356 protein-coding genes, 2 tRNA genes, 2 other RNA genes and 1 riboswitch (1 of these 361 cut by a window edge) are annotated in these 385,978 nt (G+C 68.9%); of the genes, 168 read left to right on the top strand and 192 right to left on the bottom strand.

All coding sequences use genetic code 11. The features are described 5' to 3' along the window. From AC07OZ_RS20840 to AC07OZ_RS20725, 24 genes are all read right to left on the bottom strand, one after another. Positions 1-3,487 (bottom strand): eCIS core domain-containing protein (locus AC07OZ_RS20840; RefSeq protein WP_495468984.1); only part of this gene is annotated, 3,487 nt, incomplete at its 3' end. Then, positions 3,484-5,631 carry an ATP-binding protein gene (locus AC07OZ_RS20835; protein WP_495468983.1) on the bottom strand — a complete coding sequence of 716 codons (2,148 nt, stop codon included), beginning with the start codon at positions 5,629-5,631 and terminating at the stop codon, positions 3,484-3,486. The genes AC07OZ_RS20835 and AC07OZ_RS20840, both read right to left, overlap by 4 nt. Then, the gene (locus AC07OZ_RS20830) at positions 5,628-7,307 is read right to left on the bottom strand and encodes a hypothetical protein (RefSeq protein ID WP_495468982.1); all 1,680 of its coding nucleotides are present in this window, start codon (positions 7,305-7,307) and stop codon (positions 5,628-5,630) included. Before AC07OZ_RS20830 ends, AC07OZ_RS20835 begins: the two co-directional genes overlap by 4 nt. A 4-nt stretch (positions 7,308-7,311) precedes the next feature. Then, on the bottom strand, positions 7,312-12,474 hold the full coding sequence (locus AC07OZ_RS20825) for a hypothetical protein (protein WP_495468981.1): 5,163 nt from the start codon (positions 12,472-12,474) through the stop codon (positions 7,312-7,314). A 24-nt stretch (positions 12,475-12,498) separates the two neighbouring features. Beyond that, a complete protein-coding gene (locus AC07OZ_RS20820; protein ID WP_495468980.1) occupies positions 12,499-14,622 on the bottom strand; it encodes a hypothetical protein in 2,124 nt (707 codons plus the stop codon). Between the two features lie 14 nt (positions 14,623-14,636). Next, a complete protein-coding gene (locus AC07OZ_RS20815) occupies positions 14,637-15,575 on the bottom strand; it encodes a hypothetical protein (RefSeq protein WP_495468979.1) in 939 nt (312 codons plus the stop codon). Further along, on the bottom strand, positions 15,572-16,078 hold the full coding sequence (locus AC07OZ_RS20810) for a hypothetical protein (RefSeq protein ID WP_495468978.1): 507 nt from the start codon (positions 16,076-16,078) through the stop codon (positions 15,572-15,574). The genes AC07OZ_RS20815 and AC07OZ_RS20810 overlap by 4 nt, the downstream gene beginning before the upstream one ends. A gap of 13 nt (positions 16,079-16,091) precedes the next feature. Then, positions 16,092-16,406, bottom strand: a complete 315-nt coding sequence (locus AC07OZ_RS20805; protein ID WP_067275145.1) for a hypothetical protein — start codon at positions 16,404-16,406, stop codon at positions 16,092-16,094. Positions 16,407-16,424: 18 nt separating this feature from the next. After that, on the bottom strand, positions 16,425-19,322 hold the full coding sequence (locus AC07OZ_RS20800) for a phage tail protein (RefSeq protein ID WP_495468977.1): 2,898 nt from the start codon (positions 19,320-19,322) through the stop codon (positions 16,425-16,427). Continuing rightward, a complete protein-coding gene (locus AC07OZ_RS20795; protein WP_495468976.1) occupies positions 19,322-21,676 on the bottom strand; it encodes a baseplate J/gp47 family protein in 2,355 nt (784 codons plus the stop codon). The genes AC07OZ_RS20800 and AC07OZ_RS20795 overlap by 1 nt, the downstream gene beginning before the upstream one ends. 4 nt (positions 21,677-21,680) lie before the next feature. After that, the gene (locus AC07OZ_RS20790) at positions 21,681-22,064 is read right to left on the bottom strand and encodes a GPW/gp25 family protein (protein WP_067275137.1); all 384 of its coding nucleotides are present in this window, start codon (positions 22,062-22,064) and stop codon (positions 21,681-21,683) included. Between the two features lie 4 nt (positions 22,065-22,068). Next, complete coding sequence (locus AC07OZ_RS20785) at positions 22,069-23,673, bottom strand: hypothetical protein (RefSeq protein ID WP_495468975.1); 1,605 nt, start codon at positions 23,671-23,673, stop codon at positions 22,069-22,071. Between the two features lie 11 nt (positions 23,674-23,684). Further along, positions 23,685-24,386 (bottom strand): phage baseplate assembly protein V, encoded by a 702-nt coding sequence (locus AC07OZ_RS20780; RefSeq protein WP_495468974.1) that lies wholly within the window; start codon positions 24,384-24,386, stop codon positions 23,685-23,687. 85 nt (positions 24,387-24,471) lie between these two features. Continuing rightward, on the bottom strand, positions 24,472-25,557 hold the full coding sequence (locus AC07OZ_RS20775; RefSeq protein ID WP_495468973.1) for a phage late control D family protein: 1,086 nt from the start codon (positions 25,555-25,557) through the stop codon (positions 24,472-24,474). A gap of 15 nt (positions 25,558-25,572) precedes the next feature. Next, the gene (locus AC07OZ_RS20770) at positions 25,573-25,740 is read right to left on the bottom strand and encodes a hypothetical protein (RefSeq protein ID WP_495468972.1); all 168 of its coding nucleotides are present in this window, start codon (positions 25,738-25,740) and stop codon (positions 25,573-25,575) included. Between the two features lie 6 nt (positions 25,741-25,746). Then, entirely contained in the window at positions 25,747-26,940 is a 1,194-nt protein-coding gene (locus tag AC07OZ_RS20765) for a CIS tube protein (protein WP_495468971.1), read from the bottom strand. After that, a complete protein-coding gene (locus AC07OZ_RS20760) occupies positions 26,940-27,419 on the bottom strand; it encodes a phage tail protein (protein WP_495468970.1) in 480 nt (159 codons plus the stop codon). Before AC07OZ_RS20760 ends, AC07OZ_RS20765 begins: the two co-directional genes overlap by 1 nt. Next, the gene (locus tag AC07OZ_RS20755; protein WP_495468969.1) at positions 27,416-29,056 is read right to left on the bottom strand and encodes a phage tail protein; all 1,641 of its coding nucleotides are present in this window, start codon (positions 29,054-29,056) and stop codon (positions 27,416-27,418) included. Before AC07OZ_RS20755 ends, AC07OZ_RS20760 begins: the two co-directional genes overlap by 4 nt. A 171-nt stretch (positions 29,057-29,227) precedes the next feature. After that, a complete protein-coding gene (locus AC07OZ_RS20750) occupies positions 29,228-29,671 on the bottom strand; it encodes a phage tail protein (RefSeq protein WP_067275125.1) in 444 nt (147 codons plus the stop codon). 74 nt (positions 29,672-29,745) lie between these two features. Beyond that, positions 29,746-31,542 carry a phage tail sheath family protein gene (locus AC07OZ_RS20745; RefSeq protein ID WP_495468968.1) on the bottom strand — a complete coding sequence of 599 codons (1,797 nt, stop codon included), beginning with the start codon at positions 31,540-31,542 and terminating at the stop codon, positions 29,746-29,748. Between the two features lie 92 nt (positions 31,543-31,634). Then, the gene (locus AC07OZ_RS20740) at positions 31,635-32,462 is read right to left on the bottom strand and encodes a hypothetical protein (RefSeq protein ID WP_495468967.1); all 828 of its coding nucleotides are present in this window, start codon (positions 32,460-32,462) and stop codon (positions 31,635-31,637) included. Then, positions 32,459-33,085, bottom strand: coding sequence for a Pvc16 family protein (locus AC07OZ_RS20735; protein ID WP_495468966.1), 627 nt, complete (start codon positions 33,083-33,085; stop codon positions 32,459-32,461). The genes AC07OZ_RS20740 and AC07OZ_RS20735 overlap by 4 nt, the downstream gene beginning before the upstream one ends. Positions 33,086-33,173: 88 nt before the next feature. Beyond that, a complete protein-coding gene (locus AC07OZ_RS20730; protein WP_495468965.1) occupies positions 33,174-33,425 on the bottom strand; it encodes a hypothetical protein in 252 nt (83 codons plus the stop codon). 238 nt (positions 33,426-33,663) lie between these two features. Beyond that, the gene (locus AC07OZ_RS20725) at positions 33,664-34,668 is read right to left on the bottom strand and encodes a sigma 54-interacting transcriptional regulator (protein WP_067275111.1); all 1,005 of its coding nucleotides are present in this window, start codon (positions 34,666-34,668) and stop codon (positions 33,664-33,666) included. Positions 34,669-35,044: 376 nt separating this feature from the next. Here AC07OZ_RS20725 and AC07OZ_RS20720 point away from each other — a divergent pair, with 376 nt between their 5' ends. The 3 genes from AC07OZ_RS20720 to AC07OZ_RS20710 all read left to right on the top strand — a co-directional run bounded on the left by AC07OZ_RS20720 (position 35,045) and on the right by AC07OZ_RS20710 (position 37,144). Continuing rightward, positions 35,045-35,695: a DUF7146 domain-containing protein gene (locus AC07OZ_RS20720; protein WP_495468964.1), complete on the top strand. Its 651-nt coding sequence runs from the start codon at positions 35,045-35,047 to the stop codon at positions 35,693-35,695. Continuing rightward, on the top strand, positions 35,692-36,261 hold the full coding sequence (locus AC07OZ_RS20715) for a 3'-5' exoribonuclease domain-containing protein (RefSeq protein WP_495468963.1): 570 nt from the start codon (positions 35,692-35,694) through the stop codon (positions 36,259-36,261). Before AC07OZ_RS20720 ends, AC07OZ_RS20715 begins: the two co-directional genes overlap by 4 nt. Positions 36,262-36,334: 73 nt before the next feature. Beyond that, on the top strand, positions 36,335-37,144 hold the full coding sequence (locus tag AC07OZ_RS20710) for a radical SAM protein (protein WP_495468962.1): 810 nt from the start codon (positions 36,335-36,337) through the stop codon (positions 37,142-37,144). 13 nt (positions 37,145-37,157) lie between these two features. Here the strand turns inward: AC07OZ_RS20710 and AC07OZ_RS20705 are convergent, their stop codons facing one another. Next, positions 37,158-38,075 (bottom strand): YicC/YloC family endoribonuclease, encoded by a 918-nt coding sequence (locus tag AC07OZ_RS20705; RefSeq protein ID WP_495468961.1) that lies wholly within the window; start codon positions 38,073-38,075, stop codon positions 37,158-37,160. A gap of 31 nt (positions 38,076-38,106) precedes the next feature. On the opposite strand from AC07OZ_RS20705, the gene AC07OZ_RS20700 reads away from it, so the two are divergent. The 5 genes from AC07OZ_RS20700 to hemW are packed head-to-tail and all read left to right on the top strand — an operon-like array spanning position 38,107 to position 42,576. Then, positions 38,107-39,075: a serine/threonine protein kinase gene (locus tag AC07OZ_RS20700; RefSeq protein ID WP_058936168.1), complete on the top strand. Its 969-nt coding sequence runs from the start codon at positions 38,107-38,109 to the stop codon at positions 39,073-39,075. Continuing rightward, on the top strand, positions 39,072-39,971 hold the full coding sequence (locus AC07OZ_RS20695; protein ID WP_067275106.1) for a PP2C family protein-serine/threonine phosphatase: 900 nt from the start codon (positions 39,072-39,074) through the stop codon (positions 39,969-39,971). The genes AC07OZ_RS20700 and AC07OZ_RS20695 overlap by 4 nt, the downstream gene beginning before the upstream one ends. Positions 39,972-39,991: 20 nt before the next feature. Next, a complete protein-coding gene (rph, locus tag AC07OZ_RS20690) occupies positions 39,992-40,726 on the top strand; it encodes a ribonuclease PH (RefSeq protein WP_495468960.1) in 735 nt (244 codons plus the stop codon). A 49-nt stretch (positions 40,727-40,775) separates the two neighbouring features. Continuing rightward, the gene (rdgB, locus tag AC07OZ_RS20685) at positions 40,776-41,381 is read left to right on the top strand and encodes an RdgB/HAM1 family non-canonical purine NTP pyrophosphatase (protein ID WP_495468959.1); all 606 of its coding nucleotides are present in this window, start codon (positions 40,776-40,778) and stop codon (positions 41,379-41,381) included. A 10-nt stretch (positions 41,382-41,391) separates the two neighbouring features. After that, entirely contained in the window at positions 41,392-42,576 is a 1,185-nt protein-coding gene (hemW, locus tag AC07OZ_RS20680; protein WP_495468991.1) for a radical SAM family heme chaperone HemW, read from the top strand. Positions 42,577-42,602: 26 nt separating this feature from the next. Here hemW and AC07OZ_RS20675 read toward each other — a convergent pair whose 3' ends face one another. Next, positions 42,603-43,571: a LysR substrate-binding domain-containing protein gene (locus AC07OZ_RS20675; protein ID WP_495468958.1), complete on the bottom strand. Its 969-nt coding sequence runs from the start codon at positions 43,569-43,571 to the stop codon at positions 42,603-42,605. 166 nt (positions 43,572-43,737) lie between these two features. Between AC07OZ_RS20675 and AC07OZ_RS20670 the strand changes: the two genes are divergently transcribed. Both AC07OZ_RS20670 and AC07OZ_RS20665 read left to right on the top strand, forming a co-directional pair. Beyond that, positions 43,738-44,103 carry a hypothetical protein gene (locus tag AC07OZ_RS20670; RefSeq protein ID WP_495468957.1) on the top strand — a complete coding sequence of 122 codons (366 nt, stop codon included), beginning with the start codon at positions 43,738-43,740 and terminating at the stop codon, positions 44,101-44,103. After that, positions 44,100-44,516: a nuclear transport factor 2 family protein gene (locus tag AC07OZ_RS20665; protein WP_495468956.1), complete on the top strand. Its 417-nt coding sequence runs from the start codon at positions 44,100-44,102 to the stop codon at positions 44,514-44,516. Before AC07OZ_RS20670 ends, AC07OZ_RS20665 begins: the two co-directional genes overlap by 4 nt. Here AC07OZ_RS20665 and AC07OZ_RS20660 read toward each other — a convergent pair. The 4 genes from AC07OZ_RS20660 to AC07OZ_RS20645 all read right to left on the bottom strand — a co-directional run bounded on the left by AC07OZ_RS20660 (position 44,513) and on the right by AC07OZ_RS20645 (position 48,973). Beyond that, complete coding sequence (locus AC07OZ_RS20660; RefSeq protein WP_495468955.1) at positions 44,513-45,997, bottom strand: ATP-dependent nuclease; 1,485 nt, start codon at positions 45,995-45,997, stop codon at positions 44,513-44,515. The two genes, AC07OZ_RS20665 and AC07OZ_RS20660, sit on opposite strands and share 4 nt — an antisense overlap. A 200-nt stretch (positions 45,998-46,197) precedes the next feature. Further along, positions 46,198-47,313, bottom strand: coding sequence for a protein-glutamate methylesterase/protein-glutamine glutaminase (locus AC07OZ_RS20655; protein WP_495468954.1), 1,116 nt, complete (start codon positions 47,311-47,313; stop codon positions 46,198-46,200). Positions 47,314-47,374: 61 nt separating this feature from the next. Then, a complete protein-coding gene (cheD, locus tag AC07OZ_RS20650; RefSeq protein WP_495468953.1) occupies positions 47,375-48,046 on the bottom strand; it encodes a chemoreceptor glutamine deamidase CheD in 672 nt (223 codons plus the stop codon). A 57-nt stretch (positions 48,047-48,103) separates the two neighbouring features. Beyond that, positions 48,104-48,973, bottom strand: a complete 870-nt coding sequence (locus tag AC07OZ_RS20645) for a CheR family methyltransferase (RefSeq protein WP_495468952.1) — start codon at positions 48,971-48,973, stop codon at positions 48,104-48,106. Between the two features lie 186 nt (positions 48,974-49,159). On the opposite strand from AC07OZ_RS20645, the gene AC07OZ_RS20640 reads away from it, so the two are divergent. The 4 genes from AC07OZ_RS20640 (at position 49,160) to AC07OZ_RS20625 (ending at position 51,696) form a co-directional block, all read left to right on the top strand. Next, entirely contained in the window at positions 49,160-49,879 is a 720-nt protein-coding gene (locus AC07OZ_RS20640) for a GGDEF domain-containing protein (protein ID WP_377152982.1), read from the top strand. After that, positions 49,876-50,688, top strand: coding sequence for a MinD/ParA family protein (locus tag AC07OZ_RS20635; RefSeq protein WP_495468951.1), 813 nt, complete (start codon positions 49,876-49,878; stop codon positions 50,686-50,688). Before AC07OZ_RS20640 ends, AC07OZ_RS20635 begins: the two co-directional genes overlap by 4 nt. Positions 50,689-50,718: 30 nt before the next feature. Continuing rightward, positions 50,719-51,165, top strand: a complete 447-nt coding sequence (locus AC07OZ_RS20630) for a group II truncated hemoglobin (protein WP_495468950.1) — start codon at positions 50,719-50,721, stop codon at positions 51,163-51,165. A 147-nt stretch (positions 51,166-51,312) separates the two neighbouring features. Next, entirely contained in the window at positions 51,313-51,696 is a 384-nt protein-coding gene (locus AC07OZ_RS20625; RefSeq protein ID WP_377152997.1) for a hypothetical protein, read from the top strand. Positions 51,697-51,807: 111 nt separating this feature from the next. Here AC07OZ_RS20625 and AC07OZ_RS20620 read toward each other — a convergent pair whose 3' ends face one another. The 3 genes from AC07OZ_RS20620 to radC form a co-directional block, all read right to left on the bottom strand. Then, positions 51,808-52,554: a hypothetical protein gene (locus tag AC07OZ_RS20620; RefSeq protein WP_495468949.1), complete on the bottom strand. Its 747-nt coding sequence runs from the start codon at positions 52,552-52,554 to the stop codon at positions 51,808-51,810. An 87-nt stretch (positions 52,555-52,641) separates the two neighbouring features. Continuing rightward, a complete protein-coding gene (locus tag AC07OZ_RS20615) occupies positions 52,642-53,280 on the bottom strand; it encodes a Smr/MutS family protein (protein ID WP_495468948.1) in 639 nt (212 codons plus the stop codon). Next, complete coding sequence (gene radC, locus AC07OZ_RS20610) at positions 53,277-53,945, bottom strand: RadC family protein (RefSeq protein ID WP_495468990.1); 669 nt, start codon at positions 53,943-53,945, stop codon at positions 53,277-53,279. The genes AC07OZ_RS20615 and radC overlap by 4 nt, the downstream gene beginning before the upstream one ends. 127 nt (positions 53,946-54,072) lie before the next feature. Between radC and AC07OZ_RS20605 the strand changes: the two genes are divergently transcribed. The 4 genes from AC07OZ_RS20605 (at position 54,073) to AC07OZ_RS20590 (ending at position 57,153) form a co-directional block, all read left to right on the top strand. Continuing rightward, positions 54,073-54,519 carry an FKBP-type peptidyl-prolyl cis-trans isomerase gene (locus tag AC07OZ_RS20605; protein ID WP_495468947.1) on the top strand — a complete coding sequence of 149 codons (447 nt, stop codon included), beginning with the start codon at positions 54,073-54,075 and terminating at the stop codon, positions 54,517-54,519. 8 nt (positions 54,520-54,527) lie between these two features. Then, positions 54,528-55,499 (top strand): 4-hydroxy-3-methylbut-2-enyl diphosphate reductase, encoded by a 972-nt coding sequence (gene ispH / locus AC07OZ_RS20600; RefSeq protein ID WP_495468946.1) that lies wholly within the window; start codon positions 54,528-54,530, stop codon positions 55,497-55,499. Between the two features lie 122 nt (positions 55,500-55,621). Beyond that, entirely contained in the window at positions 55,622-56,917 is a 1,296-nt protein-coding gene (serS, locus tag AC07OZ_RS20595) for a serine--tRNA ligase (protein WP_495468945.1), read from the top strand. 148 nt (positions 56,918-57,065) lie between these two features. Continuing rightward, a tRNA-Ser gene (locus AC07OZ_RS20590) sits at positions 57,066-57,153 on the top strand. Between the two features lie 156 nt (positions 57,154-57,309). On the opposite strand, the gene AC07OZ_RS20585 is transcribed toward AC07OZ_RS20590, so the two are convergent. Continuing rightward, positions 57,310-57,723 (bottom strand): response regulator transcription factor, encoded by a 414-nt coding sequence (locus tag AC07OZ_RS20585; RefSeq protein WP_495468944.1) that lies wholly within the window; start codon positions 57,721-57,723, stop codon positions 57,310-57,312. A gap of 204 nt (positions 57,724-57,927) precedes the next feature. On the opposite strand from AC07OZ_RS20585, the gene AC07OZ_RS20580 reads away from it, so the two are divergent. Continuing rightward, positions 57,928-58,737 carry a substrate-binding periplasmic protein gene (locus AC07OZ_RS20580; protein WP_495468943.1) on the top strand — a complete coding sequence of 270 codons (810 nt, stop codon included), beginning with the start codon at positions 57,928-57,930 and terminating at the stop codon, positions 58,735-58,737. A 30-nt stretch (positions 58,738-58,767) separates the two neighbouring features. Here AC07OZ_RS20580 and AC07OZ_RS20575 read toward each other — a convergent pair whose 3' ends face one another. Beyond that, the gene (locus AC07OZ_RS20575; protein WP_495468942.1) at positions 58,768-59,580 is read right to left on the bottom strand and encodes an AraC family transcriptional regulator; all 813 of its coding nucleotides are present in this window, start codon (positions 59,578-59,580) and stop codon (positions 58,768-58,770) included. An 87-nt stretch (positions 59,581-59,667) separates the two neighbouring features. Here AC07OZ_RS20575 and AC07OZ_RS20570 point away from each other — a divergent pair, with 87 nt between their 5' ends. From AC07OZ_RS20570 to AC07OZ_RS20555, 4 genes are all read left to right on the top strand, one after another. Next, entirely contained in the window at positions 59,668-59,919 is a 252-nt protein-coding gene (locus tag AC07OZ_RS20570; protein WP_495468941.1) for a hypothetical protein, read from the top strand. Positions 59,920-59,987: 68 nt separating this feature from the next. Next, positions 59,988-61,385, top strand: a complete 1,398-nt coding sequence (locus tag AC07OZ_RS20565) for an FAD-containing oxidoreductase (protein ID WP_495468940.1) — start codon at positions 59,988-59,990, stop codon at positions 61,383-61,385. Positions 61,386-61,426: 41 nt separating this feature from the next. Beyond that, complete coding sequence (locus AC07OZ_RS20560) at positions 61,427-62,305, top strand: hypothetical protein (protein ID WP_495468939.1); 879 nt, start codon at positions 61,427-61,429, stop codon at positions 62,303-62,305. A 142-nt stretch (positions 62,306-62,447) separates the two neighbouring features. Further along, positions 62,448-62,864 carry a hypothetical protein gene (locus tag AC07OZ_RS20555; RefSeq protein ID WP_495468938.1) on the top strand — a complete coding sequence of 139 codons (417 nt, stop codon included), beginning with the start codon at positions 62,448-62,450 and terminating at the stop codon, positions 62,862-62,864. Between the two features lie 49 nt (positions 62,865-62,913). Here AC07OZ_RS20555 and AC07OZ_RS20550 read toward each other — a convergent pair whose 3' ends face one another. From AC07OZ_RS20550 to AC07OZ_RS20535, 4 genes are all read right to left on the bottom strand, one after another. Continuing rightward, positions 62,914-63,858, bottom strand: coding sequence for a DMT family transporter (locus AC07OZ_RS20550; RefSeq protein ID WP_495468937.1), 945 nt, complete (start codon positions 63,856-63,858; stop codon positions 62,914-62,916). 41 nt (positions 63,859-63,899) lie between these two features. Then, complete coding sequence (locus tag AC07OZ_RS20545; protein WP_495468936.1) at positions 63,900-65,522, bottom strand: efflux transporter outer membrane subunit; 1,623 nt, start codon at positions 65,520-65,522, stop codon at positions 63,900-63,902. A gap of 70 nt (positions 65,523-65,592) precedes the next feature. Continuing rightward, positions 65,593-67,242 carry a DHA2 family efflux MFS transporter permease subunit gene (locus tag AC07OZ_RS20540; protein WP_495468935.1) on the bottom strand — a complete coding sequence of 550 codons (1,650 nt, stop codon included), beginning with the start codon at positions 67,240-67,242 and terminating at the stop codon, positions 65,593-65,595. After that, positions 67,239-68,444 (bottom strand): HlyD family secretion protein, encoded by a 1,206-nt coding sequence (locus AC07OZ_RS20535; RefSeq protein ID WP_495468934.1) that lies wholly within the window; start codon positions 68,442-68,444, stop codon positions 67,239-67,241. The genes AC07OZ_RS20540 and AC07OZ_RS20535 overlap by 4 nt, the downstream gene beginning before the upstream one ends. Before the next feature lie 179 nt (positions 68,445-68,623). Between AC07OZ_RS20535 and AC07OZ_RS20530 the strand changes: the two genes are divergently transcribed. Further along, entirely contained in the window at positions 68,624-69,127 is a 504-nt protein-coding gene (locus tag AC07OZ_RS20530) for a winged helix-turn-helix transcriptional regulator (RefSeq protein ID WP_495468933.1), read from the top strand. A 19-nt stretch (positions 69,128-69,146) separates the two neighbouring features. Here the strand turns inward: AC07OZ_RS20530 and AC07OZ_RS20525 are convergent, their stop codons facing one another. From AC07OZ_RS20525 to AC07OZ_RS20510, 4 genes are all read right to left on the bottom strand, one after another. Further along, positions 69,147-69,776: a LysE family translocator gene (locus AC07OZ_RS20525; protein WP_495468932.1), complete on the bottom strand. Its 630-nt coding sequence runs from the start codon at positions 69,774-69,776 to the stop codon at positions 69,147-69,149. A 91-nt stretch (positions 69,777-69,867) separates the two neighbouring features. Then, the gene (locus AC07OZ_RS20520; protein WP_495468931.1) at positions 69,868-70,674 is read right to left on the bottom strand and encodes an AraC family transcriptional regulator; all 807 of its coding nucleotides are present in this window, start codon (positions 70,672-70,674) and stop codon (positions 69,868-69,870) included. Between the two features lie 52 nt (positions 70,675-70,726). Beyond that, on the bottom strand, positions 70,727-71,149 hold the full coding sequence (locus AC07OZ_RS20515; RefSeq protein WP_495468930.1) for a DUF1810 domain-containing protein: 423 nt from the start codon (positions 71,147-71,149) through the stop codon (positions 70,727-70,729). Positions 71,150-71,178: 29 nt separating this feature from the next. Beyond that, a complete protein-coding gene (locus tag AC07OZ_RS20510; RefSeq protein ID WP_495468929.1) occupies positions 71,179-71,586 on the bottom strand; it encodes a hypothetical protein in 408 nt (135 codons plus the stop codon). Between the two features lie 56 nt (positions 71,587-71,642). On the opposite strand from AC07OZ_RS20510, the gene AC07OZ_RS20505 reads away from it, so the two are divergent. Continuing rightward, positions 71,643-72,113: an SMI1/KNR4 family protein gene (locus AC07OZ_RS20505; protein WP_495468928.1), complete on the top strand. Its 471-nt coding sequence runs from the start codon at positions 71,643-71,645 to the stop codon at positions 72,111-72,113. Positions 72,114-72,181: 68 nt separating this feature from the next. Here the strand turns inward: AC07OZ_RS20505 and ffs are convergent. Further along, positions 72,182-72,279, bottom strand: an RNA gene (ffs, locus tag AC07OZ_RS20500) — signal recognition particle sRNA small type. A gap of 293 nt (positions 72,280-72,572) precedes the next feature. Between ffs and AC07OZ_RS20495 the strand changes: the two genes are divergently transcribed. Together AC07OZ_RS20495 and AC07OZ_RS20490 are read left to right on the top strand one after the other, a co-directional pair. Then, positions 72,573-72,995, top strand: coding sequence for a hypothetical protein (locus tag AC07OZ_RS20495; protein WP_495468927.1), 423 nt, complete (start codon positions 72,573-72,575; stop codon positions 72,993-72,995). Between the two features lie 4 nt (positions 72,996-72,999). Continuing rightward, entirely contained in the window at positions 73,000-73,911 is a 912-nt protein-coding gene (locus tag AC07OZ_RS20490) for an alpha/beta hydrolase (protein ID WP_495468926.1), read from the top strand. On the opposite strand, the gene AC07OZ_RS20485 is transcribed toward AC07OZ_RS20490, so the two are convergent. Together AC07OZ_RS20485 and AC07OZ_RS20480 are read right to left on the bottom strand one after the other, a co-directional pair. After that, positions 73,901-74,686, bottom strand: coding sequence for a class I SAM-dependent methyltransferase (locus tag AC07OZ_RS20485; protein WP_495468925.1), 786 nt, complete (start codon positions 74,684-74,686; stop codon positions 73,901-73,903). The genes AC07OZ_RS20490 and AC07OZ_RS20485 overlap by 11 nt on opposite strands. A gap of 95 nt (positions 74,687-74,781) precedes the next feature. After that, positions 74,782-75,159 carry a SirB2 family protein gene (locus tag AC07OZ_RS20480; RefSeq protein ID WP_495468924.1) on the bottom strand — a complete coding sequence of 126 codons (378 nt, stop codon included), beginning with the start codon at positions 75,157-75,159 and terminating at the stop codon, positions 74,782-74,784. A gap of 133 nt (positions 75,160-75,292) precedes the next feature. Here AC07OZ_RS20480 and AC07OZ_RS20475 point away from each other — a divergent pair, with 133 nt between their 5' ends. Next, positions 75,293-75,874, top strand: coding sequence for a hypothetical protein (locus tag AC07OZ_RS20475; RefSeq protein WP_495468923.1), 582 nt, complete (start codon positions 75,293-75,295; stop codon positions 75,872-75,874). Between the two features lie 10 nt (positions 75,875-75,884). Beyond that, the gene (locus tag AC07OZ_RS20470) at positions 75,885-76,253 is read left to right on the top strand and encodes a hypothetical protein (RefSeq protein ID WP_495468922.1); all 369 of its coding nucleotides are present in this window, start codon (positions 75,885-75,887) and stop codon (positions 76,251-76,253) included. A gap of 84 nt (positions 76,254-76,337) precedes the next feature. Here AC07OZ_RS20470 and AC07OZ_RS20465 read toward each other — a convergent pair whose 3' ends face one another. After that, positions 76,338-77,462, bottom strand: coding sequence for an AIR synthase-related protein (locus tag AC07OZ_RS20465; RefSeq protein ID WP_331613085.1), 1,125 nt, complete (start codon positions 77,460-77,462; stop codon positions 76,338-76,340). A gap of 119 nt (positions 77,463-77,581) precedes the next feature. Here AC07OZ_RS20465 and dnaX point away from each other — a divergent pair, with 119 nt between their 5' ends. The 4 genes from dnaX (at position 77,582) to AC07OZ_RS20445 (ending at position 81,331) form a co-directional block, all read left to right on the top strand. Next, complete coding sequence (dnaX, locus tag AC07OZ_RS20460; protein ID WP_495468921.1) at positions 77,582-79,798, top strand: DNA polymerase III subunit gamma/tau; 2,217 nt, start codon at positions 77,582-77,584, stop codon at positions 79,796-79,798. Positions 79,799-79,937: 139 nt separating this feature from the next. Continuing rightward, complete coding sequence (locus tag AC07OZ_RS20455; RefSeq protein ID WP_495468920.1) at positions 79,938-80,264, top strand: YbaB/EbfC family nucleoid-associated protein; 327 nt, start codon at positions 79,938-79,940, stop codon at positions 80,262-80,264. A gap of 34 nt (positions 80,265-80,298) precedes the next feature. Next, complete coding sequence (gene recR, locus AC07OZ_RS20450) at positions 80,299-80,886, top strand: recombination mediator RecR (RefSeq protein ID WP_495468919.1); 588 nt, start codon at positions 80,299-80,301, stop codon at positions 80,884-80,886. Positions 80,887-80,941: 55 nt separating this feature from the next. Then, positions 80,942-81,331, top strand: a complete 390-nt coding sequence (locus AC07OZ_RS20445; protein WP_495468918.1) for an MAPEG family protein — start codon at positions 80,942-80,944, stop codon at positions 81,329-81,331. A gap of 68 nt (positions 81,332-81,399) precedes the next feature. Here the strand turns inward: AC07OZ_RS20445 and AC07OZ_RS20440 are convergent, their stop codons facing one another. Together AC07OZ_RS20440 and gloB are read right to left on the bottom strand one after the other, a co-directional pair. Continuing rightward, a complete protein-coding gene (locus AC07OZ_RS20440; RefSeq protein WP_495468917.1) occupies positions 81,400-83,166 on the bottom strand; it encodes a transglycosylase SLT domain-containing protein in 1,767 nt (588 codons plus the stop codon). Positions 83,167-83,173: 7 nt separating this feature from the next. Beyond that, entirely contained in the window at positions 83,174-83,959 is a 786-nt protein-coding gene (gloB, locus tag AC07OZ_RS20435) for a hydroxyacylglutathione hydrolase (protein WP_495468916.1), read from the bottom strand. Between the two features lie 26 nt (positions 83,960-83,985). Between gloB and AC07OZ_RS20430 the strand changes: the two genes are divergently transcribed. Then, positions 83,986-84,936: a class I SAM-dependent methyltransferase gene (locus AC07OZ_RS20430; RefSeq protein WP_495468915.1), complete on the top strand. Its 951-nt coding sequence runs from the start codon at positions 83,986-83,988 to the stop codon at positions 84,934-84,936. 83 nt (positions 84,937-85,019) lie between these two features. Beyond that, positions 85,020-85,508 (top strand): ribonuclease HI, encoded by a 489-nt coding sequence (gene rnhA / locus AC07OZ_RS20425; RefSeq protein WP_495468914.1) that lies wholly within the window; start codon positions 85,020-85,022, stop codon positions 85,506-85,508. A gap of 57 nt (positions 85,509-85,565) precedes the next feature. On the opposite strand, the gene AC07OZ_RS20420 is transcribed toward rnhA, so the two are convergent. Both AC07OZ_RS20420 and AC07OZ_RS20415 read right to left on the bottom strand, forming a co-directional pair. Continuing rightward, a complete protein-coding gene (locus tag AC07OZ_RS20420; protein ID WP_495468913.1) occupies positions 85,566-86,258 on the bottom strand; it encodes a helix-turn-helix domain-containing protein in 693 nt (230 codons plus the stop codon). After that, positions 86,239-87,426 carry an epoxide hydrolase family protein gene (locus AC07OZ_RS20415; RefSeq protein ID WP_495468912.1) on the bottom strand — a complete coding sequence of 396 codons (1,188 nt, stop codon included), beginning with the start codon at positions 87,424-87,426 and terminating at the stop codon, positions 86,239-86,241. Before AC07OZ_RS20415 ends, AC07OZ_RS20420 begins: the two co-directional genes overlap by 20 nt. Positions 87,427-87,582: 156 nt before the next feature. Here AC07OZ_RS20415 and AC07OZ_RS20410 point away from each other — a divergent pair, with 156 nt between their 5' ends. Continuing rightward, positions 87,583-88,104 carry a deoxycytidylate deaminase gene (locus tag AC07OZ_RS20410; protein WP_495468911.1) on the top strand — a complete coding sequence of 174 codons (522 nt, stop codon included), beginning with the start codon at positions 87,583-87,585 and terminating at the stop codon, positions 88,102-88,104. Positions 88,105-88,185: 81 nt separating this feature from the next. Then, a complete protein-coding gene (locus AC07OZ_RS20405; protein ID WP_495468910.1) occupies positions 88,186-88,512 on the top strand; it encodes a hypothetical protein in 327 nt (108 codons plus the stop codon). A gap of 152 nt (positions 88,513-88,664) precedes the next feature. Here AC07OZ_RS20405 and AC07OZ_RS20400 read toward each other — a convergent pair whose 3' ends face one another. Next, positions 88,665-88,961 carry a hypothetical protein gene (locus tag AC07OZ_RS20400; protein ID WP_495468909.1) on the bottom strand — a complete coding sequence of 99 codons (297 nt, stop codon included), beginning with the start codon at positions 88,959-88,961 and terminating at the stop codon, positions 88,665-88,667. Here AC07OZ_RS20400 and AC07OZ_RS20395 point away from each other — a divergent pair. The 6 genes from AC07OZ_RS20395 (at position 88,960) to AC07OZ_RS20370 (ending at position 96,581) form a co-directional block, all read left to right on the top strand. Continuing rightward, positions 88,960-89,607: an SDR family NAD(P)-dependent oxidoreductase gene (locus AC07OZ_RS20395; RefSeq protein ID WP_495468908.1), complete on the top strand. Its 648-nt coding sequence runs from the start codon at positions 88,960-88,962 to the stop codon at positions 89,605-89,607. The genes AC07OZ_RS20400 and AC07OZ_RS20395 overlap by 2 nt on opposite strands. 73 nt (positions 89,608-89,680) lie before the next feature. Continuing rightward, a complete protein-coding gene (locus AC07OZ_RS20390; protein WP_495468907.1) occupies positions 89,681-89,872 on the top strand; it encodes a hypothetical protein in 192 nt (63 codons plus the stop codon). Between the two features lie 124 nt (positions 89,873-89,996). Continuing rightward, positions 89,997-90,740, top strand: coding sequence for a hypothetical protein (locus AC07OZ_RS20385; RefSeq protein WP_495468906.1), 744 nt, complete (start codon positions 89,997-89,999; stop codon positions 90,738-90,740). 721 nt (positions 90,741-91,461) lie between these two features. Further along, a complete protein-coding gene (locus AC07OZ_RS20380) occupies positions 91,462-93,591 on the top strand; it encodes an RHS repeat domain-containing protein (RefSeq protein WP_495468905.1) in 2,130 nt (709 codons plus the stop codon). Positions 93,592-93,594: 3 nt separating this feature from the next. Then, positions 93,595-95,898 (top strand): RHS repeat domain-containing protein, encoded by a 2,304-nt coding sequence (locus tag AC07OZ_RS20375; protein WP_495468904.1) that lies wholly within the window; start codon positions 93,595-93,597, stop codon positions 95,896-95,898. Further along, positions 95,895-96,581: a hypothetical protein gene (locus AC07OZ_RS20370; RefSeq protein ID WP_495468903.1), complete on the top strand. Its 687-nt coding sequence runs from the start codon at positions 95,895-95,897 to the stop codon at positions 96,579-96,581. The genes AC07OZ_RS20375 and AC07OZ_RS20370 overlap by 4 nt, the downstream gene beginning before the upstream one ends. Positions 96,582-96,589: 8 nt before the next feature. Here AC07OZ_RS20370 and AC07OZ_RS20365 read toward each other — a convergent pair whose 3' ends face one another. The 5 genes from AC07OZ_RS20365 to AC07OZ_RS20345 all read right to left on the bottom strand — a co-directional run bounded on the left by AC07OZ_RS20365 (position 96,590) and on the right by AC07OZ_RS20345 (position 103,012). Continuing rightward, the gene (locus AC07OZ_RS20365; protein ID WP_495468902.1) at positions 96,590-97,537 is read right to left on the bottom strand and encodes a 2OG-Fe(II) oxygenase; all 948 of its coding nucleotides are present in this window, start codon (positions 97,535-97,537) and stop codon (positions 96,590-96,592) included. Positions 97,538-97,550: 13 nt separating this feature from the next. Further along, positions 97,551-98,255: a hypothetical protein gene (locus tag AC07OZ_RS20360; RefSeq protein ID WP_495468901.1), complete on the bottom strand. Its 705-nt coding sequence runs from the start codon at positions 98,253-98,255 to the stop codon at positions 97,551-97,553. 20 nt (positions 98,256-98,275) lie between these two features. Continuing rightward, entirely contained in the window at positions 98,276-99,670 is a 1,395-nt protein-coding gene (locus AC07OZ_RS20355) for a cytochrome-c peroxidase (protein WP_495468900.1), read from the bottom strand. Positions 99,671-99,744: 74 nt separating this feature from the next. Further along, positions 99,745-102,039 carry a phosphoesterase gene (locus AC07OZ_RS20350; RefSeq protein ID WP_495468899.1) on the bottom strand — a complete coding sequence of 765 codons (2,295 nt, stop codon included), beginning with the start codon at positions 102,037-102,039 and terminating at the stop codon, positions 99,745-99,747. A gap of 259 nt (positions 102,040-102,298) precedes the next feature. Continuing rightward, entirely contained in the window at positions 102,299-103,012 is a 714-nt protein-coding gene (locus tag AC07OZ_RS20345) for a hypothetical protein (protein WP_495468898.1), read from the bottom strand. 180 nt (positions 103,013-103,192) lie between these two features. Here AC07OZ_RS20345 and AC07OZ_RS20340 point away from each other — a divergent pair, with 180 nt between their 5' ends. After that, on the top strand, positions 103,193-103,555 hold the full coding sequence (locus AC07OZ_RS20340) for a helix-turn-helix transcriptional regulator (protein WP_495468897.1): 363 nt from the start codon (positions 103,193-103,195) through the stop codon (positions 103,553-103,555). Between the two features lie 136 nt (positions 103,556-103,691). Here AC07OZ_RS20340 and AC07OZ_RS20335 read toward each other — a convergent pair whose 3' ends face one another. The 5 genes from AC07OZ_RS20335 to AC07OZ_RS20315 form a co-directional block, all read right to left on the bottom strand. After that, positions 103,692-104,318 carry a DUF7689 domain-containing protein gene (locus tag AC07OZ_RS20335; RefSeq protein ID WP_495468896.1) on the bottom strand — a complete coding sequence of 209 codons (627 nt, stop codon included), beginning with the start codon at positions 104,316-104,318 and terminating at the stop codon, positions 103,692-103,694. A gap of 162 nt (positions 104,319-104,480) precedes the next feature. Next, complete coding sequence (malG, locus tag AC07OZ_RS20330; RefSeq protein WP_495468895.1) at positions 104,481-105,371, bottom strand: maltose ABC transporter permease MalG; 891 nt, start codon at positions 105,369-105,371, stop codon at positions 104,481-104,483. Between the two features lie 10 nt (positions 105,372-105,381). After that, complete coding sequence (malF, locus tag AC07OZ_RS20325; protein ID WP_495468894.1) at positions 105,382-107,043, bottom strand: maltose ABC transporter permease MalF; 1,662 nt, start codon at positions 107,041-107,043, stop codon at positions 105,382-105,384. Further along, on the bottom strand, positions 107,040-108,293 hold the full coding sequence (gene malE, locus AC07OZ_RS20320) for a maltose/maltodextrin ABC transporter substrate-binding protein MalE (RefSeq protein ID WP_495468893.1): 1,254 nt from the start codon (positions 108,291-108,293) through the stop codon (positions 107,040-107,042). Before malE ends, malF begins: the two co-directional genes overlap by 4 nt. Next, positions 108,290-109,390, bottom strand: a complete 1,101-nt coding sequence (locus AC07OZ_RS20315; protein ID WP_495468892.1) for an ABC transporter ATP-binding protein — start codon at positions 109,388-109,390, stop codon at positions 108,290-108,292. Before AC07OZ_RS20315 ends, malE begins: the two co-directional genes overlap by 4 nt. A 175-nt stretch (positions 109,391-109,565) precedes the next feature. Between AC07OZ_RS20315 and AC07OZ_RS20310 the strand changes: the two genes are divergently transcribed. The 6 genes from AC07OZ_RS20310 to AC07OZ_RS20285 all read left to right on the top strand — a co-directional run bounded on the left by AC07OZ_RS20310 (position 109,566) and on the right by AC07OZ_RS20285 (position 119,913). After that, the gene (locus AC07OZ_RS20310; protein ID WP_495468891.1) at positions 109,566-112,139 is read left to right on the top strand and encodes a glycogen/starch/alpha-glucan phosphorylase; all 2,574 of its coding nucleotides are present in this window, start codon (positions 109,566-109,568) and stop codon (positions 112,137-112,139) included. A gap of 50 nt (positions 112,140-112,189) precedes the next feature. Beyond that, a complete protein-coding gene (glgB, locus tag AC07OZ_RS20305) occupies positions 112,190-114,211 on the top strand; it encodes a 1,4-alpha-glucan-branching protein (RefSeq protein ID WP_495468890.1) in 2,022 nt (673 codons plus the stop codon). 86 nt (positions 114,212-114,297) lie between these two features. Further along, positions 114,298-116,475: a glycogen debranching protein GlgX gene (gene glgX, locus AC07OZ_RS20300; protein ID WP_495468889.1), complete on the top strand. Its 2,178-nt coding sequence runs from the start codon at positions 114,298-114,300 to the stop codon at positions 116,473-116,475. A gap of 98 nt (positions 116,476-116,573) precedes the next feature. Then, positions 116,574-118,097 carry a 4-alpha-glucanotransferase gene (gene malQ / locus AC07OZ_RS20295; RefSeq protein WP_495468888.1) on the top strand — a complete coding sequence of 508 codons (1,524 nt, stop codon included), beginning with the start codon at positions 116,574-116,576 and terminating at the stop codon, positions 118,095-118,097. 156 nt (positions 118,098-118,253) lie between these two features. After that, entirely contained in the window at positions 118,254-119,456 is a 1,203-nt protein-coding gene (locus tag AC07OZ_RS20290) for a cation:proton antiporter (protein ID WP_495468887.1), read from the top strand. Positions 119,457-119,502: 46 nt separating this feature from the next. Continuing rightward, a complete protein-coding gene (locus AC07OZ_RS20285) occupies positions 119,503-119,913 on the top strand; it encodes a VOC family protein (RefSeq protein ID WP_495468886.1) in 411 nt (136 codons plus the stop codon). Between the two features lie 24 nt (positions 119,914-119,937). Here the strand turns inward: AC07OZ_RS20285 and AC07OZ_RS20280 are convergent, their stop codons facing one another. The 5 genes from AC07OZ_RS20280 to aat all read right to left on the bottom strand — a co-directional run bounded on the left by AC07OZ_RS20280 (position 119,938) and on the right by aat (position 127,561). Next, positions 119,938-120,447, bottom strand: a complete 510-nt coding sequence (locus AC07OZ_RS20280) for a hypothetical protein (protein ID WP_495468885.1) — start codon at positions 120,445-120,447, stop codon at positions 119,938-119,940. A 263-nt stretch (positions 120,448-120,710) separates the two neighbouring features. After that, on the bottom strand, positions 120,711-122,753 hold the full coding sequence (locus AC07OZ_RS20275) for a glycosyl hydrolase family 18 protein (protein WP_495468884.1): 2,043 nt from the start codon (positions 122,751-122,753) through the stop codon (positions 120,711-120,713). Positions 122,754-122,807: 54 nt separating this feature from the next. Next, a complete protein-coding gene (locus tag AC07OZ_RS20270; protein ID WP_495468883.1) occupies positions 122,808-125,426 on the bottom strand; it encodes a chitinase C-terminal domain-containing protein in 2,619 nt (872 codons plus the stop codon). Positions 125,427-126,045: 619 nt separating this feature from the next. Next, positions 126,046-126,771, bottom strand: coding sequence for an arginyltransferase (locus tag AC07OZ_RS20265; protein WP_495468882.1), 726 nt, complete (start codon positions 126,769-126,771; stop codon positions 126,046-126,048). A 19-nt stretch (positions 126,772-126,790) separates the two neighbouring features. Beyond that, positions 126,791-127,561: a leucyl/phenylalanyl-tRNA--protein transferase gene (gene aat, locus AC07OZ_RS20260; RefSeq protein WP_495468989.1), complete on the bottom strand. Its 771-nt coding sequence runs from the start codon at positions 127,559-127,561 to the stop codon at positions 126,791-126,793. Positions 127,562-127,619: 58 nt separating this feature from the next. On the opposite strand from aat, the gene AC07OZ_RS20255 reads away from it, so the two are divergent. From AC07OZ_RS20255 to AC07OZ_RS20240, 4 genes are all read left to right on the top strand, one after another. Next, positions 127,620-127,985 (top strand): ArsC family reductase, encoded by a 366-nt coding sequence (locus AC07OZ_RS20255; RefSeq protein ID WP_495468881.1) that lies wholly within the window; start codon positions 127,620-127,622, stop codon positions 127,983-127,985. 13 nt (positions 127,986-127,998) lie between these two features. Next, positions 127,999-128,685 carry a riboflavin synthase subunit alpha gene (locus AC07OZ_RS20250; RefSeq protein ID WP_495468880.1) on the top strand — a complete coding sequence of 229 codons (687 nt, stop codon included), beginning with the start codon at positions 127,999-128,001 and terminating at the stop codon, positions 128,683-128,685. A gap of 461 nt (positions 128,686-129,146) precedes the next feature. After that, positions 129,147-129,533 (top strand): hypothetical protein, encoded by a 387-nt coding sequence (locus AC07OZ_RS20245; protein WP_495468879.1) that lies wholly within the window; start codon positions 129,147-129,149, stop codon positions 129,531-129,533. 117 nt (positions 129,534-129,650) lie between these two features. Further along, positions 129,651-130,613 (top strand): CsgG/HfaB family protein, encoded by a 963-nt coding sequence (locus AC07OZ_RS20240; protein ID WP_495468878.1) that lies wholly within the window; start codon positions 129,651-129,653, stop codon positions 130,611-130,613. 188 nt (positions 130,614-130,801) lie between these two features. On the opposite strand, the gene AC07OZ_RS20235 is transcribed toward AC07OZ_RS20240, so the two are convergent. Together AC07OZ_RS20235 and acnA are read right to left on the bottom strand one after the other, a co-directional pair. Then, positions 130,802-131,224, bottom strand: coding sequence for a YciI family protein (locus AC07OZ_RS20235; RefSeq protein WP_495468877.1), 423 nt, complete (start codon positions 131,222-131,224; stop codon positions 130,802-130,804). A 181-nt stretch (positions 131,225-131,405) separates the two neighbouring features. Continuing rightward, positions 131,406-134,132, bottom strand: coding sequence for an aconitate hydratase AcnA (acnA, locus tag AC07OZ_RS20230; protein WP_495468876.1), 2,727 nt, complete (start codon positions 134,130-134,132; stop codon positions 131,406-131,408). Between the two features lie 386 nt (positions 134,133-134,518). On the opposite strand from acnA, the gene AC07OZ_RS20225 reads away from it, so the two are divergent. The 4 genes from AC07OZ_RS20225 (at position 134,519) to AC07OZ_RS20210 (ending at position 138,659) form a co-directional block, all read left to right on the top strand. Next, entirely contained in the window at positions 134,519-135,859 is a 1,341-nt protein-coding gene (locus AC07OZ_RS20225; protein WP_495468875.1) for a class I SAM-dependent methyltransferase, read from the top strand. Between the two features lie 126 nt (positions 135,860-135,985). Continuing rightward, positions 135,986-136,864, top strand: coding sequence for a flagellin N-terminal helical domain-containing protein (locus AC07OZ_RS20220; protein ID WP_495468874.1), 879 nt, complete (start codon positions 135,986-135,988; stop codon positions 136,862-136,864). 129 nt (positions 136,865-136,993) lie between these two features. Beyond that, positions 136,994-137,962: a hypothetical protein gene (locus tag AC07OZ_RS20215; protein ID WP_495468873.1), complete on the top strand. Its 969-nt coding sequence runs from the start codon at positions 136,994-136,996 to the stop codon at positions 137,960-137,962. A 112-nt stretch (positions 137,963-138,074) separates the two neighbouring features. Continuing rightward, positions 138,075-138,659: a PAS domain-containing protein gene (locus tag AC07OZ_RS20210; protein ID WP_495468872.1), complete on the top strand. Its 585-nt coding sequence runs from the start codon at positions 138,075-138,077 to the stop codon at positions 138,657-138,659. Between the two features lie 84 nt (positions 138,660-138,743). Here the strand turns inward: AC07OZ_RS20210 and AC07OZ_RS20205 are convergent, their stop codons facing one another. After that, positions 138,744-139,310, bottom strand: coding sequence for a hypothetical protein (locus AC07OZ_RS20205; protein ID WP_495468871.1), 567 nt, complete (start codon positions 139,308-139,310; stop codon positions 138,744-138,746). Positions 139,311-139,537: 227 nt separating this feature from the next. On the opposite strand from AC07OZ_RS20205, the gene AC07OZ_RS20200 reads away from it, so the two are divergent. Continuing rightward, complete coding sequence (locus AC07OZ_RS20200; RefSeq protein WP_495468870.1) at positions 139,538-140,302, top strand: hypothetical protein; 765 nt, start codon at positions 139,538-139,540, stop codon at positions 140,300-140,302. 25 nt (positions 140,303-140,327) lie between these two features. Here AC07OZ_RS20200 and garD read toward each other — a convergent pair whose 3' ends face one another. The 4 genes from garD to kdgD all read right to left on the bottom strand — a co-directional run bounded on the left by garD (position 140,328) and on the right by kdgD (position 145,868). After that, a complete protein-coding gene (gene garD, locus AC07OZ_RS20195) occupies positions 140,328-141,896 on the bottom strand; it encodes a galactarate dehydratase (protein ID WP_495468869.1) in 1,569 nt (522 codons plus the stop codon). Between the two features lie 90 nt (positions 141,897-141,986). Then, positions 141,987-143,342, bottom strand: coding sequence for an MFS transporter (locus AC07OZ_RS20190; protein WP_495468868.1), 1,356 nt, complete (start codon positions 143,340-143,342; stop codon positions 141,987-141,989). An 86-nt stretch (positions 143,343-143,428) separates the two neighbouring features. Continuing rightward, positions 143,429-144,868, bottom strand: coding sequence for an aldehyde dehydrogenase family protein (locus tag AC07OZ_RS20185; protein WP_495468867.1), 1,440 nt, complete (start codon positions 144,866-144,868; stop codon positions 143,429-143,431). Between the two features lie 85 nt (positions 144,869-144,953). Continuing rightward, positions 144,954-145,868: a 5-dehydro-4-deoxyglucarate dehydratase gene (gene kdgD / locus AC07OZ_RS20180; RefSeq protein ID WP_495468866.1), complete on the bottom strand. Its 915-nt coding sequence runs from the start codon at positions 145,866-145,868 to the stop codon at positions 144,954-144,956. Positions 145,869-146,110: 242 nt separating this feature from the next. On the opposite strand from kdgD, the gene AC07OZ_RS20175 reads away from it, so the two are divergent. From AC07OZ_RS20175 to AC07OZ_RS20160, 4 genes are all read left to right on the top strand, one after another. Beyond that, a complete protein-coding gene (locus AC07OZ_RS20175; protein WP_495468865.1) occupies positions 146,111-146,332 on the top strand; it encodes a hypothetical protein in 222 nt (73 codons plus the stop codon). Next, on the top strand, positions 146,325-146,879 hold the full coding sequence (locus AC07OZ_RS20170; protein ID WP_495468864.1) for a hypothetical protein: 555 nt from the start codon (positions 146,325-146,327) through the stop codon (positions 146,877-146,879). Before AC07OZ_RS20175 ends, AC07OZ_RS20170 begins: the two co-directional genes overlap by 8 nt. 220 nt (positions 146,880-147,099) lie before the next feature. Further along, the gene (locus AC07OZ_RS20165; protein WP_297531300.1) at positions 147,100-147,330 is read left to right on the top strand and encodes a hypothetical protein; all 231 of its coding nucleotides are present in this window, start codon (positions 147,100-147,102) and stop codon (positions 147,328-147,330) included. Between the two features lie 4 nt (positions 147,331-147,334). After that, the gene (locus tag AC07OZ_RS20160) at positions 147,335-148,681 is read left to right on the top strand and encodes a DUF6895 family protein (RefSeq protein WP_495468863.1); all 1,347 of its coding nucleotides are present in this window, start codon (positions 147,335-147,337) and stop codon (positions 148,679-148,681) included. 40 nt (positions 148,682-148,721) lie between these two features. Here AC07OZ_RS20160 and AC07OZ_RS20155 read toward each other — a convergent pair whose 3' ends face one another. Continuing rightward, on the bottom strand, positions 148,722-150,296 hold the full coding sequence (locus AC07OZ_RS20155) for a DUF4832 domain-containing protein (RefSeq protein ID WP_495468862.1): 1,575 nt from the start codon (positions 150,294-150,296) through the stop codon (positions 148,722-148,724). A gap of 277 nt (positions 150,297-150,573) precedes the next feature. Between AC07OZ_RS20155 and AC07OZ_RS20150 the strand changes: the two genes are divergently transcribed. Beyond that, a complete protein-coding gene (locus AC07OZ_RS20150; protein ID WP_495468861.1) occupies positions 150,574-150,777 on the top strand; it encodes a hypothetical protein in 204 nt (67 codons plus the stop codon). Between the two features lie 40 nt (positions 150,778-150,817). On the opposite strand, the gene AC07OZ_RS20145 is transcribed toward AC07OZ_RS20150, so the two are convergent. Genes AC07OZ_RS20145 through AC07OZ_RS20115 form a run of 7 tightly spaced genes read right to left on the bottom strand, consistent with a single transcriptional unit; the run spans position 150,818 to position 157,240 of the window. Then, positions 150,818-152,959, bottom strand: coding sequence for a flagellar biosynthesis protein FlhA (locus tag AC07OZ_RS20145; RefSeq protein WP_495468860.1), 2,142 nt, complete (start codon positions 152,957-152,959; stop codon positions 150,818-150,820). Beyond that, positions 152,956-154,104 (bottom strand): flagellar type III secretion system protein FlhB, encoded by a 1,149-nt coding sequence (gene flhB, locus AC07OZ_RS20140; protein WP_495468859.1) that lies wholly within the window; start codon positions 154,102-154,104, stop codon positions 152,956-152,958. The genes AC07OZ_RS20145 and flhB overlap by 4 nt, the downstream gene beginning before the upstream one ends. Then, positions 154,097-154,897, bottom strand: coding sequence for a flagellar biosynthetic protein FliR (locus AC07OZ_RS20135; protein WP_495468858.1), 801 nt, complete (start codon positions 154,895-154,897; stop codon positions 154,097-154,099). Before AC07OZ_RS20135 ends, flhB begins: the two co-directional genes overlap by 8 nt. A 47-nt stretch (positions 154,898-154,944) precedes the next feature. Next, positions 154,945-155,214 carry a flagellar biosynthesis protein FliQ gene (gene fliQ, locus AC07OZ_RS20130; RefSeq protein ID WP_495468857.1) on the bottom strand — a complete coding sequence of 90 codons (270 nt, stop codon included), beginning with the start codon at positions 155,212-155,214 and terminating at the stop codon, positions 154,945-154,947. After that, a complete protein-coding gene (fliP, locus tag AC07OZ_RS20125; RefSeq protein WP_495468856.1) occupies positions 155,211-156,017 on the bottom strand; it encodes a flagellar type III secretion system pore protein FliP in 807 nt (268 codons plus the stop codon). Before fliP ends, fliQ begins: the two co-directional genes overlap by 4 nt. Beyond that, positions 156,014-156,355 carry a FliM/FliN family flagellar motor switch protein gene (locus AC07OZ_RS20120; protein ID WP_495468855.1) on the bottom strand — a complete coding sequence of 114 codons (342 nt, stop codon included), beginning with the start codon at positions 156,353-156,355 and terminating at the stop codon, positions 156,014-156,016. The genes fliP and AC07OZ_RS20120 overlap by 4 nt, the downstream gene beginning before the upstream one ends. A gap of 6 nt (positions 156,356-156,361) precedes the next feature. Further along, the gene (locus tag AC07OZ_RS20115; RefSeq protein WP_495468854.1) at positions 156,362-157,240 is read right to left on the bottom strand and encodes a FliM/FliN family flagellar motor switch protein; all 879 of its coding nucleotides are present in this window, start codon (positions 157,238-157,240) and stop codon (positions 156,362-156,364) included. A gap of 452 nt (positions 157,241-157,692) precedes the next feature. Next, positions 157,693-157,808: riboswitch (cyclic di-GMP riboswitch) on the top strand. A gap of 554 nt (positions 157,809-158,362) precedes the next feature. Here AC07OZ_RS20115 and fliE point away from each other — a divergent pair. The 17 genes from fliE to AC07OZ_RS20030 all read left to right on the top strand — a co-directional run bounded on the left by fliE (position 158,363) and on the right by AC07OZ_RS20030 (position 172,585). After that, entirely contained in the window at positions 158,363-158,698 is a 336-nt protein-coding gene (gene fliE, locus AC07OZ_RS20110) for a flagellar hook-basal body complex protein FliE (protein ID WP_495468853.1), read from the top strand. A gap of 19 nt (positions 158,699-158,717) precedes the next feature. Beyond that, complete coding sequence (gene fliF, locus AC07OZ_RS20105) at positions 158,718-160,583, top strand: flagellar basal-body MS-ring/collar protein FliF (protein WP_495468852.1); 1,866 nt, start codon at positions 158,718-158,720, stop codon at positions 160,581-160,583. After that, a complete protein-coding gene (locus AC07OZ_RS20100) occupies positions 160,567-161,604 on the top strand; it encodes a FliG C-terminal domain-containing protein (protein ID WP_495468851.1) in 1,038 nt (345 codons plus the stop codon). The genes fliF and AC07OZ_RS20100 overlap by 17 nt, the downstream gene beginning before the upstream one ends. Then, the gene (gene fliH, locus AC07OZ_RS20095; RefSeq protein ID WP_495468850.1) at positions 161,601-162,374 is read left to right on the top strand and encodes a flagellar assembly protein FliH; all 774 of its coding nucleotides are present in this window, start codon (positions 161,601-161,603) and stop codon (positions 162,372-162,374) included. The genes AC07OZ_RS20100 and fliH overlap by 4 nt, the downstream gene beginning before the upstream one ends. Further along, entirely contained in the window at positions 162,374-163,705 is a 1,332-nt protein-coding gene (gene fliI / locus AC07OZ_RS20090) for a flagellar protein export ATPase FliI (protein WP_495468849.1), read from the top strand. The genes fliH and fliI overlap by 1 nt, the downstream gene beginning before the upstream one ends. Further along, a complete protein-coding gene (locus tag AC07OZ_RS20085) occupies positions 163,702-164,229 on the top strand; it encodes a flagellar export protein FliJ (protein ID WP_495468848.1) in 528 nt (175 codons plus the stop codon). Before fliI ends, AC07OZ_RS20085 begins: the two co-directional genes overlap by 4 nt. Before the next feature lie 83 nt (positions 164,230-164,312). Then, a complete protein-coding gene (gene fliD / locus AC07OZ_RS20080) occupies positions 164,313-165,671 on the top strand; it encodes a flagellar filament capping protein FliD (RefSeq protein ID WP_495468847.1) in 1,359 nt (452 codons plus the stop codon). A gap of 26 nt (positions 165,672-165,697) precedes the next feature. After that, positions 165,698-166,084, top strand: coding sequence for a flagellar export chaperone FliS (gene fliS, locus AC07OZ_RS20075; protein WP_495468846.1), 387 nt, complete (start codon positions 165,698-165,700; stop codon positions 166,082-166,084). 13 nt (positions 166,085-166,097) lie between these two features. Then, a complete protein-coding gene (gene fliT, locus AC07OZ_RS20070; protein WP_495468845.1) occupies positions 166,098-166,430 on the top strand; it encodes a flagellar protein FliT in 333 nt (110 codons plus the stop codon). Further along, positions 166,427-167,755, top strand: coding sequence for a flagellar hook-length control protein FliK (locus AC07OZ_RS20065; protein WP_495468844.1), 1,329 nt, complete (start codon positions 166,427-166,429; stop codon positions 167,753-167,755). Before fliT ends, AC07OZ_RS20065 begins: the two co-directional genes overlap by 4 nt. After that, on the top strand, positions 167,752-168,258 hold the full coding sequence (locus AC07OZ_RS20060; protein ID WP_495468843.1) for a flagellar basal body-associated FliL family protein: 507 nt from the start codon (positions 167,752-167,754) through the stop codon (positions 168,256-168,258). The genes AC07OZ_RS20065 and AC07OZ_RS20060 overlap by 4 nt, the downstream gene beginning before the upstream one ends. Before the next feature lie 42 nt (positions 168,259-168,300). Beyond that, entirely contained in the window at positions 168,301-169,014 is a 714-nt protein-coding gene (locus AC07OZ_RS20055) for a FliA/WhiG family RNA polymerase sigma factor (RefSeq protein WP_495468842.1), read from the top strand. A gap of 32 nt (positions 169,015-169,046) precedes the next feature. Beyond that, entirely contained in the window at positions 169,047-169,979 is a 933-nt protein-coding gene (gene motA / locus AC07OZ_RS20050; protein ID WP_495468841.1) for a flagellar motor stator protein MotA, read from the top strand. Further along, positions 169,969-170,982, top strand: coding sequence for a flagellar motor protein MotB (locus AC07OZ_RS20045; protein WP_495468840.1), 1,014 nt, complete (start codon positions 169,969-169,971; stop codon positions 170,980-170,982). The genes motA and AC07OZ_RS20045 overlap by 11 nt, the downstream gene beginning before the upstream one ends. 37 nt (positions 170,983-171,019) lie before the next feature. After that, entirely contained in the window at positions 171,020-171,313 is a 294-nt protein-coding gene (flgM, locus tag AC07OZ_RS20040) for a flagellar biosynthesis anti-sigma factor FlgM (protein ID WP_495468839.1), read from the top strand. Next, entirely contained in the window at positions 171,310-171,774 is a 465-nt protein-coding gene (locus AC07OZ_RS20035; RefSeq protein WP_495468838.1) for a flagellar protein FlgN, read from the top strand. Before flgM ends, AC07OZ_RS20035 begins: the two co-directional genes overlap by 4 nt. Further along, complete coding sequence (locus AC07OZ_RS20030) at positions 171,761-172,585, top strand: glycoside hydrolase family 73 protein (RefSeq protein WP_495468837.1); 825 nt, start codon at positions 171,761-171,763, stop codon at positions 172,583-172,585. The genes AC07OZ_RS20035 and AC07OZ_RS20030 overlap by 14 nt, the downstream gene beginning before the upstream one ends. 23 nt (positions 172,586-172,608) lie before the next feature. Here AC07OZ_RS20030 and flgA read toward each other — a convergent pair whose 3' ends face one another. Then, positions 172,609-173,289, bottom strand: a complete 681-nt coding sequence (gene flgA, locus AC07OZ_RS20025) for a flagellar basal body P-ring formation chaperone FlgA (protein WP_495468836.1) — start codon at positions 173,287-173,289, stop codon at positions 172,609-172,611. A gap of 109 nt (positions 173,290-173,398) precedes the next feature. Here flgA and flgB point away from each other — a divergent pair, with 109 nt between their 5' ends. From flgB to AC07OZ_RS19965, 12 genes are all read left to right on the top strand, one after another. Further along, entirely contained in the window at positions 173,399-173,785 is a 387-nt protein-coding gene (gene flgB / locus AC07OZ_RS20020; protein ID WP_495468835.1) for a flagellar basal body rod protein FlgB, read from the top strand. Between the two features lie 26 nt (positions 173,786-173,811). After that, positions 173,812-174,237 (top strand): flagellar basal body rod protein FlgC, encoded by a 426-nt coding sequence (gene flgC / locus AC07OZ_RS20015; protein ID WP_495468834.1) that lies wholly within the window; start codon positions 173,812-173,814, stop codon positions 174,235-174,237. A 45-nt stretch (positions 174,238-174,282) separates the two neighbouring features. Then, positions 174,283-174,942 (top strand): flagellar hook capping FlgD N-terminal domain-containing protein, encoded by a 660-nt coding sequence (locus tag AC07OZ_RS20010; protein ID WP_495468833.1) that lies wholly within the window; start codon positions 174,283-174,285, stop codon positions 174,940-174,942. A 72-nt stretch (positions 174,943-175,014) separates the two neighbouring features. Further along, complete coding sequence (locus AC07OZ_RS20005; protein WP_495468832.1) at positions 175,015-176,223, top strand: flagellar hook protein FlgE; 1,209 nt, start codon at positions 175,015-175,017, stop codon at positions 176,221-176,223. A 61-nt stretch (positions 176,224-176,284) separates the two neighbouring features. Continuing rightward, positions 176,285-177,019: a flagellar basal body rod protein FlgF gene (locus tag AC07OZ_RS20000; RefSeq protein WP_495468831.1), complete on the top strand. Its 735-nt coding sequence runs from the start codon at positions 176,285-176,287 to the stop codon at positions 177,017-177,019. Between the two features lie 61 nt (positions 177,020-177,080). Next, positions 177,081-177,869 (top strand): flagellar basal-body rod protein FlgG, encoded by a 789-nt coding sequence (gene flgG, locus AC07OZ_RS19995; RefSeq protein WP_495468830.1) that lies wholly within the window; start codon positions 177,081-177,083, stop codon positions 177,867-177,869. Between the two features lie 10 nt (positions 177,870-177,879). Beyond that, a complete protein-coding gene (flgH, locus tag AC07OZ_RS19990) occupies positions 177,880-178,557 on the top strand; it encodes a flagellar basal body L-ring protein FlgH (RefSeq protein ID WP_495468829.1) in 678 nt (225 codons plus the stop codon). A gap of 7 nt (positions 178,558-178,564) precedes the next feature. Then, on the top strand, positions 178,565-179,665 hold the full coding sequence (locus AC07OZ_RS19985; RefSeq protein WP_495468828.1) for a flagellar basal body P-ring protein FlgI: 1,101 nt from the start codon (positions 178,565-178,567) through the stop codon (positions 179,663-179,665). Next, on the top strand, positions 179,665-180,072 hold the full coding sequence (locus tag AC07OZ_RS19980; RefSeq protein WP_495468827.1) for a rod-binding protein: 408 nt from the start codon (positions 179,665-179,667) through the stop codon (positions 180,070-180,072). Before AC07OZ_RS19985 ends, AC07OZ_RS19980 begins: the two co-directional genes overlap by 1 nt. Continuing rightward, positions 180,069-181,436 carry a flagellar hook-associated protein FlgK gene (gene flgK / locus AC07OZ_RS19975; RefSeq protein ID WP_495468826.1) on the top strand — a complete coding sequence of 456 codons (1,368 nt, stop codon included), beginning with the start codon at positions 180,069-180,071 and terminating at the stop codon, positions 181,434-181,436. The genes AC07OZ_RS19980 and flgK overlap by 4 nt, the downstream gene beginning before the upstream one ends. 48 nt (positions 181,437-181,484) lie before the next feature. Next, positions 181,485-182,366: a flagellar hook-associated protein FlgL gene (gene flgL / locus AC07OZ_RS19970; protein ID WP_495468825.1), complete on the top strand. Its 882-nt coding sequence runs from the start codon at positions 181,485-181,487 to the stop codon at positions 182,364-182,366. Beyond that, on the top strand, positions 182,356-183,477 hold the full coding sequence (locus AC07OZ_RS19965) for a hypothetical protein (protein WP_495468824.1): 1,122 nt from the start codon (positions 182,356-182,358) through the stop codon (positions 183,475-183,477). Before flgL ends, AC07OZ_RS19965 begins: the two co-directional genes overlap by 11 nt. Positions 183,478-183,498: 21 nt before the next feature. Here AC07OZ_RS19965 and AC07OZ_RS19960 read toward each other — a convergent pair whose 3' ends face one another. Further along, a complete protein-coding gene (locus AC07OZ_RS19960; protein ID WP_495468823.1) occupies positions 183,499-185,142 on the bottom strand; it encodes a hypothetical protein in 1,644 nt (547 codons plus the stop codon). Positions 185,143-185,352: 210 nt separating this feature from the next. Between AC07OZ_RS19960 and AC07OZ_RS19955 the strand changes: the two genes are divergently transcribed. From AC07OZ_RS19955 to upp, 3 genes are all read left to right on the top strand, one after another. Then, positions 185,353-186,138 carry an acetyltransferase domain-containing protein gene (locus AC07OZ_RS19955; protein WP_495468822.1) on the top strand — a complete coding sequence of 262 codons (786 nt, stop codon included), beginning with the start codon at positions 185,353-185,355 and terminating at the stop codon, positions 186,136-186,138. A 64-nt stretch (positions 186,139-186,202) separates the two neighbouring features. Further along, entirely contained in the window at positions 186,203-186,958 is a 756-nt protein-coding gene (rlmB, locus tag AC07OZ_RS19950; protein WP_331614266.1) for a 23S rRNA (guanosine(2251)-2'-O)-methyltransferase RlmB, read from the top strand. 101 nt (positions 186,959-187,059) lie between these two features. Continuing rightward, on the top strand, positions 187,060-187,692 hold the full coding sequence (gene upp, locus AC07OZ_RS19945) for a uracil phosphoribosyltransferase (protein ID WP_067274770.1): 633 nt from the start codon (positions 187,060-187,062) through the stop codon (positions 187,690-187,692). A gap of 39 nt (positions 187,693-187,731) precedes the next feature. Here the strand turns inward: upp and AC07OZ_RS19940 are convergent, their stop codons facing one another. Further along, positions 187,732-188,052, bottom strand: coding sequence for a hypothetical protein (locus AC07OZ_RS19940; protein WP_495468821.1), 321 nt, complete (start codon positions 188,050-188,052; stop codon positions 187,732-187,734). A gap of 133 nt (positions 188,053-188,185) precedes the next feature. After that, positions 188,186-188,776 carry a hypothetical protein gene (locus tag AC07OZ_RS19935; RefSeq protein WP_495468820.1) on the bottom strand — a complete coding sequence of 197 codons (591 nt, stop codon included), beginning with the start codon at positions 188,774-188,776 and terminating at the stop codon, positions 188,186-188,188. Positions 188,777-188,828: 52 nt separating this feature from the next. Between AC07OZ_RS19935 and AC07OZ_RS19930 the strand changes: the two genes are divergently transcribed. Both AC07OZ_RS19930 and AC07OZ_RS19925 read left to right on the top strand, forming a co-directional pair. Then, on the top strand, positions 188,829-189,011 hold the full coding sequence (locus AC07OZ_RS19930) for a hypothetical protein (RefSeq protein WP_495468819.1): 183 nt from the start codon (positions 188,829-188,831) through the stop codon (positions 189,009-189,011). Between the two features lie 21 nt (positions 189,012-189,032). Beyond that, positions 189,033-189,377 carry a hypothetical protein gene (locus tag AC07OZ_RS19925; RefSeq protein WP_495468818.1) on the top strand — a complete coding sequence of 115 codons (345 nt, stop codon included), beginning with the start codon at positions 189,033-189,035 and terminating at the stop codon, positions 189,375-189,377. A gap of 33 nt (positions 189,378-189,410) precedes the next feature. On the opposite strand, the gene AC07OZ_RS19920 is transcribed toward AC07OZ_RS19925, so the two are convergent. Genes AC07OZ_RS19920 through AC07OZ_RS19900 form a run of 5 tightly spaced genes read right to left on the bottom strand, consistent with a single transcriptional unit; the run spans position 189,411 to position 192,814 of the window. Continuing rightward, positions 189,411-190,064, bottom strand: coding sequence for a glutathione S-transferase (locus tag AC07OZ_RS19920; RefSeq protein ID WP_495468817.1), 654 nt, complete (start codon positions 190,062-190,064; stop codon positions 189,411-189,413). Beyond that, the gene (locus AC07OZ_RS19915; RefSeq protein ID WP_495468816.1) at positions 190,052-190,534 is read right to left on the bottom strand and encodes a GreA/GreB family elongation factor; all 483 of its coding nucleotides are present in this window, start codon (positions 190,532-190,534) and stop codon (positions 190,052-190,054) included. The genes AC07OZ_RS19920 and AC07OZ_RS19915 overlap by 13 nt, the downstream gene beginning before the upstream one ends. Before the next feature lie 23 nt (positions 190,535-190,557). After that, positions 190,558-191,169 (bottom strand): chromate transporter, encoded by a 612-nt coding sequence (locus AC07OZ_RS19910; RefSeq protein WP_495468815.1) that lies wholly within the window; start codon positions 191,167-191,169, stop codon positions 190,558-190,560. Beyond that, positions 191,166-191,810, bottom strand: coding sequence for a chromate transporter (locus tag AC07OZ_RS19905; protein WP_495468814.1), 645 nt, complete (start codon positions 191,808-191,810; stop codon positions 191,166-191,168). Before AC07OZ_RS19905 ends, AC07OZ_RS19910 begins: the two co-directional genes overlap by 4 nt. Then, positions 191,807-192,814 (bottom strand): D-2-hydroxyacid dehydrogenase family protein, encoded by a 1,008-nt coding sequence (locus AC07OZ_RS19900; protein ID WP_495468813.1) that lies wholly within the window; start codon positions 192,812-192,814, stop codon positions 191,807-191,809. The genes AC07OZ_RS19905 and AC07OZ_RS19900 overlap by 4 nt, the downstream gene beginning before the upstream one ends. Positions 192,815-192,949: 135 nt before the next feature. Between AC07OZ_RS19900 and AC07OZ_RS19895 the strand changes: the two genes are divergently transcribed. After that, entirely contained in the window at positions 192,950-193,456 is a 507-nt protein-coding gene (locus AC07OZ_RS19895; RefSeq protein ID WP_495468812.1) for a DUF1993 domain-containing protein, read from the top strand. On the opposite strand, the gene AC07OZ_RS19890 is transcribed toward AC07OZ_RS19895, so the two are convergent. Next, positions 193,457-193,978 (bottom strand): hypothetical protein, encoded by a 522-nt coding sequence (locus tag AC07OZ_RS19890; RefSeq protein ID WP_495468811.1) that lies wholly within the window; start codon positions 193,976-193,978, stop codon positions 193,457-193,459. A gap of 438 nt (positions 193,979-194,416) precedes the next feature. Between AC07OZ_RS19890 and AC07OZ_RS19885 the strand changes: the two genes are divergently transcribed. The 4 genes from AC07OZ_RS19885 (at position 194,417) to AC07OZ_RS19870 (ending at position 201,446) form a co-directional block, all read left to right on the top strand. Further along, the gene (locus AC07OZ_RS19885) at positions 194,417-196,270 is read left to right on the top strand and encodes an O-linked N-acetylglucosamine transferase, SPINDLY family protein (RefSeq protein ID WP_495468810.1); all 1,854 of its coding nucleotides are present in this window, start codon (positions 194,417-194,419) and stop codon (positions 196,268-196,270) included. 19 nt (positions 196,271-196,289) lie between these two features. Continuing rightward, on the top strand, positions 196,290-198,677 hold the full coding sequence (locus AC07OZ_RS19880) for a type I secretion system permease/ATPase (protein ID WP_495468809.1): 2,388 nt from the start codon (positions 196,290-196,292) through the stop codon (positions 198,675-198,677). 36 nt (positions 198,678-198,713) lie between these two features. Further along, entirely contained in the window at positions 198,714-199,922 is a 1,209-nt protein-coding gene (locus tag AC07OZ_RS19875; protein ID WP_495468808.1) for an HlyD family type I secretion periplasmic adaptor subunit, read from the top strand. A gap of 105 nt (positions 199,923-200,027) precedes the next feature. After that, positions 200,028-201,446, top strand: coding sequence for a TolC family protein (locus AC07OZ_RS19870; RefSeq protein ID WP_495468807.1), 1,419 nt, complete (start codon positions 200,028-200,030; stop codon positions 201,444-201,446). 85 nt (positions 201,447-201,531) lie between these two features. Here the strand turns inward: AC07OZ_RS19870 and AC07OZ_RS19865 are convergent, their stop codons facing one another. Next, positions 201,532-202,488: a PEP-CTERM sorting domain-containing protein gene (locus tag AC07OZ_RS19865; RefSeq protein WP_495468806.1), complete on the bottom strand. Its 957-nt coding sequence runs from the start codon at positions 202,486-202,488 to the stop codon at positions 201,532-201,534. A gap of 371 nt (positions 202,489-202,859) precedes the next feature. On the opposite strand from AC07OZ_RS19865, the gene AC07OZ_RS19860 reads away from it, so the two are divergent. From AC07OZ_RS19860 to AC07OZ_RS19775, 18 genes are all read left to right on the top strand, one after another. Continuing rightward, complete coding sequence (locus tag AC07OZ_RS19860; protein WP_495468805.1) at positions 202,860-203,741, top strand: ThiF family adenylyltransferase; 882 nt, start codon at positions 202,860-202,862, stop codon at positions 203,739-203,741. 230 nt (positions 203,742-203,971) lie between these two features. Then, entirely contained in the window at positions 203,972-204,610 is a 639-nt protein-coding gene (locus tag AC07OZ_RS19855; RefSeq protein WP_495468804.1) for an XrtA/PEP-CTERM system exopolysaccharide export protein, read from the top strand. 149 nt (positions 204,611-204,759) lie between these two features. Continuing rightward, entirely contained in the window at positions 204,760-206,352 is a 1,593-nt protein-coding gene (locus AC07OZ_RS19850; protein ID WP_495468803.1) for an XrtA system polysaccharide chain length determinant, read from the top strand. A 13-nt stretch (positions 206,353-206,365) separates the two neighbouring features. Then, a complete protein-coding gene (locus AC07OZ_RS19845; RefSeq protein WP_495468802.1) occupies positions 206,366-207,388 on the top strand; it encodes an XrtA-associated tyrosine autokinase in 1,023 nt (340 codons plus the stop codon). A gap of 4 nt (positions 207,389-207,392) precedes the next feature. Further along, entirely contained in the window at positions 207,393-209,018 is a 1,626-nt protein-coding gene (locus tag AC07OZ_RS19840; protein WP_495468801.1) for a TIGR03016 family PEP-CTERM system-associated outer membrane protein, read from the top strand. Between the two features lie 12 nt (positions 209,019-209,030). Further along, positions 209,031-210,122 (top strand): XrtA/PEP-CTERM system-associated ATPase, encoded by a 1,092-nt coding sequence (locus AC07OZ_RS19835; RefSeq protein WP_495468800.1) that lies wholly within the window; start codon positions 209,031-209,033, stop codon positions 210,120-210,122. Beyond that, entirely contained in the window at positions 210,119-210,976 is an 858-nt protein-coding gene (locus AC07OZ_RS19830) for an XrtA system polysaccharide deacetylase (protein ID WP_495468799.1), read from the top strand. Before AC07OZ_RS19835 ends, AC07OZ_RS19830 begins: the two co-directional genes overlap by 4 nt. Further along, entirely contained in the window at positions 210,973-212,031 is a 1,059-nt protein-coding gene (locus tag AC07OZ_RS19825) for a FemAB family XrtA/PEP-CTERM system-associated protein (protein ID WP_495468798.1), read from the top strand. Before AC07OZ_RS19830 ends, AC07OZ_RS19825 begins: the two co-directional genes overlap by 4 nt. A 10-nt stretch (positions 212,032-212,041) precedes the next feature. Further along, positions 212,042-213,313 carry a TIGR03087 family PEP-CTERM/XrtA system glycosyltransferase gene (locus AC07OZ_RS19820; protein ID WP_495468797.1) on the top strand — a complete coding sequence of 424 codons (1,272 nt, stop codon included), beginning with the start codon at positions 212,042-212,044 and terminating at the stop codon, positions 213,311-213,313. Continuing rightward, positions 213,310-214,950 (top strand): exosortase A, encoded by a 1,641-nt coding sequence (xrtA, locus tag AC07OZ_RS19815; protein ID WP_495468796.1) that lies wholly within the window; start codon positions 213,310-213,312, stop codon positions 214,948-214,950. The genes AC07OZ_RS19820 and xrtA overlap by 4 nt, the downstream gene beginning before the upstream one ends. Next, positions 214,947-216,140, top strand: a complete 1,194-nt coding sequence (locus AC07OZ_RS19810) for a TIGR03088 family PEP-CTERM/XrtA system glycosyltransferase (protein WP_495468795.1) — start codon at positions 214,947-214,949, stop codon at positions 216,138-216,140. Before xrtA ends, AC07OZ_RS19810 begins: the two co-directional genes overlap by 4 nt. A 24-nt stretch (positions 216,141-216,164) precedes the next feature. Then, positions 216,165-218,081 carry an XrtA/PEP-CTERM system amidotransferase gene (locus AC07OZ_RS19805; RefSeq protein ID WP_495468794.1) on the top strand — a complete coding sequence of 639 codons (1,917 nt, stop codon included), beginning with the start codon at positions 216,165-216,167 and terminating at the stop codon, positions 218,079-218,081. 7 nt (positions 218,082-218,088) lie between these two features. Continuing rightward, positions 218,089-219,378, top strand: a complete 1,290-nt coding sequence (locus tag AC07OZ_RS19800) for a glycosyltransferase family 4 protein (RefSeq protein WP_495468793.1) — start codon at positions 218,089-218,091, stop codon at positions 219,376-219,378. 5 nt (positions 219,379-219,383) lie between these two features. Continuing rightward, the gene (locus AC07OZ_RS19795) at positions 219,384-220,598 is read left to right on the top strand and encodes a glycosyltransferase family 4 protein (protein ID WP_495468988.1); all 1,215 of its coding nucleotides are present in this window, start codon (positions 219,384-219,386) and stop codon (positions 220,596-220,598) included. Beyond that, positions 220,591-221,907 (top strand): putative O-glycosylation ligase, exosortase A system-associated, encoded by a 1,317-nt coding sequence (locus AC07OZ_RS19790; RefSeq protein ID WP_495468792.1) that lies wholly within the window; start codon positions 220,591-220,593, stop codon positions 221,905-221,907. The genes AC07OZ_RS19795 and AC07OZ_RS19790 overlap by 8 nt, the downstream gene beginning before the upstream one ends. Next, positions 221,907-222,869, top strand: a complete 963-nt coding sequence (locus AC07OZ_RS19785) for a polysaccharide deacetylase family protein (protein WP_495468791.1) — start codon at positions 221,907-221,909, stop codon at positions 222,867-222,869. Before AC07OZ_RS19790 ends, AC07OZ_RS19785 begins: the two co-directional genes overlap by 1 nt. 247 nt (positions 222,870-223,116) lie before the next feature. Then, positions 223,117-224,349 carry an ATP-binding protein gene (locus AC07OZ_RS19780; RefSeq protein WP_495468790.1) on the top strand — a complete coding sequence of 411 codons (1,233 nt, stop codon included), beginning with the start codon at positions 223,117-223,119 and terminating at the stop codon, positions 224,347-224,349. Between the two features lie 36 nt (positions 224,350-224,385). Beyond that, positions 224,386-225,660, top strand: coding sequence for an AAA family ATPase (locus AC07OZ_RS19775; RefSeq protein WP_495468789.1), 1,275 nt, complete (start codon positions 224,386-224,388; stop codon positions 225,658-225,660). Between the two features lie 27 nt (positions 225,661-225,687). Here the strand turns inward: AC07OZ_RS19775 and AC07OZ_RS19770 are convergent, their stop codons facing one another. Next, the gene (locus AC07OZ_RS19770) at positions 225,688-227,352 is read right to left on the bottom strand and encodes an asparagine synthetase B family protein (RefSeq protein WP_495468788.1); all 1,665 of its coding nucleotides are present in this window, start codon (positions 227,350-227,352) and stop codon (positions 225,688-225,690) included. Positions 227,353-227,574: 222 nt separating this feature from the next. Between AC07OZ_RS19770 and AC07OZ_RS19765 the strand changes: the two genes are divergently transcribed. Together AC07OZ_RS19765 and AC07OZ_RS19760 are read left to right on the top strand one after the other, a co-directional pair. After that, positions 227,575-228,669, top strand: coding sequence for a hypothetical protein (locus AC07OZ_RS19765; protein WP_495468787.1), 1,095 nt, complete (start codon positions 227,575-227,577; stop codon positions 228,667-228,669). A gap of 5 nt (positions 228,670-228,674) precedes the next feature. Further along, positions 228,675-229,841 (top strand): glycosyltransferase WbsX family protein, encoded by a 1,167-nt coding sequence (locus tag AC07OZ_RS19760; RefSeq protein WP_495468786.1) that lies wholly within the window; start codon positions 228,675-228,677, stop codon positions 229,839-229,841. Positions 229,842-230,037: 196 nt separating this feature from the next. Here the strand turns inward: AC07OZ_RS19760 and AC07OZ_RS19755 are convergent, their stop codons facing one another. From AC07OZ_RS19755 to AC07OZ_RS19715, 9 genes are read right to left on the bottom strand one after another with little or no spacing between them, the layout of a single operon-like run. Continuing rightward, positions 230,038-231,381 carry a 3-deoxy-D-manno-octulosonic acid transferase gene (locus AC07OZ_RS19755; RefSeq protein WP_495468785.1) on the bottom strand — a complete coding sequence of 448 codons (1,344 nt, stop codon included), beginning with the start codon at positions 231,379-231,381 and terminating at the stop codon, positions 230,038-230,040. Next, a complete protein-coding gene (locus AC07OZ_RS19750) occupies positions 231,374-232,828 on the bottom strand; it encodes an oligosaccharide flippase family protein (protein ID WP_495468784.1) in 1,455 nt (484 codons plus the stop codon). The genes AC07OZ_RS19755 and AC07OZ_RS19750 overlap by 8 nt, the downstream gene beginning before the upstream one ends. Next, positions 232,825-233,958, bottom strand: a complete 1,134-nt coding sequence (locus tag AC07OZ_RS19745; protein ID WP_495468783.1) for a GNAT family N-acetyltransferase — start codon at positions 233,956-233,958, stop codon at positions 232,825-232,827. Before AC07OZ_RS19745 ends, AC07OZ_RS19750 begins: the two co-directional genes overlap by 4 nt. Beyond that, complete coding sequence (locus AC07OZ_RS19740) at positions 233,955-235,220, bottom strand: glycosyltransferase (RefSeq protein ID WP_495468782.1); 1,266 nt, start codon at positions 235,218-235,220, stop codon at positions 233,955-233,957. Before AC07OZ_RS19740 ends, AC07OZ_RS19745 begins: the two co-directional genes overlap by 4 nt. 10 nt (positions 235,221-235,230) lie before the next feature. Continuing rightward, the gene (locus tag AC07OZ_RS19735) at positions 235,231-236,490 is read right to left on the bottom strand and encodes a DegT/DnrJ/EryC1/StrS family aminotransferase (protein WP_495468781.1); all 1,260 of its coding nucleotides are present in this window, start codon (positions 236,488-236,490) and stop codon (positions 235,231-235,233) included. A 34-nt stretch (positions 236,491-236,524) separates the two neighbouring features. After that, entirely contained in the window at positions 236,525-237,343 is an 819-nt protein-coding gene (locus AC07OZ_RS19730) for a tetratricopeptide repeat protein (protein ID WP_495468780.1), read from the bottom strand. A gap of 39 nt (positions 237,344-237,382) precedes the next feature. Continuing rightward, entirely contained in the window at positions 237,383-238,327 is a 945-nt protein-coding gene (locus AC07OZ_RS19725) for a hydrolase 1, exosortase A system-associated (protein ID WP_495468779.1), read from the bottom strand. Then, a complete protein-coding gene (locus AC07OZ_RS19720; protein ID WP_495468778.1) occupies positions 238,324-239,241 on the bottom strand; it encodes a hydrolase 2, exosortase A system-associated in 918 nt (305 codons plus the stop codon). Before AC07OZ_RS19720 ends, AC07OZ_RS19725 begins: the two co-directional genes overlap by 4 nt. 41 nt (positions 239,242-239,282) lie before the next feature. Further along, a complete protein-coding gene (locus AC07OZ_RS19715) occupies positions 239,283-239,534 on the bottom strand; it encodes an acyl carrier protein (protein WP_495468777.1) in 252 nt (83 codons plus the stop codon). Positions 239,535-239,653: 119 nt separating this feature from the next. On the opposite strand from AC07OZ_RS19715, the gene AC07OZ_RS19710 reads away from it, so the two are divergent. The 5 genes from AC07OZ_RS19710 to AC07OZ_RS19690 all read left to right on the top strand — a co-directional run bounded on the left by AC07OZ_RS19710 (position 239,654) and on the right by AC07OZ_RS19690 (position 246,773). Continuing rightward, positions 239,654-241,294, top strand: coding sequence for an acyl-CoA ligase (AMP-forming), exosortase A system-associated (locus AC07OZ_RS19710; RefSeq protein WP_495468776.1), 1,641 nt, complete (start codon positions 239,654-239,656; stop codon positions 241,292-241,294). A gap of 142 nt (positions 241,295-241,436) precedes the next feature. Continuing rightward, positions 241,437-242,642 carry a pyridoxal-dependent decarboxylase, exosortase A system-associated gene (locus AC07OZ_RS19705; protein ID WP_495468987.1) on the top strand — a complete coding sequence of 402 codons (1,206 nt, stop codon included), beginning with the start codon at positions 241,437-241,439 and terminating at the stop codon, positions 242,640-242,642. Continuing rightward, entirely contained in the window at positions 242,639-243,673 is a 1,035-nt protein-coding gene (locus AC07OZ_RS19700; RefSeq protein WP_495468775.1) for an acyltransferase family protein, read from the top strand. Before AC07OZ_RS19705 ends, AC07OZ_RS19700 begins: the two co-directional genes overlap by 4 nt. 194 nt (positions 243,674-243,867) lie before the next feature. Beyond that, positions 243,868-244,755 carry a sialate O-acetylesterase gene (locus AC07OZ_RS19695; RefSeq protein WP_495468774.1) on the top strand — a complete coding sequence of 296 codons (888 nt, stop codon included), beginning with the start codon at positions 243,868-243,870 and terminating at the stop codon, positions 244,753-244,755. 203 nt (positions 244,756-244,958) lie between these two features. Next, positions 244,959-246,773 (top strand): retroviral-like aspartic protease family protein, encoded by a 1,815-nt coding sequence (locus AC07OZ_RS19690; RefSeq protein WP_495468773.1) that lies wholly within the window; start codon positions 244,959-244,961, stop codon positions 246,771-246,773. A gap of 52 nt (positions 246,774-246,825) precedes the next feature. Here AC07OZ_RS19690 and AC07OZ_RS19685 read toward each other — a convergent pair whose 3' ends face one another. Then, positions 246,826-247,296, bottom strand: coding sequence for a DUF1203 domain-containing protein (locus AC07OZ_RS19685; protein WP_495468772.1), 471 nt, complete (start codon positions 247,294-247,296; stop codon positions 246,826-246,828). Between the two features lie 258 nt (positions 247,297-247,554). On the opposite strand from AC07OZ_RS19685, the gene AC07OZ_RS19680 reads away from it, so the two are divergent. Continuing rightward, positions 247,555-248,211 (top strand): GAF domain-containing protein, encoded by a 657-nt coding sequence (locus AC07OZ_RS19680; RefSeq protein ID WP_495468771.1) that lies wholly within the window; start codon positions 247,555-247,557, stop codon positions 248,209-248,211. Positions 248,212-248,297: 86 nt separating this feature from the next. Here AC07OZ_RS19680 and AC07OZ_RS19675 read toward each other — a convergent pair whose 3' ends face one another. The 3 genes from AC07OZ_RS19675 to AC07OZ_RS19665 all read right to left on the bottom strand — a co-directional run bounded on the left by AC07OZ_RS19675 (position 248,298) and on the right by AC07OZ_RS19665 (position 258,175). After that, on the bottom strand, positions 248,298-248,876 hold the full coding sequence (locus tag AC07OZ_RS19675) for a nucleotidyltransferase family protein (RefSeq protein WP_495468770.1): 579 nt from the start codon (positions 248,874-248,876) through the stop codon (positions 248,298-248,300). Between the two features lie 135 nt (positions 248,877-249,011). Beyond that, positions 249,012-257,933 (bottom strand): GH36-type glycosyl hydrolase domain-containing protein, encoded by an 8,922-nt coding sequence (locus AC07OZ_RS19670; protein ID WP_495468769.1) that lies wholly within the window; start codon positions 257,931-257,933, stop codon positions 249,012-249,014. Continuing rightward, on the bottom strand, positions 257,930-258,175 hold the full coding sequence (locus AC07OZ_RS19665; protein WP_495468768.1) for a hypothetical protein: 246 nt from the start codon (positions 258,173-258,175) through the stop codon (positions 257,930-257,932). Before AC07OZ_RS19665 ends, AC07OZ_RS19670 begins: the two co-directional genes overlap by 4 nt. Before the next feature lie 551 nt (positions 258,176-258,726). On the opposite strand from AC07OZ_RS19665, the gene AC07OZ_RS19660 reads away from it, so the two are divergent. The 4 genes from AC07OZ_RS19660 (at position 258,727) to AC07OZ_RS19645 (ending at position 262,508) form a co-directional block, all read left to right on the top strand. Further along, complete coding sequence (locus tag AC07OZ_RS19660; protein ID WP_495468767.1) at positions 258,727-259,263, top strand: hypothetical protein; 537 nt, start codon at positions 258,727-258,729, stop codon at positions 259,261-259,263. Positions 259,264-259,402: 139 nt separating this feature from the next. Beyond that, positions 259,403-260,146: a hypothetical protein gene (locus tag AC07OZ_RS19655; protein WP_495468766.1), complete on the top strand. Its 744-nt coding sequence runs from the start codon at positions 259,403-259,405 to the stop codon at positions 260,144-260,146. Between the two features lie 23 nt (positions 260,147-260,169). Beyond that, positions 260,170-261,237: a hypothetical protein gene (locus AC07OZ_RS19650; RefSeq protein WP_495468765.1), complete on the top strand. Its 1,068-nt coding sequence runs from the start codon at positions 260,170-260,172 to the stop codon at positions 261,235-261,237. 185 nt (positions 261,238-261,422) lie between these two features. Next, entirely contained in the window at positions 261,423-262,508 is a 1,086-nt protein-coding gene (locus AC07OZ_RS19645) for a MauE/DoxX family redox-associated membrane protein (protein WP_495468764.1), read from the top strand. 45 nt (positions 262,509-262,553) lie between these two features. On the opposite strand, the gene sodC is transcribed toward AC07OZ_RS19645, so the two are convergent. From sodC to AC07OZ_RS19620, 5 genes are all read right to left on the bottom strand, one after another. Next, positions 262,554-263,081, bottom strand: coding sequence for a superoxide dismutase [Cu-Zn] SodC (gene sodC / locus AC07OZ_RS19640; RefSeq protein WP_495468763.1), 528 nt, complete (start codon positions 263,079-263,081; stop codon positions 262,554-262,556). 76 nt (positions 263,082-263,157) lie between these two features. Further along, positions 263,158-263,784, bottom strand: a complete 627-nt coding sequence (locus tag AC07OZ_RS19635; protein ID WP_495468762.1) for a LysE family translocator — start codon at positions 263,782-263,784, stop codon at positions 263,158-263,160. 105 nt (positions 263,785-263,889) lie between these two features. Beyond that, positions 263,890-263,980 (bottom strand) — tRNA-Ser (locus AC07OZ_RS19630). Positions 263,981-264,084: 104 nt separating this feature from the next. Beyond that, entirely contained in the window at positions 264,085-265,011 is a 927-nt protein-coding gene (locus AC07OZ_RS19625) for an SPFH domain-containing protein (protein ID WP_067274606.1), read from the bottom strand. A gap of 46 nt (positions 265,012-265,057) precedes the next feature. Continuing rightward, the gene (locus AC07OZ_RS19620; protein ID WP_495468761.1) at positions 265,058-265,489 is read right to left on the bottom strand and encodes an NfeD family protein; all 432 of its coding nucleotides are present in this window, start codon (positions 265,487-265,489) and stop codon (positions 265,058-265,060) included. Positions 265,490-265,779: 290 nt separating this feature from the next. Between AC07OZ_RS19620 and AC07OZ_RS19615 the strand changes: the two genes are divergently transcribed. Next, entirely contained in the window at positions 265,780-268,059 is a 2,280-nt protein-coding gene (locus AC07OZ_RS19615) for an Orn/Lys/Arg family decarboxylase (RefSeq protein WP_495468760.1), read from the top strand. 167 nt (positions 268,060-268,226) lie between these two features. On the opposite strand, the gene fabI is transcribed toward AC07OZ_RS19615, so the two are convergent. Beyond that, positions 268,227-269,009, bottom strand: a complete 783-nt coding sequence (gene fabI, locus AC07OZ_RS19610) for an enoyl-ACP reductase FabI (RefSeq protein ID WP_377153483.1) — start codon at positions 269,007-269,009, stop codon at positions 268,227-268,229. Between the two features lie 128 nt (positions 269,010-269,137). On the opposite strand from fabI, the gene rimP reads away from it, so the two are divergent. From rimP to typA, 6 genes are all read left to right on the top strand, one after another. Then, positions 269,138-269,899, top strand: coding sequence for a ribosome maturation factor RimP (gene rimP, locus AC07OZ_RS19605; protein ID WP_495468759.1), 762 nt, complete (start codon positions 269,138-269,140; stop codon positions 269,897-269,899). Beyond that, positions 269,896-271,374, top strand: a complete 1,479-nt coding sequence (gene nusA / locus AC07OZ_RS19600) for a transcription termination factor NusA (protein ID WP_377153487.1) — start codon at positions 269,896-269,898, stop codon at positions 271,372-271,374. The genes rimP and nusA overlap by 4 nt, the downstream gene beginning before the upstream one ends. Before the next feature lie 80 nt (positions 271,375-271,454). Further along, on the top strand, positions 271,455-274,418 hold the full coding sequence (infB, locus tag AC07OZ_RS19595) for a translation initiation factor IF-2 (RefSeq protein WP_495468758.1): 2,964 nt from the start codon (positions 271,455-271,457) through the stop codon (positions 274,416-274,418). A 75-nt stretch (positions 274,419-274,493) separates the two neighbouring features. Then, entirely contained in the window at positions 274,494-274,874 is a 381-nt protein-coding gene (rbfA, locus tag AC07OZ_RS19590) for a 30S ribosome-binding factor RbfA (protein WP_377153491.1), read from the top strand. 49 nt (positions 274,875-274,923) lie between these two features. Beyond that, positions 274,924-275,883, top strand: a complete 960-nt coding sequence (gene truB / locus AC07OZ_RS19585; protein WP_495468757.1) for a tRNA pseudouridine(55) synthase TruB — start codon at positions 274,924-274,926, stop codon at positions 275,881-275,883. 85 nt (positions 275,884-275,968) lie between these two features. Further along, positions 275,969-277,792 carry a translational GTPase TypA gene (gene typA, locus AC07OZ_RS19580; RefSeq protein ID WP_495468756.1) on the top strand — a complete coding sequence of 608 codons (1,824 nt, stop codon included), beginning with the start codon at positions 275,969-275,971 and terminating at the stop codon, positions 277,790-277,792. A gap of 267 nt (positions 277,793-278,059) precedes the next feature. Here typA and xdp1 read toward each other — a convergent pair whose 3' ends face one another. The 3 genes from xdp1 to AC07OZ_RS19565 form a co-directional block, all read right to left on the bottom strand. Beyond that, entirely contained in the window at positions 278,060-278,890 is an 831-nt protein-coding gene (gene xdp1 / locus AC07OZ_RS19575; RefSeq protein WP_495468755.1) for an exosortase-dependent surface protein XDP1, read from the bottom strand. Positions 278,891-279,079: 189 nt separating this feature from the next. Further along, entirely contained in the window at positions 279,080-281,911 is a 2,832-nt protein-coding gene (prsT, locus tag AC07OZ_RS19570) for an XrtA/PEP-CTERM system TPR-repeat protein PrsT (protein WP_495468754.1), read from the bottom strand. Positions 281,912-282,031: 120 nt separating this feature from the next. Beyond that, a complete protein-coding gene (locus tag AC07OZ_RS19565) occupies positions 282,032-282,526 on the bottom strand; it encodes a YajQ family cyclic di-GMP-binding protein (protein ID WP_495468753.1) in 495 nt (164 codons plus the stop codon). Positions 282,527-282,618: 92 nt separating this feature from the next. On the opposite strand from AC07OZ_RS19565, the gene murB reads away from it, so the two are divergent. Continuing rightward, the gene (gene murB, locus AC07OZ_RS19560) at positions 282,619-283,689 is read left to right on the top strand and encodes a UDP-N-acetylmuramate dehydrogenase (protein WP_495468752.1); all 1,071 of its coding nucleotides are present in this window, start codon (positions 282,619-282,621) and stop codon (positions 283,687-283,689) included. Here the strand turns inward: murB and AC07OZ_RS19555 are convergent, their stop codons facing one another. The 5 genes from AC07OZ_RS19555 to AC07OZ_RS19535 all read right to left on the bottom strand — a co-directional run bounded on the left by AC07OZ_RS19555 (position 283,690) and on the right by AC07OZ_RS19535 (position 288,968). Beyond that, positions 283,690-284,034 (bottom strand): hypothetical protein, encoded by a 345-nt coding sequence (locus AC07OZ_RS19555; protein WP_495468751.1) that lies wholly within the window; start codon positions 284,032-284,034, stop codon positions 283,690-283,692. Positions 284,035-284,150: 116 nt separating this feature from the next. After that, a complete protein-coding gene (locus tag AC07OZ_RS19550) occupies positions 284,151-284,990 on the bottom strand; it encodes an HNH endonuclease family protein (RefSeq protein WP_495468750.1) in 840 nt (279 codons plus the stop codon). Next, positions 284,987-286,405: an AAA family ATPase gene (locus AC07OZ_RS19545; RefSeq protein WP_495468749.1), complete on the bottom strand. Its 1,419-nt coding sequence runs from the start codon at positions 286,403-286,405 to the stop codon at positions 284,987-284,989. Before AC07OZ_RS19545 ends, AC07OZ_RS19550 begins: the two co-directional genes overlap by 4 nt. 95 nt (positions 286,406-286,500) lie before the next feature. Beyond that, complete coding sequence (locus AC07OZ_RS19540) at positions 286,501-288,420, bottom strand: ATP-binding protein (protein ID WP_495468748.1); 1,920 nt, start codon at positions 288,418-288,420, stop codon at positions 286,501-286,503. Positions 288,421-288,422: 2 nt separating this feature from the next. Continuing rightward, positions 288,423-288,968 (bottom strand): putative pterin-binding protein, encoded by a 546-nt coding sequence (locus tag AC07OZ_RS19535; protein WP_495468747.1) that lies wholly within the window; start codon positions 288,966-288,968, stop codon positions 288,423-288,425. Between the two features lie 241 nt (positions 288,969-289,209). On the opposite strand from AC07OZ_RS19535, the gene AC07OZ_RS19530 reads away from it, so the two are divergent. Further along, positions 289,210-290,922 carry a long-chain fatty acid--CoA ligase gene (locus AC07OZ_RS19530; RefSeq protein ID WP_495468746.1) on the top strand — a complete coding sequence of 571 codons (1,713 nt, stop codon included), beginning with the start codon at positions 289,210-289,212 and terminating at the stop codon, positions 290,920-290,922. Between the two features lie 168 nt (positions 290,923-291,090). Here AC07OZ_RS19530 and AC07OZ_RS19525 read toward each other — a convergent pair whose 3' ends face one another. The 3 genes from AC07OZ_RS19525 to AC07OZ_RS19515 form a co-directional block, all read right to left on the bottom strand. After that, positions 291,091-291,939, bottom strand: coding sequence for a DUF924 family protein (locus tag AC07OZ_RS19525; RefSeq protein ID WP_495468745.1), 849 nt, complete (start codon positions 291,937-291,939; stop codon positions 291,091-291,093). Then, a complete protein-coding gene (locus AC07OZ_RS19520) occupies positions 291,936-294,131 on the bottom strand; it encodes a prolyl oligopeptidase family serine peptidase (protein ID WP_495468744.1) in 2,196 nt (731 codons plus the stop codon). The genes AC07OZ_RS19525 and AC07OZ_RS19520 overlap by 4 nt, the downstream gene beginning before the upstream one ends. 95 nt (positions 294,132-294,226) lie before the next feature. Next, complete coding sequence (locus tag AC07OZ_RS19515) at positions 294,227-294,787, bottom strand: YaeQ family protein (protein WP_377153514.1); 561 nt, start codon at positions 294,785-294,787, stop codon at positions 294,227-294,229. 208 nt (positions 294,788-294,995) lie between these two features. Between AC07OZ_RS19515 and AC07OZ_RS19510 the strand changes: the two genes are divergently transcribed. The 5 genes from AC07OZ_RS19510 to AC07OZ_RS19490 all read left to right on the top strand — a co-directional run bounded on the left by AC07OZ_RS19510 (position 294,996) and on the right by AC07OZ_RS19490 (position 299,593). Next, positions 294,996-295,667: a hypothetical protein gene (locus tag AC07OZ_RS19510; RefSeq protein ID WP_495468743.1), complete on the top strand. Its 672-nt coding sequence runs from the start codon at positions 294,996-294,998 to the stop codon at positions 295,665-295,667. Between the two features lie 19 nt (positions 295,668-295,686). Beyond that, a complete protein-coding gene (locus AC07OZ_RS19505; RefSeq protein WP_495468742.1) occupies positions 295,687-297,738 on the top strand; it encodes a M3 family metallopeptidase in 2,052 nt (683 codons plus the stop codon). Positions 297,739-297,972: 234 nt separating this feature from the next. After that, positions 297,973-298,248, top strand: a complete 276-nt coding sequence (locus tag AC07OZ_RS19500) for a hypothetical protein (protein ID WP_495468741.1) — start codon at positions 297,973-297,975, stop codon at positions 298,246-298,248. A 145-nt stretch (positions 298,249-298,393) separates the two neighbouring features. After that, positions 298,394-299,224 carry an SDR family oxidoreductase gene (locus tag AC07OZ_RS19495; protein ID WP_495468740.1) on the top strand — a complete coding sequence of 277 codons (831 nt, stop codon included), beginning with the start codon at positions 298,394-298,396 and terminating at the stop codon, positions 299,222-299,224. A gap of 60 nt (positions 299,225-299,284) precedes the next feature. Further along, positions 299,285-299,593 carry a hypothetical protein gene (locus AC07OZ_RS19490; protein WP_495468739.1) on the top strand — a complete coding sequence of 103 codons (309 nt, stop codon included), beginning with the start codon at positions 299,285-299,287 and terminating at the stop codon, positions 299,591-299,593. Positions 299,594-299,595: 2 nt separating this feature from the next. Here the strand turns inward: AC07OZ_RS19490 and rsgA are convergent, their stop codons facing one another. After that, positions 299,596-300,501, bottom strand: coding sequence for a ribosome small subunit-dependent GTPase A (rsgA, locus tag AC07OZ_RS19485; RefSeq protein WP_495468738.1), 906 nt, complete (start codon positions 300,499-300,501; stop codon positions 299,596-299,598). Then, positions 300,498-301,862, bottom strand: a complete 1,365-nt coding sequence (locus AC07OZ_RS19480) for a M48 family metallopeptidase (protein WP_495468737.1) — start codon at positions 301,860-301,862, stop codon at positions 300,498-300,500. The genes rsgA and AC07OZ_RS19480 overlap by 4 nt, the downstream gene beginning before the upstream one ends. Positions 301,863-301,926: 64 nt before the next feature. Here AC07OZ_RS19480 and orn point away from each other — a divergent pair, with 64 nt between their 5' ends. The 11 genes from orn (at position 301,927) to AC07OZ_RS19425 (ending at position 316,524) form a co-directional block, all read left to right on the top strand. Further along, positions 301,927-302,529 (top strand): oligoribonuclease, encoded by a 603-nt coding sequence (orn, locus tag AC07OZ_RS19475; protein WP_495468736.1) that lies wholly within the window; start codon positions 301,927-301,929, stop codon positions 302,527-302,529. Positions 302,530-302,539: 10 nt separating this feature from the next. Further along, entirely contained in the window at positions 302,540-304,504 is a 1,965-nt protein-coding gene (locus AC07OZ_RS19470) for a chorismate-binding protein (RefSeq protein WP_495468735.1), read from the top strand. After that, positions 304,446-306,788 (top strand): hypothetical protein, encoded by a 2,343-nt coding sequence (locus AC07OZ_RS19465; RefSeq protein ID WP_495468734.1) that lies wholly within the window; start codon positions 304,446-304,448, stop codon positions 306,786-306,788. The genes AC07OZ_RS19470 and AC07OZ_RS19465 overlap by 59 nt, the downstream gene beginning before the upstream one ends. A gap of 465 nt (positions 306,789-307,253) precedes the next feature. Beyond that, complete coding sequence (locus AC07OZ_RS19460) at positions 307,254-309,209, top strand: DEAD/DEAH box helicase (protein ID WP_495468733.1); 1,956 nt, start codon at positions 307,254-307,256, stop codon at positions 309,207-309,209. Between the two features lie 34 nt (positions 309,210-309,243). Then, complete coding sequence (locus tag AC07OZ_RS19455) at positions 309,244-309,996, top strand: DUF1294 domain-containing protein (protein WP_495468732.1); 753 nt, start codon at positions 309,244-309,246, stop codon at positions 309,994-309,996. Then, complete coding sequence (locus tag AC07OZ_RS19450) at positions 309,996-310,514, top strand: GNAT family N-acetyltransferase (protein WP_495468731.1); 519 nt, start codon at positions 309,996-309,998, stop codon at positions 310,512-310,514. Before AC07OZ_RS19455 ends, AC07OZ_RS19450 begins: the two co-directional genes overlap by 1 nt. A 44-nt stretch (positions 310,515-310,558) precedes the next feature. Continuing rightward, on the top strand, positions 310,559-312,139 hold the full coding sequence (locus AC07OZ_RS19445; protein WP_495468730.1) for a hypothetical protein: 1,581 nt from the start codon (positions 310,559-310,561) through the stop codon (positions 312,137-312,139). Continuing rightward, the gene (locus tag AC07OZ_RS19440; protein WP_495468729.1) at positions 312,136-312,849 is read left to right on the top strand and encodes a hypothetical protein; all 714 of its coding nucleotides are present in this window, start codon (positions 312,136-312,138) and stop codon (positions 312,847-312,849) included. Before AC07OZ_RS19445 ends, AC07OZ_RS19440 begins: the two co-directional genes overlap by 4 nt. After that, complete coding sequence (locus tag AC07OZ_RS19435) at positions 312,849-315,668, top strand: ATP-binding protein (RefSeq protein WP_495468728.1); 2,820 nt, start codon at positions 312,849-312,851, stop codon at positions 315,666-315,668. The genes AC07OZ_RS19440 and AC07OZ_RS19435 overlap by 1 nt, the downstream gene beginning before the upstream one ends. A 75-nt stretch (positions 315,669-315,743) precedes the next feature. Further along, on the top strand, positions 315,744-316,250 hold the full coding sequence (locus AC07OZ_RS19430) for a hypothetical protein (RefSeq protein WP_495468727.1): 507 nt from the start codon (positions 315,744-315,746) through the stop codon (positions 316,248-316,250). A gap of 139 nt (positions 316,251-316,389) precedes the next feature. Then, positions 316,390-316,524 (top strand): hypothetical protein, encoded by a 135-nt coding sequence (locus AC07OZ_RS19425; protein WP_495468726.1) that lies wholly within the window; start codon positions 316,390-316,392, stop codon positions 316,522-316,524. 62 nt (positions 316,525-316,586) lie between these two features. Here the strand turns inward: AC07OZ_RS19425 and AC07OZ_RS19420 are convergent, their stop codons facing one another. The 8 genes from AC07OZ_RS19420 to AC07OZ_RS19385 all read right to left on the bottom strand — a co-directional run bounded on the left by AC07OZ_RS19420 (position 316,587) and on the right by AC07OZ_RS19385 (position 323,975). After that, positions 316,587-317,357, bottom strand: coding sequence for an ABC transporter ATP-binding protein (locus AC07OZ_RS19420; RefSeq protein WP_331614431.1), 771 nt, complete (start codon positions 317,355-317,357; stop codon positions 316,587-316,589). Next, positions 317,357-318,493, bottom strand: a complete 1,137-nt coding sequence (locus tag AC07OZ_RS19415; protein ID WP_495468725.1) for a succinylglutamate desuccinylase/aspartoacylase family protein — start codon at positions 318,491-318,493, stop codon at positions 317,357-317,359. The genes AC07OZ_RS19420 and AC07OZ_RS19415 overlap by 1 nt, the downstream gene beginning before the upstream one ends. Positions 318,494-318,506: 13 nt before the next feature. Further along, positions 318,507-319,193: an ABC transporter permease gene (locus AC07OZ_RS19410; protein ID WP_495468724.1), complete on the bottom strand. Its 687-nt coding sequence runs from the start codon at positions 319,191-319,193 to the stop codon at positions 318,507-318,509. Positions 319,194-319,203: 10 nt separating this feature from the next. Beyond that, entirely contained in the window at positions 319,204-319,896 is a 693-nt protein-coding gene (locus tag AC07OZ_RS19405; protein WP_495468723.1) for an ABC transporter permease, read from the bottom strand. Positions 319,897-319,996: 100 nt separating this feature from the next. Continuing rightward, the gene (locus AC07OZ_RS19400; protein ID WP_495468722.1) at positions 319,997-320,803 is read right to left on the bottom strand and encodes an ABC transporter substrate-binding protein; all 807 of its coding nucleotides are present in this window, start codon (positions 320,801-320,803) and stop codon (positions 319,997-319,999) included. Between the two features lie 150 nt (positions 320,804-320,953). Further along, positions 320,954-321,928 carry an alpha/beta fold hydrolase gene (locus AC07OZ_RS19395; protein ID WP_495468721.1) on the bottom strand — a complete coding sequence of 325 codons (975 nt, stop codon included), beginning with the start codon at positions 321,926-321,928 and terminating at the stop codon, positions 320,954-320,956. Between the two features lie 8 nt (positions 321,929-321,936). After that, positions 321,937-322,734 (bottom strand): sulfurtransferase, encoded by a 798-nt coding sequence (locus tag AC07OZ_RS19390; RefSeq protein ID WP_495468720.1) that lies wholly within the window; start codon positions 322,732-322,734, stop codon positions 321,937-321,939. Between the two features lie 188 nt (positions 322,735-322,922). Then, positions 322,923-323,975 (bottom strand): peptidylprolyl isomerase, encoded by a 1,053-nt coding sequence (locus tag AC07OZ_RS19385; RefSeq protein ID WP_495468719.1) that lies wholly within the window; start codon positions 323,973-323,975, stop codon positions 322,923-322,925. Between the two features lie 59 nt (positions 323,976-324,034). Between AC07OZ_RS19385 and dnaE the strand changes: the two genes are divergently transcribed. Both dnaE and AC07OZ_RS19375 read left to right on the top strand, forming a co-directional pair. Continuing rightward, entirely contained in the window at positions 324,035-327,598 is a 3,564-nt protein-coding gene (dnaE, locus tag AC07OZ_RS19380; RefSeq protein WP_495468718.1) for a DNA polymerase III subunit alpha, read from the top strand. A 157-nt stretch (positions 327,599-327,755) separates the two neighbouring features. Continuing rightward, the gene (locus tag AC07OZ_RS19375) at positions 327,756-329,066 is read left to right on the top strand and encodes a patatin-like phospholipase family protein (protein WP_495468717.1); all 1,311 of its coding nucleotides are present in this window, start codon (positions 327,756-327,758) and stop codon (positions 329,064-329,066) included. A gap of 63 nt (positions 329,067-329,129) precedes the next feature. Here the strand turns inward: AC07OZ_RS19375 and AC07OZ_RS19370 are convergent, their stop codons facing one another. The 6 genes from AC07OZ_RS19370 to glf form a co-directional block, all read right to left on the bottom strand. After that, positions 329,130-330,500, bottom strand: coding sequence for an ATP-binding protein (locus AC07OZ_RS19370; protein ID WP_495468716.1), 1,371 nt, complete (start codon positions 330,498-330,500; stop codon positions 329,130-329,132). After that, positions 330,497-331,393, bottom strand: coding sequence for a response regulator transcription factor (locus AC07OZ_RS19365; RefSeq protein ID WP_495468715.1), 897 nt, complete (start codon positions 331,391-331,393; stop codon positions 330,497-330,499). Before AC07OZ_RS19365 ends, AC07OZ_RS19370 begins: the two co-directional genes overlap by 4 nt. 36 nt (positions 331,394-331,429) lie before the next feature. Then, complete coding sequence (locus AC07OZ_RS19360; RefSeq protein ID WP_495468714.1) at positions 331,430-332,329, bottom strand: dioxygenase family protein; 900 nt, start codon at positions 332,327-332,329, stop codon at positions 331,430-331,432. Positions 332,330-332,418: 89 nt separating this feature from the next. Then, a complete protein-coding gene (msbA, locus tag AC07OZ_RS19355; RefSeq protein WP_495468713.1) occupies positions 332,419-334,224 on the bottom strand; it encodes a lipid A export permease/ATP-binding protein MsbA in 1,806 nt (601 codons plus the stop codon). Between the two features lie 84 nt (positions 334,225-334,308). Continuing rightward, positions 334,309-335,181 carry a hypothetical protein gene (locus AC07OZ_RS19350; RefSeq protein ID WP_495468712.1) on the bottom strand — a complete coding sequence of 291 codons (873 nt, stop codon included), beginning with the start codon at positions 335,179-335,181 and terminating at the stop codon, positions 334,309-334,311. A 7-nt stretch (positions 335,182-335,188) separates the two neighbouring features. Then, complete coding sequence (gene glf, locus AC07OZ_RS19345; RefSeq protein WP_495468711.1) at positions 335,189-336,292, bottom strand: UDP-galactopyranose mutase; 1,104 nt, start codon at positions 336,290-336,292, stop codon at positions 335,189-335,191. A 188-nt stretch (positions 336,293-336,480) separates the two neighbouring features. Between glf and AC07OZ_RS19340 the strand changes: the two genes are divergently transcribed. Beyond that, a complete protein-coding gene (locus AC07OZ_RS19340) occupies positions 336,481-337,614 on the top strand; it encodes a glycosyltransferase (RefSeq protein WP_495468710.1) in 1,134 nt (377 codons plus the stop codon). Positions 337,615-337,675: 61 nt separating this feature from the next. Here AC07OZ_RS19340 and AC07OZ_RS19335 read toward each other — a convergent pair whose 3' ends face one another. The 12 genes from AC07OZ_RS19335 to gyrA all read right to left on the bottom strand — a co-directional run bounded on the left by AC07OZ_RS19335 (position 337,676) and on the right by gyrA (position 352,224). Beyond that, entirely contained in the window at positions 337,676-338,719 is a 1,044-nt protein-coding gene (locus AC07OZ_RS19335) for a glycosyltransferase family 2 protein (protein WP_495468709.1), read from the bottom strand. 10 nt (positions 338,720-338,729) lie between these two features. After that, positions 338,730-339,521, bottom strand: a complete 792-nt coding sequence (locus tag AC07OZ_RS19330; RefSeq protein WP_495468986.1) for a glycosyltransferase — start codon at positions 339,519-339,521, stop codon at positions 338,730-338,732. Between the two features lie 16 nt (positions 339,522-339,537). Then, a complete protein-coding gene (gene lapB, locus AC07OZ_RS19325; RefSeq protein ID WP_495468708.1) occupies positions 339,538-340,695 on the bottom strand; it encodes a lipopolysaccharide assembly protein LapB in 1,158 nt (385 codons plus the stop codon). Continuing rightward, positions 340,685-340,984: a LapA family protein gene (locus AC07OZ_RS19320; protein ID WP_495468707.1), complete on the bottom strand. Its 300-nt coding sequence runs from the start codon at positions 340,982-340,984 to the stop codon at positions 340,685-340,687. Before AC07OZ_RS19320 ends, lapB begins: the two co-directional genes overlap by 11 nt. A gap of 151 nt (positions 340,985-341,135) precedes the next feature. Continuing rightward, the gene (locus tag AC07OZ_RS19315; RefSeq protein ID WP_067282544.1) at positions 341,136-341,450 is read right to left on the bottom strand and encodes an integration host factor subunit beta; all 315 of its coding nucleotides are present in this window, start codon (positions 341,448-341,450) and stop codon (positions 341,136-341,138) included. 174 nt (positions 341,451-341,624) lie between these two features. Further along, positions 341,625-343,310 carry a 30S ribosomal protein S1 gene (gene rpsA, locus AC07OZ_RS19310; protein ID WP_067274432.1) on the bottom strand — a complete coding sequence of 562 codons (1,686 nt, stop codon included), beginning with the start codon at positions 343,308-343,310 and terminating at the stop codon, positions 341,625-341,627. Between the two features lie 197 nt (positions 343,311-343,507). Further along, positions 343,508-345,529 carry a bifunctional 3-phosphoshikimate 1-carboxyvinyltransferase/cytidylate kinase gene (locus AC07OZ_RS19305; RefSeq protein ID WP_495468706.1) on the bottom strand — a complete coding sequence of 674 codons (2,022 nt, stop codon included), beginning with the start codon at positions 345,527-345,529 and terminating at the stop codon, positions 343,508-343,510. A gap of 44 nt (positions 345,530-345,573) precedes the next feature. Next, positions 345,574-346,464 (bottom strand): prephenate dehydrogenase, encoded by an 891-nt coding sequence (locus tag AC07OZ_RS19300; protein WP_495468705.1) that lies wholly within the window; start codon positions 346,462-346,464, stop codon positions 345,574-345,576. Between the two features lie 33 nt (positions 346,465-346,497). Beyond that, a complete protein-coding gene (gene pheA / locus AC07OZ_RS19295) occupies positions 346,498-347,658 on the bottom strand; it encodes a prephenate dehydratase (protein WP_495468704.1) in 1,161 nt (386 codons plus the stop codon). After that, positions 347,651-348,778 (bottom strand): 3-phosphoserine/phosphohydroxythreonine transaminase, encoded by a 1,128-nt coding sequence (gene serC, locus AC07OZ_RS19290; protein ID WP_495468703.1) that lies wholly within the window; start codon positions 348,776-348,778, stop codon positions 347,651-347,653. Before serC ends, pheA begins: the two co-directional genes overlap by 8 nt. 117 nt (positions 348,779-348,895) lie before the next feature. Next, positions 348,896-349,513, bottom strand: a complete 618-nt coding sequence (locus AC07OZ_RS19285) for a DUF2059 domain-containing protein (RefSeq protein WP_495468702.1) — start codon at positions 349,511-349,513, stop codon at positions 348,896-348,898. A gap of 5 nt (positions 349,514-349,518) precedes the next feature. Continuing rightward, positions 349,519-352,224, bottom strand: coding sequence for a DNA gyrase subunit A (gyrA, locus tag AC07OZ_RS19280; RefSeq protein ID WP_495468701.1), 2,706 nt, complete (start codon positions 352,222-352,224; stop codon positions 349,519-349,521). 259 nt (positions 352,225-352,483) lie between these two features. Here gyrA and ompA point away from each other — a divergent pair, with 259 nt between their 5' ends. From ompA to AC07OZ_RS19255, 5 genes are all read left to right on the top strand, one after another. Then, on the top strand, positions 352,484-353,134 hold the full coding sequence (gene ompA, locus AC07OZ_RS19275) for an outer membrane protein OmpA (protein ID WP_377153604.1): 651 nt from the start codon (positions 352,484-352,486) through the stop codon (positions 353,132-353,134). A gap of 173 nt (positions 353,135-353,307) precedes the next feature. Further along, entirely contained in the window at positions 353,308-354,009 is a 702-nt protein-coding gene (gene ubiG / locus AC07OZ_RS19270) for a bifunctional 2-polyprenyl-6-hydroxyphenol methylase/3-demethylubiquinol 3-O-methyltransferase UbiG (protein ID WP_495468700.1), read from the top strand. 8 nt (positions 354,010-354,017) lie between these two features. After that, positions 354,018-354,713, top strand: coding sequence for a phosphoglycolate phosphatase (gene gph / locus AC07OZ_RS19265; protein WP_495468699.1), 696 nt, complete (start codon positions 354,018-354,020; stop codon positions 354,711-354,713). A gap of 116 nt (positions 354,714-354,829) precedes the next feature. Continuing rightward, positions 354,830-355,203: a transfer-messenger RNA gene (gene ssrA, locus AC07OZ_RS19260) on the top strand. Positions 355,204-355,511: 308 nt separating this feature from the next. Beyond that, positions 355,512-355,841 (top strand): hypothetical protein, encoded by a 330-nt coding sequence (locus tag AC07OZ_RS19255; protein ID WP_495468698.1) that lies wholly within the window; start codon positions 355,512-355,514, stop codon positions 355,839-355,841. A gap of 33 nt (positions 355,842-355,874) precedes the next feature. Here the strand turns inward: AC07OZ_RS19255 and AC07OZ_RS19250 are convergent, their stop codons facing one another. From AC07OZ_RS19250 to AC07OZ_RS19190, 13 genes are all read right to left on the bottom strand, one after another. Next, positions 355,875-357,116, bottom strand: a complete 1,242-nt coding sequence (locus tag AC07OZ_RS19250) for an Arm DNA-binding domain-containing protein (protein ID WP_495468697.1) — start codon at positions 357,114-357,116, stop codon at positions 355,875-355,877. After that, complete coding sequence (gene xisR / locus AC07OZ_RS19245; protein WP_495468696.1) at positions 357,092-357,280, bottom strand: excisionase family protein; 189 nt, start codon at positions 357,278-357,280, stop codon at positions 357,092-357,094. Before xisR ends, AC07OZ_RS19250 begins: the two co-directional genes overlap by 25 nt. A 253-nt stretch (positions 357,281-357,533) precedes the next feature. After that, positions 357,534-358,010 carry a hypothetical protein gene (locus tag AC07OZ_RS19240; RefSeq protein ID WP_495468695.1) on the bottom strand — a complete coding sequence of 159 codons (477 nt, stop codon included), beginning with the start codon at positions 358,008-358,010 and terminating at the stop codon, positions 357,534-357,536. Between the two features lie 19 nt (positions 358,011-358,029). Next, complete coding sequence (locus AC07OZ_RS19235) at positions 358,030-358,734, bottom strand: hypothetical protein (RefSeq protein WP_495468694.1); 705 nt, start codon at positions 358,732-358,734, stop codon at positions 358,030-358,032. 2 nt (positions 358,735-358,736) lie between these two features. After that, positions 358,737-359,171, bottom strand: a complete 435-nt coding sequence (locus AC07OZ_RS19230; RefSeq protein ID WP_495468693.1) for a hypothetical protein — start codon at positions 359,169-359,171, stop codon at positions 358,737-358,739. Positions 359,172-359,181: 10 nt separating this feature from the next. Beyond that, positions 359,182-359,463 carry a hypothetical protein gene (locus tag AC07OZ_RS19225; protein ID WP_495468692.1) on the bottom strand — a complete coding sequence of 94 codons (282 nt, stop codon included), beginning with the start codon at positions 359,461-359,463 and terminating at the stop codon, positions 359,182-359,184. A gap of 10 nt (positions 359,464-359,473) precedes the next feature. After that, positions 359,474-359,647, bottom strand: coding sequence for a hypothetical protein (locus AC07OZ_RS19220; RefSeq protein WP_495468691.1), 174 nt, complete (start codon positions 359,645-359,647; stop codon positions 359,474-359,476). A gap of 14 nt (positions 359,648-359,661) precedes the next feature. Then, positions 359,662-362,394 (bottom strand): toprim domain-containing protein, encoded by a 2,733-nt coding sequence (locus AC07OZ_RS19215; RefSeq protein ID WP_495468690.1) that lies wholly within the window; start codon positions 362,392-362,394, stop codon positions 359,662-359,664. Beyond that, positions 362,391-362,759, bottom strand: coding sequence for a hypothetical protein (locus AC07OZ_RS19210; RefSeq protein ID WP_495468689.1), 369 nt, complete (start codon positions 362,757-362,759; stop codon positions 362,391-362,393). Before AC07OZ_RS19210 ends, AC07OZ_RS19215 begins: the two co-directional genes overlap by 4 nt. Before the next feature lie 111 nt (positions 362,760-362,870). After that, entirely contained in the window at positions 362,871-363,194 is a 324-nt protein-coding gene (locus AC07OZ_RS19205; protein ID WP_495468688.1) for an Ogr/Delta-like zinc finger protein, read from the bottom strand. Next, positions 363,191-363,382, bottom strand: a complete 192-nt coding sequence (locus AC07OZ_RS19200; protein ID WP_495468687.1) for a hypothetical protein — start codon at positions 363,380-363,382, stop codon at positions 363,191-363,193. The genes AC07OZ_RS19205 and AC07OZ_RS19200 overlap by 4 nt, the downstream gene beginning before the upstream one ends. Positions 363,383-363,427: 45 nt before the next feature. Further along, positions 363,428-363,619: a hypothetical protein gene (locus AC07OZ_RS19195; protein WP_495468686.1), complete on the bottom strand. Its 192-nt coding sequence runs from the start codon at positions 363,617-363,619 to the stop codon at positions 363,428-363,430. 49 nt (positions 363,620-363,668) lie between these two features. After that, complete coding sequence (locus AC07OZ_RS19190) at positions 363,669-363,881, bottom strand: hypothetical protein (RefSeq protein ID WP_495468685.1); 213 nt, start codon at positions 363,879-363,881, stop codon at positions 363,669-363,671. A gap of 104 nt (positions 363,882-363,985) precedes the next feature. On the opposite strand from AC07OZ_RS19190, the gene AC07OZ_RS19185 reads away from it, so the two are divergent. Continuing rightward, the gene (locus AC07OZ_RS19185; protein WP_495468684.1) at positions 363,986-364,312 is read left to right on the top strand and encodes a helix-turn-helix domain-containing protein; all 327 of its coding nucleotides are present in this window, start codon (positions 363,986-363,988) and stop codon (positions 364,310-364,312) included. Positions 364,313-364,358: 46 nt separating this feature from the next. Here the strand turns inward: AC07OZ_RS19185 and AC07OZ_RS19180 are convergent, their stop codons facing one another. The 27 genes from AC07OZ_RS19180 to AC07OZ_RS19050 all read right to left on the bottom strand — a co-directional run bounded on the left by AC07OZ_RS19180 (position 364,359) and on the right by AC07OZ_RS19050 (position 384,333). Further along, a complete protein-coding gene (locus AC07OZ_RS19180) occupies positions 364,359-365,396 on the bottom strand; it encodes a phage late control D family protein (RefSeq protein ID WP_495468683.1) in 1,038 nt (345 codons plus the stop codon). Further along, positions 365,393-365,845: a phage tail protein gene (locus tag AC07OZ_RS19175; protein ID WP_495468682.1), complete on the bottom strand. Its 453-nt coding sequence runs from the start codon at positions 365,843-365,845 to the stop codon at positions 365,393-365,395. Before AC07OZ_RS19175 ends, AC07OZ_RS19180 begins: the two co-directional genes overlap by 4 nt. A gap of 12 nt (positions 365,846-365,857) precedes the next feature. Beyond that, complete coding sequence (locus AC07OZ_RS19170; protein ID WP_495468681.1) at positions 365,858-368,464, bottom strand: phage tail tape measure protein; 2,607 nt, start codon at positions 368,462-368,464, stop codon at positions 365,858-365,860. A gap of 6 nt (positions 368,465-368,470) precedes the next feature. Further along, the gene (locus AC07OZ_RS19165) at positions 368,471-368,587 is read right to left on the bottom strand and encodes a GpE family phage tail protein (RefSeq protein ID WP_279759292.1); all 117 of its coding nucleotides are present in this window, start codon (positions 368,585-368,587) and stop codon (positions 368,471-368,473) included. 8 nt (positions 368,588-368,595) lie between these two features. After that, positions 368,596-368,889, bottom strand: a complete 294-nt coding sequence (locus AC07OZ_RS19160) for a phage tail assembly protein (protein ID WP_495468680.1) — start codon at positions 368,887-368,889, stop codon at positions 368,596-368,598. 14 nt (positions 368,890-368,903) lie between these two features. Beyond that, entirely contained in the window at positions 368,904-369,413 is a 510-nt protein-coding gene (locus AC07OZ_RS19155) for a phage major tail tube protein (RefSeq protein ID WP_495468679.1), read from the bottom strand. A gap of 62 nt (positions 369,414-369,475) precedes the next feature. Further along, complete coding sequence (locus AC07OZ_RS19150; RefSeq protein WP_495468678.1) at positions 369,476-370,669, bottom strand: phage tail sheath protein; 1,194 nt, start codon at positions 370,667-370,669, stop codon at positions 369,476-369,478. A gap of 254 nt (positions 370,670-370,923) precedes the next feature. After that, on the bottom strand, positions 370,924-371,712 hold the full coding sequence (locus tag AC07OZ_RS19145; protein WP_495468677.1) for a hypothetical protein: 789 nt from the start codon (positions 371,710-371,712) through the stop codon (positions 370,924-370,926). A gap of 114 nt (positions 371,713-371,826) precedes the next feature. Next, positions 371,827-372,630, bottom strand: coding sequence for a DNA adenine methylase (locus AC07OZ_RS19140; protein WP_495468676.1), 804 nt, complete (start codon positions 372,628-372,630; stop codon positions 371,827-371,829). Between the two features lie 55 nt (positions 372,631-372,685). Further along, positions 372,686-372,946 (bottom strand): hypothetical protein, encoded by a 261-nt coding sequence (locus AC07OZ_RS19135; protein WP_495468675.1) that lies wholly within the window; start codon positions 372,944-372,946, stop codon positions 372,686-372,688. Between the two features lie 8 nt (positions 372,947-372,954). Beyond that, positions 372,955-373,110 (bottom strand): hypothetical protein, encoded by a 156-nt coding sequence (locus AC07OZ_RS19130; protein WP_377153659.1) that lies wholly within the window; start codon positions 373,108-373,110, stop codon positions 372,955-372,957. A 2-nt stretch (positions 373,111-373,112) separates the two neighbouring features. After that, positions 373,113-374,315 (bottom strand): hypothetical protein, encoded by a 1,203-nt coding sequence (locus AC07OZ_RS19125; RefSeq protein WP_495468674.1) that lies wholly within the window; start codon positions 374,313-374,315, stop codon positions 373,113-373,115. Then, positions 374,312-374,821 (bottom strand): phage tail-collar fiber domain-containing protein, encoded by a 510-nt coding sequence (locus tag AC07OZ_RS19120; protein ID WP_495468673.1) that lies wholly within the window; start codon positions 374,819-374,821, stop codon positions 374,312-374,314. Before AC07OZ_RS19120 ends, AC07OZ_RS19125 begins: the two co-directional genes overlap by 4 nt. Continuing rightward, positions 374,821-375,468 (bottom strand): phage tail protein I, encoded by a 648-nt coding sequence (locus tag AC07OZ_RS19115; protein ID WP_495468672.1) that lies wholly within the window; start codon positions 375,466-375,468, stop codon positions 374,821-374,823. The genes AC07OZ_RS19120 and AC07OZ_RS19115 overlap by 1 nt, the downstream gene beginning before the upstream one ends. After that, on the bottom strand, positions 375,465-376,460 hold the full coding sequence (locus AC07OZ_RS19110; RefSeq protein WP_495468671.1) for a baseplate assembly protein: 996 nt from the start codon (positions 376,458-376,460) through the stop codon (positions 375,465-375,467). The genes AC07OZ_RS19115 and AC07OZ_RS19110 overlap by 4 nt, the downstream gene beginning before the upstream one ends. Continuing rightward, entirely contained in the window at positions 376,457-376,819 is a 363-nt protein-coding gene (locus AC07OZ_RS19105; RefSeq protein ID WP_495468670.1) for a GPW/gp25 family protein, read from the bottom strand. The genes AC07OZ_RS19110 and AC07OZ_RS19105 overlap by 4 nt, the downstream gene beginning before the upstream one ends. Continuing rightward, positions 376,816-377,496, bottom strand: a complete 681-nt coding sequence (locus AC07OZ_RS19100) for a phage baseplate assembly protein V (RefSeq protein ID WP_495468669.1) — start codon at positions 377,494-377,496, stop codon at positions 376,816-376,818. Before AC07OZ_RS19100 ends, AC07OZ_RS19105 begins: the two co-directional genes overlap by 4 nt. Before the next feature lie 1,187 nt (positions 377,497-378,683). Next, positions 378,684-379,136 (bottom strand): phage virion morphogenesis protein, encoded by a 453-nt coding sequence (locus AC07OZ_RS19095; protein WP_495468668.1) that lies wholly within the window; start codon positions 379,134-379,136, stop codon positions 378,684-378,686. Then, complete coding sequence (locus AC07OZ_RS19090; RefSeq protein ID WP_495468667.1) at positions 379,133-379,618, bottom strand: phage tail protein; 486 nt, start codon at positions 379,616-379,618, stop codon at positions 379,133-379,135. Before AC07OZ_RS19090 ends, AC07OZ_RS19095 begins: the two co-directional genes overlap by 4 nt. Further along, a complete protein-coding gene (locus AC07OZ_RS19085) occupies positions 379,602-380,159 on the bottom strand; it encodes a lysis system i-spanin subunit Rz (protein ID WP_495468666.1) in 558 nt (185 codons plus the stop codon). Before AC07OZ_RS19085 ends, AC07OZ_RS19090 begins: the two co-directional genes overlap by 17 nt. Continuing rightward, complete coding sequence (locus tag AC07OZ_RS19080; RefSeq protein WP_495468665.1) at positions 380,156-380,725, bottom strand: glycoside hydrolase family protein; 570 nt, start codon at positions 380,723-380,725, stop codon at positions 380,156-380,158. The genes AC07OZ_RS19085 and AC07OZ_RS19080 overlap by 4 nt, the downstream gene beginning before the upstream one ends. Then, the gene (locus AC07OZ_RS19075) at positions 380,722-380,964 is read right to left on the bottom strand and encodes a hypothetical protein (RefSeq protein WP_495468664.1); all 243 of its coding nucleotides are present in this window, start codon (positions 380,962-380,964) and stop codon (positions 380,722-380,724) included. The genes AC07OZ_RS19080 and AC07OZ_RS19075 overlap by 4 nt, the downstream gene beginning before the upstream one ends. Positions 380,965-380,966: 2 nt before the next feature. Continuing rightward, positions 380,967-381,167 carry a tail protein X gene (locus AC07OZ_RS19070; protein WP_377153693.1) on the bottom strand — a complete coding sequence of 67 codons (201 nt, stop codon included), beginning with the start codon at positions 381,165-381,167 and terminating at the stop codon, positions 380,967-380,969. Beyond that, a complete protein-coding gene (locus AC07OZ_RS19065) occupies positions 381,167-381,637 on the bottom strand; it encodes a head completion/stabilization protein (RefSeq protein WP_495468663.1) in 471 nt (156 codons plus the stop codon). Before AC07OZ_RS19065 ends, AC07OZ_RS19070 begins: the two co-directional genes overlap by 1 nt. Positions 381,638-381,742: 105 nt before the next feature. Further along, positions 381,743-382,444 carry a phage terminase small subunit gene (gene gpM / locus AC07OZ_RS19060; protein WP_495468662.1) on the bottom strand — a complete coding sequence of 234 codons (702 nt, stop codon included), beginning with the start codon at positions 382,442-382,444 and terminating at the stop codon, positions 381,743-381,745. 8 nt (positions 382,445-382,452) lie between these two features. Then, a complete protein-coding gene (locus AC07OZ_RS19055) occupies positions 382,453-383,460 on the bottom strand; it encodes a phage major capsid protein, P2 family (protein ID WP_495468661.1) in 1,008 nt (335 codons plus the stop codon). Between the two features lie 36 nt (positions 383,461-383,496). Beyond that, positions 383,497-384,333 (bottom strand): GPO family capsid scaffolding protein, encoded by an 837-nt coding sequence (locus AC07OZ_RS19050; protein ID WP_495468660.1) that lies wholly within the window; start codon positions 384,331-384,333, stop codon positions 383,497-383,499. A 156-nt stretch (positions 384,334-384,489) separates the two neighbouring features. Here AC07OZ_RS19050 and AC07OZ_RS19045 point away from each other — a divergent pair, with 156 nt between their 5' ends. Next, positions 384,490-385,978, top strand: the 5' portion of a protein-coding gene (locus tag AC07OZ_RS19045) for a terminase ATPase subunit family protein (protein ID WP_495468659.1). It continues 308 nt past the right edge of the window; only the first 1,489 of its 1,797 coding nucleotides appear in the window; the start codon lies at positions 384,490-384,492; its stop codon lies beyond the right edge, outside the window.

The raw sequence follows: 385,978 nt of genomic DNA, 5'->3' as shown, positions 1-385,978 counted from the left end.
CGCCAACGCCGGCCCGCGCGCCCATCTGCGCGGCGTAGCGCACGCCGCCGCCGGCCGCGCGGATCTCCGACGCCGCCGCGCGCCCGCCGAGCTGCCCCGCCTTGGCCATGCCCATCTGCATCAGCACGTTGCCGGCGTCGCTGACGTTCTCCGTCATCTGGTCGGCCTCGGACTGCAGCTCCGCCGCGGTCTGCGCGCAGGCCGCGTCGATGAGGTTCTTGATGAACACCAGCGCCTGCAGCACCAGCGCCACCTTGCCGACGGCGATGGTCCAGCCGCCGACGGTCGTGAGCACCGTGGTGCAGAACGCGATCACCGGACCGGTCACCGGCGCCGCCGTCCCGAAGGACAGGATGGTGATCGCCGTCATGATCGCGATGATCACGCCGGCCAGCGCGGTGATCGAGCCCAGCACGATCGTCAGGCCGGTGGCGATGTCGGCCGCCGACTTCAGCAGGTTGCCCAGCGGATCGCGCCGCCACTGCTCGGCGCTGAGCAGGTTGGCGCCGCCGGAGAGCATCATCCCCAGCCCGCTGACCACGCCCATCATCGGCCCGCGCGGGTCGATCAGGCCCAGCGCGAGATGGCCGAAGCCCGGCCACTGGATGTTGCCCACCGAGCCGAACAGGTTGCGGCCGGTCTGCCGCAGCGCCCAGCCCATGCGGTCGGTCGCGGTCATGGCGGCGAAGCCGCCCTCGGTCTGGCTCTCGATGTCCGCGATCTGCGCCGCGCGGCGCTCGTCGGCGGCCTGCTGCGCCTGCTGGCGGGCTTCCTCGTTGGGCGGCTCCACGCCGGTCAGCCAGGCGGGCAGGGCGCCGGATACCGCGCCGGCGGCGTCGACGCGCTCGCGCTCCGGCGCCGCGGGCGCGGCCGGTGCCGCGGCAGCAACCGCGCCGCCGTCGGCACCGCCCGAAGCATCGGACGCGCCGCCGGTCCCTTCGGCCGCTGTCGCGCCGCCATCACCACCATCGGCGGCGCCACCCGCATCACCTGCCGTGCCGGCATCGCCTTCTGTCGACAGCGCCTCCGCGCCGGCGCTCGCCTCGGCTTCCGGCGCTGCGCCGGTGTCCGCCGCGGCGCCATCGCCAGCGCCACCGGCGCCACCCGCACCACCGTCCGCGGCGCCGCCGTCGCCTGCTGCCGCCTGCGGCGGCGGCGAGGGGGGCGGAGGCGGTGTCTCCACCTCGCCGCTGTCCGCGGGCGTGCGCTGCACCAACTGGTCACCGCCGTCCACGGGCGCGGCATCCGCTGCTTCGACTTGCGCTCCCGCTCCCGTTTCAACGTCGGCGTCAGCTTCTGTTCCCGCTTCCATCGCTGCCTGCGCCTCGACCTCGGCCGCCTGCGCGGCATCGTCGGCGGCAACGGTCGGGTCCGAGGTCGCGCCGGTGCCTTCGCCCGCGGCCTCTTCGCCGAGGGCCTCTTCGCCGTAGAGCTCGATGACCTTCTCGCGGGTCCAGGGCTCGGGCGCGGGGACCGCCGCCATGCCGGAGGCATAGTCGCCCTGCACCGTCTCCAAGCGCGATTCCAGCTCGTTCGAGGTCTCGGCCAGCGCCGCTCCGCGGTCGTCGATCGCGGCGGCCTGGCCGGTGTGCTCGTCCGGCGCGCTGGCCAGCGCTTCCATCTCGCCGCGCGCCGCGCCTGTCTGCTCGCCCATCGTGCCGAGCTTGTCGCCGGTGGCCGCCAGCGTCTGGTCCATGCCCTCCAGCCGGCCCTGCGTGACCGCGTTCTGCTGCTGCGCCTGCGCGGCGTCCTGGCCCAAGGTCCCCGCCTTCGCGCGCGTCTGGGTGACCGCGTCGTCGGTCGTGCCGATGTCGCTGCCGGCCTGATTCATCGCGCCGCCCTGTTCGCGCGCGTTCGCCGCAGCCTCCGCATCGTCGGGCGTGTTGGCGGCGTTCTCCGCCGCCAGGCCGGAGGCCTCGGTCGCCATCGGTCCCGATTCCGCCTTGCCTTCGTCCGCCTTGGATTCGAAGTTCGGCGCCTCGGCCGCGACGGTCGCGGCCTTCTCCTCGGACACGCCCAGGCCCTGCCGTGCCTGTCCCAGCAACTCCTGCCGGAAGGCCAGATGCTCGCGCGACTTCGAGACGCCCATCTCGGCCTGCATCACGCCGCCGCGCACCAGCGCCAGGTTGCCGCGCAAGGTGGTGGCGTTGCGCCGTTCCTCGGTGGCGAAGGAGCGGATGCGGCCGCTCTGCTCGCGCAGGCTCTGCGCCTGTTCGGCGAGTCCGGCGACCTGCGCATCGGCGGCCGGGTCGGCGGGCAAGGCCCCGCCGCCCGCGTCGGTGGGCGCGCTGACCGCGGCCGGCGCGACCACGGGGGTCTCCGGCGCCGGCATGGCGATCCCCGTCGCCGTCCCGAAGGCGGACTGCGCCTGTCCGGCGCCGCCGTCCGCAAGCCCGCCCGCGGCACCCTTGCCGCCGCCTTTCCCTCCGGCCGCCGGCTGTCCGTCGGCCTGGACCAGCGGATCGGCCGGGGCGTCCGCTTCCTGCTCGGTCTGCGCGGCGGCTTCCTCGACCTTGGGCGCTTCCTGTGCCGGCCGGTCCACCGACGGCTTGGCCTGCGGCTCGAGCTTGCCGCGCTCCTGCGCCAGTTCGCCGCGGTCCACGCCGCCGGCCGCGCTGCGCGCCGAGTGCGCACGCGCCGCCGCGTCGCCCGTGGGCTGCTCGTCCTCGTGCCCCTCGCTGGCGGCGCTGATCTTGCCCTGCATGCGCGACAGCACGCCGCCGCCGTCCTCCGGATGGCGGTAGTCGGCGGGCGCCCGCTGCACGGCTTCCGGCCGGGCGCGGCCGCTGCCTTGCTGCATCACATGCGCCACCTCGTGCGCCATCAGCGGCAGGTCGTCCGCGCGCTGCTGCGGGCCCAGCCAGATGTGCTCGCCGTGGGTGAAGGCCTTGGCGTTCAGCGCCTTCGCCATGCCGTCGGCGGCGGGACCGGCGTGCACGCGCACGTCGCCGAGGTCCGCGCCCAGCGAGGACTCCAGCCGCGTGCGAACGCCCGCGTGCAGCGGGCTGCCCGCGTCGGGTGCCTGCGGGAGCGCCGCGGGCTCGTGCGCATCGGTCGCAGCGCTGCTGTCACCGGAACCGCTGCGCTGCACGAGCGCGTCGTCGAGCGGCGCCTCCGCTTCGGCGGCGCATTCGGCACAGAGCCGCTGCACGGCGGGTGTCTCGCCGGACGCGCCAGGAAGTCCGGGCACGGGAATTCCGGGCACCTTCAGCGGCTCGTTGCGCACCACGGCGTCGGCCAGGGCATCGGCCTCGCGCTCGAACGGGTCGTCCTGCCGCCCGACGGTGAGCTTGGGCTGGACGCCGCAGCCCGCGCCGGATGCGCCAGATGCGCCGTGGCGCGCGAGGAAGCGTGGCAGGCCGGCGACTGGCGACTCGCTGCTCGCGCCCTCCGCGCCCTCCGCGCAATGGCAGCTCGAGGCGCCGCGACGCCCGGCCGGCGTCGGGGCGGCGGTCGGGGTCCGGGCCTGCGGCGCGGCCGTGTTCATGGCCCCTCCGGCGAGGCCCCGTCGGACGCCAGCGCACGCAGCGCGGCGGGCAGCGGCTTGCCGAGCTTGCCGTACTCCGCCACCAGCGCCGGCAGCAGATCCGCCGCGGCGATCGGATCGCCATGCGTGCGCGCGGCGGCGGCCAGGACCACGTTGCGGACATGACCGCCGGCCAGCTCGCAACCGGCCGCCAGCTGGTTGACCGTGCCGCCGTCGAGCCGGTGCCCATCGCCGAGATGCGCCAGCCACAACGCGCGGCGTTCGGTGGGACCCGGCGGCGGGAACTCGACAATCACGTCCAGCCGCCGCGTGAAGGCCGAATCGAAGCGCGCGCGGCTGTTGCTGGTGAGGACCGCGATGCCCGCATAGGACTCGATCCGCGAGAGCAGGTAGTTGGTCTGCGCGTTGGCGAAGCGGTCGTTGGAGTCCTTCACGTCGGTGCGTTTGCCGAAGAGCGAATCGGCCTCGTCGAACATCAGCACCACCTCGGCGTGTTCGGCGCGGGCGAACAGCTGGGCGAGGTTCTTCTCGGTCTCGCCGATGTACTTGCTGGTCACCGAGGCCAGGTCGACGCGGTACAGCGGCAGGCCCAGCCGGGTCGCGAGCCAGCCGACCGCCAGCGACTTGCCGGTGCCCGACGGCCCGACGAACAGTCCCCGCACGCCGGTGCGGAAGCGCGCGCGCATCGCGGGACCGAGGCCGCGGGCGGCGGTGTCGCGCGCCAGGCAGCGGTCGGCGAAGGCGTCGAGCTCGGCGCGCAGCGGCGCGGGCAGGACCAGCGCCTCGTCCGGCACGGGGTCGTCGAGCAGCTCGGCCAGCGCGCCGAGATCGCCGGCGCTGCCGCTGCGCGCGGCTTGAACGACGTGGGCGGGGGTGACAGTCTCGGCGCCGGCGGACTGGGCCTCGAAGCGCGCCGCGCGGCCGAGCTCCGCAATGCGGCCCGCCGCATGGCAATGCCGCGTGCCCAGCGCCTGCGCGAAGCCGGCGTCGCCCAGCGCGTCGAGCCAGAGCGCGGTGCGTTCTTCCGCCGGCGGAATCGGCACGGACCAGCCGGGGGCGGTGTCGCCGTTGAACTCGATGCTGCCGTCCGGGCCGGCGGCGACCAGCAGCGGTCCGTGCCAGCCGGGGATCGCGGCCACGCGGCGGCGCTCGCCCGGGGCGAGCTCGAGGCAGACGACCGGGATCGCCGCGGCGAGCCAGAGCCAGGGCCCCAGGCCTTGAGGGACGTCGCCCTCGATGAACACGGCGCGGGCGCGCAGCTGACGGGCGACTTCGGCGGCGGCGGCCTGGGCTTCCTTCGGATGGCCGCTGCGCACCACGAGCACCGCGGCGGCGCCCCGGCCCAGCGCCTGCGCGCGTGAGCGGGCGGCGTCCTGCAGGCTGGGCGGCAGCGGCGTGTCGTTCACGCGTCCCATGCGAAGCCCCGGCCATTGCAGCGCCGGCGGATCCGGCAGCGCGAAGACGATGGGCTGCGGCACCGTGAGCGTGGCCTCGGGCAGGGCGCGGTGATCGTCGTCGATGTGCAGCAGGCCGCAGCGCCGCGCCGCGCCCGTGGCCAGCGCGGACAGGGCCGAGGCGTCGCCGAGCGCGCCGGCCACCTGCGCCGCCAGGCCCACCGTGGGCCGGGCGCCGCCGACCGGCGCCTGCAGCCAGGCGAGGACGCGCGCGGCTATCGCGTCCGTCTCCGCGGCGCAAGCGATGGCGACGGCCACTTCTTCAGCCAGCGTCAGCTGCAAGGTGGCGGAGAGCGCGACCAGCCGGCGGTCGCCCGGTGGCGGCGAGGCGCGCCAATGCGACAGCCAAATGGCGACATCCAGGCGATCGATGTCGACCCGTGCGGCGCACGCAGCCAGCCAGGCGGCCTCGGCGCTTGCGGCGTTTGATCCGCTTGATCCGCTTGATCCGCCCGATCCGCCCGATCCGCCTGAGCCGGAGGCTCGCATCGCCGGTGTCTCCTCGGGCGTCGGCGCCAGCAGTGCGAAGGCGAGTTCGGCGATCGTGGCGATCGCTGCGGTCGCTGCCGGAGACTTGGCATCGGCATCGGCATCGGCATCGGCATCGGCATCGACATCGACATCGACATCGGCATCGGCATCGACGTCCTCCGCCGGTGGATGCGGATCCGGGCGCATCGCCGCGTTCATGCCGGATCCTCCCCGTAGTGGAAGGCGACGACCCGTCCGAACCACGGCACCCAGCCGGGATCGAGGTCGAGTCCCAGCCGGCGCAGCCGCAGGTCGCATTGATCGAGCGTGAAGTGCAGGTCCACGTGCGTGGCCGTCGCGCACACGTGGCCGCGGCGGCGCACCAGTCGCACCAGCCCGATCCGCCCGGCGCGATGCAGCCAGCGGCGGGCGCCGATCAGCAGTGCGGCCGCCTCGGCGTCCGCAGCGGCCTCTGCGGTCGACCTTGCCTGCGCAGGTACGGACGCAGGCGCAGGCGCAGGCACACGCGTCCGGGCTTCCGCGCCCATCGTCGCGTCGAGTCCGTCGAACCGGTCGAACCGGTCGAGCCCGTCGGGCGTCGCGAGCCGCCACATCGGATCGTCCCGTGGTGCGTGGGAGTGCTTCAGCGCCAAGCGGAGCACTGCCGCCACGAGGCGGCAGGCCGCTGCGTCATCCGTCGCGCGTTGCGGCACGCCGAGTCTCGCCAGCACGGGCAGCAGGAAGAGCAGCCCGCCGCAGCGCGTCGGCTGCAGCCACGGCCAGGCGTCCGATCGCAACGGAGTCCGTGCATCACGTGTGTCGTCCGACTCACCCCCGTTTCGCGAAGGCGAGCGGGGAGACCCACGATGGCGAGCATCGTTCGGAGTCGATCCCGACTTGTCCGGCGCCGTCGATCGCGGCGCGGGATCGGGCCGGTCGACGGAGCCGTCCCGGCACGCCGCGCCGTCATCGCGGAGGTCGAGGGCGGGGAGGCGCTGATTCCAGAGCGCCCCTGCGGCTGTCGGGCCGGGCGGAAGATCGGTGCCCGACGTCCGGGACGTCGCGTCGCGACCGAGGGTCGCGAGCGGTGGCGCTCCGGCGGCCTCCAGCAGAAGGCGCAGCCAGCGCGGCATGAGCGCCTCGTCGTCGACGCCCATTGCCATGGATGGCGCTGAGGACGTCGAGGCGGCGTTCGATGAATTCTCGGGCGATCCCACTGCGCCTGCCGCGTCATCCGACGGTCTTCGCGCAAAGCGGGACGACCCATCGGCAGGCGCATGACCTGACCCTCGCGCCAGACCCACGAGGTCCAGCAGCCGATCGGCCACGTCCTCGTCGAAGCACACGGCGACGCGCGCGGCGCCGACGCCACGAACGAGCGCCGCCGTCCACTGCGGCAGCGCGACGCGGCCCTCGGGCGTGTGCGCGATCGCGAAGGCGATCCGCGCGAGGTTGCGGCGCGCCGGCAGCGCCGCGTCGAACTCGGGCACCGCGAGCGGCCAGTACCACGCGTCGGCGCGCCGCCCCCGCAGCAACTGCGCCGCCAACTGGATGCGTGCCTCCAGCACGCCGGAGAAGACGACGCAGCCCGCGTGGTCCGCGGCGCCATCGTCACCGTCCGTCATGGCTTGTCCTGAGGCATCGCCCGACGCCGCCACCCAGTGCCGCGAGACCGCGGCCGCCTTCTCCTCGATCAATCTCGACAGCGCCTGCGAATTGGCGCCCGCCGTCACACGCCCCAGCGCCAGCTTCCTCACGACGATCAACCGACCGCCGTCGTCCCCCAGGCTCGCGCAGCGCAAGGCATCCTCCAGCGTCGGCAGGATCCGGCGTACCGCCGCCTCTCCCGGCGCGCGCAGCCGCAGACGGCGGACGGTGCGTTCAGGCGCGGCCATGCGATCACCTCGCCTTGAACAGCGTGCGTTTCGCCGCGCCCGCCGACAGGCTGACCATCGCCGTCGTGTCGAAGTGCACCCGCACGTCGTCGCCCAGGTCGACCTTGGCGGACACCGTGTGGATCACGCGCGCGGCGACTTCCTGCTGGCCGAGGTCCTCGACCGTCGCGCGGGCCACCAGCGCGTGCCCGCGGTACATCAGCGCCTGCATGCCGACGCGCAGCTTCGTCGTGTCCAGCACCGTCAGCGGGATGCGCGTGCCCGGGATCACGCCCGGCGTGGGCCGCGCCATCCGGCCCTGCACGATGCGGTCCACCGGCGCGTGGCTGGCCAGCAGCAGGGCCATGCGCACCACGTCGTTGACCAGCGCCATCGCCTGCGGCTGGCCGGGCTCGATCTGCGCGAACAGCCAGTCCACATAGGACTGCATCCGCCGCCGGTCGAGGTAGGCGATCTCGCCCCAGCGCGGCAGGCTGGCGAGGTTGCGCAGGTTGGGCGCGGCGTCGAACTCCGACAGCATCTCCGCCCATTGCAGCCGGATCACCGGCAGCACGCCGCTGAACTCCGCATGCAGGCAGGACGTGACGGAACGGATGCGGTCCAGTTCCGCGGCGGCCTCGCGCGACACATCGGCGCGTCCGTGGCCGCCTTCGGCCAGATCGCCGAAGCTCACCACCTGCTCGGCCTGCTGCCGCACACCTTGCCAGGTCGCGACCTTCAACAGCCCGAGGTCGAGCGTGCGCAGCGTCGCGATGCGCGGCGCCAGCGCTTCGGCCTGCCGCGTGGCAACCTGGAAGATGCCGGCCGCGACCTTGGTGCTGGTCGCGATCGTCTGCACCGCCAGCATCGGCATCGCGAGCCCGGCCACCGCGCGCGCCTGCGCGCTGCCGACCAGGCGGACCAGGTGGTCCACCTTGTCCAGCCGATGCAGCAGCGGCGGCGCGTGCACGAACCAGTTGGCCGGCGCCTCGCGCACCACGCGCAGCATGTCCAGCAGCTCGTCCGGCGCGTCGGGGTGCTCACGCAGGCAGGACGGCACGGCCGGATCGACCAGTCCCGGATCGACCGCGCGCGTCGGCGCGGACAGCAGGTTGTCGGCCTCGCGCGGGCGGATGAAGGCGATGAACTTCACCTCCTCCGCCAGCACCTTCGCGCGGCGCGTGTTGATCGCGGTGATGCGCTCGGTCTCCTCGGCCAGCAGCGCGCGCGCCACGCTGACGTCGTGCCGCGCTTCCGCCAGCGCATCGCCGACCTGCGACAGCCGCGCCGTCATCGTGTCGATCTCGCCGCGCAGCGAGTCCAGCGCGCTGTCGCAGCGGCTGAGCGCGTCGCGGTACACGGTCAGCCGCGCCTCCAGCTGGCGCAGAATCGAGATGGTGATGTCGGACAGGCTCACCGCCTGCGTGAACAGCGTCGCTTCGTCGAGCGCCGCGTCCGATCCCGTCGGCGGCTTGGCCAGCGCGGCCTGCAGCGCGGCGTTGCCGCGGAAGTCCGTCAGCGGGCGCTGCTGCCCGGTCGCGTTGACGAGGAAGGGATCGTTCGCGAGCCCCGGGATCTGGAAGTCCTGGAAGAGCGCGGGAAGTTCGCCGCTGTCCTCGGCGGCGAAGGCCTCCAGCAGCCCGAGCAGCGACATCACCGTGCGCTGCCGGTTGGCCAGCGCGTAGTTGCGCGCTTCGGGCGAGGGCGGATTCTTCAGCCGCTCCGCGATCGCCGTGGTGCGGATCTCCGACAGGCCCACCACCGGATTCGCGTAGATGATCGGCGGCGGCGCCTTGGGTGGCTTGATGAGCACGGCCTCGACCTGCGCGCGCGCATCGATGCGGGCGTTGAGCTGGGCGCCCGCCTGCGCCTTCAATGGGGCGTTGGCCTGGGCATTGAGTTGGGCGTTCAGTTGGGCATTGACCTGCGCGTTGACCTGCGCGTTGAAGTTGGCGTCGGCACGCAGGCCGGCGCTGAGCCCGGCATTCGACTGCGCAATCGTGGCGACCCGCTCGTTGGCCGCCGCATTGATCGCGGCCGCGGTCGCCGCCGCGGTGGCGCTGAATCCCGCCGCCGCCGCGATGCCCGCCGTGCCCTTGGGCACGCTGGCGGGCGCCGGCGCGGTCGCCGTGGCCTTGACCTTGCCGATGTACTCCTGGATCTGCTGCTGCACGACCAGCGCGCTCTCGCTGGTGGCCAGCGCCGCCAGCGTCGGCGAGACGGCGAGCCGGCCCGCGTCGCTGGCGCTCATCGTCAGCTGGCGGATGCGGTGCATGTCCACCTGCATGTGCGCGAAGCCGAAATCGGTGATGTCGTCCGCGCGGTCGATGCGCGTGCGCAGGTAGTCGGCGAATCCCTCCAGCCCGCGCAGCAGCAGTTGCGACTGCTCGTGGCCCGAGAGCCGCTGGATCAGCGGATCGGCGACCAGCTCGGTGTAGATGCGCACCGTGCCGATGCGCGAGGACGGCGTCGGCGTCAGCACGCCCAGGTTGTGCTGCGGCTGCAGCGCCGCGTTGAGCAGCGGGGTGTAGGTCGGAATCGTCGTCGGCCGGGGATCGTCGCTGACCTGCTTGGGCCACATCAGCTCCGGCAGCGCGCCGGCCGCGGCCGGCTTGCGCCTCAGGTCGCTGAAGGCGAGCGTGCCGTCGAAGGCCATGATGACGATGCCGAACACCGACATCCGCGCGCCGCCTTCGCCGACGACGTTGCTGTCGGGGATGGCCAGCGGCAGTTCCACCCAGCTGCCCGAGCGCGGCAACGCGCCGCCACGCACCGTCTGCGCCTGCAGGGTCTCCAGGCCGGGGATCGCCTTGCGCAGTTCGGCGAAGCGGTTCTCGCCCCAGTAGGCGAACTTGATCTGGATGCTGGACGTCGGCGTGTTGTCGGCCCGCAGGCCGCGCCCGTAGACGCCGATCCACAGCGAGCGCGGCGGGTTCAGTTCGTCCAGGTAGAGCCAGGTCGTGACCGTGTCGGCGGCGCCTTTCTCGATGACCGTGATCGGCGTGCCGTCCCGGTTCATCAGCGTGTGGCCGCGCCAGCCCGACATCGGCGGGTAGGCGAGGTTGAAGCCGCTGGTCGGCACCGCGAGCGCGGACGATGCCGCGCCGGGATTGAAGATGTCGCCGCCGTCCTGCGACTGCAACTGCGGCAGGCTGGGCACGACGCCGTCGTGCGGCTCGAAGGGCGTCCACAGGTCGTTGGCGGTGAGCAGGTCCCAGGGCTCCTCGCCCTGGACGCGCGCGCCGGGCGGCAGGAAGTTGCAGAACCACTTGCGCCAGACCTGCGGCGTGCGCGCGCCGGTCAGGCCGTAGGCGGCGCGGCCGTCGAAGAGGGCGAAGGCCATGCCGTCCAGGTTCTTCGCCGCCAGGCCCAGCGCGGACGCGGGCACGGTGAGCATCACCCACTGGCCCGGCGTCGGCAGGTCGCCGGCGCGGAAGTGCGCAGCGGAACCGACGGGCGAGCCCCAGCCGATCAGGTCCTCGCCCCAGTAGGCGCGGTGTTCCCAGTTGCCCTCGGTGTGCCACTGCAGCATCAGCGTGCGCGGCGGATGGTCGGGGTCCAGGCAGACCCAGCAGAACAGCGACTCGCCGGTCTGCACGGCGAAGGGCGGATTGGCGCCGTCGAAGAAGTGCTGGTGCAGGCCGGCGCGCAGGTCGCTGCGATGGCCGCCGCCGGGCGGCGGTTCGCCCCAGGGGCTGAGGGACTCGGTCTCGACGGCATCGGGATCGCTCTTGAACGGGGGCACGACCGGCGACTTGCCGTCGAGCGCGTGCGACAGCATCGCCGCCTTGTTGCGCAGGCCCTGGCGCAAGCCCAGCGTGCGGGCGCGGCGCAGCAGGTTTTCGTCGAGCGTCTGCTGGAACAGCGGATCGACGATCTCCTTGTGCAGCAGCCGAGGCTCCCAGGAGCCCAGCGGCACCGGCACGAGCAGGCGCACGGCCTCCGGCGCGGCGATCGAGAGCGGCGCCAGCGACGCGCTCGCGCGCACGGCGAGGTCGAGCTGCTCCACCGGCACCGGAACGGCGTCGATGTCGAAGCCGACGGGGAAGAAGCCGCTCTTGAGCGTCGCCGGATCGAAGGCGTTGCGCGGCAGCAGGCCGACCGGCGGCAGGAAGCGGCCGTAGGCGTCGTTCAGCGTCTCGGGCAGCGGCGCGGGTTCGCCGGCGGCGGCGACCTGCTCGGCCAGTTGCTCGATGCGCGCCTGCCACAGCGCCGGCTTGCGGGAGCCGGCGATCAACGCGCCGCCCGTGTACGCGAGACGCGAATCGCGGCCGTTGCCGCCGCGTCGAACGACGCTCGCGCGGTCCAGCCACAGCGGCTCGCGCGTCACGGCGTCGAGCGCGACGAGCGCGATCGGCAGGCCGAATTCCTCCCAGGGCAAGACCTGGCCCTCGGGCAAGGCGTCCTCGGCCTGGAACACCGTCCACGCGAGCGCATTGCGCAGCTGCACGGCGGGCACGGCGGGCAGGCCGCGCCACTCGCCGGGCCACACGTACCAGAGCAGCCGCGCGCCGTCGCCCAGCCGCCAGTCTTCGAAGGCGGCGGCATCGCCGTAGGTGCCTTCGTCGCAGGCGCTGCGCTCGCAGGGATCCATCGGATCGGCGCTGGAGCGGTCCGCCGTCACCGGCTGCAGCACCAGCACGCCGATCGCGGGCAAGGTCGCCAGCGAGGCGGCTTCCAAGGCTCCCAGCGCGGCGCCGATCTTGCGCGCCCGCAGCGTGGACGGCGCGCCTTCGGTGCCCGGTTCGACGCCACTGCCGTCGACGAAGAAGCCCGGCGGCGCGACGACGGGAACATCCGCCAGCACGCAGCGCAGCGGCTGGTTCAGCACGAGGTCCTCGCCGCTGCAGGCCAGGCCGAGGCCGCGCGTGATTTCCAACTCCACGGCGTTGAAGCCGGTCGGCGGTGGCGGCGCAGGTTCCGGGGCCGGCGGGGGCGGCGGCGGGATCACCGGACCGGCCTGGACCTCGAGCCCGCTGACGATGCCAGCGGTCCAGTCCTGGCCGCGTGTGGCGAGATGACCGGCCTGCCAGGCCTGCCACTGCGTCAGCGCGCCCGCGGTGAGGGCGCGACCGGGGAAGACATGGGGACGTCGGCGCCAGTCGCCGGTGGCCTCGATCGCGCTGCCGGGCGACAGCCCGACGACGCGCTCACCGGCCAGCGGATCGCGGATGGGAGTGGTGCTCACGATGGGTCTCCTCGGAGCCTGGGATCAGGATTGCGGCGGGCGCTTGGTCGCGGCGGTCTTCTTCGCGGCGGCCCTCTTGGCGGGTGTCGTCTTTGCAGCGGTCGTCTTCGCGGTCGTGGTCTTCACCGCTGTGGTCTTTACCGCCGTTGTCTTGGCTGACGGCGGCTTGGTAGCGGTCGAGGCCGTCGATGCGGTGGAGGCAGGTGCAGACGCTGCCGGCGCGCTGGCCGATGTCGTCCCAGCCGCCCTTGCCGTTGACTTCGCCGGTGCCTTCGCTGCAGGGCTGACCTTCGGGGCTGGATCGGCGACGACCGGCTCTGGCGTTGGGTTGGCCGACGCTCCAGGAACGCGCGTGAGTCGGGCGCTCAACTGATCGAGCTTCGTCCCCTCGGCGCTGCTGGCGGCGGTGTCGAGCTTGCGCCAGTTGTCGTTGCTCGCCAGGCTAACCAGGGCGGTGCGGGTGACGGCGTCGCCGGCATGGCGCTCGAGTTTCTCGAGCCCGTTGCCCACGGCGCCGTCCGCGAGTTCCGCGCCGACCTGCAGCACGCGCGCGTGGTCCAGCCCTGCGTCGCGGACGGCCTCGCGTTCACCGGCGGGCTTGGCGTTGAGCGCGCCGAGCGCCGCGGCCGTGAGCGCGGGCGAGGCCGCGATGCGCGGCGAGGCCAGCAGCGACATCACGCTGGACGCGGCCCGCGCGCTGGACGCGGCCAGCACCTTGTCGAGCGCGGGCGTCAGGCCAAGCTCGGCGATGCGCGCGGTGATGGCGCGTTCGACGATGACGTCGGATCCGCCCGCCACGGCGATCGGCTTGCCGACCAGGTCGTCGCGGTAGGCGAGGTTTCGCCGCCGCACGAACCACAGCGAGTCGAGCTTCGCAAGCCGCGCCCATTCGGCGTCGGATGGGTTGGAGACATCGACCGGACGCAGCGGCAGCGGAATGCGCAGGCGGGTCAGGATCTCCAGCGGCTTGCGTTGCGCGACGAGGTTGGGCGCCGCGGCCTTGAGCGGCCGCGACACCGTGGTGAGCTTCGCGCGCACGGCGGCGAAGTCGGCACGCGGCACCGGCGCGAGCACCAGCACCGCCGTCAGGTCCAGCGCCGCCTGCGGGGCGAGGAAGTCGATCGGCGGCAGCGCGAGCGCTTCCTCGACCAGCGCGGGCAGTTCGTCCTCGGGAATGATCGAGAAGTCGACGTCGACCTCGGACGGGAAGTAGCGCTGCGTGAAGTCGGCCGTGTCGATGATGCCCGCCGGCAACGGGCCGGCCGGCGGCAGCGCGGGGAACTGCGTGGCCGCCGGGAAGCTGCGGCCGTGGAACTGCGCGACGACATCGGCCAGGTGGTTCTGATGCTGCATCAGGTGCGCGAGCCGCAGGCCGCGCGGCGCGAAGCCCAGGCCGGGCAGATCGCCGCGGTCGGCGCCGAGTTCGCGCCGCACCATCGCCTCGTCGATCCAGACCAGCGTGTTGGACTGCAGCGCGAGCATCGCGACCGGCAGCACGTTGGCCGACCAGCCTGGTGCGCTCGGCTGCGTGAAGATCGTCCGCGCGGCTGTGCCGCGGCGCGCGTCGAGCGCATCGGCCGCGCCGTCGTCCTGCCACGGGATCAGCACGACCGCGGTGGCCTCGATGACGTCGCCGTCCTCGACCGTGCGCGCGCCCGTGAGCGTCGTCGGATACGCGCCGATGGGATTGGCGGTGAACTCCACCGGCCGCAGGCCCAGCACGAACAGCCCGGTGCGGCTGCGCAGCGGCGCCACCGGCAGGCGCGACAGGCCGAAGCGCGCGGAGAGTTGCTCCGTCTGCGGGATGTCGGCCAGGTCGATCGTCAGCGAGCGCGGCAGCAGCACCAGCTCGCCGGCGCCGGTCAGGCCTTCACCAGCGGTGATGCTGACCGTCTGCGGCGTCGCGCCTTCGGACACCGACAGCCCGTGCGCGACACCGCTGCCGGCGGCGCGGCCCAGGTCGGCCTCGCGCGTCAGGAAGTACTGCTGGTCGCGGATCAGGTCGCGCGCAGCGAGGAAGCGGCCGTCGAAGTAGCGCGGGCGCTGCCGCCGCGGGTCCTCGACCAGCACGCCGCGGTTGCGCAGCGTCGGTGCCTCGACGGGATCGATGCGCTCGCGGGCGGCGCCGAGGGTGAGGTTGATCGCCATGTCGTACTCCTTTTCTACAACCCGGCCCATTGAGCGAAGAGCGCCGAAGGCGGCAGGAATCGCCGGCCCCAGTTGTCCACCAGCGGGGCGCCGACGACGCGCGCGGGGGGGGCCGCGTTGTCGACCGGAATGAAGACTCGGGCGAGGAAGACCGCGCTTGGGTCCAGATCGCGCGGCTGCTCGGGCGAGGGTTCCAGCCCGCCATCGCCGCCCGCGTGGCCGCTGCCGGCCCAGCCGTGCAGCACGGCGTCCTGCAGCGCATCGCGGCGCGCTTCCGGCGTCGCATTCGGATCGCCCGCGGCCGGATCGGCCGGCGGCAGCGGCAGGCCGCTGTAGGCGTCGTCCAGCCCGGGGCGCGGGATCATCAGCAGCTCGTAGGCGTCGCGCAGGCGCGAGATCGATACCGCATTGAGCGCATCGAACGGGCCTTGCGCGAAGCTCGGCGTCAGTCCGCGCGCGCAGGCCGCGAAGCGCAGGTAGACGTCGGCGACGACCGCCAGCGCCGGCAGCGCGACGCCGGACGCGATCATCCGCGGCGAGGCGAAACGCGCCAGGTCCGTGTACGCCGCCTGCGTCAGCGCGCTGCCCGGGACGTTGCCGGTGGGGGTGCCGTCGCCGGTGACGGCCAGGCGTTGCGCGTCGAACCAGCGCTGCAGGCGCAGGCAGGCATCGCGCGGCAGTTCCACCAGCCGGCCGAGCCGGTCCACGGCGACGCCGGGCAACACGCTGATCTCCTCGACCTGCGTGGGCGACTCCGGCACGTGCCGCACCTCGAGACCCGCCAGCGTGCCCGGCCCAGCCACGAAGGCGAGCGCGCGCGCGAGGCGGCCGCGGTGGTAGGTCTGCTCGTCGCTGAAGTCCTGCGCGTCCAGCAGCATGCCGGTGGCGTAGGCGAGGCGGTCCGCGCGCGGCTGCGCCACCAGCGGATCGGCGTTGGTCGCCTGGATGCTCATGAGGGTCTCCTCGACGTGCGTGGGGACGGGGGACGTTTCGGTTTGGCCGGGTCGGCCGGCTTCTTGCCGTCAGCGGGCTTCGCCGGCTCCGCCGGCTTCTCTGTCGTCGCCGTGGTCGTCGTCGTCGTCGTCGTCTCGGCCGGCTTCTTCGGCGCCGCGGGCGGGGTCGACGCCGTCGGAACGACGGGTGGTGTGGGCCTGACCGGCAGGGCCGGTCGGGCGGGCAGCGAGGGCCGCATCGGCTCGAGCGGCGGCGCCGGCTCGAACGGCAGCCGTGGATCCGAGGGGCGGACCGGCGGGGATGGCGGCGCCGGCGCGATCGGCGGCAGCACGACGCGCGACTGCGTGACCTGCACGACGACCGTGTCGGCCGTGCGGCTGGGCAGTCCGGCCGCGTTGACGACGGACAGGCTGAAGCGGTGCGCGCCCACGGCCAGGCCCGCGTCGACCTCGACCGTCGCGGTCTCCGTCGTCACGGGCTTGCCGATCGAGAACTTCGCCATCGCGCCGCTCCGCTCAGGTCACCGGGCCCAGGTAGGTCCAGACGTACTTGACGACCTTGCCGCCGCCGACGTCGAAGGACGCGGAGCCGTCCAGTTCGAAGCTCTTGGCGAAGGCGGCGATGCGCGGTCCGCGGATCACCGCGGTCGGCGCGTCCTGGTCGGCGACGATGATGGTGACTTCATCGGGCTTGGACGCGTTGCCCGCGTCGTCGATGACGACCAGCCGGAAGGTCTGCCGGCCCAGCGGCAGCGGCTTGTCGGGATTGACGGTGACCTCGATGGTCGGGACGTCGGTGCTGATGTCGGTGCCGGGAATGAATTCGGCCATGGCCACTCTCCTGCAAGGTCAAACATCCGTCGGCGGCAACAGGCGCCAGCGGTACTCGGTGATCTGTCGGCCCGAGGCCGCGCGCGAGCCGCGGGCGTCGAGGAGGAAGCTCTCGCCGGGCGCGGCCACCGCGTCGAGACCGGCATCGGCCTCCGGCGGCGGCGCGCTGACGGGCGGCGCGCCGGACAGGCGCGGATCGAGCACGGCGGCGCCGATCAGGTAGTCGCCCAGCCCGAGGCCGCTGCGCTCGACCTGCACCGGCCGCGGCAGGCGCGGCGGCCCGAGGTAGGTGTCCACGCCGACCAGCGCGGCGATGCCCACCAGCAGCGGCCAGGTCGCGGACACGACGCGCAGTTCCACATGCGCCGGCGCTTCGAGCTGCGCGATGCGCCGGATCAGGGCCAGGTCTTGCGGGTCCACCGCCTGGTGCACCAGCACCGTCGCGCGGAAGGCGAGGCGGGCGTCGAAGTCGATGGCGGCCTGGTTCTCCGCGGCGGCGGTGGCGCTGGTGACGTCGGCGCCGGTGTTGAAGAGCGCGATGAGTTCGACGCGCTCGCGATCGCCGATGACCAGCGTGTCGCCGACGACCGAGTTGCCGCTGACCTGCAGCCCCGGCAGCAGCGGATCGTGCTCGTCGCTCAGATCCACGCCGAGCAGCGTGGCGAGGATGCGCCGCAGCCGGAAGTCCTCGATGACGATCACCTCGCCGCCGCGCACCGCGCCGTCGGTGGCGATGTCGAGCGCTAGTCGAAGGCCCATGCGCGTGCCGTGCCAGCGCGCGAGGTCGGGCGCCGCGCGCAGCCAGTCGCGACGTCGCGCGGCCGGCAGCACGGGATCGAAGGCGATGCCGATCCAGCTGCCCAGCCAGTCGAGCTGCGCATCCGCGACGACGTTGGGATCGGTGAGCAGGTGGGCGGCGGCGACCTGGTCCTCGAGGCGCGTGAGCACGCCTTCGAAGCTGGCCAGCATCCGCGCGTTGAAGTCGGCCGGCGTGGCACGCGGCCGGTAGACCGCGATGGCGTCGGGTTCCAGCCGCAGCCGCCAGGCGCGGCCGGCATCGCTGAGCAACCAGGCGTCGCCGGCGTGTTCGACCTCGATCGCCGCGCGGTCGCCCAGCGTCACCTGCTCCAGCCGCAGCCGGGCGCGCAGCGCATCGTCGGGCGCGCCGCCGGCATCGAGGGCCGCGGCGAAGGTCCTGTCGATCTGGCCGATGCGTTCACCCGGCGCCTGCGCGGCGGCGCCGAACAGCGATTCGCGATAGAGCCGCGGCAGGTAGCGGTCGGCATACGAGAAGCGGCTGCCCCACACGCGCAGCGCCGCGATCTCCGGCGTGGCGCGGGTGTCTCCGTGCAGCACCAGTCGCAGCCACAGGTAGCGGCCGGTCAGCGTGCGCACGCGCCGCCGGGCGTTCTGCACCAACACCGAGAACAGGCCGCGCACGTCGGACTCGCGCTCGCCGCCGAGCAGGCCGGGGTGGTGCGGCAGCTCGCTGGGCGTGGGCTCCCACACCGCGAGGGGAACCTGCGGCGCCAGCACGGCGTCGTCGAGCTGGGCGATGTCCTGACCGAAGCCATGCGGATGCCAGGCCAGCCGGTCGTCGTCGGCCGGCGGCACCGGATCGTCGGTGGCGGCGAGCCACGCGACGAAGCCGGTGTGGGCGGGCAGGGCGGCCTCGGCGAAGAGCCGGTGCCAGACCGTGCCACCGTCGCCGCTGTCGATCATGCGGGCGACGAGGCCGGAGGGGCTGTCGGCGTAGTGGCGAGCCTCGCCGCGCCGCGCGAGCTGCCGCAGCGACAGCGCATGCAGCGGCTCGGCGCTGGCCGCGCCGGCGGGATAGTGCGGCGGCTGCGCCGCGCCGTTGGCGAAGGGGCCTTCGACGGCATCGGCGGCCAACGGATACACATCGCCGAGGGGCATCAACTCGCGAAGGGGCGTCATCGCTCCACCGCCAAACCCCCCTCCAGATCCACCCGATCCGCCCGATCCACCCGATCCACCGGAACCACCGGAACCACCGGAACCACCCGAGCCGCCCGTCGCACCAGCCCAGGAGGCCCCCAGGTCGAAGGCCGGCGCATCGCGGCGGCCGGGCACGCGCACCGCGACGCGGTCCGGCGCGAGCCACGCGACCGCATACGCATAGGTCGCGCCGATCAGCGTCTGCGGCGGCGCGAAGCGGCGCTCGTCGGCCAACCAGCGACGGACGCGTGCGGTGCCGATGCCGCCGGTCCAGCTCAGCAAGGCGAACGCGCCGTCGGGGCCGCCGGCGATGGCGACTGACGTCTCCGCAGCCTCCAGCGGTGCCGACGCGATCAGTGCCAGACGTGGCGCGCACGCGTTCTCGGGGTCAGGCCGGAACACGCGCGGGTCGTAGTCGTCCGGCTGCGGCGTCTCCGTGCGCATCGGCCGGCCGGTGAGCCGCGCGATGCGGCCGGTGGAGCGTTCCAGCGCCCACACGCCGCCGTCTGCCGTCGGCGCGAGCCGCCACGGCACGAAGCCGGCCAGCGACACGTTCACGTCGTTCCAGCGACCGCGCAGGTCATGCATCCGCACCGTCGGCGTCGGGGCATTCGGCAAGGCGAGGTAGAGCACGCCGTCCGGCGCGGCGCAGAGATCGGTGGGCGTCTCGTCCAGCACGAGCAGCGTGGCCTCGTCGGGCAGCACGCTCTTCACGAGCACGCTGGTCGTCGCCGTGTCCCAGCGGGCGACGCATGCCAGCGAATCGATCGCGCGCGGCACCCGCTCCAGCGCCGACTGCGCCGCAGCGAACGCGTCGGCGGGCGACATCGCCGGCGCCAGCGTGCGTTCCGACGCGAGCCGCAGCCGCCGGCAGCCGCCGTCCCACACCGCGTGCTCGACGGCGGGGAAGTGCGCGGCATCGCCGAGCAGCCAGAAGCGCAGGCCGTTGGCGTCCATCAGCACAGCTCCGGCACGACCGGCACCGCGACGGCGTCGGCCTCGGCGAAGGGGTTGGGCAATGCGCGCAGGTCGGTCGGCGCCGCGTTGCCTTCGATGGCGACCACCGACAGCAGCTCGGGCAGCTGCCACGGCTGCAGCGGGAGGATCTGCGCGCCGTCGGCGGCGATGGCGGGCAGGGGTTGCCACTCGGTGCCCGCTTGCCGGAACAGGCGAAGGCCGCGCAGCTCGTCGACGCCCACCACGCGCGAGACCTCGACCTCGAGTTCGCGGCTGCGCACCGCGCGGCCGAGCGGCCAGCCCTGGCCGTCGAGTCCGCCCGGCGCCAGCGGCCACAGCAGGCGGCGCAGCGCCTCGCGCACTTCGAGCAGGACCTGGTCCCGCGCGAACCCGTCGCGGATCGCGACGGCGACGGATGCGCCCACCGCCACGTAATCGCAGCCGATCACGTAGAGCTCGGTGGCCAGCGGCGTGCGCACCGAGAGGTAGGCATGCAGGCGCTCAATGAAGGGTCGGTCGGGCCGCGGGTTCGGCGCGGGCGCCAGCGGCGCGGCCGGCAGCGCGAGCACGCTGACGACGCCCGGCACATGGAAGCGCCGGTCGCGCGGCTTGAAGCGCGGCAGCACCTCGACACGGCCCACGTCGATCGCGGGGGCTTCCAGCGCGAGGCGGCGGTAGTCCTCCTCGGTCACCGCGCGATCGCGATGCCGCAGACGCGCGGGGATGCGGCGTTCGGCGACGGCCAGCGTCTCCGCGTCCTCGCCGCCGGTCAGCGCCAGTGGCTGCAGCACCTTGATCGGCGGCGCGGGCTGGCCGTCGATGCGGCGCGCGCTCAGCTCGGCCAGCGACTCCGGCGGCAGGTTGCCCGCGCGGCCGCCGCCGAAGCGGCCCAGCGCGAGCCGCACGCGCATGCCGGACTCCGGCACCTTGCCGCGCAGTCCGTCGCCCAGGCGCAGCATGCCGGCCTCGGCGTCGAGCTCGTAGGCCGTCGCGTCGCGCGCGACATCGGGATCGGCGCTGAGCGCGCCCAGGTCGTCGACGCGCGTCCACGGCTGGTAGCCGCGGCCGGGCGCCTCGACCTCGATCTGCAAGGTGGTGGCATCGACGGACCCCATCGGCAACGGGAACTGCTGATCGGCCGCGCCCGTCGACACGCCGAGCACGCGGCCGGTCACCGTCGCGCGCTGGTCGATCTCGATGGCGTTCACGCCGATCCATGCGAGCGGCAGATGCTGTGCCGTGGCCGCCGCCAGCGCGGTGGCGCCCGTCGCCGGCGATCCGGACGCCGAGAACGCTGCTGAATTCGAGGCGGCCACCGCATTCGAAGCGGGTCCCGGCTGCGGCCTCAGCCGCAACCAGGCCACGAGCCGATCGGCGCGTTCCGGATCGTCCAGCCGCGGCGGCGCGTCGCCGACGCCGGCCTGCGGATTCAACCCGACGTCGTTCTTGGGCGCCCAGATCTGACGCTCGTCGGGCATCTGCAGTCGCAGCGTGCCGGCGCGCGACAGGCCGTTGCTGGTGTCGGTGCCGGGCTGCACTGGCAGCGTGAGGTAGTCGGTGTCGAAGTCGGTGCGGCCGCGGGTCGTGATCTCCCACAGCACCGGGATCGGCGTCGGCGCGGTGACGTCCTCGAACAGCGCCGGCGGCTTGAGCGCCGGCACCACGCCCATCGACAGCAGCGGCGGCAGCGCCGCATCGCCGCCGCCGAGCGCGGACTTCACCGCCTCGTTGACGGCCTCCTGCTGATCGGCCTGCGGCGCCTTGGGCGCCAGCAGCGCGATCCACAGCGCGCGGTCGGCGCTCTGCGCGAAGACGTCGATGCCGTCCGGCACCGCGCGGCCCTGCGCGAAGACCGGCGTCGTCTCGTAGGCCTTCAAGCTGCCGCTGAGCCGATGGATGCGGGCCAATCCTTGCAGCACGTCGCTGCGGCGCGCGGTCTCGGTGCTGCTCAGCCGGCGCTTGATGTAGGCCTCTCCGGTGATGGGCAGCACCGTCGTTTCCGACAGTGTCTCGAACGGCATGGGCGCCTTCAGCGTGCCGCCCGGCGCCAGCGTGTGGGCGCCGCGTTCGGTCTCCTTCGCGAAGGCCAGGCTCACGATGCCGCGCGCCGGCAAGGCGGGCTTCAGGCCCAGGCCGAGCAGCTTCAGGAAGACCAGCCGCTGCCGCTCCGGGATCAGGTTGGCGCGGTACAGCAGCGCGTCGCCCAGCCAGGCGAACAGCTCGATCAGCGTGCGGCCGGGATCGCCCAGGCGCGGATTCGTCCACTCCGGCGTGTGCGCCGGGATGCGCGCGAGCAGCTCCTCCACCAGGTCGTCGAAGCGGCGGTCGTCGAGCGAGGGGGGCAGGATAGCCATGGCGTCAGCCCTCCAGGTCCACGGTGACGTTCATCGCGCCGGGTTCACCGGTGCGCGCGAGGCGGTACGCGATCTCGACGCGCACCTGGCCGGGCTCGCCCGGCACCTCCCAGACCTCGACCGCGTCGAGCAGGATGCGGCGCTCCCAGCGCGCGAGCGAATCCCGCACCAGGTCGCGCATCTCGCGCCGGGTCGCGATCGTGTTGGGCTGATGCAGCAGGCGGTCGAGACCGCCGCCGAACTCGGGCCGCATCAGCTGTTCGCCGGGGCGGGTGCTGAGGATCAGGCGCAGCCCGTCGCGCACGCTGCGCGCCAGGTCGGGCCAGGCGAGGCCGCCGTCGTCGCCCGGGAGCGGCAGCAGCGGCCAGCCGATGAGTGCGGAGGTCATCGCGTCACTCCTGCGGCGGGATCTTGGGGAACGGCAGGCAGATCTTCATCGCGAAGAGCCAGCCGAAGAACAGGTTGAACAGCGACAGGAAGATGTTCAACACCAGGAAGGCGCAGATCGTGATGATCGGGATGTTGAAGCCGCAGATCCACGTCAGCGCGGGGCTCGCGGGCGGGGGCTTCTTGCCGTCGATCAGGTCCTTGGCCGAGCCCATCAGCAGGCTCTGCAGCGACGGCGGCACCACGAAGGCCACGTTGGGCTTGAGCGCGGCGAGCAGCTGCTTGTCGGCCGGGTCGGGCAGGGCGATCTGCACCGGCGGCGCGCCGGCGCCCTCGTACCAGGCGGCGATCACGAAGGGCTCACTGGGCGCGCTCCAGACGACGCGCGCCGGGCAGGGACCTTCGGCCTTCAGGCGCACGAAGGCGCGCAACTGGTAACGCGCATCGGGTTCGTCGAAGCGGCCGGTCTTGGCCTTCATCGCGGCGAAGCGCGACCGCATCGCGGCGTGCATCGCAGTGAGCAGCTGCTGCGTCTGGGCGGCGCTCATCGCGGGCCAGCTTTCGGGCATCTCCACCGTGCCGGAGACGCTGCCCTGCGCCAGGATCAGCGTATGAGCCTTGGTCAGGAAGTCGTCGGCGCGCACGGTGCGACGCGGCCATTCGCCGTTGCGGCGCACAAGCGTCAGCTCCACGGCATGCAGCGCCTGCAGGATGGGACCGCCGGTGGGGCCGAACGCGTCGAACTCGCCCGCCAGCTGGCGCAGCATCAGCACGAAGCGGACCAGGGTGGTGCTGGCGCCGGGTTGCTCGCTCTCTTCGAGCCAGCCGCGGCTCACCGACTCGCCGACCTTGGGCAGCGCCATCGCCTCGCCGCGCAGCGCCTGCACCAGATGGCCGCGGAAGGCCGATGACGACGGGCCGAAGTCGAAGCCATCGGCTGCACCGAAGGTCGCATCGGTCTCGCTGATCTCGCCGCTGATGGTCGGCACCAGCCCGTAGTACAGCGTCTGGCCGGCTTCGGCGCAGACATCCGGTGGCGCGAGGTACAGCGGAATCGACTGTTCCTCCAGCGCGGTGTCGGGGCGCTCGCGCGAGAAGGCGACGAGCTGCCGATCGATGTCCGCCACGCCGGTGAGATCGCGCTGCGCGCGTTGCGCCGGCGCGGGGTCGGCGTCCACGCCGCCGACGCGTGTCATCGGCACCCAGCCGCGGATGCGGCCGTTGGACTTCATCCAGCCTTCCGGCTGTCCGCCCGCGCCCAGTCGCCGCAGTACCAGACCTGCCGCTTCGATCTTGGCGGGATCGACGCGCGGCTCGCCGGGCATGTCGCACCAGGCCTCGACCAGCGCGAGGTGGAACTGCCGCTGGATCGGCTGGAAGAGCTTGAGCGTGCCGTTCTTGTTGGTGGCGCGCGCGCGCAGGTCGCGCAGCCGCGCGAGTCCGTTCGTGCCGCTCGCTCCGCCCGCGCCGCTCGTTCCGCCGGCGCCGCGCAGATCGTCCAGCGTGGCCGGGATGAAGTCGTCGTCGCTGCGTTGCAGCAGCCACGGCTGCGCGCTGCGGGCGAGGCCGCGCGGCGCGCTGACGACGACAGGGTGGTGCGGGTGGTTCATGGTCCGTTCCCTCACCAGACGTTGCCGGCGCCCGGCGTGTAGCTGCTGCTGATGACGGCGTTGGTCTGCAGCACCGCGCACTTCACGATGCCGGAGAAGTCCGACATCGCCGCGTCCACCTTCACCATGCCGGCCGTGACGTTGACCTGGCTGGCCTGCACCGTGACCTTGGCGGCCGCCTGCACGGTGATGCCGGAGGTCTCCAGCTTGATGCTGTTGCCGTTGCTGTCCTCCAGCGTCACCGTGCCGGGCCCGTCCTTGAGCGTGAGGCTGCAGCCGCCGGGGGTTTCCAGCGTCAGCGTCTCCTGGCCGCTCTGGTCGTCGAGCGTGACGACGATGCCGTTCTTCGACTTGATGCGCTTGTAGCGGTTGAGGCCGCCGCTCTCGATGTCGGCCGGCGCGGCGGCGTTGCCGTTCCACAGGCCGCCGAGCACCAGCGGATGGCGCGGGTCGCCTTGCGCGAAGACGACCAGCACCTCGTCGTCCACGTCGGGCACGAAGAAGGTGCCGCGGTCGTCGCCCGCGAAGGGCGCGACCACGCGCGCCCACATCGCGGCGTCCTGGCCGGTGGTGTCGTCGAAGGCGAGCAGCCGCACCTGCACGCGGTTGAGCCGCTCGGGATCGTCGATCGAGCTGACCTTGGCCAGTTGGGCGCCCGCGGCCCAGGGCAGCGGGACGCCGAAGGGCAGGGGGGAGGGCAGGTCGCGTTGCATGACAGGGTCTCGTGTGGCCGCGTGTGGTGTGAGGCGTCTGGCGTTGGGTGTCTGGTGTCTGGCTTGTGGTGTGCCGCGTGCGGTGTCAGTTCCCGAGGTAGGCGCACTCGGCGCTGAACTCGGTGCGGTAGCCCTGCTTCATGTCGAAGAGGTGGCAGGCGCGCACCACGTAGTAGGTGTTGTCGAACTGCGGCGAGACGCCGGCCAGCCTCACGCAGGCGCCGACGCGCAGTTGCGCGTTGCCCTCGGCCACGCCCTCGGCGCGGACGAAGCGGCGGGCGCGCTGGTCGAGCGCGGCCTCCGCCACGGCGCGGGCTTCATCGCTGCTGTGGACGGCCGGCGCGGCGAGGTGCTCGTTCCGATCGCCGAAGACTTCGCTGGCCCAGGCGACGCCGGTGCGGCCTTGGCCCGGTCCCGCGTTGGCGACGGCGCTGGCCTCGCCCTTCACCGCGGAGCCGTCCTTCGCGTTCCAGCCCGCGACGCTCACGGCGGTCGGCTGGTCGGCGAGGTCGGCGGTGATGCGCACGCGGGCGAGCTGGCTGTAGAGCGTCAGGTCGATCGTGCCGCGCTGCACGTCCTTGCGCGGCGAGACCTGCAGCGCCGTGCCGACGACCTGCAGGTCGGCGTCGAAGCGCGCGAGGAGCCGGCGAAGGAAGCCGAGGTCCGTCTCGTCGAGCTGCGCCCAGGTGCCCTGCGGTGCGGTGAGGCCGGTGACGGACGGCGAGAGGCTGAGATCGCCCGCGATCGCGTTCACCACGTCCGCCGGCGTCATGTCCGTGTAGACCTTGCTGCGGCGCGCGCGGCGCGCGGCGGTCAGGCCGTCCTCGGCCAGCACGACCAGCTCCGGTGGTGCGCCGTAGTTGCAGACCATCTCCAGCGCGCTGACCTTGCCTTTGAAGATCTCGCGCGGCGTCGCCTCGTCGCCGGCATAGACGCCGAGCTCGGCGCCGAGCTTGAGCGAGGAACTGCTGTTGAACGCGAGCTCGGCACGGCCGTCGCCGGTCGCGACCCAGTTGGTGATGTGCAGTTCCAGCGCGCTCATGCCGCCTTCGCGTTCCTCCATCTTCATCGCCGTCATCAGCGTCGACAGCCGCTCGTCCGCCTGCCCGGCAATGCGCAGCGTGGGGCGGGCGCTGAAGATGGCGGAACGGCTGACGCTGGTTTCGGTCATGGCGATGGGAGGTGTTCAGAGGTCGCAGAGACGCGCGGCGCGTTCGGCTTTGAGCCGCAGCGCCTGCTCGATCTGCTCGCCGATGTCGGGCGCGGCTTCGGCGGCGGGGGCAGGTGCGCCGGCGCCGCGCTCCTGAGGCTCGCGCTCGATGTCGGCGGTGACTTCCTCGAAGGTGATGGGCATGACGGATCAACTCCCGAAACGGATGCGGCCGTGCAGGTCCGCGTTCGCGCCGACGTCGGCGCTGAGGCTGCCGCCGGCCTGCGCCACGGCGCGGCCGCCGGGACTGAAGCTCGCGGAACCGGCCACGCGCGGCGCGGGCAGCAGGGCGGCGCGGGCGTCGAGGACGTCGACGTTGATGCTGGGCGGCGAGAGGCGCAGGTCGGCGAAGGCCGGGCCCGCGGTGGCCGTCAGCGCCGCGCCGACGTTGAAGCCGCTGTTCGCGGAAACGCCACCACCGATGGAGACGCCAGCGCCCGCGGAGACACCAGCGCCGATGCCGACGCCGGCCCCCGCGCTGACACCCCCACTGATGCCACCGCTGATGCCACCGCTGATGCCGATTCCGGCGCTGGCACCTCCGCTGATGCCGACGCCGATCCCGCCGCTGATTCCGCCACTGATGCCAGCACCGATGCCGCCGCTGATGCCTGCGCCCCCGCCGATGCCGATGCCGATGCCGGCGCCGGCGCCGGCGCTCGCGCCGACCGAGAAGTCCGCCGCCGCCGACAGCGAGATGCTGCCGCCGACCGACAGGCTGGCCTCCGCACCGAAACGCAGACTCGCCGCGCCGTTGGCACCCGCGATGGCGCGGGCCGCGCGCGGATCGCCGAGCGCGTTGGCGACATCGGCCGCGCCCGCGCCTGGCGCCGCGCTGACGGGCTCCGGCTGCGCATTGCGATCGACCGCGGGCGCGGGACTCTTGCTGCTCTGGAACTCGACCTCCTGGCTGCCCAGCGTCAGGTTGATGCTCGATCGCAGCGGCACGCCCTCGGGCGAGAAGAAGTCCAGGGTCTCCTTGAACTGCTCGACCACGCCCTTGAAGGCGTAGGTGCCCCATCCGAATTCGACCTTGGGCGCGAACTTCTTCGAGCCATCCTTCGCCGGCTCCAGCAGCCCGGCGATGTTGGCGGTGACGTCGCGCACCGACGCGCCGGTCTCGGTCGTGTCGAAGATCAGCGTCATCGTCAGCTTGGCGGTGCTCTTCTTGACGAACTGGCGCGCGCCGTTGTTGCCGTTGCGGTCGTCGAACTCGTTGCTGATCGTGTATTCGAGCGAGGCCGGATTGAATTGCACGTCGAACGCGGGCCCGCCGGCGCCGGTCCCTTCCAGCACCTTGAACGTGGCGGCGGCCACCGTCGGAGCGTCGGGCAGCCAGGGCATCACGCGCCTCCCGGATCGAGCAGGCGCAGGCCTTCGTGCGCGAGGTGCAGTTCCTCGATGCCGATGTCGCTGCCCTTGGCGTTGAGGTCGGCGGCCTTGAACTTCACCGGCAGGCAGCGGTCCAGTCCCCAGGTCAGCACGGTCCGGCCCTGCGTGTCCTGCACGGCGATCTCGGCGGCCAGGCGGTAGGCGTAGCCGCCGCCGCCCACGGTCTGGAACCAGCGGAACAGGTCGCGGCTGCGCGTGAAGCCGCGCTTGAGCACGACGGTCGCGAAGCTCACCGTGCCCGCGCGTTGGGTGGCGCCGTAGTTGGCGCCGCCGGCCTTGATGAGCTTGGGCTCCATCGTCGCTTCCAGGCCGGTGCAGTCGGAGAACGCGCCGCCGCAGACCTCGACGGGGCCGCTGCCGGTGCCGACCCGCTTGAAGGTGACCTCGAAGCGGAAGACGTGCAGGCCGATGAAGAGGTCGTCGGCGCTCATGCGGCCTCCCGCTGGGTGACGCTGGCATTCACCGCACCGGCCGCCTGGCCGAGCTGGAGCACGACGGTGATGCGCTCGATGGACATCGCCGGACGCACGCGCACGTAGGCGACGAGCCGGCCGGCGTCGAGGTCGTTCTGCGTCATCGTCGAGCGGTCGCAGAGGACTTCGAAGGCTTCGGACATGGAGCCGCCGTTGAAGGCGCCTTCGCGCCAGAAACCGGCGAGCAGGTCTTCGAGCGTGCCGCGCAGATGGGCCCAGAGCTTCGGTCCGTTGGGCTCGAACACGGCGCCGTCGCCGGCGCGGCGCGCGGCGCGCAGGATGGTGCCGATGAGGCGGCTCGCGCCGCCGAAGCGCCACGGGTCCATCGCGGACGTGGTCACGTCGGATTGCAGCGCCCAGCCGTCGGCCCCGGGCGCGAAGACGCAGACGCGCTGCGCGAGGCGGCCGGCCGGGCTGTCGTCGCCCAGGCCCCAGGCGGGCATGGGCTCCGCGCCGCCGAGGTCGCGCAGCAGCGGCAGCGAGGTGTCGCCGGCCACGGAGCGGAAGGTGCCGCGCGCCACGGCGCCGTGCGCGATGAGTCCGGCGAGCACGCCGTCCGGCGGCTCGAGCCCCTGCGGCAGATCGGTGCGCGCGGCGCGCGTGCGCAGCCACGGCCACGCGAGCTGCGAGAGCGCTTCGGCGGGGCGGCCTTGCGGCGTGTCTTCGTCGAAGGCGCTGCGCAGGATCTGTGTCTGTTCCAGCCACATGCGCGGATCGGCCTGCGCGTGCAGGCCCCTGGCGGCGAGGCTGCCCGCGAGCGGCAACGGCAGCGCGGCCAGCAGCATGGCGGCGCGTTGCCGGCGGTCGAGGAAGTCGCGCGTGTCGCGGATCGCCTGGCGCCAGCGCGTGTAGCCGGCGTCGTCGAGGCGAGGCGCGGGGATGCGCAGCAGCGAGGTGTCGCGCGGCGCCGGCGCTTCCACGTCGCAGGGCGCGAAGCCTTCCGGCTGCGGCGCCAGCGGCCGCTCCGGATCGGGCGGCGGCGGAACGACGGCGCAGGCGTCCGGCAGGTCGGGCAGGACCAGCAGGCTGTCGTCCGGCAGGCCGTAGAGGTGCTGCACGCCCTGCCAGGTGGCGGGGTCGTGCGGCGCGAACGGTGGTGACGTCGAGACCATGCCGGGCAGCAGCAGCGCCAGGCGCGCGGCGCGTTGCGCGGCACGCTGTGCGGCGTCCTCAAGGTAAGGCCAGGGATCGCCGACGCGGATCACGATGGCGCGCTTGCCGCCGCGGGCGAAGAAGCTGCGCACCGCGGCGCCGAGGTAGGTGGCGCAGCGGCGCGGCGTCGCTTCGGCGAGTGTGATCGGGTCGAGAGGGTCAGGCGTTGCGGGCGTGTCGACGGGGCGCTCGTCCCATGCGTAGAAGCGGTCGAACAGATGCCAGCTGTCCAGCGCGAGCGGGAGGTTGAGCAGCGCTTCGACCTGCGCCGCCGGCCGCGCCCACGGGCCTGTCACCCAGCCGCCCGCATCCAGCTGCGTGCGCAGCGCGTCGGGCAGCGGTCGTCCCGCGCGGCGGCCGACGAAGCCCACGAAGCAGGCAACGTCGGCGCGCTGCGCATCAGGTGGCGCGGCGGGGGCGGCGGGTTCGAAGACGAGGCTCATGGACGGCGTCCGGTCATGCGGTTGGCAGTGGAGGTCGGCACAGGCTGCTGGCCCTCACCCCCGCCCTCTCCCGCAAGCGGGAGAGGGAGTCCGGCACTGCTCCTCTTACCCCCTCTCCCGCTTGCGGGAGAGGGCAGGGGTGAGGGCCAGCGGCGGTGGCAGTACGGCAGATCACACTGTCAGCTCCAGTGCTTCGGCCGACAGCACGACCTCCTCGATCGCCACGTCCCCGCCGCCCTTGCCGGCCAGCGTCGGTCCCGTGTACTTCATCGGGATCACGCCGCGCAGCACCCAGGACTGCACGGGCTTCTGCGCCTCGTCCAGCAGCGTGACGGTGACGCTCTTCTGCGCGGCCGGGCCGTTGACCCGCGCCTCGCCGATCCAGTCGAACAAGGTCTTGGAGTTGAGGATGCCGCGCTTGAGCGTGACGTCCGAGACCTTGTGCACGCCGGCAACCTTGCGGACGTGGTTCTCCTTGTCGTTGCCGAAGCGGTACTCGGCCACGGTGAGCTCGGTGCCCAGCCCGGAGACGTCCGAGAAACCGCCGAAGACCTCGCCGCCGTCGAAGTTGACGAGGAAGTTGAAGGCGCCGTAGGGCGTGGTGCGGTTGGCCATGGTGGGGTGCTCCTAAGCGACAGGGCCTTTGATGCAGGTCGTGCGGATCGCGCCGGTGGGTGCGGACGTCGGCGTCATGCTGCGTCGGCCGTCTTCTGGCCGATGCGGAAGATGACGAACTCGGCCGGCTTGATGAGGGCCACGCCGATGAGGCAGACCAGGCGGCCGTTGTCGAGGTCGTTCTGCGTCATCGTGCTGCGGTCGCAGCGCACGAAGAAGGCCTGCTCCACCGTGCTGCCCAGCAGCGCGCCGTTGCGCCATTCGTTGTAGAGGAAGTCCGAGATGGTCTGGCGCACGTTGGCCCACAGGCGCTCGCCGTTGGGCTCGAACACGGCCCACTGCGTGCCGCGGTCGATGCTGGCCTCGAGGTAGTTGAAGTAGCGCCGGTCGGAGACGTACTTCCACTCCGGATCGCTGGAGACCAGCCGCGCGCCCCAGACGCGGTAACCGCGCCCGCTGAGGTAGCGCAGGCAGTTCACGCCCAGCGGATTGAGCAGCTCCTGCTGCGCGAAGTTGACATCGGACTCGAAGCGCAGCGCGCCGGTGACGACCTCGTTGGCCGGCGCCTTGTAGACGCCGCGCTGGATGTCGTTGCGCGCGTAGATGCCGGTGACGAAGCCGGACGGCGGCAGCGCGATCTCCTTGGGGATGTCGTCGCGGCCCGGACGGGAGAGCGGATTGGCGACGACCACCCACGGGTAGTAGAGCGCCGCGTACTTCGAGTCGACCCGGCCGCGTGCGACGCGCATGTCGCCGGGCGTCTGCGCCGGGGCGCTGTCGAGCACCGCGATGCGGTAGGCGCGGCGGCGTTCGGCATGCGCGATCAGCGCGTTCTGCACGGCCTGCGCTTCGGCGTACGCGCTGCTGCCGGGCGCGGCGACGATGGAGACGTCCTCGAGGCCGGACAGGGTCGCGAGCGCAGCGGCATAGCTGCCGGGCGTGGTCTCCGCGCCGAGGACCGGCGCGACGCCGTCGCTGCCCGCTTCGCTGCCGACACCGCTGCCCAGCGCGAGCACGCGGCGGCTGTCGGCATCGCCCGGCACGAGCGGCAGCGCGCGGATCGCGGCCATCAGCTCGAAGCCGTCCACCGCGTCCCCGATGTCGGCCCACACCGTGTTGATGAGCGCGTCCGCGCGGCTGGCCGGCGTCCTCGCCAGCACCGCGCCCAGCCAGCGCGGATGCGCGCGCGACACGCCGATGTCTTCCCAGGTCTGCGCGCCGCCGTCGGCGTCGATCACGTCCAGCGCCAGCGTCACCAGGTTGGCCGTCGCGCCGGCGCCGCCCGGCACGTCATCCGGACCGAGGCCCGCTAGCGACAGCGCCGCGGCGGCCGAGTCGGTCCAGGTGGCGCCGCTGCCGGTGTAGAGCGCTTCCGGGCCGCCGTTCGGCGTGACGGCCAGCACGCTGCCCGCCGGGGCCGTGCCCATCGTGCGCAGCGTCGCGGGGCGGCGCGACTCGCGGAACAGCACGCGGCCGTTGTACGCCGCGCCGGGGAAACGTGCCCGGATGAAGGCGCCTTCGGCCGGCGTGCCGCCGGGGTCGCGCAGCCGTCCCGCCGCCGTGCCGGCGGTGTTGAAGGTGCGCACGACGTAGAGCCGCGAGCCGCCGTTGTCGAAGTACGCCCGCACCGCGTGCGCCACGAAGTTCAGGCGCCGCCGCGCGTCGGTGACGTCGGTCAGCCCGAGGTTCTCGAGGCTGCCGTAGACGTGCTCGAAATCGGTGAGGCTGGTCACCATCTCCGGCACGCCGTCGACGGGACCGCGTCGCGTCGGCCCGACGAAGGCGGTGGTGCTGGTGCCCACGCCCTCGATGGACTTGGCGCGGAAGCTGGTCTCTTCGACGTAGACGCCGGGTGCCAGGTATTCGGGCATGGCCTATCTCCTTTGCCTGAAGGCGCATCCGCGGACCGGGCCGCGGTGGGAATCGCCGTGACGAACAACTCGCGGGGCCTTCAGGAAGTCCTTCATGGCAGTGCGAGGGGAAGGGAAAACGACTGCGACCGCCCCGCCGCGAGCGCCACGTCCAGCGTGGCGTTGGGCAGCGCGGCGGCGCGGGATTCGAGGTCGTCGGGATCGACGAGCGGCAGGACCGATGGCGCGCGGCCGGCACGCACCTGGGCGGTCGACGTGCGGGTCCCTGCGGCGCCGGGGGCGGGGTCGAAACACCATTCGATGCGGGCCGCGAGCTCGGTGACCACGACCTCGTCCGGATCGTCGGACCAGGTCGTCACCGGCACGCCGGGCACCGGCAGCAGCGCTTCGCCGCGCCAGTCGGTGAGCGCGCGCGCCAGCACGTTGCCACCGGCGCGCACGAGCAGCAGGGCACCGCCGAGCGCGTCGAGGCTGCCGGTCTCATGCACGCTCAGGCGCAGCACCGACCAGTTCAACCCCGTCGGCGCGATGGCGGAGGGATAGAGCGGCAGCTCGACGGGGCGGAACAGGGATTCAGGTGACGCCGCATTGCCGGGCTGCGGATCGCGCGGCAGGGCCAGCGACGCGCGTCGCGGCAGGTAGCGGCCCGCAGGATCGGTGACGGTCACGGAGAGCGTCACGTCGCCGACGGGCGGCGTCGCGGGCGGGGTATCGAAGGCGGCCTCGTGCGCGGCGAGCGCGAGCGGCGCTTCGGCGCGGACGATCACGTACAGCCCGCTGCGATTGCGCCGCACCGTCGCGCCTTCGATGCGTACCTCCAACGGCGTGCCGACCTGCACGCGCGTGGTCGCGTCGATGCAGCGCAGGGCGCCCAGCACGCGCGTGTCGATGCGCTCGAGCTCGCGGATCAGCAACGTCATGGCGCACCTCCAGGCGCGCCGCCCGACGACGCAGTCCCCGCGGGCACGGCGGTCCCGTAGCCGAAGCGCGTGGCCACGACCGGACCGGCATCGAGGATGGTGTCCGGGTCGATGCGCACGCGGCGCGCGATGTAGGAGACCGACAAGCGGTAGGCCGGCTCGAGCGCGTCCCAGATGCGCATCATGTCTTCGGTGGGCAGCTCGGACGGGATGATCTGGATCACCTCGTCGGGGCCCCAGCCAGCCTCTGGCGACAGCGCGGAGGCGTCGAGGATCGGGTGCTCGTAGAGCTGCCGCATCGCCCAGGCGAAGGGCACCAGCTCGTCCTGCGGGTTGTTGGCCCAGGCGCTGAGCAGGAAGTGCAGGTCCAGTCCGAGCGGCGCCTGCTGCTCACCGGACATGCGGTCGGGGCGGTGCTGGCGCAGGTGTTCGTTGACGGTCACGCGGTACAGGTACAGCGAGAGCCGCGTCGTGTCCTCCTGCGGGCCCGCGAGTTCCCCCGACGACAGCAGCACGACGTCGCACTCCGGCATCGCCGACCCGCCGGATTCGGCCGGGTAGGTGTTGCGCAGGTAGGTCACGATCGAGTGGCCGACCGAGTGGATCGCCTGGATGTTGGCCATGCGGCTGAAGTCCTCTGAAAAGCTCGGGATCGATTCGAATCACTGTCTGTCGCTGTCGACGGCATCGCTGCCGGCGGACGTCGCCAGATCACGGGCCGCCGGACCGCGGCGCGCGGTAGATCGCGCGCCCGTCCGGCAGCGTGGCGCGTTCGATGCGGCCGTCGCGTTGCAGCGCCTCCAGCGCCTGCCGCACGTCGTCCAGCGGAACGTCCACGCCCTTCGAGCCCAACCACCATTGCGCGATCCCCTGTTCGGTGTCGGCGGCGAGCGGATGGCGGGCGAGGTGGGCCAGGATGGCCGACTCCGCTCGCCGTCTTCTCGTGCCTGCGTCTTCGCACAACGGCGTCTCCAGCAACGTTGTCCCCGATCAATGCGAGGAACGTGCCAGGTGTTGCCGGGCGACCCGGAATGCCGTTGTCAGAGGAGAGGCGGGCGGTGGATGCTGGTGACTGGGTGACTGCGGACCCGTCTGCGGCGACCCGGCGGGTCATGGGCGACCCGCCGGATTGCGCACGGCAATCGCGCACGGCGAAGCCGCCGCGAGGTAGGCGGCGGCAAAGTCTCAAGAGGAGGGAAGATCAGTTCGGAGAATCGAAGGCGTCGCGCTCCAGGCCGTGCTTCTTCAGCAGCTTGCCGAGTGCGCGGCGTTCCTTGCCGGCGAGACGCGCGGCGTGCGTCACGTTGCCGTGCGCGGAGTGCATCAGCTGTTCGAGGTAGCTGCGCTCGAAGTGCAGCATGGCCTCGTCGCGCGCGTCGTTGAAGGCGCGCAGGTCGCCGGCAGAAACCGCTCCGTCGCTGCGTGGTGCGCCGGTCGCGCTGATCGAATTCGTCGCACACGGGCGCAGGTCAAGCTCATCGCCGTCCGACAGCATCAGCGCGCGCTGCACGCGGTTGTCGAGCTCGCGCACGTTGCCGGGCCACGCGTAACGCGCGATCCAGTCGACGCAGCCGGGTGCGAGCGCGCGCGGCGGCAGCGCGTGCTGCCGCGCGTGTCTCGCGATGAAGTACTCGGCGAGCACGCGCGCGTCGCCGGGCCGGTCGCGCAGCGGCGGCATCTCCAGCAGCAGCACGTTGAGCCGGAAGGCCAGGTCGTCGCGGAAGGCGCCGGTCTCCAGCAACTCGTGCAGACGCGGGCTGGCCGCGGCCACGACGCGCACGTCGCCGCAGCATTCGCGCGTGCCGCCGACCGGCCGGTAGCGGAAGTCCTGCAGGAAGCGCAGCAGCGACACCTGCGCGCGCAGGGGCAGCGAGTCGAGTTCGTCGAGGAACAGCGTGCCGCCCTCGGCCGCCGCGATGAGACCGCTGCGGGCCTGGCGGGCATCGGTGAAGGCGCCGCGCTCGCAGCCGAAGAGCTCGCTCTCGATCAGCGTCTCCGGCACGGCGCCGCAGTTCAGCGGCACGAAGGGCGCGTCGCGCCGCTCCGACTCGTAATGGATTGCGCGCGCGGCCAGTTCCTTGCCGGTGCCGGTCTCGCCGACGATCAGCACGGGCGCGTCGTAGCGCGCCATGCGCTCGATCAGCGTGAGCGCCTGCAGGAAGGCCGGCGCGCGGCCGACGAGCTGGGGAGAGCGCTCACTCAGCATGAGCGCACTCCCATGACTCGTTCGGGCGTGACTCGTTCGGACGTGACTCGTTCGGACGTGGCCCGCTCAGCCCTGGCGAGCGGACACAGGCACGCCGGTCCGTTCCACGGGCCCTCGATCTGTCGCGGGGAGACTGGCATGGCAACGCCTTTCGAACGTGGAAAGGCGCCTTGGTTGGCGGTTCGAACGGATGGTTCGAGATGCATTCGTCCAGCCCGCGGTCCTCGCTTGGCCATCACTCCTCCCATGGTCATGGTGCTGGGCGCTGTTGCCGCAGTTCTAGTCGCCAAGCTAGGTCACCACCCCGGACAGGTCAATTGCGGAACTGGGGGGATCGCCACGTAACAGTCGAGCCTGCGAGGAGGAAGATCGAACCATGGTCCCCTTCACCCGCGACCCCGTCTGCATGCCCCGATCCGGCGAGTCGGCGGCCGAGCGCTTCGCGCGGGCGCTGCCGCTGGCCGGAACGCCGGGCCAGGACTACGTCGAGCGTCGTGGCATTCCGCTGGCCATTGCGGACGCGGCGGGACTGCGCTTCGATGCGGACTGGGCGGGACGTGCCGCGGTCCTGGTGGCGTTACATGACCATGCAGGCGAGTTGGTCTCGGTGCATGGCCGTTACCTCAGCACCGTGCGCGGCCAGGACAAGATGCTGACGATCGGCCCGGGCGGCGGTGTCGTGGACATCGGGGACGGTCGGCGTGGCGAGCCGCTGATCCTCGTCGAAGGCGTCTTCGACGCGTTGTCGCTGGCGGTCTGCGGTTGCAGCGGCGTGGCCACGATCGGTCGCTGGGCGCCGTGGCTGCCGCAGGTTTGCGCCGATCGGATCACGTGGCTGGGTTTCGACGCCAACCGACCCGGCGAGTGCGAGGCGGCCGCGTATGCGCAGCGCCTGTCGCGCGTGCGCCGTCTGCCGCCGCCGCCGCGCTGCAAGGACTGGAACACCGCGCTGTGCAAGCGCGGTCGCGCCGAGGTGTCCCGCTGGCTTCGCGACCGGCTCGCGCTCGCAGATACTGCGTCCTCATGAACGAGAAAACCCGCACCGAGATCTACGTCAGCACCGATGTCGAGGTCGACGGACCGATCCCCGGCCCGCACTCGATGCTGAGCTTCGGATCGGCCGCGTACCTCGCCGACAAGACGCTGGTGGCGACCTTCTCGGCGAATCTGGAAACGCTCCCCGACGCCACTGGTCATCCCGACACGATGGCGTGGTGGGCGCAGCAGCCGGACGCCTGGGCGGCCTCGCGCACCGACCTGCGATCGCCTCAGGCCGCGATGGTCGACTACGTCGCCTGGCTCGAAGGCTTGCCCGGACAGCCCGTGTTCGTCGGGTATCCCGCGTCCTTCGACTTCATGTTCGTCTACTGGTACCTGATCCGCTTCGCGGGGCGCAGCCCGTTCAGCTTCTCCGCGCTCGACGTGAAGACGATGGCCATGGTGATGCTGCGCCGCGACTACCGCCGCAGCACCAAGAGCGCGATGCCCAAGCGCTGGTTCGACGACCTGCCGCATTCCCACGTCGCGCTTGACGACGCGATCGAGCAGGGCGCACTCTTCTGCAACATGCTCGCGGAGAGTCGCCAGCGCTGAGGCAGCCGCGCGCGGAAGCGCGCAGGCCCATCGTTGCGAACACCCGGACAGCGCGGGCCAGGGAGAGACCGTCATGGACGCGAAGTCGACGCCACCACCGCGTCTGCCTGCGACGATGTGTTTTCGCGTGACGCGCTATTGCAATGCGCGATGCGGCTTCTGCCTCGCGCCGCCGGATGGTGTGCATCCGGACGTCGGGCTGTTGAAGCAGCGCGTGGACTGGCTCGTCACGCATGGCATGCGGACGGTCCACTTCTGCGGCGGCGAGCCGACGATCCATCCCGGACTCGCGGAGCTGCTCGTCCACGCGCGGGCCCGCGGCTGCACGACACGGCTCACGACCAACGGCATCGCGCTGCCGGACGGGTTGCTCGCCGCGCTGCGCGCGACCGGCACCGCCGTGAAGCTGAGCCTGCATGGTGATCAGCCGCATCACGATGCGATCGTCGGGCGACCCGCTTTCGATCTGGCGACCGTGCATCTGTGCGCAATGCTGGCCGCGCGCGTGCCGACGACGGTGCAGACAACCCTCGTCGCGGGCGGGGAGTGGGTGCTCGATTGGATGGCGGACTACTGCCTCGCACTTGGTGTGCGACGGCTGAGTCTTCTGCCGTTCATCCCGCGCGGCAGCGGCGTGCAGACGGAGGATCGCTACGGCCTGACCCCCGCGCAACGCAGGCAGCTGCGCGAGCGCGTGCGACGCAAGCGCCAGGTCTTGCTGGGGCGACTGGAGGTGAGGTGGCTCGACTTCGCGTCGCAGCCACTGCCGGTCGTGGAGGCCGACGGCCGCGTGGTGCTGGAGCGGGCGAGCGAGGCGCTGGATACGGTGATCGCCGTGATTCCAGGGCCTGTGGTGCTGAGGAAGAGGGTGGCCGTCGCCTGACGGCCACGCCCGCTCACTCGATGTTCTGCACCTGTTCCTTCATCTGCTCGATCGCGACCTTCATCTCGACCGAGATGTTGGTCAGCTCGATGGCCACGGCCTTCGAGCCCAGCGTGTTGGCTTCGCGGTGCAGTTCCTGCATCAGGAAGTCCAGGCGCTTGCCGACCTCGCCGCCTTTCTTCAGCAGCCGGTCGATCTCGTCCAGGTGCGAGCGCAGTCGCGTCAGCTCCTCGGCCACGTCGATGCGCAGCGCGTAGGCCGCGGCCTCGTTGACGGCGCGCTCCTGCAGCGACTGCTCGGAGATCGTCTGCGTCGCGCCGGTGGCGCTCAGCGCTTCCTGCCAGCGTTCCAGGAAACGCTCGCGCTGGCGTTGCACCGCGGCCGGGATCAGCGGCTCGGCTTGTGTGGCGAGGTCCCGCAAAGTGGCGACGCGCTGCTTGAGCATCGTGACCAATTTGGCCCCTTCGCGCTCTCGCGCTTCCAGGAATCCCTTGATGCAGTGACGCGCGGCGTCGAGCACCGTCTCGTCGTTCGCCGAGGCGCCCGTCGCGCCGGTCTTGCACCAGTTCAAGGCTTCCTGGACGCTCAAACCCTGCGCCTTCGGCAGCCAGGATTGCACCTGCGATTCCAGCCGCGAAAGCCGGTTGAGCTGCTCTGGCTGCGGGTTCGGCCAGGAATTGTCGGTGTCTCGGTGGGTGTTGATCCTCAGTTCGATCTTGCCTCGCTTGACGCTGCCCGAGACGAGCTCGCGCAGCGCTGGCTCGAGCGAGCGCAGCTCGTCGGGCATGCGGAAACTCAGGTCGAGGAAGCGTCCGTTCACCGAGCGCGCCTCCACCGTGACCGCGGGTTGGGTGGCCGGGCTAGGGGTTTCGCCGGAGTTCGCGGGTTGTGCCGTGGCGCTGGCATAACCGGTCATGCTGTAAACTGGCATCAGCTATCGGTAGAACAATCGAACCGCGATTATGTCAAAGCCGAAACCGGCGCCCTTGCCCGCAGGCACGGTGGTGGGGGGCTATCAGATCATCAAGAAACTGGCTGCGGGTGGATTCGGCGTCGTTTATCTCGCCGAAGACCCCGACCATCACTTGGTGGCTCTGAAGGAATACCTCCCCTCGTCCCTTGCAGAACGATCTCCCGGAGAACTCACGCCCCGCGTGAAACCGGAGAAACAGCCCCTATACCGCCTGGGGTTGCGCAGCTTTTTCGAGGAAGGCCGCTCCCTCGCGCAAATTTCGCATCCGAGCGTCGTCTCGGTGCTGAATTTCCTGCGCGAGAACGAGACCGTCTATATGGTCATGAATTACCTGCAGGGCGATACCTTGCAGGATTTCATCGTGACCGCGCGGGATTTGAAGCGTGACAAGGTGTTCCGGGAATCGACCATCCGGTCGCTTTTCGACGAAATCCTGAAGGGCCTGCGCATCGTGCACCAGCACAAGATGCTGCACCTGGACATCAAGCCGGCCAATATCTTCATCACCAACGACAACAAGGCGGTGCTGCTCGATTTCGGCGCGGCCCGCGAAGTGCTGTCCAAGGAAGGCAACTTCATCCGGCCGATGTACACGCCCGGCTTCGCCGCGCCCGAGATGTACAGACGCGACGGCTCGCTGGGCCCGTGGACCGACATCTACGCGATCGGCGCCTGCATCTACGCCTGCATGCAGGGCTATCCGCCCAACGATGCGCCGCAGCGCCTGGAGAAGGACCGGCTCGGCCTGTCGCTCTCGCGCCTGCGCAACGTGTATTCCGACAACCTGCTCGAAGTGACCGAGTGGTGCATGTCGCTCGACCCGCTGACCCGTCCGCAGAGCGTCTTCGCGCTGCAGAAGGAACTGTCCCGCGAGACCGAGCGCCGCTACACCAAGCTGAGCTTCAGTGAGCGCCTCAAGCTGCAGCTGGAGAACCTGAAGACCGGGGCCAAGGCGTGAAGTTCTCCGTCTACCAGGTGAGCCGCCGGGGCGGGCGCGAGAAGAACGAAGACCGCATGGGGTATTGCTATACCCGCGAGGCCGGTCTCTTCGCGCTGGCCGACGGCATGGGCGGCCATCCGGACGGCGAAGTCGCCGCCCATTTGGCGCTCCAGAACGTCGCGGCGCTGTTCCAGCGCGATGCGCAACCGGTGATCAAGGAGCCGTCGCAGTTCCTCGAGACGGCGGTGCTGCTCGCGCACCAGCAGCTGCTGACCTACGCGCAGCAACGCGGCATGAACGACACGCCGCGCACGACCATCGTCGTCGGGCTGATGCAACAGGGTCAGATCTGGTGGGCGCATTGCGGGGACTCCCGCATGTACCTGCTGCGCGAGACCGAGCTGATCGCCCGCACGCGCGACCATTCCTACAGCGAGCTGCAGGAAGCGCTGGGCCGCCACGCGACCGGCGCCGAGCGCTTCAACCGCCACGTGCTGTTCACCTGCCTGGGCAGCCCCGGCAAGCCGATGATCGACGTCAACGGCCCGGTGCTGCTGCAGAACGGCGACCGGATGCTGCTGTGCTCGGACGGGTTGTGGAGCTCGGTCAGCGACGTGGACATCCTGCGCCACATGTCCGACAGCCGCTCGGTCGGCGACGCGGTGCCGGAGCTCGTCGAGCAGGCGCTGCGCCAGGCCGGCGCGCGCAGCGACAATGTGACGGCCCTGGCCGTGGAGTGGGAAGGCGAGGGCGATGCCCCGGATTCCATCTCCACGCAGGACCTCGACCAGGAAGGCTTCGCCTCCACGATCCATGGGGCCACCCAGGACGTGCAGCTCGACGAAGCCGAGATCGATTCCGCCGTGCGCGAGATCCAGGACGCGATCCGCAAGGCCGGCAAGAAGCCCCACTGAAGGCACCAAAGGATTTCCTCATGATCAGCAGCGCCACCCGCCCGCAAGGGCGCGCGGCGGACGCCTTGCGTCCGGTCCGCATCACCCGCCACTACACCCGCCACGCCGAAGGCGCGGTGCTGATCGAGTTCGGCGATACGAAGGTGCTGTGCACCGCGTCGGTCGAAGAGAAGGTGCCGCCGCACAAGCGCGGCAGCGGCGAGGGCTGGGTCACCGCCGAGTACGGCATGCTGCCCCGCGCCACGCACACCCGCAGCGACCGCGAGGCCGCGCGCGGCAAGCAGACCGGCCGCACGCAGGAGATCCAGCGCCTGATCGGCCGTGCGCTGCGCGCGGTGTTCGACCTGTCCAAGCTCGGCGAGCGCACGATCCAGATCGACTGCGACGTGATCCAGGCCGACGGCGGCACGCGCACCGCGGCGATCACCGGCGCCTACGTGGCCGCGCATGACGCGGTGAGCTGGCTGATCGCGCAGGGCAAGATCGCCGCGTCGCCGTTGAAGGACGCGGTCGCCGCGATCTCCGTCGGCATCCTGGACGGCCAGGCGCTGCTGGACCTCGAGTACGTCGAGGACTCCGCCTGCGACACCGACATGAACGTGGTCATGACCGGTGCGGGACACTTCGTCGAACTGCAGGGCACGGCAGAAGGCGTCGCGTTCACGCGCGCCGAGGTCGACGTGCTGCTGAACCTCGCCGAGAAGGGCATCCGCGAGCTGCTCGCCGCGCAGCGCGAGGCGCTTGGCCTGAAGTGATTTTCCGGGGGGCGAGTTCCCCCGTCCTCTCCGTCGATTGGAGCAAGCGATGAAGTTGGTCCTGGCCTCCAACAATGCGAAGAAGCTGAAGGAACTGCAGGCGCTGTTCGAGCCGCTGGGCATCGCCCTCGTGACGCAGGGCAGCCTCGGCATCCCGGAGGCGGAAGAGCCCTTCCACACCTTCGTCGAGAACGGGTTGACCAAGGCGCGCCATGCGGCGAAGGCCAGCGGTCTGCCCGCGCTCGCGGACGATTCGGGCCTGGCGGTCGACGCGCTCGGCGGCATGCCGGGCGTGCTGTCGGCGCGCTACGCGACACTGTTCGGCCGCGAGAAGAGCGATGCAGAGAACAACCGCGTGCTGCTTGAGAAGCTCGAAGGCATCGAGGACAGGCGTGCGCGCTTCGTCTGCGCGCTGGTGGCGGTGCGCTCGGCCGACGACCCGGAGCCGCTGATCGCGATGGGCCGCTGGCACGGCGAGATCCTGCATGCGCTGGAAGGCGAGGGCGGCTTCGGCTACGACCCGCTGCTGTTCATTCCCGAACTCGGGAAGAGCGTCGCGGCGCTCGGCGCCGACGTGAAGAACCGCCTGAGCCATCGGGCGCTCGCGTCGCAAGACCTGCTGCACCAGATGCGCGAGAGCTGGCACCTTGGCTGACATCATCCGCATGATGCGGCCCGGCACGCTGACGCTGTCGGCGCTGCCGCCGCTGTCGCTGTACGTGCACCTGCCGTGGTGCATCCGAAAGTGCCCGTACTGCGACTTCAATTCGCATGAATACCGCGACGGGCGCGAGCTCGACGTGGAGACGGCGCGCAAATACCTCGCCGCGTTGCGGTCCGATCTGGAGGCGGCGCTGCCGCTGATCTGGGGGCGTTCCGTCGTGTCGATCTTCATCGGCGGCGGCACGCCCAGCCTGTTCGCACCGGAGCAGATCGCGGAACTGATCTCCGACCTGCGCGCACGGCTGCCGCTGGAGCCGGGCTGCGAGATCACGATGGAAGCCAATCCGGGCACCTTCGAGAAGGACCGCTTCGCCGGCTTCGCGCAGGCGGGCGTGACGCGGCTGTCCATCGGCGTGCAGAGCTTCGACGACGCGAAGCTGCACGCGCTCGGCCGCATCCACAGCGGCACGCAGGCGCGCGCGGCGATCGAGGAAGCGGCCCGATCCTTCGGCACTTTCAACATCGACCTGATGTACGCGCTGCCGGGGCAGACGCTGGCGGAGCTCGATCAGGACCTGGACATCGCGCTGGCCTTCGATCCACCGCATCTGTCGGTCTACCACCTGACGATCGAGCCCAACACGCGCTTCGCGATTTCGCCGCCGGCGCATCTGCCCGATCCCGATCTTGCCAGCGACATGCTGGACCTGATCACCGCGCGCACCGGCGCGAAGGGCATGTCGCGCTACGAGGTCTCGGCCTATGCGCGCGACGGCCATCGCTGCACGCACAACACCAACTACTGGCAGTTCGGCGATTACCTCGGCATCGGTGCCGGCGCGCACACGAAGCTCAGCTTCGCGCACCGGCTGCTGCGTCAGGTCCGTTGGCGCGATCCCGCCACCTTCATGCAGAAGGCGGCCGAGGGTCAGGCCGTGTCCAACGAGAACGAGGTCGCCCGCAACGAGCTGCCCTTCGAGTTCATGCTGAACGCGCTGCGCCTGCGCGAGGGCGTGACGATGCAAAGCTTCCTCGAGCGCACCGGCCTGCCGCCGTCGGCGATCGCCAAGGCGATGGAGCAAGGACGCGCGAAGGGGTTGCTCGATCCCGATCCGGCCGTGATCCGCGCGACGCCGCGCGGCTTCGACTTCCTCAGCGATCTGCAGGAACTGTTCCTGACCGCCTGATCGGGGCGTGGCGTGAGCGCGTACGCTCAGGTCGTGACCGGCATCTGCGGGGTTTGCGGCGTCACCTTGCCCGTTGCCAGGCAGGTCTTCGCGCCGTCGAGCGCGGCACGCGACTGCGCGGTCTCCTCGTGCAGCCAGTCGATGAACGCGCGCACGGCGGGCTCCTCGCGCGACTTCGGCCGGTAGACGATGTGATAACGCTGCGGCTCCTTGAGCATCGCCTGCCGCGGCGCGACGCGCACGAGGCGGCCGTCGAGCAGCGCATCCGCCGCCAGCAGCTCGCGCGTGAGGCCCACGCCCATGCCTTGCTCCGCCGCCTGCAGCAGGATGCCGAAGTCGTTGAAGATCGCGACGGGCACGACCTGACGCCGCAGGCCGGCCTGCGAGAACCAGTCCTCCCACTGCGCGGCGTCGCCCAGCAGCGGCGCCTGCGCGAGGGCTTCCAGTGGCTCGCCGATCAGTTGGTGCGCCAGCGCCGGCGACGCCACCGGCAGCATCGACAGGTCGAAGAGCGGCTCGCTGTCGAGGCCCGGCCACGGGCCGAGGCCCTGGCGCAGGGCGATGTCGAAGTTCTCGCGCTCCAGGTCGACCAGGCGCGGTGAAGCCTCGATCTCGATGGTCACCTCGGGATGCCGCGCGTGCCAGCGGCCCAGCCGCGGCAGCAGCCAGCGCTGCGCAAACGAGGGCAGCACCGTGACGCGCAGGCTGCGTTGTTCGATGCCGTGCGCGGCCGTCGCGGCGCGCAGGCCCTGGTCGAGTTCCTGGTAGGCGCGCTCCACGCCGCGCAGCAGCGCGCCGCCGGCCGCGTTGAGCACGACGCGTCGCCCCTGCCGGTCGAAGACGGGGAAGCCGAGTTGCAGCTCCAGCGCGCGGATCTGCTGGCTCACGGCGCTGTGCGTCAGGTTGAGCTCCTCGGACGCCGCGCGCAGGTTCTGGTGCAGCGCGGCGGCCCGGAAAGCGGCCAGGTACTGGAGCGGAAGGCGGGGGATGCGCATGGGTCGTTCGTCCTCGTTCGGGTCCTGTTCCAGGTCGGGAAGCGGCTTCCATTGGAAAGCCAGACTGCACAGGGAGGCAAGGATATAGCGTTTGGAGAGCGCTTGTTGGGCATCTAGCATTACCAGCACTGATCCAGAACTCCCCCCGATGAACGAAGGAACGACCATGAACGAGCCCGACATCACCTCCTGCCTCCGTGCCCGGGTGACCCCGCAAGTGCCGTGCTACGCCTACTCGCCATGGGCGCGCTTTCCGGTGATCGGCCCGGCGCTGACGGTGCTGATCGCGATCGTGTCGGCGCTGGCACTGGTCTCGAACGCCAACGCGTTCAACGACGTCAACGCCGAGCTGCAGATCGCCGCCCGCGAGCAGCGCGTCGCCAGGATCGAGGCGCAACGCGTCGCCCGCGAGCAGGCCGCGCGTCAGGCGACGCTGGTCGCCACGGCCAACGATCGCCAGGGCGCCGCGCCGACGGGTGCGCAGGCGACCGTGAACCGCAGCAACGAAGAGAGGAAGGGGCGCGCCCGATGAGCACGACGACGCTTGCGTCGACCTCGGCCGCCTCCGATCTGGTCCAGGCGCAACTCGACGCCTACAACGCGCATGACGTCGAGGCGCTGATCGCGACCTACGCGGCGGATGCCCGCCAGTACGAGTATCCGGACCGGCTCCTTGCAGAGGGGGCTCCGGCCTTGCGCGAGCGGATGGCGGCGCGGTTCGAGAGTTCATGCCCGCACGCGCAGCTGCTGCACCGCATCGCGCTGGGAAACACCGTCATCGACCATGAGCGCATCGTCAACCAGACGCCGGACGGCCCCGTCGTGCGCGAGTTGATCGCCATCTACGAGGTCGATGACACGCCGTCTGCCGGCAGGGAAGGCAGCAACGCCAACGGGCGCATCGTCAGCGCCCGTTTCGTGTTCGGCGAGGAGCGTCCGGCCTAGTCGTCGGCGCCGCTTTCCGCCGACGGGAGATCCAGTTCATACCAGAGCGGATCGCCCAGCGCCACGCGATGCGTCAGATAGGCGTCCAGCTTGCGCTCGAAGGCGGCGCGGGTGGTGGTGGACCCGGCCGGGTCGCGGTTGATGATGGGCACGTAGGCCGCGACGATGTGCCGGAAGTCCTCCGAGTCCGGATCCTCCAGCGCGCGCAGCACGCGATCCACCTTGCCCGACTTCATCGACTCGCCGAAACACTCGCCCTCGAAGTGCGGGAACTGTGTGTGGATGCGACCGATGCCGCCTGCCTCCACCGTTGAACGGATGTGGTCGTTCATCGTCCACATGCCGTTGCGTCCGTAGCCGCGCGCGCGCTTCACGAATCGCGTGTCGGCATCGTGGACGACGGTATAGGGCACCTGGAAATGGTTGAGGATGCGCGCGAACATCGGGAGGTTCGCCTTGCCCAGGCAATTGACGACGTGCACCGTCCGGCCCATGTTGCGTGCCATGTGCAGCATGGCGATCTGCTCGGTCGCGCCGTCGACGAGCACGATGTCGTCGCGGAAGAAGAGCTCGTTCACCAGCGGGTGGCAGGCCCGGATCATCTTCAGGCGCTCGCGTTCCCTGTCGTCGAAGGCGACCCGGTCGGTCGACAGGACATGGTTCCTCGCGCCGGGCGCGTCATCGATGCGGACGAGCGTCGCGTGGTCCTTCGTCAGGTCGATGAAGAACGGCGAACGCGTCGTCGCGATCACCCGCCAGTGCGGGTTCTGCACGGCGAAGTCGTAGAGCGTCTCGCGCGCCTCGCGGATCGTCGTCGGATGCAGGAAGGACTCCGGCTCATCGATCAGCAGGATGCGCGGCGGCCCGCCGGCGGGGGCCCTCTTCTCCGCGCCGATGCACATCAAGGACAGCGTCGACCAGAGCAGCGCGGGCAGCGTCTGGCTTTCGTTGGCCGTCAGCGGCTGCTTGAGGTGGTCCTGGCGCATGGCCACCAGCTTGGCCTGCGTCGTGTCCCTCGAGTCCGTCGGACGGATGCGAACGGGTTGCGGAATGCAGTTCATGACCGGGGAGGCGAAGCCGTCCAACGCGCCGGGTCTGCCGTCCCAGAAGTCGTCGCTGTCCGGATCGAAGGCCTGCCGGCGGGCCTGCTCGTCCGGCGCTCTCCAGACCAGGCGCAAGGCGACGCAGGCGCCGAAATCGGGATGGTCGAACTGCCATCCCTGGCCGATGCGCGCCTCGTCCTCGGTCGACACCTGGTCGAAGTAGCCGGTGATGGCGACGGGGACACCCGGGTCCTGGTTGTGGAAGTGGCTGAGGTCCAGGGCCTGCCCGCCCGAGGCGAGCACCTCGTACGCGTCCAGGATGGCGGACTTCCCGACCTTGTTGCGGCCGATCAGGACGACGATCTCGTCGATCCGGATCAGGCAGCCCGACGGGCCGATGTTCTTGAAGTTTTCGACGTGGAATCCGGCCAGGCGCATGGGCGCTCCTCCTTCGGTTGATGGACGCTTGCGAGCAGCGGACGCTGTTCGAAGCGCCTCTCCGTGGAGGCGTACCGGGCGGTTGGTTCGAAGTCGAGGCGGCAACGGCCCGTCAAGCGGGCGTGCCGGTGCGCGATCAGGCGGGCGCGACGTGGTATCGACGCGGGATCGACGCGAGGTCGAACCGGATCGGTCCGGGATCAGACCCGGTTCATCGACATGCCGGCCGTGCTGCGCAGGCGTTCGATCAGCCGCGTGGCGATCTGGTGCAGCGGCAGCACCTCGTCGGCGGCGCCGGCATTGATCGCCTCGCGCGGCATGCCGAAGACGACGCAGGTGGCCTCGTCCTGCACCAGGTTGTAGGCGCCCGCGTCCTTCATCGTCTTCATCGCCTTGGCGCCGTCGGCACCCATGCCCGTGAGCATGATGCCCAGCGCGTTCTGGCCCACCACGCGCGCGGCGGAATTGAACAGCACCTCCACCGACGGCTTGTGGCGGTTCACCGCCTCGCCGTCCTGCACGCGGGCGATGTAGTTGGCGCCCGAGCGTTCCACGCTGAAGTGCATGCCGCCCGGTGCGATATAGCCGTGGCCGGGCAGGATCCGCTCGCCGTCCTGCGCTTCCTTCACGCGGATCTTGCACAGGCCGTCCAGCCGTGCCGCGTAGCTGCGGGTGAAGCCCGCCGGCATGTGCTGCGTGATGCAGACCGCCGGGCAGTCGGCCGGCAGGTTGATCAGCACGTCCTTGGTCGCCTCGGTGCCGCCGGTCGATGCGCCGATGAAGATGATCTTCTCGGTCGACAGCCGGCCCAGGCTCGCGATCGGCGAGGCCGGCTTGAGCGGCGGCGTGGCGCCGCCGGTCGGCGCGGGCGCGCCCGGAGCGGCAGCCGGTCCCGGCGCGTGCAGGCGCCGGATCTGCGCCTTCGCGGCGATGCGGATCTTGTCCGTGATGTCCTGCGCCAGCGCGCGGATGCCGTCGGCCACGCCGATCTTGGGCTTGGCGACGAAGTCCACCGCGCCCAGTTCCAGCGCCTTCAGGGTGACTTCGGCGCCGCGCTCGGTCAGCGTCGACACCATCACGACCGGCATCGGCCGCAGGCGCATCAGGCGCTGCAGGAAGTCGAGGCCGTCCATCTTCGGCATCTCGACGTCGAGCGTGATCACGTCGGGGTTGAGGTTGCGGATCATCTCCCGCGCGACCAGCGGATCGCTGGCGGCCCCGATGCACTGCATGTCGGGTTGGCGGTTGATGATCTCGGTCAGGATGCTCCGCACCAGCGCGGAATCGTCGACGACGACGACGGTGGTCTTGGCCATTTCTTCTTACTCCTCGGTACTTCAGGGCTCAGTGCTGCCTCAGTGCTGCCTCAGTGTGGATTCAGAACAGGTCGATCGAACCGCCCGTGCTCGCCACCGGTTGCGCCTGCTGCGCCGCAGCCTTGTCCTGCTGCACCAGCGCGTCGGTGTTGGTCGGCGCCAGGCGCTTGACCATCGCCTTGCCGCTCTTGGGCAGGAAGCACACCTTGCGCGGGTACACGTCCATCACGTCCTTGGACACGATGGGGATGCGTTCGATCTTCAGGAAGTCGATGACGAAGTTGGTATTGCGCTCGCCGACGTTGATCGTGTTCATGCCGGCGATCACCGCGCCGCCGCCGAAGATCTTCGCTTCCATGCGGCTCTTGGACGCGCCGCGCTTCATCATCTCGTTGATCAGCAGTTCCATCGCGTACGAGCCGTAGCGGCCCGAGTCGCCGTGGCCCTCGGGCAGCATGAAGTGGTTCATGCCGCCGATCTGCGCGTGGCGGTCCCACAGACAGGCCGCGATGCATGAGCCCAGCGTGGTCATGACCAGCAGGTCGTCGTTGTCGACGAAGTACTCGCCGGGCAGCACCTTGACCGCGGCGTTCTTGAAGTGCGCTTCGTAGAAGAAGAACGACGCCTCGCCGTTCTTGCGCGTCACCGACTTGAGCTGGGCCACACGGGCCGCACCGGCGCTGGCCAGCGCCGCGCTTTGCTGCATCGCGGAGGAGGCTGAGGGCAGGGTCATGGGGTGGCTATGGATGAAGGTTCTTCGGATCGTCGTGCGGCGGATCGTTCGTGGCGATCAGCCGACGCGCTCATAGATCGTCTTGCCGCGCAGGCGGAAGAGATCGCGGGAGTCGGTGAAGTTCTCGGAATGCCCGACGAACAGCAGCCCGCCCGGACGCATCACCTTGTGGATGCGCTCCAGCACCTTGCGCTGCGTCGGGGCGTCGAAATAGATCATGACGTTGCGGCAGAACACGACGTGGAAGGGATCGCCCAGCGACCACGAGGCGTGCATCAGGTTCAGCGGGCGGAAGTCGATCATCTTCGCCAGTTCGGGCCGGACGCGGATGCGGCCCTCGTTGGCGCCGGTGCCACGCAGGAAGAACTGCTTGAGCCGCTGCGGCGACAGGCCGCGCGATTCCGCCGCGTAGACGCCCTTGCGCGCCGTGTTCAGCACGTTGGTGTCGATGTCGCTCGAGACGATCTGCACGCCGCTGTTCGCACCCAGCGACTCCTGGCAGGTCATCGCGATGGAGTAGGGCTCCTCGCCCGTCGAGGCCGCGCAGCACCAGATGCGGATCGGCTTGCCGGTCAGCGTCTTGAGGTCGTCGGTGAGCGACAGGAAGTGGTGATCCTCGCGGAAGAACGAGGTCAGGTTGGTGGTCAGGCAGTTCACGAACTCCTGCCACTCCTGGTCGCCTTGCGGACCGGTGACACCCTCCAGCCACTGGAGGTAGTCGGCGAAGCTCTTGTAGCCGGTGTCGCGCAGGCGGCGCGACAGCCGGCTGTAGACCATCGCATGCTTGCCGTCGTGCAGCGAGATGCCGGCGTGCTGGTAGATCAGCTGGCGGACGCGTTCGAAGTCGGCTTTGCTGAAGCTGAACTCATGATCGATCGCCTCCACTGGCGAGGGGGCCGCTGGCGGGGCCGGTTGACCTTGGCGCATGGGGCTGTTTGGTTTTCTTCGTAGAGGAGATGCCGTGGCACCGGATGATCACCATTGTCGACGGTAGCTAGTTTGATTGTGTTTGGTCCATTTGATGTGTGAAAGAGGTGGGGGGAACCCCTCTTTTCTGCGCGCTCATTTGAGGGGGAAGCCGCTAGACTGCCCCCGAAATTGCCTGATTCGACCTTGGACGCTCCGCAAAGTCTCATTGCAGCCCACAAGCTGCGCCTTGACCTGGCCCTGCAACTGCTGCAACAGGCCGGTGCGATGCTGCCCGACGCGGAGCCGTATTCGGAGCCGTGGCTGCAGGGGATCCTCGACGCCTTGTGCGATCTCTCCAGCAAGGATGCGTTGACCGGACTGGTCAATCGCCGTAGCTTCGAGATGGCGCTGGGCCGCGAGGTCGATCGCGTGGCGCGGTCGGGGGAACCGGCGCTGCTGCTGATGCTGGACATCGACCACTTCAAGGCGGTCAACGACCAGCATGGCCACGCGGCCGGCGACATGGTGATCCGGGCGGTCGCCCAGTCGATCGCGCAGACCGTGCGGCCGATGGACACGGTGGCACGGATCGGCGGCGAGGAATTCGCCATCATCCTGCCCAACTGCCCGACGTCGTTCGGGGTGACAGTCGCAGAACGCATCCGGCAGCGTGTGCAGGCGCTGGCCATCAGCGCGGGCGCAGGCCATGCGCCACTGACTTGCACGATCAGCATCGGCGGGGCGTTCGCCCCGCAGTGGGTGCGGTCGTCGACGCTGATCTGGACGGAACGGGCGGACCGTCAGCTGTACCGTGCCAAGGCCGAAGGCCGTAACCGCGCCTGCCTCGAGAGCCATGTGGACTCGCTGGTGAGCGCCGAGGAAAAGGGCATGTTGTTCGCCGTAACGCAACAGGATAGTGAATGAGCAATACAACAGCTCCTGCTGCATCGAATGCCCGCGGAGGCGCGCGCACCTTGGCCGTCACGAGCGGCAAGGGCGGCGTGGGCAAGACTTTCGTCACCGCCAATCTGGCGGCGGCCCTGGCCGCGCGCGGCGAGCGCGTGCTGGTGCTGGATGCCGACCTCGGCCTGGCCAACCTGGACGTGGTGCTGAACCTGCACCCCAAGCTCACGTTGCACGACGTCTTCACGGAACGCTGCACCCTGGAACAGGCGATCCTGCCCGCGCCGGGCGGCTTCCACGTGCTGCTGGCAGGCTCGGGCATGGTCGAGTACTCGCGGCTGACCCCCGACGTGCGCGACAAGCTGCTGCACATCCTGGAGGTCGTGCGGCCGCGTTTCGACTTCGTGCTGCTGGATACCGGCGCGGGCATCTCGGACGTTGTGCTGTTCTCGGTGTCGATGGCGCATGACGTGCTCGTCGTCGCGACTCCGGAGCCGACGTCGTTGACGGACGCGTACGCCACGATCAAGGTACTGGCGACGCAACAGGAGCGCCGTCTGGTGCGCCTGATCGTCAATCAAGCCAACCGGCCGGGCGAGGGCAAGCTGATCTGCGGCCAACTCCAACAGGTGCTGCAGCGTTTCGTCGGACTGACGCCGGGTCAGACCTTCAAGCTGGAGCTGCTCGGGGAGGTCAAGAACGATCCGATGGTCCGGCAGGCCGTGCTCAAGCGGCAACTGCTGCTGGAGCATTACCCCGGCTGCGACGCGGCGCAAGGAATCCGCGGGCTCGCGTCGAAGGTGCTGGAATACTCAGCGGGTCACGCCTGACCCTTCTTCCGCTCCTGGTTTCCATTCCTGATGACCGACTCCACCGATACCGGTGCTGCCGACGACACGGCGAGCTCCGAAGGCACCCCGACGGGGGCCGCTCCTGCCACTCCTTTCGAATGGGTCGGCGGCGAGGACGCCGTCCGGCGGCTGGTCGACCGCTTCTACGACCTGATGGACCTGGAACCGCGTTTCGCGCAGCTTCGGGCGATCCACCCGACGACGCTGGACGGCTCACGGGACAAGCTGTTCTGGTTCCTGTGCGGCTGGCTGGGCGGTCCGGATCATTTCGTCGAACGCTTCGGCCATCCGCGCCTGCGTGCCCGTCACATGCCCTATCGCATCGGCATTGCCGAGCGCGACCAGTGGATGCTCGCGATGACGCAGGCGATGGCCGAATGCGAACTGGACATCGAGCTGCAGCGGCGCTTGGCGGCGTCTTTCGCCAACACGGCGGACTGGATGCGCAACGTCTGAAGGCCTGGGGGCCTGGCCGGTCTTCGCCTGCAGTGCCCCGAAATGATGTAAACGACGCTTTCAGCGTGCATATCTGACACTGGCGCGTCTCGCGACGGGGGAGCGGTGGACACGGGGCGGCTGCCTTCGTCTACCGTCGCGACCATCATGTACACGCTGCTCCACGACGATGAGGTCGGCATCGAAGCCAATCCCGACCTGATGCATGTCCGGATCGACGACGGCCGTCTCTGGCTGTCCGACGACGCCCGGGAAGACATCGAGGTCTGCGCCGGCTACTGCCCGGACACCGACAGCCCCATCCAGATGCTGAACTTCCTGCGCGCTGCCTGCGTGCGGCTGCAGCATGTGGACATGGACGGCGAGGAGGCTGAACACGCCTTCATGTCGTTCTGCGTGCTCAAGGGTTTGGAGCACGCGATCGAGACCCACTGGCAAGGTGCCGAGTCGGTCGGCGAGTTCCGCCCCGAGCGGCTGCTGATGGCATTCACGACGCCCGTGTCTCCCTACGGCAGCCTCATGCTGCACTGAAGCCGTCGCCCGAGAGGGCGAAGCGCCCAAGGCGCGAAGAAAAAACGCCGGCCACGCGATGCGCGTGCCGGCGTTTTTGTCATTTCGGCCTCTGGGCGAGCCGACCTAGCGTCAGTCCATCCGGAAGGCGAAGTCCTGCTGGAAGCGATGTTCGCCCGGGCAGACGTAGCGCGACTTCAGCGTGCCCTCGATGGCGTTGGAGAACGCGCGGCGAGTGCGGACATCCATCGAACCACCAAGGGTCTGGATCTGCACCGCGACGACGTGGCCCCCCTGAACGTCGGCCACGGCGCGGAACAGCGCCTCGCCGCTCCAGTTCACGGCGGGCATCTCCGGCGCGGCCATCTGCGTGCAGATCGCACCAGGCTGCTGGATGGTGGTCGTCGGCGGGGTCGTCTTGGGGGCCAGGTCTTGCTTCGCCCCGCCTTCCGTCACCAGAAAGGGTTCGTTCTTTCTGCCATCGGAGATCCCCACCGTGGCGATGACCGGCTCCTTCGTCTGGGTGATTTCCACGGGAGGAATCGGGACCTCGACCATCCGCGGCATCGGAATCGCCGGCTCGGGGATGCGTAGCGGCTCGACAGGCTTGGGCTTGTTGTCGGGCTCGTCGATCGTCTTGACCGTGATGAGCGGGGGCGCCTCGACGGCGTGGCGTTGGAAGCCCTTGACCAGGGCGCCCACCATCAGCAAGTGGACGAGGCCGACCATGACGAGCCCGGTGGTGCGGGCGTTCGGAGCGTGCATCGACATGCGTGTTCCCTCCCCATCGAAACGATGGCTGCGTGGTTGCGAAGAATCAATTTGTTGAGAACGGTTCTCGACTACGCCGGCATGTCCGCAGACTAGCCATGCGGCCACGGCGATGCAATCACGTGTTCCGGAAAACAACGCGCTTCGGGGGAGGGGAAAGCCCGTGTGGGCGAGGAGAGGGGAGGGCAGCGACGCTCAGCAGTTGAGCAGGACCATCAATGCGCCGCTGCCCCCGTCGCTGGCGCGAGCCTGGACGAAGGCCAGGACTTCCTGCTTCTGCACCAGCCAGCGACGCACGCGGGCCTTCAGCACCGGCTCGCGACCGGGCGAGCCGTTGCCTTTGCCGTGGACCACGCGCACGCAGCGCAGGCCGCGCCGGGCGCTGTCGTGGATGAAGTGGCCCAAGGCCTCGCGCGCCTGGTCGCGGCGCAGGCCGTGCAGGTCGATCTGCGCCTGCAGCGACCAGTGGCCGCGTCTGAGCTTGCGCACCGATTCGGCCGAGATCTCCGGTCGGCGGAAGGACAGCGTCTCGTCTGTCTCCAACAACGAATCGACGTCGAAATCGTCAGACAGCGCCTGCTTCCAGGCCATCTGCTCGTCGAGCTCGCGCTGGCGTGGCTCCGGCTCAGGTCTGCCAAGGTTCAGGATCACGCGGTTGGTTTCGGGCAGCGGCACGACCACGCCGACCGTGCGCTCGAAGATGCGGGCCTCTTCCTCGCGGAGTCTGGCAAGCGCGGCCTCGCGCTCACGGCGCTCTTCCTCCGCACGTTGGCGGAGCTTCAGTTCTCTATGCAGCGTCTGCAGGTCTTGCAGGCTGCGCAGTCGGTCGGTCACAGCAGGCCCAGTTCGCTCATGGATGCAGGCTGGCCCGCGCCGACGATGAAGTGGTCCAGGACCTTCACGTCGACCAGTGCCAGAGACTCGATCATCGCTCGGGTCAGTTGGACGTCCTGCGGCGACGGATCGGTGCGGCCCGAGGGGTGGTTGTGCACCAGGATCACCGCGGCAGCATTCACGGCCAGCGCGTGCTTCACCACATCTCGGGGGTACACCATGGTATGGGAAAGGGTGCCGTAGAACAGCGTCTCCAGGGCGATCAGCCGATGCTGGGTGTCCAGGAACATCACCGCGAAGCATTCGGCGCGCTTGTCGTCGAACTCGAGCCGGAGGTAATCGCAGACGGCCTCGGAGGACTCGAAGACCGGCCCGTCGGAGAGTGCGTCGCGGAAGGTGCGCCGGGCGACCTCCAGCACGGCCAGCAGGGCGGTGCGCTTGGCAGGCCCCAAGCCCTTGACCCCCGCGAGCGAAGAGGCCGGGTCGCGCAGCAGACCCCGAAAGCCGCCGCAGCGGTCCAGCACCTCGCGTGCGAGGCTCAAGACCGGACGGCCGGGGAGCCCGGTGCGAAGCAGGATGGCCAGCAGCTCAGCGTCGGACAGGGCCGACGCGCCCCGCGCCAGCAGCTTTTCACGGGGACGGGCCTCCGCTGGCAGCGCGGCCATGACCGACGGAACGGACGGCCTGGACGGGACGATCGGGGCGGCAACAACGGTCATGAGAGTGCTCGGAGGGAGGAACGTGGCGCTCCAGCCTAAAATCACGCTTCGATTCCCAAAATCCCCCTGACTAGTGACCCTCGTTCAACCAGGATCCTTCCTGACCCTGCATTACCGGCTGAGCGGGCCGGATGGCCAGGACCTGATCAACACCTTCGCCGACAAGCTGCCGGCCACGCTGACGCTGGGTGCCGGCGAGCTGGCGCCTGCGATCGAGGCGCGCCTGGTCGGCTTGGCCGAAGGCACGCACATCCGCGTCGAACTGGCGCCGGGCGAAGCCTTCGGCGAGCGCAACCCCGAGCTGCTGCAGCGCGTGAAGCGCGCGCTGATGCGCCAGCTGGGCGACCCGGACGAGGAATACCACGTCGGCGACGTCGTGCAGTTCCCGACGCCGGACGGCCAGGGCCAGTACGCGGGCGTGGTGCGTGAACTGGGCGAGGACTGGTTGCTGTTCGACTTCAATCACCCGTTGGCGGGACAGCCCGTCAGCTTCGAGGTGCAGCTGATCGGGGTGCTGTGATGACGGCCATGGACGTGAACATGAAGGACATCGTGCTGGCCGAGCCGCGCGGCTTCTGCGCCGGCGTGGACCGCGCGATCGAGATCGTCGAGCGCGCGCTGAAGAAGTTCGGCGCGCCGATCTACGTGCGGCACGAGATCGTGCACAACACCTACGTCGTCAACGACCTGAAGGCCAAGGGTGCGATCTTCATCGAGGATCTGGCCGAGGTGCCGCCCGGCGCGACGCTGGTGTTCTCGGCCCACGGCGTGAGCCAGGCGGTGCGCAGGGAAGCCCAGGCGCGCGGCTTCCAGGTCTTCGACGCGACCTGCCCGCTGGTGACGAAGGTCCACGTCGAGGTCGCCAAGCTGCACCGCGAGGGCTACGAGTTCATCATGATCGGCCACAAGGGGCACCCCGAGGTCGAGGGCACGATGGGCCAGCTCAGCGACGGGATCTACCTCGTCGAAGAGGTCTCGGACGTGCCGCACGTGCGGGTCAAGGATCCGAGCCGGCTGGCGGTCGTCACCCAGACGACGCTGAGCGTCGACGACGCGGCCGAGATCCTGCGCGCCGTGAAGCAGCATTTCCCCGAGGTCCGCGAGCCGAAGAAGCAGGACATCTGCTACGCCACGCAGAACCGGCAGGACGCCGTGAAGGTGATGGCACCGCAGGTGGATGTCGTGGTGGTGGTCGGCAGCCCGACGAGTTCCAACAGCAACCGCCTGCGCGAGCTGGCCGAGCGCCTGGGCACGCCGGCCTACATGGTCGACGCCGCCGAGGACGTCCGGGCCGAATGGCTGGACGGTCGCTCGAAGGTGGGCCTCACGGCGGGGGCCTCGGCGCCGGACGTGCTGGTGCAGGCCGTGATCGCGCGTCTGCGCGAACTGGGTGCGACGACGGTGCGCACGCTGCCGGGCGTCGAGGAGCACGTGCGCTTCCCTCTGCCGATGGGCCTGGGCGACAAGTCGATGGCCGAGGTCACCAGCGGCCGATCTTGATCGTTGCGGCCACCCTCTTCGGAGGGCGGCCCGCCGAGCTCCCGCTGATCGACATCCCCCCATGCCATCGCCGACGCCCCCTTACAGGGCCGCCGTCGGCGCAGAACACGAAAGACATCACCATGCTGGACATCACCCTGCTGCGCAAGGATCTGGACGCCGTCATCGAGCGCCTCCAACAGCGCAAGAACCCCCAACCGTTCCTGGACGTCGAGCGTTTCAAGACGCTGGAAACCGATCGCAAGCAGGTGCAGATCCGCACCGAGGAACTGCAGGCCAAGCGCAATCAGCTGTCCAAGCAGGTCGGCATGCTGAAGGGCAAGGGCGAGGACGCCAGCGCCGTGATGGCCGAGGTGGCCGGCATCGCCGACGAACTGAAGGCCGGCGCCGAGAAGCTGGACCTGATCCAGGTCGAGCTCAACGCGATGCTGATGAGCGTCCCCAACCTGCCTGATACCAGCGTCCCGGCCGGCGCGGACGAGACCGGCAACGTCGAGGTGCGCCGCTGGGGCCAGCCGCGCGAGTTCGACTTCGCCGTCAAGGATCACGTCGACCTCGGCGCTCCGCTGGGCCTGGACTTCGAGCTCGGCGCCAAGTTGTCGGGTTCGCGCTTCGCCTTCCTGAAGGGCCCGGTGGCGCGCCTGCACCGCGCGCTTGCTCAGTTCATGCTCGACATGCAGACGCAGGAGCATGGCTACACCGAGTGCTACACGCCCTACATCGTCAATCGCGAGATCCTCGAGGGCACCGGTCAATTGCCCAAGTTCAAGGAAGACATGTTCTGGGTCCTGCGCGGCGGTGACGACGAACAGAGCGAGCAGTACCTGATCTCGACCTCGGAGATCTCGCTGACGAACTCGGTGCGCGAGAGCGTCCTGACGGTCGACGAACTGCCGGTCAAGCTGACGGCGCACAGCCCATGCTTCCGCTCGGAAGCTGGCTCGGCCGGTCGCGACACGCGCGGCATGATCCGCCAGCACCAGTTCGACAAGGTCGAGATGGTCCGCATCGAGCAGCCCGAGCACAGCATGGCTGCGCTCGAAGAAATGACCGCCCACGCGGAAGCTGTGCTGCAGAGGCTCGGCCTGCCGTATCGCACCGTGCTGCTGTGCGCCGGCGACATGGGCTTCGGCTCGGTCAAGACGTATGACCTGGAGGTGTGGCTCCCGGCGCAGAACACCTATCGCGAGATCAGTTCGTGCTCGAACATGGGTGCGTTCCAGGCTCGCCGCATGCAGGCGCGTTTCAAGACCGCGCAGGGCAAGAACGAGCTCGTGCATACGCTGAATGGCTCGGGCCTGGCCGTGGGCCGGACGCTGGTCGCGGTGCTGGAGAACTACCAGCAGGCCGACGGCAGCATCACGGTGCCGGAAGCGCTGCGTCCGTACCTCGGCGGCAAGGATGTGCTGAAAGCCTGAGAGGCCGGCAAAGGTGGGCGGGGTGGCGGCTGAGAGTCGCCGCCGACGCGGCTTTCGCACAAACTCACGCGGGTTCTTGCCAAGCCCTCGAAAACCTCGCTATACTCTTAGGCTTAGTCGCTAACAACCACAGCGATCACCGAATTCCGGAGAGGTGGCAGAGTGGTTGAATGTACCTGACTCGAAATCAGGCGGACGGAAACGTCTCGGGGGTTCGAATCCCCCCCTCTCCTCCAAAACAGCTTGCTGAATCAAGTACTTGGCAAGCACTTAGAAAACCCGCCTCGAGCGGGTTTTCTTTTGTCCGCGTGATTTGACCGGAGTTTCCGCAACTCCCTGTCGTCGTGCGCCGGAACCCGCTCCCCAATCCGCCAGCCGCGGCGAATGCGGTCTCAGCGCATATGCAGCGAACTCAAGCTCATGGGTTGGCTCGCCGCCAGTCGCGGGGCTTCGGCCAGGACATTCAGGTCGGCGAGGAACTGCTCGAACTCGCGCCCCTTGTCGTAGAAGGCGTTGGCGCCGTTGCGCACGCACAGCGGGCCGTAGATCTCCGACTCACGGTTGCTGAGGACCAGGATCGTCCCGCCGAAGCCGGCCAGGCGAAGTTTGCGCAGCACCGCCAGCCCGGAGCCTGACGCCAGCGTCAGGTCCAGCACGACGACGTGCGGGCGCGTCAACCCGACGGTGCACAGCGCCTCGGCTTCAGTGGCGGCAAGGCCGACCACCGAGAGGAAGGGCTGTTCCTTCAGGGCCGCCAGCAGATGCTTGCGGACCAGCGGGGAGTCTTCGACGAGAACGACTTTCATGTATCAATTTTGCGCTTTTTGAATTGACAAAATCATGTGGAAAACCGTGAGGTTGCGGTACCACGTGACTTTCTCCGGACGTCGGCGTCCACCAGCCCTCATCCAGGGGGCGTCGCCGGCGCGCTGGTCTCGACGCCTTGTGGCGTCGTGGAGCGAGGCGCACACTGGACCGTCCCCCCCACCGTGATGGCTCTCAAAGAGGCAATGAATCCATCCGGCCTGTTCGCCGATCGAGGGCCCCGTCGCCGCATCGTCGTGGGCGGCGTGGCGCTCGCCTTGGGGGCCTCCGTGTGGGGAGGTCCCCGGCCCCGCGCGCTACGCGCGTTGGTGGAGTCCTGGCCGCCCTATCTGGTGCCCGGCGCCGACGGCACTGTGGCCGGCCTCGACGCGGAGCTGCTCCAGGCCATCTGCACGCAGGCGGGGTTCGAACTCAGCTGGATCCGCGGGTCGGCCCAATGGCGCAAGCGGCGCTTCCGGGAGTTGTTGAACGACCAGTTCGACGTCATCTTCTCGGCGACGCCGGTGCCCGGTCGTGAGCGGACCGTCATGTACAGCCGGTCCTATCGGAACGAGAGCTTCATGGTGGCCGCCGCAGACCGTCGCGATCCCCGGCTCGACGGCCTGCAGACCTTCGAGCAGGTCCTGCAGCGGCGCATCCCGTTGCTGCACGTCGATGCGCTCGGCCTCGGCGCCGACTTCGAGGCGTGGCGTCCGCGTCTGGCCGGCGCGGGCCTGCTGCTCCCTTATCAGACCACGCGCCAGGGCGTCGACATGCTGCGGCTCGGTCGCGCGTCCTTGATCCTCGGCGATGACCTCGACGTCCAGGCGCAGGCGCGCGCGTCGGGCGTGCGGCTGCTGCGGCAGTCCTTCGGTCACAGCGTGCAGCCCGTGTGCCTGATGCTGAGCCGCCGCCGGCTCGACGAGCGTGATCTCGCGCGCATCGACCAGGCGATCCAGGTGCTGGAGCAACGCGGCGCGTTGGCCGCGATCAGGCGACGCCACGGCGCGACCTGATCGGACGTGGGACGGACGGTCTCTGCTGTCTCAGCCGGCTGACCCGGCGGCGCCGTACCTGCCTGGCGTCACGCCGAAGGTCCGTTTGAACAGCGCGATGAAGGCGCTCACGTTGTCGTAGCCCAGCGCCAGCGCGATCGTCGTCACCGGCTTGCCTGCGGCGAGCAGCTCCAACCCGCGCAGGAGCCGCACGCGCTGGCGCCATTCGGTGAAGCTGAAGCCGGTCTCCTCGGTGAAGCGGCGCGTCAGCGTGCGCGGTGCGACGCCGGCCCAGTCCGCCCACTCGTCGAGCCGGCGTTCGTCGTCGGGCCGGGCGGACAGGGCACGGGCGATCTTGAGCAGCCGCGGGTCCGAAGGCATCGACAACCCGAGCGCGACCGGCGCCGCCGCCGCGATCTCATCGAGGATCACGCCCGCCAGCCTGGTCTGCGCCGCGTCGAGCGCGGTGGCGGTCTCCGGCCACATCGCCGCCCGCGCCACGGCTTCGCGCAGCAGACCGGACACCGCCACGATCCGTGGCGACGCTGGCAGCGCCTCGCAGCCCTCGGGGCTGACATAGACGCTCCAGCCGGCGAACGGCCCGTGACAGCGCAGGCCGTGCGGAACGTCCGGCGGGATCCACAGCGCATGCGTGGCAGGCACGACCCAGCGGCCGTCGCTGACGTCGACGGTCAGAAGGCCCTGGAGGGCGCCGAGCATCTGCCCGCTCGCATGCCGGTGGCGACGTGTGGAACGCCCGTCGGCGGAGGTCTGTTCGACGGCGCGCAGCAGCAGCGTCTCCGCATGGGCGGCGCTCTCGAAGGACTTCGATCCTCGCGGCACGGTGGTTCGTCGTGGCGTCATCGGACCATCTTATGTCCTGAATGCCGTACCCAGGCCAGAACGGGCTGTCTACGATGCGTCCATCCATTCACCACCAGGAGCAGACGCATGAAAGCCCAAGACATGTTGCCCGACGGGCAGAACCAGATCGAACGCAACGGCACGGTGATCCGCAAGGGCACCGTCGGGGCGTTCCTCGTCAACGTGAAGATGTGGAGCGATGCGGCGGCGGAAGCCGCTCAACGCGCCGACGCGGAGCGCGACATCGTGGAAGCGCTGCCCGCGCTGCGCGAGCTCGGACTGTTCGACGTCCTCGATGTGCGCGACGGCCGGCTGCGCGCCTTGATCGACGCGCATTGATCGAGGTGCATTGACGCGCCGCCCGACGGTGGCAGACTCCGCGACGATCCCTCTCCAGGAGCGTTGCCGTGAGCGAATCCCTCGAGTCTTCCGACTCTTTCGACGCCATCGTCATCGGGGCCGGCCAGGCCGGCCCCGCGCTGGCCGAGCGCATGTCCCAGGCCGGCTGGCGGGTCGCCGTCATCGAGCGCTCGCGTGTCGGCGGCACCTGCGTCAACACGGGCTGCATCCCGACCAAGGCGATGGTCGCGAGCGCCCATGCCGCCTGGGTCGTCCGCGAAGCCGCGCGCTGGGGCGTGCGGGCGCCGGAGCAGGTCGGCGTCGACCTGCCCGCGGTCATCGCGCGCAAGGAGCGCATCTCCGGCCAGTCGCGGACGAACGTCGAGAAGTGGCTGCGGGGCATGGCCCAGGTCGAGCTCATCATGGGCCACGCGCGCTTCGAGGACCCTCACACCGTCGACGTCGATGGGCGCCGCCTGCGCGCCGACCGCTTCTTCATCAACGTCGGTGGTCGCCCCGCGCAGCCTGGCGTCGAGGGCCTGGACAGCGTGCCCTGGCTGAGCAACGCATCGATCATGAAGCTCGAACAACTGCCGCGGCACCTGGTCGTCGTCGGCGGCAGCTACATCGGGCTGGAGTTCGCGCAGATGTTCCGTCGCTTCGGATCCGAGGTGACCGTCGTGCAGCGGGGGCCGCGGCTCGTGCCGCGCGAGGACGCCGATGTCTCCGAGGCCCTGCGCGAGATCATCGAGCGCGAAGGCCTGACCATCCGCACCGGCGCCGAATGCGTGAAGCTGGCACCGGCGGAGGAGGGCGTGGCCGTGCAGGTGAACTGCCAGACCGGTGAGCCCGAGGTGCGCGGCAGCCACGTGCTGATCGCCACCGGCCGCAAGCCCAACACCGACGACCTGGGCCTGGACCGCGCCGGCGTGCGCGTGGACGAGCGCGGCAACATCGTCGTGGACGATCAGCTGCGCAGCAGCGTGCCGCACATCTGGGCGCTCGGCGACTGCAACGGCCGCGGCGCGTTCACGCACACCTCGTGGAACGACTTCGAGGTCACCGCGGCGAATCTCTTCGACGGCGCGGATCGCGGCGTCGGCGATCGCGTCGTGACCTACGCGCTGTACACCGATCCGCCGCTGGCGCGCATCGGCCTCGGCGAGCAGGAGGTGCGCGCGAGCGGCCGTCCCGCGCTGATCGGCACGCGGCCGATGGCGCGTGTCGGCCGAGCCATCGAGAAGGGCGAGACCGAGGGCTTCATCAAGATCCTCGTCGACGCGGCGTCGAAGGCGATCCTCGGTGCCATGGTGCTGGGCGTCGATGGTGACGAAGCGGTGCAATCGCTGCTCGACGTCATCGCGTCGAAGCGGCCGTACACCGACATCACCGCCGGCGGCGTGCGCATCCACCCGACGGTGAGCGAACTCCTGCCGACGGTGCTGCAGTCGCTGAAGCCGCTATGAGTCGCTGTTGAGGCCTCTTGGAGTGCCTTGGCACGGCGGGTATGGCCCTTGCCATGCGTGCTTGCCGCACGCTGCGGTTCAAGAGGCACGCGATGGACCGCCCTGCACAACGACGCCCCGGCGCGACGCCGACGCTTTCCGCCGTGACGACGGGGAACCCCGCGCCTTCGCTGCATGTCGTCGAGATCGTCGGTGCCGTGCCGTCGGACGAAGCATCGGACGAGGCGTGTCCGCTCGCCACCGCATCGGATCGGCTCGGCGCCACGCGGTTGGTGGAGCGACTCGTGGCACGGCACGGTGGTAGCGGCAAGGTGCGGTTCACGGTCGTCTGTCCCGCCGACGGACCGTACGCGGAACGGTTGCGCGAACTCGGCGCCGACATCGTGATCGTCGCCATGCCCGACGACCCGCCGTGGCACGCGATCCAAGTACTGATCGGGCTCATCCGCAACAAGCAGGCCGCGGTCCTGCATGCGCATCTGCCGAATGCGCATCGCCTCGCGGGCTTGGCCGGCGGCATCACACGCACGCCGGTGCTCGCCACGGTGCAGGGCGCTCAACTGGACATGCCCGATCTGGAAGTGCACCGGCTGATCGCGAGCCAGCTCAGCGTCGTCACCGAGGCGAGTTATTTCCACGCGCTGGGCCTGGGCCTTTCTCCGGACCGCATCAGCCTCGACGCCTTTGACGCGGAGGCCGATGACGAGGCGGCGGACGACAGCCTCGATGCCATCGGACAGCGGCTGCGGGTGCTCGCCGCGCCGGTGGAATCCCGCGGCGCGGCACAAGCCCGCGCGTTGGCTCAACCGCTCGCGCAGGAGGTCGTCGCGCCGATCACCGTCGCCGCGCCGGTCGCGATCCGCGCCGTGCTCGATGAACTGGAGCCGTCGCCCGCGCAGACCGCGACGTTCAAGGGGTGATCGGGAAGGGACGCGGGCATCGGGCTTGCCAGTCTTTCCTTGCAAGGGTGCTGCGATGGTTCGCGATGCGACATGACGCGATGCGAACCGCGTGGCGGCCCCCGGCAAGACCTTTCAATCCACAGTTCCCAGGAGATCCACCATGAACCCACGTTCCAAGATCACCACCGCGGCAATGGCGATTGCGCTGGCTTCCGGCGTCGGCTTCCTTCATGCCCAGAGCGGCGGCCAGGGCGGCAGCTCCGGCTCCGTCGGCGCGCGCGATCAGACCAACGATCCGCTGTCCAACAACAACGACCAGACCAAGGCGCCGCCTGCGACGCCGGCCGCCAATCCGAGCACGGGCCAGCCCGCGACGACGAACGATTGGCAGAACAGCCAGCCGGCCACCAGCAGCCAGAACAATGGCAACAACCAGACGACCGAACAGCGTCAGGACCCGAACGTCCGCACGCAGACCGATCCGATGCCGATGAGCGCGCCGAGCGCCGGCTCCGAGTCGACGGATACCTCGACGAACACCGACAGCACGCTGCCGGCGCGCGCCGACCGCAACTGATCCCGCTGTCATCACTGACGAAGGCGGCCCTCGCGGCCGCCTTTGTTTTTCAGCGCGTCCGGCGCGCGAGCCACACGCCGACGGCGACCAGCGCCATGCCCGCCATGGCCAGGCCGGTCAGCGTCTCGCCGAACAGGGCCCAGGCGATGAGCGCCGTCGTCGGCGGCGTCAGGTAGAAGAGGCTCGCGACGTTCACTGCGCTGCCGCGTCGGATCAGCACGTTCAGCAGGCTGACCGCGCCCAGCGACAGCACCAGCACCAGCCACGCCAGCGCGAAGACGAACTGACCGGTCCAGTGCACCTGCATCGTCTCGGTCATCAGCGCGAGCGCGCCCGTGACCAACAGGCTCGGCACGAACTGGATGATCGAGCCGGTACGCAGATCGAAGGACGGGCAGAACTTCTTCTGGTAGAGCGTGCCGGCGGTAATGCCGATCAGCGCGACGACGGCGGGCAAAAGCATCGTGATCAGCGCGCCTGCAGGGACCGCGGCGATCTTCTGCGCGACGACGAGCCCGACGCCGAGGAAGCCCAGCGCCAGACCGAGCCACTGCATCGGGGCGATGCGTTCACCGAGGAAGGCGCGCGCGCCGAGCGCCGTGACCAGCGGCTGCAGGCCGACGACCAGCGCGGTGATGCCGGCCGGCAAGCCGTGGCCGATCGCGGTGAACACGCCGCCGAGGTAGACGCCGTGCACCAGCAGTCCGGTCACCGCGATGTGCCCGCACGCGGCCATCGAGCGCGGCCAGGGCGCGCGCAGCACCAGCACCACGGGCAGCATCAGCGCGATCACCGCGGCGTATCGCCACGAGAGGAAGGTCAGCGGCTCCGCGTCCGGAAGACCGAACTTCGCACCGATGAAGCCGGTGCTCCAGACGGCGACGAAGAGCAGCGGCAGCAGACCGCTCGCGCCCTGCGCTTGCGGCGCCGGCGCGGAACCGGTCGAGTCTGGCGGGGCGGAGGCGGTCGGCGGCGTGGCGGGCGGCGGGCTCATAGGGCCCCGATGCTAACGAGGCCCTTCCGCCGGGCGGGCGCCTAGCGCGCCATGCCCTTGGCGGCGGTGGGCGAAAGCAGCGCCGTCGTGGAGGAGGGTGGGACGGGCTGCGTCTCCGCGGGCTGGTCCTTGGACGTTCCCGACGGGACAACCGTCGCAGCGGAAGTCGGCGCCTCCCAGCCACCGCCAAAGGCCCGGAATGCCGACACCGCCGCGCGCGCATGGTTCGCGTCCAGTTGCGCGAGCTGGTCGCGCGCGCCGAGCAGAAGCCGGTCTTCCTGCAGCACCTCGATCAGGCTGGCGGCGCCGCCCTTGTAGGCGTCCTCGGCCGCATCGCGTGCGACCTGATGCGCCCGGACTTCCTGCGCGAGGTCGCCGCGTTGCTGCTCCAGCTCGGACAGCGTGACGATCGCGTTCTCGACATCTTCGGTCGCGCGCAGCATCCGCTGGCGCACCTGCGCGAGCGCCTCGGCCCGCGCGCCGCGCGCCTGCGCGACCTCGGCATCGACGCGGCCGAAGTCGAACAGCCGCCAGTGCAATCCGAGCAGCGCCTGCGGCTGGAACGCCGCCGAACTGAACAGCCCGCCGTGCAGGCTAGCCGCGCCGAGTACGCCGCCCAGCGTCAGGCGCGGGTAGTACTCGGCCGTCGCCACGCCGATGCGGGCCTGGCTGGCGTCGAGCTGGCGCTCGGCGGCGATCACGTCGGGACGGCGGCGCATCAGCGTCGCGGGCGTCAGGTCGCCGGGCAGCGACGGGACGCGATACGTCGACGAGCGCGACGATGCTTGCGAGTCCGCCTGCCAGGCCGGTGGCGGCAGCGACATCAGCTTCGCCGCATAGGTCCCGGCCTGCTCGCCCATCAGCACGTCGAGGCGATGCTGCTGCTGTGCGAGCTCGGTCCGCAGCGGCGGCAGTGTGCCGCGCGCCTGCAGTTGCAGCGCCTGCGCTTCCGCGACTTCGCGCTGCGCGGCGAGCCCGCCCTTGAAGCGGTCCTGGATCAGTTGCAGCAATTGCGACTGCGTGCGCAGGTGGGCCTCGGCGACTTCGATGCGGGCCTGCGCGCCGCGCACGCGGAAGTAGGCATCGGCAGCTTCGGCGGCGACCGTCACGCGAGCGCCCAGTCGCGCGGCCTCGGCCGCCTGCCATTCGGCGACGGCGGCGGTCTCTCCCTGGCGCAGGCCGCCGGCGAGATCGGCCTCCCAGCTCGCACCGACGCCGAGCGTCTGCAGCGTCTGACTGCGGTCGTACCCCGGGAAGCCATGGGCAAGCGAACCTTCGGGGCTCTTCAGCGACTGGCGCTGGCTCAGCAACTGCCCTTGCACCGCGCCCTGCGGCAGGCGCAGCGCGCCGGCGCCTTGCGCCGCGGCGCGCGCCTGGTCGACCCGTGCCAGCGCGATGGCGAGGTCGAGGTTCTGGTCGAGCGCGCGCTGCACGATGGCGGTCAGCGCCGGATCGTCGAAGTCCTGCCACCAACTGGCGAGCTTGGCCGGCGCGGCGCCGTTCTGGTGCTGCGCGATCAGGGACTGGCCGGCGAAGCGGTCGTCGAGCGCGCGGGGACTTTCGCCGGGCCCGGGCATCTGGGCGCAGGCGGCGAGGAAGGCCGCGAGCGCGAGCGGTGCGAGCCGGATCAGCGGACGGAGAGAAGTGGAATGCAGGAGCGTCATGGCGGGTCTCCTAGGAAATCGAAGGGGTTCGGAACGGGCGAGGGCGGTAGAGCGTCGCGATCGCTGCGCGTCAATGCGCATCGGCGGACGGCGCGGCCGGCGGCGCGATCTTGCGCAGCATGGGCACGAACACGAGCGCGACGATGAAGCAGCCCATCACGATCAGGAAGGCGTCGGAGAAGGTCATCGTCAGCGCCTCCCGGTAGGTCAGCGACCAGAGCTGGCGCAACGCGGCGGTGGCGGCGTCGCTGGCCGGCATGGACGCCGACAGCGACGAGCCCACCGAGGCCAGCAGCTGGGTCATGGACTCGTTGCTGGTGTTCAGATGCTCGGCCAGGCGTTGGAAATGCAGGTTGGTGCGGTCGTTGAGGATGGTCGCGCAGGCCGCGATGCCGATGGCGCCGCCGAGATTGCGCATCAGGTTGAACAGCCCCGACGCCAGCTTCAGCCGTGACGGCGGCAGCGCGCCGAGCGCCAGCGTCACCACCGGCGGCACGCTGAGCTGCTGGCCCATGCCGCGCAGCGCCTGCGGCAGCAGCAGCTGATGCGAGCCCCAGTCATGCGTGATCGGCGCGAACTCCCACATCGAGATCGCGAAGAGCGAGAGCCCGGCGAAGAGGATCCAGCGCAGGTCGAAGCGGCTGGCGAGGAAGGCGTACAGCGGGATCGACATCACCTGGAACACCCCGGTCGAGAACACGGCCAGGCCGATGTCGAGCGCGCCGTAGCCGCGCACGCGGCCGAGGAACAGCGGCGTCAGGTAGATGGTCGCGAAGATGCCGATGCCGGTGATGAACGAGAACAGGCTGCCCAGCGCGAAGTTGCGGTCCTTGAGCGCGCGCAGGTCGACGATGGGATGCGCGTGCGTCAGGCTGCGGGCGATGAAGGCGATGCCCGTCACGCCGGCGATCCACGCGGTGGCCACGATGGTCGAGTCGCTGAACCAGTTCCAGCGCGGGCCTTCCTCGAGCGTGTATTCCAGGCAGCCGAGGAACACCGCGAGCAGCACCATCGACAGGTAGTCGGCGCCCTTCATCATGGCGAGGTTGGGCTTGTCGACGCGCACCATCAGCGGCACGACGACGGTGACCACGAGGCCCGGCAGCAGGTTGATGTAGAAGAGCCACTGCCACGACAGGACGTCGGTGATGTAGCCGCCGACGACGGGGCCGAGGGTCGGCGCGAGCGAGGCGATCGCGCCGATCGTGGAGGCGGCGATCACGCGCTGCTTCCCGCTGAAGTACAGGAAGGCCGTGGTGAAGACCATCGGGATCATCGAGCCGCCGAGGAAGCCCTGCAGCGCGCGGAACGCGATCATGCTCTGGATGTTCCAGGCCAGGCCGCACAGCAGGCTGGCGATGGTGAAGCCGAGCGCCGAGGCGGCGAAGAGCCAGCGCGTGGACATCACGCTCGCGAGCCAGCCCGACAGCGGGATCACGATGATCTCGGCGATCAGGTAGCTGGTCTGCACCCAGGTGGTGTCGTCCGCGCCGGCCGAGAGACCGCCGCCGATGTCGCGCAGCGAGGCCGACACGATCTGGATGTCCAGCAGCGCGATGAACATGCCGACGCACATGGTGGCGAAGGCCAGCACCTTGTCGCGCGTGCTGAGCTGCTCGATGGGGATGACGATGTCGGACCAGAAGGGCGGGCGCTTGCGCGGCGGTGGGAGCGCCCCGGCGTCCGCCGTGGCAGGGAGCGCGGGGAGGGCGGTGCTCATTGCACGCTCGCCGTGGTCGTTGCCGAGCCAGCGGCCGTTCCCGCTGCCGTTCCCGTTGCCGTCTTGGCGGCGTCCTTGGTTCCGGCGCCGGCGTGGTTCGTATCGACCTCGACCACGACGGACAGGCCCGGACGCAGCCGGCCGAGGCGCTCATCGGCGGGGTCGAGCTGGATGCGCACCGGCACGCGCTGGACGATCTTGGTGAAGTTGCCGGTGGCGTTCTCGGCGGGCAGCACGCTGAACTGCGCGCCGGTCGCCGGCGCGAGGCTGCCGAGCGTGCCGTGCAGCACGACGCCGGGCCAGGCGTCGGCGCGGATGTTCACCGGCTGGCCGGTGGTCATGCGCGCGAGCTGGTCTTCCTTGAAGTTCGCGTCGACCCACAGGCCCTGCGCGGGGACCACCGACAGCAGCGGCGTGCCGACGCCGACGTAGGTGCCGAGCCGCGCCTTGCGGTTGCCGATGTAGCCGTCGCGCGGCGCGCGCAGCTCGGTGTAGCCCAGGTTGAGCTGGGCGATGTCGCGTTCGGCGCGCGCCTGGTCGAGCGCAGCCTGTGCCTGGCGTTTCTGCGTGGCGATGACGTCGAGCTGGCGCTCCGCCGCCAGCTGCTCGGCGCGGGCGCGTGCGGAGCCGGCTTGCGCGGTCTTGAAGTTCGCTTCGGCGCGCTGGCTGCTCTCGACCGACACGGCCGCGCGGCCGACCAGGTCCTTGTAGCGCGCGAAGTCGTCGCGGGCGCGCTGTTCCTCGGCCGAGGCGGCGTCGATGCCGGCACGGGCCCTGGCGATCACGGCCTGCTGCAGCGCCGCGGAGGCGCCCAGATTGGCGATGGCCGCTTCCTGCGCCTCGACTGCGCCGATGGCGCGCTGCAGCGCGGCCTGGTAATCGCGGCTGTCGATGCGGGCGAGCAGGTCGCCGGCGCGCACGAGCTGGTTGTCGGTGACCGGCAGCTCGGTGATGTAGCCGGTGACCTTCGCGCCGATCACGGTCACGTCGCCGCCGACGTAGGCGTCGTCGGTCTCTTCATGGAAGCGGCCGACCGTCCACCAGTGCGCGCCGTACGCGGCGACCCCGAGCACGACGGCCGTCAGCACGGCCCATTTCAGCGAGGCGCGCCCGAGGGATCGACGCGGCGGCATCGCGGCGGGCGCGATGGAGGCGGCGGTCGCGGGGGCTGCGGGGGAAGCGGAAGGCGTGGAAGCGGTCATGGGAAGGACTCCGGCATCGAAGGCCCGCCGGCTGGCGAGCGATGGAGCGGACTATAGGAATGTCACTTGCATCATGGAAGTCACTAGGTGCGGAATGCACTGTTGCGGATTCGTCAACTAACTTTCATGATGAAAGTCAGTGAGAATCGCCGGACCGCCGACCTGACAAGGAGATCCCGATGCGTCGCACGAGCTTCGAAGACATGGCCTGCCCCGTGGCGCGGGCGACGGACATGCTGGGCGACAGCTGGAGCGTGCTGATCCTGCGCGAGGTGTTCTATGGCCACCACCGTTTCGACGAATTCGCGACGGAACTGGGCATCGCGTCCAACACGCTGACGCGCCGGCTGGCGGAACTGGTGGAGCGGGAGCTGCTCGAGAAGCGGCTCTACAGCGACAAGCCGCCGCGCTACGAGTACGTGCTGACGCCCAAGGGCCGCGACCTGCGCCCGGTGATGCTGGCGTTGCTGACCTGGGGCAACACGCACGCACCGCTGAAGAACAAGCCGGTGCGCCTGATCGACACGGAGACCGGCGAGCCGGTGGAACTCAAGCTGATCGACGCCCGCACCGGCAAGGCGATCGGGCCGCAGCACAAGGTGGAGCGGCGGTCGGGAATGCCGAAGAAGGTGGAGCTGTTCGACTTCGACGGCGTGGTGCCGGTGGCGGATGCGGCCGACTGAGGCCGGACGGGCCTGAACCTCAGCGCTGGACCAGCGCGAGCTTCACGCCCAGCCCCACGAAGGCCGCCGCGAAGCCGCGGCGCATCCAGCGCAACACCGGTGGGCGCGTGAGTACGCGCTCGCGCATCGCGGCGGCGAAGACGCCGTAGACCGCGAACACGGCGAAGGTCATCGCCATGAAGACGAGGGAGAGCTCGAGCATCAACGGCGTCGGGTGCGGCTCGTCGCGGGCGATGAACTGCGGCAGGAAGGCGAGGAAGAAGATCGACAGCTTCGGGTTGAGGAGATTCACGAGGGCCGCGTGGGTCACGACCTCGCGCGCGGAGCGCGGCGGGCCGTCGGCGTCCACGGCGAGCGGTCCGCTGTCCTTCAGCGACATCCAGGCCATGTAGAGCAGGTAGACGACGCCGACGTATTTCACCGCGTCGAAGGCGACGGCGCTGGCGTGCAGCAGCGCGGCCAGGCCGGTGATCGCGGCCAGCATGTGCGGGACGATGCCGATCGTGCAGCCGAGGGCGGCCTGAAGCGATGCCCGCGCGCCGCCCGACAGGCCGGCGGCGAGGGTGACCAGCGCGCCGGTGCCGGGCGAGGCGACGACGATCAGCGAGGTGATCAGGAACTCGGGATTCGAGAGCGAGGAGAAGGGCACGACGGACCTCGGCGCGGTGAAAGCGGGGAGGTCATCGTCGAGGCGCACCGACGGCGCGTCTTGGACGAAATTGCAGGCGAGCTCGGCCGACTCAACGAAGCGCGGCGGCGTAGGCGCCCGGCGCGATGCCGAAGCAGCGCACGAAGTGGCGGGTCAGATGGCTCTGGTCGAAGAAGCCGCTGGCGGCGGCGACCTCGGCGAGCGGCGTGCCGAGCGCGATCAGCCGGCGCGCCTGCTGCAGGCGGCGCTGCACGAGATAGGCGTGCGGCGGAAGTCCGGTCGCACGCGTGAAGCCGCGCAGGAACTGGAATCGGCTCAGGCCGGCTTCGCGCGCGAGGTCCGCGAGGCTGATCGGCGCGGTGAGGTCGTCGTCGAGGCGCGAGCGCGCGATCGTGATGCCTGCTGGGATCGCGGGAAGGGCGACGACGCGTGGCTGGAGCAGCGACTGCAGCAGCAGGAGCAGCGTGCCGTCGACCTGAAGCGTGTCGGTGGTGTCCGGCGGCGTGGCCGCCATCGCGCGGAAGAGCGCTTCGAAGCGACCGGCGATGCGATCGTCGTGCAGTGTGGGGAGGTGGAACTCGACGTCACCGGCGTGGCCGCCCTCGGCGATGTCGGCGACGAGATTGCCGACCAAGTCAGGCGAGAGGTACAGCATCCGCCAGGCCCGGCCGTGATCTCCGAGCGGCAGGCCGTCATGGACTTCGCCCGGGTTAACCGTGATGACGTCACCCGCGACGGACTGGACCATGCCGCGACCGCTGGCGGTCTTCTGCGCGCCTCGATCGATGCGGCCGATGCCGAATTCATCGTGGATGTGGCGCGGGAAGGCCTTCGCGCTGTCGGCGCTGACGATGTCGACGCCGGGGAGCGGGCAGGGGAGGCGGGTGAAGGCGGGCATGGCGAGGCGCGGAGGATGCCGCGACTCTAGCAACCCTGGCACGCTCGCCCGGTCAGGCGAGCAGATCCAGCGTGCGCTGATCCGGCTGACCGCCGAAGTAGCGATCGAGCGCTTCGATGAACACGGCCTCGTCGCCCGACGCCTTCGCGAAGAGCGTCAGCGAAGAGCGGAACTTCATCGCGTCCACGGCACCCAGGATCTGCTCGGCGGTCTTGTTGCGGTGGGTGTTCATCTGCGCCACGCATTCGCGCAAGCGCGGGCCGAGGATCTCGTGACCGAGATAGGCGATCGCTTCGTCGAGTGACTGGATCCCGTAGAACTGCGCCGTGCTGCTCACGCCCAGCCCGCGGAGCTGAGGGAAGAAATACCACATCCAATGACTGAGCTTGCGGCCGCGTTTCAGTTCGGCGAGGACGTCGGCGACCTGTGGGGCCTGTGCGTCGAGAAAACGCTGGAAGTCGTACGCGTCGGGCATGGGGCAAAGGGTGTTGTCAACGGGTCGCCTCACCAGGGCCGAAGCACGATCTTCGTGTGTCGATCAAGGGCGGAGACATAGGCGATCGCCGCGCGCTCGACGTCATTGGCATCGGCCAGCAATTCGGCGAGCGGTGCGAACACATCGGCGACAACCCCCGCAAGGACGTAGCGGGGGCGCTCGTCCTCGGTGGCTTCGCCGAAAACGGCATCTTGGCGCGGGCCGCCGACAATCGGGAGGTCGGGCGCCATGTGACTTCGCATGGCCGCATCCATCTTCTTGATCGGCCAGAACACGCGCCCTTCGACGACCTGGCTCGGCATATCCCAGAAAGGCATGACCATCGAATTCAAGTCGAGGTCAAATGCATGGACGCAGACCAGATCGCCGGTGTCCGTCTCGAACTGAACGGGCAGCAAAGTCAGATCGACTCCCAATTTCATCTCCTGTGGCCAGGCCGATTGTGATGTGCCCCGATCAGTTTCTTCTCTTGATGCAAGCGCTTGAGCATTCAGGCGCGATCGATCGGTCCGTTGTCAGAGGATGCAGCGAGGTCGAGATCTCCGCCCTGGAGGACAAGTACGGCGTTCGATTGCCGCAATCGTATCGGGCCTTCCTGTCGATGATGGGCCACGACTGCGGTGGGCTGTTTGATCACGATCACGTGGAGGTCGACTATCGCGTCGCGCTTGATCGGACCGAAGCTTGGCGGAAGGACACGTCCCGCAAGTTCGTCCTTCCCGAAGATGCCGTTGTCGTGTTGGACCGGATGGGCGACTACCACCAGTACATTCGATGCAATCAGCCCTTCGACTCGCCTGTTTGGGGCATTTGCGTCTGGGACAACGAGCCGGTCCAGTGCTGCGGGTCCGTTCTCCACTGGCTATCGGCCTGGGGAGAAGAGGCGGAGAGTTCGAAGGCCTCGATCAAGACCATGCAGCGCCGGCGTGGCTTCCCGTACTGAGGGGGGCGAGGCTCGCATGAGCGCCACAAACGAAAAAACCGCCTCCCGGCGGTTTTCACTTGAATGAGGTTGACGAGCCTTACCCTCGGCACTGGTCACAACGGTTAGGGCTGCTTGGTTCCCCATCTGACCCGGTTGGCCGCGCTTCCATGCGAGGAGGCCCGTCACCTCGCATTCTATCCGAGCTTTCGAGGGGCTCCGGCCGAGCCGCCCTCGACAGCGCCCTCGCGCGCGCCTCGCCGTGCGACCCGCGTCCGAACAACGCCGCCCCGCCGTCGACTCAAGCCCAGAGCCTGTGGTTAAATCCGTTCCGGACCTCGCGGGCGCCAGCCCTCCAGTGCCATCGCCGATTTACCAACTACTTGCGGGCGATCAACAAATGCGGCTAAAGCGTTGCGGCTCCGACTGCCCCCGGGCCGGCAAACGCCGGTGATCTCTGTGGGCTCTCGGAGTTTTTTCATGTCCGCTCGTCTGGCCCAGTTCGACTCGCTGCTGTCCCGCCGCCGCGCCGCTCGCACCACCACCCCCGCGCCCGCCCAGCCCCCGCGCACGCTGCGCGATCCCTGGGGCGAACCGGTCGCCGAGTTCTCCCGCTTCCCGTCCGACCTCGAGCTGCTCAAGGCCGCGTTCCGCCTCCAGGCCGACGACTGGATCGGCCCGCTCGCCGACGACGGCCAGTCCCATCGTCTGAACGCCGCCTGGCGTCTGGCGCTGCTGCGCGCCGATCGCCACGGCCGCGCCCGCTTCTCGCGTGAGGTCGGTCCGCAATGGCTCAGCGCGCCGCGCGTCGCAAGACCCGGCGACCGGCCCGCCGCCCTGCGCCGCGAGCTCCACGCCGCCGCCGTCCACCAACTCTGGCTGGCCGGCTGGAAGCTGGTCTGAACGCATGACGATGAGACGGCTGGCGCGGATCCTCCTCGTGATCGTCGCGCTCGCCGTCCTCGGGGCTGGGGCGCTCTGGCTCGCCGGACGTGAGCTCGCCGCGCCGGCCTTCCGCGCGATCGGCGCGCCGCCGCCGGTGTTGCAGGCGCGTCAGATCCAGCTGGTCACGTCTTCCGACGTGCTCGTGTCGGGCTGGTGGAGCGCCGGTCGTCCCGGCCTCGGCACCGTCCTGCTGCTGCACGGCGTGCGCGGCGATCGCCGCCAGATGCTGCAACGCGCTCAACTGCTCCACCGCCAGGGACGCGGTGCGCTGCTGATCGACTTGCCCGGTCATGGGGAGAGCGGCGGCACCGCCATCACCTTCGGCTGGCGCGAGTCCGAAGCCGTCGTCGCCGCGCTCGAGTTCCTCGCGAAGGAGGCGCCCTGTGAGCGGCGTGCCGTCATCGGCGTCTCGCTGGGCGCCGCATCGACCGTGCTCGCGCGCGGCCGGCCGCGGATCGACGCCGCGGTGCTGGAGTCGATGTACCCGACGATCGAGGAGGCGGTCTCCGACCGGCTCAAGCTGCATCTCGGCGAATGGGCCGGCGGCCTGTCGCCGCTGCTGCTGTCGCAGTTGCCGCTCCAGCTCGGCATCACCGCGCAGCAATTGCGCCCGATCGATCACATCGCGGAACTGCATGCGCCGCTGCTGGTGATCTCGGGCAGCAACGACCGCCACACGCCCGCGGCGGAGACGCAGCGGCTCTTCGCCGTCGCCGCCGAGCCCAAGTCCTTGTGGATGGTCCCGGGCGCTGCCCATGTGGACCTGTTCGACTTCGCGCCCGAGGACTACACGAGGCGCGTCTCCGCGTTCCTCGCAAGCCGTCTGGAGAGTCCCACCTGCATCCCCGACGTGGCGGCCGCGTTCACGCCGTGACGAGCCGTTCCGCGAGCCACGCCTCGGTGGCGTAGGGGAAGGCGATCGTCGGCTCGCGCAGTTCGGCGTAGCGCTCCTTCAAGGCGCGCAGCCGATCGGCGACGAGGGCCTGCTCCGCCGCCGGCAGCGCCGCGATGAAACTCACCGACAGGATGCGGTCGAGCACGACCTGCTCGAACGTTCCCACATGGCTGTGCGGCAGCACCGTCCGCTGCAGCGGGCCGAAGAGCGACTGTCCCTCGAAAGGCTGCTTCCACGTGCCCTTGTAGAAGCGCGGCGCGTCGCCCTCGTAGGGGGTGACGATCCCGGTGATCTCGGCGACCCAGTCGCGCGACTCGTCCCGCACGTTCCAGATCAGGCCCAGACGGCCGCCCGGGCGCAGCACGCGATGCATCTCGCGCAGCGCCTGCTCGTTCGCGAACCAGTGGAAGGCCTGCGCGCAGACGAGCACATCAGCGTCGCCGTCCGCCAGCGGGATCGCCTCCGCAGTGCCCGCGAGCGCCCGCACGCCGGGCAGGCTCTCCGACAGCCGTGCACGCATCGCGTCGACCGGCTCGACCGCCGTCACCGTCGCGCCGGTGCGCGCCAGCAGCTTCGTGAACTTGCCGGTGCCCGCGCCGAGATCGATCACCCGCGTGCCCGCTTGAACGCCGAGTGCCCCGCCCAGCCAGCCGGTCAGGGCCTCGGGGTACTCGGGGCGGCCGCGCTGGTAGTTGTCGGAGGCGCTGGTGTAGCCGCGCTGGGCGGCGTCGTGGATGGGGGTGTTCGAAGGCATCGGACGATCCTACGCCCGGTGCGGCGCAGGCGCGTCAAGCCCGCGTCATCGGCCAGGCCCCATCGGCCAGGCCCTGAACGCCTGTCGACGTCCACTCAAAGCCCGAGCAAGACCTGACGCGTCACCGACACGGCCATCACATACGCCAGCGCCACCAGCGCCAGCACGTAGCCGAGGATGCGGAACTCCCCGCGCCCGAAGGCCCAATGTCCGGTCGCGAAGTAGATCCCCAGCGCGATGAACTTCGCCGTCATCCAGGGCTCGTAGCGCGGGTCGTGGTGCAGCGCGCCCCACAGGCTGAGGCCCGACACGACGATCAGCACGTGGCTGCTGAACACCAGCGTGCGCAGCCGCTCGTCCGTCACCCACACGGCGCCGAACTGATGCGCCAACCCGCGGACCAGGAACAGCCCGATGCTGCACCACGCCAGCAGCGCATGCATCTTGACCATCGGGCTGTAGAACCAGTCCATGACCGGGGAGCTTCGTCATCCGGCGGGGGGATGTCAACCTGGGGAACGAGGGGCAGGACGCGCGGCGCGGGACATCCGACTTCCCTCGGAAGAGGGCCCCCTCCGCATCCCCCGTCGGCCACAACTTTGAGTCATGGCAGAACGCGCTTCCATTTCGAAAATGAGCGCATTGCATCGACGTGGGTCGGTGAAGGAAAGGCAAGCAGCGATGTTGCAGCAAGTTGAAATCTTGGAAGCGCCACAGATGGCGACGCTGGAGTCGCACGCCACCGGTCGTGCTCGACCCGTGTGGGTGCACAGCAAGTCCCAGGCGCCGTATCTCTTCCGTCCGTGGATGAACCCCTGTGTGCCCGGCGAATGGCCGTATGACCTCCAGGCCTTGCGTGGCACAGAAGACTACGAAGACATCATCGACTGGTTCGCTCGCAAGCATCCGCATCTGCAGCGCGAGGACTTCGATACCGTCGACCGTGAGCTCGTTCGGTGCGCAGGGAGCCGGGAGATCAGTGTCGAGGTGGGCAGGGATCCAGAGGAGTGCAACCTGCACCTGATGTTCAGGTTCTTTGGCTACCCGCCGGTCTCTGGCTATCCCTACGCGGAAGTTGAGGCATTCGAAGCCCTGCATACGACGGTGCCGGCAATCGACCGGCTGTGGAGGGTGGTGCTGGTCAGCACTCGGCCCGGTCGCTTCGAAGATCGCCGTCTGGTGACGTGAGGACGGAGCCATGACAGCATTCGATCCAGACGAAGTCCTCGCTGTCGCGCAGCACTTGTTGACGCGATGTGACGAAGCCAGCAACCGAAGTGCGGTATCGCGAGCCTATTACGGTGTGTTCTTGAGGGCGCGCGATATGGCGAACATTTCCGATCGACATCCCAGGGTCCATCAGTGGACCCAGGAGTACTACGAGCGCGAAGGGGAGAAAGCGCTCGGTAAGAACTTGCGGCTGCTGCGGGAGAGCAGGAACAATGTCGATTACTCGACAGATCGTCATGTGAGCCAGAAGGACATCGATGACGCGATGAAGCGGTCTCGCCAGATCCGCGCCCAGCTTCAGGTGATTGCTGGCCGCAAGCAGTACTGTGGCGGGTGAAGGCGCCTTGACTTGCCAAGGATCGGGGCTGAGAAACAACAAAGGGCGCCGCAGCGCCCTTCATTCCTTCAGACCTGACCCCGCTCAGCGCAGTTGCAGATCGTCATCCCCGAAACGGATGTCCAGCGGCTCGATCAGCAACTGCTTCTCGCCGTCCTCGACGCGGCCCGCGTCCCATGCATCGATGCCGCAGGCCTTGGCGATCTCCACCACCTTCGCTGCCTGGTCCGCCTTCACGAAGATCGCGAAACCGGCGCCCATGTTCAGCGTCGAGTAGGCCTCGCGGTCGTCCTGCTGCGCGTGGTCCTGGATGAACTTCAGCACCGGCGTCACCGGCGGCACCGTGTGGATGCGGTAGGTGAACTTGCCCGGGTGCCGCAGCAGCTTGCGCCAGCCGTGGCCCGTGATGTTGGCGCAGTAGTGCGGCGTGATGCCGGCCTTGTAGAGCGCCTCGGTCACGGGCGAGTACAGCGCCGTCGGCGCCAGCAGCGCGTCGCCGTAGGTCAGGCCCGGTTGCACCTCGGTCAGGTAGCCCTGGGGCAGGCGTTCCGTCAGCTTGCGCGCCAGGCTCAGGCCGTTGGCGTGGATGCCCGACGAGGCCAGCAGCACGATCGCGTCGCCCGCGCCCAGCTTGTCGCCGACCGACAGACGTTCCTTCGGATTGATCAGGCCGGTGCAGGACGCGGCCAGGTCGATGCGGCCGCCTTCGACAATGCCCGCCAGCGCCGGCGTCTCGCCGCCGCCCCAGGCGACCTGGCAGACGTCGCAGGCCTTCTTCCAGCCCGCCACCAGCGCCTGCGCGCGCTGCGCGTCGCCGAACCAGTCCGAACCGCCCGCGGCCCAGTAGGCCTGCACCACCAGCGGCGTCGCGCCGACGGTGATCAGGTCGTTCACCGCCATCGCGATGGTGTCCTGCGCGATGCCGTCGTAGTAGCTCTTGCCGGTCAGCGTGGCCATCTCGTCGGCCACCAGCGTCTTGGTGCCCAGGCACTCGACGATGGACGCGATGTAGAACGGACCCACGTCGACGACGTACGCCGACTCGCCGCGCGACGCCTTCACCTCGGTGAAGCCGTGGGCGCTCAGGTGGCCGGCGGTCGCGGCCGCGGCGCGCTGGGCGCTGATCTTCAGCGGGTCGATCAGGTCGTAGTTGACGCCGGCCTGTTCGTAGCTCAGCGTGCCGGAGGAGGGATCGTGCGGGGTGCTCATGGGCGCGGATTATCCGTCAGCGCTGACGGACTCCCGGAAGGCCTCTCCTGACAAACCCGGACGTCATCCCCCTGCGACCCGTCCGGGAGCACGGAGCCGCCCCCGTAGAATCCCCCGCCATGAGTTACCAGGTCCTCGCACGCAAGTACCGCTCCCGCACGTTCGAGGAGCTGATGGGTCAGGAACACGTCGTGCAGGCCCTGGCCAACGCGCTGACGCAGCAGCGCCTGCACCACGCCTACCTGTTCACCGGCACCCGGGGTGTCGGCAAGACCTCGGTGTCGCGCATCCTGGCCAAGTCGCTGAACTGCGTCGGTCCGGACGGCACCGGCGGCATCACCGCCCAGCCCTGCAACGTCTGCGACGCCTGCCGCGACATCGACGCCGGCCGCTTCGTCGACTACGTCGAGCTGGACGCCGCTTCCAACCGCGGCGTGGAGGAGATCTCCCAGCTGCTGGACCAGGCCGTCTACAAGCCGGTCATCGGGCGCTTCAAGGTCTACATGATCGACGAAGTGCACATGCTCTCGAACACCGCCTTCAACGCGATGCTGAAGACGCTGGAGGAGCCGCCTGAGTACCTGAAGTTCGTGCTGGCGACCACCGATCCGCAGAAGGTCCCGGTGACGGTGCTGTCGCGCTGCCTGCAGTTCAACCTGCGCCCGATGGCGCCGCAGACGGTGCTGGAGCACCTGACGCGCGTGCTCTCCAACGAAAGTGTCCCGAACGAGCCCGGCGCGCTGCGCCTGCTGGCGCGCGCGGCGCGCGGCTCGATGCGCGACGCGCTGTCGCTCACCGACCAGGCGATCGCCTTCGGCTCGGGCGAGCTCAAGGAAGCCGGCGTGCGCCAGATGCTGGGCAGCGTCGATCGCGGCCACGTGCTGGGCATCCTGAACGCCTTGATCGCGGGCGATGGCGCCTCGCTGGTCGGTGCCTCGGACCGGCTGCGCGACATGGGCCTGTCGGCGGGCGGCACCTTGGAAGATCTCGCGGTGGCGCTGCAACATCTGGCGGTCGCGCAGGCGGCGCCGGGCGCGCTCGACGCGGGCGATCCCGACCTCGCCGAGCTGCTGCCGCTGGCCGGCCAGTTGCCGGCCGACGAGGTCCAGCTGATGTACAGCATGGCGCTGCACGGACGGCAGGAGCTGCCGCTGGCGCCGGACGAGTACGCCGGGCTGACGATGGTCCTGCTGCGCATGATGGCGTTCCGGCCGAACGGGCAGGGCGCGCGTCAGCCGTCGGTGCCGGAAGGCGCCGCGCGCTCGGCCCCGGCTCCCGCGGTGAGTGCCGCGCCGGTGGCTCGCCCGCAGCCCGCGTCTGCGGCGCAGGCTCCCGCGCCAATGCCGGCCGCGCCGGCGCCTGCCGTGCCGCGTGTCGCCGAGGCGGCCGCGCCAGAACCCGAACCTGAGCCTGCGGAAGCGCCCGAAGCGGCGTCGACGCTTGCAGCGCCCGCGATGGCGTCATCCGATGCGTCGCCGGCGATCGTCGAATCCGCTGCTGATCCGGAACCTGTGCCCGAGCCAGTCCCGGCGCGGGCGTCAGCGCCTGCTCCCGTCGTGGCCGCTGAGCCGCCCCGTGCGCCGTCTCCGCCGGTAGAGGCGCCTGCGCCGCGTGCCCCGGCACCGTCCGGCCCGCTGCGCGCCGCTCAGGCAGGCGCGCCCGCAACCCGCTTCAGCGAACGTCTGCGCCCGCGCGCGGGGCCACCGCCTGCGGCGAAGGTCGAGTCCGACGCCGAGGAGCCCGAGGACCTGTCCCCGCCGCACGACGACAACGGCCCGCCGCCCTGGATGGACGTGCCGCCGCCGTCGGACGAGGAGGCGTCCGTCGGCATGTCGATGCCCGACCTGGACGATCCGAGCCCTGTGGCCGGCGAGTCCGGCAATGGTGGCAGTGCCGGCGGCGGCATCTATGTCTCGACCGCCATCGAGGAAGTCGAACTGGTGCCGACCGCGCTGGGCGAGCGCTGGTACGCCGTCGTGCCGCAGCTGGGCCTGAACGCGCTGGCGCGCGAGCTGGCGTTGCAGGCCGAATGCCTGGAGATCGACGAGAGCGCCGAGCCCCAGCGCTGGCGCTTCCGCGTCGAGCGCGAATCGCTGCGCCAGCCCGGTTTGCTGGAGAAGCTCCAGTCGGTGCTCGCGACCTTCGTGGGCAAGCCGGTGCGGGTCGACATCGAGGCGGGCCGCGCCTCCGATTCACCCGCGCTGCGCGACACGCAGGCGACGCGCGCCCGGCAGCGGCAGGCCGAGTCCATCATCCTGGAAGATCCGGAAGTCCAGCAGCTGCTCGCGCAGTTCAAGACGGCGCGGATCCTGCCGGGATCGATCAAGCCGGTCTGACGATCGGGTCCGGCAGTCCTGCGGCGCCAGCGCAGGCGCGCGCCGTGGGCGACAATCCCGTCCATCGCATCGACCTCCGGGTCATCACCGGGTCGGCCTCGAGCCGCCCCATTGAATCTCTGAACAAGGAATCACGATCATGATGAAGGGTCAACTCGCAGGCCTGATGAAGCAGGCGCAGGCGATGCAGGACAACCTGAAGAAGGCGCAGGACGAGCTCGGCAACATCGAGGTCGAAGGCCAGTCCGGCGCCGGCCTGGTGAAGGTCACGATGACCTGCAAGCACGACGTCAAGCGCGTCGCCATCGACCCCAGCCTGCTGGCCGATGACAAGGACATGCTGGAGGACCTCGTCGCCGCCGCGTTCAACGACGCCGTGCGCCGCGCCGAGCAGGTCAGCTCCGAGAAGATGGCCAAGCTGAGCGCCGGCATGCCGCTGCCCCCGGGCATGAAGTTCCCGTTCTGATCGCCGTTCTGATCATCGATCGGATCGGACTGCGGTGACCGCGCTCGACCAACTGATCGAGGCCCTGCGGCGCCTGCCCGGCGTGGGCCAGAAGTCGGCCCAGCGCATGGCCTACCACCTGCTGCAGCATGACCGCGCCGGTGTCGACGCGCTGGCGCGCGCGTTGCAGGACGCGGCCAGCAAGGTGCGCCATTGCGAGCGATGCCACACCTTCAGCGAAGCGCCGCTGTGTTCGATCTGCTCGGACCGGCACCGCGATGCGCGGCTGCTGTGCGTGGTCGAGTCGCCGGCCGACCAGGCCGCGATGGAGCGCACGGCGTCCTACTTCGGCTACTACTTCGTGCTGCAGGGCCGGATCAGTCCGCTGGACGGCGTGTCGACGCGCGAGATCGGCGTCGACCAGTTGCTGGAGCGGGCGGCGGACGGGCAGGTGGAGGAGGTGATCCTCGCCACCAGCTTCACCGCCGAAGGCGAGGCGACGGCGCACGTGCTGGCCGAGGCGCTGCGCGCGCGCGGCCTGCGCAGCACGCGGCTCGCGCGCGGCGTGCCGGTGGGCAGCGAGCTGGAATACGTCGACCTCGGCACCATCGCGCATGCGCTGGTGGATCGTCGGTCGACCTGATCCGTCGACTCCCGTCGACCTCCGATTGCGATCTGACGAGAAGCGGGAGTCCGCCATGACCATCGCCAACTACTGCCTGATCGTCGCCTGCCTGATGCCGGTGCTGTGCGCCGCGCTGGCGAAGTCGAGAGGCTTCGGCAAACGCCGCCGCGACGGCGGTTTCGACAACCACGACCCGCGCGGCTGGCTGACGCGGCAGAGCGGTTGGCAGGCGCGCGCCAATGCGGCGCAGGCCAACAGCTTCGAATCGCTGCCGCTGTTCATCGCAGGCGTGCTGGCCGCGCAGCAGATGCAGCATGCGCAGTCGCACATCGATCTGCTGGCCATCGCCTTCGTCGTCACACGGGTCGTGTACGTCGTGCTCTACATCGCGGATCAGCCGAGCTTGCGCAGCCTCGCGTGGGCCGTCGGCACGGCGCTGTCGGTCGCCTTGTTCTTCGGCTGAATTCGGCGCTCCAAACAAAACGGCCGCTCATCGAGCGGCCGTTGTCGTTCCAAGTGAAGGGAGCGCGGTCAGCGCAGTGCGGTCTTCGTCGCCACCGTGCGGCCGCCCTTGCCATCGCTGGCGGCGACCTTGGCGCTGCGGGTCTTCGTGCTGCCCTTGGCCGGTTTGTTGGCTGCGCTCGACGCGACCTTGGTGACCTTTGCCGACTTCGCGGCCTTGCCTGCGGAAGCCGAGGACTTCGACGTCGCGGCGACCGGTTCCGCCGCGGCCAGCTGCTGGCCTTCACGCACATACGCGACGACCTGCTGACCCGGCTTGAACGTCGCCTTCGTGCTCACACGGTTCCACTGCGCCAGCTGCGTCGTGCCCAGGCGGTAGCGGCGCGCGACGCTCGCCACCGTGTCGCCCTTGTTCGCCTTCAGCGTGACGCGGCGCATCGGCGGCACGTCGGGCGCGAAGCCGATGCGGGCGTTGTCGGCCAGATGCTCGGACACGTCCTGGTCGCGCGACGCCGTGCGCGGCACCAGCAGCGTCGAGCCCTTGGTCACCAGCATCCGCGCCGGGATGCGGTTGATCTCGCGCAGGCCGGTCTCGCTCATGCCGACCTGCTTGGCGGCGTCGACCGGCTTCATCGTCTTGGGCACGACCCACGCCGTCCACGAGGCCAGCGGGCCGCGATGCTTCTCGAGGTTGGCGACGAAGGTGCTGGCGTTGTCGTAGGGCAGCAGCAGCTGGCCGCTGCTGGCCGCCAGGATCACCGGCTTGTTCATCGACGGGTTGAACTGGCGGAAGGTCTCTTCGTCCAGCTCGGCCAGTTGCGCGGCGCGCGTGACGTCCATGTCGCGGTCGATGTTGACCGACAGGAAGTACGGGTGGTTCGCCACCGCCGGCAGCTGGATGCCGTAGGCCTCCGGGCGCATCAGGATGTTCTTCACCGCCTGCAGCTTGGGCAGGTAGTAGCGCGTCTCGTCAGGCATGCGCAGGCTGTCGTAGTCGATCGGCAGGCCGGCCTTCTGGTTGCGCGCGACCGCCTTGCTGACGTTGCCCTGGCCCCAGTTGTAGGCGGCCAGCGCGAGCTGCCAGTCGCCGTCGAACAGCTTGTTCAGGCGCTGCAGGTAGTCCAGCGCCGCCTTGGTCGAGGCCAGCACGTCGCGGCGGTCGTCACGGAAGATGTTCTGCTTCAGGTCGAAGTCGCGGCCCGTGGCGGGCATGAACTGCCACATGCCGACGGCCTTCGCGCTGGACTGCGCGTCGTTGCGGAACGCGCTCTCGACGAAGGGCAGCAGCGCCAGCTCCATCGGCATGCCGCGCTTCTGGACTTCCTCGACCACGTGATAGAGGTACAGGCTGCCGCGGCCGGTCATGCGCGCGACGTAGTCGGGCCGGCTGCTGTACCAGTCCTCGGCCTTGCGGACCAGGTCGTTGTCGAGCTCGGGCATCGCCATGCCGGCGCGCATCCGTGCCCACAGGTCGACATGCGTCTTCGGCGCGTCGAGGTCGACCTTCTCGCCGGGGTTCAGGTTGTCCTCGAGCAGGACGTCCAGCTTCTCTTCCGGGGCCGTGGCGACGCGCGCCACCGGCGTGGCCGGTGAGGGCACGGCCGACGCGGCGGACTCGACCGCCTGCACCGTCTGCTGCGCGACCGCCTGGGCTTCTTCGTTGTCGGCCCGCGGCGCGTTCGTCGCGCAGGCGGCCAGCACCAGCGGCAGCAGCGCGGCGATCAGCGTCAGCGCGGGGCGTTTCGTGGCGGCGGGGGAGGGGGAGACAGCATCCGCGCCGGTCGCGGCGCGGTGGGAACAGGAGAACGTGCGGGGCAGGGTCAGGTGGCTATGCATCGGAGGCTCAGCGAAATTCGTTCTTCCATTGACGCAGCCCGGCCAGGACCGAGACCGGCTGCGACGTGACGCCCGGATCGCGGTGCTGGGCCGCCTCGCGGACGTCGGCGACCTCGCAGCGCAGGAAGGGGTTGATCTGGAGCTCCACGGCGATGGTGGAGGGCAGGGTGGGCAGCGACTGCTCGCGCCGGGCCAGACACCAGGCCTCGTGACGCGCGACCGCCTCGTTCCGGGGCTCGACTGTGCGAGCAAAACGCAGATTCGACAAGGTGTACTCGTGCGCACAGCAGACGCGGGTTTCCCCGGGGAGGGCCGCGAGTTTGGACAGCGAGTCGTGCATCTGCGCGGGCGTGCCTTCGAAGAGGCGGCCGCAGCCGGCGGAGAACAGCGTGTCGCCGCAGAACAGGATCGGCGCGCCGCCGTCGGTGGGCTGCTTCAACACGAAAGCGATGTGACCGGCGGTGTGGCCGGGGACGTCGAGCACGTCCACGACCTGGCCGAGGACCTCGAAGCGGTCGCCTTCGCTCAAGCGTTCGACGGGCACCGGCATGGTTTCACCAGCTGGGCCCCAGACTCTTGCGCCTTCGGCCAGCAAGGGCATCAATTCGCGCAGGCCGCCGACGTGATCGGCATGGTGATGGGTCACTAGAATGCCTTGCAGGTCCAGTCCCAGCGAGCGCAGCGCCTCCTTCACCGGCGCGGCGTCGCCCGGGTCGACCACGAGCGCCGACCGGCCGTCATGCAGCAGCCAGAGATAGTTGTCTGTGAAGGCGGGAACGGCGACCAGGTTCATGCAGGCAAGGGGATCAGGTCCCAGCGATGAAGACTCCGGGCCAGGACGACGACAGCGACGAGAAGTCGCCGATTGTAGAGGCGCACTTCCGGCCGGACACGGCCGCGGCGGAGTTCGCGCACTGGCTGCGCACGCCTGCCGGGCGCTACCTGCTCGCATGGGAACAGCGCTTCATCGACGCGGCCGTGATCGACTGGTTCGGGTATCACGCGCTGCAGCTCGGCTTCCCGCAACTGCAGGGGCTGCGGACCAACCGCATGAGCAACCGATGGCTGGCGCTGAACCACCGACCCTTCGAGGACGGCGTCGCCGGCCCGCCGCAGCGGTCGATGAGCGCGCATCCGCTGGAGTACCAGCCCGAGCCCCAGGCCGAGTGCGCCCCGGGCCTGAACGGCGCGGGCCGCGCGGCGGTCTATTGCGAGTTCGACGCGTTGCCGTTCGAGTCCAACAGCCTGGACCTGGTGCTGCTTCCGCACACGCTGGAGCAGGCGGCCGATCCGCACCGTTGCCTGCGCGAGGTCGAGCGCGTGCTGCGTCCCGAGGGCCGCGTCGTCATCCTCGGCATGAACCCGGCCAGCCTGTGGGCGGTGAGGCAGAATCTCGCCCGCGTCAACGGCCGCATGCTGGGCCGCCCGCCGCGGCTCTACCTGCCCGAGGAGCGCGAGTACCTCGGCTACTGGCGCTTGCGGGACTGGCTGCGGCTGCTGTCGTTCGAGGTCGAGCGCGCGCAGTTCGGCTGCTACCGGCCGCCGTTGCTGAGCGATGCCTGGCTGGCGCGCTGGCAGTGGATCGAGAAGCCTGGCGGCAAGTGGTGGACGGTGCTCGGCGCGCTGTACGGCGTCATCGCGGTCAAGCGCGTGCACGGCATGCGGCTGATCGGCATGGCGCGCGGCAAGAAGCGCGCCGCCAAGACCGCGCCGGCGGTTGCGGCGGTCCATCATCACCATCATCATCGCGACGATGCCGAGGTCGATTGACATCGACCCGATGCCGACCGGACGCCGACGCGCCTGTTTCTTTTCGACCGTTCCTTTCCGACCCGTTCCTCTCCGACCTGTTCATGACCGATACCGACTCCTCTGCTTCCCCTGCACCTGCCGCGCCGAAGATCGCCAAGCCGCCCGTCGTCATCTACACCGACGGCGCCTGCAAGGGCAATCCGGGCCCGGGCGGCTGGGGCGCGTGGCTCAAGAGCGGCGACCACGAGAAGGAGCTCTTCGGCGGCGAACGCAACACGACGAACAACCGCATGGAGCTGACGGCGGTGATAGAGGCGCTGAGCTCGCTCAAGCGCAGCTGCAACATCGTGATCTACACGGACAGCGAGTACGTGCGCAAGGGCATGACCGAGTGGATCTCGGGCTGGCAGCGCCGCGGCTGGAAGACGGCCGACGGCAAACCGGTGAAGAACGCCGACCTGTGGCAGCGCCTGGATGCGCTGCGCAAGCTGCACACGGTGGACTGGCGCTGGGTCAAGGGCCACGCCGGCGATCCGGGGAATGAGCGCGCGGACGCGCTGGCGAACAAGGGTGTGACGGTCGCGAAATAGACCGCTCGCGCTCAAGCTCGATCGCGACCGTCGAGCATCAACGCTTGAAGCTCGCGTTCAGGGCGCTGCCGGTGATAGCCCCTGCGCGATCTCCCGCGGCGTCCGTCCGAGCAGGCGCTTCAGCGAGTGGCTCATGTGCGCCTGATCGGAGAACCCGAGCTCGGCGGCGACCTGGGAGGCGGTGATCCCCTGGCGCAGCAACTCAGCGGCCTGATGGGCCCGGGCGATCTGCTGCAGCGTCTTGAGGCCGAGCCCCGCGACCTCCGCGAAGTGCCGCTGGATGCTGCGCTCGTCGAGCCGCTGCCGCGCGCCCTGCATCGCCCGCAGGACGACCGGGTCCCGCTCCAGCACGCCCTGGCGCGCCAGCGCCGTCACGAGCTGTTCGGCGTTGTCGAAGCGGGGGATCTCGAAGCGCTCTTCACCGATGTGGAAACGGCCCTGCCGATCCACCGGGCAGACCACGCCGCGGCCGACCATCAGCCGGCCCGGCAGGCGCGGCATGTAGACATCGGTCTTGAAGGCGATGCTCAGGATCTCGTCGCCCGCGCGGTTGGCCATCGTGAGCGGCGCCGAGATCTGGCCGGTCTGGACCACGGTCACCGGACCGTCGCCGCGGCGCACGAACAGCAGGTCCCAGGAGCCGTCGGGGAGCGCCGTCTCCTGGCTGTCCGCGAGATGGCGGACGCGGCGGATCTTCGCCACCAGGGGCGAGTCCGCCGGACGTTCCTCTTCAGCGATCGGTCCTTCCATCCAGACCCTCTCGGGGTGTTCGGGACGCCGGATCCCGCAGCGCGCCGAAGAATCGACGCAGGTCGTCGACGACGAGCTGCGGATCCGTTTCATTGGCGAAATGGCCGCCGTGCGGCATCTCGGTCCACTGTAGCAGCCGGGTATGCGAACGCGCCGCGAAGCTGCGGACCGAGCGGAAGTCGTCGGGGAAGACGGCCACGGCCGTCGGCGTGTGGTTGGGCAGGTCGCGATAACCGGCGCCGCTGGCGGCATTGGCGAAGTACATCTCGGCCGCCTGCCCGCCGGTGCCCGTGAACCAGTAGAGCGACAGGTGCGTGAGGAAACGGTCGCGGTCGACCTCGGCGACGCGTTCCCCTTCGAAGCCGAAGAACAGCTCGGCGTTCCAGGCCAGCAGCGCCGCCGGCGAGTCCACCAGGCCGAAGGCGAGGGTGCCGGGCCGCTTCGACTGGATGTCGACGTACCCGGCGTATTTACGGAAGTAGTCCAGGCGCTCGAAGCCCGCCATCTCGAACGGGGTCAGGCCTTGCATCTCGTCGGGGGCGCCGGTGGGGAACGCGAAGATCTGCTGGACGTGCACGCCGGCCAGGCCCGCCGGCGCGAGGATGCCCAGCTCGCGCGCGACCAGGGCACCTCCGTCGCCCCCTTGCGCGCCGTAGCGCTCGTAGCCCAGGCGCTTCATCAGCGTGTCCCAGGCCGCCGCGGTGCGGGCCGCGTCCCAGCCCGCGGCCGCCAGCGGCGACGACAGGCCCATGCCCGGCACCGAGGGGATGACCAGGTCGAAGGCGGGCGCGTCGCCGCGACCGTGGCCACGCGGATCCGTCAGCGGGCCGATGAGGTCCAGGTACTCCGCCGGGCTGCTCGGCCAGCCGTGCGTCAGGATCAGCGGGAAGGCCTCCGCTTCCGGCGACTTCACGTGGATGAAGTGGATGGTCTGGCCGTCGATCTCGGTCGTGAACTGCGGCAGCGTGTTCAGACGGGTTTCCTGGGCGCGCCAGTCGAAGCCGTCGCGCCAGTAGTCGGCCAGCTCGCGCACGAGCGACACGGCCTGGCCGTGGCTGAAATCGCGCACGACCGGCTGCGGCCAGCGCGTGGCGGCGAGGCGCGTGCGCAGGTCGTCGATCTGCGACTGGGGGATTTCGATCCGGAACGGGTGGATGGCGGTGTTCATGAGGGCTCCTTGGCGGGGTGTGGAATGGCCTCACTGTCGGACAAGGGCGTGGCCGGGTCTTGTAGAAAACCGACGCGGCCGTTCGCGAAACGACCTGCGCGCAGGGCTCCACTACACTTCTCCGCCTTCCTGAACCTCCGCGTTCCCGCTCCCGTCATGGACAACCAACCGCTGATCGACTGGCATTCGATGTTCATGGGCGTGGCCCTGCTGGCCAGCGCCCGTTCCAAGGACAGCCGCAAGCGCAACGGCGCCTGCATCGCCAGCGCGGACTACAAGATCGTCGGGGTGGGCTACAACGGCCTGCCGCGCGGCTGCGACGACAACGACCCCGCCTACTGGTCCGACGACGACGCCGATCCGGCCAACTCGCGCCACAGCTACATCGTCCACGCCGAGGTCAACGCCATCCTCAACTGCGTCGTGCTGCCGCTGACCGGCAGCACCATCTACACGACGCAGTACCCGTGCCCGCGCTGCGTGCAGTCCATCATCCAGGTCGGCATCCAGCGCGTCGTCTACCTGGAGAAGAAGGACCACCAGATCGGCTTGAACACGGCCTCCGCCAAGATGCTGACCGACGCCGGGATCAACGTGCTGGCGCTCAACGAGCTGGACGTGCCAGCCGCCGTCTGGTGCACCGACCTGTCGGGCTTCATCGCCAAGCCGCGGACCTGATCCGACGAACTGGCCGGGAAACACCCCGCTTTTCCCGCTCAAGTTTTGGGCGGCTCGATTCATGATCCCTCCCACGCCGACATGAATCGTTCCGAGGCCGCCATGCACACCACCGCCATCCCGCCGCACCTGATGCCCGAAACCGCCCAGGCTCCCTGGGGACTGGTGCCGGATCTCGGCCTGACGGTGGCCGGCTCGGCCGGCATAGACGAGCTGTATGCGCTGCAGGACCTGATGGCCGGACAAGGCCTGACCCTGCAGCCGACGCGCATGCTGTACGACCGCCTCTACGCGCTGGAGCGCCTGAACACCGCGTATGCCCGCGGCAACGCGCAGCTGCAGGCGGCGGCGCAGGAACTGTTCGACGCCTACCAGCGTCGCGGCGAATGGATCGGCCTGGTGCACTGAGCCGGCTTCCCGTCCCCAGACCCGTACCGAAGGCGCCCGCGAGGCGCCTTTGTCATTTCCGTCTGACGCTTCTGGCATTTCACTGCCGGGTCTCCCGTTGTCGACGCATCGACTTCCCCTCGATTGGGCGTGGCGCACGCCGGGTCGCTTCGCTAGGCTGAGGCGGTCAGGGATGGAGCGAAAAAAATCATGCTCACGACGATCTGGAGGGCGCTGAAGATCCAGCGCAGGGTGGCCATGGGTCCGCTCATGTTGACCTTCCAATGGGGGAAGTCGACACGGCTGGTCCGGTCGAGGACGAGGCGCACTGGCCGGGCGGCCTTCGATGCCGGCGCCGTCCGGCAGCCGGTCGCGCCCGTCGAGCGACAGGCCGGGCGAGTTTCCGAGCCCTTGTCGCCGCCCAGCGCGCTGCTGTTCGGCGTCGGGCCTGGATTGGGCGAGGCGCTCATGGAGCGACTGGATGGTGAAGGCTTCCGGCTCGGCGTCGTGTCGCGCAACGCCGGGCGCTTGCAGGGGCTGCTGGATCGATTGCCGGGAGGCGGCCGTCGACATCACGCCTATGCCTGCGATGTCACGCTGGAGACCTCCGTCGACAAGGCCTTCGCGCAATTCGCGCGGGACTTCGGCGCGCCGTCGCTGGTGATCTACGCACTGCAGAGCTTCGGCCCCGGCACCATCGACGACATCGAGGTCCCCGCCTTCGAGGAGGGCTTGCGCCACAACTGCTTCGGCGCGTTCCTGGTGTCCCGCCTGGCCTGCCGGGCGATGGCGGAGGCGGGGCGGGGCACGCTGCTGCTGGTCGGCTCGACGTCGTCCGTCATCGGGCGGGCAGGGCACCTGAATCTCGTCGCCGGAAAATTCGGACAGCGTGGACTCGCGCAGGTGCTCGCCCGCGAGATGTGGCCGCGAGGCGTTCACGTGGCCCACGTGATGATCGACGCCGACATCCAGGAAGGCGAGGGACGCGCCCATCCGCAATCGGAGCCGCACCACATTGCGGAGACGCTGCTGTTCCTGCATCGGCAGCCGAAGTCCGCGTGGACCAGCGAGCTGGATCTCCGGCCGTGGAATGAGCGCTTCTGGGAGCATTGCTGAGACGGACGATGCTGAGTCGCCATCAGGGCCACCCCCGATGGCTAAGATCAGGCGACCACTTCAGGAGGACGGCATGAACGCACCGCGCTCTCCCCAGGACTTCCCACCCGGCCTGCACGGCGGGCTCGAGCACGACGACGAGGATCACCGCGTCGGCGAGACGGGCCAGAAGGGCCCTGAAGGCGATGGCGACGTCGATCGCGCGCATCACGAGCAGCAGGACCGCGACAGCCGGGACGACCGAGCCCGACCACCCAGGCGCTGAAGCACACGCTGCAGAAGAACGCTGAACAGTTACCTTCTGCCGTCTTGGCGCCTTCATCCCCCGAGGGCAGAATCCGCGATCGCCAAAAAGCCAGCAAGGCGATCGAACTCGGGAGGAAAAGGCGATGCCATTCGTCGGATTGGGTGTTCACATCCTGTTGGCGCTGTTCTGCGCCGTTCACGTGGTGCGCAACGGGGGGCAGCTGTACTGGCTGATCATCCTGTTCTCGTTCCCGCTGCTGGGCAGCCTCGTCTACCTGCTGGTATTCGTGGTGCCGCACTCGCGGGTCGAGCGCAGCGCCAAGCGCGCCGTGCGCGCGGCCGGCCGCGCGATGGATCCTGGCCGGGAACTGCGCGAGGCGCGCGCCGCCTTCGACGACACCCCGACCGCGCAGAACCAGATGCGTCTGGCCACCGCGCTGCTGGAGGCCGGCGAGGCGGCGCAGTCCGCCGAGCAATTCCAGGCCTGCCTGCGCGGCCCGTTCGCGAAGGACCTGGAGATCCGGCTCGGCGCTGCTCGCGCTTTCCTCGCTGCCGGACAGGCGGCTCAAGCGCTGGAACACCTCGCCTCAATGCGTGCAGAGAAGGCCGACTTCCGCGCCGAGGCGGTGTCGTTGCTGACCGCGCGGGCGCTGGCGGCCCTGGATCGCACCGTGGAGGCGCGCGCCGAATTCGAATCCGCGTCGGAGCGCTTCGGCAGCGTCGAGGTCTGGGCGGAGTACGCGATCTGGGCGCTAGCCCGCGGCGACGACGCGACCGCGCAGCCGCTGCTGGCGAAGATCGACAAGGTCAGCGCGAAGTGGAATGCGCTGGCGAAGCAGCTCAATGAGCCGGTGATGCGGCGTTTGCGGGCGGCGCGCAAGGCCTGACCCCGTGACGGCGGCGTGAAGGCCGGCCTCCCTCTTTGGAGGTGATGGCGCGGGTCCCGCCGTCCCGACAGAATCGTTTCCGTTCAATCAGGGAGGGACCTGGCCGGTGACGGGCGCTTCAGACGCTCGCCCGGCCGGTTGTGCCAAGCGGCCGTCGGCGCGCAGGGATTCCTGATCTTGATGTCCTTTTATGTTCAGGAAGTCCTTCATGTCTCTATTGCCGCACGCTTGGTGGAGCCAACTCCGCGCCTACTTCACCCCGTTCCTGCTGTTCGGGACACTGTTGCTGGGCGCTCCCGCCGCGCAGGCTTACGAGCGCGTCATCCCGACCGACTGGTCGCCTGCGGACAGGCCTGGTAGCGTCACCTTCAATCCGTTTCAGTGCACGGGCAGCGGGTCCGACGGCATCACGAAGAGCCCAAGAGATTCCTCCATCTGGAACATCGTCGGGCGGAGCGGGCGACCTTCCGAGCCAACTGCGATGGCGGCGCGATTCGTCGCATTTGGTACCGCCAATTGCAACCCGTCTTCGCCTTGCAGCTCGCCGGTGACTTATTCGGCTGATGCCTGCGTGACTTCTACGAGTTGGTTCTCGGCTTCGACTTACTGCACGATCCGGTCGACGCAGACGTACTGGACGCAGACTTCGCCTGTGTGCGGCGGTGAGCAACGAGTCTTCGTCAACGCGCAAAATGCATCGTTCCTCAAGGATTGCGGCAAGGTGTCCAACGCGCATTACGAGGCCGGCAGCGGTGAGTGCGTCTGCGATGCCGGTGTCTACGTCCCCGAGCAGAAATCATGTCTGCCGATCACGGACCGGTACTTCCAGACGAACTGCGACACCTGCCACGGCAATCCCATCGTCGCGCTGACGGGGGCGAAGCTGCAGCCGATTGAGCTCGGTCAACTGTCCTGGCTGCCACTGAAGGTGACCTTCAATTCGTCGCGGCGCGTGCCGTATGCGACCGGCGTCCAACCGTTCATGCGGGATGACGCCAAGCTATTGGGGGACGACTGGAAACCCAGCTTCGAGCGCGGTGTCTTCACCGACGTGCACAAGGACATGAGCCAGCCCGCGAAGCTGATCAACGTCCAGCGCGGCGACGGCAACTGGACCAGCTTCCAATCGACGGGCTCGGCATTCGCGCCGGCGTCGCCAGCTCTCAACGATCGGCTGACCGTGGTTTCGGGCGGCTATCTGTACTACGACGCGGAAGCCATGACGATCGAGCGCTACGACGCCAGCGGCCGGCTGACGCGCTTATCGACGGTGGGCGGATCCTTCATCGACGTGACCCGCAGCGGCGGCGCCCAGGTGGTCGGCGACAACCCGGATGCGGACGGACTGCCGGTCTCGCTGACTGACCAGACGGGGCGTGCCTACCAGCTCAAGTACATCAAGCTCGCTGACGGAGCGTTCCGCTTGTCGAGGATCCAAGGGCCGGGGACCGATGTCCAGTTCGGTTACGACGCGCAGGCGCGGCTGAACGGCGTGACCTTCGCCGACAACGCCGCCCGGACCTTCCTGTACGAGGACGCGGGCCATGCCTGGGCGCTGACCGGCTACCTGGACGAAAACCAGGCGCGCGCCGGCACCTACGGCTACGACGCCGAGGGGCGGGCCGTGTCGACCGCCCGGGCGCAGGGCTTGGACGCCTACAGCGTGACCTGGGGAACGCCACCGCGGTGGAACGTCGCCACGTACTTCGACAACCTCAACCAGAAGCTCTGGCGGGATCACTACCTTGAACTGCCGCAGGACGTGCGCGTGAGCTATCCGAACGGCGATGTCGAGGCGCTCGAGGCCGGTGGTGCCTACGGCAGCGTCAAGTGGCGCGCGAAGACCCGTGGCAGTGCGACGGGCATGCCGTCGACCGAGCGGCGGGTGCTCGACCAGAACCTCAACGTCACGCAGTACGACGATCCCAACGGCAACCGCCGCTGCGCGACGTTCGATCTGACGCGCAATCTCGAGACGGCGCGGGTGGAGGGCGCCGGCGCCACGTCGGTCTGCGCGACGGTGTTGGCCGGGGCCATCCCGGCAGGTGGGCGCAAGGTGAGCACGCAGTGGCACCCGGACTGGCGCATCGCGACGAAGACGGCGGAGCCTCGCCGCATCACGACGCTGGTCTACAACGGCCAGTCCGATCCGTTCAACGGCGGCGCGGTGGCGAGCTGTGCGCCGGCGGATGCGAAGCTGCCGGACAACAAGCCCCTCGTGGTGCTGTGCAAGCGCGTGGAACAGGCGACGACGGATGAGACGGGCGCGCTCGGCTTCACCGCGACGCTGCAGGCGGGCGTTCCCGCGCGCGCGACGAGCTGGACCTACAACGCCACGGGTCAGGTCTTGACCAAGACCGATCCGCTCAACCGCGTCGTCGTCACCAACGAGTACTACACCGACACGAACGTCGACCATACCAAGGGCGATCTGAAGACTTCGAAGAACGCTCTCAACCACGTCACGACCTTCACGAAGTACGACGCCTACGGCAATCCGCTCGAGGCGGTCGACGCCAACCTGACCTCGACGATCTACACCTACGACGCGCGTCAGCGGCTGACGTCGGTGACCACTGCGGGCTCGACGACGACCTACGAGTACTGGCCCACCGGCCTGCTCAAGAAGTCGTCCCAGCCGGACGGCAGCGCCGTGAACTACGAATACGACGATGCGCATCGACTCGTCGCCGCGTCGGACACGCAAGGCAACCGCGTCGAGTACACGCTCGACCAGAGCGGCAACAAAACCAATGAAGTGGCCAAGGACCCGGATGGAGCGCTCAAGCGGACGATGAGCCGCGCGTTCGATGCGCTGGGTCGGGCGCAACAGACGACGGGGAGGGAGTAAGCCATGAACCGCATCGACAGGCACTCGAAGTGCCGGAGCACACTCGCATCCGCCGTGGCTGCGCTCATCGGTCTGATCGGGGCACTCGCACCGATCGCCCATGCGGCGACGCTGCCACCACCGCCAGTCTCGCCGGCGCCTGTGACCGACTACGAGTACGACGCCAAGGGCAATCCGACCAAGGTGATCAAGGCTAAGGGCGTGAGCGGCTTCGGCTTCGCGACAAGCAATGCGTACGACCCGCTGGATCGGGTCAAGACCAGCACGGACGCGCGCAACGGCGTGACGCAACTGGGCTACGACGGCATCGACCAGCTGAAGCAGGTCACCGATCCGCGCAGCCTGGTGACCTCGTATCAGCGCAACGGGCTCGGCGACCTCACGCAGCTGGTGAGCCCGGACACGGGCACCGCCAACAGCACCTACGACGCCGAAGGGCTCCTGCTCACCCGCACGGACAGCCGCGGCGTGCTGGCGACCTATGGCTATGACGCTCTCGACCGCGTGACCTCTGCGGTCTACACGCAAAGCGGCCAGACGGCGCAGAACTACGCGTGGACCTACGACCAGACCGGCGGCGACTTCGGCGCCGGTATCGGCCGGCTCACGACGGCCACCGGTACGGCGGGCAACACGAAGTACGGCTACGACGCCAAGGGCCGCGTGATCACGGTGATCCAGACGGTGGGAACGGCGGTCTTCACCACGCGCTACGGGTATGACCTCGCGGATCACGTCACCAGCATCACGTACCCGTCGGGTCGCGTTCTGACCATCCAGTACGACGCCGGCCTGCCGGTGAGCATGAGCGTGGCCAAGGACGCGTCAAGCGCCGCTCAGCCGCTGATCACCGGCATCCAGTGGGAACCCTTCGGTCCGGCGCGCAGCTGGAACATTCAGATGACCGCAGGCCCGAAGCCCATCGAACGGGTCTTCGACCAATACGGTCGGATCGTCCGGTACTCGCTGAACTCCCGGGTCCGCGACATCACGTACGACGCGGCGGACCGCATCGTCAGCTACACGCACCTGGACGCCACGACCGGACAGGCCACCGCCGAAGCCCAGTCCCTCAATCAGAGCTTCGGCTACGACGAGCTCGGTCGACTGACCGGCATCGTCACGCCCACCTCGAGCTGGACCATCGGCTACGACGCCAACGGCAACCGGACCGGCGTGACGCTCAATGGAACGGCTCGGACCTACGCGACCGAAGCGACGAGCAACCGCCTCACGAGCGTCAGCAATCCCACGCGCGGCTTCGGCTACGACGCGATGGGCAACACGCTGAGCGACACGGGCCTCGCGTACACGACGACCTACGGTCTCGATGGCCGGATGGGGACGATCACGAAGGCCGGCGTGACCACGACATACAGCTACGACGCCGGCGGGCAGCGAGTGCGCAAGGTGTCGGGCTCGACGACGACGCACTTCAGCTACGACCAGAACGGCCAGCTCTTGGGCCAGTACTCGGGCACGACGCCTTCACAGGAGTTCGTGTGGCTGGGCAGCATTCCGGTCGCCGTGCTTCACGGCGCGTCGCAGGATCCGGAGGTGCTCTACGTGTTCTCGGACCATCTCGGCGCACCGCGCGTGATGATCGACAAGAACAACGGTGGCCGCTGGCGCTGGATCAGCGAGCCGTTCGGGAACACGGCAGCGGAAGAAGCGCCCGGCGGCCTCGCGCCCGTGACGCTGAACCTGCGCTTCCCCGGCCAGTACTTCGACAAGGAGTCGGGGCTGAGCTACAACTACTTCCGGGACTATGACGGGACGATCGGGCGCTATGCGCAGAGCGATCCTGCAGGCCTCGTCGGTGGTATCAACTCGTTCGCTTATGTTGAAAATTCTCCACTGTCGAGAACTGATCGACTCGGACTTTTTTCGGATGAAGGCGGGACGTATCTCGGGCCAACGGTGGTGGCCGGACGTGCATTGGCGAGCACGATCGGGGGCGTCGCGACGGCTTCCATTTTTGCGGGTGCTACGCTGTACCAGGCATGCCATCCCCAGGATTGCAGCGGGAAACTGAAGGCGATCTATGACGCGATGAACGAGGTGGAAGGCCGGCTGAGAGATCTGTACTTCGATGACCTGAACCTCAAGGACGTCGCCCCATGCAAACCTTCTCCGTCTCTGAAGAAGGGGACGGGAAGTTGGAACGGGCACATCCAGCAACTCGAGAATCAACAAACTCGACTCAGGAATGCGATCAAGGACGCGCTGGACGCAGGCTGCAAAGTCCCATCCTTTGCGTGGCAACTGGCTTTTGCGAAACTGCCGATGCGTAGAGAGTGCAAATGAAATTTCGCGTAGACAACCTGTCGATGCTCTTGAGTGCCGACTGGTTCATTCCCCATTGGAGTCTCTGCGGCTTGCGTTCGGATGTTGCGAGCCGACGAAAGCTGCTCGATGAATGTCGACACATCGTGCGAGGAATCCTCGGTGGAGCAGATGTCTACTGGGACGCCGAGTTCAGTGCGGAAAGGGAAGCCCGGACGTTGTCAGAATTCGGGCACGCCTTGGAGGCTTCACTGGACATCGATGAGGATCGCGAAAAGTTGCTTCGCTTTGTTCTCAGTGATGCTGGGAATGATGCTTTGAGCGCTGCGGAGGAACAGGTCCCGTTGCTCATCTCGCTTCTTCTTCAATCCGAGGATGTCGACGAGCGCACATTCATTGGTCAGGAAGGCATGGCGAAAGTCGCTAGGGTTCACGCTCGTTCGGATTCGGAGCAGAGGCTCGTAGCTGCCGCGTCGATCACTTCAAACTGGGACGCATGGCTTCAAAGTCTCACGCCGGATGTGCCGGCGTTGACTGTCGATACGGCACGGATGCTTTCACGGCAGTCGGGAGAGGCCGATCGTCTTCTTGCTGAACTGAGCCAAGAGTTGACTGCCGATCAGTGGGGAGCGTTTGCTAAATGGATGAACCGGATGGCGTTGGAGTTGACCGGAAACCCGATCAACCTCGATGGCGCGCGCTAGTTTCGGTACTAGGCGCTCACGAACACCCGCTCCCGCATCCACTTCGTCGCCACCCACTTCTCTCCGCGCGTGACTGCGCTGCTGGCGTGCAGCGAGGCGTGGTCAAGTTCGCCGTGTGAGTTGGCGTACTCGAAGTAGACGGCGTTCCCTCGCTGCGGCGACACCGCCCAGCCCGCAGCCGGAAACACCGTCTCGCCACCAGCGGGCACGTCGTTCAAGTAGGTCACGAGCGTGCTGACACGCTGCCCGCTCCGCGCGATCGACGCCTGATTCGCCGGGTTCGACGGCACCAGGAAGTCGTAGTGCGGCGCGCTGCCCGCGCCTTCGGGGTAGTGCAGGATCTGCAGCCCTTCGCCGTGCGAGACCGGCAGGTTCATGATTTCCGCGATGCGCCGATCGAGGCGCGCGATCAGCGGTGTCTCCGCCGGGCGGAAGAACATGCCGAGGCTGCTGCGCAAGCCGCTCACCACGTCGCGTCCGGTGCGCGGATCGACGAGCGTCGATGGCCGCAGCCGGCCTCGCGCGAGGGCGATGACCTCCTCGCACTCTTCGGCGCTGAAGACGCCATTGAGCACTGCCAGCATCGGCCGCTCCGCACGCGCAGCCACGCGCACGAGGCGGTTGTCCGTCACGATCGAGGTGCCGGGACGGAAGCGCGGCGTCTCGTACCGATAAGGCGGCGCGCCGTCGAGGGCCGATGCCATCGGCCTTCCCGTCGATGTCCCTGTCGAGAGGCCCGTGGGCATAGTCTCGGGCGACAACTCGACCTGATCCACCGGCATCGCCCGCTCCCCGCGGCGCGCACGCACGAAGGCCTCGACGATCGCCTGCGCCGCCTCGGCCGCGATGTCCCGCTCCTGCAGCGCGCCGCGCAGCTCGCCCGGCGCCACGCCGTTGTCCAGATGCTGGCGGACCCAGTCCCCCAGCGCGGGAGGAAAACGCACCACGGTCGTCATGACGGCGCCCGCCTCAGAGCAGGTCCACGGCGACCCAACCGGTCTCCGTCTTCTTGAACGTCTCCTGCAGCTGCGCGCTGCCCGCGCCGCGGATCACCTGCGCCACGACGGGGAAGACCTTCTGCAGTTCGGCATCGCTGGTCCACGGCGCGGCCTTCACCTGGTAGGTGTAGCTCACGACCGCGTGACGGTCCTTGCCTTCGCCGCCCAGCTCCCAATGCACGACCTTGTCCAGGCTGAGCTTGGCCGCACAGAAGTCGCCGCGCGTCTCCTTGCCGCCGTCGGGGCGCGGTTGCTCGCGCGTCACGTAGAACTGCCTGCCGGTCTCGGTCAGCGCGTAGCGCCGGACCTTCATGTGGTGCGAGACCTCGTTGTCGTCCTTCACGTCGACCTCAGCCACCGTCGAGCTCGCGAGCCCCAGCCGCTCCAGCACCGGCATCTGCAGCGCGTTGCGCGCGCCGGCGTCGATCTCGCGCTGGGTCAGGTCGATGGGCCACTCGTTCTTGGCCAGGCACAGGTCGCCGCGTTTGGCGAGGTAGGCCTGCATGCCCGCGACGAAGTGGTCGGCGGTCGGCTCGGTCGACGCGGTCGGGGCCGACGGCTCGCCGGACCGCGAGCAGGCGGAGAGCGCAGCCAGCGTGAGCACGGAGGCCACGAGGCCGGCCACGCGCACGGCGCGATGAGGAGTGGAAGCGGACGTCATGCGGAAGATGGACATGGGGAATTCGGAAGGGCGGATCACGACGTGCAGGCGCCAGCGGCAGGCGCTTTCGCCGGCTGGGTGTCCTTGTCGTTGAGCGTGTTCAGGAAGCAGATGAGGTCGGCGATGTCCTGCTCGGACATCGGCGGCTTGCTGTGCGCCGCACGGCCGTCCAGCGGCATCTGCGTGTCGATGTTGCCGACGAACTGCTGGGGCAGGTCGTCGAACTTGCGCACCTTGCCGCCGACGTACTGCGTGGTGATCAGGCCGTAGGTCGGGAAGTCGGGATCCGGCGTCGCCTTGGGCGTGCCGCCCTCCGTCGGATACCAGAGCTCGGGCATCGTGTCGCGCGTGTTGTAGAAGCGGATCGTCTGCTCGAGCGAATGGAAGATGCCGTTGTGGAAGAAGCTGCCGCGCGTGGCCACGTTGCGCAGCGTCGGCGACTTGAACATGCCGCAGAAGGTGTTGCCCTTCACCGGCGCGTGGTCCGTGCGCAGCGGTCCGCACAGGCCGATGTCGGCGTAGCTCGCGTCCGCGTTGGCCGGGATCGCCGCGTTGCGCGGCACGCCGATCGCCTCGTAGGAGAAGTCGGTGAAGATCGCCGTGCTGCCGTTCAGGCCGGCGCCCTGGTAGTGGCACGACGCGCAGTTGCCGCCGTTGGGATCGGCGAAGACCTTCAGTCCGCGCGCTTCGGCCGCGGTCAGCACGCCGCCGATCTTGTTGCCGATGTAGAGGTCGAACTTGCTCGAGTACGGATGGAAGCTGACGTCCTCCAGCTGGAAGGCCTGCAGCGCCTTGCCGGCGGCGGCGAAGGCCTGGTCGACGTTGTCGAAGGCCTGCGCGCCGAAGGCCTGGCGGAACAGCTCCGCGTACGGTCCGGCCTGCAGCTTCTTCACCACGTCAGCGGCGCTGGTGTTGGCCATCTCGTTCGGATCCAGCAGCGGCAGGGCCGCCTGGTCGGCGAGCGTGGCCGCGCGGCCGTCCCAGGCGAAGCCGCCACCGGGACCGGGCACGCTGACGCCATCGGGGTTGTCGAGCAGGTCCGCGTAGGGCGGCGTCGCGTCCTTGTAGCGCAGCGACGGCACGGCGCGCACGCCGGCGCTCTGCAGGTCGGGCCCGCCGAGCTGCACCGACAGGTCGTTGGGCGGGCCGTAGGCGTTCTTCGGATCGTGGCAGGTGGCGCAGGCCATCCGGCCGGAGCCCGACAGCGTCTTGTCGAAGAACATCTTCTGACCGACCTGCGCGATGGGGCTCAGCGGCGTGACGGGATTCAACGCGGTGCCGGCGCTCGAGGCGGCATTGGAAGGCGCGACATCGGCGTCGCCCTTGCCGGAGGGCCCGCACGCGGCGAGCAGGGCACCGAGACCGACGCACACGCACGCGCCGACGAAGGCGGCCACCGAGGCGCGCACATGGAAGAGGACGTCACGCATGGAAAGAGGAGGGGGAGAAATGAGAGGGCCGGCGGCGCTCGCGCGCCGCCGGCTTCAGACGCGGAGGACCGCGATTACTTCTTCAGCGCCCAGACGCTGGTCTGCACCGCGTCGGCGCCGATCTGCGCGGCCGTGTTCACGTCGGCCGACTGCTTCTGCGTGTAGTTGGCCGGGGCCTTCCACGCATGGTTGATCGCGCGCACCGAGTCGAAGTGGGTGTCGGCGCTGCCGGCGTACTCAGGCAGGTTGAGGATGTTGGCCGCGATGAACTTCTCGGTGTACTTCGAGCGGTTCATGTACGACGCATCCACCGCCGGGTCGGCCAGCTGGAACATGTCCTGCAGCGTGCGCACGAACGAGAAGTGGCTGTAGGCATCGCCGTCCGACACACCCTTGGGCGCGTCGGCCTGGTTGGTCAGGATGCCGAAGATGCTCTCGCCGTGGCCGCGGTTGCCCTTGGTGTAGTTGTTGACGCTGGCGTCGACCGTGACCGCGCCGGTCTTCGCGTCGACCACCACCGGCTTGGACACCGAGCTGTTCGACACGTTCCAGCCGCAGCACGAGTTGAAGCCCGAGGTGGCGTTGCCTTCGTCGAACATCAGCACGATGGCGACGCGCTTGGCCGGGTTCTTCCACAGCGCGGAGGCCTGGATCTTCTTCACCAGCGCGTCGACGTAGTTGTCGCCGCGCGTGATGATGTTGGCCGCCGAGGTCTGCGCCACGTTGTTGGACACGCTGCCGCAGTCGCTGGCCGTGGCGGCGGTGCCGTCGGTCAGCTTGCCGATGACGCTGATGCCGTGCATGTCGTCGCACTGGTCGGGGACCAGGAAGTTCAGCGTGCCCACCTTGCCGGAGGCCAGGTCGGTGCCGAGCTGGTCGACGTCGTAGTTGGCCGGCACCGCGTAGGCGGCGCTCTTCTTCATGTTGGCGTCCCACTGACCGCCGCCCATGGTGCGGTTGCTGTACTTGAACTCCGGCGCGCTGCGGACGTTCTGGTAGGCCATGCCCGGGTGGTGCTTGGTCTTGTACAGGCCGGCGGGCATCGGCAGCGTCAGGCCGGCGTTGCCGACGGCGGCGGTGTTGTTGTTCAGCGTGCCGGGTGCATAGACGTTGTCGACGGCGGTGACGGCGGCATCAGCCACGGAGTCGGTGCGGAAGTCCTGGCCCGGGTTCATCGACTCGCTGTAGGTGCGCCAGGTCATGCCGGCGGCCGTGATCGCGTTGAACAGGTTGGGCTTGCCGACGATGTTGTGGTTGACCGCGGCGGTCTGCGTGCAGCTGGCCGCGAACGGCGAGCTCGCCAGACCCGGCTGGGTCTTGTCGGGCACGGGCAGGTCCTGGACCGCGTTGGCGCCGGTGGCGTCGCAGTTCCACTGGCTGTCGTCGGTGATGCCGAAGTCGTCGGCGCCGCCGAGCGCCGTGTAGTTCGGCTCGGACGGGTTGCCGGTGGCGTAGTAGCTGGTCAGCTGGTTGCCGGAGGCGAGCAGCGCGTTGATCTTGGGCGCCCACGGCGAGCCCTTGATCGACAGCGTGGCCTTGTTCTCCAGCATCACGATGAAGATGTGGTCGTAGCGCGGCACGCCTTCGAGCGCGAAGGCGGCCTGCTGCGATTGCGCGAAGGTGATCTTGGTGCGCGCGTCCGTGCCGGTGGGCGCGGTGGCGACCGTCACGTTCGCGGCGCCGGCCAGGCGCGGATCGCCGCCCGGGGTCGCGAGCGCGTCGGGGTACATGTCGCCGCGGTCGAGCTTGGTGATCGCGTAGGTGAAGCGGTTGTCCAGGGCCTTGGACTCGGCCAGCATGGCGACTTGCTCGGCGCCGGTGACGGTGTTCACGTCGGCCAGCACGTTGGCCAGCGACACGCCGATGCGGGTGGCGACGGTCTGCTTCTCGACGGCGTAGCTGGTGCCGTTGGCCTCGACGAGGCGCTGCACTTCCGACGACAGCGGGCTGATGACGACGTTGCCGGCCTGCTCGATGACCTGGTCCAGCGAGGCGCGCAGCACGTCGCGGCTGGCGACCTTGGCGCCGGTGGCGGACAGCGTGGCGTCGGTGCCGATGTCGGCGATCAGCGCGGCGTTGGCCGGCATGTTCAGCGAGAAGTGGCCCTTGGCATCGGTGACGACGGGGTTCTCCGTGGTGTCGCAGACGCCGTTGGCGTTGGTGTCGACGCAGACCTTCGCGCCGACGTAGTAGGCGGGATCTATCTTGGGATCGGTCGCGCTGCCGGCGGTGAAGCTGGTGGCGGTGACGACGCCGTTGATCGTGACGCTCGGCGACTGGGTGTCGCTGTCGGAGCCGCAGGCCGCCAGGATGGCAGCGGCGACGAGGGTGAGCGAGGCGTTCAGCGCGGTGGATTTGCTGTGTCGCATGGGGAGTCCTGGAGTGGTGGCGATTGCTTGTTCGTACGCCTCGGGGAGGAGGCTGTTCGAAACGCCGCGCACTCTAGAAATCACGCATGACGGATCCGTGTCACTCGTCGTCAAGGCCGCGTGAGGGCCCTTGCCAGGCAAGGCCTGGCACGTTTCGCAAAGTTACGTGAAGCGGGGCGAGCTCACGAATTGGGATGAGGGTCGCACGTGGCTTGATGGCGAGGGAACGCGCCCAAACAGGCGATTCGGCCGTGTTTGCTCAGGGCGGGTTCGTGCCCTCCGGCTTGGCTGACAGCCATCCAGAAGCTAGAAGCGCCCTGGCCGCGTGGTCGGCGAAGGACTCGACCACATGCGGGTCGGGATGGGACCTGGCGAGCAAGTCACCCGTGTCGAAGCGGCCGGACCAGACCCGTGGACCGCTAGGGCCGTCCGGGCGATCGAGCACGAGCAGTCCGAGCTCGACGTCCAAGCGGGTGCGCCAGGTCTGGCCCGTGGTGTCGCCTGTGTCGGCAACCACCTTGACCAGCGTGGTGTGCAGGCGCGGAACACTCTTGGGCATGTCCGACGTGCAGGCCTTGGCGTCCACGCCGGCTGCGCGCAGACGGTCGAGCAGCCGCGGCGTCGACTGGGCGCGATAGAGCGCGATCGTCGGCATGGCGGCGCTGCGGGCGATGGCCAGCTGTGGCTCCGTGGGTTCCGGCCCGCCGACGATGCGCGCCGTCATCGAGATGGTCGGCGCGACCAGCAGCGGTGTCAGGCAGAGGCTCGGCAACGGCTCCGTCACCGGCTGCCAGAGCCGGGTCGAGGTGGTCTTTGCTTCGCATGTGCCGGTCGGAGAGCAGGTCGTGCCGTGGGCGGCGGGCGGGGTGCCCTCGGCCACACCCGGTACGGCTTGCTGTGCGATGGCAGAGGTCGAGGCAACGATCAGCGCTGTGATCAGCAGCGATCCATGCGCATGCGTCGGTGCATTCATGAGTATGACCCTATCCCGGACACGGTTTTCAGACAACCGAGCAAGCGATGTGATGGGAGTGGCCAAAAGCTGCTTTCACCTACGGATCGGATTGGTTGGCGTCAGGTGTTGCCTTGGAAGGAATGTGCAAATGTTCATCATTTTGGACAAATATTGGCATAAATGTCTAGAATGGTGAACATGCCAAGCAAGCCGCCCATCGTCTTTCCGCAGGAGCAGGGCATGCTGGCCCGTCTGGGCGAGCGGATCAAGCTCGCGCGACTGCGGCGCAAGTTCAGCAACGCGACGGTCTCCGCTCGGGCGGGCATATCGCGTACGACGCTCTACAAGGTGGAGGCGGGTGATGCTGGCGTCACGCTGGGAACCTATCTCCGCGTGCTCGCGGCCTTGGGGCTGTCGGGCGACTTCGACAAGCTGGCCGAGGATGACCATGTCGGTCGGCGTCTCCAGGACTTGGCGCTCGGCCCGGCGCCCGCGGCGTCTCGTGTTCGAACCAACCGGCAATCGGCAACGCACTCCAAGCCTTCGGGCGAGGAGGAATGATGGGGACTCTAGGCGAGACGCTGGAAGATGGCTGGCGCGCCCTGGCGCGACGCGCTCGTATTGCAGCTGCGGACATCGAGTTCACGGCGGCTGCGTTTTCAGCGCACGCGGAGTACCGCGCCCCACGTTGACGCGTTCATCCGAAACGCCTTCGAGGTCTTTGGAAGGCCAGTGACGGCGTGCCGTAGACGCCACCGCTGAGGCGCTCGGGCGAATCGATCCGGATGACCGGGCCGGATCCCATCTTGGATTCCCAGTCGCCATCGAAGTTCTGCACGATGGAGTGCGTGGGATAGAGGGCATCGTCGCCGTGACTGAAGGCGACCGCCAAGGTGCTCTTGAGGTCTTCGCTGATCCTGCTGTTTCTGTCCCTCAGGAACTCTCGCGCCTGTGCGCCAGTGACCCCATAGACGACGACCTTCTCGTGTCTCTTGTCGCGGCGCGTGAGTTCCTGCTGGTTGGCTGTGTCGATCGGAACGAAGCCCCTGTCCTGGAACCATCCGGTGATGCGCTGCAGACATTCCGTTCGCGACAGTCCCTTCGTCAAGCGCTCCGCTGGGGATTCGTATCCTCTCTCCATGCCGATCGCGTAGCAGTGGCAATTCAAGTCGGGAGATCCGCGCGCTTTCTCCATGAACGATCCCGGTGTCAGGCGGGGAGGCTCATGCGCGTATTGGTTCAGGTACGACTGGAAGGACTCGGCCCTTTCGAAAAGGGCAAGGGCGCCCTGCTGCGGAGCGCGCTGGATGGTCGACGGAGGCACGACATCTCCCCGGCTGCCTATGTCGTCCTTCAGTTGTCGACTGACAAATGAAAGTTCGCCATGGACAGGGAGAAGATCCGCGGATGGAACGCCGCGCGCTTCGCAGCGCGAGGCGCCGCGTGTCGGAAGATCTCTTGTGCGCGGGGTGGGGCGGAAAGGGGCTCAGCCCTTCACGCCACCCGCCGTCAGCCCCGACACGATCCACCGCTGCGCCAGCAGGAACACCGCCGTGATCGGCAGCCCTGACAGCACCGCCGCCGCCGCGAAGTCGCCCCACAGGAAGCGCTGGTCGTGCAGGAAGTACTTCGACCCCACCGCCAGCGTGAGGTTCGACTCCTCGCGCAGCAGCACCGACGCCACCGGGTACTCGATGATGCAGCCGATGAAGGCCAACACGAATACGACCATCAGGATGGGCACGGCCATCGGCAGCAGCACCAGCCTGAACGCCTGCCAGTGCGACGCGCCGTCGACCTTGGCGTTCTCCTCGATCTCCACGGGGATGGTCTCGAAGTAGCCCTTGATCGTCCAGATGTGCGTCGCCACGCCGCCCAGGTAGGCGACGATCACGCCCGCGTGCGTCTCGATGCCCAGCCACGGCACGAAGGTGCCGATGGTCTCGAAGATCGCGTAGATCGCCACCAGCGCCAGCACCGCCGGGAACATCTGCAGCAGCAGCATGCTGTTGAGGATGCTGGCCTTGAACGGGAACCTCAGCCGCGCGAAGCCGTAGGCCGCCGTCGTCGAGATCGCCACGATCAGCAGCGCCGAGATCGTCGCCACCTTGATCGAGTTCCACAGCCAGGTCAGCACCGGGAAGGGCGGCTGTACCAGTGAACCATCCGCCGCCTGGTAGGGAATGCCGAGCGCCAGTTGCCAGTGCTCCAGGCTGATCGTCGTCGGGATCAGGCTGCCCGTGGCGAAGTTGCCCGGCCGCAGCGAGATCGACACCACCGCCAGCAGCGGGAACAGCGTGATCGCCAGGAACACCCACAGCAGCACGTGCGCCGCGACGACGCGCCAGCGCGCCTGTTTGCCTCGAACGATGGCCATGCTCAGGTCCTCAGCGGTTGGCGTTGCGCATCAGGCGCAGGTTCAGGAGCGACATCCCCGCGACCAGCACGAAGATCAGCGTCGAGATGGCGGCGGCCAATCCGAAGTCCGTCCCCGAGTCGCGGAAGGCGATGCGGTACGTGTAGCTGACCAGGATGTCGGTCTGGCCGGCGGGGATCTTGGTGGACAGGTAGTCCGGCCGTCCGTCGGTGAGCAGCGCGATCAGCACGAAGTTGTTGAAGTTGAACGCGAAGGCCGACACCAGCAGCGGCGACAGCGGCTTGATGATCAGCGGCGCCGTGATCTTGAAGAAGTTGGTCAGCGGTCCTGCGCCCGCGAGCGCCGAGGCCTCGTACAGGTCCGACGGGATCGCCTTCAGCAGCCCCGTGCACAGGATCAGGATGTACGGATACCCCAGCCACACGTTGACGATCAGCAGCATGGTCCGCGCCAGCGACGGGTCCGCGAACCACGCCGGCCGCACGCCGAAGAGCGCATCCAGGATCGCGTTGATCTCGCCGAAGTTCTGGTTAAACAGGCCCTTGAACACGAGGATCGAGATGAAGCCCGGCACCGCGTAGGGCAGGAACAGCAGCGTGCGGTAGGCCGTGCGGTAGCGCAGGTCCTCCCAGTTCAGCAGCACCGCCAGACTCATGCCGATCGCCGTCGCGAAGAGCACCGTCAGCAGCGAGAACGTCACCGTCCAGCCGAAGATCGACAGGAAGGGGCCGCGGAACTCCGCGTCGAACAGCATGCGCTTGTAGTTCTGCGCACCGACCATGACCTTGTAGCCCGGCGCGAGGTGCGTGCCCGCCGCCGTGCCCTGGCCTTCGTAGTAGCCGGTGGCCGCGTCGGGACGGAAGAGGGCGCCGTCGGCGACGCGCTTCAGCGTGCCATCGGACTGCTCCTCGAAGTGCGGCTTGATCGGGCCGAACTCGCGCAGACCGAGGTAGTGCAGCGAGGCGTCGCCCGTGCCGCCGGTGGCCGCGGTGCCGCCACCTTCGCCCGGCAACCGCAGACGCAGTTGCGCGAGGGCCTGTCGATGGGCCACGAGTTCCTTGAGCGTCAGCGCCGTGCCCAGCGTCGCATCGGACGGTCCGGCCGGCTGCATCGTCACGTCCAGCGGCTTGTCGCCCTGGCGCAGCGCCAGCGGCGGCGAGACGAACTGCGCCGCGCCGCTCGCGGGATCGCGCAGCACGACGCGGAAATCGTTGCCGACGCCGTGCACGCTGTAGTCGCGCACGTCCTCGAGCACCGTGTCGTGCTGGTCGAGCAGGAACTCGCGCACGCGTTCCTGGCTCAGCAGGTGGGCCGACGAATAGTTGGTGAAGCCGATCTGCGTCGTGTACGCGAGCGGGAACGCGATGAACAGCAGCATCCCGGCCACGCCGGGGAAGAGGTAGCGGTAGGCGAAACCGGCCTTGGACAGGTAGACCGCAAAGCCGGTGCCGAAGAGCAGCAGCACGCCGAGCGCCCAGCTCGTCAGCCCCGCGGCGTACAGCATGAAGACGAGGTAGAGCGCCGCCAGCGCGATCACGGCCATCGTCGGCCAGTAGAGCGCCTTGGTGATCCGGTCCAGCGCGCCGGGCGGCTGGCGCGTGTAGGCCTCGGACAGCGGCGAGCCGGACAAGGTGGCGGCCAGCGTCGAGGTCGATGCGGTGGTGGCGTTCATTGCTTCAGCAGCATCCGGCCCGACGCGCCGTCCAGCGCGTCCTTGGGGCTTTGCAGGCCGTTGGTGATCGCCTCCAGTGCCGCGTCCATCGCGGTCCAGAAACGGCCCACCTCGGGGATGTTGGGAATGGCCTCGCCGGCGCGGGCGTTCTCCATGCTGGCGCGGATCAGCGGGTTCACCGACAGCTGCTGGTAGAAGGCCTTGTTGGCCGGCACGCCGATGGGCACGTCGGCGTCGAGCACCTGCAGCGAAGCGGGCCGCATCAGGTGATGCTCGATGAACTCGCGCGCGAGGTCCTTGTTCTTCGACGGCGCCGAGATCATGCAGCCCAGCACCCCGACGAAGGGCTTGGACGGCTTGCCCGCCACCACGGCGGGAATGGGCGCCACGCCGATGTCGATGCCGGCCTTGCGCGCGTTCTCCCAGGCCCAGGGGCCGGAGATCATCATCGCGACCTCGCCGCGCGCGAAGCCCGATTCCATCTCGGAATAACGCGCGCCGCGCGGCATCACGCCTTCGGTGATCAAACGCGCCAGCATCCGGCCCGCGGCCAGCGCGCCGTCGTTGTTGACCTGGACCTGCCGCGCGTCGAAGTCGCCCTGCGCGTCACGCTCGAAGATCACGCCGCCGGCGCCCGCGAACATCGGCCAGGTGAAGAAGCTCTTGTTGTAGTCCCACAGGATCGCGTGCTTGCCGCGCTGGCGCAGCTCCTTGTCGACGGCGATCAGCGCGTCCCAGGTCGCGGGCGGCTTGGCCACCAGCGCCTTGTTGTAGATCAGGCCCGTCGTCTCGATCGCGATCGGGTAGCCCCAGAGGCGGCCCTGGTAGCGGAAGGCCTGCCACGCGGCGGGCTCGACCTCGTCGTAGAGCGTCTTGCGCGGCTGGACCGGCGTCAGCAGTCCGGCCTTGGCCCACTCGCCCACGCGGTCGTGCGGCCAGCAGAAGACGTCCGGTCCCTTGCCGGCGCCGGCGGCCTGCGTGTATTTCTCGGGCGCGTCGACCGGATGCTCGACGACGACCTTCACGCCGGACGCGCGCTCGAACGCGTCGCCGACCTTCTGCAGCCCGTTGTAGGCCTTGTCGCCGTTGATCCAGACGAGCAGCTTGGGCGGCGTCTGCGCCGCGACCTTCTCGCAGCCGCCGAGCAGCGCGACGGCTGCCATGGCGACGAGCGCGCCGCGCGCCAGCGCCGGGCGCATCGCATCCCCCGAGGTCGCGCGGGGATGCGACGGCGTGAAGCGTCCCGTCATGCCGGCGCTCCGAGCCGCTTGAATGCCAGGCCCTGGCCGTCGAAGAGATAGCAGAGGTCCGGGGGCAGGTGCAGCTGCAGCGTGTCGCCGGCGCGCACGCGCGTCCTGCCGTCGAACTCGCAGGTCAGCGCGTCCTCGACGCCGGGGTAGGCGCAGTACGCGTGCGTCACGCCGCCCAGCGACTCGACGAAGGTGACGGTGCTGGCGATCAGGTTGGCGTCGCCGCCGACCTCGAAGTGCTCCGGACGCAGGCCCAGCGTGACCTTGTCGCCGGACTTCGCACGCGACGCCTCGACGCGGGTGCGGATCATCGCGCCGTCGCCGAGTCGCACCGTCGCGTGATCGGCGCCGGCGGTGACCACCTCGGCCTCGATGAAGTTCATCTTCGGGCTGCCGATGAAGCCGGCGACGAAGAGGTTGTCCGGATGCTCGTAGAGCTCCAGCGGCGTGCCGACCTGCTCGATGGTGCCGGCGCTCAGCACCACGATGCGGTCCGCCAGCGTCATCGCCTCGACCTGGTCGTGGGTGACGTAGACCATCGTGGTCTTGAGGTCCTCGTGCAGCTTCGCGAACTCGTAGCGCATGCGCACGCGCAGCGCGGCGTCGAGGTTGGACAGCGGCTCGTCGAAGAGGAAGACCTCGGGCTTGCGCACGATCGCACGGCCGATCGCCACGCGCTGGCGCTGGCCGCCGGACAGGTCCTTGGGCTTGCGCTCCAGCAGGTGCTCGATGTGCAGGATGCGCGCGGCGTAGCGCACGGAGCGGTCGATCTCGTCCTTGGGCACTTTCGCCAGCTTCAACCCGAACGCCATGTTGTCGTACAGGTTCATGTGGGGGTAGAGCGCATAGCTCTGGAACACCATGGCGATGCCGCGCTCGGCCGGCGGCACGTCGTTGACCAGCCGGCCGCCGATGCGCAGCTCGCCGCCGGTGATGTCCTCCAGGCCCGCGATCGTGCGCAGCAGCGTCGACTTGCCGCAGCCGGACGGCCCCACGAAGACCATGAATTCGCCGTCGCGGATCTCCAGGTCGATGTCATGCAGGATCTTGGTCTCGCCATAGGCCTTGGCCACGGCTTGCAGCTTCACATCCGCCACGGGGGTGTCTCCTTGTTTGTAGAGAATATACATGTCAGGTGGACGATCCACAACGCGGCTACACCCGATCAGAATGCAGTGAATCTCGTTGAATCAAAGACTTGCAGTCAGATTCGGGATTACCCGATGTAGTGAAACTACATGATTTTCGAGGGCTTGATGGATACTTCGCTTCATGACGACCGCCTCCCTCGACCGCGTCGCCGCCTTCCAGCAGGCGCTGCAACGTGAACGCCTCCAGTCCGGCCCGCAGGCTGGCCCTCAGTCCGGTGCTTCGGGTGCTTCCGGTGCGTCCGGTCCCGTCCCCGTCGGCCCTGCCGACGCCGACGCGGTGACCGCGGCGGTCCTGGGCGCCCGGGCGACCGCGGGCGCCGACCTGCACGCGATCATGCGCGCGGCCGCCGGCGCGTGCCGCGACCTGCTGGCCCAGCGCTGGACCGCGACGCAGGCCGCCGACGCCGCCCGCGGCGCGACGGCCGAGGTGCGCCGGGTGCATTACCTGTCGATGGAATTCCTGATGGGCCGCGCGTTGGGCAACGCGCTCGCCGCGCTGAAGCTGGACGAGCCGCTGCGCGCCGCCTTCGAGGCGGAGGCCGCGGAGGGCCAGTCCTTGCCTGACGTGCTGGAGCGCGAGAACGATGCGGCGCTCGGCAACGGCGGCCTGGGTCGATTGGCGGCCTGCTTTCTGGATTCGTTCGCGGAGCTGGGCCTGCCGTCCTTCGGCTATGGGCTGCGGTATCAATACGGCATGTTCGCGCAGGGCATCCAGAACGGCCGTCAGGTCGAGGCGCCCGACGACTGGATGGCGCTGGGCAACCCGTGGGAGGTGCCGCGCCCCGAGCTCCGCTATCCGGTGGGCTTCGGCGGCCACGTGGAGGTCGACGATCGCGGCGTGCGGCACTGGTGGCCGACCGAGCACCTGATCGCCCAGGCCTACGACTTCATCGTCCCGGCGCACCACAGCGAGCGCGTCTCGACGCTGCGCCAGTGGCATGCGCAGGCCGCGGCGCCGATTGACTTCGCCGCCTTCTGCCGCGGCGATCATCACGGCGCCGCCGCGCATCGCGTCGCGGCGGACGCGCTCAACTGGGTGCTCTATCCCGACGACAGCACCGAGTCCGGCCGCCGGCTGCGATTGAAGCAGGAGGCCTTCCTGGTCAGCGCCTCGCTGCAGGACCTGATCGCGCGCCACCTGCGCGAGGCGGGCTCGCTCGACGGCCTGGGCCGCGCCAATGCGATCCACCTGAACGACACGCATCCGGCCCTCGCGCCGGCGGAGCTGATGCGCCTGCTGGTCGACGAACACGGCCTGGGCTGGGATCAGGCCTGGACGATCACGCGCGAGGCGGTCAGCTACACCAACCACACGCTGATGCCGGAGGCGCTGGAGACCTGGCCGGTGCGCCTGTTCGAGCAACTGCTGCCGCGCCACCTCGAGATCGTCTACGAGATCAACCACCGCTTCCTCGAGGACGTGAAGCTGCGCTTCCCCGGCGACGTCGACCTGCTGCGCCGCGTGTCGCTGATCGACGAGGGCCACGGCGCAGGCCAATGGGGGGAGCGCCGCGTGCGCATGGCCGCGCTGAGCATCGTGTCGTCGCACCGCGTCAACGGCGTGGCGGCGCTGCATTCGGAGCTGATGGTGAAGACCATCTTCGCGGACTACGCGCGGATCTTCCCGTGCCGCTTCCACAACGTCACCAACGGCGTGACGCCGCGCCGCTGGCTGCAGCAGGCGAATCCAGGCCTGTCGGCGCTGCTGGACAGCCGCATCGGCACCGGCTGGCGCCAGCGCCTGGACGCACTGGAGCAGCTGCGTCCGCTGGCCGCCGACGCGGGTCTCGGCGAGCAGCTGCGGGCCGTCAAGCGCGAGAACAAGCAGCGTCTGGCCGAGCGCATCCAGCGCGAGCTCGGCGTGACGGTGAACGTCGACAGCCTCTTCGACGTCCAGATCAAGCGCATCCACGAATACAAGCGGCAGTTGTTGAACCTCCTGCACGTGATCAGCCGCTACCAGGCGATCGTCGCAGATCCGACGGCGGACTGGGTGCCGCGCACCGTCGTGATCGCGGGCAAGGCCGCGTCGGCCTACGTCGCGGCGAAGTCCATCATCCAGCTCGCGCACGACGTCGCCCGCGTCATCGACAGCGATCCGCGCGTCGGCGGCAAGCTCAAGCTGGTCTTCCTGCCCAACTACGGCGTGTCGCTGGCCGAGGTCATCATCCCGGCGGCCGACCTGTCCGAGCAGATCTCCACCGCCGGCACCGAAGCCTCGGGCACCGGCAACATGAAGTTCGCGCTCAACGGCGCGCTGACGATCGGCACCTGGGACGGCGCGAACATCGAGATGGCGCAGGCCTTCGGCGAGCGCAACATGTTCACCTTCGGCCTGAAGACCGCGCAGGTCGAGGCGATCCGCCGCGCCGGCTACGAGCCGCGCCGCGTCGTCGAGCAGAACCCGGCCTTGTTCGACGTCATCGACGCGATCGCGCGGGGCGAGTTCTCGCAAGGCGACATGGGCCGCTACCGCCCGCTGACCGACAAGATGCTGGGCGAGGACCAGTACCTGCTGATGGCCGACTTCGCCGACTACCTGCGCGCGCAGGCCGACGTCGATGCGCTGTTCCGAGATCAGGCCGCCTGGAGCCAGTGCGTGGCGCTCAACATCGCCGGCATGGGGATGTTCTCGTCGGACCGCACGATCGAGGAATACGTGGATCGCGTCTGGTCGGTGAAGAGCCTGGGCTGAGCCCGGGTCGAACGGGCAGGAACGGACCACGAGCACCGCACACGTCGACGATGCAGACCCCGACGCCACTGCTGCCCGATGCCGACCTCGCGCTGCTCGCGCGGGGCGAGCATCCGCGCCCGTGGTTGTGGCTGGGCGCGCATCCCGTCGACATCGGTGGCGAGCCTGGCGTACGTTTTGCGGTGTGGGCGCCGCATGCCTCGCGGGTCGCCGTCGTTGGCGACTTCAACGGCTGGTCGGGCTCGGCGCATCCGATGCGCCGCCGCGATGAGCACGGTGCCGGCCTCTGGGAAGTCTTCGTGCCGGGCGCCTCGCGCGGTCAGTTCTACAAGTACGAGGTCACCGGCCCGGACGGCACCGTGCTGCCGCTGAAGGCCGATCCCTACGCGTTCCGCGCGCAACTGCGGCCGGACAACGCGAGCATCGTCGAAGGCCTGCCCGACCCGCATCCGTTGCCGCAGGCGCGTGCGGCGCTCAACCGACGCGATGCGCCGATCAGCGTGTACGAGGTGCACGCGATGTCGTGGCGCGCGGCCGGCTCGAACGACCGCGCCAGAGGCGACGGCAGCGGTGTCTCCGGTGTCGCCGATGGCGTGAACTTGCCGGACTGGGACTTCCTCGCCCGCGAGCTGCCGCCGTACGTGGCCGGGCTCGGCTTCACGCACGTGGAGCTGATGCCGATCACCGAGTTCCCTTTCGACGGCTCCTGGGGTTACCAGACCCTGGGCCTGCACGCGCCGACCGCGCGGCTGGGCGCGCCCGACGGCCTGCATCGTTTCGTCGACGCGTGCCATGCGGCGGGGCTGGGCGTGCTGCTCGATTTCGTCCCGGCGCATTTCCCCGAGGACCCGCACGGCCTCGCGAAGTTCGACGGCACACCGCTCTACGAATACGCCGACCCGCGCGAGGGCTGGCATCGCGACTGGCACACGCTGATCTACGACTTCGGCAAGCCGCAGGTCCAGCAGTTCCTGTGCGGCGCGGCGCTGTTCTGGGCCGAGCGCTACGGCATCGACGGCCTGCGCGTCGACGCGGTCGCGTCCATGCTGTACCGCGACTACTCGCGCCCGCCGGGCGAGTGGATCCCCAATATCCACGGCGGCACCGAGAACCTCGAGGCCATCGCGCTGTTCAAGCGCCTCAACGAGGTGCTCGGCCGCGAGACGCCTGGCGTGATCACGATCGCCGAGGAGTCGACCGCCTTCCCGCTCGTGTCCGCGCCGACCTCGGTCGGCGGCCTGGGCTTCCACTACAAATGGAACATGGGCTGGATGAACGACACGCTGCGCTACATGCGCGAGCAGCCCATCCACCGCTCGTGGCACCACGAGAAGATGAGCTTCGGCCTGGTCTACGCGTTCAGCGAGAACTTCCTGCTGCCGCTGTCGCACGACGAGGTGGTGCATGGCAAGGGCTCGCTGCTGTGCAAGATGCCGGGCGGACACATCGGTGAAGGCGGAGAAGGTGCAGAAGGTGCAGAAGGAGAAGAGGGCGGCGCAGGCGAGGGCGGTGATCCCGGTGTCCATCGGGACTGGCAGCGTTTTGCTCACCTGCGCGCGTACTTCGGCTTCATGTGGGCGCACCCGGGCAAGAAGCTGCTGTTCATGGGTCAGGAGTTCGCGCAGCGCGACGAATGGAATTTCGAGCGCGCGCTGCCTTGGGACCTGCTCGACGATCCGCGACATGCCGGCGTTCAACGGCTCGTCGGCGACCTCAACCGGCTCTATCGCGACTGGCCCGCGCTGCATCGGCTCGACGGTGAGCGCGATGGTTTCGAATGGCTGGTGAAGGACGACCTCGCGCACTCGGTCTTCGCCTGGGTGCGCCGTGGCGGCGCGGGCACGGAACGCACCGGCGTCGTCGCGGTCAGCAACTTCACGCCGATCACGCGAGTCGACTACCGGCTGCCGATGCCGCATGGCGGACCTTGGCGCGTGGTGCTGAACACCGATGCGGCGATCTACGGCGGCAGCGATGTCGCGATCGGTGCGCTGGATCCGGCGCCGGACGATGATCCCGCCATCACCTTGACGCTGCCGCCGCTGGCGACGATCTTCCTGGTGCCGGCCTGAGCCGGCGATGACCTTTCAACGACCTCTCCGCGACGTTTCGAATGAGCGCTCCTTCCGATCAGTCCGCATCGCCGAATGATTCGCAGATGACATCGCCCGTCGCCTCGTTGGCAGCGGGACAGGCACTGATGCCCGGCCGCCATGAACCGCTGGGCGCCACCGTCCGCGATGGCGGCGTCAACTTCGCCGTGTTCTCGGCGCATGCGACGCGCATCGAGGTGTGCCTGTTCGACGACGCCGGCACGACCGAGATGGCGCGGCACGCGCTGCACGGCCCGGTCGACGGCGTGTGGACCGGCTTCCTGCCGGGCGCGCAGCCGGGGCAGCTCTATGGCCTGCGCGCGCACGGCCCGCACGCGCCGCGCGAGGGGCATCGCTTCAACGCCGGCAAGCTGCTGCTGGATCCGTACGCCCGCGAGATCGTCGGCGAGTTCCGCAACCTGCCCGAGGACCACGGCTATCCCTTCGGACATGCCGACGGTCCGTTCGCGCTGGACGAGCAGGACAACGGCGCGACCGCGCTGAAGGCGCGTATCGCCGCGCCGCTCACGGGGCCGAGTCCGCGCGCGAACGCGCCGCGCCATGCGCCACAGGACGTGGTGCTGTACGAAGTCCACGTGAAGGGCTTCTCCATGCGCCATCCGGAGATTCCGGAGGCGCTGCGCGGCAGCTACGCCGCGCTCGCGCATCCGGCAGCGATCACGCATTTCAAGCGGCTCGGCGTGACCACGCTGTCGCTGCTGCCGGTGCAGTTCGCCGCCGACGAGCCTCATCTCTTCGGCACCGGCCTGCGCAACTACTGGGGCTACAACACGCTGGGCTTCTTCGCGCCCGATCCGCGGCTGGCGTCCGCCGCGGTGCGCCACGACCCGGCCGCCGTCGTCGCCGAGTTCCGCGCGATGGTCCGGGCGCTGCACGAGGCGGGGCTCGAGGTGGTGCTCGACGTCGTCTACAACCACACGCCCGAAGGCAACGAGTGGGGCCCGACACTGTCGCTGCGCGGCCTGGACCAGAAGAGCTACTACCGGCTGCAGGCCGACGATCCCTCGCGGATGGAGAACCTCACTGCCTGCGGCAACACCGTCAACGTCGCGCATCCTCGCGTTGCGCAGCTGGTGCTGGACTCGCTGCGCTTCTGGGTGGGCGAGATGGGCGTCGACGGTTTCCGCTTCGACCTCGCGCCGGTGCTCGGGCGCACGGCGGCGGGGCACGATCCGCAGGCGGCGTTCTACACGGCGCTGCGCCAGGATCCGCTGCTGTCGCAGGTCCATCTGATCGCCGAGCCCTGGGATGCCGGCCCGGACGGCTATCAGCTCGGGCGCTTCCCGGGCCGCTTCATGGAGTGGAACGACAAGTTCCGCGACGCGGCGCGCGGCTTCTGGCTCGGTCACGGGCCGGACGGCAAGACGATCACCCGCGGGGAGTTCGCGCGGCGCTTCAGCGCGTCGAGCGATGTCTTCCATCCGCATGGGCCTTGCGACGAGCGTGGTCAGCGCTCCCCGCTCGCCTCGATCAACTTCCTGGCGGTGCACGACGGCTACACGCTGAACGACCTGGTCAGCTTCAGCCGCAAGCACAACGAAGCCAACGGCGAAGACAACCGCGACGGCCGCGACGGCGAGCTGTGCGGCAACTTCGGTGTCGAAGGACCGACCGACGATCCCGCCATCCGCGAGGCCCGCGAGCGCGCCCGCCGCGCGATGCTCGCGACGCTGCTGCTGTCGCAGGGCACGCCGATGCTGTACTCGGGCGATGAGTTCGGCAACGGCCAGGGCGGCAACAACAACGCGTACTGCCAGGACAACGAGATCGGCTGGCTCGATTGGCCGAGCGCCGACGAGGCGCTGATCGCGTTCACCGCCGAACTGGCGCGGCTGCGACGCGCGCATCCGCTGCTGCGTCATGCGCAGTGGTTCGCCGCGCCAGGATGTGCTCCTGAACACGGATCGGCGCACGGCACGACCACGCTGCGCTGGTTCCATCCCGATGGTCACGAGATGCGCGAGCACGACTGGCACGACGACCGGTCATCCGCCTTGGGCGCGCTGTTGAGTCACGCGCAGGAGCGCCTGCTGCTGCTCGTCAATCCCGACGCCCGGGCGGCACGCTTCGTGTTGCCTGCCACGGGGGAGGGCGCTCCGGCGTGGCGGCTGCTGCTCGACAGCAGCGGCGCGCTCGCCGAAGCGCTGCCGCTCGAGGCGGAGATCGCCGCGCCCGCGCGTAGCCTGCTGCTGTGGCGTGCGGAACCGGCGGCCGGCGCCTGAGCGTCCCGGCCACCCGCCAGAATCACGCCATTCCCGGATCCACCCCTTCCTCGATTCCCCCGAATCTTCGACCTCATCGACCCCCCTCGAGCGACACCATGACGATCGATCTGAACAAGCGCCAGTCCGGCGTGCTGCTGCACATCACCTCGCTGCCCGGCCCCAACGGCGCCGGCGATTTCGGCCCCGAGGCCTTCCACTTCGTCGACTGGCTGCAGTCGGCCGGCCAGGCCATCTGGCAATGGCTGCCGAGCACGCCGATCGGCCCCGGCGAGAGCCCCTATCAAGGCGTGTCGGCCTTCGCCGGCAATCCGTGGATGGTGGCGTTCGAGCCGCTGGTGGAGAAGGGCTGGCTCGCCGCGCCGGTGTTGCCGGACGGCGGCTTCGATGCGAAGCGCGTCGAATACGCGAAGGTCCTCCCGTGGCGCGAGCAGCAGCTGCGCGCCGCCGCGGCCGGCTTCTTCGCGAAGGCCTCGGCGGCGGATCGCGCGAGCTACGAGCTCTGGTGCGAGTCGCAACGGGACTGGCTGCCGGACTACGCGCTGTTCATGGCGGTCCGTTCGTCGCGCAACGGCCAGGCGTGGTGGGAGTGGCCGCGTGACCTCGCCGCTCGCGAGCCCCGTGCGCTGGTCGCCGCTCGCGAGCAGTACGCCGACGAGGTCGGCTTCTGGCAGTTCGTGCAATGGAGCTTCGACGTTCAGGTCGGCGCGCTGAAGACCTATGCGAACGCGCGCGGCGTCCACATCATGGGCGACCTGCCGATCTTCGTCGCGCACGACAGCGCCGATTGCTGGGCCCGTCCCGACCTGTACGAGTTCGACGAGCACTTCCAGACCACCGTCGTCGCCGGCGTGCCGCCGGACGCGATGGCGGCCACCGGCCAGCGCTGGGGCAACCCGATGTACCGCTGGGACAAGATGGCCCACGAGCACTTCGCCTGGTGGACCGCGCGCGTGAAGCGGATGCTGAGTTCCGCGGACGTCTTCCGCATCGACCACTTCCGCGGCTTCGCGGCCTACTACGAGATCCCCGCCGACAGCCCCGACGCCACGCGCGGCGTCTGGAAGACGGGCCCGGGCAAGGCGCTGTTCGACGCGATCGCCAAGTCGCTGGGCACGCTGCCCATCGTCGCCGAGGACCTGGGCTTCATCACGCCCGACGTCCATGAATTGCGCAACGCTCTGAACTACCCGGGCATGAAGATCCTGCAGTTCGGCTTCGGCGGCGACGGCGGGCACGAGTTCCTGCCGCACAACTGGCCGCGCGCGGCCGTCTGCTACACCGGCACGCACGACAACGACACCGTGCGCGGCTGGTGGCACCAGGCCAGCGCCCACGAGCGCGCCTACGCCGCGTCCTACCTGGCCTGCGGCGACGACGACATCCACTGGGCCATGATCCGCGCCTGCGCGAACTCGGTGGCCAACGTGGCGGTCTACCCGCTGCAGGACGTGCTCGGCCTGGGCAGCGAACACCGCATGAACATCCCCGGCGTCCTCGGCGGGAACTGGGAATGGCGCTTCACCTGGGACATGGTCGGCGCCGAACCGGGCCACGTGCTCGGCCTGATCGCCGCGACCAGCGGGAGAGCCCCTATTGCCGGCGCCGGACTGCCGCAGTGAAATCGGTTGAAACCGCTTTCATAAAACCATAGGGAAAGCGAGGGCGGTGGTTGTGGGGGCTTGCCCCCCACAATGAGAATCCCGAGAGACAACGTTGTCATCGACCGGCCGGGCGCGTGAGTGCACCGGGCGGCGGACAGCGCAGAGGAGCCGCCGATGAGCACGACCGAGATCTTCCTGATCGCCATGGCGATCATCTTCACCGTCCCCTACCTGGTGTGGCGGCTGGGGGGCACGGACTACTTCGCCCCGCTGGTCGTGGTGCAGATCATCACGGGCATCCTGCTCGGTCCCGGCGTGCTGGGCCGGGCCTTCCCCGAGTACTACCAGTTCGTCTTCAACCCCTCGGTCGTGCAGTCGCTCAACGGCGTGGCCTGGTGGGCGGTCATGATCTTTGTGTGGATCGCCGGCATCGAGCTCGACTTGAAGAAGGCCTGGGCGCATCGCGTCGAGAGCGGCATCACGGCGGGACTCGCCCTCGGCGTGCCGATGGTGTTCGGCTCGCTCGCGGCGGTGGTGCTCCTCGGCATGGGCACGCAATGGATGGGCCCGAAGGCGCACACCTGGCAGTTCGTCGTCGGTGTCGGCATGGCCTGCGCGGTGACGGCGCTGCCCATCTTGATCCTGCTGATGGAAAAGCTCGAGATCCTGCGCCAGCCGATCGGCCAGCGCATCCTGCGCTACGCCAGCCTGGACGACATCCTCATCTGGGCCGTGCTGGCGATCATCCTGATGGACTGGTCGCGGGTCGGCAAGCAGGTGATGTTCCTGGCCGCGTTCGCCGTGGCGACGGTGCTGTTCCGGCGGCTGATGCGCGCGATCCCGGCGCGGGACCGCTGGTACGTGGGCCTGATCTGGCTGGCGGTCATCGCGTTCGGCGCGGACTGGTCGGGGCTGCACTACATGGTCGGCGCGTTCCTGGCCGGCGTCGTGATGGACGCCGAGTGGTTCGACCAAGAGCAGATGGACGCGCTGCGCCACCACGTGCTGCTGGTGATCATGCCGGTCTTCTTCCTCAGCACGGGCCTGCGCACGCAGTGGGGGCTGGAGGGGGGCGCGGTGTTCGCGGCGGCGGGGCTGCTGCTGGCGGCGTCGGTCAGCGGCAAGCTGCTGGGCACGCATCTGGCGGGCCGCATCCTGCGGTGGGCGCCCGGCGAGGCCGGCATCATCGGCTGGCTGCTGCAGACCAAGGCGCTGATCATGATCATCTTCGCCAACGTGCTGCTGGACAAACAGATCATCACCAGCGAGACCTTCACCGCGCTGCTGCTGATGGCGGTGGGCTCGACGATGCTGACGGTGCCGGTGGTGGCGCCGCGCCTGGCGCGGATCAAGGAACTGGTGTTCCGCGCCAGTTGAGGGAGGCAGGCAGAATCGCGCCAGTTGTCGACTGACGGGAGCTGCCTTGATCGATCACCTCGACCACCTGGTCCTGACCACCGCCGATGAGGCGGCGTGCATCCGCTTCTACACCGAGGTGCTGGGCATGCGCCTGGAGAGCTTCGTCGGCGGCACGCCGCCGGTCACGCGCCAGGCCTTCCTCTTCGGCCAGCAGAAGATCAACCTGCATGTGAAGGGCCGGGAGTTCGAGCCCAAGGCGCACACGCCGGTGCCCGGCGCACTGGACCTCTGCTTCATCGCGGCGATCCCGCTGGATCAGGTGATCGAACGCCTGGACGCGCTGCAGGTGCCCATCGTCGAAGGGCCAGTGATGCGCACCGGCGCGACGGGGAAGATCCGCTCGGTCTACGTGCGCGACCCGGACCTCAATCTCATCGAGATCTCGGAACTGGCCGACCCTTCGCAGCGCTCATGACGCAGGGCAGTCGCCCGTGGCGGCTCAATGCGCCAGCATCGCCGCGTGCGCCAGGGTCGGCATGTGCGACAGCATCGCGGCCGGCGGCACCATCGCGGCCTGGGCCGCGGCGCTGACGACCACCGCGGCCGTCGCCGACCAGGGCAGGCCGACGCGGGCCTCGGACAGCAGGCGGGCCGGCACCTCCATCAGGTGCGGGACGATGCTGAGGGACTCGTCGGCGCGTGCAAGCTCGATCTCCTGCGCCGACATGCCCACGAACACATGCGCGAAGCCCTGCTCGATGGCGTCCAGCGCCGCCTCCGTGGCGCGGCGCCAGCGCTTCACCGCAGCGACGTCGGCCCGGGAGGCGGATTCCGGGATCGCCCAGCGCGTGTCGCCGCCCGTCACCGCGCTCGCGGCATTGAACGCATCCACCACCCCCGCCGGACCGCCCAGGCGGGCGTCGAGCACCTGCATGGCGATGACGCAGGCCAGCTCGCGCTGGTGATAGGGGACCATGACTCGTTCCAGGATGACTTCGTAGCGGCGCATGACGGGTTCCTCGGTGGCTCGGCTGCTGAATGGGAAGGATGAGAATACTGGATGAGCGTACAGTATTCAATCGCGATCCTGGGGGTAGCTGCCACCCGCTGGCAGGATGGACGACAGAGGGCAGCAGGATGAAAAGAGCCCCCGCACGGAGGACCGTGCGGGGGCTCTTGAGGCCACTTCCCGGGACCCCTCCCGGGGCCCGCCAGTGGAGCGGCCGGCGCCGCTCCGGAGGGGCCGTGTTGCCTTGGCCTGACGCCTTGGCCTTACTTCAGGCCGGCGCCCATCGCCTTGGACAGCGAGGCGGTCGGATCGTCGCCCGAGAACTCCCAGAAGAACGCGCCGCCGAAGCCCTTGGACTTCACGTAGGCCATCTTGATGGCGATCGTGGCCGGCGTGTCGAAGCTCCAGAAGGTCGAGCCGTTGTAGATCCACTGCGCCTTGCTGACGTCGTCGACCCGGCTGGTGTAGCCCTGCAGGTTCTTCAGGACCTTGTAGTCCTCGTTGCCCGCCTCGTAGGTGCCCGGGGCCGGCGTGCCGCTCTGGTACAGGCCGTTGTTGACGTTGGGGACGTTGGTCCAGCCGCGGCCGTAGAAGCCGATGCCCACGTTCAGCTTCGAAGCCGGCACGCCCTTGTCCAGGAAGGCCTGCATCGCGTCGTTGGTGTTGTACTTCTTCACGTCACCCGTCGACGGGTCGTTCGCCGGCGCGTACAGCGCCGAATGGAACCCGGTGATCGTGTCCCAGCCGCCGTGGAAGTCGTACGTCATCACGTTGATGAAGTTCAGGTACGGATGGATCTGGTCCGGGTCATAGGCCCGCACCTTGTCCACGCCGGCGCCCGACGCGATCGACAGCAGCAGGCCCGGACGCACCGCGTCGAGCTGCTTGCGGAACTCGGCCAGCAGGCCGGTGAAGTTCGCGCGGTCCTCGGCCGTGCCGCAGGCCAGGCCGCAGGCGTTCGGGTACTCCCAGTCGAGGTCGATGCCGTCGAAGACGCCGGCCGCCGCGCCCGTGCCGCCCGCGCCGTCCGTCACCGGCACGTTGCCCTTGATGTAGGCGTCCACGCAGCTCTTGACGAAGTTGACGCGGTTCTCCGGGCGCGCCGCGCTCGAGAAGCCGCGCGACCAGGTCCAGCCGCCCAGCGAGATCAGCACCTTGATCTTCGGGTACTTGGCCTTGAGCTTCTTCAGCTGGTTCCAGCTGCCGCGCAGCGGCTGGTCCCAGGTGTCGGCCACGCCGTCGACGCTGAGGTCGGCGCCGTAGGACTTGCCGTAGTCGGCGAAGGCGTCGCCGCCTTCACCGGTGGACTCGTTGCTCGGGATGATCTTGCCGACTTCGCAGACGTTGTTGCGGACGTTGCCGAACGCGTAGTTGATGTGCGTCAGGTTGGCCGCGGAACCGCTGGTGTCGATGTTCTTCACGTGGTAGTTGCGGCCGTAGATGCCCCACTGCGCGAAGTAGCCCAGCAGCACCTTGTCGCCGGCGGTCTGCGTGTCGGTCTTCACCGTGATCGGCGCCGACGGCTGCGACGAGCCGGCCTGGTTGAAGGCCGAGACCGTGAACGTGTAGTTCGTGTTGGCCGTCAGGTTGGTGACGCTGGCGCTGGTGGCCGCGCCCTGCGCGACCTGCGTCGCACCCTGGTTCACGCGGTACTGCACCGTGCAGTTCGGACCGGCGGCGACGGCGTTCCAGGCCAGGTTGACGCTGGTGGACGTCTTGGACGGCGAGCTCAGGCCCGAGGGCGTGGCCGGCGCCGCGGCGCAGGTGCCGTTGCTGGCGGTGCTGGTCAGCAGCGTGCTGCTCAGGCCGGAGACGTTGCCCGCCTTGTCCTTCGCGCGGACCTGGTAGCTGTAGGAGGTCCCCGCCGACAGGCCGGAGTCCGTGTAGCTGGTCGCCGTCGGCGACGCGATCAGCGAGCCGCCGCGCAGCAGCTCGTAGTTGTTGACGCCGCTGCCGGCGTCGGTCGAGGCGCCCCAGCTCAACGTGATGCTGCTGCTGGTGATGCCGCTGGAGCTCAGGCCCGAGGGCACGGTGGGCGGCGTGGTGTCGGTGCCGCCGCCGGTGCAGGCGCCCAGCGACTTCCACACGTCCCACTGGCCGGAGTGGGTGGACGGCGCTTCGTTCTGCGTCCACCACTTCGCCTGGTAGGCGACGTTGCCCTGCTTGGCGAAGCTGTTGGAAGTGCCGGTGTAGATGCCGGCGGCCGTCCATTCGGGCACGTTGGTGCAGTCGTAGGCATGGGCGGTGCCGGCAGCCATTGCCGCGGCCATCGCGATTCCGCCGAGGCGGACCATCTGTCTCTTCATGTCGAACTCCTGTGGGTCAAAGGGTGGTGGTGGGGAGGTCCGGGAGGCCGGCGCTCATCGCGCGGCCGAAGTCTTGGCGGCGGTCTTTGCTGCCGCCGGCGCGGCGGCGGGCACCGCGCCGCGGCGCGCTTCCTGCGCCAGCGCGTAGCTGCGGCCGTTGACGGTGACGGTCCAGTTGCTGGGCATCGTCGACGGCAGGAAGTAGTTGATCGTCAGCGTCACGCTGGCGCCGGGGGCCAGGCTTTGCCACGACGGCAGCTTGAAGCTGGCGCGGTGGAAGTCGTTCTTCAGCCCGCCGATGTTGTTGCCCGCCGGGTTGGAACCGTTGCTGATCACCGTCAGTCCGAAGCCGCTCTGGTCCGTCACCGTCGAGGGGATCGCGGTGGGGACGTCGAACTGGAACTCCGTGCCGCCAGGCAGCGTCGTCGTGCTGTTGTTGGTCAGCGTGAGCTTGGGCGTGATCGGGTAGTTGCTGTCGCCGAGCGCGAACCCGCCGAGCGCGTAGCCGATGTCCAGCGTCTCCGCCGGCAGGCTCGCGGACGTCAGCCGGTTGCCGTAGGCGCCGGCCGTCTTCAGCTTGTTGAACAGCAGGCTGGTCAGCGTGTTGCCGATGAAGTACTCGTTGCGGGTGGTGTCGAAGGCGTAGTCGCCGGCGAACTCCCAGAACATCACGCCGCCGATGCCGCGGTCGGCCACGTACTGCGCCTTCACGCCGATCGACTGTTCGTCCTCGGTGCTGATGAAGACCTTCTTCTGTGCGTTCCACAGCCAGGGCGAGACCAGCGTCGCGTCGTAGTTGCGGACGTAGGTGCCGGTCAGCTGGTCGGCCGGATTGGTCGCCGGATTCAGGCCGTAGGCCGCGAGGTAGCTGCCCGGGCGGCCCGAGGCGAGGTTCATCGCGTGCCACATCGGGTTGGAGCCGGCGGGCACTTCCTTGTCGGAGACGTCGAGGTCGTGCCAGAGGTTGTCGATGCCGACCGCGCCGTTGCCGCATTTCTGCACGGTGCCGCCGCCGGTGCCGGCCGGGCACTTGCTCTGGTCGGGCAGCGCGGCCTGGCCCCACAGGCCGTTGGTGCCGCCCGTCACGCCCTGCCAGCCGCGGGTGTAGTACGGCACGCCGATGTTGATGCGGCCCGCCGGCATCGCGCCGCGGAAGTAGTGGTACGCCCAGTCGGTGTTGAGGTAGCCGATGCGCGCGTACTGCGTGGCGGTGTAGTAGCTCCACGCGGTGAGCTCGGCGTCCTTGCCGTCGTCGTACAGCGCCGCGTTCGGGCCGACGAACTGGTTCCACGCGCCGTGCAGGTCGTAGCTCATGATGTTCACGTAGTCCAGGTACTGCGTGACCTGGAAGGCTTCCATCCCGCGCAGCAGGTAGGCGGAGGAGGGCGCCGCGATGGTGAGCATGTAATGGCGGGCGTCGGACTGGCTGGCTGTGTCCAGCTTCGCGCGCAGCGTGCGCATCAGCACGACGTAGTTCTTCATCAGCGCGCCGCGGCGGGCGTTGCTGATGGCGAAGTCCACCGGGTTGCCGGCGTTGTTCATGCTGGTCGGGTACTCGTAGTCGATGTCGACGCCGTCGAACCCGTACTGCCGCAGGAAGGCCACCGCCGAATCCGCGAACGCGTTGATGCCGGCCGTGTTGGTCGAGCCGTCCGCGTTGGTCGTCATCGTGTAGAAGCCGCCGGTCTCGGCCCAGCCGCCGACCGAGATCAGCGTCTTGACGTTGGGGTACTGCTTCTTGAACTTGTTGAGCAGGTTGAAGTGGCCCTTGTAGGCGTAGGCCGGGTCCATCTCCGCGCCCGCGATGCCGGGCCAGGTGAGGCCGGTGGCGGGGTTGGCCGCGTCGGCGGTGTTGCCGACCGAGAGCTTGTTGGCCGCGTCCACATGCGCGAACGCATAGTTGATGTGCGTGACCTGACCCCACGGGATCTGGTGCGCGAGGAACGCGGGCTGGCCGGTCTTGCCGGTGCGCCAGCTCGTGAAGTAGCCGATGATGCGGCGCGGCTTGTCGGCGCCCATCTTCTCGCGGCCCTGGTCGTCGTAAACCTTGCAGTAGGCGGGCGCGGTGCCGGCGGTGGTCGTCAGGCCCTCAGGGCGGCAGCGCTCGTCGCCGGTGACCTGGCCCTGCACGGTGATGCGCAGCGCGGCGGTGTCGGTCGTCGCGCCCTTGTCGTCGGTGGCGCGGGCGGTGATGTCGGCGACGCCGGCGCGCGCGGTCCAGCTGACGCTGAACGGCGCGGTGGTGTCCTCGGCGACCAGCGCGCCGTTGACGTAGAAGCCGACCTTGGCCACGGTGCCGTCGCTGTCCGCGGCGGTCGCGGCCAGCGTCACCGTGTCGCCCGCGGTGGGCGAGGCGCCCGCCGTCGGCGCGCTCAGCGCCACGGTCGGCGGCTTGTTCGTGCCACCGCCCCCGCCGTCGCAGGCGCCCAGCACCTTCCACACGTCCCATTGCCCGGAGTTCGTCGCCGGCGGGTTGTTCTGCGTCCACCACTTCGCCTGGTAGGCGGTATTGGTCTGCTTGACGATCGCGTTGCCGCTGTACGCGGTGGCGGCGTTCCAGTCGGCGACGCCGGTGCAGTCGTAGGCCATCGCCGAGCTGCCGGCGAAGGCCAGCACCATCGGCATCAGCCACGGCAGCATCGGGTGGGGATGGGCACAGGGACGATGTCTCATCGGGGGGCTCCTGAACGTGTTGTCGTTGTCTTCGGAAACTGCGGGATGAGCGCCGCCGCGCCGGGCGACTGCGGAAGCAGCGCGGCGGGAACGGTCGCGCTCGGGAAGAAAAAGCGCCGGTCGGTTCAACCGGCGAAGGCGGCGGCCGCTCGGGCTCGGCCGCCGGGACCGGACTCAGACGGTCGTCAGGCCGGCCACTCGGGGGCAGCGGGGCGGATCAGCGGCGCCGCGGCCGGGTGGGGCCCGGCGGCGCGGTCGGCGGTACGGAGAAAGGCGCGTGCAGACATGGCAGTCACTCCCTTGCTGGTCGACGTGCCGTCCGCGGGTTCCTCCCTGCGGACGGCGTGCGGTTTGCAACCGCGGCGTCTAGGAGACCAATACCGCTGCTGATCTCATAGTGGTATGCAATGTAGATACCACTAGCGTCCACATCATTCAGGTTAACCCGCAGGACCTGAGTAACGTGTCGTAATGATGTCGTCAACGAAGTGTATGGACGTCAATTGATGCAAATCAAAGGGAAAACCGGTACGACCAGAACGGTCGTGAGGAAAAACCAGTGTGGGACCAATTCTTGCCCGCCCCGGTCTCCCGACAGGGGCGCGAGGAGGTCGGAACCTCAGCGCCCGATGCGCGACCACTGCCCGTCGCGCAGCAGCTCGTGCGGCAGGAAGCGGGCCTTGTAGGCCATCTTGTCGCTCTGCGCGATCCAGTAGCCCAGGTAGAGATGCGGCAGGTTCAGGTCGCGGGTCTGGCGCAGCTGCCACAGCACGTTGTAGGTGCCGTAGCTGACGTTGGCCTCGGGCTCGTAGAAGGTGTAGACCGCCGACAGCCCGTCGCCCAGGATGTCCAGGATGGAGACCATCTTCAGCGCGCCGTCGGGCTCGCGGAACTCCACCAGCCGCGAGTTCACCCGGCTCTGCAGCAGGAACTGCGTGTACTGGTCGACGCTGTCGTGGTCCATGCCGCCGCCGCTGTGTCTGCCGGCCTGGTAGCGCAGGTAGAGCTGGTAGTGCTCGTCGCTGTAGCCCAGCCGCATGACGCGCGCCTGCAGCGCCTGGTGCTGCGTCCAGGCGCGGCGCTGGCTGCGGTTGGGATGGAAGTCCGCCACCGGGATGCGCATCGGCACGCAGGCCTTGCAGCCGTCGCAGTAGGGGCGGTAAGTGAACATGCCGCTGCGCCGGAAGCCGGCGGCGACGAGGCTCGAATACGCGTCGGCGTGGATCAGATGGCTGGGCGTGGCGACCTGCGAGCGCGCCTGGCGGTCGCTCAGGTAGCTGCAGGGGTAGGGTGCAGTCGCATAGAACTGCAGCTCGGCCAGCGGGAGTTCCTTGGGGTGCGTCACGGGCTCAGGGCTCGGTGGCTCAGGGCGGGTCGTTCTGGGAGTCGCTCGAAGCGTCGCTCGGGCCCAGATGGGCCCACAGGCGCGGATGATAGGACCAATCCCCGGGCGAAGGCAGGCCGGCGTGCGCGGCGAGGTGCGCCTCGAACACCTCGCGGGCGACCGGCGCCGCGCCCAGCGAGGCGAGGTGCGCGGTCTGCTGCTGGCAGTCGATCCAGGGGATGCCGAACTCCCGGCACAGGCAGATCAGCGCGGCGAGAGCGATCTTGGACGCGTCGGTCCTGCGCATGAACATCGACTCGCCGTAGAACATCCGGCCGAGGTTGACGCCGTACAGCCCGCCGGCGAGCTCGCCGTCCATCCAGGTCTCGACCGAATGCACCGTGCCTTCGCGTGCGAGCTGCAGGTAGGCCTGCTGCATCTCCGGCACGATCCAGGTGCCGTCCTGGCCCTCGCGCGAGGTGCTGGCGCAGGCCTTGAGCACGGTCTCGGCAGCATGGTCGACGCGGATCTCGCAGCCCGGCGTGCGGATGAATTTCGCCACCGTCTTGCGCAGCGAGCGCGACAGCTTGAAGTCCGCCGTCCGGAGGACCATGCGCGGGTCGGTGGTCCACCAGAGGATGGGCTGGCCCTCCCCATACCAGGGGAAGATCCCCCGGGCGTAGGCGGCGCGCAGCCGCGCGGGTCTCAGGTCGCCGCCGGCCGCGAGCAGCCCCGGCGCATCGCTGCGCGGCCCCAGCGCGCGGCGGGTCGGCGGGAAGTCCAGAGAGTCATCGTCGAGCCAGGGGATCATCCGCTTCATGGTAGCGTGCCGCCTTCGTTCAATGCCCGCTGGCGCCCCCCTCGTTCCCATGATCACCCTCTACGGCATCCCCAACTGCGACACCGTGAAGCGCGCGCGCGCCTGGCTCGACGAGCAGGGCCTCGCGTACCAGTTCCACGACTACAAGAAGCAGGGCGTGCCCGCGGCCAAGCTGCCGCAGTGGATGAATGAACTCGGCTGGGACAAGGTGCTGAACCGCGCCGGCACGACCTGGCGCAAGCTGGACGACGGCGCCAAGGCCGGCGTCACCGACGCGGCCAGCGCCGCGGCGCTGATGGTCGAGCAGCCGAGCGTGATCAAGCGCCCTGTCGTCGAATGGGACGACGGCCGGCTGAGCCTGGGTTTCTCGCCCGAGCTGTTCGCATCCCACGCTGCCGAAGCGGCGAAGCGCTGATCGGAGACCCGCCATGTTCACCGGCATCGTTCAAGGCATCGCGCAGGTCGCCGCCATCACCGACAAGGAAGGCCTGCGCAGCTTCACCCTCGACTTCCCCGAGGGCTTCTGCCAGGACCTGGAGATCGGCGCCTCCGTCGCCTGCGACGGCGTGTGCCTGACGGTCACCGCCCTGAAGGGGGACCACGAGGCGGACTTCGACGTGATGCTCCAGAGCCTGAACCTCACGGCGCTGGGGCAGCTGGGCGTCGGGGGGCGGCTCAACGTCGAGCGCGCCGCGAAGGAGGGTGCCGAGATCGGCGGCCATCCGCTGTCGGGCCACGTCGACTTCATGGCGAAGGTCGAATCGATCCGCCGTCCCGCCAACAACCACGTGATCCGCATCGCCGTGCCGGCGCCGTGGATGCGCTACATCTTCGCCAAGGGCTACATCGCGGTGAACGGCGCCAGCCTGACCGTGGCCGAAGCCGGCCGCAACGCCGACGGCTCGGGCTGGTTCGAGGTCTGGCTGATCCCCGAGACGCTGCGCATGACCACCTTCGCCGACAAGGGCGAGGGCGCGCCGCTGCACATCGAGATCGAGCGCCAGACGCAGGTGATGGTGGACACGGTCCGCGATGCCGTGGCCGAGAAGATCGGCGCGCTGATGCCGGCGCTGAAGCTGTTCGCGCAGGAGCGGGGCCTGGACCTCGACGTATAGGTGAGGCAGGGGGCGTCGACTCGTCGACGCATAGGCGATGTCCCCGCATTCGCCATCCCTACAACACCAGATGACCTAAGTCATGCGCGCGGCGCGGAGCGCCCGCGCGACGACTGAACAAAAGTCCCCGCGGCCGATCCGGCCCCGCGCGGACCGCGGCCCCCGGGACGGGCGCCGCCGACTTTCCCCCGTGTCCATCGGCCATCGCGCCGCTCCCCGCCAACCCGCGCCGTTGCTCGCTTTGCCGGGGGCGGGTCTTGCCGTGCGGTGTCCGTCGAAAGGAGCCCGTGCGACGTGTGGAACGCCAGCGTGGCGGATTGCGCAATCCGCCATCCCATCAACGTGGGAGGCGTCCGTACCACCACGATGGGGGCCTCGCTTTTTCGCCGGGAGGCGGCTGACAATCCGCGACATTCCTTTGAAATCGTTTGATTTCGGTACACACGCGTTAGGGGAAACGAATGTTGGCCAGAGGCCTGATGGTTGCCGGATTGCTCGCCGCCTCGCTCGCGGCGGTCGCCCAGGTGCCTTACGTGTTCAGCTACAACCCGGGCCCGACCCGCGGTACGAAATGGGTGGCCAAGGCCTCCGACGGCAACGCCGAAGGCGCGGCCTCGGTCGTCTCGTCCTCGCCGCGTCCGGTGTGGGCGCGGGTCTGCTACACGATCGGTCCGTCGGACAGCACCGTGTCCGTCTACGCGCAGACCCGCAATGAAGAAGCGCGGGCCTTCGAGATCGCCTGGGGCGGGTGCAGCGACGTGTTCGGCACCAGCATCTGGATCGGCAATCCGCATGGCCAGCCGGTCGGCGGTTATTACGGCGTCGCGCCGGCCACGCCCCTCGATTGACCCTTGAGTTCCCGGCTCCGTCCGGTCGGGTCCGGGCGGGGCATTCCGTCCGTTGCCCTAGCAGTCGCTCGTTGTGAGACGTCATCGGAGACGTCGTTAGAAAACCTGGAGGATTCCATGCTTGCCACTTCCCGCCTTGTTTCGTCGCCGTCCAGCCTCGTGCTGAAGTCCGCCCTGATCCTGTCGCCGCTGCTGCTGGCCGGCTGCCTGGCCACCGCGCCGACGATGGGCGAGAACAAGGGCACCGTGTCCGGCGCCGCCGGCGGCGCGACCGCCGAGAACCAGAACAGCAAGCTCGAGCATTGCGACGAGACGCTGGGCACGCTGGCCATCTTCGAAGACACCAACGCCCCGTGGTGGTCGCAGCTGCGCGACCGCCAGCTGGGCTCGACCACGCCGGTGCTGCGCCTGATGGTCCAGCAGTCGAACTGCTTCGTGATCGTGGAGCGCGGCCGCGCCTTCGCCAACATGGAGCGTGAGCGCGCGCTGATGCAATCCGGCGAGACCCGTGCCGGCAGCAACTTCGGCCAGGGCCAGATGGTCGCCGCCGACTACACGATGAGCCCCGAGATCCAGTTCTCCGGCAAGACCGGCGGCGGTGGCGGCGGCATCGGGACCGGCGCGATCGGCCTGCTGACCGCGGTGGCGGCCAACGTCAGCCAGAACGAGGCGTCCACGACGCTGCTGCTGGTGGACAACCGCTCCGGCGTGCAGATCTCGGCCGCGGAAGGCACGGCCAAGAACTTCGACTTCGGCTTCGGCGGCGCGAGCTTCTTCGGCAACGCGGCGATCGCCGGCGGCGCCTATGGCAAGACCCCGCAGGGCAAGGTCATCGTGACCGCGTTCGCGGACTCTTACAACCAGATGGTCAAGGCGCTGCGCAACTACAAGGCGCAGCAGGTCAAGGGCGGTCTGGGCGCTGGCGGCCGACTGGGCGTGTCGGGTGGTACGACTGCGGCGTCGAAGGAAGTCGACCAGGCGGCCACGCCCGCGAAGGCCGCGCCGAAGCCGGCGGCCAAGCCGGCGGCGAAGAAGCCCGCGACCACCTCCACCACCACGACGCCGCCGACGACGAAGTGATGCGACGTTGATGGAGAGCTTGGGCAGGTCGGGAGACCGCCCAACCCCGCGTGGCCAAGCGCGGGCTCTCCACGGGGCAGGGGGCATCCCTCCGGGAACCCCCAGCCCCATTCCGGCCCCACTCGCAGCTGCTGACGGCCCCGGTTTTGGGGGCGTGGTGGGCGGGGTGGGGCTTTCGCTTTTTTTCTTTACGGCTTCTCGATCTGCGCGCGCAGGCGCTCTTCCTGTTCGCGCAGTTCGGGCGTGAAGGCCTCGCCGAAATCCTCGGCTTCGAAGATCTGACGGATCTCGATGTCGGAGTCGGTCGTCTGCGGGTTGGGGCACTTCTTGGCCCACTCGATCGCCTCCTGCAGGGAGGCGCACTGCCAGATCCAGTAGCCGGCGACCAGTTCCTTCGTTTCGGTGAAGGGGCCGTCGATGACCTTGCGGTCCTTGCCGGAGAAACGCACCCGCGCACCCTTGCTCGTCGGGTGCAGCCCTTCGCCAGCGAGCATCACGCCCGCCTTGACCAGTTCCTCGTTGTAGGCGCCCATCGCGGCGAGCAGTTCCGTGCTGGGCATCTCGCCCGCTTCGCTGTGCTCGTCCGCCTTGACGATGACCATGAATCGCATGTCGGTCTCCTGATGCAGTCCTGAAAATGGAAGAGGGTGGACAACCCATCCGACGATTCAATGAATCGACGAATGACTCGTCTCACCCTCATGACGTCCGGCGGTGGCCGCTTTCGACATCGTCGACAGCGGGCCGCGTCGTTTTCTTCAGTGGCGGATCAACAGGGTTCGGGCCTCTCGATCACGCGGCCAGCAGTTGGCGCAGCACGTAGGGCAGGATGCCGCCGTGGCGGTAGTACTCGACCTCGATCGGCGTGTCGATGCGCAGGATCAGCGAAACGCGGCGCGCCGGCGCGACGCCGTCGGCCGCGCGGATCACCAGCGTCGCTTCGGACTGCGGCTTGATCTCGTCGCCGAGTTCGATGTCGATGACCTCGTCGCCCTTCAGGCCCAGCGATTCCCACGAGTCGCCCGGACGGAACTGCAGCGGCAGCACGCCCATGCCGACCAGGTTGGAACGGTGGATGCGCTCGAAGCTCTTGGCCACCACCGCGCCGATGCCCAGCAGCTGCGTGCCCTTGGCCGCCCAGTCGCGGCTGGAGCCGGTGCCGTACTCCTCGCCGGCGAAGATCACCGTCGGGGTGCCGGCGGCGATGTATCGCATCGCGGCGTCGTAGATGAACATCTTCTCGCCGCCCGGCTGGAAGAGCGTCAGGCCGCCTTCCTCGCGCGCGCCGTCGGGCTTGGCCGGGATCATCAGGTTCTTGATCCGGACGTTGGCGAAGGTGCCTCGCATCATGACTTCATGGTTGCCGCGGCGCGAGCCGTAGCTGTTGAAGTCGGCCTTGAGCACGCCCTTCTCCTTGAGGTAGGCGCCGGCGGGCGACACTTCCTTGATGGAGCCGGCCGGGGAGATGTGGTCGGTGGTGATCGAGTCGCCGAACAGCGCCATGATCCGCGCGCCCTTGACGCCGGCTTCCTGCGCTTCCGGGATCTGCGTGAAGCTGCCGAAGAAGGGCGGCTGCGCGATGTAGGTGCTCTTGGGCCAGCCGTAGACCTGGCCGGTGCCGCCCTTGATCTTCTCCCACAGCTTGCCGGGTTCGGACTTGACCTTGCCGTAGTTGGCGCGGAACCCGTCGGGATTGAGCGCCAGCTTCAGCAGCGCGTGGATCTCGTCGCTGGTCGGCCAGATGTCACCCAGGTACACGGGCTTGCCGCCGGTGCCCAGGCCGACCGGCTCGGTCATCAGGTCGCGCGTCACGTTGCCGGCGATGGCATACGCGACCACCAGCGGCGGGCTGGCCAGGAAGTTGGCCTTGATGTTGGGGTGGATGCGGGCTTCGAAGTTGCGGTTGCCCGACAGCACCGCGGCGCAGACCAGGTCGTTGCCGGTGATCGCCTCGTTGATCTCGGGGGTCAGGTCGCCGGCGTTGCCGATGCAGGTCGTGCAGCCGTAGGCGGCCACGGAGAAGCCCAGCTTCTCCAGGTAGGGCAGCAGGCCGGCGTTCTGCAGGTACTCGGTGACGATGCGCGAGCCCGGCGCCAGCGAGGTCTTGATGTGCGGCTGGACCTTGAGCCCCGCCTCGACCGCTTTCTTGGCCAGCAGGCCGGCCGCGAGCATCACGCTCGGGTTGGAGGTGTTGGTGCAGGACGTGATCGCGGCGATCAGCACGTCGCCGTTGAAGATGTCCAGACCCTTCTGCGTGCCGCCGAGCGGGAAGGCCTTCGGCAGCTTCTCGACCGGCTGGTTGAAGCCGTTCTCCGCCACCGGCTTGGTGAACAGCGACGCGAAGGTCTTGGCCAGGTCGGTGATGACGATGCGGTCCTGCGGGCGCTTCGGGCCGGCCAGCGAGGGCACGACGGTGCCCAGGTCCAGCGACACGACCTGGCTGAAGCGGATGTCGCCCGCCTTGGGGACGCCGAACAGGCCCTGCGCGCGGAAGTAGGCCTCGAAGGCCTCGATCTCCTCGGCCGTGCGGCCGGTGCCCTTGAAGTAGTCGATGGTGCGCTCGTCGACGGGGAAGAAGCCCATCGTCGCGCCGTACTCGGGCGCCATGTTGCCGATGGTGGCGCGGTCCGGGACGGTCAGCGAGGCGGTGCCCTCGCCGAAGAACTCGACGAACTTGCCCACGACCTTGGCCTTGCGCAGGATCTCGGTGACGGTGAGCACCAGGTCGGTGGCGGTGACGCCCTCGCGCAGACGGCCGCTCAGCTCGAAGCCGACGACGTCCGGCGTCAGGAAGTAGACCGGCTGGCCGAGCATGCCGGCCTCGGCCTCGATGCCGCCGACGCCCCAGCCCACGACGCCGACGCCGTTGATCATCGTCGTGTGGCTGTCGGTGCCGACCAGCGTGTCGGGGTAGTAGACGGTGTCCTTGCCGGCGGTCTTGTGGACGCCGCGGGCGAGGTACTCCAGGTTGACCTGGTGGACGATGCCGAAGCCGGGCGGGACGACGCCGAAGGTGTCGAAGGCCTGCATGCCCCACTTCATGAACTCGTAGCGTTCGCGGTTGCGCTCGAACTCGAGCTTCATGTTCAGGTCCAGCGCCTTCGGGCTGCCGAAGTGGTCGATCATGATCGAGTGGTCGACGACCAGGTCGACCGGCACCAGCGGCTCGATCGTCTTGGGATCCTTGCCCTGCGCCGCGGCGACGTTGCGCATCGCGGCCAGGTCGGCCAGCAGCGGCACGCCGGTGAAGTCCTGCAGCACCACGCGGGCGACGACGAAGGGGATCTCCTCGTTGCGGGGGGCGTTGGGCTGCCAGTTGGCGAGCTGCTCGACATGCTCCTCGGTCACGCGCTTGCCGTCGCAGTTGCGCAGCACCGATTCGAGCACCAGCCGGATCGACACCGGCAGCTGGTTCACGTTGGGGAAGCGCTTGGCCAGCTCGGGCAGCGAGTAGTACTTGCCGCTCTTGCCGGAGGCGGTCTTGAAGCTGGCGACGGTGTTGGCGAATGCATGGGGCATGGCTGACTCCTTGGCTTGGGGTCCTGGCGCGCTCCTGGCATTCGAGGAGGCGGGACGGTTTCTCTTCGGTCGGATGGGGATGGGATGTCGGGGCTGATTGTGGCCTCGGGCGGCGGGCTTGTGATGACTCCTTCGGGCGAGCTTGTGCGAGGGCGCAACGCCCCCGTCCGGATCCGTGTCCGACCCTTCCCGGCCCCGGTCCGCCCCCATCCGGCGGAGCGATCGGGCACGCGATTTGCAGCAATGTCCCCAGTCCGGGCGAGGCGTGGGGGCATTGGCTAACATCCTCCGAGGACTTCCTGGCCGCCTGCAGCCCGGGCCGACAAGAACTGACCCTCGGGCGCTTCCGACCAACATTCTTTCGTAGCTTTCCGGACGAGGAATCCATGGATCAGGAACTGTTGTCGCCCACGTCGAGCGCCGCCCCCCGCGCGGCCGAGGTGATCCCCGAGACTGCCGGCGCCCCCCCGCTGCCCCCCGCCGGGCTCACGCTGCTGCAGCGCCTGTTCTCCGCCTACCCCGGCAGCATGGGGCTGAGGCTCGGGCACTGGTCGACGCGGCTGGGCCGGCAGGCGCAGCAGCCGGCCGAGTTCACGCTGGTGCTGAACGACCCCACTGCGCTGCGGCGCCTGCTGCTCGGCCGCGATCCGCTGCGTTTCGCCGAGGCCTATTTCACCGGCCAGATCGATGTCGAGGGCGACTTCTTCGCCGCGCTGCAGCTCAAGGATCATCTGCCGGAACTGACGCTCTCCTGGAGCGACCGCCTGCGCCTGGCCGTGCGGCTGCTGGCGCCGGTGCCGCCCGCCATCGATGCGGAGCTGCGCGCCGATGGCGTGCGCCGGCACACCCGTGCCGAGAACAAGGCCGCGATCGCTTTCCATTACGACCTGTCCAACGACTTCTACGCGCTGTGGCTGGACCCGGCGATGGTCTATTCCTGCGCCTACTACGAGACCGACGACACCCCGCTGACCCGGGCCCAGTGGTCCAAGCTGGACCACATCTGCCGCAAGCTGCGGCTGCAGCCGGGCGAAGAGCTGCTCGACATCGGTTGCGGCTGGGGCGCGCTGGTGATGCATGCGGCGCGACATTACGGCGTGAAGGCCACGGGCATCACCTTGTCCGAACGCCAACTGGCGCTCGCCCGCGAGCGCATCGCCGCGGCCGGGCTGCAGGGGCAGGTGGACGTCCGGCTGTGCGATTACCGTGACATGACGGGGCAGTTCGACAAGATCTCCAGCGTCGGCATGTTCGAGCACGTCGGGCTGAAGAACCTGCCGACCTATTTCGCGAGCGTGAACCGGCTGCTCAAGCCGGCGGGCCTGTTCCTCAACCATGGCATCACCCATGAGGAGGACGGGTGGGGGCAGGCGCTGTCGTCCAAGTTCATCAACCGCTACGTGTTTCCGGACGGCGAGCTGGACCGGGCCAGCAACGTGATGCGGGTGATGGAGCAGGAGCAGTTCGAGCTCCATGACGTCGAGGCCCTGCGCATGCATTACGCGAAGACGCTGCGCGCCTGGGTCGCGAAGCTGGAGGAGGGCCACGACCAGGCGCTCCAGTATGTGGACGAAGCGCACTACCGGATCTGGCGCCTGTACATGGCCGCCTCGGCGCTGGAGTTCGAGACGGGCGAACTGGGCCTGTACCAGATCCTGGCCAGCAAGCGCGACGGCGGCCCGGCGCCGGTGCCGCTGACGCGCCGCTACATGTACGAGACGAGGTAGAAATTTTTTCGGGTGCGCATTTAAGTCGCTCCGCCGACCGGTCGTCCTGTGAGTGGGAGGGCAGCTCAAGCCCTTCGATCAACGAAGCGCCCCGGCGCTTGCCCACACTCTCAAGGAGCGAACACCATGTTGAGCCTGCACACCAATGCTTCGGCCCTGTCGACCCAGAACTCGCTGAGCTCGACGCAGAAGAGCCTGGCCACGTCGATGACCCGTCTGGGTACCGGCTACCGCGTCAACTCCGCGATGGACGACGCCGCCGGCCTGCAGATCGCCACGCGTCTGGACGCCCAGACCCGCGGCATGGCCGTGGCCCAGCGCAACACGCAGAACGGCATCTCGATGCTGCAGACCGGCGAAGGCGCGCTGAACGAAGTCAGCAACATCCTGCTGCGCATGAAGGACCTGGCCACGGAAGCCTTCTCGGCCTCGTCGACCGCGACCGACAAGACCGCGATGCAGGGCGAGTACGACGCGCTCGGCACCGAACTGACCAACATCGTCAAGAACACGTCCTTCGGCGGCACGCAGCTGTTCTCGGACGGCACGACCATCGACGGCACGCTGGGCAAGATGTCCGCCGCGATGAGCTTCCAGATCGGCGCCTCGGCCGGCGAATCGATGTCGGTCGACGTCAGCACGCAGCTGACCGCCCTGACGACCGCGCTGGGCACCGTGTCGACGCAGTACGCCGCCACGCCGGCTGCCGGTACCGAACTGTCGGCCACGACGAACACGCTGCTGACGACCATCGGCGGCGCGATCGACAAGGTCGGTGAACTGCGCGCCTCCTTCGGCGCCGCGGCCAACCGCCTGGACCACGTCTACAACAACCTGCAGAACATGAGCACCAACACGGCCGCCGCCAAGGGCCGGATCATGGACACGGACTACGCTGCCGAATCGTCGACGATGACGACCAAGCAGATGCTGATGCAGTCGGGCACGGCGATGCTCAAGCAGAGCAACAGCATGTCCGGCCTGGTCATGTCGCTGCTGGGCTGATGACCGCGGGGCGCGCCGCGCGGCGCGCCCGACGACATCGACGCGAGGGCTGGACGGCAACGTCCGGCCCTTTCCTTTTTCAGCGGCAGCACAAGCGGCGGCACAAACGGCAGCGCGAGGCGGAGGCATATGGCGGGATCCACATCGAATGCCGGCGCGGTCGGCGGCGTGAGTGCCATCGGCGCCGCCGGACGGCTTCAGCCGACGCTGCGCGATTTCGGCGGACTGATGCCCGGGGCGGTGCTGCGCCTGTCCGGCGGCGGTGACCGCAGCGGCGGCGGCTCCGGATGGCGGCTGGAGTCCCTCGACAGCGGCGAGATCATGACGCTGATCGAGCCGCCGCTGGACGACCTGCTGCCGGGCGACCAGGTGCTGCTGCGCGTGCGCGCGGTGGTGCCCCGGATGGAACTCGAGGTGATCGAACGGCGCCGGGATCCCTCCAATGTCGGAGCGGCCTCCGGCTCAGGCGGGCGCGGCGAGGGGGCGATGCCGAGCGCCTGGGGCCAGCTGTCCGCCTTGCGGGTGGACCTCGCGCAATGGCGTCGGCAGCTGTTGACGGCGATCGTCGAGGCGCCGCCGGCGCGGACGCCGGCCGGGCTGGTGTCGGCCTGGACCCTGGCGCTGGCGCACGGCCAGGTGCCCGTCGGGCCGGGCGGCGAGCCGCTGTGGCTGCTGCCGCTGCCGTATTGGCTCCGCCGCGAGGGAAGGGAGCCTGGCGATCAGCCCGGGCTGCCGTTCGGGAGCGGCGCGCCGCCCCGCCATGACGACGCACTGCATGCGCCCGGCGCCACCGGGGCTGGCGAGGAGCCCGCGCTGAGCCTGCTGCTGCGCTGGCGCGGCGAGGCGGTCGGTTTGCAGCTGCAGGGCACGCGCGCGGCGCTGTCGCTCACCGTCCTGGCCGAGCACGATCACGTGCTGACCGCGCTGCGGAGCGAATTGCCGCGGGTGGTCGCCGCACTGGTGCGGGCGGGTTTCCGCCTGCGGCGCCTGGGCTGGCGCAAGCAGCCCTTGTGGGTGCCGGTGGATCCGTCGCCGCCGATGCGTTCGGACACGACCTTGCTGACGGCGGCGGCCGAACTGGTGACGGCGCTGGGATAGGCCTCCAGGCTGTCAAGCCTCCTCCGGGATGTGTGGCGCGTCGGCTGCTTTACCCGACGTCGGAGGGAATGCGCGTTGACCGCCTCCGGGACGTCGCGCAAGATACCTCTTCATGGGGATCCGTCATGACGAAGTCAGGAACTGGCGGACGGCGGTCGAGCAGGGCGCCTTCGGCGTCTGGGACTTGAACCCGCCGCTGGAGCTGGTGCATTACTCGCCGCGCTGGAAGGAGCACCTGGGCTTTCCGCATCCGGACCGGCCCGACAGCACCGCGTTCTGGCGCTGCCGCGTCCATCCCGCGGACCTCGACGCGATGATGCTCACTTTGCGTGCGCATTTCGACGGCTTCACCGACACCTACGAGCAGCGCTTCCGCCTGCGCAGCAATGGCTCCGGCTACCGGAACGTGCTGTCGCGCGGCCGGGTCGTGCAGCGCGACCACCGCGGCAACGTGCAGCGGATGCTGGGCACGATGGTGGACCTGACGGTGCGGCCGTTCACGCCGTACCAGGATCGCTCCCTGGGTGAGCACCAGCCGATCGGCTCGCTGGGCTGCACGCCGTTCCATGCGCTGCTCGGATTGCATCGCGAGGAGGCGGCGCATGAGGCGCTGCCGGACGATGCCACGGGACAGCTGCTGGACCAGCTCTCGGAGATCCTGGCGGTGTCGTTCAGGCAGGCGACGGCGGTGCCCTGAGCGGCGACGAAGATTCGTGCATGGCCGATCGGCCATAAAAAAGGAGGAGCCAGGCTCCTCCTTGAACACACGATCAGGACAGGATCAGAAGGGGAAGTCCGCCTTCTTGATCTTCACCCTGCGGCCATCGTCGTGATGCCACACGATGCCTTCCATCGGCTTGTCCCGCAGGTACGCCATCAGGCCGGCAAAGGTCCGCGGCGCGTCCATCAGCACATCCTCGCCGTGCGGGATGAGCACGTGCTCGGTGAGGTTCTCCGGATTCGCGCCGTGGCGGGTGCCGATGCGCGGTCCGCAGACCTCGTAGGTGCCGTCCGGAATGCCTTGCGGGTACCTTGCGGCAGCCGCTTGCACCGCCTCGTGGATGTAGCGCGAGTCCGGTCCGTCGGCGGCCACCCAGCCCGGCCAGTGGCCGCTCACCGGGTCCGGATCCGGCTGAGCCGGGATGAACCCCGCGGGCGGCGTGCGGCCGGTCTTGGCGTCGTACCGCTTGAACACCGCGCCGTCCTTGACCATCACGGCCAGGCCGTCCCACTTGCGGGTGGCCTGGCCTTCACCGTCGAGCACCCATTGGGCGCCCGGCGTGACTTCGTCGCGGACCTTGCGGTTGCCTTCGTAATTGCGCTGGAACAGCGAAATGATCTTCTTCATGAAAACGCCTTAACTTGGTTGATGATTTTCGAGTCCCATCGCCTGCCATTAAGGTTGTCCGTTCCTGGAAAGCCGAGATGCACCCGGCCTTCCAACAGCGGAGCTGAAGTGTAGCCATGACAAGGAAGAGAAGACCCGAAGGTCCTCGCGGCCATGCAGGTGGCGGTCGGCGATATCGCCGGTGATATCGTTCCGCGGCCCCCGAAAGAGGGGCGTGGGAGCGAGAGATGGATACGACGACGGACGGCCCCGCGATGACCGCCAACGACAACACGCCGGCAGACGGCGGCGATCAGGCCTGGCGCGACATCCTGTTCAAGACGGGGCGCGTGCTGTTCATCGTGGGGCTGCTCGACATCGCGGTGATGGTGGCGTGCATCGTGATGGGCACGTCCTACTCGTCCTCGGGGAATGTCTTCGCCGCGGTCGGCGGCTGGTTGCTGATGAAGGAGAGTCTCAAGACCGCGGGCATCGTGCGGTGGATCGCCGTCCTGAGCTTGAGTGCTGTGCTCGCCGCGACACTGGTGATGCCCTGGATCACGCCATGGGACCTCACGCGCGTGAAGATCGGGCTGACGCCGTGGTCGACGATGCTGGGTCTGACGGCCTCCACTGTCGCGGGGCTGGCGCTCCTGGCCTGGATCGCGTCGCGCCTGGGGCGGCCTGAAGTGCTGGCGGCCCGCGAGTCGGCGGGATTGAAACGGCGCGACATGCGTGTGCCTGCCGTCATCGGCGTGCTGTTCTGCGTGGTGCTTGCCGGCGGCGTCGCATGGGGCCTGAACGGTGAGTCGGCACGGCACGCGGAGCGGGTCGCTCGTGAGCGCTTCGGCGACAACTATCGCTACCAGACCACCCGCGTTGCGATGAACCACGCTGGCGGCAAGTCGACCTACTGGGCGACGGTCACCGTCTACAACGACACCGAGATGCGCGAGGTGCCCGTGAAGTGGACCGATCCGCCGTCCGATGAACAGACGCCGACGAGCCGTTGAACCGATGGGCCGCTGACCCGGCTCCTCAAGTCACCGGCGCCGGATTGAACAGTACCAGCGCATTTGCTAGCTTGTGCTGTTCCGCCCAGGTCTTACGGCCCGAGGCCACATCGAGCATCAACCGGAACATCTCCCAGCCCATCTCCTGGATGGACTTCTCGCCGTCGGCGATCTGGCCGGCGTTGATGTCCATCAGGTCGTGCCAGCGGCGCGCCAGGTCGCTGCGCGTCGCCACCTTGATCACCGGGCATTCCGCCAGGCCGTAGGGCGTGCCGCGGCCCGTCGTGAAGACGTGCAGGTTCATGCCCGCGGCCAGTTGCAGCGTGCCGCAGATGAAGTCGCTGGCCGGCGTGGCCGCGTAGATCAGCCCGCGCTGGTCGCGCGTGAGCTTGTTGCCCGGCGACAGCACGCCGGAGATCGCCGAGCTGCCGCTCTTCACGATCGATCCCATCGCCTTCTCGACGATGTTGGACAGCCCGCCCTTCTTGTTGCCGGGCGTCGTGTTGGCGCTGCGGTCGACGCTGCCGCGCTCGAGATATGCGTCGTACCAGGCCATCTCGCGCACCATCGCCTCGGCCACTTCGGGCGAGCTCGCACGCGAGGTCAGTTGCGCGATGCCGTCGCGGACCTCGGTGTTCTCGCTGAACATCACCGTCGCGCCCGCGCGGACCAACAGGTCGGCGCAGAAGCCCACTGTCGGATTCGCGGTCACGCCCGAGAACGCATCGCTGCCGCCGCATTGCACGCCGACCACCAGCTCCGAGGCCGGCACCGTCTCGCGCCGGCGCTGGTTCAAACGCTCCAAGTGGAAGGCCGCCTGCGTCATCACCGAATCGATCATCGACATGAAGCCGACGTGCTTCGCGTCCTGCAGACAGACGACGTCGAGCGCTTCCGGGACGGTCGACTCACCGCGCTGATCCGCGATCGGGATCACGCCCGGCGGCATCAGCCGCTCGGGCTGCAGCTTCTCGCAGCCCAGGCTGACGACCATCACCTCGCCGCCGAAGTTGGGGTTCAGGCTGATGTTGCGCACCGTGCGGATGGGGATCACCGCGTCCGGCGCGTCGATCGCGACGCCGCAGCCGTAGGTGTGCGCCAGCCCGACGACGTCGTCGACGTTCGGGTACTTCGGCAGCAGCTCGCGCTTGATGCGGTCCACCGCGAACTCGACCACCCCCGCCACGCATTGCACCGTCTGCGTGATCGCCAGGATGTTGCGCGTGCCCACCGAGCCGTCCGCGTTGCGGTAGCCCTGGAAGGTGTAGCCCTCGAGCGGCTCCAGCACCGGCGCCTTCACCGTGGCCATCGGCAGGCCCTCGAGCTCGCGCGCCGGCGGCATGCGCAGCAGGCGCTCGTGCACCCAGGTGCCGGCCGGGATGTCCTGCAGCGCGTAGCCGATCGGCACGTTGTAGCGCAGCACCGCCGTGTCGGCCGGCAGGTCGACCAGCGCGACCTTGTGACCCTGCGGCACGGCGTTGCGCAGCACCAGCCCGGAGGGCAGCACCGTGCCCTCGGGCAGTCCGCCGTCGTTGGCGACGATGGCGACGTTGTCGGCCTCGTGCATCTGGATGGTCAGCGGGGAGGTGATCATGGTCGTGTCCTGGGTCGGTTCAACCTGGGGAAACAGGGAAAGACGGGGAAGGGCGCGGGCGCCGTTCGCAGCGCCCACGCGTTCAGTCGTTCAGGCGGGCTTCAGTTCGACGCGCTTGATCTCGCCGACGATGAGCAGGTAGCTCGCCACCGCGATCAGCGCATGCGCGCCGACGAAGACCAGCGCGCCGTTGAACGACTTCGTCGTCTGCACGATGTAGCCGATCACGATCGGCGTCACGATGCCGGCGACGTTGCCGAAGGTGTTGAACAGCGCGCCCGACAGGCCGGCGATCTCCTTAGGCGAGGTGTCCGACACCACCGCCCAGCCCAGCGCGCCCAGGCCCTTGCCGAAGAAGGCCAGCGCCATGATGCCGACGACCACGGCTTCGATGCCTACGTAGTTGCACGCGATCATCGAGGTCGACAGCAGCATGCCGACCACGATCGGCACCTTGCGGGCGAAGGTGAGCGAGTGGCCGCGGCGCAGCAGCCAGTCCGAGATCACGCCGCCCAGCACGCCGCCGGCGAAACCGCAGATCGCGGGCAGCGCCGCGACGATGCCGGCGTTGAGCAGCGACATGCCGCGCTCCTTGACCAGGTAGATCGGGAACCAGGTCAGGAAGAAATAGGTCAGCACGTTCACGCAGTACTGCGCGATGTAGACGCCCATCAGCATGCGATTGCCCAGCAGCTGCTTCAGGTAGCCGAGCTTGGGGCCCGACGCTTCCTTCGCCTGGCCGCCGCCGGACAGCAGCGCGCCGCCGGACTCGATGTGCTCGCGCTCCGCGGCCGAGATGGTGGGGTGGTCGGCCGGGCTGTTGTGCATGGTGCGCATCCACACGACGCTCATCACGATGCCCAGCGCGCCCATGAAGTAGAAGACCTCGGACCAGCCGACCGCGTGCACGATCCACGCCATGATGGGCGCGAACAGCACGGTGGCGAAGTACTGCGCGGAGTTGAAGATCGCCGACGCCGTGCCGCGTTCCTTCACCGGGAACCAGGCGGCGACCATGCGGCCGTTGGCGGGGAAGGAGGGCGCCTCGGCTAGGCCGACCATCAGGCGCATCAGGAACAGCGACGCCACCGCCAGCGGCAGGCCGAAGAGCATGGCATCCATGCCCATGTGGTGCACGCTGCCCTGCAGCATGGTGAACAGGGACCAGAGCAGGATGCTCCAGGCGTAGACCTGCTTGGCGCCGAACTTGTCGAGCAGCCAGCCGCCGGGCAACTGGCCCAGCACGTAGGACCAGCTGAAGGCCGAGAAGATGAAGCCCATCTGGATCGCGTCGATGCCCAGTTCCTTGGACAGGACGGGGCCGGCGACGCCGACGGTGGCGCGGTCCGCGTAGTTCAGGACGGTCACGGCGAAGATCATCGCCAGCACGCCGAAGCGCGCGCGGCCGATGCCGCTCGTGGCCGAGGAGGAGAGGGATAACTGCATGTTGTCTCCGGATCGTATCGAGGGCCGGTCTGCGCCGGCTTGCCAGTCGGAATGGCCCGTGAGCGGGCTCGGAATCAGGCGGTCGCTCAGGCCTGGGTGTAGGCCGTCTTCACCGTCGTGTAGAACTCGGCGGCGTAGCGACCTTGTTCGCGCGGACCGTAGCTCGACGATTTGCGACCGCCGAAGGGCACGTGATAGTCGACGCCTGCCGTCGGCAGGTTGACCATCACCATGCCGGCCTGCGCGTGGCGCTTGAAGTGCGTCGCATGCTTCAGCGAGGTCGTCGCGATGCCGGTGGCGAGGCCGAACGGCGTGTCGTTGGCCAGGTGCAGCGCTTCGTCGTAGTTCTTCGCCTTGATCACGCTGACCACCGGGCCGAAGACTTCTTCGCGGTTGATGCGCATGGCCGGTGCGGTCTCGGTGAACAACGCCGGCGTCAGGTAGAAGCCGGGCGCGCCCGCGCTGCTGCTGGCCAGCGCTTCGCCGCCGGCGGCGAGCGTCGCGCCTTCGGCCTTGGCGATGGCGATGTACTCGAGGTCCTGCGCGAGCTGGCGCTCGTCCACGACCGGGCCGATGTCGGTGCCGGCCTTGCGGGCGTCGTCGACCTTCAGCGTCTTCATGCGCTCGACCATCGCGGCGACGAAGCGGTCGTGGATGCCTTCGGTCACGATCAGGCGCGAGGACGCCGTGCAGCGCTGTCCGGTCGAGAAGAAACCGCTGTTGATCGCGGCCGCGACGGCGACGTCGAGGTCCGCGTCGTCCAGCACGACGAACGGGTTCTTGCCGCCCATCTCCAGCTGGAACTTCGCACCGCGCGCGACGCAGGCCGCCGCGACGCGCTGGCCGGTGGCCACGCTGCCGGTGAAGCTGATGGCGTCGACACCCGTGTTCTCCAGCAGCTCGGCGCCGACCTCGGAGCCGCGGCCCATGACGAGGTTGAAGACGCCGTCGGGCAGGCCCGCGCGCTTGAGGATGTCGGCGATGGCCCAGGCGGAGCCCGGCACCAGGTCGGCCGGCTTGAGCACGACGCTGTTGCCGAAGGCGAGGGCGGGCGCGATCTTCCACGCGGGGATCGCGATCGGGAAGTTCCACGGCGTGATGAGGCCGACGACACCGATGGGTTCGCGCGTCACCTCGACGCCGACGCCGGGGCGCACGGAGGGCACGACCTCGCCGCCGACGCGCAGCGCCTCGCCGGCGAAGAACTTGAAGATGTTGCCGGCGCGCACGACTTCGCCGATGGCTTCGGGCAGCGTCTTGCCTTCCTCGCGGGCGAGGAGGTCGCCGAGCTCGGCGCGGCGCGCGAGGATCTCGGCGCCGGCGGCATCGAGCACGTCGAAGCGCTGCTGCGGCGTGGCCAGGCTCCACTTGCCGAAGGCGTTGCGCGCGGCGGCGATCGCGGCGCGGGTCTGCGTCACGTCGGCCTGGGCGTATTCGCCGACCACGTCGCGCGTGTCGCTCGGGTTGATGTTGCGGGAAGCGCGGGGGCCGTCGACCCACTCGCCGTTGATGAGGTTCTTGAACATGGCGGACTGCTCTTTCTTGGACTGCTCTTCTCTCGTCGATCCGTGGCGCGCGCCGTCGTGACGATCGGCGCGTGCCGCTGGGGCGTTACTGCGGACCCAGCTTGGAGATCAGCGCGCCCAGCTCGTCGACTTCGGCGGGCTTGAGGTCCGACAGCGGCGGACGCACCGGACCGGCGGTGTGGCCGACGAGGGTCGCGCCGGCCTTGACGATGGAGACCGCATAGCCGTGGCCCTTGTTGCGCAGGGCGATGTAGGGCAGGAAGAACTCCTTGATCAGGCGGTCCGTCGTGGCGGTGTCGCCGGCGGCATGGGCGTTGTAGAAGTCGATGGCGGTCTTCGGGATGAAGTTGAAGACGGCCGACGAGTACACCGGGCAGCCCATGGCGCGGTAGGCGCCGGCGAAGACTTCGGCGGTGGGCAGGCCGCCCAGGTAGCTGAAGCGGTCGCCGAGCGTCTGGCGGATGGAGACGAAGGATTCGATGTCGCCGAAGCCGTCCTTGAAACCGATCAGGTTGGGGCAGGTATCGGCCAGCTTGAGCAGCGATTCGGGCGTCAGGCGGCACGCGCCGCGGTTGTAGACGATCACGCCGAACTTGACGCTGCGGCACACGGCCTGCACGTGGGCGACGAGGCCCTCCTGCGACGCTTCGGTGAGGTAGTGGGGCAGCAGCAGGATGCCCTGGGCGCCGAGGCGCTCGGCCTCCTGCGCGTACTGGATGGCGACGCGGGTGGGGCCGCCGGCGCCCGCGATGATGGGCATGCGGCCCTTGCAGGTCTCGACGGCGACGCGGATGACGTCGCTGTATTCCTTGGGATCGAGCGAGAAGAACTCGCCGGTGCCGCCGGCGGCGAACAGGGCGGTGGCGCCGTAGGGCATCAGCCATTCGAGGCGCTCGGCGTAGGGCTTGGGCGCGAAGTTCAGCTGGGCGTCGAAGTCGGTCAGCGGGAACGACAGCAGGCCGTGGGAAATCGTCTCTTTGAGGGCTTGGGGCGAGGTCATGAGGGGCTTGTCTCCGTGGCTACAACAGCGCTGGACCCTTCATCGCACCTGGATTGGTACCGGTACCAGCGTGAGCGGATGGTAGCGAGCGGGGCATCCCGGTTCAAGAGGGATGTCGTACAACTGCGGGTAATCACCTAATCGTGGATCGCGCGGTGGAAAGGCGCGACGCGGGCGAACCGCGTTCGTATCCGACAGTCGAATCACTGGCGCCGCCCATGCCGCGCTGGAGAGAATCAGTCATGAAACTCTCGCCGCTCACCGTCATCACTCTCCTGGTCGCGAGCCTCTTCGATGTGGTGTTGATGAGCGGCTGGGCCGTCGCGGTCTTCGTGGTCGGCCGGTCGTGCCGGGTGCTGCTGAACCCGGGTCGCCCACCCTCAGCGCGATTCAAGAAGTTCCCCTTCTCCATCGAAAACCATGACTTGGCAGGGCGTTGCTTGCGCGAGGGCATCCATGATTAGCGTGCGCGCCGCTTGCAAACTCATTGCCTGCGTCTGGATGTTGGGCGCTTCGATTTGCGCATTCGCCATGGACGCCTTGATTCGCGATTTGAATGCGCGTCTCGAGCGGACCGATGCCGACGTCGTCAATCGCTATCTCGACGATCAGTTCGAGAAGACGATTCCACGTCTGCGAGACCTCGTGGTGCGCTGCGATCCCGATGCGTTGCGGCTCACCGTCAGATTGCTGGACAGCACCAACGCCAGTGCGACTCAGGGGAATGCAGCGATGCTCGAACTCGCGATGGGGAAATGTCCGGAACGCATCCTTCCGTTGATCCCGCTGGCGCGCGTCAAAGGCTTGTGTGCCGTTGAAGCCTTCGCGGACAACCAGCAGAGGGTGGTGGCTCCCGAAGCGCTGTTGAAGGAGATCGACCGGCGCGTTCGACACCTGCGCGCACGAGCCGTCGTCGCTGCATCCGAGAACGGAAAGTCATGTCTGGAGGGATACGAGGCACTGCGGCGTGCGCTTGCCGACACTTCCGAAGCCCCTTTCAACGGGCGTTGAAGAAGCACCATGGGATTGATGTTCTTGCCGTGGGAAAAGCTCTCCGCGTATGCCCCTCCAAATGGTGGTTCTCCCCTCAAAGAGGGATCCCTCCCCTTGAAGTAGGAACCGATCGACCTAGGGGTAGTTCATCGCGGGAGCGACATCTACAACCGGTAGGCGATCGCGGGGTAGGGCAGTCCGCTTCATCTCCGACGCGAATCCCCCTAAGGAGTCAGCCATGAGATCCGAAGCGAGAACTGCGTTCCAGCAGCAAGTCATCGAAGCGCTCGTCGAGAGCAAGGCCATCAACATCGATGCGGTCGGCGCGACCTTCGCCAAGTTCGGCGAACGCGCCCTGCTGCAGGGCGAGCCGCTGGTGACCATCATCAACCGCCACGCCATTTGGAACTGCGGTTGGCCGGGGCCGGAGCTGGACATCCTGCGCAACGGCGCCCAACTGCGCGAGTGACGACATGAGCGCGGTCGTGTCGATGCCCAGGGTCCGGCCGATGGTTGGCAGGCGGTCGGTCGCGACCCGGCGTCGGGACGACCTGCTGGGCCGCGTGCACCTCGCGGTGCGCCTGGCCCGGAGAACCTTGAAGGCGGCCGCGGCCGCGGAGGAGGAGGTCTTCGCGAAGGGCGGTCCGGATCGTCCGGCCGCGCTCGTGCTGGGCAAGGTCGTCGGCGAGGCCGCGATGCTGCTGCGCACGACGGCGCCCTTGCGCGGGGAGGACGAGACGCTCGATGTCGAGGCGCGTCTGCTCGCGGTGCAGCTCGTGGCGCAGGCGCGAGGCGAAAGGGTGCGGGAGCGCCTCTGCAACGACGCGGGTTGCGCGCTCGAGCACGCGTCGGCACATCTGTTCCTCGGCGACGCGGGGTATCCGGACCAGGCGTTCGATCGGCTGCTCGGCGAGATCCTCGATGGCAACGAGGCCAGCGGGCCGGAACGGCTGCCGAATCACCAGCTCGAATGCGCGTGGCTCGACCAGATCCGGCGCGGCCGCGTCGACGTCGAGCCCATCGACGAGGAACTGCTGATGAGCACCTGCATCGCCTGGCCGCTCGACGTGCTGGCGTGCTCGACGCTGGACCTCTACATGTTCACGCACGTGGTGATGTACGCCTCCGACATGGGGCGTCGACCGGTGCACCTGCCGCGACCCGTCGCGGAGATCCTGGCCGAAGCGGAGGCGGGCCTGGCCGCGGCGCTCGATGCGGACAACTTCGACCTCGCCGCGGAACTGCTGTGGACTTGGCCGATGCTGCGAGAGCCTTGGAGTCCCGTGGCGATCTTCGCTTTCGACGTGTTGGTGGGGGCGCAGGACGAGCATGCGTTCCTGCCGGGTCCGGACTACGCGCGTTGGACGGAACAGCCCGCACACGGCCTCGCGCATGAGGACGTGGTGATGCGCACGTCGTATCACGCCAATCTCGTGATGGGCATCTTGTGCGCGGTCGCGCTGCAGTCGAGCATGGAATTGCCCCTGGAGCTGATGCTGGCGGCGCAGTCGCGGCAGGCGGGCCATCGCTCGGGCGATGACCTGCTCGACAGTCTGCCGGCCAGACCGCTCGTGCCTCGCTGGCAGCGGGACTTCGTGGCGCTCGAGGAGCGCGAGCGCGAGGCGTTGTCGTCACTGTGCTTCAGCGTCTGGTTCCGCCGGGCTGCGGCGGCGAACGATATCGCGCGATTGCGCGACGCCTTGGCGGCGACGCTTGAACACGACGACAGCGACGGGCCGTCGGCGCATCAGGCCTTGAAGCGTCTGCAGCGGGTGATGGCGATCGGCCGGCTGCACGCGGAGGCGATGGCCTCACGCTGATGGCTGAGGGCCAGCGGCCCAGGCAGTCAACAAGATCTCGTCACTTCACGTCGACCACGGTGCCGAGCGAGAACGCCCCCAACGTGGTGTCCCATCGCTGTTCCGACGCGGCGTTATCCGCATTGGCCCAGCGGATCGAGAATCGCGCGTCGGTGGCCAGACGGGCATCGCCGTCGGGCAAGGCCACGCTCACCTGATAGCGACCGGCCGGCAGATCCGCCGGCACGGAAGCGGCAAGTGTCGCCGTCTGGTCGACGCCACTGGGCAGCCACGTGCGCGGGTCCGCGCCGGAGGCATCGATGCGACGCACCGCGCCGCTCGTCGCGTGCTTGAGCACCAGCTGCACACCGCGCGGATTGAACACGCGCGCCCAGCCGTCGTTGCGAAGATCCAGCTTCAGCGTCAAGGGCTGACCCCGCGTCACCGACGCCGCGTGCGACGCCTTCACCAGCGCCAGCCGATAGCCCATCTTCCGGCGCACTTCGGCCATGCAGCCGCCTTGCACCCACTTGTCGTGGAAGGCGGTGCGGTAGTACTCGTCGTTGAGGTAGGTCAGGTTGTAGCGGGCGCCTTCGGCGAGGATGTCGGCGCACTGGCTGCGAGGCACCGCGCCGGCTTCGTCGGCCGGGTTGCAGGTCTCGCCGCCGAAGGGCGCCAGATCCCCCAGCCGATCGACGTAGTCACGCTGCTTCGTCGCGGTGGTCGTGTTGTCGTCGTACGTGCCGACATCCGTCTTGCTGGCGAGGAAGCAGTCGTTGTGCACCCCGACGCGCAGGCTGCCGGTCAGCACCGCGCTCAAGCTTGGCAGTGTCGGCGTGCCGTCCATCACATACGGCGGATACCGCAGCTGGATGAACCGGCTCGCCGGCAGTGCGGCGAGCAACGCATCGCGGATCTGGTTGCGGCTGGCCGCCGCGGTCAGGTTGTTGGAGGAGGTGTGCCACTCCCCCCACGCGCCGATGAAGCCTGCCTGCATGAACGCGATGACGTCCGCGTTGCGCTGAAGCACCGGCTTGAACTGCGTGATGTGCGCGAGCACGCGGGACAGCGGCGCGTCCTTGGCGTTCTGGTAGTCGACCTCGGATTCGGGATAGTTGTAGACGACACGGATCACGAGCTTCACGCCGGCGGCGCGCGCGTGGTCGAAGGCGGTCTCGACCTGCGCGAGCAGTGCCGGGGTCAGGTCTGAACCGCGATAGGCCGACAGATCCAGCTTGGAGAACAGCAGGCGGTAGCCGGCCTTGTAGGCGTCATCGGCGTCGGCGCGGGTAAAGGTGTCGAGGTTGGCCCAGGTCCAGCGGTAGAAGCCGCGCTCGGGGTTGGGGAGCTCGGCGTCGGTCGCGGTGAAGGTGGCGACCGCCTGGGGATCGTCGGTGCCGGCGGGCGGCACCGGCGTCGGTGTCGGCGTGGTCGTCGGTGTCTCCGGCGTCGTTGGCGTAGTCGGCGCCGTCGGCGAGCTGGCACCAGTGGGTGGCGGAGTGCTTGCCACCGGCGGCGGCGAGGCCTCGCTCGATCCCGATCCGCCGCCGCAGGCCGTGAGGATCGCCATCGAGATCGCCGCGGCGATCGGACTCATGCCCAGGAACGGACGGCGGAGGAGGCGTTGCTTCTTCATGGATGCGGGCTCATTGGCTGGTTTGTTGCCAATGTATTTCTGCCGAAGCCGCGATCTCCGCAACCGGGCGCAACAGAGTGCATCGCGGGCGGTGTTTGGAAAAACTCTTTCGAGGTTTCAAGGGGCGAAAGCTCGTGTAAAGCGAGCCAGTCGCGACACACCCGAAGGTGGGTTGTCATCTGTGTTTGGTCAAAGGACGCGCGTCAAAACGCGTTCGTTCAATTCTGGGCAGAACCGGCCGCCGCAGACTTTCTGCTTCGTTGATTGAGGTGATGCCATGAAACCCTGGGAGATTGCTGCACGTGTGTGCCGACCCATGTCGACCGAGGAGGCACTGCGACTGTCTGCGGCAAAACACGGATTCCGCGAATTCGGTGATATCGATCCGGAGATCGAGGACAAGTTCCGGAAGATGCTGGACAAGATTGAGCGCGAGAAGGTGGCCGCAGTGGGTAAGGATCACCCGTCCGGAAAGACCTGATGACTCGGAGATCATCGGCAGACGCAGGGGCGTCTGGCACTCACCCCAACGTCCCCACCACCGCAATCTCCTTCTGATCCGGCACCTCGTTGTACGAGAGCACAGCCAACCCGGGCGCGAAGAGCCGGGCGTATCGCGCCAGCAGCGGCCGCACCTGCGGCATGACGAGCAGCGCCGGTGGCGCGCCCAGCGACTTCATCTGGTCCCGCGCGCCCGGCATGTGCTGCTGCAGCTGCGACAGCAGCTGCGGGTCCACCGGATAGCTGTCCAGCTGCACCTTCGCGCCGCCCGCGCGCGCTTGGTTCAGCGCATTCAGCAGGTGGTTCTCCAGATCGCTGCCGAGGTTGAAGACCTTCAGCGCGCTCAGCGCGCCCTGCGGTCCCTGCAGCTGCGACACGATCTGCCGCTTCAGCGCGCAGCGCACCTCCGCCGCCAGCAGCACCGGATCCTTCGTCGCCTCCGCGTTCTCGACCAGCGTCGACGCGATGCTCTGGATGTCCTTCACCGCCACGTTCTCGGCCAGCAGCAGCCGCATCACCTTCAGCAGCTGCGCATGCGTGTACGCCTTGTCCAACGCACCGCCGAGCTTCGGGGCGATCGCGTTCAGGCGCTCCATCAGCGCCGCGATGTCGTCGAACTTCAAGAGCTCCGGCAACTGCTCGCGCAGCACCTTCGAGACGTGCGTCGCGACGACGCTCGCCACATCGACGACCTGGTAACCGAGGCCCAGCGCATGCGCCTTGTGCTCCGCCTCGATCCACGTGACCGGCATCGCATACGCCGGATCGAACCCGGGGATGCCGTCCAGGTCGCCCCACACCTGGCCCGAGGCGATCGCCATCAGCCGGTCCGGATAGACCTCCGCCTGTGCCACCACCGCGCCGCTCAGAGAGATCGCGTACTGGCTCGGCTTCAGCGACAGGTCGTCCCGCACCGACAGCGTCGGCAGCAGCACGCCCAGCGACTCGCTCAGCGACTGCCGCATCCCGCGCACCCGCGCCTGCAGCGGCGCGCCCTGCGCCGGATCGATCAGCCCGACCAGCTTGTAGCCCAGGCTCACCGACACCGCCTCCACCACGGGCAGCGCGCGCCAGTCGATCTCCGGTGGCGCTCCGGCAACCAGTGCGCTCTCCACCGGCGCCGCCGGCTGGATGCGGTCTCGCGACCGGTCCCCCATCCGCCAGCCCGCATACGCCAGCGCCACCGTGAACGCGCCGAAGGCCAGCCACGGCATGCCCGGGATCAGCGCCAACACGCCCATCACGCCGGCCGCGCTGTACAGCACCTGCGGCGAGGCCAGCATCTGCTCGCTGACCTGCTGCTCGAACTCGCCTGAGTCGCTGACCCGCGTCACGATGATCGCGGCCGCCGCCGACAGCAGCAGCGCCGGGATCTGCGCGACCAGGCCGTCGCCGATCGTCAGCAGGCCGTACTGGCGGATCGCCTCGCCCAGCGACAGCCCGTGCATCAGCGCGCCGATCGCGACGCCGCCCACCAGGTTGATCAACAGGATCAGGATCGAGGCGATCGCGTCGCCGCGCACGAACTTGCTCGCGCCGTCCATCGCGCCGTAGAAGTCCGCCTCCGTGCCGACCTCCTGCCGCCGCTTCTGCGCCTGCTCCTGGTTGATCAGCCCGGCGTTGAGGTCGGCATCGATCGCCATCTGCTTGCCGGGCAGCGCGTCCAGCGTGAAGCGCGCCGAGACCTCCGAGATCCGCTCCGCGCCCTTGGTGACGACGATGAAGTTCACCACCATCAGGATCACGAACACCACCAGGCCGACGATGAAGTTGCCGCCGATGACGACGTTGCCGAAGGCCTCGATCACCTTGCCCGCCGCGTGCGTGCCCTCGTGGCCGTGCAGCAGCACGACGCGTGTCGAGGCGACGTTCATCGACAGCCGCATCAGCGTCGTCGCCAGGATCACGCTCGGGAAGATCGAGAAGTCCAGCGGCCGCTTGCTGTTCACGCTGACCAGGATCACCACCAGCGACAGCACGATGTTGAACGTGAACAGCACGTCCAGCAGCACCGGCGGCAGCGGCAGGATCACCATCGCCAGGATGGCCAGCAGGAACAGCGGTGCCGCCACGCGGAGGTCGCGCAGCTGCTGGCCGACGCGGCCGAAACGGCTGGCGGCGGCGGTCGCGGAGGAAGACGAGGAGGGCGGGGAGGACTTCATTCGGACTCCGGATCGGAGAGGTGGCGCGGCACCGGCAGGTCGGGCGCCAGGCTCGGTTCGGTCGGGCGGCGGCCCGCGTGGAAGGCCTTCAGCTGCATCACGTAGCTGAGCACGTGCGCGACCGCCTGGTACAGCGACGCGGGAATCTGCTGCTGCACCTGCGAGCTGTTGTAGAGCGCGCGCGCCAGCGGCGGCAGCTCCAGCAGCTGCACGCGGTGCTCGCGCGCGAGCGAGCGGATGTAGAGCGCCATCTCGTCGACGCCCTTGGCGACGACGTAGGGCGCCTCGGCCTTCGTGCTGTCGTAGCGCAGCGCGACGGCGTAGTGCGACGGGTTGACGATGACGACGTCGGCCTCGGGCACGGACTTGCGCACGCTGCGCCGCGCCAGCTGCTGCTGCAGTTGCCGGATGCGCTGGCGCACTTCGGGCCGGCCTTCGTTCTGCTTGTATTCGTCCTTGACCTCCTGCTTGCTCATGCGCTGGTTGCGCAGGAACAGCAGCCGCTGCAAGGGCACGTCGACGAGCGCATAGAACGCGAGCACCGCCGCGAGCGTCAGCAGGCCGTCCATCACCAGCGAGGCCGCGCGCGCCAGCGCCAGCGGCAGGCTCAGCGCCTGCAGCTGCACGTACTGCGCCGCGTAGGCGGTGGTCACCCAGTACAGCATGGCCAGCACGCCGCCGGTCTTCATCAGCGTGGCGGCAAGCTCGGTGTAATGCTTGGCGCTGAAGAGCCGGCCGAGGTTGCCCAGCGGATTCAGCTTCGAGAATTTCGGCGCCCATTGGGATGGCGAGAACACGAGGCCCCCGCCGAGCTGCGTCGCGAGGATGACCGCGGCGGGGAGCGCGAGCAGCGGCATCAGCATCTTGGCGAGCAGCCACAGTGACTCATGCGCCGCTTCGCCCCAGAGCGCGTCCAGCCCTTGCAGCGCGTCGTTGCCGTCCAGCGGCGCGAGCGCCAGCCGGAACAGCCGCGCGAAGTCCTCGAGGTAGGACGGCGCGATCATCATCAGCAGCTTCAATCCGGCCAGCAGACCGATGGCCGCGCCGATGTCCTTGCTGCGCGCGACCTGGCCCTGCTCGCGCGCCTTGCGCAGCTTCTGCTCGGAGGCCTTCTCGGTCTTGTCGGCGGTGTCGGATTCAGCCATGAACGCCTCCGACGCCGGGCACGCCGCGCATGCCTTGTTCCAGCATCCGCAGCAACTGCTGCGTCATGCGCAGGTAATGCGCCGGCACGTGCGCCAGCATCTGCGTGAGCATGAACAGCCCGAACAGCGTGACCAGCGAGTAGCCCAGCGAGAACAGGTTCAGCGCCGGCGCCACGCGGTTCAGGAAGCCCATGCCCAGCTGCACGACCAGCGTCGCCGCCACCACCGGCAGCGCCAGCAGCAGCGCCGCCGAGAACACCCACGCGAGGTTGTAGGCCAGGTTCTGCAGCGTCAGCAGCGCGAGTCCCGCGCCCAGCGGCCAGGCGCGGAAGCTCTCGCCCAGCACCGCGGTGAACAGCAGGTGGCCGTCCATGCCGAAGAAGGCCAGCACGCACAGGATGTTGAGCAGCGCGCCGACGACGTCCGACGAGCTGCCGTTGATCGGATCGTTCATTACCGCCATCGCCAGGCCCAGCTGCGACGACAGCAGGAAGCCCAGCACCCCGATCACGGCGATCGCCAGGTGGAAGGTGAGGCCCATGGCCAGGCCGAGGACGGCCTGCTCGGCCGCGGCCAGCACGCCCTGCATCGAGAAGACCGGGATGTGCACGGCGGTCGACTGCGCGATCGGCATCATGACCACCGCCAGCACCAGCGACAGCAGCACGCGCGCGGACATCGGCATGCCGGCGTCGCCCATCGTCGGCGCGGCGACCAGCATCGCCAGGATGCGGCAGAAGGGCCACCACAGCGCGCTGAGCCAGGCGGTGAGCTGGCTGAAGTCGATCTCCATGGGGCGCTTTCCCTGCGAGTCGGGCTACAAGTCGAGCGACGAGTCGGCTACGAGGCCAGCTGCGCCGCGCGCTCGAAGATCGAGACGCAGTAGTCCATCAGCAGGCCCACCATCCAGCGGCCCGCCACGCCCAGCACCAGCAGCGTCACCAGCAGCCGCGGCAGGAAGGCCAGCGTCTGCTCGTTGATCTGCGTCGCGGCCTGGAACAGGGCCACGATCAGGCCCATCACCAGCCCCGGTAGGATAAGCACCAGCACCAGCAGCATCGTCAGGTGCAGGCTCTCGCCGATCAGGTCGGCGGCGATCTCGGGCGTCATCCCGCGACTCCGCGCACGCTGGACACCAGCGTGTTCACCGTCAGCGTCCAGCCGTCCACCAGCACGAACAGCAGCAGCTTGAGCGGCAGCGAGATCACCAGCGGCGACAGCATCATCATGCCCATCGCCATCAGCACCGAGGACACCACCAGGTCGATCACCAGGAAGGGGATGAACAGCATGCAGCCGATCTGGAACGCAGTCTTCAGCTCGGACAGCGTGAAGGCCGCGAGCTTCACCGGGAAGCTGTGGTCCTCAGGCTTGGCCACGTTGGTCTCGCCGGCCAGCTGCGCGATCTGCGCCAGCGCGCTCTTGCCGGTCTGCGCCAGCATGAAGCGCGAGATCGGCTTCTCCGCGATCGCCAGCGCCTGCATCAGCGTGATCTTGTCGCTGTCGTAGGGCAGCATCGCCTGCTCGTAGATCTGCGTGCCGATGGGGCGCATCACCAGGATCGTCAGGATCAGCGCGATGCCCGTCACCAGCCGGTTCGGCAAGCCCTGCTGCAGACCCAGCGCCTGGCGCAGCAGCGACAGCACGATCACGAAGCGGGTGAAGCTCGTCATCATCAGCACCAGCACGGGCAGCAGCCCGAGCAGGGTCATGATGACCAGCACCTGCGTCTTCAGCGTGAAGTCGCCGCCGCCCGCGCCGGCGCCCGCGATGCGGATCGCCGCCATCGCCGGGTCGGCCGCGATCGACGCGAGCGCCAGCAGGCCGCCCAGCGCGGCGAGCCGGGGCGCCCACGGGCGACGCGCTCCCCCCGTCCGTGGAGCGCCGCGATCGATCGCGTCCCCAGTCCTCATGAACCCAGCCGGTCCAGGTCCAGCCCGTCGATGTCGAGCACGCGCAGCGCGTGGCTGTCGCCGCTGACGACGACTTCGGCATGGCCGATCGCCGTGCCGTTCACCTTGATCACCAGCGGCGCGCCGGCCAGCGTGTCCAGCTCGACGACGCTGTCGGCCTGCAGCTGCGCCAGGTCGTGCAGCGACAGGCGCGCCTCACCGACCTCCAGCGTCAGCGTCACCGGGATCTTGCGCATCAGCGCGGGCAGGTCGCGGCCGGCCGGTCGGTGCTCGACGACCTGGGCGTCTTCCGCCATCGGTTCGTCGAGCAGGCCGGCGATCAGATCGGTATCGCTCATCATCAATCACTCCAGGTCTTGGAAAGAGGTCAGGCACAACTTGCCCTGGTGTTCGGCGACGGCCGCGCTCATCAGCGCAGAGCCTTCCACCATCACGGTCGCGTCGGTCAGCCGGATCGGGATCAGCGCGCCCGGGCGCAGGTCCAGCACGGTGCCGAGGTCCAGCTCGCGCTCCAGCAGGCGGGCCTGCAGCGTCAGCGCCAGGCGGCGGTCCAGCGGCTGCTGCTGCGCCGCCGGCCGCGACGGCCGGTGCTGCGCGGACAGCTGTCGCAGCAGCGGCAGCAGGTAGGCGCCGGCCAGGGCCAGCGAGATCGTGGCTTCCTGCTCGCCGTCGCGCAGCGCGGCGACCAGCTCCCAGCCGTCAGGGCCGAAGGCGGGCAGGGCGCCGCCCTGCAGCGGCGGCAGATCGCTCGCGAGGGTCAGGTCTTGCGTCGCATCGCCATCGGGCCGGGAGGCCTGCTCCAGCCACTTCACGCACAGCCCGGCGAACTGGCCGGCGAGCAGGTGCAGCAGGCGGTCCTCGGTCGCGGTGGGCGGCGTGTCGGCGGTGGCCAGCGCGGTGTCCTCGCCCAGGCCGAGGCGCTTGGCCATCAGCGCCAGCACCAGCGGCCGGTCGATGCGGCAGGCCAGCAGGCCCGACGGCCCCGTGGCGCGCAGCCAGCGCGACTCACCTGCGTCCTGGCGGGCGCCGTCCAGTGGCCGCAGCGTCAGCGCGTGCAGTTCATGGCGGCTGTGATACCGGCGGTTCCACGGCAGGACGAGCTGGCGCTGCAGCGCCTCGCGCAGACGCTGCGCCACCTGCGGCAGCAGGTGCACCGGGCGGCCCAGGCTGCGCGGGTCGAGCGCGGCGGGCCGATGCGGCGGAGCGGAGAGTGGCTGGTTCATCCGTGGTTCCAGATATGAAGGGGGAGGCGTTTCGAAAAAACTGTCATGCGACAACGTCTGGGTAACCGTCGCACGGCAAATACGTTTCACGCCATAACCAGCGAATTCTAGGAATCGATGCTGATTTCGGCCAGCATTGGAACTGCTGGTTCGGCACATGCGGGGAATAAATCACAAACCACCGGCTGCGTATCGCACATCGCAGAATCTGCCCGCTTAAGTGCTGTCCTGGGTCGGTCGCTAAATACCCCGACGAGCGTGGGGTGGTTCGTTTTTTCACATTTATCAATCCCGAAACAAAACCGACTTAATTCAAGGCAAATGCGCGAGTAGCGGATCACCGTCATGGGGATATCGACGCCAAGTCGTGACATCCGTCACACCGGCGTACGCTGTTTTGGTGCGGCGCAAAAAGGGTTCTTGTTGCGCACGCTCACAGTGGCTACAGTCCGGACACATCAGGGCACACCCGAGCGAAAGCCGGGGTCGCAAAGCCTCCGGTCTACCGTCGGGCGCCAGCTGAAACCCTTTCAGCCAGGCGCCGGATCACGATAGCGGGGTTGCCAGACCTGAGTCTGCGAGCCGCGTGACGCGTGGTTCAAAGGCGCTCGCCTGCCAGGCCTCATCCGGGCCTGTTGTGACCCTGCCTGCCCCTCGCCGAGGTGCGCCCGTCTTGCAGAGAGAAGGACGGACATGGCCATTCACAGACATCCTTTCATTCCCTGACCCGGCCCGCGACGGTGCCGCCGGACGCAAGTCCGCGGTGTCGCCGAGCCCGAATGCGGTCGCGCCGCCGCATGGGTTCCGGATATTCCCCAGATTCTCGAAAACCGATATCGCAGCCAGTTTGGCGCGAGGGGGTTTCTTCGTCTGAATTGTGGAGATTGAAACTGTCTGTAAATAGCGAGGAAATGTCGCGACAAAAATACGTGCCGCCAACGCGGTGACAAAAAGAACGGCGACATTCCATCCGTCATGAATCTCCGGCCTGGAGATTGAAAGATATAGCCGCCGAAACCGCGCCATTAACCTGAGGGAATGGGCGGATGAGGTGAATGAATGGTCACGGGAAAACCCGCGCCGTCCGGCGTGGTCAGGTCCCTCATTGCCCGGAGCAAAGGTATGTCGGCTGTGATGCTCAATGCCGCCATCGGTCAATCGACGATGGAATCCCTGCTGAAACAGGACAGCGTGCGGCTGCAGCAGGACGCGCAAGCGCTTTCACAAGGCGCGGGCGATAACCTCTCGTCGATGGGTTTCGAGCAGATGCTGCGGCGCGTGGACGACCGCGACCAGGACGCCGCCGCCCGCATGGAGGCGGTCGAGCGCGGCGAGAGCGACGACCTCGTCGGCGCGATGCTCGCCAGCCAGGAAGCCAGCCTGTCGTTCTCGATGCTGATGCAGGTCCGGAACAAGGTTGCCGGCGCCGTGGACGAGCTGATCAAGATGCAGCTCTGAGGCCTGCGGGACGACCACGATGAACGAGCTGCAGACCCTTCAGAACGCCACCGGCAACACCGGTGACAGCGGCGCGCCGGCCTGGCGCCGCCGCCTCGGCCAGGTGCTGGGTGGCCTCAACCGGGCGACGCCCTCCGCCGGTGCCGGCGTGCCGTTGCTCCGCTCGGCGGCGCCGCTGCTGATCCTCGCCGCCGTCGTCACCGCGTTGGTGCTGATGCTGCTGTGGCGCGACCAGGCCGGCTACAAGCCGGTCTTCGGTCAGCGCGAGCACGTGCCGACCGCCGACGTGCTGTCGGTGCTCGACGCCGAACACATCGCCTACCGCCTGCATCCCGAGAGCGGCCAGGTCCTGGTGCCCGACTCGGACCTGGGTCGCGCGCGCATGCTGCTCGCCGCGAAGGGCGTCGTGGCCAAGCTGCCGGCCGGCCTGGAGCTGATGGACCAGAACGACCCGCTCGGCGTGAGCCAGTTCGTGCAGGACATCCGCTTCCGCCGCGGCCTCGAGGGCGAGCTCGCGCAAAGCATGATGGCGCTCGATGCCGTCGAGGGCGCGCGCGTGCACCTGTCCGTCGCGAAGAGCAGCTCCTTCGTGCTGAACGACGGGCAGAAGAGCTCGGCCTCGGTCGTGTTGACGCTCAAGCCGGGCCGTTCGCTCAACCATGAGCAGATCGCCGCGGCGATCAACCTGGTGGCGGGCTCGGTGGCCAACCTCGATCCGTCGCGGGTCAGCCTGGTCGACCAGCAGGGCAACCTGCTGTCGGCGCGCGTCGACATGAGCGAGGGCTTCGACGGCGGCGCGCAGGGCAACGAGGCGCAGCGCCGCATCCAGGACGACATCCGCCGCAACGTGCACGAGCTGCTGGCGCCGGTGCTGGGCGAGCAGAACTATCGCCTGAGCGTCACCGCCGACGTCAACAACGACCGCGTCCAGGAAACCCGCGAGCAGTACGGCGACTCGCCCAAGCTGACCAACGAGGCGATGCGCGAGGAGCAGGATCGCGAGCGCATCGCGCTGGGCGTGCCGGGCTCGCTGAGCAACCGCCCGCCGGCCGCGCTGGCGGCCGCCGCCGCGTCCGCGGCGCAGGGCGAGGACCCCAACGCCGCGAATGCCGCGAACGCCAACAGCAACACCGCCCGCAAGAACGCCTCCACGCGCCAGTACGCCTACGACCGCTCGATCACGCAGGTGAAGAAGAGCCGCGGGCGGCTGGAGCGCCTGAGCGTGGCCGTGCTGCTGAACACCGCTGCCGCGCCCGGCGGCGCGAAGGACTGGACGCCGGCCGACCTGCAGAAGGTCGAGAAGTTGCTGGGCGGCGGCCTGGGCATCGACACGCAGCGCGGCGACAAGCTGAGCGTCTCCACGCTCGCCTTCCCGGCGCCACCGGTCATCGAGCCCTGGTACCAGCAGCGCGACACGATCGTCGAGTTCGGCGGCTGGGGCGCGTATGCGCTGGCCGCATTGCTCGGCTACCTGCTGCTGGCGCGTCCGCTGCTGCGCATGGGTCAGCACGCGCTGGGCATGGGCGGCGCGCGCCAGAAGGACAAGCGCGGCGAGGGTCGCAACGACGATCGCGCCGATCGCCGCAACGGCCCCGAGATCACGCCGCTGGAGCCGCTGTCCGGCGCCATGGGCAACGGCGCGCAGCCGGTGACGCCGTCGGGCGACGGCGCTCCGGCGCTGGGCGGACCGATCGGTGCGCTGGTCGGCGCCGCGCAATCCGGATCGGCCGTCACGCCGCTCCTCGAGAACTACGAACTGCCGCCGCCGGGATCCCCGGTGGACGTGCTGGTGGACCACCTGAAGGTGCTCGCGGCCAAGGAGCCGGAGCGGGTGGCGGAAGTCGTCAAGCAATGGGTGCAGAAGAAAAATGGCCGAAGCGAGTGATTTCATTCCGCCCGGCAGCGCTTCGTCGCTGAGCCCGGTCGAGCGTGCCGCCATCGTGCTGCTGAGCATGGGCGAGGAGCCCGCGGCCGCCGTGCTGCGCTGCCTGTCGCGCGACGAGCTGCTGGACGTCACGCAGGTGATGTCGCGGCTGTCGGGCATCAAGGTCGACTGGGTGCGCACCTCGCTGCAGACCTTCTTCGACGACTACCGCGAGCAGAGCGGCGTGCACGGCGCGTCGCGCACCTACCTGAAGCGCTCGCTGGACCTGGCGCTCGGCGGCCAGATCGCGTCCAGCGTGCTCAACAGCATCTACGGCGACGCGATCCGTCCCAAGATGCAGCGCCTGCAATGGGCCTCGCCGAAGTGGCTGGCCGAGCAGATCAGCCATGAGCACCAGCGCATGCAGGCGGTCTTCCTGGCCTTCCTGCCGAGCGCGCTGGCCGGCGATGTCGTCGCCGCGCTGCCCGAGGGGCCGGCCGGCGGCCGCGACCGCGTGCTGCTGCAGATGGCGCGCCTGTCGGAGGTCGATGCCGAGCTGCTGGTGGAGCTCGAGGAACTCGTCGAGCGCTGCCTCTCCGGCCTCGGCCAGCAGGGCGCGACCGTCGAGGGCGTCAAGCAGGTCGCCGAGATCCTCAACCGCATGCCCGGCCAGCGCCAGCAGATGGTCGAGCTGCTGCGCGCGCACGACCCGGGCGTGGTCGGCGAGATCGAGTCCTCGATGTACGAGTTCTTCATGCTCTCGCGCCAGAGCGAAGCCACGCTGACGCGCCTCATCGAGGAAGTGCCGCTGGAACTGTGGGCGGTCGCGCTCAAGGGCGCCGAGCCGCCGGTGCGCGACGCGCTGCTGGCCGCGATGCCGCGCCGCCAGGCGCAGAGCTTCGAGGACCTGATGCGCCGCGGCGGCCCGATGCCGATGAGCCGCGTCGAGCAGGCGCGCGCCGAGATCATGGCGCAGGTCAAGGCGCTGGTGGACGCGGGCGAGATCCAGGTCCAGCTGTTCGCCGAGGACGTCGTCGAATGAAGACGCTGCGCCCGCATCGCTTCCCGCCGCTGGCCCAGGTCGGCCGCGCGTCCTCGCTGCTCGACGGGCAGTCCGGCGCGCAGCTGCAGGCCAGCCTCGCGCAGGGCTTCCAGGAAGGCCTGGCCAAGGGCTATGAGGAAGGGTACGCGAGCGGCCTGCAGACCGGCACCGACGAGGCGCGCAGCGCCGCCGAGGTCGCCGGTCACGCGCAAGGGCTGGCGGCCGGCCGCGAGGATGCGCGGGCGCTGCTGGTCAGCCCCGTGGCCGCGGTCGACACCTTGCTCACGCATCTCTGCCAGCTGCAGCAGGACTACCAGTCCGCGATGCGGCGCGAGGTCGTCGAGCTGGTCGAGCGCGTCGCGCGCCAGGTCATCCGCGCCGAACTGACGCTGCGCCCGACGCAGCTGATGGCGCTGGTCGACGAGACGCTGTCGGCGATGCCGCCGGCGCGCGATGGCGTCGAGGTCTTCCTGAATCCCGAGGATCGCCAGCGCCTGCTGGAGCTCGGTCCCGAGCGCGTGCACGAATGGACGCTGCACGCCGACGCCTCCCTGGACCCGGGCGAATGCCGCGTCATCGCCGGCGGCCGCGAAGCCGATGCCGGCTGCCGCCAGCGGCTGGCCGCCTGCATGGATCAGGTCCGCGGTCAGTTGATGCCTGAGACCACGATCGATGGCCACGGTGGCGGTGATGCGGCGCAGGCGCAACCGTACTCGCCCACCGCGGCCGGCGCGCTCGATGCGCTCGACACGACCGGGGAGGGCGTCTGATGATCAGCAACGCGCTGCGCCGCGTCGAGCTCGGCGACGTGCCGGTGTCGACCCCGACCGGCCGCCTGGTCGGCGCCTCGGGTCTGCTGCTCGAGGCGAGCGGCTGCACGCTGCGCACCGGTCAGCGCTGCCTGATCGAGCAACGGCTCGAAGGTGCGAGCGAGGGCTCGCCCGACGGCTGGCTGGCGGCGCAGGTCGTCGGATTCCGCGACCAGGTCGCCTACCTGATGCCGTTCAAGAAACCTGACGGCCTGGCTGCTGGCGCCCGCGTGCTGCCGGCGCCGGAGCGCTCGTCGCTGATGATCGGGCCGCAGTGGCTGGGCCGCATCGTCAACGGCCTGGGCGAGCCGATCGACGGCCGCGGCCGCCTCGGCGGCGACCTGCCGCTGCAGATGGTGCCGCCCAAGGTCAATCCGCTGCGCAAGAAGCCGGTGCACGAGCCGCTCGATGTCGGCGTGCGCGCCATCAATGGCCTGCTCACGCTGGGCCGCGGTCAGCGCGTCGGGCTGATGGCCGGCTCCGGCGTCGGCAAGAGCGTGCTGCTCGGCCTGATCACGCGTAACACGGTCGCCGACGTGGTCGTCGTGGGCCTGATCGGCGAACGCGGCCGTGAGGTGCGCGAGTTCATCGATCTGTCGCTGGGCGCCGAAGGCCTGGCGCGCGCGGTCGTCGTCGTGGCGCCGGCGGACGAGTCGCCGCTGATGCGCCTGCGCGCCACCGAGCTGTGCCACAGCATCGCCGCCCACTACCGCGACCAGGGCCAGCACGTGCTGCTGCTGGTCGATTCGCTGACGCGTTACGCGATGGCGCGGCGCGAGGTCGCGCTTGCGCTCGGCGAGCCGCCGGCCACGCGCGGTTATCCGCCCTCGGTCTTCAGCCTGCTGCCGGAACTCGTCGAGAGCGCCGGCAACGGCGAGGGCGACGGCAGCATGAGCGCGATCTACACGGTCCTCGCCGAAGGCGACGACCAGCAGGATCCGGTCGTCGACACGGCCCGCGCGATCCTGGACGGCCACATCGTGCTGACGCGCGCGCTGGCCGAGCGCGGGCACTACCCCGCGATCGACGTCGCGCAGTCGATCAGCCGCTGCATGGCGCTGGTCGCCGACCGCGGCCAGCAGCAGGCCGCGCGCGAGATCAAGCAGCTGATGGCCCGCTTCGAGCAGGTCCGCGAACTGATGCCGCTGGGCGCCTACGTGCCCGGCGCCGATCCGGCCACCGACCGCGCCGTCGCGCTGTGGCCGCGCATCGAAGCCTTCCTCCACCAGGGCACCCACGAGGGCGCGCCGCTGGTTTCGACACAAGCCCAACTGACGGAGGTGCTCGCATGAGCGGCAGCCAGGATTCGCTGCGTCGCAGCCTCGGCAAACTGGCCGAGCTGCAACAGCTCCAGCTCGACCGCCAGCAGGCGAAGCTGGTCGCCCAGCAGCAGCTGTGCCAGCGCGTGCAGGGCACGGTCGACCGGCTGGACGCGCTCGGCGCGCAGGCCACGCTGAGCGGCGTCGCCTTGCCCGGCCTGGCGCAGAACAGCGCCGCCTACAAGCAGGCGATGCGCGGCTGGGCCGACCAGCAGCGCGCCGAACTGGCGCGCCGCGAGGCCGAGCTGGCACTGGCCAAGGCCGACACGCTGGCCGCCGCCCGCAAGCAGGAGACGCTGCGTCAACTGGTGGACCGCGCGGATGCGCGCGTCCGCGTCGAGCAGGCCCGCCGCGACCAGAAGGGGCAGGACGAGATCGCATCGCAGAGCGCCCAGAACGACAGCGCCTATGGCGGCCTGAGCGCCTTCGGCGGTCTGGGTTCCCTGGGCGGCTTCGGTCCCATGACCCGCATCACCGATCGGGGGAATCGTGGCTGAGCGCGCGCCCCTTAAGTTCCGGCCGTTGCCGGTCGCCCACCACAAGGGAAGTCTCAACCCCGGACCTTGTGGAGGAGCTCGCCATGGCGACTAGTTTCGATCCGACCTCGACGGCCACCAGCCTGGCCACCGCGTACACGCAACCGACGCAGACCCTGCTGGATGCACAGACCAAGGCGGCGCAGACCGCGTCCACCGGCCTGACCAAGCTGCAGAGCGCGCTGAGCGCGTTCAAGACGGCGCTGGCCGCCTTGTCGTCCAAGCCCGGCCAGTCGGTCACGCAGTACAGCGCCACGCCCAGCGACAGCACGGTGATGACCGCGACCGCCGCGGCCGGCGCGCAGCCGACCAGCACGCCGCTGTTCGTCGAGCAGCTCGCCACGACCAACCAGGTCGCCTTCCAGGACCTGCCGGCGGTGCCGGCCGGCCCGGGCAGCATGTCCGTGCAGCTGGCCAACGGCAGCAGCTTCAACGTCGACCTCGCCAGCGCCGACGGCGACGGTGACGGCACCTTGTCGCAGACCGAGATCGCCCGCGCGATCAACACCGCGGCCAACGGCAACGCCACCGCGATGGTCGTGACCGTCGGCGGCGCGACGCAGCTGGTGCTGACCGCCGGCGTCAGCGGCGCGGGCGGCAAGCTGACCATCGACACCTCGGGTCTGTCGGGACCGCTGAAGACCGCGCTGGACGACACCAGCAAGCGCAAGGAACTGGTCGGCGCGCAGGACGCCGTCGTCTGGCTGGGCGCGCAGGGCACCGGCGTGCGGCTGCAGCAGGCCAGCAACACGGTCACCGCGATCCAGGGCGTGTCCATCACGCTGAAGAAGGCGCAGGTCACCGGCGAGTCCCCGGTCACGCTGACCGTCGCCCGCGACGACTCGGCCACCAGCGCCAAGCTGCAGAGCTTCGTCGACGCGTACAACACGCTGGAGAAGGCGCTCGACGACCTGACCGTCGTCGGCAAGGAAGGCACCGCCAACGGCGCCTTCGCCAGCGATGCCGGCGTGCGCGCGCTGCGCGACCGCATCGGCAACGTGCTGCGCAACGACTACGCCGGCGCCAACCTGCGCACGCTGGGCGTGTCCATCGGCCGCGACGGCAGCGCCTCCCTCGACAGCGCCAAGCTGAGCAAGGCGCTGTCGGCCACGCCCGACGCGCTCGACAAGGTGCTGGGCTCGACCGCGCTGTCCAACTCGTCGGGCCTGCTCGGCGCGATGGACAAGCTCGCCGACACCTGGACCAACAGCTCCAACGGCCAGATCAAGCAGCGCCAGACCACGATCCAGTCGCAGCAGAAGAGCATCAGCGACCGCAAGCTGCGTCTGGACCAGCAATACAACCAGGCGTACACGCGCTACCTCCAACAGTTCACGCAGCTGCAGAACCTGCAGACGCAGCTGGGTGGGACGGGCAGCCTGTTCGACGCCGTCTCGGCCTGACCGCCGGGAAGACCGATGACCCCACGATGAGCCACGACGCCTACCAGAGCTACCAGTCCGTCCATCTGCATGCGCAGACCGCGCAGGCCTCGCCGCTCCAGCTCGTGCTGGTGCTGATGGACGGCCTGCTCGACGAGCTCGCCCGCGCCCGCGCCCACATCGAGGCGCGGCGTTTCGAGCTCAAGGCGGCCAGCCTGGACAAGTGCGTCGCCATCATCAACGGGCTGTCCAGCGCGCTGGACCTGGACACGGGCGGCGAGGTGGTCGCGAGCCTCGCCCGGCTCTACGACTATTGCGCCGAGCGGCTGTACCGCGCCGGCATCGAGCTGGACGTCGCCCTGGTCGACGAGGTCCGCGGCCTGCTCACGCAGATCCGCGGCGGCTGGCAGGGCGTGCAGGCCCGTCACGGCTGAGGAAGGACCGGCGATGCCTCACTCCCTCCGCGCCGTGCCCATCACCGCCCGCCTGCAGATGCTGGGCGAGCGCCTGCGCGATGCCTTCGCGCAGCGCAACTGGACCGCGCTGGCCCGCACGGATGCCGAGCTGGCCCAGCTGCTGGGCAGCCTGGCCGCCGCGGCCCTGTCGCCCGGCGAGCGCGCCGCGCTGCAGCAGCTGCGCAAGCTCCACCAGCAGATCAGCGGCGAATGCCAGCGCGAGCTCGAGCGCCTCGGCCAGACGCTGGAACAGATGCGGCAGCAGCGCCAGGGGTGGTCCGCGTATGCGGAATCCGCCGACTGGGGCACGGAGGCGCAAGCATGACGATGACGATGAATCCAATGGCCGCGGCCGCCGCCGCTTCGACTTCCGCCGGGACGAGACCGGGGCTCAATCCCGGCAACGCGGCCGGCGGCAAGGCAAGTAACGCGGGAAGCGCGGGAAGTGCGGGAAGTGCCGACAAGACGGCGTCTGCGGCGGTCGCGGGGCTGCCCTTCGCGCCGTTGATGGCGCCCGTGAGCGACCGCGATGCGTCGATGCCGCAGGCTGCCGATGCGCAGGCTGGCAGCGCCGATGAGAACGTCGACGTGCTCGACGCGGCGCTGATGCAGGCGCTCGACGAACTGCTGGGCCGCGGTCCGGCGGCCAACACGGGCGACGCTGCGATCGGCGTCGTCGCGGGCGGCGCCCGGCCGGAAGGCAAGGACACCGACTCCGACACGACGACCTCGCCGGAGAACGCCGCGCTGCCGACGGACGCGAGCGCACCGCTGATGGCGATGCTGATGCCGACCTTGATGCCCGCCGTGATGCCGCCGCCCCCCGCTGCGCGCGATACGGCCGGCACGACGGGCCGCACGGCCAATTCGACCGCCGCGGCCGGCGCGGCCAGTGCGGCGGCGACCCTGCAGACCGCGACCGTTGTGCCCTCCGCGCTGACCACCGACGCGGCCCGCCTGTTGGCGCTGCACGGTGCGGACACGGTCGTGGTCCCGGCGAACCCGGCCGACGCCGGCGCGTGGCAAGGGCTGCAGCGCTGGAGCGCCGACCTGATGACGACGATGGCGCAGGGCGCGGGGAACGGTGCCACCGGCATTGACCTCGGAGCCTCGACGACTTCGACGACTTCGACGCTCACGCTGCCCGCCTCGCGCGAGGCCTGGCAGCAGCCGCTGATGCAGGCCCTCGGCGACCGGTTGCAACTGCAGATCGCGCAGCGCGCCGACAGCGCGCGGCTCCACCTGGAGCCGCCGCAGCTGGGCCGCATCGAGATCGACATCCGTCAGCAGGGCGGGGCGCTGCAGGTGCAGCTGTCCGCGAGCAATGACGACGTGCGCCAGCAGCTGCGCCAGATCGCCGAGCCGCTGCGCCATGAGCTGGTGCAGCGCCATGCGGGCGATGTCTCGGTGCTGGTCGCCTCGGGCGCGCAGGCGGCCGGCGACGGCCGGGGCCGCGACGGCGCGGCCGCGGGCGGCCAGCCGCAGCAGAACGGTCAGCAACGCGACGCGCAGCGCCAGCCCGGCCGCGCGCTGCAGGACGACGACCAGGGCGCTTCTGGCGCTTCCAGCGCTTCCGGCGCCTTCGCCTTCGCGGACGCGCTCGCCGGGAACGCCGGCGCGACCGGCGCCAACACGAGGACCACGCGATGAAGAGCAGGACCAAGTTGATCGGCGTGATCGCCGTCGTCGCGCTGCTGGCCGCCGGCGGTGCCGGCGCCGCCGTGTGGTGGATGAAGGCCGACGGCACGAAGACGGCCGCCGGCGCCGATGCCGCCCATGGCGGCAAGGACGCGAAAGACGCCAAGGACGCGAAGGACGATGGCAAGCCCGCGCCCGACTACAAGTACGTGACGCTGGACAAGGTCCTCGTGATGCTGCGCGGCCCGAACGGCTCGGCGGTGTCGCACTACATGGCGGTGGACATCGTCTTCAAGACGCTGCCCGAGCAGGAGAAGCGCACCAAGGACCACCTGCCGCTGCTGCGCACGGTGGCGGTGAAGGCGCTGTCCACGCACACGGTCGAGAGCGCGCAGACGATGAGCGTCGAGCAGTTCGCGGAACTGCTCAACAAGGCCTATGCCGAGAGCTACGCGGCGGACCGGCGCGACGCGCCGTTCGCCGAGGCGCTCATCGGCAAGCTGATCATCGAGTGACGGCCCGGCCGCACGCGACCCGCATCACGAGGAACCAGCACCGTGCAACACGCCTACGCCGAATGGGGCGCCGTCGCGACGGCGGGCCTGAGCGCAGAGCTCGAGCAGCGCGCGCTGCGCGAGTACGCGCCGCTGGTCAAGCGCGTGGTGCGGCAGCTGTCGGCACAGGCCAGCGCGGTGATGGACCGCGAGGACATGGAGCAGATCGGCCTGATGGGCCTGCTGGAGGCGCTGCGTCGTTACGGCCTGCCGGACGCGGGTTTCGGCGCCTTCGCCGCGCTGCGGGTGCGCGGCGCGATCCTGGACGAGCTGCGCCGCCAGGACTGGCGTCCGCGCACGGTGCGTCAGGACAGCCACAAGCAGCGCGACGCGCTGCGCGCGCTGACGCGGCAGCTCGGCCGCGAGGCGACCGAGGCCGAGATCCTGCGCCACCTGAAGCTCACGCCACAGCAGTACCAGGACTTCCTCCAGGCCGAGGTGGCCGAGGAGATGGCCAGCTTCGACGAACTGGTCGAGGAACTCGCGCAGCTGCCCAGCGAGCACCGCAATCCGGAGGCGCAGCTGATGGTCACGCGCTCGATCGCGCAGGCGCTGACGGCGCTCAACGAGCGTGAGCAGCGCGTGATCCAGCTCTATTACGAATTCGACGCCAGCCTCAAGGAGATCGCCGCCGTGCTCGATCTCACCGAGGCGCGCGTCTCCCAGATCAACAAGGCCGCGCTCGCCAAGATGCGCGCCTTTCTGCAGCAAGTCTGACGACCGGCGGAACAGGAACAAGGGGAACGGACATGCAGGCACTCATCGGAATCGGGATCGTCCTGGGCTGCGTCTTCGGCGGCTTCATGCTGCACGGCGGCCAGTTCAAGGTCATCTGGCAGCCGGTGGAGCTGCTGATCATCGTCGGCGCCGGCGTGGGCGCGATCGTGCTCGGCAATCCGCGCCACGTGCTGTCGGAGATGCTGCTGCAGCTGCGCAAGCTGGTGCGCCGCAGCGACCACGGGCAGGAGTTCCAGCGCCAGCTGCTGCTGCTGATGTACGAGCTGCTGCAGACGGCCGCCGGCGGCCTGAAGGCGCTGGACGCGCACGTCGAGGCGCCGCACGAGAGCGCGCTGTTCCAGCGTTATCCGCTGATCCTGGAGAACCGCAAGCTGCTGCACTTCATCGTCGACAACTTCCGCCTGATGGCGATGGGCAAGATCAACGCGCATGAGCTCGAGGGCGTGCTGGAGCAGGAGCTCGAGGCCATCCACGACGAGCTGATCCAGCCGTCCAAGTCGCTGCACAAGATCGCGGAGGCGATGCCGGGCTTCGGCATCCTGGCCGCGGTGCTGGGCATCGTGATGGCGATGAACCATGTCGCCGAAGGCGCGGGCACCGGCGAGATCGCCGTGATGGTGGCCGCCGCGATGGTCGGGACCTTCATCGGCATCTTCTTCTGCTACGGCGTGATGGACCCGCTGTCCAACATGATGAAGCAGCTGGTGCATCACGAACTGGCCTCGCTGGAATCCGTGAAGGTGGTGCTGGTGACGCATGTGTCGGGCAAGCCGCCGCTGCTGGCGATCGACGCCGGGCGCCGCCTGGTGCAGCTGAACATCAAGCCCAGCTTCGCGCTGCTGGAAAGCTGGATCGACGCGCTCAACGGCGACGAGCCGGCCGCCACGCCACGCCGCCGCGCCGGCGACCGCCCGGCGGGCGAAGGAGAACGCCGTGCAGCCTGAGGTGGTGTCCATCGGCCCCGGCGGCATCAGCGCCGCCGGCGGCAGGACGGCGCGCGATCACCACCCCACCGTGGTGAAGCGCGTCTCGCGCCGTGCCGACGACGACGGCCACGGCGGCGCGTGGAAGGTCGCGTTCGCGGACTTCTGCCTGGCGCTGCTGTGCCTGTTCCTGGTGCTGTGGCTGCTGGCCTCGCGCAATGCCGAGCGCATGCAGGTCGTGCTGCAGAACGCGGGCGCCAACCTGATCGAGGACGGCCAGGGGCTGACCAACTCGCTGGCCGCGGGCTCGCGCGGCAGCATGATCGAGCGCCACCCGGTGCCCGCGCGCAGCGAGGAGCCCAGCGCCGGCGACCCGCAGCACGGGTCGACCGAATCGCGCATGGGACGGCCCAGCCTAGATTCGCCGGAGCAATTGCAGGCGCTGGCGCGCCGCATCGCCGCGCTGGCCAAGGAGGAAGGCCTGGAGGGCCATCTGCGCAGCGCCGTCACGCCTCAGGGCCTGCGCCTGCAGCTGCACGACACCGAGTCCAGCGGCATGTTCGAACGCGGCAGCGCGCAGCCGAGCGCGCCGCTGCGTGCGCTGCTGCGCAAGCTCGGACCGCTGCTGGCGGAGATCCGCAACCAGTTGCTGATCGTCGGCCACACGGACGCGACGGCCTACCAGGACAAGGGCCCGGGCGCCTTCACGAACTGGGCCCTGTCCAGCCACCGCGCGATGGCGGCCCGCCAGGAGTTGCTGGTCGGCGGCATGCCCGAGTCCAGCGTGCTGCAGGTCACCGGCATGGCGGACTCCGCGCCGCTCGACCCGCTGACACCGACCGCCGCGGCCAACCGCCGCATCGAACTGATGCTGCTGACCGCCAAACAGGCGCAGGCGATCGCCGGGATGTTCGGTCCCGCGGGGCTGCGCGACCCGGGCCGCGAGGGCGATGCCGCCGAACAGGTCCGCGGCGCGCTGGCGAAGCCGACCGCCACGCCCGCCGCCCCGGCGGCCTCCCGGTGACGGAGGCCGCATGCGCACCAGATCCAAGGGTGAACGAATGAAGATCACAGGCACCAACCCGCTGAACCCCGCCGCCGGCACGACGTCGTCGGTGCCCGTCGAATCGACTGATCGCGCGCTCGGCGCGGGTCCGTCCTCCGGTCCCGCGATGCAGGCCGGCGAGCTCGCGAGCGAGGCGCTCAAGCCCGCGCAAGCCGCGCTCGCCGCGATGCCAGAAGTCGACGAGGTCAAGGTCGCCGCGCTGCGCGACGCGCTCGCGAAGGGCGAGATCAAGTTCGACGCGAATCGCCTGTCGCAGCTGATCCAGCGTTATCACGGAGGCCGCGCGTGACTGCCACGCTGACCCGCACGGCGCGCCGCGCCGACAGCACCGCCGCGGTGATGCTGCAGCAGCTCGCCGACGGGCTCGCGCACGACCTGCGCGGCTACGAGACGCTGCGCGCGCTGCTGGACCGCCAGTTCCACGCCGCGCTGCGGCACGAGGCCGACGCGATGGCGGCGCTGTCCGCGGAGATCCTCGCGCAGGCTGCGGAGATGGAGGCGCAACGCACGCGTCGCCGCGAGCTGCTGGTCGGGTTGCTCGGCCGTTCCGCGCAGCCCAGCCTGCGCGCGTTGCTGGAGCGCCTGCCCGCCGCGACGGCCGAGCCGATCGCCGCGTTGCGCCGCGCGATCGAGCGCGCGCTGGCCGAGTGCAAGGCGATGAACCTGCGCAACGCGCAGTTGATCGGCGAGCAGCAGGCGCTGATGCAGCAGCTGCTGGGCCGCGAGGAGCACATCTATGCGGAACGTTGATCTCCGGGCGGGTGAGTTCCCGTCGCTGGCGAGCGGTCCGGCCATGCCGGTGCGCCCTGCCAGCGCGGGCGCTTTCGGCACGCCGCGCTTCGACGCGCTGTTCAATGAACTGCACCGTGACGTGGTCCGCTACATCGAGCAGGGCGACGGCGGCGCCGATGGCGGTGCCGCTCGGGGTCTGAGCCCGGAAGGCGCGTGGGGCCGGGCGCGGGCGCTGTCGGTCGCCGGCATGGATTCGGCGCCCGGCACGGGCGGCTCCGCGGATGACGCCGTCAGCGAAGCGCAGCGCCAGGCCTTCATCGACGAGGTCCTGCCGCTGGCACGCGGCGCCGGCGCGAAGCTGGGCGTCGCGCCCGAGGTGCTGACCGCGCAGGCCGCGCTGGAGACGGGCTGGGGCCGCTCGCCCATCCGCGCGGCGGACGGTTCGAGCAGCCACAACTACTTCGGCATCAAGGCCACCGGTTGGCAGGGCGCGGTCGCGCAGGCGATGACCACGGAGGTCGAGGGTGGCGTGCCCGTCGCACGCAGCGAGGCGTTCCGCGCCTACGCGTCGCCGTCGCAGTCCTTCGACGACCTGGCCCGGCTGGTCGGCACGAGCCCGCGTTATCAGGGCGCGCTCAATGCCGGCGCGGATGCGCAGGCCTACGGCGCCGCGCTGCAGCGTGGCGGCTACGCCACCGATCCGGCGTATGCACAGAAGCTCGCGCAGGTCGCGGCGCGCGTGACGGCGCCGGCCGGCCCGGTGCCGACGACCACGCCGATGCCGGCGACGGTAGGCGCATCGACCCGTGCGGCGGGAGCGTCGAAATGACGATCGCTTTCGCCGTGGAGGCTTCAGCGCAGTTCGGCGGGCTCGACCAGTCCGGCGTCCAGCACGCGCGCCTGGATCACGCGGCCGCTGGCGTTGTTGCGCACGCGGATCAGGCCCTGGCGCGCGCCGCTGTCGAGCGCCTCGCCGGCGCCTTCGACGCTGACGCCGCCGCGGCTGGCCTGGATGCGCACGGCGTCACCGCGCTTGACCACGATGGCCGCGGCCAGCAGCCGCTTCTGCAGCAGCTGGCCGGGGCGCAGCGTCGTGCGCGCGGCGAAGCCGGGTTCCAGCGTGGACAACGCGTCGGGCGTCTGGCTGATGTCGCGGCGCTGCAGCTGCAATTGATCGTCGGTGACCGGCTGCCCGCTGGCCACGCCCTGCGTGACGACAAGGACCTCGGCGCTCAGCGTCGCGCGCAGCAGGAAGTCCTGCGGCGGCACGCGGGCGGCGTCGTCGGTGCAGCGGGCCACCAGGCGCAGGCGCATCAGGCTGCGGCTGTCCTGCAGCGCGACGTCCCAGCCGGCCGGGCAGGCCGGACGCGGACGCGGCGCGGGCTGCTGCAGCTGCAGCTCGGGCGAGATCAGGCCGGCCTGCTGGGCCTGGTCCAGCAACGCGGTGCGCGCGGTGTCCAGCACCTGGGCATCGAGCAGGGCGGTGCCGTCCTTGGCTGCGGACCGGGGGCTCGTCACGGCATCCGCGGCCATGGCGGCCGGCAGCCCGCAAGACAAGGACGCCGCTGAGATCGCGACAGCGATCGACAGCGGACGACAGACAGCAACGGATTCGGAAACGAACGGAAAGAGGGAGTCGCGCATGAGCATCGATTTCAGCAAGGCGGCCGGGGTGCATGACGACGCGCTGCGTCTGCGTGCGGAGCGGACCAAGGTCCTGGCCTCCAACATCGCCAACGTCAGCACGCCAGGGTTTCAGGCGCGCGACATCGATTTTGCCGCGTCCTTGCGCAGCGCACTCGGTTCTGGCGACGGATCGCGCGACGGCTTCAACGGGGAGCTGGCGCTGGACACCGGCGACCAGGACATGAAGTACCGCGTCCCCTACCACCCGGCGCAGGACGGCAACACCGTCGAGCTGGGCGTGGAGCAGGCCGCCTTCGCGCAGAACGCGCTCGATTTCCAGACCAGCCTGAGCTTCGTGAACATGAAGCTCAAGGGCCTGGCCAAGGCCATCAGCGGCCAGTAAGCACGGCCAGAAAGCAGGGAGCTCCCATGTCCTTCAAGCAGATCACCCAGATCGCCGGTTCGGCGATGTCCGCGCAGACGGTGCGCCTGAACACGATCGCCAGCAACCTGGCCAACGCGCAGTCCGCCGCCGGCAGCGAGACCGCCACGTACCACGCCCGCAAGCCGGTGTTCGCCGCGCTGGCCGCGCGCGAAGGGCTGGGCGATCAGCAGCTCGCCGGCACGCGCGTGCAGGTGCTGGACGTCGTCGAGAGCCAGGAACCGCTGCGCAAGGCCTACGAGCCCGAGAACCCGCTCGCCAACGAGAACGGCGAGGTCTTCTATCCCAACGTCAATCCGGTCGCCGAGATGACCGACATGTTGTCCGCCTCGCGCGCCTTCGAGACCAACGTCGAAGTGCTGTCGCGCGTGAAGTCGATGCAGCAGTCGCTGCTGCGCCTCGGCGAGAGTTGATCGTCGCGATCAAGACCTGACCCCGAAATTCCACGGAGCCCCGACATGACCACCCCCGTCAACAACAACTCAAGCGGCAACGGTTCGTCCTCCAACGCGATCGCCGGCAACGGCGACAGCGGCGGCCTGAGCAACCTGTTCACCACGCTGCTCGTCGCGCAGATCAAGAACCAGGATCCGCTGTCGCCGCAGGACCCGTCGCAGTTCGTCAGCCAGCTCACGCAGCTGAGCCAGGTCGAGTCGATGCAGAAGCTCACCTCGCAAGGCCAGACCAACGCCAGCATGCTGGCGAGCCTGCAGCTGATGACGCTGGGCGCGCAGGTCGGCTCCACGCTGCAGGCCGCCGTGTCGCAGGTGCAACTGGAGGGCGAGAAGGTCGAGCTGCGCTACACGCTGGATTCGAGCAGCCCGGCCAACACCCTGGTGGTGACCGCCGGCGACGGCACCGAGCAGCGCATCGACCTCGGGTCGCTCGGCAAGGGCGAGCACGGCTACACGCTGGACCCGGCCAAGCTCGGCCTGCGCGACGGCCAGTACAGCCTGAAGTTCGAGGCCAAGGACAAGCGCGACGTCAGCCTCGAAACCATCGCCCGCCTGGACGGCGTGCGCCTGTCCGCCGACGGCAGCGTGATGCTGCAGCTCGCCGGCGTCGGCGAGGTCAGCAGCCAGGCCATCACCCAGTTCAAGGGCCGCGCCGCGTCCTGACGCGCGCGCCGCCCCCAGAGTTCTTCCAGAGTCTTCTCGAGTTCCCAGCATCCAACGCCTTCGGAGGCCCCCATGAGTTTCGAAATCGCACGTTCGGGCATCAACGCGGTCAACGCCAGCCTGGAGACCATCAGCAACAACATCGCCAACTCCGGCACCTACGGCTTCAAGTCCAGCCGCAGCAACTTCTCGTCGATGTACGCGGACAGCCACCCGACCGGCGTGGAGGTGGGCTCGATCTCGCAGAGCATCCAGACCGGCGGCGGCCTGTTCAACACCGGCCGCGGCATGGACGCGATGATCCAGGGCCGCGGCTTCTTCGCGGTCAAGGGCGACGACGGCCAGACCGTGTTCACCCGCGTCGGCCTGTTCGACGTCGACAAGGACGGCAACGTCATCGACAGCCTGGGCCGCAAGGCGCAGGGCTACGCCGCGGTGCTGGACGCCAGCGGCCGTCCGGTGCCGGGCGCCGGCCTGGGCGCCTTCGGCGACCTGCGCGTCAACGCCGGCACGATCCCGGCGCAGGCCAGCGACGTGCTGACCTACAACGGCAACCTCAGCGCCGACTGGACCGTGCCCGCGCTCGCGCCCTTCGACAAGGACGACTCGCGCAGCTACAACAGCTCGGTGACCTCGGTCGTGTACGACTCGCTGGGCACCAAGCACAGCGTGACGCAGTACTTCGTGAAGACCGGCGTCGGCGCCGTCAACGCGTACTACAGCTTCGACGGCGCGGCCCCGGCCGGCGTCGGCGCGACGATGACCTTCGACGCGCAGGGCCAGCTCACCGCCGTGCCCGCCGTGACGCTGAACGCCGCGCCCGCCAACGGCGCCGCGCCGATCGCGATGCGTATCGACTACACCAGCACCACGCAGTTCGCCGGCGACACGACGACGCGCACCAACGAGTCCAACGGCTACGCCGCCGGCACGCTGACCGGCACCAGCCTGTCGGAGGACGGCTCGCTGATCGCCAACTACAGCAACGGCGAGAAGCAGACCGTCGGCACCATCGCGCTGGCGACCTTCGCCAACGAGAACGCGCTCAAGCCGATGAGCGACACCAGCTGGTCCGCGACCATCGACAGCGGCGTCGCGCTGTACTCGCGCCCGGGCGCGGGCACCGCGTCCAAGCTCAGCGCCGGCGCGATCGAGCAGTCCAACGTCGACGTCACCGGCGAGCTCGTCAGCCTGATGAGCGCGCAGCGCAACTACCAGGCCAACACCAAGCTCATCTCGACCGAGAACGAGATGATGCAGGCGCTGATGCAGGCCGTCTGACGCGTCGTCGTCTCCTGACCCGACCGATCCCACCGACCTCACGGACTGAAGCGAGCCCCCGATGGACGCCCTGATCTACACCGTCATGAGCGGCGCCGAGCGCATCCAGCGCGCGCAGGCCGTGCATGCCAACAACCTGGCCAACATGGAGACGGCCGGCTTCCGCGCCAACCTGGAGCAGGCCAGCGCCGCGCAGGTGAAGGGCTACGGCTACGACGCGCGGCACCTGTCGCAGGCGCGCTCGGACGTCGTCAGCGCGCGGGCCGGCAGCCAGCGCGACACGGGCCGCGATCTCGACCTGGCGGTCGAGGGCGAGGGCCTGTTCGCGGTCGCGCAGGACGGTCCGGCGGGCCGCGAGGCCTACACCCGCAGCGGCAACTTCACCGTCGACGCCGACGGCACGCTGCGCCTGGGCCGTCATGCGGTGCTGGGCGAGGGCGGTCCCATCGTGCTGCCGCCGCATGACAAGCTGGAAGTGCAGCCCGACGGCACGATCTCGGTCCTGTCCAACGGACAGCCCGAGCTGCAGACGGTGGACCGCCTCAAGCTGGTGAAGCCGCCGTTCTCGCAGCTGACCAAGAACGAGGCCGGCCTGCTGGTGACGCGCGACGGCAGCACGCCGGCGGCCGATCCCGCCGTGCAGGTCGCCAAGGGCAAGCTCGAGTCGAGCAACGTGTCGGCCGTCGAGGAGATGGTCGCCACGATGAACCTGGCCCGCGACTTCGAGCTGCAGATGCGCCTCTACAAGGCCGCCGACGGCATGGCCGACACCGGCAACCGGCTGGTGCGCGAGTGACGCGCGCCCGCCGGTTCTTCCGACATTCCCGCATTTCCTGAACATCCCCAAGGAGCCCCCGATGAACCCCGCCATGTGGATCAGCAAGACCGGCGTGCAGGCGCAGGACGCCAAGCTGCAAGCGATCGCCAACAACCTGGCCAACGTCAACACGGTCGGCTTCAAGCGCGACCGGGTGATGTTCGAGGACCTCTTCTACCAGGTGGAGCGCCAGCCCGGCGCGCAGGCCGAGGACGGCACCGCCGCGCCGACCGGCGTGCAGCTGGGCAACGGCACGCGCATGGTGGGCACGCAGAAGGTGTTCACCAACGGCAGCCTGCAGACGACCGGGCAGAGCATGGACGTGGCCATCGTCGGCAACGGCTTCCTGCAGGTCGAGGGCCCGAACGGCCGTCCGGCCTACACGCGCGCTGGCCAGCTCAATCTGAGTCCGGAAGGCCGTCTGACGACGGCGCAAGGCCAGCGTCTGCAGCCCGAGATCACCGTGCCCATCAACGCCAAGTCGCTGACGATCGGCGAGAACGGCGTCGTGTCGATCACCGTCGCGGACAACGCCGCGCCGCAGGAGATCGGCCAGCTGCGTCTGACGCAGTTCGTCAATCCGGCCGGCCTGCTGGCGCTGGGCGACAACCTGTACCAGGAGACCGGCGCCAGCGGCGCGCCGACCGAGGGCGTGCCCGGCGAGAACGGCCTGGGCAAGCTCAAGCAGGGCGCGCTGGAAGGCTCGAACGTGCAGGTCGTCGAGGAGATGGTCGACATGATCGCGGCGCAGCGCACCTACGAGATGAACACCAAGGTGCTCTCCGCCGCCGACAACATGCTGCAGGTGCTGGCGCAGGCCGCACGCTGAGGAGAGGGCCATGAACGCCGCTGTCCGTCTTCTCCCGTCCGCCGCCGCTGCCACGCTCATGGCGCTCGCGGCGCTCCTGGGCGGCTGCGCGACCATCGCGCCGCCGGAACTGCCCAGCGCCGATCCCGGCGGCCTGCCGCTGCCGATCGCCGAGACGGTGAAGCCTTCGGGCGGCGGTGTGTTCGCCGCGGGCCGCAGCGCCAGCCTGATCGCCGACACGCGCGCCTTCCGGTCGGGCGACGTGCTGACCATCGTGCTGGAAGAGGCGACGCAGGCCAGCAAGAGCGCCAACACGCAGAGCGGCAAGACCAGCAGCGGGAACTTCGGCCTGGACCTGAACGGCAAGCAGCGCGCGTACGGCATCAACGGCGGCCGCGACTTCAACGGCAGCGGCAGCAGCTCGCAGCAGAACACGCTGCAGGGCGCGATCACCGTCGTCGTGCAGGAGGTGACGTCCAACGGCCTGCTGCGCGTGCACGGCGAGAAGAGCCTGACGCTGAACCAGGGCGAGGAACTGATGCGCGTGGCCGGCTACGTCCGTCCGGCCGATGTGGACAGCGAGAACCGCGTGTCCTCGCAGCGCGTCGCCAACGCCCGCATCGCCTACAGCGGCCGGGGCCAGTTGGCCGACGCCAACACGCCGGGCTGGTTCACGCGCTGGTTCAACAGCCCGTGGAATCCGATCTGAGGCTCCCATGAAAAAACTCCTGATCTCCCTGGCCCTGGGGCTGGCCGCGGTCGCGCCGGCCTTCGCGGCGCAGCCGCTGCGCCAGCTCGTCGACATCGAGGGCGTGCGCGAGAACCAACTGCTCGGCTACGGCCTGGTCGTCGGCCTGAACGGCAGCGGCGACAGCACGCAGGTGAAGTTCGCCGGCCAGTCGGTCGCCAACCTGCTGAAGCAGTTCGGCGTGAAGCTGCCGGAGAAGACCGAGGCCAAGTCGCGCAACGCGGCGGCGGTGATGGTGAGCGCGAGTTTCCCGTCGGGTTATCGCCGCGGCCAGTCCATCGACATCACCGTGTCCTCGCTGGGCGATGCGAAGAGCCTGCGCGGCGGCACGCTGCTGCTGACCGAGCTGCACGCCGCCGACGGCGAGGTGTATGCGCTGGCGCAGGGCAATCTCGTCGTGACCGGCCTGAATGCGCAGGGGCAGAGCGGTTCCAGCGTGACGGTGAACACGCCCACCACCGGCCGCGTGCCCAACGGCGGGTCGATCGAGCGCGAGATCGCGAGCGACTTCGACTCCCGCCCGGACGTGGTGCTGAACCTCAAGCGTCCCGCCTTCCAGACGGCGACGCAGATCGTCGACGCGCTGAACCAGCGCTTCGGCAGCGGCACCGCGTCGACGCGCGACGGCACCAGCGTGTCGGTGCGCGCGCCGATGGAATCGACGCAGCGCGTCGCCTTCGTCGCGCAGCTGCAGGGGCTGTCCATCGACGCCGCGCCGGCGCTGCCGCGCGTGATCTTCAATTCCCGCACCGGCACGGTCGTCATCGCCGACGGCGTGAAGGTGCGCCCGGCGGCGGTGTCGCACGGCTCGCTGAAGGTCGTGATCAGCGAGAGCCCGCAAGTCAGCCAGCCCAATGCCTTCAGCCAGGGCCGCACGCAGACCGTGCCGCAGTCGCAACTGCGCGTGGACCAGGGCGACGGACGGATGTTCCGCTGGCCGGCGGGGACCTCGCTGCAGGCCATCGTCGACATGGTCAACAGCATCGGCGCCAATCCGGACGACCTGATGGCGATCCTGCAGGCGCTGGACCAGGCCGGGGCGATCGAGGGCGAGCTGCAGGTGATCTGATGAGCGACTTCCCGACTTCCGCGCCGATGCCCTTGGCCGCCGCGCTCGACGGCGCCAAGGATCCCGACGCCCGCATCAAGGCGCAGGCCACCGATGCGGCCGTCAAGTTCGAGGCCTTCTTCATCAAGCAGATGATCAGCCAGATGCGCGCCGGCACACGCGCGCTGGCCGACGACGACAGCGCGGAGAACAAGCGCGCCAACCAGGACATGCTGGATCTGGCCGACGGGATGGTCGCCGACGCGCTGGCCCAGCAGCGCGCCTTCGGCATCGCCGACCTGATGCTCAAGCAGGTGCTCCCGGCGGCCGGTTTAAGTTCCGGCGCCGCCGCGTCGCCTTCCGGAGGGAAGACCCCCGCGGCCCTCCCGGCACGCGCCCCCGCATCCTCAGGACCCTCGACCTCATGAGCATCCTCCTCAACGGCCTCACCGGCGCGCAGGCCGCCCAGGCCGCGCTGGGCACCACCAGCCAGAACGTCGCCAACGCGATGACGCCGGGCTACACCCGCACCGGCGTGCTGCTGGGCTCGCTGCAGACGCCCGCGGGCGGGGCCGGCGTGCAGGTGTCCAAGCTGCTGCGCTTCGCCGACAGCTTCAAGAACGTGCAGCTGTGGCAGGCGACCAGCCAGCTCGGCCAGTACAGCGCCGGGCAGTCCTACATGACCCAGCTCGAGCAGGTCATGTCCGACGACACGGCCAACATCAACAACGGCATCGACCAGTTCTTCGCCGCGCTGAACGCGGCCAGCGTGCAGCCCGAATCCGGCCCGCTGCGCGAAGCCGTGCTGACCGCCGCCGACGGCCTGGTCAAGCGCTTCGACAGCCTGCAGCAGCTGTTCGCCAACCAGCAGACCGCGATCGCGACGCAGCGCGACGGCGTGGTCAACCAGGTCAACGCGCTGACGCAGGACATCGCGCTGCTGAACAAGCAGATCGCCGGCGGCCGCGCCACCGGCATGAACGACGCCGGGCTGCAGGACGCCCGCGACGAGAAGATCAAGGCGCTGTCCGCGCTGGTCGGCCTGCAGGTCGTGGACACCCCCGACGGCGCCAAGAGCGTGTCGCTCAAGGGCGGACAGCCGCTGGTCGTCGGCGCCGACGCGGCGGTGCTGTCCACGGCCGGTCCCGCCGCACTGAAGATCCAGTTCGCCAACACCTCGTTCACCCTGTCGGACGTGGGGCAGGGCGGCCAGCTCGGCGGCCTGGCCGATCTGCAGAAGCAGGTCCTCGGACCGATGCGCACGACGATCTCGGAGCTCGCACTGGGCATCGGCAACGCGTTCAACGCGCAGCTGGCGCTGGGCTTCGCGCCGCCCGCCGCGACGCCGGGCGCGCCGCTGTTCGACACCAGCGGCGGCACGCTCAAGATGACCGGCATCACCGCGGCTCAGCTGGCGTTCTCCAGCAGCGCCACGGTCAGCGGCGACAGCGGCAACCTGACCGCGCTGATCGGGCTGAAGAACCGGCCGATGACCATCACGACCTTCGATTCCGCCGGCAATGCCGCGGGCACGACGCAGATCGTCACCGGCGACGTCTTCACGCAGCTGGTGGGCAAGCTGGGCGTGGCGAGCTCGCTGAACCAGGGCTCGCAGAAGACCGCGACCACGGTGCGCGACCAGTCCGAGGAGGACTGGAAGTCCAGCGCCGGCGTCAACACCGACGAGGAAGCCATCAACCTGATGCAGTACCAGCAGATGTATCAGGCCAACATGAAGGTGGTGGCCGTGGCGAACCAGCTGTTCGACAGCACGCTGCAGATGCTGGGCTGAGGCCCGGACCTTCCGATCCCCGTTCACGTCGATTCCGGAGCCACTCCCATGCGCATCGCCAGCAACCAGTACCACACGACGATGAACAGCGCGCTGCAGGCCGCCAACGAGGGCCTGACGCACGTGATGCAGCAGATGGCCTCGGGCCAGCGCGTGCTCAAGCCGTCCGACGACAGCATCGCCGCGCTGCGACTGGCGCGGCTGTCGCGCGAGGAGGCCTCGCTGACCCAGTACCGCGACAACATCGGCGCGCTGAAGAGCCGGCTCAAGACCAGCGAGGTCTCGCTGGACAGCATCCGCGAGGACCTGCAGGCCACGCGTGACCTGCTGGTCTGGGCGGCCGACGCGGGCAACACCGGCGACGACCTGAACGCGATGTCGGGATCGGTGAAGACGCTGCACGACAGCCTGCTCTTCCTGGCCAACAGCAAGAACGCGGAAGGCCGCTACCTGTTCTCCGGCACGGCCAGCGACCAGCCGACCGTCGACCCCGCCTACAACTTCCTGGGCAACTCGCAGACGCAGCAGGTCGCCGTCGCGGACAACATGGCCATCGGCGGCAACGTGTCGCTCGAGGGCATGGGCGCCTTCCTGCAACAGCTCAACGCGTTGGGCGGCCAACTGGCCACGCCGGGCGTGACCGCCGAGGGCGTGCACGCCGACGTGACCGCGATGATCGATGCACTCGACCAGACGCTGGGCGACGTGGCCGGCAAGATCGGCCAGCTCGGCGGACGGCAGAACATCCTCGACACGATCGACACGAACCATGCGTCGGTCAGCCTGGCGAATCAGCAGAGCGCGCTGGATCTCGGCCAGATCGACTACGGCGAGGCCGCGACGCGCCTCAACAGCTACACGCTGGCGCTGCAGGCGACGCAGAAGGCCTATGCGAAGGTCAGCCAGCTGAGCCTGTTCGATGCGATCTGACGTGCTCACCGCGCCGGTGTTCGGCGGGGACCGCGCGTCGCGGACCGCCGATGGCGCGCGCCCGTCGGCGCCGACGACCGCACCGGCCTCGGGGGCAGACGCTCCGCGATCCTCTGCCCAGGTTCCCCAGGTCCCCCAGGCCGTCCAGGCCACGCACATCGGCGGGAAACCCGTCGTCATCGACCTCGCCGCCGCGCCGCTGCGCGCTGGCGATGGTGCTTCGGCGGCGCGCGAGCCGGGCGCGCAACTGCATCTCGGCAAGCTTCAGCAGGGACTGGATTACCTCGATCGCCTCGCCGCGGCGATGCAGCAGCTCAAGGGCGGTCTCAGCGACACGCTGGCCCGTCAGACACCGCCGTCCGCGGCGCTGGGCGCGCAGGTCGACCAGTTGCGTCAGCTCTGGTCGCAACGCAGCCGCGATGCGGGTGGACGCGTCGATGCCGAATTGCAAGCCGCGCCTGAGGACGGCGCTGCGCGACAGCGCTTCAAGCTGCGCGGCCTGGACCTGGCCGTGCTCCAGCAAGGGGGCAAGGAGACGCTGCGGCTCCAGCTGCCGGGCCAGCCGCAGGAGAGCGGTGCGGCGGGCAAGTCGACGGTGATCGCCGTCTCGCTGGACGGCGAGGGCACGCAGCAGCAACTGCAGGCGCTGACGAAGGCGCTGTCGCCGGCGGGGCTGTCGGTGCAGGCGCAGGGCTCCGAGATCGTCTTCAGCGTGGCGGAGTCGCAGTGGCCCGCGCTGCGCGACGGTCTGACGCTGCGCGGCGAGGGCAAGCGCTTCCCGAGCGGACAGCCGGTGCGCGCGCTGCTGGAGCCGGCCCCGGACGCGCTGCAGCCGCAGCGCTGGGACGTGAAGGAAACGACCGGCCAGCGACAGGCGCTGGGGCAGTTGCTGCAGGCGCAGCCCAAGGTCGCCCAGGCGCGGGCGCGACTGAACGAGCAGCTCGAGTCGGCCGCGCGGCCGGTGCCGTCGATGGCGCCGGAACAGGCCGGCGCGCTCGCCGCCACGTTGGCGGGCGAGCTGTCCGGCGCCGAGTACAGCGACGTCGGCGCATTGCTGCCCGCGCTGCGGGGCATGCACCGGCAGCGCGTGCGGCAGCTCTTGTCGGTCTGAGAGCCCGTCGGGGCCTCGTGCTCACGAGGACGGCAGGCGGCCGACGAAGTCGTCGATCTGGAACGGCAGGCAGATCGTGTGCGGCAGCGACTTGCTGTGGCTGAACCGGGTCAGCGTCTTCACCAGCAGGGAGCTCTCGCGGCAGTCGCCGCGTGTGACGCTGGCGACGCGCTGTCCGTCCGCCTTCAGGCGCGCGATCATGTCCTCGGTGTTGCGCGCCGGGACCAGGGTGTCCTCGCTGTAGTGGAACATCCTGAATTCGGTCAGCGGCAGGTCGTAGCGCTGTGACCCGGAAGCGAGGCTGTTCACCAGCAACTGCGGCGTCAGGTCGGTGTGCTTGCCGGCCCGGTAGTCCGCGAGGAACGAGGGCAACACCTGACCGTCCGCGCCGAAGACGGTCTTCGGGTCGTAGTCCAGATGCTGATAGTCGCGCAGCGCGGCCAGCACGCGGCCCAGGTAGTCCGGGATGCGGCTCAGGTCCGCCTTGTCCGAGTAGTCGTCGCGCGGTCCGCCGGCGGCCGCGCGCAGCGCCGAGTCCATGGTCCGGCGGTTGTCGAAGGGGCCGTCGCCGGTCGAGACAAGACGGATCGTCGTCCGGCGCGCCAGCTGCGGCACCGACGCCATCGCCGAGAACGCACCCTGCGACGGACCGAGCATGCGCAGGTCCGTGCCGAGCTGCGCGAGGTGGCTCTGCTGGAAGTACGCGTTGACGGCGGTCAGCATGTCGACGGTCTGCGCGGCGGTGTCGGCGGCGATCAGGAAGGCCTGCGGCGAGGTCGCCGTGTCGCCCCGGCCGATCAGGTCGGGCGTGAAGTAGACATGCCCCTTGCCGGCTGCGGCCAGTCCGATCAGCACCATGGCGTTCCTGCCCGAGGAGGGCGCATCGGCCTCGTTGGATTCGGCGCCCCGCTGACCGATCACCAGCGGCTTGCCGTTGTAGTCGACGGCGGGGCCGTCCGCCGCCTGCACGGGATAGACGAGCAGGCCGCTGAGCGTGACCGGCGCGCCGGACGCGTCGACGCTGCGATAGCGCACGCGCTTGACCTGGGCGTCGAAGCCGGCGCCGGGTGAGGCGAGGTGGGGCAGTTCAAGGCGCAGCGCCTCCTTGAGCAGGTCGGCGGCCAGACGGTTCCCGCCGGCGTAGTCGTGCGCCAGCACGTCCAGCAATCCATTGATCTGCGCGCTGGTGATCAGGGAGGCGCCTGTCAGCGCTCCGAATTCCACCGGCAGATCGGTCACCTCGCCGTCCAAGGTCCCGCGGCGTTGCTGTCCGGTGCCGAAGGAGGACACGGCCTTGCCGTTCAGCTGCAGGCCATAGGCGGTCTGTGGCTGCAGCGCCTGCAGCGGCTCGATCGTGCGCGAGCCCGCGATGCCGCCGTCCGGATTCGTCCATTCGCTGGCGACGACGACCGTGGTCGGCACCGTGGCCTGGGCCTTGTCGACCAGCCTGAAGTCGTCGCAGGCGCCCGGCGTGGCAGCGGTGTAGTCGATCGTCACCGACGGATCGAGGAAGCCGGCGGTGACGGAGGCTTCGGGCGTGACGCGCAGGACCGTGCAGGCGGGGGCGACGATGTCCGGGCTTTTGTCACCCTTGTTGCCGCCGCAGGCGGCGAGCAGGAGGGACAGGCTGAGCGCGGTGAACAGGGTGGGCGGGGAAGGGCGCATGGCAGTGAGGGTGGAGGGGGCGTGGGTCGAAGCAGGAATCGTCGATGCGCGGCCACGTCGGCTCAATGCGGCGGACTGGGGGAGAAGGCGGGGTCGACTGGCCCATCGAGGCGGGGCCCCCACCCGAATGGGGGGTAGGTCGAGGTCGGCGATCGATTGCCGGACGGGCGTCATCGCGCCGTGCGGCAGCTTATGTAGACTGCTTCTCCGATGAATCCGCCGGCCCGCTTCCCGATCGCAACGCCTGACCCCGGCCTGGACGCCGCGTCGCGCGACCTCCCGACGACCCCGCGCTTCGACCGCCTCGACGCGCTGCGGGGACTGGCCATGGTGTGGATGACGGTCTTCCACTTCTGCTTCGACCTGAGCTACTTCAAGATCGTGGTGGAGGACTTCTACCGCGATCCGTTCTGGACCTGGCAGCGCAGCGGCATCGTCAGCCTGTTCCTGCTGTGCGCCGGCATGGGCCAGGCGGTGGCGCTGACGCAGGGCCAGACGGCCTACCGCTTCTGGCGCCGCTGGGGTCAGGTCATGGCGTGCGCGCTGCTGGTGTCGATCGGATCGTGGTTCATGTACCCGCGCTCCTTCATCAGCTTCGGCGTGCTGCACGGCATGGCGCTGATGCTGATCCTGGTGCGCTTCGGCTTCTCGAGACTGCCCACGGCCGCGCTGTGGCTGCTGGGTGCGGTGGCGGTCGCGCTGCCGTTCTTCGTCGCGGCGCCGTTCTTCGACACCCGGACCACGAACTGGGTCGGCCTCGTGACGCGCAAGCCGCTGACCGAGGACTTCGTCCCCATCCTGCCTTGGCTCGGCCCGATGCTGTGGGGCTGCGCGCTGATGCGCGTCGAGGCGGTGCGTGCCTGGATGCAGCGACCGCTGCTGCCGGGCATCCGTCCGCTGTCGGTGATGGGGCGGTGGTCCCTGTCGTACTACATGGTCCACCAGCCGGTGATGATCGGCGCGCTGATGGCGGCGCGGAAGATGGGATGGCTCTGACGCGCCGGCCCTGATGCGCCGACCTTGACGCGCCGGCCGTGACGGGTGCGCGACAATCGCGGCCATGAGCTCCTCTCCTTCCAAGACCCAGATCCTGTTCGGCTTCCACGCCGTCACCGTGCGGCTGAAGACCGCGCCTGCCTCGGTGCAGGAGATCCTCTTCGACGCCACCCGCAAGGACCAGCGCATGCGCGGCTTCCTCGAGAAGGCCGAGGCGGCGGGCGCGAAGCTCGTCGAGAGCGACGACGACCGGCTGAAGGCGCTGTGCGGCACGCACCGCCACCAGGGCGTGGTGGCGCGGGTGAAGGCGGTGGCGCAGTCGCATTCGCTGGACGAGGTGCTGGAGCAGGTCGAGGGACCGCCGCTGGTGCTGGTGCTGGACGGGGTCACGGATCCGCACAACCTCGGCGCCTGCCTGCGCGTGGCCGACGGTGCCGGCGCGCATGCGGTGGTCGCGCCCAAGGACCATGCGGTGGGACTGAACGCGACGGTGGCCAAGGTCGCCAGCGGCGCCGCGGAGACCGTGCCCTACCTGATGGTGACCAACCTGGCGCGTTCGCTCAATGAGCTCAAGGAGCGCGACATCTGGGTGATCGGCACCTCGGACCAGGCGGAGAAGACCCTGTACGACCTGGACCTGACGGGACCGGTGGCGCTGGTGCTGGGCGCGGAAGGCGACGGCATGCGCCAGCTGACCGCGAAGACCTGCGACGAGCTCGTGCGCATCCCGATGCAGGGCGCGGTGGAGAGCCTGAACGTCTCGGTCGCGGCCGGCGTGTGCCTGTACGAAGCGCTGCGCCAGCGGCAGAAGAAGGCCTGAGAGGGCCTGAACGGCGACGCGAGATAATCGCGCCCATTCCGGCGCCCACGAGGCGCCGTTCCCAACTCCGCAGTCCCATCCCCCATCCCCCGGGTATCGCCATGCCAGTCATCGAAGTCACGCATCCTCTCGTCAAGCACAAGATCGGCCTGATGCGGGAGGGCGACATGTCCACCAAGAAGTTCCGCGAGCTGACCGGCGAGGTCGCGCGGCTGCTGGCCTACGAGGCGACGGCGGATTTCCCGCTGGAGAAAACGACGATCGAGGGCTGGTGCGGCCAGGTCGAGATCGACCAGATCGCCGGCCGCAAGGTGACGGTGGTGCCCATCCTGCGCGCGGGACTGGGCATGCTGGACGGCGTGCTGGACATGATGCCCAACGCCAAGGTGAGCGTGGTCGGCCTGGCGCGCGACCACGAGACGCTGCAGCCGGTGAACTACTTCGAGAAGTTCGTCGGCAAGCTCGACGAGCGCACCGCGCTGATCGTCGATCCGATGCTGGCGACGGCGGGCTCGATGATCGCGACGGTCGACCTGCTCAAGCAGCGCGGCTGCAAGGACATCCGCGCGCTGGTGCTGGTGGCGGCGCCGGAAGGCGTGGCGGCGCTGAATAAGGCGCATCCGGACATCCGCTGCTGGACCGCGGCGATCGACTCGCACCTCAACGAGAACGGCTACATCATCCCGGGCCTGGGCGACGCCGGGGACAAGATCTTCGGGACGAAGGACGTTTGAGGGCCTGGCGCGCTCAGTCAGCGGCGGCTACGGCAGCCCTTAATACTCGAAGCGAATCGAGTACCTCCAATTCCCTTCGGCCTCCATCGACACGTTGTAATGGATCCGGGTCCAGATCTTTTCATAGCCTCCAAAGTGCACCAGCAGCTTCCTGATTGCCTCATGGAGTTCATCAGTGGCTGCAACCTGATCTTCATATCCTTCCGGACTTGAAATTGCGACCACCAGCTTGTCGCAGTCATTCAGACGCTCGCGTGTCACCGTCATTCCGGCCACGTGCCAATGCTCTGGAGTAGCGATGATGAGCGCATTCACAATTGCCTGATCGATTGACGCCTGTTGCTCAATAAGCGAAGTCATAGTTTCTCTTCATTCGATTGCAACGAAACCAGAAGCTCGTGACGAGGTGAGTCAGGAACGTGACCGACATGGCTCCGCTGATTGAGCCACGGGCTTCAAGATAGCGCAGATCCGCGCTCGCCGACTTCCCCGCTCACCGGAATGACGGGTTGGGTATCGCCGACGTTGATGGACGCCTGGAGGCCAACAATGCCTCCAGGCTGTAGAGGTAACCTCGAGTCACAGCGACGGTGCCTACGCCGGAAAGTCGAGAAACGATGAGACCGTAGTCTTTGCACACCTGGGCGACGTTGGTCGACGGATCCTGAAAATAGCGCTCGTCAATGAGCTGAACTGTGACTGCGTTGATGCGATCCACGCCCGCCAGCTCAGGATAAGAAGCGGCATCAGAGAACTGAGAAGCAGAATTGTTCACAGCGCGCTCAATGCCGGCGATGAGCTTTTCGTTGACCCGGCTCCACGTCTCGAACGTTGCACGTCTGTCAGCGTCATGCTCAGGCGATTCCTTCGCACATCGCTTCAGAAGCGTCGGCGGAATGAGGCGCCAAGCATTCACCTGGCCCAGTTGGTCGGCGATCGCATTGCTTCGATCGTCAGCCAGCGCGCCGCCAGTCGACGAGAAAAGTATCGTGGCGCTCAGCGCGACTGGTAGACCAGCGGCGATGCGGCTAGATGGTCGGCGCCTCTGCGTGAGGAGTCTCGGACTGCGGATGAAGAAGTTCATATCTGGCCAACACGCAACGCAATGAAGTGCGGGTGTCGACCGTCATGATCCCATGCTCGTGGCATATCCCTTCGCCACAACCACGTCCGCCATGATGGTCAACTCCAGCTTCGGAACCTTGGCTTCCCTGCTGAGCGGGGTCGGGATCTGCGTGGGGCTGGTCTGCCTGGGCTTGCAGCCACGGCTGTCGCTCGCAGAGCAGACCGCGCTGCAGGAGCAGGAGGCGAAGGTGTAGCGGGTCGAGGCACAGGAGGCGGTGCTCGGCATCGTCCCCGAAGGCTTGCGTGCTTGCGGATTCGTTGCGCTGGATGACGATCGCTCTGCCGCGCTGAAATGCGTCGAGCACGCTGAACGACATCAGCTGCCTTGCTGGGTGGCGTCGGAAGCAGAGGGCATCGACTCCGAAGTGTGGGTCGTCGTGCTGAAGGATGCCGACGGTGCGTGGCAGTTGCTCCTTGATTCGTATGGCTTGGAGAACGCGCCTCGCCCACGCTTCGGCGTGGCGAAGCTGCCTTGCGAATCGATTGAGGCGCATGCGGCGGTCAATGACCCGGACGGCCATGCGACGCGCCCACCCGCCTTCGACTGCTACCGCCGGTAGCTTCGAGCGGCACCCCTGACCTTTCCGGCAGGGTCAGAGCGGCGGAAAACGATTCACGCCTTCTGCAGGCAACTTGTGCATGCACGCCGTGAACAGCGGGTCCATGAGCCAGCCGTTCAGCCAGGACCGCAGCGACGGCATGTCCAGCGCTGCAAACCATTCCGGCTCCACTGCGGCGAACTGGCGCACGAAGGGCAACACGGCCAGGTCGGTGGCGCAGGGCGTGGTGCCGCCCAGGAAGGACTGGCTGCTCAGCCGCGCCTCCAGCGGTCGCAGAAGCACATCGACCGCGCTGTCGCGGTGTGCGTCTGGCGTGAGGGCCTCGCCCGCGTAGCGCTGCGGGTACTTCCAGCGATCCAGGTGATGCTTGAAGTCGCCGTCGTTCCGCTGCACCAGGTCAAGGTTTGCAGGCGATTGCGACAGGGCCCACCAGCCCTGCGCATCGGGCTCAGCCAGCGCCCAGCGCATGATGTCCCAGCTCTCCTCGATCACGCGGCCGTCGGGCAGTCGCAACACGGGGACCGTACCCTTGGGAGACAAGGCCAGCAAGCTGGCCGGCTTGTCGCGCAAGCTGACCTCCACCGCCTCGAAGTCCCGTCCGGCTTGCAGCAGCGCCATCCGTGCGCGCATCGCGTAGGGGCAGCGGCGAAAGGTGTAGAGCCGCGGCAACTGGCTCAATGCACCCATAGCACCTCGAACTGCTGTCGGGTCGAAGCGACCTGTATCGACACTTCATCACCTTCGCATTTGCCGAGCAGGGCCCTACAGAGCGGGGCTTCGCTGCTGATGACCTGAACGCGCTGAGCGTCGTTCACCAACTGCATGCTGCCCCCATCCGGGCCGAGGAAGAGCAGTTGCTGCCTGTCTTCGGCATCGACCAGGCAGACCAGCGCGCCGAGCTGTATGCCTTTGCTGTCGTCGTAGGGGCGCGGGCGGAACTGGCGCCAGTTGGCCATCGCCTGCCGGATGGCTTCGGCGCGACGTGCCTGGCCCGTGGCCAGGTAGGCGGCTTCCAGCCCCAAGGTGTCGTACTTGTTCTCGGCGATGTTCTCTTCGTGAGTCGCCGTTTCATGCGCCGCGCGCGCGGCCTGTTCGACTTGCAGCAGGTCTTCGGCGAGCCGTTCCAGCACCTGCTGCTGCAGCAAGGATTTATCCATGTGAAAGGTAGGCGTCCCGGTCCTTACACCACGCCGAGCGCCCCCAGCACGCCCCCTGCCAGCACCATCCAGACGATCCCGATCTTGGTTTGCATCGTGAGGACCACGGTCGCGACGATCATCGCGAGCGTCGCCCAGAGATGGGCGGGATCGACGAGGTAGGGCGCGGCCAGCAGCCAGCCCGTCGCGATCATCAGGCCCAGCGTCAGCGGCGCCATGCCGACCGTGAACGCGCGCACCCCGAGGTGCTCGCGGTTGTTGCGCGCCCAGCGCGTGGCCGCGACGACCAGCGTCGTCGACGGCAGCAGGATGCCGGCCATCGCCGCCGCCGCGCCCAGCAGGCCCGACACGTTGAAGCCGAGCACCGCGACGAACAGGATGTTCGGGCCCGGCGCCGCCTGCGCCAGCGCGATCGAACTGGTGAAGCTCTGGTCCGTCAGCCAGTGCCGCTCGTCGACCAGGTAGCGGTGCATGTCCGGCGCGGTCGTGATCGCGCCGCCGATCGACAGCAGCGACAGCATCAGGAAATGCAGCATCAGCGCGCCGAGCTCGGACCAGCTCAAGGTGCCGACCAGCATCTGGGTCCATCCGGCATGAGCACCCACCTGCGCGCCGACCTGCGCCACGGCGCTCATGGGCGGCCCCCCGCGCGGGCGCGCTTGAGCGCGATCAGCGCCAGCGTCATGCCCAGACCGCCGACGCTCAGCACGATCCAGAACAGCGGCAGCTTGAGCCAGACCGTCGCGCCGAAGACCAGCGCCGCGAGCACCAGCCCGGGCCCCAGGCCGATCGGGTTCTTCTTCAGCGAGGGCAGCAGCTTGAAGCCCGTGGCCAGGATCAGCCCGGCCGACACGGCGCCCATGCCGCGCAGCGCGCCGGTCATCCGCGGCGAGGCCAGCCAGGTCGTCGACAAGGCCGCCAGGATCAGCACGATCACGGCCGGGAACAACATCATCCCGGCCAGCGCGACCAGCGCGCCGCGCAGGCCGAAGAAGCGGTCGCCGATCATCAGCGAGATGTTCACGATGTTCGGGCCGGGGAGGACCTGCGCGACGGCGAGCGTCTCGACGAACTCCTCGCGCGTCATCCAGTTCAGGCGCTCGACCAGTTCCCGCTGCGCCACCGCCAGCACGCCGCCGAAGCCCTGCAGCGCCAGCCAGGTGAAGGCCCAGAACAGCTGGGACAGAGACCCGGGTTGCGCGAGGGGGAGCGGGGCGGCGCCCGGCTCGGTGCCTTCAGGGGAAGAGGGCGGCGTGGAGGAGGGCCCGGTGCTCACCGGTGCCCCTTCAGCACATCCGGATTGACGATGTTGGTCGGCTTGTCCGCCATGTAGTTCAGGACGTTGTCGAACGCCGCGTCGAAGTACATCTGGTAGCTGTCCTGCTCGACGTAGCCGATGTGCGGCGTGCACACGGCGTTCTCGAGCCGCAGCAGCGGATGGCCCTGGAGGATGGGCTCCGACTCGAACACGTCGACCGCCGCCATGCCGGGTCGGCCGCGGTTCAGGCCGGACACCAGCGCGCCGTCGGCGACCAGTTCCGCGCGCGAGGTGTTCACGAACAGCGAGGTCGGTTTCATCCGCGCCAGGTCCTCGGCGCTCACGATGCCGGTGGTCTCGTCCGACAGGCGCAGATGCAGCGTCAGCACGTCGGCCTGCTCGAAGAAGGCTTCGCGGCTGTCGGCGGCTTGATGGCCGTCGGCCTGGGCGCGCAGCCGCGAGGCCTCGCTGCCCCAGACCAGCACCTGCATGCCGAAGGCCTTGCCGTAGCCGGCGATCAGCTGGCCGATCTTGCCGTAGCCCCAGATGCCCAGCGTCTTGCCGCGCAGCACCATGCCGAGACCGAAGTTCGGCGGCATCGAGCCGGACTTCAGGCCCGACTGCTGCCACACGCCGTGCTTGAGCGTCGAGATGTACTGCGGCAGACGCCGCATCGCGGCCATGATCAGCGCCCAGGTCAGCTCCGCGGGGGCGATCGGCGAACCGCCGCCTTCGGCCACGGCGATGCCGAGCCGCGTGCAGGCGTCGACATCGATGTGTTTGCCGACGCGGCCGGTCTGCGAGATCAGCTTGAGCTTGGGCAGCTTCTCCAGCAGTTGGCGCGGGAAGTGGGTGCGTTCGCGGATCGTCACCAGCACTTCAGCGTCACGCAGCCGGACCGACAGCTGCCCGATGCCCTTGACGGTGTTGGTGAAGACCTTGGCGTTCAGCGCGTCCAGCTTGGCGGCGCAAGGCAGCTTGCGCACGGCGTCCTGGTAGTCGTCGAGGATGATGATGTTCATAGGCGTGCGGGCTCCGATCCTACTCGCCTGAAACGGTCACCCCAAGGCCATTGGGCGAGCGTCGTGCAACAGATCGGAACAGGCACTAGCATCCCGCCCGCATCGCATCCCCCCATCCCAGACAAGGAGACTCCCATGGACATGTACGCCGCCACCGTGCCGGTGTTCGACCGCATGCTGAGCAACATGCAGACCTGGATCCGCACCGCGCGCGATCACGCCCTCGCCAAGGGCTTCGACGAATCGGTCTATCTGACGCTGCGCCTGGCACCGGACATGCTGCCGCTGCCGCGCCAGGTCCAGATCGCCAGCGATGCCGCCAAGAGCGGCGCCGCCCGACTGGCCGGCATCGAGGTGCCGAGCTGGCCTGACAGCGAAGCCTCGCTGGAAGAACTGATCCAGCGCATCCAGAAGACGCGCGACTTCATCAAGTCGGTCAGCCCCGAGCAGATCAACGGCTCCGAGACCCGTGCGGTCAGCGTGCCGCGCCGCGACAAGGAGCCGCTGCAGTTCCAGGGCCAGGACTTCACCCGCTTCTTCAACTTGCCCAACTTCTTCTTCCACGCCACCACGCTGTACGCGCTGCTGCGCAACGCCGGCGTGCCGCTGGGCAAGATGGATTTCCTGGGCCAGCCCAAGTAATCAGCCGAGCAGGCGGCGCAGCAGGCTCTTGCCCTGCTCGAGCTGCCGGTTGAGCGCGATCAGGCGGGCCTCGGCTTCCGCCTGGTCGAAGCTCCGCGCCACTTCCGTGTAGATCGCCGTCCGCAGGTGCCACAGGTCCTGCGGATGCCGCGCATGGACGATGTGGCGGAGCAGGGCGGTGACGCGCTCCTGCGTGCCCGCGTCGGCATCGACGGCCAGGTCGGTGACGCTGGCTCGGAACGCCAGTCGCAGTCGGGCCATCGTGCGGGCGCTTGCCTGCGGCCGGCGGCCATCGCCGGGCCACAGACGCATCAGGCTCTGGAAGATGGAGTCTCCGCTGCGACGCCGCGTCGGCGCATCGTTCATCGCCGCGCCGCCGGCACTGCCGAGGCGGGCCGCCGGTTCCACCCAGGTCCGGGTGTCCGCCGCGCGCGTTTCGAGATCGTCCAGCTCGAGGGCTTCCACCGCTTCGGCCGCCTCGACGATCTCGTCCCATCGGGAAAGACCAGTGATCGCTTTCATGGGCTGCGTTCTTCTTGTCCTGGTTGATGAACGCGCGTCCCTCGACGTCCCTTTGCGGGCTTGCTCTGTCGCGCGGCGTCCGGGCTCTTGGAGGCCTGGATCGCGAGACGATTGTGGAAGTCGGCCTTGTAACAAGATGCTCGGATAAGGCGGTGACGGCAGCCTCAATTCGTGCTCAAGTTCTCACTCCGGCGGCCGATAACGGGCTGAATGGGCGGTTCGCCGGTGTCCGCGGCACGCCCAGGGCGGAGATTCCAGGCGGGGAAATAGGCGGTCCGCACCGTCCATTTGCCGGGATGCCTCCGGGAGCGCACGGACACAATCCCGTACAGGCGGCCCCTGGGCCCGAGCCGGCGCGCCCGGCCGTGCCCGCCGGACCGTCCCACCGTGCCCAGAAAGCCCGATCACATGGACATCGCCCACCCCAGCATGCCGAACTTGAGCGTTCCCGCCCCGCTGGCCCAGGAATGGGAGCAACTGCTGACCCGTGCCCGCGAGGGCTCGCTCCCGCTGCCGGAGCTGATGGACCGGGGCAATTTCTTCCAGGGCCAGAATCTCGGCGATGCCGCCGCCCATCTGTACGAGACGTGGCTCGCGCATGAAGGCCAACCGCCCGCGGCGCGCCTTGTCGCCCTTTACAACTGGGGCACCGTGCTGGGCAACATCCAGCAGCACGAGCGCGCCGAGCAGGTCTACCGCCAGGCGCTGGCGATCAGCCCGACCTTCGCCCAGGCCCGTCTGAATCTCGGTCACCAACTGGAGCACCTGAGCCGCGTCGACGAGGCGCTCGGCGCCTGGCGCGAGGTGTATGAAGGCACGGGGCCGATGGAGGCCCTCGGCGCCGATCAGACCGGCTTGCGCACCCATGCCTTGAACAACGCGGCCCGGCTGCTCGAACTGCAGCGTCGCTACGACGAGTCCGAAGCGTTGATGGTCCGCAGCCTCACGCTCAATCCGGAGCAGACGGATGTGATGCAGCATTACGTGCATATCCGTCAGAAGCAGTGCAAATGGCCGGTTTATGAGGCGTTCGGCGAAGTTACGCACAACAAGCTGCTCATTGCGACCTCGTTGCTGGCGACTTTGAGCGCCACCGATGACCCCGCGCTGCAGATGGGCGCCGCGCAGCGCTTCGTCCATGAGAAGGTGACGAAGCAGAAGGAGGCCCTCTGGCGCCATCCGGTCTCGGTGGCCGCGCGCCAGCAGGGGAAGCTCAAGATCGGTTATCTCTCCGGCGACCTGTGCATGCACGCCGTCGGCCTGCTGACCGCTGAACTCTACGAACTGCACGATCGCGAGAAGTTCGAGATCCATGCCTTCGATTGGAGCCGCGATGACGGCACCTCGTTGCGCAAGCGCATCCTGATGTCGATGGACAAGGTCTGGCGCCTGAACGCGATGGACGATGCCACCGCCGCCAAGCTGATCGCGCAGGCGGGCATCGACGTGCTGGTCGACCTCCAGGGTCTGACCAGCGGCGCCCGCCCCAACATCCTGTCCCATCGCCCGGCGCCGGTGCAGGTCAGCTACCTGGGCCTGCCGGCGACGTCGCTGCTGCCCGGCGTGGACTGGATCCTGGCGGATCGCTTCACGATGCCGCCGGAATACCTGCCGTACTGCAGCGAAAAGCCCATTTACCTGCCGCATTGCTACCAGGTCAGCGACCGAAAGCGCGAGATCGGCGCCAACCCCACACGCGCGCAGTACGAGTTGCCCGAGGATGCTTTCGTCTTCTGTTCGTTCAACAACAACCACAAGATGAACGCCGAGATGTTCGGCGCCTGGATGCGCATCCTGCAGGGTGTGCCCAACTCGGTGCTGTGGCTGCTGGCGGACAACGAGTGGGCCAAGGCGAACCTGCGGCGCGAAGCCGAGGCTGCCGGCATCGATGCGTCGCGGCTGATCTTCGCCCCGCGCGTGGCGCCGCCGGATTACCTGGCCCGCTTCCAGCTGCCGGACCTGGTGCTGGACACCTTCCCGTACAACGCCGGCACGACCGCCAGCGACTGCCTCTGGATGGGCACGCCCATCCTGACCCGCTCCGGCCGCAGCTACATCTCCCGCATGTGCGGCAGCCTGCTGACAGCCGTCGGCTTGCCGGACCTGATCACCTTCTCGGTCGACGAATACGTCCAGCGCGCGATCCAGATCGGCCTCAATCCGGGCCGTGCGAAGTCCTACAAGCGCTACCTCCGGGACGAAGGCCGCAACAGCGCACTTTTCGACATGCCGGCCATCGTTCGTGACATCGAGCGCGAATTCGAGCAATTGGCACTCGCGCATCGCGGCTGAAACTGAAAAGATTTGATCAATGAACCGGCCGCACGACCCCTTCTTCGACGGTGACCAGCGCGCCCGCGGCCCCGGCCTGCGCCTGGCCGCGGAAGACGGTCAGCGTGCGCCCGGCATCCCGGACGCGCCGCACGATCCGCTCGCGGATCTGGCGCAGCAGCCGGCGGTCGATCCGCTGCTGCAATGCCTGTCCTGGCTGACGCAGCATCATGGCCGCGCCCGTTCGGTCGAATCGCTGCGCGCCGGCGCGCCCGTTGAAGGCGCGCTCAGCCCGGACCAGGCGATCCGCCTGATGCGCGAAGCCGGCTACAACGCCGGCCTGCTGCGCAAGGGCATCGAAGAGATCAACCAGCTGCTGCTGCCGGCGGTGCTGCTGCTCAACGGTGGCGACGCCTGCGTGCTGGTGCGCCGTCTGGACGACGACGGCTCGGGCGCCGTGCGCTACGAGGTCGTGTTCCCCGGTCCCGAGGCCGCCAGCTGCGTTGCCCCGGCCTCCGAGCTGGACCAGGAGTACAGCGGTTTCATCCTCGCGATCGCCCCGCAGGAGGTCTCCCAGGCCAAGCCCATCGCCGGCGCCAAGGACGACACGCCGCTGCTGCAGGCCGACTCGCACTGGCTGTTCGGCACGCTCAAGCGCTTCATCCCGTACTACCGCTCGGCGATGCTCGCCGCGCTGCTGAGCAACGTGCTCATGATGGTCTCGGGTCTGGTGACCTCGGTGATCTACGACAAGGTCATCCCGCATCAGGCCTTCGTCACGCTGTGGACGCTGGCCGTCGGCGCCGGCCTGGCGCTGGTCTTCGACCTCTTCGCGCGCCAGTTGCGCGCGCACCTGATCGACCTCGCCGGCCGCAAGACCGACCTGATCGTCGGTGCCAAGCTGTTCCGCCAGACGCTGGGCGTCCGGATGGAACACCGCCCTGCATCCGCCGGCTCCTATGCGCACTACCTGGCACAGGTGGAAGTCGTGCGCGACTTCTTCACCTCGGCCACGATGTCGGTGCTGACGGACCTGCCGTTCGTGGTGCTCTTCGTGGCGATGACCTTCATCATCGGCGGCCCGCTGGGCTGGGTGCTGATGGCGGCGATCCCGCTGATGCTGCTGATGAGCTTCGGCATCCAGGGCTACCTGCGCCGCGCGATGCGCACCAACATGACCGAGGCGGCCGACCTGCACGGCACGCTGGTCGAGGCGCTGGAAGGCCTCGAGGACCTGAAGACCACCGGTGCCGAAGGCCGCTTCCTGCGTCGTTACGAGCACAGCACCGCCATCGTCGCCGAGTCCGCGCTCAAGGCCCGCACGATGGCCAGCTGGAGCATGAACATCTCGATGACCATGCAGCAGGGCATCAACCTCGTGATGCTGGTCTGGGGCGTGTACCTGATCAACGAGAGCGTGATCAGCGCCGGCGCACTGATCGGCGCGGTCATGTTCGCGGGCCGCGCCACGGTGCCGCTGAACAGCCTCGTGAGCCTGGCGACCCGCTACCAGGGCGCCCGGGCGGCGATGCTGTCGCTGAACTCCGTGATGAGCGCGCCGGTGGAGCGCGACTCCACCCGCAACTACGTGCCGCTGAACCAGATCACCGGCCGCATCGGCCTGAACGACATCGGCTTCTCGTACCCGGCGCAGGGCGATGCGCAATCGCCGAAGGTGCTGCGCAACGTCACCATGCGCGTGCAACCGGGCGAGCGGCTTGCGATCCTGGGTCGCATCGGCAGCGGCAAGTCGACCGTGCTGCGCATGCTGGCCGGCCTGTATCAGCCGACCGAAGGCCATGTGGAGATCGACGGCATCGACCTGCGCCAGGTCGATCCGGCGGAGTTCCGCAGCAAGGTCGGTTTCGTGTCGCAGGAGCCGCGTCTGTTCCACGGCACGCTGCGCGACAACGTCCTGATGGGCCGGCACGTCGATGCGCAGCGGCTGGTCGAGGTCGCCAAGCTCACGGGCCTGGATCGCGTCGTCGCCGGTCACCCGATGGGCTGGGACCTGCCGGTGGGCGAGATGGGGTCGCTGCTGTCCGGCGGTCAGCGCCAGCTGGTGGCGCTCGCGCGCAGCCTGGTCACCAAGCCGCAGATCCTGCTGATGGACGAGCCGACCAGCTCGATGGATGCGCAGTCCGAGATCGCCTTCCTCCGTCAACTGCGCGATGCCGCCGGCGACTGCACGCTGATCATGGTCACGCACCGTCCGGCGGTGTTGGAGCTGGTGTCGCGCATCGTCGTCGTCGACACCGGCCGCCTCGTCATGGACGGTCCGCGCGACCAGGTCCTGGCGGCGCTCTCCGGCGCCCGCCCGCCTGGCCAGCCGCAACAGCAGCAGCCTCAACCGGGCCAGCAGCCGCAGGCCGCACCGGTTCACGTCCATCCGGCGGCGCAGGCGGTGAACCGCGCGGCGTCGGTGTGATGTCCGTCCGACATCCGATCTGAAGTCCTCCCTCCCATGTCGCAGTCCCGCACCCTCAGCCGCGAAGAAGGCCTGTTCGTCGGCAGCGTCCAGTCGGCGCTGATCGACGAGCCGCTGCCGCGCGCCGTCTGGGCGCTCTACCTGATGGCGGCGATCCTCCTGGTCGGCTTGGCCTGGTCGTCGATCGCCACGGTCGACGAGGTCACCCGCAGCGATGCGCGCATCGTGCCCGACGGCAAGGAACAGGTCATCGCCAGCCTCGAGTCCGGCACGCTGGGCAAGCTGCTGGTCCACGAAGGCGAGGAAGTGGAGGCCGGCGAGGCGCTGGCCGAACTGGATCCGACCCGCGCCGAGGCCGCCGAGAACGAAAGCCAGGCCAAGCGCCTGGGGCTGATGGCGCAGGTCGCCCGGCTGCGCGCTGAAGCGCTGGGCGTGCCGCTGAAGTTCGCTGACGAGGTCAAGGGGGTGCAGCGTCTGGTCGACAGCGAGACCGAGGTCTTCGAGACCCGCCGTCGCGTCCTCGAGGAGGCCACCGCCAGCATCAATCGCAGCATCGGGCTGCTCGCCACCGAGCAGAAGATGGCGCAGGACATGGCGTCCAAGGGCCTGATGTCCAACGTCGAGGTGATGCGCGTCACGCGCCAGGTCAACGAGCTGCAGCAGCAGCGCAATGAGCGCATCAGCCGATTCCGCCAGGACGCCAGCACCGAGCTGTCTAAGGCGCAGACCGATCTCGCGCAGCTCGACGAACAGCTGGTCGTGCGCCGCGACGCGGTCACGCGCTCGGTGCTGAAGTCGCCGGTCAAGGGCCTGGTCAAGAACATCAAGATGAATACCGTGGGCGGCGTCATCACGTCCGGCACGCCGATCATGGAGATCGTTCCCATCGGCCCGCGCATCCTGATCGAGGCGCGCATCAAGCCCAAGGACATCGGCTACATCCAGGTCGGGCAGACGGCCATCGTCAAGCTCAACGGCTACGACTTCAATGTCAACGGCGGCCTGCACGGCAAGATCGAGTACGTCAGCCCCGACGCCCTCGGCGAGACCGAGAAGAACAACGAAGGCACCTACTACCGCGTCCTGATCACGGCCGAGCGCAACACGCTGCGCGCCAAGGGCGAGCCGCTGCCGGTCATTCCCGGCATGACGGCGATGGTGGACATCCGTACCGGCGAGCGCTCCGTGCTGAGCTACCTGCTGCGTCCGATGCTGAAGTCCAAGGAAGCGCTGCGAGAGCGCTGAGCCAGGGCCGAAACAGTCCGGTTGCGCGCCGCTTATCGGCGCTTCGATTTCCCGCTGGAATGGTCCAGTAGAGGCCATGGGAAATTGCTTGCAGTACGCGTGACCATGACCGAAACCACTCGGCGCCGGAGCCTGCGGCGCGCCTCCATCTCCTCCTTCCGCCTGAGCGCCGGCGCGGCTGTCGTCATGACGGCGCTCTGCGCTTTCAGCGCGCCCGCCTGGGCGCAGGATCCGCCACCCAGCCGCTGTTCCGACGAGCGCACGCTGCCGCCCGCGCAGCTGTCCGCCAGGGACTCGGCGCTGCTGGATGTCGGCGATTCCGATCCGCGCGCGCAGCTGCAGGACCTGGTCAACCGCTCGCTTGCCCGCAGCAAGGCGCTGGGCGCGACGCGGCTGCTCACGCAGGCGGCCGAAGCCGACTACGAGGAAGCCAAGTCGCAGCGCCTGCCGACGGTGACGATGGGCATCACGGCCGGCCACACCGGCACCGTCGTGCCGGGCAACGGCTCGATCGACAACTCCAGCGGGCTGCAGGGTCGCGGCTCGCTGAGCGTGACCGCGCCGATCTACGACTCAGGCCGCATCACCAAGCTCACCGAATGGCGCTCCCAGCTGCTCGAGGCCGCGCGCTACGGGCAGTCGAGCGCCGAGGAACAAGTCGCCCTCCAGACCGTGTCGCTGGCGCTGGACCGTGGCCGCTATCAATTGCAGGCGCAGGTCTACAGCCAGTACGTGCGCAAGATGTCGTGCCTGGTCGAGGCCCTGGAGATCATCACCAAGGCCGACCGGGGCCGCGCCAGCGAGCTGGTGCAGGCACAGAAGAGCCTGCAGCAGGCCGATCTGTCGTACGAGCAGACGACGTCGGCGCTGCGTCAGACCGAGGTGCGCCTGAAGCGCTTCGTCGGCGACGAACTGCCGCGCGGCGCGGCGATGAGTTCCGTCCTCGCGCGTCTGCCCGATCTCAACGAGATGCTGGCCGACATCCTGGTCTCGCCCGATGTGTCGGCCGCCGCAGCCCAGGCGCAGGCGCAGCGCAGCTATGCGGAATCGGTGCGCGCCGGGCAGCAGCCCAGCGTGAGCCTGCTGGTCAGCGGCAATTCGACGATCGGCCAGGCGCGGCAGACCGACTGGATCGGCGGCGTGACGGTCAACATCCCGATCGTGCAGCCGGGCGCGGACTCGGCGCTGACTTCGGCGCGGCGGCGCGCCCAGGCCGCATCGCTGCAACGCGACGAGACCATCGAGGCCAAGCGCTATCGCGTGCTGGAGATGTATGAGGCGGCGTCCTCGTCGCTGGACCGCTCGCGCCGGCTGGTCGACATCCTGCGCAGCAGCGAGCGCGTCCGCGGCTTCACGCTGCAGCAGTGGCAGCAACTCGGCAAGCGATCGCTGTTCGACGTGATGGGCGCGGAGAGCGACTACTACTCGAACCGCATCGCGCACGTGAACGCGCTCTACGACGCCCAGCAGGTCGTGGCGATCATCTGGTCGCAAGGGCGCGGCGTTGTGACACCGCTGCGCTGAGCGCGGTTCACCCGCCCTGCAGACGTGCTCTGACCAAAGAAAAAAGCCGCCCCGAGGGGCGGCTTTCTCATTCGGGAAACCCGAATTACTTGCGCAGGGCGCGGCGGCGTTGGGCGAAGCCCACACCGGCCAGGGCCAGGCCGACCAGGGCCAGCGTGCCAGGTTCCGGCACGTTGATCACCAGCGAACCGTCCAGCGTCGATTGACGGATCAGGGCGCTGCCGGAGTTGTAGAGCTGGTTCGGGGTCGGGATCGGAGGATCGACGTTGGTGTCGAGCACCCAGCTCACCGAGATGCTGTTGTTCAGCCAGTTGCTGTACAGCGAGCCCAGACCTTCGCCGGAGTTGAAGAAGTTCTGGATGAAGGTGTCGCCGCCAGCGTAGCTGTAGTCGACATAGCCTTCGACGTTCAGGTTGGTCAGCTGGATGTCCGAACCCGTGACGATCAGGCGCAGCACTTCCTTGCCGTTGTTCGGATCGGTCGCGGCGCTCTGGTAGAACACGCTGAAGACGCCGCTGTTGTAGGACACGAAGTCCGACACGCCGTCGCCGTTGGAGTCCACCGTCTTGCCGACGATCTGGTACGAGTAGGTCAGGCCCCAGGCGCCGCCCAGGCCGCCGACGTTGCCGAAGCCGTAGGCCGGGAAGCCCACGCCACCGACGAAGCCGTTCAGGTCGCTCGGGTTGACCGGGTTGTTCAGCGAATCGATGTTGGTCTGTGCCGGCGCGTTCGGATAGTTGAACGAAGCGGAACCGCCCGACAGCGTGGTGTGCGTGCCGGCCGAGAAGCCGTAGAAATTCATCACCGACGGAATGTTGGTGTCGATCACCGTGGTGCCGGGGGTAGCCGGGGAACCCAGGTAGATCGAGGTCGCCAGCGTCCCGCTGTAACCCAGCTGGTCGAACACCGTGGTGTTCGTCGAGCCGTTGGGCTCGGGAACGAAGTCCTGCCCGGTGTTGATGTACAGCGGCGCTGCCATCGCCGGCAACGTCGCGGCTGCCAGCGTCATCGCTGCCAGTGCGAGCTTTGCTTGCTTGAACATGTGTCTCTCCTTGAGGATGCGTCTTGCCAGAAGCACGTTAGGAAGCGGCACGTGCCGGCTTCTTGGCGGACATCAAAGCGAGTACCGTGCCAGCACACTTTCTTCTTGGAAAATCAATGACTTAACATTCGGATGCGGGAATCTTCGACGGGTCCTGTCAAGTTTTTCGACAGCGGTCCGGCCCGCATATCGGGGGGTGTCCAAGGGGTGTCGAGGAGGGCGGGGGTGGGGTGGGGCGCTTTCGCACCAACGATCCGGCGAGCCTTTTCCGCCCTTTGCCGTCATCGCGTCGGCGCATACTCGCTGCCTGCGCCGCGAGGATCGATTCCGCGCGATCCGGCGATGGCGCGATTCGAATAAAGGGAGACCCCATGACGCGAGACACCCCTTCCGGTTTTGTCTTCGATTACGACCGCGCGTTCTCGCGCAATATTGGCTGGGTCACGAAAGACGAGCAGCAGCGCTTGCGTCGGGCCCGCGTGGCGGTGGCCGGATTGGGCGGCGTCGGCGGTGCGCATGTGCTGACCCTCTCGCGTCTGGGGATCGCCAATTTCAATATCGCCGACTTCGATGAGTTCGATGTCCACAACATGAATCGACAGGCGGCCGCATTCATGTCGTCGATGGGGCGTCCGAAGATCGACATGGTCTCGGAAATGGCGCACGACATCAACCCTGAGAGCGATATCCGCCTGTTTCGCGAGGGTGTCACCGACGCCAACCTCGACGACTTCCTGAAAGGCGTGGACGTGTATGTCGACAGCCTCGACTTCTTCGTCCTCGAAGTGCGGCGCAAGGTTTTCCGCCGCTGTCGTGAGCTGGGCATTCCCGCGATGACCGCCGCACCTCTGGGCATGGGCACCGCCTTCCTGTACTTCAGTCCGACCGGGATGAGTTTCGAAGACTATTTCCAGGTCGACGGCCGCGACCACGAGGAGCAATATGCACGCTTCATCGCCGGGGTATCTCCGGCGATGCTCAGCCGCGAGTATCTGGTCGCGCCCGAGGCCGTGAACTTCAAGGAGAAGCGCGGCCCCTCCACCGGCATGGCCTGCGAATTGTGCGCGGGCCTGATGGGAACCAGCGTGCTGAAGCTGCTGCTGAATCGCGGGCCGTTGCGCGCCGCGCCGTGGGGAATGCATTTCGACGCTTATCGCGGTCGTCTCAAGCATACCTGGCGCCCCTGGGGGAATGCCCATCCGCTGCAGCGCCTGCTGATTGCGCTGATCAAGCCGGTGCTGCGAGGAAAATAGCTTTCGTCGCCGCGCGTTCGAGGGTTTTCCACGAGGCTTTCCGGAGGTTCCCGACGAGGTTTTCCAGGCGGGCTCGTGCCGAGTTGTTTCGGGGTTGTATCCGGCCGGTTCCCGGGGTGAGTCCGCTAGCACGGAATTGGATCACGCCAGGGAGGGATCGCCCTCAGTCCAGGGGGTTCCACACCCGTGCGCGCTGAGGTGCAATCCGGTCAGCTTCCAGAGGGGTGGACATGGTGAAGAACACTGGATTGAAGATCGCTTCCATCAAGGCGGCACATGCCGCGTTGCTGGCCGCCGCCGCGGCGCTCGCCGGCTGCTCGACCACCGGCAACCTGCCGCCCGCGCCGGTCGCCGCTTCGCAGGCGGACTACAGCTACGTCGTCGGTGCCGGCGACCAGCTCAACATCATCGTGTGGCGCAATCCGGAGCTGTCGCTGACGGTGCCGGTCCGCCCCGACGGCAAGATCGCCGCGCCGCTGATCGACGAACTGCCGGTGCAGGGCAAGAACTCGGTCGAGGTCGCCCGCGACATCGAGAAACAGCTCGGCAAGTACGTGCGCGATCCGGTGGTGACCGTGATCGTGACCAGCTTCGTCGGCCCGTACAGCGAGCAGATCCGCGTCGTCGGTGAAGCCGCCAAGCCGATGTTCCTGCCCTACAAGCAGAAGATGACGCTGCTGGACGTGATGATCGCCGTCGGCGGCCTGACCGACTTCGCGGCCGGCAACTCGGCCTCCATCCTGCGGACCGCGGAAGGCAACAAGCAGTACTCGGTGCGCCTCAAGGATCTGATCCGCCGCGGCGACGTGTCCGCCAACGTCGAGATGCGTCCCGGCGACATCCTGATCATTCCGCAGAGCTTCTTCTGACCGGCGCCCGGACGGCCGCACGCGGACCTTCGGGTCGGCGGGAGCGTCCGGAGGGCACCTCACGGATCGTCCACCGCATTTCCAGCAGTACCGGCCCGCTCTGAACCGGGCCTCGCCGGCGCTTCCGCCGGTGCAACCGAGATCGCCGCATGGATTCCCTCATCGCGCAACTGATGGCCGTCTTCAAGCGGATGTGGCGCTACCGCTGGCCGGGGCTGATCGCGTCGTGGCTGGCCGCCATCGCCGCGGCCGTCGTCGTGTTCGTCGTGCCCGACCGTTACGAGGCCAGCGCGCGCGTCTACGTCGACACCCAGTCCATCCTCAAGCCGCTGATGTCGGGCATGGCCGTGCTCTCCAACACCGAGCAGCAGGTCAACATGCTCAGCCGCACGCTGATCAGCCGGCCCAACGTCGAGAAGCTGGTGCGCATGGCCGACCTGGACCTGAAGGCCACCAGCAAGTCGGACCAGGACGCGCTGATCGACCGCGTCACCCGCAACCTGGCGATCCAGACCGCCGGCAATTCGGCCAACAACCTCTACCTGCTGTCCTACCGCGATTCGTCGCCGGAGATTTCGAAGAAGGTGGTGGCCTCGCTGCTGTCGATCTTCATGGAGTCCAGCCTGGGCGCCAGCCGCAAGGACAGCACGACCGCCGCGACCTTCCTGAACGAGCAGATCAAGACCTACGAGACCAAGCTCGAGGAGGCCGAGGGACGCCGCAAGGAATTCCGCCTGCGCAACCTGCAGTTGACGCAGGCCGACGGCAAGGACGCCGCCGCGCGTCTGGCCGAGGCGAGCAACCAGCTCGAGGCCGCCCGGCTGCAACTGCGCGAGGCCGTCAACGCCCGTGACGCCGCGCGCCAGCAGATCGAGGCCGAGCGCAAGCGCAACCAGCCCGGCACCAGCCTGCAGAGCCTGATGCAGGAGAGCGCGCAGAAGTTCGCGACGCCCGAGCTGGACAACCGCATCGTCGAGCTCAAGCGCAATCTGGACCAGATGCAGCAGCGCTATACCGACGCGCACCCGGACATCGTCAACGTCAGGCGCCAGATCCGCGACCTGGAAGACCAGCGCCGCAAGGAAGTCGCCGACCTGCAGAAGGCCGCGCTGGCCAACCCGTCGCCGACCGGCGGTCCCAACGACAGCCTGGCCAACCAGGAACTGGCCCGCATCCTGGCGGGCAAGGAAGTCGAGGTCGCGCAGATCCGCGCCCGCGTCGACGAGTACAGCTCGCGCTACGCGTCCGCGCAGGGCGCGATCAAGCTGGCACCCCAGCTCGAGGCCGAGTTCGCGCAACTGAACCGCGACTACGAGATCATCAAGAAGAACTACCAGGAGATGGTCGAACGCCGTGAGTCGGCCTCGCTGTCGACCGACCTGGACAACACCTCGGGGGTCGCCGATTTCCGCATCATCGACCCGCCGCGCGCGTCGCCCAAGCCGGTGTCGCCGAACCGTCTGATGCTGCTGGCCGCCGGCCTGGTGGTGGCGGCGCTGGCGGGCCTAGTCACGGCCTTCGCCGCGAGCCAGATCCGTCCGGTCTTCCACGACCTCAACGAACTGCGTCATCGCCTGGAACTGCCGATCCTGGGCGCCGTGTCGCGCCAGGAGACGCGCGAGGACCGGCGTCGCCAGAAAGTGGACCTGCTGCGCTTCGGCGTCGCTTCGGGCAGTCTGGTCAGCCTGTACGCGGTCGGCCTGATCGGCATGGCCATCTGGATCAGCCGACAGGCCGGGTGAGGGGAGCATTCGCATGACGAGCCTGATCGAACAAGCCGCCCAGCGGCTGGAACAACTGAAACAGGCCGGCGTCGACGTCGGCCCGGCCCCGGCCGCCCCGTCGTCGAGCGCGCCGGCAGCCGTGGCGGCAGTCCAGACGGCGCCGCCGGTCGCCGCGGCGGTGGCCGCTCCGGTCGCGCCCGTGTCCGCGCCGGCGGTGATCCGCGCCCCCGGCGACGTCACCTCCAAGCGCGTCGACCTCGACCTGGAGGCGCTCGCCGCGCAGGGCTTCCTGACGCCGAATGCGCCGCGCACCGTGATGGCGGACCAGTACCGCAACATCAAGCGCCCGCTGATCCGCAACGCGATGAACAAGGGCGCCTCGTCGCTCAATCACGCCAACCTGATCATGGTGACCAGCGCATTGCCCGGCGAGGGCAAGAGCTTCACCTCGTTGAACCTGGCCATGTCGATCGCGGCCGAGTTCGACAGCACCGTGATGCTGGTCGACGCCGACGTCGCCCGCCCGTCGATGCTGCGGATGCTGGGCCTGCCGCCCGGCCCCGGCCTGCTCGACGTGCTGGAGAAGGAGGCCGACATGGCCAGCGTCCTGCTCAAGACCAACGTCGACAAGCTGACGCTGCTGCCCAGCGGCCGTCCCCACGCGCGCGCCACCGAACTGCTGGCCAGCGATGCGATGACCGCGCTGCTGGACGACATGGCCAAGCGCTACCCGGACCGGATCATCATCTTCGACAGCCCGCCGCTGCTGCTGACCACCGAGTCCCGGGTGCTGGCCACGCACATGGGTCAGATCGTCATCGTCGTGCAGGCTGAACGCACGCCGCAGAGCGCGGTGCAGCAGGCGGTCGCCGCGATCGAGCACTGCCCGCTGAAGATGCTGCTGCTCAACCAGGCCAGCAACAAGCGCAGCAGCGGCTACGGCTACGGTTACGGGTATGGCTACGGGTACGGCTACGGCTACGGTCACGCGGACGGGCAGGGTCATGCGCCCGATGGCGCGTCCAGCCCGGCCGCCGGCACGGATCGGACCTGACACGATGACGCGGGCCCACGTCTTCCGCCGCCGGCCGCTGTCCCGAGGCCTCCCGGTTCTCCCGGTTCTCCCGGTCTCAGCGGTCCGACGCGCCTGTCTCGCGGCGCTGGGCCTGGCCGCGGCCCTGGCGCAGACGCCGGCCGCCGCCCAGGATGACGGCACCAGCGCCGCGGGCTCGCGCAAGGGCATCGCGTTCACGCCGCGGGTCAGCGTTTCCGAGACCTGGACCGACAACCTCGCGCTGTCGCCGGACAACTCGCGCGACCGGGCCTTCATCACGACGGTGTCGCCGGGCCTGACGATCTCCAGCAACACCGGCGCGATTCGCGGCAGCTTCGACTACACGCTCGACGGCATCGTCTACACGAAGAGCGACCGCGACGCGCGGCTCCAGAACCAGCTGAGCACCCGCGTCACGGCGGAGCTGGTGCAGTCGGCGCTGTTCGTCGACGTGACCGGCAACATCAGCCAGCAGACGATCTCGGCCTTCGGCCAGCAGTCACCGGACGGCACGCTGGACAACCCCAACCGCACGGAGACGCGCACGCTGCAGGTCTCGCCGTACTGGCGCGGCCGGCTGGGCAGCTTCGCAGGCTTCGAGCTGCGGGCGATGGGCCAGATGCGCGATTCCAGCGAGGGCGGTGCCGGCGCGGCCGCCGGCAGCGGCAACACCAAGGAAGGCGCGTTGTCGCTGAACCTGTTCGGTCCCGCCGGCCGCGAACTCAATTGGGGCCTGAATACGTCCACGTCGCGCATGCACTTCGAGCAGACCGGCATCGACTACCGCACCACCAGCGTGATCGCGTCGCTGAACTGGGTGCCCGACGTCGACTGGGGCCTGGGCGTCACCGGCGGCCGCGAACGCAGCGACTACTTCGGTCCCGAGACGACCTCCGTCTACGGCGCCAACCTGCGCTGGTCGCCGGGCCCGCGGACCAAGTTCGCCGGCGAGTGGCAGCACCACAGCTACGGCGACAGCCACAACCTGAGCTTCGAGCACCGCATGGCGCAATTCTCGGTGCGCGCCAACAGCAGCCAGAGCGTCAGCACCGGCGAGACGCCGACGCAGGCGACCAACTACCAGCTGCTGGACCTGCAGTTCGGCAGCCTGGAGCCCGATCCGGTCAAGCGCGACGCCTTCGTGCGCGGGCTGCTGGCCGCGCTGGGCCTGGATCCGAATTCGTTCAGCGGCACCGGCTTCCTGAGCAACACCGCGTCGCTGCAGCGTCGCACCGACCTGTCGCTGATCTGGACCGGACCACGCGTGACGATCACGCTCAGCGCCAACGAGAACAACAGCCGCCGTCTCATCAACTCGGCGTTGGGCGTGGGCAGCGGCGACCTGGCGCTGACGGACCGCGTGCGCCAGCGCGGCGCGACGCTGGCGGTCGGCTACCGGCTGACGCCGCTGGCCAACGCCAACATCAGCTACTCGCGGCAGAACTCCCGTGGTGACGGCGGCGTCGGCGGCAATGACATGCGCACGCTGACGGCCAATGCCACCTACCGCCTGGGCCCGCGCACCGACGCCGCCTTCGGCCTCCGGCAGACCAAGTTCGACGACACCAGCCTGTTCGCCTCCAGCTATCAGGAAAACGCGATCTACGCATCGCTGACCCAGCGCTTTTAAGCAGTCACCGACATGTACGAGGCCTTCTACGGGCTGGCCAGCAAGCCGTTCCAGCTCAGTCCCGATCCCAGCTTCTACTTCGGCAGCAAGCAGCATCGCCGCGCGAAGGCCTACCTCGATTACGGGGTGCTGCGCAGCGACGGCTTCATCGTCATCACGGGCGAGATCGGCGCCGGCAAGACGACGCTGGTGCGCGGGCTGCTGGACAGCCTGAACCGCAGCAACGTCGTCATCGGCAACATCGTCACGACGCAGCTGGACGCCGAGGACACGCTGCGCCTGGTCGGCGCCGCCTTCGGCGTGCGGGTCAAGGACCTGCCCAAGAGCGAAGTGCTGATGGCGCTGGAGGCCTTCTTCGTCAGCGAGGCCAGCCGCGGCAAGCGCTGCCTGCTGATCGTCGACGAGGCGCAGAACCTCACCGCACGCGCGGTCGAGGAACTGCGCATGCTGTCCAACTTCCAGTTCGGCAACCAGTCGCTGGTGCAGACCTTCCTGGTCGGACAGCCGGAGTTCCGCGGGATCCTGCAGCGGCCCGAAATGGAGCAGTTCCGCCAGCGCATCGCGGCGAGCTGCCACATCGGCCCGCTCGATGAAGAGGACACGCAGCGCTACATCGAGCACCGGCTCAAGTGCGCCGGCGCGGCCGACAGGCCCAGCTTCGACGCCGACGCCTTCACCGCCTTGCACCGCGCCAGCCATGGCATCCCGCGCCGCATCAACACGCTGTGCGACCGGCTGCTGCTGCTGGGCTTCATGCACGAGAACCCGCACCTGACCGCGGCCGACGTGGAAGAGGTGGTGCAGGACCTGGCCAGCGAGTCGGCGTCCGCGCCGGCGCCGGCGGTGCACGGCTCCGAGATCAACGGCCATGCGTCCGAGGGCGACCTCGCGGTCGACCTGGACCTGACGCGGCTGCGCTCGCGCGTGGCGCAGGGCGGCGGGCTGAACGGGGAACTCGGCGCGCTGGCCGACGGCCTCGCGGGCCTGAACCTGGACGGCCAGGACGCGCGCCTGCAGCGCATCGAGGACAGCCTGATGCGCCTGGAACGGATCAACCAGCAGACGCTGGCGCTGCTGCAGAAACTCGTGGGAGCGATGCGATGAACAAGATCCGCAACGCGATGAGCATCGACGTGGAGGACTACTTCCAGGTCTCCGCCTTCGCGCCCTACATCGCCCGCGGCGATTGGGATGCGCGCGAATGCCGCGTCGAGCGCAACATCGCGCGCATCCTGGACCTGCTCGATGCGAAGGGGGTCAAGGCCACGTTCTTCACGCTGGGCTGGATCGCGCAGCGCTACCCGCAGATCGTGCGCGAGATCGTCGCGCGGGGTCATGAATTGGCCAGTCACGGTTTCGGCCACGAGCGTGCCAGCGACCTGGACCGCGCCTCGTTCCTGAAGGACGTCGGCGACGCCAAGACGCTGCTCGAGGACCTGGGCGGTGTCGAGGTCAAGGGTTATCGCGCGCCGAGCTTCTCGATCGGCAAGGACAACCTCTGGGCCTTCGACGTGCTGGCCGAATGCGGCTACCGCTACAGCTCCAGCGTCTACCCGATCCAGCACGACCATTACGGCATGCCGGACTCGCCGCGCTTCGCCTACGAAGTCCGGCCGGGCCTGATCGAGGTGCCGGTGACGACGCTGCGCTGGCGCGGCAAGAACTATCCGAGCAGCGGCGGCGGCTGGTTCCGGCTGCTGCCCTACGGCGTGTCGCGCTGGATGATCGAGCGCTTCAACCGCATCGAGGGCCGCAGCGCGGTCTTCTACTTCCACCCGTGGGAGATCGATCCGGAGCAGCCGCGCATCCCCGGCATCGATGCGAAGACGCGCTTCCGCCATTACGTCAACATCGGCCGCACCGAATCGCGCATCGAGCAGCTGCTCGGCGACTTCGCGTGGGCGCGGATGGACGAGATCTTCCTCGCGCCCGAAGGCGCCGGGCGGTTGGCGGCATGAGCCTCACCTCGACGTCGGCGGTCCAGGTCAGGCGCCTGGCGCTGAAGGACGCGGACGGCGCGAAGCGCTGGGACGCGTTCGTGCAGGCCTGCCCGTCGGCCAGCTTCTTCCACCTGGCCGCCTGGCAGCGGATCATCCGCAAGCAGTTCGGCCATGCGGGTTACTTCCTCTACGCCGAGCGCGACGGCGTCATCGAGGGCGTGCTGCCGCTGGCCGAGAACAAGAGCCGGCTCTTCGGCCATGCGCTGGTGGGGCTGCCGTTCGCCGTCTACGGCGGTGTCGCCGCCACCAACGACGAAGCGGCCCGCGCGCTCGAGCACGAGGCGCAGGCGCTGGCACGCCAGCTCGGCGTCGAGCATCTGGAACTGCGCAACGTCGAACGCCGCCACCTCGACTGGCCGCACCAGGACCTCTACGTGACCTTCCGCAAGGAGATCCTGGAGGACGAGGAAGCCAACATGCTGGCCATCCCGCGCAAGCAGCGCGCGATGGTCCGCAAGGGCATCAAGAACGAGCTGAAGGCGGAGATCGATCGCGACGTGTCGCGCTTCTTCGCGCTGTACGCGGACAACGTCCATCGCCACGGCACGCCCGCGATGCCCAAGCGCTACTTCCAGGCGCTGCTGGACGAGTTCGGCGACGCGGCCGAAGTGCTGATCGTCAGCAGCCCGCAGGGCGAGCCGCTGTCCGGCGTGCTGAGCTTCTACTTCCGCGACGAGGTGCTGCCGTACTACGCCGGCGACGCCGTCGCCGCGCGCGACCTGGCCGCCAACGACTTCAAGTACTGGGAACTGATGCGCCGCGCCTGCGGCCGCGGGCTCAAGGTCTTCGATTACGGCCGCAGCAAGCAGGGCACCGGCAGCTATTCGTTCAAGAAGAACTGGGGCTTCGAACCCACGCCGCTGAACTACGAGTACTGTCTCTACAAGCGCGAAGCCGTGCCGCAGAACAACCCCAGCAACGCCAAGTACCAGCTCATGATCAAGGCCTGGCGCAGGCTGCCGATCAGCGTCGCCAACTGGCTGGGCCCGCACATCGTGCGCAGCCTGGGCTGAGGACGGCGCGATGGCCAACATCCTCTACCTGGTCCACCGGCTGCCGTACCCGCCCAACAAGGGCGACAAGCTGCGCTCGTACCACCTGCTCAAGCACCTGGCCGCGCATCACAAGGTGTGGCTGGGCACCTTCGTCGACGATGCCGAGGACTGGGCCCACGTGCCCGCACTGCAGGCGCAGTGCGAGCAGCTCTTCGCCGCCGACCTGAACCCGCTGCTGGCGCGCGTGGCCAGCCTGCGCGGCCTGGCGACCGGCGAGGCCCTGAGCCTGCCGTACTACCGCCACCGCGCGATGCGCGACTGGATCGCGCAGATCGCGAAGACGCAGCGCTTCGACGCGATCGTCGTGTTCTCGTCGACGATGGCGCAGTACGCCGAGCAGCTCCGCGCCGTCGCCGGCCCGGTGCCGGTGCTGGTCGACTTCGTCGACGTGGACTCGGCGAAGTGGACCGACTACGCCAAGGCCAACCGCTGGCCGATGTCGTGGCTGTATCGCCGCGAGGGCCGGGAACTGCTGGCCTATGAACGTCGCGTCGCGGAACAGGCGCGCTGCTCGTTCTTCGTCACCGAGGGCGAGAAGGCGCTGTTCCAGCGCCTGTCGTCCACCGGCGCGCCGGTCGAGGCGCTGGGCAACGGCGTCGACAGCGGCTACTTCGCGCCGTTGCCGCAGCAGGCGAATCCCTTCGCGGCCGATGAACTGCCGCTGGTCTTCACCGGCGCCATGGACTACTGGCCCAACGTCGACGCGGTGCAATGGTTCGCGGCGGAAGTGCTGCCGCAGTTGCGCGAGCGCTGGCCGACGCTGCGCTTCACCATCGTCGGCCGCGCGCCCACGCCCGCGGTGCTGGCGCTGGCCGGCGACGCCGTGCGCGTGACCGGCACGGTGCCGGATGTGCGGCCCTACCTGCAGCACGCGGCGGCCGTCGTCGCGCCGCTGCGTCTGGCACGCGGCGTGCAGAACAAGATCCTCGAGGCGATGGCCGTGGGCCGTCCGGTCGTGGCGGCGCGCAGCTGCGTCGAGGCGCTCGGCGCCGACGGGGTGATCGCCGGCCAGGACGTGCTCTCGGCCGACAGCGCCGCCGATTACCTCGAGCTGGTCCACGCGCTGCTGAGCGCGCCGACCCGCGCGCAGGCGATCGGCCAGCAGGCGCGCGAACGCGTGCTGCGCCAGTTCAGCTGGCAGGCCCACCTGGCCAAGCTGGACGGCTACCTGCCGCAAGGGACCTCGCAGAGGAACGCGCCGGGGAGTGTGCCCGGCAACGTGCAAGGACAGGCCGCATGAGCGCCACCACCCCGTCGGCGCTCCAGCAGCGCGGCATCCCCGACGCCTGGCGTCGCCCGCTGGCAGTGCTGGCGCTGCTCGTCGTCGCGTTGCTGCTGCTGTACCGGCAGACGGCGCTGGGCATGGTGACGATCTGGTGGCGCTCCGGGACCTTCACGCATGCCTTCCTGGTGCCGCCCATCGTGCTGTGGCTCGCCTGGCGTCGCCGGGGGATGGTCGCGCCGCTGACGCCGCGGCCGGTGCCCTGGCTGGCGCTGCCCATCGTCGCGCTCGGCGCGGTCTGGCTGTTCGCCGACTTCGCCGCGATCAACGCGGTCACGCAGTTCACGCTCGTCGCGATGCTCGTCTTGCTGGTGCCCGCCGTGCTGGGCTGGCGCGTCGCGCGCGAGATGGTCTTCCCGCTGGGCTTCCTGTTCTTCTGCGTGCCGGTCGGCGAGTTCCTGCTGCCGCAACTGATGGACTGGACCGCGAAGTTCACCGTCGTCGCGCTGCGGCTCAGCGGCCTGCCGGTGTACCAGGAAGGCCTGCAGTTCATCATCCCGAGCGGCCAGTGGTCGGTCGTCGAGGCCTGCTCCGGCGTGCGCTACCTGATCGCGTCGGCGATGGTGGGCACGCTGTACGCGTACCTGAGCTACCACTCGATGCGCCGGCGGCTGGGCTTCATCGCCTTCGCGCTGGCGCTGCCGCTGGTGGCGAACTGGGCGCGCGCCTACCTGATCGTGATGATCGGCCACCTGTCGGGCAACACGCTGGCGGTCGGCGTCGACCACCTGATCTACGGCTGGCTGTTCTTCGGCATCGTGATGCTGGCGATGTTCCTGATCGGCGCGCGCTGGGCGCAGCCCGAGCTGCCGCTGGTGCCGCCGCCGCGCGATGTCCTGCCGGTCGCGACGGCGGGCGCCGGCTGGCTGGCCACGGTGGCGGTGCTGCTCGCCATCGCGTTGCCGGTCACCGCCGGGGTGTTGCTGCGCCAGGGGCACTCGGCCCCGATCGCCGCGCTGCCCGCGGTGTCCGTGGAGCCGGGCTGGTCGGACCAGACCGTGCCGTCCGACGCCTGGGGGCCGGACTTCGAGGGCGCCAATGCCACGCTGCACCAGGAGTTCACCGGTCCGGTCCAGGTCGGTGCCGCACAGCCGCGCGTCGGCCTGCACCTGCAGTATTTCCGCGACCAGGACTACGAGCGCAAGCTGGTCAGCTCCAGCAACGCCGTCGTGGCCGCCGAGGACAAGCACTGGGCCGTCACCGGCCGGGGCCAGGCGGAATTCGCGCCGGTCACCGGCGGCTCGGCGACGCCGGTCCCCGTGCTGACCACGCAGGTGCGCGCCTCGTCGCTGGACGCGGTGACCGCGCCGCGGATGCTGGTGTGGCACGTGTACTGGATCAACGGCCAACCGATGACGAGCGCCTGGCAGGCCCGCGTGCGCGGCGCGCTGGAACGGCTGCAGGGACGCGGCGACGACGCGGCGCTGGTGCTCGTCTACACCGAGGCCGACGAGCTGGCGCCGCAGCGGCTGAACCTTTTCCTGCGTCAGCACTGGGGCACGATCGATGGCGAGCTCCGCCGCGTGCGCGATGGCGGCACACGTGCCGCGCCTGCGACGACCTTGACACCCGCATCGCCAGGGGCGCCGACATGAGCGCCGGCCTGAGCGTCGAGCGGGCGCTCGCGGCTGCCGACGAGCGGCCCCTGGTGCTGCACGTGATGTACCGCTTCGACACGGGCGGTCTCGAGAACGGCGTGGTGAACCTGATCAACCACATGCCCGCGGACCGCTACCGGCACGCGATCGTCGCGCTGACCGAGGTCACCGATTTCCGCAAGCGGCTGCAACGCGACGACGTCGAATGCTTCGCGCTCGACAAGCCGCCGGGGCAGGGCTTCTGGCTCTATCCCAAGCTCTACAAGCTGTTCCGAGCGCTCAAGCCCGCCATCGTGCACAGCCGCAACCTGGCGGCGCTGGAAGTCCAGCTGCCGGCCTGGGCCGCGCGCGTCCCGGTGCGCATCCATGGCGAGCACGGACGCGACGTCGGCGACCTCGACGGTCGCAACCGCGCCTACCAGCGCGTGCGCCGCTTCTACAAGCCTTTCGTCTCGCACTACATCGCGCTGTCGCGCGACCTCGGCGACTACCTCACCGGTCCGGTCGGCGTGCCGCCGGCGCGCGTGAGCCAGTTCGTCAACGGCGTCGACACCTTGCGTTTCCAGCGCCAGCGGGTCGAGGCCATTCCGGGCTGCCCCTTCGATCCCGCCGCGCACTGGCTGATCGGCACCGTCGGCCGCATGGCGCCGGTGAAGGACCAGCTGATGCTGACGCGGGCCTTCATCGCGCTGATCGATCAGGCGCCCGACCTGCGCGCCCGCGCGCGGCTCGTGCTGATCGGCGACGGCCCGCTGCGGGCGCAGTGCCGGGCCTTGCTCGATGGGGCCGGCCTGACGGACCTCGCCTGGCTCCCGGGCGAGCGCACCGACGTCCCGGCGGTGATGCGCGGGCTGCACGTCTTCGCGCTGCCGTCGCTGGCGGAGGGCATCTCCAACACCATCCTCGAGGCGATGGCCAGCGGGCTGCCGGTGGTCGCGACGGAGGTCGGCGGCAACGCGGACCTCGTGACGCGCGACGTCAGCGGGCTGCTGGTGCCGGCCGCGGATCCGGCGGCGATGGCCGCGGCGCTGCTGCGCCTGGCGCGCGATCCCGCGCAGGCCGCCGCCATGGGCGAAGCCGGCCGGACGCGGGTGGAGAACGATTTCAGCATGCGCGCCATGGTCGCTCGGTACCAGGGGCTGTATGACACGCTGCGCGGCCACAATGCCGCCAGCCACAAGAACTGACACGGACGGACGCGGGGTAGGACCATGTGCGGAATCAGCGGACTTTTCGATACCCGGGGACGGCGCGACTTCGACGGCGCGCTGATGCATCGCATCAACGACTCGCTGCACCACCGCGGTCCCGACGAAGGCTCGATCCACCTGCAGCCCGGCCTGGCCTTCGGCCACCGCCGGCTGTCCATCATCGACATCGCGACCGGTCAGCAGCCGCTGTTCAACGCGGACCACTCGGTGGGCATCGTCTTCAACGGCGAGATCTACAACTACCGGGAACTGACCGCGGAGCTCACCGCGCTCGGCTACCGGTTCCAGACGAAGAGCGACACCGAGGCCATCGTGCACGCCTGGTCCGCTTGGGGCGAGGACTGCGTCCAGAAGCTGCGCGGCATGTTCGCGTTCGTCATCTGGGACCAGGCGCGCGACCAGCTCTTCATGGCGCGTGACCGGCTCGGCGTGAAGCCGATGTTCTACGGCCTGCTGGACGACGGCACGCTGGTCTTCGGCTCCGAGCTGAAGGCGCTGCTCGCGCATCCGGGCATGAAGCGCGACATCGTCCCGCAGGCGGTGGAGGAGTACTTCGCGCTGGGTTACGTCGCCGAGCCCCGCACCATCTTCCGCCAGGCATTGAAGCTGCCGCCGGCGCACACGCTGGTGATCAAGCGCGGCGAGCCGCTGGGCCAGCCGCGCCGCTACTGGGACGTCAGCTTCACGACCGACAACCGGATCGACGAGGTCCAGGCGCAGGAAGAACTGACCCGCCGCCTGCGCGAGGCGGTCAAGCTGCGGCTGATCTCCGAGGTGCCGCTGGGGGCCTTCCTGTCGGGCGGCGTGGACTCGAGCGCCGTCGTCGCGATGATGGCCGGCGAGACGAACGGGCCGGTGAAGACCTGTTCGATCGGTTTCGACGACCCGCAGTACAACGAGTCCGAATTCGCGCAGATGGTGGCCGACCGCTACCAGACCGAGCACCACGTCGAGACCGTGCAGAGCGACGACTTCGACCTGATCGACACGCTGGCGCGGCTCTACGACGAGCCCTACGCCGACAGCTCCGCGATCCCGACCTACCGCGTCTGCCAGCTCGCGCGCAAGCATGTGACGGTGGCGCTGTCGGGCGACGGCGGCGACGAGAGCTTCGGCGGCTACCGCCGCTACAAGCTGCACATGATGGAGGAGCGCATGCGCGCCAGCCTGCCGCTGGGGCTGCGCAAGCCGCTGTTCGGCACGCTGGGCCGGCTCTATCCGAAGGCGGACTGGGCGCCGCGCGTGTTCCGCGCGAAGACGACCTTCCAGGCGCTGGCGCGCAACTCGGTCGAGGCCTACTTCCACACGATGTCCGTGATCCGTGACAACGAGCGCATGCCGCTGTACAGCGCGCGCTTCAAGTCCGAGCTCGGCGGCTACAACGCGCGCGACCTGTTCCTGCAGCACGCGGAACGCGCCAACACCGACGATCCGCTGGCGCTGATCCAGTACATCGACACGCACACCTACCTGGTCGGCGACATCAACACCAAGGTCGACCGCGCGTCGATGGCGCATTCGCTGGAAGTGCGGGAGCCGCTGATGGACCACCCGCTGGTCGAGTGGCTGGCCACGCTGCCGTCCCACCTGAAACTGCGCGGCGGCGAGGGCAAGTACCTGTTCAAGAAGACGCTCGAGCCGCATCTGCCCAGCGACGTGCTGTACCGGCCCAAGATGGGCTTCGCCGTGCCGTTGTCGCGCTGGTTCCGCGGACCGCTGCGCCAGCGCGTGCGCAACTCGCTGCTGGGCGGGCCGCTCGCCGATTCGGGCATGTTCGACCTCAAGACCGTCGGCCAGATGGTCGAGCAGCACGAGAACGGCAGCCGCGATCACAGCACCCCGCTGTGGACGCTGCTGATGTACGACGCGTTCCTGCGCAACGTGATGGGCGCGACCTCGATGCGCGAGGCCGCCTGAGTCCCGAATGAAGATCCTCTATCACCATCGCACCGCGTCCAAGGACGGCCAGGCGGTCCACATCGAGGAGATGATCGGCTCGCTGCGCGCGCTCGGCCACGAGGTGCGCGTGGTCGCGCCCGGTGGCGAGTCGGCGCCCGAGGACAAGGCGAAGATGGGCGACGACACCGGCTGGGTGCACCGCCTGCGCGCGAAGCTGCCGAAGTTCGTCTACGAGCTGCTGGAACTGGCGTACTCGCTGGTGGCCTACCGGCGCCTCGCCGCCGCGGCCAGGGACTTCCAGCCCGACCTGATCTACGAGCGCTACAACCTCTTCCTGCTGAGCGGGCTGATGCTCAAGCGCCGCCTGCGCGTGCCGCTGCTGCTGGAAGTGAACGCGCCGCTGGTCGACGAGCGCGCGAAGTTCGGGGGGCTGGCCTTGCCGCGCATCGCGCGCTGGGCCGAGGACACCGTCTGGCGCGGCGCCGACGCGGTGCTGCCGGTGACCCAGGTGCTCGGCGCGATGGTGAGCGCGCGCGGCGTGCCGCAGGATCACCTCGTCGTGATCCCGAACGGCATCAACGAGGAACACTTCGACGCGGCGCCGTCGCCCGGGGACGCCAAGCGCGCGCTCGGCTGGGACGGCGCGCTGGTGCTGGGTTTCACCGGCTTCGTGCGCGACTGGCATGGCATGGACCGCGTGATCCGCTGGATGGCCACCGATGCGGCGCCCGCCAATGCGCGGCTGCTGCTGGTCGGCGATGGGCCGGCGCGGGCCGATCTCGAGGCGCTGGCCGGCGAGCTGAAGCTCGGCGAACGGGTGCGCTTCACCGGCGTGGTCTCGCGCGACGCGGTGCCGGCCTACGTGGCCGCCTTCGACATCGCGCTGCAGCCGGCGGTGGTCGCGTACGCGTCGCCGCTGAAGCTCTTCGAGTACCTGGCGCTCGGCAAGGCCATCGTCGCGCCGAACCAGCCCAACATCGAGGAAGTCCTGGACGACGACCTCAACGCCTTGCTCTTCGATCCGGCCACCCCCCACGCGCTGGAAGCGCTGCTGGCACGGCTGGCATCGGACGAGGCGCTGCGCCGACGTCTGGGCGACGGCGCGCGCGCCACGATCGGTCGGCTGCAGCTGACCTGGCACGGCAACGCCGCGCGCGTCGTGGCGCTCGGCCGGGCCCTGAAGAGCGGGCAGGGCGCCCGCGAGGCGCAGCAGGCCGCTCACGCGGCCATCGCGCCGACCGCAAAGGCAGCAAGGGCCGTCGCCGTCGACGGCGCCTCCGTGGTGCCGCCCCGCGCCGAGGACGCGAAGGCCTGAGCATGCTGAAGCTGCTGACCTTCTCGACCCTGTACCCGAGCGCGGTGATGCCCAGCCACGGCATCTTCGTGGAGACCCGGCTGCGCCACCTGATCGCGTCGGGGCAGGCCGAGTCGCGCGTCATCGCGCCGGTGCCGTGGTTCCCGCTCAAGGGCGATCGTTTCGGCGAGTACGGCAAGTTCGCCGCGACCCCGGCGCGCGAGTCGCGGCACGGTCTGGACATCACGCATCCGCGCTTCGTGCGGCTGCCCAAGGTCGGCATGAGCAGCGCGCCGTACACGCTGGCCTGGACCTTCCTGCGCGCGGCGCGGCGGCTGCAGGCGACCGGCTACGACTTCGACCTGATCGACGCGCACTACTTCTATCCCGACGGCGTCGCGGCGGTGATGGTGGCGCGGGCGCTGGACAAGCCGGTGGTGATCACCGCGCGCGGCACCGACATCAACCTGATCCCGCAGCATGCCTTCCCGCGCAAGCTGATCCTGCGCGCGGCCGACCAGGCCGACGCGATGATCACCGTCTGCGAGGCGCTCAAGGACGAGCTGGTCGCGCTGGGCGCCGATCCCGCGAAGGTGACCGCGCTGCGCAACGGCGTGGATCTGGCGCTCTTCCATCCGGCCGGTCGCGACGAGGCACGCGCCGCGCTCGGCCTGGCGACCGATGGGGCGAACGGCCGCTTCACGCTGGCCTCGGTCGGTCATCTGATCGAGCGCAAGGGCCATGAACTCGTGATCGGCGCGCTCGCCGAACTGCCCGACGTCGACCTGCTGATCGCCGGCACCGGCCCGGAGGAGGGCGCCTTGCGCCGTCTGGCCGAGTCGCTGGGCGTGACGTCGCGCGTGCGTTTCCTGGGCGCGTTGCCGCAGGCGCGGCTGCGCGAGGTCTATGCCGGCGTGGACGCGCTGGTGCTGGCGTCGAGCCGCGAGGGCTGGGCCAACGTGCTGCTGGAGGCGATGGCCTGTGGCACGCCGGTGGCGGCGTCCAAGGTGTGGGGCACGCCCGAAGTCGTGGCCAGCCCCGAGGCCGGCGAGTTGATGCCCGAGCGCACCGCCGCCGGCGTGGCCGACGCCGTGCGCCGCCTGCGCGCGTCGCCCCGCGACCGCGCGGCGACGCGGCACTACGCCGAGCGTTTCAGCTGGGACGCGACGACGCAGGGCCAGCTCGACCTGTTCCACCGCATCCTGACCGCGCGGCGGTCGCCGGAGCTGCGCCATGCGTGACCTGATGATGCTGGGCCTGTTCGTGGCCCTGATCTACAAGACCTTCAAGGACCCGATGTGGGGCGTGCTGGGCTGGGTGTGGATGGGGGTGATGAACCCGCACCGCCTGGCCTACGGCTTCGCGCATGACGCGCCGTGGTCGATGGTGATCGCGGTGGCGCTGTTCGCGAGCCTGATCCTGCACCGCGACAAGCTGGTGAAGTTCCCCGTCAACACGGTGACTGTCCTGCTGGCGATCTGGATCCTCTGGATCGGCGTGTCGCCGCTGCTGTTCTCGTTCTATCCGGACAAGGAGATGCACTTCTGGTCGCGCGCCTTCAAGGTGCTGCTGATGGTGCTGGTGGCGCTGCTGGTCGTGCAGCGGCGGCGCGACCTGGACTGGCTGGTGCTGGTGCTGGTGATCTCGATCGGCTACTACGGCATCAAGGGCGGCGTGTTCACGGTGCTGTCCGGCGGCTCGGCGCGGGTGTGGGGGCCGGAGGGCTCGTTCATCGAGGACAACAACTCGCTGGCGCTGGCGACCATCATGACGGTGCCGTTGATCCGTTATCTGCAGTTGCAGGCGACCAAACGCTGGCAACGTCACCTGGCGACCGTGGCCATGCTGCTGTGCATGGCGTCGGCGGTGGGCTCGCAGTCGCGCGGCGCCTTCCTGGCGATCGTCACGATGTCGTTCTTCATGTGGATGAAGAGCCGCAACAAGCTGCCGCTGGCGCTGGTGGTGCTGGTCGCGCTGCCGCTGATCTTCGTCTTCATGCCGGACAGCTGGACCAGCCGGATGGAGACCATCAAGACCTACGACCAGGATTCGTCGGCGATGGGCCGCATCAACGCGTGGCAGATGGCCTGGCGGCTGGCGATCGACCTGTTCCCGTTCGGCGGCGGCTTCACGGTCGCGGGGCCGGCGGTGTTCGCGAAGTACGCACCCGATCCGTCGGTGCCGCTGACGGCGCACAGCATCTACTTCCAGGCCCTGGGCGAGCACGGCTTCCTGGGCCTGGCGCTGTTCGTCGGCATCTTCGCGGCGACCTGGCGGCTGGCGAGCGCGACCATCCGGGCCGCCAAGGATCTGCCGGACCTGCAATGGGCGCGGGACCTGTCGGCGATGTGCCAGGTCGGGCTGATCGGGTATGCGACCGGCGGGGCCTTCCTCAGCCTGGTGTACTTCGACCTCCCGTACTACCTCGTTCTGATCGTGGTGGTGGTGAACCGCGTCGTCGCCGCCGAGGTGGCCGGCCGCAAGCAGGCCGCGGTGGCCGCCGGCCAGGCGCCGCGGGACGTGCATTCGCCATACTGGGGAGGCACCTGATGCTGGCATCGCTGAGCCTGCTCGGCTGGCCGCGCGGCGAGCCGGCGCTGAGCATCCTGATCTATCACCGCGTGCTGCCCGCGCCCGACGCGATGCGGCCGGGCGAGATCGACTCGGCGCGTTTCGAGGCGCAGGTGAGCTTCCTGTCGCGGCACTTCACGCTGATGACGGTGAGCGACGCGGCCGTCGCGCTGCGCGAGGGCCGCCTGCCGAAGCGCGCGGCGTGCATCACCTTCGACGACGGCTACGCGGACAACTGGACGGTGGCGCATCCGATCCTGGCGCGTCATGGCGCACGCGCGACGGTGTTCATCGCGACCGGCTACCTGAACGGCGGCCGCATGTTCAGCGACACGGTGGTCGAGTTCGTTCGTCTGGTGCCGGGGCCGGTGCTGGACCTGTCGGCGGTGGGGATGGGCGTGCATCCGGTCGCGACGACCGAGGAACGTCTGAAGGCCGTGTCCGCGCTGCAGGTCCAGTTGAAGTACCTGGCGCCGGACGAGCGCGACGCGCAGCTGGGCCGCATGCTGGCGGCGCAGCCGGTCGGTCCGATGCCGGACGACCTGATGCTCACCGACGCGCAACTGAAGCAGCTGGCCGACGCGGGCCATGAAATCGGCGGCCACACGGTGGACCACACCGTGTTGACGACGCTGCCGCTCGAAGGCGCTCGCGCGCAGGTCCAGGCGGGGCGCGACCATCTGGCGGCGCTGCTGGGCCGGCCGGTGCGCAGCTTCGCGTACCCGAACGGCCGGCCGGTGCGCGACTACGACGCGGGCCACGCGGCGATGCTCCGCGACCTCGGCTTCGAAGCCGCGGTCAGCACCGCGCCCGGCGTGGCGCTGCCGGGCGCCGACCTGTTCCAGTTACCGCGCTACACGCCATGGGGGAACTCCACCGCGATGTTTGCGGCGCGGATGATGCGGAACGCGCGCATGGGCGGTCCCGCCGCAGTGGTCTGAACCGCGCGGCGCCTTCAAGCGCCGCTGCGAGTTGCCGCAGTGAGTTGCTGCTGCGCATGCCGCTGTGAATCACCGCCTTCCGGACGAAAAAGTTCTAGGGATGGAACTTCGGTTGTCGGTCGACAAACACCCCCAAAAGATTCCCGCCGGTTCGTGGGTGCGACGCAACGACTGACCCCGTTTCGCCGCGCCCGTTGAAATTCGACGGGTTCGGACGGGCTAAGAATTTGTGGTCTGGAGGTCATCCATGCTGCAAATTCAAAGCTTTCCGAATCGCACGTCTTCCCCTGCTTCCAACGAAGCCTTGGGGACACCGGCGTGCCTGTTCCATCGTCTGGCCCTCGCGTCGTCCGTGGCCGACCAGCTCATGTCTGAGAGCTTCAAGTCGGGTCTCTTCCTGACCGGGCCGCGGCGCACGGGCAAGACGACCTTTGTCCGCAGCGACCTGGTCGCGGCGCTTGAACGTGAGCACGATGCGCTCGTGATCTACGTCGACCTCTGGGACGACCAGAAGATGGATCCCGGCCTGGCGATCTATCGCGCGCTGGCCCTGGCACTGGATGCTTTCGACGGACTGATGGTCCGGATGGCACGGCGCGCGGGGCTGAAAGGTGTCCGGCTGTGCGGTGTCGAGATCAGCCTGGAGCAGATCAATGCGGGACGGGTCGAGTCGCTCACGACGTCCCTGCAACGACTGACGCATCTCTCGGGCCGGCGTGTCGTGCTCGTGGTCGATGAGGCCCATCGGCTGCCGATGACGGAGCTGGGACGTGTGGCGCTGCATGGACTGAAGGCCGCGCGCGACGCGTTGCTGTTGACGCCGGGGCCCGGTTTCCGTTTCCTGGCGACGGGCTCGCATGCGCACAAGCTCGAGCACATGGTGCGCGAGAAACAGGAGCCCTTCCTCTGTGCCCGCACGCTGGCGCTGCCGGTGATGGGGGAGGAATTTCTCCAGTGGCAACGCAGCCGCTGGAAGGAGGGGGCCCGACCCGGCTTGCCGGTCATGGCGCAGGCGTTCGAGCGCCTGTTCCATCGCGTCGAGGACTTCATCGGCGTGTGCGACGCGTCGCGAGGAGACTCCCCGATCGATGCGCGTGAGGCCGAGCGGTCGTTGCTCATGCAGGTCGACGAATCGCTCGCGCGCGATCAGCGGATCTTCGCCGAGCGGCTGATCTCGGCGGGCCCGCTCAGCACGGCGTTCCTCTTTCTGAAGGCCGAGATGGGCCACCAGTTTGCGCCTCACTTCTCGCGCACCCATGAGCGGGTGATGCAACTGCTCTCCTTGATGGGCGAGACGGCCATCCGCCCCGACTTCAGCATGCAGGGCGTTGACGCCACGTTGGCACGACTCGCGGAGCTGGAGCTGCTGTGGCACTCCCGCATCTATGTCATCGAGGACGCCCGGCATGTCGGCTGGCTGAGGGAGATGGATCTGTCGAGGCTGTTCGGGAATGAACAGCGTGCGGTCGAGGCGGCGTAAGCGGCATGCCGAGTCTTAGTGGTCAGGAGGTGATTCATGCTTCAAATTTCGTCCCCGCTCGGTCAACGTGTTCCGGAGTTCTCCGATCTTGACCAGGTCGATACGGGACTGACCTTTCCGCGTCGGCAGCTCGCGTCGCATATCGCGAACGATCTGATGTCACGCCCTCGTGAGTCCGGGCTGTTGCTCACCGGTCCGCGCCGTACCGGCAAGAGCACCTTCGTTCGCGAGGATCTGATGCCTGTGCTGCGTAGCGAGCACGACGTGCATGTCGTCCAGATTGATCTCGCGGCTTACCGGAATGCGGAGCCTGGCCAAGCGATCCTGCACGCGCTGAGGACGGAGTTGCAGCGCTTCGATGGATTGGTGCTGCGCGCGGCACGCAGCCTCGGACTAACGAACGTGCGGCTGGGAGGGCTGGAAATGAATGTGGCCCAAGCCCAGGCGGTGTACACGGACGGCGTTCTCGACCTGCTCAAGGCGCTCTCGCAGAAGGCCGGAAAACGCCTGGTCATCGTCATCGACGAAGTGCAGCGCAGCCAGGCTACCGAGCACGGGCGCCACGTACTCTTTGCCCTCATGCGCTGTTCCGACTACTTGAACATCGGGCCGGGAGCCGGCGTTCGTGTTGTGGCGACGGGATCGCACGCGCACAAGTTGAGGAAGCTGATGTCCTCCAAGGAGGAGGCCTTCTTCGACGCCACGGTGATGGAGTTGCCCTGCCTTGGCACAGAGTTCGTCTTCTGGCTGAAGGGCAAGTTGCCGGGACTGCTGCGGCTTGACCCCGAGCTGATGGTGAAGGGCTTCGAGCTGCTGTTGTATCGGCCTCGCGACCTGATGGATGTCTGCAAGCGGTTGGGGCGGACCGACATCCGGTCGGAACGTGCGGTCGATCAGCTGTTCCAGTTGCTGGTCGCCGATCGCGCTGCAGAGGGAAAAGAGGAATTTGTCGCGAAGCTTCGGTCGCTCACCGATCTGGAACTGGCGTTGTTGCGCGTGATGGCAGAAACCGGGCCACGCTTCTCGCCGCATGCCACGTGGTGCCGTCGACGCATCGCCGCGATCATGGAGATGTTGCTCGGTTCGCCGCAAGACCCGGAGCGTTCAGATGAAGGCATCGAGTCGGCCCTCAGCCGATTGGTGGCTCGGGGCATTCTCTGGCGTGAGCTGGGATTCGCCTTCGAGAACCAGCGTGCAGCGGATTGGCTGCTCTCGCTCGATCCCCTCGCGGACTTTCGAGGCGACCACGACGAGTCCCCGCAACACGTTATGGCGGGGCAGAACGCTGAGTTCCCCGTGCTGCTGTCGTGACGTCCGGCGTTCCGAACGTCGTCGCGCTCACACGCGGTAATTCGGCCGCCGCCCCCGCAGCCACTGCTCCAGCATCATCAGGATCCACACCATCTCCCCGTAGTACCCGGGGTGCTCCGGCAGGCGTTCCTTGAGCAGGCTCCGGATGAACTCCGGCCTGACGATGCCGCGCGTGGATAGGCTGCCCAGCGAGTCCTCCGCCAGCGCGCGCAGGTTGGTATCGCGCGTCGCCCAGACGCCAAAGGGCAGGCCGAAGCCCTGCTTCTTCTTCACGATGATCTCGTCGGGCAGGAAGCCACGAAGCGCCTCCTTGAAGAACCAGCGCAGCTGCAGCCCCTTGAGCTTGTAGTCCGCCGGCAGGCGCTCGGAGAAGGCTAGCAGCTCGTCGTCCAGCATCGGGAAACCGACCGAAGTGCCCGCCAGCCGCGTCGTGCCCACGACCTTGGGCAGGTCGGTATCGGCCAGCGTGTAGCGCCAGTCGAAGGCCAGCATGCGGTCCACCAGCTTGCCGGTCTTCAGCCCGTTCCACACCTGACGCTGCTGCTTCTGGGGCCCCAGCGGGTCCACGCGGCGCAGGAAGTCCGTCTCCAGCACATCGGCCATGCCCAGCCGCGTCAGCAGGTTGTAGCTCTGCAGCCGGTCCGGCATCGGCACGCGCGCCTGGTCGATGTAGCTCGCGCCCTTCTTCAGCAGCGGCAGCTTGCCAATCGGCGAGCCGAACACCGGCTGCAGCACGAAGTCCCGCAGCGGCCCCGGCACATTGCCGTACCAGGAGAAGACCGTCTGCTTCGCATACCGCGTGTTGCCGCCGAAGAGCTCGTCCCCGCCGTCGCCCGCGAGCAGGTGCCGAACGCCGTTGTCGTGGGCGCGGCGCGCGCAGTAGTAGGCTGGCAGCGCCGAGCTGTTGCCGAAAGGCTGGTCGTAGTGCGTCGCGACCTTCGCGATCCCGTCGACCAGGTCCTTGGGCGTCACGTAGTACTCGTGATGCCGGGCGCCGAAGTGCTTGGCCGCGATGCGCGCGAAGGCCATCTCGTCGTAGCCCTCGGCCTCGAAGCCGATCGAGTAGGTGTCCACCGGCCGCCCCGCGACGCGGCTCATCATGCCCGCGACCGTCGAACTGTCCGTGCCACCGCTCAGGAAGCAGGCCGCGTCCGGCGCGTGCATGGCGCGCTGGACCGAGCGCGCCAGGATCTCCTTGAACTCGATCTTCAGGTCTTCGAACTTCGGTGCCGGATCGGCGCGGAAGGTCGGCGTCCAGTACGGCGTCACGCGCAGTTCGCCGCGCTCGAAGATCGCGACGTGCCCCGGCGGCAGCCGGAAGATGTTGCGGAACACCGTCCGTGGCGACGGGATGACGTGGAAGTAGAGGTAGTCGAACAGCGCCTGCGGGTCGAGGTCGACGTCGTCGCCGGCCAGGTCGTCCGCGCGGGTCGCGAACTGCAGCTCGTGGCCGACGATGCGATAGCACAGCGGCTCGATGCCGAAACGGTCCGTCGCCAGCACCGTGCGTCCGCCGGGCTGTCGCCACGCGACCGAGAAACGCCCGCCGATCTGCGCCAGCGCCGGTGCCGGATCGCTCGCCGACAGCAGCGTCTGCCATGCGGCGTCGCGTTGCGCGGCCGGCGCGTCGGTGGGAAGACCCGGCAGCACCGGTTGACCCGTGGAGAGGAAAGTGGCGGAGCTCGTCGTCATCGTTCTTTACGGACCGGCGAAGCGGCCAGGAGGCAAGGGAAGGGCGCTCGCGGTGTGGAACGCCCCCGGCGGATTCTGGCGTGGAAATGAGTCGTGGCGCCTGTCCCCGACCCCACCCACTTGGAGGGCCGTCCTTCGGGGGGAGGCTTCCGACCATGCCGCACAATCGCGGCCTGCCCGCTGTCGGAGGCGGGCGCTGGAGCCGGTTTGCAGATTCACTGGATGCCACACGCGCTGAACCCGGCCTACGCCGGCGTGCGCCTGCGCTGCCTGATGCCGAGCCGCGAACTGCGCCGCTCGGGTCTGGTGTCGCGCGTGCTGGATCCGGTGCCGGACGCGCAAGCGCTGCCCGGCGACGGCGTGCTCGTGGTGCAGGCGAAATGGCTGCTCGACGCCGGCTCGCCCGCCGCCCTGCGCGATCGCGCCCGGCGTCTGGCCGAAGCCCGGACGCGTGGCGTGCGGCTGGTGCTGGACAGTTTCGACAACTACTTCCTGAACGAGTCCGGCGATCCCGCCCGCGCCGAGCTGCTGAGCGCCTACCGCGAGGCGCTGCCGCTGTTCTCGCTGTTCACCGTGTCCTCGCCGGGACTGAAGCCCTTGCTGGAGGCGGAACTGCCGCCCGAGCTGCGCGCCGCCGCGCCGGTGCGGGTCGTCGGCGACCCGGTCGAGACGCCCGCCGCCGCGCGCGACTTCGAATCGTGGCCGCATCGCATGCATCCCGGCCGCTGGGGTGGACACTGGCGCGCCTGGCGCGAGTTGCGCGAGCACCGCGCGCAGCGTCGCGTCGCCCGGCAACTGGTGTGGTTCGGCAATCACGGCAGCGCCTATGCGACCGGCGGCATGGCCGAACTCGAGCCGCTGCTGCCGCTGCTGGAAGCCGCCTCGCGGCGCCAGCCGCTGCGCCTGACGGTGATCAGCAACTCCGAACAGCGCTATCGCGAGCTGCTCGGCCGAGCGACCTTCCCGCATCGCTACCGGCCGTGGGACCGGCTGCATTTCCTGTCGCTGCTCGGCGAGCAGGACCTGGTGCTGCTGCCCACCCGCATGACCGCCTTTACCATGGCCAAGAGCAACAACCGCATGCTGCTGGCGCTGGCCCAGGGCGTGCCCGTGATGGCCGACCCCTTGCCCGATTACCAGCCCTGGCGCGCGCACTGCGCGCTGGACGACTGGGACCACCTCGCCGACCACATCGCCGATCCGGCGCCGCTGGCCGCCCGCGCGCGCGCCGCGATGCCGGCCATCGAACGCGACTACTCCACGCGTGCCATCGCCGCCCAATGGCGCGAGGCGCTGCAAGCTTCCGTCTTCCGATGAACCGCATGACGCCAGATTCCCTCGCCACGCCGGACCGTGCGGACGTGCATGCGTCGTCGACGCCGGCGTCCTCGCCCGAGCAGCCGCTGGCCATCGCCATCGTGCTGCCGCAGTTCCATCCGTTCCCTCAGAACGACGCCTGGTGGGGCAAGGGCTTCACCGAGTGGCGCAACGTCGCCAAGGCCAAGCCGCTGTACAAGGGCCATTACCAGCCGCGCCTGCCGGGTGAGCTCGGCTTCTACGACCTGCGGCTGCCCGAGGCCCGTGCGGCGCAAGCCGAACTGGCCCGCGAGCACGGCATCGGCGGCTTCTGCTACTACCACTACTGGTTCACCGGCGAGCGTCTGATGGAGCGCCCGATCGAGGAGATCCGCGCCAGCGGCGAGCCCGACTTCCCCTACTGTCTGGCCTGGGCCAACGAGAACTGGACCCGCGCCTGGAACGGCAAGGACCGGGAGATGCTGATCGAGCAGCGCTACTCGGACGAGGACGACGAGGCGCACATCCGCACGCTGCTGCCGCACTTCCGCGATCCGCGCTACATCCGCATCGACGGCAAGCCGCTGTTCATCGTCTACAAGGTCGACCACCTGCCCGATCCGCGGCGCACGCTGGCGACGTGGCGCCGCATCGCGCGCGAAGAGGGCGTGGGCGAACTGACGCTGGCCCAGTTCGAATGGAGCGGCACCGGCTCCGGCGCGGATCCGCGCGAGGTGGGCCTGGACCTGTCGATCGAATTCGCGCCGGACTGGCGGCGCCTGGGCGGCAAGCACTTCACCGGCTGGAAGTCGCGCCTGGCGATGAAGCTCGGCTTCCTGCCGAAGGCCTACGGCCAGCACAACTTCTTCGACTACGACCGCATGGTCGACGGCGTGCTGGCCAAGCCGGCGCCGGACTATCCGTTCCTGCGCTGCGTCAGCCCCGGTTTCGACAACAGCGCGCGGCGCGCCTCCGGCGGCGCCACGATCCTGATGAACAACACGCCGCAGCGCTATCGCCGCTGGCTGGAGGCCGCGCTGGCCTGGACGCGCAAGCACCAGCCGCCGCAGCGTCAGGTCGTGTTCATCAACGCGTGGAACGAATGGGCCGAGGGCAACCACCTCGAGCCCGACGCGGTGAATGGCCGCACGCTGCTGGAAGCGACGCGCGATGCGCTGAAGCACAAGGACTGACCCCAAGGCCCGATGTCCTCGGTCGTTCGGGGACGGCAAGTCGTGAAGTTTCCGCGCTTGCCGCGGGGGGAGAGCCGGACCGAGTTCAGTCCAGCGGACTGAACGACGCCGGCGAGCGCTGGAAGACCGACGGTCTGACAGCCTCATGACTTGGCGGCCAAGCGCGCCGACGTTGGCAGTCGAAGGACCTTGCCTGTCAGCGCCCGATCCGTGGCGCGCAGGCGGCTTGATGCCGAGCCACCGACCCCCGCATCGACGCCAGCGCTTCTTCAGTGCGTTGCAGATCGTCCGCGATGCGCGGCGCGCGCTCGATCGCGGCCAGCCAGTAGTCGCACATCGAAGTCTCGTCGTCGCACTCGTGCAGCACCCCGCGATCGCGCAGCAGCCGGTAGACCGGATACGACGGATAGGTCGTGTCCCAGCCGCCGCGGATCGTCAGCGGCTTGTTCAGCCCCAGCGGTTCCAGCACGTTGTGATCCACGCCCACATGCGCGACCGTCGCCGCCGCATAGAAGTCCCGCAGTTCGCCGACGGTGTCCAGCACCAGGCATTGCACGTCGGTCGCGAGCGGCGCGTCCTCGACCTGCGACCGCCGCGTGACGCGCAGCCCCGCGTCGCCGAGCTGTCCCAGCAGCTCACCCATGCGCTCGAGGTTCTCCGGATGCCGCGGCGCCAGGATCAGCAGCGCGTCGGGATGCGTGCGGCGCAGCCGCTCGAAGGCGGCCAGCACCTGCTGCTGTTCCGGCAGCTCCGTGACGCAGCCGCCGACCACGATGGGCCGGGCCGACGCGAGCAGATGGCCGAGCAGGCGCGGGCTGCGCGTGGCCTGCTCGACGCCCCAGTCGGCGCGGCGCATCGCGTCGAACTTCATGTTGCCCGTCACGTGCAGCCGCTCGCGCGGCGCGCCGCGCGATTCGAGCTGGCGGGCCGTCTCGGCGTCCTGCACGCACAGCACGTCGAAGGCGTTCAGGAAGTCCCGCTCCAGCAGCCGGCGCTCGATCTGGTCGAGCCGCGCTGGCGGGTCATAGTGGTACAGCCAGCCGTTGAGCATCAGCGTGGCCGCGTTGTGGCGGCGCGCCTCGCGCAGGAAGGCATAGGAGAAGCGGCAGGGCGCTTCCGACGGCAGGCAGGGGATCTCCGCCACCGCCAGCATCGCCGGTGGCAGCAGGCGGGCCAGGCGACCCGCATCGGCGCTGTGGCCGCGGCTGGTGCAGACCACCGCCTGCGGCAGCCGCGCGAGGTAGGCGTCGCGGTAATGCGGATGCTCGGTGATCAGCACGGGCCGCAGGTCGGGCCGCTGGGCGATCAGCCATTCGATCATCGGCGCGACCGCGTTGAGCTCGCCGATCGTGGTCACGTAGAACCACAGCGCCGGCCCCGACGCGTCGGCCGGCGTCACCGAGAACGCGCCCAGCGTGTTGTTGCCGCGCAGGTCGCTGAGGCGCTCCAGCGCGCGGAACATCGCCCACCGCAGCATCTCGCCGGGGCGGATCGGCGCGGCGGAGGCGGGCGCGGCCAGGGACGGTGTCAGCTCAGGCATGGCGGCTCCGCAGGTGGGTCAGGGCGCGACGGACCTCCGTCATCGCCGGATGCCGCAGCAGCGCGGCGCAAGCCAGCCACGCGCCGGTGCCCGCGGCGACGCACAGGGCGATGCGCGGGATCAGCGGCAGGCTCAATTCGTAGCTGGCCAGCTGCGCCAGCCCGAGGCCGGCGCAGCAGCCCAGCGCCAGCTGCACGCTGACCCAGCTGGGCGCGAACAGTTCGCGCGGCGTCGCCTTCAGCACCTCGGTCAGGTGACGCGTGTACATCGCGACCTGGACCACGTTGCCGATGATGAACACCGCCGCCACGGCGTGCAGGTTCCAGAACGCGGCCAGGCCGACGCAGGCGAGGTGCGTCGGTCCGTACCAGAGCGCCACCGACAGCCGGCGCCGGATCTGGCCCGTGGCCGCCAGCGCGTTGGGCGCGAGCATCGTCAGCGCGTAGGGCAGGCCGGCCAGCGCGAGCAGCGTGGCCAGCGGCGCGGCCTCGTGCCACTGCGGGCCGAAGAGCAACGCGATGATGTCGCCCGACATCAGCGCCACGCCGCCCATGAAGGGCCAGGCGATGCCGGTGAAGATGGCGGTGCCCTTCGCATACGGTCCGACCAGGCTGTGCCCGGCGCGGTGGTCCGCCGCGAGCGCCGGCGTCGCGACGCGCAGGATCGCCGAGCTCACCGTCTGCCCGAGCAGGTCGATCAGTCCCGTCGCGCGGCTGAACAGCCCCAGCGAGGTGAAGCCGAAGACCTTGCCGATGATCAGTTCATGGCCGTTGCGCGAGCCCGACTCGACCAGCCGCGAGCCGGTGAACATCGCCCCGAAGCGCAACTGCCGGCCCGCGCCGCGCAGGCGCGGCATCAGCAGCGCGTCGCGCGGCCGCAGCCAGACGAGGATCGCCACCTGCACGGCGATGCCGACCACCGGCCCCCAGGCCAGGCTCATCGCGCCGTGGCCGGTCCAGGACAGCGCGATGCTGGTCGCCGAGTTCGCGGCGTTGGCGCTGACCTGCACGAGGAAGACCTTGTGGAAGGCCATCTCCCGGTTGAGCAGCGCGAAGGACGGCGAGGCCAGCGGCAGCATCACGAAGTTGAGGCTCAGCACCAGCAGCAGGTCCGCCAGCAGCGGCTCGTGGTACCAGTCCGCCAGCAGGAAGCGGCCGCCGAGGATCACCAGCGCGATGCTCCAGGCCATCATCAGCGTGATGGTGAAGGCACTGCGCAGCTTCTCGCGATCGAGCTCGCGCTCCTGGATCAGGTACTCGCTGACGCCGAAGTCCCGCAGGATCGACGCCAGGTTCGTCACCACCGCGCACAGCGAATACACGCCCACCTGCGTCGGCGTCAGCAGCCGGGCCAGGATCATCGTGGTCGGCACGGTGATCAGCAGGCTCAGGTAGCGCTCGGCGAAGGACCAGGCCAGCGCGCCGCGCACGGACGGGCTCTTGCTCATGCGGGCGCTTCTTCCGTCTTGGCGGCCGCGTCGTCCGTGCTGGCGGCCGGCGCCGCCTCGCCGCGGCGCAGCAGACGCTTGAGCGCCGGCACCCAGCCCCAGCGGTACAGCGTGGCGTGATAGATCGGACGCGCCTCGGCGGTCCAGCGCGTGTGCCACTCCATGACCTTGCCGTAGAACTCGATGCGCCGGATCGGACCGCCCGCGGCCGCCGCGTCGAACAGCTGCTGGAACTGCAGCTGGCGCATCAGCGTCGACGGCGACACGGCCTTGTGCGCCTCGTCGTAGGCGGTCTTGAGGATGACGATCTTGCCGCCCGATTCGATGCACAGGTCCATCGCGACGACGGCGTCGTCGAACCAGTACTGGTACAGCCGCACGCGGCCGGCGCGCGCGAAGGCTTCCAGCATCGCCCGATAGAACTCGTACTGCGGATGGCCCGGCGCGATCGCCGTGCCCTCGGACCCCTTCCAGCCGCTCGCTTCGAGCCGGCCGTAGTGCGTCAGCGCCGGGGCGACATCCTCGGGCCGCGTGAGGCATTCCAGGCGCGTGACGGTGCCGGCGGTGTCCAGCTTCTTCTGCTGCTTCTTCAGGTTGGTGCGCAGGTTCTTGCCGCGCGCCTCCCAATAGGTGTCGAAGTCCCCCGACAGGTCGACCCACGCCGTGGCGATGTAGTCCTGGCCGCGCCAGCGCGCGCTGTCGGCGGGACGCGCATGGAACAGGCTGTCGATCTGCGTCAGGCCCAGCGCGAGCGCGGGCAGCGGCAGCGCGCGTAGCAGGCCGTCGGCGAGCGGCTCCAGGGCTTCGCCCCCCGCGCTCAACCAGGCGCCCAGCGGCAGCTGCGACGGCTGGAAGGTGGTCCATTGCGCGGTGCCGGCGGGCGTCACGATCGCGGCGGCCCGCGGGGCCTTCGGATCGCCCAGCAGCGCGAGCCGCTCGCGGCCGGTGCCGAAGACGCCCAGCAGCGGCGCGAGGAAGGCGCTCTCCAGGAACGGCAGGCCGGTCACGCGTGCCTGCAGCGCGTCCCACGCGCCAGCATGCGGCGCGAAGGCGGCCGCGTCCGGCAGCGCGATCAGGGTCCAGCGCAGCGAGGTGGCGGAGGGCGGGGAAGTCGGAGTCGTCGGGGTCATGGGCGGGCCTCGGCGGTAGGCATCTGGGGGGCGCAGGCCTCGTCGAGCACGCGGGCGAGTTCGCCGGTGCGGGACTCGCGCGAAGCGGCGGCGATGGCCGGCGGCGCGGGCAGCGCGGCACGGTCGTGGAAGAGGTCGTCGAGGAAGCGGTCGAGCACGGCGGCGACGCCGGGGCCGTCCTCCAGTGCCGCGTTGTGCGGCAGGCCGGCGCGGCGCATCAGCTGCGCGGTGTCGCCGGCCGGATCGGCCAGCGTCAGCACCGGCCGGCGCGCACGCAGGTACTCGTAGGCCTTGGCGGGGATCTGGTCGTTGCAGTCGTTGGACTGCAGCAGCAGCAGGCCGTCGGCGCGCAGCATCTCGGCCAGTGCATCGGCATAGGGGATGGCCGGCGCGAGTTCGACCAGGTCGGCCACGCCCAGGCGATGCGCGAGTTCGCGGACGAAGTCGTCGTGCGCCGTCGCGCGCAAGCGCAGCCGCAGTCGCGACGCATCGATGCGGCCCGCGGCCTTCGCGGCGGCGAGCGCCTCGAACAGCCGCGCCGGGCTGCGCCAGTCGGGATAGACGACGCCGCTGTGCAGCAGCACGCGCGGGCCGGTGCCCGCCGCCTCGACCGGGGCCCGTTCGGCCTGCCGGAACGCGTCCTCGCTGTAGCCGTTCTCGATCACGCGGATCCGGTCGGCGGCGGCGGGGAAACGCTTCGCATAGAGTCGCGCCGCGCCGGGCGTCGTGAAGGTGAAGCGCGACGCACGCGCGAAGACCTTGCGCTCGACCCCCGCGAAGCTCTGCCACAACACGGGATCGGCGGGATAGCCGTCGTGGGCCATCGGGTCGCGGAAGTCGGCCACCCAGGGCAGGCCGCTGAGCCGGGACAGCCAGTAGCCCACGAGGTGCGCGGTCGGGATCGGGTAGGTGCTCCAGATCGCGTCGGGGCGGGTCTCGCGGATCAGCTTCAGGCCGGCCGGCACGGCGCCGAGCAGCCAGCTGTGCCAGCGGTCCGGGCGCGCCAGGACACCGGGATACCGGCCGGCGATCGACAGGTGCCGCGCGGCATCCAGCGCGAAGGCGCGGCGCACGATCAGGTCCTTCGGGATCTCTTCGACGAGGTCGGTGCCGGTCTGCGCATGCACGCGGGGATGCGCGGTCAGCAGGCTCGGTGTCCAGCCCGACGCGGGCAGCTGCTGCGCGAAGCGCAACGCGCGTTGCACGCCGCTGGTCCCCGCCATCGGCGGGAACTGGAAGGAGACCATGAGCACGCGTCGCATGACCGGGCGCTCAGCGCGGGGGCGCCATGCCGGGCGCCATACCGGGTGCAACGCCTGGCGTGATGCCAGGTGCCTTGGCGGGCGTGATGAAGAGACGCTCGACCTGCTCGACGATGCGGCGCAGGTCGGCGTCGCTGAGGTCCTGGTGGCAGGCGAGCTGCAGCACGTGGTGCGACCACGACTTGCCGGCATCGCCGGGCAGCGCGGGCACGCCGGGCCAGAGCCGGTCCCAGCGCGAGACCGGCACGCCGAGCCTGCGCATCTCCGCATAGCCCGGATCGGGCGTGCGCACCCACAGCGGGAAGACGTAGGGCGCGCAGTCCGCCGGCAGTGCCGGCAGCAGCGGATGCACACCGTCGCGCCCCGAGAAGGCCTCGGTGAAGAACGCGTAGTGGTGTCGGCGCGCCTCGACGATGCGGCGGCGCGGCACGCGACGCGAGATCCATCCGCAGGCATGCGTCAGCGCGCGGTGCGACAGCGGCAGGTCGATCAGCGCCATGTTGGCATCGATCTCCTCGGCCTCGTCGAGCTCGCCGTGGCGGCTGGGCGCGGCCGCGGCGTCGCCCTGTGTCCCGGTGCCTCCGCGCAGGAGCTGGCGCAGCGCGCTCTTGAGCGCGAACGCGCCGCGGATCAGCCGGTTCAGGCCGGTCAGCCGGTCGTGCGCAGCGCCCATGTGGAGGATGTCGGAAGCGGCCTTGACCTGATCGATCCGCGGCGCCGGCGTCAGCGCCGGCATCGTCAGGTCGGCGCGATTGAGCGCGAGGATGCCGCCCTCCGGCGTCGGGAAGAACTTGGTCAGGCTGGCGATGGCGACGTCGCCCCACGAGCCGATCGGCCGCGATCCGGCGCGACCGAACATGGCGTGCGCGCAGTCCTCGATCAACGCGATGCCGCGCGCGTCGCACCAGGCGCGCACCGCTTCCATCGCCTGCGGCAGGCCGAAGTAATGCGGCACCAGCAGCGCCTTGGTGGCGGCCGGCACGTGGGCCGAGAGCCAGTCCAGGCGCGGCGCGCCGTGCGCGTCGATCGGATAGAAGGCCGCGTCCGCGCCGAGTGTCTTCACCGGCGAGACCATCGTCGGGCAGTGGTAGGTCGGCAGCAGCACCAGGTCGCCGGGACCGACGTCCAGGCATTCCAGCGCCAGCAGGATCGCCGCGCGCCCGCTGGTGGTGGGGAGATGGCGCGGATGGTCGAGCAGGCTGTGCTGGTCGATGTGCGCGGCGCCCGCGAAGGTGCGCCAGCCGATGACGGGCAGTCGCGGCGCAAGCATGGTGGGCGGCGGGCTCAAGTCGACGGCCTCCCGGTCAGCGGGCCGTGGCGGGCGCGGCCGGCGCGGCGGACTCGGGCGCCGAGGCGGCCGACGCCGCCGCCGAAGCCCCCGGTGCCGATGCGGGCGAGGACTCCGGCGCCGAGGCCGCTTCGCCCGGCAGCACGATGTCCGCGGGCCAGCGGTTGAGCGCGATCAGGCGCTGGCGCAGCACCGGGTGCGTCATGCCGGCGCCGTAGGCCTTGCGCGCGGAGTCGACGGCCAGGTCGACCTGGTTGAGGTCCAGCGCGACCATGCCGACGTTGTAGACCGAGAAGGCGTTGTCGCCGGTCAGCTTGGCCGCGGCCTCCAGCTGCTCCTTGGCGGGCGCGGGCTTGCCCTTGCCGTTCAGGTAGCCGGCGTAGATCAGGCGCACGATGACGTCGTCCGACTTCCAGGTCAGCGCGCGCTTGAAATAGCAGTCGATGGTGAACATCGCGTCCGGCGGCTGATCGCGCTTGGTGCGCTCGCCGTAGAGCATCATCGCGATGAGCGCGCGATGGTGGTTCGGGAAGGCGCGCAGCGTGTAGTCGATGTCGCTGCCGATGGTGCCGCGCTTGCACTTGATCAGTGCCTCGCAGGTTTCGATGAAGTGGGCGCCTTCGACCATCTGCAGCGGCGACATCTGATGGGTCACCGGATCGATCTCGGGGGCGTTCTTGTACAGGCGGTAGTCGAACGGGCCGTAGTTGTTGGCCAGTCCGCCGCAGCCGATGCCCTGCGCGACGGCGGCGTGGGCGGCGACGGCGCCGGCCAGGGCCAGCACGAGGGTGCGCCAGGGGGCGCGGGAGGCGCGATGGGAGGCGGGGACGGACATGGCGGGGCTCCGGTGGGGCCGGGTGTACCGGTCAGGCGATCAGGCGGCGGCCGGCACGCCGCGGACGAAGGCGGCGGTCAGCCGTTCGACGTGGGCGCGCCAGGCGGCGGTCGAGAAGGTGTGGTCCGCGTCGGGCAGGTCCTCGCGGCGCAGGCCGGGCCGGTTCAGCAGGCCCTGCCAGGCGGGGCCGCCGTCGCGGCAGCGGTCCAGGAATTCATTGGCGCAGACGTCCTTGCCCGACAGGATCAGCAGCACCGGGCCGCCGAACGCACGCAGGCCGTCGGCCATCTGCTCGGTGTAATGGCGGGTGTCGGCCGAGCGGGCCGAGCGGGCCGAGTGTTCCGAGTGTTCCGGGAGCGCCGGCGCGCGGCTCAACGCGAGCTTGCCCAGCAGCTCGCGCACGGCACCCAGGCCCACGCGGCCGCTCAGCAGCTTGCGCCAGAACGCCGGCTGGCGCAGGCGGTCCAGGTAGTAGTGCTTGACGTGCGCGCGGGCCAGGCTGGCCTCGGTGCGGACCCAGGGATTGGCCAGGCACAACCCGGCGACGCGCGGGTCGCGGCGGCGATGCACGTAGAGCAGCGCGGCGGACGCGGCGTCGCACAGGCCCCAGAGCACCACGCGCTTCAGCGACGGATGCTCGCGCTGCCAGGCGTCGATCGCGGCGGCGATGTCGGCGTCGAGCTGCTCGAAGTCGCGCTGGTCGCCTTGCGCGTCGCCCATGCCGCGGTGGTCCAGCCGCAGGCAGGGCACGCCGGCAGCGGCGAGCGCGCGGCCCAGCAGCGTGAACTGGCGGTGGCTGCCGACGCGGTACTGCGGACCGCCGACGATCAGCAGCACGCCGGTGTCGGGGGCAGGTGTTGCCATGACGGCGGAGGCGGACATCGTCGCGACGACAGGTTCGCTCAACAGGCCGACCAGCGCCTGGCCGTCGCAGTCGATGCGCAGCACGCTGTCGCGATGCGCGGATGTGGTCAGGGCGGTCATGCGGTCGCCGCCTCGACCGGCCGGGTCGCGAAGTCGGTGTCGGCAGTCAGTGCCGCGAGGCTCGCCTCGATCAGGCGCGGCGCTTCCTCGATCTCGATGGCGGCCCAGAAGGACGGCCCCTGGCAGACAGCGGCACGGACCTCCGCGCCTGACGCGGTCCAGGCCTCGACGACCATTGACGCGGCGGGCGTGAGCGTCGCGCCCTCGCGCGGAGAGAGCTCCAGCCAGGCGACACGACGCACGCGCGCCGACGGCTTCAACTGGGCGGATTCGAGGCCTTCCGCCAGCGCGGGCGCCAGCAGGTAGCCGGCGATCTCGACGGACTCGCCGCGCGCGAGCTGGTCGCGCATCGCCTGGACGGCGCCCTTGGTCTGGCCGCCGATCAGGTCGGCCGCGACGCGCAGGCGCATGAACTGCTGGAGCTGGAGCTTGCCGGCCGTCAGCGGCTGCCAGAGCAGCAGGTGCAGCGGCCGGTGGGTCAGCGTGTCGAAGGCCGCGGGCGCCAGGAGCGCTCCGGCGCGCAGGCCCCAGAGCCACAGCGGCGCTTTCGCGCCGTCCGGGCCGGGCAGGGCGCGGGCATCGAGCCAGCCGAGCGCCAGTCGCACGTCGCCCTGCCAGTGCGCCCAGGAGGCGTCGCCGAAGTCGCCGCTGCTGTCGCCACAGCCGAGCAGGTCGATCGTCAGCACGTCGAAGCCGGCTGCGGCGAACGCGCGGGCGGCCAGGGCGATCATGCGGCGGGACTTGTTCATCTCCTCCGCGAAGGGCGGCAGGAGCAGGATCTGGCCGCGCGGCGAACCGGCGGTGGCCGCCGTGGACGCGGCGGCGGGATAGTGGACGCACAGCCGCTGTCCGCCGGCGCCGTCATCCAGGAAGAACGGCGTGGATGAGGGGGGCGGCGTCGTGGCGGCGGCCATGAGGGAAAGTGGCGCGGCGATCGTGACGGGCCAGTCGCCCGTCAGGCGGCGAGCTTGCCGTTCACGAAGTCCAGCAGGGCGCCGACCGTGGCGAAGGTGGCGCCGTCGATCTCGTCGTCGTCGACGACGAAGCCGAACTGTTCCTCGAGCGCGGTGATCAGGCTGACGACCGCCATGGAGTCGAGCTCCGGGATCGCGCCCAGCAGCGCGGTGTCGACGGTGAAGTCCTTGGCGCGGCCTTCCAGGCTGAGGACGTCGTCGAGGATGGCGAGCAGGTGTTGTTGGCTGTTCATGGTCGGGGAGGATCTTAACTGTCGCCCTCTGGGGGAACCCCTGGGGCGCCCCCTCATCCCAAGGGGATCCACGGGGCTTCGTGAGGGATTGCCAGGGGGCCGCGTGAGATACTTTTTTGATGACCGCCGCCATCGACAGCCACCTGCTTCCGCACCTGATCTGGCACAGCGCCGAACGCGATCCGGCGGCCCCGGCGCTGCGCGACGGCGCCCGCGCGCTGGACTATGCCGAACTCGCCGCGCAGGTCCGCGGTCTGGCCAACGGATTGCTGTCGCTGGGCCTGCAACGGGCGGAGCGCGTCGGCATCTACCTGGACAAGCGGCTGGAGACGGTGGTCGCCAGTTTCGCGGCACCCGCCGCGGGCGGTGTGTTCGTGCCGGTCAACCCCATCCTCAAGCCGGAGCAGGTCGGCTTCATCGTGCGCGACTGCGACGTGCGCGTGCTGATCACCTCGCGTGACCGTTTTGCGTCGCTGCGCACGGTGCTGGCGGACTGCCCGTCGGTGCGGCACGTCGTGGTGGTCGATCCCGCGCCGAATGCCTCGCCCGACGCGTCGTCCAACCCGGCGTCCGGGGCATCGCCGGACGGCTGGGTCCGCTACAGCGACCTGCTGGACGCGCCGGCGCAGACGGCGCACCGCGTCGTCGACACCGACATGGTGGCCATCCTCTACACCTCCGGCTCGACTGGCCGGCCCAAGGGCGTGGTGCTGTCGCACCGCAACATGGTGGCCGGGGCGAAGAGCGTTGCGAGCTATCTGAAGAACCGTCCCGAGGACCGCCTGCTGGCCGCGCTGCCGCTGTCCTTCGACGCCGGCTTCAGCCAGCTGACGACGGCCTTCCACGCGGGCGCGTCGGTGTCGCTGCTGAACTACCTGATGCCGCGCGACGTGCTCAAGGCGCTGGAGCGCGACCGCATCACCGGCCTGACGGCGGTGCCGCCGCTGTACATCCAGCTCGCGCAGCTGGAGTGGCCGGCAGCGATCGACCAGCACCTGCGCTACTTCGCCAACACCGGCGGGCGCATGCCGCGCGAGACGCTGAACCTGCTGCGCCAGCGCGTGCCGTCGGCGCAGCCTTTCCTGATGTACGGCCTGACGGAGGCCTTCCGCTCGACCTACCTGCCGCCGGAGGAGGTCGACCGCCGGCCCGATTCGATCGGCAAGGCGATCCCGAACGCCGAGATCCTGGTGCTGCGCGAGGACGGCACGCCCTGCGCGCCGGACGAGCCCGGCGAACTGGTGCACCGCGGCGCGCTGGTCGGCCTGGGTTACTGGAACGACGCCGAGAAGACGGCCGAGCGCTACAAGCTGCTGCCGCCCGGCGTGGCGGGCCGCGAGGCCGGACTGCAACTGCCCGAGTACGCGGTCTTCTCCGGCGACAACGTGCGCATGGACGCCGACGGCTTCCTGTACTTCATCGGCCGCCGCGACGAGATGATCAAGACCTCGGGCTACCGCGTCAGCCCGACCGAGGTCGAGGAGATCCTGTACGCGACGCAGCTGGTCGGCGAATGCGTGGCCTTCGGCGTGGACCACGCGACGCTCGGCCAGACGATCCAGGTGATCGCGACGCCGCCGGCCGGCGCCGACACCCTCGACAGCGCCGCGCTGCTGGCGCTGTGCAAGGCCCGCATGCCGGCCTACATGATTCCCGCCGGCATCGAGGAGAAGACCGGCCCGCTGCCGCGCAACCCGAACGGCAAGATCGATCGCAAGCTGCTGAGCACCGAGTGGGTGGCGAAGCAGGAAGCGCAGTGATTCCGCCCGCGAACCCGCTGACAACCCTGCCGGGGACCCCGCCCGGCGACCCTGCAGACGAACTGGTAAAGACTCCGTGAGCAACGACGACATCAAGACGCCCGCCGCCGTGCCCGCCAAGGCCGCGCCGCAACATGCGCCCATGGACCAGTTCGTCGCTCGCGACGGCGTGCTGCAGATCGGCGGCCAGCCGCTGACGCGGCTCGCGGACCGCGTGGGCCGCACACCGTTCTATGCCTACGACCGCGCGTTGCTGACGCGTCGCGTCGAGGAACTCCGTGCCGCGATGCCCGCGAAGCTGGAACTGCACTTCGCGATGAAGGCCAACCCGATGCCGGCGCTGGTGGCGCACCTGGCGACGCTGGTGGACGGCATCGACGTCGCCTCGGCCGGCGAGCTGCAGGTCGCGCTGGACGCCGGCGCCGATCCGCGCGAGATCAGCTTTGCCGGTCCCGGGAAGAGCACGCTGGAACTGAAGCAGGCGCTGGCCGCCGGCATCCTGATCAACCTCGAATCGTTCCGCGAGGTCGAGCTGCTGCGCACGCTGTGCGCGGAGACGGGCTACGCGGCGCGCGTCGCAGTGCGCGTCAACCCGGACTTCGAGCTGAAATCCTCCGGCATGAAGATGGGCGGCGGCCCGAAGCAGTTCGGCGTCGACGCCGAGCAGGTGCCGGAATTGCTCGCCCGCATCGGCGAGGCGGGCCTGGGCTTCGAGGGATTCCACCTCTTCGCCGGTTCGCAGAACCTGAAGCCGGAGGCGATCGTCGAGGCGCAGCTCAAGAGCTTCGAGCTCGCGCTGCGGCTGGCGAAGGACGCACCGGCGCCGGTGAAGGTGCTGAACCTCGGCGGCGGCTTCGGCATCCCGTATTTCCCTGGCGAGCAGCGCCTGGACCTGACGACGATCGGCGAGAACCTCGCCGCGCTGATCGAGCGCGCCGCGGTCGAGCTGCCGCAGGCGAAGCTGGTCGTCGAACTTGGCCGATACCTGGTCGGCGAGGCCGGCGTCTACGTGTGCCGCGTCGTCGACCGCAAGGTCTCGCGGGGTCAGGTCTTTCTCGTGACCGACGGCGGCCTGCACCACCACCTGGCGGCCTCGGGCAACTTCGGCCAGGTGATCCGCAAGAACTACCCGGTCGCGATCGGCAACCGCGTCGGCGGCGAGGCCGAAGCGGGTGTGTCCGTGGTCGGACCGCTGTGCACGCCGCTGGATCTGCTGGGCGAGCGCATGACGCTGTCGCACGCCGAGCCGGGCGACCTGGTCGTCGTCTTCCAGTCCGGCGCCTACGGCATCACGGCGAGCCCGCAGGGTTTCCTGAGCCATCCGGGGGCGGCGGAGGTCCTGGTGTGAGCTCCACCCCGCGCCTGGCGCAACTCGATGCCCTGCGCGGCATCGCGGCGCTGGCGGTGGTGCTGTTCCACTACACGACGCGCTACGACCAGCTCTTCGGTCACGCGCAGCCGCCGGTGGTCTCGTTCCCGTACGGGTACCTGGGCGTCAACCTGTTCTTCATGATCAGCGGCTTCGTCATCTTCATGACGCTGGAGCGCACCGCGCGGCCGATGGATTTCGTGGTGTCCCGTTTCAGCCGGCTGTATCCGGCGTACTGGGGCGCGATCCTGCTGACCTTCGCGTTGACCCACGCGATCGGCCTGCCCGGCAAGACGGTGGGCTGGGAGGTGCTGCTGGTCAACGTGACGATGGTGCAGGGCTTCTTCGGCATGGCGCACGTCGACGGCGTCTACTGGACGCTGGAGGTGGAGCTGCTGTTCTACGCCTGGGCCTTGCTGAGCTTCCGCGTCGGCGGCGCGGCGGGGCTGCGGAACTTCCTGTTCGCCTGTCTCGCGCTGCGGCTGACCTACGCGGCGGCGCAGACCTTCTGGGGCCTCGATCTGCCCTGGGTCGGGCAGCGTTGGCTGCTGCTGCCCTACATCTGCTGGTTCGCGCTCGGCGTCACGATCTATCGCCTGAGCCGCCAGGACGCCGCGTCCGCGTGGGACTGGGCGTTGGCGGTGTCCGCCATGCTGGTGATCGGGCTCGTCGAGGACTGGGGCCTCGCGGCACTCGCGGCGGCGTTCTACGCGGTGCTGTTCGGCGCCGCGCGCGGGCGCTGGACCTGGCTGGAGCATCCGGTGCTGCTGTGGCTGGGCGCGATCTCGTACACGCTGTACCTGCTGCACGAGAACATCGGCTGGGCGGTGCTGCGCCGGCTCGAGGGCTGGGGCGTCGAGGTGCACCTCGCCATCGCGTTGACGATGGCGCTGTCGGCGGCGCTGGCGCATGGGCTGACCCGCTTCGTGGAGCAGCCGGGGATGCGCTGGATCCGCGATCGCTATCGCGCGCGCAAGCAGGCGTCGACGCCGGCGCACGCTGGCAGCTGAGGCGGACTGCGCCGCTTGGGGGCGCCGGTACCCCTCTCCGCTCAATCGCCTCCTCACGCTCGGCATTCGCTTCGAGGGGCACCGGCGCCCCCAAGCTCGGAACGCGGCGTGCGCGGCGTGCGCGGCGTGCGTGCGGCGGGCATCGTCCGGGGCGGAGACAATGCGCGTTTCCCCTCCAGCCGACCACGCTCCTGATGACCGAAGAACGGAAGAATTCCCTGATCCCGCTGGCGATCGGCGCAGTGGCGCTGTTGTCCTGCGGCGGCATGATCGCGGCGGGCGTGGCGATGCTGCGCAACGGCAAACCCTCGACGCCCGCGGATGACCTCGCGGCGCGGATCGCGGCGATCCACGACATGCCGGTGACGGCGCCCGACTGCGGCACCGTGTTCAAGAACGAGCAGCCGGTGGTGATCGTCGTGATGGGCCAGTCCAACGCAGCGAATCACGCCGACCCGATCCCGCCCGCGGCCGCGCCGGTGCCGCCCATGCCGGTGCTGCACCTGGGCGGCTGCGGTCTGGCGAGCTCGCCGGTGCCGGGCGCGACCGGTTCCGGCGGAAGCCTCTGGCCGGCCGTGAACCAGGCGCTCGGCGGGCGCTGGCAGGGGCATCCGATCGTGTGGGCGGTGGTCGCGGTGGACGGCAGCTCGATCGCGGAATGGACGGATCCGAACAGCGCGCTGCGCAGCTACTGGCAGACGCAGATGGACCGCATCAAGGGCACGCGCTGGCCGGTGGCCGCGGTGCTGTGGCAGCAGGGCGAAGCGGACGCGCGCGACCGCACGGCGATGGCCGATTACCGCGACGCGCTGGCGGCGCTGCGCGCGGGGGTGGCCGCGCGGGGCGTGGACGCGCCGTGGTGGATCGCGCGTTCGACCTACTGCCCACCGCACGATGGCGGACAGGTGCGCGAGGCCGTGCGTGAGCTGCTGGCGATTCCCGACAGCGGCTTCCGCGCGGGTCCGGACACGGACACGCTCAGCCTGCCGCTGCGCAACGGCTGCCACTTCACGGTGGACGGCACCGCCCGCGCGGCGGCGTTGTGGGCGCAGGCGCTGAAGCCGGCCGCGACGGGGCAATGAGACGGCCAAAGTACGACGGCGAATGAAAGGCGGCACGACCGGGTCACGAGATGCGTTGTCGTGATCTCGTGGAGGCGGCGTTGAGAAGTCGTTGAGCCGGCGCGGATCGTGTGGCGCGGACGTCGACTCCCCCTTCGGGAGGGGCGTTCCGTGCGTGCGGGACGGGTATCGTCAGCCTCCCACACCCAGGGAGGGACAAGAGATTGAACGCACGCCGACTTGCGCCATTGCTGGCGCTGATCCTGGTGGCCACGGGGGCCGCCGCGGAGGAGCCGGGCAAGGCCCGCTGCAGCATCGAGACGATGAACATCCCCGTGCGGCTGGTCGAGCACCGGCCGGTGGCCACCGTGCAGCTGAACGGGGTCGAGGTGCCGATGCTGGTCGACAGCGGCGCCTTCTACAGCATGATGAGCGCGGCCACGGCGGCGCAGCTGAACCTGAAGCTGCGGCGTCCGCCGCCCAACTTCACCATCCAGGGACAGGCGGGCTCGGTCGAGTCGTTGCGGGTCACGACGGTGGACGAGGTCGGCCTGCAACTGGCGACGCTGAAGAAGGTGGACTTCTTCGTCGGCGGCAACGAGCTCAACGCCGGGATCATGGGCATCCTGGGCCGCAACTTCCTGTCGGCGGCGGATACGGAATACGACCTCGCGCACGGCATGCTGCGCCTGGTCTTCCCCAAGGGCGACTGCGAGAAGGCGAATCTGGCCTACTGGGCCGGCGAGGCGCCCGTGATCGAGGCGCCCATCGAGACCAACGGCCGCCGCAACGACACGGCGGTCCGCGTCCTCGCGAAGATCAACGGCGAGCGCGTCACGGCGCTGATGGACACCGGCGCGCCGGGGACGTCGCTGTCGCTGAAGGCGGCGCGACGGGCGGGGATCAAGGACGCGGACATGAAGCCCTTCGGCCGGACGAGCGGCATCGGCAGCGGTTATGCCGAGCGCTGGATCGCCGATGTCGAGACCTTCGAGCTGGCCGGCGAGAAGATCACGCGCAACCGCCTGCCGATCAACGACGTGGACACCTATGACCACGGCATGCTGCTCGGGCTGGACTACTTCCTGTCTCACCGGGTCTACGTGTCCCGGCTCCAGGGCAAGGTGTACGCCACCTGGAACGGCGGGCCGATCTTCGCGCAGGGCCGCGCCGCCGACGCGAGCAACTACGACCAGCGTTACGCCGCGAAGGCGGAAGAGATCGCGGCCGACGATGCCGATGGGTTGATGCGCCGAGGCGCTGCGGCGCTGACGGCCGGTGATCCGAAGCGGGCGCTGGAGGACCTGAACCGCGCCTGCGAGCTCAAGCCCGAGGTGGCGGGCTGCTTCGACGCGCGCTCGCGCGTGCATCTGGCGATGAAGCAGCCCAAGCTGGCGCTGGCGGACCTGGACACGGCGCTGACGCTGGACCCGTCGCTGGCCGAGGCGCGCCTGCGCCGGGTGCCGCTGCGCGTGGCCGCGGGCGATCGCGATGGCGCGAAGGCGGACCTGACGGCGCTGGATGCGGCCTTGCCGCCGCCGTCGAACCTGCGCATGACGATGGCCGAGTACCACGCCCGCTTCAATCAGGCGCCCGAGGCGCTGAAGCAGTACGAGCTCTGGATCAAGAGCCATCCCAAGGACCTGCGGCTGGCCGAGGCCTACAACGGCCGCTGCTGGCTGCGGGCGCGGATGAACGTCGACGTGCCGCTGGGGCTGGACGACTGCAAGGAGGCGGTCGACCTGGACGGCGATACGCCGGCGTACCGCGACAGCCTGGGCTGGACCTACCTGCGCCTGGGCGACGCCGCCCGCGCGAAGAAGGCCTTCGACAAGACGATCGAGCTGAGATCCTGGGCCTGGCCGCTGTACGGCCGCGGCCTGGCGCAACTCAAGCTCAACGAGGCGGAGAAGGGCCGGTCGGACCTCGAGGCTGCGCGCAAGTTGATGCCGACGATCGATGAGGCGGTGAAGAAGGCGGGGTTCGACGCGTTGGTCGGCCCGCAAGCTGCGGCGGTCACGGCGGCGAAGCCGGAGTGACCTGCACCCGGGCGCTGTTTCGCCCGGGCTTGGCGAGCGCCCTGATGTCGAGTCAGGTGCACCGCTCCACCCGCGCCGCATAGCACCCGCGCTTCGCGAAATGCACCTGGAGGTAGCTCACCTCCGGGTGGGCGAAGAAGCGTTCGATGAGGGGCTCGACACGCTCGCCGTCGACGAGGTCTGCGTCGACCATCATCCCCGCCGCGTCGAACGCCCGGACCGACAGCATCCGGCCGCGCAGTGCCTTGGGCACCTCGTTGACGCGGTCGAAGCGTTCGGCGTCGGCCTCGCGGACGTAGATCGCGTGCGTGCCGCGGTACGGCGTGTCGACGTCCAGGTAGACGTAGTTGAGCAGCAGCACCGTCTCGCCGGGCGCGGCGTCGTCGAGCGTGACGCGGTCGGGCGCTGAGCGCGGGCTGTCGATGCGCACGCGCAGCACGCCTTGCTCGCGCAGCATCGCGTCGGTCATGCTGAACATCGGGCGGAAGGGAGCAGGGTCGAGGCCCAGGATGCGGAAGTCCATGTGAGCGCGGCGCGGGGGCCGTCCGAGTGGTGGAAGCGCCCACGATAGGGACCCGGACGATGCCGGTCGCGCCGTTTCCGGACATGGAATTGCCAGAGCCCGATGCGAAGTTCGTCAACGCTCGATGTCGTCCCGCAAGTTCCGTCGGCGGGCGGTAACGTCGCCCTTCGTCCTGGGGGCTGGTCCGGTTCGCGGGATCGCGCGATCATGGATGCTCATGCGCGCTGATGCCCATGCGCTGTCGCGCCGGAGGATTGCATGCCGACCCATTGCCTCGCCGATTCGGAACGCCTGTACGGCCGCTGGCAGCGCATGCTGGAAGTCCTGGCGCAGCAGCTCGACATGCCGGTCGCGATGATCAACCTGGTCGACGGCAGCGACCTCGTCTTCTTCGGCGTGCGCGATGAGCAGCAGCGCTTTCCGCGCAACGGACGCCTCGAACTCGCCGTCAACAGCTACTGCGCCAACGTGATCCGCCGTGGCGAGCATCTGCTCGTCGGCGACGTCCGCCGCCTGCCCGCCATCGGCGATCGCAACCCGACCGCCGCCCTGGGCCTGGTCCACTACTACGGCGAGCCGATCCGCGATGCCGAAGGCACCGTCGTCGGCACCGTGTGCGTGATGGACGAGCGCCCGCGCGAGACGTCCTCCGGTGTGCGCATGCTGGTCTCGCTGATGCGCGATGCGATCGAGGATGATCTCCGCGCCTGCACCGAGGTCGAACGCTTCGAGGCCCGGCATGCCGAGCTGAAATCCTCGGCGCGGCGCCTGCTCGACGCGATGGCGCGCTCGGGCCTGGGAGAGGCGAGGGCGCTGGAAGCGCTCGGCTTCAGCGCCGACGATCTGGAGAACCATCAGCGCCTGGCGCAACTCGCTCAACCGGCCTCATCAGGCCAGGCGGGCCAAGCGGTCTGACGGGTTCGCACTGTCCGTCCCACCGCGCGATCCGCCGCGACCCCTGGCGCGGCGACGGGCGGATGGATGCCGAGGCGGATCCTTCGTTACGCCGGAAGCTGGATCGTCAGCCAGGGCCAGCGCCGCTGGTATGACGCGGCCTTGCCCTCGAAGAGCTTGCGATGCGGCACCAGCGGATTCATCGCGAGCACGCCCTGGTACAGGCCTTCCAGGCCGTAGGGCGCGTAGACCTCACCGGGTCGCACGCCGACGCAGGTCGACGGCACCAGGAAGCGCTCGATGCCAGCGCGCGAGCTGTGCAGCGGCTGGTACGGTTCACCGAAATCCTCCTCGTACCAGAGGTGCACGCGCGCCTGGTTGGCCACCTCGATCGTGATGCCGAGGTCGCCCAGCACCGCGTCCGCGCGGGCCTGGACGCGTCGCTCGGCCTCGGCGCTCAGGTCATCCGGATCGAAGTAGAAGAGGTCGTAGTCCTTGATGTCCGACGCTGGCGGCTTGCCGTCCCGCAGGTTCCAGACGGTCTGGAACAGGCAGCCGGCGACCAGCCAGCCGTCGGGCAGCGCGAGCGCCTCCCAGCGGGCCAGGATCGCGCGGTTGTTGGGGTTGGTGAGCAGGTCCGCGACGAAGCGGTCCTGCAGGTCTTGCACGGGTTGATCGAGCGACATGCCGGCCATTCTGGCGGCGCCAGACGAGGCGCTCCGGTCAGTGGAATCCCTCTCTAGCCGAGCGCCCAGAATCGAAGCGCCACTGGGATCGGGACGACGACCGAGAGCATCTCCCGGTCGTCGTCCCGTTGTTCTTCAACGCCCGGTGGTACGCAGCTCCGCCGCCTCCGGCAAGCGCACCGTCTCCGGCACGCTGACGACCACCAGCGCCTGGTCCGGCGAGAGCGAGGACAGCTCGATGGCTTCGCCCGCGTTCTCGCGCCGGGCGCCGGGTTCGCGCGTCTGCGCGGCACGGCAGGCCGTCTCGTTGGCGCAGACGATCACGCGCAGCCAGCGGTCCTGGTGGCGGATGCGCACCTCCGCCTGGTCCCAGTGCACCGGCAGGCAGGCGGTGACGCGCAGCCGGCCCTGTTCGACGACGATGCCGCAGATCGCCTCCAGCGAGGCCCGCAGCAGCCAGCCCGCCGAGCCGCTGTACCAGCTCCAGCCGCCGCGTCCGACCCACGGCGCGTGCGAGTAGATGTCGCCGGCCATCACGTAGGGCTCGATCGCGTAGACCGGCCCCAGGCGCGGATCGGCCCAGCGGTGCGCCGGGCTCAGTCCGGTGTAGACCTGCCACATCGTGTCGCGCTGCCCCAGCCGCGCCAGCGCCATCAGCGCCCACACCGCCGCGTGGTTGTACTGGCCGCCGTTCTCGCGCACGCCCGGGGCGTAGGACTGGATGTAGCCCGCGCTCGGCTGCGCCATCGCCAGCGGCGGATGCAGCAGCCGCGCCAGCTTCGCCACCGGATCGAGCAGGTGCGCGCAGGCGCTGGCCATTGCCTGCCGCGCATGCGCGGGATCGGCGGCCGCGGTCAGCACCGCCCAGCTCTGCGCGATCAGGTCGATCTTGCACTCCGCGTTCTCCGACGACCCCAGTGGCGAACCGTCGTCGAAGAAGCCGCGCCGGTACCACTGGCCGTCCCACCCGGGACCGTCCAGCGCCGCGACCCAGCCGTCGCGCGCCGCCTTCCAGCGTTGCACGCGTTCGTGCTCGCCGCGCGCGGTGGCGATGGGCGCGAAGTCCTCGATCACCTGAGCCAGGAACCAGGCCATCCACACCGATTCACCCTTGCCCTCGTGGCCGACGCGGTTCATGCCGTCGTTCCAGTCGCCGGTGCCGAACAGCGGCAGGCCGTGCTGACCGCTGCCCAGGCTGCGGTCGATCGCGCGAGCCGCGTGCTCGTAGACCGAGGCCATCGGGCCGTCGGTGCGCGGGCTCTCGTAGATGTCCTCGGCGCCTTCGGGCACCTGCTGTCCGTTGAGGAAGGGCACCGCGTCCTCGAGCAGCGTCAGGTCGCCGGTCCGGACCAGGTAGTGCGCCAGCGCATACGGCAGCCACAAGCGGTCGTCCGAGAAATGCGTGCGCACGCCCGCGCCGCCTGGTTCGTGCCACCAGTGCTGGACGTCGCCCTCGGGGAACTGCCGCGCCGCGCTGCGCCGGATCTGGTCGGCCAGCAACTGTGGCGCGACGTCCGTCAGCGCCATCGCGTCCTGCAGCTGGTCGCGGTAGCCGAAGGCGCCGCCCGCCTGGTAGAAGCCGGCGCGGGCCCACATGCGGCAGACCAGCGTCTGATAGGGCAGCCAGTGATTGGTCAGCGCGTCGAAGCGAGGGTCCGGCGTCGAGACCTGCAGCCCGCCCAGCAGTTCCGGCCATTGCCGGCGCTGCCGGTCCAGCCGCGTGGCCGGATCGACCTTCCAGGCCGATTCCATCAGCGCATGCGCGGCATCCGGTGACGGTGCGTGGCCCAGCAGGACGGTCAACTCGGCCGGTTGCGAGGCGTCGAGCTCCAGGCGCGCCGACAACGCGGCGCAGGCGTCGAGACCGCTGCCTGCGCGGCGGCTCAGTGTCTTCGGCAGCACCATGCGGCCGGCGCTGTCGAAGAACTCCCGCCGGTCGCAGGTCCAGTCCTGCTGGTCGAGCCGCACGCGCGCCGCACCGGGCTCGGCGTTTACTCGCGCAGAGCCGCCGCCGTCGCCCGGTTGCCGCGGGCGGATGCAGAGCGCCGCCGTCGCGTCGCCGAACCCGCCGAGATGGTCGAGCTGCGTCGCCTGCAGCGCGAGCGCGCGTTCCGGCTGCGGCAGTCCGGCGCCGAGTTCACCGACCGTCAGCCAGTCGTTGTGCGTCGTCACCGAGAGGCGCTCGCTGCGCGCGCTGCCGAGTTGCCATTCGGCCAACGCGACCAGCCGCAACCGGCGGCGTGACCGGGCGCCTGAGTCGATGCGCACCTGCACCTGCTTCACCGACGCGTCGCGGTCGACGCACCAGCACAGCTCCACCTGAAGGTCGTCCAGGCGCTGCCGGCTGCGCGAGTAGCCGATGCCGTGCTCGATCGACAGCGGCGCCTCGCGCCGCAGCTGCCGGCCCAGCGGCCAGACGCGGTCGTTGTCCAGGTCGTGCAGCAGCAGCCACTCGCCGGGCGGGTCGATCAGGGGGTCGTTGGACCACGGCGTGACCTGGTGCATCCGGCTGTTGCCCGCCCAGGTGTAGCCCGCCGCGATCTCGGTGACCTGGCAGCCGAAGTCGCGGTTCGCGAGCACGTTGACCCAGGGCTTGGAAGGATGGCGGTCCGGCGACACCTCGAAGGAGAAGCCGCCGTGCTCCGGATCGAAGCGGCCTTCCGGCGGACGTGGTGTCGCCTCGGGGCGAGGGCGCTCGGCCAGCGCGTGCGCCACCGGCAGCCGTTCGGACTCGTTCGTCGGCGCCGTGTCCTCGATCCAGCGTTCCAGCTGTTGAGCGAGTGAGCGGCCGTCGGCCTGCAGGCGCAGGCGCGTCAGCGTCTGCAGCGTGAAGCGTTCGTCGGGTTGAAGATCGCTGTCGCGCAGCACGTGCAGCGCCGAACAGAGGTGCCCCGGCTTGCCCTGCGCCTGACCCTGCAACCGCGCCTGCAAGGCTTGCAGCGCCTGCTGCACCGGCGCGTTGTACGAGGAAGGCTCCTCGTTCAGCACGACGAGGTCGACGCCGACTGCATGCGTGGTCCACATGCGCAGCGCCTTCTTCAGCGCGCGGATGAGGTCGATGCCTTCCTCGCCGGTGACCGTGACCATCAGGATCGGCCGGTCCCCGGAGATGCCGAAGCGGTACAGCGCGCGGCGGTCGCAGCGGCCGCGCGGCTCGCGGACGTGCGCGGGTTCGCGCACTGCCTGGCCGGTGACCAGCGTGTTGAGCTGCAGCAGCGCGCCCCAGGTGGCGGTGTCGAACTGCAGTTCCCGCAGCCGGATGCCGCCCATCGTGTGCGACATCGATGCGGAGCGCTCCACATGCGCCGGCTGGCGGTACTTGTCGACCAGCGCGCGCAACAGGTCGCCGTCGCGCGAGGCCGCCGTGCAGAAGGTCAGCCGCACGGTGGCGCCGGGCGCGAGATCCACCCCGACCCGCAGGCCGGCGATCGGATCCAAGCCAGTGTCGAGCAACCGGCCCGGCTCGCCCGCAGCGGTCACGTCGGCCTCGTCATCGACGAACTCCGGCCGCGCGTCGCCCACCGGGCGCGTGGAACTGCCGTAGCGGCCGAGCCAGCGTCCGCGGTCGGCGATCGGCAGCACCTCCCGCAGCGTGTAGCCATCGGGGCGGAGGTCCGCGTCATCGCGGCCGTCGGCCGGGACGACGCCGTCGCGCCGCGTCGTCTTGCCGCATGCCGCGCCGCCGTCGACGCCGGCCAGGAAGAACACCGCGCGCATCGCCGCTTCGTCGAACAGGCGCGGCCGGCGCCGCAGGTGCAGCGCGTGTTCCGCCTCGTCCCAGCGGGCCTGGATGAACAGGTTGGAGAAGGCCGGATGCGCCTCGTCGCCGCGCTGCGGCGCGAGCGTGGCCTCGAAGGAGGACACGAGATCCAGCACCAGCGGCTTCGTGCCGCGGTTCGTGAGCTCGACCTGGCGCAGCTCGCAGTCGTCCTCGGGGCTCACCCACACCGTGGTGCAGCTCTGCAGGTCGGGCCAGGCGGCTTCGAAGAGCACGCGCTCGGCCTGCATGCGGGCCTCGTAGCGGGCGCGCGGATCGGGCGTCGGCCGGGCGGTGTTGCTGAACCAGTCGTCCTCGCCGGCGCGGCGCAACATCGTGAAGCTGCCGTGCTGGTCGCGCAGCAGGTCGTCGCGCCAGCGCGTGACCGCCACGCCGTCCCAGTTGCTGTAGCCGCCGCCGTGGCTGCGCAGCACCACCGAGTAGCGGCCGTTGGTCAGCATGTGCGTCAGCGGCAGCGTCTCGTCCAGTGGCTCGCTCTCTCGCACCATCCGCGTCTTGCGCACCTGGCGCGCGCGCGGTGTCGGATCGCTGATGTCGGTGGACAGCGGGGCCACCTCTCGCGGCGCGCGTTCATGCAGCAGCGTGGCGACGGCCTTCACGTGCGGATCGCTCATCAGCCAGCGGCGCGGCGCGTCGTCGGCCAGCAGGTTGGTCAGCGCGACGAAGCCCATCGCCTGGTGATGCGCCATGTAGGTCTGCACGAGCGTGAAGCCCGCGCCGGCGGTCTGCCGCTGAGGCGTGTAGTCGACCGCCTCGATGAACCCGAACGCGCCGCGCGCGCCGAGCCGCTCGAAGGCCTGCAGGTTGGCCACGACCCGCACCGGCGCCACGATCGCGGCCATCACGGCGGCGTAGGGCGCGAGCACGCGCTCGTCCACGGCCAGCCGCGCCAGGGCCAGCGTCTGCACGCCCTGTGGACCGTACTGGTAGGCGAGGGTGTGGTCCTGTCCGGCGATCGCCGATTCCGAGATGCCCCAGGGCGTGCCCTTGCCGCGCGCCTCGATGCGCTGCTCGGCGACCGCCGTGCGGATCGCGCGGCCCAGCGCGCTGTTGGCCGGCTCGCGCAACACCAGCGAAGGCATGAGGTACTCGAACATCGAGCCCGTCCACGACTTGAGCCCCAGCGAATCGCCAGCAATGGTGCCGGCCCCGTCGCGCGCGAAGAACGGCCGGCCGAGCGAGCGCCAGTGCTCCGGCGGCAGATCGCCCTTGGCGATCGCGATCAGGCTGGTGAGCCGGGCCTCGCTGGCGAGCAGGTCGTAGTGGTTGTCGTCGAGCTGCTGCGCGTCGCCGCGCCAGCCGATGCGGAGCAGTCGGCGCTCGGGGTCGAACAGCGGACGGTAGTCGGCCTCCAGGCCGAGGCGGCGCGCGCGCTGGGCGAGTTCGCGCAGGCGCTGCCGCGATTCGACGAAACCTGCGCCGTGATCGCGCCAGAACGACGTCAGCTGCGCGATCAGGTCGCGCAGCAGCCAATGTGCCGCAGTCGCCTCGTAGTGCTCCGCGGTGGCGAGGCCCTCGAGCTCCGCGAGCGCGGCCGCGACCTGAGCGCGCAGCACGGCCTGCTGCTCCTCGGCGCCGGCGCCGGCGTTCTCGGGATCGATCAGCGCGGCCACCAGCGAGGCGCCCGCGCCCAGCACGCCGTCGTTGGCCAGCGGCGGCTGCATCACGCGCAGGCGGTGCAGCGTTTTCACCAGCGCGTCGCGCGGCGCGGCGGCGAGCTGGTCCGGCGTCATCTCCGCCGCCAGTTCGCAGGCCCGCGCGACCGTCAGCAGGTGCGCCGAGCAGTTGCCGCTGTCGACCGCCGACACGTAGCCCGGGGCCAGCACGACCAGGGATTCCGTGTCGTACCAGTTGTAGAAATGGCCACGCCAGCGCGGCAGGCGTTCAAGCGTGTCCAGGGTCGCCGACAGCCGCTCCGCCATGGTCACGACGCCGATGAAGCCCATCTCGCGCGCGCAGGCGACGGCGAGCAGGTACAGGCCGATGTTGGTCGGCGAGGTCCGGTGCGCGACCAGCAGGTGCGGCGTCAGCTGCACGTTGTCCGGCGGCAGGTGGTTGTCGGCAACGCCGACGTGCGTGTCGTAGAAGCGCCAGGTGTCGCGCGCGAGCTGCCAGAGGTAGGTCCGGCCCTGCGGGTCGAGTTCGGCCTCGCGGTTGAGCAGCGGCGCACGCGGCGCGCTGGTCCACCAGATCCACAGCGGCGAGAGCGCCCAGACGGCCAGCAGCACCAGTGCCGCCGTGCCGTCGACCGGCGCGCCGGACAGGGCGGCGGCGGCCAGCGCGCCGCCGAGCACCGCGGCCGCGATCGGCACGCGCAGATGCTGGCGGACCAGCGCCGGCAGCTCGCGCCGCGCGGCGGCCTGCGCGGCGGCGGCTGTCGTCCATTCGAGCAGGTGGCGGCCGGACACGGTCTGGCGCCACAGCGCGCGGCCGATCGCGTCGAGGTACAGCAGCGACAGGTGCAGCAGCAGCGCGACATGCCAGGCGGCGAGTCCCAGCGCCCGGCGCAGGTCGAGCGCGGTCTCGCGGTAGAAGTGCCGGCGCGCCAGGCCGTCGCGGCTGGGCACCAGCCCGGCCAGCGCGCCGACCAGCGGCCCGACCGCGAAGGCGCCGGCGACGACCGCCAGCGTCAGTCCGAAGGGCAGCACCCCGGTGCCCAGCACCAGCAGCATCAGCCCCAGCGACATCGGCGCGACCAGCGAGCGGCGCAGGTTGTCGATCAGCTTCCAGCGGTTGATCGGGGCGATGCCGTAGCGGCCCGCGCGCGCGATGAAGGGCAGCAGCTGCCAGTCGCCGCGCGTCCAGCGGTGCAAGCGCGCATGCGCGACGTCCGCATGCATCGGCGAGTCCTCGACCAGCGTGATGTCGGAGACGCCGGCGCAGCGCGCGATGCTGCCTTCCAGCAGGTCGTGGCTCAAGACCTGACCCTCGGGCAGGCGGGCGTCGAGCACCGCATGGCAGGCGCGCACGTCGAGCAGGCCCTTGCCGGTGAAGCTGCCTTCGCCGAACAGGTCCTGGAAGATCTCCGAGCTGACCGCGCTGTACGGGTCGATGCCGAACTGGCCGACGAACAGGCGGTGGTAGGGGGTGCTCTCCTTGTCGTCGGGCATGGGCGCGAGCACGCGCGGCTGCAGGATGGCGTAGCCCTCGACGACCTGGCGGCGCGTGGTGTCCACGCGGGGGCGGTTGACCGGATGGGCGGCGGTGCCGACGAGCGCACGCAGGCGACCCGGCGGCATGTCGGTGTCGGCGTCCAGCGTGATCAGGTGGCGCACGCCGCCGGCGGGCCGGGACATGGCGCCGAAGTCGACGAAGGGCGATGTCGCGGGCGTAGTTGCGGGCAGAGTCTCGGGCGGAATCTCGGGCGGAATCTCGGGCGAGGAGCCGGCCGATGCCGCCAGCGTGCGCAGCAGCAGCTCGATCTTGCCGCGCTTGCGCTCCCAGCCGATCCAGCGGCGCTCGGTCGAGGACCACTCGCGCTGGCGATGCAGCAGCAGGAAACGCGGCTGGCCGTCGGCCAGCGGGCCGTGGCGCTCGTTGAGCGCCGCGATCGCGTCCGCCGCGGTGACGACGATCATGGTGTCGCCGGGCTGGTGTTCTTCGTAGGCATCGGCGTGATCGCTGAGCAGGGCGAATTGCACCAGGCGCTCGGGATTGGCGAGGTGATGCTGCTCCAGCTGCGCGATCAGCGGTGCGATGGCGTCCTCGTTGGGCAGCAGGACCGGCATCACGACCAGCGTGCGCTCCGCGTCGGGCAGCCCGGCGGAGAAGTCCAGCCGCGGCAGGCGCGCGGGACGCGCGAGCTCGCTGATCCAGCGGTTGGTCAGGGCCACGACGGCTTCGCTGATCGGCCCGGCGGCCAGCACCGCGGCGGTCCACAGCAGCCAAGCTGGTGCGCCGAGGGGGGCCTGGCTCATCAGCCAGTACAGGCCGAACAGGCTCAGCAGCGCGAGACCGCCGAGGTAGGCCACCGCCGCCCAGCGTTGCCCGGGCGCGGTGTCGTGCGGGGGCCAGCGGCGCTCCCGCAGGCCCAGCGCCGCGAGCAGCGTCGGCCGGCCGGCGCCGCGCCACCAGTAGACCGGCGCGCTGCGGCGGTCGGGCTCGCCATCCTCCGGTGGACCGGCGCGTTGCGTCAGCGCCAGCAACTGGCGGGCGATGTCGAGCTCGCTCTTGTCGCACTTGCGCGCGAGCCGCTCGATCTCATGCAGCGTCATGTCCTGCGTGTCCGCGGCTTCGGCGGCGAAAACCGGCGACGCGCCCAGCGTCTGCATCACGGGGCTGACGGTCTGGATCAGCCGGCGCCAGTCCGTCTGGTCGATGCGTCGCAGCGCCGTGATCGCGTTGCGGATGCTCTGCAGGTCGCGGATCGATTCGTCCTGCTGTCGCGCGAGCGCCTGCGCGGGCGAGGGCAGGCGCGTGCTGAGCCAGGCGGCGAGCTCACCCATCAGCGGCTGCGGCAATTCCTCGAGGCGATGATCGATCTGGAGCCAGAACGCTTCGAGGACACCGCGTTCCTTCATGCGCGGCTCGAGCTGCGTGATCGCTTCGATGCCGACTTCCGTGGGCCGGCCGTCGTACCAGTGATGGACGACGTCCCGCGCCGCCTGCAGCGTGGCGAAGCGCTCGGCCAGCCGGCGCAGGTTCTCGACCAGCACGACCCGCAGCGTGGTCGGCAGGGCCCAGAGCTCGGCCAGCGACAACGCCCGTTCCTCCTGGTAGGCCCGCAGGTAGGCGGCCAGCAGGTCGGTGTCGAAGCCGCCGTCGGTGTGCGCGACCCAGGCCCAGGCGACGCCGTAGATGCGCGGCAGGCCGGCCAGCGGCTCGTCGCGCAGGCGCGGCAGCAGCCGGAAGAAGCTGCGGGGCAGGCCGCGGCGCACCTGGTGGGTCTGCTCGTCGATCAGCGCGGCGTTGTCCAGCAGCCATTTGCCGGCGGCGCCGAGATGGCGGAAGTCGCGATGGCGTTTCTCGATCAGCCGCCGCGCCTGCTGCAGCATCGCGACGTTGTCGTCGAGGCGGGGAAAGAACTGGCCCGCGCCGGCCGTGCCCTGGACCGCCTGCGCTTGCGCGAGGCTTCGTCCATGCTGTTCGAAGCGCGCCTGACCGAACAGCACCGCCCGCACCGGCGGCTCGATGGTGCCGAGTGCCGGGTCGAGCAGCGCAAGTTCTTCCGCAATTTCCGGGGAGGGATCGGGTCCCGGATCGACGGAGCGGTCCGACGGGGCTTCCGGCGGGGCCGCCGGAGGTCGGGTGGGGTCGTTCGCGCTCCGGATTTCAGTCATAGCCAGTGGGCAAACAGGCCGATGGTGATGGCGCTGAGGGCGGCCGTCGTGGCCAGCCGGGGCAGCACCAACCCCCGTGCCCGTTCGGCGAACAATGCGACGCCGAACCATCGCCCGCGTGCCTTGGCGCACTGGAGCAGGTGGCGCTGGAGCGCCTTCGCCTGATCGTTGATGTGCGGGACGGCGAGGCCGACCGGACCGACCTGGGCGATCGGACTGAGCGGGCCGACTGGGCTGTTCATGGTGGGAACCTCTCTGCAAGTGGATGAAGCGGTCTGAAACCGGACGTATCAGCTTGGCAAGCACCATGCCTGCGCAAGCAATTCGTGCGGGTGCCGCGGCTGGCCATCCACATACCCATGCCAAGGCATGAATTCGAGCGCGATGTCAACTTCGCAGGAAGACCCTTCCTGTCCCTGCTTTGTCCCTGGCAGGGACATCGGCTGTCCCTTGCCTGTCACCCGGGCGATGGTCGCGTCTGTCCCTCCCGACACCCGTCCGGTGGTGGTGGTGTCTTCACTCGCAGGAGGATCCGGGAGGCCGCGCCAGAGGAGAAGGGATGCGCTGCAACCCCGATGGACAGGGGCATCGGCGGCAGGCTGCCTCGAATGAGGGGGGCTGTCCCCGCTTAAGAGATAGGGGGTGGGTGGGGCGCGTGTCGACTCCTAGACTTCGCAGCAATCGCATCGCAACAGGGGCGCCATCGGCGCACAGGAGGGTGATCATGCTCGCGACAGCCTGGTTCCAGAGAAGTCGACACCTGGGTGCCCGACTCTTGGCAAGAGGGGTGTTGATGGCCGCCTCGGTGGCCGGCCTGCTCGGCCTGTCCGCGGCGCCCGCCGCGGCCGCGCCGATCACGCTCACCACGACACAGACTTCGGTCGTGCTGGACGCCGGCGACAGCGTCGTCATCAGCGGCCAGATCACCAACGTCAGCGGCGGTCCGCTGCTGACCACCGACTTCTTCCTCTCGCTCAGCGGCTTCCCCTTCCCGTATGTGGACGCGACGCCGCTGCTGGGCGATCCGGAGGTGGTGATCCCTGACCGCACCATCAGCCCGGTGCTGGACCTGCTGATGGTCGTGACGCTGCCCGACATCCTCGCGGACCTGAACTTCAACCTCTCCATCCTGCTGTCGGACATCAACGGCAACTTCGCCGACGAGGTGTCCGTGGCGGTGACGGTGCGCGCCGCCGCGGCGAGCGAGGTGCCGGAACCCGGCACGTTCGCCCTGGCGCTGATCGCGCTGGTGCCGCTGGTCGCGCGCCGCGCCGGCCGCTCGTCGCGCCCGTCCGCGACGCTTTCCCCGACGCCATTCGTCGGCACCTGAGAACGGACGGCCGGCGGATCACGCCGCCGGCTGGTTTCCTCTCCCGTCCCCCGCAGCGACCGGCCATCGGGCATCAGCGGTCGCGCCCGGACACGACGGGTCCACATCGACTCTCTTCGAGACATCACAAGGGGCAGGCATGGCCACAGTCGTCTCCGCGCGCGTGACCCTCGGCGCGCCATTCATCCAGCGCTTCGCCGGTCAGGTGAGGTTGAACATCCCGTTGATGAACATCGGCGAATCGGCACTCCAGGGCGTGCAGATCACCAGCATCACCTACGGCACTGCCACGCGGCAGAGTCCGCCCAATGCGCCCATCGTGCTGGGCACGCTCGGGGCCTCGTCGTCGACGACCTTCGCGGGGCGTTTCTCCGACGCGGGGCTGGTCGACAACGCCAACCTGTTGCTGACGGTGCGCGGGTCCTACGTCGTCGCCGGCGTGGCCTACGGCCTGACGGTGAGCCGCTACGTGCGGGTGCCGGCGGCGGGGAGCTTCCCGGCTGACGAGCTGCGCGCCTCGCTCGCGGTCACGACCACGCCCAGCTACTGGAGCTACGCGCTGACCAACAACGAGTCGGCGGGCAGCGGCCAGCACATCGCGACGCTGTCGCTGTCGGTCAACGCGCCGGTCACCGTGACCGGCACGCCGGCGGGCTGGGAGGCGGACACCGACGGCATGACCTACGTGACCTGGGTCGCCTCGGACCTGGTGCCGCCGTATCCGAATCACGTGGCGCCCGGGGCGACCTTGTCCGGCTTCCAGCTGATGAGCCCGCGCACGAGCTCCGAATCGACCGGCGCGAGCCTGGTCGCCTGGGACCACACGGCCGACGACGCCGGCAAGGTGGCCGCCGACTACACGCTGACGCCGTCGCGTGCCTGAGCCGCACCGGCAAGGAGTGATCCATGACAGAACGCACCTTCGGTTTCGGGCAACGCGTCGCCGCGCTCTTGCGGCGCGGCATGGGCGGTTTCTCCGCCAGCGATTCGCCCGCCTTGCGATCGGATGACGCCATCGATCTCCAGGGGCATCTGGCCGACAACGCCTTCGACAACTTCACCCGCTCGCTGGGCAGCCAGGGCTCGCGCCGCGACGTGCTGAAGGTGTCGGTGCTGGGCGTGTTCTCCACGCTGGCTGGCGGCCTGCTGCCGCGGACGGCGCAGGCGGCGGCGGATTGCCTGTGCGGCCGCCAGCTCTACGACCCGGCGCTGCAGTGCTGCCTGCCCGGCGGCGCCATCGCCAACAAGCATCCGGTGGCGGACCTCGCGGCCTGCCCGAACAAGGTCGCGCATCCCGGCTACAGCTGCACGCCCAACGGCTGCGGCGCGGCGGGCGGCACGCAGTTCCCGTCGCAATACGGCGCGGCGAGTTTCCTCGGTTGCTGCAACGGCCACGACTGCTGCTACGGCGAGTGCAACCAGGGCAAGGCCGGTTGCGACAACACCTTCTACAGCTGCATGACGGGCTCCTGCGATGCGGCCTACCCGGTCAATCTGGTGCAGGTCGGACCGATCACGGTGGACAGCAACAAGATCAAGCGCGGCGCCTGCAAGGCGGCTGCGGGGGCGTACTACCAGGCGGTCAACAACGCCGGCGGCGATGCCTTCACCGCCGCGCAGCAGGCCGGTTGCGATTGCTGCGGCACGCAGCCTTGCCCGACTTGCCCGGGCGGCACCTGCGGCGCGCTGCCGAGTTGCCAGGACCCCGGTTGCGTGTGCTTCCAGACCATCGAGGGCCGCGGCTTCTGCCACCTGCCGCAGTCGTGCGCGGGCTTGCCGACCTGCTCTTCGTCGGCCGGTTGCCCGTCCGGATGGGCCTGCGTCAGCGTGACCTGCTGCGGCTCGACGCCGATCTGCATCCGGCCTTGCTTCGTCGTGGGATCCAGTCTGGCGAGCCGCTCGGCGTCGGTGCCCAGCTTCGGCATGACGACGGCCGGTCCGGCAGGTGGTGCGGACGAGATGCGGGCGAAATAACCGCGATCACCGCAAGCAACGCCCCGATCGCGTCGGCCCTTCGCGTCGACGATCGGGAGCTCGATCAGCGCCTCGCGTCGCGACACCGGTCGCGACGCAGGGCACTGGCATGTCGCCCGGCCCTTCGGCCGGGCACAACCATTGGTGGCGACACCGGACAAACGGAACGGGAAGGGAGACGCATCGTGGACATCCTGATCGTGTTGGGGGGCTGGTTCCTGGCGGGCGTGTTCGCGCTCGCGGCGTGGTCCAAGCTCGCGGAGCCGGATGCGACCGCGCAGGCGCTGCGCAGCTTCGGCGTGCCGTCGGCGCTGGCGCGATCCGGTGCCTGGCTGTTGCCGCTGCTGGAGTTCGCGGTCGCGCTGCTGGTGGTGCTGCCGTGGGCGCCGGCGCTGGGCATCGCCCTGGCGGCCGGTCTGCTGGCCGTGTTCGCCGCGGCGATGGCGGCGCAACTGGCGCAGGGCAACAAGCCCTCGTGCAATTGCTTCGGGCAGACGCGTTCGCAGCCGATCTCGTGGGCCAGCGTGGTCCGCAACGGCCTGCTGGTCGCGCTGGCGGCCTGGCTGCTGTCCAGCGCGCTGGCGGTCGACGGGGCGGCTTCGTTGACCGGCACGCTGGTGTCCGGCGGCAGGGGGCAGGTCTTGCTCTCGACGGTGCTGGTGCTGGCGGTCGGACTGCTGGGCTGGCTGGTGCTGCATCTGGCGCGCCAGCAAGGGCGCCTGCTGCTGAAGATCGATCACCTCGAACTGCGGCTGCAGTCGCTGGGCATCGAACCCGCGGGCGGCGTGCCCAGCCTGGAGACGCTGGTGTCCAACCAGGTGCTGCGCGTCGGTCAGGCGGCGCCGGCCTTCGCTGCGCCGACCGTGGCGGGCAACACGCGCACGCTGGCGGACTACGTCGCGCAGTCGGGGTCGCAACTGCTGGTCTTCGTCGGACCGCAATGCGCGCCGTGCCACGAGGTCATGAAGGAGATGGCGTCCTGGCGCCGTCAGGACGGCGAGCCCGTGCACTGGCTCACCATCAGCAGCGGCAGCGCCGAGTCGAACCGCACGACCTTCAACAACCTCGCGCCGGACCGCGTGGTGCTGCAGTCGGGGCAGGACATCAACCAGCTCTTCGGCGTGATCGCCACGCCGAGCGCGCTGTGGGTGGGCGCCGACGGCCGCATCCTGAGCACGGTGGCGGTGGGGCGCGACGCGATCCGCGCGCTGTACGACGCGCCGGTGCTGTCGCAGGGCGACGGGCACGCGCTGCCGCTGGCCTCCGCTTGAACGGCGCCCCGGCCTGTGCCGGGGCGGTGCTATCGGATCACTGATTCACTGGATCACGCCGCAGGCGATGCGCGCGCCGCCACCGCCGAGCGGGGCAGGGTGGTCGGCATGGTTGTCGCCGCCTGCGTGGACCATCAATGCATGGCCCTTGACGTCCGCCAGCTTCAGGCGCGGCGCGAGCACGGGCTGGCTCGCTTCGCCTTCCCCGTTGACGAACATCGGCGGCAGGTCACCCAGGTGGCCGTCGCCCCAGGGCTCGCCGTGCTTGCCGGATTTCTTCGGATCGAAATGACCGCCCGCCGCTTCGGCGGGGGAGGGCTTGCCGTCCTTGTCGGCGGCGGCGCAGGACGGATTCGCGTGCACGTGGAAACCGTGCAGCCCCGGCGGCAGGCCGGTGAGCTTGGGCGTGAAGACGAGGCCGTACTTCGTGTCCTCCATCGTGACGGTGCCGACGGGGCCGCCTTCCCCCTGCGGGGTGGCGACCTTCAAGGTCACGGTGGCTTCGGCGGCGAGCGCCGCGGTCACGGGCAGGCAGGCCACCAGTGCGGCGGCCAGCAAGGGGCGAAGGGTCATGCGAGTCTCCTGACGAGGGGGTGGGAACGGACGGCAATCCGTGTGCCGTCGGATTCCCTCGTCGGAAGGAGCGCGTTCAGCGCGACACGATCAATCGAAGTCCCAACGCCACGAACACCGCGCCCGCGACGCGGTCCAACCACAGCGCCGCGCGCGGCTTGCGCTGCAGCCACTGGCCGATCGCGCCGGCGAAGTAGCCGAGCAGACCGAACAGCACCGCCGCCTGCAGCGTGAAGGTCAGTCCCAGCAGCGCCGTCTGTGCGGCCACATGCCCTTGAGCGGGCACGACGAACTGCGGCAGGAAGGACAGGAAGAAGAGCACGACCTTCGGGTTGATCGCGTTCGCGAACACACCCTTGAAGAACAGGCGCGAGAGCGAGTCCTCGACCTGCGACGCATCGCCGACCGTCGCGCCGCCGCGGCTGCGCAGCGCCTTGATGCCGAGCCAGATCAGGTACAGCCCGCCGCAGACCTTCAACGCGGTGAATGCCACCGGTGACGCAGCGATCAGCGCGCTGACGCCGATGGCGGCGAGCACCGTGTGACTCAGGCAACCGAGCGCGCACCCGAGGCCGAAGGCCATGCCATGACGGCGGCCCTTCGAGATGCCCATCCCGAGCACCATCAGGTTGTCGGGGCCCGGCGACGCGGTGATCAGCGTGGCGGCGAGCAGGAAACCGAAGAATTGTTCGAAGGTCAGCATGGGGCGGGATGATAGGCTGCGGTCAGTCGCCTGGACGCCCTTCCCGAATCGGATCCGGAAAAGCAAACGGGCCTCGATCACTCGAGGCCCGTTGTACTGGATGTCTGGCGGAGAGAGAGGGATTCGAACCCTCGGTAGGCTATTAACCTACACACGCTTTCCAGGCGTGCGACTTAAACCGCTCATCCATCTCTCCGAAGCCCGCCATCATAGCGCAGTTTTTTGGCTCTGAATGAAACTTGCGGGGCGAGTTGCCCGGCAAGTCGAGGGGCAACTTGCGAGGGCAGGGCGGTCGGGGCCTCAACGGCCCGGCTGGATCACCTTGTCGCTCTTGATCAGCGCCATCGCGGTGCCGATCAGGCCGGAGACCTCGCTCATGTTGGCCGGCACGATCATCGTGTTGTTCTTCTGGGCCAGTTGCGAGAACGCCTCGACCGCCTTCTCCGCGACCTTCAGCTGCACCGCGTCGCTGCCGCCCGGCTGCTGGATCGCCGCGGCGACCTTGCGGATCGCCTCGGCGCTCGCTTCCGCCACCGACAGGATGGCCGCGGCCTCGCCCTGCGCCTTGTTGATCTCGGCCTGCTTCTCGCCCTCGGAGCGGGCGATCGCCGCCTCGCGCTCGCCGGTCGCGATGTTGATCTGTTCCTGACGGCGGCCTTCCGAGGCCGCGATCAGCGCGCGCTTCTCGCGCTCCGCGGTGATCTGCGCCTGCATCGAGCGCAGGATCTCCGCCGGCGGCGTCAGGTCCTTGATCTCGTAGCGCAGCACCTTCACGCCCCAGTTCAACGCGGCCTCGTCCAGCGCCTGCACGACCGAGCTGTTGATCACGTCGCGTTCCTCGAAGGTCCGGTCCAGCTCCATGCGGCCGATCACCGAGCGCAGCGTGGTCTGCGCCAGCTGCGTGATCGCGATGATGTAGTTGCTCGAGCCGTAGCTGGCGCGCATCGCGTCCGTCACCTGGAAGTACAGGATGCCGTCCACCGTCAACTGGGTGTTGTCGCGCGTGATGCAGACCTGGCTGGGGACGTCCAGCGGGATCTCCTTGAGCGAATGCTTGTAGGCCAGGCGGTCCACGAAGGGCACCAGGATGTTCAGGCCGGGCGTCAGCGTGCCGTGGTACTTGCCGAGGCGTTCCACGACCCAGGCGTTCTGCTGGGGGACCACCTTCACCGACTGGATGACGAAGACGATGGCGACGATCAAGATGACCAGGGCGATGATTTCCATGAGCGGGGCTCTCCTCCGGGATTGAAATTGAAGCGGGTGGGGCGGATCAGGCAGGCTCGACGAGCAGGCAACTGCCCTCGACGGCGCGGATGACATGGCGCCCGATGGCCGGCGTGCCGGTGCCAACGAAGCGCGCCTGCCAGGCGGCGCCGCGATAGCGGACCTCGGCCGTGCCATCGGCGCGCCAGTGCGCGACGTCCAGGCTCTGGCCGATGTCGAGGTTCACGTTGGGGTTCTCCGCGGCCGGCAGTCTCGGGTGGCGACGCAGGCGGAGATGCCACCAGGTCACCGCGCCGCCGCCGATGAGCGCGGCGAGGACCAGCTGCGCCCAGAACGGCCCGCCGACTTGCGCGGTCAGTGCCGCCGCGGCGGCGCCCAGCGCCAGCATCAAGAGATAGAACGTCGTGCCGGTCGCGAGCTCCGCCGCCACCAGCACGCCGCAGATCACCCACCACCAGGTGGCGAGACTCCAGTCCATCGATTCCTCCTAGCTGATTGCCGGGCGATCCGTGATTCGCCCGGTCCTTCGAGTCCGGTCAGTGTACGCCCGGGGTCGGTGCTTGCCAGGGCGCTCCGAAGGGGGCTTGCCTTCTGCTTTTCCGGGCTGAGGGCCGGTGATCGGCGGGGTGTCGGCGGAGGTGCCGGCGGGTCCTGGCGGACATGGCCGTTCTGTTTCTGCGACAACCTCCGATCAACACTTGCGTGACACGGCTGTAGCCCTACACTTCGCGCCTTTCTTGTTTGACCTGCCCCGATCCGGAGGCCTCCATGACGCCGCGTTTCCGCTTTCCCATCGTCATCATCGACGAGGACTATCGCTCCGAGAACACCTCGGGTTTGGGCATCCGCGCGCTTGCGGAGGCCATACAGAAAGAGGGCTTCGAAGTCCTGGGCGTCACGAGCTACGGCGACCTGAGCCAGTTCGCGCAGCAGCAGAGCCGCGCCAGCGCCTTCATCCTGTCGATCGACGACGAGGAGTTCTCCGGCAACGGCGACGGCGCGGAGCTCGACCCGGCGGTGCTGAACCTGCGCAAGTTCATCCAGGAGATCCGCTTCAAGAATGCGGACATCCCCATCTACGTGTATGGGGAGACGCGCACCTCGCAGCATCTGCCCAACGACGTGCTGCGCGAGCTGCACGGCTTCATCCACATGTTCGAGGACACGCCCGAGTTCGTGGCGCGTCACATCATCCGTGAGTCGAGAAGCTACCTCGACGGCCTGGCGCCGCCGTTCTTCAAGGCGCTGATGGCCTATGCGCAGGACGGTTCCTATTCGTGGCACTGCCCGGGGCACTCCGGCGGCGTGGCCTTCCTGAAGAGCCCGGTCGGCCAGATGTTCCACCAGTTCTTCGGCGAGAACATGCTGCGCGCCGACGTCTGCAACGCCGTGGAAGAACTCGGCCAGCTGCTGGACCACACCGGCCCGGTCGCCGAGAGCGAGAAGAATGCCGCCCGCATCTTCAACGCGGACCACTGCTTCTTCGTCACCAACGGCACGTCCACGTCCAACAAGATGGTCTGGCACCACACGGTGGCGCCGGGCGACATCGTGGTCGTCGACCGCAACTGCCACAAGTCCATCCTGCACAGCATCATCATGACCGGCGCGGTGCCGGTCTTCATGACGCCCACGCGCAACCACTACGGCATCATCGGCCCGATCCCGGAGAGCGAGTTCTCGCCCGACACCATCCGCAAGAAGATCGCGAAGAATCCGCTGCTCAAGGGTGTGGACGCGAAGAAGGCCAAGCCGCGGATCATGACGCTGACGCAGAGCACCTACGACGGCGTGCTCTACAACACCGAGACCATCAAGTCCAAGCTGGACGGCTGGATCGACACGCTGCACTTCGACGAGGCGTGGCTGCCGCACGCGGCGTTCCACAACTTCTACGGCTCGTACCACGCGATGGGCAAGCACCGCCCGCGGCCGAAGACCGCGATGGTCTATGCCACGCAGTCGACGCACAAGCTGCTGGCCGGCATCTCGCAGGCCTCGCAGGTGCTGGTGCAGGACTCGCAGAACGTGAAGCTGGACAAGCACCTGTTCAACGAGGCGTACCTGATGCACACCTCGACCAGCCCCCAGTACTCGATCATCGCCAGCTGCGACGTCGCGGCCGCGATGATGGAGCCCCCGGGCGGCACGGCGCTGGTGGAGGAGTCCATCAGCGAGGCGCTGGACTTCCGCCGCGCGATGCGCAAGGTCGAGAAGGACTACGGCAAGGACTGGTGGTTCAAGGTCTGGGGGCCGGACAAGCTGGTCGGCGACGGCATCGGCAAGGCGGCCGACTGGATGCTCAAGGCCAACGAGAAGTGGCACGGCTTCGGTCCGATCGAGGCCGGCTTCAACATGCTGGATCCGATCAAGTCCACGGTCATCACGCCGGGGCTGGACATGAGCGGCAAGTTCGCCAAGACCGGCATCCCGGCCAGCATCGTCACCAAGTTCCTGGCCGAGCACGGCGTGGTGGTGGAGAAGACGGGGCTGTACTCGTTCTTCATCATGTTCACCATCGGCATCACCAAGGGCCGCTGGAACACGCTGCTGACCGCGCTGCAGCAGTTCAAGGACGACTACGACCGCAACGCGCCGATCTGGCGCATCCTGCCGGACTTCGTGGCGGCCTTCCCGCGCTATGAGCGCATGGGCCTGCGCGATCTGAGCCAGAGCGTGCACGAGGCTTATGCCTCGGGCGACATCGCGCGCCTGACGACCGAGGTCTACCTGTCCGAGCTGGAGCCGGCGATGAAGCCGTCGGACGCGTATGCGCACATCGCGCATCGCAAGACGGAGCGCGTCGAGATCGACAAGCTGGAAGGCCGTGTCACGACCGCGCTGCTGACGCCGTATCCCCCGGGCATCCCGCTGCTGATCCCGGGCGAGCGCTTCAACAAGCGGATCGTGGACTATCTGAAGTTCACCAGAGACTTCAACGCCAAGTTCCCGGGCTTCGCCACCGACGTCCACGGACTCGTGGCGGAGAAGGGCGACGACGGCGTCACCCGCTACTACGTGGACTGCGTGATCGACACCAAGAAGTAATCGGCTGCGCTTCGCCAATGCAAACAGGCCCCGAGGGGCCTGTTTTCGCTCGTGAACCTCAGTTGGAGCCGGCGGAAGCCGGGCCGGGGTCGACGATTTGTGGAGCCTGCGAGACGTATGAGGAGACCCCGGCCCGGCTTTCGCTGGTGACCGGAGTCAGCCGACTCTCACTCCGTCCCGGCCATCGCCCCGTGGCTGAAGCCGCCGTCGACGTAGACGATCTCGGAACTGATGCCGCCCGCCAGGTCCGACAGCAGGAAGGCGGCCGTGTTGCCGACGTCCTCGATCGTGACGTTGCGCTTGATGGCGGCGCTGTCGGCGAACTGCTTGAGCAGCTTGCCAAAGTCCTTGATGCCCGACGCGGCCAGCGTCTTGATCGGGCCGGCGGAGATGCCGTTCACCCGGATGCCCTTGCCGCCGAGGCCGTAGGCGAGGTAGCGCACGCTGGCTTCCAGCGAGGCCTTGGCCAGGCCCATCGTGTTGTAGTTGGGAACGAAGCGGTCTGCCCCCAGATAGGACAGCGTCAGCAGCGCCGAGCCCGCGCGCAGACGCGGCTGGGCGGCCTTGGCCATGGCCGGGAAGCTGTAGGCCGAAATGTCGTGCGCGATGCGGAAGTTCTCGCGCGTCATGCCATCTAGGAATTCACCGGCGATCGCCTCGCGCGGTGCGAAACCGATCGAATGGACGAAACCGTCGAATTCCGGCCAGTGCTGGCCGAGGTCCGCGAACAGGCGGTCGATCTGGGCGTCGTCACTCACGTCGCAGTCGAATACCAGTTTGGAATCGAATTCAGCGGCGAATTCGGTGATGCGATCCTTGAACCGCTCGCCCTGGTAGCTGAAGGCCAGTTCAGCGCCTTCGCGGTGGCAGGCCTTGGCGATGCCATAGGCGATCGAACGGTTGGACAGCACGCCCGTGATCAGCAGTCGCTTGCCGGCGAGAAATCCCATGTCTGCTCCTGGTATTCATAGATTCGAGGGAGGCCGGGATTCTCGCACGTCAGGCCGTGACGGATGACGCAGCCTTGTCGGCACGCTGTTTGCATAGTACACTTCTAGCTTCGCTGAAAAAGTGAACGGTGGGCGGATTCATCCAGCCCATTTTTTTTGGCTGTTCCTACGTGTCCGTCACAGGACAAAACCCTTCGTCGATGAATTTGAGCTGGCAAGCCGTTGTTGAAAAAACCGTGACCGGACTGGGTTACGAGGTGGTGGGCTGCGAACGCAGCGCCGGGGGCTTGCTGCGCGTGTACATCGACAAGGCGCTCGTGAACGGCCAGGAGCCGGAGCAACCGGTGAACGTCGAGGACTGCGAGCGCGTCACGCGCCAGCTGCGCTACGTGATGGAAGTCGAGGAAGTCGACTACACGCGCCTGGAAGTGTCGACCCCCGGTCTGGACCGTCCGCTGAACAACGCCGGCGATTACGCCCGCTTCAGCGGTCACGAAGTGGAAATCACATTGCGCGAGGCTTTCCAGGGTCGCAAGAAGTACCGGGGTGTCCTGGTCGCGGCCGAAGGCGTGGCGCAGGACGACTGGAACGCGCTGGCGCAGAACACCGCCTGGCGCGTGATCTTCATGGACGGCAAGACCGAGCAGGTGCTGGACTTCGCGCTGGACGAAGTGCGCTCGGCCAAGCTGGTGCCGGAGATCGTTTTCAAGGGTCGCGCGTCGAAGTCGACGGGCGACGCTGCCGCGGATGCGGCGAAAAAGAACACGGGCTTGGCGCCCAGATCGGAATCGGCTGACGGAGCGGCTGCGAAGGCCAAGGCGTCGAAGAAGAAGAGCAATGCCAAGTCCCGGCAGACGGATGACAAGGTTGACGGAGGTCTCGATCAATGAACCGCGAACTGTTGATGCTGGTGGACGCCATCTCGCGCGAGAAGAGCGTGGAGCGCGATGTGGTGTTCGGCGCCGTTGAGGCGGCACTGGCTTCGGCCACCAAGAAGTTGTATGGCGGCGAGGTCGATATCCGCGTGGCCATCGATCGCGACACCGGCGAGTATGAGACCTTCCGCCGCTGGCACGTCGTGCCCAACGAGGCCGGTCTGCAGAACCCCGACTCTGAAATCCTGCTGTTCGAAGCGCAGGAGCAGATCGCCGACATCGAGGTCGACGACCACATCGAGGAAGGTGTCGAGTCCGTGCCGATCGGCCGGATCGGTGCCCAGGCCGCCAAGCAGGTCATCCTGCAGAAGATCCGCGACGCCGAGCGCGAGCAGTTGCTGAACGACTTCATGTCGCGCGGCGAGCGCATCTTCGTCGGCACGGTCAAGCGCCTGGACAAGGGCGACATCATTGCCGAGTCGGGCCGCGTGGAAGGCCGCCTCAAGCGCAACGAGATGATCCCGAAGGAGAACCTGCGCACCGGCGACCGCGTCCGCGCGGTGATCCTGGGTATCGACCCGACGCAGCGCGGTCCGCAGATCATGCTGTCGCGTTCCTCCGGCGAGTTCATGAAGGAACTCTTCGCGCAGGAAGTGCCGGAGATCGAGCAGGGCCTGCTCGAGATCAAGAACGCCGCCCGCGACGCCGGCAGCCGCGCCAAGATCGCCGTCGTCTCGTACGACAAGCGCGTCGACCCGATCGGCACCTGCGTCGGCGTGCGCGGTTCCCGCGTCAACGGCGTGACCAACGAGCTGGCCGGCGAGCGCGTGGACATCGTGCTGTGGTCGGAGGATCCGGCGCAGTTCGTCATCGGCGCGCTGGCGCCCGCGAACGTGCAGTCGATCGTCGTGGACGAGGAGCGCCACGCGATGGACGTCGTCGTCGACGAGGAGAACCTCGCGATCGCGATCGGTCGCGGCGGCCAGAACGTGCGCCTGGCCTCTGAGCTGACCGGCTGGAAGATCAACATCATGACCGCCGAGGAATCCGCGGCCAAGCAGGCCGAGGAATCCGACGGGGTGCGCAAGCTGTTCGTCGAGAAGCTGGACGTCGATGAGGAAGTCGCCGACATCCTGATCGCCGAAGGCTTCGCCTCGCTGGAAGAAGTCGCCTACGTCCCGATGCAGGAGATGCTCGAGATCGAGTCCTTCGACGAAGAGACCGTGAACGAGCTGCGCACCCGCGCCAAGGATGCCCTGCTGACGATGGAAATCGCCCGCGAGGAAAAGGTCGAGGAGGTCTCCCAGGACCTGCGTGACCTGGACGGCGTGACCCCCGAGCTGATCGCCAAGCTGGCGGCCGGCGACATCCATACCCGTGACGACCTGGCAGACCTGGCCGTTGACGAATTGGTCGAGATTTCGTCCCTGGACGAGGCAGCGGCACGCGCTTTGATCATGAAGGCGCGCGAGCACTGGTTCAACGCATAACGCCCGAGCAGACACGCTCTGAAGCGATTTCAAGCGAAACCAGACCGCTCCGCCCCACACAAGATTTAAGGATTTCAACAATGGCCGTGACCACCGTCGCCCAGCTGGCCGCAGAGCTCAACAGGCCTGCGACCACGTTGCTGGAGCAGCTCCAAGCTGCGGGCGTCAAGAAGGCGTCCGCCGAGGACACCTTGAACGAAAGCGACAAGGAACGTCTGCTGGATCACCTGCGCACCGCGCACGGGACCGCGGGCGCCGCCGAGCGCAAGAAGATCACGCTGACCCGCAAGTCCACCAGCGAGATCAAGCAGGCCGATGCCTCGGGCAAGGCCCGCACGATCCAGGTCGAGGTGCGCAAGAAGCGCGTCTTCGTCAAGCGCGAGGACGGTGTCGATGACGCCACCGCCGCTGCCGCCGAGGAAGCCGAACTGAAGCGCCGCGAGGAAGAAGCCCAGGCGCAAGCCGAGGCGCTGCGCCAGCAGGAAGAGGAACTCGCCCGCAAGGTGCGTGAGCGCGAGGACGCCGAGCGCGCCGCGCGTGAAGCCGAAGAGAAGCGTCGCGAGGAAGAGCGCGCCGCGCGTGAAGCGGCTGAACAGGCCGCTGCTGAAGCTGCGGCCAAGGCTGCCGCCGAAGCGGAAGCGCGCAAGATCGCCGACGCCGCCAAGTCCAAGGCCGAGAAGGCTGCGGACAAGGCCGCCGAGAAGGCTGCGGCCGCTGCCGCGCCCGCGCCGGCCCCGGTGGTCGCCGCTCCGGCGCCGGCACCGGCCCCGGTCGAACCCGCCAAGCCCGTGCTGCGCGTGGTGAAGGCCGCGGACGTCGCTGCCGACGAGAAGGCTCGCCAGGGCGAGCTCGAGCGTCGCCGCAAGGCCGCCGAAGCCGAAGCCGCCGCCATCCGCGCGATGATGAACGCACCCAAGAAGGTGCTGGTCGCGAAGAAGGAAGAGCCCAAGCCCGAGGCCACGCCGGCCGCCGGCATCAAGGGCACCATCCACAAGAAGCCGGGCGGTGCTCCTGGCGCCGCCGGCACGACGGCTGCCGCGGGCGCGAAGCCCGGCGACAAGAAGTCGGTCAAGTCCGAGAAGCTGTCGTCCAGTTGGGCCGATGACGCCAAGAAACGTGGCGTCGCCGGCAAGCCGGGTGGCGGCCGCACCGATGGTCCGGCACGTCCGGGCGGCGGTACGGGCTGGCGCGCGCCGGGCCGTGGCGGTCCGGCGGGCCGCCGTGGCGGTCGCGACGATCGCGGCGCCTCGCAGTCGAATTTCCAGGCTCCGAACGAGCCGGTGTCCCAGGAAGTGCACGTTCCCGAAACCATCTCCGTCGCCGATCTGGCGCACAAGATGTCGGTGAAGGCCTCCGAGGTCATCAAGCAGCTGATGAAGCTGGGTCAGATGGTCACCATCAACCAGCAGCTGGACCAAGAGACGGCCATGATCCTGGTCGAGGAAATGGGCCACAAGGCGTTCGCGGCCAAGCTGGACGATCCGGATGCGTTCCTGGAGGAAGAGGGCGCCGCCGCCGAAGGCCAGCACGAGCTGCTGCCCCGCGCGCCGGTCGTCACCGTCATGGGTCACGTCGACCACGGCAAGACCTCGCTGCTGGACAGCATCCGCCGCGCCCGTGTGGCCGCGGGTGAAGCCGGCGGCATCACGCAGCACATCGGCGCTTATCACGTCGACACGCCGCGCGGCATGATCACCTTCCTCGACACCCCGGGTCACGAGGCCTTCACGGCCATGCGTGCCCGTGGTGCCCAGGCGACGGACATCGTCATCCTGGTCGTGGCCGCCGATGACGGCGTGATGCCGCAGACCAAGGAAGCCATCCACCACGCGAAGGCCGCCGGTGTCCCGATCGTGGTCGCGATGAACAAGATCGACAAGCCCGATGCCAACGCCGAGCGCGTGAAGAGCGAGCTGGTGGCCGAGCAGGTCGTGCCGGAAGAGTTCGGCGGCGAGTCGCCGTTCGTCCCGGTGTCGGCCAAGACCGGCCAGGGCATCGACGCGCTGCTGGAACAGGTCCTGCTGCAGGCCGAAGTGCTGGAACTGAAGGCCGCGAAGGATTCGATGGCCAAGGGTCTGGTCATCGAAGCCAAGCTGGACAAGGGCCGCGGCCCGGTCGCGACGGTGCTGGTGCAGTCCGGCACGCTCAAGCGCGGCGACGTGGTGCTGGCCGGCTCGACCTACGGTCGTGTCCGCGCCATGCTGGACGAGGATGGCAAGGCCGCGACCGAAGCCGGCCCGTCGATCCCGGTCGAGATCCAGGGTCTGACGGAAGTGCCGCGCGCCGGTGACGAGTTCATGGTGCTGAGCGACGAACGCCGCGCCCGTGAAATCGCGACCTTCCGCGCCGGCAAGTACCGTGACGTCAAGCTGGCCCGCCAGCAGGCCTCGAAGCTGGAGAACATGTTCGCCGACATGACCGCCGGCGACGTGCAGACGCTGCCGCTGATCATCAAGGCCGACGTGCAAGGCTCGCAGGAAGCGCTGGCCTCCTCGCTGCTCAAGCTGTCGACCGACGAGGTCAAGGTGCAGATCGTGCACGCCGCGGTGGGTGCCATCAGCGAGTCCGACATCAACCTGGCGATCGCCTCCAAGGCCGTCGTGATCGGCTTCAACGTGCGTGCCGATGCCGGCGCGCGCAAGGTGGCCGAGCACAACGACGTCGACCTGCGCTACTACAACATCATCTACGACGCCGTGGATGAGGTGAAGGCGGCGATGGCCGGCATGCTGGCTCCGGAGCAGCGCGAGGAGATCATCGGTACCGCCGAGATCCGCACCGTGTTCGTGGCGACCAAGATCGGCACCATCGCCGGTTCGATGATCACCAGCGGTCACGTGACGCGCAACGCGCGCTTCCGCCTGCTGCGCGACAACGTCGTGGTCTACACCGGCGAGATCGAGTCGCTCAAGCGCCTGAAGGACGACGTCAAGGAAGTCCGCGAAGGCTTCGAGTGCGGTATCAAGCTGAAGAACTACAGCGACATCAAGGAAGGCGACCAGCTGGAAGTCTTCGAAATCAAGGAAGTGGCGCGCACGCTGTAACCCAGCCTGCCGTCGCTCCATGCCCGGCGGGTCGCACCGCCGGGCTTTGTTGTTTGAGAGAGTGAGGAAAGAGCCATGCGTCACAAGCGATCTATCCCCAACCGCGGTCTGCGCGTGGCGGACCAGATCCAGCGCGACCTGGCCGAGCTGATCCGGGACCTGAAGGACCCGCGTGTCGGCATGGTGACGATCAACGCGGTGGAGGTCACGCCCGACTACGCTCACGCGAAGGTCTACTTCTCGCTGCTGGTCGGCGATCCGGAAGCGACCGGCGCGGCGCTGAACGAGGCGGCGGGATTCCTGCGCAACGGCCTGTTCAAGCGGCTGCAGATCCACACCGTGCCGAGCCTGCATTTCCATTTCGACCGCACGATCGAGCGCGCCGCCGAGATGAGCGCGCTGATCAGCAAAGCGAACCTGTCCCGAGCCAAGGACGACGAGACCACCGAGGACTGAGGTCCTCCGAGCCAGAAAGACGGCGTCCCGAGAGGGCCGCCGCGTAGTGATGAGCGCAGTAGCCCCCCGCCCCAAGATCGTGAAGCGCGCCGTGCATGGCGTGCTGATGCTGGACAAGCCGATTGGCCTGACCAGCAATGACGCATTGCAGAAGGTCAAGCGCCTGCTGCGCGCGGAGAAGGCCGGCCATACCGGCACGCTGGATCCGCTGGCGACCGGGCTGCTGCCGTTGACCTTCGGCGCGGCGACCAAGTTCAGCCAGGTCTCGCTGGAAGCCGACAAAGGCTACCGCGCCACGCTGCGCCTGGGCATCACGACCACGACCGGCGACGGCGAGGGCGAGATCCTCGAGCAGCGCGACGAGGTCGCGAAGTCGCTGGACCTGGACGCGATCCGCGCTGCCTGCGAAGGCTTCCGCGGTGCGATCTCGCAGCTGCCGCCGATGTACTCGGCGCTGAAGCACCAGGGCCGCGCGCTGTACGAGCTCGCCCGCGAAGGCGTGACCGTCGAGCGTCAGCCGCGCAATGTGACGATTCATGCGCTCGACATCGTCGAGTGGCACCCTTCGGAGCTATTGCTGGTGATCGACGTGCGCTGCACCAAGGGCACCTACATCCGCACGCTGGGCGAGGACATCGGCGCGAAGCTCGGCTGTGGCGCTCACCTGGCCGGCCTGCGCCGGACGGCGAGCGGTCCGGTGTCGATCGAGCGGGCGGTGACGCTCGACCAGATCGAGGCGCTGGACGAAGACGCCCGCCTGTCGCTGCTGACCGCGCCGGACAGCCTGCTGGGCGAATGGCCCGAGGTCGAATTGAGCAACGACGAGGCCGGCCGCTTCCTGTCCGGCATGCGCCGGCGCGTGACGCTGACGGACATGCCGCAGGTGCGTGTCTACGGCCAGGCGCCGCGCGCCTTCCTGGGCAGCGCCCACGTGGCCGGCGGCGAACTGATCGCCGACCGTCTGCTGAGCCCGACCGAAATCGCTTCCATGCTGATGCAGGCCGCCTGAGCCCGCATCGCCAAAAAGATCCGAGACATCCCCGAGTTCCCGACTTCCTCCGAATCCAGAGAAAGCCCCTAGCGAAAGCCGCCCCATGAGCAAGCAAATCCGCAACATCGCCATCATCGCCCACGTCGACCATGGCAAGACCACCATGGTGGACCAGCTCCTTCGCCAGAGCGGCACCTTCGCCGAGCACGAGAAGGTCGTCGACACCGTGATGGACAACAACGCCATCGAACGCGAACGGGGCATCACCATCCTGGCCAAGAACTGCGCGGTCAGCTGGGAAGGCACGCACATCAACATCGTCGACACCCCGGGACACGCGGACTTCGGCGGTGAGGTCGAGCGCGCGCTGTCGATGGTCGACGGCGTGGTGCTGCTGATCGACGCGCAGGAAGGCCCGATGCCGCAGACGCGCTTCGTGACCAAGAAGGCGCTGGCGCTGGGCCTGAAGCCCATCGTCGTCGTGAACAAGGTCGACAAGCCGGGCGCCAAGCCGGACGCCGTCATCAACGCCGCGTTCGACCTGTTCGACAAGCTCGGCGCCACCGACGAACAGCTGGACTTCCCGGTCGTGTACGCGTCGGGCATCAACGGCTGGTCGTCGCTGGAAGAAGGCGCGCCGGGCGAGAAGTGGGGCGAGGACATGTCCGCCCTGTTCAACACCGTGCTGAAGCACGTGCCGGCCCAGAAGGGCGATCCGGACGCGCCGCTGCAGCTGCAGATCTCCGCGCTGGACTTCTCGACCTTCGTCGGCCGCATCGGCGTGGGCCGGATCAGCCAGGGCACGATCAAGCCGTCCATGGACGTGGTCGTCATGGAAGGTCCGGACGGCAAGTCCGTCAAGGGCCGCATCAACCAGGTGCTGACCTTCCAGGGTCTGGACCGCGTGCAGGCCACCGAAGCCGGCCCCGGCGACATCGTGCTGATCAACGGCATCGAGGAGATCGGCATCGGCGTCACCGTCACCAGCCCGAGCAACCCGGCCCCGCTGCCGATGCTCAAGGTCGACGAGCCGACGCTGACGATGAACTTCTGCGTCAACACCTCGCCGCTGGCCGGCCGTGAAGGCAAGTTCGTCACCAGCCGTCAGATCTGGGACCGCCTGCAGAAGGAACTGCAAGCCAACGTCGCGCTGCGCGTCAGCGAGACCGACGAAGACGGCATCTTCGAAGTCATGGGCCGCGGCGAACTGCACCTGACCATCCTGCTGGAAAACATGCGCCGCGAAGGCTACGAGCTGGCCGTGTCGAAGCCGCGCGTGGTGTTCCAGGACATCGACGGCGTGAAGTGCGAGCCGATCGAGCTGGTCACCGCCGACGTGGAAGAAACCCACCAGGGCGGCGTCATGCAGGCCCTGGGCGAGCGCAAGGGCGAACTCGTCAACATGGAGCCGGACGGCCGCGGCCGCGTGCGCCTCGAGTACCGCATCCCGGCCCGCGGCCTGATCGGCTTCTCGAACGAGTTCCTGAACCTGACGCGCGGCTCGGGCCTGATCTCCAACATCTTCGACGGCTACGAACCCCACAAGGGTGACATCGCCGGCCGCAAGAACGGCGTGCTGATCTCCATGGACGCGGGTGAAATCTTCACCTATGCCCTGGGCAAGCTGGACGACCGCGGCCGCATGTTCGTGAAGCCGAACGATCCGGTCTACGAAGGCATGATCGTCGGTATCCACAACCGCGACAACGACCTGATCGTCAACGCGACCCGCACCAAGCAGCTGACCAACTTCCGCGTCAGCGGCAAGGAAGACGCCATCAAGGTGACGCCGCCGATCGACCTCACGCTCGAATACGGCGTGGAGTTCATCGAGGACGACGAACTGGTCGAGATCACGCCGAAGTCGGTGCGTCTGCGTAAGCGCCATCTGTCGGAAAACGAGCGCAAGCGCGCGCTGCGGAGCTGACCTCGCCTCGCGGCGACCGCCTGGACTGCTGAGGTCCGAGCGTCGGTCGCCGAGGCATGAGGCCTTGGCCGCAAGGGCCAAAACCTCACGCCTCACCGCCCCCGACCATCACCGTCCTTCAACGGTTTTGCGACCGGGGACCCGGTGGGAATGAAAAAACGCCCGGTGCATTCGTTGCACCGGGCGTTTTCCTTTGGGCTTGCGACGGGTCTGCTTCGGCAAAAAGAAAAGCGACCCATCGGGTCGCCTTTCGCGGAGCAGGGAGGCTCAGCTTTGGGATTGCTTGCGGCGGCGCACGCCGATCAGGCCGAGCAGGGCGACGGAGGCCAGGGCCAGCGAGGCCGGTTCCGGCACGTTGCCGTTGTTGCTGCCGCCACCCGGCTTGTTGCCGGAGACGGAGAACAGCTTGATGAAGTCGTAGCCGGCGTAGCTGGTGCCGGTGCCGCGGGTCAGGCCGCTGGTCGAGCCGTCGGCGCCCGTCGGGCTGCCACCCAGCTGCGAGTTGTAGGCGGTGATGATCCACCAGCTCGAGGTGAGGCTGGTGCTCAGGTTGACCGTCGAGTTGGCGTTGTTGCCCACGTCGGCGTAGCTGTTGACCAGCGACCAGCCGTTGGCCGACTTCAGCGTCGAGGCTGTCTTGCCGTTGATCGTGCTGGCGACGTCGCCGGAGGTGGAGCCGGTGTAGGCCAGCACGGTGATGTCGCTGTCGTACTGCCACCAGCCGAGCTTGACCTGGGTCAGGTTCACGGCCGTGTCGAACTTCAGCAGGATCAGGTCCTGGTAGCCGTAGTTGTCCAGCGCATGGTTGGGCGACTGGGAATCACCGCCCGGTGCCGTGACACCGAAACCGCTGCCGCTGTAGTACGCCAGCGTGCTCTGCGCGAAGCCACCGGTGCTCGAATACGCGCCGCCGGAGGTGGTGTTGATCGCCGCCGAGTAGGCCGAGTAGCTGACGTTGGGCGCCGCGTCGCCGGTCTCGCTGCAGTTGCTGACGCAGTTGCCCGCGGTCCAGGTGGAAAGCGCATGCGCGCTGAACGGCAGCAGCGACGCCAGCGCCACGGCAGCCATTCCGATCAGTCGTTGTTGAACTTTTTGCATGGTTTCCCCTCGGTGCCCCGACGTGATCGGAGTGTCAGATTCGCTCGACCTTCATTTAGCAAGGCCCGGGCCAACGTCTTGAATCCCTTGCGGCACAAGCACTTGCCGTTGCCTGTGTCCGCCTCTGGAACAGGACTGTAAGTTCTTCCGACAAGCGCTGGAACCCCTCACCAGAGGGGCTTTCCACCCTCAGCGCAGCGTCTGGCTCAGGGCCTGCGCCTCCTTGTGACTTTCGAACGCGGTATTGCGCAACGCGGCATCCAGTTCCTCGCGTGCCTCGGCTTTGCGCCCGGCCTTGGCCAGCGCCGCCGCCAGGTGATAGCGGATGTCCGGGCTGTTGGGTTCTCGCAGGCGGGCATCCCGGAGCAGTTGCAACGCGCGGTCGCCGTTGCCCGACAGGTGGTAGGCCCAGCCGGCCGTGTCGATGACGGCGGGGTTGCGCGGGTCCAGCGCCAGGGCCTTCTCGGCGACCGCCACCGCGGCGGCGGCCTCGCCCTGACGGATCATCGTGCTCGCCAGGTTGTTCAGCGCCTCGACGTCGTTGGGCCGGAGCTTCAGCGCCGCGTCATAGCTGCGCCGGGCCGCGGGGAACGCGCCGGCGCGCGCCTGGGCGTCGCCCAGCGCCTTCCACGCCGCCAGATCGGAGGGATGCGTCTTCAGCCAGCGATCCGCGAGGTCCTGTGCCGCCTTGCCGCCCGCGTCCTGGCGGCTCAGGGCCCGCATCAGCGCCAGGAGGCTGCCGCTGGTGGGCTGGACCTCATGGGCCTTGCGCAGCGATTCCAGCGCCTGGGCGGGCTGTTTGCGGGCCTGCGACACATCCGCGAGCAGCGAGTAGCCCAAGGCCTGTTGCGGCCGGAGCTGGATCACCTGCTTCGCCTGCTTCTCGGCCAGCGCCAGGTTGCCCTGCTGCATGGCGACGGTCGAGGACAACGCCAGCGCGCCGACATGCTGCGGCGCGGTCTGCAGCGCCTTGTCCAGGCTGTAGGCGGCGCCGGCCAGATCGCGCGCGTCCAGTTGAAGGCCCGCGATCTGCGCGAGCGGATCCGCGCCGAACCCCGACCGCCGCGCCGCGTTGGTCAGCGTCGCCGTGGCGCCCTTGACGTCGCGGTTCGCGAGCTGCGCCCGGGCGTAGGTGATGAGCGTCTGCGGATCGTCCGGTGCCTTGCCGAGCAGCTTGCGGGCGGCTTCCAGCGCCGGCGCGGGCTGCTCCTGCCTCAGCAGCCAGGCGACCAGCGCCTGATCGGCCCGCGTGTTGCGCGAGGTGCTCACGTCGGTGGCCTTGGACAGCCAGCGCTGGACCTCGGCCGTCTGGCCGCGAGCCTCGCTCAGCAAGGCCATTTCGTAGAGCGCGTCGGCGTTCTTCTCGTCCGCCTTCAACAGGGCCGTCAGCCGTGTCTGGGCGGCGTCGAACTGACGCTCGGTGATGTCGACGCGCGCCAGCCCGAGCTGCGCCTCGACCAGGCTGGGGTCGAGCTGGCTGGCCTTCTGATAGGCCTCGCGTGCGCCGGCCGCGTTGTTGGCCGACCGGCGCGCCACGCCGAGCTGGATCCACGCGGTCGGGTTGTTCGGGTCCTGCTTGACCAGCTTGTCCGCGATGCCGACGGCCTTGGCCGTCTGCCCGCCGCGCAGGTAGAGCGAGACCAGTGCCATGCCCGCATAGACCTGGCGCGGGTCGCGCTGGAAGGCTTTCTCCAGCTCGCCGACCGCGTCGCCGGACTGGCCGCCGCGCAGCAGCGACAGGCCGAGCGCGGTGCGGAACTCCGGCGCGTCCCGGGTCTTCAGCGCCTCCTGCATCAGCGTGGCGGCGCGCGCGTGGCGGCCCTGCGCCATCTGCAGCGTGGCCATCATCACCAGCGCCTGGCCGTCGCCGGGGTAGGCCTTCAGATAAGCGTCCAGCACCTCGGCGGCGCGGTCGAGGTTGGGCTCCGCCACGTAGACCTGCGCGAGCAGCTTGGACAGCGGGCTGTTGGGCGTCTGGCGCTGGGCGTATTCGAGGTAGGGCTTGGCCTTCTCCATCTCGCCCAGGCCGTAGTGGGCCAGGCCGTTCAGCATCAGCGCCTGGGGGCGGAAGCGGATGAACTCGATGGGCACCGGGTCCAGCTCGGCGGTGACCGCCTTCAGCGCGGCCTTGGCCGCGGCGCCGTCGTTGCGGCGTTCGGCGAGCACCGCGCTCAGGTAGAGGCCGCGGGGCTCGTTGGGCGCGAGCTTCAATGCGGACTGGATCTGCGCCAGCGCGTCGGCGTCGCGGTTCAGGTCGATCAGCAGGCCGCCGCGCGCCAGTTGTGCTTCCAGGTGGCGCGGATCGGCCGCGATCGCGCGCTCGTAGCCTTTCAGCGCTTCCTCGAGCTTGCCCTGCACGTGCGGCACGGTGGCGCGCTGGTAGAGCGCCTCCCCGTTGCCCGGCGCCAGCCGCAGCGCCTGTTCGGCGGCGGCGGTGGCCTGGTCGAACTGGCGGGCGCGCAGGCGCAGCGGCACCTCGGCCAGCCAGGTGTCGGCGTTGTCGGGAGGGATGGCGCGCGCCAGCTCGATCTGGGCCTGCGCCCGCGCCGGATCGCCGAGGTCCGAGGCCGCCGCCGCGCGCACCAGCAGCAGCGGCTTGCGGATGTTGTCGGGCAGACCGTCCGGCACCAGCGCCGGCAGCTTGAACACTTCAGCCTGCTTGCCCTGCGCGACCAGCGCCTGCGCCAGCGGCACGGCCACTTCGGCGCGGTTGATGCCCTGGGACAAGGCTTCGTTGAACTCGATCTCGGCGGCCGCGGCTTCGCTGCGCATCAGCAGCGCCTTGCCCAGCAGCACGTGCACCGTCAGCATCCGCGCGTCCTGCTGCAGCGCGTTCTTGAGCTGGATGACGGCGCCGTCGATGTCCTGGCGTTCGAAGCGCTTGAGCGCGTCCTCGTAGTAGCGAGCCGCCTTGACGCTGTCCGCGTGCGCGGCCGACGCGCCCATCGCCAGCAGCGCCGTCAACGCCGTCAACGCCGCGGCGGCGGGACGTCGCCAGCCGGACTTGCGAAGTGTGCTCATCTCGTCCCCCCGGGAATGTTGTTCTGATGCGCGGCGGAGGCCGTCGCGGCGCGCAGGCGGGCAGGGCGTCCGCATGGCGGGCGGGATCGGCGTCGCATCGACGCCGGTCCGCGCCGAGGATCACTTGCGGTAGTTGTCGAAGCTCAGCGGCAGATCGGGCAGCGCCTTGCGCAGCGCGGCCTGCGCGCCCTGCAGGTCGTCCAGCGACTTGCCGGTGATGCGCACGATGTCGCCTTCGATCTGTGCCTGGACCTTGAGCTTGCTTTCCTTGATCGCGGCGACGACCTTCTTGGCCTCGGCGGCCTCCAGGCCGTTCTTGATCTTGTAGACCTGCTTGACGCGGTCGCCGCCGAGCTTCTCGATCTTGTCCTGCTTGTCGACGAAGCCGAGCACCACGCCCTGCTTGGTCAGCTTCGAATAGAGCACGGCCTCGATCTGCTCGAGCTGGAACTCGGCGTCGCCGGTGGCGTGGACTTCCTTTTCCTTGTCCTTCCACTCGATGGCGGCGCTGGTGCCCTTGAAGTCGAAGCGGGTCGCGATTTCCTTGGCGCTGGCGTCCACGCTGTTGCGGACCTTCACCATGTCGGGTTCGAGGACGGTGTCAAAGCTGGGCATGTGTGTACGACTCTTTCAGAGGGGGAGGGCGGCGACCGATCGTCGGGGCCGTGCTCCGGGGATCTTCAGGGATATGGGCGAGAATTCTAGCCATGCAGTCTCCCGCCATCCCCCCCTCGACCGAGCGCCGCGAGGGCGTCGTCATCGAGAACGACGTCAACCTCAAGCCCTACAACACTTTCGGCCTGCCCGCGACGGCACGCCGGCTGGTGCGCATCCGCGAGGAACTGGATGTGCGCCGTGTCGTCGATCACCCCGAACTGGGCCGCGCGCCGAAGTTCGTCCTGGGCGGCGGGTCGAACCTGGTGCTGACGCGGGATGTCGACGCGGTCGTGCTGAAGATGGAGATCATGGGCCTGGCCGTCGAGGAGCGCGAGGACTGCTGGATCGTCGAGGCCGGCGCCGGCGTGCCCTGGCACGAGGCGGTGGCGTGGTCCCTGGCGCAGGGCGTGCCGGGGCTGGAGAACATGGCGCTGATCCCCGGCACCGTCGGGGCTGCACCGGTGCAGAACATCGGCGCCTACGGCGTCGAGCTGAAGGACCGGCTGGAGAACGTGGACGTCGTCGACCTGACGACGGGCCGCCGCGTGACGCTGCCCGCCGCCGTGTGCCGCTTCGGCTATCGCGACAGCGTGTTCAAGCAGACCGGCTACGGCGGCCTGGCGGGCAAGAGCGTGATCACCAAGGTGCGCCTGCGCTGTCCCAAACCCTGGCAGCCGCAGTTGGGGTACTTGGACATCGAACGCAAGATGGCCGAGACCGGCATCGCCGCGCCCGATGCACGCCAGGTGTTCGACTGGATCTGCGAGATCCGCCGCGCCAAGCTGCCGGATCCGGCGCGCATCGGCAACGCGGGCAGCTTCTTCAAGAACCCGGTGGTCAGCGCGGAGCAATGCCGCGACATCATCGCGCGCGACCCGCACATCGTGCACTACCCGATGGCCGACGGCAGCTTCAAGCTGGCCGCGGGCTGGCTGATCGATGCCTGCGGCTGGAAGGGCAAGAGCGTCGGCGGCGCGGCGGTCTACGAGAAGCAGGCGCTGGTGCTGGTGAACCGCGGCGAGGCCCGCGGCGCCGAGGTCGTCACGCTGGCGCGCGCGATCCAGGAAAGCGTCTACGGCCGCTTCGGCATCCGGCTGGAACCGGAGCCGGTGGTCGTCTGATCAGATCCAGTGGAAGCCTTTGGCCATGACGGCGACGAGGCTGAGCGCAACGGTGATGAGGGCGCCGAACAGCAACCGGAAGTCGTGGGTGCGGATCGCCGTGATGTCGGCGCGCATCTCCTTTCGGAACTCGCGAAACTCACTCTTCAATTCACTGAATTCGCTCTTCAATCCATGCACGTTGGTCTCCAGGACCGCCACCCTGACGGCAAGGCCCCGATCGTGGGTCGATGCCGACGCGCGGTCAATGGCTTCGACAGGTGGGGAAGGATGATGTATCGACGTCATGCGAGGCTCTCCGGCAACGCCTGACCCCATGAGTTCATTCGACATGAGGCTGCTCATTGGGTGGCTCCTGGTGGGACGAAAGGAATGCGTCCAATGTCGGATGAATCGGCGCTGACCGCCAGTCGGAAAGCCGCCCTCCGAAGAGCGGTTGAAGGGGGCCAACCTTTGGGGGATCAGGGGAGCAATTCCCAGGCGCGCAGGAAATGCCGCGTCATCCCAGCGAACGGCTGATTGCCATCGGCACGGCGGCGGATGCCGGCGAGGACCTTCGCTGCATTCGGCGAAGCCGGGTCCATCTCCTGGAACGCGAGCGCGAGCGTGCGCAGCAGGTCGTAGTGATTCCAGCGCAGCCGCAGCAGTTCCGTGCGATTGAGCCCGAGCACTTCCTCGGCTGCTTTCGCCGCGGCCTTCGCTTTCGCTGAACGGCCACGCGCGATGAGCCAGACCTCTTGTGTCTCCTCGATCGCGTTCCACGACAGGAGCTTCTCCGGATCGATGAGGTAGGGATCGGGCAGGTGCGGCTGCTCGCCTGCGAAGAAGCGCTTCAGGGACACGTCCGTGGCGCTTGCCGGATCGAGGCAGAAGGTCGCAGCAAGCGTCGCCGCCTTGGCGGCGTCGGTCGGCTGTGCGGCCGGCATGCGCGGCGGCTTCAGCCGCGCGCCGGTGACCGGGAAGGTGTTGCCCTTGTAGACCTGGTTGCAGACCTGACAGCTGAAGGTGTAGTTGTCGACGCAATACGCGAGCCACCAGTACAGGTCCTTGGGACGGAAATGCTCGACATCGCCATGCGCGACGACGGCCGTGTCGGCCTCGCAGTACGCGCACTTGCCAGCCGAGTCGAGCTTGAGCGCAGCCTTGGCGGTCGACCAGATCTGGCGCGCCTTGGGCTTGAAGTCGACTTTGCCACCGTCCTCGTAGAAGTAGCCTTCGAGCTTGAGCAGCCGTTGCTGCAGCTTCGCGCCGGTGAACGCGCCCAGAGCCGCAGCGTCGCGGCCGCGTCGCAGGCGGATCACTTCGAGCGCTCCACCCGCTTCACCGCCGCCCTCAGCTTGGTCGGCGACAGCGCCGGTGCTGGCGCGGCCTTCTTCTTCGCCGCGGCCTTTCCGGTCGCGGCCTTCGTCGCGGGCGCGGACTTCGCCGTCTGCTTCGCGATCGTCGCCTTGAGTTCCTTCAGCAGCGCCGACTGCTGGCGCGCGTAGTCGGGCACCGCATCCCATTCGGGTGCGACGCGCAGCACCTCGGCGCTGCGCTGCAACTGCGTGCGCTCGCGCGAGGTCAGCGCCTTGCCTTGCGTCTTCGTCTTCGTGTGCAGCTTGCGTGCCGTGTTGCGCGCGGATTCCACCGCCACCGAGTCCATCGACTCCAGCCCGAACATCGGACTCATCAGCAACTGGTGCAGCATCATGAGCCGCGGCTCGCCGACGAAGGGCACCAGCGTCGGCTGCTGCTTCGGGCCTTCGCGGCGGATGACGAAGAGCTCGCCTTCGCCGCTCTGCTGCGCGGTCAGCGCGGAGTGCGTCGTCGCGATGAACTGGAAGTGGGGCAGCAGGGTCGACAGGAAGTCCACCAGTTGCCGTCGCCAGACCGGGTGCAGATGCAGATCGAGTTCGTCGATCAGCAGCACGCCGCGCGTGGCCAGCGGATCCTTGCGATCAGGGAAGGCTTCGGTGATGCGGAAGAGCAGGTCTCCGCACCACGCCGCCATGTTCTGGTAGCCGTCGGATAACTGGTTCAAGGGCACCTCGCCGTCGACCGTCTTGAACATCAACTGGCCCGATTCCTTGTCGATGCGCGAGAAGTTCATGCCTCGCATCAACTGGTTGAGCGCCGCGCGGATCGGCGCCAGCGCGGCATCGCCGCGCCGGTAGTCGAGGTCCATCGCCCAGCGCTGCAGCGACACCAGCGACGCGTCCGGCGAGAACATCGACGCCAGCGCGCGGGCCCGCGATGAACGCGCTGAATCGTCCAGCGGTCCGCTCGCCCGTTTGCCGCTCTCGGGCGGGCGGCGCGAGACGCCATAACCCAGCACGAAGTAGTTGCGGTCCGCATGTCGGATCGCCGCGTCGAGCGCCTCCAGGGTCTGGGCGTTGCGCTCGAAGATCTCACGCAGGCCGTCGCCGCGATGCAGCTCCAGCGCGATCTCGCGCCGTTCGCCCTTCGCCGTCACGAGCGTGCCGGTGATGCGGCACTGCCGCGCGCCGTTGCGGATCCACGAGTCCGTGTCGCCGAGCAGCTCCGGCAAGGCCTCGCTGCCGGCCAGCAGCAGGCCGATCGCGCGCAGCACGGTGCTCTTGCCGCAGCCGTTCTCGCCGAGCAGCAGCGTCCAGCGCCGGTTCGTGCCGGCCGGCGCATCCGGACCGGCGCCGAAGTCGATCGCCAGCGACGCCATCGAGCGCACGTTGGTCAGCGCGATCCGGGACAGGTACATGGGCGGGACTCTCCGTGGTGGAGAGGGACTATAAGAGACCGCAGGCGTCCTTCAACGAAGACGGACGGCGACACCGTCGTCGATGTCGGGCCGCTTCAGGCCGCTTCAGGCCGCGCCGGCGACGAGGACGCCAGCGACTGCAGGCACACCCGCAGCGTCTCCAGCTCCACCGGCTTGGCCAGGAAGGCGCTGATGCCGGCCTCGTCGGCCTTCTGGCGCGATTCCTCGAACGCGTCCGCCGAGAACGCGATGATCGGCAGCCGGCCGCGCGGCGCCGGCAGTTCGCGCATCAACCGTGTCGCCTCGAAACCGTCCATCTGCGGCGTGTGCAGGTCCATCAGCACGATGTCGAAGGGCTGCTGGCGCAGCGCGTGCAGCGCCTGCAGGCCGTTCTCGCACAGCGTCGGATGATGGCCGAGCCGCTCCAGCATCGCCTCGATGACGATGCGGTTGGTCGGGTTGTCCTCGCTGACCAGCACGCGCAGGCCCGTCACCGGTGCGGCAGCCGGGGCCTGTGCGGTGTGGGATCCGAGAGCGGCATTCGAGGCCTCGGCAACACCTGGCACCGGCACCATGCGTCCCGGCGGCAGATCCGCGCCGGCGCGCAGCGGCAGCGCGAGCGTGAAGCGCGCCCCCTGGCCCACCGCGCTCTGCACATGGATGTCGCCGCCCATCGCGCGCGCCAGCCGCCGCGAGATCTCCAGCCCCAGCCCCGCGCCGCCGTGGCGCCGCGAGGTGCTCGCGTCGCCCTGGCTGAAGCGCTGGAACAGCCGCGCCTGCGTCTCCGCGTCGATGCCGGGACCCGTGTCGCTGACCTCGACCATCAGCAGGTCCTCGCCCAGCGCGCCCACGCCGCGCCGCATCTGGCAGCCGACATGGCCGCGGTCGCAGAACTTGAGCGCGTTGCTGAGCAGGTTCAGCAGGATCTGGCGCAGCCGCGTCGGATCGGCGAGCACCCAGCCGGGCACGTCGTCATCGACGCCGAAATGCAGCGACAGACGCTTCGCCGCGGCCTGGGGCCGGCTCAGCGCCTCGAGCTCTTTCATCAGCGCGCCCGGCTGCAGCGGCTCCGGCGCGATCGACAGGCCGCCGGCCTCCATGCGCGTCACGTCCAGGATGTCGCCCAGCACCGCCAGCAGATGACGCGCGCAGTCGTTCGCGGCTTTCAACTGATCCTGCTGCGCGGTCGTCAGCGGCGCTTCCTTGATCAGGCCCAGCATGCCCAGGAGCCCCTGCAGCGGCGTGCGGAGCTCGTGGCTCATGTTGGCGAGGAAGACCGTCTTGGCGCGGTTGGCCGCGTCGGCCTCGCGCTGTGCGTCGATGAGCCGCGCGGCCAGCGCCTTCTGCTTGTCGCCGTAGCGCTCCAGGCCGCGGAACTGCCGGTAGATGACGGCCGCGAACAGCAGCGTCATCGCCGACAGCGCCGCCGTCAGCCCCAGGCTCACGCGGCTCTGGCTGCGCACGATCTCGTTGCGCGTGGTGACGTCCTCGGCGACATGATGGGTCGAGGTCAGCGAGAGGTCGCGGATCGGATCGGCCAGCGGCTCGAGCCGGTCGATGATCTCGGCGATCCGCTCCGGATGCTCGCGGATCAGTTCGCCGTTCAGCGGCAGCGCGTCGGCCCAGCGCACGAAGTCCTGCGTGCGCGTGAGCGTGCGCTGGTAGTCCGGGTGATGCGCCAGGACGAGCGCGGCATGTTCGCTTTCCACCAGGTTCAGGCGGCTGACGAAGATCTCGTAGCGTTGCGCGACCTGGTCGGGATCGACCGCCACGCTCGGTCCGGCGGCCTGCTCGAGCGCCAGGCGCAGCTTGAGGTACTCGGTCTCGAACTGGAACAGGCTCCAGACGAGGTAGTCGTCCTGGTAGCGCCGCGTGCCGTTGAGCGCCTGGTACTGGCGCGCCTGCAGCCACGCGACGCCCGCGAGCGCCAGCACCAGCAGCAGGCCCATCGCGGAGACGGCGATGCGCCAACGGCGCTGCTTGGCCGAAACGATCCGGGCGGCGTCGCGCGACATGCTCAGCGCAGCTCCAGATGGGTGAGCTGCCACGCCGAGCGCCCGTAGAAGATGCTGTTGCGCAGTTCGGGCGCGCGGTCGAAGGGATAGATCAGGAACAGCGGGCCCTTGTCGCGGACCGCCATCGGCTTGTCGTCGATCAGCCGCGCGACGATGACGTCGTAGCGCGCGCTGTCGTCGATGGGGATGCTGACGCGGTAGTCGTTGAGCGCGCGTGCCTCGATCGTGCGGCCCTGCGCACCGGCGGCGGCGAGCACGTCGCGCAGCAGCGGGCCGGTGAACTTGCGCGGGCCCGGGTACCAGGGGGTCTGCGTGCTGAAACTGACCTGCGGCAGCTTCTCCAGCATCGCCATGTCGAAGGCCGCACGGCCGTCGCGATTGGCGTTGCGCAACGCGCCGCCGACGGTCAGGACGACCGGGCCGGCGGGCAGGTCCAGCGGCAGCTCGGCGGGGATCGCCCACGCCGTCGACGTGGCGGTGGATCCCAGGACACAGGTCAGCAGCCCCAGCAGGGCGGAACGGCGCACGATCAGCATGGACGGAGACACGGCCCGCTTCGCATCGGCGCGTCCGGGGCGGAGGCGGGGCGGCAGGGGCATTGGTGAAAGCCCGCATGCTACGCGTGGGGCCCAGGCGGAGCATCTACGGGACCACCCCAATGGCGGGGACCAGTCGGGTTTCCGCCACACCACCCAGCGCCCGGCTTGACCCGGACCTTGTCGCTGCCGTGACAAGGGGGGCGGCAAGACCGACTGAAGATCGGCCCAAACAAAGACAGGAGACAGATCGATGACGCGCGTGGTCACCCCCCGTCCCGAGAATGCCGACGTGCAGTACAGCCACTGGCCGGCCCGGTTGCCGCGGCGGCTGGCGATTCCGCGGACCTCGCTGTGGTTCAACCTGGAGGTCGCCGCGAATCGCTATCCGGACAAGGCCGCGACGCAGTTCCTCGGCGCCACGCTCAGCTTCCGCGAGATGCGCCGTCAGGCCGAGGCGCTCGCCGGCTGGCTGCGGGCGCAGGGGGTGGGCAAGGGCGACCGCGTCGCGCTGTTCCTGCAGAACTGTCCGCAGTACCTGATCGCGTTCTATGCGATCAACCGCGCCGACGCGGTGGTGGTGCCGGTGAACCCGATGAACCGCGAGGACGAGTTCGGCCATTACCTGACCGACCCCGAGACCAAGGTCGTGATCTGCAGCGGCGAGCTTGCCGGCATCGTCGCGAAGGCGGCTGAGAAGCTGCCGGCGTCGCAGCGCCCGCGCGCCGTGCTGGTGACGCAGTACTGGCAGATGCTGCCGCCCGCGGGCCCCGATTCCGCCTGCGATGCGCCCGAGGCGATGCGCAACTGGCTGACCGCCGTGCACGAGCTGCCGCCAGGCGCGACGGACTGGCGTGAGGCGATCGCCGCGGGACTCGTGCCCGGTCCGCACACGGCGGGGCCGGACGACCTCGCGATGCTGCCCTACACCTCGGGCACGACCGGACTGCCGAAGGGCTGCGTGCACACCAACGCGACGCTGATGTCCAACAGCTGCGGCGGCTGCCAGTGGGGCTACGCCAGCGCGGAATCGGTGGGGCTGGCCGTGGTGCCGATGTTCCACATCACCGGCACGCTCTATGGCGTGCTGGGGCCGGTGTTCATCGGGATGACGCTGGTGATCATGCCGCGCTGGGACCGCGAGCTCTGCGGGCGGCTGATCTCCCGCTACCAGGTCACGCACTGGACCTGCATCCCGACGATGATCATCGACCTCTTCGCGAGCCCGAACTACAAGTCCTTCGACCTGCACAGCCTGCGCTACCTGAGCGGCGGCGGCGCGGCGATGCCCAAGGCAGTGGCGGAGCGGCTGCAGGCGGAGTTCGGTCTGACCTTCGCGGAAGGCTATGGCCTGACCGAGACCGCCGCGCCCAGCCACGGCAATCCGCCCGAGCGCGCCAAGCTGCAGTGCCTGGGCATCCCGATCTTCGGCGTCGATTCACGCGTGGTCGATCCGACGACGCTCGAGGAAATGCCGGTCGGCGAAGTGGGCGAAATCATCACCCATGGCCCGATGGTGTTCCAGGGCTACTGGCGGCAACCGGAAGCCACCGACGCGGCCTTCGTCGAGCTCGACGGCAAGCGCTTCTTCCGCACCGGCGACCTCGGGCGCATGGACGAGGAGGGCTACTTCTTCATCACCGACCGGCTCAAGCGGATGATCAACGCGAGCGGCTACAAGGTCTGGCCGTCGGAAGTGGAAATGCTGCTGTACCGCCACCCGGCCGTGCAGGAGGCCTGCATCATCGCGGCCAAGGACGCGTACCGCGGCGAGACGGTGAAGGCGGTCGTCGTGCTCCGTGCTGAAGCCAAGGGCAAGACGACCGACAAGGACATCATCGACTGGGCCCATGAACACATGGCAGCGTACAAGGCGCCGCGCATCGTCGAGTTCGTCGACACCTTGCCCAAGTCGGGATCGGGCAAGGTCATGTGGCGGCTGCTGCAGGAGAAGGAAACGCAGTAGAGGACTCCGCCGACCGCCCTCGGGCAGGGCCGGGGCAGGCGACGGCGTCGTGCCTGGGGCGCTCAACTCCCTTCGCTCACCTCCGGTTCGCTGCGGTCAGACAGAACGCGCCTGGTCAGTTCTTGACGGCACGACTTCGTCGCCTGCCCCGGCCCTGCCCGAGGGCGGTCAGAAGCGCGAACCGGGCTGCTTCAGGAATTCCTGTTCCTCGGCAGTGCTCGGGCGGCCCAGGATCTCGTTGCGATGCGGGAATCGGCCGAAACGGACGATGACGTCGCGATGCTTGTACGCGTAGTCGAGTGCGTCCTTCAGGCGTTCGTCCTCGGCGGCCAGCGCCTCGAAGGTCGCGACGCTGCGGTCCTGCATCGCGAGGTCTTCGGCGTGCTCCAGGGGCATCGCGACGAACCAGCGCTCCAGCGTGCCGAGGTCCTGCGCGCGCGGCAGCAGCGCCAGTGACGCCTCCAGTGCCAGCGTGTCGCCGGCGAAGGACGTCGGCGTGTCGCGGTGGACGTTGCGCGTGAACTGGTCCAGCACCAGGATCCGCGCCAGCGCGCCCCAGGCGGTGGAGTCCCACTCGCGCAGACCACCGTGCAGCGCCTGGTCGATGACGGGCCCGAAGCGCTCGCGCAGCGCCGCGTCGAAGGCGGCATCCTTCTTGAACCACTTCATCTGGATCTGGCCGTCCTGCGCGCTGCCGGGCAGGCCGAACCACTCGTTGAGCACGCGCTGCGCCGGCGCCGGCGTCAGCAGCCGTTGCCAGCGCGGGTGTCGCAGCAGCCAGTGCCGCACGTAGCTGCAGCCGGGCACCAGTTGCAGCGGGAACTCCGCCAGCCAGCGGGCCGCGGCCTCCACCAGCTGCGAGGCCACGCCTTGCCCGGTCAACTGCGCCGGCACGCCGGTGTGCGTGATGATCAGTTGCTCGCCGTGACGCTCATAGTCGAGCCGGCATTGCAGCCCCGGTTGCGGCTGCGCAAGGAAGCATCTCGCGTCAGGAAGATGCTGGATGACCAGATTCAAGATGCGTCTCCACGAGAGGCCTCCCTGCCGAGTTGACGCCACAAGTAGGCGAACTCGAGGGCTTGCAACAGCGCCCGCTGCTGGTTGTCCGCAGCGCCGCCATGGCCGCCCTCGATGTTTTCGTAATAGAAACACGCTTGCCCCAACGCAAGCATGCGAGCCGCCATTTTCCTCGCATGGCCGGGATGCACACGGTCGTCGCGCGTCGAGGTGGCGAACAGCGCCCTCGGATACGTCACGCCCGGCTTGAGCTGCTGGTACGGGCTGTACGCGGCGATATGCGCCCAGTCGTCGGCGTCGTCCGGATCGCCGTACTCGGCCATCCAGGAGGCGCCCGCCAGCAGCAGGTGATAGCGCTTCATGTCGAGCAGCGGCACCTGGCACACGACCGCGCCGAACAGCTCCGGCCGCTGCACCATGCAGGCGCCGACCAGCAGCCCGCCGTTGCTGCCGCCCATGATGCCCAGCCGTCCGGGCCGCGTCAGGCCGTGGGCGATCAGGTCCTCGGCCACGGCGATGAAGTCGTCGAAGCTGCGCTGCTTGTGTTCGAGCGTCGCCGCCTGATGCCAGCGCGGGCCGTACTCGCCGCCGCCGCGGATGTTGGCGACGACCAGCTGCCCGCCGCGCGCCAGCCACGCGCGGCCGTTGCCGCCCGAGTACCACGGCTGCAGCGAGACTTCGAAGCCGCCGTAGCCGTAGAGCAGCGTCGGCGTCTCCTTCTGCGCCTGCGGGGTGCGGCCGCGTTTGCCGATGACGAAGTAGGGCACGGTCTCGCCGTCGGCGCTGGTGGCGAAGCGCTGTTCCACCGTCATGCCGTGGGCATCGAACTGCGCGCCGCGCTGCTTCAGCGTCTCGCGCGCGTCGGTGCCGGCCTGCGCCAGGCACACGACGTCCGGCGTCAGGAAATCGCAGTAGTGCAGCAGGTAGGCGTCGCCCAGCGTGTCCTCGAGCAGCTCCGGGTCGTGCAGGCTCTGCACGCTCAGCGTGCCGGGGAAGGGCGCCTTGACCTGGCGCAGCGTCGGCGGCCGGTGCGACAGGTCCCATTCCTCGAGCCGGCTCGCCACGTGCTCGCTGACGTTGATCAGCAGGTGGTGGCGTGTCAGCGTGTAGTCCTCGAGCGAGCGTCCCGCCGTCGGCGAGAACATCACCCGGATGTGCTTGTCGTGGCGCTCGTTCTTCCAGAACGAGGCCTCCTCCATCAGCAGCAGCGAGCCCGACGGGTAGGTCGGCCCGTGCGGGATGGCCCAGTCGGTGCGCGGACGCAGCAGCATCCACGGACCTTCCAGGTGGACGCTCATGTCGCTGGGCAGGTCGATGGGGACGAAGGCGCCGTCCTTCCAGAGGAAGCGCGACTCGTTGTAGAAGTCCAGCGCACGGCTGAAGACGACACGCTCGTAGCCCGGCGTTCGGTCGACCGAGGCGGAGACGGACACGTCCGCCTTCTCGCCCTCGAAGATCACCGGTGCCGCGTCCAGCGGCGTGCCGCGCGCCCACCGCCGGACCTGCCGCGGGTATCCCGACTCGGTCAGCGAGTCCGGCCCGAAATCGCTGCCCACCAGCAGCGTGTCGGCGTCCAGCCACTCGACGTCGCTCTTGGCCTCGGGCACGAAGAAGCCGCCGTCGGCCGGGGCGATGAAGCGCAGCGTCTCCAGGTCGAACTCGCGCAGTTCGTGCGCGTCGGCGCCGCCGTCGGACAGCGACACCAGGCAGCGCCGGTACTCGGGCGCCAGCGCCGTCGCGCCGTGGAAGACCCAGCTGCGGCCCTCGTCGCGGCCCAGCGCATCCAGGTCCAGCACCAGCCGCCACGGCGGCTCGGCGAGCTGGTATTCCTCCAGCGTGCAGCGCCGCCACAGGCCGCGCGGATGGGCCTCGTCCTGCCACAGGTTGTAGAACCAGTCGCCGCGCCGCGCGACGTGCGGAATGCGATCGCGGGCATTGAGGATCTGCAGCAGTTCCTCGCGCACCGGCTCGAACTCGGGCTCGGCCTTCAGCGCGGCAAGGGTGGTCTCGTTGCGCTCGCGCACCCATTGCAGCGCGCGTTCGCCCTCATCGCCCTCGAGCGCTTCGAGCCACAGGAACGGATCGTCCCCGGCCGCCGAGCTCGCGGAGCCTGAAGAGGCCACGGAACTGGCCGCGACGGCGGCGGAGGAAGCGTTGGGTTCGTTGGAAGCGGACGGCACGGATTGCGGCACAACGGACTCCTGATCGATGTCTTGCTCCCTCTCCCGCTGGCGGGAGAGGGTGGGGGTGAGGGCTGGGGTCTCCGCACCTCACCTTACTCCAGGTCTTACTCCTCGCGTTCCTTCAGCAATTGCGGCGTGATCTCCACCGCGCCCTTCTCGGTGCTGACGTACGCCGTCCCGTCCTGGATGCTGACCTGCCACTGCATGCCGCGCTCGGCCAGCGCGGCCAGCGCCTGGGCCTGCTCCGCCGGGATCTGCCACACCGCCAGCTTGGGCGTGCGCTGCAGCTTGTTCTGGATGCCGGCCCACCACACCGGCGTGCTGGACGCGTAGCCGATGACGGTGACGCGGTCCGCTCTGCCGTGCGCCTGGCGCAGGCGACGTTCGTCGGGCTGGCCGAGCTCGATCCAGTGGACGACCTGCCCGGTGAGGTCGAGCTGCCACAGCGGCGGCTCATCCACGTCGGACAGGCCCTTGCTGAATTCCAGCTTGCCGTGCAGGTCGTCGGCCGGCACGTTCAGCGCGTAGGCGAGGATGCGCAGCATCATCCGTTCGTCGGTCTCCGACGGATGGCGGGCGACGGTCAGGGAGTGCTCGCCGTAGACATGGCGGTCCATGTCGGAGAGTTGCAGCTGGGCTTTGTGGATGGTGGCCTTGAGCGCCATGGTGGGGTGCCGCCTGGGGGGCGGTCGTGTTCGCGGTGGTCGGGGTGGACAGCCCGCCGTGCGGGCTGCACGCGGGCCGGAAACGATCTGAAGCGGCGCATTATCCGGGTCGTGGCATCATGCCGACCCGCACAGCGGACCGGTCGCGAGCCGGACGGTCCGTACCGACGAGACAGCGCCCATCCGGCGCAATGACTTGAGAGACGACATGAACACTCTTCGCACCTCCCTCGCCGTCGCGGCACTGCTGGCCTGCGGCCTGGCCGTGGCACAGACGAGCGCCCCGGCCAAGCCCGCCGCCAAGCCGGCCACGTCCGCCGCGCCGGCAGCCGCCGCGACCACCAAGGGCGGCAAGGGCAAGCTGATGACGCGCGACGAGCTGCGCACCTGCATGAACACCAATCAGCAGAACGAAGCCACCGCCGCCGAGCTCGACAAGAAGAAGGCCGAGGTCCTGAAGGAGCGCGACGAGCTGAAGGCCTCCAAGGCCGAGTCCGACAAGTTCGAGGCCGACATGCAGGCGCAGAGCACGGCCCTGAAGGCCGAGATCGACAGCGTGAAGGCCTTCGGCGCGGAGATCGAAGCCGGCGCGGCCAAGATGGAGAAGGCGGACCTGAAGGCCAAGCAGGAGGAGTACCAGGCGCGCGCCAACGCCCTGCAGCCCAAGATCGACGCCTTCAACAAGGCGCGCAACGACCGCGTCGAACTCAACAAGAGCTTCAACGTCCGCGTCGAAGCGCACCAGAAGATCGCCGACGACTTCAACGAGGCCGTCGAGGATCTGAACGACAAGCGCAACGAATGGAAGTTCAAGTGCGCGAGCCGCTCGTACGACGAAGCCGACGAGATCGCGATCAAGAAGGAACAGAACAAGAAGTGATGAGAAAGGGGCAGACCCGATGAGCACCAATCCGCTGCTGTCCGCCTGGACCGGCCCGTACGGGCTGCCCCCGTTCGACGCGATCCGCGCCGAACATTTCGAACCCGCCTTCGAGGCCGCGCTCGCCGCGCATCGCGCCGAGCTCGACGCGATCGCGTCGCAGCCTCAGGCGCCGGACTTCGACAACACGCTGGCCGCGCTCGACCGCGCCGGCCGCGCGCTGACCGCGCTGGAGCACCTGTTCTCGACGCTGAGCGCCTCGGCCAGTTCGCCCGAACTGCAGGCCGTGCAACGCCGCATGGCCGCGCCGCTGGCGGCGCACACCAACGCGATCTACCTGAACGCCGCGCTGTTCGCGCGCGTCGAGCGCCTGCATGAGCAGCGCGCCTCGCTGGCCCTGCCGGCCGAGTCGCTGCGCTTGCTCGAACGCGTGCACCTCGACTTCGTCCGTGCCGGCGCCCGCCTGCAGGGCGAGGCCCGTTCGCGTTACGCCGCGATCATGGAGCGGCAGGCCGAACTCAACACCCGCTTCGCGCAGAACGTGCTCGCCGACGAAAGCGCCTATCAGCTGGTGCTGCGGGGCGAGGCGGAGCTGGCCGGCTTGCCGGACTTCGTGCGCGCCGCCGCCCGGCAGGCCGCGCTGGAGCGCGGACAGACGGAGGAGGGCGTGCACGTCGTGACGCTGTCGCGCTCGCTGATCGTGCCCTTCCTGACCTTCAGCGAACGCCGCGACCTGCGCGAGCAGGCGTGGCGCGCCTGGGTCGGCCGCGGCGAGATCGCCGGCGACACCGACAACCGCGACCTGGTGCGCGAGCTGCTGGCGTTGCGCCACGAGCAGGCCACCTTGCACGGTCATCGCAGCTTTGCGGACTACGCGCTCGCCGACACGATGGCGGGCCGGCAGTCCGCCGTGCAGGGCCTGCTCGACCAAGTCTGGGAACCGGCCAAGGCCGCCGCCGCACGCGAGCGAGCGATGCTCGACGAGGTCCGCGTGCAGCTCGGCCACGAGCTGACGATCGAGGCCTGGGACTGGCGCTGGTACGCGGAGAAGGTCCGCCAGCAGCGCTTCCAGCTCGACGAGGCCGAGGTCAAGCCCTACTTCCCGCTGGACGCGATGGTGCAGGCGATGTTCGACTGCGCCTCGCGGCTCTATGGGCTGCGCTTCGTCGCGCAGCCGCAAGTCGCCGGCTACCACCCCGACGTGAAGGTCTACGAGGTGCAGCGGCCGGACGGCTCGCTGCGCGGGATCTTCGTGCAGGACAACTTCGCGCGGCCGACCAAGCGCAGCGGCGCCTGGATGAACGCGCTGCGCTGGCAGGCCCGCAACGGCATCGACGCGCTGCCGATCATCCTGAACAACAACAACTTCGCGAAGGGCGCGCCGGGCGAGCCGACGCTGCTGTCCTTCGACGACGTGCGCACGCTGTTCCACGAATTCGGCCACGGCCTGCACGGGCTGCTGTCGGACGTGTCGTTCGAGCGCCTGTCCGGCACGCAGGTGCTGCGCGATTTCGTCGAGCTGCCCTCGCAGCTGATGGAGCACTGGATGGCCGAGCCCGCGGTGCTCAAGCAGCACGCGCGCCACTACAAGACCGGCGAGCCGCTGCCCGATGCGCTGCTCGATCGCCTGAAGGCGGCCGCGACCTTCAACCAGGGGTACGAGACGGTGCGCTACTGCGCGTCGGCGCTGGTGGACCTGGCGCTGCATGGGCGGGAGCAGGCCGAGGTGCCGGACCCGGTCGTCTTCGAGCGCGAGACGCTGGAGCGCCTGGGCCTGCCGCCGGCGATCGGCATGAACCATCGGCTGACGCACTTCCAGCATCTGTTCTCGGGCAGCTATTACGCGTCCGGCTACTACGTCTACCTGTGGGCGGAAGTGCTGGACTGCGATGCCTTCGAGGCCTTCGTCGAAGCGGGCGACCCGTTCGACGCGGCGACCGCGCAAGCGGTGCTGGCCAACATCCTGTCGGTCGGCAACAGCCGCGAACCGGGCGCGGCCTACCGTGCGTTCCGCGGCCGGGATGCGCGCGTGGAGCCGATGTTGAAGGGCAGGGGACTGATCCCCGCTTGAGGCTCATTGGCCGAGCGGGTCGCTGACTTCAACGGTGACGTCGATCTGACGCAGGGGCTCCGGAAGGGGCCCCTAGTTCTTGGGGTAAACCCTTTTGACGGGCGTCATTCATCGCGCTCAGCCGCAGTTCATCGGCGGCTGGCACGGGTTGGTCGCAGCCGGCTTTCGCCGGGGGTTAACCCTTGGAATCATTCGTCCCGTGCCGCAAGAACAACCCGCGGCCCGGAGAACGAGATGAACACCATTCGCTGCTACGACCGATTCACGAACGTCAAGCGTGTCGCCGCGCTGATCGGCGTCGCGACCGGCATCGTCGCCGGCCTGCTGCTGGCACTGCCCAGTCGCGCCGAAGAGCCGCAGCGACTGCCCACGGTGGTCATCCACGGCAAGTCGACCCAGACGCTGGCTGCGCTGCGCGCCGCCGGCGACGTCCAGACACTGCCGACGGTGGTCGTCACGTCCCGCCGCGCCGATCGCGCGCTGGACGGCGAACAGGTGGCCGCGCGATGAGCGAACACGACGCCCTCTCCGGCATCCGCCTGTCCTGGCCGGCTCCGCTCCAGGGAGCGATGGGCGGTGTGATCGCGGGCGCAGAGCGCGCCGCGGTTTCAGCCTCGGCTCAGCCGGTTTCCGCCGCGCTCCCTATGATGCGGGGATGGACTCTGCCCACGCCGCCCTCGATCCCGTCGCTGCCGACGTGACCGCCTCGCCCGAGGTCGTCCCGCTCGCCGCGGCGACGCCCTCCAAGCTGCGATTCGCCGCCGTGACCGGCGCGGGTTCGGGCATCGGCCGCGCCGCCGCGCAGGCGCTGATGCAGGCCGGCTGGCAGGTCGCGCTGCTCGGCCGCCGCGACGAGATGCTGCGCGAGACCGCCGCCTTCGCGCCCGAACGCGCGCTGGTGCTGCCCACCGACGTCGCTGACGAGGCGCAGGTTGCCGCCGCCTTCGACGCGATCGAGCGCCGCTGGGGCCGGCTCGATTTCCTGTTCAACAACGCCGGGCGCGGCGCGCCCGCGTCGGACATCGACGAGCTCAGCATCGAGACCTGGCGTGCCGTCGTCGACATCAACCTGACCGGCAGCTTCCTGTGCGCCCGCGCGGCCTTCGGACTGATGAAGCGGCAGTCGCCACGCGGTGGGCGCATCGTCAACAACGGCTCGATCTCGGCGCATGCGCCGCGGCCAGGGTCGATCGCCTACACCGCGACCAAACACGCCATCACCGGCCTGACGAAGACCTTGGCGCTGGACGGCCGCAAGCACGACATCGCCGCCGGCCAGCTCGACATCGGCAACGCCGAGACCGACCTGACCGAGCGCTTCGTGCACGGCGTGCCGCAGGCGCACGGCGGCACGATGGTCGAACCGCGCATGGACGTCGCCCACGCGGCCAGCGCGCTGCTCTACATGGCGGAATTGCCGCTGTCGGCCAACGTGCCGTTCCTGACGGTCATGGCCACCAAGATGCCCTACATTGGACGAGGCTGAACCCCGGGGTGGGTCGACCACGCACTTGAAACCGCGCGATCGCCCCGATCTGAAGGACCGATGAACGCTCTCTCCACGCTTTTCTCGATCGCTGCCCGCCTCGTGCTGGCGGTGGCTTCCATCGTGCTGTTCCTGGCGGTGCTCGCCGCCGGGCTGGTGATCTTCGGCGTCGTGCTGCTGTGGAGCCTGATCCGCGGCCGCAAGCCGACGCTGCACACGGCCACGTTCCGCCGCGCGGCGCAGTTCCGTTCGCAGGCGTTCCGGCCTGGTGGGATGAATGGCATGCATGGCGACCGGGCGTCGCAGGGTGAGGTGATCGACGCCGAGGTCCGCGAAGTCCCCAACGTCGATCCGCGCCTGGAACGCTGAGCTCAGTACTTCGGCGGCGCGCTGAGCTCGTCCCAGAGCTCGTCGTAGATGCGGTAGCGCGACGGGCTGATCTTGCCCGCCTCGACGGCGACCAGCACTGCGCAGCCGGGCTCGTGCCGGTGGCTGCAGTTGTGGAAGCGGCACTCGCCGAGATACGGCTGGAAATCGGGCATGTAGCTCGCCAGGTCCGGTGCGGCGATCTGCCGCAGGCCGAATTCCTGGAAGCCCGGCGAGTCGAGCAACGCATCCTCACGCCCGGAATCCATCCAGTACCACTGCGTCGTGGTCGTCGTGTGGCGTCCTGAATTCAGCGCCACCGAGATCTCGCCCACCTGCGCCTTCGCGTCCGGCACCAGCAGGTTGATCAAGGTGCTCTTGCCGGTGCCGCTGGGGCCCAGCACCAGCGTCGCCTGGCCGTGCAGGAGCGGCCGCAGCGTGTCGCTCGCCTCGTCGGGACGACCCTTGAAGCTGAGCTCCAGCACCCGCTGGCCCATCGCCTTGTAGGGCGCGAGGCGCTCCCGCGCCGCGTCCGCGCCGGGCAGGTCGGTCTTGTTCAGCACGATGTCGGCGGTGATGCCGGCGCTGCGCGCCGCGATCAGCGCGCGCGTGAGTTGCGATTCCGAGAATTGCGGGTCCACCGCCACCAGGATCAGCAGCCGGTCCAGGTTGGCCGCGAAGCTCTTGGTCTTCCACTCGTCCTGGCGGAAGAGCAGGTTGCGGCGCGGCTCGACCTTTTCGATCACGCCCTCGTGGTCGCTGCTGCGCAACCAGCGCACGCGGTCGCCGACGACGCAGTCGCTCTTCTTGCCGCGGGTCAGGCAGTGGATGCGCTGGCCATCGTTGTCCTCGATGACGTAATGGCGGCCGTGTCCGCGCACCACCAGACCGGTCTGGACGTCCTTGCTCATGCAGATTGCCCCGTCGGCGAGCCGGACGTTGCCGCCGTCGTCGAGAGGATCGCGGCGATCGCCGCGAGCCGCTCGCTGGTCGGCGGATGAGAGTAGTAGACACGCGCGAAGAGCGGATCCGGCGTCAGCGTGCCGGCATTGTCCTCGTGCAGCTTCAGCAAGGCGCTGGACAGGTCGGCGCCACCGGCGTGCTGGCACGCATAGGCGTCGGCCTCGAACTCGTCCTTGCGGGACCACAGGGACATCAGCGGCGTCAGGAAGAAGGTGAAGGGCGGCAGCGCCATCAGGATCAGCAGCAGCGCCAGCGCGTCGTTGGGCGTGTCGAGGCCGGGCCGCACGCCCAGGCCGAGGTAGAAGCCGGCCTGTCCGCTCAGCCAGCCCAGCAGCGCGAAGACGCCGAGGCTCATGGCGAAGCTGCCGACCATGCGTTTGAGCAGGTGGCGCCGTTTGAAATGGCCGAGCTCGTGCGCGAGCACCGCCTCCATCTCCGGCGGAGCGAGCCGTTCCAGCAGGGTGTCGAAGAACACCACCCGCTTGGCCGACCCCAGACCGACGAAATAGGCGTTGCTGTGCGACGAGCGCTTGCTGCCGTCCATCACGAACAGTCCCTTGGCGGTGAAGCCGCAGCGTGTCAGCAGCGCGCGGATGGAGTCGGCCAGGGCGGCATCGCGCAGCGGCTCGAACCTGTTGAACAGCGGCGCGACGAACAGCGGGATCACCACCATCATCAGCAGGTTGTAGGCCATCCACGCGCCCCAGGCCCACAGCCACCAGAACGGGCCGGCCTTGGCCATCAGCCACAGGATCAGCGCCGCGAACGGCAGGCCGAGCACGAGCCCGATCCCGACGGCCTTGATGCCGTCGACGATGAAGAGCCGCAGCGTCATCCGGTTGAAGCCGAAGCGCTCCTCGAGGCGGAAGATGTTGTAGAGCGACCAGGGCAGGTCCAGCACGCCGGAGAGCAGCGCGAACGCGGCCAGCAGGCCGAGCTGGTAACCCATGTCGCCAAGCTCGGGGTGCCACGACAGCATCCACTGGTTGAGCAGGTCCAGTCCGCCCAACAGCGTCCAGCCGACCAGCAACGCCGTGTCCCAGGCCAGATGCAGCGTGCCGAAGCGGCCGCGGGCGACGGTGTAGTCGGCCGCCTTCTGATGCGCCGACAGCGGCACGGTCCCGACGAACGCGGCCGGCACCGCGCCGCGATGCCGCGCCACATGGCGCATTTGCCGTGACGACAGCCAGAGCTTGACCAGGAAGGACAGCACCACGGCGGCGACGAAGGCCGCGGTCAGCACCAGCGGGGAGTGGCCCAGCGCGGAGGGCGCCGGAGCGGCGGCGAACGCCGCGGGAGAGATCTGCATGGACGCAAGTGTAGAGGGGCCCGACTCGGCGACAATCGCGCCCAACCTGAAGGACAACCACCCCATGACCACCGACACCACCGCCGTCCCCGCCGCTGGCGCCGGCGCCAATCCCGTGCTGCCGCTCAACGACCAGAACCTGATCTGGATCGACCTCGAAATGACCGGCCTGTATCCCGACAAGGACCGCATCATCGAGATCGCCGTCGTCGTCACCGACGCCCAACTGACGGTGCGCGTCGAAGGCCCCGTCTTCGCGATCCACCAGTCCGACGCGATGCTGGACGGCATGGACGCCTGGAACAAGGGCACGCACGGCAAGAGCGGCCTGATCGACCGCGTCAAGGCATCGACGATCGCCGAGGCGGACGCCGAGCAGCAGGTCATCGATTTCCTGAAGGCCTACATCCCCGCGGGCAAGTCGCCGATGTGCGGCAACTCGATCTGCCAGGACCGCCGCTTCCTGGCCAACTACATGCCCAAGCTGGAAGACTTCTTCCATTACCGCAACCTGGACGTGTCGACGCTCAAGGAGCTGGCGCGCCGCTGGAAGCCCGCCGCGATGGAAGGCTTCAAGAAGGCCCAGAAGCACACGGCGATGGCCGACATCCACGAATCCATCGACGAACTGCGGCACTATCGCGAGCATTTCCTGAAGCTGGATTGAGCCTGGCTCGATGAACACCTCGCGCCGCCCGCAGGACCTGTGGGCGGCCTTCGACTTTCCGCGCCACCCGCTGGCGCGCGAGGACGGCGAACGTCTGCGCGGCGCCTTTTTCGCGCCGCCGGCGGAGCGCCTGATCGCGCGCGATCCCGATCGCCTGCGCGCCGTGCTGCGGCTGGCGCATGCCGCGTCCCGCGCAGGAGCGTGGGTGCTGGGCGGATTGCGCTACGAGGCGGCGGGCGCGCTCGACGGCGTGCTTCGCACGAGACCGGCGGGCGAGACCCCGCTGGCGGAGTTCCACGTCTGGCATGAAGCGCCCGAGGCGTGGCCGGAAGACCTCGCGGCGGAAGGCGCGTCCCGCGTGCATCCGATGACCGCGTGGCGGGACACGCAGGACGAGTCCGATGAGCAGGCGCAGGTGGAGCGCATCCGCGAGTACATCCGCGACGGCGACTGCTACCAGGTCAACCTCACGACCCGGCTGAGCGCCGAGGCGCTCGACGGCTTCGACGAGGTCGCCCATTTCTTCGCGCTGCATGCGTCGCAGCCGGGCGGGTTCTCGATGTTCCTGAGGACCGGGGACGGCACTGGCGATGGCGGCGATCGCGGCGCGGTGGCGAGCGTCTCGCCGGAACTCTTCTTCGACTGGCGTCCGTTGCCCGAGACACCGCAGGCCAGTCACACCTGGCTGCTGTCGGCGCAGCCGATGAAAGGCACGGCGCCGCGCGGCCGCGATCGCGCCGGAGACGAGGCCGCGCAGGCCTACCTGCGCACCAGCGCCAAGGAACGCGCCGAGAACCTCATGATCGTCGACCTGCTGCGCAACGACCTCTCGCGCGTCGCGGTGCCGGGCTCGGTGCGCGTGCCGCGGCTGTTCGAGCTGCACGCGCTGCCGACGGTCTGGCAGATGACCTCGACGATCGGCGCGGTCACGCGGGCCGGGCTCGCGCTGGACGACGTCATGACCGCGCTCTTCCCCTGCGGGTCCATCACCGGCGCGCCGAAGAAGCGCGCGATGGAAGTCATCGACGAGCTCGAGCCCGGCCCGCGCGGCTGGTACTGTGGCGCGCTCGGACTGTTGCAGCCGGGTGGGGCGGTGACCTTCAACGTGCCGATCCGCACCGTCGAGCAGACGGGGCGTGCCCTGCGCTGCGGCGTGGGCAGCGGCATCACGCTGGATTCGAGACCCGCTGACGAGATCGACGAGTGGCGGGCGAAGGCGCGCTTCCTGTGGCGCGCCCGTGCGCCCATCGAGGCGCTGGAAACGATGCGGCTGGAAGACGGCGAGTTCGCCCGCGCCGGCCGGCACCTGGCGCGCCTGCAGCGCACGGCGCGGCATTTCGGGCTGGCCTGGTCGGCGGACGCGGCGAAGGCGTGCCTCGTCGACATCGCGCGGCGCCATCCGCGCGGCGCGTGGCGCGTCCGGCTGACGCTGGCCCGGGACGGGATCTTCAACGACACGGTTCAGGCCTTGCCGCCACCGGCGGGATCGATGACGCCGACGGCACCGATGGAAACGGCAGAGCCACTGACAGTGGCCTTGGCCCGGACGCCGATCGACGCGCGCGGTCCGGCGGCGGAATTCATCCAGCACAAGACGACGCGTCGCGAGGTGTACCAGCCCTTCCTGGACGCCAAGCCGGCGGACTGCTTCGACGTGCTGCTGTTCAACCGGGACGGCGAGCTCACCGAAGGCTGCCTGACCAACCTCGCGCTGCAGCGGGCGCCGGAAGGACCGTGGCTGACGCCGCGCGCCGAGGCCGGCCTGCTGCCCGGCACCTTGCGCGAGGAATTGCTGGAACAGGGGCGGCTGCGCGAGGCGCGGCTGACCCTGGACGATCTGCGGCGGGCGCATGCGCTCGCCATCTTCAACGGTGTGCGTGGCTGGCGTGAAGTGCGGCTGCGACACGAGGATTCTCATGACGACGACTTCCCAACGACGCCGCCCCGCGGCGCGCAAGACCCGAGCGGTGAATGAAGCGGCCGCGCCGGTCGCGATCGACGCCGCCGTGGACACGGTGATCGAGCTCGAGCCCGAAGCAGTGGCCGAGGCGGTGCCGATCCCGGCGAGCGAGGCGCCCAAGCCCGCGCGCAAGCGGCCTGCCCGCGCCAAGGCGATTGAAGCTGCGCCCGCGGTGTTGTCTGAGGTCGCTCCGGTGGCGACGGCAGAAGCCGCTGAAACGCCGGTCGTGATGGCGGCGGAGGCCGTCGTCGACGCTGATGCACCAGCACCGAAGCGGCCGTCGCGCAAGCGCCGCGCCGCGGCGAAAGCCGTGGCCGTCGAGGAGCCCGCCGCCGCGGTCGCGTCGGAGGTCGTCGAGGCCATGGCGGTTGCCGAGGTGACCGCGCCTCCGGCCGAGTCCGTCGCCGCCGACGATGCCGTTGCCGAGTCCGCCCCCGCCCGCAAGGGTCGCCGCAAGCCCAAGGCCGAGGCGGCCGTCGAGGAAGTCCCGGCGGAGCCGCCGCGTTTCACGCTCGGCCCGCGCGAGGAGGACGGCGTGTTCGGCGACTACGAACTGCGCGACGGCGAGACTGGCGGCACGTTCCGCCTGCGTCTGCTGGGGCGCAAGACCTGGCGCTGCGATTGCGCCGGTTATCGCGACCAGGGCACCTGCGAACACGGCGACCAGTTGCTGGCGCTGTTCGACGACGCTCAGCACGAGGCGCTCGATGCCGGCTGGCCCGCGCGTGAGGCCGAGGTCTGGCTCGTGCCCGGCGATGAGCGCGAGCTGCAGTGGGTCTGTGGCCGCGAGGTGCCGCAACGCCTGCGCGATCAGGCGGGTCTGGACGATCAGCAGCGCCGCCGCGCCGAGGGCGGCCACGCCTGGCTGCAGCAGGTGCTGAGCGACGCCCGCGCACTGGGCGTGGTGCTGCGCGTCGATGCGCCGGTGTGGCCGCAACTGGCTTGCGGACGGGATTCGCAGGCGCGCGTGCAGCGTCTCGAAACGCTGATGGCCGACGGCGCCGCGATGCGCGCGCTGCTGCGCGACGAGCTGCCGATCCATGCCTGGGAGGCCGCGCTGTTTGCCGTCTGTGCCGGCCGCGCGCTGATTTCCGACGACCTCGGGCTCGGCCAGCGCGGCGCCGCCATCGCCGCGATCCAGTTGTGGGCGACGCTCTTCGGCGTGAAGCCGGCCGTCGTCATCGCGCCGGAAGGTGCGCACGCCGCCTGGCAACGCGATCTGAAGCGCTGGCTCGGTGACGACGCCAAGTCGGTGACGGTGGCCGCCGCGCCGCCCTCGAAGCCTCAGCCGGCGTTGCTGGTCGTCGACGGCATCGAGTTGATGGACGCCGATCGTCTGACCGCGTTGCGCGCGCTGCCGGCTGCTCACGTACTGCTGATCGCGCACGAGGAACCGCTCCGTGACGCACGCCTCGGCGAATGGGTCGACTGGCTCGACGACATGCGCCGCGGCCCACTGTCCGACTTGCGCGTACTGCCGGACGACGCCGGCAAGAAGGTCAGGCGCGACGCGCTGGAACCGCTGCTGCTGTCGCGTCGCAAGCGCGAGCTGGATGACCAGTTGCCGGCCGCGCTGCTGACGCCGCTGTGGCTGGATGGTGCCGGCTCGAACGGCGCCAGTCTGCCCGCTGCGCCGCTGAAGCAACTCCGCCAACTGGTCGAACGCTGGACAGCGCTGCGTTTCCTGTCGAGCGCCGAGCAGCAACAGTTGCTGGAGGCGCTCGCGCTGCTGCCGCCGACCTCGCGCCAGGCGCTGGCCGCGAAGGCCGAGGCGGTACTTGCGCTGCGCCGCGACTGGATCCAGTCCGCCGTGCCGGCCGCCGCGCGCCTGCTCATCTGCGCGCGCTCGGAGACGCTGCTGGACAGCTTGGCGATGTCGCCACAACTGAGGCGTCTGCCGCCGCAACGCCTGCGCGCCGGTGACACAGCTGCCGTCCGCGAGGCGGCGCTGTCGGCATGGCGCAGTGCCGCAGCCGGCGTGCTGCTGGCCAGCGACGATGCGCTCGGCAGCCTGGACGGCGGCGAACTCGCCGGCGACCGCGTCGCCATCGTCCATGCGGACCTGCCCTGGCAGCCCGCCGTGCTGGCGCGACGCATCGAGGCGACCTGCGGTGGCGATGCCTGCGGCGTGCCGTCGGCACTGCTGCTGGTCGAGGACTCGCTCGACACGGCCGTGCTGCGCGCGCAGCGCGACGGCGTGGTGTTCCCCGATTGGCTGGACACCGCGCCCGCGTGGCTGGATGCCGATCAGCTCGACGCGCTGATGGCGGTGCTGCCGACGCTGCTGGAAGGGGTGTAGGCCCCTCCGCGAGCGTCGCAACGATCTGCTAGGTGAAAACCCCGAATGCTGTTATAGTCGTGGGCTTCACCGCTTCTGGCGGTGCTTCGTACGTCTCCTCTGACCTCTTGCAGACCGCTGCGCCGGGCATCCAAACGGACTCCCACGCAGGCTTCGGCTCTCCGCCGAAGCTGTTTCCCGCCACGGGGAGCGCGCACTGCATGCCCTCGGGTTCGGTCGGCGGCGATGCCGTCGCTTTGACTGTTCCCCGGCGCCTCACCAGGCCCTTCATGCCGACCACGGCGGTTGCTCTGCAACCGCGCCGCGCATGTGTCTTTCTTTCCTGGTGATCGACGCGAGCTTTCTCCCAGCGACATCACGGTTCTGCCGCGATCACATCGATCTTGCGCGGCGACCAGGCGCTCCGGCGCGGACTCCGTTTCGACGGCGTCGGCCCGGCTGTGCACCTTTGGATTGCAAAGACAAATGAGTTTCGACCACGACAAGAACGCCGCCGACACCCTGGACACGAACGAGGCGCTGGACAGCGGCCTCGAGCAGGTGATCGAAGCCGGCGAACTCGGCGCCGACGCGCCGACCACCGGCACCCCGTTCTCGGCCCTGGGCCTGCACGACGCGCTGCTGCGCGCTGTCAAGGATTCCGGCTACGAGAACACCACCGAAGTGCAGGCGCAGGCGATCCCGCCGGCGCTCGACGGCAAGGACCTGATGGTCTCGTCGCGCACCGGTTCGGGCAAGACCGCCTCGTTCATCCTGCCCGCGCTGCAGCAGGTGCTGAACGCCCGCGCCGAGCGCGCCGCCACCAACAACAAGACCCGGACCGTCGGCCCGCGCGTGCTGGTGCTGGCTCCGACCCGTGAACTGGCGATGCAGGTCGCCAAGGCCGCGATGACCTACGGCCGTCACATCCAGGGCCTGCGCGTCGCCACCGTGCTGGGCGGCATGCCCTACGCGCAGCAGCTGCGCGCGCTGAGCGGCCCGCTGGACGTCCTGATCGCGACCCCCGGCCGCCTGCTGGACCACATCAACAGCGGCCGCTGCAAGCTGGACAACGTGACGATGTTCGTCCTCGACGAAGCTGACCGCATGCTGGACATGGGCTTCATCGACGACATCAACTTCGTCGCCGAACAGATCCCGGCCGAGCGCCAGACGCTGATGTACAGCGCGACCTTCGCCGGCAACACCGGCCGCCTGGCGTCGCAGCTGATGAAGGACCCGCAGCGCATCGACGTGTCGGGTCACACCGACTCGCACGAGAACATCGAGCAGCGCCTGCACTGGGCCGACAACGGCCAGCACAAGCGCAAGCTGCTGGAACACATCCTGGGCCTGCGTGACGTCGACCAGGCCGTCGTCTTCACCAGCACCCAGCAGGACACCGAGTGGCTGGCCGAACAGCTGGAGGCCATCGGCCACCGCGTCGCCGCGCTGCACGGCGGCATGCCGCAAGGCAAGCGCACCCGCACGCTGATGGCCCTGCGCCGTCGCGATCTGCGCGTGCTGGTCGCCACCGACGTGGCCGCCCGCGGCATCGACGTGCCGACGATCTCGCACGTCATCAACTTCGGCCTGCCGATGAAGGCCGAGGACTACGTCCACCGCATCGGCCGCACCGGCCGTGCCGGCCGTTCCGGCATCGCGGTGACGCTGGCCGAGCGTGGCGACATCTCCATGATCAAGCGCATCCAGCAGTTCACGACGCAGCAGATCCCGGTCTCGCGCATCGAAGGCCTGGAGCCGCGCAACGAAGAGCCGAAGATCTACCCGTCGCGCCCCGGCTTCGACCGCGGCGATCGCGGTGGTGACCGTGGCGGCTACGGCGGCAACCGCGGCGGCTACGGTGGCAACCGTGGCGGCTTCGGCGGCAACCGTCCGCAAGGCGGCGGCTACCGTGGCGGCGACAACCGCTTCGACAACAGCGCCCGTTTCGAGCGTCCGGAAGGCCAGGGCCGTCCCCCGTTCGGCGAGCGTCGTGAAGGCGGTCAGGGTGGTTTCGGCGGCGGCCAGGGCGGCCAGCGCTTCGAGCATCGCAACGAGCGCCCGCAAGGTGATCGTCCGTTCGGCGACCGTCCGCGTTTCGGTGATCGTCCGCAAGGCGGCCAAGGCTTCGGCGGCGCACCGCGCAGTTACGGCGATCGTCCGCAGCGCGATTTCGGCGCTCCGCGCGACGGTGGCCATGGCGGCAACGGCGGTGGTTTCGACCAGCGCCGTCCGGATCCGCGTTTCGACCGTTCGGCCGAGAACAACGACCGTTACGCACCGCGCGCCGAGCGTCCGGCCTTCAACAAGGGCGACGACAACCGCTTCGAAGGCCGTCCGGCCAAGCCGGCGTTCAGCAAGGGCCCGCGTCCGCAAGGTGGCGACGACCGCGGCGACCGCGGTGGTTTCGTGCCGCGCAAGGGCCCGCGCAAGTTCTGAGCCTCACGGCTCGGTTGACGAGGGGCGCTGAGGGATGCGCGTCGAGGGTCGGATTGTCCAGTGGGACGACGCGAAGGGCTACGGCTTCATCGCGCCGTCCGACGGCGGACCGAAACGCTTCGCGCACATCAGTGCCTTCGGCATGCGCGCCCGCCGACCCTTCGTCGGCGAGCGCGTCGACTACGAGCCCGGATCCGATGCGCAGGGCAAGCCCCGCGCACTGAAGGTCCGGAGCCTCGAGCCCAAGCCGGCGCCCGCCGGCCCCGCGCCCCGGCGTGGTCCGTCCTCCGGCTCTGCCGACGCGGCCCGCGCTGGTCCGAGATCCAAGCCCGCGCCGTCCGCGCGCGGTGCTTCCGCTTCCTCCTCCCCCAAGTCTTCCGCCGACACCGGTGCCTCGCTGTGGCTGGTGCCGGGCTTTGCCTCGCTGGTGCTGTTGACACACCTCGCGTGGCCGCTGCCGCGCGGCTTGTGGGGCGTCTATGTCGCGATGAGCTTCGCGACCTTCCTCGTCTATGCGCTGGACAAGCGCGCGGCGCGACTGGGCCAATGGCGCGTCAAGGAATCGACGCTGCATGTGCTCGCGTTGCTGTGCGGCTGGCCCGGCGCATTGCTGGCACAGCACTTGCTGCGGCACAAGAGCGCCAAGCCGGCCTTCCGGCGGGTGTTCTGGTTGAGCGTCGCGCTCAACATCCTGGCCTTCGTCTGTCTTTTTACGCCGCTGCTGACGCCGTTTTTCTCGGGATTCTCCGATCACTGGAACGCGCGATCGGCCGGCTCATCCGTTTGATGCTGCAGTTGAAAGTGATTGGCACCGAGGACGTCCCGCACGTGCTCGCGTTGCAGGCCCAGTGCTACGGGCCCGAGTTCCTGGAAAGCGCCGAGGCCTTCGTGGCCAAGCTGAACGCGGCGCGCCATCTCCACTGTTCCTACCTGGCCGTCGAGGGCGGCGAGCCGCTGGCCTACGTCGTCAGCTTGCCGGTCGACGACGGGCAGTTGCCGGCGCTCGACGCGCCGGCTATCACGCCGGCGCGCGCACCGCGCACGCTGTACCTGCACGACCTCGCGGTCTCGCCGGCGGGCCGCGCGAAGCGTCTGGGCCACAAGCTGGTGCAGCAGGTGGTGCATCGCGCTCAAGATATGGGCCTCACGCAGGTTGCGCTGGTGGCCGTGCAAGGCTCGCGGGCGTACTGGGAGCGCCACGGCTTCTCCGACGCTGAAGCCCCGCTGAGCGCCGCGCTCATCGAGAAACTCGCCAGCTTCGGCTCCGGGGCAACCCTGATGCGGCGGTCCCTGACACCCGTGTGACGACGGGTCGGGAAGGGCGCTCCGAGGGGCGATAATCCGCCTCTATGACAGTGACCCCGGGAGGCGTGGACGACGTGCTGCGCGACGATCTCCCCGAACCCTCATTCGAAGACCATTTCCGCGAAGGTCAGCTCCCGCAGGACTCGCTCCTGTGGTGGCAGCTGGAACGCAACGAGGCCCTGCTGGGCGCGCAGCGCGCGCTGTTCCACGGCCCGGCCACGCTGGTGCGGCTGCGCGTCTGGGTGTTCATCGAGCTGATGAGCCTGCCGCAGTCGCGGCTCTCCCGCGACGACCTGAACCGCCACTTCCACGTGCTGCGCGACGAGGCGCTGGAACTCGTGCTCAAGCGCCTGCGCGACGGGCAATTGCTCGCCTGGGATGCGTCCAATCAACAGTACGGCGTGACGCCGCTCGCGCAGCAGCTGATGGCGATGGTGTCGCCGCTGACGCAAGGGCAGGCGGCGGACGAGGACGGCGACCTGGCCGGCCTGCTGGCCAACGTGGCCGGCGCGCAGCAGCTCGGCACGCTGGAGCCCGCGCAGCTGCAGCATCTGCTGGCGCAGCTCTCGCGGCTCTACAACGAGTTCGCCGACGCGATCGCATCCGGTTCCGAATTCCACCTGCGCCGTGCGCGCATGCGTTTCGAGCGCGCGCTCAAGCTGGTCGAGCGGGCCAGCGAAGCGCTGTCCGCGATCATCCGCCAGGCGGAGGACGACGGGAACGCACGTCTGGAGCGGCTCGCCCGCGAGCTCGGTCTGGCGCAGGCGCGGCTGCTCGCGATGGCGAGCCAGTTCAACCGCGCGCTGCAGCAGGCCGACCGCCAGCGCGTCACGCTGGGCTCCACCGGCATCACGACGACCGACGTGCGGCGCTGGTTGCAGGAAGTGCCGTTCCTGGAGAACCTGGCGCTGGGCGCGCTGTCGCGGCCCGTTCATCCGGTCTTCGTCGCCCAGCATGAGCTGCTGGACGGCTGCGAGGCCGAGTTCGAACGCGACCGGCCGGTGCCGCCGACGCCCGAGCCGCTGCCCACCGGTCTGGCTGCGCCGGAGGGCGAGCTCGCCGTGATGAGCCTGCCGCCCGAGATGAACCAGCTGCAGGCGTTGCTGGGTCTGTGGACCGGCGACAGCGTGCAGACGAACGACCTGCGGCCGGCGGTGCTCGGGGGCAGCTACGCCCGCGCGGCCTACCGCGCGCAACTGCTGCCGCTGCTCGGCGACGTGCAGGCGCAGCATCTGGCCGGCGCGACCGGCGACATGGCGCGCCAGCCGTGGCGCGTGCGCTGGTCCGCGCAGCAGGGCGAGATCGACGACGAGTACGTCCGCTGGATGAGCCAAGGCGTGCTGCATTCGACCGAGGTCGAACCGCCGGTCGAGCCCGAACCCGAGCCCAAGTGGCGTCCGCCCGAGCCGCCCGCGCCCAGGCGCGGCCGCCGCAAGGCCGCCGCAGCAAGCGCTGAGACGTCCGCCGACGCCCCTGCGCAAGGCCTGACCCCCGACGCCGCGGCCGACACCGCCGTGGCGGCTCCCGATACCCCTGCATCGATCGCCGACGCGACGCCGTTCCCGGACGCGCAGAGCCCGTCGGACGTCGACGCCGACACGCCTTCCCAGGCTTCCCAGGCATGAGCAATCAACTCGACGACGCCGCCCAACTGGCGGCTCAACTGCTGGCGCGCCGCTGGCTGCCGCGCAACCAGCCGCTGGTGCGGCGCGCGCTGATCGACCAGGAACTCTGGCGCGCGGTCAACGAGCGCGTGGCCGCCGTCGGCCTGCGCGTCGTGGACAACGTCTACGCCGACCACATCACGCTGGCGATGCTGCGCCCGGCCGAGGTCGCCGTGTTCGGCGAGACCGGCTTGGCGTCGAACAACAACCTCGACCTGCCGCGCGACGGCGTCGCGCTGCTGGTGGTCGTGTGGTCGCTGATCGTGCTGCCCAAGCGCCAGCGCCAGCTCTCGCGCGCCGAAGAGGCCGCCGAAGGGCAGGGCGAGATGTTCTCCAAGGACAAGCCCCTGCCCAGCGCCGCGAGCAGCGCGCCGACGCTGTCCTACCGCAGCCTGCTGGCCGACTTCGGCAACCAGCTGGGCAAGAAGATGCGGCTGGATTCCAACCTCAAGCTGCTCGAGCGCCAGGGCTTCATCACCCGCAAGGGCGAGGACATCTGCGAAGGTCCGCTGCTGGACCTGCTGCTCGACTACGACACGCTGGCCCCGCGCATCCTGGACGGGGCGCTGGCCGACGTGCTGGCGCGCAGCACCGATGCCGAGTCCGGTCCGATGCTGAACGCCATCCTGGCCGCCCGCCACAACGAAGAATCCGATCTGAGCGACGCCTGATGTTTCACCTGCAATCCCTGGAACTGCTGCACTGGGACTACTGCCGCCGCGTCTCGATGCCGCTGGACGGCAACATCATCACCATCGCCGGGCCGAACGGCTCGGGCAAGACGACGCTGCTCGATGCGATGCGGACGCTGCTGGGCCTGGAGTGCTCCGGCGGCCGGACCTACAAGACCTACGCCCGTCACGCCAACGCCGAGCACGCCTGGCTGCGCGCGCTGGTGGACAACCGGCCGCGCAACCGCCAGAACAGCAGCCGGCCGTTCGCGAGCTCGCTGCTGTATTCGGACCAGGTGACGCTGGCCTGCCGCATCTCGCGCCAGGGCGGCGACTGGGTGCGCCGCTACACGCTGGTCGACGGCGTGCAGGAGATCGAGGAGCTCGACACCAAGGCCGACAAGGACTGGCTGGGCATCGAGGCCTGGAAGAAGCGCCTGGAGGCCGCGGGCCTGACGCGCGCGATCGGCCGCGTGCTGGCGCTGGAACAGGGCCAGACGGACCGGCTCTGCGAGCTGTCGTCCAAGGAGCTGCTGCGGCTGGTGTTCGAGGTCTTCGGCGACCAGGAAGTGCTGGACCGCTACGAGCTCGCGCGCAATCACCAGCAGCAGCTGCTGAAGGAAGTCGACCAGTCCACGCATGAACTCTCGCATGCGCAGGCGCAACTGTCGGACCTGGCCAACCGCGTCAACAGCTACCAGCAGTACCAGCTGCGCCTGAAGGAGCGCGAACGGCTCTCGACCGAGGTCGTGCCCGTGATGCAGTGGAGCGAGCAGCGTCAGCGCACCGCGCAGCAACTGCGGGAGCTGCATCGTCAGCGGCTCTTCGCCCGTTCGGACGAGCGGGGCATCAGCGACAAGCGCGCGCACCTGCTGGCGCTGTTCAAGGCGCAGGAAGCGTCCAAGGACAAGCTGTCCGATCTGGAACAGCAGCGCAAGGAAGCGCGCCAGGCCTTCGAGGCCGCGCGGGACGGCGAACGGCCGATGGAGCAGCTCGCCAAGCGCGAGGAGGACCTGAAGGCGCTCGCCGCCGTCGAGACCGACGGCGCGGCGCTGACGGCCAAGCTCGAGGAGCTCGGCACGCGCCAGCACCAGCTGCGCGAGAGCTTCACGCGCCAGAACGACCAGCAGCGCAAGGCGCAGGCGGCGATGGACGAACTGACCGGACAGCGGCTGCCGCCGCCGCCGGTCGAGGTCACGCGCTTCCGCAAGGCGCTGGACGAGGCCGGCATCGCGCACCACGTGCTGGCCGATGCGATCGACATCGCCGACGACCAGTGGCGCGCCGCCGCCGAAGGCTTCCTGCGGCCGTCGCGCTGGGTCGTGGTGCTCGCGCATTCGAGCGACGAGGGCCAGGCCTACCGCCTCGCCTCGCGCGAGCGCTATCGGCACTACGTCGTCGCCGACGGCGAGTTCGCGCCGACGGTGTGTCCGAAGGACAGCCTGATGTCCGTGCTGAAGTTCAACGCGAAGGCGCCGGGCTGGTTGCTGCGGCAGCTCGCTTCGATCCGATGCGTCGCGGACACCGACAAGGGCGCGCAGTCCGGCGGCGAATGGATCACGCCGGAGGCCTACTACCGCGATGGCCGCGGCGGTCGCAGCCTGTGGGTCGAGCCGCGCGAGTACCAGTTCGGCGACTCCGCGCTGGACACGCGCCGCGCATCGCTGGACAAGGAACTGACGCGCTATGACCTGGAGCTGTCCAAGCTCGCCAAGGAGCAGCTCGAGATCGAGCGCCAGCTCAAGGACGCGCAGCGCGCGGCGCAGGGCCACAAGGCGGCGCAGGAGCTGGTGGAGCGTTCCGAGGAATTCGCCGAGGCGCGTGCGCGCCTGCCCGGTTTGCGCCAGTCGCGGATCGAGGCGGCGACGCGCATGGGCGCGCTCGACCAGGAGCATGACCGCACGGTGGCCGCGGCGACGCGCACCGAGCGCGACTACGAGGGCGCGCAGGCCAGCCTGAAGGCCAGCGAGGACAACGTCTCGCGCGCCGAGCGCGACTGGGCGACACGGCGCGCCGACTTGATCGCGACGGCGAAGGCCTCTCATGAGGCCCGGGCGAAGTTCCCCGCGGCCTGGCTGCATCCGATGCGCCTGAATGCGTTGCGCGATGAATTCGAGAACGCCAAGCAGGCGGAGATCGCCTCGCGTCATGTGCAGCAGGAGCTGGACACCGGCGTGTGGGAGACCGATGCCGGCGTGCAGGAACGCCATGCGCGGATGCAGATGGCCGTGCTGGAGCAGACCACGCAGCTCGACGACCGCCGCGCGAGCAACGAGATGGCGCGCATCGCCGCGTTCAACGCGCGCGAGCGCTACATCGACGTGCTGCGCGCGACGGTGCGGCGCTACAAGAAGAATGTGCAGGAGCTGGGCGAGCTCGCCGGCGTGCATGCGCAGGCCGAGCTGCCACATCTGGACAACGACGACACGGTGCTGGCGCAAGCGGGCCTGCACGTGAAGTTCAACTTCGACGGCAAGGGCGAGGTCGGCATGAACGACGGCGAGGCCTCCGGCGGTCAGCAGGTGCTCAAGAGCCTGATCCTGCTGGTGGGCCTGATGAAGGACGACGACGCGCCCGGCGGCTTCGTCTTCATCGACGAGCCCTTCGCCCACCTGGACGTGCGCAACATCCAGCTGGTCGGTCACTTCCTGAAGAGCACGCGCGCGCAGTACCTGCTGACGACGCCGATCACGCACAACGTCGAGGTCTTCGAGCCGTCGGAGATCACGCTGGTCACCAGCAAGAAGCCCCGCGGCGAGCGCTGGGCGCCGCCGATCGCCGTGCTGGCGCGGCGGCCGGAGAAGTCCGTCTACGGCTGAAGCGCCTGACATCCGGATCGAGAACTCCAGGGCGGGTGAGGCGACTCACTCGCCCTCGCCACTTCTGGAGTACTCATGATCCCCTCGGTGAATCCGCAGTCGAATCCCGCTGCGACGGACGCATTGCCGACCGGCCGGTTCGCAGACCCCGCCTACCGGGCGCGGGTCCGCGAACAGGCGCGCGCACTGAAAGAGATGAGCCTCCTGCCGCAGGACGTAGAGATGAAGGCGGTCGAGCTGCCGGGTCGCATCCGGGAGCTGCAGCGTCAATGGCAGGAGGCTTTCAAGCTGGGCTTCAAGCTGACGCCCGAAGACCGCGAGGGTTTTGAGCGGAAATTTGCGGACCTCGACTTCTTCGACGTGCGGGCGCTCGGCGACGTGACGGTGTGCGCCTTCGGCCTGACCGAGAGCCTTGCAAGGGCGATGAATGCCCGGCTTCCCCCCGATGAGCGCCTGAACTGTGAATGGTCCCCGGAAAGAGGGGTGTGTGAGGTTCGCGTCATCCGCGGAGGTGTGTCGCGCGAGCATGGCCGGGAAGACGACTCGCGGATCCTGCGGTTCCGTCGCATTTCCTCGGACTGAGCCGCAACGCCGAGCCGTCGACGCGTCGACCCCGCGAAAGCCGCGCACTTGCGCGGCTTTTCTTTTGCGGTCGCCGGGCCGTTGACACCCCCATCGGAGGGCCGCCTTCAGGACGAGACGCGATCAGGCAAAGACTGGCATGGAACGCGGCCTCATCGATGCAAATCTCGGTAGTGGACTCTTCGGCCGCCCTCATGGCCCCGCGCTGCGCCTGCTGCATCTGGTCCGGGATCGCGGCGTCCACGCCGTCTTCCTGCCGGCGGAACTTCAATGAGCCCGTCGACATGAACGAAAGCCCGGGCTTGCCCGGGCTTTCTGCTGTTGCGTGCGCGAAGACTACTTCAGCCCGCCGCTCAGGAAGGCCTTGAGCCGCTCGCTCTGCGGCTTCGCCAGCACCTCGCGCGGGTTGCCCTGTTCCTCCACGCGTCCCTGGTGCAGGAACATCGTGTGCGATGACACTTCGCGCGCGAAGCCCATCTCATGGGTCACGACGATCATCGTGCGGCCTTCCGCCGCCAGGTCGCGCATCACCTTCAGCACCTCGCCGACCAGCTCCGGGTCCAGCGCCGACGTCGGTTCGTCGAAGAGCATGACCTCCGGCTCCACCGCGAGCGCGCGGGCGATCGCCACGCGTTGCGCCTCGCCGCCCGACAGCTGCGCCGGATAGACGTCCTTGCGGTGCGACACGCCCACGCGGGCCAGCAGCGCCTCGGCCTTCTCGATGGCCTGTGCGCGCGGCTGCTTCAGCACGTGGATCGGCGCCTCGATGACGTTCTCCAGCACCGTGCGGTGGCCCCACAGGTTGAAGTTCTGGAACACCATCGCCAGCCGTGCGCGCCAGCGCTGCAGCTGCGCCGCGTCGGCGGACTTGAGGCTGCCGTCGCGGTCCCGGACGAGCTTGAGTTCTTCCGTGCCCAGCTTCAGCGTGCCTTCGAAGGGCTGCTCCAGCAGGTTGATGCAGCGCAGGAAGGTGCTCTTGCCCGAACCGCTGGATCCGATCAGCGTGATGACGTCGCCCGGCTTCGCCGCCAGGGACACGCCCTTGAGCACTTCGCGGTCGCCGTAGCGTTTGTGGAGGTTGTCGACAACAAGACTGGCCGCGGACATCAACGGGCTCCCAGGAGTTTTCCGGTGCGGGTCGCCTCGCGCCCCGCGACTTTCGCGACCCGCGCCCCGGCCGTGACCAGGCGCAGCGTGTCGCGTGCAAACAGCAGCCCGTCGGTGGGGCTCTTCAGATCCGTGACCGATCCGCTGATCGGATCGATGACCTGCGCGATCACGTCGCCGGCCTTCACGGTCTCGCCGACCTCGCGCAGGAAGGTCAGCACGCCGCCGACCGGCGAGGGGATGGGGATCGACCCCGCCAGCGGGCGCGCATCACCGACCGGTGCCGGCACCGGCGGCGTCGCGCCGTCCGGCGCGTCCGATGCGATCACGCCGCGATGGATCAGGAAGTCCACGATCGCCTGCGCGTCCTTCGCCGCCAGGTCGTGGTGCACGTCCTGCTGGCCGCGCAGCTCGACGGTCACCGACAGGCAGGCCTGCGGGATCGGGAAGCGGTCGCCGAAGTGCTTCGCCCACTTCCACCAGACCTGCGAACAGGCCTCGTCGAAGGGGTTGTCGCCGGAGTCCGTCGCCAGCAGCGTCACGCCCGCGCCGAGGTAGGCGGCCAGCGGCTCGCATTGCGGCCAGCACGGCGTCTCGGTGTAAAGGTGCATCACCGCCTGGGCGTCGCAGTGCAGGTCCAGCACCACGTCCGCGTCGCAGGCCATCAGCATCAGCGTCTTGCGCAAGGCCTTGAGCTCGGTATCGGCGGGCGAGGCCTGGACCTCGGTCTTCAGCGCGGCCCGCAGCACCGCCACGTTGCGCGCCGGATCGGCGCCGAGGCGCGGCTCGGCGTTCCGCGCGGCGGCCTCGATGTGCTCGGGGTAGTGGCGGTTGAAGTTCTCGCCCGACAGGCCGTCGAAACGGCCCAGGTGCGACTGCAGCCACCATTGCGACAGGCCGATCGGATTGGCCATCGGCACGAGGATCACCTCGCCGCGCAGGCGGCCCGCGGCCTCCAGCGCATCGAAGTGGCGGCGCAGGTGCCAGGCGGTGAGCATGCCCGGCAGCTCGTCGGCATGCAGCGAGGCCTGGATGTAGACCTTCTGGCCCTGGCCGGGCTGGCCATAGTGGAGCGAGACGAGTTCGCGCTGCGTGCCCGGCGCCGGGCTCGGGAGCGGGTGTTGTCGGAGTTGCATGGGAGTTTTCCGGTCAACGCGGCATCAGGGGCTTGAGCCAGCGCTTCTCGGCCTGGTGGAAGAGGCCGACCAGCACCAGCGTCATCGTGAAGTAGAAGAGCGCGGCGGTGATGAAGGCCTCGAAGGGGATGTAGTAGGTGGCGTTGACGTCGCGGGCGATGCCCGTGATGTCCATGATCGTCACGACGCTGGCCAGCGCCGTGCCGTGCAGCATGAAGATGACCTCGTTGCTGTAGGCCGGCAGCGCGCGGCGCAGCGCATGCGGCAGCACGATGCGGCGCAGCATCACCCAGCGGCTCATGCCCAGCGCCTTCGCGGCCTCGACCTCGCCGTGCGGCAGCGAGCGGATCGATCCGGCGATGATCTCCGTCGTGTACGCGCCGGTGTTCAGCACGAAGGTCAGGCAGGCGCAGAACCAGGCCGAGCTGAACAGCGGCCACAGGGCACTCTGCTGCATCCATTCGAACTGGCCCAGCCCGTAGTAGATGAGGAAGAGCTGCACCAGCATCGGCGTGCCGCGGAAGACGTAGGTGTAGGCCCAGACCGAGCGCGACAGCCACTTGACCGGCAGCGTGCGCAGCACGGCGAGCGGGATGGCCAGGGCCAGGCCGATCAGCAGCGACACGACCAGCAGCTCGAAGGTGATGAGCGCGCCTTCGAGGTAGCGCGGGAAGTTCTCGACGATGGCGTCCAGGTTCATGGGATCGTGATTACAGCGAGTGGCGACGCACGCCGATGGACAGGCGCTTCTGCAACTGGTCGAAGACCAGTTCGGACACGGACGTGAAGAGCAGGTAGATCAGCGCCACGGCCAGGTAGAACACGAAGGGCTCGCGCGTGCCGGCGGCGGCCTGCGAGCCGCGCATCATCAGGTCGTGCAGCCCGATGACCGACACGATGGCGGTGCTCTTGATCAGCACCAGCCAGTTGTTGGACAGCCCCGGCAGCGCATGCCGGAACATCTGCGGGAAGGTGATGCGCCACGCGACCTGCGCGGGGCTCATGCCGAAGGCCAGGCCCGCCTCGCGCTGCCCCGGCGGTATCGCCAGGAAAGCGCCGCGGAAGGCCTCGGTCAGGTAGGCGCCGAAGATGAACGCGATGGTCACCACGCCCGCGATGAAGGGGTTGATGTCGATGTATTCGTCGTGCCCCAGGGCCGTCGCGATCGCGTTCACCGCGACCTGTCCGCCGAAGAAGATCAGCAGCATCAGCACCAGGTCGGGCACGCCGCGGATCAGCGTCGTGTAGAGCGTGGCGATGCCTTTGGCGACGCGGAACTTCGACAGCTTGGCCATCGCGCCGATCAGCCCCAGCGCCATGGCCAGCGCCATCGAGCTGAGGGCCACGCCCAGGGTCAGGACAGCGCCCTCGAGCAGGCTGGGCAGATAACCGTGCAGGAACATTCGACGGACCTTGTTCGTTCTGAAGGAAAGAGGCCCGGCGGTGCCGGGCCCCGAAGCGCCGGGGTGGAAGCGCAGCGATCGCGGCGCCTCCAGGCGCGGATCACTTGGCCGTCTTGCCCGAGATGTCGTACTCGAAGTACTTGTCGTTGAGCTTCTTGAAGGTGCCGTTGGCCTTCACCGCCGCGATGGCGTCGTTGAACTTCTTGCCCAGCGTCTTCTCGTCCGCCTTGCGCAGGCCCACGCCGCTGCCGGTGCCGAAGTACTTGACGTCGTCGTAGCTCGGGCCCACGAACGCGTAGCCCTTGCCGGCCGGCGTCTTCAGGAAGCCCATGTCGGCGGCGACCAGGTCGGCCAGCGTCAGGTCCACGCGGCCCGACTTCAGGTCCAGGAAGGCCTGGTCCTGCGTCGCGTAGCGGACGATCTCGCTCTGCTTGAAGGTGTCGGCGGCAAACTTCTCATGGATGGTCGCGCGCTGCACGCCGATCTTCTTGCCCTTCAGGCCGGCGGGCGAGAAGTCGAACTTCGCGTCGGCCTTGGCGGTGAAGCGGGCCGGCGTGTTGTAGTACGGGTTGGAGAAGGCGATGACCTTCTTGCGCTCGTCGGTGATCGACACCGACGCGATGATCGCGTCCACCTTTCGCGCCTGCAGCGCCGGGATCAGGCCGTCGAAGTCCTGCTGCACCAGCGTGCACTCGGCCTTGAGTTCGGCGCACAGCGCCAGGGCCAGGTCGATCTCGAAGCCCTTGAGCTTGCCGTCCGCGCCGACTTCGGAGAACGGGGGGTAGGCGCCCTCGACGCCGATGCGGATCTTCTTCCATTCAGGGGCCTGGGCGTGCGCGGCGCCGGCGGTGGCCAGCAGGGCGCAGGCCGCCAGGGCGGCGCGGGCGATCAGTTGTCGACGTTGCATGAAGGCTCCTTGTGATTGAGCAGGAAATCGTGGAATGGACATCCGGTTGACGACCTCGGGCGGTTCGAGCCCGCCTTGATTCAGAGATCGAAGAGGTCGTCCGGACTGGGGGGCATTGTTGCAATGCCGCACGGGCGGCGGCCATCAGGGTTAAGGAGAGTGCAAAAACGTGTGAACGGCCTGGACGGTGGACACCGGGTCCTCCTCCTGGGGGACATGCCCTAATCCGGGGAAGATTTGCACGGAGCTGTGCGCGATGGCGAGGTGGAAGCGCTCGGCCGCGGCGGGGGGGATGAGGCGGTCCTTGCCGCCCCACAGGATGAGCGTCGGGGCCTGGATGCGCGGCAGCAGATCGGCATGCTGGCCGGGCGCACGCTGTGCCAGGCGTTGCGTCAATGCCTCGCGGTTGCCTTCGCGCAGCGTCAGTTCGAAATAGCGGTCCACCAGGGCCGCGGAGACCTTGGACGGATCGCCGTAGACCTCGCGCAGGCTGCGGTCCACCAGCGGTCGCGGCAGGAACACGCCGGCCAGCCAGTGCAGCACGCGCGAGTCGGGCACGCGGAAGCCTGCGGGCACCGCGTCGCTGCGGACATCGAGCCCGCCGGCGTCGACGAGGATCAGTGCGGCGACCTGGTCGGCATGCCGCGCGGCGTACAACCAGGCCAATCCGCCGCCCATCGAATTGCCGCCGAGGACCATGCGGTCAATCTGCAACTGTCGGAAGAACGACAACAGGAACGAGTCATAGGCATCGTCGCTGTAATCGCCTAGGACGGAAGGACCGGTGAGGCCGAAGCCCGGCAGGTCGAGCGTGATCACGCGGCGCGTCGCGCTGAGCGACTTCGCCCAGCCCTCCCAAGTGTGCAGGCTCGCGGCCGTGCCGTGCAGCAGCACGATGGGCGTGGTGTCGGTCTTCGGGCCCTCGTCACGGAAGTGGACCAGCTGGACCTGCCCGCCGGGCAGCTTCAGTTCGAGGAAGTCCGACGGCGGCGGCGCCCAGCGGGCGACCAGGCCCTCCAGCGGCCGTTCCGGCGCCCGGAAGGCCATCGCGAGCAGGGCCGTTGCCAGCACGGCGAATCCCAGCAGCTTCATCAGCCGGGCGCCGAGGGTGGGACGCTCGGTCATCCGCTCGATCATTCGACGACGGAGTCGGGCGAGGGCGCCAGTTCGGGGTCGACCGCGCGGCGCTCGTCGAAGACGAAGCAGTCGCCGTGGTAGTGCGCGTTGCCGACTTCCTCGAAGTATTTGAGGATGCCGCCCTCGAGCTGGTAGACCTTCGCGTCGAGGCCGTGGCGGACGGCTTCCTGGTCCAGGTAGAGCGCGGCCTTCTCGCAGCGGATGCCGCCGGTGCAGTAGCTGACGACGGTCTTGCCGTCGAGCTCGGCGCGGTGAGCCTGGAAGGCGTCGGGGAATTCGCTGAACTTCGTGATGCGCCAGTCGATCGCGTTGTCGAAGGCGCCGACATCGACTTCGAACCCGTTGCGCGTGTCCAGCGTGACGACGGGCCGGCCTTCGTCGTCATGGCCCTGGTCGAGCCAGCGCTTCAAGGTCTCCGCCGGTAGCGCGGGCGCGCGCGGCGCCTGGTCCGGTCGGATGGTCGGGTGGTTCATCCGGATGATCTCCGGCTTCACCTTCACCAGCAGCTTGCGGAAGGGGACGTCATCGCTCCAGCTTTCCTTGGGCGCCAGCGCGGCGAAGCGCCGGTCCTCGCGCAAGGCATCCACCCAGGCCTTCACCGCGTCCGCCGGGCCAGCCAGGAACAGGTTGATGCCTTCCTCCGCGATCAGCACGGTGCCCTTCAGGCCCAGCGCCTGCGCACGCTCGTGCAACGTGTCCCGCAGTACCTCCGGTGTGTCGATGGCGACGAACTGGTAGCAGGAGATGTTGAGGATGGTCTTGGGGGCGGAATCGGTCGGGACAGCAGTGTTCATGCCGTTGCGGGGGCTTGTGGCCGCGCAGGGTCAGGAGAACGGAAGATTGTAGGCGGGGCGGGAAGAGGGCCTGCGCGTGGCCAGGCGCGGGCACTCCACGATGCAGGAGGCCTCGCGTCCGCGAACCTCCAGCATCATTCCGGCCCCAGAGGCACTCGCTGACCTTGCCGGCGCTTCGCGCCGGTTTCTCATCTGCGGGTCTCGGGGGACTTGGGCTCATTGAGCTTCACATCCGGCGCGGGCACGGGCTTGATCCGCACCGGCACGGCGGCACTGCAGAGGTCCGTGTAGCCCGGGCTGTGGACGAACCAGCCGCCGCGGTTGCGGCGCGCGTTCAGCAGTTCGGTCCAGGTCGGCGTGTCGGTGCGCAGCACCTGCAGGGCAGGGCGCTGCTCGGCCGGCAGCGCGGAGGCGAGCGAGACGCGCTCGATGCCCAATCGCTGCTCCGGCTTGTCGTAGAAGCCCATCGCCGCGCCGCCGCGCGGCAGCGCGGACAGGAACTCCATGCCCTTGAGCACGCGGCCGACCACCGTGATGTTGAGGTCGAGCCCGCGCGGCGCGTGGCCGATCACGGCGTAGAGCTCGGCGCCCGTGCTGGAGTCCTTCGCATTGCCGCGACCGGCACCGACGGTGCCGTAGCAATGCGCCAGCCAGGCCTGGCCGGTCTTCGGATCGGCGGCGGCCGGGAAGCCGTCCACCTGTCCCGCGCGCGGCGCCCAGCCCTCGACATCCGGCAGCACCGTCATCGGCACGCCCTTCAGGGGGATCGAGAACTCCGCCGGAAGATGGGATTTGGCGCCGGCGGGGAAGGGCTTGCCCTTGCCCTTGAGTCCGGTGTCCTCGTCGTCCGCATTGGGGTCGCCCCATTGGGTGACGAAGTTGTCCTGCACGCGGACGATGGCCAGTCCGTCGTAGTAGCCGCCGCGGGCCAGCGCGCGGATGTTGTCGACGTGCGCCGGCGCGAAGCGCGGCGCCAGTTCGATGAAGACCTGACCCTGCGGCAGCGCCATCACCAGGAGGTTGTCGGGATCGACGTCGCGCCAGACGGAGGCGGGCGCGGTGGCGAGGATGTCGGCGCTGCTCCGGGGCGGCTGGGCGGGCTTCTTGGCCGCTGCCGTCGACGTCGCTGCGGCCTTGGCCGCGGGTTCCGCCGCGAGAGACAGCAGCGGCGCGCACAGCGCCAGGGCGGCCATCAAAGGCAGGAGGGGCAGGGCCTTCATCGTCGTCTTGCTCATCGTCATCCGGGCGCTCCGCGAGAGTGTTCGATGGGGGGCGAGCATAGCCTTCTTACAATCGCCCGATGGCTTTCGTTCACCTCCGCTCCCACACCGAGTTCTCCGTCGTCGACGGCACCCTGCGCATCGATGACGCCGCCGCCGCGGCCGCCAAGGACGGCCAGGTCGCCCTGGCCCTGACCGATCTCGCGAACATGTTCGGCGGGGTGAAGTTCTACAACGCCTGCCGCAAGAAGGGCGTGAAGCCCATCCTCGGCGTGGAGGCCTGGCTGGAGCCGGAGGCTGTCGACCGTCCGCCGTCGCGCGTGCTGCTGCTGGTGCAGGACATCCAGGGCTATCTGAACCTGAGCGAGCTGCTGTCGCGCGCCTGGATCCAGAACGTGCAGCGCAACCAGGCGCTGCTGAAGCTGGAGTGGATGCAGGAGCTGAACGCCGGCCTGATCTGCCTGGGCGGCATGCAGTTCGGCCCGGTTGGCCAGGCGCTGATCGCCGGCGACGAGGCCCGCGCGCTGGACGTGGCGCAGCGCCTTGGCGCGATCTATCCGAACCGCTTCTACATCGAGCTGCAACGCGCCGGCCTGCCGGGCCAGGAGGCGCTGCTGCGCCAGCTCGTGCCGCTGGCCGCCAAGGCGGGTCTGCCGGTGGTGGCGACGCACCCGATCCAGTTCCTGGGCGAAGAGGACTTCGAGGCCCACGAGGCACGCGTCTGCGTGGCCGACGGCGAGACGCTCGCCAATCCGAAGCGGGTCAAGCGTTTCCTGCCCAGCCAGCATTTCAAGAGCCAGGCGGAGATGGAGGCGCTGTTCGCCGACATCCCGAGCGCCATCGCCAACACGGTGGAGATCGCGAAGCGCTGCAGCCTGACGCTGGTGCTGGGCAAGCCGCAGCTGCCCAACTTCCCGACCCCGATCCAGGCCGACGGCACGCCGATGCCGATGGAGCAGTACTTCCGCATGCTCTCGCACGAGGGCCTGGAGGACCGGCTGCAACTGCTGTACCCCGACCCCGCGAAGCGCGAGGCGGTGCGCCAGCGCTATGTGGACCGGCTGGAGTTCGAGCTCGAGACCATCATCAAGATGGGCTTCCCCGGCTACTTCCTCATCGTGGGCGACTTCATCCGCTGGGCGAAGAACAACGGCTGCCCGGTGGGCCCGGGCCGGGGCTCGGGCGCGGGCTCGCTGGTCGCGTACGTGCTGCTGATCACCGACCTGGACCCGCTGCAGTACAACCTGCTGTTCGAGCGCTTCCTGAACCCGGAACGGGTCTCGATGCCCGACTTCGACATCGACTTCTGCCAGGGCAACCGCGACCGCGTCATCGAGTACGTCAAGGACAAGTACGGCCGCCCGGCGGTGAGCCAGATCGCGACCTTCGGCACGATGGCGGCCAAGGGCGCGCTGCGCGACATCGGCCGCGTGCTGGGCATGGGCTTCGGCCACGTCGATTCGATCGCGAAGCTGGTGCCGGCGCCTCCGGGCAAGACGGTGACCCTGGCCAAGCTGCCGCCGGACTTCGATCCGGACAAGGCCAAGATGGTCTACGCGCGCCATGAGTCGCCAGAGATCGAGGAACGCGAGGCGCAGGACGAGGAAGTCGCCGGCCTCCTGGAAATGGCGGCGCGCGTGGAGGGCACGGTGCGCTCGATCGGCATGCACGCTGGCGGCGTGCTGATCGCGCCGGGCAAGATCACCGACTTCTGCCCGCAGTACCAGCAGCCGGGCTCGACCTCGGCGGTCAGCCAGTACGACAAGGACGATGTCGAGGCCATCGGCCTGGTGAAGTTCGACTTCCTGGGTCTGGCGACGCTGACCATCCTCGAACTGGCCAAGGACTTCATCGTCGGGCGCTATCCCGAGGCGGCGGACTTCGCGTTCGAGACCATCCCGCTCGACGACAAGCGGACCTACAAGCTGTTCTCCGACGGTCTGACGGAGTCGGTGTTCCAGTTCGAATCGAGCGGGATGCAGCGCATGCTGAAGGACGCGAAGCCCTCGCGCCTGGAAGACCTGATCGCGCTGAACGCGCTGTACCGGCCGGGTCCGATGGACCTGATCCCCAGCTTCGTCGCGCGCAAGCACGGCAAGGAGGTGGTCGAGTACCCGCATCCGCTGGTGGAGCCCGTGCTGTCCGAGACCTACGGGATCATGGTCTACCAGGAGCAGGTGATGCAGACCGCCCAGGTGCTGGGCGGCTACTCGCTCGGCGGCGCGGACATGCTGCGCCGCGCGATGGGCAAGAAGAAGGCCGAAGAGATGGCCATGCACCGCGACCTGTTCCGGAAAGGCGCGGCGGAGAAGGGCATCGACCAGGACAAGGCCGACGAGGTCTTCGACCTGATGGAGAAGTTCGCGGGCTACGGCTTCAACAAGTCGCACGCGGCCGCGTACTCGCTCCTGGCGTATCACACGGGCTGGCTGAAGGTGCATTTCACGGCGGAGTTCTTCGCCGCGAACATGACCATCGAATCGGACGACACCGACAAGCTCAAGGTGCTGATGAACGATGCCAAGCTGTTCGGCATCGAGTTCGAACCGCCCAACATCAACCTCGGCGTCGGCCGCTTCGAGCCGATGGCCGCGGACGAAGGCACCTCGAAGACGGTGGCCAAGGAAGGCAAGGCTGGCACCACGCCGCGCGCGCGCAAGATCAACTACAGCCTGGGCGCGATCAAGGGCACGGGCGCGGGCGCGATCGAGGCGATCGTGCGTGCGCGCACCGAGGGCGGACCGTTCACGAGCTTCTTCGACTTCTGCGCGCGCGTCGACCGCAAGGCGGTCAACAAGCGCGTGGTGGAGGCGCTGATCAAGGCCGGCGCCTTCGACGCGCTGCACGCGAGCCGCGCGCGGCTGCTGGCGAGCGTCTCGCTGGGCTACACCTATGCGGACAATCTGGCGCAGAACGTCAACCAGGGCGGGCTGTTCGACTTCGACGGCGGGCACGGCTCGTCGACGGCGGAGCCGGATTTCGTCGAGGTGCCCGAGTGGGGCATCAAGGAACGGCTGAGCCTGGAGAAGACGGCGATCGGCTTCTACCTGTCGGGGCACCTGTTCGACCAGGCGGAGACGGAGCTGCGCCGGATGGTGAAGCGCCGGATCGTGGACCTGCAGGACAGCCGCGAGCCGACGACGGTGGCGGGCATCGTGTCGGACATGCGGGTGATCAACGGCTCGCGCGGCCGCGTGGCGATCTTCAAGATCGACGACAAGACCCATGCGATCGAGGCCGTGGCCAACGAGGAGATGCTCAACGCCAACAAGGAGCTGCTGGCGGAGGACGAGCTGATCATCGCGGTGGGCAAGGTGCAGAACGACCGCTTCTCGGGCGGGCTGCGGATGAACGTGCAACAGGTGTTCAGCCTGGCGGCGGCGCGGGCGCGGTTCGGGCGTTATCTGCGCACGGCGCCGAACCTGCCGGCGGCCACGGTGCTGGAGCTGGTGAAGAGCTGGCCGGCCAAGCGCGTGGAGACGGAGCAGGGCGTGCTCAGCCAGGGGCTGGAGCTGCGCATCCCGATCAAGCGCAACGGCGCGATCGCGGAACTGGGCCTGGGCGGCGCGGGCAAGTTCTGGCCCAGCGACGAGGCCCTGGAGCAGCTCAAGCCGGCGGAGATCGTGTACGACGCGGGCGGTTGAGACGGCGCGCCTCGGCGCGCTTCCCCGGGCCCGCGGATCCGCTTCGCGGCCCTGGCAACGCATCGCCGGAAACGCGTTGCCCGGAAACACCACCATCCCCCATTTGACGGGTACTCGGGTGACACCACGTCGGGGGTGTCAGGCGTAAGCTGGCACCATGCAGGATGCCAAGCCCCGGACCGGCCTGATCCTTACCGGAGGAGGCGCGCGCGCGGCCTACCAGGTCGGCGTGCTGGCCGCCATCGCGCAGCTGCGCCGCGACGCCTGCACCACCGGCGACAACCCCTTCCAGGTGATCTCGGGCACCTCCGCCGGCGCGATCAACGCCGCCACGCTCGCCTGCCAGGCCGACGACTTCTGCTCCGCCGTCGACGGCCTCATGTACATCTGGCAGAACATCCACGTCAACCAGGTCTACGCCGCCGATTCCTTCGGCGTCATCCGCTCCGGCGCGAAGTGGCTCAGCATGCTCTCGCTCGGCTGGGCGTTGAACCGCTGGCGCCGCACCCGCCCGCGCAGCCTGCTCAACAACACACCGCTGCGCGGCCTGCTGGCCCAGTGGATCAAGTTCGACCGCCTCGACGAGATGCTCGCCAAGGGCTACATCGACGCGCTCGCGGTGACCGGATCGAGCTACACCTCCGGCCACCACGTCACCTTCTATCAGACGCATCAGCAACGCGATCCCTGGGTCCGCACGCAACGCATCGCGACCCGCATCCCGAAGCTCTCGATCGAGCACCTGGTCGCGTCCTCCGCGATCCCGTTCATCTTCCCCGCCGAACCGCTGGAACTCGGCGGCGAGGTCGAGTGGTTCGGCGACGGCTCGATGCGCCAGACTGCGCCGATCTCGCCGGCCGTGCATCTGGGCGCGGAGAAGGTCCTGGTCATCGGCGCGGGCCGCATGCACGAGGCCGGCGGCGAGGGCCAGCACGGGCCGATCCCCACGGGACATCCCAGCCTTGCGCAGATCGCGGGCCATGCGTTGTCCAACATCTTCCTGGATGCGCTGGCCGTCGACATCGAGCGCCTCAAGCGCATCAACAGCACGCTCGCGCTGCTGCCGGAAGAGGCGCTGCGCAACACGCCGCTCAAGCCGATCGAGGCCCTGGTCATCGCGCCGAGCCGGCCGCTCGACAGCCTCGCCGCCGAGCACCAGGGCGCGCTGCCGCCGCCGATCCGCGCGCTGCTGCGCAGCGTCGGCGTGTCGGGCGAGGGCGCCACCGCCAGCGGTTCCGCGCTGGTCAGCTATCTGCTCTTCGAGCCCGAGTACACCAACGAACTCATCACGCTGGGCATGTCGGACACGCTGGCACGCCGCGCCGAGATCCAGAAGTTCTTCGACTGGCCCGCGCAGGCGCCGCAGATGGACCCCGCCGCCATGCGCAAGCGCGCCGGCGGCTTCGCGCTGCAGGTGCCGCCGAATCCCCCGGGACCGCCCCGCCTCGTGGCGTCATCGGGGGCGTGAACGGGGCCTGAACGGGGAGCTCAAGGCCGGAGGAGACAGGGCCGGTACGAGCCTGGACCCGCCTCAGGTCGTCAGCCGGAGCTCCGCCAAAAGTCCCCCTTCCGGGCGATTCGACAAGGTCAGCGATCCCCGCTGTCTCAGCGTCAGTTCCCGCGCGATGTAGAGCCCCAGCCCCGCGCCGCCGGTATGCCGGTTGCGCGAATCCTCCAGGCGGTAGAACGGTTCGAATACGGCTTCCAGCTTGTCCGCCGGAATGCCGGGGCCGGGATCGGTCACGCGCAGCCAGGCGCCTTGCGCGTCGCGCCCCACCCGGACCTCCGCGTTGCCGCCATAACGCACCGCGTTGCCGATGAGGTTGCCCAGCACGCGCCTCAACGCCATCGGCTGTCCCTTCGCCAGCACCGGCTCTGCGTGCTCCCGTTCGCTGCCGTCATCGAAAGTCACTGGCATGGCCTGCTCGATCAGGTCGTCGGTCAGCGCTTGCGCGAGCGCGCCGAGGTCGACGTCCACGAGCGGCTCGGCCGCGCCCGGGCCGTCGCCGCGGAACAGCTCCATCACCGCGTCCACCAGCGCATTCATCTCGCGGATGTCCTCGACGGAGCGCTGGCGCTGGATCTCTTCGATGTCCAGGGTCTCCAGCCGCATGCGCAAGCGCGTCAGCGGCGTGCGCAGGTCGTGCGAGATCGCCGCCACCATCAGGCCGCGCTCGTTGAACTGCCGCCGCAACTGGCGCGCCATGGCGTTGAAGACCTGGGCGCTTTCGCGCACTTCCAGCGTGCCGCGATGCTCGTCGAGCAGCGGCAGGCGGTCCTGCTTGTGCAGCGATTGCCCAAGCTCACGCGACGCCCGCACGAGGTCGCGCATGGGACGCGACAGCCAGCGCGACGCGATCCACGCCGCCAGGCCGGTGACGAGCAGGCGGATGCCGTAATCGAGCGTCAGTTCCCACGCGGTGAGCGCGCGGAACGGGCCGCGCCATGGCGGTTGCGGTCCCTGCGGCCCTTGCGGCTGAACGCCCTGCGCCTGCGGCCCTTGCGTCTGCGGTCCCTGCATCTGCGAGGGCGGCGGCGGAAAGCCGCGGAAGTCCTCGCGCGGCGGCATCGGAGCATCGCCGGGAAGCGGCAGGTCGCGCAGCTCGGGATCGGCGCCCATGCCCTGCGGACCCGGCGCCGGTCCTGGCTCCTGCAGCCGTGGCCCGCGCACGAGCCCCGGTATCGGCGGCAGCGACGGCGCGCCGTGCATCCGCATGACGTAGGTGTCGCCCCGCGACCAGGTCACGACGCCGATCGCCAGCGCCTGCGCGACCACCAGCGTGACCCACAGCAGGAGGAAGATCCGCCGCGCGAGCGTGTCGCCGAAGGCGCGGGCCAAGCCGCCGCGGATCGCGGCGACCAGCCGCGTCATGCGATGCGGCGCGTGGTCTGGCGCGCTCAAGCCTGCACCTGCGCGTCGAAGAGGTAGCCCTCGCCGCGCATCGTGCGGATCAGCCGCGGCTCCTTGGGCGAGTCGCCGAGCTTCTGCCTCAGCCGCGAGATCGTCAGGTCCACGCTGCGATCGTTGACCTCGACGCCGGGCGCGCGCGTCAGCTCGATCAACTGCTCGCGGCTCAGCACGCGTCCCGGGCGCTCGACCAGCGCGCTGAGCATGCGGAACTCCGCGCTCGACAAGGGCACCACCACCTGCTGCGGCGAGACCAGTTGCCGCAGCAGCCGGTCGAAGGCCCAGCCCTCGAAACGGAACTCGCGGCGCGTCTGCGTCTCGTGCTCGCCGCGGCGCGCGCGGCGCCGGATCGCATGGATGCGGGCCACCAGTTCGCGCGGCTCGAAGGGTTTGGACAGGTAGTCGTCCGCGCCCATCTCCAGGCCGAGCACGCGGCTGATCGGATCGCCGTGCGCCGTCAGCATGATCACCGGCACCGACGGGTGATGCTGCTGGATCCACTGGCACAGCGTCAGGCCGTTCTCGTCAGGCAGCATCAGGTCCAGCACGACGACATCGAAGACCTGTGTCGCCATCAGCCGGCGCATCTCGCGGCCGTCGCCGGCGGTGCTCACCGCGACGCTGAACTTCTGCAGATACTCGTCGAGCGACCTGCGGATCTCCGCATCGTCGTCGACCACCAGACACCGCGTCATGCGCACCTCCACCGGCGCCACCGGCGGCATGCCGGGGCCAGCTTCGGACGATACACCGGGGCCATCGCCGTCGATGTGCGGGCCGGGCGTCGGCGACGGCGTGGCCGCCGTGGCGTTCGGCCACGAGGCACTGAACGACGGATGCTGCGACAGACGCGGCGAGGAGGTCGGCGAGGGGATGTGGCGCGGCATCGGGGGGGCGGTGGGAAGGAGTGACCTGGCAGTCGATCAGGCGGCGATGCCGACCGTCAGCGTCGCGGCATAACCGCTCGCGACGTCGCCGGTGAGCGAGGCCAGTTGCGTCGTGTAGCCATCGCTGAAGACGTTGTCGGAGGCGAAGCTGATGCGATTGAAATTGGTCAGGCTGCTGCTGTAGCCCGAGGCGGTGCTGTAGACCGTCGTGCAGACCGCCGTCGGGAAGGCGATCTGCGAGGTCTTGATCTTGTTGGCGTACGAAGTCGCGGCGCTGGCGTTGCGGTAGACCTCGAAGTGCATGTGGGGCATGCGGCCGTCGTAGCAGCCGGGGAAGATGGTCGTGAAGCTGACCGTGCCGTCGCTGCCGGTGCTCTGCACGCCGCGCAGGTAGTTCTCGTTGACGACGCTGGCGCTGTAGAGGGAGTAGCGGCCCTCGCGGTCGCAGTGCCACAGGTAGATCGCGTAGCCGGACAGGTCCGCGCAACTGCCGTTCGTGTTCACCAGCTTCAGCGTGAGGGTCAGCGGCACGCCGCCGGCCGTGCCGCTCGCGGTGACGATGCTGCTACGGATGTCGCTGCGCACGATGCCGCTCAGCGCCAGCACGTTGGCGATGCCGCTGCCGTTGCTGTTGGAGCCGTCGCCGGGATAGGGGCCGGCGGTCTCCTCGGGGATCACCGAGCAGCTCCCGGTCGAGCCGGTGGACCCCGTTGATCCGGTGGATCCGGTGGATCCCGAGGAACCCGTGTTCACGGTGCTCGTGCCGGCGTCCGAGCCGCCACCGCCGCAGCCCAGCAGGGTCAGGCCGCCGAGGCCGGCCACGCCCGCCAGCAGTCCCAGCGCGCGTCGGCGCTGCTGCAGCACCGCGAGGTCGTGCGCGAGGCCTTGATCATGGTCATGGCCGGAATCATGGGCGGTGTGGCGATGAGGCTGCATGCGGAACTCCTGGAAGGGATGCTCCGCATTGGATCGCTCGGGCTTGTCGGCGGCTTATCGTCTTTGTGTCAGCGCTGACAAGCAGCCGCTCAGTGCTGCACCTTCACCATGCCGGCGTAGACGCCGTCCCGTGCCACCAACTCGTCGTGGTCGCCGGACTCGACGACCCGGCCGTCGGCCATGACCTGGATGCAGTCGGCGCGACGGATCGTCGACAGGCGGTGCGCGATCACGATCAGCGTCTTGCGACCCTGCCATTGCTCCAGCGCCTGCTGCACGGCGCGCTCGCTCTCGGTGTCCAGCGCCGACGTGGCCTCGTCGAAGATCCACACCGGCGCGTCCTTGTACAACGCGCGCGCGATCGCCAGCCGCTGGCGCTGACCGCCGGACAGCTTGCTGCCGTTGGCGCCCACCGACGTGTCCAGGCCTTCCGGCAACGCCTGTGCGAAGTCCCACAAGGCCGCGGCGCGCAGCGCCTGCTCCAGCTTGGCGTCGTCACGGGTCTGGCCGTAGGCGATGTTGTCCGCCACCGACGCGTCGAACAGCACGATGTCCTGCGACACCACCGCGAACTGGCGTCGCAGGTTGGCCTTGGTCAGTTCATCGATGGCAACGCCGTCCAGCAGGATCTGGCCACTGTCCGGGCGCTCGAAGCCCAGCAGCAGGTTGACCACCGAGCTCTTGCCCGCGCCCGAGCTGCCCACCAGCGCCGTCGTCTTGCCCGCCGGGATGTGCAAATCCAGCGCCGCCAGCGCGTCGCGGTTCGCGCCCGGATAACGCAGCGTGACCTGCTGCAGGGCGATGTCGCCGCGCACGTCGGTCAGCTCGCGCGTGCCGGTGTCGGGCTCGGCTGGCGTGTCCAGCAGCCCGATGCAGCCGCGCGCCACGACCAGCGCGTTCGTGATGGGCTGCATCACGTCGCTCAGGTGCCGCAGCCGCGAGCTCATCAGCAGCAGCGCGGCGACGAAGGCCGCGAAGTCGCCCACGCCGGTGCCGTTCACCCGCGACTGGTAGAGCGCCAGGCTCACGATGACCGAGATGCCCACGCTCGCCATCAACTGCGACAGCGGCTGCGCCATCGCGTTGGACGCCGCCGTCTTCAGGGAACTGCGCTGCACCTCGCGCGCCCGCTCGGCGAAGCGGCGCTTCTCGTAGTCGGCCGCGTCGAAGCTGCGCACCACGCGCCAGGCGCGGGTGACGTCCTCGACGACGGAGACCAGCCGCAGTTGCGCGTCATAGGCCCAGGTGCCCATGCGCCGCACCCGCTTGTTGACCTTGCGCACGACGAAGGCCAGCCCCGGCACCGTGATCAGCGACAGCAGCGTCAGCTTCCAGTTGATGAAGAACAGGTAGCCCATCAGCGCCAGCGCCGGCAGGCCGTCGCGCAGGATGGTGACCAGCGCGCCGGCGATCAGCGTCACGACATGCTGCGGGTCGTTGACGACCTTGGTCACCGCCGTGGCCGGCTGCAGGCTCGTGTAGACGCGGGCGTCGGCGCGCAGCAGCACCTGCAGCAGCGCCGCGCGCAGGTCCATGACGGTGCGCGAGATCGTCCAGTTCAGCATGTACTGGCCGCAGAAGCTGAACAGGCCGCGCAGCGCGAACAGGCCGATCAGCACGATCGGGACCATCCAGATCGGGAAGCTGTACTGGACGTGCATGCTCGGCACCGCCGCGCCGCCCGGCAGCGTGGTCGCCGCGGCGCTCTTGCCCTGGAAACCCTCGCCGAGCGCGAAGCCCAGCAGTTGCGGGATCAGCGGCTCGGTCAGCGCCACCAGCACGAAGGAGATCACCGACAGCAGCAGCCCCCAGCGATGCGGCTTCATGAAGCGCCACAGGCGGCTCGCGGTGGGGGCGAGCGATTCGTTGTCTTTGGCGGAGGCTTGGTCGGTCATGGCGCAGGTCGGCGCCGGGCGCGACGCGCCGGCCCCGGCCAGGGGATCGATGGGAGGAAGCGGGGATTGTGCCGGAGTCGCGGCTCAGCTCGACTCGTCCAGCCAGTCCGCGACGACACGCGCGACACGCCGCTTCCAGCGGATCCACTTGTTGGGCGTTTCCCGCCGCACGAAGGTGCGGTGGTACCACGGGCTCTCCAGGAGCGCGGGCGCCTCGCGGGCGATCAGGTCCATGCTGGCCTGGCGCAGGATCTGGCGTTCCTGCCACGCGGTGCGGCCGGTGCGATAGACCTTCTCCCCGCTGGTCACCGGACGGCGGTGGCTGGCCATCACCGCGTCCAGCAGCGCCGTGCGGGTCTGGCCGCGCAGCTGCTGCAGCGCCGGGATCATGAAGCGGTCCAGTCCCCAGGACGAGATGTTGTCCTGGTAGTGCGGCCGCGCCGCCATGAACAGGTCGCCGCGGTAGAAGGGCATCATCACCTCGACCCAGTCCACCTCGCGGTAGATCCGGTTGGGCTGATGCCGCATCCAGTGGTGCGAGTACGGGCTGTCGTGGCTCAGCGAGGGCGAGAAGATGTCCAGGCGCTCGGCGCGCCCCAGGTGCAGCGCAGCGTTGATCTGGCTGACCGACAGCAGGATGTCGTCGTCGATCAGCCCCACGTATTCGGGCCATGGACCGGCCTCGACGTCTCCGGCGGTGACGGCGAGGTGGTCGGACAGGTGCTTGAAGATCTCGCCCTTGCACTCGGTCTTCGCGGCGAGCACGGTCGTCGGCTGGCCGCGCAGCGTGCGCGCGCCGGGGGCTTGCCGGCCGGTGTAGTCGAACAGGATCCAGTCGAACTCGGGCTCGGTGTCCAGGTGGACCAGGCTCAGCGGCGGGCTCGTGCCGTCCCAGGACACCAGCACGACGGGACGCCGGATCGCGGGAGGCGTCCGGTCTTCGGAATAAACGCTCATCCCGCCATTATGTTGGGCGCGCGTCCAGCAGCTCCTGTGCCGTCTTCAGCGCGGCGGCCACGATCTGGTCCATGTTGTAGTAGCGGTATTGCGCCAGACGGCCGACGAAGGTCACGCCCTCGGCCCGCTCGCCCATCTCGGCGTACTTCTTGAAAAGCGCCTCGTTCTCGGGCCGCGGCACGGGGTAGTACGGATCGCCTTCGGCCTGCGGATACTCGCGCACGATGGAGGTGCCTGCATGCGTCTCGCCGGTCAGGTGCTTGAACTCGGTGATGCGCGTGTACTCGTGGTCGTTCGGGTAGTTGACCGTGCCGACCGGCTGGATCTGCGCGGTCGTGGGCAGGTGCTCGTGGTCGAAGCGCAGGCTGCGGTAGGGCAGGGCGCCGTGGCAGTGGTCGAAGTAGGCGTCGATCGGGCCGGTGTAGATGATGTGCGCGCCGGGGAAGTCGCCGCGCACCTCCTGGAAGTCCACGCCGGTGCGCACCGTGATCGCGGGATGGTCCAGCAGGCGCTGGAACATCGCCGTGTAGCCGTCCGCCGGCATGAACTGGAAGGTGTCGCTGAAGTAGCGGTCGTCGTCGTTGCTGCGCGTGGGGATGCGCGCGGCCACGCCGGCGGAGAGCTGCGACAGGTCCAGCCCCCATTGCTTCTTCGTGTAGCCGCGGAAGAACTTGTCGCACAGGTCGCGGCCCACGCTGTTCAGCACCACGTCCTCGCTGGTCTGGATAGTGTCGCGCGGCTCGCGCACCGTCTCGAGGTAGCCCTGCACCTCGTCCTCGGTCAGCGACAGGCCGTAGAGCGTGTTGATCGTCGTGCGATTGATGGGGATGGGCACCAGCTGCTCGTCGACCTTCGCCAGCACGCGATGCTCGTAGAAGCGCCAGGTGGTGAAGCGCGACAGGTACTCGAAGACCTTCTTCGAGTTGGTGTGGAAGATGTGCGGTCCGTACGGATGGATGAGCACGCCGTGGGCGTCGCGCTCGTCGTAGGCGTTGCCGCCGATGTGCGGCCGCTTGTCGATCAGGACCACGGTCTTGCCGGCGTCGGCCAGTTCGCGGGCACAGACAGAGCCGGCATAACCGGCGCCGACGATCAGGTAGTCAGTCTTCATGGTGCGGGCCCGCCCGGGCCGTCTCCTGTCCTTGTTGCCCGCGATTGTGATCCCGGGTGCCGGCGGGGTTCTCCGGAACAACCCAGATTTACGGGGACTTCTCGGAGGCCGGGATCCGCGTACGAACCTCATCCGGCGGACGGCCGTACCGCTCCGGTAACCGAACGTGCCCCGCATACACTGCCGCGATGTCTGAGATTTCCTCGAGCACGTCGCCGGCGCCCGGGCGCCGCCGCGTGCTGCACTTCGTGACCGGCGGCTTCTCCGGCGCCACGCAGGTGGCGGTCGATCTGTGCCTGGCGCAGCTGAAGAGCGAGCGCATCGAACCCATCCTGGTCCTGCGCCGCAAGATGCGCACGGAGAACGCCACCAAGCTGGCCCGCATCCAGGCGCTGCGCGAGCAGGGCCTGCCGGTGTACGTCGTGCCCGGCTGGGCGCACTTGGCGACCATCTGGGCCTTGCGTCGCCTCTGCGAGCAGCTGCACCCCGACGCGCTGATGGCGCATGGCTTCCCCGAACACCTGCTCGGGCGCCGCGCCGGACGTCTGGCCGGCGTGCCGGTGCTGGTGCAGGTGGAGCACAACTCGCGCGAGCGCTACACCCGCTGCAAACGCGCGCAGGCGCGTCGGCTCAGCGAGGTCAGTGCGCGGCTGGTCGGCGTGTCCGAAGGCGTGCGGCGGCGCCTCGTCGACCTGGGCATGCCGGAGGAGAAAACGACGGCGATCCCGAACGGCATCCGGCTCGATCGTTTCGCCGCGGCCGGCGAGCACCCGGTGGAGCGCCGCGAGCCCGGCATCGTCATGTCGGCCCGCTTCGCGCGGCAGAAGGACCCGCAGACGCTGATCCGCGCGCTGGCACTGCTGCGCGAGCGCGGCCTGCGGCCCGTGCTGCACTTGGCCGGCGGCGGCAAGGAGGCCTACCGCCGCGCCACCGAGCGCCTGACCCGGCAGCTCGGCCTGGGCGATCAGGTGCGTTTCCTGGGGCATCACGGCGACATCCCGGGCCTGCTGATGAGCCAGCGGATCTTCGTGCTGTCGACGCATTGGGAAGGCATGCCGCTGGCGCTGCTGGAGGCGATGGCGGCGGGCTGTGCCTGCGTGGCGTCGCTGGTGCCCGGCGTCGAGGGCGTGATCGAGGATGGACGCACCGGCCTGCTCGTGCCGGAAGCGGATCCGGCGGCGCTGGCCGGCGCGCTGGAGCGCCTGCTGCGCGATCCCGCGCTGGCGGGACGACTCGGTGCCGCGGCGCGCGCGCGGGCGATCGAGGAGCACGGCGTCGATCTGATGATGCGGCGCTACGAGGACATGCTGCTGGCGCTCTGAGGTCAGGGCGCGGCGTGGGCCGGCATCGTCCGGCCCGGTTCCTGCCCGTCGGTCGCGCGCCTCAGGCCGCGGCGGCGCTGTGCTGGTCCTCGGCCCGGCGCAGCCAGTAGCGCAGGCGCATGGCGCGGACGTACCAGCCTCGGCGCTTGTAGGCGCGGTCGAGCTCGCGCAGCGGGATCGGTGACGCTTCCTCGAAGGCCTGGCGGAACATCGCCACCCTGCCCGCGCAGTTCCCGGGCTGCGCCTTGTCGGCCATGCGCGAGGCGCCGATGAAGTTGCGCGCCGCGAAGTGCGCCCACGCGAAACGCGCCGCATCGTCCAGCGGCGCCGCCATGGCCGCGTCGCGCAAGTTCGCGAGCGCGTGGGCCAGGTGCTCCGCCTTCGTCATGTTGGGCGTGCTGAGGATGGAGCCGGCCCGCTGGCGATAGGCCACCCAGACTTCCGGCTCGTACCAGGCGCTCTCCGCCAGCAGTGCCAGCAGGGGCGTGGTCGCCATGTCCTCGAAGTAGCGGCCGACCGGGAAGCGCACCTGTTCCCCCCAGACGCTGCGCCGCGCGATCTTGGACCAGCTGTGCATCTGGCCCGCCTCGAACAGCCCGCGGATCAACACCGACGGATCGCGCAGCAACTGGCGTTCCGGGCCGGTGAAGGTGCGCCGGTGCAGTTCACCGCGCAGCCGGTGCTTGAGCTTCATCCGCTCGCGCAGCATGAAGAAGTCGCACAGCACCAGTGCCGGCGCGTGGCCCTGGACCACCTGTCTCAGCCGCGGGATCGCGCCGGGCATCAGGTAGTCGTCGGAATCGAGGAACCAGACGTACTCGCCGCGGGCGTCCTGCAGCATCGTGTTGCGAGCGCCTGAGAGCCCCTGGTTCTGCGCGTGGAAGAGACCCCGCACGCGCACGGGGCCGTCGGCGTGCGCCGCGACCAGGGTGCGCACGAGCTCGTCCGAACCGTCGGTGGAGCAGTCGTCCACCATCAGCACCTCGACCCCGGCATCGGCCTGCTGCAGCACCGAGTCCAGGCACTCCCGCAGGTAGTCCTTGACGTTGTGGACGGGGATGAGCACGGACAGCCATGGGCCTGTCGACGGCAGCGGGGCACTCATGATGCGTGGCTCACTCGTGCCAGTGATCGGCGATCCACGGCGCGGGCTTGGGACGGCGCCAGTTGCCGTTGCTGCGGCCGGCCAGCGCGTCCGGCGGGTTCATCACGCCGTGGAAGATCAGGATGCGCGCGCCATCGGGGATGAAGGGCGCCTGGAAGTAGTTCATCGGCCAGCGCGGGATGCTGTGGTACTTGAAGCTCGCGCACCAGCGCTCGTCCCAGTACTTCAGCAGGCCCTTGCGGTGCATCTCGTCGGACAGGTAGGCCTGCTCGTTGCGGAACTGCTGGCGGATCGCGTCGAACTCGCGCCGGAACTTGACCAGCACCTCGGGGTGCGCGCCCAGCGTGAAACGGTATACCGAGGAGTTGCCCGTGATGCGCCAGGGGCGCTTCCAGTCATGGATGATGAGGAACTCGCCGGGCTCCTCGAAGAAGGGCGTGATGTCGTCGACGATCACCACGTCGAGGTCGAGGAACAGCGCCGTGCCGCGCAGGCCGTACTTCTGCACCAGGTCGTCGCTGAAGGTCGTCAGCTTGGTCCAGCCGCGTTCCGGGCTGCCGGGCGGCAGGTCCAGCGGCGGGATCGGCAGGCACTCGACCTCGGCCCGCACGCCCTCGCCGCGATCGGTCAGGCAGACGAACCGGAAGTCGCCGCGCAGGTGCCGGCGCACCATCGCGTAGAGGCGGTTGACGTACTCGGGGCCGTACTTCGTGCCCCACTTCATGCAGAGGATGACGCGGTCGCCGGCGCCGGGGGCAGGTGTTGCCGTGGCGCTGGCCGTCGGGGCCGGAGCGGAGCTCATCGGGGTGTTCATCGGTTCAGAGCTCTTCGACGTGGCGGGGCGGATAGCTGTCCCAGCTGAGGCAGCCCGGGCATTGCCAGAAATAGTGCTGCGACTCGAAACCGCAGGCGGCGCAGCGATAGCGCTGCAGCGGCCGCACCGCGCGTTGCAACGCGGTGCCGACCAGTTGAGCCTCGTCGTCGTTGAGCGGCTGCTGACGCGCCTGACTCTGCTGCAGCAGCTGCGTCGCGGCCGACAAGGCCGGCTCGACGCGCAGGTGGTCGGTCAGGCGGCGGCGTTGCGCCTCGGGCGCGGGCTCGAGCAGCGCGATGGCCTGCAGCAGCGCCATGCTGGGATGGCGGCGGTATTGGGCCTCGATCAGCGCCAGGGCCTGCGCCACCGTGCCGGTGGCCTGCGCGCCCTGCGCGTAGTCGCGGGCGACAAGGTTGAAGGCGTCGGGATTGGTCCTCAGCAGATCGCTGTAGAGGCTCATCGCGCCGGCCTGGTCGCCCTGGCGGGCCAGCATCTGGCCGAGCAGCACGTAGGCCCGTGCCGATTGCGGCGCGCGCTCGCGGGCCTGCTCCAGCCAGCGGCGCGCCTGGGGCTCGTCCTGGCGGGCCTGGGCCTCGAGCGCCAGCTCGCACCAGTAGTTGGCGATGCGGCTCGCGAAGCTGCCGGTGCCGGCCGCTTCCAACTGCTCGGACACCTCGGCCGCCTTCGCCCACTCGCGCGAGCGCTCGTACAGCGACAGCAGCGCCAGCGCGGCCTCGTGGTCGAAGGCCGTGCCCTTGAGCGCCTCGTAGGCGGACTCGGCGCGGTCGAACAGGCCGGCCTTGAAGAAGTCCTGCGCCAGCGCGTACTGCGCGCGGTCGCGCTCGGACTTCGGCAGGTCGCCGCGCGACAGCAGATGCTGGTGCACCCGCACGGCACGCTCGTACTCGCCACGGCGGCGGAACAGGTTGCCGAGCGCGAAGTGCAGCTCGGACGTGTCGGGATCGGCCTGCACCGCTTCGATGAAGGCGTCGATGGCCTTGTCCTGCTGCTCGTTCAGCAGCAGGTTCAGACCCTTGAAGTAGGCGCGGGGGGCGTCGCGCTGTTCGCGCTTCCATTGGCGCGCGTCCAGCTTGGACGCCAGCCAGCCCAGTCCGAAGACCAGGGGCACGCCGATCAGCAGCCAGCTGAGATCAAATTCCATCGGGGATCTTGGGGTCGTTGGCGGTCGCGGTCGCCGAAGAGGGCGGCAGGTCGTCCGCCGGAGGGAGCGATCGCGCGGCGGCGCGCTTGTGGCGCCACCAGGCCGGGACCATCGCCAGCACGCCGAAGGCGCAGCCCATCCCGAAGGTGAGCAGCACCACGATCACCAGCGGAGAGCGCCACGACTGGCCGAAGAACCAGTGCACGACGACCTCCTGGCTGTTGTTCAGCGCGAAGGCGAAGAGACAGAAGAACAGGAATGCTCGGAAGAGCCAGACCAGGATTCGCATGGGGGGCGATTCTAGGCGCGTGCGGAGTACGCCATGACCGATGGCAGGGCGAGTTAACCCCTGAATACATTCGGCAACCCAGGGGCGAAAAAAAAGCGCCGCGGATCGCGGCGCCTTCAGTCGTGAGCTGCAGTCCTTGGAGAGGACTGGTTCAAGCGGCCTGCTGGTCGTCGTCCGTGACGGGCAGTTGCGCGTCGACGGCTTCGCGCAGGGCCTTGCCCGGCTTGAAGTGGGGCACCAGCTTCTCGGGGATCAACACCTGCTCGCCGCTGCGCGGGTTGCGGCCCATGCGGGGCGGACGGCGGTTGATGGAGAAGCTCCCGAAGCCGCGGATCTCGATGCGGTGGCCACGGGCCAGCGCGTCGGACATCGCGTCCAGGATGGTCTTGACCGCGAACTCGGTGTCTCGTTGCGTGAGCTGGCCGAAGCGCTCGGACAAGTGGGCCACCAGGTCGGATCGGGTCATGGTTGTCGGCATCTGAAGAAAAACAGGCTCGCCTTGGAGCGAGCCTGTCGAAGCGCTTGTGCGTCGAATTGGCGTCTGGGAAGACAGGCTAACTCAGCCCGCCTCCGGCCAGAACAAGGGATTCTCTTGAGACCGGGCGTGACGCTGACGCGCCACGCCCGATGTCCAGGAGGATCAGCCGTTGTTCTGGTTGTCCAGCTTGGCGCGCAGCAGGGCGCCCAGGCTGGTCGTGCCGGCGTTCTCACGCTCGTTCGACTGCGACAGACGCTGCATGGCTTGCTGTTCGTCGGCGTTGTCCTTGGCCTTGATCGACAGCTGGATGCTGCGCGACTTGCGGTCGACGTTGACGATCACGGCGGAGACTTCGTCGCCTTCCTTCAGCACGTTGCGGGCATCTTCGACGCGGTCGCGGCCGATTTCCGAAGCGCGCAGGTAGCCGGTGACTTCCTCGCCCAGGTCGATCTCGGCGCCACGGGCGTCGACGGTCTTGACCTTGCCGGTCACGATCATGCCGCGGTCGTTGACCGAGACGAAGGTCGTGAACGGATCGCCGTCCAGCTGCTTGATGCCCAGCGAGATGCGCTCGCGCTCGACGTCCACGGCCAGCACGATGGCGTCGACTTCCTGGCCCTTCTTGTAGTTGCGGACGGCGGTTTCACCCGGCTCGTTCCACGACAGGTCGGACAGGTGCACCAGGCCGTCGATGCCCTGGGCCAGGCCCACGAACACGCCGAAGTCGGTGATCGACTTGATCGGGCCCTTGACGCGGTCGCCGCGCTTGACGTTCTCGGCGAACTCTTCCCACGGGTTGGCGCGGCACTGCTTCATGCCCAGCGAGATGCGACGCTTGTCTTCGTCGATCTCCAGGACCATGACTTCCACTTCGTCGCCCAGCGAGACGACCTTGGAAGGAGCCACGTTCTTGTTGGTCCAGTCCATTTCGGAGACGTGCACCAGGCCTTCGATGCCGGGTTCGATCTCGACGAACGCGCCGTAGTCGGCGATGTTCGTGACCTTGCCGAACAGGCGGGTGTTGGCCGGGTAGCGGCGCGACACGCCGAACCACGGGTCGTCGCCCAGCTGCTTCAGGCCCAGCGAGACGCGGTTCTTCTCGGCGTCGAACTTCAGGACCTTGGCGGTCAGCTCTTGACCCACCGTCACCACTTCGCTCGGGTGACGGACACGGCGCCAGGCCATGTCGGTGATGTGCAGCAGGCCGTCGATGCCGCCCAGGTCCACGAACGCACCGTATTCGGTGATGTTCTTGACCACGCCGTTGACGATGGCGCCTTCGGTCAGCGTTTCCAGCAGCTTGGCGCGCTCTTCACCCATCGAAGCCTCGACCACCGCGCGACGCGACAGCACAACGTTGTTGCGCTTGCGGTCCAGCTTGATGACCTTGAACTCCATGGTCTTGCCCTCGAACGGGCTCATGTCCTTCACCGGGCGGGTGTCGAGCAGCGAACCGGGCAGGAAGGCGCGGATGCCGTTGACCAGGACGGTCAGGCCGCCCTTGACCTTGCCGGAGACGGTGCCGGTCACGAACTCGCCGGATTCCAGCGCGTTCTCCAGCGACAGCCACGAGGCCAGACGCTTGGCCTTGTCGCGCGACAGGATGGTGTCGCCGTAGCCGTTCTCGATGGCGTCGATCGCCACCGAGATGAAATCGCCGACCTGGACTTCGACTTCGCCCTGGTCGTTCTTGAACTCTTCGACCGGCACGTAGGCTTCCGACTTCAGGCCGGCGTTCACCACCACGAAGTTGTGCTCGATGCGGACGACTTCAGCCGAGATCACTTCGCCAGTGCGCATGTTTGCGCGCTGCAGCGACTCCTCGAACATGGCGGCGAAAGATTCCATTTGGGACATGTGAGATTTCCTTGCCAGGCACAGAGCGTCCGGCGGCTTGAGCAATCAAGCAGCCTGATCCGAGAGGTGCGCGGGCGTGTGTTGCAAGCGGACTTGCGGGTTAGGTTGTAGAACACGTCACCCCCAGTGGACTGACGTCCGGAGGGAGGGGTGACGCTCTGTCTTGCGGAGGATCCGGACCGCGAGGGTCAGGCCTTGAACGGACGCCGTTCGTTCCACCAGCTCAGCACCAGATCACGGGATTCCCCGATGGTCTGCTGCGAGTTGTCCAGCTCGATCGCATCCGCGGCAGCCTGGAGCGGAGACGCACTGCGACCTTTGTCGCGAGCGTCCCGCGCCTCAAGATCAGCGCGCAAGCCCTCGATATTAGCCGAAATGCCCTTGGAAATCAATTGCTTGTAGCGTCGCTCGGCCCGTGTGGCGGCACTCGCGGTGAGGAAGACCTTCAGGGGCGCGGCAGGGAAGATCGCGGTCCCCATGTCGCGGCCGTCGGCGACCAGCCCGGGCAGGCGGCGGAAGTCCAGTTGCAACTGATGCAGCGCGCGGCGCACCGATGGATGGGCGCCGACCTGCGAGGCCATCAGGCCGGTCGCTTCCTGGCGCAGGTCGCCGGAGACGTCCTCGTCGTCCAGCAGCACGCGTCCGGACTCGAACTTCAGGTCCAGCGTCGGGACGATGGCGGCCACGGCGTCGCCGTCGTCCAGGGAGATGCCCTTGCGCGATGCCGCCAGGCCGGTCACCCGGTACAGCGCGCCGGAGTCCAGCACGTCGTAGCCCAGGGCCTGGGCGACCTCGTCCGTCAGCGTGCCCTTGCCGGAGGCGGTCGGACCGTCGATGGTGATGACGGGAATGTCTTCCACGTCCGCCCGGACCACGCCGAACAAGGTCTCGAAGTAGTCCGGGAAGGTCTTGGCGACGCATTGCGGATCGAGGATGCGCACCGGCACGGCGGGGCCTTGCCGATCGCCCTGCAGACCGTTGAAGGCGGCCAGCGAGAAACACATCGCCACGCGGTGATCGTCATAGGTGTGGATGGCCGCCGGCTTCCACGCCTTCAGCGGGTGCACGCGCAGCCAGTCCGGGCCTTCCTCGACCTGCGCGCCGAGCTTGCCCAGTTCCGCCACCATCGCGGCGATGCGGTCGGTCTCCTTGACGCGCCAGGAGGCGATGTTGCGCAGCGTCGTCGGGCCGTCGGCGTAGAGGGCCATCACCGCCAGCGTCATCGCGGCATCGGGAATGTGGTTGCAGTCGAGGTCGATCGCCTTCAACGGCCAGGCGCCGCGGCGGACTTCGAGCCAGTTCGGGCCGATCTCCACGTGCGCGCCCATCGCCTGGGCGGCTTCGACGAAGCGGACGTCGCCCTGCACGGAAGTCGAGCCCACGCCCTCGATGCGCACCGGCGCGTCCGTGGCCGCGATCGCGCCGAGCGCGACGAAGTAGGAGGCCGACGACGCATCGCCCTCGACGTGGACCTCGCCCGGCGAGCGGTAGCGGCTGCCGGCGGGAATCACGAAGCGCTGCCAGTCGTCGTCGCGGCGGACCTGCACACCGAAGCGCGCCAGCAGTTCCAGCGTGATGTGCACGTAGGGCTTGGAGATCAGCTCGCCGGTGACTTCGATGACGACGTCGTTCGCAGCCACGAGAGGCAGCGCGAGCAGCAGCGCGGTCAGGAACTGGCTGGACACGTCGCCGCGCACACGCACGGGCGCGGCTAGCGTCAGCGGAGCCGGGCCGTTCAGGCGCAGTGGCGGATAGCCTTCCTGGCCGAGGCAGTCGATGGGGCAGCCCAGCGCGCGCAGCGCGTCGACGAGGTCGCCGATCGGGCGCTCATGCATGCGGGGCACGCCGGAGAGTTCGAAGGCACCGCCCTGCGTCGCGGCCAGCAGCGCCAGCGCCGCCGTCAGCGGGCGCATGGCCGTTCCGGCATTGCCGAGGAAGAGCTTGGCCTCCGTGGTCCGCAACGTTCCTCCGATGCCGGTCACCGACAGCACGCCGTCGGCGCTGGTCTCGAGCCGGCAACCGAGCTCGCGCAATGCGGCGAGCATGACCTTCGTGTCGTCCGAATCGAGCAGGTCGTGCACGCGCGTCACGCCGTCGGACAGTCCGGCCAGCAGCAGCACGCGGTTGGAAATGCTCTTGGAGCCGGGCAGCGACACGGTGCCCGCGGCGCCGCGCAGCGGGGGCAGGTCCAGGAAGGGAATCTTGTACATGGCGCTGTCGCGGCACGCGCAGGCATGCCGGCGGAGAAGGGGGATTACTTGGACTTCGACGAAGACGGCGCGGGTGCGCCGAGCTGCCACTGCGCGCGGCCCTCGGAGGCTTGACGGATCATCGCCTCCAGCGCGTGGGGGTTGCCCTCGCGGATGGCCTGCTCCATCTGGTCCAGCACTTCGCGGAAGCGTTGCGACTGCGTCAGCAGGTCCTGCTTGTTGGCCATCAGGATGTCGCGCCAGATGGTCGGATCGCTGGCGGCGATGCGGGTGAAGTCACGGAAGCCGGAGCCGGCCAGACTCAGGAAGTCGCGGCCCGACGGCTGCTTCTGCACCGCGCTGAAGTACGCGTAGGCCAGCAGGTGTGGCAGGTGGCTGACCGCGGCGAAGGCTTCGTCATGGTGATGCGGCGCCATCTTGAGCACCTGGCAGCCGAGCGCCGACCAGAGGTCCGTCGCCTTCTGCACCATCTCCGGCTTGGTCTGCTCCAGGGGCGTCAGGATGACCTGGCGACCCTGGTACAGCGCCGCGTCGGCGTGCTGCACGCCGGCGCTCTCCTTGCCGGCGATCGGGTGCGCGGGCACGAAGCTCGAGAACTGCTTGCCCAGCGCGCGCTTCGCGGCGTCGACCACGTCGCTCTTGGTCGAGCCCACGTCCATCAGCAGCACGTCGGCGCGCACCAGGTGGCGGATCGCCTTGAGCGTCGACTCGGTGGCGGCGACCGGCACGGCCACCAGCACGATGTCCGAGCCGGACACGGCCAGCAGCGCCGATTCCGCGGCGATGTCGATCACGCCCATGCGACGGGCAGTCTCGGTCGTGGACGGGCTCTTGCTGTAGCCGACCACCCGGCGCACGAGGCCGGCTTTCTTCATGGCCAGCGCAAACGATCCGCCCATCAGGCCGCAACCGATCACGCCGAGTTGGTTGTACATCGCGAGAAACCTCTTTCGCTCCGGACGTCAGCGTCAGGACTTCAGCGGGTAGGCGCCGATGACCTTGTAGAACGCGCACAGTTCCCGCAGCTCCGCCAGCGCGGCCGCGACGTGCGGCTGCGACGGATGGCCGTCCAGGTCGATGTAGAAGTAGTACTCCCACTGACCGGTGCGGGCCGGGCGCGATTCCAGGCGTGTCATCGACACTCCATGCTTCTTCAAAGGAACCAGCAGATCATGCATCGCGCCGGGGCGGTTCGCCACGGAGACGATGAGGCTGGTGCAGTCCCGCCCCGTGGCCGGGGGGGTGGCCATGGTCTGCGGCAGGCAGATCACGGCGAATCGGGTACGGTTGTACGCCTCGTCCTGCACCGCGTGCGCGGTGATGTGCAGGCCGAAGAGCGTCGCCGCGCGCTCGCTGGCGATCGCGGCGTAGGCCGGGTTCTCCGCCGCCAGCCGCGCGCCTTCGGCGTTGCTGGAGACGGCGCGTCGTTCGGCGTTGGGCAGGTGCTTGGACAGCCAGTTCTGGCACTGCGCCAGCGCCTGGGGGTGGGCCAGCACGGCTTCCACGCCCTCGAGCGTGTTTTCCTTGCGCAGCAGGTTGTGGCGGATCAGCAGGCTGACCTCGCCGACCACGTGCGTGGGCGTGTGCAGGAACAGGTCGAGCGAGCGCGTCACCACGCCCTCGGTCATGTTCTCGACGCCGACGACGCCGTACTGCGCGCTGCCGGAGGCGGTCGCGTGGAAGACCTCGTCGAAGCTGTTGCAGTAGATCAGGTCGGCGGCGCCGCCGAAGTACTCGATCGCGGCCTGCTCGCAGAAGGTGCCGAACGGGCCCAGCACGGCGACGCGCTGGGGCGACTCCAGCGCCAGGCAGGCGGACATGATCTCTCGCCAGATCGCGGCGACGTGGTCGCCCTTCAGCGGGCCGGGATTGGCGCCCTTGATCTTGGCGATGACCTGCGCGACGCGGTCGGGGCGGAAGAAGGGCGTGCCGTCGCGACGCTTGATCTCGCCGACCTGCTCGGCGACGTGGGCGCGCTGGTTCAGCAGCGTCAGCAGCTGCGAGTCGAGCGCGTCGATCTGGTCGCGCAGTGCGAGTAGCTCGGGATCGGCCACCGGCGCCGGGGGCACCGGGGCGCCGGACGGATCGATGGGCTCGACCGGATCGGGAGAGGTTGGCGTGTCAGCCATGTCGGGTCTCGAAGTCTTGGAGGTGGCTTACCAGGGCTTGAACGCCCTCCAGCGGCATCGCGTTGTAGATCGATGCCCGCATGCCGCCCACCGACTTGTGGCCTTTGAGTTGCAGCAGCCCCCGCTCCCTGGCGCCGGCCAGGAAGGCGTCGTTCAGACGCTCGTCGCGGAGGAAGAATGGAACGTTCATCCGCGAGCGGCAATGCGCCGCCACGCGGTTTTCATACAGGGAGGAGCCGTCCAGCGCCTGATAGAGCAGGGCGGCCTTGTCGATGTTGCGCTGCTCGATCGCCGCGAGGCCGGTCTTGCCGCCGTACTCGAAACGCTTGAGCCACTGGAAGACCAGGCCGGCGACGTAGATGCCGAAGGTCGGCGGCGTGTTGTACATCGACTCGGCCTCGGCCACGATCTTGTAGTCGAACGCGGACGGGCAGATGGGCAGCGCATGGCCCAGCAGGTCCTCGCGGACGATGACCAGCGTCAGGCCGGCCGGACCGATGTTCTTCTGCGCGCCGGCGAAGGCGACGCCGACCCTGGACCAGTCGACCGGGCGCGAAGCCACGTGCGACGAGAAGTCGATCGCCAGCGGTGCGTCGCAGCCCAGCGCCTGGAGGTCGGGCAAGGTCTGGAATTCGATGCCGTCGATGGTCTCGTTGGTGCAGACGTGCACGTACGCGGCGTCCTTGCGCAATTGCCAGGTCGACGGATCGGGGATGTCGAGATAACGGCCGCTGGCGGTGTCCAGCTCGGCGGCGTTCGCGGCGATCCTGACGTCGGCGTAGCGCCTGGCTTCGCCGGCGCTCTTCTTCGACCACGAGCCGGTGACGACCACATCGACGGCGCCGCCGCGCGACAGGTTGAGCGGCAGGATGGCGTTCTCGCCCAGGCCGCCGCCCTGCATGAACAGGATGCGGAAGTTGGCCGGGACCTGCAGCAGCTCGCGCAGGTCGGCCTCGGCGGCCTCATAGATCGAGATGAATTCGCGGCCGCGATGGCTCATCTCCATGACGCTCATGCCGGAGCCGTGCCAGTCGAGCATCTCCTCCGCGACCAGGCTCAGGACCTCGGGGGGGAGGGCGGCGGGACCGGCGGAGAAGTTGAACGGGCGGACGGTTGGCATGGAGGCGCGGAGGGAGACGCTTGTGGAACTTGCGGCAAGGGCGCGATGAAGCGCGGTGGATCGCGAGCGCGAGTCTCGGCGAGGGAGCTTGACCCTCGCCGGACCGCATTGCCGGACTTACTTCTTCGGTGTCGTCGCAGGCTTGTTGGTGTTCAGCTTCGGCGCCGAGGCTGCGCCAGAGGGCGGCGGGCCGGCTTCCAGGCCGAGCTGCTTGGCGATGTTCTGCTGCAGCGCGGTGAATTTCTCGTCGAGCTGCTTGCCGTTGTCGTCGATCAGCTTCTTCGTGTAGAGGCTCTGCAGTTCCTGCGAAGACTCGGCGAACTTCTTGCTCACCGGCGATTGCAGCCAGGCCAGCAACTGCTTCAGTTCGTCCTCGGTGAACTTCTCGTCCAGCGCGACGCCCATCGTCGAGGGGGCCAGCTTGACGCCCTTGTCGACCAGCGGCTTGGCGTTGTCTTCCAGGAACTTGCGCAGGTCGGCGTCGATCTGCTTGGCGGTGGCTTCGCGCTTGGCTTCCGGCACGTTGCGCAGCGCCGGCGCGGCCTTGGCGGCGAGTTCGTTCACCGGGCGGCTCAGGACGCCCATGGTCAGCGCCTCGATCGCGGGCCGCTGGATTTCCAGGATCTTCGCGATGACATCCTTCTTGGACTGCGGGCTGTCCGCCTTCTGCGCGAAGACGACGGGGCTCGCCAGCAGCGAGGCGGCGATGGCGCCGGCTTGGATGGACTTCAGCAACAAGGTCATTCCTTCACGTCGGGGGTGGAGTCACCGGAGTCGCCCGTGGCGTCGCCGGCATCGGAACCGTCGGCGCCGGTGGCGTCCGTTCCGGTCGATTCTGGAGATTCTGTCGGTTCGATCGCCTCAACCGCATCGTTCTCCACGATGCGCTGCAGGCCCGAGAGCTTCGCGCCCTCGTCCAGCGAGATCAGCGTCACGCCCTGCGTGGCGCGACCCAGCTCGCGGATCTCGGCAACCCGCGTGCGCACCAGCACGCCGGTGTCCGTGATCAGCATGATCTCGTCCTCGGGGCGGACCAGCGTGGCGGCCACGACCTTGCCGTTGCGCTCGCTCTGCTGGATGGCGATCATGCCCTTCGTGCCACGGCCATGGCGCGTGTATTCAGCGATGTTGGTGCGCTTGCCGTACCCGTTCTCGGTCGCGGTCAGCACGCTCTGCGTCTCGTCCTCGGCCACCAGCATCGCGATCAGGCGCTGGTCGGGCTCGAGCATCATGCCGCGCACGCCGCGGGCCTGGCGGCCCATCGGGCGGACATCGTCTTCGTCGAAGCGCACCGCCTTGCCACCGTCGGAGAACAGCATGACGTCATGCTGGCCGTCGGTCAGCGCGGCGCCGATCAGGTAGTCGCCCTCGTCCAGGTCGACAGAGATGATGCCGGCCTTGCGCGGGTTGCTGAAGTCCTTCAGCGAGGTCTTCTTGACGGTGCCCAGCGCAGTGGCGAAGAAGATGAAGTGGTCTTCCGGGAAGGTGCGGAACTCGCCGGTCAGCGGCAGGATGACGTTGATCTTCTCTTCTGGCTGCAGCGGGAACATGTTGACGATCGGCTTGCCGCGCGCGTTGCGCGAGCCTTGCGGCACTTCCCAGACCTTGAGCCAGTACACGCGGCCGCGGTTGCTGAAGCACAGCATCCAATCGTGCGTGTTGGCGATGAAGAGCTGGTCGATCCAGTCGTCGTCCTTGGTGGCGGTGGCCTGCTTGCCGCGGCCGCCGCGGCGCTGCGCGCGGTACTCGCTGAGCGCCTGGCTCTTGATGTAGCCGGTGTGCGAGAGCGTCACCACCATGTCGGTCGGCGTGATCAGGTCCTCGGTGCCGAGTTCCTGCGCGTTGTGCTCGATCACGCTGCGGCGCGCGCCCAGCTTGGTCTGGCCGAACTCCTGGCGGACCGAGGCCAGCTCGTCGCCGATGATCGTCGTGACGCGGGCCGGCGTGGCCAGGATGTCGAGCAGGTCGGCGATCTGGGCCATCACGTCGCGGTACTCGCCGACGATCTTGTCCTGCTCCAGCCCGGTCAGGCGTTGCAGGCGCATCTGCAGGATCTCGCCGGCCTGGTCGTCGGACAGCTTGTAGAGGCCGTCCTCCTGCATGCCGTACTGCGCGGGCAGGCCTTCCGGACGGTAGGCGTTGCGGCCGCCGGCGGTCTCGCCCTCGGCGCGCGACAGCATCTCGCGCACCAGCGACGAGTCCCAGGCGCGGGCCATCAGCTCGACCTTGGCGACCGGCGGGCTGGGGCTGCGCTTGATGATCTCGATGAAGTCGTCGATGTTGGCCAGCGCGACGGCCAGGCCTTCCAGCACGTGGCCGCGCTCGCGGGCCTTGCGCAGTTCGAAGACGGTGCGGCGGGTGACGACTTCGCGGCGATGCTCCAGGAAGACCGTGATCAGGTCCTTCAGGTTGCACAGCTTGGGCTGACCGTCGATCAGCGCCACCATGTTCATGCCGAAGCTGTCCTGCAGCTGCGTCTGCTTGTACAGGTTGTTCAGGACGACTTCCGGGACCTCGCCGCGCTTGAGCTCGATCACCACGCGCATCCCGTCCTTGTCGGACTCGTCCTGGATGTGGCTGATGCCCTCGATCTTCTTTTCCTGGACCAGCTCGGCGATGCGCTCGAGCAGGGTCTTCTTGTTCACCTGGTAGGGGATCTCGTCGACGATGATCGCCTGGCGCTGGCCGCGGTCGATGTCCTCGAAATGGACCTTCGCGCGCATCACCACCTTGCCACGACCGGTGCGGTAGCCCTCGCGCACGCCGCTCAGGCCGTAGATGATCCCGGAGGTCGGGAAGTCCGGCGCCGGGATGATCTCCATCAGCTCGTCGATCGAGCAGTCCGGGTTCTTCAGCGAATGCAGGCAGGCGTCGACGACCTCGTTGAGGTTGTGCGGCGGGATATTCGTCGCCATGCCGACCGCAATACCGGACGAGCCGTTGATCAGCAGATTCGGCAGGCGGGCCGGCAATACCAGCGGTTCTTTCTCGCTGCCATCGTAGTTCGGGCCGTAATCGACGGTTTCCTTGTCGATATCGGCCAGCATTTCGTGGGCGATTTTCGACAGCCGGATTTCGGTGTATCGCATGGCGGCGGCGTTGTCGCCGTCGATCGAGCCGAAATTGCCCTGGCCGTCCACCAGCATGTGGCGCAGCGAGAAGTCCTGCGCCATCCGGACGATGGTGTCGTACACGGCGCTGTCGCCGTGCGGGTGGTATTTACCGATGACGTCGCCGACGATACGGGCCGACTTCTTGTAGGGCCGGTTCCAGTCGTTGTTCAGCTCGTGCATCGCGAAGAGCACGCGCCGGTGCACCGGCTTGAGGCCGTCGCGGGCGTCTGGCAGCGCGCGGCCGACGATCACGCTCATCGCGTAGTCGAGGTAGGAGCGGCGCATCTCCTCCTCGAGGCTGATCGGCAGGGTTTCCTTGGCGAACTGGGTCATGCGCGTGGGGCGCGCACGGAAGTGCGCGGCCTCTGGAGAGATCGGAAGACGGTGATTCTAATTGCGCGCGCTTGTCGTGCTTCTGCAACAGGTTCATGAACGGAAGTCGCCACTGCCGTGAGAATGCAGACGTCCTGTTGCCCTATGGCACAATCGGTTCGTCCCTAGGAGAAACCCTTGGTCAGGGAGACTCCTGAGGTTTTAGTTCCGACATTGGACGTTTCGCAGGGCAACTGCGGCTTTCCTTGAGAGGAGAATCATGAAGAAATTGAACCGCGTGGCAGCGCTCTTCGCTGTCGCCGCCGTCGCCACCTCGGGCGCTATGGCCCAAACCGTGGATAACTGGCGCGCTACGGATGGCACCGTTTGGAAGAACGGTACCAATGAGCTGTGCTGGCGCGATGCTTTCTGGACCCCGGCCACGGCTGCCAAGGACTGCGACGGCGCGCTGAAGCCGGTGGTCGCCCAGGCTCCGGCCGCGGCGCCCGCTCCGGCTCCGGCCGCAGCGCCGTCGGCTCCGGCCCCGGTGCCGGTCCCGGTGGCTCCGACCAGCGAAAAGGTCACCTACGCCGCTGACGCCTTCTTCGACTTCGACAAGTCGACCCTGAAGCCGGAAGCCAAGGCCAAGCTGGATGACCTGGTCTCCAAGACCGGTGGCATCAACCTGGAAGTGATCATTGCTGTCGGCCACACCGACGGCATCGGTTCGGACGCCTACAACCAGAAGCTGTCGGTTCAGCGCGCTGAATCGGTCAAGTCGTACCTGGTGTCGAAGGGTCTGGAAAAGAACCGCGTCTACACCGAAGGCAAGGGCAAGAAGCAGCCGATCGCCGACAACAAGACCGCGGAAGGCCGCGCCAAGAACCGCCGCGTCGAAATCGAAGTGGTCGGTACGCGCGCCGTCAAGTAAGCGACGATGCGACGGCGACTCCGGTCGCCGCTCGACAAACCCCGCCAGCCGTCAGGCTCGCGGGGTTTTTTCATTGCCGCGTCATTTGGGAAGGGCGCCCGGGAGCGGCATGGCATCGGCAATCTGCGCAATGTCGGGCATGGCCGCGACGCTGCTCGGCTACCATTGCGGCCATGGCGAATGTCGATGCAAAAGAACTCGAGAAGTTCAGCGAGCTGGCCCACCGCTGGTGGGATACCGAAAGTGAATTCAAGCCCCTGCACCAGATCAATCCCTTGAGATTGAACTGGATCGACGGGCAGTGCGGCCTGCAAGGCAAGACGGCGCTCGACGTCGGCTGCGGTGGCGGCATCCTGGCCGATGCGATGGCTCGCAAGGGCGCGAATGTCCTGGGCATCGACCTCGCGACGAAATCGCTGCGCGTGGCCGAGTTGCACGCGATGGAGGCCGGCACGGAGAACGTGGCCTATCAGGAGATCGCGGTCGAGGACCTGGCTGCGCAACGCCCGGCGTCCTTCGATGTCGTGACCTGCATGGAGATGCTCGAGCACGTGCCGGATCCCGCATCGGTGGTGACTGCGCTGGGCCAGTTGGTGAAGCCGGGTGGATGGGTCTTCCTGTCGACCTTGAATCGCAACGCCAAGTCCTTCCTCTTCGCCATCGTCGGCGCTGAATACGTGCTGCGCATGCTGCCTGCCGGCACGCACGAGTACGCGCGCTTCATCCGCCCCTCGGAGCTGGCGCAGATGTGCCGCGATGCCGGTCTGGAGGTGCAGGGCGCCAAAGGACTGACCTTCAATCCGATCACGCAGCGGTACGCGTTGAATGCGGATACCGACGTGAACTACCTGCTGGCCTGCCGCCGTCCCGCATGAGCACGGTGATGTCGATTTCGCCGGTCGGCGTACCGGTGCGCACGACGATCCGGACGGTGCTGTTCGATCTCGACGGCACGCTGGTGGACAGCGCCCCCGATCTGGCGGGCGCGACGAACGAGATGCTGGTCGCGCGCGGCCTGCCCGAAGTGCCGTTCGAGCGACTGCGTCCGATGGTCGGTAGCGGCGCTCGCGGCATGATGGGCGTGGCCTTCGGCGTGTCCCCGAAGGAGATGTCGTTCCCCGCGCTGCGCGACGAATTCTTCGATCGGTATGAGCAGCGCCTGCTGCGCGCGACCTTCCCGTTCGACGGCGTCGCCGAGATGCTGCGGTCGATATCGGACGATGGTCTGAGCTGGGGCATCGTGACCAACAAGTCAGAGCGTTTCGCGCTGCCGTTGACGCGAGGATTGGGCTGGGAAGCGCAAGCCGCCGCGGTCATCGGCGGCGATACGACGCCGCACAGCAAGCCGCACCCGGCACCACTGCTGGAAGCAGCGCGACGTGCCGGTGTTTCGCCACAGGAATGCATCTACGTTGGCGACGACGCACGCGACATCCTCGCGGGCCGTGCGGCGGGTATGCCGACGGTGGCGGTGCGCTGGGGCTACCTTGGCGATGGTGAGCCCATCGAGGCTTGGGGGGCGGACATCGTGGTGGACACGCCGTCGCAGCTGATCGAGTGGTTGCGCACGTCGCGTTGAGCGTGTGCTCGCCTGGTGGTACACGCCTGTCGAACTTCAGCGCCTATTTTTGTGGAGTCGCCCAGACATGGCTCTTGAAGTCCCGGCGGCAGGCATAATATGAGACTTCTCTCTCTGGGGCCGACCTGGTTTCGACGTGGGTACGGATTTGGAGTAGGGCATGCCGAGGGCCAGGCACCTCGTAAATCCATCTGGAACAAACCAACTGCGAACGATAACACGTACGCTCTCGCGGCTTAAACCCCGCGGACCTCTCACCGGTTGGCCAATGGGCCGGGTGACGGGACGCAAGTCCTGACACAGAGAGGTTATACACATTGGCTGGCTGTTATCCGGGCACCTTGGATGATGGCGAGATTTAGGGTGCTGGCCCGTTCGGTAGCGTGCTCCTGCGCGACCGGGTAGGTGAGAACCAAATCAGAGAGCTAAGCATGTAGAACTGCCCGATGAAGGCTTGCGGACGCGGGTTCAATTCCCGCCGGCTCCACCATCTAAGACCCCCAGCGCCCATGAAAGACAGGGGCGCTGGGAGCGTCAAACCCTCGGGAATTGGCGTTTGTTGGCGTTGGATTCGCACCGAATTCGCACCGAAATTCGCACCGACGTTACAAGTTCGACCGATCCAGCACCGGGCCGGTGAAGTGCTGCGGGGGCCCATGGCCCCCGTTATCAATTGCGGCAGGTGAGCCGTTCCCATGGCGGTGGCATTTGGGTGCGATGTCGTCGGTGCAGCGCATGCGGACGTGGATTGCTTGTTAAGCTCTTGAGTCAAGCATCTCCAGTTGCAAGGGACCAGTCTTGCCTGCAATTACACCGAACGCTGACTCCGTCTATGAAAAGTTCCTGTCGCTTCTAGACAGGCCAGATGATGAAGCTTGGGGATTGTGGTGGTCCGAGGACGCTGCAACGCTATTCAAGCTGCATCATCAGGAGTTCTTGCCCACCATCCGCGCACAGTGGCGTGGCTGGTCTCACAACAGGCTGGACCATCTAGCATTTCTATTGGGGTCGACCGGAACGGCAGAAGAAGAGCTGTTAATTGTGGAGCTGCTGGGCGCCCCGGACGCCAACGTCGTCAGCCGGGCCAGGGAGGCCCGGGAAGAGTTCCGCCCTGCCGGCGACGCGTAGGGCGCAAGAGAATGGGGGCCGCGGCCCCCATGTTCATTCGCCCGTTGGCGATGCCTTCCCTTCGAGCCGAGGCCGCTGATAGTCGGCGGCGATGAACTTCCCGTAGATCCGAAACACCATCTCGACGTCCACGTGCCCGAGCTGTTGTGCCACGTACCACGGGTTCTGACCCGCCGTCAGCATTGCGCTCGCGTAGGTGTGTCGTGCTTGATAGGGCGAGCGGTATCGGACGGCTGCACGTCGAAGCAGCGGCTCCCACAGCGTCTTACGGATCTGAGCATCCGATTCCCAGGCCGCGCCCGATCGTGGATTCAGGAACACATGGTCGCCGGCTTCGAACGAGAAGGTCTTCTGCTCGAGGAGCGCGGCGATCGCCTCGCCATTGAGATCCAGGTCGCGGACTCCCGCTGCCGTCTTGGGAGCCTTCTCGGTTTTGACGACCCAGTTGGTGTCGATGCGAGCCGTGCTCGCCACCAAGTCGACTTTGGGCCATCGCAGCGCGATCAGCTCGCCGGGGCGCAGACCGGAATTGAACCAGAAGCGAACCAGGGGTGCCTCGTCGGATCGAGCGTGCTTCAGAACGGTCGATCGCTCCGACGCGTCGAAAGGATCGACTTCATACTCGCTCGGCTTGGTGGTTTGGCGCAGGAGTTTGCTCAGGGCGACCCTGTCGAACGGATTGGACTCGATGAGCTCGCCATTCAGCGCGTCCTCGAATACCGAGCGTAGCGGCGTGAGGAGGTTGCGGGCGGCCTTTGCGGTCAACCCCAATCCCGAAACCCACTCGCGCAGGCAGCTTGGCGCCGAGGCCTCGGCGAGCGACAAGGGTCGCCAGAACTTCATGCGCTCACCCGTGAGTGCCTTGCGATAGCCCTCGTAGGTGCTCGGCGAAAGCGTGCCGTTCTTGACCTGCAGCTCATAGGTCTCAAGCTGGGCTGTGAGCAGCTTGTCCATGAGGATCTGACGTCCGCCCCGATCGAACTCGGCAGCGCGGCGGCTCTTGGGAAAGTAGTCGCTGTACACGAACGTCTCAATCGAGATGCGCCTGGTGATCTCCGCCCGAAGACCGCCCGCCTTGTTCACTGCCGTCTGGGTGATCGGTTGCGGCTCCAGCAGTTCGCGGCACTCGACCCCCTTGATCGTGAAGGCGATTTGCAGCCGATCGCCCTGGGCCAGCTTGCGGAGCGTCACGCCGACCGGGAAGACCAGTCCACGTTTCTTGTCACCGACCGCGCCCGTGGCGCTGCGGCCTATCGTTGGCTGCTTTCCACCCACTTGTTCACCTCCTCCGGATTGATCCACAGATTGCCATCGGGGCCGACGCGGCATTGCATGCCGTCGTGCCACTGCCCCTTTCTTCGCCTCGCGTGCACGGCATCGCGGGTGTCACCGCTCAGCGTGCAGTACTGGTCGAGCTTTATCCAGCGCAGCGGGCTCACGTACGCGCTGCTCGTTGTCGCTGAAGTCGTCATAGCTTTGATGCCTTCAAGATGCGGCCGGTCTTCGCATGGTCCTCCCTTAGACCTAGGCCAGGAATGGCGCCCGAGGCGAGCGCTCGTTGATACGGGTCATCCGACACCCGCATCGCCTCCACCCGCGCGCTCGCCTTCGGTGAGGCCATGGCGGCCTGGCGGCCAAGGGGTGACAACGCTGCGCTTGCAAGACAGCCCACGTAGTTGGGATCGAAGGCGTTCAATGCGCGGCCCTCCGGTAGACCTCGGCGCCGGCAACGTCATCCATGCGAGCAGCGCCAGCACGCACGCGCTCGGCCAGGAAGTCGGCGCGACCCTGAGCTTCGAGCGCCGCCGATGGGTGTGTCATCAGCAGATCGCTGGCTTCCTGCACTGCGGCCCAGATCGACTCCGCCAGGTCGCCACGCCAGCGACAGTCGTTGACCGCGAGCTGGAGCACGTTGCGCAGGACCGTGTGCTGATGGCGAGCAGTCGGGCTGCCTTCCATCACCTGCAGCGAGATCTCGGCGCCCAGGCCGACGATCCAGGCGAGGTGCGACAGCAGCCCCTGCGCCTGGTCGCCGTCCTGGGTAAGGAACAGCTCGATCCCGACACTGCGGACGTGGCAACGCATGGTGTTGCGCGCCACGGCATGCGCAACGGGGTTGTTCATCGGATTGCCGCGCGAGGGAGCGCGGCGCTTGTTGTTCTTGGACACGTTTTCTCCCTCGGGTCCCTTACGCCTGCGCCAGGCCGGCCCAGAGCCCTTCCAGCTCATCCTGGGCGGACTCGGCCATTCCCAGCGTGGCGATCGCGCGTACGACGGCCAAGCGCTCTTCCGGCGACTTCGCCGTCTTGCGCGCCAGCTCGAGCTGACCGAAGTCCTGCATCACGACCTCCGCGATCGTCTGGCCCGACGCGGCCAGGCGGCCATAGACCTCGCTGTCGCTGATGTGGCCCGGGACCACGTTTCCGCGCTTCGTGTCCGCCAGGTAGGCCAGCAGCGGGGCGAACGCCGTCGAGGCGGGCACCGTCGCTTCGAGGCCGTTCAGGATGACCTTCACCTTGTCGGACGGCACGCCGATCTGCGACAGCGCATCGATGGTGGCGATCGCGTCGCGGCTCTGCTTGGCCCCGGGCATCACCGGCACGACGAAGGCGTCGAAGAGATGGTGCGAGCGCCGGGTCTGGGCCAGGCGCTGCAGCCAGTCTTCGACGTTGCTCGCGCCGACGTCGACGACGACGCCGTTCTCGCTGATCGCGACGACGTCGAGCAGCTCGGTGAACTGGCGACCGCGCAGGGTGACGTCTTCCTTTCCGTCAGCGTTGATGCTCTCGACCGAGGCCAGCAGCGCGCCAGGGATGCGCGGCGCGAAGAGGTTGCGGGCCAATGTGGTCTTGCCAGCGTTGCCGGAGTAGGAGAGCAGGACGATGTTCTTCATGGTTAGGGCTTTCGGTTGGTCTTGCCGGACAGCAGTTGCGCCACCAGCGGGTTGTGGATCTTGTTGAGGTACTGGTCGCCCACGGCCTGGGCGCGGTCCTTGAGGGTTGCGTCGGGCCCGGGTGGGGGAGCGACGCCGGGGTTCTTCGATGTCTTCCATGGTTGCGTTCCTGTTGCCTCTCCTTGCGTTTTGGTTGCCGGCGGGTTGCCGCTCGGTAGCCGGTTGGTTGCCGGCTGCATCGCCGGTCGTGATGCCAGGGCCTTGGTGATGGCCTGGCGGGAAACCCGGACGCCTTGATCGGCGAGCCAGGTGCGGATCTCCTGGTGCGTGTAGCCCGCGTCGGCCAACAGCCGCATCGACTGCATGTGCGGCGCCAAGACGCCGCGTTGCGCCGGCGGATTGCTGGCCATCCAGTCGTCGAGGGACGTCGCGGTCATGGGCTTTCCTTCAGTCATCGCGGTCAGCCGCGGAAACGCATTCGCGGTCCAGGTGCGACGAAACGCCGGCTTGGCGGGCTTGGGCTTGGTGCGTGTCCGTTTGGGCCTTGGCGACCCGTCTGGACGCGCTGGCTGCGCTCGCATCGACCAAGGCGATCGCGAGCGCGGCGCCGAAGCCTTCATTGAGCCGATCGGTCTCTTCGGTCGCGAGCCGATGGCGTTCCAGTTCGAAGGCCTGCCGCACATCCGTCGCATGCGACGGCACGTAGGGCTTGTTGAGAAGCGGCTTCACCATCTCGACCTCAGGTGGCTGGACGCACACGCAGACGCACCAGGTCGTCGCCCAGTAGCCGCAAGGCGATGGCGGCAGCGGTGCAGCCGCAGCCCGTGACGATGACCAGACGACCACGTTGACCCGAGGCCAGTTGGTAGCGCGCGCGATAGCGGCGCACGCGAGGCGGTTTCTTGCTCTGCATGAACTCCCTCCCGGTCAGGCCCTCGCGGCCTTGTTGCGCTCGAAGACCCAGCAATGCACGGCGACCGAGCGCACGTCGCGCTGCTCGTCGAGCTGTCCTCGGATGGCGCTGTTGACGTTCTTGATGTCCTTGAAGCGGTGCAGCCGGCTGGTCTTGAGCACCTTCTTCAGATCGCCGATCGACGGCACCTGCTGGTTGCGCTCTCGGGCCACCTGAATGAAGTGGTTCAGGTTGATCGCGATCTCGTCGTCGGGCTTGCGCGAGTGGTTCAGCGGGGCATTGCCGCCATCCAGGTACTCGTAGGCCTCCCAGAACTCCTGCACCAGCGGGTGGTCGCTGTTGATCGCCTGCTGACGCTCCGTGGCCATGACGACGATCTGCGCCTGCAGCGCCTGGCGCTGCTCGTCGTTCAGCGGCACGACGTGCTGCAGCGCGTCGGAGAGCGCAAGCAGTTGGGCGTGGTTCTTCGCGATCCGCGTGCTGCGGATGTGTGGATGCTCCAGCAGCGTTCCCTCGTGGATGGGCGTCTGCTCGGCGAGCGTCTTCAGGATCAGGTCCTCGCGCTGTGCTGCAAGCAGGATGAAACCACTGACCTCCTCGACGGGCATGCCTTCCAGAGTGGTTGCGTCCTGGCGCGTTTTGGGCGTCTGGCGGGACTTGTCGAAGGTCAAGTGGACGATCCGCTGCAGGATCGGATCCGAGGCGCTGACCTCGTTGTTCTGGCTGATGACGATCGCGCCTCGGAAGGGCGGCTCGTAGGTCTCGTTGCCGCCGGTCGCCATACCGCGAGCGCGCACGCTGCGACCGTTGAATGCAGTCTTGAGCTCGTCCCAGTCGAAGGATTTCACGTGCGGGCCCTTGTCGCTGCCCAGGCGCTCCCGGTCCGACTCGATGAGCACGACCGGCAGGTTGGACACCTGGGCGAAGTTGCGGGCGCGCGCGGCGAGAGAGGACTTGCTCGGATCGAAGCCCTCATAGTCGCGACGGCCGCAGAGCTTCCAGAGGAACTCGATCAGCGTCGACTTGCCGGCGCCGGCCTCGCCGACGATCTCCAGGAAAGGGAAGGACTTCTGCGTGGCGCGGATCTGCTCGGCGAAGAGGGCGCCGAGCCAGAAGGTGAGGGCGGCCAGACCCTTGGCGCCAAAGCAGTTCCAGAGCAGACCAAGCCAGTCCGGGTTGTAGTCCGCCAGGTCGCGGTTGATCGTGAGCTGGACGGACTGGTTGAGCGACTTCAGCGACAGGTTGCCCATGTCGAAGTAGTCCTCGGCATTGATCTCGTGCAGCCGCCCGTCCTTCACGGCGGTGTCGCCGAGAACGAAGGCGCCGTGCTCGCGCGAGTAGCCGATGAAGTCGATGGTTTCGACGCGCTGAATGTTGTAGAGCTGGCGCTCCATCATCCGCTCGAGCATCTGGCTCGTGCCGGTGAAGACTGCACCTGGCGCCAGGTGCAGCAGGCGCTTCTTGAACTCCGCCGCCGCGCTCAGGTGTGAGCTGGTGAAGGTGTTCTTCACCGCCGGCGAGTCGTGCGGGAACTCCACGCGGAAGTAGTACCAGCTCTCGTCCGTCAGGGCGTTGCGCTGGTAGTACAGCGGCGTGGGCAGGCAGTTGGCGATCGGTCTGATGTTGTGCGACTTCTTCAGCGCCTCCTCGCGGATCTCGTCATCGCCGAGCCTGCCCTCGTTGCCGTCCTCGATCGTGCGCACGGCGCGGTCGAAGGCCTCCAGGTCCAGCTTGAACCAGTACAGGCGCTTGCGGAACGCGACATCGAACTCGGTCTTCTGGCCGCCCGAGTGGCGATAGATGAGCAGCGCCTTCTCGGCAGCGGTCTCCGCGATCAGCAATTCGCCGTGGTGGCGGTACTCAGCGATGTCCTTGACCGCGAGTCGATCGCGCAGGTGCAGGTCGTTCCAGTCGACCTTGCCGCGCTGCGGTTGCTCGATCTGGGCGCCGCTGCAGGTCCAGCCAGCGGCGCGGGCCTTTTCGACCCACTTGAGGGTGTAGCTCTGGCCGGCCTTGTCGGAGTCCAGGGCCCAGACCAGACGGACCTCAGGATGGCCGGCGATCGCCACGGCCTTGCGCAGCTCCTCGAGCGCCTGCTCGGGGTAGTTATTGCAGCTGAGCAGCGCGACTGCGTTGATGCCGTGATGGCCCAGCGCGATCGCGTCGAAGATGCCCTCGACGAGCCACAGCTCGCCGGCCTCTTCTGGCGCGAAGTTCGGCGGGCACCACCAGGTGCCGTGGTAGCTCATGCCCGGCTTGAACATGGCCTTCTTCTTGCCGAAGCGGGCCGTGCGATCGATCAGGCGTTCCCAGTGCCCGGTGCCCAACGTGAAGCGCACCGTCGCACTGCCGGCGCCCTTGCCGTTGTCGGCCTGCCGGTCGAAGTGGGTCTCCTCGGTGTACCAGCCCTTGATGAAGTCGAGATCGAAGCCCCGAGCCTGCTTCAGGTACAGGTCGGCGGCGGCGTTGGGATTGGTGGCCTTCAGCGGTTCGGCGCGCTTGCTCCAGTCTTCGAAGAGGAACGGGTACAGGTCCTTGACGTGAGCCTCGTAGCCGCAGTTGTTGAGCCGACCGCAGCGGACGATCCAAGGCCGGTCTTCCTTGACGTACAGCTCCTTCTTGCCGCAGCGCGGGCACTCGCCCTTGCGTAGCCAGCCGTTGGGCCTAGGCTGGAAGCGGAACTCGCCCAGCTCGCGCAGGACGGCGCTTCGCAGGTCCTCGAGCTGCTTCTCCAGTTCAGCGTTCACGCAGCATCCCTCGATGCATAGACACAGACGCTGATGCGGAGTTCACGCTTGGCGACCGCGACCAGGCTGACGCCGACGAAGTCCTCGCGGAAGACCTCGACGTAGCCGAGCGCGAGCAGTGCCTCGTGGAAGCGGTTGGCGTCGTCACGGCAGGCCAGGTGAATGGACAGTGAGGCAGGCAATGGGATCCACCAGATCTGGTCCGGCTGCGGCGCGATGCGCAGCGCCTCGAGCGCGGGCAAGTCGGCCTCGAACAGCTCCAGGCTGCTGCGCATGGCACGCAGGTCGCGACTGCGCGCGGCAAAGGCTTTCGACGCGTCGAGAACGGCTCGTGCGTACAGCCCGCGCTTCGGGGCGTTGGTCATCGTGGAGGCCTTTCAGGGTGAGCGCTGCCCGCGGTGCCTCCAAACAGGCATCGCTGGGCGAGATTCATGGGAGTTAGCGGGGTAGGGCGCGCCTACCCGGTGGCGCGTGGATCAGGGGCCGTGTGCGGCGCCTTCGAAGAGATCCAGGTTTCGCGCGGGTGCGTCCGTCTCGCGGACGGACGACGTCGGCGCGATGTCGAGCTGGGCGCTCAACAGGCGTCGCTCGACATGCGGGCTGAGGGGGATGTTCACCTGCGGGTTGGGCATGGCGCTGGGCGACAGCGTGCGCATCACCTCCAGGCCAGCGACGTAGGTATGACCGCACAGCACGTTCGTGCACTGGTAGGTCACCTCACGCATCGTCACCGTCATCTCGCGGCTCTTCACCGCGCGGGCGCGGGAGGCGCAGTGCGGGCACTTGATCGTCACTCTCATTTGCGTGCCCCCCTCGGCACAAGGTACAAGGCCCGGCCCCGGCCCGTGATGCTGCGCACCGAACGGCGCATCCTGTTCTTCAGCAGCCATTCGGCTGCCTGCTCCACCGTGTCCAGCCCTTGCTGCAGACGGACGCGCTCCAGCACGTCGCGGTCGGCTTCGTTGATGGCGATCTGCAGCTCGGGCATGGGTCGCTTTTCGTCGGACGTTGATGCGCTTCAGAAGGCCTGGAATCAGGCTACGCGCGGCTCGACACTGACGTCGCCGGCCAGCACTTGCTGCGCCTCACGCAGCAGCAGCTCACGCGCCATCGTGCTGGGCTGATCGCCCTGGTAGTTCGCCAGCGCTTTGATCAGCTCGTACTCGTAGTCGTCCAGTCGCAGGGTGATGCGGTTGTCGCGGACGCGCTTCGGGTCTGGATACATGGGTGCCTTCGAAATGACGGAACAGGACCGATGAACAGAAGGAGAGAACTCAGGAAATGGGCTTACCGGCCTCGAAGGCCTTCAACGCGTAGAGCACGAGCAGCCGGGCGAAGGCGGAATCGGTGCGCTGTTCCTTCAGCGCGCCGGCCTTCACCCGAGCCAGTTCCTCGGCGTAGAGCCGCAACGAAATCGGACTGCGCGACAGCACGCCGGTCGGGGCACGACTCTTCTTGCTCTCGCGTTTCGTTGCAGCTTTGGGCATAGGTGCTTAGACGCTTCCGAGGATTCGGTGTGTATCCTCAGGATGTGAGTGGATGCACAAATTGTGTTCGTCAAATGACGACTTGTCAATGATTTGGAGGCCATTTGGCTACCTTTGGGGAACGTCTGCGCGAGGAGCGCCTGAAACTGGGGCTGAATCAAATTGACTTCGCTGCGCTGGGAAGCGTGACGAAGTCCGCCCAGGTCAACTATGAGAAGGGCGAGCGAAGCCCGGATGCGCAGTACCTGATCGCCCTGACCGGTCACGGGGTGGACGCGCATTACCTGTTGACCGGCGTTCCGGCTGAGAAGGCTGCTAGCGGGCTCTCGTCGGCGGACGCGGAGGCGCTCGCACTCCTTGGACTCTTGAGCGAGCAAGATCGAGTCGTCGCGCTTAGAGTGCTGAAGGCATTGACCAGCTCCACTGGCTGAGACCCGCAGCGATCCTCCGAGAGCTTGGCAGCGACAAGCCATCCTTTCAGTCCTCGCTAGCCACGTTCTCTACCTCGACGTTGTCGATGGCTGTTTTTGCGGTCTCCAGCTCAATTCGAGTCGTGAGGCCGCCTTCGCCGAGGATGTGCGTGGTCTTCACCGCCAGCCATGCAACTGCGTCGATCGCCGGCTTGAAACCGTCCACCGTCACAGGCGTTTGCGGTCCCAGCTCGGGCCGTCCCCGCGCCAGCGTGAGTTCCAGCGTCGCGGCCCCACGCTGTATGCGCTGCCACTCGGCCTTCGCGCCGGCAAGGGCGTCCGCCTGGTTGGCATAGGTGTCGCGCAGCCGCTTCGCGCTGCCGCTCAAACCCACGAGAACGCCCCGACGCTTGGCTCGGTTCGCGTCGTGCCAATAGGCACGAACACCGCTGTAGACCTCTCGCTCTGCGGAGTGAAACCGATGGCTGTCACCGAGGTCGCGGGAGATCGTCTGTGGGCTCAAAGACTGGCCCTTGCTGTCGCGTGTCCCGATGATCGGCATGAACAACAGCGAGCCCTTCTTGATCGTCGAGACCGCGTCGTATCGCTTCGCCAGGCGCGAGACGAAGTTGAGGTCGCTCTCGTTGGTCTGGTCGATGTGATTCACCACGGTGGCGGCCAGCCGTTTGTCGATGCGCGGCGTAAGCCCATGCTTGGCCGCGATCGATCCGACGATGGTGCCGAGGTTGTGCTGGTGCCAGCTCTTCTCGGCGCGCACCTTCAGCGTCTGCGCCATGTCGGCACTGCGCGCGCGGATCTGGAGCTGATCAGGCGCGCCGCTGTGCTCCACCTCGTCGACGACGAACGTGCCCTTGTCGACCAGCGCCTGGCCGGCCCAACCCAACTGCAGGGAGATCGTCGCCTTCTTGGGCGGGATGGCGAGGCGACCATCGGTGTCGTCCAGCACCAGGTCGAGCTGGTCCGCCTCCCCACCGCGGCACTCGGTCAGGCTGAGGCTGATCAACCGAGGGTTGATCTTCACCGTGATGTCGGTGCCGTCCACGACCAGGCGGTAGTCCGGCGCTGGGTAGCTGCTGCGGGTCACTCGCCGACTCCTGCATCCGCCGGTGCCGCGTCGCTCGTCGAGGCCTCGTCCACACCCAGCTCGGTCCCCTCGTCTTCGTCGACGCGGCTCAGCTGGAGCTGGAACTCGATGCGCCGCGCGCTGCCGTCGTCCATGAAGATGGTGCGCGTCTCGTTCAGGCTCTCGATGACGAAGGCGCCGAGGACCTCTCCGACGCCAGACACCAGCGGCCAGGCGCGGCCCGCGTCCGCCATCTCGCGCAACTGGTCCAGGCTCGCCACGTCGCCGGTGAACTCCGGCGCCACAAGTCCGGACAGGTTGATCGTGTCCTCGCCCGGGCCGAGGAACTGGCGGGCAGGACGCGCGCCCACGCGGCTGTTGCTGGGATGGCGCCAGGCCGACTGACGTTGCAGGTCCTGATAGGCCAGCGTTGGCAGGCTGAAGACGAATTGGCCGTAGCCCATCATCATGGTGCGGTCCCCTTAGCTGATGTCGTTGAGGCTGGACCGGCGCGCCGCCAACCTTGAGCGTTCGCGCCGGTCCAGTTCGGCGGCGACGGCGCGCGCGATCGCGCGCTCGTCCATGCCGGGCGCGGCGTGGATGTGGATCTCGTACTTGTCGCCGGAGGCCACAGGTGCGGCGGCGGCCGGCGCGGACAGCGGAGCCCTCCGGTCCATCTGCACGGATGGCGCGGAAGACAAGGGGCCGGCGCCTGGCGCAGCCTTCATCGCTGCGGCAGGCATGCCAACGGTGGCGCCAGCGGCCATCGCCATGACAGCGCGGCGGACGCTGTCCTGACGATTGGCGACGCCGGCGGCGGCGCCGTTGGAGATATCCTCCCCGGCGTCGATGAAGACGCGGCTCGGGCTGCGGATGCCCAGCTTCTCCTTGAACCAACCGATCGCGCCGTCTGCGGCGCCGCTGATGGCGTCTCGCACCAGCGCCAAGCGGCTTGTGATGCCGCTGGCCAGGCCTTGGAGGATGTTCGCGCCGAACTCGCTGAACTTCTGCGGCAGGTCGAAGCCGAACCAGCGCATGCCGCCGGCGAATGCCTGGTACAGGAGCCCCAGCGGAGACCAGTTCAGTAGCAGCGCGGAGACGCCGCCTATCCCGCCGGAAAACGCCTCGCGGATGCTGTTCCAGATGCCGCCGAAGAAGGCCTTGATCGGCTCCCAGTAGCGGATGAGCAGGAAAGCGGCCAGCGCGATCGCGGTGATCGCCAGGCCAATGGGCGTGGTCATCAGTGCACGCCCGATCCAGAGGACCGCCTGCCCGGCGATGCGCAGCGCGCTGCCGATGCGCCCGATCACAGAGACGACGCTCACGCCGCTGATGCTCATCATCGCCATGCCGTAGCGCAGGAGTGCGAAGGGGCCGATCAACGAGGCGAGGGCGACCGTGACCGTGCCGCCGACGACCAAGAGCACGGAGAGGGCAGCAGCGGCCTTCAGGATGAAGCTCACCAGGCCGGGGTGCGCAGCGGCGAATGCCGCCAACTTCGAGGCCATCGCCCCCAAGGTCGTCATGATGTCGACCAGGGCGGGCTTCAAGGCCTCGCCGAGCGTGGTCGTCAGTTCGAAGGCCCGGTTCTTCGCCATGACCCACTGCGCCGACGTCGTCTGGTTGCGCGCGTCAGCCTCTCGCCGCATGGAGCCCTTCGCCGCGGTGCCGTTCGCGAGCTCGCGCTGCCGCGCCAACTCCTCAGGCTTGTCGACCAGCTTGGCCAGCGTGTCGGAATGCTCCAGTCCGACCAGCTCGACCATGACCCCGATGCGCTGGCTCTCCGGCAGCTTGCGGATGCCGGCGATGACCTTGTCGAAGGTCGCCGACGCATCGGTCGCCATTCCCTGCTGGATGTCCTTGCTCTTGAGGCCGATCTCGTCGACGGCAACTTGGAACTTCTTCGTCCCTTTGGTGGCAGCGGCCAGCTTCTGCGTGATGGCGTTGATGGCCGTCGCTGCGGTCTCCGGGCGCTCGCCCAGCGTCAGCAGCGTGGAGGACAGCGCGGCGGCATCCTGCGCGCTCATCTTGACCGTCGAGACCACGCCGGAGATCCGGTTCAGGACGTTGATGATCTCGTCGCCCTTGGAGATCGCGTTGTCGTCGAGGTAGTTGATCGAGTCGGCCAGGCCTTCGATCTGCAGGATGGGAATCTTGAAGTTCTTGGCGACCTTGCCCATCTGCTCGGCGATCTCGCCAGGCACGGCATCGAACGCCGTCGCCATCATCGCCGCCGTTCGCGTGAACTCCTTGAGCTGCTCGGTCCCCACCTCCATCCGCGCGCCGGCGGTGACCATGTCGGCGATCTCGTTCGTCGCCAGTGGGATCTCCCGGCCCAGCTCGCGGATCTGCTGCCGGACTGCGGCGTAGACGGGCGTGAGCCTGCCGGCGTCGTCTCGGGCGCCCTGCACCTGGCGCGCGATGCCCAGCATGTGGTCCTCGAAGGAGGCGAAGTCCCGCACGGCAATGGCAATCGGGGCGCCGATCGCGGCGCCCGTCGCACCCATGGCAACGCCGGCGCCGGTGAGCTTGCCCTGCAGGGCCTGGGCTTTGGACAGGGCAGCGCCGGCGGCGGCGCTGCGGCGCTGGCGTTCCGCGAGCTCGCGCAGCGCTGCCGTCTGCCGTTCGATGCTCTCGGTGGTCGACGCCATGCTCGAGCGTAGATCTCGCTCGTGCGTGGCGAGGTCCCGGGTGCTGATGCCGGCGGCGCTGAGCCGGTCGCGGACGGCCTGGAGCTGCACGCTCTGGCGCTGATGCTGATCGGCCAGGTCGCGGGCGACCTGGCGCGCCGAGGCAAGCTGGGCCGTCATGGCCTTGGTCGGCGGGCCGACCTGGCTGAGCTCACGGGCAAGCCGGGCCGCCTTCTCCCGAGCGTTCTCGAGCTTGGCGCTGGTGGCGTCCAGGCCGGTCCGCATCTCGCGGAACTCGCCGATCGCCTTCTGCTGGGTGCCCAGCTCCTTCAGGCGCTCGCGCGTCTCGCGCAGCGCCTTGGCCGTTGCCGTGCTGCCGGTGTTGATGCGCTGCAGGGGCGCCGTGGCGCGGTCGATTGCCTGAAGGATCACCTGCAAGCGCAGGTCGCTCATTGCCATGGCGGCTCACTCGGACGGTTCATGCCGGGACCGCGCGCGCTCTCGCCAGTCCATCAGCTCGGGGATCGAGAGGCCGTCCATGTCGGACGGCGCCCAGTGGAAGACGATGGCGAGGTCCGCCATCGCATCCTCTACACGGTCTGGTAGTCCTGCGCCTTCGCGGCTTTCGGCGACAAAAAAGCCGCGATCTCCGCAGAGAGCTGGAACAGGTCGGCAGGGTCGAGGGCGTCGATCTCGGGACGCGTCAGCGGCGGGACCGTGATGCGCGGCAGGATGGTCTGCGCGGCAGCGACGTCCATGCGCACCAGGTCGAAAAGGGAGACGCCGCGCAGCTCGCCGGCACTGGGCTTGCGCAGCTCGACCTGGTTGATGTCCTGGGTGCCGCGCTGGATGGGTTGGTCGAGAGTGACGGTAGTGGTGGTCATGGTCGGTTGTGGGATCAGATGGACAGGGCAGCGCGGATTTCGGCCAGGCGATCGATGCCGCCGATGGTCTCGATCATGTTGACGAAGTCGATCTCGACGAGCAGCTCGCCGTCAAGCGTGAGCTTGTAGTAGCTCAGGGCCGTCTTGATCTTCACCTCGGTGTTGTCGCCGGCCTTGGCCTTGCCGGGATCGATCTCGGTGTGGCGACCACGGACCACGACCTCCAGCGTCTGGGGGCGCTCCATGTCGTCGGCCTGCAGGGCGCCGTTGAAGCGCAGCAGCACGCCGTCGACCTTCAGCGTGCCGAACTGCGTGAAGACTTCGCGCAGGTAGCCTGCGGCGGTCCACTCCATCTCCATGCCTTCCATCCCGTTGTCGAGCTTGATGGGGCCGTTCATGCCGCCGCCGCGATAGTCCTCGGTCTTGCGGCTGAGCTTGGGCAGGTTCACTTCCGGGATCTCGCCCATGTAGCGGACGCCGTCGTTGAAGAGGATGAAGTTCTTGAGCTTGCGGGGCAATGCCATGGCTTAGATCTGCTGAGGGAGAGAGGAGGGCGCCGCCGGCGACCGCCGGCGGCGAGGTGGCGTCAGGCGTTGACGCGCGCGGCGAAGTCCGCGAAGTACTTGTCCGTGATGCGCTGGCGGAAGGAGAGGTCTTCCACCGGCGGGATCGGCGTGTAGTCGTAGTCGATGATGAGCTTGCCGGACTTGAGCGAGGAGGCGGAGTTGGCCTCCTCGTCGTACCAGGCCTTGCCATCGAGGATGTAGCCGGAGTTCTTCAGCTCGCGGAACTTGACGTTCACGCCTTCGAGGATGTCCTTGACCAGCGACGGGTGCAGCGGCTTGTCCACGGCCCAGAAGTGCGCGTCGGCGATCGAGTCCGCCAGGACCTGTGCGGTGCGCGTGGCGCTCTCGAAGGCGAACAGCGGGTCATCGCTGCAGGTGCGCGAACCCCAGAAGCGATAGCCCTGGGCGTTGATGAGCGCGGTGACCTCGTTCTCGTTGAGCAGGCCGGCGTCGGTCGCGGACTCCTGCAAGTCCCAATAGATGTCGCGCGACAGGCCGGTCACACCGTTGATCGGCAGGTTGGACAGCGTCTTGTGCCAGCCGACCTCCTGGTCGATCTTGGCGCGCAGGCCCAGGGCGTAGGCCACCGGCGACACGCTCACCGTCGCGTTGGTCGTGGTGTCCCAGCGCGTGAACTCGGGGTGCAGCAGCATCAGCTCGCGGGCGCCGAAGTTGTCCCGGTAGGTGATCGCCTCGGCGATCGTCTCGGCGCCGGCGGTGCTGGCGTAGGCGAAGGCGCGCAGCTTCTTCGCGATCGCGACCAGCGCGGTCGTCACCTCCTCGGAGTCGTACTCAGGGACGCCGAGGATGCGCGGCTTGACGGCGAGCTGGGTCTGAGCCGCGAGGAGCGCCTTCATGCCCGTGTATTGGCCGGAGGGCAGCGTCGTGCCGATGATCTTGCTGACCTGGTCGGCGGCCTTCGCTTCATCGGTCTCACCGACGCCGTCAGCGACGCGCACCACGACGATGATGGGCGAGGACTGCTGGCTGATCGCATCGAGGGCCGCGGCGAGCGTGCCCTTCGTGCCGGCCTTGCCGATGGCGGAGTTGACGTTGGTGATCAGCGCCGGCTTGTCCAGCGGGAAGGTCCCAGCGTCAGCGTCGGAGGCCGTGGCCACGAGACCGATGATGGCGGTGGAGATGGATCGGATCGGGCGCACGCCCTCGTTGATCTCGATAACGCGCACGCCGTGGTGATAGGAGTCGAGTGCCATGGGGCTCCTTGGGAAGAAGGGGGAGCCCGCACCGGGACGAAACCCTGACGTGCTGGCGGCTCCGAGAAGGAGCCGCCAATGTGCGCGTGGCCTCGCACGAAGTCACTTGATGTGGGGTCTATCGGAAGTGTGCAAACCCCTTGTCAAAAATCTACTTGCCGGGATGGCGATGGCTGTGCTCAAAGCGGTGGCCCTTCTACCCGTGATGCACGCTAGTCACACAGGATGAAATGCAGAAAAAAGCGCGATCGCTGCTAATCGGGACACGATTGAATCGAGTACTGATCGCCCGAAGAGCTGATGACTGTTGAAATTGATCCGGACGAAACTCCATTACGGTCTATCACGCCGATCGCCTCCAGACGTTCCGCAATACCTTCTGCCCGAATTTGCTTAGTCTCTATGCGGCAAGGGCCGCGCTTAGCGTCGCAGTTCGTCCGCTGGGAGGACATCATGGACTCGCTAACGCGTTGCAGTGCTGCCTGGAAGTCAGCGCCCAGCTTCTGGCGAAAGATCAGGCGACCGCATGCGCCCTCAGTGATCTTGTAGCGCTTGCTTATCGTGACCAGCGGGAACGGCGGTATGCAGGCACCCCTGCGGGGCAACGTGTCGCAGTCGTAGTTGTACTCGAGGCGCTCCACAGTCCCCGGTAGCCCGTCGCAGATCTCCTCACTCCAATCTCTAAGGACGAACGCAACGGACGCTCCGCGTGATGGCGTGACGACGCTTTGACCTTGTTTATCTGGCACCGATTCCCGCCTCAGGACGAGAAGCCCTTCGTCTTCGACGGTTCCCGTGATCAAGGCTGTGCGAAATTTTTCGCCTCTGACGAAGTTATGGTGCTTCGGTTTTGGTGCTTCGAAAGTGACGGCTGAGCAAGACGCCACCTTGACGGAGACCCACCGCTGACCCTCTGGACGAATGACATCAGCCCAAGCTGGCGAGTGGAGGAGTGTGCTCGCCAGCAGGGTGCAACAGACGGCATGAAGTGGTGATCGTGTTGATTTAAGGAGCTTGCCGCGAGCGCAGTTCTTGATTCCCATAGATTGCCTCGACATTCGATTGAAGGCGACTACAACGACTGCGAAGCATAGTCCGAACGGCGCCTTCGTCGGAACGTTGGCTGGCGGCTGTTCCTCTTTCATCCAGGCAGACGTTCAGAAGAGACCACCCGCAGTTGACGCGTCCCAGTTCGTTATGACCAACTCGCCAGCTGTGGGGCGCTGCTCCACAGCGCGACCATTTCCCACGGAATACCGGATCTCCAGGCCTTCTATCCAGAAGCCTTCGAAACAGCGCCGGATTTCGGGATGGTCGTTAATGCTGACCATGACTTTGCCCTTCGCGCTACGCATGAGCTCGGCCATCCGCTCGTAGTTGTCGAAAGTCCAGTCGGTACCGTAGCCCTCGGTCTCCCAATACGGAGGATCCGCATAAATGAAGGTGTGGGCGCGGTCATACCGCTGCATCACGTCGAGCCAGGGCAAGTTCTCGATGTACGTCCCGGCCAGGCGCAGATGGGCCGCGCTGAGCTGCTCCTCGATGCGACAGAGGTTGATGGCCGGCGCAGTCGTCGCGGTGCCAAAGCTCTGACCCGCGACACGGCCTCCGAAGGCATGGTGCTGCAGGTAGTAGAACCGTGCGGCGCGCTGGATGTCGGTGAGCGTCTCCGGGCGCGTGAGCTGCTGCCACTTGAAGACTTCGCGGCTGGAGAGGGCCCATTTGAACTGGCGGACGAACTCCTCGAGGTGGTGCTGGACGACCCGGTAGAGGTTTACCAGCTCGCCGTTGATGTCGTTGAGGACCTCGGTCTTCGCTGGCATCGGCCGGAGGAAGTAGAGCGCGGCCCCGCCGCAGAAGGCCTCGACGTAGCAGTCGTGCTGCGGGAAGAGGGGGATCAAGCGGTCTGCCAGGCGACGCTTGCCGCCGAGCCATGGAACGATGGGGGAGGGTTGATACATCGGAAGGAGAACGGGCGCCGCGAGGGCGCCCGACTACTGCTGGGAACGGGATGGACTAGAGGCCGCCGGCGCCGCACGCGAGGGCGATCAGGCCACCGATGACGGTCGCTGCGGCGTCGACAAGGTCGGGCGTGTGCTTGGCGCGATGGTGGAGGTCGTAGGCTTCCTTCGCGCATGCCGCGATGGCCACGACCGCGCATGCCGCAATCGCGGCCTCGGAGTCTGCGGCGCCGAGGACCAACGCGACGCCTCGCGCTATCGCGAACAGCACGACGCCGGCAAGGGCATGCAGCGCCTTATCGTGGGGGATGAGCATGGCGATGCTCACAACTCGACCACCTCGGGCTCATTGCCCTCGGCGCACCAGGTCTGGAAGGCCTGGTAATCGCCGTTGTTCTCGTCGGCGGGAATGAAGGCGCCGTCCGTCTCGCGCTTGATGGACTCGATGCTGTCGTCGGGGTGCTTGAGGATCGTGTACATGGTCAGAGTTCCGCGTTGAGGGAGTAATCGAAGGCATAGGCGCGACCGGCGGTGAAAAGGTTGAGGCCGATCATGCGAGGGGTGCCGTGCGCAGGCGCGCTGGCACTGGTGAAGGTCACGTTGGCGCCGCCAGTCCAGTCGGAAACCGTGCCAGGGGCCCGACCGCCCGTCGCGGACTTCACGATCACAGTCGGGTTGGCGCGCATGACCACCGGCGGCGTCGGCGTCATGGAGAAGCACCAGTTGTTGTTCGGCGAGACGCCGTAGGCGCCAGCGCCGCTCTGGTCAGATTGGGCGATCGTCTCGAAGGCGTCCGTCTGGTAGTAGTAGCGCTGGCACAGCGCCAGCTCCGTCGTGATCGGCCGGAATTCGAACGGCGTGTCTTCGGTGCCCTTCTCGAACTGGCATCCGCTGAGCTGCCACGAGCTGATTTGCTCGATGAGGTTGACGTCGCCGGGCGTACGGAATGCGCGACCGACCGTCCAGACGTTCTTGTTGTTGCTGATGAAGTTCGCACCGCTGCCGAGGTTCCAGTCGAGGCGAACACCGACACCCGTACCCGCGCGCTGCCAGGCGCCGGTCTTCGGCGCCGGCAGGGCGATGACCTTGCGCTCCCAGCTGTTCGCGGCGTTGACCGTGTAGTTCGCGAGGTACTGCGTGTCGGTGGCCGTGGGGCCAGAGGACAGCGCGACCGTGTAGGTGCCCGGAACCGTCGACTTGACCCAGAAGGTGAGGCACGTCGGCACCGCGTCATCCGTACCGAACGCGAAGTCCGTGACATTGGACGCCTCGATCAACGTGGTCATCGTGCCGATCTTGTCGGCGGCGGGCGCCTCGGCGGCGGTGACGGAGACCTTGATCGAGTGGCTGAAGCCTAGTGGCGCGTCGCCGTAGACCTGCTGGAAGCTCACGATCCCGGTCGGCATCTGGCTCCAGTTCGAACGGAAGCGATCTGCTGCGAAGACCGACACGCCGCCGGTGAAGCTCAGGGCCGCCTGAACGGAGCCGGCCTTACGCTGGTCGATGCGCATGTCGCCGTTGATGATGCGGTTCTTGAAGGATGCGGTGCGCAGGGACGCCTTCGACTTCAGGTCAGCGGTCGCCGCGGCGACTGCCGCGTCGATCTTCCCCATCTTGGTGACGACCTCGGTCGTGAGTGCGTTGGTCGAGGTGACCAGGTCGGCGACTTGCTGTTCCAAACTCATTTCAGGGCTCCGGAAAGGTAGGGTTTCAGGGTGATGCGCTGGAGGTCGACGACGGACCTCGCCAGCGTGGCGAACTCACCGGCCATCGACAGGTTGAGGTCGCCGGTCGCCTCGATGACGACCGAGCCGGCTGGGATGCCGGACAGCGCCAGGTCAAAGCCCAGCAGCAGGTCGGTGCCGGCGGCCTTGTAGGCCAGAGGTTTCTGCGGGTCGCTCCATACGGCGATGAAGGTGCCGTCGCTGAGCACGAAGCCCACCTCTCGGACCCAGAACTCGCTCGGGCCGTCCGCCTTGGCAGCGACATGGAACTGGCGCGGCCCGACGACCTTTCCGCCGGCGATGGGGAAGCGAGCGCGCTCGTTGCGCAGACCGAGCTGGGATTGCACGGGCGTGTAGCCCGCGTCGCCCAGGGCGACATAGGCGAGCTTGCCGGCGAGGCCGTCACCGGACAGCTGCATCAGCGCCGCCAGGCCAACCTCCAGGGTGTAGGTCACGAGGGTGGTCATCAAGATTCCATGCTTGCGCGAACGATGGACACGACCCGTGCAGCGGTCGCGACGCGCAGGGGCTGGGACATGGGCGAAGGCTGCACCGGTAGCGCATCGACGGCGGCGCGCGCGATCGCGCTGGTGGTCACCGCCGAGCCGACGCGCACGCCGCCGTCGAACCTGGCGCCGACGTTGAGCTGGTAATGGCTGCGCTCGTTCTTCACGGCGTCCACCATGCGGCGGATGCGGGCGTACAGCTCGAGGTTGATCAGACCGTCGTCGCCGGCGATCGGGTTGTTGCCGGCCCAGACGGTGAGCGTGAACGTGTAGGGCACGCCACCTGTCTGCTGCCACTCCGCCAGGTCGATCGACGCACCGATCGCGTCCAGCACTCGCCGGATGGCGCCTGCGGTGCCCTTGCGCTGGTGAATAGCGACGGAGTTGCGCACGAGCGCCCGTCGAGCTTCATCGGTCAGGGCCTCCTGCCAGCCGTCCGTTGACGCGCCCCAGGCGAGCCAAGGTAGGAACGTCCCCGGGATCCGGCTGGAGTCGCTCAGGGCGCGCAGCGGGGCCGGATCGATGGTCGGCGCCGAGACCGCAGCGGCGGCGCGCTCCAGTCGCGTGGCGGACGGCGGCAGCAGCGAGGGGATCGGGCCGAGCGTCATGCCAGGGCTTGCGTGATCGTCACGCCAGTGCAGTTCGGGTAGTGGCGCAGGTCGCAGACGACGTCGACGGGCGGCTGATCGAGCAAGACGCGGCGCACGCCGGGCGCCTGCAGGGCCGCGAAGAGCACCGACCGGGGCATAAGGCCGCCGAGCCTCCTTCCCGCCGCGATCGCGTCCTGCAGGCGCTGATTGGCATTGGCGAGCACCACGGCGTGGTCCGGGCCGTCCTCGAACTCCAGCGCGGCGTTGACCAGATAGTCGGTGGGCATGCCGCTGAGCACGCGGGGACGGTCCGTCAGCGGGCGCACCTCGTCGGCGGAAAGCGCCGCCTGGGTCAGGGCCACGAGCTCGTTGGCGGGGACCGTGGCGGCCTTGGTCGGTAGTACCGCCACTGTCACGTCGCCCGGCAGCGGATCGACCAGGCCGGCGGCATAGCTGCAGGTCAGCACGATGGCGCCGGCAGGCAGCAGTGCCCGCAGCTCGGCGCCGACGTCGACCGCCTCGAAGGTGGGCGAGTCGATCGACGCGTCCGAGATGTGGGCGTTGGCGGAGAGGGCGTGGAAGTGGTAGGCGCCGCGGCTCCCCGCAACGGTGAGCCCCTCCAGCGCCATCTGGCAGCGATAACGCAGGCGCTCGTCGCTCTCGTAGACGGCGTCGACCGGTGGCACGGCTTCTGGATCCGCCGGCGACAGCAGCAGACGCGTCACGCCGTAGTCGGCGGCGCGGTTGTCCAGGTCGGTTTTCTGGGCGTAGGCCAGCAACGACGCCTTGGCGGCTTCGTTCACCCGCTGGCGCCAGATCAGCTCGCGGTACACGTTCTCCTCGAGGAGCTTGGTCAGCGGTTCGGATTCCAGGCTGAGGACCTGCGCCAGGTCGGCGCGTTGCTCCTCAGGCATCAGCTCTAGGAAGGCGCGCTTGCGCTCGGCCAGCAGCGTCTCGAAGTCCAGCGCCTCGATGATCGAGGGGGCGGGCAGTCGGGAGAGGTCGATCACAGCGCGGCCCTCAGCTGAAGCGGGAGGACGAGCGCAAGGGCCTGCTGCTGGGCCTGCAGCGGCTGGTAGACACCCTCCAGCTCGATGACGACCTGGCCGGGGCGGTCACCCCGCGCCAGGCGAATGCGGCTGACCTTGAGGCGCGGTTCCCAGCGCATGAGCGCGCCAGCGGTGGCCGCGAAGATCCGCACGCGGGTGGCACCGTTGTCCGGTTGGTCGACCAGCTCGGGCAGCAGGCTGCCGTAGGTACGCCGCGCGATACGGCTGCCGATGGGCGTGGTGAGGATGTCGGCCACGCTCTGGCGCAGGTGTTCGACGCCATCGACGGCGCGGCCCGTGCGTTGGTTCAGGCCGCTCATGGAACGGGCCTGCCGGAGGTGTCCTCACCGGTTCGCACCTTGTTGTGGGCGTGCTTGGTGAGGCTGATGCCCTCGACGACGATGTCAGGCGATCCTTGGATGCCGCCTGCGCCAATCGTGAGCGAGGCGGCGCCGACCTTCAAGGTGATGCTGGCGCCGGCCTCGATGACGATCGTCTGGGCTGCCCGAATGGTCATGGCGCCGCCGGCGCGGGCCGAGACGTCGCCGTGCGCGTCCAGCGCGATGTCGCCATCGGCATTGCTGGCGATGCTGCCCTGAGCGATCGCGACGATGTCGCCGACGCACTGGATCAGATGTCGGTGGGCGGCGTGGTCGTACTCGACAAGGGTGCCGTCCGGATGCAGCGTCGCATCGGTGCTGGCCCGGTTGTCGTTGGCCGGGTGGCTGTCGCTGAAGAGGCCCACGAGCGCAAAGCCGTTGGCGAGGTCACCGCCTGGCGAGAACAGCATGCATTGCTCGCCGACCGACGGCGGGCACCAGGCGCGCACATCACCGGCGCGACGAGTGAACCAGCGGATCCAGGACGACATCAGGCCGCCAGAGCGGACGCGGACAAGCGCCGCGTCGACGTCAACCTGGTCGATGGTGCCGGGGCGCAAGAGGTTTTCGAGGCGGCGGATCAGCTCGCTGATGTCCGGAGAATCCATGCCGGTCATGTTGCCGGTTGCCCTCGCGCGAAGCATGTGCTGCGGGGGTTGCCCGCCGTAGGCAAACCCGAGCCGACCGGCAACCGCAGGCGAGCGCTGGACTTCGCGGGCTTGTTTGACGAGCACACTGCAGGGCCGGACTGGTCGCGACGGATTCTGCGTCGCGTGTGTTCAGCATGTGGCCCGTTAGGATGCCTCTATCAACATTTCGGGAGGTGCGATGAAGACGCTGAAACCTAGGCCCGTGGCTGTTCAAATTTGGCGGGCTCACCTGCTGGCACTTTTAGGAGCGACGATACATTTACATGCGCTGGCCGACGGGCCAATGTGGGCAAACCAAGTGTGGGTCGATCTCGACGTCCAGACTTGCTCAGCGGCGACCTTGGAAGCGCCGGACGACGAACGCTTTTATGTCGTCGGGGAAAAACATAGGACCGCAGTCATTGTCGGAACAGTTGTTCGATCTGGATTTAATGGCCCAGCCGTGGACTCACGGTACGAGGCGCAACGAGCGACGAGACTTCCGCCGCCGAACTCGCCGGCTGTTTACGTGCTCCCGGAGTGGCAGGAGAAGGCCTGTCAGAAGATCGGCAAGGGCGTACAGCGATTTCGCTTCCAATATTCGTGCGACACGTTGCCATATCGAGGCAGGTGCTTGTCTCCTATCCAGATCGTCCGCCCTGACATCCGCCCTCAACCCTAAGCGGCTCTTCAGCTACAGGCGTTGTCCCATGGGGGGCTGGATCCGTTCACATCCAGTGCACGAATCACAGCTTGATCCGATCAGATGTGATCGTTGAGGTCAGCGCTGGCGCGCGTCAGGGTCCTGACGTGAGGCCGCATGAGTGCGGCGATCCCTCTGGCGGGTATCGCCCCTTCTACGGCCTCCAGCATGTCCAGAAGGCCGGTAAAGCCTTCGTCGGCGAGGTTGATTGCCCGTGCGATTTGGGCAACCGAAAGTTGTGATTCGGCCTTGGAGTTTTGGTCGGCCGTCCCTGACGTTCTTCTAAGCATGGATGTACTGCGTTCTTCTATCGAGATGGACAGCGACTGCCCGCGCCTGGACGGCGAGTCAGCGCTGCCGGTGTGCGCGCGAGGGGGGAGGGACCTCGCGCGCGTCAATTCTCGGAAGACAGCGCCTGACCTCCCGGTGGGTAAGGGCTTGTTTTGACGGTCATACCCCTTTCTGGGTGACCTCACTCGGCGAGGAACTGCAGGATGCGATCGCGGATCTGGTCTCGCTCCGTCTCCGTGAGACCGAGAAGGCGGCGCTGCGCATACTGGACCTCCGGCCCGCCTGGTCGAACGCGATCGCGCAGCCCGAACTGGTGGACCGAGGCAATGCGGGCCACGCGTCCGGCGAATCCGACGCTTGCCTCATCGGGTGATGCGTCGATGCGCAAATGCGTCGCCGTCCGGATCTTGGCGAACATCGCACCGCGGCGAATCTTCCCCCTGCGATCGCGCAGCGTGGCCTTGCGCGCCTCAAAGCGCGAGCCATCTGGGTTCAGCTGAGCCGCGATGCGCTGCTGCTGTTGGCGGCGGAGATCTCGCGCCAGGTCGCGCGCCAGGCGTCGGCGCGCCGAGGGGCTGATGTTGGCGAGCAGCGGCGCCAGCCAGTCGCCCAAGGCGCGAAGGTCCTCGCTCACGCCGGGTAGTCCCAGCTCGCGAGCGGCTCATCGCCGAGGAAGAACTCCCAGCGTTCGCCGACGGGCATGGCGCCGACATGCGCGGGCTCGCCGACGTGCCTGACGTCAAAGCTCGTCGTCCCCTCACGCGGCTTGACCAGCACGCGCTCGGTGAGGTCGACCTCGATGGAGAGATCCACTGTCTTGGCGTTGAGGAACTCCACCTCGAAGCGCAGCGCCTTCTCGCGCAGCTCGGCGTTCTCTGCGATCTCGGGCTGGTTGCTGCGCAGCCAGGCCAGCAGCGGCACCATGACCGCGTCCGCGTGCTCCGCATAGTCCAGCAGGACCAGGTTGAGCGTGTAGCGGTACTCGAAGGAAAGCTGGCCGGCGGCGGTACTCACCAGCTTGCCCTCCTTGACGAACAGGCTGAGCTTGTCGGGGTCGCGCTTGAGCGCCGGGACCGCCCTGGAGAGGTGATCGCGCAGGCTATTGGGTTTGAGCATGAACGATCCCCTCGCGCAGTGCGTTCAGGTGCTGGCGGACATCGTTGTAGCGGTCGATGCAGGCGTTGAGCTGGATGACGGCGGCGTTGCCGTCGGCGGCGATGGCTGCAAGATCTTCAGCAGCCGCTGGCGCAAGTTCGGCTCGCGCCTCGTGCCGATCTCCGGCGGCAGCGGCGGGATCTCCGGCCAGGCCGGCGCCACAAGCCGCACCGGCGGTGGCGACGATAGGGACTGACAGCCGGACAGCGCCAGCGCGCAGATCAGCCACCAGGCGGTCGTGTTGCTTCTTCTCATCGATCAGCGTCCGTTTCAGGGATTCGGTGGCGGCGGTGTAGCTGGCCTGCAGCTCGGCCTCGCTGCGGCGGTAGCGCGCGTCGGCGGCCTGCATGGCGGCGGTGTGCTGGGCGGACACCTGGCGCTCGCGCCGCTCGGCGCCGAGCTGCTCCTGCGCGCCGCCCAGGGCCCGCCCCTGCAGCGAGCCCATCCAGAAGGCCAGGAGCGCGGTCACGAGGAGCAGGGCCCCGTCGCAGAGGCGCTTCATTGGGCCGCCTTGCACTGCTGGTGCCGGCGCTGCTGGCGCGTCCACACGCCAGCGCAGATCCTGTTCCCGGGCGTCGCGCAGTCGAACCTCCAACGAATCGGCCGGCCGGCGGCGTCTCGCCGCGCGACCTCCCAGACGTCGTGCGGCGTCGCCGACGTCATAAACCGGTACTGCAGCAGCGCATCGCACGCTTGGTCGTAGCGCAGGGCGCGCAGGTTCTGCACGATCGGCGAGGCGCAGAGCGTGGGCATGCCGTATTGGTAGGCGAAGTCCAGATAGATGTCGAACTCGGCCTGGTGCAACGGCACGTCGACACAGCGGCGGAAGCCGGCCTCTGCCGTCTGCATGTAGGCCAGCGAGCGCTGCAAGGCCTCGACGGGCGTCGTGCGGTCGCCGAGCTTCACGGGCGAGCCGTCGAGCTGCCTGGTACTGCCGAAGCCGTTCGTCGGGACATCCCCCTTCACGGGCACCGTGGCGACCTCGACGTAGTTCTCGCTGACAGCCAGGTTGACCAGCGCCACGGCGCTGAGCGTGAGCGCCCCGATAGCGATGCGGGCGCGGCTCACGATTCCACCTCGACGGCGCGCGAGTTGCTCACAGGTCGGCCCGTGAGGCTGCGCATGCGGCGGCCCCATTCGGTTTCCTCGCGCCACCACTTGCGCAGCAAATAGGCGGCCTGCAGCACGCCCAGGATCAGCGCGATCCACTGCGCCAGGGTGAGCGAGGTGATGAGCGCCCAGGCGCTGGTCGGCGTCGCGACGATGGCCTGCACGGCGATGTCCTTGAACTCCTGCTTGATGGTCACGGTCAGGTCCAGAGCTGCACCATGGGGCGGGTGCTGGGTTGTGGAATGGGGAGGTCGACGAGCAGGCCGACTGGGAGCACCGGGCCGTGGTCGGCCAGGCCGGGGTTGAGAAGCAGGGTCTGGGCGACCACGCCCTCCGTGCGCCCAAGGTGGCGCCAGCACAGAGCGTCGACCGTGTCGCCCTGGAGCGTGCGCACACGCATCAGATCAACTCCACCGTCGTCTGGCGCCGTCCATGGATGGCCGAGATCGCCCAGCGGCGATCGCGCCGCAGGCCGTCGACGCGCAGCTCGAGCTTCTCGGCGGCCTTGTCGCCCGCGCCGGTGGTGTCGAAGTCCCGGTACAGCTCGATCAGGTCGGCCTGCACCGTCGCAAAGACGGCGCGCCGGTAGCGCTGCAGCTGCACGCTCTCGCCGTCCAGCGCGGGTGCCGGAACTTCGGCCAGGCCGATGTGGCCCGCGAAGACTTGCGCTTCCTTGAACCCGGCCAGCTCGGTGTTGACGCTGGCGATCGCACCCAGCGTCGCCTCGCGCAGCCGTTTGGACGTCACCGTGCCGTCGAACCGGCAAGCGGCGCGCAGATGCGCCAGGTCGACGTCGGGGAACCAGCCGTCGTTCTTCAGCGTGGGCTCGTCGACGGCGGCGGGTAGGGGAGGAGTACCGAGGAAGCTCATGTCCGGGGAGGTCGAATTAGGTCGGCGGTGGTCGGGCGTCACGCGTCGAGACCGAAGTCCTTGGCGATCAGCCCGAGCCGCCGGGGTTCCGGGGTCCGGAAGCGGTCAGGCGCTCAGCTCGCCGGCGGTTTTCAGCCGGCGCTCCAGGCGCTCAATGTCTTTCTTCACGCCGACCTGGTCGAACAGCTCCAGGGCACGGCGGCAGTGCTGCAGGGCGAGCTTGGCGGCGTCGACGGGGACGGTGCCCACGTCGACCTCGCTGGCGCCCGAGCGGCCCATGTACGCGTAGCCCAGGGCCTTGTGGACCTTGGCCCGCGCCTGGTCGGGCGTGTCGGCGTCGTGCGTGAGTTCGAGCACCGCCTGCATGTACTCGATGCACTCGGCCACGGGCAGCTTGCCGGCGAGTGCCGCGCCACCGATCTCGTCGAGCAGGACCGTCGGCAGGTTCCGGTCGTACTGGTCAGGCATGGACAGGCCATGCTCGACGGCGTAGCGCGCGACGTAGAGCGCGTCGCCGATCTGGCCGACGTCGATCAGCCAGACCAGGACCGTCATGAGCACCTGGTCCTGCGCGCCGCGGCCTTCCTCGACCGCCGCTTGAACCCAGTCCTTGTAGACGGGGAGGAAGGCGCGCTTGGCTTCGATCTTTCGCTCCAGCGACTGGATGCCCTTGAGCTGACGACGGTGCTCCACGAGCTGGGCCTGCATCAGCTCGTAGGCCTCGCCGACGACCTCGCCGCCGGCGGGCGACGAGGCCGAGGCCTGCGCGGCCAGCACGCGGGCACGGTGGGCCCGAGCAGGGCTCATGCGCGAATTCACGCGCCCACCTCCTCGAGCTGGATGTTCTCCAGCAGCGCCGCCAGGCCGTGGTCCTCGACCACGAAGGCGTCGTTGGAGGACTCGTAGTTCTCGATGCGATCGCGCTTCGGGTTGTCCTCCAGCCGGCGGCGGCGAGCACTTTCCTGCCAGTAGATCGACAGGTTGTCGAAGCGCGTGATCAGGATGGCGTTGGGCGGGAAGAAGGGCACCGTCGCCGCCGGCAGGCCGCCCACGCGCTTTTGCGACAGCACGACGTCCGCCGCCAGGATCTCGGTGGGCGCCTTGTCGCTGTTCACGATGGGGAACAGCTTGTCGTGCATCAGATCCCGCCCCAGGATGGCGACCACCCCCGGGTCTTCCTGGAACCACGGATCCAGCAGTTGCCGAGCGTCATAGACGGCGGCGTCCAGGTTCTTGTAGTCGGCCTGGGCGCCGCCGATCTTGATGGGCGCATCCTTGCCCATGACACGGGCCGGCGCGTCGACACGCATGTGTTCCAGCCAGCCGATGTTGACGTCCTGCAGCAGCGGATTGGCGACCGGGTCAGTGTCCGCCGCGACAGAGGTGCCGTTGAACCCGATCATGATCCGATCCAGCGCCTGGCGCTGCACGATCAGGTCGCGGATCATGTTCTGGAACTCCGGGAACTTGGCCCAGGCGTCCAGCTTGGCGTAGCCGACGTGCGTGTCGAAGTTGGTCTTCTCGCACTTGTAGCTGCGCGCGTCGATGCCCGTCAGGTCGCGCGTCTGGCGGTCCTTCTGGGTGGTGTTGGTGCGGCTTGCCACCGGGCCGGAGATGCCCAGGCCGAGCTTCTCGCCCTGCATCTCGGCCACGCCGATGATGTTGATGCGCTTGAGGAAGTCGGAGGTGTCCTGGATCTTCTTCTCCAGCGTCTGCTGGACGGACGGGGCCACCGCGAACGAGTGCGCCGCGCTGGCGACCGAGCTGAGGGCGGCGACGCGCGCCAGGTAGGAGTTAAAGGCGATGCGGGTGTCGTTGCGCATGAGGGTCCTAGGTGCGATTCGGGATGGGGCGGCTGATCAGCAGTCGGTCTGCGCGCCGGCGTTGGGGTTGCTGCCGGTGGCCGGCGGGCGCTGCGTGTAGCCCGGCGCCGGGGTCGTGTCGAACCTGTCGACGGTCGCTTTGACCTGGTCGAACTCGGCCTTGAGCGCCTTGAAGGCCTTCTCGGCGTCGTCGGCGCGGCGCTTCTGGCCGGCGAAGGCCTCTGCCTGGTCGGTGAGGTGCTCGCCGATCTGCTCCAGCGCGTCGACGACCTCGCCGAAGCGGGCGTCGTCGGTCTTGCCCTTGCTCGTGAACGTCTTGACCAGTTTGCGCAGCCGCTCGCCGAACTTTCTCGTGTCCTCGCTGGTGGATTCGTCCTCGAAGACCAGCTCGGTCTCCACGGCCTCAGTGAACAGCGCGTCCGGGTGCGACTTGCGGGCCGCGAACGGGCTCGCCTTCGGGTTCTGCTGCGCGAAGCTCAGCATGTCGGTGCCCAGGCTCGCCGGGTTGTCCGTGACCGCGACGCCGACCAGGTAGGCCTCGCCGGTGTCGGCGAACTTCGGATTGATCTCGATGCTGGTGAACAGTTTCTGACCCGCCTTGGTCAGCGTGACCAACTCGGGCAGCGGAGCGATCTCGGCGTACAGGCGCAGCTTGCCGTCTTCCTCGCGGGTCTCCGCCGACAGGATGTCGCCGTAGGCGCGGAATGCGCTGTCGGGGTGCACGCTGCGCAGGTGTTCCATGTTCACGCGCGCGGCGTAGGTCTTGGGGTTGTAGTTCTTCGCCGCCTGCACGAGCCACTCGCGCTGGATGGTGCGGCCGTCGGTCGTGGCGCCTTCGGTGGCGACGCGGAACTTGCGGGACTTGATGGTCATGATGGGCGTGACGGACAGGGCAGGTTGCTGGTGTCGTCATCGTCTTCGCTGGGGGCGGTGCTTTCAACGCGATACGGGTCTGTCGGCGACCGGTAACGCCGCCCAGCGGCCCCTATCCATCGCGTATGCGCGCGTGCGCCCATACCCTCGCTCCCCATGACTTCGCAAGCCGCCGAAGCCTCGCCGAGCACGCGCCAGAAGCCGCTCGAGGGCACCAATGCTGACAAGCGCCGCACCGCGCGCCACCTCTACTGGCAGGGGTGGCGCGTGTCGTCGATTGCCGAGTGGATCGAGGAGCCGAGGTCCACCGTGCAGGGCTGGAAGGACGCCGAGGCCTGGGACAAGGCGCAGCCCATCGAGCGTGTGGAAGGCGCGCTGGAGACGCGCTTGGTGCAGCTGATCGCGAAGGACCAGAAGACCGGCGGCGACTTCAAGGAAATCGACCTGCTGGGCCGCCAGGTCGAGCGCCTGGCGCGCGTGCGCAAGTACGAGAAGACGGGGAAGGAATCAGACCTCAACCCCAACATCGAGCGCCGCAACGAGGGGCCGAAGAAGAGGCCCGAGCGCAACCACTTCCACGAGGAGGCCGTCGAGAAGGTGCAGTCGGCCTTCAAAGACTCGCTCTTCGGCTACCAAAAGGTCTGGCTGCGCAACGGCCACCAGCGCACGCGCATGATCCTGAAGTCGCGCCAGATCGGCGCTACCTGGTACTTCGCGCGCGAGGCCTTGATGGACGCGATCGAGACCGGGCGCAACCAGGTCTTCCTGTCGGCGAGCAAAGCGCAGGCGCACATCTTCAAGCAGTACATCCTGCAGTTCGCCGCCGAGTCCTGCGGCGTCGAGCTGGCTGGCGATCCGATCGTTCTCTCCAACGGCGCGCACATCTACTTCCTGGGCACCAACGCGCGCACGGCCCAGGGCTATCACGGGAACTTCTACTTCGACGAGTTCTTCTGGACGCACCGCTTCGAGGAGCTGAACAAGGTCGCTTCGGGCATGGCGATGCACAAGCAGTGGCGCAAGACCTACTTCAGCACGCCCAGCTCGATCCAGCACGAGGCTTACCAGTACTGGAGCGGCGACAAGTTCAACAAGCGCCGCGCGAAGAACGAGCGCGTGCCCTTCGACCTCAGCCACGATCGCCTGGGCGGCGGTGGCTTCACGGGTGAGGACAAGGTCTGGCGCAACATCGTCAACATCATCGATGCCGCCAACAGCGGCTGCGACTTGTTCGACATCGATGAGCTGCGCCTCGAATACACGCCTGAGGAGTTCGAGAACCTGCTCATGTGCGGGTTCATCGACGACACCTATTCCGTGTTCCCGCTGTCCGAGTTGCAGCGATGCATGGTCGACAGCTGGGAGGCCTGGGACGACGTCAAGCCGTTCTCGCTGCGACCCTTCGGTCACCGGCCCGTTTGGGTCGGGTACGACCCCTCCCATACCGGCGACACCGCCGGTTGCGTTGTCGTGGCGCCGCCGGCCTCGCCTGGCGGGAAGTTCCGCGTCCTCGAGCGCCACCAGTTCAAGGGCATGGACTTCGAGGCCCAGGCTGAGTCGATCCGCAAGATCACCGAGCGCTTCAACGTGCAGCACATCGGGATCGATACGACGGGCCTGGGGCAGGGGGTCTATCAGATCGTGC

The organism is Roseateles sp. GW821-FHT09G03 (assembly GCF_059416045.1).
Note: the sequence above shows the minus strand (reverse complement) of the source record. Positions and strands in the feature narration are given on the sequence as shown.

Bases quoted from the DNA above. Each gene is read 5' to 3' on its own strand.
- AC07OZ_RS20670 (WP_495468957.1), top strand. From the start codon at position 43,738: ATGAACGAGCCCGACATCACCTCCTGCCTCCGTGCCCGGGTGACCCCG.
- fliT (WP_495468845.1), top strand. From the start codon at position 166,098: ATGCCTCACTCCCTCCGCGCCGTGCCCATCACCGCCCGCCTGCAGATG.
- malF (WP_495468894.1), bottom strand. From the start codon at position 107,043: ATGAACGCCACCACCGCATCGACCTCGACGCTGGCCGCCACCTTGTCC.
- AC07OZ_RS20725 (WP_067275111.1), bottom strand. From the start codon at position 34,668: ATGCTGAGTGAGCGCTCTCCCCAGCTCGTCGGCCGCGCGCCGGCCTTC.
- AC07OZ_RS20505 (WP_495468928.1), top strand. From the start codon at position 71,643: ATGCAAGCGCTTGAGCATTCAGGCGCGATCGATCGGTCCGTTGTCAGA.
- AC07OZ_RS20395 (WP_495468908.1), top strand. From the start codon at position 88,960: ATGGAGCGACTGGATGGTGAAGGCTTCCGGCTCGGCGTCGTGTCGCGC.
- AC07OZ_RS20490 (WP_495468926.1), top strand. From the start codon at position 73,000: ATGACGATGAGACGGCTGGCGCGGATCCTCCTCGTGATCGTCGCGCTC.
- AC07OZ_RS20770 (WP_495468972.1), bottom strand. From the start codon at position 25,740: ATGCCCATCACCTTCGAGGAAGTCACCGCCGACATCGAGCGCGAGCCT.
- AC07OZ_RS19635 (WP_495468762.1), bottom strand. From the start codon at position 263,784: ATGCTGACCTTCGAACAATTCTTCGGTTTCCTGCTCGCCGCCACGCTG.
- AC07OZ_RS20800 (WP_495468977.1), bottom strand. From the start codon at position 19,322: ATGGACGCCAACGGCCTGCGCTTCTGGCTGCTCGGCGATGCCGCGCAC.
- AC07OZ_RS19220 (WP_495468691.1), bottom strand. From the start codon at position 359,647: ATGCAGAGCAAGAAACCGCCTCGCGTGCGCCGCTATCGCGCGCGCTAC.
- AC07OZ_RS20275 (WP_495468884.1), bottom strand. From the start codon at position 122,753: ATGAAGAGACAGATGGTCCGCCTCGGCGGAATCGCGATGGCCGCGGCA.
- AC07OZ_RS19860 (WP_495468805.1), top strand. From the start codon at position 202,860: ATGACGCGAGACACCCCTTCCGGTTTTGTCTTCGATTACGACCGCGCG.
- AC07OZ_RS20830 (WP_495468982.1), bottom strand. From the start codon at position 7,307: ATGGCCGCGCCTGAACGCACCGTCCGCCGTCTGCGGCTGCGCGCGCCG.
- AC07OZ_RS19730 (WP_495468780.1), bottom strand. From the start codon at position 237,343: ATGTCCGTCCCCGCCTCCCATCGCGCCTCCCGCGCCCCCTGGCGCACC.
- AC07OZ_RS20365 (WP_495468902.1), bottom strand. From the start codon at position 97,537: ATGACGACCGTGGTGCGTTTTCCTCCCGCGCTGGGGGACTGGGTCCGC.
- AC07OZ_RS19615 (WP_495468760.1), top strand. From the start codon at position 265,780: ATGACGCCGCGTTTCCGCTTTCCCATCGTCATCATCGACGAGGACTAT.
- AC07OZ_RS19985 (WP_495468828.1), top strand. From the start codon at position 178,565: ATGAAAAAACTCCTGATCTCCCTGGCCCTGGGGCTGGCCGCGGTCGCG.
- AC07OZ_RS19210 (WP_495468689.1), bottom strand. From the start codon at position 362,759: ATGACCAACGCCCCGAAGCGCGGGCTGTACGCACGAGCCGTTCTCGAC.
- AC07OZ_RS19695 (WP_495468774.1), top strand. From the start codon at position 243,868: ATGACCGAAGAACGGAAGAATTCCCTGATCCCGCTGGCGATCGGCGCA.
- AC07OZ_RS19930 (WP_495468819.1), top strand. From the start codon at position 188,829: ATGCTCGTGGCATATCCCTTCGCCACAACCACGTCCGCCATGATGGTC.
- msbA (WP_495468713.1), bottom strand. From the start codon at position 334,224: ATGACCGACCAAGCCTCCGCCAAAGACAACGAATCGCTCGCCCCCACC.
- AC07OZ_RS19395 (WP_495468721.1), bottom strand. From the start codon at position 321,928: ATGACCGAGCGTCCCACCCTCGGCGCCCGGCTGATGAAGCTGCTGGGA.
- prsT (WP_495468754.1), bottom strand. From the start codon at position 281,911: ATGAGCACACTTCGCAAGTCCGGCTGGCGACGTCCCGCCGCCGCGGCG.
- AC07OZ_RS19705 (WP_495468987.1), top strand. From the start codon at position 241,437: ATGGACCAGTTCGTCGCTCGCGACGGCGTGCTGCAGATCGGCGGCCAG.
- AC07OZ_RS20540 (WP_495468935.1), bottom strand. From the start codon at position 67,242: ATGAGCACCGCCCTCCCCGCGCTCCCTGCCACGGCGGACGCCGGGGCG.
- AC07OZ_RS19735 (WP_495468781.1), bottom strand. From the start codon at position 236,490: ATGCTTGCGCCGCGACTGCCCGTCATCGGCTGGCGCACCTTCGCGGGC.
- AC07OZ_RS19650 (WP_495468765.1), top strand. From the start codon at position 260,170: ATGACAGAACGCACCTTCGGTTTCGGGCAACGCGTCGCCGCGCTCTTG.
- infB (WP_495468758.1), top strand. From the start codon at position 271,455: ATGGCCGTGACCACCGTCGCCCAGCTGGCCGCAGAGCTCAACAGGCCT.
- AC07OZ_RS20530 (WP_495468933.1), top strand. From the start codon at position 68,624: ATGCGTCGCACGAGCTTCGAAGACATGGCCTGCCCCGTGGCGCGGGCG.
- AC07OZ_RS20010 (WP_495468833.1), top strand. From the start codon at position 174,283: ATGACCACCCCCGTCAACAACAACTCAAGCGGCAACGGTTCGTCCTCC.
- AC07OZ_RS19875 (WP_495468808.1), top strand. From the start codon at position 198,714: ATGTCGCAGTCCCGCACCCTCAGCCGCGAAGAAGGCCTGTTCGTCGGC.
- AC07OZ_RS19440 (WP_495468729.1), top strand. From the start codon at position 312,136: ATGAGCAATCAACTCGACGACGCCGCCCAACTGGCGGCTCAACTGCTG.
- AC07OZ_RS20580 (WP_495468943.1), top strand. From the start codon at position 57,928: ATGAATCCATCCGGCCTGTTCGCCGATCGAGGGCCCCGTCGCCGCATC.
- AC07OZ_RS19350 (WP_495468712.1), bottom strand. From the start codon at position 335,181: ATGAGCGTTTATTCCGAAGACCGGACGCCTCCCGCGATCCGGCGTCCC.
- hemW (WP_495468991.1), top strand. From the start codon at position 41,392: ATGATGCGGCCCGGCACGCTGACGCTGTCGGCGCTGCCGCCGCTGTCG.
- AC07OZ_RS19910 (WP_495468815.1), bottom strand. From the start codon at position 191,169: ATGAGCGCCGTGGCGCAGGTCGGCGCGCAGGTGGGTGCTCATGCCGGA.
- AC07OZ_RS20585 (WP_495468944.1), bottom strand. From the start codon at position 57,723: ATGAAAGTCGTTCTCGTCGAAGACTCCCCGCTGGTCCGCAAGCATCTG.
- flgC (WP_495468834.1), top strand. From the start codon at position 173,812: ATGTCCTTCAAGCAGATCACCCAGATCGCCGGTTCGGCGATGTCCGCG.
- glgX (WP_495468889.1), top strand. From the start codon at position 114,298: ATGACATCGCCCGTCGCCTCGTTGGCAGCGGGACAGGCACTGATGCCC.
- AC07OZ_RS20400 (WP_495468909.1), bottom strand. From the start codon at position 88,961: ATGAGCGCCTCGCCCAATCCAGGCCCGACGCCGAACAGCAGCGCGCTG.
- AC07OZ_RS20660 (WP_495468955.1), bottom strand. From the start codon at position 45,997: ATGCGCCTGGCCGGATTCCACGTCGAAAACTTCAAGAACATCGGCCCG.
- AC07OZ_RS19200 (WP_495468687.1), bottom strand. From the start codon at position 363,382: ATGCCCGAGCTGCAGATCGCCATCAACGAAGCCGACCGCGACGTGCTG.
- AC07OZ_RS20340 (WP_495468897.1), top strand. From the start codon at position 103,193: ATGCCAAGCAAGCCGCCCATCGTCTTTCCGCAGGAGCAGGGCATGCTG.
- AC07OZ_RS20445 (WP_495468918.1), top strand. From the start codon at position 80,942: ATGACCATCGCCAACTACTGCCTGATCGTCGCCTGCCTGATGCCGGTG.
- AC07OZ_RS20145 (WP_495468860.1), bottom strand. From the start codon at position 152,959: ATGAAGTCCTCCCCGCCCTCCTCGTCTTCCTCCGCGACCGCCGCCGCC.
- AC07OZ_RS20625 (WP_377152997.1), top strand. From the start codon at position 51,313: ATGTACACGCTGCTCCACGACGATGAGGTCGGCATCGAAGCCAATCCC.
- rph (WP_495468960.1), top strand. From the start codon at position 39,992: ATGATCAGCAGCGCCACCCGCCCGCAAGGGCGCGCGGCGGACGCCTTG.
- AC07OZ_RS19785 (WP_495468791.1), top strand. From the start codon at position 221,907: ATGCTGGCATCGCTGAGCCTGCTCGGCTGGCCGCGCGGCGAGCCGGCG.
- AC07OZ_RS19195 (WP_495468686.1), bottom strand. From the start codon at position 363,619: ATGTATCCAGACCCGAAGCGCGTCCGCGACAACCGCATCACCCTGCGA.
- AC07OZ_RS19115 (WP_495468672.1), bottom strand. From the start codon at position 375,468: ATGACGCTCGGCCCGATCCCCTCGCTGCTGCCGCCGTCCGCCACGCGA.
- AC07OZ_RS19890 (WP_495468811.1), bottom strand. From the start codon at position 193,978: ATGAAAGCGATCACTGGTCTTTCCCGATGGGACGAGATCGTCGAGGCG.
- AC07OZ_RS19480 (WP_495468737.1), bottom strand. From the start codon at position 301,862: ATGCAGATCTCTCCCGCGGCGTTCGCCGCCGCTCCGGCGCCCTCCGCG.
- AC07OZ_RS19655 (WP_495468766.1), top strand. From the start codon at position 259,403: ATGGCCACAGTCGTCTCCGCGCGCGTGACCCTCGGCGCGCCATTCATC.
- AC07OZ_RS20635 (WP_495468951.1), top strand. From the start codon at position 49,876: ATGAGCAATACAACAGCTCCTGCTGCATCGAATGCCCGCGGAGGCGCG.
- AC07OZ_RS19085 (WP_495468666.1), bottom strand. From the start codon at position 380,159: ATGAAGCGCCTCTGCGACGGGGCCCTGCTCCTCGTGACCGCGCTCCTG.
- AC07OZ_RS20030 (WP_495468837.1), top strand. From the start codon at position 171,761: ATGCGGAACGTTGATCTCCGGGCGGGTGAGTTCCCGTCGCTGGCGAGC.
- AC07OZ_RS19865 (WP_495468806.1), bottom strand. From the start codon at position 202,488: ATGTTCAAGCAAGCAAAGCTCGCACTGGCAGCGATGACGCTGGCAGCC.
- AC07OZ_RS20170 (WP_495468864.1), top strand. From the start codon at position 146,325: ATGATTAGCGTGCGCGCCGCTTGCAAACTCATTGCCTGCGTCTGGATG.
- AC07OZ_RS20430 (WP_495468915.1), top strand. From the start codon at position 83,986: ATGAAGACTCCGGGCCAGGACGACGACAGCGACGAGAAGTCGCCGATT.
- AC07OZ_RS19545 (WP_495468749.1), bottom strand. From the start codon at position 286,405: ATGTACCTGTCCCGGATCGCGCTGACCAACGTGCGCTCGATGGCGTCG.
- AC07OZ_RS20355 (WP_495468900.1), bottom strand. From the start codon at position 99,670: ATGCGTGACGTCCTCTTCCATGTGCGCGCCTCGGTGGCCGCCTTCGTC.
- AC07OZ_RS19135 (WP_495468675.1), bottom strand. From the start codon at position 372,946: ATGCTCATCCCCCACGATAAGGCGCTGCATGCCCTTGCCGGCGTCGTG.
- ubiG (WP_495468700.1), top strand. From the start codon at position 353,308: ATGGCGAATGTCGATGCAAAAGAACTCGAGAAGTTCAGCGAGCTGGCC.
- AC07OZ_RS20655 (WP_495468954.1), bottom strand. From the start codon at position 47,313: ATGGCCAAGACCACCGTCGTCGTCGTCGACGATTCCGCGCTGGTGCGG.
- AC07OZ_RS19150 (WP_495468678.1), bottom strand. From the start codon at position 370,669: ATGGCACTCGACTCCTATCACCACGGCGTGCGCGTTATCGAGATCAAC.
- AC07OZ_RS20550 (WP_495468937.1), bottom strand. From the start codon at position 63,858: ATGAGCCCGCCGCCCGCCACGCCGCCGACCGCCTCCGCCCCGCCAGAC.
- AC07OZ_RS20755 (WP_495468969.1), bottom strand. From the start codon at position 29,056: ATGAGCCTCGTCTTCGAACCCGCCGCCCCCGCCGCGCCACCTGATGCG.
- fliP (WP_495468856.1), bottom strand. From the start codon at position 156,017: ATGAGGACTGGGGACGCGATCGATCGCGGCGCTCCACGGACGGGGGGA.
- serS (WP_495468945.1), top strand. From the start codon at position 55,622: ATGCTGGACATCACCCTGCTGCGCAAGGATCTGGACGCCGTCATCGAG.
- AC07OZ_RS19410 (WP_495468724.1), bottom strand. From the start codon at position 319,193: ATGAACCTGGACGCCATCGTCGAGAACTTCCCGCGCTACCTCGAAGGC.
- AC07OZ_RS19920 (WP_495468817.1), bottom strand. From the start codon at position 190,064: ATGGGTGCATTGAGCCAGTTGCCGCGGCTCTACACCTTTCGCCGCTGC.
- AC07OZ_RS19405 (WP_495468723.1), bottom strand. From the start codon at position 319,896: ATGTTCCTGCACGGTTATCTGCCCAGCCTGCTCGAGGGCGCTGTCCTG.
- AC07OZ_RS19335 (WP_495468709.1), bottom strand. From the start codon at position 338,719: ATGAGTGCCCCGCTGCCGTCGACAGGCCCATGGCTGTCCGTGCTCATC.
- flgG (WP_495468830.1), top strand. From the start codon at position 177,081: ATGAACCCCGCCATGTGGATCAGCAAGACCGGCGTGCAGGCGCAGGAC.
- AC07OZ_RS19490 (WP_495468739.1), top strand. From the start codon at position 299,285: ATGAACGCTCTCTCCACGCTTTTCTCGATCGCTGCCCGCCTCGTGCTG.
- AC07OZ_RS20225 (WP_495468875.1), top strand. From the start codon at position 134,519: ATGGATCAGGAACTGTTGTCGCCCACGTCGAGCGCCGCCCCCCGCGCG.
- AC07OZ_RS20235 (WP_495468877.1), bottom strand. From the start codon at position 131,224: ATGCGATTCATGGTCATCGTCAAGGCGGACGAGCACAGCGAAGCGGGC.
- AC07OZ_RS19955 (WP_495468822.1), top strand. From the start codon at position 185,353: ATGAATCCGCCGGCCCGCTTCCCGATCGCAACGCCTGACCCCGGCCTG.
- AC07OZ_RS20245 (WP_495468879.1), top strand. From the start codon at position 129,147: ATGTTGGCCAGAGGCCTGATGGTTGCCGGATTGCTCGCCGCCTCGCTC.
- AC07OZ_RS19100 (WP_495468669.1), bottom strand. From the start codon at position 377,496: ATGACCGGCATGGATTCTCCGGACATCAGCGAGCTGATCCGCCGCCTC.
- AC07OZ_RS20575 (WP_495468942.1), bottom strand. From the start codon at position 59,580: ATGACGCCACGACGAACCACCGTGCCGCGAGGATCGAAGTCCTTCGAG.
- truB (WP_495468757.1), top strand. From the start codon at position 274,924: ATGAGCGCAGTAGCCCCCCGCCCCAAGATCGTGAAGCGCGCCGTGCAT.
- AC07OZ_RS20805 (WP_067275145.1), bottom strand. From the start codon at position 16,406: ATGGCCGAATTCATTCCCGGCACCGACATCAGCACCGACGTCCCGACC.
- AC07OZ_RS19880 (WP_495468809.1), top strand. From the start codon at position 196,290: ATGAACCGGCCGCACGACCCCTTCTTCGACGGTGACCAGCGCGCCCGC.
- AC07OZ_RS19765 (WP_495468787.1), top strand. From the start codon at position 227,575: ATGCCACACGCGCTGAACCCGGCCTACGCCGGCGTGCGCCTGCGCTGC.
- AC07OZ_RS19665 (WP_495468768.1), bottom strand. From the start codon at position 258,175: ATGAACAGCCCAGTCGGCCCGCTCAGTCCGATCGCCCAGGTCGGTCCG.
- AC07OZ_RS20350 (WP_495468899.1), bottom strand. From the start codon at position 102,039: ATGCGACACAGCAAATCCACCGCGCTGAACGCCTCGCTCACCCTCGTC.
- AC07OZ_RS19205 (WP_495468688.1), bottom strand. From the start codon at position 363,194: ATGAGAGTGACGATCAAGTGCCCGCACTGCGCCTCCCGCGCCCGCGCG.
- AC07OZ_RS19670 (WP_495468769.1), bottom strand. From the start codon at position 257,933: ATGACTGAAATCCGGAGCGCGAACGACCCCACCCGACCTCCGGCGGCC.
- ompA (WP_377153604.1), top strand. From the start codon at position 352,484: ATGAAGAAATTGAACCGCGTGGCAGCGCTCTTCGCTGTCGCCGCCGTC.
- AC07OZ_RS19715 (WP_495468777.1), bottom strand. From the start codon at position 239,534: ATGAACAGCCAACAACACCTGCTCGCCATCCTCGACGACGTCCTCAGC.
- AC07OZ_RS20780 (WP_495468974.1), bottom strand. From the start codon at position 24,386: ATGCAACGCGACCTGCCCTCCCCCCTGCCCTTCGGCGTCCCGCTGCCC.
- AC07OZ_RS19515 (WP_377153514.1), bottom strand. From the start codon at position 294,787: ATGGCGCTCAAGGCCACCATCCACAAAGCCCAGCTGCAACTCTCCGAC.
- AC07OZ_RS19330 (WP_495468986.1), bottom strand. From the start codon at position 339,521: ATGAGCTCCGCTCCGGCCCCGACGGCCAGCGCCACGGCAACACCTGCC.
- AC07OZ_RS20645 (WP_495468952.1), bottom strand. From the start codon at position 48,973: ATGCGCCAAGGTCAACCGGCCCCGCCAGCGGCCCCCTCGCCAGTGGAG.
- AC07OZ_RS20240 (WP_495468878.1), top strand. From the start codon at position 129,651: ATGCTTGCCACTTCCCGCCTTGTTTCGTCGCCGTCCAGCCTCGTGCTG.
- cheD (WP_495468953.1), bottom strand. From the start codon at position 48,046: ATGACCCTGCCCTCAGCCTCCTCCGCGATGCAGCAAAGCGCGGCGCTG.
- AC07OZ_RS19800 (WP_495468793.1), top strand. From the start codon at position 218,089: ATGAAGATCCTCTATCACCATCGCACCGCGTCCAAGGACGGCCAGGCG.
- AC07OZ_RS19660 (WP_495468767.1), top strand. From the start codon at position 258,727: ATGGCCGCCTCGGTGGCCGGCCTGCTCGGCCTGTCCGCGGCGCCCGCC.
- flgH (WP_495468829.1), top strand. From the start codon at position 177,880: ATGAACGCCGCTGTCCGTCTTCTCCCGTCCGCCGCCGCTGCCACGCTC.
- AC07OZ_RS20715 (WP_495468963.1), top strand. From the start codon at position 35,692: ATGAACGAGAAAACCCGCACCGAGATCTACGTCAGCACCGATGTCGAG.
- AC07OZ_RS20115 (WP_495468854.1), bottom strand. From the start codon at position 157,240: ATGAACCAGCCACTCTCCGCTCCGCCGCATCGGCCCGCCGCGCTCGAC.
- xdp1 (WP_495468755.1), bottom strand. From the start codon at position 278,890: ATGCAAAAAGTTCAACAACGACTGATCGGAATGGCTGCCGTGGCGCTG.
- AC07OZ_RS19915 (WP_495468816.1), bottom strand. From the start codon at position 190,534: ATGGATAAATCCTTGCTGCAGCAGCAGGTGCTGGAACGGCTCGCCGAA.
- gloB (WP_495468916.1), bottom strand. From the start codon at position 83,959: ATGAACCTGGTCGCCGTTCCCGCCTTCACAGACAACTATCTCTGGCTG.
- AC07OZ_RS20175 (WP_495468865.1), top strand. From the start codon at position 146,111: ATGAAACTCTCGCCGCTCACCGTCATCACTCTCCTGGTCGCGAGCCTC.
- AC07OZ_RS19235 (WP_495468694.1), bottom strand. From the start codon at position 358,734: ATGAAGAACATCGTCCTGCTCTCCTACTCCGGCAACGCTGGCAAGACC.
- AC07OZ_RS19050 (WP_495468660.1), bottom strand. From the start codon at position 384,333: ATGACCATCAAGTCCCGCAAGTTCCGCGTCGCCACCGAAGGCGCCACG.
- ispH (WP_495468946.1), top strand. From the start codon at position 54,528: ATGGACGTGAACATGAAGGACATCGTGCTGGCCGAGCCGCGCGGCTTC.
- AC07OZ_RS20470 (WP_495468922.1), top strand. From the start codon at position 75,885: ATGACAGCATTCGATCCAGACGAAGTCCTCGCTGTCGCGCAGCACTTG.
- AC07OZ_RS19755 (WP_495468785.1), bottom strand. From the start codon at position 231,381: ATGCCTGAGCTGACACCGTCCCTGGCCGCGCCCGCCTCCGCCGCGCCG.
- AC07OZ_RS19740 (WP_495468782.1), bottom strand. From the start codon at position 235,220: ATGCGACGCGTGCTCATGGTCTCCTTCCAGTTCCCGCCGATGGCGGGG.
- AC07OZ_RS20000 (WP_495468831.1), top strand. From the start codon at position 176,285: ATGGACGCCCTGATCTACACCGTCATGAGCGGCGCCGAGCGCATCCAG.
- AC07OZ_RS20390 (WP_495468907.1), top strand. From the start codon at position 89,681: ATGAACGCACCGCGCTCTCCCCAGGACTTCCCACCCGGCCTGCACGGC.
- AC07OZ_RS20120 (WP_495468855.1), bottom strand. From the start codon at position 156,355: ATGAGCGATACCGATCTGATCGCCGGCCTGCTCGACGAACCGATGGCG.
- AC07OZ_RS19230 (WP_495468693.1), bottom strand. From the start codon at position 359,171: ATGACCGCGACGTCCCTCGACGACTGGATGGCCAGCAATCCGCCGGCG.
- AC07OZ_RS20750 (WP_067275125.1), bottom strand. From the start codon at position 29,671: ATGGCCAACCGCACCACGCCCTACGGCGCCTTCAACTTCCTCGTCAAC.
- fliE (WP_495468853.1), top strand. From the start codon at position 158,363: ATGTCGGCTGTGATGCTCAATGCCGCCATCGGTCAATCGACGATGGAA.
- AC07OZ_RS20795 (WP_495468976.1), bottom strand. From the start codon at position 21,676: ATGGCTATCCTGCCCCCCTCGCTCGACGACCGCCGCTTCGACGACCTG.
- AC07OZ_RS19855 (WP_495468804.1), top strand. From the start codon at position 203,972: ATGGTGAAGAACACTGGATTGAAGATCGCTTCCATCAAGGCGGCACAT.
- AC07OZ_RS19675 (WP_495468770.1), bottom strand. From the start codon at position 248,876: ATGTCGCTCGATCAACCCGTGCAAGACCTGCAGGACCGCTTCGTCGCG.
- AC07OZ_RS20675 (WP_495468958.1), bottom strand. From the start codon at position 43,571: ATGCGCATCCCCCGCCTTCCGCTCCAGTACCTGGCCGCTTTCCGGGCC.
- AC07OZ_RS20785 (WP_495468975.1), bottom strand. From the start codon at position 23,673: ATGAACCACCCGCACCACCCTGTCGTCGTCAGCGCGCCGCGCGGCCTC.
- upp (WP_067274770.1), top strand. From the start codon at position 187,060: ATGCCAGTCATCGAAGTCACGCATCCTCTCGTCAAGCACAAGATCGGC.
- malQ (WP_495468888.1), top strand. From the start codon at position 116,574: ATGACGATCGATCTGAACAAGCGCCAGTCCGGCGTGCTGCTGCACATC.
- AC07OZ_RS20005 (WP_495468832.1), top strand. From the start codon at position 175,015: ATGAGTTTCGAAATCGCACGTTCGGGCATCAACGCGGTCAACGCCAGC.
- AC07OZ_RS20820 (WP_495468980.1), bottom strand. From the start codon at position 14,622: ATGGCGATCAACCTCACCCTCGGCGCCGCCCGCGAGCGCATCGATCCC.
- AC07OZ_RS19425 (WP_495468726.1), top strand. From the start codon at position 316,390: ATGGAACGCGGCCTCATCGATGCAAATCTCGGTAGTGGACTCTTCGGC.
- AC07OZ_RS19810 (WP_495468795.1), top strand. From the start codon at position 214,947: ATGAGCGCCGGCCTGAGCGTCGAGCGGGCGCTCGCGGCTGCCGACGAG.
- AC07OZ_RS20185 (WP_495468867.1), bottom strand. From the start codon at position 144,868: ATGTTCAAGAACCTCATCAACGGCGAGTGGGTCGACGGCCCCCGCGCT.
- AC07OZ_RS19750 (WP_495468784.1), bottom strand. From the start codon at position 232,828: ATGAGCAAGAGCCCGTCCGTGCGCGGCGCGCTGGCCTGGTCCTTCGCC.
- dnaX (WP_495468921.1), top strand. From the start codon at position 77,582: ATGAGTTACCAGGTCCTCGCACGCAAGTACCGCTCCCGCACGTTCGAG.
- AC07OZ_RS19465 (WP_495468734.1), top strand. From the start codon at position 304,446: ATGACGACGACTTCCCAACGACGCCGCCCCGCGGCGCGCAAGACCCGA.
- gpM (WP_495468662.1), bottom strand. From the start codon at position 382,444: ATGAGCCCTGCTCGGGCCCACCGTGCCCGCGTGCTGGCCGCGCAGGCC.
- flhB (WP_495468859.1), bottom strand. From the start codon at position 154,104: ATGGCTGAATCCGACACCGCCGACAAGACCGAGAAGGCCTCCGAGCAG.
- AC07OZ_RS20485 (WP_495468925.1), bottom strand. From the start codon at position 74,686: ATGCCTTCGAACACCCCCATCCACGACGCCGCCCAGCGCGGCTACACC.
- AC07OZ_RS19140 (WP_495468676.1), bottom strand. From the start codon at position 372,630: ATGTATCAACCCTCCCCCATCGTTCCATGGCTCGGCGGCAAGCGTCGC.
- AC07OZ_RS20205 (WP_495468871.1), bottom strand. From the start codon at position 139,310: ATGAAGAAGATCATTTCGCTGTTCCAGCGCAATTACGAAGGCAACCGC.
- AC07OZ_RS19470 (WP_495468735.1), top strand. From the start codon at position 302,540: ATGAACACCTCGCGCCGCCCGCAGGACCTGTGGGCGGCCTTCGACTTT.
- AC07OZ_RS20210 (WP_495468872.1), top strand. From the start codon at position 138,075: ATGGGGATCCGTCATGACGAAGTCAGGAACTGGCGGACGGCGGTCGAG.
- AC07OZ_RS19780 (WP_495468790.1), top strand. From the start codon at position 223,117: ATGCTGCAAATTCAAAGCTTTCCGAATCGCACGTCTTCCCCTGCTTCC.
- AC07OZ_RS19895 (WP_495468812.1), top strand. From the start codon at position 192,950: ATGGACATGTACGCCGCCACCGTGCCGGTGTTCGACCGCATGCTGAGC.
- AC07OZ_RS20545 (WP_495468936.1), bottom strand. From the start codon at position 65,522: ATGACGCTCCTGCATTCCACTTCTCTCCGTCCGCTGATCCGGCTCGCA.
- gyrA (WP_495468701.1), bottom strand. From the start codon at position 352,224: ATGACCCAGTTCGCCAAGGAAACCCTGCCGATCAGCCTCGAGGAGGAG.
- AC07OZ_RS20665 (WP_495468956.1), top strand. From the start codon at position 44,100: ATGAGCACGACGACGCTTGCGTCGACCTCGGCCGCCTCCGATCTGGTC.
- flgA (WP_495468836.1), bottom strand. From the start codon at position 173,289: ATGGCCGCGGATGCCGTGACGAGCCCCCGGTCCGCAGCCAAGGACGGC.
- AC07OZ_RS19340 (WP_495468710.1), top strand. From the start codon at position 336,481: ATGTCTGAGATTTCCTCGAGCACGTCGCCGGCGCCCGGGCGCCGCCGC.
- AC07OZ_RS20310 (WP_495468891.1), top strand. From the start codon at position 109,566: ATGACGACCGCCTCCCTCGACCGCGTCGCCGCCTTCCAGCAGGCGCTG.
- AC07OZ_RS19105 (WP_495468670.1), bottom strand. From the start codon at position 376,819: ATGAGCGGCCTGAACCAACGCACGGGCCGCGCCGTCGATGGCGTCGAA.
- AC07OZ_RS19680 (WP_495468771.1), top strand. From the start codon at position 247,555: ATGCCGACCCATTGCCTCGCCGATTCGGAACGCCTGTACGGCCGCTGG.
- AC07OZ_RS19120 (WP_495468673.1), bottom strand. From the start codon at position 374,821: ATGACCACCCTCGTGACCTACACCCTGGAGGTTGGCCTGGCGGCGCTG.
- AC07OZ_RS19415 (WP_495468725.1), bottom strand. From the start codon at position 318,493: ATGCAACTCCGACAACACCCGCTCCCGAGCCCGGCGCCGGGCACGCAG.
- AC07OZ_RS20100 (WP_495468851.1), top strand. From the start codon at position 160,567: ATGGCCGAAGCGAGTGATTTCATTCCGCCCGGCAGCGCTTCGTCGCTG.
- fliF (WP_495468852.1), top strand. From the start codon at position 158,718: ATGAACGAGCTGCAGACCCTTCAGAACGCCACCGGCAACACCGGTGAC.
- AC07OZ_RS19775 (WP_495468789.1), top strand. From the start codon at position 224,386: ATGCTTCAAATTTCGTCCCCGCTCGGTCAACGTGTTCCGGAGTTCTCC.
- AC07OZ_RS19825 (WP_495468798.1), top strand. From the start codon at position 210,973: ATGAGCCTCACCTCGACGTCGGCGGTCCAGGTCAGGCGCCTGGCGCTG.
- AC07OZ_RS19505 (WP_495468742.1), top strand. From the start codon at position 295,687: ATGAGCACCAATCCGCTGCTGTCCGCCTGGACCGGCCCGTACGGGCTG.
- AC07OZ_RS19790 (WP_495468792.1), top strand. From the start codon at position 220,591: ATGCGTGACCTGATGATGCTGGGCCTGTTCGTGGCCCTGATCTACAAG.
- AC07OZ_RS20475 (WP_495468923.1), top strand. From the start codon at position 75,293: ATGGCAGAACGCGCTTCCATTTCGAAAATGAGCGCATTGCATCGACGT.
- AC07OZ_RS20440 (WP_495468917.1), bottom strand. From the start codon at position 83,166: ATGCATAGCCACCTGACCCTGCCCCGCACGTTCTCCTGTTCCCACCGC.
- AC07OZ_RS19065 (WP_495468663.1), bottom strand. From the start codon at position 381,637: ATGAGCTTCCTCGGTACTCCTCCCCTACCCGCCGCCGTCGACGAGCCC.
- AC07OZ_RS20815 (WP_495468979.1), bottom strand. From the start codon at position 15,575: ATGAGCATCCAGGCGACCAACGCCGATCCGCTGGTGGCGCAGCCGCGC.
- AC07OZ_RS20190 (WP_495468868.1), bottom strand. From the start codon at position 143,342: ATGCAGTTATCCCTCTCCTCCTCGGCCACGAGCGGCATCGGCCGCGCG.
- AC07OZ_RS19555 (WP_495468751.1), bottom strand. From the start codon at position 284,034: ATGAGCAGCCTCATGTCGAATGAACTCATGGGGTCAGGCGTTGCCGGA.
- AC07OZ_RS20740 (WP_495468967.1), bottom strand. From the start codon at position 32,462: ATGACGTTGCTGATCCGCGAGCTCGAGCGCATCGACACGCGCGTGCTG.
- AC07OZ_RS20520 (WP_495468931.1), bottom strand. From the start codon at position 70,674: ATGCCCGCCTTCACCCGCCTCCCCTGCCCGCTCCCCGGCGTCGACATC.
- AC07OZ_RS19165 (WP_279759292.1), bottom strand. From the start codon at position 368,587: ATGGCGGACCTCGCCATCGTCTTCCACTGGGCGCCGTCCGACATGGAC.
- malG (WP_495468895.1), bottom strand. From the start codon at position 105,371: ATGGCCATCGTTCGAGGCAAACAGGCGCGCTGGCGCGTCGTCGCGGCG.
- AC07OZ_RS19710 (WP_495468776.1), top strand. From the start codon at position 239,654: ATGACCGCCGCCATCGACAGCCACCTGCTTCCGCACCTGATCTGGCAC.
- AC07OZ_RS20760 (WP_495468970.1), bottom strand. From the start codon at position 27,419: ATGAGCGCCGACGACCTCTTCATCGGCCTGCACGTCTTCCGCTTCGAG.
- AC07OZ_RS20250 (WP_495468880.1), top strand. From the start codon at position 127,999: ATGTTCACCGGCATCGTTCAAGGCATCGCGCAGGTCGCCGCCATCACC.
- AC07OZ_RS20165 (WP_297531300.1), top strand. From the start codon at position 147,100: ATGAGATCCGAAGCGAGAACTGCGTTCCAGCAGCAAGTCATCGAAGCG.
- AC07OZ_RS19495 (WP_495468740.1), top strand. From the start codon at position 298,394: ATGGACTCTGCCCACGCCGCCCTCGATCCCGTCGCTGCCGACGTGACC.
- AC07OZ_RS19315 (WP_067282544.1), bottom strand. From the start codon at position 341,450: ATGACCCGATCCGACCTGGTGGCCCACTTGTCCGAGCGCTTCGGCCAG.
- AC07OZ_RS20405 (WP_495468910.1), top strand. From the start codon at position 88,186: ATGAATCGTTCCGAGGCCGCCATGCACACCACCGCCATCCCGCCGCAC.
- AC07OZ_RS19130 (WP_377153659.1), bottom strand. From the start codon at position 373,110: ATGTACACGATCCTCAAGCACCCCGACGACAGCATCGAGTCCATCAAG.
- AC07OZ_RS20200 (WP_495468870.1), top strand. From the start codon at position 139,538: ATGGATACGACGACGGACGGCCCCGCGATGACCGCCAACGACAACACG.
- AC07OZ_RS19510 (WP_495468743.1), top strand. From the start codon at position 294,996: ATGAACACTCTTCGCACCTCCCTCGCCGTCGCGGCACTGCTGGCCTGC.
- AC07OZ_RS19420 (WP_331614431.1), bottom strand. From the start codon at position 317,357: ATGTCCGCGGCCAGTCTTGTTGTCGACAACCTCCACAAACGCTACGGC.
- AC07OZ_RS20560 (WP_495468939.1), top strand. From the start codon at position 61,427: ATGGCCCTTGCCATGCGTGCTTGCCGCACGCTGCGGTTCAAGAGGCAC.
- AC07OZ_RS19830 (WP_495468799.1), top strand. From the start codon at position 210,119: ATGAACAAGATCCGCAACGCGATGAGCATCGACGTGGAGGACTACTTC.
- AC07OZ_RS20270 (WP_495468883.1), bottom strand. From the start codon at position 125,426: ATGAGACATCGTCCCTGTGCCCATCCCCACCCGATGCTGCCGTGGCTG.
- fliQ (WP_495468857.1), bottom strand. From the start codon at position 155,214: ATGACGCCCGAGATCGCCGCCGACCTGATCGGCGAGAGCCTGCACCTG.
- lapB (WP_495468708.1), bottom strand. From the start codon at position 340,695: ATGGAATTTGATCTCAGCTGGCTGCTGATCGGCGTGCCCCTGGTCTTC.
- AC07OZ_RS20060 (WP_495468843.1), top strand. From the start codon at position 167,752: ATGAAGAGCAGGACCAAGTTGATCGGCGTGATCGCCGTCGTCGCGCTG.
- AC07OZ_RS19160 (WP_495468680.1), bottom strand. From the start codon at position 368,889: ATGACCACCACTACCGTCACTCTCGACCAACCCATCCAGCGCGGCACC.
- glgB (WP_495468890.1), top strand. From the start codon at position 112,190: ATGCAGACCCCGACGCCACTGCTGCCCGATGCCGACCTCGCGCTGCTC.
- AC07OZ_RS20515 (WP_495468930.1), bottom strand. From the start codon at position 71,149: ATGCCCGACGCGTACGACTTCCAGCGTTTTCTCGACGCACAGGCCCCA.
- AC07OZ_RS20495 (WP_495468927.1), top strand. From the start codon at position 72,573: ATGTCCGCTCGTCTGGCCCAGTTCGACTCGCTGCTGTCCCGCCGCCGC.
- nusA (WP_377153487.1), top strand. From the start codon at position 269,896: ATGAACCGCGAACTGTTGATGCTGGTGGACGCCATCTCGCGCGAGAAG.
- AC07OZ_RS19500 (WP_495468741.1), top strand. From the start codon at position 297,973: ATGAACACCATTCGCTGCTACGACCGATTCACGAACGTCAAGCGTGTC.
- AC07OZ_RS20705 (WP_495468961.1), bottom strand. From the start codon at position 38,075: ATGCCAGTTTACAGCATGACCGGTTATGCCAGCGCCACGGCACAACCC.
- AC07OZ_RS20535 (WP_495468934.1), bottom strand. From the start codon at position 68,444: ATGACCGCTTCCACGCCTTCCGCTTCCCCCGCAGCCCCCGCGACCGCC.
- AC07OZ_RS19460 (WP_495468733.1), top strand. From the start codon at position 307,254: ATGAGTTTCGACCACGACAAGAACGCCGCCGACACCCTGGACACGAAC.
- motA (WP_495468841.1), top strand. From the start codon at position 169,047: ATGCAGGCACTCATCGGAATCGGGATCGTCCTGGGCTGCGTCTTCGGC.
- AC07OZ_RS19125 (WP_495468674.1), bottom strand. From the start codon at position 374,315: ATGAGTTTGGAACAGCAAGTCGCCGACCTGGTCACCTCGACCAACGCA.
- AC07OZ_RS20455 (WP_495468920.1), top strand. From the start codon at position 79,938: ATGATGAAGGGTCAACTCGCAGGCCTGATGAAGCAGGCGCAGGCGATG.
- AC07OZ_RS19770 (WP_495468788.1), bottom strand. From the start codon at position 227,352: ATGACGACGAGCTCCGCCACTTTCCTCTCCACGGGTCAACCGGTGCTG.
- rbfA (WP_377153491.1), top strand. From the start codon at position 274,494: ATGCGTCACAAGCGATCTATCCCCAACCGCGGTCTGCGCGTGGCGGAC.
- fliS (WP_495468846.1), top strand. From the start codon at position 165,698: ATGAGCCACGACGCCTACCAGAGCTACCAGTCCGTCCATCTGCATGCG.
- AC07OZ_RS19320 (WP_495468707.1), bottom strand. From the start codon at position 340,984: ATGCGAATCCTGGTCTGGCTCTTCCGAGCATTCCTGTTCTTCTGTCTC.
- AC07OZ_RS19900 (WP_495468813.1), bottom strand. From the start codon at position 192,814: ATGAACATCATCATCCTCGACGACTACCAGGACGCCGTGCGCAAGCTG.
- AC07OZ_RS19685 (WP_495468772.1), bottom strand. From the start codon at position 247,296: ATGGACTTCCGCATCCTGGGCCTCGACCCTGCTCCCTTCCGCCCGATG.
- AC07OZ_RS20810 (WP_495468978.1), bottom strand. From the start codon at position 16,078: ATGGCGAAGTTCTCGATCGGCAAGCCCGTGACGACGGAGACCGCGACG.
- rpsA (WP_067274432.1), bottom strand. From the start codon at position 343,310: ATGGAATCTTTCGCCGCCATGTTCGAGGAGTCGCTGCAGCGCGCAAAC.
- AC07OZ_RS19300 (WP_495468705.1), bottom strand. From the start codon at position 346,464: ATGTACAACCAACTCGGCGTGATCGGTTGCGGCCTGATGGGCGGATCG.
- AC07OZ_RS19965 (WP_495468824.1), top strand. From the start codon at position 182,356: ATGCGATCTGACGTGCTCACCGCGCCGGTGTTCGGCGGGGACCGCGCG.
- AC07OZ_RS20735 (WP_495468966.1), bottom strand. From the start codon at position 33,085: ATGGCCAACATCCAGGCGATCCACTCGGTCGGCCACTCGATCGTGACC.
- glf (WP_495468711.1), bottom strand. From the start codon at position 336,292: ATGAAGACTGACTACCTGATCGTCGGCGCCGGTTATGCCGGCTCTGTC.
- AC07OZ_RS20700 (WP_058936168.1), top strand. From the start codon at position 38,107: ATGTCAAAGCCGAAACCGGCGCCCTTGCCCGCAGGCACGGTGGTGGGG.
- fabI (WP_377153483.1), bottom strand. From the start codon at position 269,009: ATGGGATTTCTCGCCGGCAAGCGACTGCTGATCACGGGCGTGCTGTCC.
- AC07OZ_RS19760 (WP_495468786.1), top strand. From the start codon at position 228,675: ATGACGCCAGATTCCCTCGCCACGCCGGACCGTGCGGACGTGCATGCG.
- AC07OZ_RS19845 (WP_495468802.1), top strand. From the start codon at position 206,366: ATGACGAGCCTGATCGAACAAGCCGCCCAGCGGCTGGAACAACTGAAA.
- AC07OZ_RS19565 (WP_495468753.1), bottom strand. From the start codon at position 282,526: ATGCCCAGCTTTGACACCGTCCTCGAACCCGACATGGTGAAGGTCCGC.
- xrtA (WP_495468796.1), top strand. From the start codon at position 213,310: ATGAGCGCCACCACCCCGTCGGCGCTCCAGCAGCGCGGCATCCCCGAC.
- sodC (WP_495468763.1), bottom strand. From the start codon at position 263,081: ATGACCCTTCGCCCCTTGCTGGCCGCCGCACTGGTGGCCTGCCTGCCC.
- fliD (WP_495468847.1), top strand. From the start codon at position 164,313: ATGGCGACTAGTTTCGATCCGACCTCGACGGCCACCAGCCTGGCCACC.
- aat (WP_495468989.1), bottom strand. From the start codon at position 127,561: ATGATCCCCTGGCTCGACGATGACTCTCTGGACTTCCCGCCGACCCGC.
- AC07OZ_RS19840 (WP_495468801.1), top strand. From the start codon at position 207,393: ATGACGCGGGCCCACGTCTTCCGCCGCCGGCCGCTGTCCCGAGGCCTC.
- flgL (WP_495468825.1), top strand. From the start codon at position 181,485: ATGCGCATCGCCAGCAACCAGTACCACACGACGATGAACAGCGCGCTG.
- AC07OZ_RS19805 (WP_495468794.1), top strand. From the start codon at position 216,165: ATGTGCGGAATCAGCGGACTTTTCGATACCCGGGGACGGCGCGACTTC.
- rlmB (WP_331614266.1), top strand. From the start codon at position 186,203: ATGAGCTCCTCTCCTTCCAAGACCCAGATCCTGTTCGGCTTCCACGCC.
- AC07OZ_RS19360 (WP_495468714.1), bottom strand. From the start codon at position 332,329: ATGCAGCCTCATCGCCACACCGCCCATGATTCCGGCCATGACCATGAT.
- AC07OZ_RS20150 (WP_495468861.1), top strand. From the start codon at position 150,574: ATGAAACCCTGGGAGATTGCTGCACGTGTGTGCCGACCCATGTCGACC.
- kdgD (WP_495468866.1), bottom strand. From the start codon at position 145,868: ATGACCTCGCCCCAAGCCCTCAAAGAGACGATTTCCCACGGCCTGCTG.
- AC07OZ_RS20220 (WP_495468874.1), top strand. From the start codon at position 135,986: ATGTTGAGCCTGCACACCAATGCTTCGGCCCTGTCGACCCAGAACTCG.
- AC07OZ_RS19870 (WP_495468807.1), top strand. From the start codon at position 200,028: ATGACCGAAACCACTCGGCGCCGGAGCCTGCGGCGCGCCTCCATCTCC.
- pheA (WP_495468704.1), bottom strand. From the start codon at position 347,658: ATGGCTGACACGCCAACCTCTCCCGATCCGGTCGAGCCCATCGATCCG.
- AC07OZ_RS19940 (WP_495468821.1), bottom strand. From the start codon at position 188,052: ATGACTTCGCTTATTGAGCAACAGGCGTCAATCGATCAGGCAATTGTG.
- AC07OZ_RS19530 (WP_495468746.1), top strand. From the start codon at position 289,210: ATGACGCGCGTGGTCACCCCCCGTCCCGAGAATGCCGACGTGCAGTAC.
- AC07OZ_RS20835 (WP_495468983.1), bottom strand. From the start codon at position 5,631: ATGAACGCGGCGATGCGCCCGGATCCGCATCCACCGGCGGAGGACGTC.
- AC07OZ_RS20745 (WP_495468968.1), bottom strand. From the start codon at position 31,542: ATGCCCGAATACCTGGCACCCGGCGTCTACGTCGAAGAGACCAGCTTC.
- AC07OZ_RS19170 (WP_495468681.1), bottom strand. From the start codon at position 368,464: ATGGCAATGAGCGACCTGCGCTTGCAGGTGATCCTTCAGGCAATCGAC.
- AC07OZ_RS20375 (WP_495468904.1), top strand. From the start codon at position 93,595: ATGAACCGCATCGACAGGCACTCGAAGTGCCGGAGCACACTCGCATCC.
- AC07OZ_RS19960 (WP_495468823.1), bottom strand. From the start codon at position 185,142: ATGCGCCCTTCCCCGCCCACCCTGTTCACCGCGCTCAGCCTGTCCCTC.
- AC07OZ_RS19850 (WP_495468803.1), top strand. From the start codon at position 204,760: ATGGATTCCCTCATCGCGCAACTGATGGCCGTCTTCAAGCGGATGTGG.
- AC07OZ_RS19145 (WP_495468677.1), bottom strand. From the start codon at position 371,712: ATGGGAATCAAGAACTGCGCTCGCGGCAAGCTCCTTAAATCAACACGA.
- AC07OZ_RS20085 (WP_495468848.1), top strand. From the start codon at position 163,702: ATGAGCGGCAGCCAGGATTCGCTGCGTCGCAGCCTCGGCAAACTGGCC.
- murB (WP_495468752.1), top strand. From the start codon at position 282,619: ATGCAGTCTCCCGCCATCCCCCCCTCGACCGAGCGCCGCGAGGGCGTC.
- AC07OZ_RS19445 (WP_495468730.1), top strand. From the start codon at position 310,559: ATGACAGTGACCCCGGGAGGCGTGGACGACGTGCTGCGCGACGATCTC.
- AC07OZ_RS20370 (WP_495468903.1), top strand. From the start codon at position 95,895: ATGAAATTTCGCGTAGACAACCTGTCGATGCTCTTGAGTGCCGACTGG.
- malE (WP_495468893.1), bottom strand. From the start codon at position 108,293: ATGACGGGACGCTTCACGCCGTCGCATCCCCGCGCGACCTCGGGGGAT.
- AC07OZ_RS19455 (WP_495468732.1), top strand. From the start codon at position 309,244: ATGCGCGTCGAGGGTCGGATTGTCCAGTGGGACGACGCGAAGGGCTAC.
- AC07OZ_RS20215 (WP_495468873.1), top strand. From the start codon at position 136,994: ATGGCGGGATCCACATCGAATGCCGGCGCGGTCGGCGGCGTGAGTGCC.
- AC07OZ_RS20420 (WP_495468913.1), bottom strand. From the start codon at position 86,258: ATGGAAGGACCGATCGCTGAAGAGGAACGTCCGGCGGACTCGCCCCTG.
- AC07OZ_RS19435 (WP_495468728.1), top strand. From the start codon at position 312,849: ATGTTTCACCTGCAATCCCTGGAACTGCTGCACTGGGACTACTGCCGC.
- serC (WP_495468703.1), bottom strand. From the start codon at position 348,778: ATGCCAACCGTCCGCCCGTTCAACTTCTCCGCCGGTCCCGCCGCCCTC.
- AC07OZ_RS19365 (WP_495468715.1), bottom strand. From the start codon at position 331,393: ATGCCGCGCCACATCCCCTCGCCGACCTCCTCGCCGCGTCTGTCGCAG.
- AC07OZ_RS19835 (WP_495468800.1), top strand. From the start codon at position 209,031: ATGTACGAGGCCTTCTACGGGCTGGCCAGCAAGCCGTTCCAGCTCAGT.
- flgB (WP_495468835.1), top strand. From the start codon at position 173,399: ATGAGCATCGATTTCAGCAAGGCGGCCGGGGTGCATGACGACGCGCTG.
- AC07OZ_RS19305 (WP_495468706.1), bottom strand. From the start codon at position 345,529: ATGTACAAGATTCCCTTCCTGGACCTGCCCCCGCTGCGCGGCGCCGCG.
- fliI (WP_495468849.1), top strand. From the start codon at position 162,374: ATGATCAGCAACGCGCTGCGCCGCGTCGAGCTCGGCGACGTGCCGGTG.
- AC07OZ_RS19720 (WP_495468778.1), bottom strand. From the start codon at position 239,241: ATGGCCGCCGCCACGACGCCGCCCCCCTCATCCACGCCGTTCTTCCTG.
- AC07OZ_RS19625 (WP_067274606.1), bottom strand. From the start codon at position 265,011: ATGGAAATCATCGCCCTGGTCATCTTGATCGTCGCCATCGTCTTCGTC.
- AC07OZ_RS19935 (WP_495468820.1), bottom strand. From the start codon at position 188,776: ATGAACTTCTTCATCCGCAGTCCGAGACTCCTCACGCAGAGGCGCCGA.
- fliH (WP_495468850.1), top strand. From the start codon at position 161,601: ATGAAGACGCTGCGCCCGCATCGCTTCCCGCCGCTGGCCCAGGTCGGC.
- AC07OZ_RS20480 (WP_495468924.1), bottom strand. From the start codon at position 75,159: ATGGACTGGTTCTACAGCCCGATGGTCAAGATGCATGCGCTGCTGGCG.
- AC07OZ_RS19155 (WP_495468679.1), bottom strand. From the start codon at position 369,413: ATGGCATTGCCCCGCAAGCTCAAGAACTTCATCCTCTTCAACGACGGC.
- AC07OZ_RS20135 (WP_495468858.1), bottom strand. From the start codon at position 154,897: ATGGAGATCGACTTCAGCCAGCTCACCGCCTGGCTCAGCGCGCTGTGG.
- AC07OZ_RS20345 (WP_495468898.1), bottom strand. From the start codon at position 103,012: ATGAATGCACCGACGCATGCGCATGGATCGCTGCTGATCACAGCGCTG.
- AC07OZ_RS19540 (WP_495468748.1), bottom strand. From the start codon at position 288,420: ATGTCGCGCGACGCCGCCCGGATCGTTTCGGCCAAGCAGCGCCGTTGG.
- gph (WP_495468699.1), top strand. From the start codon at position 354,018: ATGTCGATTTCGCCGGTCGGCGTACCGGTGCGCACGACGATCCGGACG.
- AC07OZ_RS19820 (WP_495468797.1), top strand. From the start codon at position 212,042: ATGGCCAACATCCTCTACCTGGTCCACCGGCTGCCGTACCCGCCCAAC.
- rsgA (WP_495468738.1), bottom strand. From the start codon at position 300,501: ATGAGCAAGGACGTCCAGACCGGTCTGGTGGTGCGCGGACACGGCCGC.
- AC07OZ_RS20065 (WP_495468844.1), top strand. From the start codon at position 166,427: ATGACGATGACGATGAATCCAATGGCCGCGGCCGCCGCCGCTTCGACT.
- AC07OZ_RS20720 (WP_495468964.1), top strand. From the start codon at position 35,045: ATGGTCCCCTTCACCCGCGACCCCGTCTGCATGCCCCGATCCGGCGAG.
- AC07OZ_RS20465 (WP_331613085.1), bottom strand. From the start codon at position 77,462: ATGAGCACCCCGCACGATCCCTCCTCCGGCACGCTGAGCTACGAACAG.
- typA (WP_495468756.1), top strand. From the start codon at position 275,969: ATGAGCAAGCAAATCCGCAACATCGCCATCATCGCCCACGTCGACCAT.
- AC07OZ_RS19620 (WP_495468761.1), bottom strand. From the start codon at position 265,489: ATGGACTGGAGTCTCGCCACCTGGTGGTGGGTGATCTGCGGCGTGCTG.
- AC07OZ_RS20360 (WP_495468901.1), bottom strand. From the start codon at position 98,255: ATGTCCATCTTCCGCATGACGTCCGCTTCCACTCCTCATCGCGCCGTG.
- AC07OZ_RS20790 (WP_067275137.1), bottom strand. From the start codon at position 22,064: ATGACCTCCGCACTCATCGGCTGGCCGCTGCTGCCGCTCCCGGGCGAC.
- garD (WP_495468869.1), bottom strand. From the start codon at position 141,896: ATGATCACCTCCCCGCTGACCATCCAGATGCACGAGGCCGACAACGTC.
- AC07OZ_RS20555 (WP_495468938.1), top strand. From the start codon at position 62,448: ATGAACCCACGTTCCAAGATCACCACCGCGGCAATGGCGATTGCGCTG.
- dnaE (WP_495468718.1), top strand. From the start codon at position 324,035: ATGGCTTTCGTTCACCTCCGCTCCCACACCGAGTTCTCCGTCGTCGAC.
- AC07OZ_RS19190 (WP_495468685.1), bottom strand. From the start codon at position 363,881: ATGCCCAAAGCTGCAACGAAACGCGAGAGCAAGAAGAGTCGTGCCCCG.
- flgK (WP_495468826.1), top strand. From the start codon at position 180,069: ATGAGCATCCTCCTCAACGGCCTCACCGGCGCGCAGGCCGCCCAGGCC.
- AC07OZ_RS19980 (WP_495468827.1), top strand. From the start codon at position 179,665: ATGAGCGACTTCCCGACTTCCGCGCCGATGCCCTTGGCCGCCGCGCTC.
- acnA (WP_495468876.1), bottom strand. From the start codon at position 134,132: ATGCCCCATGCATTCGCCAACACCGTCGCCAGCTTCAAGACCGCCTCC.
- AC07OZ_RS19430 (WP_495468727.1), top strand. From the start codon at position 315,744: ATGATCCCCTCGGTGAATCCGCAGTCGAATCCCGCTGCGACGGACGCA.
- AC07OZ_RS19745 (WP_495468783.1), bottom strand. From the start codon at position 233,958: ATGACCCCGACGACTCCGACTTCCCCGCCCTCCGCCACCTCGCTGCGC.
- AC07OZ_RS20155 (WP_495468862.1), bottom strand. From the start codon at position 150,296: ATGAAGAAGCAACGCCTCCTCCGCCGTCCGTTCCTGGGCATGAGTCCG.
- AC07OZ_RS20160 (WP_495468863.1), top strand. From the start codon at position 147,335: ATGAGCGCGGTCGTGTCGATGCCCAGGGTCCGGCCGATGGTTGGCAGG.
- AC07OZ_RS19390 (WP_495468720.1), bottom strand. From the start codon at position 322,734: ATGAACACTGCTGTCCCGACCGATTCCGCCCCCAAGACCATCCTCAAC.
- AC07OZ_RS19070 (WP_377153693.1), bottom strand. From the start codon at position 381,167: ATGCGTGTGCGCACGCTCCAGGGCGACACGGTCGACGCTCTGTGCTGG.
- AC07OZ_RS19725 (WP_495468779.1), bottom strand. From the start codon at position 238,327: ATGACCGCCCTGACCACATCCGCGCATCGCGACAGCGTGCTGCGCATC.
- AC07OZ_RS20410 (WP_495468911.1), top strand. From the start codon at position 87,583: ATGGACAACCAACCGCTGATCGACTGGCATTCGATGTTCATGGGCGTG.
- flgM (WP_495468839.1), top strand. From the start codon at position 171,020: ATGAAGATCACAGGCACCAACCCGCTGAACCCCGCCGCCGGCACGACG.
- AC07OZ_RS19375 (WP_495468717.1), top strand. From the start codon at position 327,756: ATGCAGGATGCCAAGCCCCGGACCGGCCTGATCCTTACCGGAGGAGGC.
- AC07OZ_RS19385 (WP_495468719.1), bottom strand. From the start codon at position 323,975: ATGACGATGAGCAAGACGACGATGAAGGCCCTGCCCCTCCTGCCTTTG.
- rnhA (WP_495468914.1), top strand. From the start codon at position 85,020: ATGACCGATACCGACTCCTCTGCTTCCCCTGCACCTGCCGCGCCGAAG.
- AC07OZ_RS20765 (WP_495468971.1), bottom strand. From the start codon at position 26,940: ATGCCCTGGCTGCCCGACGCTCCGACGGTGGCCGCCGCCACGTTCAAG.
- AC07OZ_RS20570 (WP_495468941.1), top strand. From the start codon at position 59,668: ATGAAAGCCCAAGACATGTTGCCCGACGGGCAGAACCAGATCGAACGC.
- AC07OZ_RS19175 (WP_495468682.1), bottom strand. From the start codon at position 365,845: ATGATGATGGGCTACGGCCAATTCGTCTTCAGCCTGCCAACGCTGGCC.
- AC07OZ_RS20630 (WP_495468950.1), top strand. From the start codon at position 50,719: ATGACCGACTCCACCGATACCGGTGCTGCCGACGACACGGCGAGCTCC.
- AC07OZ_RS20280 (WP_495468885.1), bottom strand. From the start codon at position 120,447: ATGCGCCGCTACGAAGTCATCCTGGAACGAGTCATGGTCCCCTATCAC.
- AC07OZ_RS19055 (WP_495468661.1), bottom strand. From the start codon at position 383,460: ATGCGCAACGACACCCGCATCGCCTTTAACTCCTACCTGGCGCGCGTC.
- AC07OZ_RS20775 (WP_495468973.1), bottom strand. From the start codon at position 25,557: ATGACCGAAACCAGCGTCAGCCGTTCCGCCATCTTCAGCGCCCGCCCC.
- AC07OZ_RS20255 (WP_495468881.1), top strand. From the start codon at position 127,620: ATGATCACCCTCTACGGCATCCCCAACTGCGACACCGTGAAGCGCGCG.
- AC07OZ_RS20385 (WP_495468906.1), top strand. From the start codon at position 89,997: ATGCCATTCGTCGGATTGGGTGTTCACATCCTGTTGGCGCTGTTCTGC.
- rdgB (WP_495468959.1), top strand. From the start codon at position 40,776: ATGAAGTTGGTCCTGGCCTCCAACAATGCGAAGAAGCTGAAGGAACTG.
- radC (WP_495468990.1), bottom strand. From the start codon at position 53,945: ATGGCCGCGCTGCCAGCGGAGGCCCGTCCCCGTGAAAAGCTGCTGGCG.
- orn (WP_495468736.1), top strand. From the start codon at position 301,927: ATGACCACCGACACCACCGCCGTCCCCGCCGCTGGCGCCGGCGCCAAT.
- AC07OZ_RS20290 (WP_495468887.1), top strand. From the start codon at position 118,254: ATGAGCACGACCGAGATCTTCCTGATCGCCATGGCGATCATCTTCACC.
- AC07OZ_RS19450 (WP_495468731.1), top strand. From the start codon at position 309,996: ATGCTGCAGTTGAAAGTGATTGGCACCGAGGACGTCCCGCACGTGCTC.
- AC07OZ_RS19090 (WP_495468667.1), bottom strand. From the start codon at position 379,618: ATGCTCAAACCCAATAGCCTGCGCGATCACCTCTCCAGGGCGGTCCCG.
- AC07OZ_RS19400 (WP_495468722.1), bottom strand. From the start codon at position 320,803: ATGCAACGTCGACAACTGATCGCCCGCGCCGCCCTGGCGGCCTGCGCC.
- AC07OZ_RS20415 (WP_495468912.1), bottom strand. From the start codon at position 87,426: ATGAACACCGCCATCCACCCGTTCCGGATCGAAATCCCCCAGTCGCAG.
- AC07OZ_RS20710 (WP_495468962.1), top strand. From the start codon at position 36,335: ATGGACGCGAAGTCGACGCCACCACCGCGTCTGCCTGCGACGATGTGT.